General features: G+C 63.1%; 404 protein-coding genes, 2 tRNA genes, 2 other RNA genes, 2 pseudogenes and 3 riboswitches (2 of these 413 running past the window's edge). Of the genes and pseudogenes, 237 read left to right on the top strand and 173 right to left on the bottom strand.

Annotated features, from left to right (window positions below; all coding sequences use genetic code 11):
- Positions 1–92, top strand: partial view of an efflux RND transporter periplasmic adaptor subunit gene (locus PY254_RS04295; protein WP_281014243.1) — the end only. It extends 1,111 nt beyond the left edge of the window; the window shows 92 of its 1,203 coding nt (coding positions 1,112–1,203); its start codon lies off the left edge, out of view; it ends in the stop codon at positions 90–92.
- Complete coding sequence (locus PY254_RS04300) at positions 89–1,321, top strand: ABC transporter permease (RefSeq protein ID WP_281014244.1); 1,233 nt, start codon at positions 89–91, stop codon at positions 1,319–1,321. The genes PY254_RS04295 and PY254_RS04300 overlap by 4 nt, the downstream gene beginning before the upstream one ends.
- 176 nt (positions 1,322–1,497) lie before the next feature.
- On the opposite strand, the gene PY254_RS04305 is transcribed toward PY254_RS04300, so the two are convergent.
- Together PY254_RS04305 and glk are read right to left on the bottom strand one after the other, a co-directional pair.
- Positions 1,498–2,250 carry an SEL1-like repeat protein gene (locus tag PY254_RS04305; protein WP_281014245.1) on the bottom strand — a complete coding sequence of 251 codons (753 nt, stop codon included), beginning with the start codon at positions 2,248–2,250 and terminating at the stop codon, positions 1,498–1,500.
- Between the two features lie 172 nt (positions 2,251–2,422).
- The gene (gene glk / locus PY254_RS04310; RefSeq protein ID WP_281014246.1) at positions 2,423–3,439 is read right to left on the bottom strand and encodes a glucokinase; all 1,017 of its coding nucleotides are present in this window, start codon (positions 3,437–3,439) and stop codon (positions 2,423–2,425) included.
- Between the two features lie 162 nt (positions 3,440–3,601).
- On the opposite strand from glk, the gene hemB reads away from it, so the two are divergent.
- The 3 genes from hemB (at position 3,602) to pyrC (ending at position 7,026) form a co-directional block, all read left to right on the top strand.
- Positions 3,602–4,594, top strand: a complete 993-nt coding sequence (gene hemB / locus PY254_RS04315; RefSeq protein WP_281014247.1) for a porphobilinogen synthase — start codon at positions 3,602–3,604, stop codon at positions 4,592–4,594.
- A gap of 50 nt (positions 4,595–4,644) precedes the next feature.
- Positions 4,645–5,157, top strand: coding sequence for a HEPN domain-containing protein (locus PY254_RS04320; RefSeq protein ID WP_281014248.1), 513 nt, complete (start codon positions 4,645–4,647; stop codon positions 5,155–5,157).
- Between the two features lie 816 nt (positions 5,158–5,973).
- On the top strand, positions 5,974–7,026 hold the full coding sequence (pyrC, locus tag PY254_RS04325) for a dihydroorotase (protein WP_281014249.1): 1,053 nt from the start codon (positions 5,974–5,976) through the stop codon (positions 7,024–7,026).
- A gap of 51 nt (positions 7,027–7,077) precedes the next feature.
- Here the strand turns inward: pyrC and PY254_RS04330 are convergent, their stop codons facing one another.
- From PY254_RS04330 to trxA, 4 genes are all read right to left on the bottom strand, one after another.
- Positions 7,078–8,445, bottom strand: coding sequence for a glutamate--cysteine ligase (locus PY254_RS04330; protein WP_281014250.1), 1,368 nt, complete (start codon positions 8,443–8,445; stop codon positions 7,078–7,080).
- Positions 8,446–8,584: 139 nt separating this feature from the next.
- Positions 8,585–9,388, bottom strand: coding sequence for an ankyrin repeat domain-containing protein (locus PY254_RS04335; RefSeq protein ID WP_281014252.1), 804 nt, complete (start codon positions 9,386–9,388; stop codon positions 8,585–8,587).
- 148 nt (positions 9,389–9,536) lie between these two features.
- Positions 9,537–11,420: a transcription termination factor Rho gene (rho, locus tag PY254_RS04340; RefSeq protein ID WP_281014253.1), complete on the bottom strand. Its 1,884-nt coding sequence runs from the start codon at positions 11,418–11,420 to the stop codon at positions 9,537–9,539.
- Positions 11,421–11,607: 187 nt separating this feature from the next.
- A complete protein-coding gene (gene trxA / locus PY254_RS04345) occupies positions 11,608–11,934 on the bottom strand; it encodes a thioredoxin TrxA (RefSeq protein ID WP_281014255.1) in 327 nt (108 codons plus the stop codon).
- A gap of 557 nt (positions 11,935–12,491) precedes the next feature.
- On the opposite strand from trxA, the gene PY254_RS04350 reads away from it, so the two are divergent.
- The 5 genes from PY254_RS04350 (at position 12,492) to ung (ending at position 17,795) form a co-directional block, all read left to right on the top strand.
- Complete coding sequence (locus PY254_RS04350; RefSeq protein WP_281014256.1) at positions 12,492–14,243, top strand: DEAD/DEAH box helicase; 1,752 nt, start codon at positions 12,492–12,494, stop codon at positions 14,241–14,243.
- A 201-nt stretch (positions 14,244–14,444) separates the two neighbouring features.
- Entirely contained in the window at positions 14,445–15,122 is a 678-nt protein-coding gene (gene ftsE, locus PY254_RS04355; RefSeq protein ID WP_281014257.1) for a cell division ATP-binding protein FtsE, read from the top strand.
- Positions 15,119–16,096 carry a permease-like cell division protein FtsX gene (ftsX, locus tag PY254_RS04360; protein ID WP_281014258.1) on the top strand — a complete coding sequence of 326 codons (978 nt, stop codon included), beginning with the start codon at positions 15,119–15,121 and terminating at the stop codon, positions 16,094–16,096. Before ftsE ends, ftsX begins: the two co-directional genes overlap by 4 nt.
- Before the next feature lie 137 nt (positions 16,097–16,233).
- A complete protein-coding gene (locus tag PY254_RS04365; protein ID WP_281014259.1) occupies positions 16,234–17,076 on the top strand; it encodes a response regulator in 843 nt (280 codons plus the stop codon).
- Complete coding sequence (gene ung, locus PY254_RS04370; protein ID WP_281014260.1) at positions 17,073–17,795, top strand: uracil-DNA glycosylase; 723 nt, start codon at positions 17,073–17,075, stop codon at positions 17,793–17,795. Before PY254_RS04365 ends, ung begins: the two co-directional genes overlap by 4 nt.
- Positions 17,796–17,798: 3 nt before the next feature.
- On the opposite strand, the gene PY254_RS04375 is transcribed toward ung, so the two are convergent.
- The 8 genes from PY254_RS04375 to thiC all read right to left on the bottom strand — a co-directional run bounded on the left by PY254_RS04375 (position 17,799) and on the right by thiC (position 24,722).
- Positions 17,799–18,473, bottom strand: coding sequence for a Fe2+-dependent dioxygenase (locus tag PY254_RS04375; protein ID WP_281014261.1), 675 nt, complete (start codon positions 18,471–18,473; stop codon positions 17,799–17,801).
- Between the two features lie 104 nt (positions 18,474–18,577).
- Positions 18,578–19,345: a bifunctional hydroxymethylpyrimidine kinase/phosphomethylpyrimidine kinase gene (gene thiD / locus PY254_RS04380; protein WP_281014262.1), complete on the bottom strand. Its 768-nt coding sequence runs from the start codon at positions 19,343–19,345 to the stop codon at positions 18,578–18,580.
- Positions 19,342–20,328, bottom strand: a complete 987-nt coding sequence (locus PY254_RS04385; protein WP_281014263.1) for a HesA/MoeB/ThiF family protein — start codon at positions 20,326–20,328, stop codon at positions 19,342–19,344. Before PY254_RS04385 ends, thiD begins: the two co-directional genes overlap by 4 nt.
- Complete coding sequence (locus tag PY254_RS04390; protein WP_281014264.1) at positions 20,325–20,933, bottom strand: thiamine phosphate synthase; 609 nt, start codon at positions 20,931–20,933, stop codon at positions 20,325–20,327. The genes PY254_RS04385 and PY254_RS04390 overlap by 4 nt, the downstream gene beginning before the upstream one ends.
- Entirely contained in the window at positions 20,930–21,700 is a 771-nt protein-coding gene (locus PY254_RS04395) for a thiazole synthase (RefSeq protein WP_281014265.1), read from the bottom strand. The genes PY254_RS04390 and PY254_RS04395 overlap by 4 nt, the downstream gene beginning before the upstream one ends.
- Before the next feature lie 3 nt (positions 21,701–21,703).
- Complete coding sequence (thiS, locus tag PY254_RS04400; RefSeq protein ID WP_281014266.1) at positions 21,704–21,901, bottom strand: sulfur carrier protein ThiS; 198 nt, start codon at positions 21,899–21,901, stop codon at positions 21,704–21,706.
- Entirely contained in the window at positions 21,886–22,875 is a 990-nt protein-coding gene (gene thiO, locus PY254_RS04405) for a glycine oxidase ThiO (protein WP_281014267.1), read from the bottom strand. The genes thiS and thiO overlap by 16 nt, the downstream gene beginning before the upstream one ends.
- A gap of 5 nt (positions 22,876–22,880) precedes the next feature.
- Complete coding sequence (gene thiC / locus PY254_RS04410; protein WP_281015153.1) at positions 22,881–24,722, bottom strand: phosphomethylpyrimidine synthase ThiC; 1,842 nt, start codon at positions 24,720–24,722, stop codon at positions 22,881–22,883.
- A gap of 69 nt (positions 24,723–24,791) precedes the next feature.
- Positions 24,792–24,892: riboswitch (TPP riboswitch) on the bottom strand.
- 292 nt (positions 24,893–25,184) lie between these two features.
- Here thiC and rpoH point away from each other — a divergent pair.
- Positions 25,185–26,045 (top strand): RNA polymerase sigma factor RpoH, encoded by an 861-nt coding sequence (gene rpoH / locus PY254_RS04415; protein WP_281014268.1) that lies wholly within the window; start codon positions 25,185–25,187, stop codon positions 26,043–26,045.
- 85 nt (positions 26,046–26,130) lie between these two features.
- Here the strand turns inward: rpoH and PY254_RS04420 are convergent, their stop codons facing one another.
- From PY254_RS04420 to PY254_RS04430, 3 genes are all read right to left on the bottom strand, one after another.
- Complete coding sequence (locus tag PY254_RS04420) at positions 26,131–27,423, bottom strand: NAD(P)/FAD-dependent oxidoreductase (protein WP_281014269.1); 1,293 nt, start codon at positions 27,421–27,423, stop codon at positions 26,131–26,133.
- Between the two features lie 4 nt (positions 27,424–27,427).
- Positions 27,428–28,798: a S41 family peptidase gene (locus tag PY254_RS04425; RefSeq protein ID WP_281014270.1), complete on the bottom strand. Its 1,371-nt coding sequence runs from the start codon at positions 28,796–28,798 to the stop codon at positions 27,428–27,430.
- Positions 28,799–28,931: 133 nt separating this feature from the next.
- Positions 28,932–30,080 carry a murein hydrolase activator EnvC family protein gene (locus PY254_RS04430; RefSeq protein WP_281015154.1) on the bottom strand — a complete coding sequence of 383 codons (1,149 nt, stop codon included), beginning with the start codon at positions 30,078–30,080 and terminating at the stop codon, positions 28,932–28,934.
- Between the two features lie 163 nt (positions 30,081–30,243).
- On the opposite strand from PY254_RS04430, the gene PY254_RS04435 reads away from it, so the two are divergent.
- Both PY254_RS04435 and ligB read left to right on the top strand, forming a co-directional pair.
- Positions 30,244–31,017: an NRDE family protein gene (locus PY254_RS04435; protein WP_281014271.1), complete on the top strand. Its 774-nt coding sequence runs from the start codon at positions 30,244–30,246 to the stop codon at positions 31,015–31,017.
- A gap of 108 nt (positions 31,018–31,125) precedes the next feature.
- Positions 31,126–32,817 (top strand): NAD-dependent DNA ligase LigB, encoded by a 1,692-nt coding sequence (gene ligB / locus PY254_RS04440; RefSeq protein WP_281014272.1) that lies wholly within the window; start codon positions 31,126–31,128, stop codon positions 32,815–32,817.
- Between the two features lie 3 nt (positions 32,818–32,820).
- Here the strand turns inward: ligB and PY254_RS04445 are convergent, their stop codons facing one another.
- The 5 genes from PY254_RS04445 to PY254_RS04465 form a co-directional block, all read right to left on the bottom strand.
- A complete protein-coding gene (locus PY254_RS04445) occupies positions 32,821–33,222 on the bottom strand; it encodes a YchJ family protein (RefSeq protein ID WP_281014273.1) in 402 nt (133 codons plus the stop codon).
- Positions 33,223–33,264: 42 nt separating this feature from the next.
- Positions 33,265–33,861: a DUF938 domain-containing protein gene (locus PY254_RS04450; protein ID WP_281014274.1), complete on the bottom strand. Its 597-nt coding sequence runs from the start codon at positions 33,859–33,861 to the stop codon at positions 33,265–33,267.
- Positions 33,862–33,873: 12 nt separating this feature from the next.
- Positions 33,874–34,071, bottom strand: coding sequence for a hypothetical protein (locus PY254_RS04455; protein WP_281014275.1), 198 nt, complete (start codon positions 34,069–34,071; stop codon positions 33,874–33,876).
- A gap of 80 nt (positions 34,072–34,151) precedes the next feature.
- Entirely contained in the window at positions 34,152–34,730 is a 579-nt protein-coding gene (locus PY254_RS04460; protein ID WP_281014276.1) for an NnrU family protein, read from the bottom strand.
- A gap of 14 nt (positions 34,731–34,744) precedes the next feature.
- Complete coding sequence (locus PY254_RS04465; RefSeq protein ID WP_281014277.1) at positions 34,745–35,341, bottom strand: HutD/Ves family protein; 597 nt, start codon at positions 35,339–35,341, stop codon at positions 34,745–34,747.
- Between the two features lie 551 nt (positions 35,342–35,892).
- On the opposite strand from PY254_RS04465, the gene PY254_RS04470 reads away from it, so the two are divergent.
- The gene (locus tag PY254_RS04470; protein ID WP_281014278.1) at positions 35,893–38,823 is read left to right on the top strand and encodes a bifunctional diguanylate cyclase/phosphodiesterase; all 2,931 of its coding nucleotides are present in this window, start codon (positions 35,893–35,895) and stop codon (positions 38,821–38,823) included.
- 106 nt (positions 38,824–38,929) lie between these two features.
- On the opposite strand, the gene dinG is transcribed toward PY254_RS04470, so the two are convergent.
- A complete protein-coding gene (gene dinG, locus PY254_RS04475) occupies positions 38,930–41,047 on the bottom strand; it encodes an ATP-dependent DNA helicase DinG (protein ID WP_281014279.1) in 2,118 nt (705 codons plus the stop codon).
- A 183-nt stretch (positions 41,048–41,230) separates the two neighbouring features.
- Here dinG and PY254_RS04480 point away from each other — a divergent pair, with 183 nt between their 5' ends.
- Positions 41,231–44,188, top strand: coding sequence for a bifunctional diguanylate cyclase/phosphodiesterase (locus tag PY254_RS04480; RefSeq protein ID WP_281014280.1), 2,958 nt, complete (start codon positions 41,231–41,233; stop codon positions 44,186–44,188).
- 10 nt (positions 44,189–44,198) lie between these two features.
- Here the strand turns inward: PY254_RS04480 and PY254_RS04485 are convergent, their stop codons facing one another.
- The 5 genes from PY254_RS04485 to PY254_RS04505 all read right to left on the bottom strand — a co-directional run bounded on the left by PY254_RS04485 (position 44,199) and on the right by PY254_RS04505 (position 49,402).
- Positions 44,199–44,852, bottom strand: coding sequence for a DsbA family oxidoreductase (locus tag PY254_RS04485; protein ID WP_281014281.1), 654 nt, complete (start codon positions 44,850–44,852; stop codon positions 44,199–44,201).
- 281 nt (positions 44,853–45,133) lie between these two features.
- On the bottom strand, positions 45,134–45,700 hold the full coding sequence (locus tag PY254_RS04490; protein ID WP_281014282.1) for a hypothetical protein: 567 nt from the start codon (positions 45,698–45,700) through the stop codon (positions 45,134–45,136).
- Positions 45,701–45,809: 109 nt separating this feature from the next.
- A complete protein-coding gene (locus PY254_RS04495; RefSeq protein ID WP_281014283.1) occupies positions 45,810–47,456 on the bottom strand; it encodes an NAD(P)/FAD-dependent oxidoreductase in 1,647 nt (548 codons plus the stop codon).
- An 87-nt stretch (positions 47,457–47,543) separates the two neighbouring features.
- A complete protein-coding gene (locus PY254_RS04500) occupies positions 47,544–48,050 on the bottom strand; it encodes a DUF1993 domain-containing protein (protein ID WP_281014284.1) in 507 nt (168 codons plus the stop codon).
- Positions 48,047–49,402, bottom strand: coding sequence for a TCR/Tet family MFS transporter (locus PY254_RS04505; RefSeq protein WP_281014285.1), 1,356 nt, complete (start codon positions 49,400–49,402; stop codon positions 48,047–48,049). The genes PY254_RS04500 and PY254_RS04505 overlap by 4 nt, the downstream gene beginning before the upstream one ends.
- A gap of 126 nt (positions 49,403–49,528) precedes the next feature.
- Between PY254_RS04505 and PY254_RS04510 the strand changes: the two genes are divergently transcribed.
- Positions 49,529–51,247, top strand: coding sequence for a DUF8614 domain-containing protein (locus tag PY254_RS04510; protein ID WP_281014286.1), 1,719 nt, complete (start codon positions 49,529–49,531; stop codon positions 51,245–51,247).
- Positions 51,248–51,323: 76 nt separating this feature from the next.
- On the opposite strand, the gene PY254_RS04515 is transcribed toward PY254_RS04510, so the two are convergent.
- Both PY254_RS04515 and hemH read right to left on the bottom strand, forming a co-directional pair.
- Positions 51,324–52,166: an alpha/beta fold hydrolase gene (locus tag PY254_RS04515; protein WP_281014287.1), complete on the bottom strand. Its 843-nt coding sequence runs from the start codon at positions 52,164–52,166 to the stop codon at positions 51,324–51,326.
- Positions 52,150–53,286, bottom strand: coding sequence for a ferrochelatase (hemH, locus tag PY254_RS04520; protein ID WP_281014288.1), 1,137 nt, complete (start codon positions 53,284–53,286; stop codon positions 52,150–52,152). Before hemH ends, PY254_RS04515 begins: the two co-directional genes overlap by 17 nt.
- Before the next feature lie 120 nt (positions 53,287–53,406).
- Between hemH and PY254_RS04525 the strand changes: the two genes are divergently transcribed.
- The 4 genes from PY254_RS04525 to tatC all read left to right on the top strand — a co-directional run bounded on the left by PY254_RS04525 (position 53,407) and on the right by tatC (position 55,613).
- Complete coding sequence (locus PY254_RS04525) at positions 53,407–54,096, top strand: lipid-binding SYLF domain-containing protein (protein ID WP_281014289.1); 690 nt, start codon at positions 53,407–53,409, stop codon at positions 54,094–54,096.
- 65 nt (positions 54,097–54,161) lie between these two features.
- Positions 54,162–54,401 (top strand): twin-arginine translocase TatA/TatE family subunit, encoded by a 240-nt coding sequence (tatA, locus tag PY254_RS04530; protein WP_281014290.1) that lies wholly within the window; start codon positions 54,162–54,164, stop codon positions 54,399–54,401.
- Positions 54,402–54,418: 17 nt separating this feature from the next.
- Entirely contained in the window at positions 54,419–54,868 is a 450-nt protein-coding gene (tatB, locus tag PY254_RS04535; RefSeq protein ID WP_281014291.1) for a Sec-independent protein translocase protein TatB, read from the top strand.
- The gene (gene tatC, locus PY254_RS04540; RefSeq protein ID WP_281014292.1) at positions 54,855–55,613 is read left to right on the top strand and encodes a twin-arginine translocase subunit TatC; all 759 of its coding nucleotides are present in this window, start codon (positions 54,855–54,857) and stop codon (positions 55,611–55,613) included. The genes tatB and tatC overlap by 14 nt, the downstream gene beginning before the upstream one ends.
- A 13-nt stretch (positions 55,614–55,626) precedes the next feature.
- Here the strand turns inward: tatC and PY254_RS04545 are convergent, their stop codons facing one another.
- Positions 55,627–57,801 carry a primosomal protein N' gene (locus PY254_RS04545; RefSeq protein ID WP_281014293.1) on the bottom strand — a complete coding sequence of 725 codons (2,175 nt, stop codon included), beginning with the start codon at positions 57,799–57,801 and terminating at the stop codon, positions 55,627–55,629.
- A 399-nt stretch (positions 57,802–58,200) separates the two neighbouring features.
- On the bottom strand, positions 58,201–59,391 hold the full coding sequence (locus PY254_RS04550) for a DUF3667 domain-containing protein (protein WP_345781826.1): 1,191 nt from the start codon (positions 59,389–59,391) through the stop codon (positions 58,201–58,203).
- 103 nt (positions 59,392–59,494) lie between these two features.
- Between PY254_RS04550 and PY254_RS04555 the strand changes: the two genes are divergently transcribed.
- Together PY254_RS04555 and sppA are read left to right on the top strand one after the other, a co-directional pair.
- On the top strand, positions 59,495–60,880 hold the full coding sequence (locus PY254_RS04555) for an MATE family efflux transporter (RefSeq protein ID WP_281014294.1): 1,386 nt from the start codon (positions 59,495–59,497) through the stop codon (positions 60,878–60,880).
- 51 nt (positions 60,881–60,931) lie between these two features.
- The gene (gene sppA, locus PY254_RS04560; protein ID WP_281014295.1) at positions 60,932–62,797 is read left to right on the top strand and encodes a signal peptide peptidase SppA; all 1,866 of its coding nucleotides are present in this window, start codon (positions 60,932–60,934) and stop codon (positions 62,795–62,797) included.
- Positions 62,798–62,827: 30 nt separating this feature from the next.
- Here sppA and PY254_RS04565 read toward each other — a convergent pair whose 3' ends face one another.
- Positions 62,828–63,031, bottom strand: a complete 204-nt coding sequence (locus tag PY254_RS04565; RefSeq protein WP_281014296.1) for a hypothetical protein — start codon at positions 63,029–63,031, stop codon at positions 62,828–62,830.
- A 103-nt stretch (positions 63,032–63,134) separates the two neighbouring features.
- Between PY254_RS04565 and PY254_RS04570 the strand changes: the two genes are divergently transcribed.
- Positions 63,135–63,917: an SDR family oxidoreductase gene (locus PY254_RS04570; protein WP_281014297.1), complete on the top strand. Its 783-nt coding sequence runs from the start codon at positions 63,135–63,137 to the stop codon at positions 63,915–63,917.
- 45 nt (positions 63,918–63,962) lie between these two features.
- Here the strand turns inward: PY254_RS04570 and PY254_RS04575 are convergent, their stop codons facing one another.
- On the bottom strand, positions 63,963–64,907 hold the full coding sequence (locus PY254_RS04575; protein WP_281014298.1) for a DegV family protein: 945 nt from the start codon (positions 64,905–64,907) through the stop codon (positions 63,963–63,965).
- A gap of 188 nt (positions 64,908–65,095) precedes the next feature.
- On the opposite strand from PY254_RS04575, the gene PY254_RS04580 reads away from it, so the two are divergent.
- Positions 65,096–65,899 (top strand): AMP nucleosidase, encoded by an 804-nt coding sequence (locus PY254_RS04580; protein ID WP_281014299.1) that lies wholly within the window; start codon positions 65,096–65,098, stop codon positions 65,897–65,899.
- Positions 65,900–66,097: 198 nt separating this feature from the next.
- On the opposite strand, the gene PY254_RS04585 is transcribed toward PY254_RS04580, so the two are convergent.
- From PY254_RS04585 to PY254_RS04600, 4 genes and pseudogenes are all read right to left on the bottom strand, one after another.
- Complete coding sequence (locus PY254_RS04585) at positions 66,098–68,935, bottom strand: TonB-dependent receptor plug domain-containing protein (RefSeq protein WP_281014300.1); 2,838 nt, start codon at positions 68,933–68,935, stop codon at positions 66,098–66,100.
- 626 nt (positions 68,936–69,561) lie between these two features.
- Positions 69,562–70,164: pseudogene (gene grxD, locus PY254_RS04590) on the bottom strand (Grx4 family monothiol glutaredoxin); the annotation flags it as partial.
- A gap of 247 nt (positions 70,165–70,411) precedes the next feature.
- A complete protein-coding gene (locus PY254_RS04595; RefSeq protein WP_281014301.1) occupies positions 70,412–71,017 on the bottom strand; it encodes an SGNH/GDSL hydrolase family protein in 606 nt (201 codons plus the stop codon).
- Between the two features lie 8 nt (positions 71,018–71,025).
- Complete coding sequence (locus PY254_RS04600) at positions 71,026–72,270, bottom strand: aminotransferase class I/II-fold pyridoxal phosphate-dependent enzyme (protein WP_281014302.1); 1,245 nt, start codon at positions 72,268–72,270, stop codon at positions 71,026–71,028.
- A gap of 181 nt (positions 72,271–72,451) precedes the next feature.
- Here PY254_RS04600 and rsgA point away from each other — a divergent pair, with 181 nt between their 5' ends.
- The 5 genes from rsgA (at position 72,452) to aceE (ending at position 80,333) form a co-directional block, all read left to right on the top strand.
- Complete coding sequence (gene rsgA, locus PY254_RS04605) at positions 72,452–73,507, top strand: ribosome small subunit-dependent GTPase A (RefSeq protein ID WP_281014303.1); 1,056 nt, start codon at positions 72,452–72,454, stop codon at positions 73,505–73,507.
- A gap of 78 nt (positions 73,508–73,585) precedes the next feature.
- Positions 73,586–73,795, top strand: coding sequence for a hypothetical protein (locus tag PY254_RS04610; protein WP_281014304.1), 210 nt, complete (start codon positions 73,586–73,588; stop codon positions 73,793–73,795).
- A complete protein-coding gene (locus PY254_RS04615; RefSeq protein ID WP_281014305.1) occupies positions 73,792–75,081 on the top strand; it encodes a peptidase MATCAP family protein in 1,290 nt (429 codons plus the stop codon). The genes PY254_RS04610 and PY254_RS04615 overlap by 4 nt, the downstream gene beginning before the upstream one ends.
- A 104-nt stretch (positions 75,082–75,185) precedes the next feature.
- On the top strand, positions 75,186–77,477 hold the full coding sequence (locus PY254_RS04620) for an NADP-dependent malic enzyme (RefSeq protein ID WP_281014306.1): 2,292 nt from the start codon (positions 75,186–75,188) through the stop codon (positions 77,475–77,477).
- A 156-nt stretch (positions 77,478–77,633) separates the two neighbouring features.
- Positions 77,634–80,333 carry a pyruvate dehydrogenase (acetyl-transferring), homodimeric type gene (gene aceE / locus PY254_RS04625; protein ID WP_281014307.1) on the top strand — a complete coding sequence of 900 codons (2,700 nt, stop codon included), beginning with the start codon at positions 77,634–77,636 and terminating at the stop codon, positions 80,331–80,333.
- A gap of 60 nt (positions 80,334–80,393) precedes the next feature.
- Here aceE and PY254_RS04630 read toward each other — a convergent pair whose 3' ends face one another.
- The 5 genes from PY254_RS04630 to PY254_RS04650 all read right to left on the bottom strand — a co-directional run bounded on the left by PY254_RS04630 (position 80,394) and on the right by PY254_RS04650 (position 85,533).
- The gene (locus tag PY254_RS04630; RefSeq protein WP_281014308.1) at positions 80,394–81,989 is read right to left on the bottom strand and encodes an MFS transporter; all 1,596 of its coding nucleotides are present in this window, start codon (positions 81,987–81,989) and stop codon (positions 80,394–80,396) included.
- 175 nt (positions 81,990–82,164) lie between these two features.
- On the bottom strand, positions 82,165–82,494 hold the full coding sequence (locus PY254_RS04635) for a hypothetical protein (RefSeq protein ID WP_281014309.1): 330 nt from the start codon (positions 82,492–82,494) through the stop codon (positions 82,165–82,167).
- 86 nt (positions 82,495–82,580) lie between these two features.
- Positions 82,581–83,249, bottom strand: a complete 669-nt coding sequence (locus PY254_RS04640; protein WP_281014310.1) for a glutathione S-transferase family protein — start codon at positions 83,247–83,249, stop codon at positions 82,581–82,583.
- Positions 83,250–83,320: 71 nt separating this feature from the next.
- Positions 83,321–84,238, bottom strand: coding sequence for an arginine deiminase-related protein (locus tag PY254_RS04645; protein ID WP_281014311.1), 918 nt, complete (start codon positions 84,236–84,238; stop codon positions 83,321–83,323).
- A 29-nt stretch (positions 84,239–84,267) separates the two neighbouring features.
- Positions 84,268–85,533, bottom strand: coding sequence for an MFS transporter (locus PY254_RS04650; RefSeq protein ID WP_281014312.1), 1,266 nt, complete (start codon positions 85,531–85,533; stop codon positions 84,268–84,270).
- A 278-nt stretch (positions 85,534–85,811) separates the two neighbouring features.
- Here PY254_RS04650 and PY254_RS04655 point away from each other — a divergent pair, with 278 nt between their 5' ends.
- A complete protein-coding gene (locus PY254_RS04655) occupies positions 85,812–86,555 on the top strand; it encodes a hypothetical protein (RefSeq protein WP_281014313.1) in 744 nt (247 codons plus the stop codon).
- A 134-nt stretch (positions 86,556–86,689) separates the two neighbouring features.
- Positions 86,690–87,145: a DUF6491 family protein gene (locus PY254_RS04660; protein ID WP_281014314.1), complete on the top strand. Its 456-nt coding sequence runs from the start codon at positions 86,690–86,692 to the stop codon at positions 87,143–87,145.
- A gap of 20 nt (positions 87,146–87,165) precedes the next feature.
- Here PY254_RS04660 and PY254_RS04665 read toward each other — a convergent pair whose 3' ends face one another.
- Positions 87,166–87,582 (bottom strand): universal stress protein, encoded by a 417-nt coding sequence (locus tag PY254_RS04665; protein WP_281014315.1) that lies wholly within the window; start codon positions 87,580–87,582, stop codon positions 87,166–87,168.
- 269 nt (positions 87,583–87,851) lie between these two features.
- On the opposite strand from PY254_RS04665, the gene PY254_RS04670 reads away from it, so the two are divergent.
- From PY254_RS04670 to PY254_RS04705, 8 genes are all read left to right on the top strand, one after another.
- On the top strand, positions 87,852–88,310 hold the full coding sequence (locus PY254_RS04670) for a hypothetical protein (protein ID WP_281014316.1): 459 nt from the start codon (positions 87,852–87,854) through the stop codon (positions 88,308–88,310).
- A 101-nt stretch (positions 88,311–88,411) separates the two neighbouring features.
- On the top strand, positions 88,412–88,942 hold the full coding sequence (locus PY254_RS04675) for a peroxiredoxin (RefSeq protein WP_281014317.1): 531 nt from the start codon (positions 88,412–88,414) through the stop codon (positions 88,940–88,942).
- Positions 88,942–89,415 (top strand): hypothetical protein, encoded by a 474-nt coding sequence (locus PY254_RS04680; protein WP_281014318.1) that lies wholly within the window; start codon positions 88,942–88,944, stop codon positions 89,413–89,415. The genes PY254_RS04675 and PY254_RS04680 overlap by 1 nt, the downstream gene beginning before the upstream one ends.
- A 55-nt stretch (positions 89,416–89,470) precedes the next feature.
- Positions 89,471–90,322, top strand: a complete 852-nt coding sequence (locus PY254_RS04685) for an energy transducer TonB (RefSeq protein WP_281014319.1) — start codon at positions 89,471–89,473, stop codon at positions 90,320–90,322.
- Positions 90,323–90,440: 118 nt separating this feature from the next.
- Complete coding sequence (locus tag PY254_RS04690) at positions 90,441–91,193, top strand: DUF2884 family protein (RefSeq protein ID WP_281014320.1); 753 nt, start codon at positions 90,441–90,443, stop codon at positions 91,191–91,193.
- A 93-nt stretch (positions 91,194–91,286) separates the two neighbouring features.
- Positions 91,287–91,862 carry a DUF924 family protein gene (locus tag PY254_RS04695; protein WP_281014321.1) on the top strand — a complete coding sequence of 192 codons (576 nt, stop codon included), beginning with the start codon at positions 91,287–91,289 and terminating at the stop codon, positions 91,860–91,862.
- 63 nt (positions 91,863–91,925) lie between these two features.
- Positions 91,926–92,234, top strand: coding sequence for a DUF2845 domain-containing protein (locus PY254_RS04700; RefSeq protein WP_281014322.1), 309 nt, complete (start codon positions 91,926–91,928; stop codon positions 92,232–92,234).
- A 105-nt stretch (positions 92,235–92,339) separates the two neighbouring features.
- A complete protein-coding gene (locus PY254_RS04705) occupies positions 92,340–93,191 on the top strand; it encodes a mechanosensitive ion channel family protein (RefSeq protein WP_281014323.1) in 852 nt (283 codons plus the stop codon).
- A 21-nt stretch (positions 93,192–93,212) separates the two neighbouring features.
- Here the strand turns inward: PY254_RS04705 and PY254_RS04710 are convergent, their stop codons facing one another.
- Both PY254_RS04710 and PY254_RS04715 read right to left on the bottom strand, forming a co-directional pair.
- Positions 93,213–96,815, bottom strand: coding sequence for an ABC transporter permease/M1 family aminopeptidase (locus PY254_RS04710; protein ID WP_281014324.1), 3,603 nt, complete (start codon positions 96,813–96,815; stop codon positions 93,213–93,215).
- A 116-nt stretch (positions 96,816–96,931) separates the two neighbouring features.
- A complete protein-coding gene (locus PY254_RS04715; protein ID WP_281014325.1) occupies positions 96,932–97,816 on the bottom strand; it encodes an ABC transporter ATP-binding protein in 885 nt (294 codons plus the stop codon).
- A gap of 180 nt (positions 97,817–97,996) precedes the next feature.
- Between PY254_RS04715 and aceF the strand changes: the two genes are divergently transcribed.
- The 4 genes from aceF to PY254_RS04735 all read left to right on the top strand — a co-directional run bounded on the left by aceF (position 97,997) and on the right by PY254_RS04735 (position 102,832).
- The gene (gene aceF, locus PY254_RS04720; protein ID WP_281014326.1) at positions 97,997–99,397 is read left to right on the top strand and encodes a dihydrolipoyllysine-residue acetyltransferase; all 1,401 of its coding nucleotides are present in this window, start codon (positions 97,997–97,999) and stop codon (positions 99,395–99,397) included.
- 23 nt (positions 99,398–99,420) lie between these two features.
- Positions 99,421–100,491, top strand: coding sequence for a mechanosensitive ion channel family protein (locus PY254_RS04725; protein WP_281014327.1), 1,071 nt, complete (start codon positions 99,421–99,423; stop codon positions 100,489–100,491).
- Between the two features lie 28 nt (positions 100,492–100,519).
- A complete protein-coding gene (gene lpdA / locus PY254_RS04730; RefSeq protein ID WP_281014328.1) occupies positions 100,520–102,298 on the top strand; it encodes a dihydrolipoyl dehydrogenase in 1,779 nt (592 codons plus the stop codon).
- Between the two features lie 246 nt (positions 102,299–102,544).
- Positions 102,545–102,832, top strand: coding sequence for a glycine zipper 2TM domain-containing protein (locus tag PY254_RS04735; RefSeq protein WP_281015156.1), 288 nt, complete (start codon positions 102,545–102,547; stop codon positions 102,830–102,832).
- A 154-nt stretch (positions 102,833–102,986) separates the two neighbouring features.
- Here PY254_RS04735 and PY254_RS04740 read toward each other — a convergent pair whose 3' ends face one another.
- On the bottom strand, positions 102,987–103,490 hold the full coding sequence (locus PY254_RS04740; protein WP_281014329.1) for a Spy/CpxP family protein refolding chaperone: 504 nt from the start codon (positions 103,488–103,490) through the stop codon (positions 102,987–102,989).
- A 131-nt stretch (positions 103,491–103,621) separates the two neighbouring features.
- On the opposite strand from PY254_RS04740, the gene PY254_RS04745 reads away from it, so the two are divergent.
- Positions 103,622–104,323 carry a response regulator transcription factor gene (locus PY254_RS04745; RefSeq protein ID WP_281014330.1) on the top strand — a complete coding sequence of 234 codons (702 nt, stop codon included), beginning with the start codon at positions 103,622–103,624 and terminating at the stop codon, positions 104,321–104,323.
- Positions 104,320–105,672, top strand: a complete 1,353-nt coding sequence (locus PY254_RS04750; protein WP_281014331.1) for a sensor histidine kinase — start codon at positions 104,320–104,322, stop codon at positions 105,670–105,672. Before PY254_RS04745 ends, PY254_RS04750 begins: the two co-directional genes overlap by 4 nt.
- Positions 105,673–106,263: 591 nt before the next feature.
- On the opposite strand, the gene PY254_RS04755 is transcribed toward PY254_RS04750, so the two are convergent.
- The 3 genes from PY254_RS04755 to PY254_RS04765 form a co-directional block, all read right to left on the bottom strand.
- Positions 106,264–107,064 (bottom strand): hypothetical protein, encoded by an 801-nt coding sequence (locus PY254_RS04755; protein ID WP_281014332.1) that lies wholly within the window; start codon positions 107,062–107,064, stop codon positions 106,264–106,266.
- 536 nt (positions 107,065–107,600) lie between these two features.
- On the bottom strand, positions 107,601–108,071 hold the full coding sequence (locus PY254_RS04760; protein ID WP_281014333.1) for a hypothetical protein: 471 nt from the start codon (positions 108,069–108,071) through the stop codon (positions 107,601–107,603).
- On the bottom strand, positions 108,068–108,646 hold the full coding sequence (locus tag PY254_RS04765; RefSeq protein WP_281014334.1) for an RNA polymerase sigma factor: 579 nt from the start codon (positions 108,644–108,646) through the stop codon (positions 108,068–108,070). The genes PY254_RS04760 and PY254_RS04765 overlap by 4 nt, the downstream gene beginning before the upstream one ends.
- A 122-nt stretch (positions 108,647–108,768) precedes the next feature.
- Between PY254_RS04765 and PY254_RS04770 the strand changes: the two genes are divergently transcribed.
- The 4 genes from PY254_RS04770 to PY254_RS04785 all read left to right on the top strand — a co-directional run bounded on the left by PY254_RS04770 (position 108,769) and on the right by PY254_RS04785 (position 112,149).
- Entirely contained in the window at positions 108,769–109,095 is a 327-nt protein-coding gene (locus PY254_RS04770) for a DUF6249 domain-containing protein (protein ID WP_281014335.1), read from the top strand.
- Positions 109,096–109,154: 59 nt separating this feature from the next.
- On the top strand, positions 109,155–109,781 hold the full coding sequence (locus PY254_RS04775; protein WP_281014336.1) for a trimeric intracellular cation channel family protein: 627 nt from the start codon (positions 109,155–109,157) through the stop codon (positions 109,779–109,781).
- Between the two features lie 104 nt (positions 109,782–109,885).
- Entirely contained in the window at positions 109,886–110,836 is a 951-nt protein-coding gene (locus PY254_RS04780; RefSeq protein ID WP_281014337.1) for an ABC transporter ATP-binding protein, read from the top strand.
- A complete protein-coding gene (locus tag PY254_RS04785) occupies positions 110,833–112,149 on the top strand; it encodes an ABC transporter permease (protein ID WP_281014338.1) in 1,317 nt (438 codons plus the stop codon). Before PY254_RS04780 ends, PY254_RS04785 begins: the two co-directional genes overlap by 4 nt.
- 22 nt (positions 112,150–112,171) lie before the next feature.
- Here PY254_RS04785 and dinB read toward each other — a convergent pair whose 3' ends face one another.
- The 6 genes from dinB to PY254_RS04815 all read right to left on the bottom strand — a co-directional run bounded on the left by dinB (position 112,172) and on the right by PY254_RS04815 (position 116,452).
- Complete coding sequence (dinB, locus tag PY254_RS04790) at positions 112,172–113,245, bottom strand: DNA polymerase IV (RefSeq protein ID WP_281014339.1); 1,074 nt, start codon at positions 113,243–113,245, stop codon at positions 112,172–112,174.
- 80 nt (positions 113,246–113,325) lie between these two features.
- Positions 113,326–114,249, bottom strand: a complete 924-nt coding sequence (locus tag PY254_RS04795; RefSeq protein WP_281014340.1) for an ATP-grasp domain-containing protein — start codon at positions 114,247–114,249, stop codon at positions 113,326–113,328.
- Between the two features lie 166 nt (positions 114,250–114,415).
- On the bottom strand, positions 114,416–114,763 hold the full coding sequence (locus PY254_RS04800) for a hypothetical protein (RefSeq protein WP_281014341.1): 348 nt from the start codon (positions 114,761–114,763) through the stop codon (positions 114,416–114,418).
- The gene (locus PY254_RS04805) at positions 114,756–115,253 is read right to left on the bottom strand and encodes an RNA polymerase sigma factor (protein ID WP_281014342.1); all 498 of its coding nucleotides are present in this window, start codon (positions 115,251–115,253) and stop codon (positions 114,756–114,758) included. Before PY254_RS04805 ends, PY254_RS04800 begins: the two co-directional genes overlap by 8 nt.
- A 9-nt stretch (positions 115,254–115,262) precedes the next feature.
- Complete coding sequence (locus tag PY254_RS04810; protein ID WP_281014343.1) at positions 115,263–116,030, bottom strand: hypothetical protein; 768 nt, start codon at positions 116,028–116,030, stop codon at positions 115,263–115,265.
- Between the two features lie 98 nt (positions 116,031–116,128).
- On the bottom strand, positions 116,129–116,452 hold the full coding sequence (locus PY254_RS04815; protein ID WP_281014344.1) for a hypothetical protein: 324 nt from the start codon (positions 116,450–116,452) through the stop codon (positions 116,129–116,131).
- A 115-nt stretch (positions 116,453–116,567) separates the two neighbouring features.
- Between PY254_RS04815 and PY254_RS04820 the strand changes: the two genes are divergently transcribed.
- The 8 genes from PY254_RS04820 to PY254_RS04855 all read left to right on the top strand — a co-directional run bounded on the left by PY254_RS04820 (position 116,568) and on the right by PY254_RS04855 (position 127,264).
- On the top strand, positions 116,568–117,899 hold the full coding sequence (locus tag PY254_RS04820) for an APC family permease (RefSeq protein ID WP_281014345.1): 1,332 nt from the start codon (positions 116,568–116,570) through the stop codon (positions 117,897–117,899).
- Positions 117,900–117,967: 68 nt separating this feature from the next.
- The gene (locus PY254_RS04825; protein ID WP_281014346.1) at positions 117,968–120,091 is read left to right on the top strand and encodes an alpha-amylase family protein; all 2,124 of its coding nucleotides are present in this window, start codon (positions 117,968–117,970) and stop codon (positions 120,089–120,091) included.
- Positions 120,092–120,377: 286 nt separating this feature from the next.
- Complete coding sequence (lexA, locus tag PY254_RS04830) at positions 120,378–121,001, top strand: transcriptional repressor LexA (protein WP_281014347.1); 624 nt, start codon at positions 120,378–120,380, stop codon at positions 120,999–121,001.
- Positions 120,998–121,624, top strand: a complete 627-nt coding sequence (gene imuA / locus PY254_RS04835; protein WP_281014348.1) for a translesion DNA synthesis-associated protein ImuA — start codon at positions 120,998–121,000, stop codon at positions 121,622–121,624. The genes lexA and imuA overlap by 4 nt, the downstream gene beginning before the upstream one ends.
- A gap of 12 nt (positions 121,625–121,636) precedes the next feature.
- Entirely contained in the window at positions 121,637–123,037 is a 1,401-nt protein-coding gene (locus tag PY254_RS04840; RefSeq protein ID WP_281014349.1) for a Y-family DNA polymerase, read from the top strand.
- A complete protein-coding gene (locus PY254_RS04845) occupies positions 123,034–126,111 on the top strand; it encodes an error-prone DNA polymerase (RefSeq protein WP_281014350.1) in 3,078 nt (1,025 codons plus the stop codon). Before PY254_RS04840 ends, PY254_RS04845 begins: the two co-directional genes overlap by 4 nt.
- Before the next feature lie 93 nt (positions 126,112–126,204).
- Positions 126,205–126,672 (top strand): hypothetical protein, encoded by a 468-nt coding sequence (locus PY254_RS04850; RefSeq protein WP_281014351.1) that lies wholly within the window; start codon positions 126,205–126,207, stop codon positions 126,670–126,672.
- Between the two features lie 163 nt (positions 126,673–126,835).
- Positions 126,836–127,264, top strand: a complete 429-nt coding sequence (locus PY254_RS04855; RefSeq protein WP_281014352.1) for a hypothetical protein — start codon at positions 126,836–126,838, stop codon at positions 127,262–127,264.
- A gap of 46 nt (positions 127,265–127,310) precedes the next feature.
- On the opposite strand, the gene PY254_RS04860 is transcribed toward PY254_RS04855, so the two are convergent.
- The 3 genes from PY254_RS04860 to PY254_RS04870 are packed head-to-tail and all read right to left on the bottom strand — an operon-like array spanning position 127,311 to position 129,102.
- On the bottom strand, positions 127,311–127,718 hold the full coding sequence (locus tag PY254_RS04860) for a hypothetical protein (protein WP_281014353.1): 408 nt from the start codon (positions 127,716–127,718) through the stop codon (positions 127,311–127,313).
- On the bottom strand, positions 127,715–128,185 hold the full coding sequence (locus tag PY254_RS04865; RefSeq protein WP_281014354.1) for an Mpo1 family 2-hydroxy fatty acid dioxygenase: 471 nt from the start codon (positions 128,183–128,185) through the stop codon (positions 127,715–127,717). The genes PY254_RS04860 and PY254_RS04865 overlap by 4 nt, the downstream gene beginning before the upstream one ends.
- Before the next feature lie 20 nt (positions 128,186–128,205).
- Positions 128,206–129,102 carry a phosphoribosylaminoimidazolesuccinocarboxamide synthase gene (locus PY254_RS04870; RefSeq protein ID WP_281014355.1) on the bottom strand — a complete coding sequence of 299 codons (897 nt, stop codon included), beginning with the start codon at positions 129,100–129,102 and terminating at the stop codon, positions 128,206–128,208.
- Between the two features lie 128 nt (positions 129,103–129,230).
- Here PY254_RS04870 and PY254_RS04875 point away from each other — a divergent pair, with 128 nt between their 5' ends.
- From PY254_RS04875 to PY254_RS04910, 8 genes are all read left to right on the top strand, one after another.
- The gene (locus tag PY254_RS04875; protein ID WP_281014356.1) at positions 129,231–129,539 is read left to right on the top strand and encodes a c-type cytochrome; all 309 of its coding nucleotides are present in this window, start codon (positions 129,231–129,233) and stop codon (positions 129,537–129,539) included.
- Positions 129,536–130,351, top strand: a complete 816-nt coding sequence (djlA, locus tag PY254_RS04880; RefSeq protein WP_281014357.1) for a co-chaperone DjlA — start codon at positions 129,536–129,538, stop codon at positions 130,349–130,351. The genes PY254_RS04875 and djlA overlap by 4 nt, the downstream gene beginning before the upstream one ends.
- Positions 130,352–130,465: 114 nt before the next feature.
- Positions 130,466–131,137, top strand: a complete 672-nt coding sequence (gene rpe / locus PY254_RS04885; protein WP_281014358.1) for a ribulose-phosphate 3-epimerase — start codon at positions 130,466–130,468, stop codon at positions 131,135–131,137.
- 838 nt (positions 131,138–131,975) lie between these two features.
- Positions 131,976–132,665 (top strand): proteobacterial dedicated sortase system response regulator, encoded by a 690-nt coding sequence (gene pdsR, locus PY254_RS04890; protein ID WP_281014359.1) that lies wholly within the window; start codon positions 131,976–131,978, stop codon positions 132,663–132,665.
- Positions 132,665–133,252 carry a hypothetical protein gene (locus PY254_RS04895; protein WP_281014360.1) on the top strand — a complete coding sequence of 196 codons (588 nt, stop codon included), beginning with the start codon at positions 132,665–132,667 and terminating at the stop codon, positions 133,250–133,252. The genes pdsR and PY254_RS04895 overlap by 1 nt, the downstream gene beginning before the upstream one ends.
- A 12-nt stretch (positions 133,253–133,264) precedes the next feature.
- A complete protein-coding gene (locus PY254_RS04900; RefSeq protein ID WP_281014361.1) occupies positions 133,265–135,310 on the top strand; it encodes an ATP-binding protein in 2,046 nt (681 codons plus the stop codon).
- Positions 135,311–135,463: 153 nt separating this feature from the next.
- The gene (trpE, locus tag PY254_RS04905; protein ID WP_281014362.1) at positions 135,464–136,939 is read left to right on the top strand and encodes an anthranilate synthase component I; all 1,476 of its coding nucleotides are present in this window, start codon (positions 135,464–135,466) and stop codon (positions 136,937–136,939) included.
- Between the two features lie 30 nt (positions 136,940–136,969).
- Positions 136,970–137,677 carry an SIMPL domain-containing protein gene (locus PY254_RS04910; RefSeq protein WP_281014363.1) on the top strand — a complete coding sequence of 236 codons (708 nt, stop codon included), beginning with the start codon at positions 136,970–136,972 and terminating at the stop codon, positions 137,675–137,677.
- A gap of 81 nt (positions 137,678–137,758) precedes the next feature.
- On the opposite strand, the gene PY254_RS04915 is transcribed toward PY254_RS04910, so the two are convergent.
- Together PY254_RS04915 and PY254_RS04920 are read right to left on the bottom strand one after the other, a co-directional pair.
- Positions 137,759–138,043 carry a hypothetical protein gene (locus PY254_RS04915; RefSeq protein ID WP_281014364.1) on the bottom strand — a complete coding sequence of 95 codons (285 nt, stop codon included), beginning with the start codon at positions 138,041–138,043 and terminating at the stop codon, positions 137,759–137,761.
- Positions 138,044–138,063: 20 nt separating this feature from the next.
- Positions 138,064–138,669: a hypothetical protein gene (locus tag PY254_RS04920; RefSeq protein WP_281014365.1), complete on the bottom strand. Its 606-nt coding sequence runs from the start codon at positions 138,667–138,669 to the stop codon at positions 138,064–138,066.
- A 286-nt stretch (positions 138,670–138,955) separates the two neighbouring features.
- Between PY254_RS04920 and PY254_RS04925 the strand changes: the two genes are divergently transcribed.
- Genes PY254_RS04925 through PY254_RS04935 form a run of 3 tightly spaced genes read left to right on the top strand, consistent with a single transcriptional unit; the run spans position 138,956 to position 144,793 of the window.
- The gene (locus tag PY254_RS04925) at positions 138,956–140,500 is read left to right on the top strand and encodes an efflux transporter outer membrane subunit (RefSeq protein WP_281014366.1); all 1,545 of its coding nucleotides are present in this window, start codon (positions 138,956–138,958) and stop codon (positions 140,498–140,500) included.
- Positions 140,490–141,671, top strand: coding sequence for an efflux RND transporter periplasmic adaptor subunit (locus PY254_RS04930; RefSeq protein WP_281014367.1), 1,182 nt, complete (start codon positions 140,490–140,492; stop codon positions 141,669–141,671). The genes PY254_RS04925 and PY254_RS04930 overlap by 11 nt, the downstream gene beginning before the upstream one ends.
- Before the next feature lie 8 nt (positions 141,672–141,679).
- Positions 141,680–144,793 (top strand): efflux RND transporter permease subunit, encoded by a 3,114-nt coding sequence (locus tag PY254_RS04935; protein WP_281014368.1) that lies wholly within the window; start codon positions 141,680–141,682, stop codon positions 144,791–144,793.
- A 93-nt stretch (positions 144,794–144,886) separates the two neighbouring features.
- Here PY254_RS04935 and ggt read toward each other — a convergent pair whose 3' ends face one another.
- The 9 genes from ggt to PY254_RS04980 form a co-directional block, all read right to left on the bottom strand.
- Positions 144,887–146,704, bottom strand: coding sequence for a gamma-glutamyltransferase (gene ggt / locus PY254_RS04940; protein WP_281014369.1), 1,818 nt, complete (start codon positions 146,702–146,704; stop codon positions 144,887–144,889).
- Between the two features lie 157 nt (positions 146,705–146,861).
- The gene (locus PY254_RS04945) at positions 146,862–147,641 is read right to left on the bottom strand and encodes an N-acetylmuramoyl-L-alanine amidase (protein ID WP_281014370.1); all 780 of its coding nucleotides are present in this window, start codon (positions 147,639–147,641) and stop codon (positions 146,862–146,864) included.
- Positions 147,641–148,696 carry a serine hydrolase domain-containing protein gene (locus PY254_RS04950; protein WP_281014371.1) on the bottom strand — a complete coding sequence of 352 codons (1,056 nt, stop codon included), beginning with the start codon at positions 148,694–148,696 and terminating at the stop codon, positions 147,641–147,643. The genes PY254_RS04945 and PY254_RS04950 overlap by 1 nt, the downstream gene beginning before the upstream one ends.
- Positions 148,697–148,726: 30 nt before the next feature.
- Complete coding sequence (locus tag PY254_RS04955) at positions 148,727–149,407, bottom strand: M15 family metallopeptidase (RefSeq protein ID WP_281014372.1); 681 nt, start codon at positions 149,405–149,407, stop codon at positions 148,727–148,729.
- 140 nt (positions 149,408–149,547) lie between these two features.
- A complete protein-coding gene (locus PY254_RS04960) occupies positions 149,548–151,125 on the bottom strand; it encodes a serine hydrolase (protein ID WP_281014373.1) in 1,578 nt (525 codons plus the stop codon).
- The gene (locus PY254_RS04965; protein WP_281014374.1) at positions 151,109–152,323 is read right to left on the bottom strand and encodes a dipeptidase; all 1,215 of its coding nucleotides are present in this window, start codon (positions 152,321–152,323) and stop codon (positions 151,109–151,111) included. Before PY254_RS04965 ends, PY254_RS04960 begins: the two co-directional genes overlap by 17 nt.
- Complete coding sequence (gene lysA / locus PY254_RS04970; protein ID WP_281014375.1) at positions 152,320–153,621, bottom strand: diaminopimelate decarboxylase; 1,302 nt, start codon at positions 153,619–153,621, stop codon at positions 152,320–152,322. The genes PY254_RS04965 and lysA overlap by 4 nt, the downstream gene beginning before the upstream one ends.
- A 78-nt stretch (positions 153,622–153,699) precedes the next feature.
- Positions 153,700–156,699: a TonB-dependent receptor gene (locus PY254_RS04975; RefSeq protein ID WP_281014376.1), complete on the bottom strand. Its 3,000-nt coding sequence runs from the start codon at positions 156,697–156,699 to the stop codon at positions 153,700–153,702.
- Between the two features lie 54 nt (positions 156,700–156,753).
- On the bottom strand, positions 156,754–158,274 hold the full coding sequence (locus PY254_RS04980; RefSeq protein WP_281014377.1) for a transglutaminase-like domain-containing protein: 1,521 nt from the start codon (positions 158,272–158,274) through the stop codon (positions 156,754–156,756).
- A gap of 160 nt (positions 158,275–158,434) precedes the next feature.
- Between PY254_RS04980 and PY254_RS04985 the strand changes: the two genes are divergently transcribed.
- From PY254_RS04985 to PY254_RS05035, 11 genes are all read left to right on the top strand, one after another.
- A complete protein-coding gene (locus tag PY254_RS04985; protein ID WP_281014378.1) occupies positions 158,435–159,592 on the top strand; it encodes a DUF819 family protein in 1,158 nt (385 codons plus the stop codon).
- Positions 159,593–159,618: 26 nt separating this feature from the next.
- Positions 159,619–161,022, top strand: coding sequence for a C40 family peptidase (locus PY254_RS04990; protein WP_281014379.1), 1,404 nt, complete (start codon positions 159,619–159,621; stop codon positions 161,020–161,022).
- A 52-nt stretch (positions 161,023–161,074) separates the two neighbouring features.
- The gene (locus tag PY254_RS04995) at positions 161,075–162,172 is read left to right on the top strand and encodes a dipeptide epimerase (protein ID WP_281014380.1); all 1,098 of its coding nucleotides are present in this window, start codon (positions 161,075–161,077) and stop codon (positions 162,170–162,172) included.
- Positions 162,172–163,026, top strand: coding sequence for a MurR/RpiR family transcriptional regulator (locus tag PY254_RS05000; RefSeq protein WP_281014381.1), 855 nt, complete (start codon positions 162,172–162,174; stop codon positions 163,024–163,026). Before PY254_RS04995 ends, PY254_RS05000 begins: the two co-directional genes overlap by 1 nt.
- 74 nt (positions 163,027–163,100) lie before the next feature.
- Positions 163,101–163,880: a L,D-transpeptidase family protein gene (locus PY254_RS05005; protein ID WP_281014382.1), complete on the top strand. Its 780-nt coding sequence runs from the start codon at positions 163,101–163,103 to the stop codon at positions 163,878–163,880.
- Positions 163,877–165,124: a dicarboxylate/amino acid:cation symporter gene (locus PY254_RS05010; protein WP_281014383.1), complete on the top strand. Its 1,248-nt coding sequence runs from the start codon at positions 163,877–163,879 to the stop codon at positions 165,122–165,124. Before PY254_RS05005 ends, PY254_RS05010 begins: the two co-directional genes overlap by 4 nt.
- On the top strand, positions 165,121–166,239 hold the full coding sequence (locus tag PY254_RS05015) for an NAD(P)/FAD-dependent oxidoreductase (RefSeq protein WP_281014384.1): 1,119 nt from the start codon (positions 165,121–165,123) through the stop codon (positions 166,237–166,239). The genes PY254_RS05010 and PY254_RS05015 overlap by 4 nt, the downstream gene beginning before the upstream one ends.
- Positions 166,240–166,330: 91 nt before the next feature.
- Complete coding sequence (locus PY254_RS05020; protein ID WP_281014385.1) at positions 166,331–166,927, top strand: anthranilate synthase component II; 597 nt, start codon at positions 166,331–166,333, stop codon at positions 166,925–166,927.
- Positions 166,924–167,994 carry an anthranilate phosphoribosyltransferase gene (gene trpD, locus PY254_RS05025; RefSeq protein WP_281014386.1) on the top strand — a complete coding sequence of 357 codons (1,071 nt, stop codon included), beginning with the start codon at positions 166,924–166,926 and terminating at the stop codon, positions 167,992–167,994. The genes PY254_RS05020 and trpD overlap by 4 nt, the downstream gene beginning before the upstream one ends.
- A 66-nt stretch (positions 167,995–168,060) precedes the next feature.
- Positions 168,061–168,855, top strand: coding sequence for an indole-3-glycerol phosphate synthase TrpC (gene trpC / locus PY254_RS05030; RefSeq protein ID WP_281014387.1), 795 nt, complete (start codon positions 168,061–168,063; stop codon positions 168,853–168,855).
- On the top strand, positions 168,852–169,553 hold the full coding sequence (locus PY254_RS05035) for an HAD family hydrolase (RefSeq protein ID WP_281014388.1): 702 nt from the start codon (positions 168,852–168,854) through the stop codon (positions 169,551–169,553). The genes trpC and PY254_RS05035 overlap by 4 nt, the downstream gene beginning before the upstream one ends.
- A gap of 62 nt (positions 169,554–169,615) precedes the next feature.
- On the opposite strand, the gene crp is transcribed toward PY254_RS05035, so the two are convergent.
- The gene (crp, locus tag PY254_RS05040; protein ID WP_281014389.1) at positions 169,616–170,311 is read right to left on the bottom strand and encodes a cAMP-activated global transcriptional regulator CRP; all 696 of its coding nucleotides are present in this window, start codon (positions 170,309–170,311) and stop codon (positions 169,616–169,618) included.
- A 296-nt stretch (positions 170,312–170,607) separates the two neighbouring features.
- Here crp and speD point away from each other — a divergent pair, with 296 nt between their 5' ends.
- Complete coding sequence (speD, locus tag PY254_RS05045; protein ID WP_281014390.1) at positions 170,608–171,393, top strand: adenosylmethionine decarboxylase; 786 nt, start codon at positions 170,608–170,610, stop codon at positions 171,391–171,393.
- Between the two features lie 106 nt (positions 171,394–171,499).
- Here the strand turns inward: speD and coq7 are convergent, their stop codons facing one another.
- Positions 171,500–172,141, bottom strand: a complete 642-nt coding sequence (gene coq7, locus PY254_RS05050; protein ID WP_281014391.1) for a 2-polyprenyl-3-methyl-6-methoxy-1,4-benzoquinone monooxygenase — start codon at positions 172,139–172,141, stop codon at positions 171,500–171,502.
- Positions 172,142–172,583: 442 nt separating this feature from the next.
- Here coq7 and rplM point away from each other — a divergent pair, with 442 nt between their 5' ends.
- From rplM to PY254_RS05070, 4 genes are all read left to right on the top strand, one after another.
- Complete coding sequence (gene rplM / locus PY254_RS05055; protein ID WP_281014392.1) at positions 172,584–173,012, top strand: 50S ribosomal protein L13; 429 nt, start codon at positions 172,584–172,586, stop codon at positions 173,010–173,012.
- Between the two features lie 9 nt (positions 173,013–173,021).
- Positions 173,022–173,414: a 30S ribosomal protein S9 gene (gene rpsI / locus PY254_RS05060; protein ID WP_281014393.1), complete on the top strand. Its 393-nt coding sequence runs from the start codon at positions 173,022–173,024 to the stop codon at positions 173,412–173,414.
- A gap of 12 nt (positions 173,415–173,426) precedes the next feature.
- Positions 173,427–173,500: transfer RNA gene (locus tag PY254_RS05065), tRNA-Gln, on the top strand.
- 376 nt (positions 173,501–173,876) lie between these two features.
- On the top strand, positions 173,877–175,682 hold the full coding sequence (locus PY254_RS05070) for a chloride channel protein (protein WP_281014394.1): 1,806 nt from the start codon (positions 173,877–173,879) through the stop codon (positions 175,680–175,682).
- A 265-nt stretch (positions 175,683–175,947) separates the two neighbouring features.
- Here the strand turns inward: PY254_RS05070 and rpiA are convergent, their stop codons facing one another.
- The 6 genes from rpiA to PY254_RS05100 form a co-directional block, all read right to left on the bottom strand.
- Positions 175,948–176,589: a ribose-5-phosphate isomerase RpiA gene (rpiA, locus tag PY254_RS05075; protein ID WP_281014395.1), complete on the bottom strand. Its 642-nt coding sequence runs from the start codon at positions 176,587–176,589 to the stop codon at positions 175,948–175,950.
- A gap of 28 nt (positions 176,590–176,617) precedes the next feature.
- Positions 176,618–177,070: an EVE domain-containing protein gene (locus PY254_RS05080; protein ID WP_281014396.1), complete on the bottom strand. Its 453-nt coding sequence runs from the start codon at positions 177,068–177,070 to the stop codon at positions 176,618–176,620.
- Entirely contained in the window at positions 177,067–177,672 is a 606-nt protein-coding gene (locus tag PY254_RS05085) for a 5-formyltetrahydrofolate cyclo-ligase (RefSeq protein WP_281014397.1), read from the bottom strand. Before PY254_RS05085 ends, PY254_RS05080 begins: the two co-directional genes overlap by 4 nt.
- Before the next feature lie 65 nt (positions 177,673–177,737).
- Positions 177,738–177,924, bottom strand: a non-coding RNA gene (ssrS, locus tag PY254_RS05090) — 6S RNA.
- A 67-nt stretch (positions 177,925–177,991) separates the two neighbouring features.
- The gene (locus PY254_RS05095; RefSeq protein ID WP_281014398.1) at positions 177,992–178,306 is read right to left on the bottom strand and encodes a cell division protein ZapA; all 315 of its coding nucleotides are present in this window, start codon (positions 178,304–178,306) and stop codon (positions 177,992–177,994) included.
- On the bottom strand, positions 178,306–178,545 hold the full coding sequence (locus PY254_RS05100) for a TIGR02449 family protein (RefSeq protein WP_281014399.1): 240 nt from the start codon (positions 178,543–178,545) through the stop codon (positions 178,306–178,308). Before PY254_RS05100 ends, PY254_RS05095 begins: the two co-directional genes overlap by 1 nt.
- Positions 178,546–178,657: 112 nt before the next feature.
- On the opposite strand from PY254_RS05100, the gene PY254_RS05105 reads away from it, so the two are divergent.
- Positions 178,658–179,221, top strand: a complete 564-nt coding sequence (locus PY254_RS05105; RefSeq protein WP_281014400.1) for a UPF0149 family protein — start codon at positions 178,658–178,660, stop codon at positions 179,219–179,221.
- The gene (locus PY254_RS05110; RefSeq protein WP_281014401.1) at positions 179,179–180,558 is read left to right on the top strand and encodes an aminopeptidase P N-terminal domain-containing protein; all 1,380 of its coding nucleotides are present in this window, start codon (positions 179,179–179,181) and stop codon (positions 180,556–180,558) included. Before PY254_RS05105 ends, PY254_RS05110 begins: the two co-directional genes overlap by 43 nt.
- On the opposite strand, the gene cydX is transcribed toward PY254_RS05110, so the two are convergent.
- The 10 genes from cydX to rph form a co-directional block, all read right to left on the bottom strand.
- Positions 180,555–180,695 carry a cytochrome bd-I oxidase subunit CydX gene (cydX, locus tag PY254_RS05115; protein WP_281014402.1) on the bottom strand — a complete coding sequence of 47 codons (141 nt, stop codon included), beginning with the start codon at positions 180,693–180,695 and terminating at the stop codon, positions 180,555–180,557. The genes PY254_RS05110 and cydX overlap by 4 nt on opposite strands.
- A 15-nt stretch (positions 180,696–180,710) precedes the next feature.
- Positions 180,711–181,841 carry a cytochrome d ubiquinol oxidase subunit II gene (cydB, locus tag PY254_RS05120; protein ID WP_281014403.1) on the bottom strand — a complete coding sequence of 377 codons (1,131 nt, stop codon included), beginning with the start codon at positions 181,839–181,841 and terminating at the stop codon, positions 180,711–180,713.
- Positions 181,834–183,387, bottom strand: coding sequence for a cytochrome ubiquinol oxidase subunit I (locus PY254_RS05125; protein ID WP_345781827.1), 1,554 nt, complete (start codon positions 183,385–183,387; stop codon positions 181,834–181,836). Before PY254_RS05125 ends, cydB begins: the two co-directional genes overlap by 8 nt.
- On the bottom strand, positions 183,384–183,614 hold the full coding sequence (gene cydP / locus PY254_RS05130; RefSeq protein ID WP_281014404.1) for a cytochrome oxidase putative small subunit CydP: 231 nt from the start codon (positions 183,612–183,614) through the stop codon (positions 183,384–183,386). The genes PY254_RS05125 and cydP overlap by 4 nt, the downstream gene beginning before the upstream one ends.
- A 123-nt stretch (positions 183,615–183,737) precedes the next feature.
- Positions 183,738–185,054 carry a Xaa-Pro dipeptidase gene (pepQ, locus tag PY254_RS05135; RefSeq protein ID WP_281014405.1) on the bottom strand — a complete coding sequence of 439 codons (1,317 nt, stop codon included), beginning with the start codon at positions 185,052–185,054 and terminating at the stop codon, positions 183,738–183,740.
- Positions 185,055–185,190: 136 nt separating this feature from the next.
- Complete coding sequence (locus tag PY254_RS05140; protein WP_281014406.1) at positions 185,191–185,538, bottom strand: PilZ domain-containing protein; 348 nt, start codon at positions 185,536–185,538, stop codon at positions 185,191–185,193.
- Positions 185,535–188,003, bottom strand: a complete 2,469-nt coding sequence (locus tag PY254_RS05145) for a DUF1631 family protein (protein WP_281014407.1) — start codon at positions 188,001–188,003, stop codon at positions 185,535–185,537. Before PY254_RS05145 ends, PY254_RS05140 begins: the two co-directional genes overlap by 4 nt.
- 78 nt (positions 188,004–188,081) lie before the next feature.
- Entirely contained in the window at positions 188,082–189,248 is a 1,167-nt protein-coding gene (gene hemW / locus PY254_RS05150; protein ID WP_281014408.1) for a radical SAM family heme chaperone HemW, read from the bottom strand.
- Complete coding sequence (rdgB, locus tag PY254_RS05155) at positions 189,245–189,847, bottom strand: RdgB/HAM1 family non-canonical purine NTP pyrophosphatase (RefSeq protein WP_281014409.1); 603 nt, start codon at positions 189,845–189,847, stop codon at positions 189,245–189,247. Before rdgB ends, hemW begins: the two co-directional genes overlap by 4 nt.
- Positions 189,848–189,968: 121 nt before the next feature.
- Complete coding sequence (rph, locus tag PY254_RS05160; protein WP_281014410.1) at positions 189,969–190,697, bottom strand: ribonuclease PH; 729 nt, start codon at positions 190,695–190,697, stop codon at positions 189,969–189,971.
- A gap of 92 nt (positions 190,698–190,789) precedes the next feature.
- Between rph and PY254_RS05165 the strand changes: the two genes are divergently transcribed.
- The 7 genes from PY254_RS05165 (at position 190,790) to PY254_RS05195 (ending at position 195,928) form a co-directional block, all read left to right on the top strand.
- Positions 190,790–191,650 carry a YicC/YloC family endoribonuclease gene (locus PY254_RS05165; RefSeq protein WP_281014411.1) on the top strand — a complete coding sequence of 287 codons (861 nt, stop codon included), beginning with the start codon at positions 190,790–190,792 and terminating at the stop codon, positions 191,648–191,650.
- A gap of 5 nt (positions 191,651–191,655) precedes the next feature.
- Complete coding sequence (gmk, locus tag PY254_RS05170; protein WP_281015158.1) at positions 191,656–192,300, top strand: guanylate kinase; 645 nt, start codon at positions 191,656–191,658, stop codon at positions 192,298–192,300.
- 77 nt (positions 192,301–192,377) lie between these two features.
- Positions 192,378–193,214, top strand: coding sequence for an ABC transporter ATP-binding protein (locus PY254_RS05175; RefSeq protein WP_281014412.1), 837 nt, complete (start codon positions 192,378–192,380; stop codon positions 193,212–193,214).
- Complete coding sequence (mlaE, locus tag PY254_RS05180; RefSeq protein ID WP_281014413.1) at positions 193,211–193,987, top strand: lipid asymmetry maintenance ABC transporter permease subunit MlaE; 777 nt, start codon at positions 193,211–193,213, stop codon at positions 193,985–193,987. The genes PY254_RS05175 and mlaE overlap by 4 nt, the downstream gene beginning before the upstream one ends.
- Positions 193,988–194,039: 52 nt before the next feature.
- Complete coding sequence (gene mlaD / locus PY254_RS05185) at positions 194,040–194,891, top strand: outer membrane lipid asymmetry maintenance protein MlaD (protein ID WP_281014414.1); 852 nt, start codon at positions 194,040–194,042, stop codon at positions 194,889–194,891.
- 51 nt (positions 194,892–194,942) lie between these two features.
- Complete coding sequence (locus tag PY254_RS05190; RefSeq protein WP_281014415.1) at positions 194,943–195,620, top strand: MlaC/ttg2D family ABC transporter substrate-binding protein; 678 nt, start codon at positions 194,943–194,945, stop codon at positions 195,618–195,620.
- The gene (locus PY254_RS05195; protein ID WP_281015159.1) at positions 195,620–195,928 is read left to right on the top strand and encodes an STAS domain-containing protein; all 309 of its coding nucleotides are present in this window, start codon (positions 195,620–195,622) and stop codon (positions 195,926–195,928) included. The genes PY254_RS05190 and PY254_RS05195 overlap by 1 nt, the downstream gene beginning before the upstream one ends.
- A 74-nt stretch (positions 195,929–196,002) precedes the next feature.
- On the opposite strand, the gene PY254_RS05200 is transcribed toward PY254_RS05195, so the two are convergent.
- A complete protein-coding gene (locus PY254_RS05200; protein ID WP_281014416.1) occupies positions 196,003–196,830 on the bottom strand; it encodes an MlaA family lipoprotein in 828 nt (275 codons plus the stop codon).
- Between the two features lie 198 nt (positions 196,831–197,028).
- On the opposite strand from PY254_RS05200, the gene rpoZ reads away from it, so the two are divergent.
- From rpoZ to PY254_RS05235, 7 genes are all read left to right on the top strand, one after another.
- The gene (gene rpoZ, locus PY254_RS05205) at positions 197,029–197,319 is read left to right on the top strand and encodes a DNA-directed RNA polymerase subunit omega (RefSeq protein WP_281014417.1); all 291 of its coding nucleotides are present in this window, start codon (positions 197,029–197,031) and stop codon (positions 197,317–197,319) included.
- 126 nt (positions 197,320–197,445) lie between these two features.
- Positions 197,446–199,611 (top strand): RelA/SpoT family protein, encoded by a 2,166-nt coding sequence (locus PY254_RS05210; RefSeq protein WP_281014418.1) that lies wholly within the window; start codon positions 197,446–197,448, stop codon positions 199,609–199,611.
- A gap of 192 nt (positions 199,612–199,803) precedes the next feature.
- Positions 199,804–200,187: a RidA family protein gene (locus tag PY254_RS05215; protein WP_281014419.1), complete on the top strand. Its 384-nt coding sequence runs from the start codon at positions 199,804–199,806 to the stop codon at positions 200,185–200,187.
- Between the two features lie 82 nt (positions 200,188–200,269).
- Positions 200,270–202,384, top strand: a complete 2,115-nt coding sequence (gene recG, locus PY254_RS05220; protein WP_281014420.1) for an ATP-dependent DNA helicase RecG — start codon at positions 200,270–200,272, stop codon at positions 202,382–202,384.
- 67 nt (positions 202,385–202,451) lie between these two features.
- Complete coding sequence (locus PY254_RS05225; protein ID WP_281014421.1) at positions 202,452–203,387, top strand: nucleoside hydrolase; 936 nt, start codon at positions 202,452–202,454, stop codon at positions 203,385–203,387.
- An 83-nt stretch (positions 203,388–203,470) separates the two neighbouring features.
- Entirely contained in the window at positions 203,471–203,725 is a 255-nt protein-coding gene (locus PY254_RS05230) for a type B 50S ribosomal protein L31 (protein WP_281014422.1), read from the top strand.
- Positions 203,726–204,006: 281 nt separating this feature from the next.
- Positions 204,007–205,302, top strand: coding sequence for a citrate synthase (locus tag PY254_RS05235; RefSeq protein WP_281014423.1), 1,296 nt, complete (start codon positions 204,007–204,009; stop codon positions 205,300–205,302).
- Positions 205,303–205,366: 64 nt separating this feature from the next.
- On the opposite strand, the gene PY254_RS05240 is transcribed toward PY254_RS05235, so the two are convergent.
- Together PY254_RS05240 and PY254_RS05245 are read right to left on the bottom strand one after the other, a co-directional pair.
- The gene (locus PY254_RS05240) at positions 205,367–206,038 is read right to left on the bottom strand and encodes a hypothetical protein (protein WP_281014424.1); all 672 of its coding nucleotides are present in this window, start codon (positions 206,036–206,038) and stop codon (positions 205,367–205,369) included.
- Between the two features lie 57 nt (positions 206,039–206,095).
- The gene (locus tag PY254_RS05245) at positions 206,096–208,627 is read right to left on the bottom strand and encodes a penicillin-binding protein 1A (RefSeq protein WP_281014425.1); all 2,532 of its coding nucleotides are present in this window, start codon (positions 208,625–208,627) and stop codon (positions 206,096–206,098) included.
- A 269-nt stretch (positions 208,628–208,896) separates the two neighbouring features.
- Here PY254_RS05245 and PY254_RS05250 point away from each other — a divergent pair, with 269 nt between their 5' ends.
- From PY254_RS05250 to PY254_RS05300, 11 genes are all read left to right on the top strand, one after another.
- Positions 208,897–209,955, top strand: coding sequence for a pilus assembly protein PilM (locus PY254_RS05250; protein ID WP_281014426.1), 1,059 nt, complete (start codon positions 208,897–208,899; stop codon positions 209,953–209,955).
- Complete coding sequence (locus PY254_RS05255; RefSeq protein ID WP_281014427.1) at positions 209,955–210,656, top strand: PilN domain-containing protein; 702 nt, start codon at positions 209,955–209,957, stop codon at positions 210,654–210,656. Before PY254_RS05250 ends, PY254_RS05255 begins: the two co-directional genes overlap by 1 nt.
- 2 nt (positions 210,657–210,658) lie before the next feature.
- Positions 210,659–211,327, top strand: a complete 669-nt coding sequence (gene pilO, locus PY254_RS05260) for a type IV pilus inner membrane component PilO (protein WP_281014428.1) — start codon at positions 210,659–210,661, stop codon at positions 211,325–211,327.
- The gene (locus PY254_RS05265; protein ID WP_281014429.1) at positions 211,324–211,869 is read left to right on the top strand and encodes a pilus assembly protein PilP; all 546 of its coding nucleotides are present in this window, start codon (positions 211,324–211,326) and stop codon (positions 211,867–211,869) included. Before pilO ends, PY254_RS05265 begins: the two co-directional genes overlap by 4 nt.
- Positions 211,870–211,888: 19 nt before the next feature.
- Complete coding sequence (locus PY254_RS05270) at positions 211,889–214,084, top strand: type IV pilus secretin PilQ (protein WP_281014430.1); 2,196 nt, start codon at positions 211,889–211,891, stop codon at positions 214,082–214,084.
- Positions 214,085–214,265: 181 nt separating this feature from the next.
- On the top strand, positions 214,266–215,261 hold the full coding sequence (locus PY254_RS05275; protein ID WP_281014431.1) for an AAA family ATPase: 996 nt from the start codon (positions 214,266–214,268) through the stop codon (positions 215,259–215,261).
- A complete protein-coding gene (locus tag PY254_RS05280; protein ID WP_281014432.1) occupies positions 215,258–216,193 on the top strand; it encodes a DUF58 domain-containing protein in 936 nt (311 codons plus the stop codon). Before PY254_RS05275 ends, PY254_RS05280 begins: the two co-directional genes overlap by 4 nt.
- Positions 216,190–216,696 (top strand): DUF4381 family protein, encoded by a 507-nt coding sequence (locus tag PY254_RS05285; RefSeq protein ID WP_281014433.1) that lies wholly within the window; start codon positions 216,190–216,192, stop codon positions 216,694–216,696. The genes PY254_RS05280 and PY254_RS05285 overlap by 4 nt, the downstream gene beginning before the upstream one ends.
- The gene (locus PY254_RS05290; RefSeq protein ID WP_281014434.1) at positions 216,689–217,675 is read left to right on the top strand and encodes a VWA domain-containing protein; all 987 of its coding nucleotides are present in this window, start codon (positions 216,689–216,691) and stop codon (positions 217,673–217,675) included. Before PY254_RS05285 ends, PY254_RS05290 begins: the two co-directional genes overlap by 8 nt.
- Entirely contained in the window at positions 217,672–219,567 is a 1,896-nt protein-coding gene (locus PY254_RS05295; RefSeq protein WP_281014435.1) for a tetratricopeptide repeat protein, read from the top strand. Before PY254_RS05290 ends, PY254_RS05295 begins: the two co-directional genes overlap by 4 nt.
- Positions 219,564–221,270 carry a BatD family protein gene (locus PY254_RS05300; RefSeq protein ID WP_281014436.1) on the top strand — a complete coding sequence of 569 codons (1,707 nt, stop codon included), beginning with the start codon at positions 219,564–219,566 and terminating at the stop codon, positions 221,268–221,270. Before PY254_RS05295 ends, PY254_RS05300 begins: the two co-directional genes overlap by 4 nt.
- A gap of 15 nt (positions 221,271–221,285) precedes the next feature.
- Here PY254_RS05300 and PY254_RS05305 read toward each other — a convergent pair whose 3' ends face one another.
- Positions 221,286–221,813 carry an O-acetyl-ADP-ribose deacetylase gene (locus PY254_RS05305; protein ID WP_281014437.1) on the bottom strand — a complete coding sequence of 176 codons (528 nt, stop codon included), beginning with the start codon at positions 221,811–221,813 and terminating at the stop codon, positions 221,286–221,288.
- A 72-nt stretch (positions 221,814–221,885) separates the two neighbouring features.
- On the opposite strand from PY254_RS05305, the gene PY254_RS05310 reads away from it, so the two are divergent.
- The 3 genes from PY254_RS05310 (at position 221,886) to PY254_RS05320 (ending at position 226,783) form a co-directional block, all read left to right on the top strand.
- Positions 221,886–222,341, top strand: coding sequence for a MarR family winged helix-turn-helix transcriptional regulator (locus PY254_RS05310; protein ID WP_281014438.1), 456 nt, complete (start codon positions 221,886–221,888; stop codon positions 222,339–222,341).
- Between the two features lie 214 nt (positions 222,342–222,555).
- The gene (locus tag PY254_RS05315; RefSeq protein ID WP_281015160.1) at positions 222,556–223,668 is read left to right on the top strand and encodes an efflux RND transporter periplasmic adaptor subunit; all 1,113 of its coding nucleotides are present in this window, start codon (positions 222,556–222,558) and stop codon (positions 223,666–223,668) included.
- 4 nt (positions 223,669–223,672) lie between these two features.
- Positions 223,673–226,783, top strand: a complete 3,111-nt coding sequence (locus PY254_RS05320) for an efflux RND transporter permease subunit (RefSeq protein ID WP_281014439.1) — start codon at positions 223,673–223,675, stop codon at positions 226,781–226,783.
- A 207-nt stretch (positions 226,784–226,990) separates the two neighbouring features.
- Here the strand turns inward: PY254_RS05320 and PY254_RS05325 are convergent, their stop codons facing one another.
- Positions 226,991–228,592: a methyl-accepting chemotaxis protein gene (locus PY254_RS05325; RefSeq protein WP_281014440.1), complete on the bottom strand. Its 1,602-nt coding sequence runs from the start codon at positions 228,590–228,592 to the stop codon at positions 226,991–226,993.
- Between the two features lie 141 nt (positions 228,593–228,733).
- Here PY254_RS05325 and PY254_RS05330 point away from each other — a divergent pair, with 141 nt between their 5' ends.
- A complete protein-coding gene (locus PY254_RS05330) occupies positions 228,734–229,129 on the top strand; it encodes a hypothetical protein (protein ID WP_281014441.1) in 396 nt (131 codons plus the stop codon).
- Positions 229,130–229,184: 55 nt separating this feature from the next.
- Here PY254_RS05330 and PY254_RS05335 read toward each other — a convergent pair whose 3' ends face one another.
- The 3 genes from PY254_RS05335 to PY254_RS05345 all read right to left on the bottom strand — a co-directional run bounded on the left by PY254_RS05335 (position 229,185) and on the right by PY254_RS05345 (position 231,949).
- Entirely contained in the window at positions 229,185–230,615 is a 1,431-nt protein-coding gene (locus tag PY254_RS05335; protein ID WP_281014442.1) for a M20/M25/M40 family metallo-hydrolase, read from the bottom strand.
- A 156-nt stretch (positions 230,616–230,771) separates the two neighbouring features.
- Positions 230,772–231,185: a large-conductance mechanosensitive channel protein MscL gene (gene mscL / locus PY254_RS05340; RefSeq protein WP_281014443.1), complete on the bottom strand. Its 414-nt coding sequence runs from the start codon at positions 231,183–231,185 to the stop codon at positions 230,772–230,774.
- A gap of 77 nt (positions 231,186–231,262) precedes the next feature.
- On the bottom strand, positions 231,263–231,949 hold the full coding sequence (locus PY254_RS05345) for a fumarylacetoacetate hydrolase family protein (RefSeq protein ID WP_281014444.1): 687 nt from the start codon (positions 231,947–231,949) through the stop codon (positions 231,263–231,265).
- Between the two features lie 138 nt (positions 231,950–232,087).
- Here PY254_RS05345 and PY254_RS05350 point away from each other — a divergent pair, with 138 nt between their 5' ends.
- The 4 genes from PY254_RS05350 to PY254_RS05365 all read left to right on the top strand — a co-directional run bounded on the left by PY254_RS05350 (position 232,088) and on the right by PY254_RS05365 (position 236,663).
- Positions 232,088–233,344 (top strand): efflux RND transporter periplasmic adaptor subunit, encoded by a 1,257-nt coding sequence (locus PY254_RS05350; RefSeq protein ID WP_281014445.1) that lies wholly within the window; start codon positions 232,088–232,090, stop codon positions 233,342–233,344.
- Positions 233,345–233,383: 39 nt separating this feature from the next.
- Positions 233,384–234,070, top strand: coding sequence for an ABC transporter ATP-binding protein (locus PY254_RS05355; protein WP_281014446.1), 687 nt, complete (start codon positions 233,384–233,386; stop codon positions 234,068–234,070).
- 10 nt (positions 234,071–234,080) lie between these two features.
- The gene (locus PY254_RS05360; protein ID WP_281014447.1) at positions 234,081–235,241 is read left to right on the top strand and encodes an ABC transporter permease; all 1,161 of its coding nucleotides are present in this window, start codon (positions 234,081–234,083) and stop codon (positions 235,239–235,241) included.
- 129 nt (positions 235,242–235,370) lie between these two features.
- Positions 235,371–236,663, top strand: a complete 1,293-nt coding sequence (locus PY254_RS05365; protein WP_281014448.1) for an ABC transporter permease — start codon at positions 235,371–235,373, stop codon at positions 236,661–236,663.
- Positions 236,664–236,770: 107 nt separating this feature from the next.
- Here PY254_RS05365 and PY254_RS05370 read toward each other — a convergent pair whose 3' ends face one another.
- The 3 genes from PY254_RS05370 to PY254_RS05380 all read right to left on the bottom strand — a co-directional run bounded on the left by PY254_RS05370 (position 236,771) and on the right by PY254_RS05380 (position 239,583).
- Positions 236,771–238,159, bottom strand: coding sequence for a short-chain fatty acid transporter (locus PY254_RS05370; RefSeq protein ID WP_281015161.1), 1,389 nt, complete (start codon positions 238,157–238,159; stop codon positions 236,771–236,773).
- 145 nt (positions 238,160–238,304) lie between these two features.
- On the bottom strand, positions 238,305–239,240 hold the full coding sequence (gene yedA / locus PY254_RS05375; RefSeq protein ID WP_281014449.1) for a drug/metabolite exporter YedA: 936 nt from the start codon (positions 239,238–239,240) through the stop codon (positions 238,305–238,307).
- Between the two features lie 67 nt (positions 239,241–239,307).
- Positions 239,308–239,583, bottom strand: a complete 276-nt coding sequence (locus PY254_RS05380) for a hypothetical protein (protein ID WP_281014450.1) — start codon at positions 239,581–239,583, stop codon at positions 239,308–239,310.
- 77 nt (positions 239,584–239,660) lie between these two features.
- Here PY254_RS05380 and PY254_RS05385 point away from each other — a divergent pair, with 77 nt between their 5' ends.
- Positions 239,661–240,017, top strand: coding sequence for a Rieske (2Fe-2S) protein (locus tag PY254_RS05385; RefSeq protein ID WP_281014451.1), 357 nt, complete (start codon positions 239,661–239,663; stop codon positions 240,015–240,017).
- 33 nt (positions 240,018–240,050) lie between these two features.
- Here the strand turns inward: PY254_RS05385 and PY254_RS05390 are convergent, their stop codons facing one another.
- From PY254_RS05390 to PY254_RS05400, 3 genes are all read right to left on the bottom strand, one after another.
- Entirely contained in the window at positions 240,051–241,892 is a 1,842-nt protein-coding gene (locus tag PY254_RS05390) for an SLC13 family permease (protein ID WP_281014453.1), read from the bottom strand.
- Between the two features lie 154 nt (positions 241,893–242,046).
- Positions 242,047–242,757 (bottom strand): tRNA (guanosine(46)-N7)-methyltransferase TrmB, encoded by a 711-nt coding sequence (gene trmB, locus PY254_RS05395; RefSeq protein ID WP_281014454.1) that lies wholly within the window; start codon positions 242,755–242,757, stop codon positions 242,047–242,049.
- A gap of 151 nt (positions 242,758–242,908) precedes the next feature.
- Positions 242,909–245,095, bottom strand: coding sequence for a DUF6600 domain-containing protein (locus PY254_RS05400; protein ID WP_281014455.1), 2,187 nt, complete (start codon positions 245,093–245,095; stop codon positions 242,909–242,911).
- 243 nt (positions 245,096–245,338) lie between these two features.
- Between PY254_RS05400 and PY254_RS05405 the strand changes: the two genes are divergently transcribed.
- The 5 genes from PY254_RS05405 (at position 245,339) to PY254_RS05425 (ending at position 249,127) form a co-directional block, all read left to right on the top strand.
- A tRNA-Gly gene (locus tag PY254_RS05405) sits at positions 245,339–245,412 on the top strand.
- A gap of 40 nt (positions 245,413–245,452) precedes the next feature.
- Positions 245,453–245,920, top strand: a complete 468-nt coding sequence (locus PY254_RS05410) for an ATP-dependent zinc protease family protein (RefSeq protein ID WP_281014456.1) — start codon at positions 245,453–245,455, stop codon at positions 245,918–245,920.
- Positions 245,917–246,837, top strand: a complete 921-nt coding sequence (rimK, locus tag PY254_RS05415) for a 30S ribosomal protein S6--L-glutamate ligase (RefSeq protein WP_281014457.1) — start codon at positions 245,917–245,919, stop codon at positions 246,835–246,837. The genes PY254_RS05410 and rimK overlap by 4 nt, the downstream gene beginning before the upstream one ends.
- A gap of 311 nt (positions 246,838–247,148) precedes the next feature.
- Positions 247,149–247,835: a response regulator transcription factor gene (locus PY254_RS05420; RefSeq protein WP_281014458.1), complete on the top strand. Its 687-nt coding sequence runs from the start codon at positions 247,149–247,151 to the stop codon at positions 247,833–247,835.
- Positions 247,835–249,127, top strand: coding sequence for a sensor histidine kinase (locus tag PY254_RS05425; protein WP_281014459.1), 1,293 nt, complete (start codon positions 247,835–247,837; stop codon positions 249,125–249,127). The genes PY254_RS05420 and PY254_RS05425 overlap by 1 nt, the downstream gene beginning before the upstream one ends.
- A gap of 92 nt (positions 249,128–249,219) precedes the next feature.
- Here the strand turns inward: PY254_RS05425 and PY254_RS05430 are convergent, their stop codons facing one another.
- The 4 genes from PY254_RS05430 to ahcY form a co-directional block, all read right to left on the bottom strand.
- On the bottom strand, positions 249,220–250,137 hold the full coding sequence (locus tag PY254_RS05430) for a branched-chain amino acid transaminase (protein WP_281014460.1): 918 nt from the start codon (positions 250,135–250,137) through the stop codon (positions 249,220–249,222).
- A 100-nt stretch (positions 250,138–250,237) separates the two neighbouring features.
- Positions 250,238–250,801, bottom strand: coding sequence for a DUF4124 domain-containing protein (locus PY254_RS05435; protein WP_281014461.1), 564 nt, complete (start codon positions 250,799–250,801; stop codon positions 250,238–250,240).
- A gap of 25 nt (positions 250,802–250,826) precedes the next feature.
- Entirely contained in the window at positions 250,827–251,651 is an 825-nt protein-coding gene (gene metF, locus PY254_RS05440; protein WP_281014462.1) for a methylenetetrahydrofolate reductase [NAD(P)H], read from the bottom strand.
- Positions 251,652–251,864: 213 nt separating this feature from the next.
- Positions 251,865–253,304: an adenosylhomocysteinase gene (gene ahcY, locus PY254_RS05445; protein WP_281014463.1), complete on the bottom strand. Its 1,440-nt coding sequence runs from the start codon at positions 253,302–253,304 to the stop codon at positions 251,865–251,867.
- 83 nt (positions 253,305–253,387) lie between these two features.
- Positions 253,388–253,520, bottom strand: a riboswitch (S-adenosyl-L-homocysteine riboswitch).
- Between the two features lie 111 nt (positions 253,521–253,631).
- On the opposite strand from ahcY, the gene ppc reads away from it, so the two are divergent.
- The 8 genes from ppc (at position 253,632) to PY254_RS05485 (ending at position 267,570) form a co-directional block, all read left to right on the top strand.
- Positions 253,632–256,337 carry a phosphoenolpyruvate carboxylase gene (ppc, locus tag PY254_RS05450; RefSeq protein ID WP_281014464.1) on the top strand — a complete coding sequence of 902 codons (2,706 nt, stop codon included), beginning with the start codon at positions 253,632–253,634 and terminating at the stop codon, positions 256,335–256,337.
- A gap of 242 nt (positions 256,338–256,579) precedes the next feature.
- A complete protein-coding gene (locus tag PY254_RS05455; protein ID WP_281014465.1) occupies positions 256,580–257,833 on the top strand; it encodes an efflux RND transporter periplasmic adaptor subunit in 1,254 nt (417 codons plus the stop codon).
- A 141-nt stretch (positions 257,834–257,974) separates the two neighbouring features.
- Positions 257,975–258,739, top strand: coding sequence for an ABC transporter ATP-binding protein (locus PY254_RS05460; protein WP_281014466.1), 765 nt, complete (start codon positions 257,975–257,977; stop codon positions 258,737–258,739).
- Positions 258,736–261,192, top strand: a complete 2,457-nt coding sequence (locus tag PY254_RS05465) for an ABC transporter permease (protein WP_281014467.1) — start codon at positions 258,736–258,738, stop codon at positions 261,190–261,192. The genes PY254_RS05460 and PY254_RS05465 overlap by 4 nt, the downstream gene beginning before the upstream one ends.
- A gap of 2 nt (positions 261,193–261,194) precedes the next feature.
- Positions 261,195–263,609, top strand: a complete 2,415-nt coding sequence (locus tag PY254_RS05470; RefSeq protein WP_281014468.1) for an ADOP family duplicated permease — start codon at positions 261,195–261,197, stop codon at positions 263,607–263,609.
- Between the two features lie 359 nt (positions 263,610–263,968).
- A complete protein-coding gene (locus PY254_RS05475; RefSeq protein ID WP_281014469.1) occupies positions 263,969–264,709 on the top strand; it encodes a hypothetical protein in 741 nt (246 codons plus the stop codon).
- A 97-nt stretch (positions 264,710–264,806) separates the two neighbouring features.
- On the top strand, positions 264,807–266,213 hold the full coding sequence (locus PY254_RS05480; RefSeq protein WP_281014470.1) for a sigma-54-dependent transcriptional regulator: 1,407 nt from the start codon (positions 264,807–264,809) through the stop codon (positions 266,211–266,213).
- Complete coding sequence (locus PY254_RS05485) at positions 266,203–267,570, top strand: sensor histidine kinase (protein WP_281014471.1); 1,368 nt, start codon at positions 266,203–266,205, stop codon at positions 267,568–267,570. Before PY254_RS05480 ends, PY254_RS05485 begins: the two co-directional genes overlap by 11 nt.
- Before the next feature lie 56 nt (positions 267,571–267,626).
- On the opposite strand, the gene PY254_RS05490 is transcribed toward PY254_RS05485, so the two are convergent.
- The gene (locus PY254_RS05490; protein ID WP_281014472.1) at positions 267,627–267,908 is read right to left on the bottom strand and encodes a GIY-YIG nuclease family protein; all 282 of its coding nucleotides are present in this window, start codon (positions 267,906–267,908) and stop codon (positions 267,627–267,629) included.
- Positions 267,909–267,912: 4 nt separating this feature from the next.
- Positions 267,913–268,542 carry a glutathione S-transferase family protein gene (locus tag PY254_RS05495; protein WP_281014473.1) on the bottom strand — a complete coding sequence of 210 codons (630 nt, stop codon included), beginning with the start codon at positions 268,540–268,542 and terminating at the stop codon, positions 267,913–267,915.
- Positions 268,543–268,659: 117 nt separating this feature from the next.
- Here PY254_RS05495 and PY254_RS05500 point away from each other — a divergent pair, with 117 nt between their 5' ends.
- Together PY254_RS05500 and PY254_RS05505 are read left to right on the top strand one after the other, a co-directional pair.
- Positions 268,660–269,043, top strand: a complete 384-nt coding sequence (locus PY254_RS05500; RefSeq protein ID WP_281014474.1) for a hypothetical protein — start codon at positions 268,660–268,662, stop codon at positions 269,041–269,043.
- Between the two features lie 9 nt (positions 269,044–269,052).
- Entirely contained in the window at positions 269,053–269,577 is a 525-nt protein-coding gene (locus tag PY254_RS05505; protein ID WP_281014475.1) for a DUF3828 domain-containing protein, read from the top strand.
- Positions 269,578–269,592: 15 nt separating this feature from the next.
- Here PY254_RS05505 and PY254_RS05510 read toward each other — a convergent pair whose 3' ends face one another.
- The 5 genes from PY254_RS05510 to PY254_RS05530 form a co-directional block, all read right to left on the bottom strand.
- On the bottom strand, positions 269,593–271,455 hold the full coding sequence (locus PY254_RS05510; protein WP_281014476.1) for an ATP-binding cassette domain-containing protein: 1,863 nt from the start codon (positions 271,453–271,455) through the stop codon (positions 269,593–269,595).
- Between the two features lie 79 nt (positions 271,456–271,534).
- Positions 271,535–272,443: a phosphatidate cytidylyltransferase gene (locus tag PY254_RS05515; protein WP_281015162.1), complete on the bottom strand. Its 909-nt coding sequence runs from the start codon at positions 272,441–272,443 to the stop codon at positions 271,535–271,537.
- Positions 272,444–272,469: 26 nt separating this feature from the next.
- Positions 272,470–273,069, bottom strand: coding sequence for a lysophospholipid acyltransferase family protein (locus PY254_RS05520; RefSeq protein ID WP_281014477.1), 600 nt, complete (start codon positions 273,067–273,069; stop codon positions 272,470–272,472).
- Positions 273,066–273,689, bottom strand: a complete 624-nt coding sequence (locus PY254_RS05525) for a CDP-alcohol phosphatidyltransferase family protein (RefSeq protein ID WP_281014478.1) — start codon at positions 273,687–273,689, stop codon at positions 273,066–273,068. Before PY254_RS05525 ends, PY254_RS05520 begins: the two co-directional genes overlap by 4 nt.
- A 263-nt stretch (positions 273,690–273,952) precedes the next feature.
- Complete coding sequence (locus PY254_RS05530) at positions 273,953–274,294, bottom strand: hypothetical protein (protein WP_281014479.1); 342 nt, start codon at positions 274,292–274,294, stop codon at positions 273,953–273,955.
- A 190-nt stretch (positions 274,295–274,484) separates the two neighbouring features.
- Between PY254_RS05530 and PY254_RS05535 the strand changes: the two genes are divergently transcribed.
- Positions 274,485–276,485, top strand: a complete 2,001-nt coding sequence (locus tag PY254_RS05535) for a winged helix-turn-helix domain-containing protein (RefSeq protein ID WP_281014480.1) — start codon at positions 274,485–274,487, stop codon at positions 276,483–276,485.
- A gap of 88 nt (positions 276,486–276,573) precedes the next feature.
- Here the strand turns inward: PY254_RS05535 and metK are convergent, their stop codons facing one another.
- From metK to PY254_RS05585, 10 genes are all read right to left on the bottom strand, one after another.
- The gene (metK, locus tag PY254_RS05540) at positions 276,574–277,770 is read right to left on the bottom strand and encodes a methionine adenosyltransferase (RefSeq protein WP_281014481.1); all 1,197 of its coding nucleotides are present in this window, start codon (positions 277,768–277,770) and stop codon (positions 276,574–276,576) included.
- A 142-nt stretch (positions 277,771–277,912) separates the two neighbouring features.
- Positions 277,913–279,307 (bottom strand): GGDEF domain-containing protein, encoded by a 1,395-nt coding sequence (locus tag PY254_RS05545; protein ID WP_281014482.1) that lies wholly within the window; start codon positions 279,305–279,307, stop codon positions 277,913–277,915.
- A 256-nt stretch (positions 279,308–279,563) separates the two neighbouring features.
- Positions 279,564–281,012: a methyl-accepting chemotaxis protein gene (locus tag PY254_RS05550; RefSeq protein WP_281014483.1), complete on the bottom strand. Its 1,449-nt coding sequence runs from the start codon at positions 281,010–281,012 to the stop codon at positions 279,564–279,566.
- 367 nt (positions 281,013–281,379) lie between these two features.
- On the bottom strand, positions 281,380–282,366 hold the full coding sequence (gene dusB, locus PY254_RS05555) for a tRNA dihydrouridine synthase DusB (RefSeq protein WP_281014484.1): 987 nt from the start codon (positions 282,364–282,366) through the stop codon (positions 281,380–281,382).
- 58 nt (positions 282,367–282,424) lie between these two features.
- A complete protein-coding gene (locus PY254_RS05560; protein ID WP_281014485.1) occupies positions 282,425–284,968 on the bottom strand; it encodes a TonB-dependent receptor in 2,544 nt (847 codons plus the stop codon).
- Between the two features lie 287 nt (positions 284,969–285,255).
- Entirely contained in the window at positions 285,256–286,509 is a 1,254-nt protein-coding gene (locus PY254_RS05565) for a nucleoside permease (RefSeq protein ID WP_281014486.1), read from the bottom strand.
- A gap of 120 nt (positions 286,510–286,629) precedes the next feature.
- A complete protein-coding gene (locus tag PY254_RS05570) occupies positions 286,630–287,205 on the bottom strand; it encodes a uracil-DNA glycosylase family protein (protein ID WP_281015163.1) in 576 nt (191 codons plus the stop codon).
- Positions 287,206–287,282: 77 nt separating this feature from the next.
- Positions 287,283–288,653 carry an FAD-binding oxidoreductase gene (locus tag PY254_RS05575; protein WP_281014487.1) on the bottom strand — a complete coding sequence of 457 codons (1,371 nt, stop codon included), beginning with the start codon at positions 288,651–288,653 and terminating at the stop codon, positions 287,283–287,285.
- Between the two features lie 44 nt (positions 288,654–288,697).
- Positions 288,698–289,054, bottom strand: a complete 357-nt coding sequence (locus tag PY254_RS05580) for a YraN family protein (RefSeq protein ID WP_281014488.1) — start codon at positions 289,052–289,054, stop codon at positions 288,698–288,700.
- Entirely contained in the window at positions 289,054–290,970 is a 1,917-nt protein-coding gene (locus PY254_RS05585; RefSeq protein ID WP_281014489.1) for a penicillin-binding protein activator, read from the bottom strand. The genes PY254_RS05580 and PY254_RS05585 overlap by 1 nt, the downstream gene beginning before the upstream one ends.
- Before the next feature lie 81 nt (positions 290,971–291,051).
- Between PY254_RS05585 and rsmI the strand changes: the two genes are divergently transcribed.
- The 17 genes from rsmI to lpxC all read left to right on the top strand — a co-directional run bounded on the left by rsmI (position 291,052) and on the right by lpxC (position 309,532).
- Positions 291,052–291,879 carry a 16S rRNA (cytidine(1402)-2'-O)-methyltransferase gene (gene rsmI, locus PY254_RS05590; RefSeq protein WP_281014490.1) on the top strand — a complete coding sequence of 276 codons (828 nt, stop codon included), beginning with the start codon at positions 291,052–291,054 and terminating at the stop codon, positions 291,877–291,879.
- 83 nt (positions 291,880–291,962) lie between these two features.
- An RNA gene (gene rnpB / locus PY254_RS05595) (RNase P RNA component class A) lies at positions 291,963–292,341 on the top strand.
- A 327-nt stretch (positions 292,342–292,668) separates the two neighbouring features.
- Positions 292,669–293,124: a division/cell wall cluster transcriptional repressor MraZ gene (mraZ, locus tag PY254_RS05600; protein WP_281014491.1), complete on the top strand. Its 456-nt coding sequence runs from the start codon at positions 292,669–292,671 to the stop codon at positions 293,122–293,124.
- Between the two features lie 40 nt (positions 293,125–293,164).
- A complete protein-coding gene (gene rsmH / locus PY254_RS05605; RefSeq protein WP_281014492.1) occupies positions 293,165–294,091 on the top strand; it encodes a 16S rRNA (cytosine(1402)-N(4))-methyltransferase RsmH in 927 nt (308 codons plus the stop codon).
- Positions 294,092–294,096: 5 nt separating this feature from the next.
- Complete coding sequence (gene ftsL, locus PY254_RS05610) at positions 294,097–294,357, top strand: cell division protein FtsL (RefSeq protein WP_281015164.1); 261 nt, start codon at positions 294,097–294,099, stop codon at positions 294,355–294,357.
- A 17-nt stretch (positions 294,358–294,374) separates the two neighbouring features.
- Complete coding sequence (locus PY254_RS05615) at positions 294,375–296,168, top strand: peptidoglycan D,D-transpeptidase FtsI family protein (protein WP_281014493.1); 1,794 nt, start codon at positions 294,375–294,377, stop codon at positions 296,166–296,168.
- On the top strand, positions 296,165–297,673 hold the full coding sequence (locus PY254_RS05620) for a UDP-N-acetylmuramoyl-L-alanyl-D-glutamate--2,6-diaminopimelate ligase (protein WP_281014494.1): 1,509 nt from the start codon (positions 296,165–296,167) through the stop codon (positions 297,671–297,673). The genes PY254_RS05615 and PY254_RS05620 overlap by 4 nt, the downstream gene beginning before the upstream one ends.
- Positions 297,670–299,043: a UDP-N-acetylmuramoyl-tripeptide--D-alanyl-D-alanine ligase gene (gene murF / locus PY254_RS05625; RefSeq protein WP_281014495.1), complete on the top strand. Its 1,374-nt coding sequence runs from the start codon at positions 297,670–297,672 to the stop codon at positions 299,041–299,043. The genes PY254_RS05620 and murF overlap by 4 nt, the downstream gene beginning before the upstream one ends.
- Positions 299,033–300,133, top strand: a complete 1,101-nt coding sequence (gene mraY / locus PY254_RS05630) for a phospho-N-acetylmuramoyl-pentapeptide-transferase (RefSeq protein ID WP_281014496.1) — start codon at positions 299,033–299,035, stop codon at positions 300,131–300,133. Before murF ends, mraY begins: the two co-directional genes overlap by 11 nt.
- Positions 300,133–301,374 carry a putative lipid II flippase FtsW gene (gene ftsW, locus PY254_RS05635; protein WP_281014497.1) on the top strand — a complete coding sequence of 414 codons (1,242 nt, stop codon included), beginning with the start codon at positions 300,133–300,135 and terminating at the stop codon, positions 301,372–301,374. Before mraY ends, ftsW begins: the two co-directional genes overlap by 1 nt.
- Positions 301,371–302,444: an undecaprenyldiphospho-muramoylpentapeptide beta-N-acetylglucosaminyltransferase gene (gene murG / locus PY254_RS05640; RefSeq protein WP_281014498.1), complete on the top strand. Its 1,074-nt coding sequence runs from the start codon at positions 301,371–301,373 to the stop codon at positions 302,442–302,444. The genes ftsW and murG overlap by 4 nt, the downstream gene beginning before the upstream one ends.
- On the top strand, positions 302,441–303,880 hold the full coding sequence (gene murC / locus PY254_RS05645; RefSeq protein ID WP_281014499.1) for a UDP-N-acetylmuramate--L-alanine ligase: 1,440 nt from the start codon (positions 302,441–302,443) through the stop codon (positions 303,878–303,880). The genes murG and murC overlap by 4 nt, the downstream gene beginning before the upstream one ends.
- A gap of 14 nt (positions 303,881–303,894) precedes the next feature.
- The gene (locus PY254_RS05650; protein ID WP_281014500.1) at positions 303,895–304,833 is read left to right on the top strand and encodes a D-alanine--D-alanine ligase; all 939 of its coding nucleotides are present in this window, start codon (positions 303,895–303,897) and stop codon (positions 304,831–304,833) included.
- Positions 304,830–305,564, top strand: coding sequence for a cell division protein FtsQ/DivIB (locus PY254_RS05655; protein WP_281014501.1), 735 nt, complete (start codon positions 304,830–304,832; stop codon positions 305,562–305,564). The genes PY254_RS05650 and PY254_RS05655 overlap by 4 nt, the downstream gene beginning before the upstream one ends.
- 10 nt (positions 305,565–305,574) lie before the next feature.
- Positions 305,575–306,807 (top strand): cell division protein FtsA, encoded by a 1,233-nt coding sequence (ftsA, locus tag PY254_RS05660; RefSeq protein ID WP_281014502.1) that lies wholly within the window; start codon positions 305,575–305,577, stop codon positions 306,805–306,807.
- Positions 306,808–306,929: 122 nt separating this feature from the next.
- On the top strand, positions 306,930–308,123 hold the full coding sequence (ftsZ, locus tag PY254_RS05665) for a cell division protein FtsZ (RefSeq protein WP_281014503.1): 1,194 nt from the start codon (positions 306,930–306,932) through the stop codon (positions 308,121–308,123).
- 494 nt (positions 308,124–308,617) lie between these two features.
- Positions 308,618–309,532 carry a UDP-3-O-acyl-N-acetylglucosamine deacetylase gene (gene lpxC / locus PY254_RS05670; protein WP_281014504.1) on the top strand — a complete coding sequence of 305 codons (915 nt, stop codon included), beginning with the start codon at positions 308,618–308,620 and terminating at the stop codon, positions 309,530–309,532.
- Between the two features lie 175 nt (positions 309,533–309,707).
- On the opposite strand, the gene PY254_RS05675 is transcribed toward lpxC, so the two are convergent.
- Positions 309,708–310,190: a DciA family protein gene (locus tag PY254_RS05675; RefSeq protein WP_281015165.1), complete on the bottom strand. Its 483-nt coding sequence runs from the start codon at positions 310,188–310,190 to the stop codon at positions 309,708–309,710.
- 27 nt (positions 310,191–310,217) lie between these two features.
- Here PY254_RS05675 and PY254_RS05680 point away from each other — a divergent pair, with 27 nt between their 5' ends.
- Both PY254_RS05680 and secA read left to right on the top strand, forming a co-directional pair.
- On the top strand, positions 310,218–311,147 hold the full coding sequence (locus PY254_RS05680; protein WP_281014505.1) for a M23 family metallopeptidase: 930 nt from the start codon (positions 310,218–310,220) through the stop codon (positions 311,145–311,147).
- Positions 311,148–311,339: 192 nt separating this feature from the next.
- Positions 311,340–314,087 carry a preprotein translocase subunit SecA gene (gene secA, locus PY254_RS05685; protein WP_281014506.1) on the top strand — a complete coding sequence of 916 codons (2,748 nt, stop codon included), beginning with the start codon at positions 311,340–311,342 and terminating at the stop codon, positions 314,085–314,087.
- A gap of 61 nt (positions 314,088–314,148) precedes the next feature.
- Here secA and PY254_RS05690 read toward each other — a convergent pair whose 3' ends face one another.
- From PY254_RS05690 to PY254_RS05730, 9 genes are all read right to left on the bottom strand, one after another.
- Positions 314,149–315,000: a symmetrical bis(5'-nucleosyl)-tetraphosphatase gene (locus PY254_RS05690; RefSeq protein WP_281014507.1), complete on the bottom strand. Its 852-nt coding sequence runs from the start codon at positions 314,998–315,000 to the stop codon at positions 314,149–314,151.
- 15 nt (positions 315,001–315,015) lie between these two features.
- Entirely contained in the window at positions 315,016–315,399 is a 384-nt protein-coding gene (apaG, locus tag PY254_RS05695) for a Co2+/Mg2+ efflux facilitator ApaG/CorD (protein WP_281014508.1), read from the bottom strand.
- A 57-nt stretch (positions 315,400–315,456) separates the two neighbouring features.
- Complete coding sequence (gene rsmA / locus PY254_RS05700) at positions 315,457–316,245, bottom strand: 16S rRNA (adenine(1518)-N(6)/adenine(1519)-N(6))-dimethyltransferase RsmA (protein ID WP_281014509.1); 789 nt, start codon at positions 316,243–316,245, stop codon at positions 315,457–315,459.
- Positions 316,242–317,303 (bottom strand): 4-hydroxythreonine-4-phosphate dehydrogenase PdxA, encoded by a 1,062-nt coding sequence (gene pdxA, locus PY254_RS05705; RefSeq protein ID WP_281014510.1) that lies wholly within the window; start codon positions 317,301–317,303, stop codon positions 316,242–316,244. The genes rsmA and pdxA overlap by 4 nt, the downstream gene beginning before the upstream one ends.
- A 6-nt stretch (positions 317,304–317,309) precedes the next feature.
- The gene (locus tag PY254_RS05710; RefSeq protein ID WP_281014511.1) at positions 317,310–318,650 is read right to left on the bottom strand and encodes a peptidylprolyl isomerase; all 1,341 of its coding nucleotides are present in this window, start codon (positions 318,648–318,650) and stop codon (positions 317,310–317,312) included.
- Between the two features lie 33 nt (positions 318,651–318,683).
- Positions 318,684–321,089 carry an LPS-assembly protein LptD gene (gene lptD / locus PY254_RS05715; protein WP_281014512.1) on the bottom strand — a complete coding sequence of 802 codons (2,406 nt, stop codon included), beginning with the start codon at positions 321,087–321,089 and terminating at the stop codon, positions 318,684–318,686.
- A gap of 128 nt (positions 321,090–321,217) precedes the next feature.
- A complete protein-coding gene (locus PY254_RS05720) occupies positions 321,218–322,135 on the bottom strand; it encodes a histone deacetylase family protein (protein ID WP_281015166.1) in 918 nt (305 codons plus the stop codon).
- A gap of 11 nt (positions 322,136–322,146) precedes the next feature.
- Positions 322,147–322,719, bottom strand: coding sequence for a cob(I)yrinic acid a,c-diamide adenosyltransferase (locus tag PY254_RS05725; RefSeq protein ID WP_281014513.1), 573 nt, complete (start codon positions 322,717–322,719; stop codon positions 322,147–322,149).
- A 10-nt stretch (positions 322,720–322,729) separates the two neighbouring features.
- The gene (locus tag PY254_RS05730) at positions 322,730–323,326 is read right to left on the bottom strand and encodes a hypothetical protein (RefSeq protein WP_281014514.1); all 597 of its coding nucleotides are present in this window, start codon (positions 323,324–323,326) and stop codon (positions 322,730–322,732) included.
- An 87-nt stretch (positions 323,327–323,413) separates the two neighbouring features.
- On the opposite strand from PY254_RS05730, the gene ubiH reads away from it, so the two are divergent.
- From ubiH to PY254_RS05745, 3 genes are read left to right on the top strand one after another with little or no spacing between them, the layout of a single operon-like run.
- Positions 323,414–324,643: a 2-octaprenyl-6-methoxyphenyl hydroxylase gene (ubiH, locus tag PY254_RS05735; protein WP_281014515.1), complete on the top strand. Its 1,230-nt coding sequence runs from the start codon at positions 323,414–323,416 to the stop codon at positions 324,641–324,643.
- A complete protein-coding gene (locus tag PY254_RS05740) occupies positions 324,640–325,851 on the top strand; it encodes a UbiH/UbiF/VisC/COQ6 family ubiquinone biosynthesis hydroxylase (RefSeq protein WP_281014516.1) in 1,212 nt (403 codons plus the stop codon). Before ubiH ends, PY254_RS05740 begins: the two co-directional genes overlap by 4 nt.
- Before the next feature lie 59 nt (positions 325,852–325,910).
- Positions 325,911–326,705: a dienelactone hydrolase family protein gene (locus PY254_RS05745; protein WP_281014517.1), complete on the top strand. Its 795-nt coding sequence runs from the start codon at positions 325,911–325,913 to the stop codon at positions 326,703–326,705.
- A gap of 108 nt (positions 326,706–326,813) precedes the next feature.
- Here PY254_RS05745 and PY254_RS05750 read toward each other — a convergent pair whose 3' ends face one another.
- On the bottom strand, positions 326,814–328,280 hold the full coding sequence (locus tag PY254_RS05750; protein WP_281014518.1) for a GTPase: 1,467 nt from the start codon (positions 328,278–328,280) through the stop codon (positions 326,814–326,816).
- 197 nt (positions 328,281–328,477) lie between these two features.
- On the opposite strand from PY254_RS05750, the gene PY254_RS05755 reads away from it, so the two are divergent.
- Positions 328,478–332,050, top strand: a complete 3,573-nt coding sequence (locus PY254_RS05755) for a hybrid sensor histidine kinase/response regulator (protein WP_281014519.1) — start codon at positions 328,478–328,480, stop codon at positions 332,048–332,050.
- A 182-nt stretch (positions 332,051–332,232) separates the two neighbouring features.
- A complete protein-coding gene (locus PY254_RS05760) occupies positions 332,233–335,769 on the top strand; it encodes a hybrid sensor histidine kinase/response regulator (RefSeq protein ID WP_281014520.1) in 3,537 nt (1,178 codons plus the stop codon).
- A 1-nt stretch (position 335,770) separates the two neighbouring features.
- Here the strand turns inward: PY254_RS05760 and PY254_RS05765 are convergent, their stop codons facing one another.
- Together PY254_RS05765 and PY254_RS05770 are read right to left on the bottom strand one after the other, a co-directional pair.
- Positions 335,771–336,193, bottom strand: coding sequence for a DNA polymerase III subunit chi (locus PY254_RS05765; RefSeq protein WP_281014521.1), 423 nt, complete (start codon positions 336,191–336,193; stop codon positions 335,771–335,773).
- A 78-nt stretch (positions 336,194–336,271) separates the two neighbouring features.
- The gene (locus PY254_RS05770) at positions 336,272–337,756 is read right to left on the bottom strand and encodes a leucyl aminopeptidase (RefSeq protein WP_281014522.1); all 1,485 of its coding nucleotides are present in this window, start codon (positions 337,754–337,756) and stop codon (positions 336,272–336,274) included.
- A 98-nt stretch (positions 337,757–337,854) separates the two neighbouring features.
- Here PY254_RS05770 and lptF point away from each other — a divergent pair, with 98 nt between their 5' ends.
- From lptF to ltaE, 3 genes are read left to right on the top strand one after another with little or no spacing between them, the layout of a single operon-like run.
- Positions 337,855–338,970: an LPS export ABC transporter permease LptF gene (gene lptF / locus PY254_RS05775; RefSeq protein ID WP_281014523.1), complete on the top strand. Its 1,116-nt coding sequence runs from the start codon at positions 337,855–337,857 to the stop codon at positions 338,968–338,970.
- A complete protein-coding gene (gene lptG / locus PY254_RS05780) occupies positions 338,967–340,067 on the top strand; it encodes an LPS export ABC transporter permease LptG (RefSeq protein WP_281014524.1) in 1,101 nt (366 codons plus the stop codon). Before lptF ends, lptG begins: the two co-directional genes overlap by 4 nt.
- 23 nt (positions 340,068–340,090) lie before the next feature.
- A complete protein-coding gene (gene ltaE / locus PY254_RS05785) occupies positions 340,091–341,110 on the top strand; it encodes a low-specificity L-threonine aldolase (protein WP_281014525.1) in 1,020 nt (339 codons plus the stop codon).
- A 265-nt stretch (positions 341,111–341,375) separates the two neighbouring features.
- Here the strand turns inward: ltaE and phaZ are convergent, their stop codons facing one another.
- The 3 genes from phaZ to PY254_RS05800 all read right to left on the bottom strand — a co-directional run bounded on the left by phaZ (position 341,376) and on the right by PY254_RS05800 (position 344,042).
- The gene (gene phaZ / locus PY254_RS05790; RefSeq protein ID WP_281014526.1) at positions 341,376–342,629 is read right to left on the bottom strand and encodes a polyhydroxyalkanoate depolymerase; all 1,254 of its coding nucleotides are present in this window, start codon (positions 342,627–342,629) and stop codon (positions 341,376–341,378) included.
- Positions 342,630–342,719: 90 nt separating this feature from the next.
- Positions 342,720–343,487, bottom strand: a complete 768-nt coding sequence (locus PY254_RS05795) for a class I SAM-dependent methyltransferase (protein WP_281014527.1) — start codon at positions 343,485–343,487, stop codon at positions 342,720–342,722.
- 51 nt (positions 343,488–343,538) lie between these two features.
- The gene (locus PY254_RS05800) at positions 343,539–344,042 is read right to left on the bottom strand and encodes an RDD family protein (RefSeq protein ID WP_281014528.1); all 504 of its coding nucleotides are present in this window, start codon (positions 344,040–344,042) and stop codon (positions 343,539–343,541) included.
- A gap of 49 nt (positions 344,043–344,091) precedes the next feature.
- On the opposite strand from PY254_RS05800, the gene xerD reads away from it, so the two are divergent.
- The 11 genes and pseudogenes from xerD (at position 344,092) to PY254_RS05855 (ending at position 357,878) form a co-directional block, all read left to right on the top strand.
- A complete protein-coding gene (xerD, locus tag PY254_RS05805; RefSeq protein WP_281015167.1) occupies positions 344,092–345,009 on the top strand; it encodes a site-specific tyrosine recombinase XerD in 918 nt (305 codons plus the stop codon).
- Between the two features lie 121 nt (positions 345,010–345,130).
- Positions 345,131–345,916 carry a DsbC family protein gene (locus PY254_RS05810; protein WP_281014529.1) on the top strand — a complete coding sequence of 262 codons (786 nt, stop codon included), beginning with the start codon at positions 345,131–345,133 and terminating at the stop codon, positions 345,914–345,916.
- Between the two features lie 103 nt (positions 345,917–346,019).
- Complete coding sequence (purL, locus tag PY254_RS05815) at positions 346,020–349,886, top strand: phosphoribosylformylglycinamidine synthase (RefSeq protein ID WP_281014530.1); 3,867 nt, start codon at positions 346,020–346,022, stop codon at positions 349,884–349,886.
- Between the two features lie 29 nt (positions 349,887–349,915).
- Positions 349,916–350,659 carry a hypothetical protein gene (locus tag PY254_RS05820; RefSeq protein WP_281014531.1) on the top strand — a complete coding sequence of 248 codons (744 nt, stop codon included), beginning with the start codon at positions 349,916–349,918 and terminating at the stop codon, positions 350,657–350,659.
- Between the two features lie 68 nt (positions 350,660–350,727).
- Positions 350,728–351,660: a glycosyltransferase family 2 protein gene (locus PY254_RS05825; protein ID WP_281014532.1), complete on the top strand. Its 933-nt coding sequence runs from the start codon at positions 350,728–350,730 to the stop codon at positions 351,658–351,660.
- A 63-nt stretch (positions 351,661–351,723) separates the two neighbouring features.
- Positions 351,724–352,632 carry a DMT family transporter gene (locus tag PY254_RS05830; protein ID WP_281014533.1) on the top strand — a complete coding sequence of 303 codons (909 nt, stop codon included), beginning with the start codon at positions 351,724–351,726 and terminating at the stop codon, positions 352,630–352,632.
- A 714-nt stretch (positions 352,633–353,346) separates the two neighbouring features.
- On the top strand, positions 353,347–353,547 hold the full coding sequence (locus PY254_RS05835) for a hypothetical protein (protein ID WP_281014534.1): 201 nt from the start codon (positions 353,347–353,349) through the stop codon (positions 353,545–353,547).
- A gap of 91 nt (positions 353,548–353,638) precedes the next feature.
- Positions 353,639–354,600: pseudogene (locus tag PY254_RS05840) on the top strand (IS1595 family transposase).
- Positions 354,601–354,691: 91 nt separating this feature from the next.
- The gene (locus PY254_RS05845; RefSeq protein ID WP_281014535.1) at positions 354,692–355,723 is read left to right on the top strand and encodes a hypothetical protein; all 1,032 of its coding nucleotides are present in this window, start codon (positions 354,692–354,694) and stop codon (positions 355,721–355,723) included.
- A 151-nt stretch (positions 355,724–355,874) separates the two neighbouring features.
- Positions 355,875–356,855: an IS5 family transposase gene (locus PY254_RS05850; protein ID WP_281014536.1), complete on the top strand. Its 981-nt coding sequence runs from the start codon at positions 355,875–355,877 to the stop codon at positions 356,853–356,855.
- A gap of 150 nt (positions 356,856–357,005) precedes the next feature.
- Entirely contained in the window at positions 357,006–357,878 is an 873-nt protein-coding gene (locus PY254_RS05855; RefSeq protein WP_281014537.1) for a hypothetical protein, read from the top strand.
- Positions 357,879–358,183: 305 nt separating this feature from the next.
- On the opposite strand, the gene PY254_RS05860 is transcribed toward PY254_RS05855, so the two are convergent.
- Positions 358,184–358,336 (bottom strand): hypothetical protein, encoded by a 153-nt coding sequence (locus tag PY254_RS05860; protein ID WP_281014538.1) that lies wholly within the window; start codon positions 358,334–358,336, stop codon positions 358,184–358,186.
- Between the two features lie 335 nt (positions 358,337–358,671).
- Between PY254_RS05860 and iadA the strand changes: the two genes are divergently transcribed.
- From iadA to PY254_RS05895, 7 genes are all read left to right on the top strand, one after another.
- Entirely contained in the window at positions 358,672–359,844 is a 1,173-nt protein-coding gene (gene iadA / locus PY254_RS05865) for a beta-aspartyl-peptidase (protein ID WP_281014539.1), read from the top strand.
- Positions 359,845–359,935: 91 nt separating this feature from the next.
- On the top strand, positions 359,936–360,784 hold the full coding sequence (locus tag PY254_RS05870) for a cyanophycinase (RefSeq protein WP_281014540.1): 849 nt from the start codon (positions 359,936–359,938) through the stop codon (positions 360,782–360,784).
- A 139-nt stretch (positions 360,785–360,923) separates the two neighbouring features.
- On the top strand, positions 360,924–363,719 hold the full coding sequence (cphA, locus tag PY254_RS05875; RefSeq protein WP_281014541.1) for a cyanophycin synthetase: 2,796 nt from the start codon (positions 360,924–360,926) through the stop codon (positions 363,717–363,719).
- A 5-nt stretch (positions 363,720–363,724) separates the two neighbouring features.
- Positions 363,725–365,497, top strand: a complete 1,773-nt coding sequence (locus PY254_RS05880) for a Mur ligase family protein (RefSeq protein ID WP_281014542.1) — start codon at positions 363,725–363,727, stop codon at positions 365,495–365,497.
- A gap of 192 nt (positions 365,498–365,689) precedes the next feature.
- Positions 365,690–366,607 carry a DUF642 domain-containing protein gene (locus PY254_RS05885; protein WP_281014543.1) on the top strand — a complete coding sequence of 306 codons (918 nt, stop codon included), beginning with the start codon at positions 365,690–365,692 and terminating at the stop codon, positions 366,605–366,607.
- A gap of 57 nt (positions 366,608–366,664) precedes the next feature.
- Complete coding sequence (locus tag PY254_RS05890; protein WP_281014544.1) at positions 366,665–367,501, top strand: sterol desaturase family protein; 837 nt, start codon at positions 366,665–366,667, stop codon at positions 367,499–367,501.
- 436 nt (positions 367,502–367,937) lie between these two features.
- A complete protein-coding gene (locus PY254_RS05895; protein ID WP_281014545.1) occupies positions 367,938–368,801 on the top strand; it encodes a nidogen-like domain-containing protein in 864 nt (287 codons plus the stop codon).
- 485 nt (positions 368,802–369,286) lie between these two features.
- Here PY254_RS05895 and PY254_RS05900 read toward each other — a convergent pair whose 3' ends face one another.
- A complete protein-coding gene (locus PY254_RS05900; protein ID WP_281014546.1) occupies positions 369,287–369,781 on the bottom strand; it encodes a DUF2127 domain-containing protein in 495 nt (164 codons plus the stop codon).
- A gap of 226 nt (positions 369,782–370,007) precedes the next feature.
- On the opposite strand from PY254_RS05900, the gene PY254_RS05905 reads away from it, so the two are divergent.
- The 6 genes from PY254_RS05905 (at position 370,008) to PY254_RS05930 (ending at position 375,840) form a co-directional block, all read left to right on the top strand.
- Positions 370,008–370,835 (top strand): class I SAM-dependent methyltransferase, encoded by an 828-nt coding sequence (locus tag PY254_RS05905; protein ID WP_281014547.1) that lies wholly within the window; start codon positions 370,008–370,010, stop codon positions 370,833–370,835.
- Between the two features lie 392 nt (positions 370,836–371,227).
- On the top strand, positions 371,228–372,025 hold the full coding sequence (locus PY254_RS05910) for a DUF4197 domain-containing protein (protein WP_281014548.1): 798 nt from the start codon (positions 371,228–371,230) through the stop codon (positions 372,023–372,025).
- 76 nt (positions 372,026–372,101) lie between these two features.
- The gene (def, locus tag PY254_RS05915) at positions 372,102–372,638 is read left to right on the top strand and encodes a peptide deformylase (protein ID WP_281014549.1); all 537 of its coding nucleotides are present in this window, start codon (positions 372,102–372,104) and stop codon (positions 372,636–372,638) included.
- A 122-nt stretch (positions 372,639–372,760) separates the two neighbouring features.
- Entirely contained in the window at positions 372,761–373,882 is a 1,122-nt protein-coding gene (locus PY254_RS05920; protein WP_281014550.1) for an erythromycin esterase family protein, read from the top strand.
- Between the two features lie 113 nt (positions 373,883–373,995).
- The gene (locus PY254_RS05925) at positions 373,996–375,195 is read left to right on the top strand and encodes an acyltransferase family protein (protein WP_281014551.1); all 1,200 of its coding nucleotides are present in this window, start codon (positions 373,996–373,998) and stop codon (positions 375,193–375,195) included.
- 246 nt (positions 375,196–375,441) lie between these two features.
- A complete protein-coding gene (locus tag PY254_RS05930) occupies positions 375,442–375,840 on the top strand; it encodes a hypothetical protein (RefSeq protein WP_281014552.1) in 399 nt (132 codons plus the stop codon).
- An 83-nt stretch (positions 375,841–375,923) separates the two neighbouring features.
- Here PY254_RS05930 and PY254_RS05935 read toward each other — a convergent pair whose 3' ends face one another.
- Complete coding sequence (locus PY254_RS05935) at positions 375,924–376,676, bottom strand: hypothetical protein (RefSeq protein WP_281014553.1); 753 nt, start codon at positions 376,674–376,676, stop codon at positions 375,924–375,926.
- Between the two features lie 202 nt (positions 376,677–376,878).
- On the opposite strand from PY254_RS05935, the gene PY254_RS05940 reads away from it, so the two are divergent.
- The gene (locus PY254_RS05940; RefSeq protein WP_281015168.1) at positions 376,879–377,112 is read left to right on the top strand and encodes a hypothetical protein; all 234 of its coding nucleotides are present in this window, start codon (positions 376,879–376,881) and stop codon (positions 377,110–377,112) included.
- A gap of 35 nt (positions 377,113–377,147) precedes the next feature.
- On the opposite strand, the gene pyrF is transcribed toward PY254_RS05940, so the two are convergent.
- The gene (pyrF, locus tag PY254_RS05945; protein WP_281014554.1) at positions 377,148–377,966 is read right to left on the bottom strand and encodes an orotidine-5'-phosphate decarboxylase; all 819 of its coding nucleotides are present in this window, start codon (positions 377,964–377,966) and stop codon (positions 377,148–377,150) included.
- Positions 377,967–378,069: 103 nt separating this feature from the next.
- Positions 378,070–379,737: an energy-dependent translational throttle protein EttA gene (gene ettA / locus PY254_RS05950; RefSeq protein WP_281014555.1), complete on the bottom strand. Its 1,668-nt coding sequence runs from the start codon at positions 379,735–379,737 to the stop codon at positions 378,070–378,072.
- Between the two features lie 225 nt (positions 379,738–379,962).
- On the opposite strand from ettA, the gene glyA reads away from it, so the two are divergent.
- The 34 genes from glyA (at position 379,963) to PY254_RS06120 (ending at position 417,805) form a co-directional block, all read left to right on the top strand.
- A complete protein-coding gene (gene glyA, locus PY254_RS05955) occupies positions 379,963–381,216 on the top strand; it encodes a serine hydroxymethyltransferase (RefSeq protein ID WP_281014556.1) in 1,254 nt (417 codons plus the stop codon).
- An 82-nt stretch (positions 381,217–381,298) separates the two neighbouring features.
- Positions 381,299–381,811 carry a transcriptional regulator NrdR gene (nrdR, locus tag PY254_RS05960; RefSeq protein WP_281014558.1) on the top strand — a complete coding sequence of 171 codons (513 nt, stop codon included), beginning with the start codon at positions 381,299–381,301 and terminating at the stop codon, positions 381,809–381,811.
- 177 nt (positions 381,812–381,988) lie between these two features.
- Positions 381,989–383,050, top strand: coding sequence for a bifunctional diaminohydroxyphosphoribosylaminopyrimidine deaminase/5-amino-6-(5-phosphoribosylamino)uracil reductase RibD (ribD, locus tag PY254_RS05965; protein ID WP_281015169.1), 1,062 nt, complete (start codon positions 381,989–381,991; stop codon positions 383,048–383,050).
- A 123-nt stretch (positions 383,051–383,173) separates the two neighbouring features.
- Positions 383,174–383,354, top strand: a riboswitch (FMN riboswitch).
- Between the two features lie 130 nt (positions 383,355–383,484).
- Positions 383,485–384,126 carry a riboflavin synthase gene (locus PY254_RS05970; protein WP_281014559.1) on the top strand — a complete coding sequence of 214 codons (642 nt, stop codon included), beginning with the start codon at positions 383,485–383,487 and terminating at the stop codon, positions 384,124–384,126.
- Between the two features lie 59 nt (positions 384,127–384,185).
- Positions 384,186–385,277, top strand: a complete 1,092-nt coding sequence (gene ribBA / locus PY254_RS05975) for a bifunctional 3,4-dihydroxy-2-butanone-4-phosphate synthase/GTP cyclohydrolase II (protein ID WP_281014560.1) — start codon at positions 384,186–384,188, stop codon at positions 385,275–385,277.
- A 184-nt stretch (positions 385,278–385,461) separates the two neighbouring features.
- Positions 385,462–386,385: a muramoyltetrapeptide carboxypeptidase gene (gene ldcA, locus PY254_RS05980; protein WP_281014561.1), complete on the top strand. Its 924-nt coding sequence runs from the start codon at positions 385,462–385,464 to the stop codon at positions 386,383–386,385.
- A 107-nt stretch (positions 386,386–386,492) separates the two neighbouring features.
- Positions 386,493–386,957 carry a 6,7-dimethyl-8-ribityllumazine synthase gene (gene ribE, locus PY254_RS05985; protein ID WP_281014562.1) on the top strand — a complete coding sequence of 155 codons (465 nt, stop codon included), beginning with the start codon at positions 386,493–386,495 and terminating at the stop codon, positions 386,955–386,957.
- Positions 386,954–387,406 carry a transcription antitermination factor NusB gene (nusB, locus tag PY254_RS05990; RefSeq protein WP_281014563.1) on the top strand — a complete coding sequence of 151 codons (453 nt, stop codon included), beginning with the start codon at positions 386,954–386,956 and terminating at the stop codon, positions 387,404–387,406. Before ribE ends, nusB begins: the two co-directional genes overlap by 4 nt.
- 21 nt (positions 387,407–387,427) lie before the next feature.
- Positions 387,428–388,396 carry a thiamine-phosphate kinase gene (gene thiL, locus PY254_RS05995; protein ID WP_281014564.1) on the top strand — a complete coding sequence of 323 codons (969 nt, stop codon included), beginning with the start codon at positions 387,428–387,430 and terminating at the stop codon, positions 388,394–388,396.
- On the top strand, positions 388,393–388,917 hold the full coding sequence (locus PY254_RS06000; protein WP_281014565.1) for a phosphatidylglycerophosphatase A family protein: 525 nt from the start codon (positions 388,393–388,395) through the stop codon (positions 388,915–388,917). Before thiL ends, PY254_RS06000 begins: the two co-directional genes overlap by 4 nt.
- Positions 388,918–389,046: 129 nt before the next feature.
- Positions 389,047–390,021, top strand: a complete 975-nt coding sequence (locus tag PY254_RS06005; protein WP_281014566.1) for a potassium channel beta subunit family protein — start codon at positions 389,047–389,049, stop codon at positions 390,019–390,021.
- Positions 390,022–390,111: 90 nt separating this feature from the next.
- On the top strand, positions 390,112–390,315 hold the full coding sequence (locus tag PY254_RS06010) for a hemin uptake protein HemP (RefSeq protein WP_281014567.1): 204 nt from the start codon (positions 390,112–390,114) through the stop codon (positions 390,313–390,315).
- Positions 390,316–390,415: 100 nt separating this feature from the next.
- Positions 390,416–390,997, top strand: coding sequence for a hypothetical protein (locus tag PY254_RS06015; protein WP_281014568.1), 582 nt, complete (start codon positions 390,416–390,418; stop codon positions 390,995–390,997).
- Positions 390,998–391,182: 185 nt separating this feature from the next.
- On the top strand, positions 391,183–392,454 hold the full coding sequence (locus PY254_RS06020) for an efflux RND transporter periplasmic adaptor subunit (RefSeq protein WP_281014569.1): 1,272 nt from the start codon (positions 391,183–391,185) through the stop codon (positions 392,452–392,454).
- Between the two features lie 177 nt (positions 392,455–392,631).
- The gene (locus PY254_RS06025) at positions 392,632–393,351 is read left to right on the top strand and encodes an ABC transporter ATP-binding protein (RefSeq protein WP_281014570.1); all 720 of its coding nucleotides are present in this window, start codon (positions 392,632–392,634) and stop codon (positions 393,349–393,351) included.
- 122 nt (positions 393,352–393,473) lie between these two features.
- Positions 393,474–394,799 (top strand): ABC transporter permease, encoded by a 1,326-nt coding sequence (locus PY254_RS06030; RefSeq protein WP_281014571.1) that lies wholly within the window; start codon positions 393,474–393,476, stop codon positions 394,797–394,799.
- 87 nt (positions 394,800–394,886) lie between these two features.
- Positions 394,887–396,140 (top strand): ABC transporter permease, encoded by a 1,254-nt coding sequence (locus PY254_RS06035; protein WP_281014572.1) that lies wholly within the window; start codon positions 394,887–394,889, stop codon positions 396,138–396,140.
- A 78-nt stretch (positions 396,141–396,218) separates the two neighbouring features.
- Positions 396,219–396,722 (top strand): nuclear transport factor 2 family protein, encoded by a 504-nt coding sequence (locus PY254_RS06040; protein WP_281014573.1) that lies wholly within the window; start codon positions 396,219–396,221, stop codon positions 396,720–396,722.
- Between the two features lie 81 nt (positions 396,723–396,803).
- On the top strand, positions 396,804–398,096 hold the full coding sequence (locus tag PY254_RS06045) for an ABC transporter permease (RefSeq protein ID WP_281014574.1): 1,293 nt from the start codon (positions 396,804–396,806) through the stop codon (positions 398,094–398,096).
- 28 nt (positions 398,097–398,124) lie between these two features.
- On the top strand, positions 398,125–399,348 hold the full coding sequence (locus PY254_RS06050) for an ABC transporter permease (protein ID WP_281014575.1): 1,224 nt from the start codon (positions 398,125–398,127) through the stop codon (positions 399,346–399,348).
- Positions 399,348–400,646, top strand: coding sequence for an ABC transporter permease (locus PY254_RS06055; protein ID WP_281014576.1), 1,299 nt, complete (start codon positions 399,348–399,350; stop codon positions 400,644–400,646). The genes PY254_RS06050 and PY254_RS06055 overlap by 1 nt, the downstream gene beginning before the upstream one ends.
- Position 400,647: 1 nt before the next feature.
- Entirely contained in the window at positions 400,648–401,880 is a 1,233-nt protein-coding gene (locus tag PY254_RS06060) for an ABC transporter permease (RefSeq protein ID WP_281014577.1), read from the top strand.
- A 73-nt stretch (positions 401,881–401,953) separates the two neighbouring features.
- Complete coding sequence (locus PY254_RS06065) at positions 401,954–403,258, top strand: ABC transporter permease (RefSeq protein ID WP_281014578.1); 1,305 nt, start codon at positions 401,954–401,956, stop codon at positions 403,256–403,258.
- Positions 403,259–403,265: 7 nt separating this feature from the next.
- Complete coding sequence (locus PY254_RS06070; protein ID WP_281014579.1) at positions 403,266–404,498, top strand: ABC transporter permease; 1,233 nt, start codon at positions 403,266–403,268, stop codon at positions 404,496–404,498.
- A gap of 145 nt (positions 404,499–404,643) precedes the next feature.
- Complete coding sequence (locus PY254_RS06075; protein WP_281014580.1) at positions 404,644–405,963, top strand: ABC transporter permease; 1,320 nt, start codon at positions 404,644–404,646, stop codon at positions 405,961–405,963.
- Between the two features lie 78 nt (positions 405,964–406,041).
- On the top strand, positions 406,042–407,256 hold the full coding sequence (locus tag PY254_RS06080) for an ABC transporter permease (protein WP_281014581.1): 1,215 nt from the start codon (positions 406,042–406,044) through the stop codon (positions 407,254–407,256).
- Positions 407,257–407,311: 55 nt separating this feature from the next.
- Positions 407,312–408,631: an ABC transporter permease gene (locus PY254_RS06085; RefSeq protein ID WP_281014582.1), complete on the top strand. Its 1,320-nt coding sequence runs from the start codon at positions 407,312–407,314 to the stop codon at positions 408,629–408,631.
- 1 nt (position 408,632) lies between these two features.
- The gene (locus PY254_RS06090) at positions 408,633–409,883 is read left to right on the top strand and encodes an ABC transporter permease (RefSeq protein WP_281014583.1); all 1,251 of its coding nucleotides are present in this window, start codon (positions 408,633–408,635) and stop codon (positions 409,881–409,883) included.
- A 148-nt stretch (positions 409,884–410,031) separates the two neighbouring features.
- A complete protein-coding gene (locus PY254_RS06095; protein WP_281014584.1) occupies positions 410,032–411,345 on the top strand; it encodes an ABC transporter permease in 1,314 nt (437 codons plus the stop codon).
- A gap of 17 nt (positions 411,346–411,362) precedes the next feature.
- Positions 411,363–412,595 (top strand): ABC transporter permease, encoded by a 1,233-nt coding sequence (locus tag PY254_RS06100; RefSeq protein ID WP_281014585.1) that lies wholly within the window; start codon positions 411,363–411,365, stop codon positions 412,593–412,595.
- Between the two features lie 94 nt (positions 412,596–412,689).
- Positions 412,690–414,516, top strand: a complete 1,827-nt coding sequence (locus PY254_RS06105; protein ID WP_281014586.1) for a DUF885 domain-containing protein — start codon at positions 412,690–412,692, stop codon at positions 414,514–414,516.
- Between the two features lie 128 nt (positions 414,517–414,644).
- Entirely contained in the window at positions 414,645–415,988 is a 1,344-nt protein-coding gene (locus PY254_RS06110) for a sigma-54-dependent transcriptional regulator (RefSeq protein ID WP_281014587.1), read from the top strand.
- Positions 415,989–416,055: 67 nt separating this feature from the next.
- Positions 416,056–416,391, top strand: coding sequence for a hypothetical protein (locus tag PY254_RS06115; RefSeq protein WP_281014588.1), 336 nt, complete (start codon positions 416,056–416,058; stop codon positions 416,389–416,391).
- Positions 416,392–416,419: 28 nt separating this feature from the next.
- The gene (locus PY254_RS06120; protein WP_281014589.1) at positions 416,420–417,805 is read left to right on the top strand and encodes a sensor histidine kinase; all 1,386 of its coding nucleotides are present in this window, start codon (positions 416,420–416,422) and stop codon (positions 417,803–417,805) included.
- A gap of 9 nt (positions 417,806–417,814) precedes the next feature.
- On the opposite strand, the gene phoU is transcribed toward PY254_RS06120, so the two are convergent.
- The 5 genes from phoU to pstS all read right to left on the bottom strand — a co-directional run bounded on the left by phoU (position 417,815) and on the right by pstS (position 422,452).
- The gene (phoU, locus tag PY254_RS06125; RefSeq protein ID WP_281014590.1) at positions 417,815–418,552 is read right to left on the bottom strand and encodes a phosphate signaling complex protein PhoU; all 738 of its coding nucleotides are present in this window, start codon (positions 418,550–418,552) and stop codon (positions 417,815–417,817) included.
- Between the two features lie 136 nt (positions 418,553–418,688).
- The gene (pstB, locus tag PY254_RS06130) at positions 418,689–419,489 is read right to left on the bottom strand and encodes a phosphate ABC transporter ATP-binding protein PstB (RefSeq protein WP_281014591.1); all 801 of its coding nucleotides are present in this window, start codon (positions 419,487–419,489) and stop codon (positions 418,689–418,691) included.
- Complete coding sequence (gene pstA / locus PY254_RS06135; RefSeq protein WP_281014592.1) at positions 419,482–420,348, bottom strand: phosphate ABC transporter permease PstA; 867 nt, start codon at positions 420,346–420,348, stop codon at positions 419,482–419,484. The genes pstB and pstA overlap by 8 nt, the downstream gene beginning before the upstream one ends.
- Positions 420,348–421,361, bottom strand: a complete 1,014-nt coding sequence (pstC, locus tag PY254_RS06140; protein WP_281014593.1) for a phosphate ABC transporter permease subunit PstC — start codon at positions 421,359–421,361, stop codon at positions 420,348–420,350. Before pstC ends, pstA begins: the two co-directional genes overlap by 1 nt.
- 110 nt (positions 421,362–421,471) lie before the next feature.
- The gene (gene pstS, locus PY254_RS06145; protein WP_281014594.1) at positions 421,472–422,452 is read right to left on the bottom strand and encodes a phosphate ABC transporter substrate-binding protein PstS; all 981 of its coding nucleotides are present in this window, start codon (positions 422,450–422,452) and stop codon (positions 421,472–421,474) included.
- A 440-nt stretch (positions 422,453–422,892) separates the two neighbouring features.
- On the opposite strand from pstS, the gene PY254_RS06150 reads away from it, so the two are divergent.
- Positions 422,893–424,152: a porin gene (locus PY254_RS06150; protein WP_281014595.1), complete on the top strand. Its 1,260-nt coding sequence runs from the start codon at positions 422,893–422,895 to the stop codon at positions 424,150–424,152.
- Positions 424,153–424,213: 61 nt separating this feature from the next.
- Here PY254_RS06150 and PY254_RS06155 read toward each other — a convergent pair whose 3' ends face one another.
- From PY254_RS06155 to phoB, 5 genes are all read right to left on the bottom strand, one after another.
- Positions 424,214–424,423: a hypothetical protein gene (locus PY254_RS06155; protein ID WP_281014596.1), complete on the bottom strand. Its 210-nt coding sequence runs from the start codon at positions 424,421–424,423 to the stop codon at positions 424,214–424,216.
- A gap of 16 nt (positions 424,424–424,439) precedes the next feature.
- Positions 424,440–426,548 carry a polyphosphate kinase 1 gene (gene ppk1 / locus PY254_RS06160; RefSeq protein WP_281014597.1) on the bottom strand — a complete coding sequence of 703 codons (2,109 nt, stop codon included), beginning with the start codon at positions 426,546–426,548 and terminating at the stop codon, positions 424,440–424,442.
- A gap of 470 nt (positions 426,549–427,018) precedes the next feature.
- Complete coding sequence (locus PY254_RS06165) at positions 427,019–428,215, bottom strand: glycosyltransferase family 4 protein (protein WP_345781828.1); 1,197 nt, start codon at positions 428,213–428,215, stop codon at positions 427,019–427,021.
- Positions 428,216–428,467: 252 nt separating this feature from the next.
- On the bottom strand, positions 428,468–429,751 hold the full coding sequence (phoR, locus tag PY254_RS06170) for a phosphate regulon sensor histidine kinase PhoR (RefSeq protein ID WP_281014598.1): 1,284 nt from the start codon (positions 429,749–429,751) through the stop codon (positions 428,468–428,470).
- Between the two features lie 15 nt (positions 429,752–429,766).
- Positions 429,767–430,471, bottom strand: a complete 705-nt coding sequence (phoB, locus tag PY254_RS06175) for a phosphate regulon transcriptional regulator PhoB (protein WP_281014599.1) — start codon at positions 430,469–430,471, stop codon at positions 429,767–429,769.
- Positions 430,472–430,659: 188 nt separating this feature from the next.
- Here phoB and PY254_RS06180 point away from each other — a divergent pair, with 188 nt between their 5' ends.
- The 3 genes from PY254_RS06180 to PY254_RS06190 are packed head-to-tail and all read left to right on the top strand — an operon-like array spanning position 430,660 to position 433,347.
- Positions 430,660–431,610, top strand: a complete 951-nt coding sequence (locus PY254_RS06180) for an SPFH domain-containing protein (RefSeq protein ID WP_281014600.1) — start codon at positions 430,660–430,662, stop codon at positions 431,608–431,610.
- A gap of 10 nt (positions 431,611–431,620) precedes the next feature.
- A complete protein-coding gene (locus PY254_RS06185; RefSeq protein ID WP_281014601.1) occupies positions 431,621–432,067 on the top strand; it encodes an NfeD family protein in 447 nt (148 codons plus the stop codon).
- Positions 432,064–433,347, top strand: a complete 1,284-nt coding sequence (locus PY254_RS06190) for a threonine/serine exporter family protein (protein ID WP_281014602.1) — start codon at positions 432,064–432,066, stop codon at positions 433,345–433,347. The genes PY254_RS06185 and PY254_RS06190 overlap by 4 nt, the downstream gene beginning before the upstream one ends.
- A gap of 75 nt (positions 433,348–433,422) precedes the next feature.
- On the opposite strand, the gene PY254_RS06195 is transcribed toward PY254_RS06190, so the two are convergent.
- From PY254_RS06195 to PY254_RS06205, 3 genes are all read right to left on the bottom strand, one after another.
- On the bottom strand, positions 433,423–433,746 hold the full coding sequence (locus PY254_RS06195; RefSeq protein ID WP_281014603.1) for an H-NS histone family protein: 324 nt from the start codon (positions 433,744–433,746) through the stop codon (positions 433,423–433,425).
- 276 nt (positions 433,747–434,022) lie between these two features.
- On the bottom strand, positions 434,023–435,720 hold the full coding sequence (locus PY254_RS06200; RefSeq protein ID WP_281014604.1) for a proline--tRNA ligase: 1,698 nt from the start codon (positions 435,718–435,720) through the stop codon (positions 434,023–434,025).
- A 111-nt stretch (positions 435,721–435,831) separates the two neighbouring features.
- Positions 435,832–436,254, bottom strand: a complete 423-nt coding sequence (locus PY254_RS06205; protein ID WP_281014605.1) for a DUF4124 domain-containing protein — start codon at positions 436,252–436,254, stop codon at positions 435,832–435,834.
- A gap of 111 nt (positions 436,255–436,365) precedes the next feature.
- Here PY254_RS06205 and PY254_RS06210 point away from each other — a divergent pair, with 111 nt between their 5' ends.
- Genes PY254_RS06210 through rimI form a run of 3 tightly spaced genes read left to right on the top strand, consistent with a single transcriptional unit; the run spans position 436,366 to position 438,130 of the window.
- Positions 436,366–437,148: a CDP-alcohol phosphatidyltransferase family protein gene (locus tag PY254_RS06210; RefSeq protein WP_281014606.1), complete on the top strand. Its 783-nt coding sequence runs from the start codon at positions 436,366–436,368 to the stop codon at positions 437,146–437,148.
- The gene (locus PY254_RS06215; protein WP_281014607.1) at positions 437,145–437,645 is read left to right on the top strand and encodes a hypothetical protein; all 501 of its coding nucleotides are present in this window, start codon (positions 437,145–437,147) and stop codon (positions 437,643–437,645) included. Before PY254_RS06210 ends, PY254_RS06215 begins: the two co-directional genes overlap by 4 nt.
- Before the next feature lie 2 nt (positions 437,646–437,647).
- Entirely contained in the window at positions 437,648–438,130 is a 483-nt protein-coding gene (gene rimI / locus PY254_RS06220) for a ribosomal protein S18-alanine N-acetyltransferase (protein WP_281014608.1), read from the top strand.
- A 56-nt stretch (positions 438,131–438,186) separates the two neighbouring features.
- Here the strand turns inward: rimI and PY254_RS06225 are convergent, their stop codons facing one another.
- From PY254_RS06225 to PY254_RS06250, 6 genes are all read right to left on the bottom strand, one after another.
- Positions 438,187–441,018, bottom strand: a complete 2,832-nt coding sequence (locus PY254_RS06225; RefSeq protein ID WP_281014609.1) for a valine--tRNA ligase — start codon at positions 441,016–441,018, stop codon at positions 438,187–438,189.
- A 155-nt stretch (positions 441,019–441,173) separates the two neighbouring features.
- A complete protein-coding gene (locus tag PY254_RS06230) occupies positions 441,174–441,899 on the bottom strand; it encodes a hypothetical protein (protein WP_281014610.1) in 726 nt (241 codons plus the stop codon).
- A 1-nt stretch (position 441,900) separates the two neighbouring features.
- Positions 441,901–442,980, bottom strand: coding sequence for a uroporphyrinogen decarboxylase (hemE, locus tag PY254_RS06235; RefSeq protein ID WP_281014611.1), 1,080 nt, complete (start codon positions 442,978–442,980; stop codon positions 441,901–441,903).
- 5 nt (positions 442,981–442,985) lie between these two features.
- Positions 442,986–443,246, bottom strand: a complete 261-nt coding sequence (locus tag PY254_RS06240; RefSeq protein ID WP_281014612.1) for a WGR domain-containing protein — start codon at positions 443,244–443,246, stop codon at positions 442,986–442,988.
- Positions 443,247–443,504: 258 nt separating this feature from the next.
- Positions 443,505–444,584, bottom strand: coding sequence for a 3-dehydroquinate synthase (gene aroB, locus PY254_RS06245; RefSeq protein ID WP_281014613.1), 1,080 nt, complete (start codon positions 444,582–444,584; stop codon positions 443,505–443,507).
- Complete coding sequence (locus PY254_RS06250; protein WP_281014614.1) at positions 444,581–445,135, bottom strand: shikimate kinase; 555 nt, start codon at positions 445,133–445,135, stop codon at positions 444,581–444,583. The genes aroB and PY254_RS06250 overlap by 4 nt, the downstream gene beginning before the upstream one ends.
- Before the next feature lie 133 nt (positions 445,136–445,268).
- On the opposite strand from PY254_RS06250, the gene PY254_RS06255 reads away from it, so the two are divergent.
- From PY254_RS06255 to PY254_RS06265, 3 genes are all read left to right on the top strand, one after another.
- The gene (locus PY254_RS06255) at positions 445,269–446,102 is read left to right on the top strand and encodes an NAD-dependent epimerase/dehydratase family protein (RefSeq protein ID WP_281014615.1); all 834 of its coding nucleotides are present in this window, start codon (positions 445,269–445,271) and stop codon (positions 446,100–446,102) included.
- Positions 446,103–446,120: 18 nt separating this feature from the next.
- Positions 446,121–446,465: a YbjQ family protein gene (locus PY254_RS06260; protein WP_281014616.1), complete on the top strand. Its 345-nt coding sequence runs from the start codon at positions 446,121–446,123 to the stop codon at positions 446,463–446,465.
- A gap of 111 nt (positions 446,466–446,576) precedes the next feature.
- A complete protein-coding gene (locus PY254_RS06265) occupies positions 446,577–446,780 on the top strand; it encodes a dodecin family protein (RefSeq protein ID WP_281014617.1) in 204 nt (67 codons plus the stop codon).
- Between the two features lie 50 nt (positions 446,781–446,830).
- Here PY254_RS06265 and PY254_RS06270 read toward each other — a convergent pair whose 3' ends face one another.
- The gene (locus PY254_RS06270; protein WP_281014618.1) at positions 446,831–447,661 is read right to left on the bottom strand and encodes a kinase; all 831 of its coding nucleotides are present in this window, start codon (positions 447,659–447,661) and stop codon (positions 446,831–446,833) included.
- Between the two features lie 233 nt (positions 447,662–447,894).
- Here PY254_RS06270 and pdxH point away from each other — a divergent pair, with 233 nt between their 5' ends.
- The 3 genes from pdxH to PY254_RS06285 are packed head-to-tail and all read left to right on the top strand — an operon-like array spanning position 447,895 to position 449,739.
- Entirely contained in the window at positions 447,895–448,482 is a 588-nt protein-coding gene (gene pdxH, locus PY254_RS06275; RefSeq protein WP_281014619.1) for a pyridoxamine 5'-phosphate oxidase, read from the top strand.
- Positions 448,479–448,919: a secondary thiamine-phosphate synthase enzyme YjbQ gene (locus tag PY254_RS06280; RefSeq protein ID WP_281014620.1), complete on the top strand. Its 441-nt coding sequence runs from the start codon at positions 448,479–448,481 to the stop codon at positions 448,917–448,919. Before pdxH ends, PY254_RS06280 begins: the two co-directional genes overlap by 4 nt.
- A 16-nt stretch (positions 448,920–448,935) precedes the next feature.
- Entirely contained in the window at positions 448,936–449,739 is an 804-nt protein-coding gene (locus PY254_RS06285; protein WP_281014621.1) for a cobalamin-binding protein, read from the top strand.
- A 39-nt stretch (positions 449,740–449,778) separates the two neighbouring features.
- On the opposite strand, the gene PY254_RS06290 is transcribed toward PY254_RS06285, so the two are convergent.
- From PY254_RS06290 to proC, 3 genes are all read right to left on the bottom strand, one after another.
- Positions 449,779–451,875 (bottom strand): M13 family metallopeptidase, encoded by a 2,097-nt coding sequence (locus PY254_RS06290; protein WP_281014622.1) that lies wholly within the window; start codon positions 451,873–451,875, stop codon positions 449,779–449,781.
- Between the two features lie 76 nt (positions 451,876–451,951).
- Positions 451,952–452,527 (bottom strand): YggT family protein, encoded by a 576-nt coding sequence (locus PY254_RS06295; protein ID WP_281014623.1) that lies wholly within the window; start codon positions 452,525–452,527, stop codon positions 451,952–451,954.
- Positions 452,524–453,348: a pyrroline-5-carboxylate reductase gene (proC, locus tag PY254_RS06300; RefSeq protein WP_281014624.1), complete on the bottom strand. Its 825-nt coding sequence runs from the start codon at positions 453,346–453,348 to the stop codon at positions 452,524–452,526. Before proC ends, PY254_RS06295 begins: the two co-directional genes overlap by 4 nt.
- Before the next feature lie 361 nt (positions 453,349–453,709).
- Between proC and PY254_RS06305 the strand changes: the two genes are divergently transcribed.
- Both PY254_RS06305 and PY254_RS06310 read left to right on the top strand, forming a co-directional pair.
- On the top strand, positions 453,710–454,747 hold the full coding sequence (locus tag PY254_RS06305) for a type IV pilus twitching motility protein PilT (protein WP_281014625.1): 1,038 nt from the start codon (positions 453,710–453,712) through the stop codon (positions 454,745–454,747).
- A gap of 168 nt (positions 454,748–454,915) precedes the next feature.
- Complete coding sequence (locus tag PY254_RS06310) at positions 454,916–456,085, top strand: PilT/PilU family type 4a pilus ATPase (protein ID WP_281014626.1); 1,170 nt, start codon at positions 454,916–454,918, stop codon at positions 456,083–456,085.
- Between the two features lie 83 nt (positions 456,086–456,168).
- Here PY254_RS06310 and PY254_RS06315 read toward each other — a convergent pair whose 3' ends face one another.
- The 6 genes from PY254_RS06315 to PY254_RS06340 all read right to left on the bottom strand — a co-directional run.
- Positions 456,169–456,621 carry a BON domain-containing protein gene (locus PY254_RS06315; RefSeq protein ID WP_345781829.1) on the bottom strand — a complete coding sequence of 151 codons (453 nt, stop codon included), beginning with the start codon at positions 456,619–456,621 and terminating at the stop codon, positions 456,169–456,171.
- 170 nt (positions 456,622–456,791) lie between these two features.
- Positions 456,792–458,573, bottom strand: coding sequence for a hypothetical protein (locus PY254_RS06320; protein ID WP_281014627.1), 1,782 nt, complete (start codon positions 458,571–458,573; stop codon positions 456,792–456,794).
- A gap of 89 nt (positions 458,574–458,662) precedes the next feature.
- On the bottom strand, positions 458,663–459,589 hold the full coding sequence (locus PY254_RS06325) for an aspartate carbamoyltransferase catalytic subunit (protein WP_281014628.1): 927 nt from the start codon (positions 459,587–459,589) through the stop codon (positions 458,663–458,665).
- A gap of 27 nt (positions 459,590–459,616) precedes the next feature.
- Entirely contained in the window at positions 459,617–460,066 is a 450-nt protein-coding gene (ruvX, locus tag PY254_RS06330) for a Holliday junction resolvase RuvX (RefSeq protein WP_281014629.1), read from the bottom strand.
- Positions 460,063–460,632 carry a YqgE/AlgH family protein gene (locus PY254_RS06335; RefSeq protein ID WP_281014630.1) on the bottom strand — a complete coding sequence of 190 codons (570 nt, stop codon included), beginning with the start codon at positions 460,630–460,632 and terminating at the stop codon, positions 460,063–460,065. Before PY254_RS06335 ends, ruvX begins: the two co-directional genes overlap by 4 nt.
- Positions 460,633–460,681: 49 nt before the next feature.
- Positions 460,682–461,373, bottom strand: partial view of an energy transducer TonB gene (locus PY254_RS06340; protein WP_281014631.1) — the 3' portion only. The gene runs 175 nt beyond the window's last position; the window shows 692 of its 867 coding nt (coding positions 176–867); its start codon lies off the right edge, out of view; its stop codon occupies positions 460,682–460,684.

The raw sequence follows: 461,373 nt of genomic DNA on the forward strand, positions 1-461,373 counted from the left end.
TGCGCGGTGCCACCCGCACCCAGGTGCTCGACGGATTGCACAGCGGTGACCGCATCCTGCTGCCGCCGGGCAAGGCCGGGGAGACGAAATGATTTCTGCATTGTGGCGCGAGGCCATCGAGGAACTGTCACGGCGCAAGCTGCGCACCTTGCTGACCCTGCTGGGCATGATCTTCGGCGTTGGTGCGATCGTGGCGATGCAGGGTGTGGGCGAGGGCAGTCGTCGCGAGGCACTGAAACTGGTCGACAGCCTGGGCCTGCACAACCTGATCGTCGAAGCAAAAAGTCAGGACGGCGATGCCTTGAAGGAAGCTCGCGCCCGCAGTATCGGCCTGACCGTAGCCGACGCGCGCGCGGCGCTTGACGTGGTGCCTTCGGCTGAACGCTATGCGGCTGAAAAGCGCGTCAAGCGCTGGGGCGTCTACAGCGATGAAGGGCAGGCCGATGCCGAAATCAGTGGCATCAGTCCGGACTACTTCCAGCTCGCCTCCCTGCACCTGGCCGAAGGTCGCGCGCTCAGTGCCGGCGATGACGCCAGCCTCGCGGCGGTGGCTGTGCTGGGCCATCAAGTGGCGCATGAGTTGTTCCCCGATGGCAAGCCGCTGGGACGGCTATTCAAGGTCAACCAGGTCTGGCTGCGGGTGGTGGGCGTGCTGGCCGATCGCGATCTGGGTCAGGACAAATTCGAGGGCGTGGCGCTAGGCGCCGAAAGCAACCGCGTGTTCGTGCCGCTGGCCAGTGCCCGCGCGCGCTTCCGCTTCCAGCCGATGGAGGACGAGGTCGATCGTTTCCTGTTGCGGATCAAAAACCCCGATGGCCTCGCCGCCGGCGCGCGCGTGCTGACTGTGCTGCTTGACCAGCGCCACGCTGGCGTGAGCGATTACCGGCTGATCGTGCCGCAGCAGTTGTATCAGCAGAACCAGAAAACCCAGCGTATCTTCAGTGTGGTGATGGGCTCGATCGCGGGCGTGAGTTTGCTGGTGGGCGGCATCGGCATCATGAACATCATGCTGGCCAACGTGCTGGAGCGGCGCCGCGAGATCGGGCTGTTGCGGGCTATCGGCGCGCGCCGCCAGGACATCGTGCAACGCTTCCTGCGCGAGGCGCTGGTGATCTGCCTTGCCGGTGCGCTGGCCGGCTTGCTGTTCGGTGCGCTGCTGGCCTACGCGATTGCCGCGTTCGCCGGCTGGCAGGTGGCATGGGCACCGATCGGCGTGATCGCCTCGGTGTTGGCCTGCGTGGTGATCGGATTGGCCTTCAGCATCTACCCTGCACGTCAGGCGGCAGCGCTGGATCCGATCGCCGCGATTCGCGACGAGTGATCCGCGTCGCTGAAATAAGGACGATGGCGGCAACCGCCGCATGCCCAGCCGTGGGTCGACCGATCGTTGCCATTCCGGTGAATCGCGCTGTGATGGCGGAGACTGCTTGCGCGCGAACTGCATGAAGGGCTGAGTCTTCCCCGGACGGCTCAGCGTTCAGCACACCGAAGGCTGCATCAGTTTCCGGAAGACAGACCTTTGTATTTGTCGCGCAATGCCGGGCGGGGAGCGGCGACTTGCTCAAGCACACCGACGCTGACGGTGCCTTGCAGCCCGTCGAAGTCCTTCTTGGCCTGCTCGTGTATTTTTTGGGACAAGATCAGGGCTGCCTCCGGGTAGGGCGTCAATCCGCTGATGTGAACCATGTTGCCGCCTTCGTTTGCAGCATCATCCAGCGATTTGACTTCGCGCACGAAGCGGCGTGTTGCCCGCTCGCCGGCCACGCGGTCGCCATAGACTTTCTTGAGTTCCACATACAGTGTCGACGCACTCGAGACATCGCCGGGCGAACTCTGCCGGACGGCGAGGGTGTAATCGTGCACGTACTCGGCATGCTTGCGTTCGGCTGCCAGCGCCAGCCATGCGATGCCGAGCGGGCGATTGGCCGGGATGCCTTCAATATTGCCGTTGACATAGGCTAGGCCGAGCACGTGTTGCGCGTCCTTGTTGGCCCAGTAAGCCGCTTCCTTCAGCATCCCCAGCGCCCGCTCCGGGTGGTGGCGTTGCAGGTGATAGAGCGCGCGGCAGCCGTAATAGTCACCGGGCAGCAGCCGCTCCCAGCCCTCCAGGCAGTTGACGCGAGGTTCCTTCGCCGCAGCCGCTTGTGGCGTACCGGCCGCTGGATACTGTGCCGCGTAGGCCATTGGTGTGATCAGCGGCATCAGCGTGGCTGCCGCCATCAGGAAAACGCGGAACCATGGTTTTTCCACTGGGTGTCCTTTGTGGCGTCGTGGGCGGGTCGAAGTCTTGGCGCGAGGAAATTTCCCCGACATAGGTCGCGGAGGTTCAGTCAGGACGGAGCATTCAGTCAGCCTTCGTCAGTTCATGGATGATGTCGAACAGGGCGATTCGTGGGGAGGAGTGAGTCCGATGGACTGCCGATCAGGCTTTCTGCAACAAAGATCGTCCCGACTCCATCACCGCCAGCGCCGCCGCACCGAGTAATCCCGGTTCCGGGTTCATGATCGCCTGGGTCGGGACCTTTTCCATGATGTCGCGGAAGCGACCCTTCGCTTCGAAGCGTTCGCGGAAGCGGCCACGCTCCAGCCACGGCAGCAGAATCGGAATCAGCCCGCCGGTGAGGTAGACGCCATCCCACGCACCCAGCGTAAGCACCAGATCGCCAGCGACACTGCCGAAGATGCCGGCGAATGTTTCCACCGTACGCGTGCACAGCGGACAGCTACCGTCTTTGGCGCGGCCAGTAATGTCTTCGGGCTTCAGGTCGGCAGGTGTGGCGCCAACCATGTGGCAAATCGCATCGTACAAATTCACCAGGCCCTGGCCGCAGATCAGCCGCTCGTTGGAAACGCGACCGTACTTGTGGTTGAGGTAGTCGAGGATCGCGATGTCTTCCGGCGTATGCGCGGCAAAGCCGGCATGACCGCCCTCGGTTTGCAGCACGCTGCAATGCCCCTGGCGCACCAGCAAGCCACCCACGCCCAGACCCGTACCCGGACCGACGATCGCAAACGTCTGTTCGTTCTCGGCGCCGATCATCGGCCGCGGCGCGTTGCCCACATCGACCAGATCCTCACCACGCAACAAGGTCACCGCCATACTTTGAGCGGCGAAATCATTGACCAGATGCACGTATTCCAGACCCAGCGCGTCGGCCGTCTGGCGTGCCGAAATCGCCCATGGATTATTGGTGACCTTGACCGTCTCGCCATCGACGATGCGGCCGGCCGCCGCCACGATGGCGCGATGCACGGTGAGCCCGGTGTCGGCCAGATACAGTTTCGCCGTCGACACCAGCGACTCATGCTCGGCGACGCGGTAGCGGCGAATGCTGTCCGGTAGCAGCGGATGCTCGAGCGAGGGATCAGCCACACCGAAGCGGACATTGGTGCCGCCGAGATCGACAAGCAGGGTGGGGGCGCTGCGGGACTGGCTCATGGAGCTTCCTGACGACTTGAAGCGTCAAGCCTGCCGACATGATCGCGGTTAGTCCAGTGTTTTACTCACCGTACGGCGCAGAATGTGTGCCCCAAAGAGCGTTCGGTAGTCATCCGGTCCAACGGCGTAAAATGGCGGAATGCCCCGTCACGAGACCACGCCATGAGTTTTCCCGCCATTCGCATGCGGCGCATGCGTCGCGATGCTTTCTCCCGCGCGCTGATGCGTGAAACCACCTTGCTTGCCAGCGACCTGATCATGGTGGCCTTCGTGATCGAAGGCGATGGCCAGCGCGAGCCCGTGCCGTCGATGCCGGGCGTGGATCGCGTGTCCATCGACGAACTGCTCAAACTTGCCGGTGAATGCATGCAGCTGGGCATTCCCGCGCTGGCGCTGTTCCCGTCGCCGGGTTCCAGCGTGAAGTCCCTCGATGCCAGCGAAGCGTGGAACCTCGACAACCTGATGCACCGCGCCACCCGCGCGCTGAAGGCGGCGTATCCTGACCTCGGCTTGATCGGTGACGTCGCACTCGACCCGTACACCACGCACGGCCAGGATGGTTTGATCGACGACACCGGGTACGTGATGAACGAGCCTACCGTCGAAGCGCTGATCAAGATGTCGCTGGCGCAAGCCGAAGCCGGCATGGATTTCGTCGCCCCGTCGGACATGATGGACGGCCGCATCGGCGCGATCCGCGAAGCGTTGGAAGATGCCGGCCACATCCACACCCGCATCCTCGCCTACTCGGCGAAATACGCCTCCGCCTTCTACGGCCCGTTCCGCGATGCGGTCGGTTCGTCAGCGAACCTCGGCAAAGGCAACAAGCACACCTATCAAATGGACGTGGGCAACAGCAACGAAGCGCTGCACGAAATCGAACTCGATATCGCCGAAGGCGCTGACGCGGTGATGGTGAAGCCGGGCCTGCCGTATCTCGACATCGTGCGCCGCGTAAAGGACACGTTCGGCGTGCCCACCTTCGTGTATCAGGTCAGCGGCGAGTACGCGATGCTGAAGGCGGCCTCGTTGAATGGATGGCTGGATGAGAAGGCCGTCGTGCTGGAGTCGCTGACTTCGATGAAGCGGGCGGGGGCGGATGCGATTTTGACTTATTACGCGGTGGATGCGGCGCGGTGGTTGCGGGGGGAGTAGTTGACATAGAGCAGCAGTAGGCTATTTGGGCTTCGGAGATTATCTGCGTGATGAACAGTGAGGTTGTTGATCCTTCGCCATTCGGCATGCTCCGCTACGCGGAGAATTACCGAGTTGCTGCCGAACAAGTGATCGGTAATTGCAACCCACTCGAAAGCAGTTTGTTGATGCCTGCCTACAACCTGCTTGCCCAATCGATTGAGCTGAGCTTGAAGGCTTATTTGCTTTCCCGAGGTATGGAGAACAAGCGGCTGCGTGGTCCACTACTTGGGCACAATCTCAGTGGCCTGGTCGAAGAGTCCGACAGTCTCGGCTTCGGCGATTTGGTTTCGCTCGACGCCCTTGATCGAGAACTCATCTCTAGTTTGAGCAAGTATTACGAGACGCACGAATTTCGTTACATACGCACGGGGGCCAAAGAACTTCCCTATTGGTCTCTGGTTTCGCCGTTGGCAAAAAGGCTCACTGACGAGCTATGTTTCTATTGTCTGGCGCTCTTAATCGGTGAGGAGGCTGCTCGCCGACGGATTGAAACTTTCGGGAGGTTCGATCGAGGGACTTGACTCAATTTTGCGGTGAACTCAGGCTCTTTCCAAGGGCCAGAGCTTTCGCCCGCCTTCGGCGCGCGAGTTACTTTCTCTTTGCGTGGCCAAAGAGAAAGATAACCAAAGAGAAAGGCCACCCCGCTTGGCGCTTGTTGGGCATCCTGCCCAGCAAGTTCGTGAGTCGGGGCCGGGCTTTTCGACAGGGCATCCTGCCCTGGCGAAAAGGAGTCGACATCCCTGTCGACTCCCGCTACGCGGCCTGTCGTCCCCGTCTCACCGCCGCACAAGGGACCCCGGGTAGAGCAGCGGGCCATCGTGGCCCGCACTTTTTAGAACAGCTGGAGCAAGAGCGCCCTCTCCCCAACCCTCTCCCCCGGCGGAGCCGGGGAGAGGGAGCTAATGCGTCGCCTGCGTGACTGCAGCGTAGTCACCTGCTTCTTTGCTCTTTGCTCTTTGCACTCGCAACCGCGTACCGAGTGCGGGCCACGATGGCCCGCTGCTCTACCAGGGGCCCCTCTGCAGCGGCGGGCGGGTGGAGGATCAGCCCGCAGGGTGACCGGCAGGGATGCCGGTCAGTTTGGCGTCAGTCCATGGCGACGGCATGGATGCCGGAGTTGAGGCAACGCAGGAGCAGTTGCCCGATGTCCGCAAGGCGCGGAAGCGGGGTGTCGTTTTCTCTTGGGTACTTCTCTTTTGGACAAGCAAAAGAGAAGTACCTCGCCCTCCGAAGGAGGACGAAAGCTCTGCTTCCAAACGCGGCGAGCCATGCCGGAACCCCGAAGCGGGCGAGCACGATACCATTACGCGATCTGATCGCAACAAGAGTCCGCCCTCATGACGCCAAACCGCCTGGAAATCACCCGCCCCGACGACTGGCACCTCCACCTCCGCGACGGCGCCGCGCTGGCTTCCGTCATCGGTCACACCGCCGAACGCTTCGCTCGCGCCATCGTGATGCCGAACCTGAAGCCGCCGGTAACCACGGTGGTCCAGGCCGAAGACTATCGCCGACGCATCATGGCCTGCCTGCCAAAGGACTCGCGCTTCCAGCCGCTGATGACGCTCTACCTCACCGAGAGCATGTCGGTGGAGGAGATCGCGCGCGCCAAGGCCAGCGACAACGTGTTTGCGGTGAAGTACTACCCGGCCGGCGCCACCACCAATTCCGACTCTGGCGTGCGCGATCTGTCGCACGTGTATCCCGTGCTGGAGGCGATGGAGAAGCACGAACTACCCCTGCTGCTGCATGGCGAAGTCACCGATTCGGCAATTGATATTTTCGATCGCGAACGAGTGTTCATCGAGCGCCATTTGATGCCTCTGCGCGAGCGTTTTCCCGCGCTGCGCATGGTGCTGGAACACATCACCACGCGTGACGCCGTGGAGTTCGTCACTGCAGCGCCAGCCAACGTGGCCGCCACGCTTACTGCGCATCACCTGCTGCTCAATCGCAATGCAATCTTTGCGGGCGGTATCAACCCGCACCACTACTGCTTGCCGATCCTCAAACGCGAGACCCATCGCCTGGCGCTGCTACAGGCGGCGACCAGCGGCGATACGCATTTCTTCCTTGGCACGGACAGCGCGCCGCATGCGCGCGAGGCGAAGGAGTCGAGTTGCGGTTGCGCCGGTTTGTATACCTCGCACGCAGCGCTGGAACTGTATGCCGAGGCGTTCGATCAGGTGGGTCGACTGGATCAACTGGAAGCATTTGCCAGCTTCCACGGTCCGGATTTCTATCGCCTTCCACGCAACACGGATCGCATCACGTTGGACCGCAAGCCGTGGATGGTGCCGGATGAATACCCGTTGGCTGCATCGACCTGCAGGCCGATGCGCGCGGGTGAATCGGTGGCGTGGTCGATGCTGGAAGCGCGCGCTTCCTGACCGGTTGGCAGCCTGACTGAACGGTTCGCGTTCGATCAGGCTGCGTGCACCTCAGTAGGCAAATTCGCGGAACACCGGGTCGACGCTGCCGTTCCACGCACCATGGAATAGTTCCAGCTTGCGTTCGGCGGGGGTCTGGTTGGCCTGCACGATTTCGATCATCGGCTCCAGGAAGATGCTCTCGTCGGCACCGTTCTTGTTGAGGCGGGCGCGTCGTTTGAGGCCATGCGCGGCGATCTTCAGTACTTCTTCGGCCAGGTCACGCACCGTGCCGCCGCGGAACGGCAGCTTCAGTGCGTGCTTCGGTACGCCGTCGCGCAGTGCATGTCGTTCGACCGGAGTGAAGTCCTTGACCAGATCCCACGCGGCGTCCAGTGCTTCCTGGTCGTACAGCAGGCCGACCCAGAACGCAGGCAACGCGCATAGCCGGTTCCACGGGCCGCCATCGGCGCCACGCATTTCCAGATACTGCTTCAGGCGCACTTCGGGGAACGCGGTGGTGAGATGGTCGGCGAAGTCCTTCATGGTGGCGTGCGTGCCGGGCAGCGCGGCCAGTTCACCGGTCATGAACTTCTTGAAGTCCTGTCCGGCGAGGTCCATGTACTGGCCGTTTTGCAGGCTGAAGTACATCGGCACGTCGAGGATGTAGTCGACGTAGCGCTCATAGCCGAAACCGTCGGCGAAGACGAAATCGAGCATGCCGGTGCGATCCTTGTCGGTATCGGTCCAGATGTGCGAGCGGTAGGACAGATAGCCGTTTGGACGTCCTTCGGTGAACGGTGAATCGGCAAACAGCGCGGTGGCGATCGGCTGCAGCGCGAGGCTGGTGCGGAATTTCTTGATCATGTCCGCTTCGGACGAGAAGTCCAGATTCACTTGCACGGTGCAGGTACGCGTCATCATGTCCAGGCCGAGCGAGCCGACCTTGGGCATGTATTCGCGCATGATCTTGTAGCGACCCTTGGGCATCCAGGGCATTTCGTCGCGACGCCACTTCGGCTGGAAACCCATGCCGAGGAAGCCCAATCCCAGCTCGTCGGCCACGGAGCGCACGTCCTTCAAGTGCGAGTTCACCTCGCGGCAGGTCTGGTGGACCGTCTCCAGCATCGCGCCGGACAATTCAAGTTGGCCGGCCGGCTCCAGCGTGATCGAGGCGCCTTCGCGTGACAGTGCGACCGGGTTCTCGCCCTCGCGCGCCACATCCCAGCCGTAGCGGGTGGCGAGTGTTTCAAGCAAGACCTTGATGCCGCGATCACCTTCGAAGGTGGGCGGGCGGAGGTCGTCGGTACGGAAGCCGAACTTTTCGTGCTCGGTGCCGATGCGCCACGCCTCGCGTGGCTTCTCGCCGGCGGCAAGGTAATCGGTGAGCTGCTGACGCCCGGCAATCGGGGTGCTCTTCACGGCACTGGGTATGGACACGGATGAAGCCTCGCGGGGTAGATCGACACTATGGGGGCGGCGTGTTGCCACAAAAAGGGCGACATGGCATACGGGCCGAACGGCCCATTGGATCAGCGCGGGATGGATCGTGCCCTGAGCTGGATCAGGGCGCGTGGGTTCAGTGTGTCGCGGCAACGGCCGGGCAGGTCAACCGGGCTATCAGTGCGGCGGGAAGCTGGGCGTGGGTGCCGATCTGCGCCAGCGTCTGCGTCGGCATGGCGGGATGTTCGAGATGATTCCGGGCCATGTGTCGATCATCCGCGCAGGGATCGGCGCCGTGGTCGAGCAGACGCTGCACGATGAGTACGTCGCCGTTGACGGTGGCTTCGGTCAACGCATCGGCGACATTCGGTGCTTCGCGCCGAGCGACCTGGGCGTGATGACGGAGCAAGACGTCCAGGGTCGCCACATCCCCGCATTCGGTAGCCGCCATCAAGGCCGGTCCCGTGGAGTGGCTCCGATTGCCCAGCCCGCCTGCCGCCTGCATTGCCTTGGCGGTGGCCGGGCCGCCGAGACGCGAGTCGTGCTGCAGGGCATCGATGGTCTTACCGAAGAAGCCGGGCTTGTACGGCGGAATCCAGCCCAAACCATCGACCGCTGCACCGTCGTCGAGCAAGCCATCCACCACGGCGGCCTGACCCGTCCACGCCGCGGTGAGCATCGCCGTCTGTCGCCAGTGTTTCGTGTCTTCGGGGTTCATGGCGCGCAATTGCCGGCGCGCCTTGGTCAGGTTGCCGTCGATGACGTTAATCATCAACGTGGCGACGGCAGGTGGCGCGTCATACACCGCCTTCGACCACGATTCCCGGATGGTCGGCGTGGTTTGACGGCAGCTCTCGTGCAGGTGTGGTGTCGGTGTTCCCGCGACCGCCTGCGTGGCCAGCAGCATGCCCAGTACGGTGATTGCGCTGCGCAAGGACATCGGTGTTGCTCCATGAATGACTGTTCGATTGGAGCACCGGTGATTACTTGGCGACAAGTGCAGAAAAGCAAAAAGGCCGGCAAGTTGCCGGCCTCCTTGTTTCGCGGCGAGAGAGCCGGGGAATCTGGCGATTCCCCGGCCCGACGCCTCAGCGCTTCATCGAATTGAAGAACTCGTCGTTGGACTTGGTGTTCTTCATCTTGTCGAGCATGAATTCCATCGCGGTCAGCTCATCCATCGGATGCAGCAGTTTGCGCAGAATCCAGATCTTGGCCAGCATGTCCGGCTCGATCAGCAGATCCTCGCGGCGGGTACCGGAGCGGTTGATGTCGATTGCCGGGTAGACGCGCTTCTCGGAGATGCGACGACTCAGGTGCACTTCCATGTTGCCGGTGCCCTTGAACTCTTCGTAGATCACCTCGTCCATCTTGCTGCCGGTTTCGGTCAGCGCGGTGGCGATGATGGTCAGGCTGCCGCCTTCTTCCACGTTACGTGCTGCGCCGAAGAAGCGCTTTGGCCGCTGCAGCGCGTTCGCATCGACACCACCGGTGAGCACCTTGCCGGAGCTGGGGATCACGGTGTTGTAGGCACGCGCCAGGCGGGTGATCGAGTCAAGCAGGATGATCACGTCCTTCTTGTGCTCGACCAGGCGCTTGGCCCGCTCGATCACCATTTCGGCGACCTGCACGTGGCGCACGGCCGGCTCGTCGAAGGTCGAGGAGATGACTTCGCCGCGCACGGTACGGGCAATTTCGGTGACTTCTTCCGGACGCTCGTCGATCAACAGCATGATCAGATGCGCTTCGGGATGGTTGTACTGGATGGCCTGGGCGATGTTCTGCAGCATCATCGTCTTGCCGGACTTCGGCTGCGACACGATCAGCCCGCGCTGGCCCTTGCCGATCGGCGCGATCAGGTCGAGGATGCGGCCGGTGATGTCCTCGCTCGATCCGTTGCCACGCTCCAGCTTGAACGCCTTGCGTGGGAACAGCGGGGTGAGGTTTTCGAACAGCATCTTGTTCTTGGACGCTTCCGGCGGATCGCCGTTGATCGTCTCCACGCGAAGCATCGCGAAGTAGCGCTCGCCTTCCTTCGGATGCCGCACGCGGCCGGTGATGTAGTCGCCGGTGCGCAGGTTGAAGCGGCGGATCTGGCTGGGGCTGACGTAGATGTCGTCCGGGCCGGCCAGGTAGGACTCGTCCGCCGAACGCATGAAGCCGAAGCCGTCCTGCAGGATTTCCAGCACGCCTTCGGCCCAGATGCCGCCGCCGGAGCGGGCATGCGCCTTGAGCACGTTGAAGATCACGTCCTGCTTGCGGGCGCGGGCGATGCCTTCGTGCAAGCCCAGCGATTCGGCGAACTCCAGCAGCTGCGGCGCTTTCATGCGCTTCAGCTCGGTCAGGTTGATCACCCGGTCGTTGCTGCCCGGATCGGCGTTGTCGTCGTCCACTGGCAGGCCGTTCGGGTTCGGCCGCGGATGATTTTGCGGGCGACCCTGCTGCTGATTGGGGCGCTCGTTATTGCGCTCGGGCCGGTCGCCGCGTTCGCCACGCTCGTTTCGCCGGCGCCGACCACGGCCTTCACGTCCCTCGCGGTTGGCATTGCCTTGGCCGCCGTTCGGGTTCTGGCCCTGAGTGGAGCCGTTCGGTTGCGCCGGATTCTGCGCAGACGGGCTCTGGTTCTGGCTACCCTGATTCGCTGCCGCCGGCTGGCTTGGCTGGCCGCCCGGGCTCGCGTTGTCACGCGACTCCTGTGCCGCACGCGGTGCCGAAGGCTCCGAGGTCGTCACGGGCAGGCTCGCTTGAACCGGAGCAGGTGCTGGCGCTCGAGCCGGTGCTGCCGCCGGCGAAGACGCCGGTGCCGGCGCTGCGGCGGGCTTCTCGCCACCAGCGGCTTTCTCGGCATTCGCGGCGGCAATGGCCGCCGCGCTGCGTCGAGGCGCACGTGCGCGTGGCTCCGGCTTGCCTTCGCTAGCAGGCTTGGTATCGGCGCTCTTGGCGTCGTTCGGAATTTTGTTATCGGTATCGGACACGGGCAATCCTCGCGGGGCGCCGTTGAATTACAGGAGGGAGGGTGTGCGTCGCGCGGAAGGCGCCAGGGGACAGAACTGTCCCGACGGACGCAGTGAATCTAGCACCCGTCGTGGTTCGACGTAAAGCATGGCAAGCCTGCCGGACGGTGTCGGGCAGGCTGCGGGTGGCGCGCGTGTCGCCGGTGGATCAGAGCGCCTTGTCGATCATCTGGGTCAGCTGGCCCTTGCTGACGGCACCGATCTGGGTCGCTTCGACCTTGCCGTTCTTGAACACCATCAGGGTCGGGATGCCGCGAACGTTATAGGCGCGGGGGGTCTGCTGGTTCTGATCGATATTCACCTTGACCACGCGCAACTTGCCTTCGTACTGCTTGGCCAGCTCGTCCAGCATCGGCGCGATGGCCTTGCACGGGCCGCACCATTCCGCCCAGAAGTCGAGCAGCACGGGGGTTTCGGACTTGAGCACCTGCTCTTCGAAGGCGTCGTCATTCACATGGGTAATCAGGTCGCTCACCGGGGATCTCCGTGGCTGGGGGGCCAGAACTGGCAGGTCGAGAACAATGGGGTGGTCGGGTCGGAAAAACAAGGAGTGACGACGGGCGAGGCCGTCATCGGCTACACTCAGGCGCCCACGAAGCGCGGGTTGGGCCGGAACAGAGCTTGCCGTGGAGGCAGGTCTTCATTCCAGCGCAACTCCGGGCACGATTCAAGGGCGGCTTTCCAGGCCGCCTGTCGGACCGCCGTCAAATCCGGCGTCGCAGGAGTCTGGATGGCAGCAATCCAGTGCGCGAGGCAATGCAGATTTGGCCAGGTTTTTCGATCGTTTGAGGCGAATAGCCGTAGCTATTCAACGAAAAAGAGCGGGAAAGTTGACCAAATCTGCGCAGCCGCAGCCACTGGTATTTCTGCTATCCAGACCCCCCACCGCGGCGCGACCTTGCCGACCCCGAGATTGAACGCTTCAGTTGCGCCCCGCGCACCCGTCCTGCATCGCTTTCGCGCCGATCGTCGGCCGCTGGAAGAGGTGCAGAGCATCACGCCGCCGTCAGGCCAAGGTCCCGAATTCCTCCTATGTCACAAACCGTACTCACCGACACCTTCTTCGCCAACTTCGATCTTCATCCGCTGTTGCAGCAGGGCCTGGACGACAGCGGCTTCACCCGCTGCACGCCGATCCAGGAAATGACCCTGCCGCTGGCACTGGCCGGCCGCGACGTCGCCGGCCAGGCGCAGACCGGCACCGGCAAGACTTGCGCCTTTTTGGTTGCGTTGATGAACCGCCTGCTGACCACGCCGGCCGTGGCTGACCGCAAAGATAGCGACCCGCGCGCGCTGATCATCGCGCCGACCCGCGAGCTGGCGATCCAGATCGACAAGGACGCGCGCAGCATCGGCCAGCACACCGGCCTGAAGACCGCCCTGATCTATGGTGGCGTCGACTATGACAAGCAGCGCCAGCAATTGAAGGATGGCTGCGACATCATCATCGCCACGCCCGGCCGCATGCTGGATTACCACAAGCAGGGCGTGTTCAACCTCGGCAGTGTCGAGGTGATGGTGATCGACGAAGCCGACCGCATGTTCGACCTCGGCTTCATCAAGGACGTGCGCTTCATCTTCCGCAAGCTGCCGCCACGCGAACAGCGCCAGGTGCTGCTGTTCTCTGCCACGCTCAGCCATCGCGTGCTGGAGCTGGCCTACGAGCACATGCACGAGGCCGAGAAGCTGGTGGTGGAAAGCGACAACGTCACCGCCGACAAGGTGCGTCAGGTCGTCTACTTCCCGGCCAAGGAAGAAAAGATGCCGCTGCTGCTGAACCTGATCGATCAGCACAAGCCGACGCGCAGCATCATCTTCGTCAACACCAAGGCCGCCGCCGAGCGGATCACCGAGCGGGTCAAGCGCCACGGTTGCCGCGTTGGCGCGATTTCCGGTGATGTGCCGCAGTTGAAACGGCAGAAGCTGCTGCAGCGCTTCCAGGACGGTCAGCTCGACATCCTGGTGGCTACCGATGTGGCCGCCCGCGGGTTGCACATTCCGGCGGTCAGTCACGTTTTCAATTACGACTTGCCGCACGATGCCGAGGATTACGTGCATCGCATCGGGCGTACCGCGCGACTGGGTGCCGAAGGCGATGCGATCAGCTTCGCCTGCGACCTGTACGCCATGTCGCTGCCGGATATCGAAACCTATATCGGCCAGAGTATTCCCGTGGCCCAGATGGATGCGGCCCTGTTGGTGATGCCGAAGCCGCGTGCCGTGGATGCGGAATTTGCCGCCAATGCCGCTGCGGACAGTGCGGCGTTTGGTGACGTGGTGCCGCCGCGTCCGGGCGAAAAGCCGCGTCGCGGTGCCGACCCCAGCCGCAGCGGTGATCGCAGTCGCGGACCTCGCAGCAGCACGCCGCGTCCGCCACGCGAGCACAAGCCGGTGGTTGCCGAAGCCGCTGCTGTGAGCGAACAGCCGGTAGCGGTTGCCGTGCACAAGACCGACGCGGCACCGAATGCCGATGGCAGCATCGCGGCGGAAGGCCCGCGCAAACCGCGTCGTCGTCGTGGTGGGCGTAATCGCCACCGCGAGGGTGCGCCGGCCGATGGTGTCGAGACGAACGGTCAGCCGGCTGCAGCCACCGAAGGCGATCGTGCCCCGCGTGGCGAGCGTCGTCCGCCGCGCGAGCGCAAGACCACCCAGCCGACCGAGCCTGCCACCCACAATCGTCCTTCGCGTCAGGTTACGGTGACTTCGGGCAAGTCGGCTGACCATGCCCAGCCGAAGAAGCCGGGTCTGTTTCGTCGCCTGACCAAGCTGTTCACCGGCCGCTGAGCCTGCAAGGGAAGGGCTGTCCGGCCCTTTCCTCGGCTTTGCAGGTGCGGTGGATTTGCAGCCGTCGCCAATTCCGGGCCTTGCGCCCGGAGCACGCGTCTGAATCAATCGCCGCTGATCGATGCGGCAAGTCGTCATCTTGATGCCGGCATCACTTATCCTTGCGTTTGATATGAAGCAACGCAGGTTCGGGGACGCTCGGTGATCCAATTCGATCAGGTCAGCAAGCGCTACGAGGGCGGCCATGAGGCGCTCTCGCAGCTGTCGTTCACGGTGCCGACGGGCGAGATGGCCTTCATCACCGGGCATTCTGGTGCCGGCAAAAGCACCTTGCTGAAGTTGCTCGGGCTGATCGAGCGGCCTTCGCACGGCACCATCAGCGTGGATGGCAAGAGCCTGGCGAAGATCCGCCACAGCGGCGTACCCAAATGGCGGCGGCACCTGGGCATGGTGTTCCAGGATCACCGGCTGTTGCTTGATCGCAGCGTGTTCGCGAATGTGGAGTTGCCGCTGGAAATTGGCGGCATCGCCAAGCCGGAGCGCGCTCGACGGGTTCGTGCGGCGCTGGAAAAGGTCGGCCTGCTGGCCTTCGAGCGGCAGTTGCCTGCCACGCTTTCCACCGGTGAACAGCAGCGCGTCGGCATTGCCCGCGCGATTGTGGCGCGGCCCAGTCTGCTGATCGCCGACGAGCCGACCGGCAACCTCGACCCGCAACTGGCCATGGAAATCATGGGGCTGTTCGACGAATTCCAGCAGCTGGGCACTACCGTATTGATCGCCAGCCACGATCTGCCCTTGATCAAGCGCATGAAGAAGCGGGTGATCGTGCTGGACCACGGCAGGCTGGTGGCCGATCTGTCGGCACAGGAGGTGTTGTGAGCGAGTCGTCCGAATCCCTGCTGGCGGCAGAGGCGTCATCACGCAATGTCCATCAGCGCAGCAACCGCTTCGGCAACTGGCAGGAACACCATCGCTGGAGCGCCGGCTCCAGCTTGCGCCGGCTGGCGGCACGGCCGCTCGGCAGCCTGTTGACGATTGCCGTGATGGGGTTGGCGCTGGCCTTGCCGTTGGCGTTCTACCTGTTGCTCGGCAACGTGCAGCAACTGGGTCATGCACTGGGCCAGAGCCAGGCCATCAGCGTATTCCTGCAGCCCGGACAAAGTGCGCCGCAGGCACAGATGCTGGCGCAACAGTTGGGTGATCGTCCCGAGCTGGCTTCGGTGATCGTGAAGACACCGCAGCAGGGCATGGACGAACTGGCGAAAATGCAGGGCTTTTCCGGCGCCTTGCAGGCACTGGAAGAGAATCCCTTGCCTTACGTGTTGCAGTTGCAGCCACGTGACGAGGCTAGTGCCCAGTCGCTGGAACAGCTGGTGACCGATGTGCGCGGCATGCAGGGCGTCGATCTGGTGCAGGACAGTGGCACGTGGCGGCAGCGGCTGGATGCGCTGCTTGGCGTGGGCAACCGGGTGGTGCTGGTGCTGGCTGCCTTGCTGGCGGTGGCCGCCTTGCTGGTGGTTGGCAATACCGTAAGGGTCGACATTGCCAGTCGCAGCGACGAGATCGGCGTGTTGCTGGTGATCGGCGCCAGTGGCGCTTTCATCCGTCGTCCCTATCTCTATTCGGGCATCTGGTATGGGTTGTTCAGTGGTGTGCTGGCTGGTTGCCTGGCGGTACTGATCGAGTTGACGCTGGCCACGCCGGTGGCTCAGTTGAGCCAGGCCTATGATGGCAAACTGCAGATTGGCGGCTTGCCGGCAGGTTTGTTGCTGGCGGTGCCGCTGATCGCGGCCACGCTGGGTTGGCTGGGCGCGCGTCTGGTCAGCGCCTGGCAGTTGCGCAAGGCGGTCTAGCTATCATTCGCGCGGTGACGTGAATCGCAGCGCCGCAGAGCGACTTCGGTGCACTATGCTGGTTCACGCTGGTGCAGAGGATGCACGGGCAGGTTCTCTGGTCGGGATGGCCACGGCTTGGGTGGGTGAGTTAAGGCATGACTACGAAGATCAGCAATCGTCTGCTTACCGACGCGCCGCGCGTGCTGGTAGTCGACGGTTCGCGCGTGGTGCGCCAGTTGATCACCCGCGTGCTCGTGGCCGAGCTGCCGGGGGTCGAGGTGGTGGGGTGTGGTGGTGGCGCCGAGGCACAGCAGGTGCTCGAAGACGGCCTGTTCGACTTCATCACCATCGCGTTGCGGCTGCCTGATATGGACGGGTTGGAGCTGGCCCGCTTTGTGCGCGAGTCGTCATCGCAGGCCTATATACCGATCGTGGTGGTTTCCGGCGATGTCGATGATCGCCTGCATCGTCGCTCGCTGGGCGAGCATGTCACCGACTATTTCGACAAGGGGTTGGGTTTCCAGGCACTGGCCGAATTCATCCGTGGCTATGTCAGCCCGCAAACCAGTGCCGAAGGCACCATTCTTTACGTGGAAGACAGCCGCGTGGTGGCACTGGCGACCAGGCGCATGCTCGAAAAAATCGGTTTGACGGTACGCCACGTAGTCAGCGTGGAAGATGCCATCGCGATGTTGGAAGGTGATCGCGCGCTGGGCTGGATTGGCGCGGATGTGGTGCTTACCGATGTCAGTTTGAAGGGCGAACTGACCGGTGGCGACCTGCTCGAACATATTCGCAACGAGTTCGGCTATGGCAAGGGTAGCCTGCCCGTACTGGTGATGACCGGTGACGAAAACCCCGCCAACCAGGCCGCGCTGATCAAGTCCGGTGCCAATGACCTGGTCGAGAAACCGGTCGAGGAAACGCTGCTGATCACCAAGGTCCTGTTCCAGTTGCGTGTGGCCAGGCATCTGCGGCAGCGCGCGGCCGAGGCATGAGCGAGGCGACGGTTCGGTTGGAACCCTCGTGGATGGCGCGTATCGGTGATTACCTGCAGCGCCCCGACATGCAGGCGCTGGCAAGCTTCCTGCGGGATGAAATCCGGCACGGCAAACATGTTTATCCGCCCGGACCGGAAATTTTCTCCGCGTTCGCGCATACGCCGTTCGATGCGGTACGGGTGGTGATTCTCGGCCAGGACCCGTATCACGGTGCCGGCCAGGCACACGGTCTGTGTTTCTCGGTGCGCCCCGCCATGCGGGTGCCGCCATCGCTGAACAATATTTTCAAGGAAGTGGAACGCGATCTGGGTTTGCCGCGTCCTGATCACGGCTGTCTCATGCCGTGGGCTGATCGCGGCGTGCTGCTGCTCAACAGCGTGTTGACGGTGGAGGAGGGTCGCGCCGGTGCCCACCAAGGCAAGGGCTGGGAAGGTTTTACCGATGCCGCGATCGATGCGCTCAACCGTGAACGCGAAGGCTTGGTGTTCCTGCTGTGGGGTGCTCACGCGCAGCGCAAAGGTCAGTTGATCGATCGCAACCGTCACTGCGTGCTGACCTCCGTGCATCCCTCGCCACTATCGGCGCATCGCGGCTTCCTCGGTTGCGGGCACTTTTCCGAAACCAACCGCTACCTGGAAAGCTGCGGTCTTGCGTCCATCGACTGGTCGTTGCCACCGCGCTCGCTGTTGCCGGCAGCCGTGGCAAACGCTGGCTGAAGCTCAGATGTTCGCCCACATGCGCAACAGGTTCGCATGCGATTTGCTGACGATGTCGAAGGTGGCGCTCTTGCCCTCGCGACCGAAAATCTGTCGTTTGGCATTGTCCAGATCCCATAGCAGTTCGCGCTGCGCCGCATCGCGGACCTGACTCTGTACCCAGATGATGGCGGCACGCCGGGAGCCGCGGGTCACTGGCGTCACGTGGTGCAGCGAATTCGCCGGATAGGCAATGGCTGCGCCAGCGTCCAGCTTGAAGCCGTATTCCATGCCACTGGCATCGACCACCAGATCGCCGCCGTCGTAGCTCGCCGGGTCGGACAGGAACACCGTGATCGCCACATCGGTGCGCACCGCGCTGCCCATGCCGCCCATCACCGGCGCATCAACGTGCCGGCCGTATTGCATGCCGACGTCGTAGCGGTTGAACAGCGGCTGGGTCATTGCCACCGGCAGGACTGATGTCTGCAACAAGGCATTGCGCATGAAGGCGGCGTGCACGATATCCCGCAAGCGGTTTTGACTCTCGGTGTCGACCGCAACTTGCAGATTCTTTTTCACCTCGCGCGCCGACCAGCCGGCGGTGTCGGCCCCGTCGATAAAGGAAGCGTCACGGAGTTCGCTGCGGATCGCGTTCAGCTCGTCCGGGGTCAGCACATTGGGAGCACAAATGATCACGATGATTCCGCCTGGCGAAACGTTTCTGGAGCGACCTTGCTGGATCGCGAAAAGTCATTGTATCGGTCGCGGAACCGCCTGCAAGCAGAGGGTGCAGACGCCCCTCAATCACTTGCCGATACGCCTTCTGCCTGCCGCCGACTGCCGAGCAGCTCCCGCAGATGGGTTTTGGCGCGATGAACGGCGTCTGCCAGCAGGTAACCTTTGGCGACGTTTGCGGCGATACCGGCCGAAAGAATGCAGCCGGTGCCGTGCAGGTCCTTGACCGACAACCACGGTGCTGCGAAGCGGTGTGTGTCGTCGGCGGTGATCAGTAGATCGACCGCTTCGGCCAGTGCGGCGTGACCACCTTTCATGACCACCGCTGCTGGCCCAAGCGCGAGCAGGGCGTGCCCTTGCGCGATCATTTCCGCTTCGTTGCGTGCGCATGGCGTGCCCAGCAGTGCAGCGGCCTCGGCGAGATTGGGTGTGAGGCAATCACTCAGCGGCAGCAGGCGCTGACGCATGAGCCGCAGTGCGCGCGTCTCCAGCAAGCGGCGGCCCGACGTGGCGATCAGCACCGGATCGAGCACCACGAATGCCGGCCGTCGGCGAGTCAACTGTGCGGCCACGGTGGCAACGATCTGCTCGCTGGCGAGCATGCCAAGCTTGACCGCATCGATGCTCATGCCATCGAAGACGGCATCCATTTGCGCCCGTACCATCGCCGCCGACATTCGCTGGATTGAGCGGACACCATGCGTGTTCTGGGCCGTCACTGCCGTCACCACGGTGGCGGCGTCCACGCCCAGCGCGGCGCATGTTTTCAAGTCAGCCTGGATGCCGGCACCACCGCAGGAATCGGAGCCGGCGATCGACAATACCCGCTTCATGTGCGGCTGCCGGCTAGCGCGAGCAGGGCGATATTTTCGAAATGGTGTTTTTGTAGCAGGCGTGCCGCACGCCAGGCACGGACTCCGCTTGGACAGCACAGTACGACGCGATTCTTGCCCGGCGAGTAGCTGGCTGCAAACGCATCGATGTCATCTGCGGTGAAGCGCAGCGCCTGTGCCAAAGCTGGCACGGGAGCTTCCTCCAGTCCACGCAAATCCACCACCAGGTCATCGGTCGTGACATCGCCGATGTCGATGAAATGCAGCGGGTCAGCGGCCGGCTCGCTGGTGTTGTGGAAGGCGAAACCACCGAACGTGAGTCGGCGCGCGTCAAAGCTCAGCAGGCGCCCCAACGGCGACGGCGAGATACCCAGCAACAGTTGCAACACGCATTGCGCCTGCAGGCTGCCGATGATGCCGAGCAGACTGCCAAGCACGCCGGCACTGCTGCAGTTCGCCGCGCGTTCGGGCATGTCGGGAAACACGGCACGATAGCTGGGTGCGCCGCCGCAGAACCCTCCAACGTAACCAGCCAGGCCTACGGCCGATGCACTGATCAGGGGTTTGTCGCGCTGCAGACACGCGTCGCTCAAGACGTACGTGGTGGCGAGGCTGTCCGCGGCATCGACCACGACGTCGACTGCGGTGACCAAAGCCGCAGCATTGCCGACGGCAAGTCGTTGTGCCAATGCGCTGACCAGAAGGGTCGGGTTCAGCCGCAGCAGGGCGGCACGGGCAGCGTCGACCTTGAACGCGCCGATATCGGTCATCGTGTACAGCGGCTGCCGATGCAGATTGGTTTCCTCGACCACGTCATGGTCAATCAGCACCAGCTCGCCGACCCCGGCCGCAGCCAGATACTGCAGTACCGGACAGCCAAGGCCGCCGGCGCCCACCACCAGAACCTTCGCACTGGCAAGTCGAGCCTGACCGATGTCGCCGACTTCAGGCAGGACGATCTGACGTGCATAGCGAGCGGTCATGAGGGAACCCGGGTGGCAGCGACCCAGTCGCAAACGCGCGCGCAAGGATCGGCATGACGCGTGACGTCGCTGACCACGGCGACGCAATCCGCGCCGGCGTCGAAGCAACCGGGCGCGCGTTCCAAGGTGATGCCGCCGATGGCTACCAGGGGCCGATCACCCACCCGCCGTTTCCACTCGCTGATGCGCGACAAGCCCTGCGGTGCCCATGGCATGTGCTTGAGCGTGGTGTGGTAGACCGGACCCAGCGCCACGTAATCGGGGTCAAGCGCCAGTGCCGCGTTCAGTTCGTGGTGATCGTGCGTGCTGATGCCGAACTTGATCCCACCTGTGCGGATTGCCCTGATGTCGGCGTCGAGCAGATCCTGCTGGCCGAGATGGATGAACTCCGCACCTTCATCGAGTGCGATCTGCCAGTGGTCGTTGACCACCAAGGTCACCGCTTGCACGCGACACATGGCCAGTGCCGCACGTACTTCGCGGCGAACGATATCGACCGGCTGTTGCTTGATGCGCAACTGCACCCAGCCGATACCCAGTGGCATCAGTCGAGCCACCCAGTCGGCGCTGTCGACAATGGGATAGAACGCCGGAAGTGCCGTCATGGCAGCCATGCCTTGCCCGCTATCGGCGTCGACGGCACGGCAAGATCGCGCGGCTCCATCGGCTGTGCTTCGAAACCGGCGCGCCCCGCTTCGATCGCGCGCGCAAACGCGCCGGCCATCGCCACCGGGTCGCCGGCCATCGCCACGGCGGTATTCAACAACACGCCGTCGACGCCCAGTTCCATCGCCGCTGCGGCATGCGATGGTCGACCGATACCGGCGTCGACGATCAGCGGCACTTCGGGGAAGTGGGCGCGCAGCGCGCGCAGGCCGAAGACATTGTTGAGCCCGCGGCCACTGCCGATCGGCGCACCCCATGGCATCAGTACGCGGCAACCCGCTTGCAGCAGCCGATCCGCCACGACCAGATCCTCGGTGGTGTACGGAAACACCTCGAAGCCATCGGCGCTCAGTTCGGCGGCGGCTTCGACCAGGCCAAAAACATCCGGCTGCAGCGTGTCGGCGTCACCGATCACCTCCAGCTTGATCCACCGCGTCTGGAAGATGTCGCGTGCCATTCTCGCCGTCGTCACCGCTTCCTTCACCGAATGGCAGCCGGCGGTGTTCGGAAGCACACGCACGCCAAGTTGGCGGATCAGTGACCAGAACCCTTGTCCGCTGCGCTGCCCGCCGCCCTCGCGCCGCAACGACACGGTGACCACTTCCGTACCGGATGCGCGAACCGCGTCGGCCAGCATCGCCGGTGAGGGATAGCGCGCGCTGCCCAGCAGCAAGCGGGAGTCCAATTCGATGTCATAGAGATGCATGGTTCACCCGCCTTGCATCGGCGCGAGAATTTCCAGCACGTCGCCCTCGGTCAGCACGGTACTGTCGCGCTGATCGACCGGTACGAACGTCGCATTCAGGGCGGTGGCGACAATGGCTTGTCGATAATTGAGTGCGTCCAGCGCCTGTGCCAGCGTGGTCGCTTGCACGTCATGGGCGATGCCGTTCACAAGGATATGCATGAGGAAGTTTCCTTGGCGTGGGAGCAGACCATCTGTGCGGCTTGTAGTGCCATCGCTGGAGCCAACAGGAAGCCGTGGCGATAGAGTCCGTTGACGTGGATGGTGTGACCGCGGCGGAACACCCGCGGCAGGTTGTCGGGAAACGCCGGGCGCACGCCCACACCGAGTTCGAGGATCTCTCCCTCGGCGAATGCCGGATGCAAGGTGTAGGCGGCATTGAGAATGTCCATCGCCGAACGCACGGTAACCGGTGCGTAGCTGCTGCTTTCCAGCAGGGTGCCGCCGAGCATGAAGATGCCGTCGCCACGGGGCACCACATACAGTCCGAAACGCGGGTGCAGCAGCCGCACCGGGCGTGACAGCTGGATCTCCGGTGCGCGCAGCAGAATCATCTCGCCGCGTACGCCACGCAGATCCTTCAGGGTGTCGCGCGCGGCCATGCCACGGCAGTCGATCAGCTGATCCGTTTCCATGCGTTCGACGTCCGCGTTCACCCCGTAGCGGATGGTGACGCCCATGGTGCGCAGCTTTGCGGCAAGCGTCTGCATCGCGTGGCGCGGGTCCAGGTGGGCTTCGTCCGCGAAGAACAGTCCTTGCTGAAAGCGTCCTGCCAGTTCCGGTTCCAGCGCGCTGATCTGGCGTGCATCGACCGACTCGAAGCGCTCGGTACGCCGGGCAAACAAGGCCAGTTCACCGACATCGCGACTGGCGGCGACCACCAGGGTGCCGCGCCGCACAGTGTCCTCGACATGTTGTTGCCACCATCCAATCGCCTCGGTGCCGAGCGCCGCCACTTGCGGTTCGGCGGTGGCTTGTTCGCACCACGGCGCCAGCATGCCGCCGGCAAACCAAGCGCAGGCCTGAGTACCCAACTGCTCCGACCGTTCGACAACGTCGACCCAGATGCCGCGTTTGGCCAACTCCATCGCCGTCACCAACCCGGCAACGCCGGCACCGATGATGGTGACGCGCATGCGGCTCATTCTGCGGCTCGCACATACAGCGTGGCACCTTGCGCAGCGAACTCCCGCGATTTTCCGTCCATGCCATGGCGGGCTGCGGCCTCTTCCATTTCGCGCACTTCCCGACGCAGGTCCTGGGTAATCTGCATCGAGCAGAACTTCGGGCCGCACATCGAGCAGAAGTGCGCGACCTTGTGCGCCTCCTTCGGCAAGGTGGCGTCGTGGTAGTCGCGCGCCGTGTCGGGGTCGAGCGAAAGGTTGAACTGGTCTTCCCAGCGGAATTCGAAACGCGCACGCGACAGCGCGTCGTCGCGGCGTTGCGCAGCAGGATGGCCTTTGGCCAGGTCGGCGGCGTGTGCGGCGATCTTGTAGGTGATGACGCCGGTCTTGACGTCATCGCGATTGGGCAGGCCCAGATGTTCTTTCGGCGTCACGTAGCAGAGCATGGCGGTGCCGAACCAGCCGATCATCGCCGCGCCGATGCCGGAAGTGATGTGGTCGTAGCCCGGCGCGATGTCGGTGGTCAGCGGACCTAGCGTGTAGAACGGCGCTTCGGCGCAGTGCTCAAGCTGCTTGTCCATGTTGAGCTTGATCTTGTGCATCGGCACATGACCGGGCCCTTCGATCATCACCTGACAACCGTGCGCCCAGGCGATTTGCGTGAGTTCGCCCAGGGTTTCCAGTTCGCCGAATTGCGCGGCATCGTTGGCGTCGGCGATCGAGCCGGGACGCAGGCCATCGCCCAGCGAGAACGCCACGTCGTAGCGGCGCATGATGTCGCAGATCTCGGCGAAGTTTTCATACAGGAAACTTTCGCGATGATGGCTCAGGCACCAGCGCGCCATGATCGAGCCGCCGCGCGAGACGATGCCGGTGACTCGTTGCGCGGTGAGCGGCACGTGGTGCAAGCGCACACCGGCGTGGATGGTGAAATAGTCCACGCCTTGTTCGGCCTGTTCGATCAGCGTGTCGCGGAACACTTCCCACGTCAGCTTGGCCGGATCACCGCCGACCTTTTCCAGCGCCTGGTAAATCGGCACCGTGCCGATCGGTACCGGCGAGTTGCGGATGATCCACGAGCGGATGTTGTGGATGTTGCGGCCGGTGGACAGATCCATGATCGTGTCCGCGCCCCAGCGGATCGCCCACACCAGTTTCTCCACTTCCTCGGCAACACCGGAAGACACGGCCGAATTGCCGATGTTCGCGTTGACCTTCACCAGGAAGTTGCGGCCGATCACCATCGGCTCGAGTTCACCGTGGTTGATGTTGGCCGGGATGATGGCGCGGCCCAGCGCGATCTCGCTGCGTACGAATTCGGGCGTGACGAACGCGGGCAGTGCTGCGCCAAACGCTTCGCCGTCGAAGAGGCGCGCGCCGGCGTTTTCCTGCATCCGTCTGCGGCCCAGATTCTCACGGTGAGCGGCGTAAACCATTTCCTCGGTGATGATCCCGGCGCGGGCAAATTCCAGCTGGGTTACCGTTTGGCCCACAGCGCCCCTGCGCAATGTGCGGCGGGCGGGGCAGGCATCCACCACTCGCTCCGGGCCGACGCCACCATTGTCTTCCGGCCGAGGCGCGCGGCCTTCGATGGTCGGAAAGCCACGTGCCTCGATCCACCCATCGCGCACCAGCGGCAGGCCGTGGGCAAGATCGATGTGTACGTCATCGGCGGTATATGGGCCGGACGGGTCATACACGTGCAGCGCGGGCAGCAGCGGGTCTTTCAGCGCGATCTCACGCATCGGTACGCGTATCGACGGATGGTCGGGCGGGGAGATGTAGACCTTGCGCGAGCCGCAGATCGGACCGATGGTCACCGTCAGTGGGACGGCGGTGGCGGGTGCGGAATGGTGCATGGATCTCCTCCTTGGATGGAGATCCGGGGCGTGACGCTGCAACGGAGCACGGGCGCACCGCAACCGGCCGCCCATGGTGATTCCCGTTCCTACGCCGGCATGACCCGGATCAGGTTCAAGGGTCAGCTCGCGCTATCTCAGCCCCTTGCGGGGCACCCCTCGGAATGTGCCGGAGGATGGCCGGGCATCCGCAGACTGTCAAGCTGGATGGGGGGAATGCAGCATCCATGGCGTGGCTTGTGCCGTATGCACCAGCGGGCCCCTAAAATGCTGCACAAAGGTGTCGCTCGTGACGTGCTGTGAACGTAACCGCACGCAAACTGCTACCGAATGGGAGAAGACTGGACAGTTTTCTTGAATATATGTACCATTCAGTTCATTAAAAGCCCGGAACCAACCCCGGACTTAGCACTCCAATTATCCGAGTGCTAAACTTTGACGTCATTGCAGGAGGTTCCACCCATGTCTCAAGCCTTGGTGACCGCCAACTTCCCGCTGCCGAGCGTTGTCGGCAGCCTGGATGCGTATATTTCCGCGGTCCATCGGATTCCGGTGCTTAGCTCTGAAGAAGAGCAGGCGTTGTCGCGCGACTATCTCAAGGAGGCCAATCTGGCCGCCGCGAAGAAACTGGTGATGTCGCACCTGCGTTTCGTGGTGCACGTGGCACGCGGTTATTCCGGTTACGGCCTGCAGCTTGCCGACCTGATCCAGGAAGGCAATATCGGCCTGATGAAGGCGGTGAAGCGCTTCGATCCCGATCAAGGCGTGCGCCTGGTCAGCTTCGCGGTGCACTGGATTCGTGCCGAGATGCACGAGTTCATCCTGAAGAACTGGCGCATCGTGAAGGTCGCCACCACCAAGGCGCAGCGCAAGCTGTTCTTCAACCTGCGCAAGAGCAAGAAGCGTTTGGGTTGGATGAATGCCGCCGAAGTGAGCACCGTGGCGAAGGACCTCGGCGTGCCCGAGGCGACGGTGCGCGAGATGGAATCGCGTCTGTCGGGTCGTGATATCGGCTTCGAGCCGGTCAGTGACGACGAGGATGCCAAGCCGGCACCGGCGGCGTTCCTGATCGACGATGGCGCCGATCCGTACGAGAACGTGGCCGACGAAGACTACGCCGACAACCAGATGCAGACGCTGAGTGACGCGTTGCAGAACCTGGATGCGCGCTCGCGTGACATTATCCAGCGGCGCTGGCTGGACGATGAGAACAAGGCCACGTTGCAGGACCTGGCCGACCAGTACGGCGTATCTGCCGAGCGCATTCGCCAGATCGAGGCGAACGCGATGAAGAAGATGCGTGGTCTGTTCGCGGTGGCGTGATGTGAGTCGCCGAAGTACCCGTCGCTAGACGGGTGCCTGAAAAACGGCCCCGCGAGGGGCCGTTTGCGTATGCGCCCGGAAAACGTCATTCATCCACGGGTGCGTCGTCATCCGGGGTGTCGTCACCGGCGACGATGCGCGCGTGCCGCTGGTGCGTGCAATACGCCCACGCCCAATCCAGCATCACCACCAATCGGTTGCGGAAGCCGATCAGAAAATAGATGTGTGCCAGCAGCCACACAGACCAGGCGAGGAAACCGGAGAGTTTCACCCGGCCGAATTGCGCTACCGCCGCCATCCGTCCGATGGTGGCCAGCGAGCCTTCGTCGCGATAGCGGAATGGGGCTGTTTCGCTTCCGCCTTGCAGACGTGTGCGGATCAGCGTGCCGACATACCGGCCCATCTGTTTGGCGGCCGGCGCCACGCCGGGTACCGGTTTGCCAGTGGCCTGGGCGATTCCGGCGAGGTCACCGACGACAAACACTTCGGGGTGTCCGGGCAGGCTCAGATCGGGCAATACCTGCACCCGCCCGGCATGATCGAGCGCGGTGTCGAGCATGCGTCCCACTGGCGAGGCGGCCACGCCCGCAGCCCAAAGCACCGTGCGCGCTGTCAGGCGTCGATCGCCCAGCTTCACGCCCTCTGCGTCGATGTCGGTAACGGCGGCGCCCGTATGAACTTCCACGCCGAGGTGCTCGAGTTGCTGGCGAGCCTTGTCTGACAAGATCGAATCAAACGCCGGCAGCAGCCGTGGCCCAGCTTCGATCAGGCGTACCGAAGCGCATCGCGGGTCGCACCGACTAAACTCATGGGACAAGGTGTGTCGTGCCAGCTCGATCAAGGTCCCGGCCAGTTCGACGCCGGTGGAGCCGCCGCCGACCACGACAAAATTGAGCCAGGCCTGGCGGAGTTCCGGATCGTTCTCGCGCTCAGCGTGTTCAAACGCAAGCAGGACGCGACGACGGATCAGGAACGCGTCGTCCAGGGTTTTCAGCCCTGGCGCATGGCGCTCCCACTCGTCGTGGCCGAAGTAGGCGTGGGTAGCACCGGTGGCAACCACCAGAAAATCGTAGTCCAGCAAGCCATGGGCGCATTGCACCCGCTGAGCGGCGAGATTGACGCCGATGACTTCGTCCAGCAGCACGCTGACGTTGTTCTGACGCCGCAGGATCTGCCGCAACGGCGCGGCGATCGACGGGGCCGCCAGGCTTGCCGTGGCGACCTGATACAGCAGCGGCTGGAACAAGTGATGGTTGCGCCGATCCACCAGGGTGATTCTTGCCGCGGCACCAGCGAGTTGCCGGGCTGCCGCCATGCCGCCGAAACCGCCGCCGAGAATCACGACATGCGGGTTGACGCGGTCGGCCGTGGCGGACAAGGGATCAGCGCCGGTCGGCGGCAGGCTGGCGCAGCGCCATGCCCTTGAGCACGTTCAAGGCCTGTGACAAGGCATAGTCACTGGTTGCCAGCTTGGCGTCGGCGGCGCTGCCATCCGCGTTGATGTCGGTGCCGGCCTTGGCGTTCTCGTTGGCGAGATGGTTGGGCAGGTCGGCTTCCGAGCTGATCAGCACGGGCCCGCTGTCCGCCTTGTTCACGGTGAGCTCGGCCAGCGCGATGTCGGGCTTGATGCCTTCGGCCTGGATCGAGGTTCCGTTCGGCGTGTAATAGCGTGCGGTGGTGATCTTCACCGCGTGATCGGCGTCCAGTGGCAACACGGTCTGCACGACGCCCTTGCCGAACGTGCGCTGGCCCATCGTCAGCGCGCGATGATTGTCCTTCAGCGCGCCGGCAACGATCTCGGCGGCCGAGGCTGTACCGTTGTTGGTCAGCACGATCAGCGGCGCGGCGTTGAGCTGGTCACCGGGATGCGCCTTGAAGCTCATGTTCGAATCCTGCAGGCGGCCGCGCGTGGTCACGATGGTGCCGCTGTCGAGAAAATCATCGCTGACCCCGACCGCGGCGGTCAGCAAGCCACCCGGGTTGTTGCGCAGATCCAGCACCGCGCCCTTTGCTGCGCCGTTCTTCTTGATCAGTGCGGCGAGCTTGCTTTCGAGATCACTGGCAGTGTCTGCCTGGAACTGGGTGATCCGAATATAGACATAGCCGGGTTCCAGTTCACGCACCTTGATGCTGCTGACGGAAATGCTCTCGCGCACCAGCTGCAGGTCGATCAGCTTGTCACTGTTCGCATGCGCGATGGTCAGCTCGATCTTGCTGCCGGGCTTGCCGCGCAGCTGGCGGAACATGTCGTCCACGTTTTGCGCGTCGATCAGGCTGCCGTTGATCTTGACGATGCTGTCGCCCGGCTTGATACCGGCGCGTGCAGCCGGGGTGTCGTCAATTGGCGAGACAATGCGCAGGCCGCCGTCGACCTGCAGCACCTCGATCCCCAGCCCGCTGTATTCGCCGGTGGTGTCTTCGTCGAGCTGGGTGAGCCCTTCCTTGTCCAGGTATTCGCTGTGTGGATCAAGCCCGGCCAGCATGCCGGTGATCGCTGCCTTCATCAGGGTCTTGTCGTCGACCTTCTCCACATACGCCTGGCGCACCACTTCGTAGACGCGACTGAAGTTGCGAATATCGTCGAGGTCCACGGCACTCGGCACGCTGGCGCTGCTGCTGGCAGCCGGCAGGTCAACCGGCGGCGCGACACTGGCGGCGCTGGCTGGTGCAACCTGGGCGCGGCTGCTTGGCGCCATCAGTACCAGCGGTGCGGTCAGCAGCAAGACGAGCGGAAGACGGGAAGTTGGATGCATGAAAGCGGACTCCGCACAACAAATGGGCCGTGCGCGCGCACGCCGTGGAAAAGGGAACAGAGCCTGAGACAACCAAACCCCGCAGGAATTCATCGAAACTGGAAGCTAGCCTGCGTCGCCACGCCGGCTGGCGTCAATGATGCTGGCTGAGCCAACTGCGCGGATCGACCGGCTTGCTGTTCTTGCGCAGCTCGAAGTAAACGCCGGTATTGATGCCGGTAGGCGGGCTGGCGGTGCCGATCACCTGACCCGCTTCGACCTGGTCGCCGACGTCGCGCAACAGGCTCTCGTTGTTGCCGTACATGCTCATCCAGCCGTTGCCGTGGTTGACGATTACCAGCATGCCGTAGCCGCGCAGGAAGCCCGCGTAGATCACCTTGCCTCGAGCCACGGCATGGATGTCACTGCCGCCGCTGGCCTTGATCAATACGCCATTGCCGTAACTGTGCACGTCACCGCTGGCAGGCCATGGCAGGTTGCCGCGGATATTGGCGCTGGCGCCGCCGACATCGATCGGCGGTGGCGGTTTGCGCCCAGGGTGCTTGCGCACGGTATTGGCCTGTTCTGCGGCAGCACGCGCAGCGGCTTCGTCGATGGCCTTCTGCAATTTGTCGAGCAGGTTGTTCAGCGATTGCGCGTTCTGCTTCAAGGCCGCCAGTTTCTGCGCCTGATCCTTGTATCTGGCATCGGCTTCGGTGGCCAGCTTCTGCTGCATTTCACGCTGTTTGCCCAGGGTGCTGGCCTGCTGTTCCCGCTTGAGTCTGGCTGCCTGCAGTGCCTGTTGCTCGACCGTGATCGAGCTTTCCAGTTGTTGCAAGGTGGCCAGATCACCCATCAACTTCTCGACGCGTTGCATGCGGTCCTGCTGGAAGTACTTCGAATACACCAGTGCCCGTGCAATGCGCGATACGTCTTCATCGCCCAGCAACAGGCGCAGATCCGAGCCGTGGCCGAGCGCATAGGTGGCGCGCAGCAAGTCGGCGATCGCGGCACGCTGGTTGTGCAGGGTCTGGTTCAACGCGGAGCGCTGCTGCTGCAGTTGTTCGAGTTGCTGCTGTTTTGCGGCCAGTTCAGCATCGGTCTGGCGCACCGCCCGTGCTGCCGCCGCCAGTGCATTGGCTTGCCTGGCCAGTTCGGCATTCACGCTGTCGCGTCGCGTGGCCGTATCCGCCTGCTGCTTCGCCAGCGCTTCCATCTTCTGTTGCAGGTCGGCGAGCTTCTTCTTCGCTTCGGCTTGTTCGCCGAGCGTGCCGGAAACCTGATGCGCAGTGGCTGTGGGCATGCCCAGCCCGCAGGTCAGCAGTGCGACGAGCAGACTGGAAAGGAAGCGGCTGGCGACACGACGGCGATTGGGCATGGGCTGATTATCGCCGAGCCGACGGTGATTGGGCGAACGGTTCCACCCATGATGGAAACCACCGCCTTGCATGGCGTAGATTCGACCGATGTGCCTGATCGCCTTTGCCTGGAATGTCCACCCGCGCTGGCGCCTGCTGCTGGCCGGCAACCGTGACGAGTTCCACGCGCGGCCCAGCCTGCCGCTGGCACGCTGGGGCGACGTACCGATCATCGGCGGGCGTGATTGCGAGGCGGGCGGAACCTGGCTGGCCGTCGGCACGGACGGGCGTTGTGGCGTGGTGACCAATGTGCGTGATCCGGCCGATCCACAACGGGGCGCCTCGCGCGGCCTGCTGGTGACCGACTATCTCGCCGGCGAAGCGGCGGCGCCCGCGCACGCACGGCAGTTGGTGTGCACGGCGGGCGACTACCGACCCTTCAACCTGCTGACTTTCGATGCACGAGCAGCGTTCTATCTCGGCAATCGTCCGGAGCCGCGCATGCAAGTCGTGTCGGCGGGTGTGCACGGCCTGTCCAATGCCGACTTCAACACGCCGTGGCCGAAGACGCGTGCCTTGATGGAGCGACTGCAAACCTGGATCGATGCGGGTGACATGCCGGATTTCAGCGGATTATTCGATGCACTTGCCGACGAGCAGCAGGCAGCGGATGCGCAACTGCCGGACACCGGGCTGGGGCTGGATCGTGAACGATTGCTGTCGTCGGCGTTCATTCGTGGCGAGAACTATGGCACCCGCGCCAGCACGATCGTGGCGATTGCGCATGACGGCAATGGCGTGATCGCCGAGCGGCGCTTCGGGCCGTTCGGCCGCTTCGACGGCGAGACGACGTTGCACTTCGTCGGTCCACCCTCGCGCTGAACCACGAGTCGCAAGCCCGTCGCCTACGCGCGACATCGGCATCCTCGGCTGCATGTACGGCCGGCGGCTGGTTAGTCTGCGAGCAGAATCCATGGAACGGGGCAAGCGATGCGCACGGGAAAAATCTCGCCGCTGATGGTACTGGTCATGCTGGCTGTCGGTTCCGCGCGAGCTGCCGATTGCCCGGCCTGGTCGCCGGCGCAGGCGCGGCAGGAAATGCTCGCCTTGCACGATCGGCTTGACCGGTGGAACCACGCCTATCGGGTCAGTGGGCAATCACCCGTGGATGACGCGGTTTACGATCAGGCAAAGCAGCGATTGGCGCAATGGGCTACTTGTTTTCCCGCACAGGCGCCGACCCCGCTGGCGCATCTTGCCGATGCCGGCGGTGCGGCAAGTTCGCCGGTGGCACAGACAGGATTGGCCAAGTTGCCCGATGCTGCCGCACTGGCAGCCTGGATGCTTCAGCGCGACGGGCATGATCTATGGGTGCAACCAAAAGCCGACGGCGTAGCGGTAACACTACTGTATATGGACGGCCAATTGCGCCAGGCTACCAGTCGCGGTGATGGGCTGCATGGCTCGGACTGGCTGGCCAAGGCGCAGCTCATCGAAGCCATTCCGAAGCAGCTTTCACATGCGCCAGCACGTGTGGTGCTTCAAGGCGAGTTGTACTGGCGACTGCCCGGTCACGTGCAGGCTGATGAGGGCGGCGCCAATGCGCGCTCCGCCGTTGCCGGTGCACTGGCTCGCGATGTACTGGATGCGGACACGGCGGCACAAATCGGCTTGTTCGTATGGGACTGGCCCAGTGGCCCTGCCGGGATGGAGGCGCGACTGGCGGGTTTGCGGGCGATGGGCCTGACCGATAGCGTGACCTATACGCACGCCGTCACCTCACTGGATCAGGTGCAGCGCTGGCGCGAGCAGTGGTATCGCCAGGCGATGCCATTTGCCGCCGATGGCACGGTGGTGCGGCAGGGACATCGCCCGCCGGCGACGAGTTGGCGCGCAGCCCCGCCGGAGTGGGCGGTGGCGTGGAAGTACCCGGCAGCATCGGCGCTGGCTCAGGTGCTGGCGGTGGACTTCACGGTTGGGCGCAGCGGTCGCATCACGCCGGTGCTTGAACTGGAGCCAGTGCAGCTGGACGACCATCGCGTGCAGCGCGTCAGCGTGGGATCGCTCAAGCGCTGGCAGGAGCTCGACATTCGTCCCGGTGACCAGGTCGAAGTAGTCCTGGCTGGCCTGACCATTCCGCGGCTGCGGTCGGTGGTGTGGCGTACGCAACAGCGCGCACCGGTGTCGCCACCGGATCAACGACAGCATGGTCCGCTCAGTTGCTGGCAGCTCACGGCGGGTTGCGAACAGCAATTCCGCGCGCGGCTGGTCTGGCTGGGCGGACGCCAAGGCCTGCAACTGGAGGGTCTGGGCGAGGATACCTGGCAAGCGTTGATTGATGCGGGTTTGGTGCATGATTTGCTGGACTGGATGCGTCTCACACCCGCACAGCTGGCGACCGTGCCCGGTCTGGGTAGAGTGCGCGCGACGACCATTGCCCATGTGTTTTCGACCGCGCGTGAGCGCCCCTATCCGCGCTGGTTGCGCGCCCTCGGCTTGCCGGATGGCGTGGCGAACGAAATGTCCGACTGGCAGGCGATGAGTGCGCGCGTGGCCAGTGATTGGGAGGCACTCGACGGCATCGGTGCCGGCAGGGCGAACCAGCTGGTGGCGTTTTTCCATTGTGCGCAGGTACGCAGTCAGGCCGTGCGCCTGCATGCGGAAGGCGTGCAGGGCTTCTGAGCGTCAGCCTTTCAGTTCACCGTCGAAGTAGTACCAACGCCCTTCAGAGCGCACAAAACGGCTGGTTTCGTGCTGGCGCTGCGCCCGGCCACCGCCAAGGCGATAGCGGGCAACGAACTCGACGCTGGCATGCTCGGCATCGACTTGCTGCGCCTGGCGCACTTCCAGACCCAGCCAGGTTGGTGGGGGCTGTTGCGCTGCCAGCCGCAGCGAAGCGGGTCGGCGGTCCGGATGCCAGGTGGCCAGCAGGTAGTCCTCGCGCTTCAGCACATAGGCGCTGTAGCGCGAACGCATCAGTTGCTCCGCCGTGGCGGCGGCAACGCCCTCGTGCAGTGATCCGCAGCAGGCGTTGTAAGCGATGGGGTTGCCGCAAGGGCAGGGGGTCAAGATATCGATCGACTTCATGCCGCCTTTGTACCCGTTTCGACGGCTTCCTGCAGGTGAGTGTCAGCCGGGTTGGCGCCGCCACACACGGCAGCGGTTGTTCGCCGGCATGGCGATGTCGGCGAACAATCGCAGACCCGCGCTGTTTGCCAGCGTATCTACCGCTTCTGCATCGCGGATTGCCATGTGCGCACCACGCTCCCGCAACGCCTGGTCGAACTCGGCGTTGCTCGGGCTGCTGTAGCGCCCGTCGATATTGAACGGGCCGTAGATGGTTACGGTCGCATCGCTGGCAAGAATCGTCGGCAGGCGGGCAAACAATTGCTGGACTTCATTCCAGCCCATGATGTGCAGGGTGTTGGCGCTGAAAACGGCGTCGAACGGTCCGCGCGGCCAGCTGCCGCCGACGTCGAATTCCAGCGGTGCCGGCGTGTTCGGCAGGCCCGCTTCATCCAGCCAGGAACGAATGCCGGGCAGGTTCTCGCTACGGTCGGAAGCTTGCCAGGTCAGTTGCGGTAGCGCGGTGGCGAAATGCACCGCATGTTCGCCGGTACCGCTGCCGATCTCCAGCACATGGCGACGGTCAGCAAACTGCTCGCGCAGCACCTGAAGTATCGGGTCACGATTGCGCTCGCAAGCGGGTGAGTGTGGTTTGTCCACACCGCGAACCGCTCAGGCTGGCCGGCCGCGCAGTACCCGCGCCGGCAGCATCAGCAAACCACCGAGGAAGGCGAACACGGCGTTGACGGTGATGCCCACCAGTCGCAAGGGCAACAACAGCAGCCACACGATCGGATACAGCACCAGCGCCAGCAGCGCCAGCGGCCAGCAGAACACCAGCAGCAACAGCCAGAGCAGAAAAGCAGCCATGAGGTGAACCTCGCCAATGGGCAGATGGTTTTCAGTCTAGCGCAGCGTCGTCGCTGACCCCAGATGACTCTCGGCACCCGTCAGGCCATGGGTGACACGCCTATCAGCCACAGGTGCAACCAGAACGCAAAGGCCACCCAGAGCGCGATACCGACCAACCCGGCCAGTACATCACCTTGCAGTGTGCCGGCTGGATAGCGGGTGCCGGCGGTGCGGTCGCGTCGGCGCGACACGGCGAACAGCATCACGGCCCACAGCAGAAAGGCGCCGAACATCACCACATCGTGCAGCATGCCGGTGGCCAGCAGATGTCCAAGCGCCCAACTCTTTACGCCCAACAACATCGGGTGGCCGAGTTTTGCCTTGAGATGGTTGCGTGGAATATAGGCCGCCGCCAGCAGCACGAATGCCAGCAGGGCGAACAATGCGTTGAGATGACGCAGCGCGAGCGGTGGTGCATACAGCGACACCGGTTGCTGCCGGGCCAGTCCGAAGCCCCAGCAGATCAGTACGAAGCCGATCAGCGAAACCAGTGCAAACAGACCCTTCCAGGGCATCGTGCCCCAGCGCTCACGTTGTCGGTTGCGCCAGTCATGGGCAAACACGCCCAGCGAGTGACTGCCGAGGAAGATCAGCAGACCGACGATCAGCAGGGTCATGTGGCTTGCCTGGCTCAGGATGCTGCTGCCGAGTATACGGGTGCGGCTGCGGCTGAGGCGCCGCGCGGCTCCACCTGCACGGCCAGCGCGAGTGCGCCGTCGTGCAAGGTAGCGGCGCTGTCATGTGACGACGGCAGCCAGGCCTCACCGGCTTGCAGTGGGCCGTCGATCGTGTCGATCCGGCCTTGCACGCAAAACACCAGTGCGATGGGCGCAAAGATCTGGTGCACGGCCGGGCCATGCCAGGCCAGCACGTCGCCTGCGACCCGGTTGCGCCGTAGCATCAGGTTGAAATCGCGGGTCGGCCCACCGAACAGGCTCACGGCAACCGTGGCTTCGCCGGGAAACGAAAACGGAACCAGTGGCTGAGTCAGCGCGTGCGTGGCCTCGTCGTCCAGTGTCATGTTGAAGCCGTCGCCGTCGATCAGCGCAATCAGCCGATCGATGCCGGGGAAGGTCGAGAATGGCGCGGCGCTGTCTACCTCGGCGATGCTCACCCGCCATTCAAAATCCTCGCTGCCTGCCGCCGGCGGATGAATGGCCAGTTCACGGGTGCGGCCCAGTCCATTTTTCCAGGCTTTTGGCGGGCAATCCTGCAGGCGGATGATCATTTGGCGTTCCGGCGAGTGCGTGGTGGCGCGGCGATTGCCCGGAGCATAGCGCGGTCACCAGCCTCGCAGGCGTCGAGCCGGGCGTGGCGACGACGGCAGCCTGCTGAAGCGCTTCGCAAACAGCGGAGCTTCAGGGTGGTCATCATTGGACGCAGGTGGTCACCGTTGTTTGTGTACGGGCATGCCCGACGACGGCTCACCTGGGCCACCCCCGGAGCGAAGTGCTGCGGTCTTTCGCCCATGGCAGTGCGTAGGGTCGAGAATGGGCCGCGGCCCCTTCGAACGAGCGCACCGGCACGGAGATTGCAAGGTTTTCCGCAATGTGTTCGAGTTCCAGTGACGCGGCTTGAACATCGGGTGTTTCACCCTGTGCTATCTGGCTCGAGTGTGGTGGCCGGTTGTCGTGCAGTCGTGAGGATGGAGGCGGGCTTCAACATGAGCATGAGAGTGACCACAGCATTCAATGGCCGTCGCCGGCTGGCATCCGTCCGGTCGTGGGTACTCCGGTCTTTCGCATGGGCTGCAAGCGCTCCCTGCCGTGGCGCCGAATAATGGCTGAATCGAGCGTCCCGACCGTCGACGCATCTGTTCAAGCCGCGCCTGCACTGTGGCTTGGTCGACTGATCGAGGCCAATACGCCGATGGAAGTCGGTGCCTTGATCATCGATGCCGCCGAATCCGTGCCGGGCTGCGCCGAAGTATGTCTGTTGTGGAGCGCCGACGAAGTACATCCGTACGGTGCTTCGCCGACGGCCGCCGAAGCGATCTGGGCACGGCATACGCTGGACGATCAGCGCATGCTCATAGCCGATGACGGCTGCCTGGTGGCGTGGCGGCTGTTGTCGAGCGAAAGCTTCGTGTTGTTGCTGCGATTTACCCATGCGCAACATGCGTCGCCGCTGCGCGAGGTCCTCGAGTCGACACTGGCCCTGACCACGCGTCGCCTGCGTCACGCCATTGATCTGGCTGACCTCTATCGCTCGCACGCCTTGCTGGCCCGCTCGGAGAATTTGCAGCGCGCACTGTTTGCGATTTCCGATCTGGCCGGCTCCGAGCTTGAAATGCCCGAGCTGCTGCGTGGCATCCACGCGATTGTCGGTTCGCTGATGTATGGCGAAAACTTTTTCATTGTCCGCTACCACCCGGAGCGCGGCAGCATCCGTTTTCTGTATTTCGTCGACGCCGAAGACCTTGATGGCCCCGATACCACGCTGGAAGAGCCGCTGGAGGATCTGCGCAACACGCTGACCTGGCATCTGCTGACTGGGGGCAAGGCCATGATGGGGCCGCTTGATCAAGTCCGTCAGCAGGTGAGCGGGCCGCTGGTGGTGAATGGTCCGGATTGCGGTGATTGGCTGGGTGTGCCGATGTTGCGCAACGGCCAGGTGTTCGGCGGCCTGGTGGTGCAAAGCTACAGCGACGGTCGCGTCTATTCCGACGAGGATCGTGCGTTGCTGGAGTTCGTCGCCAAGCACATCCTCACCGCGCTGGAACGCAAGCAGAGCAAGGCCGAGCTGGAGTTACGCGTGCGCCAGCGCACCCAGGAACTGGCCCGGGCCAACGAGGGCCTGCAGCTGGAAATCGAGGAGCGCCAGCGCGCCGAAAAACTGCAGGCGTCGTTGTTTCAACTGGCCCAGCTGGCCACCGCCGATATTGACGAGCACGAGTTCTACCAGCGCGTGCATGCGGTGGTCGGTGCGCTGATCAATGCGGAAAACTTCTTCATCGGCCTGGTCAACAAGGCCGCTGGCATGATGACCTTCACTTACGTCGTCGACGTCACCGACGAAGTGTATGTGGATCGACCGCTCGTGCGAGGTCTCAGCGAATACGTTGTGGCCCATGGGCCGTTGATCGCCGGCCGGGAAGCCGTGCGCCAGATGGCCCGGCGCGGACTTCTCGATCTGGAACTGGTTGGAACGCTCGCGGAATGCTGGCTGGGCGTGCCGCTGATGGTTGGCGAGGAAGTGATCGGCCTGGTTGCCGTGCAGAACTATGCCGAAGAGGCAGCCTATGTCACGGCCGATCAGGAATTGCTCTCGTTTGCCGCACTGCAGATAGCCAACAGCATCTATCGTCGCAGCACCGCCGCCTCCCTGCATGAGGCCAATACCCAGCTGGAACGACGGGTGGAGGAGCGCACGCACGAGTTGAGGCAGCAGATTCGCCAGCGTGAAGAGATCCAGGAGCAACTCAAGCATCAGGTGATGCATGACGCGCTCACCGGGTTGCCCAACCGAAGCTTCCTGCGTGATCGCCTGGCCAGAACGCTGGCCTTGATCAAGCGTGAGCCGAATCGTCGTTTCGCCTTGCTCTATCTCGATATCGACCGTTTCAAGGTAATCAACGACAGTCTGGGTCACCTCGCCGGCGATCAGTTCCTGCAGGAAGTGGCCCGCCGGCTGCTTAGCTGCGTGCGTGAGCCGGATCTGGTGGCGCGCCTGTCCGGCGATGAGTTCGCGATACTGTTGGAAGAAGTTCCGCATCCGGGCAGTGCCATGACTGTGGCGCAGCGGATGCTCACCGCGCTGGCTCAGCCCCTGCTGGTGGACGGAAGAGAGCTGGAGCCCTCGGCCAGCATCGGCATTGCGATCGGTGACGCCACGTATGCCGGCGCCGACGAAGTGCTGCGTGACGCCGATACCGCGCTGTATCGCGCGAAGGAAAAAGGGCGCAAGCGCTTCGAGTTGTTCGACGAGACGTTGGCGAAGAATGCCATCGACGTATTGACCCTGGAAGGTGAGCTCCGGCATGCGCTGGTGCACGATGAATTCGAGCCTTATTTTCAGCCGATTCGCCGGCTCAGTGACAACGAAGTGGTCGGTTACGAGGCGTTGATTCGCTGGAACCATCCACAGCGCGGTCTGATTGGTCCGGATGGTTTCATCAAGATTGCCCAGGACTGCGGCATGATCGAGGCGATCGACTGGCGGATGTTCGAACTCAGTTGCCGTGCCTTGGCGCAACACGGAGCGGGTGCTTCGTACGTGACCATCAATGTCTCGGCCCTGCATCTTGGCAGTGCCGGTTTCGATACGCGCCTGCTTGAATTGGTTGAGCGCTGCGGTCTGTCACCCGGACGATTGATCGCCGAAGTGACTGAAGGTGCGTTGATCGAACACCCCGAGCGCGTGCGCGCGATGCTGGAGCGCTTGCGCAGCGTTGGCGTAGGCGCGGCGCTTGACGACTTCGGTACCGGTTACTCCTCACTCAGTTATCTGCATTCACTGCCGCTGCGCATGCTGAAGATCGACCGCGCCTTCGTGCAGGAATTGAACAAGGGCAGCAATACCAGCAGCACCCGCGTGGTGGCGGCCATTCTTGCGCTGGCCCGCGCACTGGACCTGCAAGTCGTTGCCGAAGGCATCGAAACCGAGGTCGAGCGTGATGCGCTCATTGCAATGGGCTGCGAACGTGGCCAGGGTTATTTGCTTGGCCGTCCGGCACCGGTGCGCAAGTGGCTGACACCACGTCAGGACTGATTCGCCTGCACCACTGATCCAGGCATTGAAGCGAGGTCTTGTCTGATCGGTGGCGACGTGCCTGCCTGTTTGTCAGGCGCCATCGCCGGTGTCGTGCAACTTTCGCTCACGCCGACTTTGCGATGACGCGCTCGAACGGTGGCAATGCGCGCAACATGCCGGCACCGTAGCGTTTGGTGACCACGCGCCGATCCAGCAACACGATGCGGCCGTGATCGGTTTCATTGCGAATCAAACGGCCACAGTACTGGGTGAGCAGGCGCGTAGCTTCGGGGATGCTCACCTCGATGAATGGATTGCGTCCGCGTGATTCCAGCCATTCGGCATAGGTTGCGCCGACCGGATCGGTGGGCACTGCAAATGGCAGTTGGGTGATTACCACCGTCTCGCAGAACTTGCCCGGCAGGTCGAGACCTTCGCCGAACGAAGCCAGGCCGAACAACGTGCTGCCCTTGCCGGCGTCGATGTCGGCGCAATGCTCGGCAATCAATTGCGACTTGCCCAGCGAGCCTTGTGCGCGCACCTTGCGCACCTGGGCGATCGGCAGCTTCTGCAGCACCCGGTCAAGTTTCACCCGCGAGGTGAACAACACCAGGTTGCCAGCGTCCCAGTCCAGGTTGGCGGCCAGCCATTCACTGATTTCTTCCGCATGCGCTTCGCGCGCGTCCGGCATCGTGCGCATCGCCGGCACTTCCAGCCGGGCCTGTGCGGTGAGGTCGAACGGCGAGGGCAGGCTCAAGGTCACCGCATCGTCGGGCAGGCCGACCGCATCGGCGAAGCCGCGGAAATTGCCACCGGCGCTGAGCGTGGCCGAGGTCATCACCACGCCGCTGGCGTTCTCCCACAACACGTTGCGCAACAGGCCGGCGGCGGATACCGCCGAGGCATGGCAGACCAGTTGTTGATCGGCGCCCAGGGTGATCCAGCGCGCCAGCGGCGGTGCGTTGTCCGGATCATCGCGAGACCAGGCACGCCAGCACGCCGCCTGCTTGCCGATGCGCTCCAGCGCGATGCCCAATTCGCGCGACAAGGCTTCCTGGGTCGGGCCACCGTCGGTCATTTCCACCACCGCGCGACGCACGGCTGCCAGCCAGCGTTGCACCTCGCCGGTCAGCACATCCAGCACGCTGGCGTGTATCACCCATGGCTCCGGCAACTGGCCGAGGGAGCCGCGATACATCGGTTCGTTCTCGGCCGGATCGGGTAGCCAGCCGAGGCGGATTTCCCGCTCCAGTTCCTCCAGCGTATGGCTCAGTTCCTGCAGCTTTTCGTCGCCCTGGTCGAGGCTGAGCTTGCCGAGGCGCTCTTTGTCGGTGAGCGAATAGGCCGCGTGCACCTGGCGGCCGAGCCGACTCAGTTGGCGCACAGTGGCGGTCATGAAGACTTCGCTGGCGCCGCGTTCGATCGCCTTGCCGGGCACATGATGACCTTCGTCGAAGATGTACAGCGTTTCGTCCGGTCGCGGCAGGATCACGCCACCCCAGCCCTGCACGCCATCGGCGCCGCTTTCGCCCGGCATGGTCAGGTCGGCCAGCACCAGATCCTGGTTGGCCACGATGATCTCGGCATCGTCCACCGCGCGACGCGCGGCGAAGAACGGGCAGGCCATGAACTGGCCGCACTTGCGCCCGGTGCAACCCCCGGCGCTGGTGGTGATCATCGGTCGTAGCAAGTCACTGACGGGCTCTGGCGCGCTGTCCATGTCGCCGTTCCATTCGTTGTGGTCGAATGCCGCGCGCAGTTTCGCCAGGGATTGCTTGTCGCGCGCCTGCGGCGGCTTGTTCCACAGCAACAGATCCGATTCGAAACCGGCCAGGCCCATCTGCGCGTCGTGGATGCTGTTGGCCGCCATCAGCAGGTTGCGTGGGCACAGGTAGCGGCCGCGGCCCTTGGCCAGCGCCACCTTCGCCTCGATCCCGTTGAGCTGCAGATACAGCGGAATGTCCCGCTGCACCAGTTGCTCCTGCAGCGCCACCGTGGCGGTGGCAATCAGCAGCTTTTTCTTCTGGAAACGGGCCACTTCGACACCGGCGATCAAGTAAGCCATCGACTTGCCCGTGCCGGTGGGCGCTTCGATCACCGCCACGCCGCCCGTCTCGCCGAACGCCTTGGCCACCTCGGCAATCATCCGTCCCTGCGAGGCGCGCGCGCGGAAGCCCGGCAGGCCGTCCTTCAGGCGTGCGTAGGCGGCGCGAATGGCGTCTTTGGTGGTGTCGGCAAGCATGCATCAAACCTGTGGTGCGGCGGTGGCGTGGGCATGGGCGGCGGCGAGGCAGCGCTTGTTGCCGGCAGTCGGCAGTCATGCCTTGCAACAGTCTATCGGCATGCGTGCTTCACCGCGTTGCCGACGCTGTTACAAGAGGTATGCTAACCGGGAACGTTCGAGGCGCTGGCATGGGGGACTCCTTTGACAAAAAAAGTTGATCCCGCCGCGGCGCCCCCGCCCGATGCGACGTTGCAGTTGGCCTGGCTGGCCCGACTGACCGCTGCCGAGACGGCGAATGACATGGCCGCCGCAATTGTTGCGCTGGTGCAGGCCGTGGATGGTTGCCGCACGGCCACTGTGTTGTGGGGGCTGGATGATGAGACCTCTCGCCACCAGGTACCGGCGGTCCCGCTGGATGCAGCCGACTGGTCATGGCTGACCAGCACCCATCACGAGCAGGGGCCACACTGGCATCCGGACGGGCAGCGCGTGGCGTTGCCGCTATGCCGGAAGCCGGAACGCGCGCTGCTGCTGCTCGCCGTGCAAGCGGGTGTTGATGGCGAGGCGCTGATCGATCAGCTGGCGGTACCGCTGCAGCTGGCCAGTCAGCAATTGCAGCGGGCGCTGGAATGGGCGGAGTTGCAGCATTCCCACCAACAGCTGGCGCGTTCGGAAAGCTTGCAGCGCGCACTGTTCGCGATCTCCGATCTGGCCGGCTCCGAGCGCGACATGCCATCGATGCTGCGTGGCATCCACGCGATTTTCAGCACCTTGATGTACGCCGAAAATCTGTTCATCGTGCAGCGAAATGTCGAGCAGAACACGATCCGCTTCCTGTATTTCGTCGATGTCGAATCGGGTCCGCTGTTTGAAATCGACCGTGACATGCCGATGGAAGCGCTCGACGGTACGTTGACCTGGCAAGTGATTCATCACGGTCGCGCATTGCGCGGTGATGCGGATGAGTTGCGCCAGCAGGCCTCCGGTCCAGTAGCGCTGATTGGCGCCGACAGCTACGACTGGCTGGGTGTGCCGATGCTGCGTGATGGCCAGGCGCATGGCGCGCTGGTGGTACAGAGTTATCGGCAGGACGTGGGCTATACCGAAGAAGATCAGGCGTTGCTGCAATTCGTCGGCACCCATGTGCTCACCGCGTTGGAGCGCAAGCAATCCAAGGCGGAGCTGGAACAGCGCGTGCAATTGCGCACCGTGCAACTGGCCGAAGCCAATCGCGGGCTGCAACTCGAAGTGGTCGAGCGGCAACGCGCCGAGCATCTGCAGGGCGCACTGTTTCGGATAGCCGAGCTGGCCACCGCGGATATCGACCAGGCCGAGTTCTACCGGCGCGTGCATGGGGTGGTCGGCGAGCTGCTGAACGCGGAAAATTACTTCATTGCCTTGTTGTCCGAGGATCGCCTGCGACTCACTTTCCCTTATTCAGTGGATGCAGTGCTGCCCCCGCCGGCCGAGCGTCCATTGGGCCGTGGCCTGAGCGAATACGTCTTGCGTCAAGGTGCTGCCGTGCGCTTCGGTAATGCGCAAATCGAGGAGCTTGAGCGCCTCGGCGAAGTGGCGCCCGGCCGGATGGGTTCGCCGGCGTCGAGCTGGCTGGGCGTGCCGTTGATTGTCGGTGACGAAGTGATCGGGCTGGTCACCGTGCAGAGCTATAACTCGGACGTGGTGTACGACGCGGCCGACCAGGAACTGCTCAGCTTCGTGGCCTCGCAAATCGCCAACAGCCTCACCCGCCGTCGTGCCGCCGAATCCCTGAAGCGTGCCTATGAAGAACTGGAACATCGGGTGGAGGAGCGCACTCAGGCCTTGCGCAAGGAGATCCTCGAGCGTGAACGCATCCAGGAGCAACTGCGCCATCAGGTGATGCACGATGCACTGACGGGTCTGCCTAATCGCAGCTATCTGCGTGAGCGGATCGATCGCGCGCTGGCGCTGATCCGCGACCATCCGGAGCAGCGCTGTGCACTGCTTTACCTCGACGTGGACCGTTTCAAGATCATCAACGACAGCCTTGGCCACCTCGCTGGCGACGTGGTCCTGAAGGAAGTGGCCAACCGACTGGGCAGCTGTGTGCGTCATCCCGACCTGGTGGCACGATTGTCCGGTGATGAATTCGCGATACTGCTGGAAGACGAGGGCCTGCCGTCCATGGCGGCGGTGGTGGCGCAGCGGGTGCTGGATGCGTTTGGCCTGCCCATGCTGGTCTCCGGCAAGGAGTTGCAGGTAACCGCCAGCATTGGCATTGCGCTGGGCGACGATCACTACGCCAGTGCTGACGAGGTGCTGCGCGACGCAGACGTCGCGCTGTACCGGGCCAAGGCACTGGGTCGCAAGCGCTACGCGATGTTCGACGAGAACCTGGCGAAGAACGTGATCGACGTGCTGGCGATGGAAGGCGAATTGCGCCAGGCACTGCGGAACGATCAGTTCGAGCCGTATTTTCAGCCCATCTGTGCGCTGGACGGCAGCGACCGTGTACTGGGTTACGAGGCGTTGATCCGCTGGAACCATCCCGCGCGGGGCGTGGTGTTGCCGGGCGACTTCCTGAAGATTGCCGAGGACAGCGGCATGATCGAGGCGATCGATTGGCGCATGTTCGAGCTCAGTTGTCAGCGCCTGCCGCAGCACGATCCCGGCGACACCTTCATGACGATCAACGTCGCTGCATACCACCTGCGGCACGTGGATTTCGACCGCCGGTTGGTAGAGATGCTGGAACGCACCGGTCTGCCGGCGTCGCGACTGGTGGTGGAGGTCACCGAAGGTGCGTTGCTGGACGATCCCGACCATGTGCGGGCCATGCTGGATCGCCTGCGGCTGATCGGCGTGGGCGCCGCGCTCGATGATTTCGGCACCGGCTACTCATCGCTGAGCTATCTGCATTCGCTGCCGTTGCGCATCCTGAAGATTGACCGCGCCTTCGTGCATGAGCTGGACAAGGGCGCGAACACCTCGGGCACCACGGTGGTGGCAGCCATTCTGGCATTGGCGCGCGCCTTGAATATCCAAGTGATTGCGGAAGGCATCGAGACGCGGATTCAGCGTGCCGCTCTGATCGCGATGGGTTGCGAAATGGGTCAGGGTTATCTGCTGGGCCGTCCGGCGCCTGCGACCCAGGCGCCGACGCTTGATATTGCCGGCTGAGTTGCGCGGGTCAGCTGCCGGCGATGATCTGCCGCAACGCTTGTTCGAACGCCTCCGGCGGCTGACCGCCTGAAATCAGGTGCTGTCCGTTGATAATCGTCGCCGGTACCGAATGGATGCCGCGCGCAGTGAAGAACTCTTCTTGCGCACGTACTTCATCGGCATACTCACTGCCGGCGAGAATCTGTGCGGCGCGCTCGCCATCCAGCCCCGCTTCGATGGCCAGCCGCTGCAAGGTGCCGTGTGCGCTGACGTCCTCACCATCAGTGAAGTAGGCGCGCAGCAGAATCTGTTTCAGCGGTAGTTGGCGACCTTCAAGCCCGGCCCAGTGCAGCAGGCGGTGCGCATCGAACGTGTTGGAGACGCGGCTGCGCCGATCCATGTTGAAAACGAAGCCCAGCGCTGCACCGCGTTCGCGTATCGCTGCGCGGTTGGCGTCGATCTGCTCGGCATTGCTGCCGTACTTGCGCACCAGATGCTCGGTGGAGTCCTCACCTTCCGCAGCCATCTGCGGGTTCAGCTCGAATGGCTGGAAGTGAATCCTGGCGCTGACCTCGCCGTCCAGCTTCGCCAATGCCTGCTGCAGCGAAGCCAGCCCCACCGCGCACCACGGACAGGAAACGTCGGAGACGAAGTCGATGCGAAGGGGAGTAGAAGAGTTCATGGCGCGACCTGTGATGTGAGTGATACAGATGCAGGTTTGGGTGGATCAAGCCCGCTTCAAGTCAAGCTGCGCTGGTTTTGCGGTCGTCATGGTCATGTCGCACGCGACGAGCGGGCATCGAGCTGCACCTGAGCGCGAGCTGATGGCGCAGCATTGCAACGAAAGTTGCATGGCTTCAACAGGGGGACCAGAAAGCAGTTATGCGACGGTGGCAGTCGAGATTAATTGCGTGCAAGGCGTTGCCGCGCAGGTCTCGCCAGAGGGGCGGCAATATAGCCTACTCATGCATCATGGGTAGTACCCCAGATCTGCTTGAAAGCCATCCCGCTGATGCCACATTCCGCGATTCGGTTCTCAAGCTCCGACTTTGCTGCTTCATTGACGTAAATGCTTGAGCGGACGGCTGGATCTTTGAATACCACGGCCTGCGCAGGGATCGCGGATTCGTTGAATGCAGGCGTCTTGACGAACCCTCCAGGCACTACCTCCGACCGATCAAGATCCACGCTGGCGATGATATGGGTGACGTTGTAGTAATACTCGACCTCACCCAACACGTCGACTTCAAGTAGTTGACCGAACTGCGCCAGGAAGTCCCCTAGCGCCTTGCGCGACTTGCCATTGAGCACCATGCACCCAGGCCGGAAGGGGCTTATGTCAGCACGTGGCTTTTGCTTCTTCCGTTTCTTGTCCACGGATGGTTGCAACTTGGGACACTGGTCCCAGTGCATGGGTGATCCGTCATCACTGAACTGATCCCAAAAATGCAAATTGAGTCGATCCGCTTCCGTCACCACCAGCATGGATACCTGGCCGATCAAGTCGTTAGTAATTTCCCAAAGTCTCATTTCACAGCCCAATTAGTAGAGGAAGGGTAATCCCCCATTTCCGTTCATGCTGCGGGCCAGGCCGTTGGCGTGATCGGTCGCCGTAAGAAGACAATGGGCCGCAGGCCGCTCAGTTTCCCGTCATGCTTAGTGCCACCGCCTCGGCCACCTTGATGCCGTCCACGGCGGCGGAAAGAATGCCTCCGGCATAACCGGCGCCTTCGCCAGCCGGATACAGGCCGCGCGTGTTGAGACTCTGCAGGCTGTCGTCGCGTTTGACCCGTACCGGTGCCGAGGTGCGTGTCTCGACGCCAGTGAGGATCGCGTCGTGCATCGCGTAGCCACGGACCTGCCGTTCGAACGCGGGTAGTGCCTCGCGGATTGCCGCGATGGCGTAGTCGGGCAGGGCGCTATCCAGACTGCCCAAGGTGACGCTAGGCTTGTATGACGGCTGCACATCGCCGAATTCGCGTGAGGCGCGTCCGGCAAGGAAGTCGCCCACCAACTGCGCCGGCGCGCTGTAGTTTTCGCCGCCCAGCGTATAGGCGTGGCTTTCCAGCGCGCGCTGCAGCGCAATGCCGGCCAGCGGGCTGCCGCTATCATCGAACGGTGCGAAGTCGGCTGGGTCGATGCCGACCACCACCGCCGCGTTCGCGTTGCGCTCGTTACGCGAGTATTGGCTCATGCCGTTGGTGACCACGCGACCGGGCTCGCTGGTGGCGGCCACCACGGTGCCACCCGGACACATGCAGAAGCTGTATACCGAACGGCCGCTGCCGGCGTGGCTGCCTTTGCAGTGATGCACCAGCTTGTAGTCGGCTGCGCCCAGCACGGGATGTCCTGCCTGCGGGCCGAAACGCGCACGATCGATCACCGACTGGGGATGCTCGATGCGGAAGCCTACCGAAAACGGTTTGGCTTCCAGATAGACGCCGCGTTGGTGCAGCATCTCGAAGGTGTCGCGCGCGCTGTGGCCGGGTGCCAGCACCACGTGATCGGAGCGAAGTTGCTCGCCGCCGGCCAGGGTGACACCGCGCACATGACGTTCGCCGCTGGCATCGGTGTCGATCAGCAAGTCATCGACGCGCTGGCTGAAGCGGATTTCGCCGCCCAGCGACTCGATCGTCTCGCGCATCTTTTCGACCATCGAGACCAGTCGGAACGTGCCGATATGCGGCTTGCTGACGTAGAGAATTTCCTCCGGTGCGCCCGCCTTGACGAATTCGGTCAGCACCTTGCGGCTGTGGTGCTGCGGATCGCGAATCTGGCTGTACAGCTTGCCGTCGGAAAACGTACCGGCACCGCCTTCGCCGAACTGCACGTTCGACTCGGGATGCAGTTCGCGCTTGCGCCACAGGTCCCAGGTATCTTTGGTGCGTTCGCGCACCGCCTTGCCGCGATCAAGGATGATCGGCCGAAAACCCATTTGCGCCAGGATCAGTCCCACGAACAAGCCGCACGGACCGAAGCCGATCACCAATGGGCGATGGATGAGCTGTGCGGGCGCTTTCGCCACGAAGTGGTAATCGGTATCCGGCGTGGGTTGTACGTGCGGATCATCGGCGAAGGTCTGCAGCAATTCGGCCTCGCGCGGTGTGTCCACATCCAGTGCATAGATCAGCAGGATCGCACCGCGTTTGCGTGCATCGTGGCCGCGTCGCGCCACGCTGATGCTGCGGATATCGGCAGCGTCGATGTGCAGCCGCTTGCGTACGGCGGCATGCAGAGCTGCCTCGTCGTGGTCGAGGGGCAGCTTGAGGTCGGTCAGTCGCAGCATGGTCCAGCGTTCCGGCAAGGCTTGAAGTGCATGCGGCGATTTTCGCAGATATTGCGCCGCCGCGAGGGTCGCGGCGGCGCGGGCGGATCAGGACTCGCCGATGAAATCGGATTTTCCAATGCTGGTGCCGGCCTCGCGCAGGATGTTGTACGCGGTGGTGCAGTGGAAGAACAGGTTGGGAATCAGGAAGGTCAATAGATACGTCTGGCCGTCGAAATTCAGCTCGCCACTGCGCATTTTCAGGTGGATGGCGCGGGTTTCGCTGCCGTCGATCTGATCGGCGGTGAAGCTCTTGACGTAGTCGATCGAGCGCTCGATCCGGCTGTACGCCTGAGCCAGTGTGGTTTCGTTGTCTTCGAATGCCTGTGGCTCCACGCCGGCAAGCCGGGCGCTGCCGCGGGTAGCCATGTCGCAGGCAATCTGGATCTGCTTGATCAGCGGCAGCATGTCGGGGATCAGCCGTGTCTGCAGCAGCACTTCATCACTGACGTTCTTCGCGGCGGCATGTTCCTCACCCTTCTTCAGCACATGGGCAAGATTGCTCAGTGCGCGGACGAAGACGGGGGCTGAAGCCTGGTGCATGGAAAGTGTCATGGTTGATCTTCCTGGGGTGGGTGGGGTGTGGCAGACGGGTGGAGCGCGGCGAACGGTGGCATGTCGCCGGGAGGGATTTCGGGAAGCGGTTCTGCAAGCGGAACGATGCTGTTGCAGCGGGTCATGCCCTGTGTGGCGCGCGCGGCGATCACCAGGCCAACCAGCATCAGCGTGGCCGAAAGCAGGAAGGCTACACCCGGCAGGTGGATCGCCGAGCCTGGCGCGATCGACAGTGCAAAGATCTGTGCAAATAGGTACGGACCGAAGATGCCGGCGAAACTGCCCAGGCTGCCGATCGCACCTTGCAGCCGACCCTGCTCCGAGGGGTCGACCTGCTGGGTCATCAGCGACTGGATCGGCGGCATCGCCAGCCCCCACAGCGCCAGCAGCGGAATGCCGAACAGGAAAGCCCAGCCGACATCAGCCAGGCCCATCACCAGAAACGCGCCGACGCCAAAAAACATGCCGGCCAGCAGTACGCGGCGTTCGCCGAAGCGCGGTGCCAGCTTGCCAGTCAGCACCGCCTGCACGAAGCCATCGCAGGCACCCACCAGCATCAAGGCATAGCCGACCGCCTGCGGACCCCAGCTGTAGCGGTAGTCTGTATACAGCACGAACACCGTTTGCAATACGTAGTGCGCCAGATAGACCAGAAACAGCACGATGGCCAGCTGGAACACCTGCGGCTGGCGACGCAACAGTTTCAGCGAGCCGAACGGATGTGCGCTGTGCAGTTCGATGCGCGCGGTGCGGCGCTCTTTCGGCAGCGACTCGGGAAGGATGAAAAAGCCGTAAAGGAAATTGCACAAGGCCATGACGGCGGCAACCCAGAACGGCAGGCGCAGCGCGATGCCGCCGAGGAAGCCGCCCAGTCCGGGACCGATGATGAAGCCCAGACCGAATGCGCTGCCGAGCAGGCCAAATGCCGCCGCGCGCTTCTCGGCGGGGATGATGTCGGCGACATAGGCATTCGCGGTGCTGAAGCTGGCTGCCGTCATGCCCAGCAGGATGCGCGCCACGAACAACAGCCACAGCGTCGGTGCCAGCGCCAGGAGCACGAAGTCCAGCGCCAGCCCCAGGTTGGAGATCAGGATCACCGGCCGCCGACCGTAGCGATCGGACAGCGCCCCCTGTATCGGCGCGAACACGAACTGCACGATGGCAAACACCGTGCTGAAAATGCCCACCCACCATGCGGCCTTCGCGATGCCACCGCCGGCCAGTTGCTCGATCAGGTGCGGCAGCACCGGAATGATGATGCCGAACGCCAGCATGTCCAGCAGCACGGTGACGTAGATGAAAGCCAGTGCAGCGCGGTGGCGTGGGGCGGTGGAGTCAGCTGGCGAGTCCATGGGCATGGCGAGGCGAGGGGAGTGCGACGATAGCGCGAAGCGCGGCGGCGCGGCATGTGCACCCACTCAGCTGGCATCGTCGCGTGAGCGCGATACCATGGAGCATTCTCCTGCCAGGACATCATCATGGTTCGACGTCTGCTTCCCGTCTGTCTGCTGCTGGCGCTTGCCGGCTGCTCATCCCATCAGGATGCACCGGCGCAAGCGCCAGTGTCGAAAGAGGAGCTGGCGCCGGCGCCCTCTGTCAGCGCTGCAACGGCGACGCCCGCTGCGGTCGAGAGTGCGGCAGCAGTGAAGCAGCACGTCGGTGACTACGCCACGGTAAAGCTCACTGCGGACTTGTCGAAGTTCGACGCCAAGCAGAAGCAGATGATCGCGCTGCTGATCGAAGCCGCCGACAGCACCAATGCGCTGTACTGGCAACAGGGTTGGGGCGACAAGAATGCATTGATGCAGAAGATCAGCGACCCGGCCACGCGCGAATTCGCCGAGATCAATTACGGTCCGTGGGACCGGTTGAACAATGACCAGTCGTTCGTCGACGGCATCGGCGCACGGCCGGCGGGCGCACAGTTTTATCCGGCCGACATGACCAAGGCCGAGTTCGAGCAGTCACCGCTGACCGACAAGACCGGTCTGTATACCTTGCTGCGCCGGGACGACAAGGGTCAGCTGATCACGGTGCCCTATCATCAGGCGTACAAGGCCGAGCTGGACAAGAGCGCCGGTCTGCTGCGTGAGGCGGCCAAACTGGCCGGCGATGCGGGCTTCCGCAAGTATCTGACCATGCGCGCCGACGCCTTGCAGAATGACGACTACCAGCCCAGCGATTTCGCCTGGATGGAGATGAAGACGAACCCGGTCGACATCGTGATCGGCCCGATCGAAACCTACGAAGACCAGCTGTTCGGTTACAAGGCCAGCTACGAATCCTACGTGTTGATCAAGGATCAGGCATGGAGTGCCAAGCTGGCACGCTTCGCCAAATACCTGCCCGAATTGCAGCGCGGCCTGCCGGTGGCGGACAAGTACAAGGCCGAAAAGCCGGGCTCCGATGCGGACCTGAATGCCTATTTCGCGATCTACTACGGTGGCGATGCCAACGTCGGCGCCAAGACCATTGCGATCAACCTGCCCAACGACGAGCAGGTGCAATTGAAGAAGGGCACACGTCGCCTGCAGCTGGAAAACGTGATGCAGGCGAAATTCGACAAGATCATGTTGCCGATCGGCCACGAGCTGATTGCCGACGATCAGCAGAAGCACCTCACCTTCGACGCCTTCTTCCAGAACACCATGTTCCACGAAGTCGCCCACGGCCTCGGCATCAAGGAAACGCTCGACGGCAAGGGCACCGTGCGCAAGGCACTGAAGGATCAGGCTTCCAGCTTCGAGGAAGGCAAGGCCGACATTCTCGGCCTGTACATGGTCACCAAGCTGGCCGACAGGGGCGAGCTGGACAAGTCGAAGCTGATGGACAACTACGTCACCTTCCTCGCCGGCATCCTGCGCTCGGTGCGCTTCGGCGCCAGCGATGCACACGCCAAGGCGAACATGGTGCGCTTCAACTTCTTCAAGCAGCAGGGTGCGTTCAGTCGTGATGAAACGACGGGCCGCTACCGCGTCGATTTCGACAAGATGACTGCGGCGATGAATGCGTTGTCAGCGAAGCTTCTGACCATTCAGGGTGACGGTGATTATGCTGCGGCGAAGCAGCTCACCGATCAGATGGGCAATGTCGACGCACAGCTGGCCGGTGATCTGAAGCGACTGGACCAGGCGCATATTCCGGTTGATGTTCGCTTCGAGCAGGGGTTGGATGTGCTGGGTCTGAAGAAGCCCTGACACTCTACGCAGGAGCGCACCCTGTGCGCGATTCCCTTCGTCACGCGGCGGAAGGCATCGCGCACAGGGTGCGCTCCTACGCGACGTTGGCCATCCAGTCGGCCACTGCCTGCGGATGTTCCAGATGCAGGTGGTGGCCGCCGTCCATCTGCTCGACGGCGATATCCGGCACGCAGTCGGCACGCAATTGCATCGGTTCGCTGGGCAGATACGAGGTCGCCGGTTGCGCCAGCAGCAGCGAAGTGGGGGCGGCGATGCCGCGCAACAGGGCATGGATTTGCGATTCGGCCAGCCGGCTCGAGCTTTGACGCGTCAAGGCCGGATCGCTGCGCCACGACCAGCCGCCATCAACCTCGATCAGGCCGCGCTCGACGATTGGCCGCGACAGTTCGGCAGCCAGGCCGCTGACCATGCCGCGTGCCTGCATCGCCTGTTCAACGCTTGAAAATATGCGCAAGGGTTTGTTGTGGCGTGGTGTCAGTGCTTCCCGGAAACGCGCCAGCGTATGCGTGCCATCGTCGCCCAATGGCCCGAGTCCCTCGATCAGGAACAGTCGGCTGATGCGCTGGGGCGTCGCTGCAGCGACCAGCGAAGCGACACCGGCACCCAGCGAATGGCCAAGCAGCGTATAGCGCGAAAGTTGCAGCGCATCGGCGGCGGCGAGTACATCGCGCACGTAATCGAAGAAGTGATACGTACTGCCGGCAGGCAGGTGGTCGGAGTGGCCGTGACCGGGCAGCTCCAGTGCGATCACGTGATAGTGCCGGGCCAGCAACGGCGCCAGCCGGGCAAAGCTGCCGGCATTGTCGAGCCAGCCGTGCAGCGCCAACAGCGGCGGCAGCGAGCTGTCTCCCCACCACTGAGCCTGCAGTGACAGTTGCGGCAGCGCGATGGAGACGAAGTCAGTCGTTGCTGGCACGAACGGCCTCTGCGCGTTGCTTCGCCTGCGCGCGTTGTTGCCGTGCTGCGTCCGGATCGTGGTCGGCGGCAAATTCTGGCCAGCCTTGCGTGTGCTGAAGCACCAGTTCGGTGAGGCTGCGTACTTGTCCCTCACTGTCATTGAGTGCGGGGATGTAACGCAGCGATTCACCGCCGGCGCCGACGAAGAAGTCGCGATTCTGCATCGCGATCTCTTCCAGCGTCTCCAGACAGTCCACAGCGAATCCAGGGCAGGCAACATCGAGTTTGCGCACGCCTTCCGCACCGAGCTTGCGCACCATGGCGTCGGTGTAAGGATGCAGCCAGCGCTCACGGCCGACGCGCGACTGGAAGCTCAGCACCATCTGCTGCTCGCTCAACTGCAGGCGTTCGCGCAACAGCCGCGCGGTGGCATGGCATTGGCAGAAATAGGGATCGCCTTCGTGCAGGTAACGTTCGGGAATGCCATGGAACGACAGCAGCAACTTGTCGCCGCGGCCGTTCGTTGCCCACCACGTTTCGATGCTCTGGGCGAGTGCTTCGATGTGCGCCGGGTGGCTGTGATAGTCATTGACGATGCGCAACTCGGGCGGCCAGCGCATCTTCTTGAGGGTATCGGCTACCGCATCCAGTACCGATCCGGTGGAGGTGCCCGAATACTGCGGGTACAGCGGCAGCACCAACAGCCGGCGCACGCCCTCGCGTTGCAGTTGCGCGATGGTCTGCATCACCGACGGTTCGCCATAGCGCATCGCCAGCGCGACCTTCACCGGTGCCAGTGGACGTTGCCGCAAGATCTCGGATTGCAGGCCCGCCGCCAGTGCTTCGCTGCCGAAACGCAGCGGTGAGCCGCGCTTTTCCCAGACTTTGCCGTAGGCATGCGCCGAGCGCTTTGGTCGTACGCGCAGGATCACACCGTTCAGAATCAGCCACCACAACCAGCGCGGATATTCGATCACCCGTGGATCGGCGAGGAATTCGGCGAGGTAAGGACGCACCGCCTGTGCGGTCGGAGCGGTTGGCGTGCCGAGGTTGACCAGCAGAACGGCTGCCTGAACGGATGCCGCGTCGGGGTCGTGGGAATAGCCGGCAAGGCCGGTATAGTTGTTGGTGAATGGCATGGTGATGGTCGTGCAGAGGCGATCCACGAGTCTGCCACAAGCCTGTTGTGACAGGTGCGTTCACTTGACTGGGCCTGTTCTCACCGATCCAGAAAATCCCCGAATCCGATGGAGCTACTCATGTTCAAGAACTCCCTGCAACGATTGCTGCTGACCGGGCTGGCCCTGTTGCTGCCGGCAATGGCCGTGCATGCCGAAGATCCGCCGCTGGTGCGCGCGACCAATGCGGTGCGCGTGATGAACGACATCATGCAGGCACCGGACAAGGCGATTCCGCAAGACTTGCTGCGCAACGCGCGCGCCATCGCGGTGATTCCGGACATGATCAAGGCCGGCTTCATTTTCGGCGGACGCCGTGGCGAAGGCCTGATCTCGGTGAAGAGTGCCGACGGTACCTGGTCCAACCCGAGTTTCATCACCATGACCGGCGGCAGCGTGGGTTTTCAGGCCGGCGTGTCCTCGACCGACGTGATTCTGGTGTTCCGTACCCAGCGCGGCGTTGACTCGATCGTCAATGGCAAATTCACCCTGGGTGCGGATGCCTCGGCGGCAGCTGGCCCGGTGGGCCGCACCGCCACTGCCTCGACCGATGCACAGCTGAAGGCTGAAATCTATTCGTATTCGCGCACCCGCGGCCTGTTTGCCGGCGTGGCGCTGGATGGCTCGGCGCTGCGTATCGACTATGATGCGAATGCGGCGGTGTATGGCGCAGGAATCACGCCACGCCGCATCTTTGAAGGCGGTGTGAGCAACGTGCCGACGGCCGTGGTGGACTTTCGCGACCGGCTCGAAGAGTACACTTCCCGCTGACGTTGAAGCGCCGGCACTTTCATGGCTGCCGGTGTTTCCGGTTTGATCCGTTTCTGAGGTAATTCATGAGCATCTGGCACCTGATAATCCTGCTGATCGTGGTCGTGGTCATCTTCGGCACCGGCAAGCTGCGCAACATCGGCGCTGACCTCGGCGGTGCCATGCGGGACTTCAAGAAGGGCCTGAACGGCGACGAGGAAGAGGCCAAGCGCAAGGCGGAAGCCGAGCAGCTGCGCGCCGATCCACCCGCGCCCCCTGTCGAGCCGACCACGCAGAGTCAGCGCGACTCCAGCGATCAGAAGTAAGCCGGCGGCTCGCGGCGATGATCGAGATCAGCTTCGGCAAGCTGGTGCTGCTCGCGCTCATCGCGCTGATCGTGCTTGGCCCGGAAAAGCTTCCGGGTGCTGCCCGCACGGCCGGTGCCTTGTTGCGGCGCATGCGCAGCGGGTGGGACAACGTGCGCGCCGAGGTAGAGCGCGAATTGCAGATCGAGGAAATCAAGCGCGTCGCGCGTGAAGCGGCTGCGCGCGCCGAGGCTGCACAGGCCGAACTCGATGTCGCCGTGCAGAAGGTGCGTGATGTGGGCAGCGAGGCAAAGGTGGTTGAGGCAATATCGGCGGATGCGCCGGCCCCGGCAACTACCTATCCCTTGTCCGACCCGGCTCCGGTCGAGGTGTTAGCTGAGGCCGGCCCGGCAGCCGACAACGCTACCGGCGATCTGTTTGATTCGGTGAAGAAAGCCCCTGCGGAGTTGCCGAATGGCCACGCCTGAACCCGATATCGATTTGCAGCAGGGCTTGTTCTCGCATTTGCTCGAACTGCGCTCGCGCCTGCTCAAGGCCAGTGCCACGGTGCTGTTGGTGCTGCTGGCGCTGGTGCCGTTTGCCAATCGGCTGTACACCGAACTGGCGGCACCGCTGGTAGTGCGCCTGCCGCAGGGTGCGCACCTGATCGCCACCGAGGTGGCCAGCCCGTTCGTGACCCCGCTGAAGCTGGCGTTCTATGCGTCGCTGTTCATCAGCATGCCGATGATCCTGTACCAGCTGTGGGCGTTCGTCAGCCCTGGTTTGTACAAGCACGAGAAACGCCTCGCCCGCCCCCTGCTTGGCGCGGCGCTGGTGTTGTTCTATACCGGCTGCGCGTTCGCGTATTTCCTGGTGCTGCCGGCGGCGTTTCGTTTCCTCACCGCGGTGACCCCGCAGGGCGTGGAGATGATGACCGACATCACCCACTACCTCGACTTCGTGATGTTGATGTTCTTCGCGTTCGGGCTGTGCTTTGAAGTACCGGTGGCGGTCGTGGTGCTTGCCGCTGTAGGCATCGTCGACGTGGAAAAGCTGCGTAGCGGTCGTCGTTATGCGATTGTTGGCGCGTTCGCGATCTCGGCCTTCATCACGCCGCCGGACATCACCTCGATGATCATGCTGGCGATTCCGATGTGCCTGCTTTACGAGCTGGGCGTGCTGGCGGTGCGCTGGCTGGTCAAGCCGGTGCCTCCCGAAACTGCGCAGAGTTGATTCGATCGCGGGATCAATACAGATCGATCGGGTCCACGTCCAGCGACCAGCGCACTTTGCGCGCCAGCGGAAGTTTAGCCAGCACCTGTTGCCACGATCGCAGCATGCCGTGCAGGCTGCGTCGATTGGCGGCTTCGAGCAGCAACTGCGCGCGATGACGGCCGGCGCGCAGCGGCATCGGTGCGGGCATCGGCCCGGCGATCTGCAGTGAATCGTCGTGCGGCAGGGCCGCGTGTGCGGCGGCGAGGAAGCCGTCCACATCTTCGCGCTTGATCGCCTCGGCGCGCAGCAGTACCTGATGGCTGTAGGGCGGCAACTGGATCAGCCGACGCTCGGCCAGCAGGTCGCGCGCCGCTGCGGCATAACCTTGAGCCAGCAGGCTGCGCAGCAGCGGGTGTTCGGGTTGATGCGTCTGCAGCACCACGCGGCCAGGCTTGCGCGCGCGGCCGGCGCGGCCGGCGACTTGCACCACCAGTTGCGCCAGTCGTTCGCTGGCGCGGAAGTCGATGCTGTGCAGGCCTTCGTCCACGCCGACGATGGCGACCAGGGTGAGGTTGGGCAGGTCATGGCCCTTGGCCAGCATCTGGGTGCCGACCAGAATCGCCGGTTGGTCGTCCGTCAGCGTGCTCAGCAATTGTTCGAACGAGTCGCGACGGCTGGTGGTTTCGCGATCCACCCGCAACACCGGCACGCCGGGGAAGTGCGCGAGCAGTGCTTCCTCAAGCCGTTCGGTGCCCTGACCTTGCGGTTTCAGCTCGCCTGCGCCGCAACTCGGGCAGGCTTGTGGCAGCCGCTGGCGATAGTCGCAGTGATGACAGATCAGCTGGCGGCGGCCGGCATGCAGGGTCAGCGGCCGATCGCAGCGCGGGCAGTCGGCATGCCAGCCACAGGCATGACACAGCAACACCGGTGCGTAGCCGCGGCGGTTGCGAAATACCAGCGCCTGTTCGCCGCGCGCCACCGTGTCGGCCACAGCGGCCAGCAAGGCCGGCGACATGCCGTGGTCGAGCCGCTGCGCGCGCATGTCGATGATCTGGATTTGCGGTGCGCGCACGGCGCCGGGACGCGCGCGCAAATGCAGGGTCCGGTAACGATCGGCTTCGGCATTCGCCAGTGATTCCAGCGATGGCGTGCCCGAGCCCAGCAACACCGGCACGCCCAGCGCACGGGCGCGCACTACCGCAAGATCGCGTGCGTGATAGCGGAAGCCATCCTGCTGCTTGTAGGCGCTGTCGTGTTCTTCGTCGACGATGATCAGACCCGCTTGCGGCAGCGGGGTGAAGATCGCCGAGCGCGTGCCGAGAATCACCCGGGCCGTGCCCGCCCGCGCGCGCAGCCAGGCACGCGCGCGGTCGCCCTCGGACAGATTCGAGTGCAGCACTTCGACCAGCACGCCAAGTCGTTCGCGCAGGCGCCGCACGGTTTGTGGCGCAAGGCCGATTTCAGGTACCAGCAGCAGCGCTTGCTTGTCTTGGGCAAGCACCTGCTCGATCAGCGCCAGATAGACCTCGGTCTTGCCGCTGCCGGTGACGCCGTCGAGCAGGAACGGTTGGTAGCCACCGAGGCAGGCACCCACGGTGGCTACCGCCTGTTGCTGTTCGTCGCTGAGTTGCGGCGCGGTTGACGGTGGCAGCCGCTGGTTGAGCGGTGGGCGTTCGCCGCGTTCGATCAAGCCTGCCCCTGCCAGCCGCCGAGCTGCTTCGCGCCAGCCCGGCTGGCGCTCCGTCAGCTCCTGGGCGCTCAGCGCGCGGTCGGCGAGTAGGCCCAGCAACGCTTTGCTGCCCCCGCGTCGACTGCCGGCGTCAAGGGCGCTGCGTCCCGCGTTGGTGATCGCGCAGTATTCATCACCGATGGCCGGCAGCGGCCGCGCTTCGCGCAGTGCCAGTGGCAGTGCGTTGGCGTAGGCCTCGCCCGGAGCGCCGAGCCAGTAGTCGGCGGCCCAGGCTAGCGTCTGCATCAACTCGGTATCGAGCAGTGCTTCGTCGTCCAGCAAGCGGGTGACCTGTTTCAGCCGACTGCCTTCCACCGCCGCCGCCGCATCAATCGCCACCACCACGCCAACCTGCTTGCCGCGACCAAACGGCACCAGCACCCGGCTGCCTACCTGTGCTTCACCAGTCGCCGGCGGCAGGTAGTCAAACAAGGTAGGCAGGGGCACCGGCAGGGCGATGCGCAGGACGGCGGGCATGGTCGATCTCATCAGCGGGTCAGTGTAACTGTCGCGCTCGCCAAGGCCTCATCCCGAGCTTGCTATTCGCACCAAGCTGACCCGGCGGAGTTGCGTGAACTTGCTGCCCGCTTGTCTGAGGATTGAGGGGTAAGTGGCTATCCCCCGTGAGTTTTTGCGCTTATCCACAGATGCTGTGGATAAGTCTGTGGATTCAACGGTGACGGGACCCCCTCAAGCGCATGGTGGCGCCTTTCATGACGGCTTGATGACGTTTTGGGCAAAGAAAAAAAGCCTTTTGAATCAATGTGATAAAAATGACGTATGGGCAGGGTTCACATAATTCACGAATCCCCTCGGCGTGCCTTGACAGACTCTTGACGCTGTGCAAAACCGCTGGCCGGCAGGCCCGAAACGGGGTTACTTGGCCATCCCGAGTGCGCCAGCGACCAGCAGTGCCAGAGTCAATAGCCAGAAGTAGCAAAAGCCGATGCAGCCGAATTTCAGCAAGGTCATCGGCCAGCCCTGCCGGTAGATCCGTTTCTGCATGATCAGCAGGTATGCCGGTATCCAAAGTGCAAGACCCCACTCCAGCCAATGCAGCGGATAGGTCACCCAGGCGGCGTGCGGCGCTAGCCAACTGGACAGCGCGCCGAACGACACGCCCAGCAGCAGGCTGAAGAACAGGTAGGCGTGGCTGTGCAGCGCCACAATCAGGTGCTCCATGTACAGGCGTCGGCGGAATACGTAGAACAGCTTGAGCAGCAGGGCGAACAGCGGAATCATCACGAACATGGTCTGCGGCAACATGCCGAAGAAATTGGTCAGCAGCCGGTCAAATGCTTCCTGACGGCTTGCGCCAGGAGATTCCATGGCACGCAGGTTCGCCTTGAGATGGCTCACGCTCTTGCTGACGCGATCGTTGGCAAAGCCTGGCAACCACGCGATTTCGATGTGTGAGGGCGAGTTCAGCCAGTCGTTGCTGATCTTGGTGTGCACCTCCGCATCCGCAGCTGTCGGCAGGCTGTCCGATGGCTGCAGCGCGGTCCCTGCGGCAGGTGCCGCCTCAAGTACCTGTATGCGTTGCGCGGCCTGCTGACGCGCGGCGTTTTTGGCCACGGTCAGATCAGACGCTGCAAGCCCGCCCAGCGGCCCCAGCGCATCCTGCGCACGCTCCAGGCCAGCCAGCTGCTGCTGCAAGGCCAGTTCCACCGCGGCCGGAGTGGTCGCCGCGTTGAACGAATTGTCTGTCGCGTGGAGTTGCGTGTTCGGGCCGAGATCGATGTGGCTGTCTTCGAGGCGCAGGTGGCAGACGAAGAACGCCAGCAGGCACAGCACGAATACCAGTCGGAACGGGGCGACATATCGCACCCGTCGGCCACTGAAATACTCCAGCGTCAGGAAGCCGGGCCTGAGCAGCAGCGGTGGCAGCGTATGCACGATGCGGCCGTCGATATGCAGCAACGTTTCCACGGTTTCCTCGGCCATGTGGTGCATCGGCTTGAGTACGCTGTGAAACGATTGCCCGCATTCGTGGCAGAACTCGCCCTCGAGCACGGCGCCACAGTTGGCGCAACGCATGCCTTCATGCCTGATCAGTTGCTTCATCATGGTCCCCGTCCAATGCAGCGGCAGATGTTCGCACATGCCGGCGGCCGGGCGGTCGTGACCTATGGCTCAGGTAGAATGTGCGGCCGCGGAGTCTGCTGTGTCCATGAAACCCTTACGTCCCGAGCGCGCCCATCTGTTGCACGAGATGCGTGCCACCGTGCGGCTCGCGCTGCCGCTGATCTGTGCGCAACTGGCGGCGATCGGCAGCAACGTTATCGATGCGTTGCTGGCCGGGCATGTCAGCGCGCACGTGCTGGGTGCGGTAGCGGTCGGTGCCAGCATCTGGTCGCTGGCAATCGTCAGCGGCATCGGCATGATGATGGCGGTACCGCCGTCGGTGGCACAGCTCGATGGCGCGGGACGGCGTCATGAGGTCGGTGCGGTGTTCCATCAGGCTTTGTGGCTGGCGTTGGGCATGGGTGTGCTGCTGTGGTTCGCGGTGCGCCACGCCGAGCCGCTGATCGAATTGATCGGCGTGACGGCCAGCCTGCGCCACGATGTGCAGCGCTTCCTGCTGGCGATCAGCTGGGGCGCACCGGCGTTGACTATCTACTTCGCGCTGCGCGGCTTGTCCGAAGGTTTGTCGATGACCCGGCCATCGATGTATTTCAGCCTGGGCGGACTGGCGTTGCTGGTGCCGCTGGGCTATGTGTTGATGTTCGGCAAGCTGGGCATCCCGCCGCAGGGCGCCCATGGCTGCGGCGTGGCCACGGCGATCGTGTTGTGGCTGGAGATGCTGGCGTTCGGCGTCTATGTGGTGTTCCGGCGCAACTATCACGGGTTGGGTTTGTTCGATCGGTTTGAGCGGCCGAACCTGCGCCGGATCGGCCAGTTGATACACATCGGCTTGCCGATGGCGGTGACTTTGCTGGCCGAAGCGGGCTTGTTCGTGGCGACTGCACTGATCATCGCCACCCTGGGTGAGGATGTGATCGCCAGCCATCAGGTGGCGCTCAACATTGCCTCGCTGTTCTTCATGATTCCGCTGGGCCTGGCCATGGCGATCACCGTGCGCGTGGGCAACGCGGTGGGCCGCGGCGACGAGCGCGGCGTGCGCTATGCGGGTTTCTGCGGAATCGGCCTGACCCTGGTCACTCAGATGGTATCGGCGGGCTTGATGCTGGGGCTGCCGCACTTCATCGCGTCGTTGTACACGCACGATCCGAAGGTGATTGCCTTGGCGGTACAACTGATCATGCTGGCCGGCCTGTTCCAGTTTTCCGACGGGATTCAAGTCGCCGCCAACGGCGCGCTGCGCGGTCTCAAAGACACCCGTGTGCCGATGGCGATTACCTTGTTTGCCTATTGGGTTGTCGGTATGCCGGTGGGCTGGTGGCTGACTTTTCACCACGGGATGGGTGCGCGCGGCATGTGGATCGGCTTGATCGCCGGCCTGTCGGTGGCGGCGGTGATGCTGTTCACTCGTTTCTGGCGCAGCGCGTGGAAGCAGCGCTGGCGTCACCCGCTGCCGCTTCCTGCGCCAGCCTGACGCTATCCCTGACCAGCTACGCTAGCCCCATAAACACCGGATACCTCGCGCATGACGTCATCGCTACCGCCCCCCATTCGCCGCAACGGTTTCTGGGCCTTCCTCCGTTCGCTGGGGCGTTTTCTCAACGGCTTCCGGCTGGTGATCATCAATCTGGTGTTTTTCGGCCTGCTGTTGCTGCTGCTGGTCGGGCTGAGTGCGGATGTGGACCGCACGGTGCAGTCCGACAGCGTGCTGGTGATCCAGCCGCAAGGCCAGTTGGTCGAGCAGTACAGCATCGATCCGCTGCAGCGCGCTCTGGCAGGCCTTTCGGGCGAAGCGCCGAAACAGGTGCAGCTGCGCGATCTGATTGGCGCGATCGATGCGGCAGCCGGCGATAAACGGATCAGCCGCATCCTGCTGCTGCCGGATGCCTTGCAGGGCGGCGGTTTTGCCGCGCTGCACGAAGTGGGAGCGGCGCTTGAGCGATTCCGTGCAACCGGCAAGCCGGTGATCGCGTGGGGTGTGAATCTGGATCAAGGCCAGTACTACCTCGCTGCGCATGCCGACCGGCTGTTGGTGGATCCACAAGGCGGCGTGATGCTCACCGGCCTGGCCAACTACCGGTTGTTCTACAAAGACCTGCTGGACAAACTCGGTGTGGACGTCCATTTGTTTCGTGTCGGCGAGTTCAAGAGTGCCGCGGAACCCTACATTCTTGATCACGCCTCGGCTGAGGCTAAGCAGGCTGACAGCTACTGGATGAACGGCCTGTGGGATGGCTATCTCAACGAGGTGTCGAAGCTGCGCAAGCTCGATCCAGCGACGCTGCGTGACGACATCGATAACCTGCCCACGCATATCGCCACGACCCAGGGCAACCTTGCGGAGCTGGCCGTCAATCAGCATCTGGTGGACGGTCTGGCGACCCGCGCCGAGCTCATTGCGATGATGCGCAAGGACGGCGTGCCGGCCGACCGCAAGGGTCACGGTTTCCGTCAGGTTGGCTTGGCGCGCTACGCGGCCAGCATGGCGGAGGAGAGCAAGCCGCTGACGCCGGGCGTGGTGGTAGTGGTAGCCGAAGGCGAGATTGCCGGCGGCAAGCGCGGCCCCGGTTCGATCGGTGGCGAGTCCACCGCGGCGCTGATTCGCGAGGCGCGGGAAGATCGCAAGACCAAGGCGCTGGTACTGCGGGTCAACTCACCCGGCGGCGAAGTGTATGCCGCCGAGCAGATTCGCCGCGAAGTCGAACTGACCCGCGCTGCCGGCATTCCGGTGGTGGTGTCGATGGGTGATGTGGCAGCCAGCGGTGGCTACTGGATCTCGATGAACGCAAACCGGATCTTTGCTGAGCCGAACACGATCACCGGTTCGATCGGGATCTTCGGCCTGTATTACTCGGTGCCCGGCACGCTGGCCAAGCTGGGCGTGCAGAGTGATGGCGTCAGCACCGGGCCGATGGCCGGTGCGTTCGACATCACCCGTCCGCTTGATCCGAAGGTCGGTACGGTAATTCAGGCGATCATCAACAAGGGCTATCGTGATTTCGTCGGCAATGTGGCGAAGGCGCGCGGCAAAAGTTACGAGGCGATTGATGCCATTGCCCAGGGACGCGTCTGGACCGGCGAGCAGGCGCTGCAGCGTGGCCTGATTGATCAGCTGGGCGGACTGGAGGCCGCTGTGGCTGATGCGGCCAGCCGCGCACAGCTGGCCAAAGGCTATCCGGTGCGCTACATGGAGCAACCGTCGAGTGGCTTTGAGCGCTTTCTGGCTGGTATGAGCCAGAGCGCCAGCGTGCGGGTGCTGCAATCGTTCGGTGTGCGCCTGCCGAGCTGGCTTGCCCAGCTGCCCGCGAGGGCGCCGGAACTGCAGTTGCTGCGTGACGCGCGTGCCGGCACGCCGAACATCTACGCCGACTGCCTGTGCCGGCCTTATTGAGGCGCGCGCATCGTAGTGGAACCCGTGGAGCTAGTGCTGCAAGGCCTCAATCTGCTTGTCCTGCTGGTCATCGTGCTTCTCGACCATCTTGCTGACGTCTTTCGCGCGCTGCTTGTCAGCGCGCATTCCGTCAAACGGGGTGGTGACTACGGGCGGCTTCGCCTGAGGCTCCGGCGGCTTGCTTGAGCATGCACCCAGCGAGACAAGGCAGAGCAGGAGCGGCAGCAGCTTCATGGTGGTTACCTTGCGTGTTCGTTTCGCCAAGTGTTGCGCCAGCTAGCGTCGCAGGCAAGCCAGCAGCGTTGGCAGCCCGCCGCCGACGCTTTAAGCTGCCCGCATGAACAGTCGTCTCGATGCCTGGCAACTGCAAGGCCATAACGCCCTGATTACCGGTGCCAGCAAAGGCATCGGCCATGCCACCGCGCGCGAGCTGGCCGGGCTGGGTGCGAACCTGTTGCTGGTTGCGCGGGATGCGGATCATCTGGAGCAGGTCAGGGATGAGCTGGCCGAGGATTTCCCCGCCTGCGAGGTGATGGCGTTCGCCGCTGACGTCAGCGAAGGCGAAGATCGGCTGGCGATATTCGACTGGATTGCCGACCTCGGTACCCCGCTGTCGCTGTTGATCAACAATGCCGGCGGCAATCAGCCGGGAGCCACGCTCGACTATCGCGAAGACGACTGGCGGGCGATCTTCGAGCAGAATCTGTTCAGTGCCTTCGAGATGTGCCGGCTGTCCCACGCGCAGCTCGCCCAGCAGGCGCATGCGGCGATCGTCAACGTGGGTTCGGTGTCCGGCATGACCCATGTGCGCACCGGCTCGCCTTATGGGATGAGCAAGGCCGCACTGCATCAGCTCACCCGCAATCTTGCCGCGGAATGGGCGGTCGATGGCATCCGGGTCAATGCGGTGGCGCCGTGGTACATCCGTACCCAGCGTTCCGAGCCGGCACTGGCCGACAGCGACTATCTCGACGAAGTACTCGACCGCACACCGCTGGAGCGGATCGGCGAGCCGGAGGAAGTAGCGGCGGCGATTGCCTTCCTGTGCCTGCCTGCCGCCAGCTATATCACCGGCCAGGTGCTGGCGGTGGATGGCGGCTTTCTGAACTATGGGTTCTGAATAAGCGGTGCGCACGCCGCGCTGCTCTTGCAGCGCGGGGACGCTTCAGAATTCGGCCACGTGATCCTCGGCTGCAAGGCCGATCGTCACAGCGCCCTCGCCAACATTGACCATGCCGGTGATGCTCATGGGCGCTTCCATCAGCTCCACCCCGCATTCCTCGCAGGCCTGGCGCAACTCCAGATAACCGGGCAGGTGCTCCAGCACGGCGAGGTCGCCACCGTAGCTGGCGCAGACCATCGGTACCAGCAGGCCGGCACGGACGCGTTTCGCTGCAAAACCGAACAGCGCTTGGGCACCTTGCTCGAAGCCGCGGACCTTGCCGACCGGTCCGGTTTCGCCCTGGAAGCAGCGCAGGATCGGCTTGATGTCCAGCGCTGAACCCAGCATGGCGCTGAAAACCCCCACGCTGCGGTCGTTCTTCTTCTTGGCGCGCGCCCGCAGGTAATGCAGGTCGCGCGGCAGCATATAGCCGTAGGAATGATTCGCGATATAGGCCAGTCGTTCGCGGATCACGGCGGGTGTTTCATTCGCGGCAATCAGGCGATTGGCTTCGTAGATGGCTGGCGCCGCCCCGGCGAACAGGTTGCGGGTGTCCACCACGCGCATCATGAACGGGCCGGGGACACCGGCTTGCTCGCGCACCTGCCGATAGTTCTTGAGAATGCCGAAGCTCGCCTTGTTGACGTGATCGTTGATCGGGCTGCGGGTAGCGGTGATGGTCAGGCAGAAAACACAGTCCTGTTCCAGCACCAGTTTCTCGAGGAACAGCTTGTGGATTTCGGCCACGGGAGAGGGTTCGGTTTCCGCCGAATGACTGCGGCTGCCGAGACGTCGATCGATGAAGCGCTGGATCTCCTCCGGCCGGCGATCGTCCATGAAGGTTTCGCTGTCGACCTTGATCGTGATCGGCATGACTGCGATGTCGTGCTTCTGAATGAATTCCTGCGATAGATCGCAGGCCGCGTCGATTGCCAGGCCCATCCGCATCAGCTCATCCCCCCGGTTCATTGATTGCAGGCGAAACATAGCATGCACGCTGTGTCAGTGGTTGTTGGGCCGGTTGGTGTCGCCATGCTGACTGGCTGGGGCGCCACGGCAGCCCTAAGATGGTCTGACATAACTGGCATATCGCCGGCGTGGCGTCGCCGGTAACGAGCTTCGGGCAAGACTTCAAGATGAAAAGCAAACAGGAAATCGTTTCCAACTGGCTGCCGCGCTATACCGGCACCCCGCTGGACCAATTTGGCGAATACATTTTGCTGACCAACTTCGGCAACTATGTGGAGATGTTCGCGCAGTGGCACGGCGTGGAAGTGCAGGGGCGTGATCGGCCGATGCCGAATGCCACCGCCGATGGCATCACCCTGATCAACTTCGGCATGGGCAGCCCGAACGCCGCCACCATGATGGATCTGCTCGGCGCGATCAGCCCGAAGGCTGTGTTGTTTCTGGGCAAGTGCGGTGGGGTCAAGAAGAAGAATCAACTCGGTGACCTGGTGTTGCCGATCGCGGCCATTCGTGGCGAAGGCACCAGCAACGATTACCTGCCGCCCGAGGTACCCGCGCTGCCGGCGTTCCAGTTGCAGCGTGCGGTGTCCACCATGATCCGCGACCTCGGCCACGATTACTGGACGGGCACCGTCTACACCACCAACCGGCGTGTGTGGGAACACGACGAAGTGTTCAAGGATTACCTGCGCCGCACCCGCTGCATGGCGGTAGACATGGAGACCGCGACCATTTTTGCTGCAGGCTTCGCCAACCGAATTCCCTGCGGCGCCCTGTTGCTGGTTTCCGACCAGCCGATGATTCCCGAAGGCGTGAAAACCGAAGCCAGTGATCGCAGTTTCACCTCGCAATATGTGGAAGCGCACATCCGTGTGGGCATCGAGGCGTTGAAACTGGTGCGCCGCCACGGCAGCAGCGTCAAGCACCTGCGGTTTGAGGAAGATATCGACGACGAGGGTGCGGCCGTCTAGCTGCGCGTTGTGCCACGCCGTGGTACTGCTGGCATGAGTCGTAACGCTGTTCGGTAACCACTTGACCGGCACAAAAAAACCGCCAGCCAGGGGCTGACGGTTTTTTTTATGACTCCGTGACTGCCTCGCGGCAGCACGTCTGTTGCTGATGACAGAAAGTCGGACCGGCCAGCCCGAAGGCTGCCCGGTCCAGTGTCATCAGAACTTCTGGTTGTAACGCACGTAGTAGTACACGCCCGGAATGTCGTAGTACACCGGGAAGGTACGGGTCGAGTTGTAGTTCGACACCGGCTTCTTGTTGAACACGTTGTTGGCACCGATCGAGATCGTGCCGTTCCACGGAGCGTGCCAGCGGAACTGCAGGTCGTTGTAGGTGAACGAACCGATGCGGGTCAGCGGCTCGGCACCGTTAAGCGGCGAGACGTAATCGGGCATGTTGCAATGTGCGCCCGGGTTTGCGGCACCGTGGAAGTCCGGAGCTTTGCAGTCGTACTTGGAACCCGACTGGTAACGCATGTTCCAGGTGGCACCGAAGTCGCCATAGGTCCAGTCCAGCGAGGTGTTGCTGCGGAAGCGGAATACGTCACCGAAGCCAACGTTGCCCAGGGTGACCTGGTCCGGCGTGACCTTGGTGTCGTACTTGACCAGGTAGGTCGAGTCCGAACCCACGCGGAACGTACCGAAGCTGGTTTCCGGGAAGCGGTAGTTCAGGTTGAAGTCGTAGCCTTCGACGTCCGTGGTACCCAGGTTGGCAACCGTTTCATCCGCCTTGAGGACCTGACCCTGAGTCAGTGGATTGGTGGAACGCGTGATCTTGTTGCAGAACGCCGGGTTGTTCTGCACGTAGCACTGGTTCAACACCGTTGTTGCGAGCGGCTGGCTGATCGAGTTGGTGATGCGGATGCGATACCAGTCCAGCGACATGTCCAGGCCGGCCACGTAGCTCGGGCTGTATACCAGGCCCATCGTGCGCGACAACGACTTTTCAGGCGCTGCGGCCGCGTTGGAGCCGGACAGGAACGGAATCTGCGTCTGGCCGCCGTAGCCGCTTGTAGAGATCTGCGTATAGCCGTTCGGAACGCCTGCGGCAATGCAGGTGGCCTTCACCGTCGCGTCGGTGGCAGCCTTGCCGCTGACCATGTCGCACGGGTCGTTGAAGTCGCGGTAATCCTGGCTCTGGCCACCGTACAGATCGTTGACGGACGGAGCACGGAAGCCGTGGCTGAACGAGGCGCGGACCAGCAGGTCCTGGATCGGCTTCCACATCACGCCGTACTTGTCGGTGTTGGTTGTGCCGGTACCGTAATCGGTGTGACGGACAGACGCGTCAAGGGTCAGGCTCTGTGCCAGCGGAGCGTCAACCAGGATTGGGGCGGAAACTTCGCCGTAGAATTCCTTCAGCGCGTAGCCACCAGCCGTCGGTGCCAAGGCATTGCCCGAGCTGTTGCCCGAGGCAGTGAAGGAGTCCGGGGTGTCGTAGCCATTCTCGTTGCGGTATTCATAACCCGCCGCGAACTGCATCCAGCCAGCCGGCAGCTGAATCAGGTCGCCGGTGATATTGGCGGTCCAGTCGATGCTGCGGTTGCCCGAGCTTTCCTTGTCGACGTAGGTGACGTACTTCAGCATGTCAGGTGTGATGGAGCCCTTTTCGCCCAGCATGTTGATCGGCACGCAGCCGTCGATGATCGCGCCAGCGGCGCCGCACTTGACCACGCCGTCGGTGTCCATGAAGGACGGGCCAGTGGCCGCCTTCAGGTTGATCATGTTGACCAGACCGTGGGTGGTGGCCAGGTTGGACGAATGGTTGTAATCGAACGCAGCATCCCAGTTGAAGTTGCGCTCACCGGCCGAGAACGAGCCGTCCAGGCCAGTCAGGAAATGCGTGTTCTGGTTGTCCTGCGAGAACTGACGCGGAGCCTCGACGAAACGACGATTGGCACCCACGTCCTTGCCGGTCGGGTTGTAGTAGGAATTCGCGTCCAGATTGAACGGAGCGTTGGTATTGAAGCCCGAGTCGATGCCGATGCCGATCGGTGACGGCGCCAACTGCTGCGAAGACTTGCGTACGTTGTACGCCGCTTCGGTCTTCCAGGTGATGTTCTCGGTCAGGCTGTACTTGCCCTGCACGAACATGTTCTGGCGTTCGGTCGGGGTCAGCAGATAGTTGTTCGGCTGGTAGTTATAGCCGTCGGTCGCGCCGGCATAGGGATGGTAGTCGTTGATGTTGCGAACATCGCCACCCTTGTTGATCGCAAGGCGATCACCGGTCTGCAGGTCGTAGATCGAGCCGTGGTCGCCGTAGCTGCTGTTGCCCTTGCCCGGGAAGCCCGGGTAGATGTCGTGGGTCAAGGCACGGTCGCCCATGCTGACCGCGTCACCCTTCATGTAGCCCACGCTGAAGATCAGCGAGCCCTTGTCATTGTGGGTGCCCACGGTGAAGTCGGCCGAATTCTGCTGGCCGTCACCCTGCTGGAACTGACCCGAGTACAGATTGACTTCGGCGCCATCCATGTGGTCGCGGGTGATGATGTTGACCACGCCGGCGATCGCGTCCGAACCGTAAATGGTGGAGGCGCCGTCCTTCAGGACTTCGACGCGCTCGATCACGGCAGCGGGGATGGTCGACAAGTCGACGGTGCCGCCCAGGCCCTGCAACCAGCGATGGCCGTTGACCAGCACCAGGGTGCGGGCTGCGCCGAGGTCGCGCATGCTGATGGTCGCGGTGCCGTCATTGCCATTGTTGGTGGCGCGGGTCGAGCCGATGGAGATGGTGCTGATGTGCTGCAGGACGTCGTCGACGGTGACGAAGCCGGCATTCTGGATCTGCTGACGGTCGATGGTGAACACCGGCTGCGCGGTGGACAGGTCGACGCTGCGGATACGCGAACCGGTGACGGTCACGGTGTTCAGCGTCTTCGCTGCTTCCGGCTGGGTCGGGGCGGCGTCTTGCGCGAAGACCGAACCAGCCAGGACCAGCGAGCCAACCAGCAGGGCTCCCTGGACGGCATGGGTAAGTTTGTTTTTGTTCAATTTCATGGTGTTGGAATCCCCAAAACGGCAGTTACCACAAACCTCGAGCAGCATTTCTGCGCGAGATACCTGACCCGTCGGGACTATGTATCCCGATCGAGCATCTACTTTTTCGGTGCTGACCTTATCGGCAATTCTTACAAAGTGTCAACAAAATATTAGCATTTGGCGTACTGGCCTTTAACGAGGTGTTCATCGCAAGTTTTTACGTATATCACTGATATATATAAATCTTTATATCGTTTCCAACGTAACTATTTGACTGGAATAGTTAAGTTTCTGGGTGGGCACTATATGCCGCGCGCATCCGGGGACGCCTCGGAAAGTACTTGGTGCCCGGTCGGACGGGTTTGCGCTGATTGGCGATGTGCCTTGTGCGGCGTGGGGCAGCGGTCGGAAGAAGGACGCTGGTGACGATGCTCGGCCAGCGGATCTCGCGGCGGTGCTGCAGCAGTCAGGCAAAAACTGGCAAGGCGTCTCGAAAACAGGGCGGGGCTGCGCGGCAGCTACGCCCTGTTTTTACGACTGCGTTGGCGGACCGTGTGGTCAACCGGCGTTGCAGCGATCTGGCGGAGCCAGTCGATTGCCCGATCCGGTCGTCGGTCGCAGCAGGTTCAGTGCTGGCTTTCCGGCGCGCCCGGGAATTTCAGGCTGAGGCCCTCGCCCTGCACGGTGGAGACCCAGTCGATCACGATGCCGTGAGCGCGTTGTGCGCTGGCCGGATCGAAGTGCACTTCCAGGCCGTTGGCTACTGCCACGATGTCGTGCTCGTTGGCCGGCGCCAGCTGAAAGCCGGCGCTATGGTCGGGGCCGATTTCCAGGTGCAGCGCCACGCCTTCGGCGTTGGCGGTGCCCTGACGAATCGCTTCGGCGGCGGCGTCGGTGATGGTGATTTCCGGCGGCGTACGGTCGGGTGCGGCAACACCGAACAACTGGTGCAATTCGCCGCTGCCGTACATCTGACGGATGATGTCGGCGCCGCCGACCAGCTCGCCACCCACGTACAACTGCGGAATCGTCGGCCAGTCGCCGTAGGCCTTGATGCCTTCGCGAATCTCCGGATCTTCCAGAACGTTCACCGTGTGATATTCCGGCAGCAGCTCATTCAAGGTGTTGGTGGCGGCGGCGGAGAATCCGCACATGGGCTGGCTGCGATTGCCCTTCATGAACAACACCACGCGGTGGTCCTTGAGCAGGGTTTCGATACGTTCGCGGGTGCCGGGATCGAGCGACATGAGGTGGTTCCTGAAGGTCGGGAGGTGACCGGGGATGATACCGCGCTTGCGCGGTGGGCTGACTTGACCCGGGTCAGGCGTATAGACACGGCGCCGGGCCTGACCTGCGACCAGAAGCAGCAAGACAGCCACGCAGGAGCGCTGGCTGCTATTTGGGAGCTACCCCGGTGGCCTTGAAGGCTCTGATGCGCGCGAGCGGTGGGTCGATGCCATGCAGATGTTGCGAAGGCAGCCGGTCGCCGCGGAATCAATCGGCCGCCGTTAGTGCCTGCAGCGCGACCGGCGCAATGGCTGCCAGCCACAGGCGATACTGGGCAGCGGAAGGATGCAGCCCATCCTCGGCGACCAGTTCCGGATGTGCGCGCGAGATGCGGGTGATGTCGACGAAGCGCGCACCCGCGCGTTCGCACTCGGCGAGGGCGCGCGCATTGTAGACGTCCAGTTCCTGCGCAATGGCGGTCCGCTCGCAGCCTCGTTCATCGGCAAAGCGTGTCACGCCCCAGTCGGGGATCGACACCACCAGTACCCGCTCAGCGCATCCACCCGCCAGTGTGATCGCACGTGCCAGCAGGGTGGAAAACTCTACGCGGTAATCTGCGTCCGACCTTCCGCGGTATTGGTTGTTCACGCCGATCTGCAAGCTCACCAATAGATAAGGTGGCGTCAGCGCGGTTTCGTCCATGCCTCGCGACAGTTCGTCGGTCGTCCAGCCGGTGACCGCAATGAGGTGTGGTTCGTCGAGCGCTACGCCTTCCGCGCGCAACTGTCGCGCCAGCGCGACGGGCCAGCGATCCTCCGCGACCACGCCTTCACCGATGGTGTAGGAATCACCCAGGGCAAGATAAGCCGGCATCGCCGGACTCAGGCCACGGCAACGGCGGCGGGCGACTGCTCGCGAGCCATCGCCGCCAGCACGCGCTCGATGCGCACGAACACTTCATGCAATTGCGCCGGTGGTGGCAGCAGGGTGAGCCGGAAGTGCCGGCTGCGTGGCACGTTGAAGCTGCTGCCGGGAACCACCAGTACCGATTCCTCCTCCAGCAGGCGCAGCGCGAATGCCTCGTCGTCGAAGTGCGGAATACGCTCGGCGCGTACCTGCGGAAACGCGTAGAGCGCGCCATCGGGCACCACCAGATCCAGGTAGTCGCTGGCGGCGACGCCTTCAAGCACGGCGCGTCGCGCCTGGTGCAGTCGGCCACCCGGTGCGGTCAGTGTGCCGATCGTGGGTGCGTCCTGCAGCGCGGGCAGTATCGCCCACTGTGCGGTGACGTTGGCGCACAAGCGCAAGGCGGCCAGCAGTTGCATCGCATCGCGATAGGCCGCGCTGCGTGCGGGGTCGCCGGACAGGCTCATCCAGCCGATCCGATAGCCGCAGGCGCGATGCACTTTCGACAGGCCGCCAAAGCTGAGGCAGGGCAGGTCACCAGCGACCTCGGCCAGTGGCTGAAAACTCGCGCCGTCGTAAAGGATCTCATCGTAAATTTCGTCGGAAAACAGCAGCAGGCGATGCCGCGCAGCGAGCGCCACCAGCCGCTCCAGCAGCGCACGTGGATAGGTGGCGCCGGTGGGGTTGTTCGGGTTGATCAACACCAGCGCCTTGGTGCGCGGGGTGATCAGTGACTCGATTTCATCCGGGTCGGGATGGTGGCCGTTGCGCGCCAGGCAGTGGTAATAGCGAGGTTGGCCGCCGTTGAGGATGGTGGCAGCACTCCACAGCGGATAGTCCGGGCTGGGCAGCAGCACTTCGTCGCCATCGTGCAACAGTGCGCGCAGCGACAGATCGATCAGTTCGCTGACGCCGTTGCCGATGAAGATGTGCTCGACGTCCACGCCGCGCGCCCCGCGCGCACGTTGCTGCGCAGCAATGGCTTCACGGGCGACTTCCAGGCCTTGCTCGTGGCCGTAAGCCTCGCTGTCCTGCAAATGGCTGGCGATGGATTCGCGCAAATGCACCGGCACCTCGAAACCGTAGCGGCCGGGATTGCCGATGTTGAGCTTGATGATGTCCCGTCCGGACGCCTCCAGTTCGCGTGCGCGCCGGGTCAGTGCGCCGCGGATTTCGTAGCGCACGTCGGTCAGGTGCGCACTAGGTATGATCGGTGCCAACGCTCGTATCCTCAGCAAGTTGAAGCCAGCTGGCGATCATGTCGCCGTTAGCTTGATGCTAGCAGCGTGATGCAGTGCAGCGCGAGCGTGTTTCGGGGCGAATGCCTGTTCAGCGTCAGGAGAACTTCGGGCAGGGCATAATTGGCGGGTTGATCCTCTCCGCCCGCCAACTGACATTTCCATGAGTGATGCCGAAAAGATCGAGCGCCTGCGCAGCATCGGCTGGCGCGGAACCGCCCTGCCGACCAACGGCCTGCGGCTGGCCCGGGTGGTCGCCCAGCATCGTGCCGGCTATGAACTGCACGACGGGGAGACGCTGTTCGGCGCGCAGCCGGACGGGCATTTCCTCAAGCGCGGTATCGCCGCGGAGGATCGGCCGGTGGTCGGTGACTTCGTCGAAGTTGCCGCTGGCAAGCCGCCGCACATCGTCAGCGTGCTGCCGCGCCGCACGACCTTGTCACGTGCCGCGGCGGGCGAGCGCTACGAGCGACAACTGATTGCCACCAACATCGACTACGTGCTGGTGCTGACCGGGCTGGATGGCGACTTCAACCCGGCACGCATCGAGCGCTACCTGTCGTTGACCGAAGACTCCGGTGCGCAGCCCGTGGTCCTGCTCAGCAAGCTCGATACCCGTGACGATGCTGACGAGCAGATTGCCGCCTTGCGCCAGCGGTTGCCTGCTCAAACGCCGATCCACGCGCTGAACGGCAAGGACCCGGCCAGCGTGGCGCAGCTGGCCGCCTATCTGCTGCCGGGTGACAGTGCGGTGCTGGTCGGATCATCCGGTGCGGGCAAGTCGACCTTGACCAACACCTTGCTGGGTACGGCGCGCATGGCCACCGCCGAGGTGCGCAGCCATGACAGCCGCGGCCGCCACACCACCACGCATCGCGCCTTGCTGCAGCTACCCAGTGGCGGTTGCATGATCGACACCCCCGGTATGCGTGAGCTGAAGCTCACCGGCGAGGAAAACCTCGACTTGTTCGCCGACATCGCGCTGCTGGCCGAGGCCTGTCGCTTCGCCGACTGCGGCCATGGCAGTGAACCCGGCTGCGCGGTGCAGGTCGCGCTGGACAATGGCGAGCTGGCGTCCGGGCGCTGGCGCAACTATCTCAAGCTGCACGACGAGCGTGAGGAGCAGGCGGCTACGCTGGAGGCACGGCTGCGTCGTCAGCGCGGCGGCCGTCCGATCGAACGGCCGCATGGCCATCGTGGCCAGCGCGAAAGGGATTAGGCAAAACGCGCGGGTCGGGGCGGACTGGAAAGCCCGGGAGGATCTACTATTCCGGGCATACGACGCAGGGGCGCCCGCATGCAGCAACTGTCATCCACCAGTACCCGTTTCAACCAGCGGAAGATCCAGGTCCTCTGCTCCGGCTCACCCGCGCCGTTCGTCGTGTCCGGACTGAGCGGAAGGCTGGACGCGGAAAGTTTCAGGAGTTCGTCCACCCTGTTCACCTCCGTGCCGCGGACGCGCGAACTGATCGAGCGGTTCGATGCTGCCTGGCAACCCGTCCGATGACGACTTCCTCCCCGCTCATCTCACCGGAATTGCAGCGCTACGCGGCGCTTGATCAGCGGTTGCTGGCGGCGGTGCGCGGCATCCGCATCCTGCCCACGGTGGCATGGCCGGCGTCGTTGGAAAATCGCATGATCGACGCCTACAGCAAGGGCCATTTTGTCTTGCCGGAAGTGACCTACGCCCGGCCGGACATGAACGCGGTGCGCGCCGAGTTGTCGGCGATCGGAGCGGCCGCGGGCGGCAATGATCCGCAGGACATCGATCCGCTGGGCGACTACCTGCGGCGTACCGCCGAGTCCTGGCGCGTCGCTGCCGAAATGCTGGAGTCGGTCGGCAGCGCGGGCGTGACCGCGCCGTCGATCGCCTTGTATGGACGTCCGGACGACATGATTCCGGGCAGTCAGCGCAGCAACCTCGACGCCGCACGTTATTTCATTGCACTGTCCGATGAGCTGGGTGCGGACCTGCTTGCCGATGACAGCATCGAAAACATGGCCGCCGATACGCTGCGTGCCGACCTGACCGTCACTCTCGATGCGTTCTTCGGTGCCGGCACGATCAGCGTCGAGGTCGACCCGGAACTGACCGCCAAGGCCGCCGCCGGCGCCACCCGCATTCGTCTGCGCGGCGGCGAAAGTTTCAGCGAATACGACCGTCATCAATTGCTGGCGCATGAGGCATTCGTGCATTCGCTGACGGCGTTGAATGGTCGCCGGCAGCCGCTGCTGGCTTCGCTGGCGCGCACCTCGCCGCGAGTCACGGCCACCCAGGAAGGGCTGGCGGTGTTTGCCGAGTTGATGTCCGGCGCCATCGACATCACGCGCTTGAAGCGCATCAGCCTGCGCATCGTGGCCATCGACATGGCGCTCAATGGCGCGGATTTCGTCGAGGTCTACAAGTATTTCAGTCTGTGTGGTCAGAGTACGGCTGACAGCTTCCATTCGGCCCAGCGGGTGTTTCGTGGCGTGCCGCTGGGTGGCGGCGCGGTGTTCGCCAAGGACAATGTCTATCTGTCCGGGCTGCTCACCGTGCACACTTTCTTTCGCTGGGCGCTGCGGCAGCGACGGATGGATCTGCTGCGCCACCTGTTTGCCGGCAAGTTGACCCTGCATGACGTGGTCGCACTGCAGCCGCATTTCCAGTCTGGTGCAATCCTGCCCCCGCGCTGGCTGCCGCCATGGATGCAACACGTACATGGGCTGGCCGGCAAGTTGGCGTTCTCGGTCTTCATCAACGGCATTCATTTGAATCAGGTACAGGGCGAAGACTGGCTGGCCGGCGTGTGAACCGGTGCCGCATGGCGGGTCGGCTCAGCCTGCGCCGGTGCTAAGATTGCCAGACGCTAGCTGCGCTCGCGGCCGGTGCTCCTTTCTCGACAAAAACGCATCCCATGAGCCTTCCCGAAGAACTGCGCCTCGCTGCACTCGAATATCACCGCCTGCCGCGGCCGGGCAAGATCAAGGTAACGCCGACCACCTCGCTGCTGACCCAGCGTGATCTGTCGCTGGCCTATTCGCCGGGTGTGGCTGCCGCCTGCGATGCGATCGTTGAAGACCCAACCACGGCCGCCGAATACACCGCGCGCTCGAACCTGGTGGCGGTGATCACCAATGGCACGGCGGTGCTTGGCCTGGGCAACATCGGGCCGCTGGCCAGCAAGCCGGTGATGGAAGGCAAGGGCGTGCTGTTCCAGAAGTTCGCCGGCATCGACGTGTTCGACATCGAGATCGACGAGAACGACCCGGACAAGCTGGTCGACATCATCGCCAGCCTCGAACCCACCTTCGGCGGCATCAACCTGGAAGACATCAAGGCGCCGGAGTGTTTCATCGTCGAGCGCAAGCTGCGCGAGCGGATGAAGATCCCGGTATTCCACGACGACCAGCACGGCACTTCGATCATTGTCGGCGCGGCGCTGATCAACGCGCTGGTAGTCGTCGGCAAGAAGATCGAAGACATTCGCGTGGCAACCACCGGCGCCGGTGCGGCCGGTATCTCCTGCCTCGACATGCTGGTTGCGCTGGGCGTGAAGCCGGAACACATTCTGGCCTTCGACCGTGATGGCGTGATCCATACCGAGCGCACCAACCTCGACCCCGACAAGCAGCGCTACGCGCGTGACACCAAGGCACGCACGCTGGCTGAAATCGTCGACGGTGCGGACGTGTTCCTCGGCCTTTCCGCCGGCGGCATCCTGAAGCCGGAGATGGTTGCGACGATGGCCGAGCGACCGATCATCTTCGCGCTGGCCAATCCAAACCCGGAGATCACCCCGGAAGAGGCCAAGGCCGTGCGGCCGGACTGCATCATGGCCACCGGGCGTTCGGACTATCCGAACCAGGTCAACAACGCACTGTGCTTCCCGTATCTGTTCCGCGGTGCGCTGGACGTGGGCGCCACGGTGATCAACGAACCGATGAAGATTGCCTGCGTGAAGGCGATTGCGGCGTTGGCACGGCGTGAGTCTTCCGATGTCAGTGCGCGTGCTTACGGTGGCAAGCCGCCAAGCTTCGGCGCGAATTACCTGATTCCGCAGCCGTTTGACCCGCGGCTGCTGCTGCAATTGCCACCGGCGGTGGCGCTGGCGGCGATGGATTCGGGCGTGGCCACGCGGCCGATGGCCGACTTCGCCGAATACAACGACCGGCTGACCAGTTTCGTGTTCCGCACCGGCTTGTTGATGAAGCCGGTATTCGAACGCGCCAAGGCCGCACCGGCACGATTGGTTTATGCCGAGGGCGAAGAAGAAACCGTGCTGCGTGCGGTGCAGGTCGTGGTCGACGAAGGACTGGCCAAGCCGATCCTGATCGGCCGCCCCGAAGTGATCGAAAAACGTATCAAGCGCGCCGGCCTGCGGATCAAGCCGGGCGTCGACATCGAAATCTGCAATATCAACAGCGATCCACGTTTCGATGCCTACTGGCAGCATTACCACGAGTTGATGGAGCGGCGTGGCGTGACCCCGTCGATGGCCAAGGCGGTGATCCGCTCGCGGCCTACCGCGATTGCCGCGCTGATGGTCGAGCGCGGCGAAGCGGACGCGATGATCTGCGGCCTCGTCGGCCAGTACCAGAGCAAGCTGCGCTATATCCGCGACATCATCGGTCTGGACGAAGGCGTGGTCGAGCCGTCGGCGATGGCCGCGGTATCCACCGACAAGGGCACGTTCTTCTACCTCGACACCCACGTGCAGGACGATCCCTGTCCCGAGCAGATCGCCGAGGCCACGCTGCAGGCGGCGATTCGCCTGAAGCTGTTCGGCATCCAGCCGAAGATCGCGCTGTTGTCCGGTGGCAACTTCGGCAGTCGGGATACCTGTGGGGCCATGAAGATGCGTCGTGCACTGGAATTGATCCGGGCGCGGGCCCCGCGGCTGGAGGTGGAAGGCGAGATGCAGGCGGATGTGGCGCTGGTGCCGGCGCTGCGCGAAAAGCTGTTTCCGCATTCGCGGCTGGAAGGCAAGGCGAACGTGTTCGTGTTCCCGAATCTGGATGCCGCCAACATTGCCTACAACATGACCCGCATGCTGTGCGATGGCGTGGTAATCGGCCCGATCCTGATGGGCGTGGCCAAGCCGGCGCACATCCTGATGCCGCAATCGACGGTGCGGCGGGTGGTGAACATGACTGCGGTGGCCTGTGTCGAGGCGCAGATCCGCGCGGCGAATCGCCAGCAAGGTTGATGTTTTGCAGCGTTTGCCATGCGCCAGCGCATGGCAAACGGATTGGCTAGCCACGGACCCAACGGCTAGACTTGGACGTTGATTCCCGTCGCACACCCCGGCGGCGGGTATTCCCCCTCAAGCACGAGCGCTGCAACGGCGCTGCGGAGAATCTTCATGGATCAGCTCGACGATATCCTCAATCAGGACATCGACCCCACCGAAACGCGCGAGTGGGTCGATTCGCTCGATGCGGTGATCAACCATGACGGCACCGAGCGCGCGCATTTTCTGCTGGAAAAAATGGTCGACACCACCCGCCGTTCGGGTGGCTATCTGCCGTTCAATCCCACCACCGAATACGTCAACACGATTCCACCCAGCCAGGAAGCGAAAAGCCCCGGCGATGCCGCGATGGAATGGCGCATCCGCTCGCTGATCCGCTGGAACGCGATGGCGATGGTGGTGCGTGCGAACCGCAAGCCGGGTGAACTGGGCGGCCATATCGCCAGCTTCGCCTCCAGCGCCACGCTGTACGACGTGGGCTTCAATCACTTCTGGCGCGCACCGAGCGCCGATCATCCCGGCGACCTGATCCTGCATCAGGGTCATTCCAGCCCGGGCATCTACGCGCGCTCGTTCCTCGAAGGCCGCCTGGCTGAAGACCAGCTCGACCTGTTCCGCATGGAAGTGGTCGGCCACGGTCGCTCGCTGTCGTCGTACCCGCATCCGTGGTTGATGCCGGATTACTGGCAGGTGCCGACGGTGTCGATGGGTCTGGGTCCGATCCAGGCAATCTATCAGGCGCAATTCTTCAAGTATCTGGAGAACCGTGGTCTGGTGCCCAAGAGCGACCGCAAGATCTGGTGCTTCATGGGCGATGGCGAGTGCGACGAGCCGGAATCGCTGGGCGCGATCTCGCTGGCCGGCCGCGAAGGTCTGGACAACCTGATCTTCGTGATCAACTGCAACCTGCAGCGTCTGGATGGCCCGGTGCGTGGCAACGGCAAGATCATCCAGGAACTGGAAGGCGTCTTCCGTGGCGGCGGCTGGAACGCGATCAAGCTGGCCTGGGGCAGCTATTGGGACCCGCTGCTGGCGCGCGACCACAAGGGCGTGCTGCGCAAGCTGATGATGGAAACCGTCGACGGCGAGTATCAGGCGTGCAAGGCGTTCGGCGGCGCGTACACGCGCGAGCATTTCTTCGGCAAGTATCCGGAGACGCGCGAGATGGTTGCCAACCTCAGCGACGACGACATCTGGCGCTTGAACCGTGGCGGTCATGATCCGCACAAGGTCTATGCCGCTTACCACGCCGCGTCGAACACCAAGGGCATGCCCACCGTGATCCTGGCCAAGACGGTCAAGGGTTACGGCATGGGCCTGGGTACGGGCGAGTCGCAGAACCCGACCCATCAGCAGAAGAAGCTGGACGACGAGTCGGTGCGGCACTTCCGCGACCGCTTCCAGATTCCGATTTCCGATGACAAGCTGCACGACCAGGTGCCGTACTACCACCCGGGCAAGGACTCGCCGGAAGTGCAGTACATGCTGGAGCGCCGTAACGCACTCGGCGGCTTCCTGCCGCAGCGTCGACGCAAGGCCGAGGCCAAGCTGAAGGCGCCGGAGCTGGCGGCATTCGAGCAGATCACCAAGGGCACCGGCGAGCGCGAAATCTCCACCACCATGGCGCTGGTGCGCGGCATCAACCTGCTGCTGCGCGACAAGCAGTTGGGCGAGCGCGTGGTGCCGATCGTGGCCGATGAGGCACGCACGTTCGGCATGGAAGGCATGTTCCGCCAGATCGGCATCTATGCGCCGTTCGGCCAGAAGTACAAGCCGCAGGATTCCGACCAGCTGCTGTATTACCGCGAAGACCAGAAGGGTCAGGTGTTGCAGCAAGGCATCAGCGAAGCCGGCGGCATGGCCTCGTGGATGGCGGCGGCAACCAGCTACAGCATCAGCAACCAGGCGATGCTGCCGTTCTTCATCTACTACTCGATGTTCGGCTTCCAGCGCATCGGCGACCTTTGCTGGGCCTCGGGTGACATGCGTGCGCGCGGCTTCCTGGTCGGCGGCACCGCTGGCCGCACCACGTTGAACGGCGAAGGCCTGCAGCACGAAGACGGCCATTCGCATCTGCTGGCCGGCGCCATTCCGAACGTCAAAGCCTACGACCCGACCTTCTCCTACGAAGTGGCGGTGATCCTGCAGGACGGCGTGCGCAGCATGATGCAGGAGCAGGAAGACCACTACTACTACATCACCGTGATGAACGAGAACTACAGCCATCCCGACCTGCCCAAGGGCAGCGAGGAAGGCATCATCAAGGGCATGTATCTGTTCAAGGATGGCGGCAAGCCGAAGAAGGGCGAGCCGCGCGTGCAACTGTTGGGTTCGGGCACGATCCTGCGCGAAGTGATCGCCGCGGCCGAGTTGCTGGAAAAGGATTTCGGCGTGAAGTCGGATATCTGGTCCTGCCCCAGCTTCGTCGAATTGCGTCGTGACGGCTTTGATGCCGAGCGCTGGAACCGTCTGCATCCGGAAGCGGAACAGCGCGTGCCGTATGTCACCGGACTGCTCGAGGGACGTGGCGGTCCGGCGATTGCCGCCACCGACTACGTGCGCGAGTTTGCCGACCAGATCCGCGCCTTCATGCCCGACGGCATGCGTTACACCGTGCTGGGAACCGACGGCTACGGTCGCTCGGACACGCGTGCGCACCTGCGTAGTTTCTTCGAGGTCGATCGCTACTGGATCGCGCATGCCGCACTCGCCGCGTTGGCGAAGGACGGCAAGATGAATGCGAAGGACGTCAGCCGGGCGATCAAGGAATACAAGCTCGATCAGGACAAGCCGAACCCGTTGACGGTTTGACGCCGCAAGTCATTGCAGTGTGAAACGAGAAGCCGCCGTCAAGGCGGCTTTTCGTTGCGGTCATTCGGCCAGTGCGCGCTGGATCGCTTCCAGCCCTTGTCCGCGCGTTTCAATGCCGCTGCGTGCAAGCATCCATCCGGCAAGTAGCAGTGGTACGGCGATCAGCAACGCCGACAGCATGAAGTGTTCGAATAAGCCACTTACTCCCAGCAGCGCACCCAGAATGCCACCGAACTTCGAACCGCCCGCGATCAGCCCCGCGCCGGTGCTGCGCAGGTGGACGGGATAGATTTCCGCGGCATAGGGAATCAGCGTGGCGATGACGCCGCTGACGCTCAGCAGCAACGCGACCGTGCCGGCAATCGTGAGTGCGCTGGAACGCAGTTGGGTGGCGTCGATGACAATGAAGCACAGTAACGAAAGCGCGGTCAGGCCGATGAACAACACCAGTGTGCGAATGCTGCTCCAGCGCTGGTAGAGCGCCACCACCAGCACAATGCCGGGCAACGCCAGCAGCGCCGAACGCGCGAGCAACGCCGCACATTCGCGCGCATCGATGCCGAGCTTCACCAGATTCTCCGGCAGCCACAGCAAGAAGCCGAAGTTCACCAACCCCCAGGCGACGGCAGCAACCATCAGCCCCCAACTGATCGCGGCGTGGCGGCCGCGCAACAACTGGCGCATGCTCACGCGCTGGGCTTCCTCGGTGCCATCGCTCGCACGCGTCGCGCTGGTGATGGTCGCCGACTCGCCGCAGAACTGCTGCAGAACGGTGCGCGCCTGATCGTGCAGTCCGGCCAGCGCAAGGAAGCGCGGTGACTCGGGAATGTAGCGATTGAGCAGCACGATCAGCGCGCCGGTTGGCAGGTTGAGCAGCCACAGCGCACGCCAACTGAACGTGGGTTCGACCAGTGCCGCTGCGCCCGATGCCAACAGATAGCCAGCCGACGTGCCGACGCCACCGAGCGCTACCAGCAACCAGCCGCGATGGCGGGAAGGAATGGTTTCGGCCATCAACGTGAAGGTGATCGGCAGCATGCCGCCCGCTGCGGCGCCCATCATGAAACACATCAGCAGATTCCAGCCGAACGCCGGCATCGCACCGCAGATCGAAGTGCCCATGAACATCAGTGCTGAAAGCAGGATGCTGGCGCGGCGTCCGAACAGGTCGCCCAGCCGTCCCCAGATCACCGAGCCCACCGCTGTTCCACTGAGCGCGGACAGCGCCAGCAACGCCGTCACCGAGGAGCCGAGGCCGTACTCGTCGGCCAGGCCGGGCATGACGAAGCCGATCGTGGCCGGCTTCATCACATCGACCGCCAGGGCCAGAGCCAGTACGCCGACCAGCTTCCAGTGTTCGCGATTGAGCGGCACGTTGTCGGCGATGTGAAACGCCAGTGTGCTGCGTCCGGCGTGCGATGTGCGGCGCATCTGCTGCAGTCGGGGCATCAATCCGTAGGCGGCCAGCAGTACGCCCAGTGGTACCAGCGCCATGCCGAGCAGCATCGTGCTGTCCATCGGCATGCCGGCCAGTCGGTAGTGCATCGGCGCGGCCATCGCCAGCATCGGCAGATGAGCCAGCACGCCCGCGACCACCATGGCGCAGCCCAGCCAGAAGGCGGCGGGATGATGAAAGCGCAGATCCCTTGAGTACATGAAGTGTGGTGCCCTGGGCGAACCGCCAGCTTAGCAGCGACACCCTAGCCGATCACGGCGGCCCGGCGACTTCGGACGGCCAAACAAAAAGCCCGCCAATGGCGGGCTTCTTGTTTATGGAGGCGTTGTTATCCAGCTGCATGTCCGGCAAGCTGGATCAGTCAGCTCGTTTCACTTATTCGTCGTCCCGCTTGAACGCACGACGCAGCAGCAGGAATGCGCCAATCGTACCTGCCACGATGGCTACCGTGGCCGCAGGGTGGCGGTTCACCTGGCGACGCAAGCGGCGGTACTGGTAGTTAGCCTCGTCGGCCAGATCCTCGGCAGCGTGGCTGATCTGGCGACCGTAGTCACTGCGCTTCTGGAAACGCTCGCGGATAGTGCGGCGGCCACGTTCGAGCAGATCCTGCGCGCCATTGGCGGCACCATCCGCGAAATAGCGTGCCCGCTCGCTGGCTCGTCCGGCGGTGTCGTGGAGCTGGCGTTCGATATCGTGTTTGCGCATGGTCGTCTCCTTGGCGTCTGAATGGCCAGACTGGCAGCCTCGTCGTGAGCAAGGCGTAAACGCGGTCATCCGTTGCGGGCTGGCGTTCAGCCAAGTCGATACTCACCGCCCTTCGCCAGTGCACGCTGGTAAGCCGGCCGGGCATGAATGCGTTGCAGGAAGGCCGACAGCTTGGGATGGCTGTCCGCCAACCCACCGCGGGCGGCGAACGCTTCCAGTGGAAAGCTCAACTGGATGTCTGCGGCACCGAAGAAATCATCGACGAACCACTGTTGGCTGCCCAACTCCCCTTCCAGATAGTCCATGTGCAGCCGCAACTGCGGGTCAATGAAGCTGCGCATCACCTTGTGCGCGATGCTTTTGGCAATCGGCTTGACGAAAAACGGCGCTGGTGCGGTTTCCACCCGATGGAAGACCAGTTTCATCAGCAGCGGCGGCATCGCCGAGCCCTCGGCGTAATGCAGCCAGTAGTTGCAGCGCAACCGCGCCGGCGTGCCTGGGGCGGGAATCAGTACACCGGAACCGTAGCGGTCGGCGAGGTATTCGATGATGGCGCCCGACTCGGCCAGAGTCAGTTCGCCATCGCTGATCACCGGTGACTTGCCCAGCGGATGTACGCGCCTGAGTTCGGGCGGTGCCAGCATGGTGTTCGGGTCGCGCTGGTAGCGCTTGATTTCGTACGGCACGCCTAGCTCTTCCAGCAGCCACAGGATGCGTTGCGAGCGTGAATTGTTGAGGTGATGGACGGTGATCATGATGTACGTTCCGGGCTGCGCGAGGGAGCGGCGATGTGAGTCGCCACACCCGGGCTTACGGAGATGGCGGCTCAGTAGATCTCGCCGACGCAACAGCGCAGGCTGCCGCCAGCTTTTTCGATCTCGTCGAGGTCGACCGAACCCAACGCAAAGCCATAGTCGCGCAAGGTTTCGATCTGCTCCGGCTGCAACGAAGCGGCGGCGCGGGCGCTCATCCACACGCGTTGGTCGGACAAGGTGATGGCATTGCCGGCAAACGCCTGCTTTTGCTGCGGGCTGATCCACAGTGCGCGATCGCCGTACGCGCTGGCAATGGCCTGTGCCGCCGCCGGGTCGCGGAAGCCATCGGCAGCGATGATCGCGGCGCGGCTGGCCAGCAAGGTCAGCACCACATTGGTGTGGTATTCGCCGTCGGCCAGTTCAAAGCAGAACATCAGGCGCAGCTCGAACGCTTTCAGCATCGCCTGGGCACCGGCCATGTCGCAGCGTTCGCTGAGTCCGCAATAGCCCACGCCGCGTGCACGGTCGATGATCAGCGAGCCGGTCAGTTCGGCCACCAGATTCTCGCAACCAGACAGGTCGATTTCGTCGTAGCCCAGCACGTCGCCGAAGAACTCGCGGATGTCGGTGCGGGTAGCCTCGCGCTGGCGCACCGGGTGGCGCATGCGTCCCACGATCAACCGTCCCGGCGCGGTGGCAAACACGTTGTTGGGAAAGATCGCGTCGGGCGTGGCCGGATCGCCGGGGAAGGTGACCACCGGCACGTCCGCGCGCAAGGCCTGCGCCAGCGCACTGTGCTGGGCCAGCGCCTTGAGCGGATCGACGGCGAGATCCATGTCCATGTAGCGGTTGTCACTCGCTGATTCTGCCGCCAGGCTGAACTCGGCCGGCGCCACCAGGTACGCGGCGCGCGCGGTCGCCGAGGCATCAGGCAAGGGCGTCAATGCGGCGAAGGCGGCAAGGAATTCGGTGGGTGAAGTGGTGATCACGCAATTCTCCGTCAGGCAACTGGCAAGCATCAAAGCATAGCGGCAGCGGGATCTTCCGGGATCGCCATTTCCACCTGCAGCTTCTGCCGTCGGCACAGGCTCGGGAACATACCCATCCACAAACCCACCACCACCAGCGTGCCGATGCCGCCGACCAGGGTGGCGCCCACCGCGCCCAGCCAGGCGGCGAGCATGCCCGACTCAAACTCGCCAAGCTGATTGGACGTGTTGATGAAGATGGCATTCACCGCGCTGACCCGCCCGCGCATATCGTCCGGTGTATCCAGTTGCACCAGTGAGCCGCGGATCACCATGCTGACCATGTCGAACGCACCCAGCGCGAACAGCGCGATCAGCGACAGCCACAACGTGGTCGACAGGGCGAACAGCAGGGTGGCTACGCCGAAGCCGGCCACCGAGGCGAACATGATCATGCCGACGCGGCGCTGCATGGCGTGACGCGCCAGCCAGATCGACATCAGCAGCGCGCCCACCGCGGGTGCCGCGCGCAGCAGACCCAGTCCCCACGGGCCGGTATGCAGGATGTCCTTGGCAAAAATCGGCAGCAAGGCCGTGGCGCCGCCCAGCAGCACGGCAAACAGATCCAGCGAGATCACTCCAAGCACGTCGGGCCGACGGCGGATGAAATGCACGCCCGCGAAAAGTGTTTTCAGCGTCGCCGGTTCGCGTTTCGGTGCGGCCTGCGTATAGCGCAGTCGCGCCATCACCGCGATGGACAGCAGATACAGCACGGCACAGGTCGAATACACCACGCCCGGACCGGCCACGTACAGAAAGCCGCCGACGGCCGGGCCCATGATCATCGCTGCCTGACCGGCCGAACCGTTCACGGCCATCGCCCGTGGCAACACTTCAGTAGGCACGAGTGCCGGCAGCATCGACTGCAGCGCGGGAAATTCAAAAGCCTTGGCAAGGCCGATCACGAAGACCAGCAACAGAATGCCGAACTCGTGGATACCGTGGGCCAGGCTCATGCCGGCGAGCACGGCAATGGCGATCCACTCCACGACTTGCCCCAGCAGCACGATGCGGCGGCGTTCGAACTGATCGGCAACGTGTCCGGCCGGTAGTGCCAGCAACACCGAGGGGATGAATTGCACCAGCCCGATCAGGCCAAGATCAAAGGCGCGTCCGGTGATCGCGTAGATCTGCCAGCCCACCGCGACCGACAACATCTGGAAGCCGAAGCCAGAAGCAATCCGGGCAAACCAGAACGCGACGAAGGCGTGGTGTTGCAGCAACGAATCGGGTGCCCGAGGGCGAAGGAATGGCATGAGTGATCCTGTCAGGACGGCCATTATCCGGCCATCGTCGCTGCCGGCATAGCGCCAGTATTTCAGCGGGAACCTGCGTGAATCAGCCTGGGGTTGCGGTTCGCCGGGCGGGTCAATCCGGTCAGCGGTGACGTCGCGGGACGGTTGAGTGGGCCGTCATGCCACATCGCAAGGACAGGCATCCGACTGGTTTCGCCTGCGCCATCGACAGGGGAACGGTTGCGCGTGGGGCGTGGAACGGGACAAGCTAACGGCCTGCTTCCCGAGAGTTCGCTGTCATGAAAGTATTTCGCATCTGTCAGGCCATGCTGCTTGCGGGCGGCGCCATTCTGTTGGTGGCGTGCTCCGCGCCCAGCGGAACGTCGAATGGTCCGGAAGCGGCAAAGGCCGCTGCTTCGACCGCGTCGGCTGATGCAGCGCGCAACCTCGATACGTATCGCCAGTTGTTGCGCATCCATAACGACGAGATGGCGGTGACGATGGGCAAAGACATCGTGCAGCGCTTTCCGGGCACTGATGCGGCGCGCGAAGTGCAGCAAACCCTGCCAGAGGTCGAGAAGCGTTATACGGACGCCCGCGAAAAGAGTCGACTCGAGCGCTTGTGGGTTTACCAGGTGGCGCCGATGGCGGGAGGCACGCAGTCCACCGCCAGCATCGACAACAGCAAGCCGGTGACCGGTGACCGCGTGCGGCTGGTGCTGCGCCGACATACCAGCTGGGGCCAGAGCGTGTTCCTGTATGGCAGCAAGCCAGGCTTTGTCTGCCGCGGCAATTGCACTGTTGCCACGCATTTCGATGATCGGCTGGTTGCGGTGAAGGCCTTCGCGCCGCCCACCGGCGAGCCTGCGCTGATGATTCGTGACGACAAGGCGTTCATCGCGATGCTGGCCAAGGCGAAGAAGATCAGCATGGATGTCACCCTGGTCGATGGCGAGAAGAAGCAGACGCTGGTGTACGAAGTGGCCGGGTTCGATCCGGCGAAATGGTTGGTCGTGGGCAAGAAAAAGCCGGGCAAGAAATAGCGGGGACGGTCGATTAGTGCGGAGGTGCCAGCTGGCCGCTATTTCCGGTTGTCGCCCGGCATTCTGTAAATGGTGTCATCCACGGCAGCGCTGATGCGTTTGGATAAATGGAAGTTCCGATGGAGGATTGCAGCATGCAAAAGTCGTTTCTCATGCCGGCCAGCGCGTTAATGCTGGCGATGTTGGCCGCAGGCTGTTCCAGCGTGCCGTATGCACAGCGCGCCGCGCAGCGTCAGGCGGATTACGTCGCGGCGGCCGGTGCGCCGGTGCGCAGTTTTCACTTCTTCAGCCTGTATTCGTGGGAAGCGCTGAGCGATACCCAATTGGCCGTATATACCCGGCCGAACCAGGCCTGGCTGCTTGATCTTGCCGGTTGCCAGGATCTGATGTTTACCAACAATATTGGTCTCACTTCGAACATCAGCGAGGTCATGGTGGGTTTTGACAAGGTACTGACTGGTAGTCACAACTTCCCCTGCACGATTACCGGCATCCGCCCGGTTGACGTGAAGAGCCTGAAGCTTGCCCAGGAACAGCAGCGAAAGATCGAGGCAGCCGCGCGCAACGGCGAGCAGGGCGCGGCGAAATAGTCCGTTCGTTCTGACGCGTTTCAGCGCACCACGGTGACCGGCACGTGCGCGCGCGCCAGTACGTTGCCGGAGACTGATCCCAGTAGCCACCGCGCGAGTGCCCCGCGTTCGGTGTGGCCAATCACGATGTGATCGATGCCGTGTTGTTCGACCTGGCTCAGCAGTACATCGCCGGGGCTGCCGTAGGCCAGTTCCACGTCGATCAGTTGGCTGGCGTCGGCCACGAGGGTGGTGAGTTCCTTGAGCAGTTCCTGCACGCGCCGGGTGCCGGAGTCCGCCATCATCAAGGCGGTGACATCGGCACCGCCCTCGGTGACTTGCAACACCGACACCACGCGCACCCGGCCACCGGAGCAGCGTGCCAGATCGATCGCGAACTGGATCGCGCGTTGTGACACTTCGGAACCGTCGTAACCCACCAATGAGTACTTGACCATCACGTCTCTTCACGACTGCACGGCGACCACGCCGCAGCATCGAGTCTAGGCACGGGATGTCCATGCCACAAGCCTCCAGCGCCCTTGTGCGCCCTTGGACGCACACGGCTCACTCTGGCGAAGCTGAACGCCCAGTCAGCCGTCTGCACGTCTCTGTCACGCCGCCCTGCACAGGATTCGTTCCACCACGCCAACGACGGCTGCGCTTTCAGGCAAGGCTGTTGGTGACGTGACCAGCGTTACTTCGAACACTCACGAGGAGAAGCATCATGATCAAGCGTACTTTTGGAATGGCCGCTCTGGTAATTGCCTGTGCCGGTGCGACGACCGTGCTGCCGACCAGTACAGCGCAGGCCGCCGAGGCCAGCGTGAAATGCGACATGGTTTACAACCTGACCGGCTGGTCGCTGATCTTCAAGCATGCCGAAGGCACCGGTACGGTCACCTGCGACAACGGTCAGAGCTCGAAGGTGAAAATTGCCGTTGTGGGCGGTGGCCTCACCGCCGGCAAATACCACATCGATAATGGCAAGGCCGAAATCACCAAGGTGCACGGCATTGCCGACGTCTATGGCGATTACGCGCAGGCCTCGGCCGACGCTGGCGTGGTCAAGAGTTCAACCGCGCAGGTGTTGACCAAGGGCACCACCTCGCTGGCACTGGCCGGCACCGGTGAAGGCGTGACTCTGGGCATCTCGGTGGGCAAGTTCACCATCACCAAGCTCTGATCGAAAACGTAGCTTGCTGGAAGAAGGGCGCCGCTGGCGCCCTTCTTTTTGCTTGCGGGTAAACTGCAGCTCTTGCGCACACCCGATCGGAGACCCTGTCCATGCGTCGCCTTGCTGCCCTGCTTGCACTCATCCTGTTGGTTGCCCTGGCTGGAACGGCTTTCGCCGCAACGCCGCAAGCTGGCGACGCGGCTCCCACCTTCCGGCTGCAAGATCAGAAGGGCCACTGGCGTGCGCCCGGCGACTTTCATGGCAGTTGGCTGGTGGTCTATTTCTATCCGAAGGACTTCACGCCCGGCTGCACCACCGAGGTATGCACGTTCCGCGACGACATCGCGAAGTTGCGCAAGGCGGGTGTCAGTGTCGTCGGCGTCAGCCTGGATGACGTGAAGTCACATGCCGATTTTGCCGAGAAGTATCACGTGCCGTTTCCGTTGCTGGCCGACGTGGATGGTCAGGTCGCCACGCGCTACGGCGTGTTGACCTCACGCATGGGCCGGCACTACGCGAAGCGAACGACCTTCCTGATTGATCCGCAAGGTCGCGTTGCCAAGGTGTATGTCGACGTTGATCCTGAAAAGAATTCAACCCAGGTGCTGAACGACCTGGCCACCTTGAGGACGACGCGCTGATGCCTTTGATATCAAGCACACGGACGGGCTCGATTCGACGTTTCGCGCCATGGGCGGTCATTCCCTGGCTGATGCTGTTGTTTGCCGCGATCGGCGCCGTGCAATATCTGCGACTGGGCGACTATCTCTACCTTGTCGCGGCCGCCGCGGTGATCGTGGTCTGCGCCGGCTGCATCCTGCGTCAGGCCTGGTCGCGGCCTACGATGCAGGTGCTGGCGGTAGTGTTGGCGATCTGGGCGCTGACTACCGCCGTGCTGATGCTCCAACAGTCGGGAAACTTCGAAACCGCCCGTCAGCACGCCAACGCCCAGCCACAAACAGCCGACATGGCGTTGTGGCTGATTGCCCGCGCCGAGCGCGTATGGCAAGTCGGCATCGCGCTCAAGCTGCTCGCCACTCCGCTACTCTTGTGGCTGTCCCTGCAATTGGGGCGGCCCGGCGTACGCGTGCAATTTCGTTCGCGCAAGCGGTGAGTGTCGGGGATACTTGTTTATGGACGATGGTTGAAACTCTCAGCGGAGAAAGGGAATGAAAAGCTGGTTGATTGGATTGTTCTGTTTGTTCACTTCGGTTGCAACGGTGGCCGCCGGCCCGGCGGCACGCGAGCGGGTGCAGGCAAGCATGTTGCTCACTGGCACGATCGTGGTGGCGCCTGATGGCAGCGTGCGTAGCTATGCCATTGATCATGCAGACAAGGTGGAGCCCGCGGTAACGGCGTTGATCGGTCGCACCGTTCCGGCCTGGCATTTTCAGCCGGTCTTGCTTGACGGCAAGCCGGTGGCTGCGAAGGCAAGCATGAGCCTGCGTGTGGTGGCGTTGCCGATCGGCAATGGCAATTACCAGATGAGCATCAGCGGCAGCCATTTTGGTCAGGACGAACCCGGCACGCGAATCTCCTCGGACCGACAGGAGCACCCGCGCTATCCGGAGCAGGCGGCTCGTGCGAACGTGGCCGGCACGGTTTACCTCGTGCTGCGGGTGGGGCGGACAGGGCAGGTCGAAGAGGCGGCGGCCGAGCAGGTCAATCTTGCGGTGGTTGGCAGTGACGCGATGCTGACGCGCTGGCGCAAGGCTTTTGCCGAATCCGCCCTGGAAGCGGCGCGGACGTGGACGTTCCATCCGCCGACCAAGGGTAGCCACGTGAATCAGGATCATTGGGTGGCGCGCGTACCGGTCCGTTACTTTCTGAGGCCGATGGGATCGCGTAATCGCGATGAATACGGCAAATGGGAGATGTACGTGCCGGGTCCGAAGGAACTGGTGCCGTGGGTCGACGACAAGCGCCTGTTGTCGGGTAGTGCCGACGCACTTCCGGGTGACGGTATTTATCAGCTCGACGATGACGGTCTGCGCCTGATCACACCCGTGAGTGGTGCCTGAGTAGCTTGGGCGAATTCGCTCCGGCGTGAGCTTGGTGGTCACGCCGTCAGCGCGATGTTCAGCATGGGTTGGCTCACCGCCGGTTATCGCTGGGCGCATCTCCTTCAGGAATGCGCCCATGTTTGTTCGTCGATCGTCCGTTCTGCTGGTCAGTCTGCTGGCGACCTGCGCTGTGCACGCGCAGGACCTGGCTGCGACTTGTCATGCCAGCAGCAGTTACGACGTCACCGTGAAGCCGGGCAGCTTGCTGTTCGACCGGCCGGCACCTGCGCCCTTCCATGTGGAGTTGCAGCAGGGCGCTTTGCGCACCGATGGCGTCACTGTGAAGTTGAATGCCGAGAATCAGGACCGCCTGACCCTGTTCGAACGCGAGCTGCGTGCACTGGCGCCGCGCGTGCGCACGGTAGCCCGCAACGGCGTGGATATCGCGGCGCAGGCCTTGCGTGCCGAGGTTGATGGCATGGGCCTGAGTGCGGATGCCCATGCAGAATTCCTGCGCCGACTTGATGGGCATGCGGCGGAACTGAAGCAGCGCATCTCGATCAGCCAGAGCACGCATGACTGGCAGGGTGATGCGGCCAACCAGGCAATGAGCCAGATCGCCGGTGACCTGCTGCCTTTGCTGGCGGCTGATCTCGGACAGCAGGCGATCAATGCAGCACTGTCCGGCGACTTGCAGACGGCGGCTACCCTGCGTGATCGCGCTGCCGACCTCGCCACCGATTTGCAGCCGCGATTGCAGGCCCGGCTGCAGGTCTTGCGACCGCAGATCGAAGCGCTGTGCCCCTCGATCCGGCGATTGGCACAGCTGCAGCAGGATGTGCGCGGCAGCAACGGGCAGCCCCTGAACCTGCTACAGGTCAGTCGATGACCTGCGTGGTGGTGGGGTCTGGCTTTACGTTTGCCGTGGCTGTCCCGGCACAGGCATAGTTCGGCTCACCCCGGATTTTAGTGGAGATGAGCGATGTCAGTCACTGCGCAGGACGTTCTCGCCTTCTGGTTCGATGACGAGAACACCCCGCACTGGTTTGCCGCAGACAGTGCATTCGATGCACGCATTCGCCAGCGCTTCGGTGCAAGCGTGGTGGAGGCATTCGCCGGCAAGCTGGATGGCTGGACGGCCACGTCATCGGGCTGGCTTGCCTTGTTGATCCTGCTGGATCAATTTCCGCGCAATCTGTATCGCCACGACCCGCGTTCGTGGTCCGCTGACGCGGTTGCTCAACGCGTTGCTTTGTCGGGCTTGGCTCGCGGTGATGACCGGCAACTTCCCGCCATCCAGCGCGTATTCGCCTACCTGCCGCTGGAACACGCCGAGAATCACGCGTTGCAGCAGCGTTCGGTGGAATTGTTCGAAGTCTTGAGCGCGCAGGCACCCGAGGATGTGCAGGCGCAGTTCGCTGGATTTCTCGACTATGCTCGTCGTCACCGCGCGGTGATCGAGCGCTTCGGTCGCTTTCCTCATCGCAATGCCGTGCTTGGCCGAGCCAGTACAGCAGAGGAAGTGGCCTATCTGGCCCAGCCGGGCGCGGGCTTCTGAGCGGTTGATCGCAACGTTGTCGGTGCAGCAGAAGCGGCTTTCCAATCGACCAGGGAGAAGGTCATGCAGATGAGACTTGTCATTGCGTTGTTCGCATTCAGTGCCGCCGTACAGGCGTCCAGTACCCTGCGTGTCGGCAGTCAGGTGCTGGTTGCCGGTGATAGTCGCGAGCGGGTCACTGAGCTGCTCGGCAAGCCCAGTTCCAAATCGCACGCGCACAAGTCTCGCAGCCACGGCAGTCGTCGCGGCGGCGTGCGTGTGGTGGATCGGAACGAAGGCGGTGAGCAGTGGCGCTACCGCCGCGATGGCCACGTCACCGTGGTGACTATTGTCGATGGCAAGGTCAGCGATATCGAAGACAATCGGCTCTGAGGTCAGCGAAAAGCGGTAGTGTGGTCAGGTAGTAATCGCATCGAGATCACGCGATGTTTTCAACGGTTTGCTAGGCTGGTCGGGTTTTCTACCCGAGTTGAAGCCATGCAAGATTTTCTCGACAGGATGCTGGGTACAGCGCTGTCCGCCAGTGTCATTCATGTGGCACTGAACCTTTTGTTCGCGTTGCTGATCCTGCTGGTCGGCAGTTGGGTCGCCGCCCGCATGGCAAATTTCAGTCGTCGCGCGCTGCAGCGCGCGAGCGTGGACGACACGCTCAGCGGCTTTCTGCGCAACGTGATCTACGGCGTGCTGGTCGCCATGCTGATCGTGATGGCGCTGACTCGCGCCGGCGTGCCTTCGGCGCCGCTGGTGGCTGCGCTTGGCGCCGGTGGCCTGGCCATCGGCCTGGCCTTGCAGGGCTCGCTCAGCAATCTGGCCTGGGGCGTGCTGCTGGTGATCTTCCGGCCGTTCCGTGCCGGCGACTTCGTCACCGCTGGTGGCATCGATGGCACGGTACAAAGCATCAACCTGATGCACACCTTGCTGCTGCTGCCGGACGGTCGCGAAGCGGTCGTACCCAATGGCAAGGTGGGTGGTGACGCCATCATCAACTACAACCGCCGTGGTACACGACGCTTCGAGTTGAAATTGGGCATCGGTTACAAGGATGACATTGGCGCGGCGATGGCCGAGATCCGCCGCCTGTTCGATGCCGACGCACGTATTCTCAAAGACCCGCAGCCGGGTGTATGGACGGTCGGGCTGGGCGAGAGTTCGGTTGACCTGGTGATTCGCGCGTGGACTGACACGGGCGACTTCTGGGCCACCCAGACTGACTTGCTGCGGGCGATCAAGGAACACCTTGATGCTGCAGGCATCAGCATTCCGTTCCCGCAACGCGAGCTGACCATTATTCGCGGCGACCTGCCAGGGAGTTCGCCCAGGCAGGTGTGATGCGGGGCGGCTTGAGAGCGACTACTCGACCGTCACTCCGCGACGGTTGTCGGTGGAGACCTTGTCGATCAGTTCGTTGTAGGGGTCGATGCCCGCCAGCGCCGGCTTGCCATCAACCACTACCGTAATCGTGCTGTCGCCATCAGCCAGCACGCGCTTTTCCAGATACAACGGCTTGCCGTCCCTGCCACCGCCAGGTGAGGCGGCGAATACGCCGACCTCGATCGGGATGTCCGCCTTGGCCTTGGTCTCTTTGCCCTTGCCGTCGACATAGACCTTGCCCGCGTGCACCTTCAAGGTGACGGCGTATTTGCCATCGGGCAGCTTCTTCGCCGTGGCATCGGTGAGCCGGTTGTCGAACAGGGTGATCTTCCAGAAGAAGTCATCCAGCAGCGATTTCCATTGCGGCCCGGCCACCTGGTTCAGCGCGTCCATGAATTCCTGCGAGGTGGTGTAAGGCGGTTGCTGGAAGCCCTTGTCGATCAGGAACTGCTTGAGCATGCCATTGAGCTTCGCTTCGCCCAGATAGTCCTGCAGCGCGTAGAAGATCAGCGAGCCCTTGCGATAGTGGATGTACGGCTGGTTTTCCACTTTCGCCAACGGTTCCTCGGCCACCGCTTCGGTGGCGCGACCCATGAGATAGGCATCCAGTTCGTATTTCAGGAACTTGTGCATCTGGTCGGCACCGTACTTGTGCTTCATCACCATCAGCGACGAGTACTGCGCCAGCGATTCGCTGAGCATGGTCGACCCTTGCATGTTCGCGCCGATCACCCGATGCGCCCACCACTGGTGCGCGACTTCATGTGCGGTGACGTCGTAGACATAGTCGATCTTGGATTTGTCGCGCAGGTCGGCAATGAAACCGATCGATTCGGAGAACGGAATGGTATTGGCAAACGACTGCGCGAACGCCGCATAGCCCGGAAACTCCAGGATGCGCAACTGCTTGAACTGGTACGGCGTGTAGTTCGCGTCGTAGTAGTCCAGCGAGTCTTGCGCGCTCTCGATCATCCGGTCCACATTCCAGGCATGCGCCGGGTTGTAATAGACCGAGATGGCCACGCCGTCATGCTCGGCATGCTTCACCGCGTAGCGTGCCGACAAATACGCGAAGAAGTTCAGCATCGGTTGCTGCATCTTGTAGTGGAAGTAGTGCCGGCCATTGGCCGTCCATTCCTTCTGCAAGGTGCCCGGCGCCAATGCGATCTGGTCGGCAGCGGTGGAGACGGTGGTCTCGAAGTCGATCCAGTCCGCATCGTTGCTGATGTAGGTATCGGCGCGTGCCTTCTGGTCGCCCAGCTTCGGCATCCGCGGCACTTCGGCCGACAAGCCGTACTTGCGCCGGTCGTTGCGGTCGGTGAGCTGGTAGCGCGATTGGTAACCGAACTGCGGCAGCATGCCGTTATTGAAGAACGTGCCGTTTTGCACCAGGAAGGTGTCACCGGTGTCGTTGGTGAAGCCCTTGGGTGCGTACGCCAGGGTGAAGTCGAAACTCATCGACGCGCCCGGCGCCAGCGGTGTCTTCAGCCGGTACACGGTAAAGCCCAGATCCTTGTCTTCGCTGACCGTATCGTGCGGTGCGAAGTCCAGCGACTTCACGGTGAACTCGTCCGTGTAATTTACATACAGCTCGCTGATCGGCGTGTCGTGTTTGTTGACCAGAGTGTAGTGCGCGCGAATATCGAGCTTGCGCTGGTACGGGTAGATGTCCACGTCGGCCTTGACCGCGGTGATGCGTGGCTGCGGCGCGCCCTCGTATTTTGCATACTTCTTTTCGTAGTCCGCGCGCTGCACGGTTTTTGCGGTGCTGTTGCGGTACGTGTTGAGCACGTTGGTGTTGTAGTAGATCCATGCGCCGCTGCCGAGGAAGGCGAGTGCAGCAACCCCAAGCACCGCCATGGAAGGTGCGCGCAGCCGCGCACGCGCTTCGCGCACGCGATCCCGCCACGCATCGTCAGTGCCACGCGCCCAGAACAACGCCGCCACCACCAGCATGATTACCGCCAGACAGGCCCAGTAGCCGTCGAACCACAGCGCGCCCTTGAGGAAGTGGCCGAAGCCGTTCATGTCCGAGTACGGCACGCTGGGGCCACTGCCGTAGTTGTACAGGTTGTGGTTCCAGTGCAGCAGGCTCAGGCCAACCGAACTTGCCGCGACCCACAAAATGGTCAACAGGTAGCCGAGGAACTTGTTGTTCGACATCACCTGCAGGAACAGCGTCAGCACCGCGATAAACGCGAACGGAATCACGTTCAGTGCCAGCATGCCCAGATACAGGCCGGGTTGCAGATGCGTGTAGCCATGCGCGAGCTGCCAGCCGATGCCGACTACGGCGCCGATCAGCAGCATCAGCACGATGATGGTCATCAGTGCACCAAACTTCGCGGTCAGTGGCACCCAGTTCGGTACCGGGAACGCGTCACTGACTTCGGCCGAGTGCTGGTTGCGCTCACGCCAGACCAGTTCGCCGGCATAGAAGATCACGATGATGATCAGCGGCAGGCCGAAGCTGCCGTTGATCGCGGTGAGCACCTGATGAGTCACCGGCCACACCGGTGTGCCGTAGACCTGCCCGGAAACCATCAGCGAAACCAGCATCAACACCAGCGACAGCGCCAGCAGTACCAGTAAGGCCACGCCGCGCACGACGCCGAGCGTATCGAACACGAACTGCGCGCGCAATTGCTGCAGGTGAATACGCCAGCCGCTGCCGATAGTCACCTTGGGCAAGGCCAGCGCAGCCGTGCCTGCCGGCGGACGCAGCATCGGTGGCTCGGCGCGCTTCTTGCGACGCGGCAGCTGCAGGCCTTCGCGATTCGGGCGGAACAGCACATATGCCGCCACCAACAGCAGCAGTGCTATGCCAATCCACAACAGGCGATTGAACAGCAGGACACCTTCGAGCCCGGGCAACAAATGATTGGTCTGGTCGGGCGACCAGTAGCGGGTGACCAGGCCCAGCGTGCGCCCGCCAAAGGGGTCCAGCATCGCCGCGACGGTGTGACTGTCGATCTTGCTGCTGAGATAGCCGGTGACGCCAGACAATACGAAATAGGCAATCACACCAATATAAGTCGCCAGTAGCGAACGCGTGGTCGTCGCCAGCAGGAACAACAAAGCGGCGATGAACAGCATGTTCGGAATCACCATCACGCCGAGCGCCCAGACGTAGCCATGCCAGCTTGCCGGACCCAGACGTTCTGCATCGATCCACGGCATCACGCTGCCAAGCGCCAGGCCCAGCGCGCAGATCAGCATGATCGCCAACGCCGCGATATATCCGGCGGCGAAGCGTCCACCCAGATAGGCACCCCGACTCATCGGGGTGCTGAAGAACATGTCTGAAGTGCGCTGGTCAAAGTCACGCAGGGCAGCACCGGCGACGAAAATGGTGACCAGGAAAATGCTCAACACCGTGAGTACGCTCAGCAGCCGCACGATCACCAGCGGCGCATTGCGCAGCACGTTGCCGCTGGCGCCGCCGGCAATCACCATGTCGGTGCTGGTAAAGGCAAAGGCCAGTGCGCCAAAGGCGACGGCAACAATCCAGAACAGCGGCGCCTTCAGTTGCTGGCGCAACTCGAAGCGAAGTATCTCGAAAAATGTCGACTGCAAAAACATCGGTAGTCCCTGTCTGGTTGCCGCAGGAGCCCGCTGGCGGGCGATGCAGTTGATGAAAGACTCAGTGCAAACGCATCGCGCGCAAGCGGCCTGCTACGACAATGAATCGAGCAAACTCAGGCGGCCTTGGCGGTGGCTTGTGCACGCAAGCGACCGAAGTAGACGTCTTCCAGATCCGGTACCACCGATTCGAAGCCTTCTTCCGGCAGCGCGTCGGCCAGCACGTGCAACAGGGTGCGGCCGCCGGCCAGCCGGGTCGACAGGATGTTCATGCGGGCGCGATAGCTGTCGAGCTGGTTCTTGTCGATGCTGCGGCGCCAGACGCGTCCTTCCAGCGAGCGAATCGCCTCGGCCGGTTCGCCGGTGAGCAGCACCTGGCCCTGGCCGATGATCGCCATACGCGAGCACAGGTCGGTGACGTCTTCCACGATATGGGTGGACAGAATCACCACCATCCGCTCGCCCAGTTCGGCCAGCAGGTTGAGGAAACGGTTGCGCTCTTCCGGATCAAGCCCGGCGGTGGGTTCGTCGACGATGATCAGGCGTGGCTCGCCGATCAGTGCCTGGGCGATGCCGAAGCGCTGCCGCATGCCGCCGGAGTAGGTGCCGAGCTTGCGCTTGCGCACGTCCCACAGGTTGACCTGACGCAGCAGCGCTTCGACCAGATCGCGCCGCTCGCTTTTCACGGTGACGCCCTTGAGCACGGCGAAGTGATCCAGCATCGCCTCGGCAGAAACTTTCGGATACACGCCGAATTCCTGCGGCAGATAGCCAAGCAGCCGTCGCGTGGCCTGCTTGTCGGCGAGCAGGTCCATGCCATCCAGCGTGATCGTGCCCGAGTCCGGGTCCTGCAGTGTGGCAATCGTGCGCATCAGCGAGGACTTGCCCGCGCCATTGGGCCCGAGCAGGCCGAACATGCCGTTGGGAATGTCGAGCGACACCCCGCGCAGCGCCTTGACACCGTTGCCATAGGTCTTGGACAAGTCACGTATCGTCAGCATGGGTTCCTTCCAGTGCCGCGTGAGGCGGCGTGAGCATGAGGTCAGATTAAGCCATCAAGGTTAGCGTGCGCGCCCGCTCAAGGTCATGGATACGGCCGCGCATGGTATGGCCCGATGGTCGCACAAAGCACAATCCGGCATACGCAAGCCGCGCCCCCTTCGCTATGATTGACAACTTGTATGCAGCCGCCATCCCCGAGCGGCGTGCGATCGCCAGCAGGAGTGATCATGGCCGAACTCAAAGAAGCCCGCGTTCCCGACATTGGGCACGACGACGTTCCCGTCATTGAAGTGCTGGTCAAGGCTGGCGACCGGGTCGAGAAGGATCAGAGCCTGATCACGCTGGAATCGGACAAGGCGACCATGGAAGTGCCAGCGCCGTTCGCGGGCATCGTGAAGGAAATGAAGCTGAAGGTTGGCGATGAAGTTTCCGAAGGTGCGGTGATTGCGCTGATTGAGGCCGAAGGCGCCGCCGAACCTGCGCCGCCGCAACCCGCCGCGCCCGCGCCCGCGCCCGCGCCCGCGCCGGCAGCGCCGGCTCCGGTTGCCGTCGAGCCAGCAGCCGCGCCGGTAGCTGCTCAACGGGTGCAGCCCGGTATCGCGCCCGAGGGCGACGTGCCGCCGCAAGTGCGTCCACCGGTCGACGCACGCATCGTCATGCCTGGCGACGCACCGTATGCCAGCCCGGCGATCCGCGCGTTTGCGCGTGAGCTGGGCGTGGACATCCAGCAGGTGAAAGGCAGTGGTCGTGGCGGGCGCATCCAGCGTGACGATGTCAGTGCCTACATCAAGCATGCGCTGGCTTCCGGTGCGCGCCCGTCGACGGGCGCGTCCGCTTCGGTGGGCGGCCTCAGCCTGTTGCCATGGCCGAAGGTCGATTTCGCCAAGTTCGGCGAGATCGAGGAAAAGCCGCTGTCGCGCATCCAGAAGATCTCCGGCGCGAACCTGGCGCGCAACTGGGCAATGATTCCGCACGTCACCCAGCACGAAGACGCCGACGTCACCGAACTGGAAGCGTTCCGCAAGCAGCTCGGCGCCGAGAACAAGGACCTGAAGATCAGCCCGCTGGTGTTCCAGATCAAGGCGGTGGTGGCGGCGCTGAAGGCGTTCCCGCAGTTCAACGCCTCGCTCGACGGGTCCGGCGAAAAGCTGATCCTGAAAAAATATTTCCACATCGGCATCGCGGTGGACACGCCTGATGGCTTGGTCGTGCCGGTGATCCGCGACTGCGACAAGAAAGGCCTGCTCGACCTTGCGCGCGAGCTCGGCGAAATCTCGAAGAAGGCGCGTGACAAGAAGCTGGGCCCGGCCGAAATGTCCGGCGGCTGCTTCTCGATCAGCTCGCTCGGCGGCATCGGCGGCACCGGCTTCACGCCGATCGTCAACGCGCCGGAAGTGGCCATCCTCGGCGTTTCGAAGGCGGCGGTGAAGCCGGTCTGGAACGGCAAGGAATTCGCACCGCGCACCATCTTGCCGATGTCGCTGTCATACGACCATCGCGTGATCGATGGCGCGTTGGCGGCGCGCTTTGCCTCGTTCCTTGCCACTCAGCTCGGCGATATTCGCCGGCTGCTGCTGTAACAGGCTAGCCGGTGCAGGCGACCGTGGCATCGACACTTTTCGACTGGGCGCAGGCACCGACTGCGCCCGTGGCGATTCATGAAGGCGTTGAGCAGGTCGGGGATTGGCTAGACCTTTACAAGAGCATCGGTGGGGTCAAGATCTACCTTGGCTCGATCCTGGGTGCGATCCTGTTGTTTGTGGGGTTTCTGATCGCGACGGCGATTCTCCGGCGGGCGTTGCGCCGCTATGCCGAGCGAAATAGCCAGCTCAATCAGTCCACCCTGTACACCGTGGAGCGTTTGCTGCACTACCTGCTGCTGCTGATTGGCCTGCTGTGGGCACTGGATGTGGCGGGCATCCCGATGGCGAAGATGACGGTATTCGCCGGCGCGCTGGGCGTGGGCCTGGGCTTTGGCTTGCAGGCGATCTTCAACAATTTCGTATCCGGCCTGATCCTGCTGTTCGACCGCAGCCTCAAGGTCGGCGACTTTGTCGAGCTGGCCTCCGGCGTGCATGGCCACGTGCGCGAGATCCGCATCCGCGCCACCCTGATCAGCACCAACGACGACATCGATATCCTGGTGCCGAATTCCGAATTCGTCACCGGCCGCGTGGTCAATTGGACCTTGCGTGAAGTTGCACGCCGGCAAAAGATTTCGTTCGGCGTGGCCTACGGTACCGACAAGGAGCTGGTCAAGAAAGCTGCACTGGAAGCTGCCGCCGAAGTGCCGTTCACGCTCAGCATGGAAGGTGCGCGCGCACCGCAGGTATGGCTGACGGGTTTCGGTGATTCCTCGCTCGACTTCCAGTTGGTGGTCTGGCTCAACGCCGAGGCCACGCGCCGCGTCGGCGCGGTCACTGCCGCCTACTATTGGGCGCTGCACAGTGCCTTCGAGAAGTACGCCATCGAATTGCCGTTCCCCCAGCGTGACCTGCATGTAAAGAGCTGGGTTGAACCCAGACCGCGCACGGCCAGTGGCAGCATCGAGCTGACCGGCGGCAACGGTATGCCCGGCAATGATGCGGCACAAGATGTCGAACGTGATATCGATGATGCTCGTCGTGGTCGCTCAGAACCCACCTATCCCCATGATCCGGGCGCCTCCCGCTGACGTCCCGCAACACCAAGGAAACCACACCATGGCCAACACCATCGAAATCAAGATTCCCGACATCGGCGGTCACGGCAACGTGCCGGTCATCGAAGTGCTGGTAAAGGCTGGCGACACGGTGGCCAAGGATCAGAGCCTGATCACGCTGGAGTCGGACAAGGCGACCATGGAGATTCCTTCCACTGTTGCCGGCGTGATCAAGGAGCTGAAGCTCAAAGTGGGTGATGAAGTTTCCGAAGGTGCGGTGATTGCCGTTCTGGAAACCGCTGGTGCAGCCAATGCTCCAGCCGCACCAGCGGCGAAGACGGAGACGCCGAAAGTCGCGGCTCCCGCACCCGCGGCACCATCGCCCGCGGCACCATCACCGGCTGCTGCCGGCGCCACCGGTCGCAAGGCCGATATCGAATGCAAGCTGGTCGTGCTCGGCTCCGGCCCCGGCGGCTATACCGCCGCGTTCCGCGCCGCTGATCTTGGCGTCGACACCGTGCTGGTGGAACGCTACGGCACGCTCGGCGGCGTCTGCCTCAACGTCGGTTGCATCCCGTCCAAAGCGTTGCTGCACGCCGCCGCCGTGATCGACGAGGCCGCTGCGATGGAAGCGCACGGCGTCAGCTTCGGCAAGCCGAAGATCGACATCGACAAGCTGCGTGGCTTCAAGAACAAGGTGGTCGGCCAGCTCACCGGCGGCCTCGCCGCGATGTCGAAGCAGCGCAAGGTGCGCACGGTCGAAGGCAATGGCCTGTTCGTCTCGCCGAACGAGCTGGAAGTCCAAACCAGGGGCGGCGTGAAACTGATCCGCTTCGAGCACGCGATCATCGCCGCCGGTTCCCAGTCGGTGAAGCTGGGCATGTTCCCGTGGGACGACGAGCGCATTCTCGATTCCACCCGCGCGCTGGAAATGAAGGACGTACCGAAGAAACTGCTGGTCGTCGGCGGCGGCATCATCGGCCTGGAAATGGCCACGGTGTACGCCGCGCTGGGTAGCGAAGTGACCGTGGTCGAATTCATGGACCAGATCATTCCCGGCGCCGATGCCGACCTGATCAAGCCGCTGGCCAAACGCCTCGGCAGCCGGCTCAAGGGTATCCATCTGAAGACCAAGGTGGTCAGCGCCAAGGCCACCAAGAAAGGCATCGAGGTCGGTTACGAAGGCGACAGCATTCCCGAAACCACGCTGTTCGATCGCGTGCTGGTTTCGGTGGGCCGCTCGCCGAACGGCAGCAAGATCGGCGCGGACAAGGCGGGCGTCGCAGTGACCGATCGCGGCTTCATCAACGTCGACTCGCAGATGCGCACCAACGTGCCGCACATCTTCGCCATCGGCGATCTGGTCGGTCAGCCAATGCTGGCGCACAAGGCGACGCATGAGGCGAAGGTGGCTGCAGAAGTGGTCGCCGGACACAAGAGCCACTTCGACGCGCGAGTGATTCCGTCGGTGGCGTATACCGATCCGGAAATCGCCTGGGTAGGTGTGACCGAACGCGAAGCGAAGGAAAAGGGCTTGAAGGTCGGCGTGGGCAAGTTCCCGTGGGCGGCCAGCGGTCGTGCCATCGGCATCGATCGCACCGAAGGTTTCACCAAGCTGATCTTCGACGAGGAAACCCATCGCGTAGTTGGTGGCGGTATCGTCGGCGTGCATGCCGGTGATCTCATCTCCGAAGTGGCATTGGCGATCGAGATGGGTTCGGAAGCGGCCGACATCGGCCTGACGATTCACCCGCATCCCACGCTCAGCGAGTCGGTCGGCATGGCGGCGGAGATCTACGAAGGCACCATCACCGACTTGTATATGCCGAAAAAGAAGTAGGCGGCGCAGCAAGAAGCCCAAGAGCCCGGACATGATCCGGGCTTTTTTTATCCAGCGTGATTGCGCGCCGTGTCGAAGCATGCGCGATGTTTGGGCTATCCCGCTTCATGCAACGTTATGGAGGGTTGACCGCTCCGTCACGTCCATCCGTCTATTGATGTGATTCACCAAGACGGAGAAAACCGCATGAACAAATCATTGATTTTGACGGCCTCGCTGGCCTTGGCCGTGTCAGCGATCGGCACCATGCCGACGCCTGTGCATGCGCAGGAACGTAACCACCGCGTGGTGTGCGAAAACGTGCGAGTCAAACACAATGGGTCGAAGGATGATCACCGCATCATCGGCACCGGTGTAGGTGCGGTCGTAGGTGGCTTGCTGGGTCATCAGGTGGGTGGTGGCAAGGGCAAGACCTTGGCAACGGTAGGCGGTGCGGTGGCCGGTGGCTATGTCGGCAACCGTGTCCAGAAAAACGAGCAGCGCAAGAAAACCTATTACACCACCGAGCGCCGCTGCCACAAAGTCTACGATTGATCGGCTCGTACCAGTGGATGCCCGCGTTCATGGGCACTTGATGAAGAACTATTCGATCAGGCACGTTGGAGACTCAGCCGCCGGAACGTGTAAAAAGGAAGCCCGGTTCCCCCGGGCTTCCTGCTTCTACCTCGCAGCAGTCAAGGCTTTCGATTTACTGGGCCGCGGGCTGCGGATGCTCCGCCCGGAACTGTTTCCACTGGGCGCGACGAGCCTGCGACTGCGCCTTGAACGTGGCCGCCTGTGCCTGCTGCTGCGGCGTCAGCACTGCATAGATCTGCGCCCGCAGAGTGGCCATCTGCTGCACGCGCTGCTGGGTCGCCTGACCTTCAGCCTGAGCCAGACTTGCCGCTGCCGACTGATAGCCGACTTGGTTAGGGGTCATCGACTCGAAGGCGCTGCGCTGTGTCCGCAGGGCCTCACGCGAGGACTTGTTCTGCGTACGGCTGCTGCTGATGATCTGCTTGACGCTGGCCTTCTGCGCGTCGGTGAGGTTCAGCTTGCCCAGCATCATCATCTGGCCGTGGCCGCGCTGGCCGTGTCCGCCATGGCCGAAGCCGCCGTGTCCCGGGGCGCCAGCGGGGGCCGCCAGTGCGATGGAACTGCCAATGGCCAGTGCCGAGGCCAGGGCCAGGCCGAGGAGAGTGTTCTTGCGCATGACGTATACCTCTGGGGTGGGGGTTTGTACGCCACTATTTGACGACACCGCTGCGTATATGATCTTTGCGGGTAGGTAAAGATCGGTAAAGAACGTGGTGCTGGCGCAACAGCACCGATTGAATGGGTGCCATGCAAACTCCGAACCCTTCTCGCATCCTGATTGCCGACGACGACCGCGCGTTGTGCCGCCTGCTGGCCGATTACCTGCAGCGCGAGGGCTTCGTGGTGGATCTTGCACACGATGGCGACGCCGCGCTGGCGCGCCTGCGCAATACCGCCGAACGGCCCGACCTGCTGATCCTCGACGTGATGATGCCGGGCCGCGATGGTCTGGAAACCCTGCGCGAACTACGCATGCAGCATCGGCTGCCAGTGATCATGTTGTCGGCGCGCGGCGAACCGGTGGATCGGGTGATCGGCCTGGAACTGGGCGCCGACGACTATTTGTCCAAGCCATGCCTGCCGCGCGAATTGCTGGCGCGTGTACGCGCGCAGTTGCGTCGGAACGCACCGCCGCTGGCCGGCACGGTGCAGGTCGGCAACCTGCAACTGTTTCCGGGCGAGCGCCGCGCGCAAGTCGACGAGCAGGACCTGTCGTTGACCGGCGCCGAATTCCTGTTGTTGCTGGGGCTAGCGCAGCGCGCCGGAGAACTGGTCGACAAGGCCAGCCTCACCCGGCTCGCGCTGGGCCGCGAGATCGAGCGCTTCGACCGCAGCATCGACGTGCACGTCAGCCGCCTGCGCCACAAACTGGCGGATGCGTCGCCGGAGGCGCCGCGGATCGATTCGGTGCGCGGCTCCGGCTACGTGCTGGTGGCAGCTGCATCATGAAGCCGATGCGCACTTCGTTGTACTGGCGGTTGCTGGTCTGGTTTTGCGTCGCCAATCTGCTGGTGCTGGCACTCGGTGGCCTGTTCGCCCGTCGCTTCATCGAATTCACCACCACGGTCGAGATCAACTGGGCGGCGCTGGCGCAGGATGCCGACCAGGCTTACGAAAGCGGTGGCCGCGATGCACTCGCCGTCTGGGTGGCGCAGCAGCGACAGCAAGGTGTGGAGGCAACCCTGCTCGAGCATGGCGAGATGCTCTATCCGATCCGTCTGGGCGATGCGGTGCGCTCGCAATTGCCGTCGTTGCTGGGATCGGATCGCAGCGTGGTGATGCAGCCGCGGCCGGGTTTCTATGTCGCGTTCCAGCAGGTCAATGGCGACGACGGTCACGCCCGGCAACTGCTGGCGATGAGTCGAACGCATGTGCGCCTGCGCCCGCAAACGCGCGAGAAAATTTATCTGGCGATGCAGTTGCTGCTGTCGCTGCTGTTCATCGGTGCGGTCGGCTGGTGGGTGGCGCGCAGCGTGGCGCGTCCGGTCGAAGCACTGCGCCGGGCCACGCGGCGCATGGCCGATGGCGAACTCTCCGCCCGGGTGGGTCGGCAGGGTGGCATGGCACATGACGAGCTGGCCCAACTGGCCGGCGACTTCGACGTGATGGCCGGCCGCATCGAGGCGCTGGTCGCGCATGATCGTGGCGTGCTGCAGGACCTGTCCCACGAGTTGCGTTCGCCGCTGGCGCGGCTGCAGTTGATCCTCGATCTCGCCCGCCGTGGTCACAACGCCGAGGAGTCGGCACCGTACTTCAGCCAGGCCGAGCAGGAGATCGCCCGGCTCGACCGCATGCTGGGCGACATGCTCGCCTTGTCGCGAATGGAGGGCGGCTTGCCCGGGATGGAGCGCGAACAACTGCAACTGGTCGACGTGGTGCACGAGTGCGTGGAGCAGTCGCGGCTGGAAGCGGATGCGAAGCAGGTCGAGCTGTGGCTGGTCAGTGCCGAGTCCGCCATTGTTTCCGGTAACGCCATGCTGCTGGAGCGTGCGCTGGACAACCTGCTTGCGAACGCGATCAAGTTCAGTCCGGCCGGTGGCCGGGTCGAGGTGATCCTGCGCGTCGATCAGCAATTTGCCGAGATCAGCGTGCGCGATCACGGGCCGGGGGTGCCGGCGGACGAACTTGCTCTGCTGTTTCGTCCGTTCTTTCGCGGCAGCAATGCGGCGCGCGCGGAGGGGCATGGGTTGGGGTTGGCGATCGTGCGGCGCGTGGTGCAGGTGCATGGCGGCACGATCGAGGTGCGGAACGCTGAGGGTGGGGGGTTGGAGGTTCGGGTGAGGTTGCCGCTGGCGTGATGGTCCGTGTCTTGATCGCCCACCGCCGCTCGTAGGAGCGCACTTGTGCGCGATGCTGTTGGCGTGAGATTTCCAACGTTACATCCATATCTGCATGCGCACTGCACATACATCTGCCGGCCGTTTTGATACTGCAAAGATCAAGGGCTTTCGCGCGCCTTCGGCGCCCGAGCCACCTTTCTCTGTGTGGCCAGAGAAACGTGGCCCAAAGAGAGGCCACCCCACTTGGCGCTTGTTGGGCTTCCTGCCCAACAAGTTCGTGAGTCGGGGCCGGGCTTTTCGAACGGGCATCCTGCCCGTGCGAGAAGGAGCCGACCTCCTGTCGACTCCCGCTACGCGGCCTGTCGTCCCCGACTCACCGCCGCACAGGGGCCCCAGGTAGAGCAAGCGCGCCATCCTGGCGCCCACTCGGTGCGCCACCGCTGTGCGGCGGCGAAAGCCGAAGAGCCAAGAGCAAGGAGGTCCCGCTGCGAGCGAGACTTTTTAATGCTGCGAATGTCTCAGTTCGGCCAAGTGCGAACGTTCGAAAGTAGTGATCTTGATTCGTTCACTTCTTCAAAACTGCATTTCTAGCTAGATATAGCCCATGCGCTATTGTGTCGGCCGGCCGCTTGCTGACATTTCGTCGGGCACAAGTTCAGAAAATTCCTTGGCCGTAACTTCCGTGGAGTCTAGGTTGCCCATCAACTGAGGCACCAACTCGATACGATGTCCCTTGTAGCCATCCGTCTCGCGGCTGAAAGCGAAAGTCGCGTCCAACCGTGTGTATCGGGTGGCGCTATGCCCGAACGCAACGTCATGGCCGCACCACGTTTGACCTTGAGCAGCGTAGATCGAATAGATTCCCAGCGGGACCTTAAACTCCTGAGTTTCACCTCCAGTCATGTAAATACTCATCACGTATTTCGTCGTCTCGTTCTTCACTATTCTGAAAACGAAGTTGCCACCTGGCGGTGTCGTAATGGCAAGAGGCGCCAAGGCAGGTCGATGGGTGTAGAGCTTCTTGGCACCAGAAGACACATTGACCGGTACACACAAGACAACGGGTGTTATGTGAGGCAAAGCGAGCGGCTCAACCTTTGGCAAGGGTGGTCGCAGTGCTTGGGTTGGCGCCGTTTCGACGGTCCCGCTCGGCTCGAAATTGGCCTGAGGAGGGAGTTCCTGCTGTGGTGTGTCGTCGCGTGGGTGTACCTCAAGAGCCACAACGAGAATTATCGCACTGGTCAACAGAACCCAATACTTGCGAAAAATTTGAAGCAAATCTCTTAAGGTTGTCAGCCACTTCGGCTCGATCAGAAATGATCCGCACTTTCCACACGTGGCACGAGCGGATAGACGAAAGCGGGCAACCCGATTTTTCGCTTGGCATTGCCCGCACATCACGATTGGCATCTTTCACCCCCCCCCTACCAGAGCGTCATCCTATGACTGGTCGCAGCTTACCAGTCGGCTAGCTGCCTTGGATGCAAAAGCGGATTCAGATTGCAGCATTGCAACATCTGCATTGGGTCGATAGCAGGCCTCTGTAGCGGCTTCATTTTCGAAGGAAGAGGAATCGTCTGTTCGTAGCGAATGCCATGCGCTGAGGCTTTGGCTCTGCTCTGGCTCCACTGAAGAGTGCGGGCCAGGATGGCTCGCTGCTTTACCCGGGGTCCCTTGTGCGGCGGTGAGGCGGGGACGACAGGCCCGCAGGGGAGTCGACATGGATGTCGACTCCTTTTCGCCAGCACATGGATGTGCTGTCGAAAAGCCCGGCCACGACTCACGGACTTGCTGCCCATGGATGGGCAGCAAGCGCCAAGCGGGGTGGCCTTCTCTGTTGGTTACTTATCTCTTGGCCACGCAAGAGATAAGTGACTCGCCCTCCGAAGGAGGACGAAAGCTCTTGCTCCAAAATCGAGCTTGAGCATCGCGCACAAGGTGCGCTCCTACGAATGGGTGCGTTGTTGCCACAGTCCCAGCAACCACGACGCGCCGACGCAGCCGGCCAGTGCCAGCAGCCAGTGCGTGGCGGGTGCTTGCGGGTTCGGCGCCAGCGCGGTGAAGGACGGCAGCCAGGCGTTGCCGTAGATCGCGACCACCGCGACGGCTGCAATGGCCATCGTGGCGGCGAGTACCAGCATCAGCTTGAACTCGAAGGAAGTGCTGGCCGATGCGGCGGGTGACGGAACGGTGCCCACTCGCGCAGCCAAGTGCTGTGCGAAATCTTCCGGCAGCGCATCGGGCAGCGGTTGGCGCAAGTGGCGCGCAATCATTCGATAGCGCTGGCTGCGTGCATCGTCGCCAGCGGGATCGAGCTGCAGCCGCTCGCGTCGCATGGCGGTTTCCTGCGCCAGCCATTCGCGCTCGTGCGCAGCGTCATCGAACGCAGGAATGTGGTCTTCGTCGTGCGGAATCATGCAGCAACTCCTGTGCGTGTCTCTAGTGCGTCGCGCAGGCGCAGGCGCGAGCGGAACAGATGGCTCTTGATCGTGCCGGTCGCCATACCGGTGATGCGGGCAATCTCGGGGATGGGTGTTTCTTCAAGGTAATACAAGGTGAGCAAGGTGCGCTGCAGTGGCGGCAGGGCCTCGATCGCTTCATGCAGGTGGCGGGCGGTTTCTTCGTCGACACAGGCGGCCTCGAGGTCGAAGCCGTCGCCGATGTTTTCCACCCGTGATTCACCCTCGTCATCACTCGAGTCGACCAGTGGAATGCGCTTGTGCTGCAGGTGGCGCAGCGCGATGGTGAAGGCGATCCGGCCGATCCATGACTTCAGTGCGCTTTCGTAACGGTATTGATGCAGGCATTGGTGCACGCGCAGGAAGGTGTCCTGGCACAGCTCGCGCGCATCTTCCGGGTTGCGCACCATGCGCTGGATGATATGCCAGCATAGTCCCTGATACTCACGCACCAGGCGTTCGAACGCGCCCGGCCGGTTGGCCAGTACGGCGTCGACCAGGTCGCGGTCAGGGCTGCTGCGGATGTCATCCATGGGGTCATGGATACGCGCATCGCCGGATCGGTTGCAAGAGGGCCGCTGCAACCGATCCGCTCCGGCCCGTATCTGTGGATGCAACTGGCCCATCTTCGTGGCCACCGACCTGGGAGCTTTCCATGGAATTCGAGATACTCATTCCGATCGTGCTGTTCATCTGCATTGCCTACGCCATCAAGGTGGTGGTCGATGCGCGGGTACGTGGCCGGATGATCGGCGCTGGTGGATCGGAGGAGCTGGTCAAGTCGATCCTGCTTGACGAGGAACTGCGCCGCCGCCACTCGTCGTTACGTTGGGGCATCGTGCTGATCTTCGTCGGGCTCGCCTTCGGCCTGATCCAGTGGTTTGGCTGGCAGGAAGTCACGCCCGGCATGGTTGCGGTGCTGGCCGGTGCTACCGGTCTGGGCAATCTGGTGTCGTTCGCGGTCTCGCGCAAACTCACCTGAAGCTGGTTCAATAGCGGGCATGCGCCGTCCATCGGCATGCCCGCAAGTGAGCCGACAGCGTGAATGAGCAACTGTTGTTCAACCTGGTCGACCTTGCCGGCACGTTTGCGTTCGCGATCAGCGGCGCCACCGCCGCCCGCCGCTGCAACCTCGACCTGTTCGGCATCCTGGCGATTGCCTTCATCACCGCTTGCGGCGGCGGCATCGCCCGCGATTTGTGCATTGGTGCGATTCCGCCGGCGGGTTTGTCGGACTGGCGCTATCTGTTCACTTCGGTGATTGCTGCGCTGCTGACCATCGTGGCGTATCCGTGGGTGGAACGGTTGACCTATCCGGTACGCTTGTTCGATGCGATGGGCTTGGGACTGTTCGCGGTGTATGGCGCGCACAAGACGCTGTTGTTCGGGCACAACGCGGAGATGGCGATACTCTTGGGCATCATCACCGCGATCGGCGGCGGCATGGCGCGTGATGTGCTGCTGGCGCGCGTGTCGATCGTGTTGCAGCAGGAAATTTATGCGTCGGCTGCGTTTGTCGGTGCCGCGCTGTCGGTGCTCGGTGAATACCTGAGCTGGCCCGCGGTGTGGGCGACCTGGTTGCCGATGCTTGCCTGTTTTGTCTTGCGCTTCCTGTCGCTGCGCCTGCACTGGAATCTGCCGCGATTCGGTCGGGATGCGTCGTCGTGAATGGTTCTTGGCGTCACGCATGACGTTTGGCCAGCTTTGCCCGGCCACCAGCGCATGCTAGCTTTGCGGTTCGGGCGGGGAGCCCGTACTCAAAAGGGAAGTACATGAGCGCAGCAAGTGTTCGCGTGGAGTCCGTGACCAAGCGTTTTTCCGGTCATACCGCGGTAAATCATCTCACCATGGAAATTCCCGGCGGCGGCATCTTCGGCCTGCTGGGGCCTAATGGGGCGGGCAAGTCGACCACGATCCGTCTGATCATGGGCATTCTGGAACCGGACGAAGGGCAAATCGTGCTGTTCGGCTCGGCGCACAACAGCCGGGCATTGTCGCAGCGCATCGGCTACCTGCCGGAAGAGCGCGGCCTGTACAAGAAAATGAAGGTGCTCGATCACCTGATCTTCCTGGGTGAAACCAAGGGCATCGGTCGTGCCGATGCACGCAAGCGCGCGAACGCCTGGCTGGAACGCCTTGGGGTCAGCGACTGGGCGTTGAAGAAGGTCGAGGACTTGTCCAAGGGCATGCAGCAGAAGGTGCAGTTTGCCGGCGCGCTGTTGCATGAGCCCGAGCTGGTCATTCTGGATGAACCTTTTTCCGGGCTGGACCCGGTCAACGCGCAAGTGATGAAGGACATCGTGGTGGGCATCGCCGCCGAGGGGCGCACGGTGCTGTTTTCCACCCACGTGATGGAACAGGCCGAGCGCATGTGCGACCGCATTGCCATCATCGCGCGTGGCGAGATGGTGGTGAATGGCACGGTGGCGCAGGTCAAGGAAGATTTTGGTGGACGTCATGTGGCGCTGGGTTTCACCCACGACAAGGCGCGTGCCGAGAACATCCTGGCTGATCGCTCGCTGATCTCCCGCGTCGACGACTACGGCGCCACCGCCGAATTGCAGATGGCTGATGGGGCCGATCCCGAAAAGTTGCTGGCTGCGTTGGTTGGCGAAGGCGTGGGTCTGCGTCGTTTCGAAATCGTCGAGCCTTCGCTGCACGCCATTTTCATTGCCAAGGTGGGCGCTGATGCCGCCACGGCCCATGCCGGAGTTGCCGCATGAGCAAGATTGTTGCCGTTATCCGGCGCGAGTTTGTCGAACGGGTGCGTACCAAGGCATTCGTGATTTCCACCCTGCTGCTGCCGGTGTTCATGGTGGCGATGGTGTTGTTGCCGGCGATGATGATGAAGGGTGGCGATCGCACCAACAACGTCGCCGTGGTGGATGCGTCCAGCACGGGCCTGGGTCAGCCAGTCAGTCAGGCACTCACTGCCGAGAAGATTGGCAGCGGAGCGGACGCCAAGGCCCGCTATACGGTGAAAGTGTTTCCGGCGACCAGCGACGAGTTGGCCAAGGTGCGCGACGGCCTGATCGCCAGCACCGGTTTTTCCAGCAAGGAGCGCAAGGACGGCTTCGATGGCGTGCTGGTGCTGACCGATGACACGCTGGCTACGGGCAAGGTTTCCTACTACGGCGGCAACGTCGGCTCGATGGATTCCATGGTCAAGCTGCAGAGTGGCGTGTCGAGTGCCCTGGCCGGTGTGCGTCTGGGCAAGTCCGGTGTGGATGCCGCTTTGGTCAAGCAGGCGATGAAGCCGGCGAATATGGAGACCACCAAGGTCTCCGACGGCAAGCTCACCGGCCAGAGTGGCGCCGAGTCGTTCATGATCGCGTACTTCATGGGCTTCATTCTGTACATTGCCATTTTGATCTACGGTCAGCAGACGATGACCTCGGTGATCGAGGAAAAGACCTCGCGCATCATGGAAGTGCTGACGTCGTCGCTGACGCCGTTCGAGATGCTGCTGGGCAAGGTGCTCGGCGTGGGTCTGGCGGGGCTGACGCAGATGGCAATCTGGGGCGGCACGGTGTTCCTGATCAGCAGCCAGCGCGTGCATCTGGCCGGCCTGTTCGGGATGAGTGCGGATGCCGCGGCGAGCTTCCCGATTCCGGGTATGGCGCCGGGTCTGCTGGTGGTTTTCCTGCTGTATTTCGCGCTGGGCTTCCTGCTTTATGGCGCGTTGTACGCGGCGATCGGTGCGATGTGCAACACCATCCAGGAAACACAGCAGTACGCGATCTTCGTCACCATGTTCATCATCGTGGGTTTCTTCGCGGTGTTCGCGTTGATCAAGGACCCCACCGGTCAGCTCGGCGTGACCCTGTCGTTCGTTCCGTTCTTTGCGCCGTTCACCATGCCGGTACGTTATTCACTGACCTCGGTGCCGCCGCTGGAGCTGGCCTTGTCGCTGGGCATCATGCTGGTGACCTTGCTGGCCTGCGTATGGCTGGCCGCGCGAATCTATCGCACCGGCATCCTGATGTATGGCAAGAAGCCGTCGTGGAGCGAGTTGTGGCGCTGGATCAGGGCCTGAACCAACGGCGGTACAGGCGGCGTCAGTCGAACAGATCCGCCTGTGCCTGGTAACTGTCCGCGTCGATGAAGCCGGACAAGCCCACGCCGACCAGCCGATAGCGGCTGTCGGCGGGGCGCTCGACGCGCTCGCGCAACGCACAGGCGATGTCGCCCAGTTCACCGGCCGACATCGGTCGCGCCGAGGGCGTGAGGCTGCGCGTCAGCGTGCGGAAATCCGACGTTTTCAATTTCAGCACCACGGTGCGGGCCAGCCGATCGCGCTCGTGCTGATAGCCGGCCCAGGCCTTTTCCGCCAGATCGCGAATATGCGGCTCCAGTTCGGCCAGGGTCAGGTCGTGTTCGAACGTGTCTTCGGCCGATATCTGCAAGGTGGGACGATCCGGTTGTACCGGATGCTCGTCGATACCTTGCGACAGTTCGTGCAGTCGGCGGCCCCAGCGGCCGAAGCGTAGCTCGAGTTCGGCCAGCGCCAGCGTGCGCAGGTCACCCACCGTGGCAATCTTGAGCGCGGCCAGCTTCGCCTCCATCACCTTGCCCACGCCGGGCAGACGGCCCACTTTCAACGGAGTGAGGAAGCTTTCAATTTGGTGTGGGCGTACCACGAACAGGCCATCGGGCTTGCGGAAGTCCGAAGCGATCTTGGCCAGGAATTTGTTCGGTGCCACGCCGGCCGATGCGGTGAGTTGGGTCTCCTCGCGAATCGCTGCACGAATCGCTTCGGCGGTGGCGGTGGCCGACGGCAGGCCGGTCTTGGTCACGGTGACGTCGAGATAGGCCTCGTCCAGTGACAGCGGTTCGATCAGGTCGGTATGCCGTGAGAAGATCTCGCGAATTTTCCGCGACACTGCCTTGTAGCGCACGAAGTCCGGTGGCACGAAGACCAGTTGCGGGCACAGCCGTTCCGCACTGATTGCCGGCATCGCCGAACGCACACCGAACACGCGGGCCTCGTAGCTCGCTGCGCAGACTACCGAACGCGAACCGCGCCACGCCACCGCCACCGGCTTGCCGCGCAACGACGGATCGTCGCGCTGCTCCACCGACGCGTAGAACGCGTCCATGTCGACGTGCAGAATCTTGCGTGGCGAAGACATCAGGGTTTTGCAGGCGTCACGGACAAGGCGGTTCCACCATTGTACGCAGCGACGCCAACGTCTTCAGTGCCACAACGAAATCACCTGTGGGATGCTTGGCTGCCGTCGGTTGCGTGCGAACCTAGCAGGTCCAGCCGGCGCGCAAGCTGCTGTGCGAAACGCTCGGCCGAGCGCGGCTGCTCGGCCAGAAACAGAAACGGCTCGATCAGCTCCAGCTCCATGATCAGGAACTGGCCGGCGCTGATCACCCCGTCGACGCGTGCATAGGCGAGCTCGCCGTGTCCCAGTGCCGCCACGGCGGCCAGCGCCTTGCCGGCAGCCGCCAGCGTGGCTGCAGACGGCTGCGCCGGTTCGATGCTGCCGCCATATTCGCTTTGCACGCGGTAGTCGCCGGTGGCCGGGCGCTTGATCACCGCATGGCTGAACTTTCCGCCGAAATACAGCAGCGACCATTCGCCTGCGCTGACGATCTCTGGTACGAACGGCTGCAGCAGATAGTCGATGTCGCGCGGCAAATGCGTCACGGCTTCAGTAAATGCCGGGTCACCGACGTGGCCGCGCACGGTATGCCAGGCGCCGCCGCTGATGGTCGGCTTGATCACCACGTGTTGGTCCGGCATTGATGCCAGCGCGGCAGCCAGTTCATCGGCTGTCGCCAATGCGGTCGGGATGATCGCCACGCCTTGCTCGTCGAGGTCAAGCAGGTAGCTTTTATCGCTGTTCCAGCGCAGCACACGACTGTCGTTGATCGTGGGAATGCCGAGTTGGTCGAGCTGATCGAGCCAGTCAATGAACGCGCCGGAAAGCTTGTAGTAATCCCAGATCGTGCGGATCAGCACCGCGTCGAACGCCGACCAGTCCACCGTCGGATCATTCCAGATACAGGACACCGGCGTGATGCCGTGTTGTTCCAGCATGCTGGCAAGATGCGCGTCATCGCGCTGGATCGAGGCGAGTTCGGCGGAAGTGGCAAAGGCCAGGCGACGCGTGGTGGTAGCCGACAAGACGACACCTCGATGCAGCAGAAGGGAAAGCCTTTTCCGGTGCTTTTGACCGGTGTTGGCGAGTGGTGATCCGCTGCAACAGCCCGGCGGCGTCGCCAGTGTTTCGATGCCGTCCCCTATTGTCAATTTTCGCAGCGTGATGCCGTGAGCCTTTTTTGAGGTTCCTTCAGTCGGTGGTCGCTGGCGTGGCCGATATCACCAGATACAGCTGCACAGCAGGGTCACCGCTGGGCAAGGCGATGGCGGCGCCATGGGTGACTTGCAGGTCCTCAACAGGTGTTGCGATGGACGCGTGCAGGGCCGAGATCAGTCGATGGGTTTGTTGCTGTTGTGCGATGACCCCGGGCAGCCACGTCGCCAGCACCAGCAGGCCGGTGGCGAGTGCGGCGCCGAGCGGAACCCAGTGGTTACGCTGGCGTGGGCGCGGTGGGTTGATCGCCAGGCGACGCTGCAGACGTTGCAGCCCGCCAGGCGGCGGCGACAGTTCGACAAACAAGCGGTCGGAGTCATGCATCGAAAGACGCTCCCATCAAGGTCTTCAAGCGTTCCATCGCCAGGTGTTTGCGTGAGGCTACGGTGCCTGCCGGAATGCCGAGCACGCTGGCAATCTCGGTGCCGCGCAAACCGCTGAACTCGGACAACAGCAGCACTTGTTGCCAGGCACGCGGCAGCTTGCGCAAGGCTTCATGCAACTGGCGGGTGGCGAGAAAATCCTGCGGCTTGGCGTCGCTGGCCAACGGCGATGATGCCTCGTCGAGCGTGTCATGCCGACGCAACACGCGCCAGCGCAGGCGGTTCTTGGCCAGGTTGAGCGCGGTGGTCCAGACCAGTGCGTCCAGCGTGGTTTCATCCACCTTGTCGCGTCGCTCCCACACGCGTACGTAGCTGTCGTGGATCACATCCTGACAATCCTCCGCCTGCCACAGCTGGCGGTACAGCACGTTGAATAGCGGACGTTCCATTCGCTGATAGCTGGCATACAGCGCGTCCTGGCGCAGCGTCATCGCGGCGGCTCAAGCCTGCGGCGGCAAGATGTCCGCGCGGACGATCAACAGCCGTAGTGCCGGTCGAGTCGGGCAGGGTGGCGCGCTCTTTCCCAGTAGTGCCGGGGCGCAGGCGCCGGGACCCTGTGCCAGCACCACATATTGCCCAGCGCGCAGATGCACTTCCGACTTGAACTTGGCCAGCCCGCGTTGGCCGTGATCGTCGTAGGAGAGTTCCAGATCCAGCATCTCGCCGTCGATGCCACGAACCATGAAATCCACACCACGCGAATAGCCACCATCGACTGCCGAGACTACCGACGTGCCATCGTCACCGGCGGATGTCCGGGCGGTAATCATCTGATCGAGGCTGAAGTGCAGCGGGGCGATGTTCTGGCGTACGCCGTCGAGAGCCGAGGCCAGCGGTTTCAGTGCCGCGTCATCGGCGCCAGCACCGGATTCACCATCGATGACCCACAAGTGCAGATCCACCTGGGTGGCTGCAGAGGGTGTCGAGGACACCGGCCCGAGCGACGCGATCGCCTTGCCGATCGAAGCCTGCGCATCCGGTGCCGCGTAGACCAGCAGCTTGCCGGGCGTGGGTGAGGTGACGCTGGCCTTGCCACCCAGCGCACTGCGCAACGCGCCGGTCAGCTGGCCGGTTTGTGCTGGCGGTACCGAGTAGACCTTCAGCTCCATCGAGCCAGCGGCCTGCTTCGATGAAGCATTGTCAGGCGCATGGCATGCCGCAAGGGCGAGCAACGCGGTGCCGGCGATCCATCCGAGTATCTGTTTCATGCCTGTCCTTCACGACGACCGACGAGCCGCCTTCCCGACTATATACACGCCAGCACGCATTTCCTTCAGGGTGAAAAAGCGCGGATGCCCAGCCGAAACTAGGCCTCGTGCTCCCACTGCACCGTGATGGCATCGCCATCCATCGAACCGGTCCAGTAGGTGCCAAGCCGCACCCACGCCGAGCGAATGCGTTTGAGTGACGCGTCGTAAACGGCCACGTGATAAACGACTTGGTACTTTGACGTGCCGAAGTACATGCTCCATGGCATGAACAACGGGCGCGTCGCGTGCAGGATCTTGTAGCCGTTCGCGTCAGCCCAGGACTGCAATAGTTCGCGTGCGTTGACGTAGTGTCGCCAGGTGAGCCAGCCGGCCAGCGCGAACGTGATCAGGCAGAGCAACACAAAGCCAATAGCGTTCATCGTGCACGGTTCCAAATGAGGTGGGTGAGGGGCGATGCGGATCGATCGGGTCAGTGTCGCCCCGATGAAAGATGGGACTGGCTGAAACCGCCCTGACAATGGCATGGTAGCGGTCATGCTGACCGAACCCGCCAATGCCTATGCCCGTCGCCTGAATACCTGGGACGCCGCGATGATTGTCATCGGCGGTGTGATCGGGGCAGGCATCTTCCTCACACCTGCCACGGTGGCGCGCAGTACCTCGTCGGGCGCGGAGCTGCTGCTGTTGTGGGTGTTCGGTGGCTTGCTCACCTTCGCCGGTGTGTTGTGTTACGCCGAACTGGGTTCGCGGCGACCGCAAGCCGGTGGCATTTATGTCTACCTGCGCGAGGCGTTTGGACTGCTGCCGGGCTTCCTGTTTGGCTGGACCATGGCGCTGATCAATTACCCCGGCAGCGTGGCCGCGGTGGCGACCATGTTCGCCGATTATCTGTGTACCGCGCTGGGTCTGGCGCCACTGATCTACGTGAAGCCGGTGGCCGTGGGAGCGATCGTTTTCATCGTCGGCATCAACCTGTTCGGCATTCGCGCCGGCGCGTGGATGCAGAATATTTTCACCGTGCTGAAGCTGGTCGCCGTGGCGCTGCTGGTGATCAGTGGGCTGGTGCTGGCGCGCGGCCAGTTGGGTCCGGCGCTGGCCGTGGACACCACCTACCCGGTGTCGTCGTGGGCATTCGCGGGCGCGTTGTTGCCGGTGCTGTTCACCTACGGCGGCTTCCATTACCTCAACGATCTGGCCGGTGAAGTACGCAATCCGCAACGCACCCTGCCGCGTGCGTTGGCGTTGGGCATGGTCGGCGTGGTGGTCTGCTACGTACTGGTCAACTACGCCTACCTGGCCGGGCTCGGTCATGCGGGACTTTCCGCCAGCGAAGCGCCAGCGGCCGACCTGATGCGCCGGATGTTCGGGGATACCGGTGCCACCGTGATCGCCATCGGCATTGCGTGTTCCACCTTCGGTTATTGCAGCATCGCGATTGCCGGTGGTGCGCGTGTGCTGCAGACGATGGGTGCCGATGGCGTGTTCTTCCGTGCCGCCGGACGGCTTGATCCGCGTACCCGCGCGCCGCAGATCGCGCTGGCCTTGCTGGGCGGGTGGGCGGCAGTGCTCACCTATTCCGGCAGCTTCAACCAGTTGCTCAACTACACCACGGTGGGCGAATGGGTTGGCCACGTGTTCGGTATTGGCACGTTGTTCTGGTACCGCAAGCATTTCATTGATCAGCCCGCACCGTATCGCGTGCCGTTCTATCCGCTGCTGCCACTGATCTTCGTGATCACCGTGTTCGGCGTGATCGTGGCCAGTGCGGTCCATGCGCCGGGCGACGCCGGCATGAGCTTGTTGATCATCGCGCTGGGCGTGCCGGTGTATTACGGCTGGCAGTGGTGGTCGCGAAAGCGCGCCTGATCCTCACGGGCGTGGCGTCAGTAGCGAGGCTTTCGCTTCTGCGGGTTTGCCAGGAAGGGTGGTGGTCGATGAGACGTCATGTGCTGATGGGGCTCTGTCTTGGCGTGCTGAGCGGGTGCCATGCCGCGCCGCCTGCGGTGGCCGACCTGGCCGGTTCCGCTGTCGTCGGGCAGACCACGCTGGATCAGGTGCAACGAGTCGGCGTCACCGAACACGCGCGCAACGGCATGGCGCTGCAGCGCTATGCCTTCCAGCCGGCGGCGCATCCGCAGTGGGTCCTCGCGCCGGCTGCGCCGTGGGACTGGTCATTGCGCGGTGAGTTGCGCGTGGACGTGCAGAACGCCATGCCCTGGGCAGTAACGCTGAATGTCGATATCGATGGCGCCGACGAGGGCCAGCATCTGCATGCAACCGTTGGTCTGCCGCCGGGACCGCCGCAGACGCTGGTGATTCCGCTGCATGCCACCTCACCGCGCGCGCAAGGCATGCAGGTGGGGCCACCGATGCCGTTCGATGACCACGGCCAGCGGACGTTGTTGGCGACCACCGTGCAGGGCACGTTGGACCTGCATCAGGTGCGCGCAATCCGACTCGGTATTCCGGCCCCGCAAGCGGTACAGGCGCTGTTATTCGGCGGCGTGACGACGACGCCCGGTGAAACCACGCTGCACGATGCCTATGCCGGCATTGTCGATCGTTACGGGCAGTACAGTCGTGGGCAGTGGCCGGAGAAGATCGCCTCCGATGTGGCGCTGCGTGCGGCGATAACCGCCGCTGAAGCAGGTAAAAGTCGGGTTGAGGCGGATCGTTACGGCGGACGTCTGGACGGCCAGAGTGTTCGCAAGACTGGCTGGTTCCACACGCAGAAACAAGATGGCCGCTGGCAGTTGGTGACACCGGAGGGTCACGCGTTCTTTTCGCTGGGCGTGAACGCAGTCGTTGCCGATGGCGGTCGCAGTTATATCGAAGGTCGCGAATTCATGTTCATCGATTTGCCGTCTGCGGCCGGTGCATGGGCCGCATTTCATGGTCGCAGTGACAGCCGGCAGCCGGGTCAGGGCGCCAGCGCCGGCATCGGCTACAACCACGGTCGCTGGTTTGATTTCTACGCGGCAAATCTGTATCGCATCGATGGCCAGGACTGGCTGACCGCGTGGCGCACCCGCACGCTGGATCGACTGCAGGCGTGGGGCTTCAACACCATTGGCAACTGGAGCGATGCTGCGCTTGGCGAGGCGCATCGATTGCCCTATACGCGTTCGATCAATATTGCCGGTGACTACGCCAACGTGGCCAGTGGCTTCGACTATTGGGGACGCATGCCCGATCCGTTTGATCCACGTTTCGTGCAGGCCACCGAGACGGCAGTGGCGAAAGCCAGTATGGGGGTGCGTGACGATCCCTGGCTGCTGGGCTATTTCGCCGACAACGAACTGGCCTGGGCCGGCAACGGGCCGCAAGGTCGCTGGGGACTGGCGCTGGGCACCTTGGCGGGCGATGCGAAGAGTCCGGCCAAGCAAGCGTTCATTGCCATGTTGCGCAAGCAATACGTGGCGCCGGAAACGCTGGCGGCGGCCTGGGGTATTGCGTTGAGCTCATGGGATGCACTGGACGTTACCGGCTACGTCGCACCCACGCCCAACGAGGAACATCCGGCGATTGCCAGCGATTACAGCCGTTGGCTGCGGACTTACGCCGATGCTTATTTCCGCAGCGTGAGCGACGCGATTCATCGCCACGACCCGCATCATCTGTTCCTCGGTGGCCGCTTCGCGGTGAACACGCCCGAAGCGGTAGCCGCCTGCGCGCAGTATTGCGATGTGGTCAGCTTCAATGTCTACGCCGACCTGCCGCAGCACGGCTTCGATGCGGCCGCCATGCATGCGTTGCACAAGCCGGTGCTGATCAGTGAGTTCCACTTTGGTTCCGACGATCGCGGCCCGTTCGGCAAAGGCGTGGTGTCGGTAGGCAATGAGGCGCAGCGCGGCGCTGCCTATGCGACGTTCCTCGCGGCCGCGGCGGCCAATCCGGATATTGTCGGTGCGCACTGGTTTCAGTACGCCGATCAGCCGGTGACCGGCCGCTTGCTCGATGGTGAGAACAGTCATATCGGGCTGGTGGGTATCACCGATATTCCGTTCGGCGAGTTTGTCGAGGCGGTGCGCAAGGCCAATCAGCCGGTGACGCCGTGAGGCTGAAGTGCGGCAGCAGGAGTGTCAGGCATAAAAAAACCCGCAGAGGGGATCTGCGGGCCTTTGGGTATCCGTCTTGAATATCACGGAGGAGGAGGGGAGTCCTCACCATGCAGCGGGAACAGTGTCTCACGACATGGGGATAAGTGTACTTGGAGGTTTGTTAATGCGGCGTAACTGGAGTGTGACCTGCGTCACAGTGCGACATAACAAGCAAACAGGTTCGAACACACCGATGTAGTGGCGGCACTATATTTTCACCACAAAAGGTGAAAACATAGACGGCATGAGCCTGCACCTGACCAGTCGCCAATCGAACATCCTTGAATTCATCCGTGCGCGTGTGGCGCAGGCGGGGCAAGCGCCCACGCTGGAGGAAATCGGCCTGGCCATGGGGCTGCCCAACGTCAGCGCCGTGCTCAAGCATGTGCGTTCGCTGGAGGCCAAGGGGCGGCTGGTGATCGAACCGAATCGCTCGCGCGGCATCCGTCTGGTGGATAGCACCGATGCGCTGGACGCGGACACCCTGGAGCTGCCGCTGGTCGGTCGCATTGCTGCTGGTGAGCCACTGTTCTCCGACTCCCGGATCGAGCGCACCCTGCGCGTGTCGCGCTGGTTGTTCCGCTTGCGGCCGGATTACCTGGTGCGGGTGGTCGGCGACTCGATGCGCGACGAGGGCATCCTCGACCAGGATCTGGTCGGCGTGCACGCCACGCCGGTGGCGCGGCACGGCCAGGTCGTGGCGGCACGGGTCGGCGGTGATCGTTTCACGATCAAACGACTGCACTGGCAGGGCGACGTGATCCGCCTGCTGCCGAACAGCCCGGGCTATCAGCCGATCGATCCCGATCCCACCGAAGACTTCGCCATCGAAGGTCTGTTCGCCGGCCTGCTGAGGGGTGGCTGGTGAATGCGGTGGTGCCCTTGTCGTCGCTGCTGGATGCGCGCCAGGTCTGGCGCGGTCGCGCTGCGTCCGTAGCAACGGGCGAGCAGCCGACCGGCTGGGCCGCGCTCGACGCGGTGCTGCCCAGCGGCGGCTGGCCGGAAGCCTCGTTATCGGAAATTCTGCTGCCGCTGGATGGCGTGGGTGAATTGCAGCTGGTGCTGCCGACGCTGGCGCGACTCAGTCAGGCGGCGCGACCACTGGTACTGGTGACACCGCCGTATGCGCCATGCGTGGCCGGCTGGCGCCAGCATGGGGTGGACATGCGCCGGGTCGAAATCGTCACGGCGGCCGAGTCCGATGTGTTGTGGGCGATGGAGCAATGCCTGCGTTCGGGTAGTTGCGCGGCGGTGCTGGCATGGCCGCGCCAGGCGGATGATCGTGCGCTGCGTCGGCTGCAGGTGGCGGCTGATGGTGGTCGTGCGCTGGCGTTCGCCTTTCGTGATCGACGCCATCTGGGCAATGCCTCGCCAGCGGCTTTGCGGCTGGAACTGGAAGCGGCGCCACAAGCGCGGGTGTGGGTGCGTAAATGCCGTGGTGGCGTGGTGCCGGCGCAGCCGGTGTCGTTGCCGTACGCCGCGTTGCATTGATGGTCGGCGCGCATGCTTTGGGCTTGTGTATTGCTGCCGCAACTGGCGCTGGACGGGGTCCTCCGTCGGCGGGCCACGACCGGTCCGCTGGTGCTGGTGGCCGGTGCAGCGAACGCGCGCAGCATCGTGGCAGCGAACGCCGCTGCACGCGAAGCGGGTTTGCGTGTAGGTCAGCGACTGAGCGCCGCGCAGGCCATGCTGGCGCAATTCGAGGCGCTGCCGTACGAGCCTGAGCGAGTTGAGCATTGGCATCGTTTTCTGGCTGCGGTCGCCTATCGCTACAGTTCCGAAGTCAGTCTGTTGCCGCATGCGATCGTGCTTGAGGTCAGCCGTAGCCTGAGCCTGTTCGGTTCGTGGCCACGGCTGGAAAGCCTGCTGCGCGCCGACCTCGACACGCTCGGTTTTCGCCACCGGATCAGTGCCGCGCCGACGCCGCATGCGGCCTATGTATTGGCTGGTGTCGCTGATGGTCAGGCGGTGTTGGGTACGGATCATTTGCGCCACGCGCTGCAACGCATTCCGCTGCAGAAAAGCCGCTTGCCCGCCGATGCGATCGAGGCGTTGCCCGGCATGGGCATACGTACGCTGGGCCAACTATGGAGTCTGCCGCGTGACGGCCTGCGTCGTCGCTTTGGCGTTGACTTGCTGCTGGCACTGGATCGATTGAGCGGTGATGCGCCCGCGGGTCTGGATGCGTATCGGCCACCGGACAGCTTCGATCTGCGCATCGAGTTGTCGCACGAGGTCGAGAACATCGCCGCGCTGATTTTTCCGTTGCGGCGGATGACCGGTGATCTGGCCGCTTATCTGGCCGGACGCGACGGTGGCGTGCAGCGTTTCATGCTGCGACTGGAGCATCGCGAGGGGAACACCGACGTGGCGGTCGGCCTGCTGGCACCCGAGCGTGAGGCCGGCATGCTGTTCGAGCTGGCGCGCGGCCGACTGGAGCAGGTGCAGTTGCAGCAGCCGGTGCTGGTGATGCGCTTGATCGCCCGCGACCTGCCGGCTTTCGTGCCGGCTGGTCACGATCTGTTCGACGAACGCCCGGCCAACGCGTTGCCGATCGAGCAGCTGCGCGAACGCCTGCGTGCACGACTGGGTGATCGCGCGGTATATCAGTTGGGTAGTACCAGCGACCCGCGACCCGAGCGTGCGCAAATCGTCGCCAGTCGTGATGACGGTGCGTGCGAGCCGCATCCCCGACCAACCTGGTTGCTGGAACGGCCGATACCGCTGCGTGGTTCGCCGCCACATCTGTTGGCTGGGCCGGAACGGTTGGAGACGGGCTGGTGGGATGGCGGTGAAGTCTGCCGTGATTACTACGTGGTGGAGACCGCACAAGGTCAGCGCGCGTGGGCGTTCTGCGCACCAGGTGAGCAGGATGGCTGGATGCTGCACGGCTGGTTTGCGTGAGCGATTATGCCGAGCTGCATTGCCTGTCGAACTTTTCGTTCGGCCGCGGCGCGTCCAGTGCACGCGAGCTGTTTGATCGCGCGAAGTCGTGCGGCTACAGCGCGTTGGCGATCACCGACGAATGTTCGCTGGCCGGCATCGTGCGTGCGCTGGAAGCGTCGCGCGCCACCGGCGTGAAGCTGATCGTGGGTGCCGAATTCCAGCTCGACGACGGCCCGAAGCTGGTGCTGTTGTGCGAGACGAAAGCCGGCTACACCGCCTTGTGCACACTGATTACCCGCGGTCGTCGTGCCTCGGCCAAGGGCAGCTATCGCCTGAGCTGTGCCGAGCTGGCGCATGGCGTGCCGGGCACGTTCGCCTTGTGGTTGCCGGGGCGGCTACCCGATCCTGTGCATGGCCGCTGGCTGCGTGACACCTTCGGCCCGCGGGCGTGGCTGGCGGTGGCATTGCATCACGGGCCCGACGACACGCAACGCCTGCGTGAATTGCAGCAACTCGGCAGCCGCCTCGATCTGCCGCTGGTGGCCACTGGCGATGTGCACATGCACGTGCGGCGACGACTGGCCCTGCAAAACACGCTCACGGCGATCCGTCATCGCGTGCCGCTGGCCGACGCTGGCGCGTTGATCTTCCGCAATGGCGAGCGCCACCTGCGTCGACGCGAGGCGTTGGCAAAGATCTATCCCGAAGCACTGTTGTGCGAAAGCGTGGTGCTGGCTGCGCGCTGCCAGTTCCGTCTGGACGAACTGCGCTACCGCTATCCCGCCGAATTGGTTCCCGCAGCACACAGCGGCAGCAGTTGGCTGCGTCAGTTGACCGAACAAGGCATGCGCTGGCGCTGGCCCGACGGCGCGCCGGAAAAAGTTCGTGCGCAAATCGAGCACGAGCTGAGCCTGATCGCGGAGCTGCAATACGAGTCGTACTTCCTCACCGTGAATGACATCGTGCGCTTTGCCCGCAGCCAGGGAATTCTCTGCCAGGGCCGCGGCTCGGCCGCCAACTCCGCCGTATGTTTCGCACTCGGCGTTACCGAGGTCGACCCGGCGCGAATGAACCTGCTGGTCGAACGCTTCATCAGCAAGGAGCGCAACGAACCGCCCGACATCGATGTGGATTTCGAGCACGAGCGGCGCGAGGAAGTGATCCAGTACATCTACGCGAAGTACGGTCGCGAACGCGCGGCACTGGCGGCCACGGTGATCTGCTATCGCGGCAAGAGTGCCGTACGTGACGTGGCCAAGGCGCTGGGCCTGCCGCTGGATCAGGTGGATCAGCTCAGCGGTATTGTCGGCTGGTGGGATGGCGAGACAAGTCTGGACGAGCGCCTGCGCGAACACGGTTTCGATCCGCACAGTGCGTTACTGCGGCGGGTGCTGAAACTCACTGCCGAGCTGCTCGATACGCCGCGGCATCTGTCCCAGCACGTCGGCGGCTTCGTGATCAGTGACGCGTCGCTGAGCGAACTGGTGCCGGTGGAAAATGCGTCGATGCCCGATCGCACCATCATCCAGTGGGACAAGGATGATCTGGACACGATGAAGCTGCTCAAGGTCGATTGCCTGGCACTGGGCATGCTGAGTTGCGTGCGCAAGTGCCTGGATCTGCTGCGCGCCCATCGTGGTCAGGATTACACGATGGCCACGCTGCCGGCGGAAGATCCGCAAACCTACCGGATGATCCAGCGCGCCGACACCGTGGGCGTATTCCAGATCGAAAGCCGGGCGCAGATGGCGATGCTGCCGCGGCATCGACCAGCGAATTTCTATGATCTGGTGATCCAGGTGGCGATCGTGCGACCCGGTCCGATCCAGGGCGACATGGTGCATCCATACCTGCGCCGACGCCGTGGCGAAGAAGCGGTGGATTACCCGTCGGAAGATCTCAAGGCGGTTTTCGAACGCACGTTGGGCGTGCCGCTTTTTCAGGAACAGGTGATGAAGCTGGCGATCGTGGCGGCTGGCTACAGCGCCGGCGAGGCCGATCAACTGCGTCGCGCGATGGCGGCTTGGAAACGCCACGGCGGCATGGAGCATCACCGCGAGCGGATCATGCGCGGCATGCTTGAGCGCGGCTACACCGCCGAGTTTGCGGCGCGCTTGTTCGAGCAGATCAAGGGCTTCGGCAGTTACGGTTTTCCGGAAAGCCACGCAGCCAGTTTTGCCGGTATCGTCTACGCCAGTTGCTGGCTGAAATGCCACGAGCCAGCCGCGTTTGCCTGTGCCTTGTTGAACGCGCAGCCGATGGGTTTCTACGGCCCCAGTCAGATCGTGCAGGATGCGCAACGCCACGGCATCGCGGTGCGTCCGGTCGACGTACGCCACAGTGACTGGGATTGCACGCTGGAGGACGACCCGGATGGTCGTGGGCAGCCGGCGTTGCGGCTCGGCTTGCGGCAGGTGCGGGGCATGCGTAAGGACGTGGCTGATCGACTTTCGCTGGCGCGCGATGCACGCGCTTTCGCTGACGTGGTGGATCTGTGCGAGCGCACCGGCATCGATCGTCGCCAGCAGGAGTTGCTGGCCGAGGCGGGCGCGCTGCGCGGGCTGGCGGGTCATCGGCATCGGGCGAAGTGGGCGGTGGCCGGAGTCGAGCCGCAGCTGCCGTTGTTCGGGCGAGTCAGCCCGACGGAGCAGGCCGTCGCATTGCCGGTGCCGTCGGTGGCGGAAAACCTGCAGTCGGACTATGCGCGTACCGGTCTCAGTCTGGGCCCGCATCCGCTCAAGTTGTTGCGCCCGCGCTTGCACACGGCGCGTTTCGTCGACTCGCGCAGTCTGCGCGTCCAGCCTCATCAAAGTCCGGTGCGCGCAGCCGGTCTGGTGACCCAGCGCCAGCGCCCGCAAACTGCTGGCGGCACCACCTTCATCACCATCGAAGACGAACACGGTTTCATCAACGTGGTGGTGTGGCGCGATGTTGCCGAACGGCAGCGACGCGCGTATCTGGAAGCCAGTTTGCTGGGTGTGGAAGGCCAGTGGGAAAGCGTCGACGGGGTGAGTCATCTGATTGCCCGTCGGCTGCTTGATATGAGTGCGTGGCTGGGGGCCCTGGACACGCGTTCGCGGGATTTTCATTGAGCCAGCCAAGGCTGGTGTGACGCCTGCCGGCCCGCCGCGTTCCTGACGCTCGCTAGATAATCCGCTACGCTGCCGCTGGCCGCAGTCAGCGGCATGGGGTGGCGCTGGCTGGCAGGTTTCATTCGCGCACAAGGGGGCTTCATGGGCATGTCCGCACTGGAAAGAATGGCTGCAAACATGGGCTTGCTGGGCTCATTCATTGCGCTTGTCGTCGCCGTGGTGGTTGCGGCATTCCTGCTCGCGCTGATCTATCGTTTCGTGATCGGCTATTTCCCCAACATCAAGCGAGCTCTCGGCGTGGTGTTGTTGACCCTGGTCGTGGGCGTGGTGGCGTCGATCGCGATGGGACTGGTCCTGCCGTCAGCCGCAGCCGACTGGGCCGGCCTCGGCATTGCGCTGCTGGTGGGTGCCGCGTGGGTGAATCAGCAATTGCTGGCCAACAATGGCATGCATATCGGCGCGGCCCGCGCCTTGCTGGTGCAGCTGATCTTTCTCGCGGTCTGCCTGATGGTGTGGATGGCATTCGTGGCAAGTACGGCGGCCGTTGCGGCAGTCGGCTAGCGCGAGCCCCCCGCCGCGCCGTCGCATGCACGAGGCGCATGACGATCCTTGAGGCGCTGCGCATCCTGTCGCCGTGACTGGAATCGGGTAGGCTGCTAGCACCGCGGGCGATGACATGGGGATGTCATCGGGCGGTTCCATTACCATTTGCTCTGGGGGATTTATGGGTACTTCTTCGTTGGCTGCATTGGCCGGCATGGGGCTGTTTGCCATGCTGATCATGGCCGTTGTCGGCATTCTGCTGGCAGCTCTGGTGTTGAGCGTGGCCTTTCGTTTTGCGGTCGGCTATATGCCGTCCTACTTGCGCGCTCTGGGCGCCGTGGTGTTGACCTGGATCGCCGGCGTTGTGGCGATGATCCTGATCAGCTTTGTCAGTTCCGGCGGTACTGGCGGGTTTTTGTCGCTGCTTGTGCAGTTCCTGGTCGGCGCCCTGGTGGTGAACTACTTGCTGCTATCACAGAATGGCAGCCAGATCGGCTTCGCCAAGGCCTGCGTGGTACAGGCGATCTACACGGTGATCTTTATCGTGCTGGCACTGATTCTTGCCGTCATCGTGGCGGTGCTGTTCGGCAGCATGTTGGCACACGGTTGAGGCATGGAAGGGGCGGAGTGATCCGCCCCTTCGGTCACGTGATGGCTTACGCCAGACTGGTGGCGATACCGAAACTGACCGCCATGATCGCGGCCACCGCCATGCATGCACTACCCGGACGAATGCGGCGGGCGTCGACACGCGGTACCAGGCCCCACAACAAGGCCGTGCCGATCAACATGTCCAGCACCAGCGCCCAGCGCAGCAGGCCGGAACTCAACAGCGCGGCGTAAGGCGGATGCAAGTGGCCTTCGTACGCGGCCACGCCAACGACCAGCAGCAGGCCGATCATCGTCCACAGCAAACAGGCCAGATAGATGCGGTTGAACACCACCGCGCAGCGCTCGGCCCAGCGCATGACCGACCAGCCGATCAGGGCGAACACCAGCGCCGCCATGCTGCTGTAAAGCACCCACCAGAGCAGGGTGCTGATGATGGTAAGCGCAGTAGTCATAAGGCTTGCTTGAATCCGAGTTGGCGCAGCAGCTTGGCCATCAGCCAGGCCGGACCGATCAGCAGGTAGGAAAGATCGGTGAGGAAGCTCGGCTTGCGTCCTTCGAACCGATGGCCGATGAACTGGCCGATCCACGCGACCACGAACACGCCGACCGCGAGATAGCACAGTTGCGCCGCGCCGAGCTGCAGATAAAGATAATTACTGAGCAGGCCGAGTAGGGCGAACGCGACCAGCAGGCTGGCGGCCAGGGCGCGCGAGCGATGCCAGTACCAGTAGAAAGCGATCACGATCACCAGCACCGCCCACGAGCCCTGGCGCAACAGGCTGGTCGGCACTGGAACAGCCCACAGCAACGCGATCACCGACCACGCAATCGGCGGCACGCAGATCCAGTGAAGTCTCTGGTTGATCGGGTTGCGGTGGTCGGCGCTGTAGCTGTCGAGCCAGTCCTGCATGGTGCGCATGCGTGATTCCCTGTGCAGCGTCAGTCGAGCCGGATGCCGGCCAGCCGCTGCAGCGCCTCGGCGTACTTGGCCGCGGTACGCGCAATCACTTCGTCGGGAATCACCGGGCCGGGCGCGGTCTTGTTCCAGTGCTGGGTTTCCAGCCAGTCACGCACAAACTGCTTGTCGTAGCTGGGCGGGCTGATGCCGGTGCGATATTCGTCGGCGGGCCAGAAGCGCGAGGAATCCGGCGTCAGCATCTCGTCCATCACATACAGCTTGCCGCTGGCATCGGTGCCGAACTCGAACTTGGTGTCGGCGATGATGATGCCGCGTTCGGCTGCATAGGCGGCTGCCCACCGGTAGATCGCCAGCGTCGCATCGCGCACCTGGTTTGCCAGTTCGCTGCCGACCGCATCGATGACCGCATCGAAGCTGACATTCTCGTCGTGATCACCCACGGCCGCCTTGGTCGACGGGGTGAAGATCGGTGCGGGCAGCTGTTGCGCCTGCTGCAGGCCGGCGGGCAGGGCAATGCCGCACAGCGAGCCGGTAGCCTGGTAATCCTTCCAGCCCGAGCCGATCAGGTAGCCGCGGGCGATCGCTTCCACCGGCACCGGCTTCAGTCGACGTGTCACCACCGCGCGTTTTTCGTACAACTTCAGGTCGGTACCCGGCGGCAACACATCGGCCAGCGGCACGTCGAGCAGGTGGTTCGGCAGCAGATGCGCCGTCTTGGCGAACCAGAAGTTCGACATCTGGGTCAGCATTTCGCCCTTGCCCGGAATCGGGTTTGGCATCACCACATCGAAGGCCGATAGCCGATCGGTGGCGACCATCAACAGCCGATCGTCGGACAACGCGTAGACATCGCGTACCTTGCCGCGGTGGACCAGTTCGAGTCCGGGAAGGTTGGATTGCGGCAAGGTGGTGGGCACGGCGGCGGGTTCCACTAGGGCGAAGGGAAGCGCCCATTCTAGCCGCTGCGGCACGGCTGCCGGAAACGTGGAGCCTGCATTTGCCTGTCACTGGTAGAATTGGCAACCTTTGGCTCCATGTACTGCCGATGCGAACCTTATTGATTGCGGCGCTTCTCCTGTTCGCCGCCCTGCCAGCCTTTGCCCAAAGCCCGGTGCAGCCTGTCCGGCTGGGCTTGTGCGCGGCTTGCCACGGCGCCAATGGCCATGCCGCCATGCCTGGGGTGCCGAATCTGGCCGGGCAGCGGCTGGACTATCTGCGTGCTGCGCTGAAGCAGTACCGCGATGGCCGCCGGGACATTCCGGTGATGCGGGCGGCAATCGGTCCGGTCAATGATGCGGAGCTGGACGCGCTCGCGCGCTGGTATAACGAGCAGCCCGCACAGGTGCGTCCATGAGTTTCACTTATACGCTGTGGTTCGCGTTCTTCGGCATGTTGATCGGGCGTCTGCCCGGCGCGGTGACCGGCGCGGTGATCGGTTTCATCTTCGACAACATGCGCTACAGCCAACGCAAGAACGCCACGCCGGAGGCCGGTGGCTTCGTCGGGCCGCTGTTTACCTTGCTGGGCGCGGTGGCGAAATCCGATGGTCGCGTGTCGGAGCAGGAGATCGCGATTGCCGAGCGGCTGATGACGCGCATGGGCCTGACCGCCGATCAGCGCAAGCAGGCCGTGGCCAGCTTCAACGTGGGCAAGCAGCCGGAGTTCGATGTCACCCGCACGATTGCCGAGCTGCGCAACTGGGTTGGCCTGCGTCGCGATCACGCCTTCCCGGTGCTCGATGTGGTGATCGAAACCGTGTTGGCAGAGGGCAATCCGCCGCCCGAGAAAATGTCGATCCTGCGCCAGCTCGCGTTTGCGCTGCGCATCAGCGACATGGAATTGATGGCGCTGATGGCGATGAAGGGTTATGCATGGAATGCCGGCGCCGGCGGTTCGCGTGGTGGCAGTCAGCACGGCAATGGAACGGGTAGCGGCTATGTGCCGCCACAACGCAGCCCGCAAGGACCCGATCCGTATGCCGTGCTCGGCATCGATCGCAATGCCGATGAACGTACGATCAAGCGTGCCTACCGCAAGCTGATTTCCGAGCACCACCCCGACCGCCTCGGCGACCTGCCCGAAAACATGCGCAAGCAGGCCGAGTCACGCGCCAGCGAGATCAACGCGGCGTACGACCGGATCAAGGAAGCCAAAGGCTTCAAGTAGGAGCCCGTCAGCGGGTGATGCGGTTGGCTCGAATTTGTTTTCCGATCAGAACAGGGGCATCGCCCGCCAGCGGGCTCCTACACTCACCAGTTTCCGACTCGCCCGGTAGCCGCCATGCCCAAGCAATCCCCGATCATCGCCCCATCCATCCTCGCTGCCGATTTCGCCCGGTTGGGTGAAGACACCGCTGCAGCGCTTGCTGCCGGCGCCCACTGGGTGCATTTCGACGTGATGGACAACCATTACGTGCCGAACCTGACGATCGGTCCGATGGTGCTGCAGTCGCTGCGAAAGTTCGGCATCACCGCGCCGATCGACGTGCATCTGATGGTCAAGCCAGTCGACCGCATCGTGCCCGACTTCGCCAAGGCGGGCGCCAGCATGATCAGCTTCCACCCTGAAGCGAGCGAGCACATCGATCGCACGCTGGGCCTGATCAAGGAATGCGGCTGTCAGACGGGTCTGGTATTCAATCCGGCCACGCCGCTGGACTACCTCGACTACGTGATGGACAAGCTGGACATGATCCTGATCATGTCGGTGAACCCGGGCTTTGGTGGTCAGAAGTTCATACCCGGCACGCTGCAGAAATTGCGTCGGGTGCGCGAGCGCATCGATGCCAGCGGCCGTGAAATCCGGCTGGAAGTGGATGGTGGCGTTACCGCGCAGAACATCGGTGCGATTGCCGCTGCCGGTGCCGATACCTTTGTCGCGGGCTCGGCGATTTTCCACGCGGCGGACTATCGCGCCGAAATTGAAGCCATGCATCGGGCGATGGCTGGCTGAACCCTGGGGCCGGGTCGCGGGCATAAAAATCCCGACGCAGAGAGGAGCTGCGTCGGGAAAAACGTCGTCGGGACGTGAGAGGAAACACCATGATTGGTGTGCCGGCATGGCCACCGCCGAAACTGGCGGTGGCCATGCCGGCACGTTCCACGGCAAGAGGAACCGCACCAATCACCAATTCTGACCGGGCCATTTCCGATTGGTTCCCGGCTTGGCGCGGTCGATCGCCGCGGCGGCATTCAGCTTCACGAGATGGTTTGCCTACCACGAGGGCGAGACGTTCGCCGGCGTGGAAGGCGTGCATGCTGGCGGAAAAAAGTCCCCTCGCAAGGAGGGGACAAGGAACCACCATGTCGGACGGAACGGGGTCTGGAACCATCAGGTCACGATGCGGCTGCGGCTCAAAGCGGTTGCCAGTCGGTGTCGGGCTCAGTCTGGTCCACGGCTGCTGCGCATCCTTGCGCAGCAGCCGTGCCAGCGCCTTCCACGGCAAGCGGAAGCGAACGAACGGCGAGAAATCGAGCGTTGTTCATGATCATCTCCTTCAGTGGATGCCGAGCAGCAGGCCCAGCAACAGGGCGCCCAGCGCCAGGGTGATGCGCAGCGGTTCGAAGCTGTGCAGTTCAGCGTTGATGTCGCGTGGGTCGGTGTCGATTTTCATGAGTTTCTCGTCGTGCTGTTGACGGTTCCCATCAAAGCGCCACACGCGGCGCGTGCAGCGGCGGCAAACGGCCGGTTTGCGGCCCGCTTGTGGCAAAACGCGGGCATTCGTCGTGGATGGCTTGCGCGCAAGCGTTTCGCATAGCACGCTGCGCCCACCATTCGAAAGGAACGCATCATGGGTCGCAGCATTGCCATCGTCGAAGACGAACCGCTGATCCGCGCCAACTACGTCGAGGCGCTGAACCGTTTCGGCTACGACGCGCGGGGCTACGGTTCGCGCCGGGACGCCTCCAGCGCGTTTGCGATGAAATTGCCGGAGCTGGTGATCATCGACATCGGCCTGGGCGACGAGCCGGAAGGCGGTTTCGACCTGTGCCGCGAGCTGCGCGCAAAGTCGGCCACCTTGCCGTTGATCTTCCTTACCGCCCGCGATTCGGATTTCGATGTGATCTCCGGTCTGCGCCTGGGTGCCGACGACTATCTCAGCAAGGACACCAGCCTGCACCAACTCGCCGCGCGCATCGCTGCACTGTTCCGCCGCATCGAATCGCTGAAGGCGCCCATGTCGAGTGAGACGGTGCTTGAGCACGGCCCGCTGAAGCTTGAATCGGAGCGCATGCGGATCACCTGGAACAACGAGGAAGTTCCCCTCACCGTCACCGAATTCTGGATGGTGCACACGCTCATCCGCTTCCCCGGCCACGTGAAGAATCGCGACCAGCTGATGCGCGAGGCCGAGCTCGTTGTCGACGACGCCACCATCACCTCGCACATCAAGCGCATCCGCAAAAAATTTGTAGCGGTGGCGCCGGAATTCGATGCGATCGAAACCGTGCACGGCGTTGGCTATCGGTGGAAGCCGTAATGCGGCGTGGATGGAAGCTCGGCCTGCTGTTGGCGGCGTGTCTGAGTTCGACACTGGCGCTGGCGGCCGAACCGAACGATGACGTGCTCGCCCGCGGCGCCCGCGATGGCAACGCACCCGCGTGGGTGATCGCTGCAGCCACGCCGGCCGGCTGGACACGTGACTGCTGCACCTACGCCCGTGCGATCGGCGTCAAGGCAGTGCTGTATCAGGGCGAGTGGAGCGGCAATCCGCAGCGGGTGATGGTACTCAACGTATGGCCACGCAAGCCGGGCACGCTGGCCGACGAGGTGCAGGCTGATCGCAAGCGCTACCTGCAACACGATCCGGCCGGCAAGACCTCCACGTTTGCGGTGCGGCATCCGTCCATGCCGTGCGAGGCCTCGGTTTACGAGGGTAGTGATCATGTCGACGATGTGTTGGTGTTCTGCGATCCCGGTGTCGCCAGCGGTGTGCGGCTGAGCTGGTCGATGGCGTTCGATGCAGCCGATCCGTCACGCAAGACGCTGCTCGACGATTTCATGCGGGTGGTGGTGGCGAGCCGCTGGATGAAGGACACCGCGGCGCCGGCTGCGCATGCGCCCTGAGAACGTGCTTCGATGAGCCTCCGCCGTAAATTGCTGCTGGTCGCCTTGTGCACGCTGGCCTTGCCGATTGCCGGCTGGCTGTTTGTGCGGCAGATGGAAACGCTGTTGCGCGAAGGCCAGGCGCAGGCCTTGCTGGCCTCGGCCAATGCGGTGGCGCGCAGCCTGGTGGTCACCGATGCGCTGCCGCCCGAGAGTGGGCGCAGTTGGTATGTCGAGCCGGCCACCCAGCCGCTCACCGTCGACGGCTATGGTGACGACTGGGCGCCGTTGACGCCATGGAGCCAGCCGCTCGGTACGCACGGCAAACTGCTGCTCGCCGGTGATGACCACTGGCTGTACCTGTATGCCGATGTGCGCGACACCCATCGCACTCGCGCCGATGCCGAGGATGCCAATGCACTGGCGGCGGATCATCTGATTCTGGCGCTGGGCAACGCCAACGGCCTGCGTCGCTATCTACTGGCCAGTGCTGCACCTGGCGCGATCTCGGCGCGACCACTTGACCCGCCGGTTGATGGACTGCCTGAGGTGATTCTCGCGCAGTGGCAGGAAGATGGCAGTGGTTACCGCGTCGAGTTGCGCTTGCCGCAGAGTCTTGCGCTGCGCCGACTCGGTGTCGGCATCTACGACGCGGCCGCCGGTGGCGACCGCATGGCAGCCGATACGCGGGCGCTGCTCGGCTACTCGAGCAAGATGTCGGACGAACTGACCCAACTGGTACCTGAGCGGGTGCAGGCACGCGTGCTGGCACCGCAAGGCTGGCTGTTGGCGCGCAGCGGGCGGCTCAACACCTTGCCTGGCCGTGACGGCCAACCCGGCTGGTTTGCCTCGCTGGTCTATCGCTCGCTGCTGGCCAACCGACTGGAGGATGCCAACCTGTGGGCGCAGGACGTGCCGCGACTGGATACCGGCGAAGTGCGCGCCGCGGCCGGCGGGAAGCCTGCCGCCGTATGGCGCAGCGGTGAAGAGCGCGGCAGCGTGGTGCTGGCTGCCGCGGTGCCGATCGAGCGGGCAGGCAAGGTGGATGGCGTCTTGCTGCTGGAGCAGCCCAGTCACATCGTGCCGCTGCTGGCCAATCGCGCACTGCTCGGCCTGCTGCTGACCAGCTTCGGTGTACTGCTGCTCGCTGGCGGCATCCTGTTGTGGTTCGCCACCCGCTTGAGCCTGCGGCTTGGTCGCCTGCGCAACGCGGCCGAGCGCGCCCAGTTCAACGACGGACGTCTGGACGGCTTGTTCGAAAGCGGCAAGTTTCCGATGACCGACGCGCCAGACGAGATCGGCGACCTTGCGCGCAGCTTCGAGAAGCTGTTCGACGTGGTTGGCAGCTACACCGACTACCTGCGCACGCTGGCCTCCAAACTCTCGCACGAATTGAACACGCCGCTGGCCATCGTGAAGTCCTCGCTGGACAACCTCGAGCACATTCTGCTGGCGCAAGACCGCCTGCCTGCTGAAGCGCAGCCTTATCTTGCGCGTGCCCGCGACGGCGTGGCGCGGCTGGGTACGCTGGTGCGCGCGATGAGCGAGTCGAGTCGGATGGAGCGCTCGATCACCGGGGCCGAGCCCGAAGAGGTCGATCTGCGTGACGTGGTGCGCGGTTGCGCTGACGCTTACCGGCCGCTGATCGGTAACCGCAGCCTCAGCTGCGAACTACCCACTTCCGCCATCAACCTGCACTGCGCGCCGGAGCTGATCGCGCAGGCGCTGGACAAGCTGCTCGACAACGCGCTGTCGTTCACGCCGGCCGATGGCCTGCTGCGGCTCAGCCTGACCGCCACCGCGGACGGCGCCGAGATCGAGCTGGCCAATCAGGGGCCGTCATTGCCGGCGGCGATGCAAGGTCGGCTGTTCGATTCGCTGGTCAGCCTGCGCGACAAGGCTACGCCCGGCGATGCGCCGCATCTGGGGCTGGGCTTGTACGTGGTGCGGCTGGTGGCCGAGCGTCACGGCGGCGTCGCCAGTGCGCGCAACCTCGATGACGGCAGCGGCGTGGCGTTTTCCCTGAGCCTGCGCGGGATGCCACGACCGCGACTCTCAGTCGACCGTCAACCTCGGTAGCAGCCCGCTCGTGGGCGATGCTTCTGGCTGTTGGTTCCAGTGATTTCCGGCAAGAGCATTGCCCGCGAGCGGGCTCCTGCCAGGGCCGTGAGCGGCACGGCTGTCGCAGCTGCCCTACAATCGGCAGTCCTGCCTGAGCTACGGATCAGCCACGTGATTTCCCGAGACGAATTTGATGCGCTGGTGGCCAAGGGCCATACGCGGATACCGCTGGTACGCGAGGTGTTTTCCGACCTCGACACGCCGCTGTCGGTGTACCTGAAACTGGCCGATGGGCCGTATACCTTCTTGTTTGAATCCGTCGAGGGTGGCGCCACCTGGGGACGCTATTCGATCATTGGCCTGCCGGCGAAGCGCGTCTATCGCCTGCGCGGGCACGAGCTCGAAGTGGAAGATTCCGGCGAGATCACCGAGCGTCGTCATCTCGACGACCCACTGGGCGAGATCGAGAAACTGCGCGCGCAATATGACGTGCCGCGGCTGCCGCAACTGCCCGCGTTCAGCGGTGGACTGGTCGGCTATTTCGGCTTCGAGACGATTGGCTACATCGAGCCGCGACTGGCGCAGTGGGATCGCGCCGACGAGCTGGGCACGCCCGATGTCTTGCTGATGCTGGCCGAGGAAGTCGCCGTGTTCGACAACCTCAAGGGTCGCTTGTACCTGATCGTTCACGCCGACCCCGCGCAGCCGCAGGCCTATGCCGAGGCGCAGCGTCGGCTGGATGCGCTGGTCTATCGACTGCGCCAGGGCGGCGCTTCCTATCCGCAGCTTACCCAGTCGATCGCGTTGGACGAGAGCGATTTCAAATCTTCCTTCACCAGGGAAGAATTCGAGGCGATGGTCGAAAAGGCCAAGGAATACATCCGCGCCGGCGATATTTTCCAGGTGGTCCCCTCGCAGCGCCTCAGCGTGGGTTTCAACGCGCGGCCGGTGGACGTCTACCGGGCGCTGCGCGCGCTGAATCCGTCGCCGTACATGTACTTCGTCGACCTCGGCGACACCCAGATTGTCGGTTCCTCGCCGGAAATTCTGGCGCGGATGAAAGACGGCAAGGTCGTGGTGCGTCCGCTGGCCGGCACGCGCAAGCGCGGTGCGACCGAGGAAGAAGATCAGGCGCTGGAAGCCGAGCTGCTGGCTGATCCGAAGGAGCGCGCCGAACACGTGATGCTGATCGATCTGGGTCGCAACGACATCGGCCGGATCAGTGAGAGCGGTACGGTGGAAGTCAGCGAGTCGTTTGTGATCGAACGCTACTCGCACGTGATGCACATCGTCTCGCAGGTGCAGGGTACGGCCAAGCCGAACCTCAGCTACATGGACGTGCTCAAGGCCACGTTCCCCGCCGGTACGCTGAGCGGTGCGCCGAAGATTCGTGCACTGGAAATCATCCAGGAACTCGAACCTTACAAGCGCAACATCTACGCCGGCGCGATCGGCTGGATCGGCTGGTGGGGTGATGCAGACACCGCCATTGCGATCCGCACCGCCGTGATCCAGAACGGCCGCCTGCACGTGCAAGCCGGTGCTGGCATCGTCTACGACTCCGACCCTGCCGCCGAGTGGGAGGAGACGATGAACAAGGGCCGGGCGCTGTTCCGCGCGGTGGCGCAGGCGGCGAAGGGTTTGTAAACGGACGTCCATGCTGAAGGGGAAGGGATGATGAAGCGCTTGCTGGTTGCGTTGGCGCTGTTGCTGGGTCCGAGTGCGGTGCTGGCGCAAGTCAATGCGTTGCCGGCGGCGCCCCATTTGCTGGTGAAGGGGCACGCCCAGGGTCGCTATGTGCCGGATCGTTTCACCATCCATTTGACGGTGAACGTGGTGAACAAGGCGCCGGCGATCGCGCGGACCAAGGTCGAGGCCCACGTCAAACAAATTCTGGAGGCGTTGAAGAAACACGGTGCACTGGATGACCGCACTCAAGCCAGTAGTCTGAGTGTTCGTCCGAAGACGGAGGAGCGCAACGATACGGAGGTCTTTGTCGGCACGGAGGTTTCGCGCACCGTGGATGCCACTTTCGATAACTCCGACAAGCTGCGTGACTTGCTTGGTGAGCTGGTCACCAGCGACGAACTCACGATTACGGGTGTGGACGTCAAGCGCAGCGATGAAGTGTTGCTTCGGAATGAGCTGCGCAAACGCGCCATGGCCGACTCGCAGCAATCTGCGCAACAGATCGCGAAGGCCTATGGCATGCGGCTCAAGAGTGTCTACAGCGTTTCCGAAGTGCCTCCCAGTTCGTCCTATGGCATGACCGGCGACCTGTACGCGGTGACGGTGTCTGGCACAGCACTTCCCGAAGTGGCACTTCGTGTGGGAACCATCGAGCTGGAGCAGGACATCTACGCGGTCTATCTCACCACGCCGTGATCGGTAGCCAGAGCAGGACTAGGGTTCTGCAGCGTTATTCCGGCACGTTTGATGGGGAGTGCGTTTGCCACGCAGATGACGTTAGCGCCAGAACCTCGACATCCACAGCGCCATCGCGACTACCGCCAGTGCGATCGCAAATATCTTTTCTCCGCGGCTGCTGGCCGTTGCGATCAGCGCCACCTGACTGAGCACGATTGCGGCCAGCAACAGCAGCACGAAGATCGAGCTGTTGTCGGCGCTGGTGGTGGGTGGCGGGGCGATGGACGGGTCCATCTGCTGCATCCAGTCGTAGCGATGGACGGGCAAGGCGATGAACACGAATGCGCCCCAGGCAAACAGCACCCACGCCGCGAACTTGAACACAAGCCTGCCTGTTCCCCGATTCACTTGAGGAGCCCGCTGAAGCGAGGCCAGAACTTCACGATGAAATCGCCGTAACGGGTGTTCTTGCGGATTTGCTCAAGGCTCAGGTCGATGCCCCGGTTGTAGCGGGCGCCGGCAATGCGAACCTGATCCATGCTCAAGGCGGGCGGCGCGGTCTGTGGCCCGTCGTGATCGATGAGCATGCGCAGGTGCCGGGCCACCAGCACGATGTTGAACACGTCTTTCTGCAGGCAGTCGGCCAGCTGGCTCAGTTGGGCGTGCGGCATTTTTGCCGGGTTCATGCCGAGTGTTTGCGCTGCCGTACGCAACTGCATGCTGACCGCTCCGAAGGATGTCCTGGCGGGTTGATGGGTCACGGTGAGGTGCTGATCAATCCAGTCCGGCCCGCTCCAGTCGAACGAGCGCACATCGAAGGCAATCCGATCGATCGAGTCCGGGTCACCGCCCACCTCGATCCAGCACACGCCCGCCAGGAGTTCGGCAGGCATGGCGTACTGCGCTGCGTTCGCGATGATCAATTTCCGGTTGCGCCGCACCCACCCATCCTTGAAGCGCTGGATGAAGGGTATGCCGCCGCCGAGCCGCTCGGGCACCAGCTTCCACACAAAAAGATCCACCCAGCCCCAGGTCGGGGAGCCATTGGCTACGGGGCACGCAAGGTCCGTCATGAGCCGCGATCTCTGTCGGGATGATGCCGAAGCGGATGGCCGCGGGTGCACCACGTTAGGCAAGCCGGTCCGAATTGACAAGCGGCTTCGGCGCAATTTCTTGCAGGCTTTCACTGCGACTTGGTACGTTATATCGTTGCGTTTCCGTTCTTTCCGCCAAGACATCTCGCATGAACAATCCGCGGTTCTCCTGCTTGCCGGTGCCGTCGAAATGATGGCCGCGATGATCGAGCGGAGGTATCCGTTGGTGCGGCATGTCGTGGCTGCCGTGGCGGTCTTGTCGATCGCCGGCTGTGCGGTGGGTCCGAATTTTCAGCGCCCGGCAGCACCGAAGGTTGCCAGTGTCGCCGCAGGCCCGTTGCCGAGTGCCACGGTCAGCGCGGAGGTCACCGGCGGTCAGGCGCAGCATTTCGTTTCCGGTGGCGACATTCCCGCACAGTGGTGGACTTTGTTTCATTCCACCGCATTGAACGCGCTGATCGAACAATCACTGGCGCACAACGCGGATCTCAAGGCGGCGCAGGCGGCATTGACGGTGGCGCGCGAAAGCACCAAGGCCGGTCGTGGCGGATATTTTCCTGCCATCGACGGCGGCTTTTCGGCCAATCGTCAGATGCAGTCACAGCAGGTCGCGCCCGCCCCCAATTACCCGGTAGTGCCCGACGAGTATCTGTTCAGTTTCTTCACTCCACAGCTGAGTATTTCGTACGCGCCGGATGTGTTCGGTCTGAACCGACGCACCGTGGAATCGCTGAAGGCGCAGGAACAGTCCGTGCAGTTCCAGACGATCGCCACCCGCATTACGCTGAGCACCAACGTGGTGGCGGCGGCGGTGCAGCAGGCCTCGTTGCGTGCACAGGTGGCCGCGACCCGCGACCTCATTGCGATCAACGCGAAGATGGTGAAGTTGCTGCGCTACCAACTGGACAAGGGCTATGCCGGCCGGCTCGACCTGGCCGCGCAGGAGTCGCAGCTAGCGCAGTTGCAGGCCACACTGCCGCCGCTGCTGACCCAGTTGGACCAGCAAAACAACTTGCTTGCCGTGCTGGCGGGATACATGCCGAGCCAGGCACCAAAGCAGAGCTTTGATCTGGCCAGTCTGAACTTGCCGCAGCAACTGCCGCTGAGCCTGCCATCCGTGCTGGTCGCGCAGCGTCCTGACGTGCGTCAGGCCGAAGCGAACATGCATGCAGCCAGCGCGCAGATCGGTGTTGCCATCGCGAACCGGTTGCCAAATATCACCCTCAGCGCAAATACCGGCAGCACCGCCGTAGCCATGAGCCAGGTATTCAAGACTGGTACGGGTTTCTGGAGCATTGGCGCCGATATCGCTGCGCCAATCTTCCACGGTGGCAGCCTGCTGCATCAGGAACGCGCCGCCAAGGCAGCCTATGTGCAGGCGTCCGAACAATATCGGGGCACCGTGTTGACCGCGTTCCAGAACGTGGCTGATACCTTGTCCGCCTTGCAGCACGATGCCGAAGGCCTGCAGGCGGCGGCCAGCGCGGAGCAGGCGGCAAAGCTCACCCTGGATCTGTCGCAGCGCCAGTACAAGAACGGCTACGCCAGTTACCTCTCGTTGCTGAGCGCGGAACAGGGTTATCAGCAGGCGCGCATTGCGCTGGTGCAGGCACAAGCCAGTCGCTATACCGATACCGCCGCCTTGTTCCAGTCGTTGGGCGGAGGCTGGTGGCACGAGCAAGGCACGCATGCGGCACACAACGATTCCATCCACGCCGCTGCCAACCGGGATAGCGATGAAAAGTGAAATTTCCTCCGTGACGGCGCTGATGCGGCGCACGACTCCCGCCGTGTTGTCGGCACTCGCGTTGACGAGCTTGCTGGTGCTGGTCGGGTGTTCGTCCAAAGCCGACTCACCAGCGGTTGCCGCCAGTGACAAGCCGCAGAACGTGACGCTGACCGCCGCGCAGCGGGAGCACATTCATTTGCTCACGCTCGCGCGCAGCCGTTTTCATCGCAGCATCGAGACCAGTGGCGTGGTGGATTTCGACCATGACCGGGCGGTCCAGGTGCTGGCGCCGTTCTCCGGTCCGGTGACCGAGGTGTTGGTGAATCAGGGTGACCAGGTCAAGCAGGGCCAGCCGCTGGCACGGGTCGACTCGCCCGATTTTGCCGCGGCTGCCGGTGCGTATCGCAAGGCACTGGCCGCGGCACAGGTGGCCGACAAGTTGGCGGCGACCGATCGGGATCTTTACGCTCATCAGGCGATTTCACAGCGTGAGCAGGCGCAGGCACAATCCGATGCGATCGGTGCGGATGCCGACCGTGATGCGGCACTGCAGGCGCTATTGGCTCTGCATGTCGATCAGCCGACCATCGCCGCGCTGCGCGATGGCAAGCCGGTGGCGCACGGGCAAGGCGTGATTCGCGCGCCGATTGCCGGCACCGTGGTCGAGAAATCGATTGCGCCCGGGCAACTGCTGGCGGCGGGTTCGACCGAATGCTTCACCGTCGCCGACACCTCGAAGATGTGGGTGATGGCGCAGTTGTTCGGTGACGATGCCGCGGCGGTGAAGAATGGCGATCAGGTCACCATCGATACCGAAATCGGCAGTGCGAAGATCCAGGGCAAGGTCAGCAATGTCGGTGCAGTCATCAACCCCGACACGCGTTCGATCGCAGCCCGCGTGCTGGTGGATAACGCTGATGGCGCGCTGAAGCACCAGATGTACGTGCGCGCCCACATTCAATCCAGCGAAGCGCATGAAGGGTTGCTGGTGCCGGTGTCGGCGGTGCTGCGCGATGACGACAATCTGCCGTTCGTGTATGTAGCGGCGGCTGACGGTGGCTATGCCCAGCGCACGGTGACCCTGGGCGAGCGCGTCGATGACCAGTTCCTGATTTCCGAGGGACTGCATGTCGGCGACAAGGTGGTGGTGGACGGCGCGATCTTCCTGCACTTCATCCAGACCCAATGAGCGCGTCCATGCCACCTGAAGAGACTTCGTCGCGGCCGATCTCGCTGGTCAATCGCATCGTTGCGTTCGCCTTGCAGCAGCGCATGCTGGTGCTGCTGCTGGCCGTGGGGCTGGCGGCCGCCGGCGTGTGGGCTTACAACACGCTGCCGATGGATGCCTACCCGAACCTCTCGCCGCCGATGGTGGACATTGTCACCCAGTGGCCGGGCCATTCTTCCGAGGAAGTGGAGCGGCTGATCACGGTGCCGGTGGAGCTGGGCCTGAATGCCGTGCCCGGCATGGTCACCAAGCGTTCCATTTCGCTGTACGGCCTGTCGGATGTCACGCTGACTTTTGCTGACGGCACCGATCCGTACTTTGCGCGCCAGCGTGTACGCAACCGGCTGCCGGATGTCTCGCTGCCCGATGGCGTATCGTCATCGATGTCACCGATGTCGCCTCCCTCCGGCCTGGTCTACCGCTACGTGCTGCAGAGCACCGACCGTTCGCCGATGGAGTTGAAGACGTTGAACGACTGGGTGGTCGCGCCGCAGTACCGGGCGATCCCCGGCGTGGCCGATGACTCCGGTTTCGGCGGTGGCACCATGCAATACCAGGTGCTGCTTGACCCGATGAAGATCGCGTCGCTGGGCATGTCGGTCGCACAGGTCGAGGCTGCGCTGGCCGCCAACAACAGCAATGCCGGTGGTGGCTTCTATTCGCAGGGCGGGCAGTTCTTCTACGTGCGCGGACTGGGTCGTCTGGAGACGGTGCAGGACATCGGCAACGTGGTGCTGGCCGTGCATGACGGCACGCCGGTACTGGTCAGCAATGTCGGCACGGTGAAGATCGGCATTGCACCGCGACTGGGCGAGTTCGGCTACATGAATCAGGACGACGCCGTGGAAGGCGTGGTGCTGTCGCTCACCGGCGCGAAAACCGAGAATGTGCTGCAGCAGGTCGAGGCGAAGACGACCGAGCTCAATAGCGAGATCCTGCCCAGAGACGTCAAGGTCCATGCGTTCTACGACCTCACCGACCTGATCCAGCAGACCAAGGGTGTGGTGATGCACAACCTGCTGCTGGGCATGCTGCTGGTGATCGCAGTGTTGATCTTCTTCCTCTACGACATTCGCGCCGGTCTGATTGTCGCGGTGACCGTTCCGCTGGCGCTGCTATTTGCCTTCCTGTGTCTGGATCTGAAAGGTGCTTCGGCGAACCTGCTATCGATCGGTGCGATTGATTTCGGCATCCTGGTCGATGGCGCGATCTTCATGGTCGAGAACATCTTCCGTGAACTGGCTGCGCGCAAAGGAACCGAATTCAACATCCGTGAAGTGATCCAGACCGCTGCATCGGAAGTGGATCGCCCGCTGGTTTACGCGGTGGCCGTGATCGTCGCCAGCTTCCTGCCGATCTACGTGCTGACCGGACCATCCGGCACGCTGTTCAAGCCGATGGCGGATACGATGATCTTCGCCCTGGTCGGCTCGTTGCTGGTCACCTTGACGCTGCTGCCGGTGCTGTGTGCGTTGCTCATGCGTCGCGGTGTGACCGAACGACGCAATGCGATCTACGAGAAATTCAAGGCGTGGTATGTGCGCGGGCTCGAACGTATCGAGCGGCACGCGTGGCGGGTGACCGGTGCGTCGATGCTGCTGCTGGTGCTGGCCCTGGTGATGATGCGCGGTATCGGTGCCGAGTTCATGCCACATCTGGATGAGGGTTCCTTGTGGGTGCGCGCAACCATGCCGTACACCATCTCGTTCGATGAGGCGTCGAAGATATCGCCGCAGATCCGCAAGATTCTCGGTTCGTTCCCGGTAGTCACCACGGTGACCTCGGAACTCGGACGGCCGGATGACGGCACCGATTCCACGGGTTTCTTCAACGACGAATTCTTCGTCGGCTTGAAGCCTTACTCGCAGTGGGGTGGTCAATACCACAGCAAGCAGGATCTGATCGCGGCGATCGACAAGAAGCTGGCGGTTTTTCCCGGCATCCAGTTCAACTACAGCCAACCTGCCGAAGATGCCGTCGATGAAGCGGAAACCGGCCTGAAGAGCGCGCTGGCGGTGAAAATCTACGGGCCGGACCTGCATGTGCTGCAGGACAAAGGCAAGGCGATCAAGCAGGTGATGCAAAAGGTGCGTGGCATCACCGACCTGACCCTGGTGCATGAACTGGGTCAGCCGAACCTGGCGATCAAGATCGATCGCGCGAAGATCGCCCGCTATGGCATCAACGTCGATGACATCAACAAGCTGATCGAAGCAGCCATCGGTGGCGACGTGGCCACCCAGGTGGCGCAGGGTGAAAAGCAGTTCGACCTGCTGGTGCGTCTCGACCCGAAGTACCGCGACAACCCGCAGCAGATCGGCAATATCCCGGTAGCCACGCCCGGTGGTCAGCAGATTCCGCTGAAAGAACTGGCCGATATCAGCGTGGCCAACGGCGCGTCGTTCATCTATCGCGAGAATGGTTCACGCTATATCGGGGTGCAATATTCGGTGACCGGGCGTGACCTCGCCGGTGCCGTGAATGACGCGATCAAGCAGGTCGCTCATGACGTGAAGCTGCCGCGCGGCTATCGACTGGAATGGGGCGGCGAGTACCAGGAGTACACCGCCTCGCGTGCGCAGATGAATGTGATTCTGCCGCTTACCTTGCTGCTGATCTTCGGTTTGCTGTTCGTGCTCTACGGCAACTTCAAGTTTCCGTTCATCACCGTGGTTGGCGTACTGCTGTCCGCACCGTTCGGCGCGATTCTCGCGATGTGGCTCACCGGTACGTCGTTCTCGGTGTCCTCTGCGATCGGCTTCATCGTGTTGTTTGGCGTGTCGGTGCTGACCGGTGTGGTCTACATTTCCTGCGTCAACGAGTTGCGCCTCAGTGGCATGGAGATCGGCAAGGCGATCCACGAAGCTGCGGTGCTGCGCCTGCGTCCGATCACCATGACTGCACTGGTCGCCGCGCTGGGCCTGCTGCCGGCGGCGATTGCCAGTGGCGTGGGCACCGATTCGCAGCGGCCGTTTGCGCTGGTGATCGTGGCCGGCATGCTGTCGCGGCTGCTGATCGGCATGTTCCTGATGCCGGCGCTGTATGCGCTGGTGGCGCGGAACGACGACCACTTGCAGGTGTGACCGATGGACGTCTGCCCGGCGCTGGATTGTTGATTCAGCGCCGACGACAGGCCTTCATCTGAAGCCCGCACAGGCTACCGCCGCAGCGTGTCGTCAGTAACCGGCAGCCAGCCCCGCCGGGCGTCGTGGATCGTTGGCGCCTTCCAGCAAACCCGTCTTGCGGTTGATCAGGATCGCTTCGACGGCGCCGCCGTCGAACGGCTCGAACTTGTGTCCCATCGCTTCCAGCGCTTGCTGTGACTTCGGCGTCAGCAAACCCTGACCGACATAAACCACGTCGGGGTACCACTGGTGGTGCAGGCGCGGCGCATCGACGGCCTGCTGCATGTTCATGCCGAAGTCGACCACGTTGAGGAAGCTCTCCAGCGTGGACGAAATGATGGTCGCGCTGCCAGGGCTGCCGGTGAGCATGAACGGCTTGCCGTCACGCAACACGATGGTGGGCGTCATCGAGCTCAGCGGGCGCTTGCCCGGCTCGATCTGATTGATCACGCCCTGCACCAGACCGGCGCCGTTGGCGATGCCTGGCTTGGCGGTGAAGTCATCCATTTCGTCGTTGAGAAAGAAGCCGGTGTCGCCGGCGATCTGTTTGTTGCCGAACAAGAAATTGATGGTGTACGTGACCGCCACGGCGTTGCCGTTCTTGTCGACCACCGAGTAGTGCGTGGTGTGGTTGCCTTCGGGTGCACCGAGGCTGCCGCTGATCTCGGAGGATGGTGTGGCCTTGTCCGGCGCGATGGTGGCGCGCAGTTTCGCCACATGTTCCGCTGAGAGCAGGGTGTCGATCGGGTTCTTCACGAAGGCCGGATCGCCGAGATAGGTATTGCGATCGGCGAATGCGCGGCGTTCGGCTTCGACCAGGGTGTGCACGCTGTTGACCGAACCGTAGCCCCACTTTGCCATCGGGTAGGGTTCGATGATCTGCAGGATCAGACACAGCGTGGTGCCGCCCGAACTCGGCGGGGGCGCCGAAATGATGTTGTAGCCGCGGTACTCGCACTGGATCGGCTTTTCCCACTGCGCGGTGTAATCGGCGAAGTCGCGCAACGACAGGATGCCGCCGTTGGCGTCGCTGCCTTTGACCACAGCGTGCGCGATCGGTCCTTCGTAGAATGCCTTGCTGCCGCCGTTGGCGATCAGCTCCAGCGTGCGCGCGAGGTCTTTCTGCACCAGTCGTTCGCCGACCTTGAACGGCTTGCCATGATTGAGGAAGATCGCCGCCACGTTGGCGTGCTGGGCAAAACCCTCGGTGCCTGAAGCAAGGCTGTCGACGTCGCCCTGCTGAAGCAGGTAGCCGTCGCGCGCCAGCTTGATCGCCGGTGCCATGACCTGCTTCAGCGACATCGTGCCGTAGGCCTTCAGCGCCGTGGCGAAACCCATCACGGTGCCCGGCACGCCCACGCCGAGATAGCTCTGGGTGCTGCGGCCCTCGACCACATTGCCGTCGGCATCCTGGAACATCGTTGGCGTGGCTTTTCCCGGCGCCTTTTCGCGAAAGTCGAGGAACCGGTTGCGGCCGTCCTTGAGGTGGAGGGTCATGAATCCGCCGCCGCCGATATTGCCGCAGCATGGATGCACCACGGCCTCCGCAAAACCGACCGCCACCGCCGCATCCACCGCATTGCCACCACGCTTGAGGATGTCCACGCCCACCATCGTGGCCAGGTGTTGCGCGCTGACCACCATGGCGTGTCTGGCGGTGACCGGTCGGGCATTTTGCAGTGCCTCGCGGGTGCTGACGGGCTCACGACCGGTCGCATCAGGATTCACGCTTTGGGCGCAGGCCATCGTGCTGAATACGGCCATCAGTGCGGCGGGCAGGCACCGATGTCGGCGTGAAAATCCACGAAATGCCGGCGGCACGTATCGGGTGGGCTTGGCGTCGTGGGTTGTCACGTTGCGGTCGAACATGGGCTGATCCTGCACTGATATCCGTTGGAGGATAGCCGCAACGAAGGTGGCCATGCCAACGCAGTGACGAAGGCTGGGCACAACGATCAGTGGCGGCGATGGCGTGGCACCGAGTCGTGAAATCCTGCGGCTGCTACCGTCGACGCTGATCGGCGTTTCAGTGGCTCGCCGGTTCGCCGCCGGTTGTCTCGATCTGCTGCGCGAGGTTGTACAGAATGCGCGAATCCTGCGCGTCGAGCTCGTCGCCACCGAGGCCACGAAAGTGGTTGTGGAAGGTCCGCACGGTAGCTGCGCGGTCATCCAGCGGATAGCCGATCAAGGCAAGCGCCATCCACGGATCGAAACCGGCGGGTGGGTCGACCAGCGCGCCCTGTGGCCAGCGTCCGAAGCCGGCGGCGGCCAGTTGTTGCCAGGGAAACAGCGGGCCAGGGTCATCCTTGCGTGCCGGCGCAAAATCCTGATGACCGACGATTTGCGTGCGCGGAATGTGCAGGCGCTCGGTGAGGTCGCTGAGCAGGCGCAGCAGGCTATCGATCTGCGGCTTGGCGAAGGGAGTAACGCCATCGTTGTCCAGTTCAATGCCGATCGAAGCCGAGTTGATGTCGGTGATCGTGCCCCAGCGACCCGGGCCCCCATGCCACGCACGCAACTGGTCGGACACCAGTTGGTAGATATGGCCGTCCGCGCCGACCAGGTAATGGGAACTCACCGGGCCACCACTGTTGGCGGTGCGCAGCGTTTCCAGGCTTGCCTGCACCGAATGCTGGTTGGTGTAATGCAGCACGATCAGCACCGGCCGGCGGAGGTCGTGGTTTGGCGATGGCACCCACGTCGCCAGCGGATTGCGTGGCGCGTAGGCACAGGCGCCAAGCAGCGCGATCAGAAGCAGTAAAGCAGCGCCACGCAGTGGACGCGGTGCGCGGATGGACTCGAACATTACGGCTCCTGCAAGTACGGTTGGGCGATCGCCAGTGCGCTGCGATAAGGCTCCGGGTCGTTGCGGTTGCTGAGCAGAATCACCGTCAGATGCTGCTTCGGCCAGCGCACGATGACGTTGCGGAAGCCGATGCTTTCGCCGGAATGCCACAGCGTGTCGCCGGTGATGCGCCAGCCGTAACCGTAGCCGGCTTCATACGGCTCGCCGGTGACCTTGACGTGCGCGGTGAAGGCCAGGTTGCGCGAGGCGTCGCTGAGCAAACGGTTGTCATACAACGCGGCGTCCCACTTCGCCAGATCTTCGACCGAGGAGTAGATGCCGCCATCGCCGCGAGTGGCGCTGGTGACGCTTTGGTCGGTGCGCGTCCAGTGGCCGTTTTCCTCGCTGTAACCGTAGGCGCGATGATCGATCGGCGGCCCGCCGCGTTCGTACAGCAGGGTGTGATCCATGTGCAGCGGCTGGAAGATGTGCTGCTGTAGAAACAGCGGCAGACTGACGCCCGAGGCCTGCTCCACCACCAGCCCGAGCAGGACGTAGCCGGTGTTGCTGTAACGGTAAGCGGTGCCGGGTGCGAAGTAGGTCTTCGCGGTGGCTGACAGCATGCGCAGCACATCCTGATCACTCACCTGATCGGTCGTGCCGGCGGGAATCAGGTCTTCGTAGTCGACCAGTCCGCCGGTATGCGTGAGCAACTGGCGCAGGGTGACGCCGGCGGTGACCTCCGGCAGCGACGGTAACCAGCGGCGCGCGGTATCGTCCAGATGCAGACGGCCATTCTCTGCCAGCAGCAGGATGGCTGCCGCGGTGAACTGCTTGCTGACCGAGGCCAGCCGATAGTTGGTCGCTGGCGCGGCGTCGTCATGGTCCTCCACGTTGGACAGGCCGTAACTGCGATTGACGATCGCCTTGCCATCCTTGATTACCAGCAGCGAAGCGCCGGGCACATCACCGCTGTAGCGCTGCATCAGCGCATCGATCGGATCGACCGGCTTGACGCCCGATGAGCAGCCGGCGAGGACGGTGGCGATGGCGAGGCCAGCGATGAGCTTATGCATGGCAGGTTCCTGTTTGGCGCTTGCGGTGCTTCATTGCACCGGGACATCGTAGATCGTATGTGGCGTGGGCTCCGGCGACACGGTGTAGTGCCACCACTCCAGCGGATAGTTGCGGAAGCCCTCGCGCGCCATCGCATCCCGCAGAAGGTGGCGATTGGCCAGTGGCACGGCGCTGATGCCGGCAACATCGGTATGCGCGCGCACGTCGAAGAAATCAAACTCGGTGCCCATGTCGAGTGACAGGCAGTGCGTTCCATCGTCCCTGCAGCGTTGCAGGGTGAGGTCGACGGTGGCGCCGCGGCTGTGACCGGAAACGGGTGCGATGTAGTCGCCGAGCAACTTCGATTTGTCGAGGCTTGGGTAATGCTGCGCCTTCGTACGCTGGTCTGGCAGATCGTGTGCCCAGCGCACGAAATTGGCTACCGCGCGGGCGGGTCGATAGCAGTCCCATATCTTCAGGCGCAAATGCTGCGCGCGCAGCTCGTGTTCGACTCGTGCCAGGGCTTCAGCCACCGGACGCAGCAACAGGCATTTCGGTGCGAGATAGCCGTCCGCTGGAACGCCCATGAAATTGTCGCTGCCGGCGTATTTGATGTCCTCGGCGATGTCCGGCACCAGCGCACGGATGTCTGTCAGGTTGGCTTGTTCGGCGGTCTTGGCCGGCGACAAGGTGATCGGTTGCTGCGCGTGGCTGCTACCTGCACCAAGCATGACGACCAACGCGAGCGCGACAAGCCCGTGTCCCCACATTTCCGTAGGAGCCCGCTCGCGGGCGATGCATCTCCTTTCGCCACGCGCAGAGGCATCGCCGGCGAGCGGGCTCCTACGGACGGTGGTGGCTGGGCGGATCGTCATGGATTGCAGATGCCGACGCGCTGGAAGTCGAGGTCTTCGTAATCGGAGCTGAAATCACCCTGCGGATCGAGCTTGGCCATGCGCAGTGTCGCCGGCTTTCCGTTGCTGGCTGCAAGAAAATCCAGCCACGCATCGAGGTCGGCCGAGTCATCCCAGTGGACCATGTAGCGATCACCCAGCCGCATCACCGTGCCGGTGAGTCGTGGCGATTTCGTCGCGCTGAAGCGCAGCTTGCCGTCCCGCGGGCACAGCGAGATATCGCCGAGCCACGGGTCGCGGTACCGGCCAATCCACGCGGCTATTTCGGTGACAGGGGCTGACTGCATCGCGGTAGTGTCCGGCATGGACGCGGAGGCGGGTCGCTGCCTAGCCTGTTGTTCCAGGGCGTCCGCATACCAGCCCACGTCGCGGGTATCGGTCGGCGCCGTGAAATGCTTCATCAACACTTCGCCGAGCACCGTGCGTGCGTCCTCTGCTTCGCCGTTGATCATGAACACGAAGCCGCTCTTTTGATCGGGCAGCAAGGCGAGCATCGAATACATGCCATTCAAGGTGCCGGTGTGCCACACCGTCCACTGACCGTCGGCGTCAGCCATGCGCCAGCCGTAGCCGTAGGCCATGACGTGGCTGTTGTCCCAGGTGCGCCTCTGCGCGGATACCGGAATCAGCATGTGCGGCGCCTGCAGCATCCGGCGTTGCGCTGCCGAGAGCCAGTCCAGCTGAGTCGGCGTCGGCACCAGCCAGTTCTGTGCCCAGCGCAGCATGTCGGTGAGGTCGCAGCGGATGCCGCCAGCCGGTGCCGAGGTGATCGCCGGTATCTGCGCTCCATCCTGATCGATGGCCACGTTGTGACCATCGATCAGGCGATGTGGCTCGGCCACGTTGCCCACCGTATCGCGGTTCCATGTACCAACCTGACAGCGATCCAGCCCCAGTGGCGCAAACACTTCGCGATGCATCAGCGTTTCGTACGATGCGCCACCTGCCGCAGCGGCAACTTCGCCGGCGACCACGTAGAGCAGGTTGTCGTACTGGTATTGCGAGCGGAAGCTGTAGCCGGGTTTGATGAAGCGCAGGCCGTGGATGATGTCGGCGCGAGTGAACGCATTGGGCTCGGGCCATAGCATCAGGTCGCCGCCGCCTTCGGGCAGGCCGCTGGAATGGGTGAGCAGGTCGGCCACGCGCATGTTCGCGGTGACCCACGGACCGTGCATCTGGAACTGCGGCAGGTACTTGGTCACCGGATCGTCCCAATGCAACTTGCGCTGGTCAACGAGGCGGCCGAGCAGGGCGGTGGTCATCGCCTTGCTGTTGGAGGCGATCTTGAACAGCGTCTCGGAGTTGATCGGCTGGCCCGAGCCGGCGATGGTTTCGCCGGCGGTACGCGTGTAGACGAGCTTGCCGTTCTCGATCACGCCGACGGCGATGCCCGGCAGGTGATAGCGGGCGACGGTGGCGTCGACGATCTTGTCGTAGGTGGGGTTGGTCGCGCGTGTTGAAGCTGCGTGGCTGAGTGTGCCGACCAGCGCGAGTGCGCCGGCCAGCAGCACGTGCGACTTACGGACGTTCGGCATGACGCTCCACCTCAGCCCAAACGCGTAGCAGGTTGCCGCCCCACAGTTTGCCGATGTCGGCCTCGCTGAAACCGGCCTTGCGCAATGCGGCGGTGACATTGCGGGTTTCACTGGCATCTTTCCAGCCGGTGATGCCACCGCCACCGTCGAAGTCTGATGAAAGGCCGACGTGGTCGATGCCGGCGACCTTCACCATGTGCCGGATCTGCTTCACGTAGTCGTCGAGTGTGGCCAGCGGATAGTGCTTCTGGATCTCGGCCATGCCCGCTTCCATCTCGGGGCGATAATCGTCGGCGTCGCTGTCGTATTCCTTTTCGCCGGCCTGTTTCGCGATGGCGTCCTGCAGTTTCTTCTCGGCCGCCTCGCGGGCAGGATCGTGCTTGAGGAATTCCTTGTAGGCGACGGCATCGATCACACCACCCTTGGCGGCGATGGCGCGCAGCAAGTCGTCGGGCAGGTTGCGTGGATGATCGAGTACCGCACGCGCGCCGGAGTGGGTGGCGATGAGCGGCGCGCTGGAGGCTTTCAACGCATCGCGCACGCAATTGTCCGAGGCATGCGAGATGTCCACCATCATGCCGAGCTGGTTGGCCCGCGTGACCACCGCTTGACCGAACGCGCTCATGCCTTTGTCGCCAGCGCTGTTCATGGCCGGCTCGCCGTGTTCGGTATCGGGCAGCGAGCTGGTGCACAAGTCATTGTTGCCAACGTGGACCAAGCCCACCGAACGCGCGCCGCGATCATAGGCCGCGTCGAGTCGATGCAGGTCGTGGCCGAGCGAATAGGCGTTCTCGATCTCGATGGTGGCCGAAAGCAGCCCGGCCTTGTGGTTGGCCATCAACTGTGCGGGCGTGGTGGCGAGGCGGATGCGGTCGGGATATTGCATCAGCAAATGACCGATGCCGTCGTATTTCTGCGTGGCCTGCTGCACCGCCTTGGCGTAACCGGCCGCGTCGAGCGCATGTTGCGGCACCCAGATCACCAGGAACGCTGCGTTCAATCCGCCGCGTTCCATCTTGCCCAGGTCGACCAGCAAGCGGGTGTCGCGGCCGGCGTCGAAGCGCTGCTCACCCATGTAGTTGAACGGGATGTCGACATGACTGTCGATGGTGATGGGCGGATCTTGTGCGGGCTGTGCGGACACGCTGGCACTGGCGGTCAGGGCGGCAAGCAGGGCGAAGCGGAGGATGCTGTTCATGGAGTCTCCCAGTTTCGGGCCGGCTGCTCGCCGGCGATCATTTCCTCGAAGTGCTGGCGGCGGCGCACCACGGCGTAGCGACCGTTTTGCAGCATGACCTCGGCGGCGAGCGGGCGCGAATTGTAGGTGGAAGCCATCGACGCACCGTACGCGCCCGTGGCCCTGATCAGCAACAGGTCGCCCGCTTCACACTCGGGCAGTTCGCGCCCACGGGCAAAAGTATCGCCGCTTTCACAGACCGGGCCGACGATGTCGTAAGTGGTCATGGGCCGGCCCTGATCGATCACCGGCACGATGTCATGCCAGGCGTCGTACAGACTCGGACGTTGCAGGTCGTTCATCGCTGCATCCAGCACCAGGAACTGGCGCTCGACACCGGGCTTGATGCGTACCACGCGGGTCAGCAGCATGCCGGCCTCGGCGACCAGATAGCGACCGGGCTCCAACAGCAGGCGACCTTGGTAGCCGGCCAGCGCGTGGCGGATCACGCCCACGTAGTCGGCAGCATCGATCGGGTGATCAACGCCTTCGCGATAGCACACCCCTAGCCCGCCGCCGACATCGATGCTGCGGATCGGATGGCCGGCTTGTTCAAGTTCGCGCCAGAACGCGGCGACGCGTTCGAAGGCGCACCGGAATGGATCGAGGCTGAGGATCTGCGAGCCGATATGCACGTGTAGCCCATCGAGCTGCACATGACTGAGCGATTTGCGGGCAGTGAACCAGCGGCGTGCCTCGTCGATGCTGACGCCGAACTTGTTTTCCGACTTGCCGGTGGAAATCTTCGCGTGGGTTTGTGCGTCAACGTCGGGATTGATACGCACCGCGGCGCTCGCCACGACTTCCTGTGCGCTGGCAACCCGCTGCAGGGTCAGCAGTTCATCGTGCGATTCCACATTGAAACGCAGGATGCCGACATTCAGTGCGCCCGCGATCTCGTCGGCGTTCTTGCCGACGCCGGAGAACACGATGCGTTCGGCCGGGATGCCGGCGTTGAGTGCGCGGCGCAATTCACCGACCGAGACAATGTCTGCGCCGACGCCGGCTTTTGCCATCAGTTGCAGGATGGCCAGGTTGGCGTTCGCCTTCACCGCGTAGCAGATCAAGGTATCCAGCCCTTGCAGGGCGCTATGCAGCGCGTAGATGCGCTGGCGGATCGTATTTGACGAATAGACATGCAATGGCGTGCCCATGCGTTCGACCAGCAGGGGCAAGTCAACTTCGTCGAACAGGCGAAAATCGCTGTTCGTTTTGGAGAGCGGTGCCGGTGTGGTGTTGCGATCCATGGGCGCTGACATGACCTGAATGGGCTTCGGTAGTTTCGCGAGTCAAAAAAATGCGGCCCGCCACAGGGCGGGCCGCGATGGGGAAGACAATCAGAAGTTGACGGACATCGTCAGCTGGGTGAAGCGTGGCGACTGGAAGCCAAGCGGCTGACGGAACGTGTCACTGGTGGCGTTGGAAATGGACGTCTGCAGATCCTGATCCACGGCGGTGGTGCGCTTTTGGTTAAGCAGGTTGTAGACCGCCAGTTTGACCCGGAACTCGCCGCCAGTGAACGGCTTGATGTAGCTGATGCCGGCGTTGAGGTTGAAGGTCCATGGCAGGCGGCCGTACTTGCCGCGCGGCGAGCTTTCGTAGACACGATCCTCCGAGACCGGCGAGTCGCAGTTCTGCACGCAGGTGTAGTAGCTGTGGTAATTGGTTGCGTCGTAGGGATTGCCCACACCGAAGCCGGTGATCGGGCCGCCGGAGGCAACATTCATATCCGCACCGAGCTGCCAGTGCGGGGTCAGCGCATAGATGCCGCGCAGTTTGAACTGATGGCGGCGATCGTTTGGCAGGTAGCCGTCACCACCACTGTTGACCCACGGATCGTCGAAGTTTTCGGTACGGCCGGTGTCATCGAAGTTGGTGTCGGAATTGACCGGGCCTTCCGCGTTGCCGCGGTTCCACGACATCGTGTAGGACGCATTCATCGACCACTTTTCGTCCCACGCGCGGTTCAACTGCAATTCCACGGCAGCATAGGTGCGCTTGGGTTTCACCCAGCCACGCTGGCCCAGATACTTGCCGTCGGCGTCGAACATCGCCCAACCTTCCTTCGAGGTATCCACCGTGAGATAACCATCCGGCGTGCCGTCGCAGGTGGTGTCGCCCCACACGGTGACTTTCTGGCCCGGGTTGGCCATGACCCAGCCGATATAGCCGTTTTCGCCACATTGGGAAGTGGCACTGATTTCCATGTCGTCGATGGCGTTGTGCAAACGGCGGTAGGTGCCGCTGACGCCCCACGACCACTGCTCGCTGAGCAACTGCTGGAAGCCGAGAATCGCCTCATCCTGGTAGACCGGGTTCATGTTCTTGTCGACTTCGGAGCGCAGGTCGCCGACGGTGCCGTCGCCCTGGGAATTGTCGACGGCGCCGATCTGCGGTCCGAGTTTCGGAATCGCATACTGCACACCGTTGAGGGTTTCGTAGTCGAAGCCATCAAACGCGTAATAGGTGCGCTCGTCGAGCAGGCCACCGGCCTGCTTGATATTGATCACGTTGGCCACCGGCAGGAAATACCGCCCAAGGTTGCCGAACAGCTTGGTACTGCCGTCACCCTTCATGTCCCACGCGAAGCCAAAACGCGGTGCGATCTGGCTGGACATCTTGATGTAGCTTTTCCCGGCGGCGTCTTGGTTGTCGAAGCTGTCGTTGCGCAGGCCGGCATTGAGCACCAGGTTGGGCGTGACCTTCCAGCTGTCTTCGATGTAGTACGCGGCGTTCTTGGTGGTGAAGGTGCCGGAAATCTCGTAGCGGCGCGCGCGGATGTAGGAGTCGTAGCCGGCCGGCATGACGCCGCCGTTGGAAATCGTGTCGCCGGGGTTGGCGGCATACAAGTTGTAGTAGTACGCGCCTGGCCCTGCATAGTGGCGGCTGTAGTCGGAGGTGTCGTTTTCGTGGTCGTAGCCGAAGCGCAGCAGGTGGTTGCCCAGCGTCCATTCAAAGTCGGCGCGGGCCTGCTTGCGGATGTCGTTGCGGCCGTACACGGTCGAGCTGCTGGTGCAGCCCAGCTGCACGCCGGGGTTGTGGCGTGCGAGGAAGGCGTTGTTGGCGGCGACGTAATTGCAGTCGATGTCGAGCTGTGAGCGGGTCAAGGCCTGGCGTTCGTTGCGACCGGTCATCAGCTTCATCGACAAGTCGTTGGTCAGGTAACTGGTCCAGGTCAGCGCCCAGTCCTTGCCGCCGGTATCGCTGAACACCTTGTTGCTGCGCGCTCCGATGGTATTGGTGTTGTAGTCGTAGCTGTACACATCGCCGACGTTCTTGTTTTTGTCGGAGAACGCCATCAACTGCAGCGCGTTGTTGTCGGTGATGTTCCAGTCGATCGTGGTACCCCAGAAGCCGGTATCCGAATTGTTGGAGGTGAGTGTGTCGCCGGCGTTGTTGGTGTTGCGCGGGGTACTGCCGCGCGCTTCGTACATGGCAAAGATGAACAGCTTGTCCTTGATGATCGGGCCGGAGGCCCAGACATTGGTTTTCACCAGTGAATCCTGATCGCGGCTTGCCGTGATGTAACGGTTGCCATTGGCGTCGTACTGGTCGTCCGCGTGTGAGTGCCAGTTGCCCGGTTCCAGCGTGATCTCCATGCCGCCCTTGTATTCATTGGTGCCCGAGCGCGCCACGGCATTTACCACGCCGCCGGTGGTGCGTCCGAATTCCACCGAGTAGCCGGCGGTCTTGACCTGGAACTGGTCGTAGAAAGCGAACGGTGCTTCGGAGAAACCGTTGCGGTTGTAAAAATCGGTGACGTTGAGGCCGTTGACGTAATACGCGTTCTCGGCGATTGACGAACCGCCAAAAGAGATGCCGCCGAAGCTTGCGTTACCCCTGACCACGCCCGGTGCCAGCAGGGCCACCGAGGTGACGTTCTGGTCGACCGGCAGGCGCACCAGTTCCGCGCGCGAGACATTGGTGGACGATTCGGTGGAGGTCACGTCAATCACCGGCAAGCCGTTGCCGGTGACCTGGATCGCCGACAATTCCGTGGCGTTGGGCGTGGCGCCCAGATCCAGTGTGGTGGCGTTGCCGAGGCTCACGGTGACGGAGCGCGGCTGGCCAAGCGGCCGGCCGTCTGCACTGGCGCTGATCGTGTACTCACCGACCGGCAGGAACGGGAAGCGGTAGTTGCCACGCTGGTCGGCGGTGATGCTGCGGGTCAGGCCGGTGGCCGGATTCACCGCGGTGATCACCGCGCCGGCCTGGGCGTGACCGACTACCGAGCCGTCGTTGTTGCCGGCGAAGGCTGCTGGTGCAGCCAGCGATGCGAGGCCCAGACCAAGCGCCATGCAGAGTACGTTCCTGCGCAGTTTGCGGGTATTGCTCATGTCCCCATCTCCCCCATCGACGCCGTCGATGCCGTGTTTATGAAAAGCTGTCGGTTAGTTGCTGCTGCGTCCATGCACCGCCGGCAGGACCTGCCAGTCGAAGTCGTAGTCCAGATGATCGAAATAGATGTTGCCGCCGTTCCATTCGGCTTCGCCGCGCTGCGAATCCACGTTGTCCGAACGGAAGTGTCGTTTGGACGGCTGGAAGGGCTGATCGAAATCGCTGTTGAAGGCGACCCGGTATTGGTCGAGGCCACCGAGATAGAACCATTCCAGCGCCGGGGCATCCGAGGGCAACGGATGCAGACGACCGGTGGTGACATCCATCGGCACCCAGCCATACGGCGCGAGGTAGACGAAGCCCCAGTCGTGGATGTTGTTGTAGTGGCTGCCGTCGTCGGAGAACACCATGCCCGACTGCCAACGCGTGGGAATGCCGTTGAGCCGCAGCAGGGTCATCAGCAGCAAGGTTTGTTGTCCACAATCGGCATGGCCGGCATGCAGTGCGTAGTCGCTGATGTTGCTGATCGTCGAGTACTCGCGTGCGCCAGCCCAGGGAATCTGGTCGACCGCGGCAAACAATTTCTGCGCGATCCGATACGGGTTCTTCTCGTTGCCGACCACCTTGCGCGAGAACGCGCGCATCGCGTCGGTGAAGACGATGTGCGGTGCGCGCTCGGCCACGAACGGAGCAAGCTCCGGCGTGATCCGCGAGCGTGTCACCCGCGCCGGATCAATTGCGTGGGACTGCGCGTACTGGGTCAGTTCCCAGGTCACCGAGAACACGGTTTTCTTCCCGGCTATGGCGGGCTGCTCCAGATACGCGGTGCGCTGCGCTACCGAGGCTGGGGCGATCTGATGTTTCGCCGGCACGCTGGCGACGTAGTGGATGTCTTCCTGCTGGCCGGGTATTTCCTGCGGATAGGGAATCCAGGCGCGAATCACTTCACCGGCCGGCACCGCGTCGGCGTCGACGCTCAGGGTCTGGGTCATGCGCAAGCGGCGCGGCAGCACGCTGCTGTGATGTTCGCTCAGTGCGGTCAGGTAGATCGTGCGCTGATGGTCGTTCAAGGCTTCCATCGGGCCTTCGACCAGTGGCGTCTGCACCGCACGCCGGGCCAGCGCCTCGGCACTGAGCTGGAACAAATTGCCCGGCGAGCGTTTGAAGTACAGCGTCTTGCCGTCGATCAGCTGATGCTCGAACAGGCCGGCCGCGTTCCACTTGGCGAACTCGGCGTCGGTTAGGTCGGGAATTTTCTTGCGTACCAGCGCCTTGACGTCGTCGGCGCTCAACGTGAAGTCGAGCAGGATGCGGCGCATGCGTTCGCGCTGGAACGAAAGGTCGCGCTGCGTGTCCGTCGACAAGCCGGGTTGCGCGAGTGCCGCCGTGATCGCTGCATCGGCGGCCTTGAAATGACCGGCGTCGATCTGGGTGATGATGGGCACGGTAGCTGTGTTGCTCGCGTCCTGGCCGGCGAAGGCAGGCGCACTCATCAGCAGGGCGAGCAGGCAGAAGGCGAGATACCGGCTTCGGCTTTGCTGGCGTACTTTCGCGTTGGGCAGCACCATGTCCATCGACAAACGCCTCTGCGTGGAATCCCCTGATAGGGCTGTGTAACACGCTTGCAAATGCTGGTCAATAATTTATGCTTCAAATGAAGTCATCAAGAATCAGCTATTCCTAGTTCGCTGGAACGCACCAGCCAGCGAATACCCGCGAACAACTCATCAGGGGATGCAAGTGATCCACACGGTCTGGCCCTATCTGGCGCTGATGTTGCTCGCCGCCGGCCTGTTTCCCGCGCTGGAGCGCCGCTACGGCTGGAAGCTGTTTTCGGTGCTGCCGCCGATTGTGCTGACCTATTTGTTGGTCACCGCGCTGGCGGTCACCGGCCTGTGGCAGGTCAATGCGGAGATCAAGGCGGCGCAGTCGACGCTGGTATCGCAGGCGGTGCCCGCGTTGTTGTTCCTGTTGATGATCAATTGCGACCTGCGCGCGATCTGGCGGCTCGGCCCGCGCGTGCTCGGTGTTTTCGTGTGCACCACGATCAGCCTGTTCGTGGCTTTCATCGCCACCTTCCTGATCTACCGCCAATGGTTGCGCGGCGACGACTGGCATCCACTGGCCGCGTTGGCCGGCAGTTGGGTCGGCGGCAGCGCCAACATGATTGCTGTGAAGCAGGCGATCGGCATGTCCGACGCACATCTGGCGATGTCGTTGCTGACCGATGCGATTGGTTATTCGATGTGGGTGGTGGTGTTGTTCTCGGTGGCGCGGTTGGCGCCGGCCTTCAATCGCTGGACGCGGGCGAAATCCAGCGCCGATATCCCGCTGGCCCCGACGAAGGTCAGCGCGCCGATCACCTATGAAGGCGTGCTGCTGTGGTTGGGCATGGCGTTGGCGGTGTCGGCGTTGGCCGGCTGGCTGGCCACCATGCTGCCGGTCACCGGCATGCTCGGCAGCACCACCTGGACCATTTTGCTGGCCACCGCTTGCGGGCTGTTGGTGGCGCATACGCCGCTGGCGCGGTTCCCCGGGGCCAGCACCATTTCCAGCGCCATGCTGATCAGCGTGGTGGCGGTGCTCGCTTCGCAAAGCAATTTCCACGGCATCGCGGCGGCGCCGCTGTACCTGCTGTGCGGTGTCACCATTCTGGCGATTCACGGACTGGTGCTGATCGGCTTCGCCAAACTGTTTCGCTTTGATCTGTACCTGTGCGGCATCTCCTCGCTGGCGCATATTGGCGGCGTGGCGGCCACGCCGATTCTGGCGGCCAGTTATTCGGCGGCACTGGTGCCGGTGGGTATCCTGCTGGCATTGCTCGGCTACATCCTGGGCACCGGTTTCGGACTGGTGGTGGCGTCGATCATGTCCAGCCTGGCCCTTCCGTGATGTCACTTCGACAAAGGACGAGAACCATGCGAATTCCACTGCTTGCCGCCGCCGCGCTGGCGCTGGCGTTGTTTGGAGCGACATCGCAGGCGCGCGACGCCAGCGATGCGCTGACGGTTCCGCCTTCCGGCGTGCTGGGTGTGGGGGATGCACAGCTGACGTCGGCGTTCTGGGTTGGGCTGCAGGCGCAGCCGGACAAACTCATTCTTGATCGTGCGGAAATCACGGCACAGAACGCGAAGTTGTTGCAGCTCGATCCATCGATGTACGACCTGCATGCGCTGCCCGCCATGCTGGATCGTGCACGTGTCGAAGGCTGGGTCACCGATCTCGCCGAGCGGCCGCAGCATGCGTTGTTCGATGTCGATGGCAAGCCGGTGACTACCGCCACACTGGATGCGATTCTTGCCAGCCGCGCACTCGCCAGTATTCCAGCGCAGCAGAAGACCCGCTACGGCCTGATCGTGCAGCGCGCTTCCCTGCGTGCGTTTCCGACGACCTTGCGTGTGTTCAGTGAGCGCGGCGACACCGATATCGATCGCTTTCAGGAGACGGCCGAATTCCCCGGTACGCCGGTGGTGATCGCGCACACCAGTGCCGACGGCAAGTGGCTGTTCGTGGTCAGCCCGCGCTATGCAGCGTGGACCGAAAAGGAAAACGTGGCCGAAGGCAGCGCTGCCGCGGTATTCGCCTATGCCGACAAGACGCCGTACCGGATCGTCACCGGCGACAGCGTGCGCACGGTGTTCACCCGCGAGGTACCGGCGGTTTCGCAGTTGCAACTGGACATGGCGACGCGCGTGCCGCTGGTCACCGACCTGCCGCCGGACCAGCCGGTGAACGGGCAGACCCCGTATGCGGCATACGTGATCAACCTGCCAGTGCGCAACGCCGACGGCTCGCTGGCCTTCAGTCCCACGCTACTGCAGAAGAACACCGACACCGCGGCGGATTACCTGTCGCTGACCCGCGCCAATATCATCCGTCAGGCGTTCAAGTTCCTCGGTGAGCGCTATGGCTGGGGGCATGCTTATGACGGTCGCGACTGCAGCGGCTTCGTCTCCGATGTCTACCGCAGCATGGGCGTGCAGATGCCGCGCAACACCAGCAAGCAGGCGATCAGTCCGGCGCTGGAACATCGCGCGTTCACCGCGAAGGACAGTCGTGCGGAGCGCATCAAGGCGGCGCAGGCACTGCAGGTAGGTGATCTGGTTTACATCCCCGGCCACGTGATGATGGTGATTGGCCAGCTGCACGGTCAGCCGTATGTGATCCACGACGTCGGTGGCATGAGTTATCGCACCGCGGATGGTGGCAAGAAGCACGTCAAGCTCAACGCGGTGTCGGTGACACCGTTGTTGCCGATGCTGTTCAACGACAAGCAGACCTTTGTCGACCGCATGACCAGCATCGTGCGGATTCGTCATTGAGCCAGCCCGCACCAACCAGAAACAAGGACACGGATTCCATGAAGGCTCGCCCATGAAAATCACTGCCATCGAATTCGGCATGCTGCGGGTACCACTGAAGACCCCGTTCAAGACGGCGTTGCGCACGGTCAATACGGTGGAAGACATCGTGGTGATGGTGCATACCGATACCGGCGAGGTGGGTTACGGCGAAGCGCCGGCCACGGCCGTGATCACCGGTGACACGCACGGTTCGATCATCGACGCGATCCGCCACTACATTTCCCCGCGGCTGATCGGACAGAAGATTTCCGACCTCAATCACATCACCCAGCTGATCCAGTCGTCGATGGAGAAAAACACCAGCGCCAAGGCGGCGGTGGAAATCGCGGTGTATGACTTGTGGGGCCAGCTCTACAACGCGCCGCTGTACAAGCTGCTTGGCGGCGGCGACCCGGTGATCACCACCGACATCACCATCAGCGTCGACTACATCGACAAGATGGTGGCCGACTCCGTGTCGGCCGTGGAGCGCGGCTTCGAGTCGCTGAAGATCAAGGTCGGCAAGGACATCGGCGTCGACATCGAGCGGGTCAAGGCAATCTACGCGGCGGTGGAAGGGCGTGCGTTGTTGCGGCTGGATGCGAACCAGGGCTGGACCGCCAAGCAGGCGGTGTATGCGCTGCAGACCCTGGAAGATGCCGGCATCAAGCTGGAACTGATCGAGCAGCCGGTGAAGGCGCGCGACCTCGCCGGCATGCGCTATGTCACCGAGCGCGTGCACACGCCGGTGATGGCCGACGAAAGCGTGTTCGGCCCGATGGAAGTGATCGAGTTGATCCGCCTGCGCGCCGCCGACATCATCAACATCAAGCTGATGAAGACCGGCGGCATCTCCAACGCGATCAAGATCGCCGACATCGCCGGCATGCATGGCATCGAATGCATGATCGGCTGCATGCTGGAAAGCAGCATCAGCGTGGCGGCGGCGGTGCACGTAGCGGTGGCCAAATCGACTGTGATCACCAAGATAGATCTGGACGGTCCGTCGCTGTGCCAGTTCAACCCGGTCGATGGTGGGGTAATCTTCAACGAATCGGAAATTACGGTGACGGAGGCACCGGGCCTCGGCATTCGCGAGATCCGCGGACTGGAAAGGATCGAAAGCTGATGTCACCACTGGTCAAAATTCGCTCGGAACGCGACCAGATGTCAGCGGTGGAACGGCGCATTGCCGACTTCGTACTGGAAAACGCCCAGTTGCTGCGCGACTACTCGTCCCAGCAACTGGCCAATGCGCTGGGTATCAGTCAGTCCAGCGTGGTGAAGTTCACCCAGAAGCTGGGCTTCAAGGGTTATCCCGACTTGAAGTACTCGGTGGGCGAGGCGATTGCCCGTGCCGACAATGGCGACACGCCCAACGTCAGCGTGGCAGCGGCGGGTGATACGGGCTCGTCCGCCGGTCATCTATGGCGGCGAAAATCGGAAGCCGAAGAGGCGACCCGACTGATCAATGCGCCGGAAACCCTGCAGGCAGTCGCCGATGCGATCGAGCACGCCGGCCGCGCCGGCAAGGTGTTCATCATTGGCCTGGGCGAAGACGATATCTACGCACGTGGTTTTGCCTTGAAGCTGTCGCTGCTGGGCATTCTCACCGTGCACAATTTCGACACTGCGCGGATGACCGCGAACGTTTCGGCTGCCAGCGCCGGTGACGTGCTGCTGGTATTTTCCGAGCACGGCAACCACCCGGCGCTGTGCAAGATCAGCCGCTATTTTCGCGAGCGCCGTGGCCAGGTGATCACGGTAACGCGGCATACCGCCAATCCCTTGCGCACGCTGGCCGACCTGTCGCTGGTGGTGTCGGCACACGACGAACTGCCATACATCCAGCCGTTGTTGTATCAATCGTCGCTGCAGCATCTTCTGGATGGTGTGTTTGTGCAGTTGTGCGAAGGTCACGACGACCGCCACGCGCAATTGCTGGCGAACCTCGACCGCATCCAGTCGATGCTGGAGCCGTAGTTGATGTACCTGGCACACCGGCTACCCGACGTAGGAGGCCGTGAGGCGGTCATGATTTGCAGAATGGAAAACCGATGACTATCAGCCGACAGACCCTTGCTCTTTTGACGCTCGCTGCAACACTTGCCGGCGTAGTGCACGCCGGTGCGCCGGAGACGCCGTGGCAAAACGCGCAACAAATGGTGTTGGTCACCACGACTGACTGGAACGTGGACCACGGCACGCTGCGCACGTTCTCCCGCGATGGCGACGGCTGGCGCGAAGTGCGCGCGGCCACGCCGGTGACCATCGGCAAGAATGGGGCAGGTTGGGGACTGGGTTTGAATGCGCCGCAAAGCGGTGGGCCGATCAAGCGCGAGGGCGACAACCGCAGCCCGGCCGGCGTGTTCCGCATTGGTGACAGCTTCGGCTATGCCGCCAGCGTCGACACGGCGATGCCGTATCTGGCGCTCAATGAAACCCAATACTGCGTCGACGTCAGCGGTGCGAAGCATTACAACCAGATCGTCGACGCGAACGTGGTCGGCGCGGCGGCGGTGAAGGGTTCCACCGAGCCGATGCGGCGTGACCTGCATGCCAACGGCGATCAGCGCTATCGCATGGGCTTCGTGATCGAGAACAACCCGCAGGCAGTGCCGAACGGCGGCAGTTGCATCTTTGCCCATCTATGGAAGTCACCGACGGATGCCACCGCCGGTTGCACCGCGATGACGCCGCCGGTGATGCAGTCGCTGCTGGCGTGGTTGAAGCCGCAGGATCATCCGGTGTTCGTGCTGTTGCCGCAGGCCGAGTACCAGCGGCTGCGTGTTGAATGGCAGTTGCCCGCCATCGCCGCAGCGGATGCCGCACGATGAGTGCGACCTCCAGGGTTCTGACCGGACTGGCCGCCGGCGCGGTGATCGGCCTGGTACTCGCGGGCTGGGATGAAAGCGCCGCGCTGCAGGTGGCGAATATCGTGCAGCCGATCGGCAAGCTTTGGTTGAACGCCTTGCAGATGACGGTGGTGCCACTGGTGCTGGCGCTGGTGGTGGTGGGCGTCAACACGGCCACCGATGCCGCTGCTTCCGGTCGCATCGCGCGCCGGGCGATCGTGACGTTCTTGGTGATCCTGACTGGCGGCGCACTGTTTGCGGCGCTGGCTGCGCCGCTGGTGTTCTCGCTGTTTCCGCACAACCCGGCACTGATCGCCGCGCTTGATCACGCCAGCGTGCCTGCGGCCGCGCAGGTGCCACCAAACTGGATCGATACACTGGTGGCAATCGTGCCGAACAACGCGATCATGGCGGCGGCGCAGAGCGCGATGCTGCCGCTGGTGGTGTTCGCGCTGTTCCTCGGTTTCGCGTTGACCCGGATCGAGCCGACGCGTCGCGCGATGCTGGTGGAATTCTTCCAGGCGATCGCCGATGCGATGATCGTGATTGTGCGTTGGGTGTTGTGGGTCGCACCGCTGGGCGTGTTCGCGCTGATCCTGTCGGTGTGCGCGCGCTCCGGGCTGGGCATGCTCAGTGCGCTCGGCGTCTACGTGCTGGTGGAATGCCTGCTGTATTTGTCGGTCACGCTGATGATGTTGCCGGTGGCGCTGATCTTCGGCGGCGAACGATTGCGCCGTTTCATTCCCGCGCTGGTGCCCGCGCAAGTAGTGGCCATCAGTACGCAATCCTCGCTCGCTTCGTTGCCGGCGATGCTGGAAAGTGCCGATCGCCGGCTGGGCTATCCGAAACAGGTTGCCGCGTTGGTGCTGCCGATGGCGGTCAGCCTGTTCCGGCTGACCAGTCCGGTGCAATACGTCACCTCGGCCGTGTTCATCGCATGGGCTTACGGCATCGACTTGTCGACGGCGCAACTGCTGGCCGGCGCGATGCTGGCGGTGGTGATCAGTCTCGGCTCGGTCGGCCTTCCAGGACAGGTCACCTTTGTCGCCACCAACTTGCCGGTGGCGCAGGCGATGGGCTTGCCGCTCAGCCCGCTCGGCTTGATGCTGGCGGTCGATACGATTCCCGATGCGCTGGCTACCTTGGGCAACGTCACGGCTGATCTCACTGCCACCAGCGTGGTCAACCGGCAATCTCGAAAAGACACGGCAGAACCCGACGCATGAAGGAGTTCGATGCCATCGTGATCGGTGCCGGCATGGCTGGCGCATCGGCGGCTTACTTCCTGGCGCCGCATGCGCGCGTGCTGGTGCTGGAGCGCGAGTCGCATGCCGGCATGCATTCGACCAGTCGTTCGGCAGCGTTGTTCAGTGAAACCTACGGCTCGGCGCAGGTGCGTGCGTTGACCCGCGCGACGCGTCCGTTTCTGGCGGATCCCCCGGCAGGATTCGCCGCAGAGCCGATTCTCGGACCGCGTGGGGCCACGCTCATCGGAAACGCAGCACAGAGGGATGAGTTGGGCGCGTTGTATGAAGCGATTCTGCCGTTCACGCGCAATATCGAACTGCACAATGCGGCGCAGTTGCAGTCCGCCGTGCCGGTCCTGCGGCCGGAGTTTGCGCAGATCGGTCTGCATGAGCCGGGCGCGGCCGACATCGACGTCAACGAACTGCATCTAGGTTTCCTGCGCGGGCTGAAAGCGCGCGGCGGGCAGTTGCGCGTGGATGTCACCATCACAGCCATCGAGCGCGACGCCGGGGGCTGGCGCGTGGAAGCTGGCGAGCAGTCGTTCCGTGCGCCGTTGCTGCTCAACGCGGCCGGTGCCTGGGTCGATCAGGTGGCAAAACTTGCCGGCGTGGCACCGCTGGGCATCGTGCCGAAGCGGCGCTCGGCGTTCGTGTTCGATCCACCCGAAGGCCTGGCCACCGCGCGCTGGCCGTTCATCAATGACTTCAGCGAAACGTTCTATTTCAAACCGGACGCCGGCCTGCTGCTGGGCTCGTGCGCGAATGCCGATCCGGTCGAACCGCACGATGTGCAGCCGGAGGAGTACGACATTGCACTGGGCATCCACCACATCGAAGAGGCCACCACGCTGACCATTCGTCGACCCCGGCGGACCTGGGCCGGACTGCGCTCGTTCGTCGCCGACGGTGACCTGGTCGGCGGCTTCGCCAGCGACGCGCCCGGCTTCTTCTGGGTCGCCGCGCAAGGTGGCTACGGTATCCAGACCAGCGCTGCGATGGGCGAAACCTGCGCCCATCTGGCACTGGGCTTGCCGCTGCCGACGCATCTGGTGGATGCGGGGATAGCGGCGTCGATGCTGGCACCCCGCGGCTGAGCTACATCCGGCCGATCCGGTGGGAACCCGCGACGCGCGCACTGTGGTTATCATGACGCACTGCGCCATTGCCACGGAAGCGATATCCGCCATGCTCCTGATGATCGACAACTACGACAGCTTCACCTACAACCTCGTGCAGTACCTGGGCGAATTGGGTCAAACGGTGAAAGTGGTGCGCAACGATACGCTGGATATCGCCGGCATCCGCGCGCTGGGCCCTACGCACATCATGATTTCGCCGGGGCCGGGCACGCCGGATGACTCGGGTGTGTCGTTGGATGTGTTGCGCGAACTGGCCGGCGAGATTCCGGTGTTCGGCGTTTGCCTCGGCCATCAAGCCATCGGCCAGGTGTTCGGTGGCAAGGTGATTCGTGCGAAGCAGATCATGCATGGCAAGACCTCGCCCGTGATCCATCGCGGGCAGGGCGTGTTTGCCGGCTTGCCGAATCCGTTCGAGGCCACCCGCTATCACTCGTTGGTGGTGGAGAAATCGTCGCTGCCTGATTGCCTCGAAGTCACCGCATGGACGGAACATCCGGATGGCTCGATCGACGAGATCATGGGCTTGCGCCACAAGACGCTGGCGGTTGAAGGCGTGCAGTTCCACCCCGAGTCGATCCTGACCCAGCACGGGCACAACCTGTTGCGCAATTTCCTTGGTCAGCCGTTGCAGGCTGCGGCATGAGCAACCACGCGCGCGCGATCACCATTACTCCTCAGGAAGCGCTGCAGCGTACGATCGAGCATCGCGAAATCTTCCACGACGAGATGATCGCGCTGATGCGGCAGATCATGAACGGCGAGGTGAGTGCGCTGATGACCGCCGCGATCATGACCGGCCTGCGCGTGAAGAAGGAAACCGTGGGCGAGATCACCGGCGCGGCGCGCGTGATGCGCGAACTGTCGGCCAAGGTGGATGCGCCGGCGCATGATCATTTTGTCGATATCGTCGGTACCGGCGGCGACGGCGCGTCGAGCTTCAATATTTCCACCGCCTCGATGTTCGTGGCGGCGGCCGGTGGTGCGCGGGTAGCCAAGCATGGTGGGCGCAGCGTGTCGTCCAAATCCGGCAGCGCCGACGTGCTCGAGGCGCTGGGTGCGTCGATCGAGCTGACGCCGGCGCAGGTCGCCGCGTGCATGGCGGAGACCGATATCGGCTTCATGTTTGCGCCGAATCATCACCCGGCGATGAAGGTGGTGGCGCCGGTGCGCAAGGAAATGGGCGTGCGCACGCTGTTCAATATTCTCGGTCCACTGACCAATCCCGCCGGCGCGCCGAACATCCTGATGGGGGTGTTTCATCCCGACCTGGTCGGTATCCAGGTGCGTGCGCTGCAGCAGCTGGGCGCGCGGCATGCGCTGGTGGTGTGGGGCCGCGACGGCATGGACGAAATTTCACTGGGTGCAGCGACCCTGGTCGGCGAACTGCGCGACGGCGTGGTGCGCGAGTACGAAGTGGAGCCGGAGGATTTCGGCTTGGCGATGGCCTCCAGTCGCAACCTGCGGGTCGAAAACGCCGACGAGTCGAAGGCGATGTTGCTGGGTGCGCTGCAGGGTGAGCCGGGTGTGCCGCACGATATCGTGTGTCTGAATGCCGGCGCAGCGCTTTACGCGGCCGACGTAGTCAGTTCCATCGCTGCTGGCATTGAATTGGCTCGTGCGACGATTGCCAGCGGTGCCGCGCATGCCAAAATGCAGGCATTCGTGGCGGCTACGCGTCGACTTGCCAGTGACGTCACAGCGGGCGGTTGAGTCTGACCGTCAACACGATCGCTTCCATCGCGCATCACTTGCGCCTCAACTTACCAGTGAGATGCCATGACTGACATCCTCAATCGCATTCTCGTTCGCAAGGCAGAAGAAATTGCCGAGCGCCGCGCCCATCTGCCCGAGGCCGAGCTGATTGCGCGGATTGCCGAGCTGCCGCCCACGCGGGGTTTCGGCGCGGCAATCGAGGCAAAGATTGCTGCCGGCCTGCCTGCGGTCATTGCCGAGGTGAAGAAGGCCAGCCCCAGCAAGGGCTTGATTCGCGCCGACTTCGACCCGGTGGCCATCGCGAAGAGTTACGAGGCAGCGGGTGCAGCCTGTTTGTCGGTGCTGACCGACAGTGACTTCTTCCAGGGCAGCGAAGCCTTCTTGCAGCAGGCGCGCGAGGCATGTGCGCTGCCGGTGCTGCGCAAGGATTTCATCATCGACCCGTATCAGGTGTACGAGGCGCGAGCGATTGGTGCCGACTGCATCCTGCTGATCGTCTCGGCACTGGATGATGACGCCTTGCTGCAGCTTTCGTTGCTGGCCGCTGAGCTGGACATGGACGTGCTGTGTGAGGTGCACGACGAGGAAGAGCTTGAGCGCGCGCTGGCCTTGCCGGTGCCGTTGATCGGCGTGAACAACCGCAACCTGCGCAGTTTCGAGACCTCGCTGGAAACCTCGCTGGCGCTGCAGGAGTTGATGGAGTACGACCGCGTGCTGGTGGCCGAGTCCGGCATCCATACGCCGGAAGACGTGGCTCGACTGCGCGAAGGTGGCATCCAGGCGTTCCTGGTTGGCGAGGCTTTCATGCGCGCCGAAGATCCCGGCAGCGAGCTGCGTCGTCTGTTCTCGATACCGTGACCGCAACGCCGGAGCCGGAAACCCTGCCGCCCACCGACGGTGAGGCGGCGTCGTCGCGCGTGGTGCTGTTCGACTTCGACGGCGTGTTGTTTCGCGGCGATGCGTTTTACCTGTTCATGCGTGAGTGCTATCGCCGTTCCTGGTGGCGCTGGCTGCCGGCGCTGCTGGTCACGCCGCTGCTGCTTTTGTTAGTGCCGTTTTCGCGGCGTCTACCGATGCATCTGCTGGTGCGGATTGCGCTGCTTGGCGTGGGTCGAACGCGTTATCAGCTTGCCGCAGGTGCGTTCGCTGCCAGCCTCGTGCGCCGGCCCGGGCAATTTTTCCGCGAGGGGCTGCAGGTGTTGCGGCAGCATCAGAAGCAGGGTGATCGGGTCATCGTGGTGACCGGTTGTGAGCACGCGCTGGTCAGCGGAATCGTGCAGCAGCTGGGGCTGACCGATCTGGAAGTGCTGGCTTCGCAGCTGCGTCCAGGCTGGTTCGGCATGCGCGTGCAATGGCATAACGTGGGGCGCCGCAAAGTGCAGTCGCTGGCGAAACACGGTCTTGCGGCGTGGCAGGTGGCCTATGGTGATTCGCTGTACGACGTGGCCATGCTCAAGGTTGCCGCCGAGCCAGTACTGGTCAATGGCACGCCGACTTTGTGCAAGAAGGTCGAAAGGACGTTGGGGCGATCGATCACCCGGGTGGAGTGGTTCTGACCACTCCCGCCAGAGACGGGCTGGACGCTGTCCATGCCTGTCTCGGGTAACTACAGCAAAGATCAACGCGTGCCGAGTATCACGATGGTCTTGCCAGCCACGTCGATCATGCGCTGCTCTTCCAGCTGCTTCAGCACGCGCCCGACCATTTCACGTGAACAGCCCACGATGCGGCTGACTTCCTGCCGTGAGATGCGGATCTGCGTACCGTCCGGATGCGTCATCGCGTCCGGTTCCTGGCACAGGTCGAGCAGGGTGCGCGAGATACGGTTGGTGACATCCATGAAGGCCATTCGGCTGACCTGGCGTGAGGTGCGCAGCAGACGATTGGTCAGTTGGGCACCAATCGCGAACAGGACCTTCGGGCATTCCTCGCGCAAGGTGCCTTCCATCAGCTGAAACAGACGCTCGTAGCTGATTTCGGCCATCTCGCATGGCGTGCGGGTGCGCACCAGCGATTCGCGTTGCGACTGCTCGACGAACAGCCCCATTTCGCCGATGAACTGGCCGCGGCTGATGTAGGCGAGGATGAGTTCACGCCCCTGTTCGTCCTCGGTGCATACCGCCAGCGAACCCTCCACCACGTAATACAGCGTGTTGGCCGGATCGCCGGGCCGGATGATCGCGGTCTTGCCCGGATAGCGCCGGCGGTGGCACATGCCGAGGAAGCGCTCCATCGACGCGGGATCAGGGGCAAAGCTCAGCGGCGCCTGTGAGCGTTCGAAAGCTTGCTGAAGCTGGTATTTGAGTTGGGCCATGGCTAATCCCCTGCAGGTGATTCTGCTCATGCCGGGCATCTAGGGCCACTCGACATGCACGTTCATGATTGCATCATGGCAGGCTTGACGACTATGACAAAGCCGCCCGACGCATGTCGGTTCAAATTTCCTTCCGTTTGCCGCATACTTCGCGGTCTTTCGGTGGCTGCGAGCCCGTGGTCATCGTTTACAAGGGTCGTGCAGGATAGTCTCTGCACTCAAACCTACTGCCGCGGGGACCCTTGTCGCTAACCCGCCTCTGATGTTGGCCGAGAACCGGTCATGGAGTGCCGCCCGTGGTCAAACCACTTCCCCGTCTGCGTCTGCAGGGTTTCAACAACCTGACCAAGGCGTTGAGCTTCAACATCTACGACATCTGCTACGCGGTGTCCGAAGATCAGCGTCAGCGCTACATCGAATACATCGATGAGCAGTATGACGCCGATCGCCTGACCCAGATCCTCACCGACGTGGCCGAGATCATCGGCGCAAACATCCTCAACATTGCGCGCCAGGATTACGATCCGCAGGGTGCTTCGGTGACCATGCTGATCTCCGAAGAGCCGGTGGTCGAGAAGCTGGGACGCGACACCATTTCCGGTGCCGTGGTTGCGCATATGGACAAGAGCCACATCACCGTCCATACCTATCCGGAAACGCATCCGCACAACGGCATTGCCACCTTCCGCGCCGATATCGACGTGGCGACCTGTGGCGTGATTTCGCCGCTGAAGGCATTGAATTACCTGATCGACAGCTTCGAGTCGGACATCGTGATTGCCGACTATCGCGTGCGCGGCTTTACCCGCGACATCAAGGGCAAGAAGCACTTCATCGATCACAAGATCAACTCGGTGCAGGACTACCTGGCGCGGCACATTCGCCAGAAGTACGAGATGTTCGACGTCAACGTGTACCAGGAAAACATGTTCCACACGAAGATGCATATCAAGGACTTCGATCTGGACACGTATCTGTTTGAGGCGCATGCCGATGATCTGTCGTTCAAGGAACGTCAGCGCATCGAGTCGCTGCTGCGGCGCGAGATCGAGGAACTGTTCCACGGCCGCAACCTGATGTGACGAAAAACCCGCCGAAAGGCGGGTTTTTTGTTCCGTCGTGGTAGGACTTCGCTGGCGGGCGATGCGCCTGCTGGAATGTTCGAGAGCATCGCCCGCCAGCGAACTCCTACAGTCGGTATGCCACGGTTTTCATCACCATCGAGCTGGCGTGCATCAGCTGCGGTAGTGGAAACGGGAGGTCGATGCCGCCACGTTGCTGCGCTGCTTGCGCGTGCCGGATTTCGTCGCTCTGCATCTGGGTCAGCACCGCGCGGGATCGTTCATCTGCGGCAGGCAGTTGTTCCAGGTGATCGGCCAGATGGGCTTCGACCTGGCGTTCGGTTTCGACCACGAAGCCCAGGCTGAGCGCGTCCCCGGCCAGCGCCGCGGCGGCGCCGATGACGTAGCTGCCGGCGTACCACAGTGGATTGAGCAGGCTGGGGCGACTGTCCAGTTGCTGCAGGCGCTCAGCGCACCAGGCCAGGTGATCGGTCTCCTCGGCGGCGGCGTGCAGCAGGTGTTGGCGATTGTCGGTGTCGCGCGCCAGTGCCGCCTGGCCGAGGTAAAGCGCCTGGGCGCAGACCTCGCCGGTGTGGTTGATCCGCATCAACCCGGCGGCGTGGCGCCGTTCGCTGTCGTCAAAGTCGGCTTCGGTGATACCGGTCGCGGGCGATGGGCGCTGCGCTGTTGGCGTGCCGCCGACGGCTTCCAGCGCGCGTTCGCAGCCGATCAGCAAACGGTCGAAACGGCCAAGGGTGCGTGCGCTCATGCGTGGATCTCCAGAGGTGTCGGTCAAAGTGTATGCGCTGTAGGCCTGCAAGGCATTCCCGTCCTCAGCTAGCGGGGCATCGGCTTCCCGTGCACCGAAATTGCCGATGCTTGTGGCGGGGCCTTGGTTTTGCGGGTGTACTTCGCCGTTCGCGGCGTGATGCTTCGGTTTGCGGAGCGACTTCAGTGAATTTCCAGCCGCGAGGCCACCGCGGTGCCTCGGTCGAATTGCCAGTAACAAGCCGGGCGGCACTTCTACAAGCCTGCTGTTGCGCGCGTTATTGGGGGGCTTTTCAAGCAGCCCGCTGGTCATGCTATCATTGCCAGCTCACAAGCCCGCCGGTCGGTGGGCTTGCGCTGTGGATGAAAGCTCCGCTATCATCTCGCGCCTTTGATCCACCGATTATGCGTACCGCCTCACGGCGGCAGACAGGTATTCCGAAATGAAAACGTTCAGCGCCAACGCAGACAACATCAAGCGCGACTGGTTCGTGGTTGATGCCACGAACAAGACGCTCGGTCGCCTGTCGACCGAAATCGCCCGTCGTCTGCGCGGCAAGCACAAGCCGGAATACACCCCGCATTGTGACACCGGCGATTATATCGTGGTGATCAATGCTCAGAAGGTGGCCGTCACCGGTGCCAAGCTGAACGACAAGAAGTATCACCGCTTCACCGGTTACATCGGCAACCTGAAGACCACCAGTCTGAAGGACCTGCTGGCCACCTACCCGGAGCGCGTGATCGAGATCGCCGTCAAGGGCATGCTGCCGAAGAATCCGCTGGGCCGCGAAATGTATCGCAAGCTCAAGGTCTATGGTGGCGCCGAGCATCCGCATACCGCACAGCAGCCGCAGGCGCTGGAAATCTAAGGAAATATGATGAGCATCCAGCAGAATTACGGCACCGGCCGCCGCAAGACCTCCGCCGCTCGCGTGTTCCTGCGCAAGGGCAAGGGCGAAATCATTGTCAACGGCAAGACGCTCGAAGCCTTCTTTGGCCGCGAGACCTCCTGCATGATCGTGCGCCAGCCGCTTGAGCTGACCGAAAACACCGACAAGTTCGACATCAAGGTGACGGTTGCCGGTGGCGGCATCACCGGTCAGGCCGGTGCGATCCGTCTGGGCATCGCCCGCGCGCTGGTCGAGTACGACGAAAGCCTGAAGTCGCCGCTGCGCAAGGCCGGTTTCGTGACTCGCGACGCCCGTGAAGTCGAGCGCAAGAAGGTCGGTCTGCACAAGGCACGTCGCGCGACCCAGTTCTCCAAGCGTTAATCCAAGCTCTACAGCCCCGTCGCCAAGCGGTAAGGCACCTGACTCTGACTCAGGCATCGGAGGTTCGAATCCTTCCGGGGCTGCCAATACAACTCGATCTCGATACGCGCTGCCACCGGCGATCCTTGATCCAAATGCCCGCCTTTTGGCGGGCATTTTCGTTGTGGCTGGTCTGGTCCAACGGTGTGCCGAGTGAGGTGGGTGTACTGCTGGCATCGGTCGGCTGGCTGCTCTGTCCAGTCGGGTGATGCCTCGATAGCGAAAGATATTGCGAAATAAATCATCCACTTGGCTCTTCGGTTTTGCACTGCAGCAGGGTAAAATTCCCGCTTTATCTTGCGTGAAACCTGAATGACGCCGACGAACAATGATCCTGCGCGCCACGCCGATGTGCGCACCGTGGGCAGTACTGACGCGCTGCCAATTGCTCCGGCGCTGGGACCCTCTCTACAAGCAGCGCGAATGCCGCTCAAATCCACCCTGGTCACCCGGCGAATTTTGCTGATCAGCGCGCTGGCCGTGATTCTGGGCGTCGTGGCGGCGTATGTCGCACAGCTGTTGATGCTCACAATCAACCTGATTACCGATCTGTGCTTCTATGGCCGCGTGTCCGACGTCATCGGTCCAAACGCACGGACGGGCTCGTTCGTGCTGTCACCGGCAGACAATCACCTGGGTGCGTGGGTGATCCTGATTCCGGTCATAGGTGGCCTGCTGGCAGGCATCATGGCGCGCTGGGGCTCGCGCGCGATCCAGGGCCACGGTATTCCCGAGGCGATGGAGCAGATTCTTACCAACGAATCCAATATCCCGGCCCGAATCACCTGGCTGAAGCCATTGTCCTCCGCGTTCGCGATTGGTACGGGTGGTCCGTTCGGTGCTGAGGGTCCGATCATTTCCACCGGTGGCGCGATGGGTTCGCTGATCGGCCAGTTGCTGCATGTCACCGCGAACGAGCGCAAGGTACTGCTGGCCGCAGGCGCAGCCGCCGGCATGGCCGCGGTGTTTGGTGCACCGGTGGCGTCGCTGGTGCTGGCGGTAGAGTTGCTGTTGTTTGAGCTGCGCCCGCGCTCATTGATCCCGGTGGCGCTGGCGGCGGTGACGGCGGTTGGCGTGCGTTACGCCACGTATGGTTCGGCCCCGGTGTTTCCGATGCCGGAGGTATTGCAGCCAGGTGGCGAGGCGCTGATCAGTTTCGTATTGATCGGTGGTCTGGTCGGTTACGCCTCGATCTGGGTGACCAGGGCCGTCTATGGCGTAGAAGACCTGTTCGAAAAGCTGCCGATCCACTGGATGTGGTGGCCGGCGCTCGGTGCACTCGCGGCCGGTGTGGTCGGCTGGATTGAGCCCAGGACGCTTGGCGTCGGTTACGACAATATCGACGCGCTGGTACAGGGCCACTTCGGTCTGAGCTTGTTGCTGACCTTCGGCGCGCTGAAGTTTGTTTCCTGGGTGATTGCACTGGGTAGTGGTACGTCCGGCGGCACGCTGGCGCCGCTGTTCATGATCGGCGGATCACTGGGTGCGGCGATCGGCATCGGTATCAATTGCGTCTTGCCAGGTATCCACGTGGATCCGCGAATTGCCGCACTGGTCGGCATGGCGGCCATTTTTGCCGGTTCCTCGCGCGCACTTCTGACGGCGGTGGTGTTTGCCTTCGAAACAACCCGTCAGCCCGCCTCCCTGCTGCCCCTGCTGGGCGGTTGCACGGCGGCTTATCTGATCTCTGCCTTGCTCATGCGCAACACCATCATGACCGAGAAGATCGCGCGGCGCGGGGTCAAGGTGCCGTCTGAATATGCGGCTGATTTTCTGGAACAGGTGAGTGTGGGTACGGTGTGTTCGCGTGATGTGGCGACCTTGCAGACAACCCAGACGCTGGCAGAAGTTCGGCGCTGGCTGGCCGATGAATCGGTCGACACGCAGCATCGAGGATATCCAGTGATCGACGAACACGGTCACGTGAAAGGCATGCTGCCCCGACGCACCCTGCTGGATCCGCAATGGCATTACACGCTGTCGCTGGCTGAGTTGGTGACGCAACCGCCGATCGCGGTCAATGAAGGCCACACGCTGCGTGAGGCGGCCGATCACATGGTGGCTGAACGTGTTGGCCGCTTGCTGGTGGTCAGCAAGGATGATCCGCGCAAGCTGGTGGGCATCATCACGCGGGGCGATATCCTCACGTCTCACGCCCAGCGTCTGCGTGAGGCGCGTTTCAAGGACCGGCACATCAAGCTGGGCAAGTCGGGAAAGTCAGCCGCGTAAGTGCAGTCATGCGCCGGTGCGGAACGGCATGCGTTTGCTTTGGGTGTCATGGATGTGAGCTCGTTATCCTCGCGCCAGCGAGGATCGGGCGCCGTTGGCGATCGGCGAAGAGTCGAGGTCACTGGATTGCTGTTTTCGAAGGCATGACGAAACATCTGGCTATGCGCTGCCTGCCCACTCAAGTCAGAGCCATCGCGGCCTGACGCAGAAACACGAAACGGTCCTCGCGGGCCGTTTTGCGGTGCAGTGCAAGCAGTGCGGCGGCTTACATCTCGCGATCGCCGATCAACACCACATCGGCGGGTCGCTGCGCAAACAAGCCCACGGTGACAATACCCGGAAGCTGGTTCAATTCACCTTCCAGCGACGCCGGGTCGACAATCTGCCAGCCGTGCACATCGATGATCCAGTTGCCGTTGTCGGTGACCACACCATCACGCCACACCGGATTGCCGCCGCGCTTGACGATCTCTCGGCCGATCAGGCTGCGTGCCATCGGGATCACTTCGATCGGCACCGGGAACTTGCCGAGCAGTTCGACTTTCTTGCTTGAGTCGATGATGCAGACGAACTTCTCGCTCGCGGCGGCGACAATCTTCTCGCGGGTCAATGCCGCACCACCGCCCTTGATCAGGCGCTTGTACGGATCGCATTCGTCGGCACCATCGACGTACAAGGTCAACGGGCCGGCGGCGTTGAGGTCGAGCACCGGAATGCCGAGGCGCTTCAGCTGGGCGGTGGATTGTTCCGAGCTGGATACCGCACCCTGGATGCGATCCTTCAGGTCGGCCAGCGCGTCGATGAAGAAGGCCACCGTGGAACCGGTGCCGACACCGACGATGGCACCGTCCTCCACGTAACGGATCGCGGCTTCGCCGGCCTGACGCTTTTCGTTTGCGTTGCTCATGCGGGATTCCCGTGCAAAGTTGATGCGCTCATTCCAGCGCCAGAATGTATTTCCAGTGAGTGGCATCGACCGGCATCACCGACAGTCGATTGCCCTTGCGCAGCAGCGGCATCTCGGCCAGCGTGTCGTGGCCCTTGAGTTCATCCAGACTGATTGTGCGCTTGAGCTTCTTGACGAACTTCACATCGACCAGCATCCAGCGCGGGTTGTCGCGCGAACTGCCCGCATCGAAGTATTTGCTCTTCGGGTCGAACTGGCTGGGGTCCGGGTAGGCGTCGGTGGCCACTTCCGCAATCCCGACAATGCCGGGCACCGTGCAGTTGGAATGGTAGAAAAACACCTTGTCGCCCGGGCGCATGCCGTCGCGCATGAAGTTGCGCGCCTGATAGTTGCGAACCCCATCCCAGGCTTCCTGCTTCTTGCGTTTGAGCTCGTCGATCGAGAATGCATCAGGCTCGGATTTCATCAACCAGTGATTCATGCAGTGGCTTCCGGGTGACAGTCGATCAGTTCGCGCTCGGTGGCGATGAAGTCGAGCGGAACGTCCCAGTCCTGTTCCTCGACTTCGGGCAGCTCCTGGAACGCATAGGCAATGCCGACCAACAATGGCTCGGTCGGACGCACTTGTTCGTTGAGAAAGGCGAAGCTGCGGTCGTAATAGCCGCCGCCGTGACCGAGTCGATTGCCGCGGCGATCGAAACCCAGCAGAGGCACCAGCACCAGATCGACCTGGCACGGTTCCAGCAATTCGGCAGGATTCGCCGGCTCGGGAATGCCGTAGCGATTCGGTTGTACCGCATCGCCCACATTCCACGCGGCGAAACGCAATGTCTTTCCCGTACCAATTACCGGCAGCAGGAATTGCTGGCCGCGCGTGGCCAGCGGCGGGATCACCATGTTCAACGGCAGTTCGCCGTGGCTGGCCCAGTAGCCTGCCACGCGAGCGTCGGTGAAATATTCGGGCAGTTGCTCGAGGCTGCGGCGCAAGCCCTGCGCGGCGGCGATACGCTCGGCAGGAGCCAGGGCGCGGCGGCGTTCGGCCAGTTGCTGACGAAGATCGCGGCGTTGGGCGTTGACGTCCACGTTGCGCGCGGCTCCGGCATGGTCGCCTCGTTCGTGTTTCCGCGAACGAGGGAAGAAAAGAAGTGGCGTAAACCGCGATGCCGCTGCCCACCAAACGACCTTGATCCAAGATGGATCAGGTGGGAGGGCTACAGGGTCTAAAGGCTTTCCGCACGCGGCGGACATGCACAACAACCGATGTGAAACCGACCCGGGGCCGTATGTAGGAACAAGGCAAATGTAAGAGTGTGCTGGCGCACATCGCAGAAGACGCCGGGGGTTATTTTAGGCGCTTGGTCTGGAATGTGCCACTGGCACTGCATCATTTCTGATGCTGCGTTCAGCGCTTCAGCGTTTCGTGCTCGAAAGCGTCATTCAGCTTGCGCTGCAGGCTGGCAAGGCCGTCGCTGAGTCGCTGTTCCTGGCTGTCATGCTGCTTGCGCAGGCCAAGGAATTCATGCGCAACGCTGATCGCGGTGAGCACGGCCAACCGTTCGAAGCTGGGCGCCTTGGCGTTGGCGCGCAGTTCGCGCATCTTGCGGTCCAGATAGCCGGCAGCTTCCAGCAGGCCCTCGCGTTCTTCCGGTGCGCAGGCAATCAGGAATTCGCGGTCGATCAGTCGCAGCGCGACCGGTTCGCTGACAGGTGTGTTCATCAGCTATTGCTCTCAAGCGACTTCAGGCGCTGGATCATCGCCTCGACACGGCCGCGGGCCTGTTCGTTGCGCGCCATCAACCCTGCGCGCTCGCCGGACAGTTGCTCCTGGCTGTGGCGCAGGCTGCGGTTTTCCTCGGTCAGCCGGCGCACGGTCTCAAGCAGCCGATCAAGCTGCTGGGCCAGGCTGGCCAGTTGCTGCTGCACCAGATCGGGCTGGGCGGGGTCGGGCGTGCTCATGAGCGAAACTATAGCAGGAGGTTGACGGAAATCTGCGAGCGGGTCGGCAGACACGAATGTCACACGTCCGGTGCATTAAACTTGGCCGCCATTCTTGCGAAGGAGCACCGCCATGACGGCTACCGGGCCAATCGGCCACGACGACATCGATGCCTTGATCATGCGCCTGCGACTCGGCACCGAAGCCAGTGAGTTGCACGGTTCGTTGTGCGGGTATCTGGCTGGCGGTGCCACGCCGCAAGGTGGCAACGTGCTTGCAGCGCTGCAGCTCGACGGCGAGGCCACTGCCCCGTCCGCAGACGATCTTTCGCTGCTGCAACGGCTGACCCGCCAGTGTGAAAGCGAGCTGTCCGACGCGGAGCTTGGATTCGAGCCGTTGCTGCCGGCTGACGACCGCCCGCTGACCGAGCGCGCCGAAGCCGTGGTGGACTGGTGTCGTGGCTTCCTCGGCGGTTTTGGCCTGGCTGGCACGGCGGCTCACGCGTCGTTGTCGGAGGAGGCGCAGGAGATTCTGCGCGATCTGGGCACGATCGCCGCCTCGTCCTTCGATTTCGACAACGAAGACGAAGACGAAGATGCGCTGATCGAAGTTCAGGAATTCATTCGGGTCGGCGTCTTGCTGCTTTACACCGAATGCAATCGGCACGATCCGGCGGCCAGCGGCAGCGTGCATTGATTCCCTCCGAGTCTGCCGCGGCGGCCCTCAGTATCGGCCCGGACGAATTCGCTCGACGACGCCGCCAGCTGATGAAGATGGCGGGCGAGGATGCGGTGATGCTGGTGGCTGCCGCACCCGAGCGCATGCGCAATGCCGATGCCGCGTGGCCGTATCGGCAAGACTCGGATTTCCACTATCTGGCCGGCTTCCCGGAAAGCGATGCCGTACTGGCACTGTTGCCAGGCCGCAAGCATGGCGAAGTGGTGTTGTTCTGCCGCGAGCGCGATGTGGAACGCGAGCGCTGGCACGGCCACGCCATCGGTACCGAACAGGCGGTGACTGATTACGGCATGGACGATGCGTTCCCGATCGAGGACATCGACGACATCCTGCCCGGCATGATCGAGGGCAGGGCGCGGGTCTATTGCCACTTCGGACGCGAGCCGCAGTTTGATGCACAACTGCTGAGCTGGATGCGTCGGCTGCGTCAGTTGCGCGGTGGCGGCGTGGTGCCGAAGGAATTCGTGGCGCTGGGCTATCTGCTGCATGACTTGCGTTTGTACAAGTCGAAGGCCGAGCTGCGGCTGATGCGTGCTTCGGCCGAGATTGCGGTGGAAGCGCATCGGGCGGCGTTGCAGGCAGCCACGCCGGGGCGTCACGAGTACGAAGTTGAAGCCGAATTGTTGCGCGTGGTGCGCAGTCGCGGCGCGGTGCCGGCGTTCGTGCCGATCGTTGCGGGTGGCGCAAATGCCTGCGTAATGCACTACCAAAGTAACCGCGCGCGTTTGCGCGATGGTGACCTGCTGCTGATCGATGCCGGTGCGGAATGGGACTGCTACGCGTCCGACATCAGTCGCACGTTTCCGGTCAACGGGCGTTACAGCCGCGAGCAGCGCGCCTTGTACGAAGTGGTGTTGGCCGCACAACTGGCCGCCATCGACGAAGTGCGCCCCGGTCGTGCGTTCAATGCGGCGCATAACGCGGCGGTGCGCGTGTTGAGCGAGGGCCTGTGCGAACTTGGCCTGCTGAAGGGCAGTGCGGATGCGGCGATTGCCGGGGGCAGTTACCAGCGCTTCTTTCCGGCCAAGACCGGTCACTGGCTGGGCTTGGATGTGCACGATGTGGGTGACTATCGCATCGACGGTGAATCGCGTCTGCTTGAGGCCGGCATGGTGCTGACCGTCGAACCCGGTCTGTATGTGTCACCCGACGATCGCACGGTGGCCGAACGCTGGCGTGGTATCGGCATCCGCATCGAAGACGATGTGGCAGTCACCCGTGACGGCAATGAAGTGCTCACCGCGGCGATGCCACGGCAAGCCGAGGAAATCGAGGCCTTACTGGCCGCGCGCTAAGTCAGTTCGTCCGGCAGTTCGGCGTCGGTAAGCTGGCGGTGTGCCTCGTCAGTGGCGTGCAACTCGTACCACATGGCATTGAGGATGGCGAAGGCACAAGCCAGGCCGAGTCCGAGAATCCACGCGAAATACCACATCGTTCCGTACTCCTTTCAATAGCCGCCATGCGCTTTGCGTACCTGCTCCAGCGTCACGCGTCCACGCATCACTCGATAGACCCAGCTGGTATAGAGAATCACGATCGGCAGCAGGATCGCCGTGGCCAGCAACATCAGCCACAAAGTGCCGCGGCTGGACGACGCGTCCCACACGGTGAGGCTGGAATGGGGGTCCAGGCTGGACGGCAGCAGGAACGGAAACAGTGCGAAGCCGGCCGAGGCAATCGTGCTGCCGACCATCAGACTGCTGGCAATGAAGCCGGCGATGCCGCGTCGGCCGACCCATGCCTGCACGCCCACCGCCGAGGCCAGCGCCAGCAGCGGTGCGGCCCAGAACCACGGGTATTGCATGTAGCCGGCAAACCAGCTGCCGCCCACCGCCACCTGCTTGAACAAGGGATTTGCCGGGCCATCCGTCACCACCGGTCCAGCGATCGCGTAACCGGGAACGCCCCATGCCAGCCAGATGCCAGCCAAAACATACAGTGCGGCGAACAGCAAGGTGGTCCAGCGGGCAATCGTCACCGCCCGCGCGGCAATGGAATGGTCGGCTTTCATCGCTGCAAAGCAGGCGCCGTGCGCCAGCAACATGGCCAGCGAGACCAGCCCGCACAGCAGTGCGAAGGGATGCAGCAAATCAAGGAAGCCGCCTTGCCAGCTCATGCGCAAATCACCGTCGAAGCGGAATGGCAGACCGAGAAACAAATTGCCGAACGCCACCCCGGCGACCAGCATGACGATCAGCCCCGAGCTGCTCAGCACCCAATCCCACAGCGACGCCCAGCGCGGGTCGTGGATTTTGCCCCGAAAGTTGAAGCCGACCGGGCGCAGGATCAGCGCCAGCAGCACCAGCGCGATGGCCATGTACATGCCGGAGAACGATACCGCGTACAGCATCGGCCACGCCGCAAATGCCGCGCCGCCGGCAAGGATGAACCACACCTGGTTACCCTCCCACGTCGGTTCGATGCCTTCCAGCAAAACCTTTCGTTCTTCGTTGTTCCGACCGAGCACTTTCAGCAGGCCGGCCACGCCGAAGTCGAAGCCGTCCATGATTGCGAAGCCGATCAGCAGCGTGCCGAGCAAGGCCCACCAGATTACCCGCAGCGTGGCGTAATCAAACATGCGGTTCTCCCTGCGGCCAGATGCCCAGACCATCGGGTCCCTTGCGGGTGAACTTCAGCATCAGGAAAACGTCGATGACCGCCAGCGCGGTATAGAACAGCACGAAGCCACCGAGCGAAGTCATGACCTGCCCAGCACTGACCGACGACACGCCCAGAGCGGTTGGCAGCACCCCCTCGATCGCCCACGGCTGGCGGCCGTATTCGGCCACGATCCAGCCCAGCTCGATCGCCAGCCATGGCAACGGCAAGCTCCACAAGGCCAGCTTCAGATACCAACGTTGACTGTCGAGCTGGCGCTTGCTGGCCTTCCAGAATGAGAACGCAAACAGTGCGATGAAATAGAAGCCGCAGCCAACCATGAGGCGAAATGCCCAGAACAACACCGGCACGTTCGGAATCGTCGAGTCGGCTGCTTGCTGGATATCCGCCGGGGTGGCCTGGCGCGGATCGTCAACGTACTTCTTCAGCAGCAGCGCGTAGCCGAGATCCTTGTCGTGCGCCGCCAGCGTGGCTTTGGCCTGTGCGTTGTTCTTGTCCTGGCGCAACATCAGCATCGCGTCGTAGGCCTGGATGCCATTGCCGATGCGGCCCTTGGCGGCGTCGACCAGTTCGGCAATGCCGGGCATCGTCTCGTCGATCGAATGCGTGCCGATCAGTCCCATCACCCAGGGAATTTTCACGGCGTAGTGCGTGGTGCGCTGCTGCACATCGGGAATGCCGATCAGGGTGAACGGAGCCGGCGCCGGCTCGGTGTGCCACATCGCCTCGATGGCGGCCATCTTCATCTTCTGATTAAGCGATACCGTGTAGCCCGATGCATCGCCGAGCACCACCACCGAGAGCGCCGCAGCGAGCCCGAAGCTGGCCGCTACGGTCATCGAACGCTTGGCAAAATCCACATTGCGCCCGCGCAACAAATACCAGGCGCTGATCGACAGCACAAACATCGCGCCGAGCACATAGCCAGCGCTCACGGTATGCACGAACTTGTCCTGCGCCACCGGGTTGAAGAACACCTCGGAGAACGAGGTGACTTCCATGCGCATGGTTTCCGGATTGAACTCGGAACCCACCGGATGCTGCATCCACGCGTTGGCAATCAGTATCCACAACGCGGACAGGCTGGTGCCCAGCGCCAGAAACCAGGTCACCAGCAGGTGCTTGATCCGCGAGATGCGATCCCAGCCCATGAAGAACACGCCGACCAGGGTGGCTTCGAGGAAGAACGCCATCAGCCCCTCGATCGCCAGCGGCGCACCGAAGATGTCGCCGACATAGTGTGAGTAGTACGCCCAGTTCATGCCGAACTGGAATTCCATCGTCACGCCGGTGGCCACGCCCATCGCGAAGTTGATGCCGAACAACACGCCCCAGAACTGCACCATGCGCTTCCACACTTCGCGCCCGGTCATCACGTAGACGCTTTCCATGATGGCCAGCATCCAGACCAGCCCCAGCGTCAACGGAACGAACAGGAAGTGATACAGCGCGGTCAGCGCAAACTGCAGGCGCGACAGCGTGACGACATCGGCATCGACGATCATGGGTGCAATTCCTGTAGCGCAGATTTCGTGGGGGCCAGCCGTTCGGCAATCGCAGCCGCGCTCGCATCCGGCTTTGGCTGCGGTGCGAAAACCACCCACCAGATCAGGGTAAGTGCGGCGATTTTCAGTGCGATGACACCGAACAACTCCAGCGTCAGTCGCCGCAGCGGGCGTGGTGGCGCGCCGTTGCGTGCCGGCTGGATACGTGGAAGTGCGAAGCGGGACATCGGGCCTGACCTTGCGTTGCCTGCTTTTCAGCATACGCCGCAGGCATGTCGGCAAGGTGTGGACGAATGTCGCAGCGTGCGGTTCTTGCGGTCGCGTTTGCCGGCAAAAGCTGCCGGCATGGCTCAGCCGGCAGCGAACGCGTCTCGCGTAAGGTTTTCCGGTGCCCCGCTCGTGCAGACCACGTCATCCTCGATCCGAATACCGCCGTACTGGCGGAATCGTTCGACTCTGGCCCAGTCGATATCGCTGGCGAACGGCTTGTCGCGCAGTTCGGCCAGCAGCATCTCGATGAAATACAAGCCGGGCTCGATCGTGACCGCCATGCCGGGCTCCAGCATGCGCGTCATGCGCAGGTACGGGTGGCCGTCTGGACGGCTTATCGTTCCGCCACGTTCGTTCTGCTGGAAGCCAGCTACATCATGCACCTGCAGGCCGATCGGGTGGCCCAGTCCATGCGGAAAGAACGCCCCGGTCACGCCTGATTCGACCGCGCTCTCTGCGCTCATGTGCAGGAAGCCGTGCTCCCGCAACACGCCGGCCAGTACGTGGTGGGCGTGGACATGCAGTTCGGCGTAATTTTGGCCCGGACGCACTTGCGCCACGAAACCCTGCTGCGCCGCGTCGACACTATCGATCAGGGCCTGGAATTCGGCGGCCTGCGGGGCCGCATAAGTACGCGTGATGTCGCTGGCATAGCCAGCTGCACTGGCGCCGGCATCAATCAGGAACGAATGGTTGTGCGCCGGCGGCACGCGGTCGAAATGCGTGTAGTGCAGCACCGCGCCGTGTTCGTTGAGTGCGACGATGCTGGCGTACGGCAATTCCGCGTCGATCTGCCGTGCTGCCGCGAGATAGGCCAGATGAATGGCGAACTCGCTTTCACCGGCACGGAACGCCGCTTCGGCGGCGCGGTGCGCGCGCGTGCCGATGCGGCTGGCTTCGCGCATCAGTGCCAGTTCGTACGGTGTCTTGTATGAGCGATGCCAATGCAGATAGTCCAACACGAGCTGCGGGTTGTTCGCGGTCACGCCATCGATGCCTGGAGAGGCGGCGGCGAGTACGGCGCAATGGCCGGCCGGCAGCTGTGCAACAGCTTCGGCGAAGCTGCGCACGATGACGATGTCGAAGTGTTCGACCCAGTAGCCGCGCGGTGCTTCAGGCACCACGTGCCAATAATCATGTGGCTGCACGAAAACCAGCTTGGGCTTGTTGCCGGGCGTGTGGATCACCCAACTGCCGGGTGCGTCAATCAGCGGCACCCAGTGCTTGAAGTGCGGGCTGACCACGAACGGATAGTCCTGGTCGTCGAGAAATTTGCGCAGCGGTGTGCCGGCAGCCACCAACAGGTGATCGAAGCCGCCCAGCGCCAGTGCGCGGTCGGCGCGTTCGCGCACGGTGGCAAGGTGTTGTGGATATAACGAAGCGAGTGGGTTGGGCATGAAGACTCCGGCGGCAGCGGGTGCGGCCTCGGCGGATCTTCTGCACGCGACGGCAAGCCCGGGCGTCCCATCATGGGGCGCATGTTGAATGAGTGGACGTCATGATGACGCCGCAGCGTCAGCCGTTCCAGTCGGCTCAGGGCTGGGCCAGCCAGCCCTCAAGGCGAGCCGTATCGGCTTCGGTGATGGCCACGATGCGGAATCCGGCCCAAATCTGCCCCGAACTGGCGGCCGCTTCGTTCCATTGTTCTTGAATGCCAGCTTCGATCGGTTGCGATTGCGCCGCCGTTCGGCTCGAGCCGGGCAGCGTCATGCTGACTTGGTACAGCGCTTCGCTACGCGGTGCCTTGGCGCAGATCAACAACATGCCGGAGCTAGAAAGGTTGCCGACATGACCGAACGGCAGTCCGCTGATCACGTCGGTGACGAGCGCGTTGACCGAGGCTCGCTTGCGCTCGGCGCGCCGCTGGTTGGCGTTGCTCATGGACGGCTTGCCTCAGGTGAGGATGGTCGACGCGACTGCAAGCTGCCGGTGAGGCTGCGCCAGGCACGGTCCAACATGGTTTCAGGCTGTTCGGCCGGTACTTCGCAGACACGTCCGCAGGCGACTTCGTGGGCGAGTTGGCTCATGGTCATTTCCTCGCCACGCTGCCCGCGCCGGCTGACCAGCAGGCAACGCCCGGACATCGGCGAATACCACGCCAGCTTGCGCCGTGAAATTTGCCCGGTGGTCGCGTCGATGAACTCGAACCAGCTACCGAACGGCAGCCCCTTCAGGTGTTGTTCGATGCGCCGCTCGCGCGGATCGACTTTCGCCGGCGTGGGCGCTGCGGTCGCTGGCTGTGCCGTTGGCATGGCCGCGGCTGCCGGAATTCCCGGGACTGCCGCAGGGGATGCCGAGGCCGCTTGCGCAGCGCGCTCGATGGCGGGCGCTTTGCGTGGGGCAGCAGGTGGCCTGACGCCGGCGGGAGCGGCGGCAATCACCGCCGTGGTCGCAGGCAAGGCAGCGGCAGATGCACTCGACGCCGGCTCGTGGCTGGACTGCTCGCCCAGTCGCTGATGTTGCTTCAGGCGCAGCGCAAGATCGGTGGCGCTCGGTAGTTCCACCGACGGGTCTGGGGTGCCCGCGCCAAGCAGTCGCTGGGCGACTTGTTCGGCTTCTTCGGCGTGCATGCCGATTTGCTGCAGACCCGCTTCCACGTGCACCTGCAACTGCAGACGATCGGTGACCGGCAGGCGATCGAGCAGTTGGTCGGTGATCTTCAGCTGGGCCCGAAACGCGTCGCTTTCCTCACCATGTCGCAGCAGGGTCAACGCCAGGACATCCGACCAGGCCCGATCGAGCAGCGCGCGCAGCAGCCCGCGCGGCGGTGATTGTGCGAAACGTTCGGCCATCAACTCGCTGGCACGGCGGCGTGCCTGATCCAGTCGTTCACGACCCTGTGCCGCTTCAATGTGGCGACGCTCGGAGGCTTGCGCCTTGCGCGTCAGCAGCGCCAGATGATGTTCGATATCTGCCAGCAGGGTCGTGTACAGACCGGCACTGGGTGCTTCCTGGTTGGCCCGGTTGACCAGTTGTTCCAGCTTGGTTGCCAGTGGACGATTGCTTTCGTCGTCGCTGCCATCGAGCCAGTCGTTGGCTGCGGTGGTGACGGTATCGAGCAGGCGTCGTGCCGGGTGTTCGCGCTTTTCGAAAAAGCCGCGGTCGGCCACGGCCATCCGCAGTACCGGCAGTTGCAGATCGGTCAACAGGTGGCTGGCGTTGCCACCCGTCTGCAGTTGCTGGCCCAGTTGCTCGAACAGGCGAGCAACCAGTTCGACGGTGTCGCCCTGTTCACCACTCAGTTGGGTGCGTGGGGCGCCAGCGGGCTTGCCGAAATTGAGTTGTGCCACCAGTTCTTCGCGCAGGCGCGCGGCGCTGCGCAGTTCGCGGCTGGCGCGGTCGGTGACTTGCGCCAGATGCTGCTGCAAGGCGCCCAACGCCGATTGCAGCTCTTCCGGATTGGCCGAGCGCGCGCCCGAGCCACCCAGTCCACCGTCATACCCCGCACGCTGTTGCGCCAGCATGTCGCGCAGCGATTCGAGCACTTCCATGGGTGCGCCGGACGCATGGCTGGCGCCTGACGTTGTTGCGGTAGTTGGCGTGGAGCCTGGCGATGACGCGGCTGCCGGTGCCTCGTCGGCGACTTCGGGGTTGTCGGACGTGGTGCGTGCGCGTTTGTTGAGGTGACGTGGAATCGGAATGCTGCGCAGGTGCGGCAGAATGCCGTCTCCCTTGAGACGAGTGTTGAGGGCCTCGTACAGCGGTCCCAGCCCCTGGATCACCCATTGATCGAAATGCTGAAGCAGCATCAACTGATGCTGCAGGGGTAGTTCAAGTGTTTCGCTGGCCGCCTGACAGGCTTTTGCCAGGGCATAAGACCCCACGGGCAACATCTTGCCATCCAGTGGCGGTGCTGCGATCAGGACCGCCAGTCGGTAGCCCAATTCGTACAGCGCGCTACTGTGGCGAACTTCACCGCGGGCGCCCAGTTGTTCGAGCGTCATCGACACTTCCTGCTCGCCGGGATCGACCAGCTCCAGTGACTGCCACGGATTGCCGTCGCTGGCCAGACTGTCGGCCGCTGCGTTGCCTTCACCGATCTGCTCAAAAGCTTTGCCGAGCTGTTCCACAAACCGTTGGGAAAACGCCGCGCGTCCCTGCAGCACCCGTTGCCGACTGGCAAAACAATCCTGTTGTACAGCCGCGTTCTTGGCGCGTTCGGCCAAGGCAAAAAGTTGCTGCTCCAGATCGCCCATGCAGCGGCGCAGAGGTTCCTGCAACCCTTCCTCGCACAGCGAATAGCTGGTCTCCAACAAACGCTGCGCGCGCACAGGCCACCGGGCGCCGGCTAGGCGACCGTCCTGTTGTGTTGCAAACGGGTGACGTCGATCCTGTCCGACATCCATGCACGTGCCTGTCAATTCCCCGGGAGTGGCCAGTCTATGCTGGTTGCAGCAACGATGCCATCCGGTTCGGTAGGCGACTCAGTCGAGGAAACTGGCAATGACGTCGTTCAGGAAACGCTGGCCGAGTGGCGTTGTGTGTAACCGGGTTGGATCGTCATGCAACCAGCCGCGCTGGTGGGCCGTGGCGATCGCGCCAGCGATTTGCTCCGCTGGCAAACCCGTGTACTGGGCAAAAGCCGCCGCCGGCACGCCGTCGATCAGACGCAAGGCGTTGAGCATGTATTCGAACGGCAATTCGCCCGTGCTGACCACGCTGTCGCCGCCGATCCGGCCGGGGCCGCCGGCGGCATCCATGTAGGCACGTGGGCCGCGGGTTTTCCAGCGGCGCCGGATCTGGCCGCTGGCCGCGTCGCTCACTTTGCCATGGGCGCCGGCGCCGATGCCCAGGTAATCGCCAAACTGCCAGTAGTTGAGGTTGTGCGCGCAACGTCGCCTGGGCTGGGCATACGCGGAGATCTCGTATTGAGCGTAACCGGCCATGGCCAGCTGGGCCTCGCAGGCTTCCTGCATGGCCCAGGCGTGGTCATCGTCGGGCAGCGGTGGCGGGTTGGCGGCGAATACGGTGTTCGGCTCCAGCGTCAGTTGGTAATGCGAAATATGCGTCGGCGCCAGCGCGATTGCCCGCTCGACGTCGGCCAGTGCACCGTCCAGCTCCTGCTTTGGCAACGCATACATCAGGTCGAGATTGATGTTGCGGTAGCCGGCATCCTGCGCGGATTTCACCGCAGACTCCGCTTCGCTGGCCGAGTGAATGCGGCCGAGCCGGCGCAGCTTGTCGTCATCGAAACTTTGCACGCCGAACGAGATGCGATTGACCCCGGCCGCCAGATAACCGTCGAAGCGACCGTGCTCGACCGTGCCGGGATTGGTTTCCAGGGTGATCTCGGCGCCATCGACCAGCGGCAGGCGTTCGCGCACGCCGTCGAGCAGGCGCGCGATCAGCTCCGGCGCAAACAGGCTGGGCGTGCCGCCGCCAAAGAAGATGCTGACTACCGGGCGCCCGGCAAGCGCTTCGGCGAAGTCGGCGCGATCGGCGTCCAGGTCGGTTAGTAAATCGTCGATGTATCGCGCATAGGGCGGCGGCTCGCTGCGCAGGCCGTGCGAATTGAAGTCGCAATACGGGCACTTCTTCACACACCACGGCATGTGGATATACAGCGACAGTGGTGGCGCGAGCAGGCTCATGCGTGCAACTCGACCAGTTGCGCTTGCAGCTTTGCCAGCGCCTGGCCGCGATGGCTGAGCTGGTTTTTCAGCACAGCGTCGAGCTCGGCGGCGCTGACCTGCTGGCCATCGGGCAGGAACAGCGGGTCGTAGCCAAAGCCCTGCACGCCACGCGGTGCTTCAGCCACGCGCCCGTGCCAGCGACCTTCCACGATCAGTGGCGTGGGGTCTTCGGCATGGCGCAGCAGCACCAGCGCGCAGATAAAGAATGCACGGCGCTGCGCGACAGGCACACCATCGAGCTCACGCAACAATTTGGCATTGTTCGCGGCATTGTCGCCGTGTGTGCCGGCGTAACGCGCGGAATAAAGACCGGGCGCACCACCCAGGTGTTCCACGCACAAGCCGGAGTCGTCCGCCAGCGCCGGCAGACCGCTCGCCTTGCTTGCATGACGCGCTTTCAGCAGCGCGTTTTCGACAAAACTGAGTCCGGTCTCCTCGGCATCCTCGATCCCCAGACTACCTTGCGTGACTACCTCGAAACCGCTGTCGGCAAGCAGTACGTTGAACTCAGCCAGCTTGCCGCGATTGCCGCTGGCCAACACGATGCGTTGGGTCATGGAAACACCACCATGCCGTTGCGATCCCGGCGCAGGGCAGGCAATGCTCGCCGCTTTTTCGCGAGCCAAGGCGCACAAACCGAGCTGGCGGGCAGTGCCCGCCCTTCGCGACGGCGCATGTCTATTGCCCCAGCGCAGCGCGCTGCGCGGTGACCAGTTCGCCGATGCCTTTTTCGGCCAGCGCCAGCATGGCGTCCATCTCTTCGCGCCGGAACGCGTGCCCCTCAGCCGTACCCTGGATTTCGATGAAGCCACCGCCGTCGTTCATCACCACGTTCATGTCGGTGTCGCAGTCCGAGTCCTCGGCGTAGTCGAGGTCGAGTACCGGCATGCCTTTGTAGATTCCTACCGAGACCGCGGCGATTGCGCCAATCACCGGGTTGCGCTTCAGGTTTTCGCGCTTCATCAGCAGGTTGACTGCATCAACCAGCGCCACGTAGGCGCCGGTGATTGCTGCGGTGCGGGTGCCGCCGTCGGCCTGCAATACGTCGCAGTCCAGCGTGATCACGCGTTCGCCGAGCGCCTGGCGGTTGATGCAGGCGCGCAGGCTGCGGCCGATCAGACGCTGGATTTCCATGGTGCGGCCGCCTTGGCCGCCGCGCGCGGCTTCGCGCTGCATGCGGGTGTTGGTAGCCCGCGGCAGCATGCCGTATTCGGCGGTGATCCAGCCTTCACCCTTGCCGCGCAGCCACGCCGGGGCGCGGTCCTCGATGCTGGCGGTGCACAGCACACGGGTGTCGCCGAAACTCACCAGGACCGAGCCTTCGGCGTGGCGGGTGTAGTGGCGTTCGATGCTGACGACGCGCAGCTGGTCGCTGGCGCGGCCGCTGGGGCGGGTGACGGAATTCATGGGGCAGGTCCTGGCGTCAGCTTGGCCGGATTGGGCAAGCAGGGAGCGGAGAGTTTACCATTGCGCTCTTTTCCCACGTTCGGAACGCGCCGATGATCCGCAGCATGACGGCTTATGCCAGCGCCGAAACTACCGGCCCCGCCGGTACCCTCGGTTGCGAGCTGCGCACGGTCAACCATCGCTACCTCGAATTGAGCCCGCGGCTGCCGGACGATCTGCGCGCGTTCGAATCGCAATTGCGCGAGCGGGTGGCGGCGAAGCTGTCGCGCGGCAAGCTGGACCTCACCGTGCGCCGTACCGGTGAGGGGCGCAGCGAATCGCTGCAGGTCAATAGCCTGCTGCTGGCGCGTCTGTCTGAACTGAATCGCGACATGACTGTGCAGTTTCCCGGTTTGCAGGTGCAATTGACCGAACTGCTGCGCTTCCCTGGCGTGATGCAGCAGGCCGAAAGCGACCCTGAGGCGCAGCAGGCGGCGCTGTTCGACGTGCTCGACCGCGCACTCGATGCACTCACCGCCACCCGCGAGCGCGAAGGTGCCAAGCTCGGTGAAATCCTCAGCGACAAGCTCGATGCGATCGAGCGGGTGGTGGCCGACGTGCGCGGCTGGATGCCGGAGATTCGCGTCGCGTTGCGCACCCGACTGGAAAATCGGCTGGCCGATCTGAAGCAGCCGGTGGAGCCGGGTCGGCTGGAACAGGAGCTGGTGTTGCAGATCACCCGCACCGATGTCGATGAGGAACTCGATCGGCTCAGTACGCATATTGGCGAGACGCGCCGCGTGCTGGGGCTGCAGGAACCGGTCGGCCGCCGATTGGACTTCCTGATGCAGGAATTCAACCGCGAGGCGAATACGCTGGGCTCCAAATCAGTCGACGCGCGCAGCACCAATGCCGCGGTCGAGTTGAAGGTGCTGATCGAACAGATGCGCGAGCAGGTGCAGAACATCGAATGAGTACGATGGACGCTCCGGGCAATTCGGTCGAGGGGACACTGTTCGTGGTGGCCGCGCCCTCGGGTGCCGGCAAATCCACCTTGGTGAACGCGTTGCTGGAGCGTGAACCGGCGATTTCATTGTCGGTCTCGCACACCACGCGGCCGCCGCGTCCGGGCGAGACCTATGGGCGGCACTATTACTTCGTCGAGCGCGAGGAGTTCGAGCGCGAGATCGCCGAAGGTATCTTCCTTGAGCACGCCGAAGTGCACGGCAATCTTTACGGGACCTCGCGCACCACGGTGCAGGAGTTGCTGGCGCAGGGACGTGACGTGCTGTTGGAGATCGACTGGCAGGGCGCCGAACAGATTCGTCGCAGCAAGCCCGATTGCGTCAGCGTGTTCATCCTGCCGCCGTCACGGGCGGAACTCGAGCGTCGTTTGCGTGGGCGCGGTTCGGACTCGGCCGAGGTGATCGAGCGCCGACTGCGAAATTCGCGTGGCGAAATCGCCCACGCCCATGATTTCGACTACATCCTGGTCAACGACGTGTTCGACGACGCGCTGGCCGACCTGCAGGCGATCGTGCGCGCGGTGCGACTGCGCAGCGTCCTGCAGTGGCAGCGGCACGAATCGCTGATTGCCGAGTTGCTGGCACCTGCTGCTGGCTGAACCGAAAGCCCGGCGGCGTGGTCTTCAGCGGGCGCTTCGGCTACCTTGTCCCTCTTAGTCTCCTGTATCCATCGCCCATGACCGATCCCGCCCGCGCCACGCCTGACGACAGCACCCTGGTGCGGATTCGTGGTCTGACCACGGTGCTCAATGGCAAGACCATCTTCGATGCGCTGGACATGGATATTCCGCGCGGCAAGATCACCTCGATCATGGGCCCCAGCGGTACCGGCAAGACCACCTTGCTCAAGCACATCACCGGGCAGATGCACGGAGACGCCGGCAGCATTCATGTTGACGGCCATAACGTGGCCGAGCTGTCGCGCGAGGGTCTGTACAAGTTGCGCGAAGGGATTGGCTACCTGTTTCAGAACTCCGCGCTGCTGACCGACTTCGACGTTTTCGAAAACGTGGCGTTTCCGCTGCGGCAGCACACGAAGTTGCCGGAAGTACTGATTCGCAACCTGGTGTTGATGAAGCTGCAGGCGGTTGGTTTGCGTGGTGCGGCACGGTTGATGCCGAACGAGTTGTCCGGCGGCATGATGCGACGGGTGGCGCTGGCACGGGCGATCGTGTTCGACCCGCAACTGATCCTGTACGACGAGCCGTTCGTCGGGCTTGACCCGGTGGCGCTGAACCAGGTGTTGAAATTGATTCTTACCCTGAACCAGACACTGGGCATCACCAGCGTGGTGGTCTCGCATGAACTGGCGGCCGTGCAGCAGATCGCCGATCAGGTGATGTTGCTGTCCAACGGCAAGGTGGTTGCGCAAGGTGATCCGAAGACGATTGCCGACGACGGCTCGCCGTGGACGCGGCAGTTCTTCGGTGGCGAGGCAGACGGTCCGATTCCGTTCCGCTATCCGGCGGGTGACTACGCCACCGAGTTGGGTTTTGTCGGAGATCGGAAATGAGCGCACGCGCACCGCAACGCCTTAACGCGGTCAGTCAGGCGCTGGGCCAGATCGGTCTGTGCGGGCTGTTCCTGCTGACCCTGTTGGCCGCGATTCCGCGCAGCTTCCGTTACGTGCGCGAGACGAGCCGCCAGCTGTGGTTTGTTGGCGCGATGAGCCTGACCATCATCATGGTCTGCGGCCTGTTCGTTGGCATGGTGCTGATGTTGCAGCTGTATCACGTGCTGTCGATCTTCGGCGGCACTTCGGCCAGCGGCATGGTGGTGGCGTTGTCGGTATATCGCGAGCTGGGTCCGGTGGTTACCGCGCTGTTGTTCGCCGGCCGCGCCGGCACCGCGATCACCGCCGAGATCGGCTTGATGCGCGCCACCGACCAGATTTCCGCGATGGAGATGATGGCGGTCGATCCGATCGCCTACGTGGCCACGCCGCGCTTCCTGGCCGGGCTGATCGCGATGCCGCTGCTGTGCTGCGTGTTCTGCGCGATGGCAGTTTTTGGTGGCCATCTGGTCGGCGTGACCTGGTTGGGCATCGACAACGGCACGTTCTGGTCGAACATGACGGCGGTGGTCGACGTGCGCACCGACATTGTCAACGGCGTGCTGTTGAAGAGCCTGGCGTTCGGCGCGGTGGTGTCGTTGATCGCGGTATTCCAGGGCTTCACCACGCCGCCGACCAGCGAAGGCGTGGCCTATGCCACCACGCGTACCGTGGTCGCCTCGTCCATTGCGATCCTCGCGCTGGACTTCGTGCTTACTGCCTTCCTGATGTGACTGTTGCCATGACTTCCCTTTCGACTACCCAGAACCCCATGAGGATCGTGCCGTGAGCCAACCCAGAAGTTCCTATGCCGTCGGCACCGGCCTGTTCATCGTGCTCGGTTTTGCGGCGCTGGCCTACTTGGCCACGCAGACCAGTTCGGTGGCGAACGTCCATCAGGGCGATAGCTATACGGTGCAGGCGCAATTTACCAATATCGGTCAGTTGAAAGAGCGCGCGCCGGTGAAGATTGCCGGTGTGCGCGTCGGTCAGGTGCAGGCGATCACGCTGAAGCCCGACCGTGACGTGGCCGATGTGACGCTGTCGATCGACAAGAGCTACAACGAGATCCCGCAGGACTCGGTGGCGACCATCTTTACCAGCGGTCTGCTCGGTGACCAGTACGTGGGCATCGAATACGGCAGCGCGAAGCAGGTCGTGGCAGCCGGTGGCTCGCTGGCGCGGACCAAGTCCACGCAGCCGCTGGAGGAGATGCTCGGCAAATTCTTCGGTGCCGGTGGCGTGGTCGACAATGTGGGCGGCAGCTATTCGGTGAAGGCAAGTTTCACCAACGTGGGCACGCTGTCGGTCGGTGCGCCGGTGAAAATGGCCGGCGTGGTCATTGGCAGCGTGGCTTCGGTGCATGCCGATCCGGTCAAGCTGAATGCTGACGTGGTGCTGTCGATCGACAAGCGCTACAACGCGATCCCCGACGATTCTGCCGCCGCGGTGTTCACCAGCGGTTTGATCGGCACCCAGTATGTTGCGATCCAGCCGGGTGGTTCGCCCGATTCGCTCAAGGACGGTGATGAGATGATCCTCACCCAGTCTGCGATGCAGTTGGAGGACCTTATCGGCAAGTTCCTGGTCAATGGTTCGTCCAGTGACAAGAAAGATGCCGGCAACGGCAGCAAATAAATCGTCATTCCCGTCGGCCCGACCAGCCGGTACCGCTTGAGGAGTTACACCATGTTGCGCAGACTGGCTCTTGTCACCGCGATCACTTTTGGCACCCTCGTAGCCGCGCCGGCATTTGGCCAGGCGACGGCTCCTGTCACCGCTGATGCAGCCCAGCCGTCGCCGGCCGCGGTGGTGCAGACGATTGCCGACCAGTTGGGTGCGGCCATCGAGGGTCATCATGACGAGTTGAAGAACAATCAGGAAAAGTTGATCGGCATCGTCGATCAGGTCTTCCTGCCGCATTTCGACCTTGATTACGCCTCGATTCTCGTGCTCGGTCAGCACGCCCGCGAAGCTACGCCGCAGCAGCGCGAGCGTTTCGCCAAGGCGTTCTACAACTCGATCACCCATCGCTATGCCGAGGGTCTGCTGAACTACACCCGTGGCCGGGTCAAGGTGTTGCCGTTCAAGGGTGACCTGAATGACAAGCGCAGCGTGGTGCGCACCCAGGTGATACTCGATGATGGCAAGCTGGTGTCGATCGACTATGCGTTCCGCAAAGGCCGCAACGGCGACTGGAAAGCCTACGATGTGATCATCGAAGGCATTTCCTATGTCACCAACTATCGCAACCAGGTAGATGCGGAAATCCGCAAGGTCGGCATCGATCAGTTGATCACCAACCTGGAAACCAAGGGCGAGACAGCGCTGGAAGCCATGGCCAAGGACAACAAGGACAAGCCGTGATGGAGGCCGCCACACAGCAGCGATTCCAGCTGGATGTCGCTGCGCCGGATACGCTGGTGGCGACGGGTGAGCTGAGCTTCGATACGGCAGCGACTGCCCTGCTGGCGATCCAGTCGGCGCTGGGCAATGGTGGCATCAAGCGGTTGGATCTGGCGAAGCTCAGCCGCAGTGACAGTGCCGGGCTGGCTTGCGTACTTGCGGTTGCGGCCGAGGCCCGTCGGTCCGGGCGCGCCCTGGAAGTCACCCACATGCCGACCGGCATGCTGGCGCTGGCACAGGTTTGCGAAGTCGATCGCTTGATCTGCTGATCATCGGGCAATGCAATAGAAAAGGGGCCGCTTGGCCCCTTTTTTTGACAGTCAGCGAGCGGCAGCGCCCAGGGCTACTGGTTGTTGGTCTCGCCTGGATGCTTCTTTTCCCACTGGTGCTGCTGATCGAGCAGCTCTTCCGGATCGAAGTTCTGCTCATCCAGGCCCTGCATCTGCTGAATGATGTCGAGCGGAGGATTGCCGTCGTAGATCTTGTACAGGCGCTGCTGCCGATACGCGTCGCGAATGAACACGTACGGATCGTAGGCGGATTGCAGGAACCCTTCGGCGTCGATCGCGCGCGAGCGGATCGTCACCAGATACATCATCTGCGGCATGTATTGCAGGCCGTTGTAGTGATGGTTGCCAGCGAACAGGGTCAGTGGATCAAAAAAGTAGCCGTCTACCGGGCGCTGCCAGATGTCACGTGCGCTACTTGGGCCCAGGAACGGCAGCATCAGGTAGTCACCTTCCGGCGCACCCCAGCGTGCCAGGGTCACGCCGAAATCGTTGTCCTCGATCGGCAAACCGAGTTGGCTGGCCGGGTCGAAGAAGCCGCCGATACCCAGCGTAAGGTTGATCAAAAACCGGCCGGTGCTCTGCAGCGCCTGCTTCGGTCGCGCCTGCAGCAGGTCGTTGGCGACGGTAACCGGCATCCGGATATTGGTGAAAAAGTCGCTGAACGAGCGGCGTACCGGCGGATTGGTCACCTTGCGGTAGCCCAATGCGACGGGGCGGATCACCGCCTGATCGAGCGCGTCATTGAATTTGTACGCGCCGCGATTGTATTTCTCCAGCGGATCGTCGGTGCGTGGCTTGGCAATCGTGCAGCCAGCCAACAGGGCGATCGCCAACACGGGCAACCAGCGGCCAAGCAGGGAAGAGCGCAGTGGAGAGGGCATCGGTGCAGGGATTTCGCGTCGGGGGACAGAAAGTGTACTGTCTGGTCTTGTATCTTGCACGGCTTTCGGCATGCTTTCGCGCGTCGCGTACCGATCCGTGGCCAGCCCACCATGATACGCGTGCTGCGCATTGCCAGCAAAGCACCGGCTCAACTACACTGTCGGACCATATAAGTCTCTATTCCCTAAGGAATTCGCATGGCCCGTATTACCGTGGAAGACTGCCTCGAGGTGGTCGACAACCGTTTTGAGCTGGTGTTGATGGCGACCAAGCGTGCTCGCCAGCTTGAAAAAGGTGCCGAGCCGGCCGTCAATCCCGAGCATGACAAGCCGACCGTTCTGGCCCTGCGTGAAATCGCAGCACGCCGCATCGATCAGGCCACGATCGACCAGATCGACAAGGCCGAGCGCGAACGCGCCGAGCGTGAAGCGCTGGAGTGGGCGGCAGCTGAAGTTGACGACGACCTTTCCAAGGGTGGCGACGACTGATGGATGGCGGCGGCTGTAGCGCAAACCTCATTCACACCGGCAAGCCTGGTGCGATGAGTTGCGCACACGTGGCCGCCATGGTTTGTCGCTGCGGTGGGGTGGGCGCCTGAACGGGCCCCTGTACCGATGATTGCGGCCACTCATCCAGCCACGCTCGACTTTTCAGCGCTGCCGCCATATGCACTGGCGCTGAAAGAGCAGGTTGCCTATCTGCCGGAAGCACAGGTTCAGCGTATCTTGCGCGCGTTCCAGGTGGGTGCGCAGGCGCACGCCGGACAGGAGCGCAAGAGTGGTGAGCCGTACATCACCCACCCGGTAGCGGTGGCAGGCATTCTGGCCGAAATGGGGCTGGATGCCGAGACGATCATCGCGGCAATCCTGCACGACACTCTGGAAGATACCGAGCTCAGTCGCGACGACATCGCCGGCGAGTTCGGCGAGGTCGTGGCTGAGCTGGTTGATGGCGTTACCAAGCTCGACAAGATGCGCTTCGGCACTCGCCAGGAGGCCGACGCAGAGAGCTTCCGCAAGATGCTGCTGGCGATGGCGCGTGACATCCGCGTCATTCTGATCAAGCTGTCCGATCGCCTGCACAACATGCGTACGCTCGGTGCCAAGGAGGGGTCTTCGCGCCGGCGCATTGCCCGCGAAACGCTGGAAATTTACGCCCCGATCGCGCAACGCCTGGGCATGAACAAGTTCAAGGCCGAGCTGCAGGACCTGGGTTTCCACGCACTGTATCCAGATCGCTATCGGGTGATCAGCGAACGTATTCGCGCGGCCATTGGCAATCGGCGTGAGGCGATGGGCAAGATTGAGGCGGCGCTTACCGCGCGGCTGCAGGCTGATCATCTGCCGGCACTGGTGGTGGGGCGAATCAAGTCGGCGTGGAGCATCTATTCGAAGATGCGTGGCGAGCACAAGAGTTTCGCCCAGCTGATGGACGTCTATGGCTTTCGCGTGGTGGTCGACAGCGCGATGAGCTGCTACATGGCGCTCGGCATGGTGCACGCGCTGTACAAGCCGGTCGACAAGCGCTTCAAGGATTTCATCGCGATTCCCAAGGCGAACGGTTACCAGTCGTTGCATACGGTGCTGCTGGGGCCGTTCGGTGCGCCCATCGAGGTGCAGATACGTACGGCGGAAATGGATTCGGTGGCCGAGAGCGGCGTCGCCGCACACTGGGCCTACAAGACCGAGAGCGGTCCGGCGAACAGTGCGCAGGCGCGGGCGCGCGAATGGTTGTCGTCGCTGGTCGACAGTTCGGCCAATACGGTGTCGTCGTCGGAGTTTATCGAGAACGTCAAGATCGACCTGTTCCCCGACGAGGTCTATCTGTTCACTCCGCGCGGCGACATCCTGTCGCTGCCGCGTAACGCCACGGTGCTCGATTTCGCCTACGCCGTGCATACCGATGTGGGTGACCATGCGGTGGCGGCGCGAGTGGACAAGCGGCTTCTGTCACTGCGCTCCCGACTGGAGTCGGGCCAGGTCATCGAGATCATCACGGCACCGTCGGCGGTGCCGAATCCGGCATGGCTGGAAGTGGTGGTGACCGGCAAGGCGCGTACCGCGATCCGCCAATATCTGAAGCACTTGCAGCACGAGGATGCGGTCGACTTTGGTCATCGCATGCTCGATCGCGCGCTGGATGCGCTGGGTAGCAGTCTGGATGGCATCCCGGCGGATGTGCTGGACAGGTTTCTGGAGACGTCCAAGTTCAAGCGGCTGGAAGAGCTGCTGTCAGACATTGCCCTGGGTAACCGGATGCCTGACCTGGTCGCCACTCAGTTGCTGGCGTCGCGCGGCAAGAAAACGGGCAAGCCGGCATTGCCGCTGCACACGCACGAGAAGATCCGCATCACCGGCGGTGAGCGCGGCGTGCTCAGTTTTGCCAACTGCTGCCATCCGCTGCCGGGCGACGACATTATTGGCTACCTGTCTTCGGGCAAGGGCATCGTGGTGCATCGTGAGGAATGCCCGAACGTATTTGAGTTGGCCAAGTCGCCGGAGCGTCGTGTGGGGATCGAGTGGGATCGGGACGTGCAGGGTGACTATCGGGCCGAGCTGCGCATCGAGGTGATCAACCGTCCCGGCGTGCTGGCCACGGTGGCTGCGGCGATTGCCGCGGCGGACTCGAATATCGAGAACGTGGAATACGTCGAGCGTGATTCGTCCGCAGCGACCTTGTTGTTCGCCATGGAGGTGAAGAGCCGCAAGCATCTGGCTGATGTCATTCGCCGCGTGCGCCGTACCGGCGTGGTCAGTGGGGCGTATCGCCACCCGTTGTAGGGGCGGCGAACGGGCAGGTCGTCGCGTCGTAGGGTCCGCGCTGCGGTCGTGGCGTCAAGGAGCAAGGGCCAGCGACAGTTCTGCGGCAAATTTGCGCTCTTTTGGCTTTACAAGGCCGCGCCCGGGCTTATCCTCTTCCCCGTTCCCCGTTCCCCGTTCCCCGTTCCCCGTTCCCCGTTCCCAGGAAAAACCATGTCCCGCAGCATCATCTCCACCGAGCAGGCGCCGGCCGCCATTGGTCCGTATTCGCAGGCGGTACGCGCCGGAAACACGGTGTATTTCTCCGGACAGATTCCGCTGGACCCGACCACCGGCGCCCTGGTTGATGGCGACATTGCTGCACAGACGCGGCGTGTCTTCGATAACCTCACCGCGGTGGCCGAGGCGGCCGGCGGTTCGTTGGCACAAATGGTGCGCGTGGGTATCTACGTCACCGATCTGGCCAATTTTTCCGCGGTGAATGCCGTGATGGCCGAGTATTTTCAGCAGCCGTATCCGGCGCGCTCCACCATCGAGGTGTCTGCGTTGCCGAAGGCAGCCCAGGTGGAAGTTGACGCGGTGATGGTGCTGGACTGAGTCCGCTGCAGGGCTTGCGCTGACACCACACATCATCGGACGCCTTACGGTGAACGAGGATGCTCGGGTAGGCTTGCAGTTCATGGCCACCCGTACCGCCCGCCCCGCTGCCGTTGTCAGCACCGATCCCGGTCTCACGCCCGTCGGCAAGCTGCCGGGAGTGGGGCCGGCATTGATCGCCACGCTGAGCCGACTCGGCCTGGAGCGCGTGCAGGATTTGTGGTTCCACTTGCCGTTGCGCTACGAAGACAAGACCCGGGTTACAGCCATCGCCGATCTTCGGCCTGGTGAACGGGCCCAGGTCGAAGGCGTGGTCGAGGCGGTCGAGCGAGGTTTCCGTTATCGGCCGCAACTGAAGGTTTCGATCGGTGATGACAGTCAGCACACGTTGCTGCTGCGCTTCTTTCATTTCAATCGCGCGCAGGCCGAGCAACTAAAGCCTGGTGCGCGACTGCTTTGTTATGGCGAAGTTCGTCATGGTGCGCAGGGGCTGGAGATGGTTCACCCGACCTACCAGCGGCTGGTCGGCGAGGCGATTGCCGAGGTCGATGAGTTGCTCAGTCCGGTCTACCCGACCACCGAGGGGCTTGGGCCGAAGCGTCTGGCTGGTGTGATCGGCAAGGCGTTGGCGCTGCTGCCACCGGCGACTGCATTGGAGCTGATTCCGCCGGAACTGTGCGCGCAGCACGGTCTGACCTCGCTGCGCGACGCGTTGCTTTATGTGCATCGCCCGCCACCGGATGCGCGTCTGGATCAACTCATGCTGGGTCGGCATCCAGCGCAGCAGCGACTGGCCTTCGAGGAGTTGCTGACCCAGCACCTGAGCCTGCGCCGGATGCGCGAGGCAGTGCGTCGTCGACGTGCGCCGAAGCTGGGTGGCGACGGTGAATTGCGTCGGCAGTTGCTGGCGGGTTTGTCGTTCCGGCTGACGGCGGCGCAGCAGCGTGTCACCACCGAAGTGGCAGGTGATCTGGTGCGGGCCAGTCCGATGTTGCGGCTGGTGCAGGGTGATGTCGGCAGCGGCAAGACCGTGGTTGCGGCGCTCGCCGCACTGGCCGCGGTCGAGGCCGGCTACCAGGTGGCGCTGATGGCGCCCACCGAATTGCTGGCCGAGCAGCATCTGCATAATTTTCGCCATTGGCTGCAGCCACTCGGCATCGAGGTGGAATGGCTGGCCGGCAAGGTCACCGGCAAGGCACGTCAACAGGCGCTCGCGCGAGTGGCCGCTGGTGCCTCGGTGGTGATCGGCACGCATGCGTTGATGCAGGAGGGCGTGGGATTTTCACGGCTCGGCTTGGTGATCGTCGATGAGCAGCACCGCTTCGGCGTGCAGCAACGGTTGTCCTTGCGTGACAAGGGCAAGGATGGGCAGCTCGTCCCGCATCAGCTGGTGCTCACGGCGACACCGATCCCGCGAACGCTGGCGATGAGCGCGTATGCCGATCTGGATGTTTCGTCGATCGATGAATTACCGCCCGGTCGCACGCCAGTGCAGACCATCGCAATCTCGAATGCCCGTCGCATCGAGGTGATCGAGCGTATCCATGCAGCGTGTCGCGAGGGACGTCAGGTCTATTGGGTGTGCACCTTGATCGAGGAATCCGAGCAGTTGCGCGCGCAGGCGGCCGAGGTAGCCTATGCCGAATTGTCAGCGGGGCTGGCCGGCTTTCGCGTGGGCCTGATCCACGGTCGCATGAAGCCGAAGGAAAAGCAGGCGGTGATGGATGCGTTCAAGGCCGGAGAGCTGGCCGTGCTGGTGGCCACCACCGTGATCGAGGTGGGCGTGGATGTACCGAATGCCAGCCTGATGGTGATCGAGAACAGCGAGCGGCTCGGCCTGGCCCAACTGCACCAGTTGCGCGGCCGAGTGGGTCGTGGTGCGGTGGCCTCCAACTGCGTGCTGTTGTATCAACCGCCCTTGGGCCAGTTGGCACGCGAACGCCTGCAGGTGATGCGCGAGACCAGCGACGGTTTTCGCATCGCCGAGAAAGATCTGGAGCTGCGTGGTCCGGGCGAAGTGCTGGGCACGCGCCAGACCGGTCAGCTCAGTTTCCGCATTGCCGACCTCACTCGCGATGCACACCTGTTGCCGGCGGTGCAGCAGGTCGGTGAACGGATGCTGGCGGAACACCCGCAGCAGACCGGCCAGTTGATCGAGCGCTGGATCGGTGGGGCGGCACGCTACGCACATGCGTGAGGCGCCGCCGATTCCCCTTGGTCCTGCCCGTCCAATACACTGACCAGCTAAACCGAGAAGAATGAAGATGACCAGACCGCAACTCCTGATCGATACCGATCCCGGTGTCGACGATGCACTCGCCATTCTGATGGCTTACGCCCACGCCGACCTTGCCGGCCTCAGCATCGCCGCCGGCAATGTGGGCCTTGGCCACACCGTGCGCAATGCGCGCACGTTGGTCGATCTGGTCGGCATGCCGACGCCGGTATTCGCCGGCTGCGCCACGCCGCTGGTGCGTGCGCCGGAAGAGGATGCTGCGTTCGTGCATGGTCAGGATGGTTTTGGTGATGTCGGCTTTGCGGAACCGGTAGCGGCCTTGTCGGCTGAGTCCGCGGCGCTGGCGCTGCTGCGGCTGACCCGTGAACGCCCCGGCGAACTCACTCTGGTGGCATTGGGGCCGTTGACCAACCTGGCGCTGGCCTTGCGCCTGGACCCGAGTCTGCCGCAGCGGGTGGCGCGGCTGGTGGTGATGGGCGGCGCGGTCACCGGTCACGGCAATACCGGCAAGGTGCCGGCGGAATTCAATATCGGTTTCGATCCCGAAGCGGCCCATGTGGTGTTCGAGGCGTTTCCGGTGTTTGACCTGGTCGACTGGGAGGCCACGTTGCGGCATGCGTTTGACGACGCCGAGTTCGACAGCTGGCTGACCGCAGGCGACCATCGTGCGCACTTCTTCGGCAAGATCGTGGCTACGGCACGTCGCTACAACGCCGAGCACGAGCGTCATGGACTGGTTGCAGCCGATGCGTTGGCCATGGCGGTCGCGCTGGACCCCTCGATCGTCACTCGCAGCGAGAAGCGCGCGGTGGCGGTGGAGCTGGATGGTCGGCTGACTCGCGGTGCAACCGTGGTCGACTGGGCGGCACGACTGGGTCGGCCGGCTCAGGCGAATATTGTGTTGGAGGTTGATCAGGCGCGCTTTTCGGCGATGGTGAAGCGGGCCCTTGGTGCGCCGGATTAAGCCGACAGGATGAGGTCGACTTGCATGGCTACGCGCATCCCCGTTACAATGCCGCTCTTTTCACCACCGCTTTAGAGCCAGCCATGAAGCCTGATATCCATCCCAATTACACCCCGGTGGTGTTCCAGGACCTGTCGTCCGACTTTTCGTTTCTGACGAAGTCGACCATGTCCAGCAAGGAAACCATCAAGTGGGAAGACGGCAACGAGTACCCGCTGATCAAGGTGGATATCTCCAGCCATTCGCACCCGTTCTACACCGGCAAGCAGAAGACGCTTGACGTGGGCGGTCGCGTTGACAAGTTCCGTCGCCGCTACGCGGGCTCCGTCAAGGAGTAATCGACGACTGCGGTGGCGCCTGGCGCCTGGCCGCAGATCGGATCGAGCGATTCAAGACACGGGGCAGGCTCAGGCTTGCCCCGTGTCTTTTCGTGCCTGGCATCCTTCCATTCGCCATCGAATGTGCGGGTAGCCTTGTGCGATAATACTCGGCGTGCTGACGCCAAGGCGTCCGCTGCTTCGCCTGTTTTCCCCGGCATGCGAAGCCAGAAATTACCGCATCGGACGGCGTCGCCCCTGGCGATCGCGGCCGGTGGTGACCCACATGCAAGGAGGTTTCCGTGTCCGATCCCAAGATCGTCAAATTGGTGGATGAGTCGAGCAATCGCAGCAGCGAACTGCCCCTGGTCAGCGGTACGCTGGGGCCGTCGTGTATCGACATTGCCACCCTGTACAAGGATACCGGCCACTTCACCTACGACCCTGGCTACGGCAGCACCGCCAGCACCAAGAGCGCGATCACCTACATCGATGGCGACAAGGGCGTGTTGTTGTATCGCGGCTATCCGATCGAGCAGCTGGCCGAGAAGTCGAGCTTCCTGGAAGTGGCCTATCTGCTGCTGAATGGCGAGCTGCCGAAGGCGGACGAGTTCGCCGCATTCGAGCACGATGTCTCGCATCACACGATGCTGCACGAGTCGCTGAAGAACTTCTTCCAGGGCTTCCACCACGACGCCCATCCGATGGCGATGCTGGCCGCTGCCGTGGCCTCGCTGTCGGCGTTCTACCATGACGACCTCAACGTCGACGATCCGGCCGACCGCAAGATGGCGGCGATCCGCCTGCTCGCCAAGATGCCGACGATCGCCGCTGCCTGCTACCGCTACTCGGTTGGTTGGCCGCTGCGTTATCCGCGCAACAACCTCGAGTACGTCGACCGCTTCCTGCACATGATGTTCGAAGTGCCGAGCGAGCCGCTGACGATGAACCCGGTGGCGGCCAAGGCGCTGGACCTGCTGTTCATCCTGCACGCCGACCATGAGCAGAACGCGTCGACCTCGACCGTGCGCCTGGTCGGTTCCACCGGTGCCAATCCGTATGCGTCGATTGCCGCTGGCATCACCGCCCTGTGGGGCCCGGCGCATGGTGGCGCGAACGAAGCGGTGCTGAAGCAGCTTGAGGAAATCGGCAGCCCGGACAACGTCGAGTCGGCGATCTTGCGGGCGAAAGACAAGAACGACAGCTTCCGCCTGATGGGCTTCGGTCATCGTGTCTACAAGAACTTCGACCCGCGCGCCAAGATCATTCGCGAAATGTGCCACAAGGTGCTGGCCGAGCTGGGCGTGAAGGACCCGTTGCTGGATGTGGCAATGAAGCTGGAAGAAGCGGCACTGAAGGACGAGTATTTCATCGAGCGCAAGTTGTATCCGAACGTCGATTTCTATTCGGGCATCATCTACAAGGCGCTGGGTATCCCGACCGAGATGTTCACCGTGATGTTCGCCATCGCACGCACCGCAGGCTGGATCGCGCATTGGATCGAACAGCATGAAACGCCGGGGTCACGCATTGGCCGTCCGCGTCAGGTGTATACCGGTCCCGATGTGCGTGACTACGAGCCGACTGCGAAACGCTGATCGTCTTGATTCATTGACAGAAGAAAGCCCCGATTGAAGTCGGGGCTTTTTTTGGTCTGGTGATTCAGCGCAGCGCGGTACTGAGTTGTTGCTCGAAGCTGTTGCCGGAGTCCTGTTCCAGCAACAGGTTCAACTGGGCGCGGGAGGCACGTCGCATGGGTCGCTCGTCGGTTCGGTCCAATGGCGCCTGGCGCAATGCATCGCGTGGCAGCACGGTCAGGTCGAACGGCAGCTCGTCAGCAGCAAACAGCAAGACCGGATATTCCGGTTGGTCGTCGCGGCTGTAGCGTAGTCGCCGCGTCTGCGTATCGAACGGTATGCCATTGTCGCGCAGATACAGCATGACGGCTTCGGGATCGTCGCTGTAAACATGCAGGCATACGGCCGAGTGGGTGTCCGCCGTGCCTTCCAGTACGGCACCGACCAGACGTGGCTCGAAGGCGGCCAGGAAGTGCATCGACTCAAGCGCGGCTTCACGTCGCTGGCGCAGTAACTGTGGCTGACTGTCGCCCAGGAAAAGGCGTTGGTGTTCGCGCAACGCCTGCTCGATCTCCAGGTTGCGTGGCAGCGACTGGCTGTCAAGCACACCCAGCCGTTCAGCGGCCTTCAGCTTGGCATGGTGGAAGTCGCGAATGCCATGTTCGCTCATCAACCGCGCCGCTTCCTGAGCGATGCGCACGCGATTCTGCTGCAGCCGATCATGTGCATGAATTCGCGGGTGTTCGCCTCGGGACATGGTGTTCCTCTTCGGTCGTTGATCGACAGCCCCCGATATGGGGCCGTCGACGAGGGTTCAGAAGATGTCGTAGGCGTGCTGCTGGTCCTGTTCTTTCTGCTGGGCAGCCTGACTGCGCAGTCGGTCAACGTCTTCTACCTTGAACATTTCGCTCATGGCGTCGGGATCGTCGGCCGTGGTGGGGAGCCCGCTGTTGCGATTGATCAGTACCGTACTGATGCCCGGCGGCATCGGCAACGTGCTGGGCGGCAGGTCTTTCAGAGAACTGCCCATGTACGACATCCAGATCGGCAGCGCTGCCTTGGCGCCAAACTCGCCACGACCGAGCGAGCTGTAGTCATCGAAACCCACCCATACGGCGGTCGAAAGGTCGCCGTTGAAGCCGACGAACCAGGCGTCGCGATGGTCATTGGTCGAGCCGGTCTTGCCGGCCAGGTCGCTACGGCCCAGCGCCCGGGCCGCGGCGCCGGTGCCGCGCAGGATCACGTCCTTCATCAACGAGACCATCAGGTAGTCGTTGCGTACTTCGAGTACATGCGGCGCCAGCACGGGCGCATGTGCGCCGGCATCGTGCGCGTCAGCAGGAAGCACGGCCTCACCGACGCCATCGACGCTGCTCGAACTGGCAGGTTCGGTCGATGAGCTGCTGCTGGCCAGGTTGTTGGCCGGCGTGGACTTCATGTCAGCCGGGGGCAGGCCTGGTGGGTTGGTGTCCAGCAAGCGTTCCTGACAATCCCGGCACGCGCGAGCGGGGTTAGCCACGTACACGGGCGTGCCGTTGCGATCATCAATTTCGTGGATGAAGTACGGCGTGACCAGATAGCCGCCATTGGCGAATACCGCATAGCCACGGGCCATGCTCATCGGCGATACCGATGCCGTGCCCAGCGCCATCGACAGATTGGCGGGTATCGCATCCTGCGAAAAGCCGAAACGAGTGGCGTACTCCCGCACGAAGCGCACACCGATCGCATCGAGCAGGCGTACTGACACGAGGTTCTTCGATTGCACCAGGGCCTCGCGCAGGCGCATTGGGCCAGCGAACTTTCCGTCATCGTTGGACGGCGTCCAGATACCGTTCGGACGTGACGGATCGGGCAGGGCCAGTGGCGCGTCGTTGATGATCGACGCCGGCGTGAAGCCGCGATCGAAGGCGGCGGAATACAGGTACGGCTTGAAACTTGACCCGGGCTGGCGGGCTGCCATCACGGCGCGATTGAATTTGCTGCGCACAAAGCTGAAGCCGCCGACCAGCGCCTGAATCGAGCCATCCTCCGGGTTCACGGAAGTCAGTGCCGCCTGCGCTGCGGGAATCTGGGCCAGCTGCCATTCGCCCTTGTCGTCACGAGCAAGGCGGATGATGTCGCCACGCTTGAGTACCGCATCGACCTTGCTAGGCGTTGCCCCGACGCGATCATCATTGATATGCGGGCGTGCCCAGGCAACGGCGGAAAGATCGAGAATGGCGCTTTCCCTGTTCGCTAGATAAACCGTGGCCTGGCTGGAGTCGCTGGCCGTGACAATGCCCGGTTGCATGCCAGAGATGCCGCTGTAGCTGGATAGAAGGTTGTCCAACTCGGCCTCACCTGCCGTGGCCGGCAAGTCCTGATGTGCCTCGGGGCCACGCCAGCCATGTCGGCGGTCATAGGCAATCAGGCCTTCGCGCACCGATTCAACTGCGGTTTGCTGGCGGGTGCTGAGCACGGTGGTCTTCACCACATAACCTTCGGTCAGCGCATCGTTGCCGAAGCGATCGAGCACCTGTCGACGCACCATTTCGGCCAGATAAGGTGCATCCACCTCGATCGGCTGTTCGTGTGGGTAGGCGTGGTTGGGCTCGGCTATCGCCTGCTCATAAACGGCTTTGGTGATGTAGTGATGGCGCAGCATTTCGCCCAGCACCCAGTTGCGCCGGGCGATCGCGCGCTTCTGTCCGTTGATCGGGTTGACCACCGACGGCAACTGGAAGGTCGAGGCGATCAGCGCACATTCGGCGACGGTCAGCTGATCCAGGGTCTTGCCGTAGTAGTACTCAGCTGCGGCTGCCACGCCATACGCGCGATGGCCAAGGAACATCTTGTTGAGGTAAAGCTCAAGAATCTGATCCTTGCTCAGTTCATGCTCGATCCGCAGGGCGATGAATATCTCGGTGAGCTTGCGCGAGTAGAGCTTCTCGGGGCTGAGGAAGAAGTTGCGTGCAACCTGCTGGGTAATGGTGGAACCGCCTGGCCCCTTGTCACCTGCGGTGATGACCACATGCCAGCCAGCGCGCGCGATGCCGTGCCAATCCACCCCGGGGTGGTGGTAGAAATCGGCATCTTCGGCCGAAAGCACGGCGTGCTTGAGGCGATCAGGGACCTTCTCGATCTGTACGGGAATACGCCGGGTTTCGCCAAAGCTGGCGATCAGTTTGCCGTCGGCGCTGAGTACCCGCAGCGGAACCTGCATGGGGTAGTTCTTCAGTTCGGCTACCGAGGGCAGCCTGGGTGAGAGCAGCCAGTAGGCGACGCCAACCGCGATGACTGTAAGAAGCAAACCGGAAAAGGCCAGGAGCAAGGCCCAGCGCAACAAGCGTTTGAAAATTTGCATGGTGTGGAGATAGCGAGACCTGAGTCAAAACATGGCAGAGTATAGATGTAGCAGTATTCGCTGGATGCCGCGCGCGCCGCCGAGCGCACCCAACTGAACCAAGCAAGTGTCGGGCCAAAGTGACGACTTGTCTTGAATGTGGTATGAATCACGTTAATCACATGAGAAAGTTTCCGTAGACCGTTGCCATTGCATTAATTTTTCGATTTAATGCCACTGCGTACCCGCCAGTCTCTGGCTACGGGCGTCAGCGGCAAGGGGGAAACACCGTGGGGCTCTTTACACCGAAGAAGCCGGCGCTGATTGGTGTCGATATCAGTTCGACAGCGGTCAAGTTGCTGCAGCTAAGTCAGGCAGGCGGTCGTTATCGCGTGGAGCACTACGCGGTAGAGCCGCTGCCGCCGAATGCCGTGGTTGAGAAAAACATCGTCGAGGTCGAGGCGGTGGGTGATGCGATTCGTCGTGCGCTGGCACGCTCGGGCTCCAAGCTCAAGCACGCTTCCGCGGCGGTGGCAGGCTCAGCCGTGATCACCCGCATCATCCCGATGGCCAGCGGGCTGTCCGAGGATGACCTGGAAGGGCAGATCCAGGTTGAGGCGAATCAATACATTCCGTATCCGATCGACGAAGTCAGCCTCGATTACGAGGTGCTTGGTCCGGTACGCGACAATCCGGACATGAGCAACGTGCTGCTGGCGGCCTCGCGCACCGAGAACGTCGACATGCGGGTTGCTGCGCTGGATCTGGGCGGGCTGACTGCTTCGGTGATCGACGTGGAGGCGTTCGCGATGGAGAACGCGTTCGCGATGATTGCCGATCAGCTCAACGTCAGTCGCGAAGCCCTGGTGGCGGTGGTCGACATCGGCGCTACCATGACGACGCTGTCCGTGTTGCGCAACCAGCGCACGATCTACTCACGCGAACAGGTATTTGGTGGCAAGCAGCTGACCGACGAAATCATGCGTCGCTTCGGGCTTTCCTATGAGGAAGCCGGGCGCGCCAAGCGCAAGGGTGGCCTGCCCGAGTCTTACGAGACCGAGGCGCTGGAGCCGTTCAAGGAATCCCTGGTTCAGCAGATCGGCCGCCTGCTGCAGTTTTTCTTCGCCGGCAGTGAGCACAGCAAGGTCGACCAGGTGGTTCTGGCGGGCGGCTGTGCGTCGATCGAGGGATTGGGTCCGATGCTGGAAGAGCAGCTCGGCGTGTCCTGCGTTATAGCCAATCCGCTGGCACGCATGTCGTTGTCGCCCCGGGTTCAGGCTCAGTCGCTGGCGCAGGACGCCCCCGCATTGATGATTGCGGTAGGCCTCGCCTTGAGGAGCTTCGACTGATGGCACACGTCAACCTACTTCCGTGGCGTACCGAACGCCGCAAGCAACGCGAGCGTGAGTTCTACATGCAGCTGCTGGCTGCTTTCGTGGTCGGTCTGGGCGCTTTGCTGGTATGGATGTTCTGGATGGACCAGCGGATCGACAACCAGAACGATCGCAACGCCTACCTGCAGACCGAGATCAATCAGCTCGATGCACGCATCGTGAAAATCCATGACCTGGAAAAAGTGCGCGAGCACTTGCTGGCTCGCAAGCAGATCATCGAGCAGCTCCAGGCCGACCGTTCGCAAATGGTGCACCTGTTTGACGAACTGGTGAAGACGGTGCCGACCAGCGCACGTCTTACGGCTCTCAAGCAGAGCGGGCAGTCGATGTCGCTGGATGGCGTGGCGCAGTCCAATGACAGCGTCGCCAAATACATGCGCAACCTCGAAGCATCCCCGTGGATGGGGCATACCGACCTGCGCAAGACCGAGAACCTGCATAACGCTACCCGGATGCCGTATCTGTTCGGCCTGAACGTGCAGTTGAGCAAGCCGAAGACGGACGAAACTGAGGCAGGCAAGGCTGCTCCGATGCTGCCTGCCGGTAACGTCGCGGCGCCGGCGAAAGCGTCGACAGTCGCGCCGGCTGCCCAGCCCGCGGCGAATGCTTCCGGGGCAAGCCCAGCCACTGCGCCAGCTGCCAAGGGAGGTGCCTGATCATGAGTTTCATGAGTGATATCCAGAACCTCGATCGCAATAACGTGGGTGGCTGGCCGCAGTCGATCAGGTTGTTCTTTACTGCGCTGCTGTTTGGCCTGGTAGTGCTGGCCGGTTGGTACTTTGTCATCAGTGATCAACAAGACAGCCTCGGTTCGCTGGTCGGCAAGGAAACGCAACTCAAGCAAGAGTTCCGCGACAAGCAGGCCAAGGCGGTCAATCTCGAGGCGCTGCAACAGCAGCTCGACGAGATGCAGGACATGCTGCGCCAGTTGCTGCGCCAGTTGCCCAGCAAAACGGAAATGCCTGAGCTGCTCACCGATATTTCGCAGACCGCACAGTCAGCGGGGTTGGAGACCGATCTGTTCCAGCCTGGTGCAGAGACGCCGAAGGACTTCTACGCAGAACGTCCCATCGCACTGCGATTCAGCGGTACCTACCATCAGTTCGGCACGTTTATCAGCGGGGTGGCTTCGCTCCCGCGCGTGGTGATCCTGACCTTGCACGACGTTTCGCTGACACCCAAGAGTTCAGGAAAAGATGGCGCTGCCGACGGCCAGCTGGTCCTGCAGGGCACCGTCAAGACCTATCGTTATCTCGATGACGATGAGAGCGCCGCCGCAGCCAAAAGCAAACCCGCGGGCAACAAAAGAGCGGGGGGCCGGAAATGAACAAGCAAATTTTCATCAAGCCGGTACAGGTGGCGCGTTTCGCATTGATATTGGCAGCCTTGCTGGTACTCGGTGGTTGCACGCGAGGCATGTCCGACCTGCGCAGCTGGGTAGCGCAGGAGAAGGCCAAGAAGGGCGCGTCGATTCCGCCTTTGCCCGTGATCAAGACGTTCGAGACATTCAAATACGACGACCAGGGTCTGCGTGATCCGTTCAGTCCGAGCACAGCCGAGCTGGACAGCAACGTCGCGGCCAACAATGGCCCGCGACCTGACGCCAATCGGGCCAAGCAACCCCTTGAGTTGTTCTCTCTGGACAGTCTCAAGATGGTCGGCACGGTCGGCTCCGGTGCCAGCATGGAAGTGCTGGTCAAGGACCCGGGCGGGGTGATCCACCGCGTTCATGTGAATGAGTACATGGGCCAGAACTACGGGCATATCACGGCGATCAGCGAAGACCATATTGATCTGGTTGAGCTGGTATCCAACGGTAATGGTGGCTGGATGGAACGTCCTGCCAGCATCGCGCTCGACGCGAAATAGGTAGACAGGGGCTGATGCAATGACCAACCAAATCCAAACCGTGCGGGGCCGTGTCATGCGCCATGCAAGCCGTTACATGTTGATGGGCCTGCTGATTGCTGGCGCCACCTGGACCAGCGCTGCGATGGCAGCCACGACCACGCTGAAGAACATCAGCTACAACGCGCTGCCCGGTGGCAGCGTGGAGTTGCATATGGACTTCGGCAATGGTCCGGTACCGGATCCGAAGATATTCACGACCGGCAACCCGCCGCGCATCGCCGTGGACTTTGCCGACACCGACAACACAGCGCCGCGTCATCTTGATATCGGCAAGGGCTCGACATCGGGTGTCTCCGCCATATCGGCTGGAGGTCGCACTCGCGTCGTCGTCGAACTGATGCGTGACTCCAGCTATCGGTCGCGAATTGACGGCCACAGCCTGGTGTTGACCGTGAACAACGGCAGCGCTGATCAGGCAGTGACGACGGCAGCCACAATCGATCCGACCAAGGCATTGCCGTCCTCATCCAACGGTCCAGCCATTTCCAACATCGACTTCCGTCGCGGTCCCAATGGCGAAGGTCGTGTGCTGATCAACTTCAGTGGTAGTGGCGCCAACGCCCAGATGACCCACAGCGGCGACAAGGTGCTGGTCACCATCGACCATGCCAACCTGCCGGCCAATCTGGCTCAGCGTCTGGACACGCTTGATTTCGCCACGCCGGTGCAATCCATCGTCACCCACGCAGGCAACGGCGGTGGTGCGCGTGTGGAAATCGCCGTCAAGGGCAACGTGGAAACGTCTGCTTACCAGACCGCTGATCAGTATGTGGTTGAGGTCGCGCCCAAGAAGGCGGACGCCAATCAGACGGCACTGTCCAGGCCTGGCCAGGAGCCGAGCTACAACGGCAAGCGCGTTACCTTCAATTTCCAGGACATTCCGGTGCGCTCGGCATTGCAGCTGATCGCAGACATTTCCGGATTGAACCTGGTTGCGTCCGACAGCGTCGGTGGCAGCGTCACCTTGCGTCTGGTCAATGTGCCATGGGATCAGGCGCTGGATGTGATCCTGCGGGCCAAGAGTCTGGACAAGCGTCGTAATGGCAATGTCGTATGGGTCGCTCCGCAGGCCGAGTTGGCCAAGTACGAGCAGGATCTGGCTGACGCCAAGCTCAAGGCACAGGACACCGCTGAACTGGTGACCGACTACGTGCCCATCAGCTACGGCAAGGCACAAGACATCGCGACGTTGCTGACGACGGGCAGCAAACAAGGCCAGGGCGGCGGCGGTAGCAGCGGTGGTGGAAACACCCAGCGCGGTTTCCTCTCCCCGCGCGGCAGCGTTTCGTTCGATATCCGCACCAATACGTTGCTGCTCAACGACACCCCGGAAAAGATCCGCCAGCTGCGTGAGCTGATCGCGGTGCTGGACAAGCCGGTACAGCAAGTGTTGATTGAATCGCGCATCGTGGTTGCCACCGACGACTTCACCCGTGAACTGGGTGCGAAGTTCGGCATCAGTGGCAAGCAGACCAATCCGAGTGGGCAGGTGCTGCAGCTGGGCGACAGCATAGGCGGAAACATTGGTAACAACGGAGTGCCGGGTAAGATCGGTTCGGGTGGCTTGAATGTGAACCTGCCGACCAGCCTGAAGGGCGGCAGCTTCGGCCTCGCCATTCTGGGTGCGAACTATGCGCTGGATCTGGAACTCTCCGCCGCACAGACCGAGGGGCGTGGCGAAGTGATTTCAAGCCCGCGTGTGATTACCGCCAACCAGCAGGAAGCGGTCATCCGCCAGGGTCAGGAAATCGGCTACGTGACGTTCCAGAACAGTGCTGGCGGTGGTGCCGGCAGCGGTACCGCCACGGTACAGTTCAAGGACGCCGTGCTGGAACTGAAGGTCACCCCGACGATTACCGCCGACAACCGCGTCTACCTGATGATCAACGTCAAGAAGGATGCGCTGGCGGGTTACGTCGACGCACCGGGAAGCGGCAAGATCCCGACCATCGACACGCGTGAGGTGAACACCTCGGCGCTGGTCGATAACGGTCAGACTGTCGTGCTCGGCGGCATCTATGAGGTCAACAAGTCCAACACCATCACCAAGGTGCCCGGTCTTGGCGACATCCCGGGTATCGGTGCCTTGTTCCGCAGCAATTCGCGGGTCAATACGAAGGCGGAACTGCTGATCTTCGTGACTCCGCGTATCCTCAGCGACAGCTTGCAGTAAGTTTCGCGAGCTTCGGAAAAAGAGGCGGCTTCGGCCGCCTCTTTTTTTATGCGTGACTGCTGGCATGCGGGCGCTCAGGGAATTTTCGGCAAGGTTCACGGTCTGTAGCACGCAAGGCGAGCCAGCCAGAGGCGCTTGGCGCAGGCCGGATCGCTGTCGTTTCAATTACGGAAACCGCATCATGGATACACCCGAAACTTCTACTCCGAGTCGATTGCAACAGTCGTTTGGGAAGCTACGCAGCGATCTGCAGCGGTGCATCATTGGCCAGCCGCATCTGGTGGAGTGCCTGTTGGTCGCTTTACTTGCCGATGGCCATTTGCTGGTCGAAGGTGCGCCCGGCCTGGCCAAGACCACCGCGGTCAAGGCGCTCGCAGCGCGCATCGAAGCAGACTTTCACCGCGTTCAGTTCACCCCTGACCTGCTCCCCGCTGACCTGACCGGCACGGATGTGTTTCGTCCGCAGTCAGGGAATTTCGAGTTCGAGCGTGGTCCGCTGTTCCACAACATCGTGCTTGCCGACGAGATCAATCGCGCTCCGGCCAAAGTGCAATCGGCCTTGCTCGAAGCGATGGCCGAACAGCAGATCACGGTGGGTCGCCGTACCTGGAAGCTGCCTGAATTGTTCATGGTGATGGCGACGCAGAACCCCATCGAGCAGGAAGGCACGTTCACCCTGCCCGAGGCTCAGCTGGATCGCTTTTTGATGCACGTGACGATCGGCTACCCGGATGCCGCAGCTGAGCTGGCGATTCTGAAACTGGCGCGTGAGCAGGCGAGTCGGCGCGCACATCCGGCGGCTGCCGTGCCGGCCTTGTTGAGTCAGGCCGATGTGTTTGCTGCGCGCGATTCGGCGATGGCGGTGCACATGGCTCCGGCGCTGGAGGAGTATCTGACTCAGTTGGTTCTGGCGAGCCGCGACGCGGGTCGCTACGGGACGGAGTTGAAGCGCTGGATTGCGTGGGGCGGAAGTCCGCGTGCCACTATTGCGCTGGATCGTTGTTCGCGCGCACACGCATGGCTTTCGGGCCGTGACTATGTTTTGCCCGAAGACGTCCATTCAATCGCGCACGAAGTGTTACGGCATCGTGTACTGCTGAGTTATGAGGCCGAGGCGGAAGGGGTGCGGCCCGATCAGGTAATTACCCGCCTGCTGGATCTCGTGCCGCTGCCGTGAACGCCGTATTTCAAAGACCCGACGATGGCGACGGTCGCAGCCAGGTTTCGCTAGCCGAATTGATCGGTTTGCGTGCCCGGGTGGGTCGGGCGCGCCTGGCGCCGATGCTCAGTCGGGCGGCACGGCATGGTCAGCAGTCCAGCCGTCTTTACGGCCGCGGCATGGACTATGCGGAATCTCGAATCTACCAGCCTGGCGACGATGTGCGTCGGCTGGACTGGCGGCTCACCGCGCGCAGCGGCAAGCTGCACACCAAGCTGTTCCAGGAGGACCGCGAAGGTTGCCTGCTGATCCTGCTGGATACGCATGCCAGCATGCGCTTTGGCACCCGCGTGCGTTTCAAGTCCGTGCAGGCGGCGCGCGCCGCCGCGGCAGCAGCCTGGTACGCGGTGCGTGCCGGTGAGCGCGTGGGGGTGATGGCGTTCGGACAGGCCGATCAATGGGTTCGGCCACAGGCGGGACCCCGTGGCGCACTGGCGGCGTGTGGCGCGCTTTTCGATTCGGACCGGCGTGCGACCGACGAACGGACAGAACCCCTTTCCGCAGCACTGGAGCGAGCAGGTCGCGTCTTGCACGGCGCGAGCCGGGTGCTGTTGATCAGCGACGGCTTCAGTGGTGACGATGCGTCACGCAAACGCTTGCTGGACCTTGGGCGCCATGCTCAGGTCAGCGTTTTGGTGGTGGCTGACGCATTGGAACTGGCCCTCGCTGCACCCGGCCGCTACCCGCTAGAGCACGCCGGTGAACGCCGCGACGTGGTGTTGCAGTCCGAGCGCCAACGGGTGGATTTTCAGCGTGCGCTGGGCGCCGGGCCGGCGCACTTGAGCGAGCTGGCGCAGTCGTTGGGTCTTCACTGGGCAAGCATCGACACCACGGCCGATGCCTTTGATGCCGTCAGCCGTCTGTTGGGCGTGCGGAGAGCAGCACGATGATGCAGCCATCCGGTCCGCAACTGCGTGACATCCATCTTCCGCCGATGCCGGCGTGGTGGCCGCCTGCGCCTGGCTGGTGGATGCTGGCGGCCCTTGTGCTGGCGCTTGCGGGCTTCGCGTTCTGCTCAATCCGGCGATACCGCCGGGCGCGCTGGCAACGCCATAAAGTGCTGGACGAACTGCAGCGGATTGGCGAGCAGCATGCCCGTGATGGTGACAAAGCCAGGCTGCTTGCCGAGTTGCATCAGCTATTGCGCCGGGTGGCGCGCCGTCATGACGCTCAGGCAATTCGGCAGCGGGGTGGTGTCTGGAAGCAGACGCTTTCGCGAGTGCCGGTTGATGCATCGGTGCTGCAGCAGTTGCTCGCACTGGACGATTGGCTTTATCGCCCACCTGCGCAATTCGACGAGGTTGCAGCGATAGCTGCGGTGCGCCGCTGGCTGCAGGTTGCACTGAAGCCTTCGCGTTGGAAGGCCGTGCCGGTGGAGCAGGCCGATGCCTGAGTTCGCCTGGCCCTGGATGATCGTGTTGTTGCCGCTGCCATGGTTGCTGCGCCACTGGCTGCGACCGGCGGCACCTGGCCAGGCCTTGCACCTGCCGCAGCCGGGTGTGCGTCTGGCCAGTGTGGCCGGCAGGCGTGCGCAAGGTGCGTCGCCGTGGCTGCTGGCGCTGGCGTGGTTGTGCCTGCTGGCAGCCGCGGCGCGACCACAGTGGATCGGTCCGCCGCAGCCGCAGCAGCGCAGCGGTCGCGCGTTGATGCTGGCGGTGGATCTGTCCGGCAGCATGCATACCGGTGATATGCAGCTGGCCGGTCAGCAGGTCAGCCGGTTTGCTGCTGTGGAGGCGATTGCCGGCGACTTCATCAGCCGCCGCCATGGCGATGAAATGGGGCTCATTCTGTTTGGCAGTCAGGCGTTTCTGGTCACGCCGTTGACCTACGATCTTTCCGCCGTTCGCGCACAGCTGGAAGGTGCGGCCGTTGGGCTGGCCGGCACCGAAACGGCGATTGGCGACGCTATTGGCGTGGCGGTCAAGCGCTTGTCCGCGCTGCCGGAACAGGCGCGTGTGCTGGTGCTGCTTACCGACGGCGTCAATAACGCCGGCAGCATTGCGCCGCGTGACGCGGCGCGTGCGGCAAAGGCGGCTGGCGTGCGCATCTACACCATCGGCGTCGGTGCCACCCAGATGCGCATCCCCGGCTTTTTCGGCAGCCAGCTGGTAAACCCCTCGGCGGACCTGGATGCGAAGATGCTGACCGATATCGCCGAGCAGACCGGCGGACGCTTCTTTCGCGCCACCGACAGCCGCGAGCTGGCTGACGCCTATCGCGCCATCGACGCACTGGAGCCGATGCCGCAACATGGCCCGGCGTTGCGCCCGCGGCACGAACTGTTTCGCTGGCCCCTGCTGGCATCGATCCTGCTGATGCTGTTGGTCGTCTTGCCGCGTCGCTGGTCGCGTTCGACGGAGCGCGCGACATGACCGAGATGCTGCAGCAATTCCATTTCATCAGGCCGTGGTGGCTGCTTGGCCTGCTGGCGTTGCTCTTGATTGGCTGGTTCGGCACCCGCCGAGACAGCGGCGAGATCGCGCTGTCGCACCTGGTTGATGCCGAGTTGTTGCCGCATCTGCTGCGTGGTCGATCCCGCCACACGTATCTGCCGGTGTGGTTGTTCGCGCTGGGCTGGACGTTGTCGGTACTGGCGCTTGCGGGGCCCACCTGGAGTCGCGTCGAACAGCCGCTGTATGCCAGTCGTCCCGCCCAGGTGGTGGCGATCTCTTTGTCGCAACACATGCTGGCGAAGGATGTCGCACCCAGTCGGCTGGATCGTGCCCGTTACAAGGCACGCGACTTGTCGCACGCAAACCAGGATGGACTCAATGCGCTGATCGGTTACGCCGGTGAAGCGTTCGTGGTGGCGCCGCTCACCGCAGATGCTCACAGCCTCGATGATTTGCTCGACGCGATGGCGCCAGACACCATGCCGGTCGATGGCGACAATGCGGCCGCGGCAATCGAGCGCGGCGTGGCCCTGATTCACGACGGCAACGCCGGCACGGGTTCGCTGGTGCTGATTACCGACCAGGCTGACGCGGCGGCGCAGTCCGCGGCGCGCAAGGCGCTGGCTGCCGGCGTGCATGTATCGGTGCTCGGCGTTGGCACTGCCGCGGGCGGCCCCGTGCCGTCGGCGGAGGGCGGATTTCTGCGTGACGCGAGTGGCAACGTGATGCTTGTGCGTCGTGATGATGCCTCTCTGCGTGCACTGGCCGCTGCCGGTGGTGGACGCTACGTGCCGATGAGTGCGGATCAGGCGGACGTCGACACTTTGCGTGGCCAGTTGCGCCGCGCCAGCACGAGCCGGGCTGATGGGCAGGTTGGCAATGAATGGCAGGATCGTGGCCCGTGGCTGCTGCTGCCCGTGCTGTTGCTTGCCGCGCTGGCGTTCCGACGCGGTTGGCTGTTGCTGCTGCCGCTGTTGGTATTGCCGATGCTTCCCGGCACGGCTTCTGCGACGGACTGGAAGGATTTGTGGCAACGCCCTGATCAACAGGCCGCGCAGGCGCTGCATGATGGCGATGCCAAACGTGCTCAGCAACTCGCGCGCGACCCGGCCTGGCGCGGTGCAGCGGCCTATCGCGCGGGTGACTACGCGGCAGCGGAACAAGCCCTGCAACAGGTACCCGGCAGCGACGGCGCGTACAACCTCGGCAATGCGCTGGCCAAACAGGGCCAGTACAAGCAAGCGATTGCCGCTTACGACGACGCGTTGAAACGCGACCCGACCAATGCCGACGCGAAGGCGAACCGGCAGGCGGTTGAGGACTGGTTGCGCCAACAACAACAGCAGTCGCCGCAGGATCAGAAGGAACACGAAGGCCAGAACGGCCAGAAAAACCAGTCGTCACCGGGTGAGCAGGGCAAGACAGGTCAACAGGGTTCGAAGGGTCAGCAGCAGGACGAAAAGAAACAGGATCAGTCTTCCGCTGGCCAATCCGGCAAGGACGGCAAGCCGCAGGACGATGCCGGCAAGCAAGAGTCCGCGCAGGATCAGTCCGGCAAGGACGGTGCAAGCCAGGGTAAACCACAGAGTGCGCAGGAACAGGCCGAACAGAAGGCGCAGGCCGAGCGGGCGCAACAGGCATTGAAGCAACAGATGGATGCTGCTCTGGCCAAACAGGCGGACGACAAGGGCAAGGACACCCATCAGCTCGGCGCACTGGCCAAGGACGATCCGCAGGCAAAGCTGCCCGCTGATCTGCGGCATGCCTTGCAGCGTGTGCCGGATGATCCCGGCGCGCTGCTGCGGCGCAAGTTCCAGCTTGAGTATCAGCAGCGCCATGGCGGCGCCACAGACGAGGATGGAGAACCGTGACCGTTCGACAGTTCATCAGCGGATGCCTGCTGGCGCTGGTCTTGATTCCGGCGCTGGCGGTGGCGGGCGAGGTCTCTGCCACGCTGGATCGCAACAACGTGCAGCTTGGTGAGACGGTAACCCTGAACGTGCGCGTCAGCGGTCAGAGCATGGGTGTTGCTGCTCCGGACCTCGGTGCGCTGAACCAGGATTTCCAGATCCTCGGAACATCGCAGAACCGCAGCCTCAGCGTCGTCAATGGCAGCGCAAAGTCGGAGCTGACCTTCGGTATTGCGCTGCGTCCACGCCACCTCGGCACATTGCAGATTCCCGCCTTGAGTGTTGCCGGCGCGCAGACTGCGCCGTTGCAGCTCAATGTGACGGCGCCCGACCCGAGCGCGGCAGCTACGTCGTCGCAAGACGTCTTCATGGAATCGCAACTCAATCCTGCCCAAGGTTACGTCGGTCAGCAGTTCACCTACCTGACACGGTTGTACTACGCCAACCGCATCGGCGGTGACGCACCGCAGCCGCCGCAGGTTGCCGGTGTCGAGATCACCCCGCTCGGCAAGGGACTGAACTACGACGCCGAGCGTGGTGGTCGCAGTTATCACGTACTCGAGCAGCGCTATGCAGTGACCCCGCAGCACGCCGGAAAAATTGAAATTCCTCCCGTCGATTTTGAAGGCCAGCAGACCGACCCGCGCGATCCCGACAGCTTCTTTGGTGCCACCGTTCCGGTCAGTGCCAGTGCCCCGGCGCAGGCCATCGAAGTAAAGCCGGCACCATCGAACTTCGCTGGCAGTGCATGGCTGCCGGCCCGCGCGCTGAGCTTGACACTGGACGGCTGGCCTAGTGCGCAGGGCGCAGCGCCAAGAGTGGGTCAGCCACTGAATCTGAGCATGACCCTGCAGGCTACGGGGCTGTCGTACGACGCACTGCCGGCACTGAGTCTGCCGGCGCTGGATGGCGCTACCGTTTACCCGGACAAGCCGGTCACTGGCAATCGCCAAGATGGCGACTGGATCACCGGGCGCCGTCAGCAGTCTTTTGCGATCGTGCCCGAGCGTGCCGGCGCACTGACCATTCCGGCGATCAGTCTGAAATGGTGGAATGTGGTCAGCGACCAGATGGAAGTGGCGCAGATTCCCGCGCATACGATCACTGTGTTGCCGGCCGCGGGCGCTGCTGCCACTCCTCCTGCGGCGGCCACGTCGGCAGAGAGCGCGATGCCGGATCGCGCCGTGGCCTCCGGGTCACCGGCTGTGCGGGTATCGGTTCCGTGGCGTTGGATCGCTCTGGTCAGCTTCGGGTTGTGGCTATTCAGCCTGCTGGGCTGGTGGTGGCATCGCCGTCGATCACCTGCCGTGATGACGCCAGCACTATCGCCGCGCAACTCCTCGCGCAGCGAGCAAATGGCCTTTCTTGCCGCCGCACGTGGCAGCGATTCGGCGGCGCAAACGCGTAGCTTGCTGGCGTGGGCACGTGCAGAGCGGCCGGGAATTCAGCATCTGGGTGAGCTGTCTGCGGCGCTGGACGATCCGCGCCAGCGCGCGGCTATCGCCCGTTTGCAGCAACGGCATTACGCCGGTGTGGGGACATCTACCCCGGCAGGCGATGGGGAGCTGGCGGAGGTATTCAAGCGCGGCTTTGGCTGGCGCGCGCCGGATGCGGCGGATGCGGAATCCACGCTGGCTCCGCTGTATCCCTTCAAACTGCGTTGAGCACGCCCGGGGAATTCATTCGGCTGCGGCTTCGTTCAGCGCATGCTGGAACACGAGCGCCATCTGTTCGCTGAAGCAACACAGCGTGACGTCGATGTCGTCGCCGACCAATGCATCGCGCAAGGTGTGTGCGGCCACGCTGGCGGCAAGTGCTGCCGGGTAGCCATAGACACCGCAACTGATCGCCGGAAAGGCGATCGTGCGTCCGTGATTTTCGCGCAGCAATCGCAAAGCGCTTTGGTAACAGCTTGCCAGCAAACGCGCCTCGCCATGCCGGCCGTCACGCCATACTGGCCCCGCCGTATGAATCACGTACCGCGCCCGCAACGCAAAACCTGGCGTGATACGCGCCTCTCCGGTGGGACAGCGTACGCCGGGCGCTGCTTCCGGCAGGGCGCGACAAGCCGCCAGCAAGCCTGGCCCGGCGGCACGGTGGATGGCGCCATCCACGCCGCCGCCACCGAGCAGGCCCGGGTTGGCCGCGTTGACGATGGCATCGACGTCGAGCGTGGTGATGTCCGCCTGGATAATTTCGATTGGCATGGCTTCGCGCAAGTGGACGGCTTGCCCTATGCTTCAGGCAGGCATTCTGGCGTGCAGGAGTCGCAACGGATCATGGCGAAAACGGAAGACATTTCCTTTGGTTACCTGCTCAGCGACGTGACCTTGCTGTTCCGCAAGCACTTTGACCGTCGCGCGGTAAAATTCGGGCTGACCCGCGCGCAATGGCGCGCCACCAAGATGTTGTACCACCGCGAGGGTCTGCGGCAAAACGAGCTGGCCGAGTTTCTGGAAATGGAGCCGATTGCGGTCGGTCGGGTGATCGACCGCCTGCAAGCTGCCGGCTTCGTCGAGCGTCGATCCGACCCCAGGGATCGACGCGCGTGGCGCTTGTATGTCACCGATCAGGCCAAGGTCATTGTGGGCGACATGGAGGTTATTGCGCGTGGCTTGCGCAGGGATGCCACCCAAGGCATCGACTACGAAGAGCTGAGCCAGGCGCTGGCGGTGATCAACAAGATCAAAGACAACCTGCAGGCGCTGGAACAGGGCGACACTGCCGATGCCTGAGGAGTGACCCGGTTTGCCAGTGCCATCAGTCGCGGTCATCAGCCGGGCAAGTCGCGTCATAGTGGTTCCCGAAGTAGTGCACTCGGCGTCAACCTGATCCGGCTACGTGCGTTGAAGTCAAGTTATTGCATGGTTGGCTGGTCGATGCTCCGTTCGCGTGCAGGAGTTCATCGTGCCCTCCGCGTCAGCCAAGAAGATCGAGCAGTCAGCAAACATGTCCTGGAAGAAAATTGTCCTCGTGCTGGCTGCGTTGCTGGCCGTCGCTCTTGCTGTTCATTTCGGACGTGGTGCGAGTCACGATACCGGCAAGGCGCGCTCGCCCGAAGCAGTGCCGGTAGAGGTTGCAACAGCCACTCAGGGTGACGTCGAGCTGTCGCTGAAACTGGTGGGGCGCGTCGAGGCCTGGTCCACCGTGACCTTGCGCGCGCGCGTGTCCGGCCAGTTGCAATCCCTGTCGTTCACACCCGGCGCGCGGGTACACAAGGGCAGTGTGCTGGCGCAGCTCGACCCGAGCCTGCTGAAGGCGCAACTGGATCAGGCACGCGGCAACGTCGCGCGTGACCAGGCCTTGCTGCAGAAGGCCGAAGCCGACCAGCGACGTTACGCCGACATGCTGACCAAGGGTTTCGTCTCGAAGGCTGATTACGATCTTTACAAGGCCAACCTTGCCGTGGCCAGAGCCAGCCTGCAGACCGATCGTGCCGCACAGGAGCTGGCGCAAACCCAGCTCGGTTACACGCGAATCGTGGCCCCGTTCGACGGCATGGCCGGTGCCCCACTGGTCTGGCCCGGTGCGCAGATCAGCGCCGATACCACCGACCTCGTGGTCTTGAACCAGGTCGAGCCGGTACGCGTCGCCTTCAATATCCCGCAGGACAGCCTGCCCGCCGTGCGTATCGCGCGACAGCAGGGGCCGCTCACCGTACAGGCAACGATTTCCGGTGATCAAGGCAAGCCGTTGGCCGGCTTGCTGGATTTCATCGACAACGCGGTGGATGCCAATACCGGCACGATCGTGCTGAAGGCGCGTTTCGACAACGCCGAGCATCGACTGACCCCTGGCCAGTTCGTGCAGGTAAGCCTGCCCACCACACGGCTGGTCAACGCTGTCAGCGTGCCGGTTCATGCACTGCAGAGCTCCAGCAATGGCAACTTCGTGTTTGTGGTTGGTTCCGGCAACAAGGTGCAGCAACGCTATGTCACGACCGGACCGACCAGCGCAGGGCGCACGGTGATCGACAAGGGGCTGGCTGGCGGCGAGCAAGTCGTGGTTGAGGGCCAGATGCTGCTGGCGGATGGCAGTACTGTTTCCGTCAAGCAGGGCTGATGTCATGACTATCCCGGAGCTGTGCATTCGCCGACCGGTGATGACGACCTTGTTGATGACGGCGCTGCTGGTATTCGGCGTGGTCGCCTACCCACAGCTTCCCGTGAACGAGCTGCCGAACGTCGACTTCCCTACCATCAGCATCAGTGCCAGCCTGCCGGGCGCTTCGCCGGAAACGATGGCCTCGGCAGTAGCCACGCCACTGGAAGGCAAGTTGTCGACCATCGCCGGAATCAGCTCGATGAGTTCGACCAGCGCGCTGGGCTCCACTTCGATCACGCTGACCTTCGAGCTGGATCGCAACATCGATGCGGCCGCGCAGGACGTGCAGTCGGCGATTTCCTCGGCCTTGCGTCAGTTGCCGAAGGAGATGAGCACGCCGCCCACGTTCCGCAAGGTCAATCCGGCGGATGCGGCGATTCTGTATTTGGCGATGAGCTCGAACACCTTGCCGTTGACCCAGGTGGACGAATACGCCGAAACGGAGCTGGCGCAGCAGTTGTCGATGGTTGATGGCGTGGCTCAGGTCAGCGTTTATGGCTCACAGAAATACGCCGTACGCATCAGCGTGGACCCGAGCCGGCTGGCGGCTGCCGGCATCGGCATCGATCAGGTGCAGAAGGCGATTGCCGACGCCAACGTCAACCAATCCACCGGATCGTTGTACGGTAAACGTCAGCAACTGCCGATCCGCAGCGATGGCCAGTTGCAGCGTGCCGCCGCCTACAACGATGTGGTGGTGGCCTGGCGCAACGGCGCCCCGGTGCATGTGGGCGACATCGGCAAGGCGCGCGACAGCGTGCAGGACGACCAGCGTGCCAGTTCGTACAACGGCACCAAGTCGATCGTGCTGGCGATCCAGCGCCAGCCCGGTGCGAACACCGTGGCGACCGTGGATCGAATCAAGGCGGTGCTGCCGAGTTTCCGCACCAGCCTGCCTCCCTCGGTGAAGCTGGAAACGCTGTACGACCGTTCGCAGTCGATCCGTGCCTCAGTCGACGATGTGCAGTTCACCTTGCTGTTGGCCGGTGCGCTGGTGGTGTTCGTGATCTATCTGTTCCTCGGCAGTCTTTCCGCCACGCTGATTCCGGCGGTGGCGTTGCCGATCTCGGTGCTGGGTACGTTTGGTGTGATGCATGCACTGGGCTACAGCCTCGACAATCTTTCGCTGCTGGCGCTGACTCTCGCGGTTGGTTTTGTGGTGGACGATGCGATCGTGATGCTGGAAAACATCGTGCGTCACATGGAAGCCGGCGTGCCGCCATACGAAGCTTCGCTGCTGGGCTCGCGCGAAGTCGGCTTCACCATTTTTTCGATGACGTTGTCGTTGATCGCCGTGTTCATCCCGGTGATGTTCATGGGTGGCATTGTGGGCCGCCTGTTTCACGAGTTCGCGGTGGTGATCAGCGTGGCGATCCTGATTTCCGGCATCGTGGCGATCACCTTGACGCCGATGCTGTGCAGTCGCTTCGTCAAGGCTCACGGTGCCGAGAAGAAGAACTGGCTGATCGCCGGTTTCGACCGCGGTTTCAGCGCGGTGCAGCGTGGCTACGCCAGCAGCTTGCGTTGGTGCATGGATCGCCCGCGTCTGGTGCTGGCCGGATTTGGCCTGAGCCTGCTGGCCACCGCGTTGCTGTTCTACGTGACTCCGAAGGATTTCATTCCGGCCGGTGACAACGGCCAGTTGCGCGTCAATACCGAAGGCCCGCAGGACGTGTCCTTCGATGGCATGCTCGGGCGTCAGCAGCAACTGGTCGACATCGTGGCGAAAGACCCGAACATCGCCGGGTACATGTCCACGGTCGGCGCCGGTGGCGCGCGCAGCACGGTCAACAATGGCTCGATCCTGATGCTGTTGAAGCCGGCAAGCGAGCGCAAGCTCGACCCGGAAGGCATTATCCGCGAGTTGAGGCCGAAGCTGGCCACCGTGCCGGGCATCCGCAGCTATATCCAGAACCAGCCGGCGATCCAGATTGGCGGGCGCCAGTCCAAGGCGCAGTATCAATACACGCTGCAGTCGGTGAATCTCGATCAGCTGTATGAGTGGAGCGGCAAGGTCACCCGGGCGTTTGCCGCGCTGCCTGGCTTCGAGGATGTCACCAACGACCTTGACCTCAACAGCCCGTCAATCGTGGTCAAGGTCGACCGCGCGAAACTGGCGCCGCTGGGGTTGACCATGGCGCAGGTGCAGACCGCGCTGGGTATTGGCTTCGGCGAGAACCAGATTTCCACCATCTACGGTTCCGCCACGCAGTACTGGGTGATTTTTCAGGTTGAGCGCAAGCTGCAGGATGATCCGTCCGTACTGTCACAGTTGTATGTCACCTCGAACAACGGCGGGCTCGTGCCGCTCAGTGCCGTGGCCAGTTTTGAACGTGAAGCGCAGGCGCTGACGGTCAATCATCAAGGCCAGTTGCCGGCGGTGACGGTGTCGTTCAACCTCGCCTCCGGCGTGTCGCTGAGCGACGCGGTCGCCAGCATCAGTGGCGCGATGAATTCGATGGGCCTGCCGGCAACCATCAGCGGCAGCGTGCAGGGCACCGCACAGGCGTTCCAGCAATCGCTGCAGGGTATGGGCATGCTGTTGCTGCTGGCCGTGTTCGTGATCTATCTGGTGCTGGGCATTCTGTACGAAAGTTTCATCCATCCGCTGACGATCCTGTCCGGCTTGCCTGCGGCAGCGGTTGGCGCGCTGCTGACCCTGGTGATCTTCCATGCCTCGCTGGATCTGTTTGCCTTCGTCGGCATCGTGATGCTGATCGGCATCGTCAAAAAGAACGCGATCATGCTGATCGACTTCGCGCTGGAGCGTCAGCGCGTGGAAGGCATGCCGCCAGCGCAGGCTATCTTTGAAGCCTGTCGCGTGCGCTTCCGCCCGATCATGATGACCAGCATGGCGGCGATGGCGGGCACCTTGCCGATCGCGCTGGGCATCGGCGCCGGTGCTGAAGTGCGTCGCTCGCTGGGTTTGGCGGTAGTCGGCGGGCTGATCTTCTCGCAGATCCTCACGCTGTATCTGACCCCGGTGATCTACCTCGGTATGGATCAACTGCAGCAGCGCTTCGCGCGCAAGCCTCGTGTCGATGCGGCTGGGTTGTCCGGCGGCGAACACTGACCTGTTTTCACGGCAGCGCTTCGCCGACGTATCTGACGTGACTGGAGTGCGCTGCCTGCAGTACGGCGCCGCACTGCTCGCTCAATCGCCCCCTGGCAGCGCCCACGAGTGGGCGTGAGACCCCTGCTGCTAACGGCTTGGCGGGCGATGCGCTGCCTGTGCGGCAAGCGTGCCGGGGCGCGGTTGGGTGCGGCGGCCTGGAACCACTCAGGCCTTGGTCCCGGTGGCCTGCAGTTGGGCGATGGCATGTTCCACCTGGCGAATGCTGTGACTCTGTGCATCGGCTTCGGCGGCAATTTCGCGGATGCGCTCGGTGGCTTGTGTGGTTGAGCCAATGATGGCGAGCATCGCCTCGCCGGTTTGATGCGCGCGTTTGCTGCCGTCTGCCAGGGTGTTGATGGTGGCGTGTACCAGTTCGCGGATATCGCGTGAGGATTGTGCACTGCGCTGGGCCAGTGCGCGCACTTCCTGCGCGACCACCGCGAAACCGCGGCCTTGCTCGCCTGCACGCGCGGCCTCTACGGCGGCATTCAAGGCCAGGATATTGGTCTGGAAGCCAATGGAGTCGATCAGGGTGATGATCTCGACCATGTCTTGCGCGCGCTTGTTGACTTCATCGATGGTGCTGACCAAGTCTTTTACCAGGCTGCCGCCACGGTCTGCGCTGCTGGCGGCTTCGCCGGCCACGTGGTTGGCGTCTTTCGCTTTTCCGGCGATGGCCGGCACGGTCTGCGCCAGCGAGCCCAGCGATTGCTGCAGCTGATGGGAGGCCTGCGTTTGGCGGGTCACGTCAGTGGCGTACTTGACCACCTTGAACGGCCGCCCGGACATGTCGAAGATCGGGTTGTAGGACGCCTGAATCCACGCTTCCTTGCCGTCCTTGCGAATCCGCCGGAACAGGCCGGCGTGATATTCGCCGTCGTGCAGATGCGCCCAGAACTGGCGGTACGCTTCGCTGTCGCGTTCCTGCGGTGACACCAGCATGCGGTGATGGCGGCCGACCAACTCGTTGCGTGTATAGCCAACCGTCGCAAGAAAGTTTTCGTTGGCGTCAAGAATGTTGCCGTCAAGATCAAAAGTGATGACTGCCTGCGCCCGATCGATGGCGGCCAGTCGGCCTTCCATGTCGGCCATTTTCAGGCGCTGTTCGGTCACGTCAGCGGCATGCTGGATCACTTTGCACGGGCGACCGCGTGCGTCGAGCAGCGGGCTGTAGCTGCCTTGTATCCATACTTCGCGCTTGTCTTTGCCGAGGCGTTTGTAGATGCCGCTTTGCGCAACACCTTCGCCAAGCTGCTTCCAGAACGCCTTGTACTTTTCGCTCTTGCGCGCCGCATCTGCGACAAACATGCCGTGGTGCTTGCCGACGACTTCGTCGTGGCTATAACCCATGAGCTTGAGAAAGTTTTCGTTGGCATCGACGATGGTGCCGTCGAGCTCGAATTCGATGATCGCCTGCACCTTGTTCAGTGCCTGCATTTCACTGGTGAAATCATGGATCGTCGGGGCATCTTTCTGCGGATTGAGCCGGGCCTTGATCTGCTTGACTACGCCCAGTTCGGCAAATCGTTGCACCCACTTGAGCTGGCCAATCCGCTGTACCCATTTGCGGTTGCCCAGCCACACAAAGCCCCGGAGGCACCTGGCCCACGCCGGACCCACGAACTTCCTGAGTCGGTCAAGTCCATCGGAAAAGGTCATGTGCTCATCCCAGTTGGTTTCCTGCTTGAAGGGTGGCGCTGGGCTGCCCTTCGCGAAAGAGGCCTGCTGCCCCTGATCGACACGGTGCAGCCGGATGGATCGACTCATTGCCGCTTTCCGACACGCCATGCCGCTCTATCGGCATCGTCGTGCACGGCTTTAGCGCCGGCGGGAGAGATGTGGCCGGATGGTCAGCCGATGCCTTGCCTCCGGACGAGTTATCCTCGAACTTTCGCCAGGGAGTTCGCCATGTTCAGCAGCTTGCGCGGTTTCCACCCGGGATTTCTGCTGCCTATCCTGCTGCTCAGCGCCTGTGCCAGCGGGCCGGTCAGCGCTGGCGTGATCGATGACGCCGCTTTACGCGCCTACGCCGCAAGTGACTTCAACAAGGCAGCGCTGATGCATACGACGGTCGCGTTGGGGCGTCATCATGGCCAGCCGGTGGTGGCCGAGTTTCCGTGCTCGGATGTCTGCCCGCAATACACGGTTCGGATCATTCATTACCAGCTTGCCGACGGCGTCAGTTGCGCCAGCGTTGGTGGGGTGGAGAAGGAGATCCTGGTGCCGGTGGCAATCACCGTGCGCCTGAAGACGTTTTGCGTACCCAAGGCGATTGCCGGCGAGATGACAGCACCAAAGCGCTGACAGGTGCTCGCTGGTCGGAAACAGCGCCGACCGGTGAAGATCGGCGCCGCGTGACTTACTCGCCTTCGTCGTTCGCAAACGCACCCGGTGCGGAGCCGAAGTCGCCGTTGGCTTGTGCGGCCATGTACGAGAATGCGGCGTAAACCGCCACGTTCTGCGCCAGTTCGGCCGGGTCGATCTTGTCCAGCGTGTCGTTGGCGGTGTGGTGCCAGTCGAAGTACTTGGTACCGTCCTGGGTCAACGACAGCGCCGCCATGCCCTTGCCGTGCATCTGCGACAAGTCCGAGCCACCGCCACCCTGGCGAGCAGCGTCATAGGCTACGCCGACCGGCTCCAGCACCTTGGCAATCTGGCCAATCGCGTCGCGCGCCTCGGGCTTCACGCTGGCACTCATGCGCCAGATCTTGCCGGCGCCGAAATCGGATTCAGTACCGAGCTGGAATTTCATCACGTCCGCCGCGTGTTTTTCGGCATACGCGCGACCACCCCACAAACCCATTTCTTCATTGGCAAATGCGATCACGCGGATCGTGCGATCCGGCCGTTGTGGCAGGTCGTGGATCAGTTTGCCGGCAGCCATGGCAATCGCCACGCCGGCGCCGTCATCGATCGCACCGGTGCCCGGGTCCCATGAATCCAGGTGACCGCCGATCGCCACCACCTGATCGGGGTGCTTGCGGCCAGTGATCTCGCCGATCACGTTGGCGCCGGTGTATTCGCCGACCACGCCGCAATCCAGATCAAGCTTCAGCGTTACCGGTTTGCCATAGGCCAGCACGCGTTCGAGTTGATCGGCATCGGGATTGGACAGTGCGGCGGCGGGAATCGCCTTGGCCGGGTCCTGGAAGCCGGTGACGCCGGTATGCGCGATGCGCTGGTGGGCGTCGGTGCCGGCGGAACGCAGCAGGTAAGCCGCCGCGCCCTTGGCTTGCGCGATCACCGCGCCAGCGGTTCGCACCGCCGAGCCCATGCCGTAACCGTGACCGTCCTTTGCACGCTCCATGCGGTAGCCGACGTAGACGATCTTGCCCTTGATGCTGGCCGGGTCAGCAGCCTTCAGCGCGGCCAGCGTATCGAACTTCACTACCTCGGCCGTCAATCCACCCTTCGGTGTAGCGGCCGAATACCCCAACGCGGTCAGCACCAGCGACTGCGGAAACGGCGCGACGATGGCACCGTGTTCGCTACGGCGTACCCATAGGGGAAAGGTCACCGCCTCGGTGTAGACCTTGTCGTAACCCAGTGCCTTGAACTTCGCCACGGCCCAGTCGCGGGCGCGCTGGTCGGCGTCACTGCCGGCCATGCGTGGGCCGACCTCGGTGGTCAGCGATGCGGTGATCGCATAAGCGGTGTCGTCATGCAGCGCCTTGTCGCGCAGCTGTTCCGCGGTTTTGACGGCGGCAGCGGGAATCGTGGTGTTGGCAGCGCAGGCGATGCCGCTGGCGAGCAGGCCGGCGGCCAGCAGGGTGAGTCGAAGACGACGCATCGGGGAACTCCACGAGGGAAAGCCCGATTATGCCGACGTGGCTGCTGGGTGCTTAGGCCAGAAGTCATGGGTGGTGGGGCAGCGGGAACAGGGAACAGAAGCCGAGATGTGCGGCTCTGCCGTTCCCGTTCCCGTTCCCGTTCCCCGTTCTCGCTCTTACGCCTGCCGATCTTTCAGCAGGTCGCGGATCTCGGTCAGCAGCACCACGTCGGCTGGCGGCGCGGCTGGTGCAGCTTCCTGCTTGTTGCTGAGCTTGTTGATCGCCTTGACCACCATGAAGATCGCGAACGCGATGATGATGAACTGGATCAAGGTGTTGATGAAGGCGCCGTACTGGATCGCCACTTCGGCAATCTTGTGCGCGGGGTCGCTGTCGTCTGCTGCCTTCAATACCAGCTTCAGTTTGCTGAAGTCGACACCGCCGGTGAGCATGCCGATCGGCGGCATGACGATCTGATCGACCAGGGAGCTGACGATCTTGCCGAAGGCGCCGCCGATGACGACACCGACCGCCAGGTCGATGACGTTGCCACGCATTGCGAATGCCTTGAATTCACCCATCATGCTCATGTTGTCTGTGCTCCCCATATGTGTCGAATGACAGCTGAAATGTAATGCAAAAAGCAGCGGCAGGGTGACACTGACGATCAGATGATGTTGGCATCCAGCTCAGCCACGCCGACCAACTCGGCGTGAAAGTGATCGCCGCGCTGCAACGCAGCAACGCCGGCAGGTGTGCCGGTGAAGATCAGGTCGCCGGCTTTCAGTTCGAACAGGGTGGACAGCGCGGCGATGATTTGTGGCACGCCGTGCACCATCTCGCCCAGCCGGGTCTGCTGACGCAGCTCTCCATTCACGCTCAGTCGCAGCACACTGTCGTCATCGAGCGTGACTTCTCCAGCGACGCGTAGCGCGGAAACGGGTGCAGAGTGGTCGAACCCCTTGGCCACATCCCATGGATGGCCTTTGGCCTTGGCTTGCGCCTGCAGGTCGCGGCGGGTCAGGTCCAGGCCCACGCCGTAGCCGAAGATGAGCGCGTTGGCCGCCTCCGGTGCGATGTTGCTGCCGCCAGCGGCCAGCGCCACCACCATCTCAACCTCGTGATGCAAGTCCGTGGTTATTGACGGATAAGCCACATCCGCACCATCGGCAACCACGGCGTCGGCAGGTTTGCAGAAAAACATCGGGGCAGCGGCATCCACGCTGGCACCCATTTCACGTGCATGGTCGGCGTAATTGCGACCGATGCAGAACACGCGGCGAATCGGAAAGCGCTGCGCGGAACCGGTCACGGGCAGGCTGGGTTGGGCGGGCGGGTCGATGATGTAGTTCATTGGCCTAGCCTAACAAACCCGAGCCTGCGTTAGGCTACGTTGCCAGCGCAGGTGACAGCTGTCACGACCGATGGCTGATGCTGCACCCTGAACCTGCGGCGGCAGATCAGCCAGTCTTGTATTCAACAAGCAACCGGCATGGCCGGGCAGGGAGCTCGTGTGGATAACGCGGAATTGTTGAAGGAACTGCGCATCGACCGCCATCAGCGTGAAGATGCTCCAGGCTCATCGGGGCGCGGGCCGTGGATTGCGGGCATCGTCGTGGTGCTGTTGCTGTTGATCGGGGCCGCCGGCTGGTGGCTGCTGGGTCATCGCGCCATACCTGTGCAAACCGCCACCGCGGTGGCGCCGAGTGCTGGCGGCGAAGCCGGTGCGGTGTTGCAGGCCACCGGCTATGTCACTGCGCGGCGGCTGGCCACGGTGTCGGCACAGATCACCGGCACGCTGACGGCGGTGCTGATCGAGGAAGGTGATCACGTCGAAAAGGGTCAGATCCTCGCACGTCTGGACGACAGTGGTTTCAAGGCCCAGCTCGAAGCCGTGAAGGCGCAGGCGGACTCGGCGCACGCACAGGTGGCACAAGTGCAGGTGCAGCTGACCCAGAGCATGCACGATGCGGCGCGACTGGAATCGCTGGTCGGTCGTGGTCTGGTTTCGAAACAGAGTGCCGAACAGGCACGCAGCCAGGTCGCTGCACTGCGTGCGCAACTCAATGCCCAGCAGCAGCAGGCGCGGGCGGCGGATGCACAGGCTGCCGTGGCACAGGTGAATTTCGACTACTGCGTGGTGCGTGCGCCGTTCAGTGGTGTGGTTACCACCAAGGATGCGCAAGTTGGCGAGATCATCTCGCCGCTGTCGGCCGGTGGCGGTTTCACCCGCACCGGCGTGGGCACCATCGTCGACATGGATTCGCTGGAAGTCGATGTCGACGTCAACGAGGCGTACATCGGCCGGGTCAAGCCAGGCATGCCGGCCGAGGCCGTACTGGATGCCTACCCGGACTGGAAGATCGCCGCTCATGTGGTCGCCATCGTGCCCACCGCCGATCGCGGCAAGGCCACCGTGAAGGTGCGCGTGGCGCTGGAAAACAAGGACGCCCGCGTGGTGCCGGACATGGGCGCGCGGGTGTCGTTCCTGGAAGAGAAGCCGAAGCCCAGCGTCAGCGTGCCGCAAGGTGTGCTGGTGCCAGCTACGGCCATCGTGCAGCGTGATGGCCGCAGCGTGGTCTTCGTGCTCGATGGCAAACAGGTGCGCCAGCGTACCGTGATGCCGGCTACGCAAGCCTACGGTGAGCTGCGCTTGTTGCCGTCGGCCATCAAAGCCGGTGACAGCGTGGTGGTGTCGCCACCCGAAACATTGAAGGACGGCTCGGACGTCCAGATCGGAAAGCCCTGATCGCTTTTCGTACCCATCCAAGTTCATCGGAGAACGCGCATGACCACGTTGATCGACATCAAGGATCTTGCCAAGAGTTATGTTCGCGGCAAGCAGAAGGTCGAAGTGTTGCACCACGTCAACCTCGCCATCGCCGAGGGTGAATTTCTTGCGCTGATGGGGCCGTCCGGTTCGGGCAAGACCACCCTGCTGAATCTGATCGGTGGGCTCGACACACCCAGCGCCGGCAGCATCAGCGTCGGCGGTCAGCGTATCGATCAGTTGGGTAGCGGCGCACTGGCAAAGTGGCGCGCGTCGAATGTCGGTTTCATTTTCCAGTTCTACAACCTGATGCCGATGCTGTCGGCGCAACGCAACGTCGAGTTGCCGCTGCTGCTGACCAAACTGTCAGCCGCGCAGCGCAAGAAGAATGCCGCGATCGCGTTGCAGCTGGTGGGTTTGTCCGATCGTGCCAGTCACAAGCCAAGTGAACTGTCCGGCGGCCAGCAGCAGCGCGTGGCGATTGCCCGCGCGATCGTCTCCGATCCCGCCTTGCTGGTTTGCGATGAACCTACCGGTGACCTTGACCGCCAGTCGGCAGAAGATGTGCTGGGATTGCTGCAACAGTTGAACCGTGACCATGGCAAGACCATCGTGATGGTTACCCACGATCCGAAGGCCGCCGAGTACGCCAGCCATACCTTGCATCTGGACAAGGGCACGCTGGTCGAACAGACCCTGGCATGAGGAGGCGATCATGAAATATCTCCACCTGATCTGGGCCGCGCTGTTCCGGCGCAAGACCCGCACGATCCTCACCCTGGTTTCGATCATTGCGGCATTCCTGCTGTTCGGCATGCTCGATGCCGTGCGCACTTCGTTCGACCAGGCTGGCAAGAGTGCCAATGGCGCCGAACGGTTGCAGACGGGATCAAAACTGTCGTTCATCCAAACCTTGCCGTCGTCGCTGGAACTGCCGATCAGCAAGGTGGATGGCGTCAAGGCGGTGGCCTACGCCAACTGGTTTGGTGGTGCGTATCAGGACCCGCACAATCAGATTTTCAGCTTTGCCGTCAGCCCCAACTATCTCGATCTGTTTCCCGAGATCGAGCTGGCACCGGGTCAGCGCAAGGCCTTCGACGACACCCGCACCGGCGTACTGGTCGGCGAGGACCTGGCAGCGAAATACCACTGGAAGGTAGGTGATCGCTTGCCGTTGCAGTCGACCATTTTCCCCACCCGTGATGGCACCAAGAACTGGACCTTCGATATCGTCGGCATCCTGCATCCGAAAGACAAGAACGCCGGCGGCATGTTCAAGCAGTTGATCCTGCTGCACTGGAAGTATTTCGATGAAAGCACACCCTACAACCGTGGCTCGGTGGGCTGGTATGTGAGTCGCGTGTCCGATGTGAACCAGTCCGACCGCGTCGCCAAGGCGATCGACGCGATCTCGGCGAACTCTGATCACGAGACCCGCACGCAGACCGAACAGGCGACGGCGGCGAACTACATCAAGCAGTTGGCCGACATCGGCCTGATCGTCAGTTCGATCATGGGCGCGGTGTTCTTCACCCTGATGCTGCTGTCGGGCAACACCATGATGATGGCGGTGCGTGAACGTACTTCGGAACTGGCCGTGCTCAAGACCATCGGTTTTTCCAGTGGCAGCGTGCTCGGCATGGTGCTGGCCGAGTCGGTGCTGCTGCTGCTGATCGGCGGCGTCATAGGTCTGGGCATCGCCACTTTGCTGATTCCTGTCGTGGCCGCCAACAGCGGGCTTGGCTTGCCACCCGTGGGTGCGGGCAACTGGTTGCTTGGCATCACGCTGATGACGGTGATCGGGCTGGTGGTGGGGGTGATTCCTGCCATGCGCGCGATGCGCCTGAATATCGTCGATGCATTGGCCGGACGCTGAGGAGATCACGACATGAACCACTCAATTCGCTTTCTTATCGTCATCTTGATCTGTGGAGTAATGGGCACAGTGTTGGGCCTTGCCTCACGAAAGTCTCCCAAGTTGCGCAAGCTCCTGATAGACATGGGCATGATCCTCACGATTTTGCTTTCAGTCTATTTCTGGTCTGTTCTTGCTTGGTGGGGAGCACTTATCGTCGCAGTTGCCATCGCCGTCTGGATGATCATGACCCGACAAGGCCGCCAATCGGCATCGGTGACGGCGGTTGGGGTCAGCACCTTGCGTCAGCGGATGGGCTCGTCATCGGTGATCGTGATTGGCATTGCCGGTGTGGTCGGCGTGCTGGTGGCGCTGCTGGCGATGGGCGAGGGTTACAGCGAGACGCTACGCAAGACCGGCAGCGCCGATACCGCCATCGTGATGCGCGGCGCCTCCGCGTCCGAAGTGATGTCGGTGCTGGAGCGCGACAATGTGGTGGTGATTCCGCAGGCTGCCGGTATTGCCCGTGATTCCGAGGGCAAGCCGATTGCCTCGCCCGAACTGGTAGTTGCCGCCAACCTGCCGCTCAAAGGCGGCACCGAGGATGATGTCGGCAGTGTGCAGTTGCGCGGCATTGGCGAGGAGGCATGGAAGGTGCGTCCGAACGTCAAGATCATTGCAGGGCGCAAGTTCAAACCCGGTCTGCATGAGCTGATGATCGGCCAGGGTGCTGAGCGCGAGTTCGCTGGTGTGCAAGTCGGGAAGCAGGTCAAGTTGGGCAATGACGTGTGGACCGTGGTGGGTGAATTCGCCTCGGGTGACGCGCTGGATTCGGAGTTGTGGGCCGATGCGAATGTGGTGTCCGACGTGTTTCGTCGCGGTGGCAGCCGCAATTCGGTTACGGTGAAACTTACCAGTCCGCAGGCGTTTGATGCGTTCAAGGCGACGCTTGAAGCCGACCCGCGGCTAAAGGTGGACGTCAGCACCACGCTCGACTACTTCAGCAAGCAGTCCGAAGGCACCTCCAAGATGATCCAGGGCATTGGCATCGCGGTCGGCGTGATCATGGCCATTGGCGCGATCTTCGGTGCACTCAATTGCATGTTTGCCGCGGTGGCGGCGCGCGCTCGCGAAATTGCCACACTGCGTGCGATCGGTTTTCGCGGCGGTCCGGTGGTGGTGGCGATCATGCTGGAGACGATGCTGCTGGCCTTGCTCGGTGGCGTACTTGGCGGCCTGCTGGCCTGGTTGATTTTCAACGGCTATACCGCATCGACGATGGCAGCCGGATCGGTCGGCAAGCTCAGTTTCGAATTCAGCGTGACGCCCGCGTTGTTGTGGACCGGCCTGAAGTGGGCGTTGGCCATCGGCTTCATCGGCGGCCTGTTTCCGGCGATGCGGGCCGCGCGCCTGCCGGTGACTACGGCGCTGCGCGAGCTCTGACCACAGCCCGCGCAGGAGCCCGCTGGCGGGCGATGCTCTTTTTGATGTTCCCAGCAAGGACTCAAATCAAAAACATCGCCCGCCAGCGGGCTCCTACGCGCTTCCAGTCATGGCATCACCGGCGGCACGTAGGTCAGCGTCAGCCCCAACAACCACAACATGCCCAGCACTAGCGGCACATGCGCCAGCAACTGCATGAAGGTGTAGCCGACCACGTCGCGTGCCTTCACTCCAAGCACGCCGAGCAGTGGCAGCATCCAGAAGGGATTGATCAGATTCGGCAACGCCTCGGCGGCGTTGTACACCTGCACCGCCCAGCCGAGATGCACGTGCAGGTCGTTCGCCGCCTGCATCACGTAGGGCGCTTCGACCAGCCACTTGCCACCGCCGGAAGGCACGAAGAAACCGAGGATGGCGGAGTAGGCGCCCATCACGGCGGGGAAGCTCTCCGTGTCAGCGACCTGCACGAACAAATGTGACAGGCGATGTGCCAGCGTTGCACCGCCGCGGCCTGGTACCTGAGTCAGTAGCGCGGCGATGCCGCCGTACAACGGGAACTGGATCAGCACGCCGGCCGTACCTGGCACCGCGCGATGGACGGCGTCGAGAAAGCTGCGTGGCCGCCAGTGCAGCAGGATGCCCAGCGTCAGGAACAAAAAGTTGTAGGTGTTGAGATTGGCGATCGCGCTGACAATGGGTTTACTGGCGAATTCGTGAGCGAGCCAGCCCAACCCCAGCAGACCGATCGCCAGCGACAGCAGCGGGCTGTATTCCAGCCACTCGCCCGGTCGCGTGCGCGGCGGCAACGCAGGTGTCGCGCTTTCCATTGCCTCGAAATCCTGCGCGGTGCGCGCATTCGCATCCGATGGCGCGGTGAGCCAGCACACCAGTAGCGACACCCCGATCAGCACGCTGGTCAGCACCAGCGACTGCCACAGGAAAATCGTCTGGCTGAAGGGCAACACGCCGGTGATCGCCAGCAGCCCTGGTGGCATGCTGGCCGGGTTTGCCTGCAGTTGTGCCGCGGATGACGACAGGCCCATTGCCCAGATCGCACCCAGCCCGAGATAAGCCGCCGCGCCGGCGGCGCGATAGTCCATGCGCAGGTCGCTGCGCCGTGCCAGCGCGCGCACCAGCAAGCCGCCGAAGACCAGTGAGAAACCCCAGCTCAACAATGAGGCGAGCATGCTCACCAGCGCGATGTAGACTATCGCGCCCCGGCCCGTGCGCGGTGCCCGCGCCAGCACATCGATGAACCGCGCCACCACCGGCGCGGTGGCCAGCACGTAACCGCCGATCACCACGAAGGCCATCTGCATGGTGAACGGAATCAGGCTCCAGAAGCCGTTGCCGAAAGCATCGACGGCAGCGACAGGGGTCGCACCGGACGCGAACGTCGCCAGCGCCACCAACACCACGCCAAGCGCTGCGAACACCCACGCATCCGGAAACCAGCGCTCTGCCCACGCCGCACTGCGCAGCGCGGCACGCGCCATCCAGCCCTCTCGTTCTGCACTCATGCCTTCCCCCTTGCGCTATCGCTGCATCGTTACGCGACAGCGCGAGCTGGGCAAGTCGAGAAGAAACCAGCTCGTATTGAACGCTGCTGACTGTCAGAAAACAGGTCGCTTTTGATCCCGCTCAGGCAGACGCAGTGCTGGCAACCTGTCGCTTCTGCTTCGCCATCGTGATCACCACCAGACCGCCCAGGATGATCGCCATGCCGAGTAAATCGTACGGTCCCAGATGCTCTCCGGCGACGAGGATGCCCAGTAGCACGGCGACCGGCGGATTCACGTACGCATAGCTGGTGGCCAGCGCCGGTCGCGCATGCTTCAGCACATACAGGTAGGCGCTGAAGGCGATGATCGAGCCGAACACCCCGAGGTAAATGACGGCCAGCGTGGCACGCGTGGCGGGGTGTGATGGCAGATGTTCACCACTGATGAATCCAAACGCGAGCAGCGCGATGCTGGCGGTCAGCATTTGCGCGGCGGTATTCATCGGCCCTTTCGGCATGTCGCGTCCACGGCTCCAGGCCGACCCGAAGGCCCAGCACGCTGCCGCCGTCAGCAAGGCCAGCGCACCGAGCCGCGAACCGGACAGGCTGCTGCCGAGGTTGAGCACGATGACGCCGACGAAGCCGATCACCAGTCCTACGCTCTCGCGGCGGCTCGGCCATTGCCCGTACATGCCGGTGAACAACGCCGCGAACAACGGCATGCTGGCGACGGCTACCGCAGCGATGCCCGAGCTGACCCGCTCTTCGGCGAAACACACCAGACCATTGCCCATGCCCAGCAGCAGCAAACCGGTGAAGGTGGCGTTGCCCCACTGTCGTGGCGTGGGTGCGGCCAATCCGCGCCAGCGCAGAAAGCCGTACAGCGCGACACCGGCACCGAGAAAGCGGATGCCGGCCAGCAGGAATGGCGGATAGCTTTCGAGCGCAAAGCGGATGCCGAGATAGGTGGAACCCCAGATCACGTAAAGCGCGAACAGCGATAGCGGGATCAGCACGCGGTGATCGCTCAGGCTACGCGAAGTGGCAGTCGCGTCAGCAGCAAGGTTCTCGGACATGGGGGCGGATCGTGTGGGGACGGCGCATTATCCATCGCCATCCCCGTTGGCGCCCCTGCCGGATGGCTCAGTGAGCGACTGGACGGCCCTGCTGGATCACCACGAACTCGCCTTCCAGCACGGCCGGCTGCGCGTGGCCGCCAGATGACGCCGGCGTGGCTGGAGCATGCCCCCGCTTCCACTGGCGCACGGCCAGCAGCACGATGCCACCGACCAGCAGCACGCCGGCCAACGCGAGTCCGAATACCAGCAGCACGCCAAGCACGGCCACACCCAGCAGCAGCGACAGAGCGCGGGCGAGCGGATGGCGAGGGCGACGCATGGAAGGCAGGGCAAAGTACATGTGTTAAAAATCCGTGTGTTAAAATCAACGACTTACGCCAACACCATGGGGCCTGCCGGCCCGCGAGACAAGTGCCGATGGACCCATCTACTCCCGCAGAATCGTCGCAGTTCGCCGCCCTGTGCCGGCTCGACGACATTCCCGATGGCGGCGCGACGGCGGTCGATGCCCAGCTGGTGGATGGCGAGGAAAGCCTGATCCTGCTGCGTCGTGGCGAGCAGGTGCAAGGCTATATCAACGTCTGCCCGCACGCTGGCCGCCGCCTCGACTATGCCCCCGGGAAATTCCTGCTGAAAAATGGCACCCTGATCTGCGCCGTGCACGGTGCGACGTTCAATCAGGGCGACGGCTTGTGTATTGGCGGGCCGTGTCGCGGTGAGCATTTGCGCCCGGTGGCGGTGCAGGTAGACGAGGGTGAGGTAAGGCTTGCCTGAGCCGCCGCCGCGTTCAGTCTGCCAGGCGTGGCTTCAGTCAAACATCAAGTTGATCACGACCAGCGTGACAATCAGCACCAGCAAGGTCAGCGGTATGCCAACCCGCAGGAAATCCTTGCTCTTGTAGCCACCTGGGCCGGTGATCATCATCAGCGCGGGATGGCCGGAGCTGAGCAGGAAAGTGTTGGACGAGGATACCGCCACGATCAGTGCATAGGCCGACGGGTTGCCACCAGTGGCAACGGCGACGCTGATGGCGATGGGCACCATCATCACAGTGGCGCCAACGTTGGACATGACTTGCGAGAACAACAGCGTGAGCAGTGCCAGGCAAAGTTGCAGCACCCACGGTGCCGAACTGCCCAGGTGCACCAGCACCTGCTGCGCGATCCATGCGGCGGTGCCGGTGGCGTCCATCGACCAGCCCAGCGGAATCAGGCAGGCGATCACGAAGATGGTTTTCCAGTTGACCGCCTTGTACGCCTCGTCCATGTTCAGCACGCCGGTCAACAGCATGGCGATCGCGCCAGTCATCATCGACACCGACAGGTCGAGATTGGTGAACAACGCCAGGCCCTGCGCCATCAGGAAGAAGCCCACCGCCTGCCAGATCTTGCCGGGGCGTTGCAGCTCTTTCGGGATGTCGGTGACGACGACCAGGTCCTTGTCTTCGGCCGCCAGCGACAGGTCGCGCCAGTTGCTATGCAGCACCACGGTGTCGCCGGCGCGCAAGCTGACTCCGCGCACGTCGTCGCGCAGCACTTTGTCGCCACGGGTCACGGCCAGCACGGAAATGCCGAAGCGCTTGCGCAGGCGCAGCTCGCCCACCGTATGCTTGATGAAGCGCGACACCGGCGGGATCACCACTTCGGAAATGCCGGCGCGGGTCGGATTGAATAGTTCGCCGAGCTGGCGCATGCGGGTCGACAAGCGGCACAGCTGATTATTGGCAAACTGGTTGAGCTGCTCGCGTGGGCCGAGCACGCCGAGTACGGAACCGACCCAAATCACGTGATCGGCCGGCGGTGCCATGCGCGAATCATTGCCGCTCTTGATCGCCAGGATCAGCGGCGCGTCGTATAGCTGCTCGGCTTCACCGATGCTCATGCCGACCAGCGGGCTTTCCGCGGTGACGGTGAGCTCGGCAGTCTCGCCAACGATGCCGTAGGTTTCCGCGAAGTAGCTTTCGGTGCGCCCGGGCGTCACCTTCAGTCGCTCATCCTCATGTCCGGGCAGCAGCTTGCTGCCGAAGAAATAGAAATACGCCACGCCGACCAGGGCCAGCGCCAGGCCCACCGGGGTGACGCTGAACAAGCCGAATTTCGCAATGGTGTGCGCGCCCGGTGGAAGGTTCAGGTTGGCGCTGGCGATCAGGTCGTTCAGCACGATCAATGGCGAGTTCGCGATAAGCGTGGTGTTGGTGCCGGTGAGGATGCAGAACGCCATCGGCAGCAGCAGTCGCGAAATCGGCACGCCGGTGCGCGCGGACAGCCGGCTGCTGACGGGAATCATCAGCGCGGCCAACGCCTGACTGGGAATTACCGCGCTGAACATGCTGGCGACAACGTTGATCACCATGCCCAGCCTCGATTCCGCGCCGCGCGCCATGCGCATCACGAAGGTGGCGGTGTAGGTAAGCACGCCGGCGCGGTCCAGCCCTTCGCCCATGATCATGATGGCGATGATCGCGATCACGGCGTTGCCGGCGAAGCCGTTGAACACGCGGTCGGACGGGATCAGCCCGGTCAGCCCGATCACCACCACCACCAGCAGCGCCACCATGTCGGCGCGAATCCACTCCAGCACCAGCATCAACATGGTGAAGCCCAGCAGCCCCAGGACCAGGATCATTTCTGGGGTGAGCGAGAGTGCCATCAGCTGACGTCCTTGCGACGCAGCAGTTTGCGGTGGATACGGCGGGGCAGTGGAAGCTTCACGCTGCTGTCGATTCGTCCCTGGGCGGATGCCCGTGAGTATAAGCGGGCTGGCGCGGTTGCTGGTGAATCGTGGCCTACGCGCGTTGCGCCGATCACGCCTTGCGGTAGAGCAAGTCCCACACACCGTGACCCAGTTTCAGGCCACGCCGCTCGAAGTGGGTTTCGATACGCCACTCGGGCTTTTCGGCGTACTGCGCCGGGCCGAGCTGGTTGCGCCACGCCGGTGCGGCTTCCATCACTTCAAGCATGTGCTCGGCGTAGGGCTGCCAGTCAGTGGCGAGGTGCAGCAAGCCATTCGTCGCCATGCGTGAGGCCAGCAAGGCGACAAACTCGGGCTGGATGAGCCGGCGTTTGTTGTGGCGCTTCTTGTGCCACGGATCGGGGAACCAGATCCGCACCTCGGCCAGGGTGCCGGGAGCGATCTCGTTCTCCAGCACTTCGACTGCATCGTGCTTGTAAAGGCGCACGTTGCCGGCATCGCGAGCGGCCAGCGCGTTCATCAATCGACCGACACCGGGGCCGTGCACTTCCACCCCAAGGAAATTGCGCGACTGGTCATGCTCGCTGGCCCATGCCAACGCCTCACCGTTGCCGAAGCCGATCTCCATCACCAAGGGCGCACTGCGCGCAAAGTGTGTGGCGAAGTCTTGCGAGATGCCGCGATAGTCAATGCCAAAGCGCGACCACAAGGTGTCGAAGGCACGCTGCTGCGCCGGTGTCATGCGCCCTTCGCGCAGCACGAAGCTGCGGATGCGGCGCATGTAATAGGGAGCGGAAATGTGGACGTCGTCTGGCGTGGGCATCCGCCTATTGTAAAGCCTTGCGCCGCAATCGCCGTGCCCGGCAGGTACAGCGATTGCGGGATGGCCAGTTCGAGGCCATCCCGCGCTATCACAGAATCCCGCGGGAACTGCCTGGGTCACCCAGGCGGTGTAGCATGCGCGCCATCGGGAATCAGTCCTGATGCTCGAAGCGCTTTTTCCGTTCCACGTCCTTGCCGTTTTCGGGGCGCGGTGTGCTTTGTTGCGGCCGCGGTGTTTCGGCTCGCGGCGGCGGCATCATGCGTTGGGGCGGTTGGTAGTTTTGCGGCGCGGGCGTGCTTTGACGTGGCGGTGCAGCTATTTCGCGCGAGTATTCATGCGTTGCCGCCGGTGGTGTGGCACGCCACGATGGCTGCTCGACGCTGCGTGGCTCGGGGCGCTCGACGCGTGACTGCGGCTGCGGCCGCTCGAAGCGCTGCGGTTCTGCGACGGTGCGGGCCGCTGGCATGGCTGGCGACGGCTGCCATGCGCGTTGGTAACGCTCACGGTTGTAGGGAGCTGGCGGTGAATCGTTCGCCGACGACTCACGTGGGCTGGCAGTGATGACGTTGGCGTCCGAGCGCGGCATTGGCGCTCGGCGTTCGATGTCGTTACCGCTGCGGGGGCGGGCGAAGCGCGAAGAGCGCAGTTCGCCGTCGTCGTGGGTCATCTCCTCACGGCCGCTCCGTCCTGCCGGGGTGATCGTTGGAACAACCGGCAGCCGTGCATCTGATGGATGGCGCATGTTGCCATCATTGCGGTTGCTGGGGGATGACTGCGCTGACGCTTCATCTGGTTCCAGCACGCGCACGCTTCCGCGCGAATAGTCGCCCGGCCGGTTGCTGCGTGCCGGCATGGCATTGGCGTGATTGTCTGGCGGCGCGCGGCGCGCGACCACCTCGCGATTGAAGCCACCGGCAGGCAGGTTGCGTACGTGGCGGCTGGATGCTGACTGGTCGCCACGGTCACTGGGTCGCAGCTGGTCAATCGTGCGGCTGCGCACCGGCGCGTCGGCCAATTTGCGCGGGTCGACGTGAACCAGATTCTGCTGCACGTTGTGGCCGTCGCCGAAGCTGCGGCTGGATACGGCGGTGAAGCCGCGCGGTGCCTGGCGGTTGGCGTAATGATTGTCGCGGTCGAAGTCGCCACGACGGTAGCGGTTGTAGTGATCGTCGAAATCGTGGCGCGGGTCGTGTCCGCGGCTCGAACGGCCGTTGTAGATGTTGATGTTCACGCTGGTGTAATAGCGACGACCCACGTGATACCAAGGATTGTAGATTTCCCCCGGGCCCAGCGGGAACCAGCCCACCGGCGTGCCGCCGATGCCGACCGACCAGCCGCCACCGCCGACGAAGGCGACCAGCGCAGGGGCGTAGATCGCGCGTGCACCGCGCGGCCCGGGAATCCAGCCCCAGCCACGTTGGGTATAGGCCCAGCGGCCATAGTGGTAGGGCGCATAGCCCCAGGGTGCATCGTCGACCCAGGTCCAGCCCCACGGCGCGATGTAGGCCCAGTGGCCGTTGCGATACGGTGCCCAGTTGGAACCGACATTCCGCGGGTACCACACCGCGCCGTATTCGCTGCCGTCCTGCCAGCCACCGTATTGGTCCAGATCCTGATAACCGACCACGTCGTCGGAAACGTATTGACGACTGTTCGACTCGGCATACCGATTGTCACGCTCGCTGGCCCAGCGATCGAAGGCGTCGCCCCGGTTGATCCCGCTGATCGTCACCATGCTCAGGCTGGAGTCGGAAAAACGGTAACTGCGACCGGGGTTGATCGAACGCTGCGCATTGTTTTCGCCAAACACCGTGGCAGCGCCATCGAGTGCGGACACGCGAGTGCTGCCATCGCGTGGGTCGACGTCGACGCGGAAGGTGCCCGGCTGATCGATCACCAGTGCCACGGCTGGGGTATCGATCTCGTAGCTTTCGCCGTCGCCGAGCTGGCGCACGCTGATGCTGAGGCTGCCCTGGGTCAGCTCGAGCTGGGCGATCTGCTCATTGAGGTCGAGCAGGCCCAGGTCTGTCTTTCCGTCGATGTGCAACGTGCCTCCACCGAACTCCAGTTCGGCGCGCGCACCGGCCGCGCTGGAGAGCTTGTCGCCATTGGTCAGCGGACGGTTGATCCTGGCGTCGCTCCAGTCTTTCGCGCCGGCGGGCAGAAAGCCGAGATCGCCACCGATGTAAGACAGCCGCGCCACGCGAGTCGGCGGATCGGCGCTGTCATCGGCATCGGACTGTGCCTGCACCAGACCGGCGAACAGGCAAAGCAGCAACATGGCGAACACACGCCAGTGCTGGCGCCACGAAACAGAAAACTCGGCAAACCTGGGCATGCGACTCTCCTTGGGGAGTGCGTATGAGGCTGGATCAGGGCGAACGTTCGTCATGCTGCTGTCAACGCGCATTGTCCAGCAGCCGATGACGTCGCACCGAGTATGTGCGCGCGACCGTTCAGCACGCGTTGTGTCGTTTCCACGGGCAGGCGCGGCGGCACCGCAGCCGGTCGGACGAGGTGATTTCGCCGCTGCGCAGCTTTCCAAGCACGCGAATCCCGGGTTACCATCCGCCGGTCAAACGCGGGTGTAGCTCAATGGTAGAGCTGTAGCTTCCCAAGCTACTGACGAGGGTTCGATTCCCTTCACCCGCTCCATTCCCGTAGCCTCATCGATCCCCGAGTTTCCAACGACCACATGGCGGATCTGATCATCTTGGGATGGCGGGAGCGAGTGGCGTTGCCGCAGTTGGGCATCGGCATGCTCAAGGCAAAGCTCGACACCGGCGCGCGCAGCAGTTCGCTGCATGTGGACACGCTAGACGCGTTTCAGCGCACCGGCGATACCTGGCTGCGTTTCACCCTGCATGTGGGACGACGGCAGCCGGTGCAGATCAGCTGCGAGGCGCTCGCGCTGGACCGGCGCACGGTGACCGATACCGGTGGACGGCGCACTGAACGCTGGTTCATCCGCACAGCGGTGGAACTGGCGGGACAGCGCTTCGACATCGACGTCAACCTCACCGACCGCCGTCACATGCTGTTTCCGATGCTGCTGGGCCGCAGTGCGCTGATCGGGCGCGTGGCGGTGGACCCGGCCATCTCCTATACGCAACCGCGACCATCGCCGATGATGGCCACATCCTGGATGCCGGACTGCCCATGAAAATTGCGATCCTGTCGCGCAACACCCGACTGTATTCGACCAAGCGCCTGGTTGAGGCCGCGCGGGTGCGCGGACACGTGGTGCGGGTATTCGATCCGCTGCGCTGCTATGTGCGCATCGCGCCGGGCGCGTCGTCGATCCGTTTCAAGGGCAAGGAAATACGTGACATCGATGCAGTGATTCCGCGTATCGGCACCAGCAGCACGTTCTACGGAACGGCTGTTTTGCGCCAGCTGGAAATGATGGGCGTGTACACCCCGAACCCGTCCGATGCCGTGCTGCGCGCGCGCGACAAACTGCGTTGTCTGCAGATTCTTGCCGCGCAGGGCATCGACATGCCGGTGACCGTGTTCGGCGACAACCCGGACGACACCAATGACGTGCTGGCCCTGCTTGGCGATCCGCCGCATGTGATCAAGTTGAATGAAGGCAGCCAGGGCACCGGCGTGGTGCTGGCCGAGAAGCGCGCCGCTTCACAAAGCGTGATCGAGGCGTTTCGGGGCCTCTATGCGAACTTCCTGGTGCAGGAATTTGTGGCCGAGGCCAAGGGCAGCGACCTGCGTTGTTTCGTGGTGGGCGACAAGGTGGTGGCTGCCATGCAGCGCGATTCCAGCCCCGGTGAATTCCGCGCCAACCTGCACCGTGGCGGCAGCGCCAAGGCAGCCACCCTGAGCGCGGAAGAGGAACGGATTGCGGTGGCCGCTGCCGGTGCGCTGGGTCTGGGCGTTGCCGGTGTCGACCTGTTGCGCTCCAATCGCGGCCCGCTGCTGCTGGAAGTGAATGCCTCGCCGGGTCTGGAAGGTATCGAAGCATCCACCGGTGTCGACGTGGCCGGCGCGATCATGGAGTTGCTGGAAGCCCATCACAGCACGACCCGCACCGAAAATCGGCCCCGGCGCAAGCCGGCGAAACCTTGAAGTTGCCCCGGCGACACGGCCACCGGCCTGCGTTGACGCCGGGTTAACTTGCACATAACCTGCCGCCCCCTATAAAGCCCGAACTGTTTTTTGCGGCAGCATGGCCAGCGTGGTCTGGTGGCGGCAGAGGATGGTATCGGGGCAACACCTTGGGCCCGGATGGACGACGCCATGTCGCCTGTCCGGGCCTTTTTATGGCTTGCGGAAAGCGGCTGGCCCGATTTCCTGGTCCACCGCTGTGCCGCGTTCATGCAAGCTTGTTAAGCTGGCGCCTCCAGTCGGCCCGTGCGCCGGCTGTGCAGGAGTGACACATGCGCGTTCTGGTGATTGAAGACAATAGCGATATCGCGACCAACATCGGCGATTATCTGGAAGACCGGGGTAACGTGGTCGATTTCGCGGGCGACGGGGTGACCGGCCTGCATCTTGCGGTGGTACACGATTTCGACGTGATCGTGCTGGATCTCACGCTGCCGGGCATGGATGGCCTGGAGGTGGCGCGCAAGCTGCGTCACGAGGCGCACAAGCAAACCCCGATCCTGATGCTGACGGCGCGCGATGCGCTGGAGCAGAAGTTGACCGGCTTCGAGTCTGGCGCGGACGATTACATGACCAAGCCGTTCGCCCTGCAAGAGCTGGCGGCGCGTCTGGAAGTGCTGGCGCGCCGTGGCAAGGGTCCGCAGAGCCGCGTGTTGAAAGTGGCCGATCTCACCTTCAACCTCGATACGCTGACGGTTAACCGCGAAGGCAAGTCGATCCAGCTGAACCCGATTGGTCTGAAGCTGCTGCAGGCGTTGATGGAATCCAGCCCGTCGGTGGTCACCCGGCAGGATCTGGAGCAGAAGGTGTGGGGTGAGGAGCTGCCCGACAGCGACAGCTTGCGCGTGCATATCCACGGTCTGCGCGCGGCAATCGACAAACCGTTCGAGAAGCCGCTGATCCACACCCGTCATGGCATTGGCTATCGCATGGTCGAGCCCGATGCAATCCAAGCCTGATGCAGTCAAGGCGTAAACTTCGCTTTCGATTGGTGGTTTCCTTCGCGCTGTTCGGCTTCGGTCTCAGTGCGTTGTTTGCCGTGGCTGCGTTGAACATCCGTTCGCGAGTGGAAGATCAGCTGGTCAACGCCAGCCTGCTCGACGACGCGAAGTACGCCAACCACTTCGCCCAGGAGCATCCGGACGCGGCCGGCCCGGGCTCGCAATTGATCACCGGTATGACCAAGAGCGACCGCACCCTGTACAAGGCGCCGTTGGCTTGGCAGAACCTGGCCAACGCCAATGGCGTGCACGACATCATCGAGCAGGACGAGGAAGGCAATCGGCGCCACTACAAGTTGGCGGTCTATCGCGAGAATCACATCATCAGCTTCGTTCGCTACGACGTCACGCGCGAGGAGCTGGGCAAACAGCAACTGCTGATCAGTGTGATCGGTGCGGTGTTCTTGTTCGGCCTGTTGTCGCTGGTACTGGGCATGTGGCTGTCGCGCAAGGTGCTCAAGCCGGTCAGCGAGCTGGCCCATCGGCTGCGTGATTTTCGCAAGGCCGGCAAGGCCGAGCCGCTGGCGCCGCACTTCGCCGATGACGAAGTCGGCGAACTGGCGCATGCGCTGGACGAGTACTCCGAACGCCTCACCGCGATGGTTGAACGCGATCGCGAATTCAATTCCGATGTCAGCCATGAACTACGCACACCGTTGGCGGTGATCGCCAGTACCACCGAACTGTTGCAGGGTTCGCCGGATCTCACCGACAAGCTGAGCGAGCGGTTGAAGCGGATCGAACGTGCCTCGCGCCAGGCCACCGAACTGATCGAGGCGCTGCTGCTGCTGTCACGTGCCGAGCGACGCGGCCCGACCCGCGGCGAGACCACCGACGTGGGCAAGGTTGCCGCGGACGTGATCGAAAGCCAGCGCCCGCAGGTACGCGGCAAACCGCTGACCATTGAGCTTGCCACCGTCGAACCGGTCAACGTGAATGCGCCGGCCTCGGTGCTGTCGGTGGCGTTGACCAACCTGATCGGCAACGCGATCAAGTACACGCTCGAAGGCAGTGTGCAGGTGGTGGTGGCCAACGGCAGGATTGAAGTCATCGACACCGGCCCGGGGATCAAGGCCGAAGACGCGGAACGCCTGTTCCAGCGCGGCGTGCGTGGCGAGGGCGCCGGCGGCAGTGGTGCCGGGCTGGGCTTGGCCATTGTGCGCCGGTTGTGCGAACTCTACGCCTGGGACGTCTCGATGCGTCCGCGCAGCGATACCAATGGCGCGATCGCCAGCATCAAGTTCAGCTGATGCACGAATGGATATAGTTGCGCAGCCTGTACGCGATGCGCTTCGTCATGTGACGAAAAGCATCGCGCACAGGCTGCGCTCCTGCAGCTTGCTTACACCTGCTCCAGCCAGCCCCACTTGTCATGCGTGCGGCCGTCGAACAGGCCGAAGAAGCGTTCCTGCAGCAGGCGGGTGACGCGACCGGCGGTGCCGTTGCCGATCTGCTTGCCGTCGACCGAGCGGATCGGGGTGACTTCAGCGGCAGTGCCGCACATCAGGATCTCGTCGGCGAGGTAGAGATACTCGCGCGGCAGATCGCGTTCGACCACTTCGATACCTTCCTCGCGAGCCAGCGTTTTCAGGGTGTCGCGAGTGATGCCGGCGAGAATCGAGGCGCTGGCCGGCGTGGTGTGCAACACGCCGTCGAACACCAGGAACAGGTTTTCGCCCGCGCCTTCGCTGAGCAGCCCGCTGGAAGCCAGTGCAATGCCTTCGCCGAAACCGAGGCGGCGTGCTTCACGCGCAATCAGCTGGCCGGAGAGATAGTTGCCGCCGGCCTTGGCGCCGGCCGGAATGGTGTTCGGCGCAAATCGCTGCCAGCTCGACACGCACGCGGTGATGCCGTTCTCCAGCGCCTCTGGTCCCAGATACGGACCCATTGGCCAGGCCGCCACGGCCACGTCGATCGGGGTTTCCGCAGACAGGCCGAAACCGCCCAGGCCACGATACGCCACCGGGCGCAGATAGGCGGCGCCCAGACCGTTCTTCTTGATCACGGCGCGGCAGGCAGCGGCCAGGTCGTCGACGGAATACGGCAGCACCATGTCGTAGATGCGTGCGGACTGGTACAGGCGATTCAGGTGATCGGTGAGGCGGAAAATCGCGGCGCCATCGGGTGTGGCGTAGCTGCGAATGCCTTCGAACACGGACGAGCCGTAATGCAGCGCGTGGGACATCACGTGGGTGGTCGCCTCGGCCCACGGCTTGATCTCGCCGTTCTGCCAGATCCAATCGGGGTATTGCTGGGCCATGTCGCTTCTCCTGTGGGGACCGCCCATGATAACCGCTGCAGGGCGGCCGCACGTCAAGGCGTGCGTTTCAGGCGGCCAATCTTGCACCGCGTTTCGGGCATCAGTTGGTGCTGCGCAACCACAGGCAGCCGGCCTGGTGGACGATGTCGAAGCGGAGCTCACGCGGACCACCGTTGCCGTCGTTGTCGACCACGTGCAGCACCAGTTGGTCGTCGGTCGGCGGCGCCGTGCTGAGCGGCATGGATGCTGGATCATCAGGGTCAGCCGCCTGGGTCGGGCTGCTGACATCCAGCAGTGGCTGCTTCATCACCTGCGCCAGCGAGCGGATGTCGGCAATGGCGGCGCCGCGACCATAACCTTCCCACAGCATCATGCCCGCCAGGCGGTTGGCGTCGCGGCTGGCAAATGCCTCGATGACGGCCTGGCGCAGGACCTCGAAGCTGTGAGCACACAGCATGGGGGGTGTGACAGAGTTCGCCACCGCTGGCGTCGACGAAGCGCCCGGCGCCACCGGTGTGGCCTGCAATGCCATACAGGGCTGATCGGTGAAGACCGCCTGACCATTGGCGCCAATGCAGCGATGGATCGGTGTCTGTGCCGCGGCAGGCGCAACACAGGCAAGTGCGATCAGACACAGCAGCAACAGGGCGACCAGGCGGTACATCTCGCCAGCATAGCCGGCCTGCGACTCAGAAAAGTTGCTGCAGTACCGCCTGCGTCGCGCGGGCCCGGTTCAACGTATAGAAATGCAGGCCGGGTGCACCGCCGTCGAGTAGCCGCCGGCATAGCTGTGCGACCACTTCGGCACCCAGTGCGCGCACCGCGTCGGCGTCATCGCCATGGGCTTGCATGCGCTTGCCGATCCAGCGCGGGATTTCGGCGCCGCACATTTCGGAGAAGCGCCGCAGCTGGCTGAAGTTGGTGATCGGCATGATGCCCGGCACGATCGGCACGTCGACCCCCAGCTTGCGTACGTCGTCGACGAAGCGGAAGTAGGCATCGGGGTTGAAAAAGTACTGGGTAATCGCGCCGTGCGCACCGGCGTCGACCTTGGCCTTGAAATGCTGCAGGTCGCGCAGCGCATCGTCGGCCTGCGGATGGGTTTCCGGATAAGCCGCCACTTCGATGTGGAAATGGTCACCGTACTGTTCGCGAATGAAGCTCACCAATTCGGCGGCGTAACGGAAGTCGCCAGCCGTGGCCATGCCCGAGGGCATGTCGCCGCGTAGCGCCACCAGCCGTCGGTAGCCGGCAGCACGATAGCCTTCCAGCAGATCGCGGATCTCGGCCTTGGTGCCGCCCATGCACGACAGATGCGGCGCCACCGGCAGGCCGTGTTTTGCATGCAGCCGCGCCACGGTGTCGCCGGTGTAGCTCAAGGTGGAGCCGCCGGCACCGAAGGTGACGGACGCGTAGTCCGGCTGATAGGCCTTCAATACCTGCACGGCGCGGTCCAGTTGTGCACGCTGTTCATCGGTCTTGGGCGGAAAGAACTCGAAGCTGATCGGAGGCATGAAACGGAGTCCACTGGAGGGTGCGGGCGAGTATATATCTTTATGTCGCGATGAAGCGATAGATGTGAGGCAGTGTGGCAACCGACGGTCCCACAAAAAGTTTCGAGGCGCGCTTTCGCGGGCTGAAAAAAAACAGGGCGCATCGCTGCGCCCTGTCGGTGTTGCTGAAAAGCTGGATCGACGCAGGATGACGTCCCGCGTTCCCCGCGCGACTCAGTAGCGGTAATGATCCGGCTTGTACGGGCCTTCTTTCGACACACCCAGATAGTCAGCCTGTGCATCGGTCAACGTGGTCAACTTCACGCCGATCTTTTCCAGATGCAGACGCGCCACTTCTTCGTCCAGCTTCTTCGGCAGGATGTAGACCTTGTTCTCGTAGCTGTCCTTGTTCGCCCACAGGTCGATCTGCGCCAGCGTCTGGTTGGCGAACGAATTGGACATCACGAAGCTCGGGTGGCCGGTGGCACAGCCCAGGTTGACCAGCCGGCCTTCGGCCAGCAGGAAGATCGCGCGGCCGTCCTTGAACGTGTACTTGTCCACCTGCGGCTTGATGTTGAGCTTGGTCACGCCGTCCATCGCGTTCAGCGCATCGACCTGGATCTCGTTGTCGAAGTGGCCGATGTTGCAGACGATGGCCTGATCCTTCATCGACTTCAGGTGCTCAAGTGTCAGCACATCCTTGTTGCCGGTGGTGGTGACGTAGATGTCACCACGGCCCAGGGTGCTCTCGACGGTGTTGACCTCGAAGCCTTCCATCGACGCCTGCAGTGCGTTGATCGGATCGATCTCGGTGACCACCACGCGCGAACCGTAGGCACGCAGCGAGGCAGCACAGCCCTTGCCCACGTCGCCGTAGCCGCAGACCACCGCGACCTTGCCGGCCAGCATCACGTCCATTGCGCGCTTCAGGCCATCGGCCAGCGACTCGCGGCAGCCGTACAGATTGTCGAACTTGCTCTTGGTGACCGAATCGTTGACGTTGATCGCGGGGATCAGCAGCGACTTTGCTTCGGCCAACTGGTACAGGCGGTGCACGCCGGTGGTGGTCTCTTCGGAGACGCCCTTCCAGTCCTTGACCACGGTGTGCCAGTAACCCGGACGCTCCTTGTGCACGCGCTTCAACAGGTTCTTGATCACCTGTTCCTCGTGCGAGGAAGCTTTTTCATCGACCCACTTGCTGCCGTTCTCCAGCTCGTAGCCCTTGTGGATCAGCAGCGTGACGTCGCCGCCATCATCGACCACCAGCTGCGGGCCGAGATAACCGCCCTTGCCGTCGGGGAAGGACAGCGCGTCGAGCGTGCAATCCCAATACTCTTCCAGCGTCTCGCCCTTCCACGCGAACACCGGGGTGCCAGTCGCTGCAATGGCAGCGGCGGCGTGGTCCTGGGTCGAGAAGATATTGCACGAGGCCCAGCGCACGTCGGCACCGATGTCCTTCAGCGTTTCGATCAGCACCGCGGTCTGGATCGTCATGTGCAGCGAGCCGGTGACGCGCACGTTCTTCAGCGGCTGCGCGGTGGCGTGCTTGCGACGGATCGACATCAGGCCCGGCATCTCGTGCTCGGCGATGTCCAGTTCCTTGCGGCCATAGTCGGCCAGCGAGATGTCGCGGATCTTGTAGTCCTGGGTGTTTTCTTTCAGTGCAGCATTCATCGGAATCTCCGGTTAGTGCGAGGCTCTCGTGAAGAGTCCGGCCATGGATGGCTGGTTTTTCTTCGCGAAGGGATTCGCGTCAAAACAACCGGGCGCCGTTGTGGAACGTGCCGCACCGAGCCTGGCTGTCCATCGTGAATAGTCCGCAGGTCTACGTGCGGGCATGGCGAAATGGATTCGCCGTCACGGTGAACAGTCGCAGCGCCCCTCGGCGGGCAGTACAAAGCATGCATTGTAGCGGGAGAAATGTGCTTATGCCGCATGGTTGGGTGCCTGTCGCGCCGGGATTGGTTAGGCTGGGGACTTGACCTGCCGTGGAGTAGCTGGATGGAACAAAGTCGCGAATCCGAATTTTTGCCTCCGGACGGCCCGCTGCGCGAAGACGTCAGCCGGCTTGGCACGATGGTCGGCCAGATGCTGGCCGAGCAGGGCGGCGAGGCCTTTTTCGAGCGCGTCGAACAGGTGAGAACGGCGGCCATTCATCGTCGCCGCGAAGGTGCGTCCGTGGATGAACTGGGCGACTCGCTGGCCGGTCTCGACGCCGCCCATGCCGAGGCGCTGGCGCGTGCTTTCGCCACGTATTTCCAGGCAGTCAACACCGCTGAGCGTGTCCACCGCATCCGCCGACGGCGCGATTACCAACGTGAGGGCAGCGCACCGCAGCCCGAGTCGTTGCTCGCCGTACTGGGGCAGTTGAAGGCTGAAGGCGTCAGTGCCGACGAATTGGTGGGCTGGTTGGATCGGCTATGGATCGAACCGGTGTTCACCGCGCATCCCACCGAAGCGGTACGTCGCTCGCTGCTGGAAAAAGAACAGGCGATCGTGCGCTCGCTGGTCGACGGCTTCGACCCCCAGCGGACACCCGAGGAGCGGCGCGAGGATGACCAGCGCATCTATGTGGCGCTGTCCTCCGGCTGGCAAACCGCCGAGGCCTCACCGGTGCGCCCCAGCGTGCAGGACGAGCGCGAGCATGTGGATTTCTACCTCACCAATCCGCTGTACCGGATCGTGCCGGCGCTGTACGAATCGCTGGCCCAGGCGTTGCAGGAAACCTGGGGCCTGGCGATCAAGCTGCCGCAGCTGCTGCGCTTCGCCAGCTGGGTTGGTGGCGACATGGACGGCAACCCCAACGTAGGCGCCGATACCATTGCCGACTGCCTGGATTCACAGCGCACGATGGTGATCGAGCGCTATCGCGAAGACGTGGCTGTGTTGGCGCGAGCCCTCAGTCAGACCGAAGGTCGCGTCACGGTCAGCAACGCACTGCTCGCACGGGTGGCGGACTACCGAGAGCGCTTTCCCGCTGCTGCCGCACAAATCCGCCCCCGGCACGCCGACATGCCGTATCGCTGTCTGTTGCAGCTGATCGGTGCACGGCTGACCTTGAGCCAGGACAATCAACCCGGTGGCTACGCGTCCAGCCAACAGTTGCTCGACGATCTGCAACTGATCGCGGACAGTTTGCTGCAGCATCACGGAGTTCACGCTGGCGCCTATTTGACCGAGCGGTTGCTGTGCCGCGTGCGCAGCTTCGGCTTCCATCTGGCCCGACTTGATGTGCGGCAGGATTCGCGCGTGCATGACGATGCGCTGGCCGCACTGCTCGGTGATCCCGACTGGGTGGGTCGTGATCCCGTCGAGCGCGCCGATCGTCTGCGTCCCTACGCCAGCGGCGAAGCCACCTTCGCCGATTGCAGCGACGAGAGTGCCGTGTCATTGCAGGCTGTGTTCACCACCTTGCGTGACAGCCGTGGTAGCTACGGTGTGGATGCCACCGGGTTGTACATCATCAGCATGGCGCGCACCGCTGCCGACGTGCTGGCCGTGCTGGCACTGGCGCGACGTGGCGGGCTGCTCGACCAGGGCCGCGATGTACCACTCAACATCGCGCCGTTGTTCGAAACCGTCGACGACCTCAAGAACGCGCCGGCCACGCTGCGTGCACTGCTCGACGATCCGGTTTACCGTCGCCACCTCGCCGCGCGCGATGACCAGCAGTGGGTGATGCTGGGTTATTCCGACAGTGGCAAGGACGGTGGCACGCTGGCCTCGCGCTGGGGCTTGCAGCGCGCCCAGGTGGAATTGCTGGACGTGGCGAACGAATCCGGCATTCATCTGGCCTTCTTCCATGGTCGCGGTGGCTCGGCCAGCCGCGGCGGCGCGCGCATCACTCCGGCCCTGATGTCCTCGCCGCGCGGCGCCGTGGCCGGTGTGCTGCGGGTGACCGAGCAGGGCGAAGTGATCCATCGCAAGTACGGCATCCGCGCGCTGGCGCTGCGCAACCTGGAGCAGACCGTGGGCGCGGTGTTGCGCGCGTCCTTGCGTCCGCGCGAAAGCGAACCGCGCGAAGAGCGTTGGCGCGAACAGATGGATGTGCTGTCCACCGCCAGCCGCAAGACCTACCGGGCCTTCGTCGAACGCGAAGGCTTCGTTGACTACTTCCGCACCGCCACGCCGGTCGACGTGATCGAGAAGATGACCTTGGGCTCACGTCCGGCCAGCCGGCGCAGCATGCGTGGCGTACAGGACTTGCGCGCAATTCCGTGGGTGTTCGCCTGGACCCAGTGCCGATCCATTCTGCCTGGCTGGTATGGCCTGGGCAGCGCGCTGGAGCAGGGCGCGAAGCAATTCGGCGAGGCGGTGCTGGTGGAGATGGCGCGTGACTGGTTGTTCTTCGCCAACCTGCTCGACGACGTGGAGATGGTACTGGCCAAATGCGACCTTGATATCGCCGAGGCATTCTCGAAATTGTCCGGTCCGCTGCACGATGAGTTCTTCGGACTGATCCGCGACGAATTCGCCCGCACCCGCCACTGGTTGTTGCGTGTGAAAGGCAGCGACGCGTTATTGCAGGACGCTCCACGGCTGGCTGCCTCGATCCGTCTGCGCAATCCCTATGTCGATCCGATGAGCCTGTTGCAAGTGGACTTGTTGCAGCGTTGGCGCGCCGGTGGTGGTGAAGACGATGCCGTCCTGCAGGCGCTGGTCGCCTGCGTCAACGGCGTATCGCAGGGGTTGCAGAACACCGGTTGATTCAATCGGAACATTCGCTCACCGCTCACGGTTACTGCCCTCGTAGGAGCCCGCTCGCGGGCGATGCCTTTGCTTCTGCCACGCGGAGCATCGCTCGCGAGCGGGCTCCTACCGCTTCGGTGATCCGTACGACTCCGGACGCCACTGTCCGCCTGCGAACGGGTTTGGCAGCGGGCTCTCAGGCTGTTTCCTTGTAGAACAAGTCTTTGCCCGCATGGCACGGGCCTTGCTCTGACGCTCTCATGGATATCGCCAACCCGCTCGCCGCCCAGCGCAAACGCCGTCGCAAGCAACTCGCCATCGCTGTCGGCGTAGTGCTGCTCGCCGGACTCGTCATCGGCGCGGTCAACCTTGGTCCGGCCCTGCCCACGGTGGAACGGTCCAGCGCCTGGATCGATACGGTGAAGCAGGGTGACATGCTGCGCGAAGTACGTGCGCCGGGTACTCTGGTACCGCGCGACATCCACTGGCTGGCGGCACAGACGAGTGCCCAGGTGACCAAGATCGAAGTCTGGCCCGGCACCCATGTCGAAGCCGATACCGTGTTGATGCGGCTGGCCAGTCCGCAGGTCGACGGTGATCTGCGCAACGCACAGGCGCAGGTTGCTGCCGCCGAGGCGCAGGTCGCCGCCAAGCAGGCCGCGCTGCAGTCGCAACTGCTGGATGAACGTTCCTCGCTGGCACAGGCGCAGGCTGACTACGCCTCGGCGAAAGTGAAAAGCGATGCCGATGCTAAGGCGATGGCGCAGAACCTGATCCCGCGCGTGCAGTACGAGCAGGAACTGATCGCGCTGAAACAGTTGCAGCACCGTGCCGACGTGGAACAGGAGCGGGTGAAGACCTTCGGTACCGGTATCGCCGCCCAGATGGCAGCCGTGCGTGCCGAACTGCAGTTGCAACAGAGCAACCTGCTCTTGCGGCAGCGCCAGTCCGATGCACTGGAAGTGCGCGCCGGTATTGCCGGCACGCTGCAGCAGGTTGCGGTGCAGGAAGGTCAGCAAGTAGCTGCCGGCGCCGACCTCGCACGCGTCGCGCGCGGTGACGTGCTGATCGCGCGGCTGCGCGTGCCGGAAGTGCAGGCCAAGGATGTAGCGCTGGGCATGCGCGCCCAGGTGAACACCTATAACGGCATGATCGACGGTACGGTTACCCGCATCGATCCGGCGGTGGTCGATGGCAGCGTGCAGGTGGATGTAACGCCGGGCGGTGCGCTGCCCGCCGGCGCGCGCCCGGATCTGTCGGTGGATGGTCGCATCCGCATCGCCGAACTCAAGCAGGTGCTGTCGGTGGGTCGTCCGGCGCAGGTCGAGGCGAACAGCGAGGTCAGCCTGTTCCGGCTCGATGCCGCAGGTACCGCTGCCACCCGCGTCAAGCTGCGCGTGGGCGCCACCTCGGTCGATCGCATACAAATAATGAAAGGCTTGCAGCCGGGCGACCGAATCATCCTTTCCGATACCAGCCAATGGGACAAATATGACCGCATACGCCTGCGCTGAACCCGTAGGGCAGGCACTGCCCGCCGGCTCTTCCTGCTGTTGCGGCACCACCCGGCAAGAGTGGCGGGCACTACCCATCCTGCAGGAACGGCGTCAATCCAACCATCGACATTGCAGACCTTTCCGAACCAGGACCAACCCATGAACGACAGCAGCAAAGTCATCACCCTCGGTGGCATCCGCAAGGTCTTCCAGGCCGACGAAGTGGAAACGCATGCGCTGAGCGACGTACATCTGGACGTCCGTTTGGGCGAATACGTTTCCATCTCCGGGCCTTCCGGCTGTGGCAAGAGCACGCTGTTGTCGATCCTCGGCCTGCTCGATACCGCGAGTTCCGGCAGCTATGTGTTGAACGGTCATAACGTTGCCGGCATGAACGCCGCCGAGCGCGCGCGCATTCGCAACGCGGAGATCGGTTTCATCTTCCAGGCCTTCAACCTGATCGGCGACCTCAGCGTGCAGGAAAACGTCGAGCTGCCACTGACCTACCGCAGTGGCATCAGTGCCGCCGAACGACGCGAGCGGGTGCAGGAGGCACTGGAGCGGGTCGGCATGGCGCATCGCATGCGGCACTATCCGGCGCAGCTTTCCGGTGGTCAGCAGCAGCGCGTGGCAGTGGCGCGTGCGCTGGTGGGCAAGCCGGCGATCCTGCTCGCCGATGAACCGACCGGCAACCTCGACTCGCGCAATGGCGAGGCGGTAATGGCCCTGCTGGACGAATTGCACAAGGGTGGTGCGACCATCTGCATGGTCACCCATGACAGTCGTTACGCGGAACTGGCGCAACGCAAGATCCGCATGTTCGATGGCCGCGTGGTGGATGAGGAAACCTTCGATCGGCTACGCCGCGAAGACGAACTGCGCATCGACGCGTTGATCGGCCAGCGCGTGGAAGTCGTCGCGTGAAGGTGTGGTTGAGCGAAGTTTTGCGCGCCTGGCGCGCCAGCCTGCTACGGCCGGGATTCCTGTTGTTGGCGGTCGGCGTGCTGGCGTTGGGCGTGGGCTCGACCAGTGCCGTGTTTACCTTGATCAACGGCATCTTGTTGCAGCCGCTGCCGTATGCCGAGCCGCATCAGCTGGTTGTTCCTGGTCAACTGCAGCAGGGTCAGGTGCAGGCGGTGTCGCCTCAGCAATACCAGCAGCTGACGGATCTGCCCGGGATCGGTTCGCTGGGTCTGTTCAAGGATGGGCAAAGCGCGACGAATATTGCGGGCACGGGTGAGCCGGTGCAGGTGCCGGCGCTGGAAATCGACCGTGGTCTGTTGCCCACGCTGCGCGTGCAACTTGCGCTGGGACGCAACTTCACCGCGCACGAAGATCAGCCGCATGGGCCGCCTGCGGTGATCCTGTATCACGACTTCTGGCTGCACCACTTTGGCGGCAATGCCGCGGTGGTCGGGCAGACCATGCAGGTGGAAGGTCTGGCGCATGTGATCGTCGGTGTGCTGCCGGCAGGCTTCGATCTGGGGCAGGCATCGATCGCATTGCCCACCGCGTTCTCTGCGCGTTCGCGTGATGACGGCACCAATTACACCGCGGTGGCGCGGCTGTCGCCAGGCGTTTCGCGCGAGGCCTTGAGTGCGCAGGTGGACACGCGTCTGCGTGCCTTCTACGCCGCGCAAGGCAGTCACGCCTATGGCGGTGACTACTGGCACAACGCGCACTTTGGCGCGCAGGACTTCGGAACGGTTCAACATGCGGACCAGCATGCAACCTCACTCATGTGGCTCTCTTGTGCCGCGCTGTTGCTGGTGATCGCGCTGGTCAACCTGACCAATCTGATGATGCTGCGCGCGATCGGGCGCAGCCATGATGCTGCCGTGCGCGGTGCGCTGGGTGCGCCGCATTGGCGGGTAGCGTTACCGTCGATGGCCGAGGGTGTGCTGATCGGACTCGGCGGTTTGCTGCTGGGGCAGGGGCTGGCCGCGCTGGGTCTGCTGGCGTTGCGTACATGGATGCCACTCGACGGGATGGCGGTGGAATGGATGCGTCCCGGCGGCCTGAGTCTGGGACGTGAGGCGTGGACGCTGGCTGCCGGCATCGGCTTGTTCGGTGCCTTGATCGCCACGCTGCTGGGGCTGTGGCGCGGCCGCGCGGCGTTGTCGATTGACAGCCTGCGTGAAGGTGGGCGCAGCGGATTGAGTCGGCGCAGCGGAATACTTGGCAAGATTCTGGTGATCGCGCAGGTGGCGCTGGCTTCGTTGCTGCTCTGCGCAACCGGCGTGTTCCTGCACAGCCGGCTCGCCGCCGACCGCGTTGATCTCGGCTTCGATGCGCGCAACGTGCTCACCTTCGAGCTGGCGCCGGTCAAGGCGATCTATCCCGATGCTGCCGCGGTACGGCAGTTGACCCAGCGACTGGGTGATCGCCTGAAACAGATTCCGGGTGTGCTGCAGGCCGAGGCGGGGACCAACCTGCCGGCCGGTGACTTCAGCGGCCAATGGAATACCGGCGGCCTGCATGTGCTCGGTGGCGAGAATTTCAATGCACAGTTTCGCGGTATCGATCCCGCTTTTTTCGAGGTCTTTGGCATCCATCTGCGGCAGGGTCGGTTGTTCGACCATACCGATGTACATGGCGGCGAAGCGGTCGCCATCGTCAATCAGAAATTTGCCGCCATGTATTACGGCGGCCATGCCCTGGGCCAGATGATCCAGCAAGGTTCTGGCGCCGACATGCTGTCGGCACGCATCGTCGGCGTGGTCGCCAATACCTATCAGTTCGGTCCGGAAGATCCGGATTCGGTGTTGCCGATCCTCTACCTGCCGCTGACCCAAGTGTCGGACGACGACCTGCGTGCATTCCGCTCGTATGAGCCGATGCGTTTTGCGCTCAAGGTGCATGGTCAGCCCGACAACTACCGTGCAGCGGTCCAGCGGGCGGTGAGCGAAGTGGCGCCCGAACAGCCGATCAGCCACGTGCAAAGCATGGCCTATGTCGTGCGCAACACCACCACCGATACGGAGTTCGACCTGATGCTGGTCGGCTTGTTCAGTGCTCTGGCCCTGCTGCTCGCTGGCATGGGCATGTACGCGGTGATGGCCGTGGCGGTGGCCTTGCGTGAGCGCGAGCTAGGCGTGCGCGCCGCCCTGGGTGCATCGCCACGTGGCTTGTGGCTGCTGGTGTTGCGCGTGGGTCTGCTGCAGATCGTGTTTGGACTGCTGGCCGGACTCGTACTGGGTGCGGCCGGAGCGCGCGTGCTGCGTGCGGTCGTCGTGCAACTGGGTCGCAGCGTATTCGATCCATGGTCCATCGCTGCATCCTGCGCCGTGCTTTTGTTTGCCGGTCTGCTGGCCTGCTTGATCCCGGCGCTGCGCGCCGGTCGCACCCATCCCATGCGCGCGTTGCGCGGAGAATGACCATGATCGTGCGTGAATTCCGTAGTGCGTGGCGACGCCTGCTGGCCCGGCCGGGTTACACCGGCTTGTCGATCGGCATGTTGGGTCTGGGGCTGGGCGTGCTGTTGTTCCTTTTCAGCCTGATCGACACCCTGGTGTTGCAACCGCTGCCGTTTCCACAGGCTGACCGCCTGCTGGCCATCGGCGAGGTGCATGACAACGGCAGTGGCATCGGCGATGTCGACAGCAGCCAGTACCTCGATCTGCATGCCCGTTTGCAGGGACTGAATGAGGATGGCGCCTACGCGGCGGTCGGCATTGGCATGGACCACGGTCATGGCACCGGCTTTTACATCGGCACGGTATGGACGTCGTCGATGATGGATCTGCTGGGCGTCAAGCCGCTGCTGGGTCGCGGCTTTGGCGCGGCGGACGATGTGCCCGATGCCGCCCCGGTGATGCTGATCGGCGAAAGCTTGTGGCGGCACGAGTTTGATGCCGACCCTGCGGTGATCGGGCGTGCCGTGCGGGTCAATGGTGAATGGGCAACGGTCGTCGGCGTGCTGCCGGCAGCGATCGGGTTTCCGGGTGTCAGCCAGATATGGATGCCGCTGCAACCGCGCACGGGGCAGCACGACGAGGTGTACATGGTCGGGCGGCTCAAGCCCGATGTCAGTCTGGCCCAGGCACGTTCGCAACTGGGCGCACTGGATGCCCAGCTGCGGCAGCAATCGAAGTCGTGGCAGATGCAGCAGCCACTGACGGCCAAGCCGCTGTCGGTCAGCTTTGCGCCCGAAGACATGCTGCGCTGGGTCTGGCTGATGTTCGCGGCCGCGTCGCTGGTGTTGTTGCTGGCGTGCGTCAACGTGGCCAACCTGCAACTGGTGCAGACCTTGAGCCGGCGTCGCGAGCTGGCCTTGCGCAGTGCACTGGGCAGCAGCCGTGCACGGTTGATGCTTGGGGTATTGACCGAAAGCCTGCTGCTGGGCGTGCTGTCCCTGGCAGTGGCGTTGCCGATCGTCTACTTCGGCAACCGCTGGATCATTTCCGCGTACATGGCCGCTGACCGGCAACCGCCCGGGTTCCAGCATTTCGGCATCAGCGGCGGGGTGCTGGTCTTCGCCATTCTCGTGGCATTTCTCACCACCGCGCTGGCCGGATTGATACCGGCCTGGCGCGCCTCCCACGCGGACATGCAGGATGCCTTGCGCGAAGGCAGCAGGGGTTCGGGCGGTGCGTTCGCGCGTATCGCCAAGGGGCTGGTGGTCATGGAAATCGTGCTGACCGTGGTGTTGCTGGTCGGTGCCGGCACCTTCGTGCGCTCGCTGGGTCAGCTGTTGGCGGTGCCGCCGGCCGGGGCTGCCGACGCCAGCCATGTGCTGACCGCCGAAGTGGCACTACCACCGAAGGCGTATGCCAGGGACGTCGAGCGCATTCGCTTCTTCAGCAGCTTGGCCGAGCGCTTGCGGGCAGACCCGGCGGTACTGGACGCCACGGTGGCCAATGCCGTTCCCGGCGCGCGGCTTGGCAGTCACGAGATGATCGGCGTAAAGGGTCGCTCACGTCCGTCTGGTGGCTGGACGGAGGCGCAGATGGGTATCGTCGATGGACACTTCCTCGATACCTATGGCGTGCACCTGCTGGCCGGCCGGTTCTTCGATACACGGGATCGTGCTGACAGCCAGCAGGTCACCGTCATTGATCGCAAAACCGCCATTGCACTGTGGCCCGGTCAGGATGCGGTGGGTCAGTCGCTGGTGCTCTATCCGGAGCAGCCATGGTCGGTCACGGTCACTGTGGTCGGTGTGATCGAGCCATTGCAGCTCGATACCGAGATGGAGCGCTCGGTGCCGGGATTTCTGGTGCCGCTGCAGCAGTCGCAAGGCATGTCGCCGTTGGCGGCGGTTGGACTGGCGGTGCGCACGCGCGCGGATGCCTATGCTTACGGGCCACGCCTCACGGCGCTGGTGCGCAGCGTGGATGCGCAGGCGGCCGTGCACTATGTCCGCAGCCAGTCGCACCTGATGGCTTCCGGGCGCATCGGTCTGCTGGTGCTGACCCAGGTGTTCAGCGCGCTGGGGCTGGTGGCGCTGATGCTTGCGGCCGCCGGACTGTATGGCGTGCTGGCCTTCTCGGTGGCGCAGCGCACGCGGGAGTTCGGCATTCGCCGGGCGATTGGTGCCGGCAGCGCGGCTATCGTGCGCGAGGTCGGACGGCAACTCCTGTGGCAGCTGGGACTGGGTTTGGGCGTCGGCCTGCTGCTGGCGTGGCCGTGGTCCGGGCTGTTGGCCGATCCTGGCTTGCACACGCAGGCGCATGACATGCGCGTGTTTGTTCCGGTGCTGCTGATGGTGGTGCTGGTCGCGGTGGTCGCATCGCTGGTGCCGGTGGCGCGTGCGCTGCGGGTCGCCCCAGCCGTCGCCTTGCGCTGCGAGTAGGCGAGCGCTGGCGGGCCAAGCTGTTGCGAAGCTCGCATGCCGATTTCCGCGAGAAGAGCATCGCCCGCCGGCCGGCTCCTACAATGTGGCGGCTGCATCCATGACGGGACACTCCTGAGCTGTGAAGTGTTTCCCACGGTGCTGCTGGTTGATGATCAGGCGGCCGTGCGCGAGACATTGCGCCTGCTGCCGAGGTCCGGGGGAATCCCGGCACGGGCGTGGATGGCCCCGTTGATGCGCTGGAGACTGCGTGGAAACAGGCGTTTGTTCTTCCATCGCGCGCTGCGCGCCCAGCCGCGCGTCGCGATGCCCTGCAAATGAGTTTGCGTTGCCCTTTTTCTGACACAAGGAGTTCTGTCATGCCCAAGTTTCCCAAGACCTATCTGGGCGTCTACGCCACGGTGCTTACCGGTGCGTTTGCGGTGTTGATACTGAGCGGAGCGCGCTCGCCGATGAACGCAAAATTCGACACCATCGACGTGCAGCGCATCAATGTGCGGGAACCCGATGGCACCTTGCGCATGGTGATCTCAGATCATGCAGCGTTTCCCGGGTTGATCCTGCACGGCAAGGAATATGCCCATGAGCGCACACAGGCCGGCATGCTGTTTTTCAACGACGAGGGTAGCGAGCAGGGTGGGCTGATCTTCGCTGGCAGCAAGTCGGTGGACGGCAAGGTCAGCAGCGGTCTCAGTCTCACGTTTGATCGCTACGATCAGGATCAGCAATTGCAGCTGATCGGTCTGGACCGGAACGGTCGCACGCTGGCCGGCATGCAGGTGAACGATGTGCCGGATCGACCGATCATGCAAGACATGGACGAGCAGGCCAAACTGGACGCCATGCCTGCGAAGGAGCGCGACGCATTGATGGCCGCGCGCGATAGCAGGCAATACTACGGTGCACCACGCTACTACGCCGGCAAATCGCTGAGCAACAACTCGGTGGTGATGCTCAACGATGCGAACGGCAAGCCCCGACTGCAGCTGCTGGTCACGCCCGAAGGTAAAGCCGAGATCCGGTTTCTCGATGCCAAAGGCGAGTCGCAGCGCGTGTTGACGGCGGACGATCTGGCGGACGGCAAAGCCGCAAAGCGGTAAGTCGATGCGTTACATTTCCCAGGCTTCCGGCGAGCTCGTGGTGCAGCTCAAGTCGGAAGTCTGGTGAGCGGCAGTCAATCATTCTGGAGTTCAAGGCGTGGTCAGTCAGTCCCATCCCACCGTGTTGCTGGTCGATGATCAGGCCGATGTGCGCGAGGCGCTGCGGCTGCTGCTGAAGTCCGAAGGCATCGCCAGTATCGGCGTGGATGGCCCCGCAGCGGCACAGGAGGTTGTTGGAAAGTGCGATTTCAGCTGTGCATTGATCGACCTTAATTACACCCGCGATACCACGTCGGGCGATGAAGGTCTGGCGCTGCTGGATCAATTGCGCCAGCACGCGCCGGAATTGCCGGTGGTGGTGATGACGGCGTGGGGCAACGTGCCGCTGGTGGTGGATGCGCTGCGCCGCGGTGCCGGCGACTTCATCGAGAAGCCGTGGGACAACGCACGCGTGCTCAGCATCGTGCGCAATCAGATGGCGCTGGGCGAGAGCGCGCGACGGCAGCGACGGCTGGAAGCAGAGAATGCCTTGCTGCGTGGTGGTGGCGAGATGCTCATCGCCGAGTCCGCGGCGATGCGTCGGGTGATGGATCTGGTTGCTCGCGTCGCCCCCAGTGACGCGAACGTGCTGGTGCTGGGCGAAAACGGCACCGGCAAGGGTGTGATCGCACAGGCGCTGCACGCGCAGTCGCGACGCGCCGGCAAAGCACTGGTCAAGGTCAACATGGGCGGTATCGCCGAGAACGTGTTCGAGTCGGAAATGTTCGGTCATGTGCGCGGCGCGTATACCGATGCCAAGAGCGAGCGCATCGGCCGTTACGAGCTGGCCGATGGCGGCACCTTGTTTCTCGACGAAGTGGGCAACGTGCCGATTTCGCAGCAGCCGAAATTGTTGCGTGTACTGGAAGATGGCGAGTTTGAGCGGCTCGGTTCGTCGCGCACGCAGAGCGCCGATGTGCGACTGGTTTCGGCGACCAATGCCGATCTCGCCGTCGAAGTCGAAGCGGGGCGCTTCCGCAAGGATCTGCTGTATCGACTCAACACGCTGGAGATCCGACTGCCGCCGCTGCGCGAGCGTGCGGCCGACATCCTGCCGTTGGCACGCCGTTTTCTGGAGCGCAGTGGCGCACGCTACGGCCGTCATGGTTTGCGTCTGGCGTCGTCGGCCGAACGCGCGTTGCTGGCCTGGCGTTGGCCGGGAAATGTTCGTGAACTCGGTCACTTGATGGAGCGCGCAGCACTGCTGGCCGAGCAGGATCTGATCAGCGATTCGGCGCTGGCCTTCGGCCCCGGTCCGACGGGCGCCACCGCGATCGCAGCCTCAACGGAACTCGATGACATGACCATCGACCAGGCCGAGGCGCATCTGGTGCGACGTGCGCTGGAGCGCCATGACGGCAATCTGCAGCATGCCGCCGATGCGCTGGGGATTACCCGCCAGACGCTGTATCGGCGGATGGAAAAACACGACTTGCGCGATCCGTCGAGTGCCGATGACATCTGAGCCCGCCAGTACCCCACCCCGACGACGGTCACGCATGCCGGCGTTCGAGCGGCGAGTGCTATTCGGTGGCTGGCTGGTGGCACTGCCGGCGCTGGTGGCCTTGCTGATCGTGTTGTTCGCCGGCAAGCCACCGGTCGAGCTGTGCTGGGCCATCCTCATTATCGTACTGTCGCTCTCCGCGCTGCTCACACGGTGGCAGCACCGGCGCGTGGTGTATCCGCTGTACACGCTGAGCGGTCTGCTCGAAGCGCTGCGCGAAGGCGACTACAGCCTGCGCGGTGTGCGCGGCGGCGTGCTGGGCGACGTGATCTACGACATCAACGCGCTGGCTGACCGGCTGCAACATGAGCGCCTGCAATCAGAGGATTCCGCGCGCCTGCTCGGCAAGACCCTGTCGGCACTGGACAGCGCGGTGTTCGTGTTCGACAGCGACGCTCGCCTGCGCCTGCTCAATCCGGCCGCGCAGCGCCTGCTGACCGGGGAACGCCATGCGCTGATCGGTCAGCGAGCGGACGAACTGGGGCTGGATGTGCTGCTGGCTGCGCCGTCAGGGCAAGTCATTCGACAGGTGTTTCCAGGCCGCAGCGGACGCTTCGAGATTCGCCACGCGCCGCTGCGCAACGAAGGCCGCAACGGCCAGTTGCTGGTCATCAACGATGTCGGCCGCGCGCTACGTGAAGAAGAACGCCAGGCTTGGCAGCGTCTGCTGCGCGTGCTTGGCCACGAGGTCAACAATTCGCTGGCATCGATCCACTCCCTGGCGGGCACGCTGGCGACGCTGGTGGTGCGTGAACCGTTGCCGGAGGACTGGCAAGAGGATGCACGTGGCGGTTTGCAGGTGATCAGCCATCGTGCCGAAGCGTTGGCGCGCTTTCTCACCGGTTACAGCAAGCTTGCCGCGCTGCCGCCGCCGCAGAAACGACTGATTGATCTGGCCGAACGCATTGGTGCGGTGGCGCGGCTGGAACAGCGCCTTGCGGTGCAGGTCGAGCACGGGCCGGCGTTGCCGGTACAGGCTGATCCGGACCAGATCGAACAGGCCCTGATCAACTTGCTGCGTAATGCGGTGGAGGCCAGCTTGCCGGTGGGTGGCCAGGTGCTCGTGCGCTGGCGCGTCGAAGGTGAGCGCGCCGTGGTGGAAATTCTCGACGACGGCCACGGTCTGCCCGGCAGCGACAACCTGTTCGTACCGTTCTTCACCACCAAGCCCGGTGGTTCGGGCATCGGTCTGGCACTGGTGCGGCAGATCGCCGAGGCGCACGAAGGCGGGGTCAGTCTGAGTCCGCGCGAGGATGGCCTCGGCGTGGTGGCTCAATTTTGGTTACCGCGCGAGTCCGCTGCCGCGTTGGCGTCGTAGGAGCCCGCTGGCGGGCGTTGCTGTTGTCTTGAAGAGCATCGCCCGCCAGCGGGCTCCTACGCGGTAGTAGCCAAGTGCAGGGCGGCGACGCGTTCGGCACGTGGCAATTTCTTCCAGGCGATTTCCAGCCGCAGTGCATCGCCGTGGCTTTCGACCCAGACCCAGCCGAGCAATTGCTTCGGTGGGTTGGAGCGGGTGAAGCGCGCGCCTTTGCCGGCGAGATGCTTTGCATAGCGCTGCTCGGGATTACGGGCGATGCCGGTGTAAACGCGGCCGTCGGTGCATTCAAGCAGGTAGACGGCCCAGCCCTTGTCGCTGGGCGCGTCCGGGTCGCTCATGCGCTCAGGCCCACTCAACCAGTTCTTCCGCTACACAGACTTGTCGCCACGACGGACGTGCCTTCAGTCGCGTCGCCAGTGCTGCCAGCGGCGGCCACTCGGTGGCCGGACGCGGCATGTTGCGCGACCAACGCATCAGCATCAGTGCATACAGGTCAACCACGCTGAATTGCTCGCCCAACAGGTACGGGCCGTGCTTGGCGAGATGGGCGTCGATATGCGACCAGCACTTTTCGATACCGATGCGCGCGGCTTCCTGCACGGACTCAGCAGCGTCCGGCAGGTGGTCGCCGGGGTAGAACCACTGGCGAAACAGCGGCTGCAAAGAATTCGCGAGATAGAACATCCACTGCAGGTAGTCGCCGCGCTGTGCGCTGCCAGCGGCGGGCGCCAGCGCGGCTTCGGGATGCCGCTCGGCCAGCAGCATCGTGAGTGCCGCCGCTTCCCCATGCGGCGCGCCATCGACCATCAGGGTCGGCACAACGCCGTTCGGGTTGATCGCCAGATAGGCTGCGCTGCGCTGCTGGCCGGCGGCAATGTCGATGCGCTCCAGCGTGTGCGGGGCATCAATTTCCAGCAGGGCGAGATGGACCACCAGATTGGCCGAGCCGGGTGCGAAATAGAGCGTATACATGGCAGATATCCACAGAAAGTGATCGACGAATCATACGCCGCGCTGATCTGTGAATCGTCCCGGCGCTATAGTCGGGTTTGGCGCCTTCGAACATCCATCATCTACAGGGACCCGCAGATGGCAGACTACGATGTTGACGCGGCGGTAACGTACCTGGATGCCCATGCCCATGGGCAATCCACCGGTTTCTGCGCACAGGCGGTGCGGCGGGCACTGCTGGCTGGCGGTATTGACGTGACACCTCACCCGGGCATCGCCAAGGCGTATGGCCCCTATCTGCTGGCGCACGGCTTCGTCCCGACGGCGACCGACGGCAGCGCCGGATATGCGGCGGTGAAAGGCGATGTAGTGGTCATTCAGAGCTATACCGGTGGCAGCCAGGCCGGACACATTGCGATGTTCGATGGCCTGCAGTGGGTTTCGGATTTCAAGCAGCGGGATATCTGGGCTGGCCCCGGCTATCGCACACACAAACCGAGCTATGCGATCTATCGGCATTGAGGAGCTTTCATGCGATTTCTGAAGTTGCTGTCGACTGCTCTATTGCTCGCATGGATTGCGGTTGCCGGCAGTGCCTGTGCCAGGCCAGACAACGCCGGCGGTTCGCCGGGTGTCGATGCCTTCCTGCACACGGTTTACTCCCGCTATTCCGCCAGCGGGATACCGCTGGATATCGATGATGTCCGCGCCGCTACGATCTATGAGGCTTCGTTATTGGCGCTGATGCGCCAGGATCGGCAGTCGCTCAAGGGTGAGGCCGGGGTGCTCGATGCCGACCCGCTGTGTGCATGCCAGGATCACGCCGTCAGCGCGGTGAACTGGGTGCTGCAGCCAGCGGCAGGCGGTGGCTGGTCGGCGCGCGTGTCGTTGCAGAACCTTGGCCAGGCTCAACATCTGGAGTTGTCGCTGGTGCACAGCGGGCCGGGCTGGCGCATTGCCGATATCCAGACGGAAAACATTCCCAGCCTGCGTGCTTCGTTGCAGGACGAAATTCAGGCTGCGGCGGCAGAGGCGCCGCAGCCTGGCAATCGCTGAAGCAAGCCCCGTGCTTCAGGCGTCCAGTTCGCTCCAGCGCGCGTAAGCGGTGTCCAGCTCGGCCTGCAATCGGCTCACGGCTTCGTTGGCCTGGGTGATGCTGGCGCTGTCCTGCTTGAAGAAGGCCGGGTCGTTCATCGCCTCGCCACGGGCCGCGATTTCGGTCTCCAGTTGTTCGATGCGCTTGGGCAACTGTTCGAGCTCTTGTTGTTCCTTGAAGCTGTGCTTGCGCTTCGTCACCGCGGGCGCGGCTGGCGCGGGAGCGGCGGCGGCCGGCTTTGTCGTGCTGCCGGTGGCGCGGGCGATGGGCTTCTGCCGCAGCCAGTCGGTGTAGCCACCCACGTATTCGCCGATCTGGCCTTCGCCTTCGAGCACCAGCGTGCTGGAGACCACGTTGTCGAGGAAGGCGCGGTCATGCGACACCAGCAGCAAGGTGCCCTGGTAATCGGTCAGTAGTTCTTCCAGCAATTCCAGCGTTTCCACGTCGAGGTCGTTGGTCGGTTCATCCATCACCAGCAGGTTGGAGGGCTGGGCGAACAGCTTGGCCAGCAGCAGGCGGTTGCGCTCGCCGCCGGACAAGCGGGTGATCGGCGCACGCGAACGCTCGGGCGAGAACAGGAAATCCTGCAGGTAACCGACGATGTGTTTGCGCTGGCCGTTGAGCTCGATGAACTCGCGACCTTCGGCGACGTTGTCCAGCGCGTTGAGCGAGTCGTTGAGTTGCAGGCGGTGCTGGTCGAAATAGGCGATCTGGATGCTGGTGCCCAGCTCGGCCGTGCCCTGCAACGGGCTCAACTCGCCCAGCATGATCTTCAGCAAGGTGCTCTTGCCGGCGCCATTCGGCCCGATGATGCCGATGCGGTCGCCGCGCAGAATGGTGGTGCTGAGGTCGTCGATCAGCACGCGGCCGTCATACGCCTGATGCACGTTCTTGAGGTCGATAACCTTCTTGCCGGACGACTGCGCAGTGGCGGCGGTCATCTTCACGTTGCCATTGAGGTTGCGTCGTTCCGAACGTTCATTGCGCAACGCCTTCAGCGCGCGCACGCGGCCTTCGTTGCGGGTACGTCGCGCCTTGATGCCCTGGCGTATCCACACTTCTTCCTGCGCCAGCTTCTTGTCGAACAGCGCATTGGCCTGTGACTCGGCGTGCAGGCGTTCTTCGCGGCGGCGCAGGTAGTTGTCGTAATCGCCCGGCCAGTCAGTGAGTGCGCCGCGATCGATCTCGACGATGCGAGTGGCCAGCGCGCGCAGGAAGCTGCGGTCATGGGTGACGAAAATGATGCTGCCGGCAAACTGCTTGAGGAAGGTCTCCAGCCAGCCGATCGCTTCGATATCGAGATGGTTGGTCGGTTCGTCCAGCAGCAGCACGTCGGGCTTTCGCACCAGCGCCTGGGCCAGCAGCACGCGGCGCTTCATACCGCCTGACAGTGCGGCGAAATCGGTCTCGCCGGGCAACTCCAGCTGGCTGATTACGTCGCTGACGCGACGATCCAGGTCCCAGCCGTGTTGCGCCTCGATCTCGTGTTGCACGTCGCCGAGCGCGTCGAAGTCGCCCGCATCGAGCAGGTGGTGATAGCGCGCCAGCAGCCGGCCGAGATCGCCCAGACCTTCGGCGACCACGTCGAACACGCTGCCGTCGGTGCCATGTGGCACCTCCTGCGCCATGCGCGCCACCACGATGCCGTTCTGCAAGCGCACCTCGCCATCGTCGGCATGCAGCTCGCCGGCGATCAGCTTCATCAGGGTCGATTTGCCTTCGCCGTTGCGACCGACGATGCAGACACGCTCGTTCGCCTCGATCGACAAATTGACATGTTCGAGCAGGAGTGGGCCGCCGATGCTGAAGTCGACGTTTTGCAATTGGATAAGAGACATCCGCCCATTGTAGCTGGTGCTGCCAGGTTCGCGCCGCTAAACGGTGGGAAATGGCGGTCCAGAACGCGTCCGGCGAGTGCTACATGAACTGGTAATGCACGATATGGAAGAAGATCGGCGCGGCGAAAGTGACTGAGTCGAGACGGTCGAGGATGCCGCCGTGGCCTTCGATCATGTCGCCCCAGTCCTTGGCGCCAATGCTGCGCTTGACCGCCGACAGGGCCAGCCCGCCAAGGAAACCGGCCAGCACGATCACCAGCGAGATGCCGGCCGAGCCCCAGAACGTGAACGGGGTGATCCACCACAGGCTGGCACCGATCAGGGTGGCACTGAGGCCGCCGCCGACCAGGCCTTCCACGGTCTTGGACGGGCTCACTTTCGGCGCCAGCTTGTGCTTGCCGAACAGTTTGCCGAACACGTATTGCAGGACGTCGCTGATCTGCACCACCAGCAACAGGTACAGCATCAACAGCAGGCTTTGCCCTTCGTAGCCCGGGATATGCAGCAGCAACACCGCCGGGGCGTAGCTGACGCAGTAGACGGTGAGCATCAGGCCCCACTGGATCTTGGTGCTGCGTTCGAGAAAATTCTCGGTATCGCCATGCAGGGCGGTGATGGAGGGCAGCAACAGGAAGCCGTAGACCGGGATGCAGATGGCGAACAAGCCGTACCAGTCGACCGCGATCAGCCAGTACTGCAGCGGAATGGCCACGTAGAAGCACAACACCAGCGGCAGGTGATCACCACGCCGGGTCGGCGTGAGCGTGACGAATTCGCGCAGCGCGAAGAACGAGGCCAGCGCGAAAAATACCAGGGTGGTGGCCCGACCCAGCAGGAAACAGGCGCACAGCAACGCGGCCATCCACCACCAGGCGCGGATGCGCGCATTGAGGTTGTCGATCACTTCACGGCGGTCGGCCGGCGCGCGCCGGGCCAGCCACCAGCCAATCGCGCTGGCCACCAGCAACAGCGCCAGCACACCGCCCATCACCCACCAGAATTTGTGTTGTGCGGTCACGCCAGCTCCACTACCGCCGCATGGGCGCGTTTGAGGAAATCGTCCTTGTCTTCAGCCGGATTCAGCCTGAGCGCTGCGCCGAAGCGCACGACGCAGGTCAAGGGAACCGGCAACAGGCTGCCCTTGGGCATGCTCCGGTGCAGCGTGTCCAGGTAGACCGGCACCAGCTCGGCCTGCGGGTAGCGGGTGGCGAGGTGGAACAGGCCCGACTTGAACGGCAGCGGCAGTGCTTCCTGGCTGCGCGTGCCCTCGGGGAAGATGATCAGCGAGTCGCCGGCGTCCAGCGCGTCCATCAGCGGTTGCAGCGGATCGCCTTCGCGCTGGCTGCGGTCGCGCTCGATGTAGACCGCATGGAAGCCGTGGTCGGCGATGAAACCACGGATGCCGCCGTGCCCCCAGTAATCGCGCGCGGCCACCGGGCGGGTGGTGGCGCGCAACCTAGGCGGCAGCGCCGACCACAGCGCCAGCGCATCGAGGTGACTGGAGTGATTGGCGAAATAGATCCGCTGCACGGGCGACGGTTCGCAGCCGATCCAGCGCGCATGGGCACCCACCAGCAAGCGCACCAGGCCCACCAGCACGTGCGAGGTGATCATGCGTCGGCACCGTGGTGGAGGCGAGCGGCAATGGCTTGCAGGCGGGTGATGCAGGTGAGCGCCGAACCCGCGGCGATGATGGCTGCCGTAGCGATCAGCAAGCGGTGGCTCCACGATGGCAGCGCGGCGGCAATCACCAGCGCGATACCCAGCAGCCACATGCGATGCGGCTTGGCCATCGGGCCGCGGAAATCCTGCGCCTGTCCCAGCGAGCCGCCGAGCACGCGGATGTACGCCGTCAGCGCGGCCAGCAGGGCGCACAGCCAACCCAGCCACGGCAGCATCACGGCGTAGCCCAGCGCGACCAGGAATAGCGAGTCGCCGAGCCGGTCCGGCACTTCGTTGAAAAGCGGGCCGGTGACGGTTCCCTTGCCACCCTCGACCGCGACCATGCCGTCGAACATGTTGCACAGCAGTCGCAGCAGAATGCACAGCGCACAGAGCAACAAGCCAGGCGCATCCGGCCATTGCAGCAACGCCGCGCAGCCGGCCAGGGCAAACAACACACTGGCGCACGAGATCTGGTTTGGCGTGATGGCGCTGCGCGCCAGCAGTGCAGCCGTGCCGCGCGCCCAGCCGCTGCTGCGCACCGCGATCGGTCGGCGGTTGTCGTCCGGCATCGAGTTGCTCCCCCCACATGAATGCCATGGATCGTACTGGTCCACGGTGGTCTTGTCAGGTGAGCGGACCTGCAAACATAGGGGGCGGTGTCTCAGCTTCCGCAGACGATGCTCGCTACGACATTAGCTGTCCGGCGAGATCTCAAAACGTTACAAGCCACGCGCTCGCACGTCGATCGCGCCGCTCATTCACCGCGTCGCCGATGGCCCGCCGTGGTCACTTCATTCGCACGTGGGTCGCTACGAATCAGCGGGGATCGGCTTCACCGGGTTGCACTTGCGGTGGGCCGGTTCGCTGCGCGGACCATCCGCGGGCCAGCGTAGGATCGGTCCAGAAGGTGGATTGCCGGGCTGTCGCTGCTGACCAGGACTTCCGTTGCGCCCTTGCCGCAGGCGCGGTGGACGTAGCTCATCAGCAAGTCACGCGCGCGGTAGACCTGACCGAAATTATGCAGATCGAGCGCCTTGGCAACGGCCTGCTGGCTGGGCAGATGGGGAGCTGCGCAGCTGATCGTCAAGGCTTCCTGCGCGTGGCTGGTCGGCGCGGTGAGTTGGATGGCTGCGGCAAACGTGGCGATCAAGATGGCTTTCGCGGGGCTGTTCATGGCGGACTCCTGAGTTGGATGGAGCTGACCTGATGCGGTCGGCAGATCCAGCGTGCCGCAGTGGTCTGATCCAGTCTTGAGGGGTTTGCATGGGTTCCGTTGGGAAAAGCTTGGGGAATTCTTTTGGCGTGTATAGTCTTGATTGCATGGGGATTGATGCGCGACCGGTCGGCCTGTTCGAAGGTTCGCTATGACAACTGAAGGGTTCACCCGCAGCGGGATCTGCTTCGACGACGTCGCGATCGACACGATCGGGCATCGGCTGCTTGTGGGTGGCATCGAGCGCCCGCTGGAGCCGAAGGCCTTTGCCGTGCTGGTGTTGCTGGCCAGCGAACCTGGGCGGGTGTTCGATCGGAATGAAATTCTGGACGCGGTCTGGGGCCACAGCCACGTCACGCCCGGCGTACTCAACCGGATTGTTGCGCTGTTGCGCCACGCCCTCGGCGAGAGCAGCCACGAGGGCCGCTACCTGCACACCGTGCATGGCATTGGCTATCGCTTCGACGCCGACGTGCATTTTTCCGGCGTACCCGGCGGCGGTGCTGTTGCCAGCGTGCCCATCGATGACGGTGCCCTTGCGTCCGCAGCTGATGACGCGTTGCTGCCTGCACCGCCCCTTGTTGCCGCGGCAGCGGGGTTGGTACCGGTAGTCGAGGTGCGTCCGCGACGTGCGTGGCAGCTTGCCGCGATGATCCTGTCGGCGCTGTTGCTGGTTGCTCTGGCCTGGATCTACTACGGACGCGTGCACGTGCCGGTCCCGTTACCTGGGGTGGCCCGCTCCACGCCGGTCGCAACGCGCTCCATCATCGTGTTGCCACTGAAGGTGATTGGCGCATCGGCGGCGGATGCCGCTTTTGCCGACGGCCTGGGTGAAGACTTGATTACCTTGTTGTCGCGGGTGGATGGCGTGCATGTCATCGCGCGCACCTCCGCGGCACTGGCGCAGGACAGCGGCGAGAATCTGCCAGCCATCGCCAGGCGCCTGCACGTGGGGTACGCGATCGAGGGGAGCGTTCAACATGAAGGCGATCAGTTGCGCGCCTCGTTGCGGTTGGTCGACATTGCCAGCGCGCAAACTCTGTGGGCCGCGCAGTACGACCGTGCGGCAACGGATGTGTTCGCACTGGAGCGCGACGTCGCCACCTCGGTGGCGAACGTACTGGCGCTCAAGCTCAGCGCACGCCTGCAGGCGGATCTGGCGCGCAGTGAGGATTCCGGCCTGTATCGGCGTTATCTGGAAGCTCGCCATCAGCTGCATGGTGATGTGCCGCTTGGCGTCGGCGCGCCAAGGATGCAGGCGGCGTTCCGCCAGCTCGTCGCCGATGCACCGGGTTATGCGCGCGGCCATGCCGGCCTGGCGCTGGCCTTGAATCAAATGGCCTTCAGCGATCCGGCCGACGCTGCGTCCAAGCATGTCGAGGCGGTCGCCGAAGCGAAGCTGGCCTTGCAGATGGACCCGTCGCTGGCTGATGCCTATACGGTGCTCGGCGACGACGCTTGCCGTCGAGGGGACTGGGAGCAGGGCATGAAACTGCTTCGACGTGGCCTGGAGCTTGCCCCGGCCGATTCGATCCTGCGCATGTGGTACACGCGGGACCTGTTGACCTTGGGCTATCTCGATCAAGCGCTCGACGAAATACGGATCGCTTATGCCGCCGATCCGCTTTCGGCGCGCGTCAATTATCAGTTCGCGCGTGTGCTCGACACCCTCGGCCAGCATGACGAGGCACAGCGTCACCTGGATGTCTCCCACGTATCCCATCAGGCCGCGTTCTGGTTCAACGCGGTCTGGCGTGGCGATCTGGCGCATCTGCAGTCATTCGTTCCGGATGATCCCCGCTTCGCCGATTCCTACCTGGCTGCAGGCGCAGCATTGCGTGATCCTGCCCAGTGGCCCAAGGCGCGGCGACTGATCGATGCTTCGGAAAAGGTGGCGGGAAGTTCGCCGAACTGGCTGCGGGTGCTCGATCCACAGGCCGACGTTGCCGCGAACATCGCCATGCTGGAGACGGTCTGGCGCAGCGGCTACTCGGGTATGGACTCGATGCTGTGGAACCCGGAACTGGCCGACTATCGCCGTGACGCCGCGTTCCAGGATTATGTGCGGCGTAGCCACATGCTCGACTACTGGCGCGCGCACGGCTGGCCGGATCGCTGCCGCGCAGACGGTGCCGGCGTGGTTTGCAGCTGACGTGCCGGGTGACGTGGCGTGAAATGAAACGGGCCGCACAAGGCGGCCCGTTTGGTGAGTGCGTGCGCTACGCGCCGCAACTGCGCTGTTACAGCTTGGCGTCTTTGCGCAGCGCCTCGGCGCGGTCGGTCTTTTCCCACGAGAACGAGGTGAACGCGTTGCCGTTGGCGTCGACCAGTTCGCGCGGGGTACGGCCGAAGTGGCCGTAGCTGGCGGTCTGCTGGTACATCGGATGGATCAGGTCAAGCATCTGCAGAATGCCGTACGGACGCAGGTCGAAGTGCTTGCGGATCAGCTTCTCGATCTTCTCGTCGCTGATCTTGCCGGTGCCGAAGGTGGTGACCGAAATCGAGGTGGGATGCGCCACGCCAATCGCGTAGCTCACCTGCACTTCGCAGCGGTCGGCGATGCCGGCGGCGACGATGTTCTTGGCCACGTAACGCGCGGCGTAAGCCGCCGAACGATCGACCTTGGACGGGTCCTTGCCGGAGAACGCGCCGCCACCGTGACGCGCCCAGCCGCCGTAGGTGTCCACGATGATCTTGCGGCCGGTCAGGCCGCAGTCGCCCACCGGTCCGCCAATGACGAACTTGCCGGTCGGGTTGATGTGGAACTTGGTGCCCTTGTGCAGCAGCTTGGCCGGCAACACGGGCTTCAGGATCAGCTCGCGCACGCCTTCGATCAGGTCTTTCTGCTTCACGCTTGGATCGTGCTGGGTCGACAGCACCACCGCGTCGATCGCCACAGCGACACCGTTCTCGTAGCGCAGGGTGACCTGGCTCTTCGCATCAGGGCGCAGCCACGGCAGCGGCGAGTTCTTCCGCTTGCGCACCTTGGCCTGCTGCTCGACCAGACGGTGCGAGTAGTAGATCGCCGCCGGCATGAAGTCCTTCGTTTCATTCGTCGCGTAGCCGAACATCAGGCCCTGATCACCGGCGCCCTGTTCTTCGGGCTTCTTGCGATCCACGCCCTGGTTGATGTCGGGTGACTGCTTGCCGATCAGGTTGATCACGCCGCAGGTGGCACCGTCGAAGCCGACGTCGCTGGAGTCATAACCGATATCGACGATGACCTTGCGGGTGATCGCTTCCAGGTCGATCCACGCATCGGTGGTGACTTCGCCGGCGACAATCGCCACGCCGGTCTTGACCATGGTTTCACAGGCCACACGGGCGCGCGGGTCCTGCGCGATGATCGCGTCCAGAACGGCGTCGGAGATCTGGTCGGCGACCTTGTCCGGATGGCCTTCGGAGACCGATTCGGAGGTGAACAGGTAGTTGGACATCGCGGTATATATCCCTTTGTGCGGATAGAAAGATAGATGAGGTCGGTGATGATACAACGACCGGCTTCCATTTGCAGCCGCGCCGTGGTGGCGCAGCGGGAATTCGTTCAGCCGTATGGATGGCCGCAGGCGGTCAGCGCCGTCACAACACCACGCAGCGGTTGCGCCCGGCGTGTTTTGCGCGGTACAGAGCGCGGTCGGCGCGTTCGAACACGTCTGCCGGTGTATCGCCGCCGCGCAAGGCGGTGATGCCGCACGACAGGGTGATCTGCACCGGTTGTTGCTGACCACGAAAGCCGACACCTTCAATACAGGTGCGCAACTCTTCGGCGATCGCATGGCCGGCGTCCACCGTGGTGCCAGGCAGTACCACCACGAACTCCTCACCGCCGTAGCGGGCCAGCAGATCGTCCGGACGCAGGCGGGTGGCGAGTTGATCCGCCACGATACGCAGTGCGCGGTCGCCGGCGGCATGGCCGAAGCGGTCGTTGATCTTCTTGAAGTGGTCGATGTCCAGCACCAGCAGGCAGGCATCGCAGGCCTCATCCATGACCTGCTCGCACAATTCCACCATGCGCTGTTCGAAGACCATCCGGTTGGCGATACCGGTCAGCGTGTCGGTCGAGGCAAGTTGCTGCTTCTGCTTGAGGCGCGTTTCCATCGTCTGAGCCGAACGTTCCAGCTCGCCGATGCGTTGGTTCATCTGCTCGGAGCGGGTTTGCCACTCGCGTTCGCGCGCGTCTTCGCGCTCGCGGAACGTCTTCATGTGGCTAGCGATCGCACCGAGTCGCGATTGCACCTCCAGATGGAGGGAGCTCATGTCGGGTGACTGCTGCAGGTGATTGCCCAGCGCATCGATCTCGCTAGCCAGGTGACGGTCCAGTTCCTGCCTGGCACCGGTGCCATCGCGACGGTCGGTGCTTTCGTGATTGAGGTATTGGGCCAGTTCGTCCAGTTGTTTGGTGACGTGGGTCAGCAGCTGTTCGGCGGCGGCATGCTGGTCGCCCAGTTCGCGCAGGTGGCGATTGACCATGCCTGTAAGGCTTTCGACATGCACGGCCAGCGCGGCATCGTCAGCGGCGCTGGCGATGGCCGCGCGGAGATTGTCCAGACGACTGGCGTCGAGGTCTTCCAGACTCAGCCGATCAATCAGCCCCAGCAACAGATTGGCGGTGGATGAGCTCGCGGGTATGGCAAGGGCTGGCACGACGTCGGATACAGGTGGTGCAGCAACAGGCTTGCTTGCAACCGGCGGTGGCGCCGCGCTGCGCGTTTCAGGTAAGCCATCGAGCGAGCGTACGGCGTCGGTAAGGTCGGTCAGCAGTGATTCCAGCTCCTGCTCGTCGAGTGGTTCTCGCAAGCGCTGACGCAGTGTGCCCAGGGTGGCGTCCAACGTTCCGGTGCGGCCATCGGCGGCATAGGTAAGTCGGGTGGAAAGGCGACGCAGGAGGATGTCGACGCGCAGCCATTGCTCGCGGGCATGCTCCAGCTGCTCGATCACCTGTTGTGGAGCGGGTGTTGACTGCGGGGTATTCATCGACGTCCGATTCGCTTCGCCGTTGGCCATGTTACGTGCGGCTCGTGGGAAACGCACGTGGTGGTCGATTCACCCTTCGCCGCTGTTTGCTTTAACCGTATGCGTGCAACCAGCCTGCAGCCATGCGGAGCGGTTGATGGAACATCAGTAGCCTGCGCGGGTGAGCTTCGCTCGCAGCTCTTGCGGGTCTCACAGGCCATGGGTTCGTTGATTTGTTGGTGCAGCGACAGGGTGATTCATCGGGCAGGACGCCGGATCAGGATTGGTTGTCCAGCTTGAAAATGGTGACCTGATTTTGCATGGCTTCCGCACGGTCCTGCAGTAGGCGGCTCGCGGCGGCAGCTTCTTCGACCAAGGCTGCGTTTTGCTGGGTCGATCGATCGATCGAGGTGATGTCTCGGCCAATCTGATCAATACCGATCGACTGCTCCTCGCTGGCGGCGGCAATCTCGGCGACAACGGCAGCCACTCGCCCCACGCCGCTCACGATATTCGTGAGTACGACGCCGGACTGGTTCACTCGCTCGCTGCCGGCGCGGACCCGTTCGACGCTGTTGCCTATCAAGGTTTTGATCTGGCGCGCCGAGTTGGCACTGCGCTGAGCCAGTACGCGAACCTCGGAGGCAACCACTGCAAAACCACGACCATGCTCGCCGGCACGCGCCGCTTCCACGGCGGCATTGAGTGCCAGCAAGTTGGTCTGGAAGGCAATCTCGTCGATCACACCCAGAATATCGGCAATCTCGCGACTGGATTCGTCGATGGCCTGCATGGCGAGAACTGCCTCGGCGACCACCGAGCCGCCGGTAGTGGCTTGTTCGCGTACTTGCCGCACCAACTGTTCGGCCTGATGCGCGTTTTCTGCATTTTGCTTCACGGTGGCGGTCATTTGCTCCATCGAGGCAGCAGTCCGCTCCAGACTCGTTGCCTGATCCATCGTGCGCTGGCTCAGGTCATCGTTGCCCTGGGCAATCTGTCGCGCGGCATCAAGGATTGACGAGCCTCCCTGGTTGACCTCGCTGACGAGGGTGCCAATCTGCTGGAATACTCCCAGCAGGCGTTGCGCACGTGGCTCATTCACCTTGGAGAAATCGCTCAAGTCCAGATTGACATGCTGACCGTCCGCACCGATGTGCGCGGCCATATCACCAATCACTTCAGCTACGGAGAAATCGCGCGCGGCGCGGTACGCGAGTATGACCAACACCACGGTCTCGGCCACCACGTACAGCGCGTGTTCGACGACCAGCCACCAGCTGGGTTCGGGGAAGCACCACGGCACCCATCCCCAGATCTGAAACCAGGCCAGCCCCTGCAGAAAATTGAACAGTACGTGGTGTACCGCGATGGTTGCTGCTGCCACCATCGGTGAGATGACACTGCGGTAGACCACGGTGGCGCCAAGCATGGCAAAAATCGAGAAATGCGCGACGGGATTGCCCTGGTCCACCTGAATCAGCAGCGCTGTCATCACCATTGCCAGAATCGGCAGCAGCGTGCGGCTCAGCAGACCAGCGCGTGAACGGACTGCCACCAGCAGGGCCAGCGCCATCAAGGCTGCACCCACGACAATCGTGGGCAGCAGGCCGACCTTGATCAAGGCGTAAATGCAGGCACCAAGCCAGGTGGTTGCCATGGCCAGGAGCATCAGGCCGTCGTTTCCTTCGACAAGGCCATTGACGCCTGGAAGTTTCTTGCGGGTCATGCGGAGTGGCCTTCAGGCTAATTTGGGCAGGGCGGAGCCATACCTGCTGATACAGCCACAGGCGCGACGCAGAGAAACGGATCGGCTAAGCGTCCATAGCTATCGGCCGCGTGTCACAGAGCTTTACTGGCTGGAAAGAGTCAGCGTTCAGCCAACAACGGCCGGGCGGCAACCGATGGTTTCCTGACTGGGTCCGGGCTGCATCCGTGCCCACACACACGCGAGAGTCGCCGGCATGGCCAGATCGACGAGAAGCCCGAAACAGCCGACGTCGTGATTCCCGCCGTCGACGCGACTGCTCGCTGGCATAACTGGCCTTGGCTTGGCGTCGCGGATTCGTACGCTGGCGCGGTAGCGCGGAATTGGCTCAGGCAGCGCGCGCTTCAGGCGACGCCAGCGCGATGAAATAGTCACGGGTCAGGCGCAGCTGATCAGCAGCAGTCTCTGCACGATTGACCACGGCGCGGAAGGCGGAGTTCTCCGGCCGATCCTTTGCGTACCAGCCCAGATGTTTGCGTGCGATGCGCACACCCGCCTGTTCGCCGTAGAAAGCGTACAACTGTTCAAGGTGGCCAAGCAGGATGGTGGCTACTTCGGCGGGCTGTGGTTCGGCCAGCAATTCGCCGGTAGCCAGAAAGTGTGCGATCTCGCGGAAGATCCACGGCCGGCCCTGTGCACCGCGCCCGACCATCACGGCATCAGCGCCGGTGATGTCCAGTACATGCTTCGCCTGCTGCGGGCTGCAGACATCGCCGTTGGCCAGCACGGGTATGCGCACGGCGGCCTTTACGGCAGTGATCGTCTCGTATTCCGCATCACCTTCGTACTTGTCGGCGCGGGTGCGACCGTGCACAGCCAATGCAGCGATGCCGCTGTCCTCGGCGATCCGGGCGATGTTCACGGCATTGCGGTTGTCGCGATTCCAGCCGGTGCGGATCTTCAGCGTCACCGGCACCTCGACGGCGTCGACCACGGCCTTGGTGATGCGTGCCACCAAGGCTTCGTCCTGCAGCAAGGCCGAACCCGACCATACGTTGCAGACTTTCTTGGCCGGGCAACCCATGTTGATATCGATGATCTGCGCGCCATTGGCCACGTTGAAGCGCGCCGCTTCGGCCAGCATCGCCGGGTCGTAGCCGGCGATCTGCACGCTGACCGGCTCGGGTTCGCCCTCGTGATCCATGCGCTGCAACGACTTGCGTGTGTGCCACAGCCGTGGATCGGCATTGGTCATTTCCGACACGGCCAGACCCGCGCCCAGCCGTTTGCACAGCAGCCGGAACGGCTTGTCGGTGACGCCGGCCATCGGGGCCAGCACCACGCGTGGGTCAATCAGGTAAGGGCCGATACGCATTCGGCCATTGTAGTGAAACCGGCAAGCCGCCGCGCTGGCGGCTTGCCGGTTCACGCGTTTACAGCGCGCCGCGCAAGGTCAGGCCGTAGGTTCGAGGAGCACCCAGGAAGGCATTGATCGAGCCGGTCTGCAGTGGCGCGTCGTAGCCCACCTGCTTGTACGTGCGGTTGGTGAGGTTGTTGCCCCAAAGCTCCACCTGCCAGTGCTTGCTGACCGCGCCGACCACGAAGCGGGCGTTGAGCAGGGTATAGGCCGCTTGCATCTTGTACGGGTTCAGGTCGGAGCCAGTGTTGTACTCGGTCATGTGCTTGGCGCCGACGTTGAAGCGACCGGTCAGCGAATCACTGAAGTTCCACTGGTAAGTGACGCCACCGGTGAGCGACCACTTCGGTGCGAAGCCGGCAGTGCCGCCCGGTACCAGCGCGAGAGCAGCATCGGGCAACAAGTCGTCGCCGTATTTCGCGTCCGTATAGGTGGCGCCAGCCTGCAATGACAGTCCCGGAACCGTGGTCTGCCAGAGCAGGTCAGCGTCCATGCCCTTGGTGATCAACTCGGGCACCGAGCGCACCACGTAGCTGGTGCCGAGGAAGCTGTTGAGCTGGAAGTCGGTGTACTTCGCGTGGAACAGCGCGGCGTTCAACAACAGGTTGCCGCCCGCCCAACTGGTCTTGGTGCCCAGCTCGAAACTGTCCACGAATTCGCCGGGGAACGAGGTGTCGGTGACCGGCAGGATGCCTTGCGGTCCATTGCTCAGGCCGTTGCCCGACTGCACGCGATCCAGGTTGAAGCCGCCGGCCTTGTAGCCACGTGCGGCCGAGGCGTAGGTCATCACGTCGTCGGTCCAGCGGTAGGCCGCCTTCACCGTGCCCGACCATTCGTTGGCGGTGAAATCCTGCGAGGTGGTACGGCCGTTGAACATCGGGTTGGCCCACGGCAGGCACATGTAGCCGATGACGGTGGGTACCAGCGCGGACAGATACGGGCCGGGCACGCCGCGTGAAGCCAGCGCGCCGCCGACCTGGGCCGGGTTGCCCAGCGCAGACGCGCAAGCGAGGCCGCCGTTCGGATTGCTGTAGAACGAGTCAACCGACTTGCTCTCATGGGTGTAACGCAAGCCCATGGTCAGTGCCAGCTTGTCGGTGGCGTGAAAGGTGACGTTGCCGAAAGCCGCGGTACTTTTTGCGTCCTGCTTCCAGTGGTCACGCGATGCCGCGCCGAGATATGCCGTGCCGTACGGCTTGCCCGCAGCCTGCGAGAGGAAGGTTGCGGCGCCGGTGGTGTTGACCAGGCCAGCTGGGAACGAGGCCGCGATGTTGTTCAGCAGCGCCGTGGACAAATAGGGTTCATACGCTGCGCCCAGGCTGACGGCATCGTGTCGCTGCAGCTTTTCGTTGTCGTAATAGATGCCCGCCATCCAGTCGACCCGATCGGTGCGGCCGGCCAGGCGCAATTCCTGGCTGAAGGTCTTGAAGTGCACCGAGTTGTCGTTGGCACCGTAAGGCCGATACCAGATATCCGCGCCGCTGTAGTCGATGTCGGCGCCGCCGATGGCATCCCACTCGCGCAGCGCGCTGATCGAGGTGAAGGTGGCGTTGCCCAGCGATGAAGTATTCCAGTTGAGTTCGGCCGAGATGCCCTTGTCGGTGATTTTCTGGGTGGTGTCACGGTTGTTGTAGGTCAGTCGCTGGTTGATGTCGACCGCCGGGATCACCCCTTTGCCACCGGCCAGTGCGTTGACGATGGCCGCGGTAGGGCCGCGCACCACGGTGACGCCGACGCAGCAATTCTCGTTGCGCTGGGTGTAATCGCCGATGATGTTGATGTCGAGGCTCTTGCTTGGCGTGATCAGCAATTGCGCGCGCACCGAATGGAAGTTCTGGTCGCCGTCGGTGGTCAATGTGCGCGGGCCGACGCCGGTATTGACGTGATTGAAGCCGTCGCGCTTGCGATCGACGGCGTAGATCCGGAATGCGGCGTAGTCATTCAACTTGTTGTTGTACGAACCGGCCACGCCCGCCGCGCCATAGTTGCCTACGGTGAACTCGAGGTTGCCTTCTTCCTTGAAGGTAGGGCGCTTGGTGATCACGTTGATCAGGCCGGCCGAGGTGTTCTTGCCGAACACGGTGCCTTGCGGGCCCTTGAGCACTTCGACCTGCTCCAGTTCGCCGAGGTCGCCGAAGGCCACGCCGTTGCGCGCGCGCGGCACGCCGTCGACAACGATGCCGACCGAAGATTCCAGGCCGGGGTTGTCGCCCACCGTGCCGACGCCGCGAATGCGTGCGGTGGTCTGCGTTTCCGAGGTGGTGCTGGCAACGAACAGGGTCGGGACCAGCGTCTGCAGGTCCTTGATGTCGTGCACGCCGGTGTCCTGCAGCAGTTGTTCTGGCAACGTCGCCATGGTGATCGGCACGTCCTGCAGCAATTCCGCGCGCTTTTGTGCCTGCACCATGATCTGGCTGAGCGTGACCGCTTTCTCGGTTTTTTGTGAGTCCGTCGCAGGCGCGCTTCCGTCTTGGGCTAGCGCAACCGAGCATGGCGCGATGGCCAGCGCGGCAAGGATCGAAAGAGCAAGGTACTGGCGACGCTGATGGGTTTGCTGCATGAAGTTCTCCCCGTTGATGGACCGTTGGTGCACGTGTGGGCCGCTCTTCGGCGGCGTCCCGGCGTCAAGTCGCAATTTCTTGCGATACGGCCATCCTATACAGCGGGTTTGGTTAAAGCAACATCCTGAATTTTAGGGTTTTTTTGTGCCCTGCGGCATGATCGTGAGCGCCGCCCCACGCATCGCGCAAACCGCGCGGCGTGGACGGCGGAAAGCCAAACGAACAGGGCCTCCGCGGAGGAAGGCCCTGTTCGGCTTGCTGCAGCTACGTTGCTGCCGGGGGAAGCTCAGATGTGTACTGGCGTGGTGACCGCATCAGGTACGTGTTTGTGCTTGAAGAGGATGGCAAACAGTACGGCTACCACCAGCGAGTAGGCGGCGAAGGCCAGCCAGATCTGATGCCACTGCAGCACGCCACCGGCGCCGGTGAAGTAGCGGTCGATGATGATGCCGCTCAGCGAGCTGCCCAGCACCGCACCGATGCCGTTGGTCATCAGCATGAACAGGCCTTGTGCACTGGCACGAATCTGCGGGTCGGCCTGACCCTCGACGAAGAGCGAGCCGGAGATGTTGAAGAAATCGAACGCCATGCCGTAGACGATGTTCGACATCAGGATCATCCACAGCAGGTCAGTCGGGTTGCCATAAGCGAACAGACCGAAGCGCAGCACCCAGGCTATCATGCTGATCAGCATCACCGTCTTGATGCCGAAGCGGTACAGAAAGAACGGGATGGCCAGGATGAACAGCGTTTCCGACACCTGTGACAGTGACAGCACGATGTTTGAGTACTTCACCACGAACGACTGTGCGTAAACGGCGTTGCTGCCGAAGTCGCTGAGGAAGGTGTTGCCGTAGGCGTTGGTCAACTGGAGTGATGCGCCCAGTGCCATGGCGAACAGGAAAAACACGGCCATCTTGTACTGCTTCATCAAGGCAAATGCGCGCAGGCCCAGCGCATCGACCAGCGAAGTGTGTTTGGTGTAGGCAGGCGGACAGCGTGGCAGGGTGAACGCATACAACCCAAGCAAGACGGCGGCGATACCTGCGACGTAGAACTGCGTTGGCGAGGTGTCCAGGTGACGCAGGCTGATTGTCCACATCGCGACGATGAAACCGACCGTTCCCCACACGCGAATCGGCGGATAGACCTTGATGATGTCCTGGCCGTCGGCCTTCAGTGCGTTGTATGCCACGGTGATCGATAGTGCGATCGTGGGCATGTAGAAACACATGTTGACCAACATCACCCAGAACAGCAGTTGGGGGCTGCCCACCGTCGGCACGATGAAGAGCATGCATGCCCCGAGCAGATGCAGCACGCCATACAGGCGTTCGGCGTTGATCCACTTGTCCGCCAGAATGCCCATCAGCGCCGGCATGAACAGCGAGGCGATGCCCATCGTCGCAAAGATCGCGCCGAACTCGGTGCTCGACCAGTGTTGCGTCTGGTAGCAATAGTTACCCACGGTGGTCAGCCACGAACCCCACACGAAGAATTGCAGGAAGTTCATGATGATGAGGCGGAGCTTGAGACTCATTGGCGATTATCCGGCATGCGTAGTTTCCCCTGCAGGGCCGTGATCTAGTCGCGGTCCCAAACCTTGCCGAAGGTTAGAGGATGCTGCTGCAAACCGGCAAGGTAGGCTGCACAGCGCGACTCAAGGTTGCTCTTGCAGTGCCATCGCCACGCGCTCACGCAGTACCGGCAGCAGCTCGTCTTCAAACCACTGGTTGTGCATGACCCAGGGACGGTTGCGTGGACTTGGGTGCGGTAGCGGCAGGACGCCGCGCGCAAGGTGGCTGCGCCAATCGCGCACGGTGTCGGTAAGACTGGCGCTGCGTGTCGTGCCGAGCAGGCCGACCTGAGCGTACTGGCCGATCGCCAGTGTCAGTTGCACTCGACCAAGCAGCGGAAACAGCAACGGATGCCAGGTCGGCGCGCATTCCGGCCGCGGTGGCAGGTCGCCGCTCTTGCCGCTGCCGGGAAAGCAAAAGCCCATCGGCACGATTGCGACCCGGCTGGCGTCGTAAAACGTCGCCTTGTCGATGCCCAGCCAGTCACGCAGACGCTCGCCACTGACGTCGTTGAACGGAATGCCGCTCTCATGCACCTTGCGTCCCGGCGCCTGGCTGACGATCAGCAGGCGCGACGTCGCCGAAGCCTGCAGCACGGGTCGCGGGCCGAGGGCCAAATGCGCCTCGCAGATCCGGCAGGCCTGGATCTGCTTGAGCAACGCGCTCACTGCGCCCGCTTGCTTCGCGGTGTTGCTCGTTGTCTGTTCGGCCACTTCCACTTGTCGATCCTTTGAACTCACGGCAACAATTTTCCCGGATTGAGTATCCCGTCCGGATCGAATGCCGTCTTGATGTTGCGCATCAACTGCAACGTCGACGCTTCCAGCGCGAGCGGCATGAACTCGCGCTTGAGCAAGCCGATGCCATGTTCGCCCGACAGCGTGCCGTCGAGTGAAAGCACCAGTGCGAACAAATCGGCGAGGCAGGCGTGTGCGCGTTCGCGCTCGTCCTCGTCGCGCGGCAGCAGGTTGACGTGCAGGTTGCCATTGCCGGCATGACCGAAGCTCACCATCAATACATCATGTTGCGCGGAAAGCTGCTTGATGCCGTTCACCAACGCCGCCAGATGGCCGACTGGCACCACCACATCTTCGTTGATCTTGTTCGGTGAAATCGTGCGCTGGGCCGGCGACAGTGCCTTGCGTGCCGACCAGAGTGCGCGCGTTTCCTCGGCGCTCTGAGCAACCCGCAGCTTTTGCATTCCGGCGCCGCGTGCCGCGGCGCAAACGGCCTCCACAGCGCTATCCAGCGTATCTGCTTCGCCGTCTACTTCGATCATCAGCAACGCGCCGGCCAACGGCACGCTGTCGCCGCCGTATGCGTGGGCCAGCTTCAAGGCCACATCGTCGATGAATTCAAGCGCGCAGGGGGTCACCGGCTGGGCCATGATCCGCACCACCGCACGCGCTGCCGCATCCACGTTGGCATAGGTAGCGCGCAGCGTGCGCATGGCTGAAGGCTTGGGAGTGAGTTTCAGGGTGGCTTCGGTGATCAGCGCCAGCGTACCTTCCGAGCCGATGAGTAGTCGGGTGAGGTCGTAACCGGTCGAACTCTTGCTGGTGTAAGTGCCGCAGCGAAAACCTTCGCCGTTGCCGGCGACGGCGCGCAAGCCCAGGGTGTTCTCGCGTGGGCTGCCGTACTTCACGGTGCGCGGACCAGCCGAATTGCAGGCGAGATTGCCGCCGATACTGCATTGTGCAGACGAGCTGGGGTCGGGCGGCCAAAACAACCCGTGCGAGAAGAGAGCTTGCTGCAGCTCGCCGTTCAATACTCCGGGCTCCACCACGGCAAGGCGGCTGTCCGGATCAATCCGGATGATCCGGTTCATTCGCTCGAAGCTCACCACCACACCACCTTCGATCGGTACGGTGGCGCCGATCGTATTGGTGCCGCGGCCGCGTGCAATCACCTGAATCTGGTGCGCGCGGCAAGCCTGCACCAGTGCTTCCACCTGGGCATGGTCAGTGGGAAACACCACGGCGTCGGGCAGGGCGTGCCGTCGTGAGTTGTCATGCGAGTAAGCGATGCGCTCCGTCTCGCCCACGGCGAAGCTGTCGGCGGAAAAGATTTCACCCAGACGCATACGCAATTCGGCAGGCAGATGCATGCTGCAAACGTAAACCATGCCGGATGAATCAGTATTGAGCCAGATCAGGCCGCGTCGAAGGCGCTGCGTAGCCAGGCCTGCCGGATGGCGTCGGGCGGACCGTCGTAACTGACCACGTCGAAGCGGCAGGCGCTGCGCGCGTGTTGGGGGTGCGCAGCCAGCCAGTGCTGCGCGGCGAGAATCAGTTTGCCCTGTTTGACCGCCGTGACCGAGCTGGCGGCGTCGCCGTGACTGGCGCTCTTGCGATAACGCACTTCAACGAACACCACGGTGTCGCCCTCGCGCATGATCAGATCCAGCTCGCCGTGGCGCGTGGTGTAGTTGCGCGCCAGCAGTTGCAGGCCGGCGCGCTCCAGTTCCGTGCAGGCCCGCTGTTCGAAACTGTTGCCGGCGGCACGCATCAGTGAGTCGTTGGCTGCGCCGTCTCGCCCGACGACGGCGCGCTCGTGGCGGGTGGTGCCGTGGATGGCACGTCGTCCATCTGCAGGCTGCCGCCGAGCGGGCGAGCCAGGCCGTCCTGGAAACGCGCCCAGATCAGCACGCGCCTTACGCGGCCGAACTGGTCCGCCGCCAGCTGGCCACTGGCGCCGGGCACATAACTGCCCGGATGCGCGCGCAGCCAGTCGATGTACGGCACCAGGTTCCAGGCATCCATACCGAACGCGAACAGCCGCGCTGCACCGCCGCGCGCGGCGGGCAAGCGTGCGGCAATGTCGTTGCGGTTAGGCAGTCCGGGCTGGGCGTCGAACAGCCACGGTGCGTCGCAAAACTCAACGCCATCAAGGTCGCGATTGGCGGCGACGTCATCATTGCCTTCATAAACATGCGAGGTGGCAAACACCGGCAAGTTGATCTGTGCGATATGCAACTGTGGCAGCAGCAGGCGCGCCTGCTGCGGGCGCATGCTGATGAAGATACCGCTATCGCTGATCGGCGTGATCGCGACGGGCGCGGAACTCGAACTGGCACTGGCGGCTGGCTCTGTCGATGCTGACGCGACCGGGCCAGTTGGCAACTTCAGTCCGGCAATGATGTCGGCGTAGCTGGTTACGCCGGGCGGCAAGGTAACCGTGCCGAGCAGCTCGCCGCCGCGTGCAGCGAGCTCAGCCTTGAAAGCACCCAACGCACGCTGCGCAAAATCGTCGTTGGAGACGAACGCGTATGCCTTGCGCACGCCGCGCTCGATCATGTGATCGGCGGCCTGAGCGCCTTCGGTTTCCGGCAGCAGGCCGAATTCGCTGGCCTCGCCGGTGGGTAGCTGTTTGTCGTCGGGATGGTTCAAGGCCAGCAGCGGCACGGGCAGCTGGGTCTGGCTGAACACAGCGGCCACTTCGGTACGGGTCAGCGGCCCGATCACCAGCCGCGCACCTTCGCTGACCGCCTGCTGATAAGCCTTGATGGCGCCGTCAGCGGTGCCTTTGCTGTCGTAAACGCGCACCGAAGGGCGTGGCGCATGGTTGCGTCCAGCATCCAGGTAGGCGGCGAAGAAGCCTTCGCGGATCGCTGTACTGGCAGCCGAAAAATTGCCATCCATCGGCAGCAGCAAGGCGATCTGGCTGGGCACCCGATAACCTTCGCGCACATTGGCATCGGCGCCGGGCAACAAGGTGCCGACAGGTTGCTGCAGTTCCTGGGCAGCTTGCGCCACGGTCACGCCCAGTTGGCTAAGCGCCTCGTTTACCCATGCCAGCATGCGATCGCCGCGCTGCATGCCGGCGGCGCGCTGCTTGAGCGAATCGATGCCGACCTGGCTGAGCAGGTCAAGAATCTGCTGCCGATTCTGGCCGTGGTCAAATCCGCTGAGCTGGCCGTCCAGTTGAACGCGCGTGAGCGCGGCGCCCCACGGGTCGCCGCTGGCGGCCATGGCGCGCGCTCGAAATTCCAGCAGGCGCGCTTGCAGCGCGGCCGGAATGTTCACGTTCGGCTGTGTGGTCAATCGCAACGCGGTAGCGGCATCGTGCTGATCGAGTGCCAACTCGGCGCGCAGCAAGTCCAATCGTGCCGGTTCGTCGCCGCTCAGGTTCTGGCGCTTGATGCTGGCGAGCGTCGCGCTGGCGCGTTCAAGCTGCCCTTCCTCGCGCCATGCCTCGACGGCGTGCAGGCGATAGCTGTCGGCATGGCCGCGAGATTGCGCGGCAAGGTTCAGCCAGGCTTGGGCTGCCTGCTCGAACTGGCCCTGCGCGGCCAGCGCCGAGGCGTCCTGTGCCGCAGAAAGTTCGCTGGCTGAGCGCGGTGCGTTCGCCGGCACGCAGGCGGCCAGCAGCAATGAAAACAGCACGGCGGTCGCGGCGGTGCGCGAGAGGCGCATGAAGCGCATGGGAAATCCCTGGTTCGTCATGGTCGTCAATGCGCGATCATAGCGGATTGGTTTGTTGCCTCGTGCTGCCGGAGTTTGCGAATGTCATCAGTTCAGTCAGGATGTTTGTGGGTGGTTGCCACGCCAATCGGTCATCGTGATGATTTTTCCGCGCGTGCCATTGCCACCTTGCGCGAGGTGGCCGTGATTGCGGCGGAGGACACCCGCCACAGCCGCCCGTTGCTGATACACCACAATATCGATACGCCACTGATCGCCCTGCACGACCACAACGAGCGCGATGCGGTGGACGCGATCGTGCGCCGGATGCAGGCGGGTGATTCGGTGGCGCTGATTTCGGATGCGGGCACGCCGTTGATCAGCGATCCGGGCTTTCGATTGGTGCGGGCGGCTCGCGCGGCTGGTATTCGTTGCATTCCGGTGCCGGGCGCCTGTGCTGCCATTGCCGCGTTGTCCGTGGCCGGCCTGCCCAGTGATCGCTTCGTGTTCGAGGGGTTTCTGCCGGCAAAAGCGGCGGCGCGCCGCAGTCGTCTGCAGGAGTTGGCCGGCGATGCGCGCTCGCTCATCTTCTATGAGTCTTCGCATCGCGTCGCCGAGAGCCTGGCCGACATGCGCGATGTGTTCGGTGCCGAGCGCGAGGCGGTACTGGCACGCGAACTGACCAAAATGTTCGAGACGGTGCTGGGTGAACCGCTGGCCGCACTGGCAGCGCGCGTGGTGGCCGATCCGGACCAGCAACGTGGCGAGCACGTGATTTTGGTCGCGGGACGGGGCGAGGAAGTGGATGCCAGGCTGGCCGAAGGTCAGCGCATCTTTGCCATCCTGCGTGATGAACTGCCGCCAGCCAAGGCCGCCAAGCTGGCTGCGGCGATCAGCGGGGCGCCCCGCAAGCTTCTCTACGAAGGGTAGCAGCGCAGCCTGTGCGCGATGGCTTTTGTGCGAGACGAGCAAAAAGCATCGCGCACAGGGTGCGCTCCTACTACACTGGGATTGGAGTCGGCCGGACAGTCGCGTCGCACGCAAGTGCATCGAGGAAAGTCCGGGCTCCACAGGGCAGAGTGCCAGGTAACTCCTGGGCAGCGTGAGCTGACGGCCAGTGCAACAGAGAGCAGACCGCCGATGGCCCCTGCTACTTTCGGGTAGCGCGGGCACAGGTAAGGGTGAAAGGGTGCGGTAAGAGCGCACCGCGTACGGGGCTAACGTCGTACGGCACGGTAAACCCCACTCGGAGCAAGACCAAATAGGGGAACGATAACGCGGCCCGCGTTGTTCCCGGGTAGGTTGCTGGAGCCAGGCGGTGACGCCTGGCCGAGAGGAATGACTGTCGCGTCGCAAGACGTACAGAACCCGGCTTACAGGCCGACTCCACCTCTTTGCGCGTGAATGATCACCCCGACCTGTCGGTCGGGGTGATCATTCACGTGATTCATATGAACGGAAGTTCATCCCATGACCACGAAATGGCGCGATTTCGCGCGGTTCTCGCGCCGTTATGCCTGATTTTGGCCAGAAGTTGATGGTCTGGAATCTTAAAAAATTCTCTGCTTTCAAACACCTTGCAGGTGTTCCTGAGAATATGCTGCATGTACGGTCAGGAATTTGCCTTTACTCCTTGATTCACAAGCGAAATTGCCTTGACAGTCTCATGGGGCGAGATTATCGTGGGCCTCAGTGTGAAATTGTGGGTTTTAGTGGAGTGTGCTGATCGTGTTCCAGGGCGAAACCGCCATCACCATCGACGACAAGGGTCGCCTGACCATCCCGACTGCGTATCGGGAACAGGTGGCGGGCGAGTGCGCCAATCGCCTGGTGATTACCTACAACCCGTTCGAGACGGGCTGTCTGTGGCTGTTTCCGCATGCCGAGTGGGAAAAAGTGCGCGATCAGGTGAACGCGCTGTCCAAGGTCAAGGCCGCCCATCGCGACATGCAAATGAAGCTGGTTGGCGCTGCAGCGGTGGTCGAGCCTGATGGTGCGGCGCGAGTTCTGCTTCCGGCCAGTCAGCGTGCGACGACAGGTATCGAGAAAAAGGCGGTGCTGCTGGGCATGGGCAACAAGTTCGAGTTGTGGAGCGAGCAGGCTCATCTGGCCAAGATCCGCCAGAGCATCGGCGAAGACGACATCACCAACGAAATGGCCGAACTGCGCCTGTAAGCGGCGCAGCGACACACGTGGAACGGGACGGGAGTGCGGCATGGCCGAGCAAGTTTTGCGGCACATCCCGGTGATGCTGGGTGAAGCAGTGGAGGGACTCGCCGTGCAAACAGGCGGGCGCTATCTGGATGGAACTTTTGGTCGCGGCGGTCACGCTCGCGCGGTGCTGTCGCGCCTGGGTGCCGAAGGTCGACTGCTGTTGATGGATCGTGACCCCGCCGCCATTGCCACCGCGCAGGCCGAGTTTGCCGCGGATTCGCGCGTGTCGATCCGTCACGCCAATTTTTCCAGCCTGGCCGAGTGGGACGAAACTTCCGCCGGCCTCGATGGCGTGCTGCTCGACCTGGGCGTGTCGTCGCCGCAGTTGGACGAGGCTGCGCGAGGTTTCAGCTTCATGGCCGATGCGCCGCTGGACATGCGCATGGACACCACGCAGGGCGACAGCGCCGCCGAATTCCTGGCCCAGGCCAGCGAGCGCGAGATCGCCGACGTGTTGTGGAACTACGGCGAAGAGCGCCACAGCCGCCGCATTGCGCGCGCCATCGTGACCGATCGCGATGCCACTCCGTTCACGCGTACCGGGCAGCTGGCTGCGCTGATCGAGCGTCTGGTCGGCCGGCGTGAGCCGGGAAAACACCCGGCCACGCGCAGCTTCCAGGCATTGCGGATTCGCGTCAACGGTGAGTTGGATGCCCTGCAGCAGGGCCTGAACGCAGCGCTGGAACGATTGAAGCCGGGTGGCCGCCTGTCGGTGATCAGCTTCCATTCGCTGGAAGATCGCGCGGTGAAGTTGTTCATTCGCGATCATTCCGGTCGCGTGCAGAACAGCCGTCGCGGACCGCCGGTGCAGGGTGCGCCTGCGCAGCTTGCCGCGGTCGGCAAGGCGCAGTTTCCGGGTGATGTCGAGCTGGCGGCGAACCCGCGCTCACGCTCGGCCGTGCTGCGCGTGGCGGAGAAGCTGGGATGAAGGTGATCGGCGCCCTCTTCATGCTGATGCTGCTGGCGGCGGTGCTCGTCAGTGCAATCGGCGTGGTATGGACGCGTCACGAGAGCCGTGTGCTGTTCGTCAATCTGACCGCACTGCAAAACCAGCGCGACGAGTTGAATATCGAATACGGAAAGCTCGAACTGGAGCAGGCCACCTATGCCGAGCCGCGCCGCATCGACGATGAAGCCCGACAGAAGTTGGGCATGGTCGATCCGCGCCCGCAAGACGTTCGGTTGCTGAGATGAAAGTGCGCAAGTCATTCATGCCCGCCCCGCCAGTACGTCGTCGCAGCGTCGGCCCCAGTGCGCGTCGGCGCATGGTGGTGGTGGTCAGTCTGCTTGGTCTGGTGTCTGCGGCGCTGGTCGCGCGCGCGTTCGATCTGCAGGTGGTGCGCAAGCAGTTCTATCAGCGTCAGGGCGATGCACGCTTCCTGCGCGAAGTGCCGATTCCGGTCTCGCGCGGCACCATTTTCGATCGCAACAACGAGCCCTTGGCGGTGTCGACGCCAATGATGTCGATCTGGGCCAACCCGTCCGAAGTGCTCGACAACGACGAGCGCATTCCTGCACTGGCGCAGGCGTTGGGCGTGGATGCGGACGGCCTGAAGGCGCAACTGGCGCAGCGTTCGGATCGCGAGTTTGTCTATCTGCGCCGGCAGATGGCGCCGGCGGCAGCGCAGGCGGTGCTTGATCTGGGTATTCCGGGGATCAACGGGCAGCGCGAGTTCAAGCGCTACTACCCGTCCGGTGAGGTGACCGCGCACGTACTCGGTTTCACCAACATCGACGACCGTGGTCAGGAAGGTCTGGAACTGGCCTATGACGAGTGGCTGGCCGGCAAGCCGGGTGCCAAGCGGGTGATTCGCGACCGCATGGGGCATGTCGTCGAAGACCTCGAACAGGTGCGCGCGCCGAAGCCGGGCCAGAACCTCACGCTGAGCATCGATCGTCGCATCCAGTTTCTTGCCTACAACGAGCTGAAGAACACGTTGGAGAAATCACAGGCCGATTCCGGCTCGATGGTGGTGCTCGACGTGCGCACCGGCGAAGTGCTGGCGATGGTCAATCTGCCGACCTACAACCCGAACGCGCTCAGCGGCAGCAAGCCCGGCCAGCGGCGCAATCGCGCGATGACGGATGTGCTGGAGCCGGGTTCGACGATCAAGCCGATCCTGATGGCGGCTGCTCTGTCCAGTGGCAAGTTCACTCCAACCAGTCCGCTGATCGATACCACCGGTGGGCACTGGTTCTTCCAGGGTCATGACATCCACGACACCCATAACTACGGGGTTTTGACACCGACGGGTGTGATCACCAAATCCAGCAACGTCGGCGCCGCACACATCGCGATGCAGCTCGATACGTCGCTGATGTATGACACCTATCGTGCCTTCGGTTTCGGCAACAGCACCGAAAGCGGCTTCCCTGGTGAGGCTTCCGGCTATCTGCGCATCGGTCGTGACTGGCGCCCGCTCGAAAAGGCAATTCTCGGTTACGGTTACGGCCTCAATGTCACCGTGCTGCAGTTAGCCAACGCCTACGCCACCATCGCCGATGCTGGCGTCATGCACAGCCCCACCTTCATCAAGGGCAGTGACAGCCCGGCCAAGCAGATCGTCTCGCCCGAGGTGGCGCACGAGTTGTTGCAGATGATGGAGACGGTGACCGGACCGGGGAGTACCGGCACCATGGCGCGTATCGCCAACTACAGCGTGGCCGGCAAGACCGGTACCGCGCACAAGGCCAATGCCGGAGGCTATGCCAAGAGCAATTACACCTCGGCTTTCGCCGGCATCGTGCCCGCTTCCAACCCCCGGCTTGCAGCGGTGGTAGTGATCGACAATCCGCAGAAGGGCAGCTACTACGGCGGCACCGTATCCGGTCCGGTCTTTGCCAAGGTGATGGAGGGCGCGCTGCGACTGCTTGACGTGCCGCCGGACAATATCGGTCGCTGGTATGTCGGCGGTCCGCTGCAGAGTCCGGACGGACTGGTCGGCAGCAAGCCGCCGGTCGACGCGCCAATTGACGACGCGCCGGTAGATGGAGATGAACAATGAACGTCGGCCATCTCGACCAGCTGCTGCTGGGCATCGCCGACGCGCAACTTGCCGCGGCGCCGGAAACGGCGCGCATGAAGGTGGATGGGCTGGCGCTCGATTCGCGCCGCGTGCAACGCGGTGATGCATTTTTTGCCTTGCGTGGCAGCCAGGCCCATGGCACTGCTTTTGCTGCGGCTGCCGTGCAGCGTGGCGCGCGGGTCGTGCTCGCCGAAGCGCCGATGACCGAGCAGGCGGCGGCGCTGGATGTGCCGGTGTTGTGGATTGATGGGCTGCACACGCAAGTTGGCGAGATCGCCGCGCGTTTCTATCAGCGGCCCAGCGAATCGTTGCGCATGGTTGGTGTCACCGGCACCAATGGCAAGACCTCGTGCGTGCAATTGCTGGCGCAGGCGCTGACCTTGCTGGGCCATCGCGCGGCGTCGATCGGCACGCTGGGTGCCGGCCTGCACGGTCAGCTGCATGAAGGCGAGCGCACCACACCCGATGCGATCAGCGTGCAGGAGCAACTGGCAGCGTTTCGCGACAATCGCGCCAGCCATGTGGCGATGGAAGTTTCCTCGCACGCGCTGGTGCAGGGGCGGGTGGCTGCTGTCGATTTTGAAGTGGCTGCGTTTACCAACCTCACCCGCGACCATCTCGACTACCACGGCAGTATGGAGTCCTATGGCGCTGCCAAGGCGCGGCTGTTCACCTGGCCCGGGCTGCGCAGTGCGGTGGTCAATACCGATGACACCTTCGGTCGCAGTCTGCCAACGCAGCTGCCGCAGGGCGTGCAATTGTTGCGCTTCAGCGCCGCCGGCGACAGCGAGGCGGAGATCGCCGCCAGCGCCATCGTCACTTCCGCCGAGGGCCTGGCTTTCCACTTGCGTACGCCGTGGGGCAGCCGGGTTATTCGCAGCCAGTTGATCGGCCGTTTCAACGTGGCCAATTTGCTGACCGTGGTGGGCTGTCTTGGTGCGCTGGGCGAGTCGTTCACGCAGATCATTGAAGTGCTTGCCCGGTTGCAGCCGGTGAACGGACGCATGAGCCGCCTCGGTGGCGTTCGTGGCCAGCCGCTGGTCGTGGTCGACTACGCCCACACACCGGATGCGATTGAGCAGGCATTGAGCGCTGTACGTGCACATTGCGCGGGAAAGTTGATCTGTGTGTTTGGCTGCGGCGGTGAGCGTGATGCGGGCAAGCGTCCATTGATGGGCGAGATCGCGGCGCGACTCGCCGACGTGGCGATCGTCACCGACGACAACCCGCGTGGCGAAGACGGCGATGCGATCGTGGCGCAGATCGTTGCCGGCATGACGGCAGCGCCGGCGATGGCGGTCGAACGTGATCGCGCAGTGGCGATCGCCAATGCGCTGGCGCTGGCGGGGCCGGGCGATGCGGTGCTGATTGCCGGCAAGGGCCATGAAACCTATCAGGACGGTGCGACCGGCAAGCATCCTTTCGATGACCTGCAGGTGGCGCGCGCAGCTTTGGAACAGTTGCCGCGGGAGCACTGCGCATGATGGCCCTGGGTACCGTTGCGATGTGGACCGGCGGCCGCCTGCTGGCGGGTGATGTCGAAGTCACTGGCGTGGCCATTGATACACGCAAGCTGAAGCAGGGCGACCTGTTTGTGGCGATCAAGGGCGAGCATGTCGATGGTCACGACTATCTCGCTGAAGCGGCGGCGCGTGGCGCGGTGGCCGCGATGGTCACCCGCAAGGTCGACAGTGAACTGCCCCAGGTGCTGGTCAACAACGCCGAGCTGGCGCTGGGTGATCTGGCCAGTGCGGTGCGTGCACAGCGTGACGTGCGCGTGGTGGGGATTACCGGTTCCAACGGCAAGACCACGGTAAAGACGCTGGTTGCCTCGATTCTTTCGCGGCACGGTCGCACCCATGTCAGCAGCGGCAACTACAACAACGAATTGGGCCTGCCGTTGAGCCTGCTGGCGATGCCGGTCGACACCGAATATGCGGTGTTCGAGATGGGTGCCGGCAAGCCCGGCGACATCGCGTATCTGGCTGCCATTGCACGGCCCGATATCGGCCTTATCACGCTCATTGCGCCGGCGCATCTTGAGCGTATGGGCAGTATCGAAGGCGTGGCCGAAACCAAAGGTGCGCTGTATCAGGCGTTGCCGGTCGATGGTGTGGCGATCGTCAATGCTGACGACGCCTTCGCCAACTTCTTCGTCGGCCTGGCCGGAACGCGTGAAGTGATGCGCTTCGGTCTGGATCATCAGGCAGATGTCGGAGCGGACATCATCGAGCTGCGTGTGGATGGCTCGCACTTCGTGTTGAGTACGCCGCAGGGCGATGCCGAAGTCGTGTTGCCGCTACCGGGTCGGCACAACATCGCCAACGCGCTGGCTGCCGCGGCCGTGGGGCTGGCATTGCAGGTGCCGCTATCGACCATCGTCGCGGGACTGGAACAGTCGCATGGCGTTGCCGGTCGCCTGCGTCGCGAAGTGGCTGCGGGTGGCTGGACGCTTATCGACGACAGTTACAACGCCAATCCCAGTTCGATGGCGGCGGCGATCGACACCTTGCTGCTCGCCGGCGGCGAGCGCTGGCTGGTGCTGGGCGACATGGCTGAGCTGGGAGCAGACGCGCATGCGCTGCATGCCGGTATTGGCGCGCTGGCGCGCGAGCGTGGGGTTGAACGCTTGTATGCCGTGGGTTCGCTGGGCAGGGCAACGGTCGAAGCGTTCGGTGAAGGTGCCATCCACTTTGAGAACCAGCCTGCGCTGATTGCAGCGCTGCAGGCGCAGTTGCATCGCGGCGTCACCTGCCTGGTGAAGGGCTCGCGTTCGGCCGGTATGGAGCAGGTTGTTGCTGCGCTGCTGGGTAATGCAGACAAGAACAACGGGGGTGCCTCGCATGCTGCTTGAGTTGGCGGACTGGATGGCACGGCATTTCACCGCCTGGCATCTGTTCCAGTACATCACCTTCCGCACGATCATGGCGGCGCTGACTGCGTTGTCGATGTCGCTGCTGTGTGGGCCGTGGCTGATCAACCGACTGGCGGCGCTGAAGGCAGGTCAGGTAGTGCGCAGCGACGGTCCGCAGACGCATCTGGTCAAGGCCGGCACACCGACCATGGGCGGCGTGATGATCCTGCTGTCGGTCACCGTGTCGACCCTGCTCTGGGCCGACCTGCACAACCGCTACGTATGGGTGGTGCTGGCCGTTCTGTTGAGCTTCGGTGCGATCGGCTTCTACGACGACTATCGCAAGCTGGTGTTGAAGGACAGTCGTGGGCTGGCCAGCCGCTGGAAGTATTTCTGGCAGTCGGTGTGCGGCCTTGGTGCCGCGCTGTTTCTGTACTACACCGCGCCACATGCCACTGCGGGATTGCCGGTGGCGGAGACCGCGCTGTACGTGCCGCTGTTCAAGCACGTGGTGTTGCCGCTGGGCCTGTTCTTCATCGTCATCACCTATTTCATGATCGTCGGCTTCTCCAACGCGGTGAACCTTACCGACGGTCTGGACGGTCTGGCGATCATGCCCACCGTCCTGGTTTCCGGTGCGCTCGGCGTGTTTGCCTATCTCGCTGGCAACAAGGTTTTCTCCGAATACCTCGGCATTCCGTCGATTCCGGGCGCGGGTGAACTGGCAATCTTTACCGGCGCGCTGGCCGGTGCAGGTCTGGGCTTCCTGTGGTTCAACACCTATCCGGCGCAGGTGTTCATGGGTGATGTGGGCGCACTGGCGATGGGCGCCGCGCTGGGCTGCGTCGCGGTGATCGTGCGTCAGGAAATGGTACTGCTGGTGATGGGTGGCGTGTTCGTGATGGAGACCGCGTCGGTGATGATCCAGGTGGCCAGCTTCAAGCTCACCGGCAAGCGTGTCTTCCGCATGGCGCCGATCCATCACCACTTCGAATTGAAGGGCTGGCCCGAACCTCGCGTGATTGTGCGTTTCTGGATCATCAGCGTCGTGCTGGTGCTGATCGGTCTTGCCACGTTGAAGGTGCGCTGATGCCGATCTTCGACGCCGCCACTCAGGCCAAACGTCGCACCGGACCGCGCGGCAGCTTCGATCTGTGGTTGCTGGTCGCGCTGATCGGGCTGGCCAGCGTGGGCGTGGTGATGGTGACGTCGAGCTCGATCTCGGTAGCCGACAGCCAGCACATCGGTGCGTTCTACTTCCTGAAAAAGCACTTGCTGTTTCTCGGTATCGGCCTGATCGCCGCCGGCGTTGCCATGCGCACCGAGTTGAAGCTGCTGGAAAAGTTTGCCTTCCCGTTGCTGGCGCTGGCCTTCCTGCTGCTGCTGGCGGTGTTCGTGCCGCACTTCGGGATGCGCATCAATGGTGCGCGACGCTGGCTCAACTTGCTGGTCACCACGTTCCAGCCGGTCGAAGCGGTGAAGCTGATTCTGGTGGTCTACGTGGCCAGTTATCTGGTGCGTCACCGCGAAAGTGTGGAGACCCGTTTCCTTGGCCTGTTCAAGCCGGTGATGGTGGCGGGTCTGATCGTGCTGTTGCTGCTGGCGCAGCCGGACTTTGGTTCCGCCACGCTGGTGATCGCGGTGACCATCGCGATGGTCTGGCTCGGCGGTGCGCGACCGATCTTCCTGTTCCTGATGGGCTTGCCGTTGATGCCGTTGCTGTACATCGCAGCGACCGGCGAGAGCTACCGCATGAAGCGGCTCACCTCGTTCATGGACCCGTGGAAGGACCCGTTCAACGACGGCTTCCAGCTGACCCAGTCATTGATGGCGATTGGTCGCGGCGAATGGACGGGCGTCGGTCTGGGCTCCAGCGTGCTGAAGCTGTCCTATCTGCCCGAAGCGCACACCGATTTCATTTTTGCAGTGATCGGCGAGGAGCTGGGACTGGCCGGCGTGATCCTGGTGATCAGCCTGTTCGGGCTGGCGGTAGGGCGTGGTTTGTACATCGGATTGAAGGGCGTTGAAGTCGGTCAGCGCTTCGCCGGCTACGTCGCCTTTGGCATCTCGTTGATGCTGGCGATGCAGGCTTTCGTCTCGGTCGGCGTGAACCTTGGCGCGTTGCCGACCAAGGGCTTGACCTTGCCGCTGATCAGCTACGGCGGCTCGTCGATGGCGCTGACCTGCGCGATGGCCGGTGTGTTGCTGCGTGCCACTTATGAAATCAATCGTGCACTGGACGCGCGGCAAATGGCTACGCGGATGCCAGCCGCTGTCGCAGCTGCGGATGTGAATGACGCAAACAAGTCGCGCGAGGCGGTACCCGCATGACCGCGCAGCGTCCCGTATTGATCATGGCCGGCGGTACCGGTGGTCACATTTTCCCGGGCCTCGCGGTGGCCGACTGCCTGCGCGCGAAGGGGGTGCCGGTGGTTTGGCTGGGCGCGCTCGGCGGCATGGAGACCACGGTAGTGCCGGCCCATCAGATCGAACTGCACACGGTTGCGGTGGGTGGCCTGCGCGGCAAGGGTTGGAAGACCCGACTGCTGGCGCCGCTGATGTTGTTGCGTTCGCTCATCGCATCGCTGGCCGTGTTGCGCCAGGTGAATCCGCGCAGCGTGTTGTCGATGGGTGGCTATGTCGCCGGCCCCGGTGGCGTGGCTGCATGGTTGTTGCGTCGACCGCTGCTGGTGCATGAGCAGAACCGCGTAGCTGGATTCACCAATCGCAAACTCGCCGGCCTGGCACAGCGCGTGCTGGCGGGTTTTGCCGATGCCCTGCCGCACGCCGAATGGGTTGGCAATCCGGTGCGTGATGCGATCGCAGCGCTGCCGCCGCCGGCGCAGCGCATGACGGGCCGTGATGGCAAGCCGCGCTTGCTGGTACTGGGCGGCAGCCTGGGCGCGCGTGCGCTGAACCTCGCGCTGCCGCAGGCGCTGGCGCTGCTGCCGGCGGAACAACGTCCTGACGTGCTGCACCAGTGCGGCACTCGCGGATTGGACGAGGCGCGTGCCGCCTATGAGAAAGCCGGCGTGCAAGCCGAGGTGGTTTCATTCATTGACGACATGGCGGCAACTTACGGGTGGGCTGACCTTGCCGTGTGCCGCGCGGGTGCGTTGACCCTCGCCGAGCTGGCTGCGGTGGGACTGGGCTCCGTGCTGGTGCCGTTTCCGCATGCAGTAGACGACCACCAGACGCGCAATGCCGAAGTCATGGTGGCCGTGGGCGCGGCTGAACTGATGCAGGAGAGTGAGCTGGACATACAGATTTTGTCGCAGCGGCTGGAGTCGCTGCTGGGTGATCGCGAGCGCTTGCTGGCCATGGCCGAGGCCGCGCGCACGCTGGCCAAGCCGGATGCCGCGAATGTGATTGCGCAGGCTTGCCTGGAGGTCGCCGCATGACGCCGCGTCGATTGCACTCGCATGAAGATCCGATGAGCACCTTCCGTCGGGTTCACTTCATCGGAATCGGCGGCGTCGGCATGAGTGGCATCGCCGAGGTACTGCACAATCTGGGCCATGCCGTGTCCGGTTCCGACCGGGCAAATTCGCCGACCGCACAGCGGCTGCAGAAGCTGGGCATCACCGTGCACGTCGGCCATGCGGTGGAGAACATCGGCGACGCCGACGTGGTGGTGACGTCCAGCGCAATCAGGCAGGACAACCCCGAGCTGGTCGCTGCCCGCGAGGCGCGCATTCCGGTGATTCCGCGTGCGGAGATGCTGGGCGAACTGATGCGCTTCCGCCGCGGCGTGGCGATTGCCGGCACCCACGGCAAGACCACCACGACCAGTCTCACCGCCAGCGTGCTGGCCGAAGCGGGTTACGACCCGACCTTCGTGATCGGCGGTCAGCTCAACGCCGCCGGTGCGAATGCGCGGCTGGGCACCGGCCAGTATCTGGTTGCCGAGGCCGACGAATCCGATGGCTCGTTCCTGCTGCTGTCGCCGGTGATCGCGGCGGTCACCAATATCGACGCCGATCATCTGGAGAACTACCACGGCGATTTTGCCGAGGTGAAAAAAGCCTTCGCCGACTTCCTGCACCGGTTGCCGTTCTATGGCCTGGCCGTGCTGTGCGTTGATGATGCGGAAGTGGCGGTGTTGGCCAAGTCGACCACACGCCGGGTGATGACTTACGGCATCGACACGGTGGACGCCGATGTGCGCGCGCTCAACGTGAGCCAGCACGGCTTCGAGATGCATTTCGATCTGCAGCTGCCTGGGCGCGACGAACTACTGCCGGTGAAGCTCAATCTGCCGGGTCGGCACAATGTGCTGAATGCGTTGGCGGCGGCAGCCATCGGCTGGCAGCTCGGCGTTGAGGCTGCTGCGCTGGCGCGTGCACTGGAGAACTTCGAGGGCGTGGGTCGTCGTTTCCATCGGCGCGGTGAACTCGCGCTGGACCACGGCAGTGTGTTGCTGATCGACGACTACGGCCATCACCCGCGCGAACTTGCTGCCGTGTTTGCTGCCGCCCGCGGCGGCTGGCCGGAGCGTCGTCTGGTGGTGGGTTTCCAGCCACACCGCTACAGCCGCACTCGCGATCTGCTGGATGACTTTGCCAACGTATTGGCTGAAGCCGACGTGCTGGTGTTGACCGACGTGTATCCCGCGGGCGAAGCGCCGATCGCCGGTGCCGACGGACGCGCGCTGGCGCGTGCCGTGCGTGCGCGCGGCAAGGTCGATCCAGTGCTGGTCGAACATCCGCGTGATCTGAAAGACAGCCTGCCGGCGCTGCTGCGCGACGGCGATTTGTTGATGCTGCTCGGTGCCGGTGACATCGGCGCCGCAGCGGTGGAACTGGCCCAGCTGGGTAACCTGAGGACACACAAGTGAGCGCGAACCCCAGCATGGCCAGAATCACCGATGCCGCCCAGTTCGGCCGCGTCGCCGTGGTGATGGGTGGCAGTTCGGCTGAACGTGAAGTGTCGCTGGACTCCGGTCGCAATGTGCTCGAAGCGTTGCGGGCGCGCGGCATCGACGCGCAGGCCATCGATGGCATTCCGGCGTTGCTCGATGCGCTGCGCGCCGGCCACTTCGCGCGCGTGTTCAACATTCTGCACGGCCAGCATGGCGGTGGTGAGGATGGCGTGCTGCAGGGCGCGCTGGAATCGCTGCACGTGCCCTACACCGGTTCAGGCGTGCTCGGCTCGGCGCTGTCGATGGACAAGACCCGCTCCAAGCGCGTGTGGCAGTCGCTCGGTCTGCCCACGCCGAAGTTCGTGGCGTTGCCGCGTGGCGCCGACGTGCATGCGGCAGCGCGTCAGGTGGGCTTTCCGTTGATCGTGAAGCCGGCCTGTGAAGGTTCCAGCGTGGGTGTCACCCGCGTGTTCGATGCTTCGCAGCTGGAACAGGCCGTGGAGTTGGCAGCGAAATATCCGGGTGACCTGCTGATGGAAACCCTGATTGAAGGCGATGAGCTCACCGTCGCCATCCTTGGTCGGCAGGTGCTGCCGTCGATCCACATTGTGCCGAAGGGCGCGTTCTACGACTACAACGCCAAGTACATCGCCGAAGACACCTTGTATCTGTGCCCCGGCCAGGAGGGCGAGGCGGAAGCGGAGTTGCGTGTGCTGGCGTTGCAGGCGTTCGACGCGCTCGGTTGTGCCGGTTGGGGCCGGGTCGACGTGATGCGTGATCGCGCCGGCCGCAACTGGCTGCTGGAAGTGAACACCGCCCCGGGCATGACCTCGCACTCGTTGGTGCCGAAGGCCGCCGCGGTAGAAGGCATCGACTATCAGGAACTGTGCTGGCGCGTGCTGGAAACCAGTTTTCGGGAGGGCTTGTGAAGGGAGCCGTCCGCCTCGCTGCCTGGTGTCTGGCCATGGTCCTTGTGGCGCTGCCGATCGTTGGCCTGTTGCGCGGCTGGTTCGCCGCGGATCGCTGGCCGGTGACGCAATTGACTGTGCAGGCTGAATTCAAGCATGTCAGCGAAAGCGACATCCGCGCCGCCGTGGGTCCGCGCTTGGGCAAGGGCTTCTTTGCGCTGGATCTGGAGGGTGTGCAGAAAGCCGTGGCAGCGCTGCCGTGGGTGGAGTCGGTCGAGGCGCGCAAGCGCTGGCCGGACACTTTGCAGTTGCGTATCTATGAGCGCCAGCCGTTCGCGCGCTGGAACGACAAGCAGTTGATCAGTCGGCAAGGGCTGGTATTCGATGCGCCCGGCATGGACAACCTCGGCGAGCTGCCGGGATTGCATGGCCCGGACGCGCGGCTGGCCGAAGTAGTCAGTTTCTACGCCGATACGCAGAAGGCCTTCGCCGGCACGCACCTGCAGATCAGCGGCGTGGCGCTGACCGAACGCGGTAGCTGGAGCATCACTACCCGCAGTGGTGCGCAAATCGTGATCGGTGATCGCGAAGAAGCTGGCCGCCGTCTGCGCCGTTTCCTCGAGGTGTATCCGCAGCTGATCGCCGGGCACGCCGATGGTTTCGCCTACGCCGATCTTCGCTACACCAATGGATTCGCCGTGCGCTGGCCGCAAGCGGCCGCCGTCAACGCTGGAGGTTCGCCTCGCACATGAGCATTTCCCTATGAAGCCGCGCAACGACAAGCAGCTGGTCGTCGGTCTCGATATTGGCACCTCGAAAGTGGTGGCGATTGTCGGCGAGTACGAGCCGGGCGAGCCGATCACCGTGATCGGTATCGGCACCCATGTATCGCGCGGCATGAAGCGCGGCTCGGTGGTCGACATTGAATCCACCGTGCATTCGATCCAGCGCGCGGTGGAAGAAGCCGAGCTGATGGCTGGTTGTGACATCCGCTCGGTCTACGCATCGATTTCCGGCAGTCATCTGGAAACCCGCAACTCGCACGGCAACGCGGCCATCCGCGACCGCGAGGTCACCGCCGCCGATCTGGAACAAGTGCTGGAAGCGGCCAGCGCGGTGGCGATTCCAGCTGATCGCAAGGTGCTCTACAAGGAGTCGCAGGAATACCGTATCGACGGCCAGGATGGCATTCGCCATCCGGTCGGCATGAGCGGCGTGCGGCTGGAAGCGAACGTGCATCTGGTCACCGGCGCGGCGGCGGCCGTGCAGAACATCACCAAGTGCATCCAGCGCTGCGGCTTGACCGTGGACGAACTGGTGCCGTCCGCGCTGGCCAGTGCCAAGGCGGTGCTGACTGACGACGAGCGCGAACTGGGCGTGTGCCTGGTCGACATCGGCGCCGGCACCACCGACATCGCGATCTACACCCAGGGTTCGATCCGCTATACCGCCTCGCTGCCGGTCGGTGGCGATCAGGTCACCAGCGACATTGCCTACGGCGTGCACACGCCCACCGCGCATGCCGAGGAAATCAAGATCAAGTACGCCTGCGCGCAGACCGGTCTGGCGCATGCGGAGGAAACCATCCAGGTGCCCAGCGTCGGCGATCGCCCGCCACGTCGGCTCGCCCGGCAGTCGCTGGCGCAGAGCGTACAGGCGCGCTACGAGGAGATTTTCGAGATGGTGCAGGACCAGTTGCGCCGCTCCGGCTACGAGAGCCTGGTGGCGGCCGGCGTGGTGCTGACCGGTGGCGCTTCAAAGATGGAAGGCGCGCTGGAACTGGCCGAGGAAATTTTCCACAAGATGGTGCGCATCGGCGTGCCGCAACAAATTGATGGGCTCGGCGACGTCGTCTCCAGTCCGCTGCATGCCACCGGCGTGGGCCTGCTGCTGCACGGCGCACGCGCTGGCGGCATGCGGGTAGGCGGACAGGTGGGCGGCAGCGTCGGTGGGCTGGTCGGCAAAGTGCGCGGCTGGCTGACCCGGAATTTTTGAGCAAAAGGTTTCGGATGACGCAGGAAGCGTCATCCCGGGTGGAGGGATTCCACCCATCACCATGGACCGACAGGAGTCGTCACCCATGGTTAAAACGACAACAACTCTACGGAGGACGGGAAATGTTTGAACTGATCGAAAAACTCGCACCTAATGCAGTCATCAAGGTGATCGGCGTGGGCGGCGGCGGCGGCAATGCCGTGGCACACATGTTGAACTCTCACATCGAAGGCGTGGAATTCGTCGTCGCCAACACCGACGCCCAGGCAATGACCAGCTGCGGCTCGCGAACCCACCTGCAACTCGGTGGCAACGTGACCAAGGGTCTCGGCGCCGGCGCGAACCCCGAGGTCGGCCGTCAGGCCGCACTGGAGGACCGTGAACGGATCGAGGCGATGCTGGAAGGTGCCGACATGGTGTTCATCACCGCCGGCATGGGTGGCGGCACCGGTACCGGTGCGGCACCGGTGGTGGCACAGCTGGCCAAGGAGAAGGGCATCCTCACCGTGGCGGTGGTGACCAAGCCGTTCCCGTTCGAAGGCCGTCGTCGCATGCAGGTTGCGCTGAAGGGCATCGAAGACTTGTCCCAGCATGTCGACTCGCTGATCACCGTACCGAACGAGAAACTGCTCAGCGTACTTGGCCGCGAAGTCACCTTGCTCAACGCGTTCAAGGCCGCCAATGACGTGCTGCAGGGCGCCGTGCAGGGCATTGCCGACCTGATCACCGCCCCAGGCCTGATCAACGTCGACTTCGCCGACGTGCGTACCGTGATGTCCGAAATGGGCCTGGCGATGATGGGCTCGGGCACCGCCCGTGGCGATGATCGTGCCCAGGCCGCGGCCGAGGCGGCGATCAAGAACCCGCTGCTGGAAGACGTCAACCTCAACGGCGCTTGCGGCATTCTGGTCAATGTCACGGCGGGTCCGAACCTGACCATGCGGGAATTCGACGAGATCGGTCGGATCATCCACGACTTCGCCAGCGAAGACGCCACCGTGGTGATCGGTACCTCGCTCGACCCCGAGATGAAGGACGACGTGCGCGTCACCGTGGTCGCCACCGGCCTCAACCGCGCCATCGCCTCGCGCCAGCAGCCGCCAATCCGCATCGTGGAAACCACCCAGCAGGTGCAGATGCGCCCGCGTCCGGTGGTGCTGCGTACCGGCACCGGCAACGAAGTGGTCGACTACGCCCAGCCGGACGTGGTGCACGCCAACCAGGGTCGGACCGAGTCGGCGCCACCGGCGAAGCACGCCGAACCGGGCTTTGACTACCTGGATATCCCGGCGTTCCTGCGTCGACAGGCGGACTGAAACGGAGAAGCTCCCGCAGGCTGACTTTCCAACGACGGACTTCTGACAGATTGTGCAAGTCAGTGGAAGGCGCGAAAGTAGTGAACGAACGTGCGCTGGGCCGGTCATTGTCGGGTTGGTTGCGTATCGCCCGACAGGTGGGCGGCGCGATCGCCAGGCAAGGTCCGCAGGCTAGTAGCAAGGTTTTGCTGCCGTGCGGGTCGTTCACCGTCATGTCGCCAGGTAGTGCTGCGCACCAGGATGGCGCGTGGCCAGCCATCAAAGTTTTGTCGTGATGGCAGGCTCGATGTCCCGTACCGGATTCCCGTCCCAGGTATGGGGCATCGCGTCGCTGCATCGTTGCAAAAGGGAAAGGGGGTGTTTGCTCCTGGCCTCAGGGCAGAAAGCCCATCAGGCTTAATCAGACTGTACGGTACGGTTTGCTTTTATCACAGGTTAAAACTGTGTTAGCATCCGCTCCTGATTGGCTGCTGCCTACACAGGTACCAACAAAAATGATCAAGCAGCGTACGCTCAAAAATATCATCCGGGCGACCGGTGTCGGCCTGCACACCGGCGACAAGGTGTACATGACCTTGCGGCCTGCGGCGCCAAATACCGGCATCGTTTTCCGACGAACCGACCTCGATCCGCCGGTGGACATCCGTGCGCGTGAAGACAATGTCGGTGATACCCGGCTGTCGACCACCCTGGTCAACGGTGATGCCCGCGTGTCCACGGTTGAGCACCTGCTCTCGGCGATGGCTGGCTTGGGCATCGACAACGCTTACGTCGACCTGTCCGCGCCGGAAGTGCCGATCATGGATGGCAGTGCCGGTCCGTTCGTGTTCCTGCTGCAGTCTGCCGGTATCGAAGAGCAGAACGCGGCCAAGCGTTTCATTCGGATCAAGAAGCCGGTGAAGGTGCAGGAAGGCGACAAATGGGCCAGCTTCGAGCCGTTCGAGGGGTTCAAGGTAGGCTTCTCGATCGACTTCAACCACCCGATCATCAGCCCGCGCACCTCGCGCGCCGAGATCGATTTCTCCACCACGTCCTTCGTCAAGGAAGTGAGCCGGGCGCGTACGTTCGGCTTCATGCGCGACATCGAAATGTTGCGTGAGCGCAACCTGGCATTGGGTGGCTCGATGGACAACGCCGTGGTGCTGGATGACTACCGCGTACTCAACGAAGACGGCCTGCGCTACGAGGACGAATTCGTCAAACACAAGATTCTGGACGCCATCGGTGACCTTTACCTGCTTGGTCACAGCCTGATTGGTGCCTATCATGCGCACAAGTCCGGTCATGAGCTGAACAACAAGCTGTTGCGTACACTGATGGCCGATGCCTCGTCGTGGGAAGAAGTCAGCTACCACGACGATCCGGCGACTTCGCCGATCTCGTATGCGCATCCTGCGCAGGCCATCTGAGGTTCCAAACCTCTGTTCGGGACAAATCAAAAACGGCCGTGTCGCGAGACACGGCCGTTTTCGTGATGGGAAGCCTGTTCTGAAGGCGGCCGACTTCACGTTCCGGAAGGTCGGGGTTCATCTCTTAACAAACGACATGCTATAAAACCCGTCACCGAATCGGCGGGTGTCGACTTCAGCTCGTTTCGGAGACAGGGGAATCAGCGGTTTCGGCGAGGGACGCCAGCTCAAGGAACAGTGCCCGCAATTCGGGGTCTGTGAATGACGCGGCGGCCGCCACCAGGTGGGCGGCAGCGGCAAGCGAGAGCGGTTTCGATCGATCCGGCGGTGTGGCGGCCGGTGTTGGGGGAACTACTTTCACGGTGACTGAACTGGCGTGTGTGCCGATGGCATGTGCGGCGGCAAGGATCTGTGTCTGCATCAAGCGCAGACGCGATGCCCAGCCCGGTGAAGACGCCAGAAAGACGAGGCGGTCGTTGCGCAGGTTGGCGAATCTCACCTGCTCGCGCAATGGCGATGGCAACGTCTGGCGCAAGGCGCGATCCAGCGCTTCCAGTGACGCAGCCTTGCGGGCCAGCGTCGCGAAGGAGCCGCAATCGGCAAGGGACTTCGGTCCGTTGTTGCTGCGGCGGGAAGTGGCCGGGGTCACGCGTTGCATGGTGCCGGAAATCGATCTTGGAAAGACATGCAAATCATACTCGTATCACGTGCCAGGAAATTGCCGAAAACCCTTGATCTGGCGGATCGTCGCCTGCGCTGGAAGCTGGTTTCGCTCTTGTCGCTGGCCGTGCTTGGCTGCATGGGCGCAGGCGTTGCGCTGGCCTTGCTGGTCGCCAGTCCGCGGGATCGTTCGCTGGCTGACATTCGCTCGTTGCAGCAGGAAATCGGTCAGCAAAAGTCCGCGTTGAGTGGCGTGCGCGATGAGGCGCGGCGTGGCATGGATGCGCTGGCAGTCAAGCTGGGTCAGTTGCAGGCGCAGTCAACCCGGCTGAACGCCCTGGGCGAACGGCTGGCTCAGGTCGGCAAGCTGGATGCTGGCGAGTTCAACTTCGATCAGCAGCCTGCGCTAGGTGGCGTCGAGGACGCCAGTGGATCTGCCTACGCGCTGCCGCCAGCGCTGGACGACAGCATCGAACAGCTGGCGCGGCAGTTTGACAGCCAGCAGGCGCAGTTGTCCGCACTGCAGAGCTTGTTGCTGGACGCACGCATCGAATCCAACCTGAAACCCACCGGGATGCCGGTACCCGGCTATATCTCGTCGTATTTCGGCGTGCGCGCCGATCCGTTCGACGGCCGTTCCGCCCGGCATACCGGGTTGGATATCTCGACACCCTACGGAACATCCGTGCATACGGTGGCTGAGGGCATGGTGACGTTTGCCGGTGTTCGTCATGGCTATGGCAACGTGGTCGAAATCGACCATGGAAACGGCTACATGACCCGTTACGCGCACAACAGTGCACTGGTGGTACGGCCGGGTCAGCACGTGCAGGTGGGTGACGTGATCGCCAAGGCCGGTTCCACCGGCCGGTCGACCGGCTCGCACGTGCATTTCGAGGTCTGGTATGACGGCCGCGTGATCAATCCGCTGGCCTTCGTGCGCAATCACCGCTGAAACCATCAAGCAACGGCCATCCCTTGAATCGCGCGCCAGTCGGCGCCATTCAGGATGGCGGGCGAGGCGCGGTGCCAGCGCAAACGCCCCTGCCAGCCCGGCCTGACGGACGGTGCCAAGTGGGCATGTAGTAACATGTCCGATTGGCCTGCACCTGATGTGGGCGTTCCAATTCTCCAATCCGGAAATTCGATGTTCAACCGTGCCCTTACGAGCCTGTTTGGTAGCCGCAACGAGCGCGTATTGCGCCAAATGTCCAAGACCGTCAGTCGCATCAACGCGCTGGAGCCCGAATTCGAAAAGTTGGGTGACGACGCGTTGCGGGGCAAGACCGACGAGTTCAAGCAGCGCGTCGCGGCAGGTGAATCGCTGGACAAGCTTCTGCCTGAGGCTTTCGCTGTTGTTCGCGAGGCGGCCAAGCGTACTCTCGGCATGCGTCATTACGACGTGCAGATGATCGGCGGCATCGTGCTGCATCAGGGCAAGATCGCCGAAATGCGCACCGGTGAGGGCAAGACCCTGGTCGGTACGCTGCCGGTCTACCTCAATGCGCTGGCCGACAAGGGCGTGCACGTGGTTACCGTGAACGACTATCTGGCACGCCGCGACTCGGCGCAGATGGGCAAGCTCTACAACTTCCTCGGCCTGCAGGTCGATGTGGTGTACCCGGGCATGGACCACGCCGACAAGCATGCGGCGTATGCGGCTGACATCACCTACGGCACCAACAACGAATTCGGTTTCGATTATCTGCGCGACAACATGGCGCTCAGCAAGGAACAGCGCTACCAGCGCGGCCTGCATTACGCCATCGTCGACGAGGTCGACTCGATCCTGATCGACGAGGCGCGCACGCCGTTGATCATTTCCGGTCCCGCCGAGGACTCGCCGGACATGTATCTGGCAGTCAACAAGATCGTGCCGCGGATGATTCGGCAGGCTGAGGAAGACAGCGAAGGCGACTACTGGGTCGACGAGAAACAGAAACAGGTGCATCTGTCCGAGGCGGGCATGCAGCACGCTGACGAATTGCTGCGCGCCGCCGGCGTGATCGACGAGGACAGCGGCCTGTACGACTCCAAGAATCTCGGTGTCGTCCATCACCTCAATGCGGCATTGCGTGCCAATGGCATCTACCAGCGTGACGTGGACTACATCGTCCGCGACGGCGAGGTCATCATCGTCGACGAATTCACCGGTCGCACGCTGGCCGGTCGGCGCTGGTCCGATGGACTGCACCAGGCGGTCGAGGCGAAGGAAGGCGTGCCGATCCAGCGCGAGAACCAGACGCTGGCCACGGTGACGTTTCAAAACCTGTTCCGCATGTACAAGAAGCTGGCCGGCATGACCGGCACAGCTGACACGGAAGCGTTCGAATTCCAGAGCATCTACGGTCTGGAGGTGGTGGTGATTCCCACCCACAAGCCGATGATCCGCAAGGACAACCCGGACATGATCTTCCTGTCGCAGACGCCGAAGTACAACTCGGTGATCGAGGACATCAAGGACTGCCACAAACGCGGCCAGCCAGTGCTGGTCGGTACTACGTCGATCGAGGTATCCGAGCTGCTCTCCGGTCTGCTCAACAAGGCCGGTGTGACACATGAAGTGCTGAACGCCAAGCAGCATGAGCGCGAAGCGCACATCGTCGCCCAGGCTGGTGCGCCCGGACAGGTCACCATTGCCACCAACATGGCTGGTCGCGGTACCGACATCGTACTGGGCGGCAGCCTCGAAGCCGCGCTTGCTGCGCTGCCGGAAGGCGCCAGCGAAGTCGATCGCGCGCGTGCCAAGGCCGAGTGGAAGAAGTTGCACGAGCAGGTGCTCGCGGCCGGCGGCTTGCACATCATCGGTACCGAGCGCCACGAGTCGCGCCGTATCGACAACCAGTTGCGTGGCCGTTCCGGCCGTCAGGGCGATCCGGGTTCCTCGCGTTTCTACCTGTCGCTGGAAGACAACCTGCTGCGTATTTTCGGTGGCGAGGGGCTGGTGCGCTGGATGAAGCGCTTCGGCATGAAGGACGACGACGCGTTGGAAGATCGCATGATCAGCCGGCAGATCGAAAAGGCCCAGCGCAAGGTCGAGCAGCACAACTTCGACATCCGCAAACATCTGCTGGAATTCGACGACGTCGCCAACGACCAGCGCAAGGTGATCTATCGCCAGCGTGATGAACTGCTCGACGGTGAAGAGGTGCACGCAACCGTGGCGGACATCCGCGAGGACGTGGTGCAGTCCATGGTGCGCGCCTATGTGCCTGACGACAGCATCGACGAACAGTGGGACCTGGCCGGGCTGGATCGCGAGCTTGAAAGCGAAATCGGTCTGTCGCTCGACCTGAAGACGTGGATCGAGCAGCAGCATGAAATCGACGCGAAGATGATCCTCGAGCACGTGCAGGGCGCAGTCAACGAACTGTTTGCCGCGAAGGAGGCGCAGATCGGGGCTGAGACCATGCGTCAGCTTGAGAAGCACGTCATGCTGACGGTGGTCGACAATGCCTGGAAGGATCACCTGGCCAGCATGGATTACCTGCGCCAGGGCATCAATCTGGTCGGTTATGCGCAGCAGGACCCGAAACAGGCGTTCAAGCGCGAATCGTTCAAGTTGTTCTCGGGCATGCTCGATCGCATCAAGTCCGAAGTGACCCAGATGCTGGCACGCATCCGCATTCGCAGCGAAGAAGAAGTGGTGGCCATGGAAGCGGAGCAGCAACGCCTCGCTGATCGTTTGCAGCAACAGATGCTGGCGTCGGGTGGCGGTGCGCCGCCGGCTGGTGCTTTTGGCGGTGGCGAGCCGGTCGATGCGTCGGCCGTGGGTGCCGGCATGCGTCTGGCGCAATCGCAGGCGCAACATGACGGCCCCAAGGTCGGTCGCAACGAGCTATGCCCTTGCGGTTCCGGCAAGAAGTACAAGCACTGCCACGGCCAGCTCGCCTGAGTCGTGTGTGCAGCGCATGAAAAACCCCGCCTCGGCGGGGTTTTTTTTGGCGTGGAGTAGCTCAGTCCTCGCCGCCCGGTGGGCGTTTGCGGTGCGGCTCGGCGTCGACGGTGATGTAACGCGGTTCACCCTCGTCCAGTTGCAGCGCGGTGAGTTGTCCGCCCCAGACGCAGCCGGTATCGATGGCGTACACACCCAGTCCGGCAAAGCGACCCAGCGCCGACCAGTGGCCGCTGACAATGCGGGTGTCGCGCCGGCGCATGCCGGGCACCGAGAACCACGGATACAGCCCCGGCTTCTGCGTACCTGGAACGCCCTTGGCATCGAAGTCGATGCGGCCATTGACATCGCAGTAGCGCATGCGCGTCGTGGTGTTGATCGTGGCGCGCAGGCGGTCCAGGCCCTGCAGCCGCGCCGACCACACGGCCGGACGATTGCCGAACAGGTTGCGCAACAGGCGCGGGTGTCGCGGGCTGGATAGCTCACGCTCGACATCCTGCGCAGCGCGCAGCGCCTGACGCAACGTCCACATCGGCGCCAGCCCGGCATGCACCATGGTCCAGTTGAGTTGCTCGTCGTGGTGCACCAGCTTTTGCGAACGCAGCCATTCGAACAGCACGGGGGCATCTTCGGCGAACAATACTTCGCGCAATTCCGGATTCACCCGTGCCTGCGCATCGGGCTTGCGCTGGGCAATGGCCAGCAGGCTGAGGTCGTGGTTGCCAAGGGTGATGGTGGTGGATTCGCGCAGGCTGTGGATCAGTCGCAGGGTGTCCAGCGACTGGCCACCGCGATTGACCAGGTCACCACAGAACCACAGTTGGTCCTGCGCTGGATCGAAGCGCAGTTTTTCCAGCAAACGTTGCAATTCCGGATAGCAGCCCTGCACGTCACCGATTGCGTACGTAGCCATGTCAGTGCCAGGCCTTCAATGCAGCGTACGCGGGATGGATAGCGTGAAAGTCGGAATAGGGGCGTCGAATTCCGTACCGTCGTCCGCCAGCATCAGGTAGCTGCCGCCCATGGTGCCGACTGACGTTTCCAGAACGGCGCCGGAGGTGTATTCGAAATCCTCGCCCGGACGCATCCAGGGCTGTTCGCCCACGACGCCTTCACCGCTGACTTCCTCAACCTTGCCGTTGGAATCGGTGATCATCCAGCGTCGGGCGAGCAGGCGCGCAGGCATGGCGCCCGCATTGCGCAGCGTGATGGTGTAGGCGAAAACGTAGCGATTGTCACCCGGTTTCGACTGGTCCGGAACGAAGCGGGTCTGGACCTGCACATCGATCGTGTAGGAAGGCTTTTCAGTCATGTTGCGATTGTACGGCCTGCCGCCATGATTGGGTGGCGTTGCATCGCACGCGTTGAATCAACGTTCGCTGTAGACCTTGGCCAGTCGTACGAAATCCGCTGGCGACAGTGTCTCGGCGCGCGCACGCGGGTCCACGTCGGCGCGACGGATAGCGTCGGCGTCGAGCAACTGACCCAATGCGTTGGAGAGGGTCTTGCGGCGCTGTCCGAACGCGGCCTTGACCACGCTGTAGACGTCCTCGGGTTTCGCGTCGTGCAATTCTTCCGGCGCCAGTGGCAGCAGCCGAACCACTGCCGAGTCGACCTTGGGTGGCGGGCGGAAGGCTTCGGGCGGCACTTCGAAAAGAGGTTCCACCCGACACGCCAGTTGCAGCATCACGGACAGCCGTCCATACGTCTTGCTGCCGGGCGCGGCAGCCATGCGGTCGACCACTTCCTTTTGCAGCATGAAGTGCATGTCCTGGATGGCCGCGGCATGTTCGACGCAGTGAAACAGGATCGGGCTGGAGATGTAGTAGGGCAGATTGCCGGCGATGCGCAGCCGCGGCACGCCATGGCTGTGCGCCATGGCACTGAAATCGACGTTAAGCACGTCGGCGTGAACGATGTGCAGTTCACCCACGCTGGCCGCACGCGCCTGCAAGCCGGGGATCAGGTCGGTGTCCAGTTCGATCGCCGTAAGTTTGCCGGCGGCGGCGAGCAGCGGCAGGGTCAAGGCACCTTCGCCCGGCCCGATCTCGACCATGAAATCTTCCGTTCGCGGCCTTATCGAGCTGACGATGCTATCGATGTAGCGGCGGTCATGCAGGAAGTGCTGGCCAAAGCTTTTCTTGGGGCGGGCGTTCATTTGATCGATGTTTCCGGAATCAGTGGCCCCTCGCCTCGCTCGTCTCCCCGAGGGGGAGAAGAGCGACGTGTTGCGCTGCGCGCCACGAGCTCCAATGCCATCTTCGTGGCGGCAATCAGGCTGGATGGATCGGCCTTGCCGGTGCCGGCAAGATCCAGCGCGGTACCGTGATCGACCGAGGTGCGAATGAAGGGAAGGCCAAGTGTGAGGTTTACCGTGCGGTCGAACGCTTCGCTCTTGAGTACCGGCAGTGCCTGATCGTGATACATCGCAACGACGGCATCGTAATGCTGGCGTTGGGCCGGCACAAAGGCGGTGTCGGCCGGCAGCGGCCCGAGCAGCTGCATGCCTTGGCCGCGCAGCGCTTCCAGCACGGGAATCAAGGTGTCGATCTCTTCGTGGCCAAGATGGCCGCCTTCGCCGGCGTGCGGGTTCAGGCCAAGCACGGCGATGCGTGGTTCACTCACCCCGAATTTGCTGCGCAGTTCGGCGTGCACGATGCGTAACGTTCGAGTCAGGCTGGCGGGTGTGATCGCGGCGGATACGGCGGCCAGCGGCAGATGAGTAGTCACCAGTGCCACGCGCAGCTCGGGACTGGCCAGCATCATCACCACGTCGGCGTGCGCGCGTTCGGCAAAGAACTCGGTATGCCCACTGAAAGGAATGCCTGCATCGTTGATGGATGCTTTCTGCAGCGGCGCGGTGACCAGGGCGTCGTAACGTCCGCTCATGCAGCCATCGGCCGCTTCGGCCAGTGTGGCGAGTACGTGGCCGGCATTGCGTGCATCAGGTTGGCCGGGAATTTCCGCAACGCCCAGCGGCGTGTGGCGCACGCGCAGCGTGCCCGGCGTTCGCTCGTGGATGTCCGAACCATCATCGTCAATCAGCGTGATGGCTGACGAGCAGCGCAAGGCCGCGCGTTGCAGTAACGCGCGGTCAGTGATGGCGATGAAGTTGGCTGGCAGCGAAGTCGCTGCCAGCCGGATCAGCAGTTCGGGGCCGATGCCCGCCGGCTCTCCGGCAGTAATGGCAAGCCGGGGCAGCCGCGTAGCGTCCAAAGTCGCTTACGGCGACTTGGCGGCAGCCTGGTCGTCTGCGCTGCGCAGCTCGGGTACCAGGATGTTGATGTAGGCGTTGGAACGCAGGTCACGCAGATAATCGTCATAAACCTGTTCGGACTTGCGCGTGCCAATGGCTTGGCGCGCCTGGTCACGAGCGATCTGCACGGTCTGGTCAGACTGGCGTTCACCCAGCCGCTGCAGAATGTGCCAGCCGGCCTCGCTCTGGAAGGGCTTGGATATCTCGTTGTCCTTCAGCTGGGCGAGCTGGGTTGCGATGGTCTTGCCCCAGGCGTCCTGCCGGAACCAGCCCATGTCGCCGCCGACGTTGGCCGAGGTGTCGTCCTTTGAGTACTCCTTGGCCAGCGTGGCGAAGTCTTCGTGCTTGTCGACGATGCGGTGATACAGGTCACGTGCTTTCTGTTCAGCCTGCTCCGGGGTCACCAACTCGCTCGGGCGAATCAGGATCTGCCGGGCATGCAGTTCGGTGACCATCGTGCGGTTGTTCTCGCGCTGACCCATCAGCTTGAGAATGTGGAAGCCGGTCGGCCCACGCAGGGCTGGACTGACTTCGCCGGCCTTCATGGTGGCAATCGTGTCGGCAAATGCCGGCGGAATCTCATCCATCCGGCGCCAGCCGAGGTCGCCGCCATCCAGTGCGTCTGAAGCGTCCGAATAGCGGATCGCGGCAGCGTTGAAGTCCATGCCGCCCTTGATCGCGGCCAGCGCCGCTTCGGCCTTGGCTTGGGCGGTCTGGATAGCCGCGGCATCACCGCCGGCGGGGATGCTGATCTGGATGTGTGCCAGATGCACTTCGCCGGCTTTGTAGGTCGGGCTGCTGAGCAGGTTGTCGATTTCGCTGTCGGTCACCGACACGGAGTCCTGCACCACGCTTTGGTGCAGACGCTGCACGGTGATCTGGTCGCCGAGCTGCTCGCGGAACGCGGCAAAACTGCTGCCGCTGCGCTCGACCTCTGCACGCAACTGTTCAGGGGTGAGATTGTTCTGCTGTGCCACGCCCTGAACCGCCTGATCAATGTCGGCGCTGGAGACACGGATACCCTGATCTTGCGCCTTCTGGACTTGCAGGCGCATCAGTACCAGCCGGTTGAGTACCTGCTGCTGCAGCACGTTCATGGGCGGCAGCTGCTCGGTGTGGCCGGCGTACTGCTGCTGTACCGAGGCCACCGCTTCGTTCAACTGGCTCTGCAGGATCACATTGTCGTTGACCACCGCCACGATCCGGTCCAGCGGCTGGCTGGCCGGAGCGGCCGAGGTCAGCAACTGGGCGTGAGCGGGCAGCATGATCGCGAATGCGAGTAGCAGGGATGCGAGGGTTTGCTTCATCAGTAAAAAGCCTGGTCGCCGCAGCGAGTATGTTTATTGATAGCCGAGAATATCACGGCGCAGCAGGGGCTCGATCTGGCCACCGGTGGAGCCCAGACCCTTGAACACCATTTCGAACATGACCGCGTTGTCCCGACGGTTGAGTCCCGTGGCCGGTGTGGGCCCGTAGTAGGCCTGATTGACGTAGCTGCGACCGACCAGTCGCAGGGCGACACAGCAACTGTCATATTCCACGCCGGCCAGTGCATCGACGCTCTGGCGGTCCTTTACCGAATAAGTCCACGAACCCACCAGTCGCCAGCGCTCGGATACCGGATAGACCACGGATGCGTTGTATTGTTCCAGCAGTCCGATTCGGTAGCGGTAGGACAAGTTGAAGACGCCGTCCGTGCCGATCCGCCGCTGCAGCTCCAGCATGCCCATGTCGGTGCGGCGGGTGTTGGGACTCCACTGGTATGCGCTGGCGAGGCGCCAACGGTCGTTCAGGCGCACATCCAGCTGGGCCACATAGTCGGAGCGGGTCCAGTCAGTGGGTGGTACCACGCTGTTCTGACCGTAGGGCAGCTGCACCCGTTGCGGACTGAAATACTGGATCTGGCCGATGCTGGCCGACAAGCGCTCCACACCGCTCTCGTCGAGCAGGCGGGTGGTCACCGCCGCGGTGAGGTTGTTCGCATCCATCTGGCGGTCGGCACCGGAGAAGCGGTTCGGCGAGAACAGCTGCCAGTAGTCGAACGTCATTGCATTGGTGTTGAACAACGGCAGGTTGTTCTGATTGCGATATGGCACGTAGAGGTAATAGAGCCGAGGTTCCAGTGTTTGTGTGTAGCTGTTGCCAAACAACGAGGCCTTGCGGTCGAAAACCAGCCCGCTGTCCAGGCTGACGATGGGTAAGGAGCGGCTGGGCGAGGCATCGGTAAATGGCGTGGAAGTGCCGCCACCGAGCAGGCCGTAGTAACCGTAATCCTGACGACCGCTGCCAAGCTGGTATGACGTGTAACGCCAAGCCAGTTTGGGCCGCACGAACCAGGCGGCGCTGCCGAAATCGGCGGCAAGCCAGGGATAGATATCCTCGCGCTGACCTTCAACATAACCGGTCTTGCGAAACGCCGCCGCTTCGCTGTCCACCCCGGCCTCAAGCCAGTTCGACAGCGGTATATCCATGCTGAAATTCGCGTAAGGCAGTTGCCGGTATGGCAGGCCGCTGTCGGTGCTGAACGGATTCATGTTCTGGTAAATCGTGCCGCCCACCGAGGCGTTCCACCACTTTCCGGAACCCACCAACGCGACATTGGAACCGAGCGTGTAGATCGCGCTGTGCGTCAGGTTGTCGCCGAAGTCATACAGGTAGCTGCTGTCCGAGGCATGGTTGTATGAACTGACGAAACGCCAGCCCTGCCATAACTGGGTGGTGTCGGAGAACTGCACCAGGTAACGCGAGTCGCCCTTGGTGTCGGCCAGTCCATCGCTCACGCCATGGTCTTTCAGCACGTATTGCGCTTCCAGCTGACCGGCGCTGCGCGACGTCAGGTAACGAAACTCGCCGCCCAGCATGGGGCCGCGCTGGCTGTAATAGCGCGGGTCAAGCGTGGCGTCGTAGTTCGGTGCCAGGTTGAGATAGTAGGGCGTGCTGATCTCGTAGCCGGAACGGCCACTGTGACCCATGGTGGGATAGAGAAAGCCGCTCTTGCGCCGATCATCGATGGGAAAGCTGAAATACGGCAGATACAGGATGGGCACGTGGCCGATCCGCATGCTGGCGTCGCGCGCCACGCCGACACCGTTGACCTTGTCGATGGTGATCGACTTCGCGCGAACTTCCCACACGTGATGACCGACATCGCAGGTGGAATACGTGGCCTGCGTGTAGCGGGTGTGCTCTGCATCCAGCATCTGGCCCAGGTCCGCGGTACCGTTGCCGCGCGAATCGAGCATCTGGTAGCGCAAGTCATTGGCCGTGCCGTGGCTGTCGTTGGTATTGCCGCGCATGTGCGAGGCGGCCAGCAACTGGCTGGCGTCCTGATAGCGCACATTGCCGCGTGCGTCGTAGTCGGTGCTGTCGTTGTTGTAGTCGACGCGGTCGGCGCGCAGCAACTGATCGGCGCGTTCCAGCCGCACGTCGCCACTCAGTCGATAGACCGACCGGTTGGAGCTGTCGACATGCTGCGCCTGTATCTGGGTGGGGCTGCTGTCGCGCTGGCTGCTGTCGCGCATCAGCACCGGATCGTAGAACTCGAGCAGGGCGTTCGGGCGGCACATCGCGTAATTGACCGGACGCGGTGCGCAATGGAACGAGCCCAATGGGCAAGCCAGATCGGCCGCTGCGGAAGACGCACCCGCGGCGGGGCTTGGGCTGCTGTGAGCATCGGCCTGGCCACCGACCAGGGCGAGTGCAGCGGCGACCGCCAACAGGCGGCGTGGAGGTAACTTGCGCGTCACGGGGAATCTGCCGGCTTCGAAGGCTCGTTAAGCTAACAGAAAGCCCCCTCCGACGGCAGCAGATCGTTTGTGCTGGCAGGGCGGGATTCAGCCGAAGCAGGTGGGTGACCGCGCTGCGTGCCGCCGGTTCATTCCATCAAGGCGGTGACGTGCGCGCTGCTGCTGGTGGCCAGCGCAGCAAGGTCATAGCCACCTTCGAGGGTCGAAACCAGTCGCCCGTCAGCGTGGGCTTCAGCCAGCGCCACCAGCCGTTCGGTGATCCACGCGTAGTCTTCCTGGCCCAGTCGGAGGTCGGCCAGCGGATCGTTGCGATGGGCGTCGAAGCCGGCAGAAACCAGCACCAGTTGCGGCTTGAAGGCATGCAGCCGCGGCAGCAGTGTTCCATCCCACAACTCGCGAAACTCGTGCGAGCCAGCGCCGGGTGACAGCGTGGCGTTACAGATATTGCCGACACCACGCTCATCCTCGAAGCCACTGTCCGGGTATAGCGGGGACTGATGACTGGAGGCAAACAGCACGCGCGGTTCGCGCTCAAAGATGTCCTGGGTGCCATTGCCGTGATGAACGTCGAAATCGGCGATCGCCACGCGTTTCAGGCCATGCACGGCAAGCGCATGGGCAGCGGCCACAGCAACGTTGTTGAACAGGCAGAAGCCCATGGCACGTTCGCGTGTGGCGTGGTGGCCCGGCGGTCGTACCGCGCAGAACGCGCGCCGCGTGGCGCCGGCAAGCACCGCATCGACGGCGGCCACTACCGCGCCGGCAGCGCGCAACGCCGCTTCGGTTGATCCGCAACTCATCACGGTATCCGAGTCCAGCGCCAGCAGTTCGCCCGCGGGTGCGCCAGTCATCACCTCGGCGACATGGGCGGCGCTGTGCACGCGCAGCAACTGTTCGGCGGTCGCCTGCGGCGCCTCGATTCGGTCCAGCGTGGCGAAGCGGTCGTGATCCAGTGCCTGCAGCACCGCGCGCAGACGCGCGGGCCGCTCCACGTGCCCCGGGCCGGGGTCGTGATGCAGGCAGGCGGAGTGGGTATACAGCCGCAGCACGCGGCGGCTCAGGCTGACGGTTTCGGCTTGCGGCGACGTTCGTGCTGCCACAGCACTTCGCCGTGACCGCTGGCGCGAGCCAGCACGCGGGAGATCACGAACAGCAGGTCGGACAGGCGATTGAGATAGCGCTGCGGCTGGCCGCGAATATCTTCCAGTCGGGCCAGTGCGATCACTTCGCGCTCGGCACGGCGGCACACCGTGCGCGCCAGATGGCCGCAAGCGGCGGCCATGCCGCCACCGGGCAGGATGAATTCCTTCAGCGGCGGCAGCGGCTCGTTGAGTTCGTCCAGAATCGATTCCAGCCGGCTGATGTCGCTGTCTTCGACCATCGCCATGCCGGGGATGCACAACTCGCCACCCAGATCGAACAGGTCATGCTGCACCTGGGTCAGCGCCTCGCGTACCGCGTCGGTGACGCCGTCCGCAGCCAGCAGCATGCCGATCGTGCTGTTGAGCTCATCGACCGTGCCGTAGGCCGTTACCCGTTGCGAATCCTTGCCCACGCGCGAGCCGTCGCCGAGGCCGGTGCTGCCATCGTCGCCGGTGCGGGTGTAGATCTTCGAAAGTCGATTGCCCATGCCAGCAAGCTCAGTGACTCAGACCAGTACGATTTGACTGACGCAAGCTGCGCGCCAGCAGCACCACGCCGACGTGCAGCACGGCGCCGATGCCGACGTACAACGCGGTGGTCGACAGGAAGGGCAGGTACCAGTCACCGAGGTTGGCAAACCAGCTGCCCGTGGTGCGCGGCAGCGGAACGCTGCTGCTGAGCCAGTAGAAGCTGCCGTTGGAAACCAGGTAGCAGATCGTCTCGCTGACCAGCAGCGCTACGGCAGCCACGCCCAGCGTCGACAGGCTCAGTCCGCTCTGATGACGGGCCAGCCAACTGCCGCCCATCCACAGTGCGCCCATGTACGCCGGCAGGAACCAGTAGGCCGGCGACACGCAGTAGTGGCTCCAGAAATTCAGCCCGGCGCTGGTGATCACGAAGAAGTCGACCAGCACCGCGGTGGCGATCAGCAGCGGGAATGCCCAGCGTGCGGAGCCGCGCAACCAGAAGCCGGCGAGGAAGAACACGCCCCAGGATGCGTCGGGCAAAGCGCCGAAGTGATGCAGGCGGGTCGCTGCCATCACCAGGGCCAGCAGCAGGAAAATGCCGATGCGCTGGTTCTGCGTCTTGGCCATGGGGTACTCCGTGTGGGCAACTGGACAGGCCGCTAGTCTAGCCCAATGCCCTGCGCCGCAGACAGCTCCAGCAGGTATCATCGACGAATGGACGTCTCCGAAATTCCTGCCAGCAGCAAGTCCACGGTGCTGATTGTCGGTGGTGGTCTGGTTGGCGCCAGCCTGGCGATTGCGCTGGATGTGGCGGGTATTCCCGCCACCCTGGTCGAGTCCGCTGCGCCACGCACCGATGCCCAGCCCAGTTACGACGAGCGCAATCTGGCCTTGGCTGGCGCCACGGTCAACGGTCTGGAAGCCATCGGCGTATGGCGGCATGCAGCTGCCGGCGCCACGCCAATTCGCCACGTTCATGTCAGTCGCGCCGGTGAATTCGGCAGCGCGCGGATCACCGCGGGCAGTCAGGGCGTCGATGCGCTGGGCTGGACCCTGCCGGCGCGCGAGCTGGGTGCGGCGTTGCTGCGACGGCTGGACGAATGCACCCAGCTGACCCGGCTGGCACCGGCCACGCTGTCGGCGTTGCAGCCGCTGGCGCAGGGATGGCGTGCGCAGATCACCACCGCGGAAGGGGTGCGCCAGCTTGATACGCCCTTGCTGGTGGGCGCCGACGGCACGCATTCGTTCGTGCGCGCCCAGCTCGGCATCGCGGCCGATCATCATGATTATCGACAGAGCCTGTTTGTCTGCACGGTCACGCCCGAGCGCGAGCACGCCAATCGCGCGTACGAGCGCTTTTCCGACGAGGGCCCGATTGCGCTGCTGCCGCTGGCTGAGCGCCGTTGTGGTTTGGTGCTTACCGTGTCGGCCGATGAGGCGGCGGCGGTTGCGGCGCTGGATGACGCCGGGTTTCTCGAACTGGCGCAGCGCCGCTTCGGCTGGCGGCTGGGTCGTTTGTCACGGCCGGGCAAGCGTCATCCGTATGCGATTCATCGCGTCGCTGCTGCGCAACTTACGGCGCCGCGTGCGGTGCTGGTCGGCAATGCTGCGCAAACCGTGCATCCGATCGGGGCACAGGGTTTCAATCTGGGCCTGCGCGATGCGCTGACCTTGGCCGAACTGGTGGCCAGCGCCACTGACCCCGGCGATGCTGCGCTGCTTGCAGCGTATGCCGCGCGTCGAGCGCCAGATCGCGAAGGCACGATGGCGATGAGTCACGGCTTGGTCCGGCTCGCCTGCCTGCCACAACCGCTGCTGGCGCCGCTGCGCTCGCTGGCGCTGCTGGCCTGCGACCGCTTGCCGCCACTGCAACGTGCATTGGCCCGGCGTGGCATGGGTTTTCGTGGCGAGCCGCCTGCGGCGGTGCTGGAGCGCTTGCCATGAGCGCGCCTGCTCAGGAACAAGCTTCCCGCCGCCGTCCGCCTGCGCTGGACGTGGCGGTGGTTGGCGGCGGCATGGCTGGCGCCGCCACCGCGCTGGCGCTGGCGCATGCCGGCTTCGGTACGGCGCTGTTGGAGGCGCATGCACCCAAGCCATGGGACGCGCAGGCGGAAGTGGATTTGCGTGTGGTCGGGCTGGCACCGTCCTCGGTGGCACTGCTGGATGATTTGGGTGTCTGGACGTCCATTCGTGCAGCGCGCGTGGGTCCGTATGCACATATGCATGTGTGGGACGCGGAAAGCGGTGCGGCGATCGACTTCAATGCGGCCAGCGAAGGACGCGACCGGCTCGGCTACATCGTCGAGAACAGCTTGATTCAATCGGCGCTTTGGCGGGCGCTTGAGCCGGCAGGGGTGCGCGTGCTGTGTCCCGCCGAGGTGAGCGCATTCGAGGCGCGTGAGGATCGTATCCAGCTGCAGCTGTCTACCGGCGAGACGCTGGCAGCGGCCTTGCTGGTGGCCGCCGATGGGGCTTCATCGCCGCTGCGCCAGCAGGCAGGCATAGGTACTCGTGGTCGTGACTACGCACAGCGCGCGGTGGTGGCGCACGTGAGCACTGAGCGCGCGCATCAGGACACCGCGTGGCAGCGCTTCCTGCCCGGCGGTCCGCTGGCGTTGCTGCCATTGGCCGACGGGCGCAGCTCGATTGTCTGGTCGCTGCCCGAGGTCGAGGCGCAGCGGGTGCTGGCGCTCGATGAGCCGGCCTTCCTCGATGAGCTGGGCGTGGCCAGCGACTTTCGCTTGGGGCGGGTCGTTGCCAGCACGCCGCGTGCGGCGTTCCCGTTGAAGCTGCAGTTGGCCGAGCGTTACCAGGCCGACCGCATGGTGCTGTTGGGTGATGCCGCTCATACGGTGCATCCGCTGGCCGGGCAGGGCGTGAACCTCGGTCTGCGTGATGTGGTTGAACTACGCAATGTACTGAGTGAAGCGCGTGCGGCCGGCCGCGACATCGGTGCAGCCCATGTTCTGCGGCGTTATGCGCGCCGTCGGCGCAGCGCCGACACGCTGGATGCGATGAGCTTTGACGCCTTGGCGCGGATCTACGCCTTGCAGTCGCCAGCGCTGGTTGGCTTGCGTGGCGTGGGCGTGCGTTTGCTCGATCGCCTCGCGCCGCTGAAGCGCCGGTTGTCGGAACACGCTGCCGGTCTCTGAAATTCCGGCCTGCCCTTGCCCGGGGTGGTCGTCGTCACAACGCCACTGGAGAATGGATCATGCGCATTGCCCGATTCTGCTGTCTGCTGCTGCTTGCCGGTTCGAGTTTCGCCGTGCAGGCAAAAATGGTGCATCGTCCGGTCGAATGGACTCAGGACGGCACCCGTTTCCACAGCGTGCTGGTCTACGACGATGCCTCCACGGCGAAACGCCCGGGTCTGGTGATGGTGCCGAATTGGTACGGCATCAACGACGCGGCGGTGCAGAAGGCCGAGATGATCGCCGGCAAGGATTACGTGATCCTGCTCACCGACATGTATGGCGCCAACGTGCGCCCGCAGCAGGGCAATGCTGCACAGGCGCAGGCGGCGGTGAAGCCGCTGTATGGCAACCGCGCGCTGATGCGCAAGCGGATCAATCTGGCGCTGGACCAGTTGAAGGCGCAGGCAACCAGCGCACCGATTGACCTGAAGAAACTTGCAGCGATCGGTTTCTGCTTCGGCGGCTCGGCGGTGCTCGACCTGGCGCGCAGTGGCGCCGATGTCGCTGCCGTGGTGTCGTTCCACGGCGGACTGGATACCGACAACCCGGCGCTGGCGAAAAACATCAAGGCACGCGTGCTGGCGATGAACGGCGCCGACGACAAGGGCACCATGCCGGATGCAGACAAGTTCATGGACGAGATGCGCCTGAGCCCGGCAGACTGGCAGTTTGTGGTGATCGGCCACGCCGTGCACTGCTTCACCGAAGTCGGCGAGAACTCGCCCGGCTGCCGCTACGATGAACGCGCTGCAACGCGCAGCTACCGGCTGATGCACGACTGGCTGGGCGCGGCGTTCGGCGGCACGCCGTAGGGCGGGCACCGCCCGCGGGCTTTTCGATACGGTCACGCAAATGGAGATCGGCAGGCATTGCCCGCCCTGCGGCCGATTATCTAGGACCTTTCCGCCACGCGATGACTTTCAGTCCGTCGTGCCACGCTCGCGTACGGCTTCCACGGTGAGCGTGGCCAGTTGGCGCAGGCGCGAGCCGCCGGCATCGGCAAGCAATTCCTTCAAGCGCGCCCCGGCATCATCCTGGTCGAGGCTGTGGCGCTCGGCCAGCGACGCGGCGAGCGCGCGGCCCATCGAGTCGAAGATCAGCGCGTAGGCGAACGCATGCAGCACGCCGCCGCCCAGCGTCCCCAATCCGGGGAACGCCTTCAAGGCATTGCCGGCGACGGCCAGCACGATCGAGCTGCCGGTGCGCAGGGTGAGTTTCGCTTGTTGCACGAAGTCTTCGATCTGCACCTCGCTGACTTTCACGCCGTACAGTTCGGCCAGTGCGCGAGTGAGGCCGGTGGCGAGCACACCCTGGATGACCAGATCGCTGCCTGGTGCCACGGCGGCCATGGCGCCGACGATCGCGCGGCGTGCGTATTTGCGCACGATGCGTTCGGCTTGTTCGGCGCGGGTCTGCGCTTCGAGCGTGCCGGTGCGCTGATGCAGCCCGGCCAGCACGGCGTTTTCTCGCTGACTTTCCAGCCCTTCGGCACCGGCGGCGGTGAGCCGCCCCAGTGCTTGCAGCAACGCTGCGATAGCGGGTTTTCGCTGACGTTCCACCGACTCGGTGCTGCCGTCGGCGAGCTGGCGCTGGTAGCGCTCGCTGCCGCCGGCACTGACCGCCAACACCGTGCTGGCGATGCCACGCGCGTGTCCACGCAAACGATCCAGCAACTGCGTTTGTTCCGCATCGCTCCACTGGTCGACCTTGTTCAGCACCAGCAGCAGCGGTTTTCCGAAGTCGGCCAGCCAGCGCAGTTCATCGACCTGTTGGCGGCTGAGGTCACCGGCGCACAGATAGATCACTGCATGCGCGCGAAGTGCCTCTTCGCGCGCCAATGTTTCGTGTGCCTCACCGCCGGCTTCGCGGCTGCCGGGCACGTCGGCCAAAACCAGCGTGCGGCCATCGGCGAGCGTGCCGTCGTAGTGGCCGACGGCGCGGGTGGTGCCGCCACGGGCATCGCTGGCCACGGCTGCGTGCGGCGCCAGCGCGCGGATCAGGCTGGATTTGCCGGTGGAAATTTCGCCGAACAGGGCGACGTAGATGCGCGCACTGGCACGTCGCCGATCCAGCTCACCAAGCTCGCTATCCAGCGAACCGGTATTTGCTCCGTGGTCGCGCAACTGGCCGATGCGTTGTTCCAGGCTGCCGCGATCGGGCACCGGCAGCGGGCGGCGCTTGCGTCGCGGGCGCAGCAACCACCAAAGCACGCTCACACCGACCATGGCGAAGAGCAGCAGCACGCCGCCGAGCGTCCACTGCAGCCACGGCGGCAAGTCCAGGAAGCGCTGCGCCAGCGCCAGCGCGCGTTCAGCCGCGGCGAACAGCAGCCACAGCAGTGCGGCCAGAGCCATCGCAGTGAACAATAATCGCAGGCGTCGAGACATCTGCGCATTCTAGCCAGCTTGACCCGGCACGCCGTTCGTTGGCGTGTCGGCGGCAGCTGGGCGGGTTGCAGCTGCGGCCTTCGATTCGCGCTGGCCGGCTGGTTTTGGCACTATCGGCCGATCGGGCGATCAGACCCCGGCATCGTTGGTAGCAGATCATGGGCGCGCCAAGGGGAGTCATGAGAACGGGATCGAGCTTGCGTGCCTGGCTTGCCACGGTGGCATGGGCACTGCTGCTCATCGTTGCACCGACGGCGGCGTCGGCACGGCCGGCCATTTCCTCCGACGCGTCGGCCACCTCGTTGCCCACGCCCCAGTTCCGCCGCTACGGCGTTGCCAGTGGCCTGCCCAGTGGGCCGGTTTACTCGGTGGCGCAGGACAACAACGGCTTGATGTGGTTTGCCTCGGCGCGCGGCATCGTGCGTTACGACGGCGTGGACTTCAAGGTCTTCCGGCACGTTTCCGGCGATGCCAACTCGATGCCGGCCGATCCCATCTACGCGTTGTTTGTGTCGCGTGACAATCGGATCTGGGCCGGTGGCATTGCCAGTGGGTTGACCGTCTATGACCAGCGCACTGGACGTTTTCAGCGCTGGGAGCATGACGACGCGCGCGCAGAGAGCCTGGGCGGCAATGAGGTCTGGAGCATTGCGCAGACTGTCGATGGCGCAATGTGGGTCGCCACTCAGGCCGGACTGGATCGGATGCATCCGGACGGCAAGGGCTTTGAGCATGTGCCGCTGGACAACTCCGGCAACGCGCCCGCGTCGTTCGGCCCGGTGCGCGCGTTGCTGGCCGATGCCGACGGAAGTCTGTGGATCGGCACGGGCCATGGCGTGTACCGACGTTTGCCCAACGGTGTCATTCTGCCCGTAACGATTGATCCGGCGTTCGTCGGCAATGCAAACAAGGTCTGGAGCATTGATGGTGTTAGCGGTGATGTGCGGATTGCCGTTGATGGCGGTCTGCTGCAGGTGGGCCTGGATGGCGTGGCCCATCCGCTGGCAGGCCCGCAACTGGCAGACTTGCGCGTGCTCAGCAGTGCGCGCGACCGGCAGGGCCGGCTGTGGATTGGTGCATCCACCGGCTTGTTGCTGGGCAGTGGCAGTGGATCGTTCAAGCTGATTGCCGGGCAACCGTTGTTGCCCGGTGGTTTGCCAGACAGCAAGACCTGGCATGTGATGCTGGACCGCGAAGGCGGCCTGTGGACCACCTTCGAAGGTTCCAGCGTGGCCTACCTGCCGGCGCGCTGGGATGGTTTTGCACGGTATACCCACATTCCCGACGATCCTGAAAGCCTGTCTGCCTCCAAGGTTTCGGCTCTGACGATCGCCGGCGACGGCCAGTTGTGGGTGGCCGGTGACAGCGATTTTATCGACAAGCTTGATCTGAGTACCGGTACGGTGCGGCATCTGGTCAAGGGGGTGAAGAATCAGGCGGCGGCGCTGGCAGAAGATACGCGAGGGCGCTTGTGGCTCGCCGTGTCCGGTGGTTTGAAAATGTTTGAACACGGCAAGTTGATCGACGTCGACATAGCCAGGGCCGGCATGAGTCGACCGGTATTTCTCGAAGCCGGGCCGGCTGGACGCGTCTACGTGGCGTCGTGGGGCGAGGGTGTATTCCAGATCGATCCTGCCGATCTGGCCATTGCCAAAATTCCGTTTGAGACGTCGGTTGACGATGCACTGCTGCCTTCGCAGTTGACCGTTCACAAGGGGCAGCTCTGGTATTCCAGTGCGGCCGGCCTGCTGCACATGGACAAGGACGGCGCTGCGCTGGCATTCGTGCCCGGTGTGGCGCGGCACGAAGTACGCGCCTTTGCGTTTGACGCCTTCGGGTTCTGGGTCGCCACCGAAGGCAGTCTGGAACACTACGCTTACGCCGATGGCAAGGCCGTGCTCGATGCCCGCCGGGATATCAGCAAGCAGGATTTTGCCGCCAGCCTGCAGGCCTTGCTGGTCGACAGCCAGAACCATTTATGGATTTTCGCCAACCCGGGGTTGTTCGAGTTTGATCCATCGACGCATCAGTTCACCTCGTTCGGTCCGGGGCAGGGGCTGCTGGATGCCCAGTTCGTCAGCGCGGCGACCTCGCTGGCTGCCGATGGCACTGTCTTCGCGCCGAGCGAAAGTGGCGTGATTGCGTTTCGTCCCGATCGATTGGGCGCTTCGGATACGCAGAAATCGCCGCCACCCGTGAGCTTGACCGGCTTGCGCGTGCGGCGTGGCAAAGACATCGTTGGGTTGCCGCTGGATGGTCGCAAGGTAGTCCTGGGCTGGCGTGACCGCGACTTGCGCGTGGATGCGCGGGTGGCGTCTTACACCCATCCGGCCGCCAATCGCTACGGTTATTTGTTGCGTGGTTACGACAGTGGCTGGGTGACCGGCGACAGTCGTGGCGAACGCGATTTCGCAGGTTTGCCGGCGGGTGATTACGTGCTGGAAGTTTGCGGGGCGGCGGAGGATGGTCCGTGGGGCCATTTGGCCACGCCGGTAAGCATTCACGTTGAGGCACCACCGTGGATGCGCTGGTGGGCGTGGCTGGGTTACGCATTGCTGGTGCTTGCGGCAGCCAGTCTTACCCTGCGTAACTGGCGCCGCCGACTGGCGCAGCGCCATCACATGCAATTGGTTGAACAGCAGCGGCAGATGGCCGAGGCGGCGAGCGCGGCAAAAACCCAGTTCCTGGCCACCCTCAGCCACGAGATCCGCACGCCGATGACCGGCGTGATGGGCATGGCCGAACTGCTGTTGGGTACACCGCTGAATCCATTGCAGCACGACTACACCCAGGCCATGCGGCGCTCCGGCACGATGCTGCTGAAGCTGCTCAACGATGCGCTGGACCTGGCCCGGATCGAGGCGGGCAAACTGGAGCTGGAGCCATCGGCGTTTGATCCCCGGCAGTTGCTGGAGGATGTGGCCCAGCTTGAGCAGGGACTGGCGCACTCGCGCGGACTGCGCTTCGCACTGGAGGTCGCTGACGATCTGCCGCCACAATTGGCCGGCGATGCCCTGCGGATCAAACAGGTGCTGCTGAACCTGGCCAACAACGCACTGAAATTCACCGAGCAAGGCAGCGTGACCTTGCGAGCCTGCCGCATCGATGGCGGCCTGCAGTTCAGCATCATCGACACCGGTCCGGGCATTCCCGAGGCAAGCCAGGCGCGCTTGTTCCAGCGCTTCGAACAGGCCGAGGGTCCACAGCGTCAGGCTGGCAGCGGACTGGGCCTGGCGATCTGTCGTGAGCTGGTGGACATGATGGGTGGCAGCATCGAGCTGGAATCGCGGCTGGGTCACGGCAGCACCTTTCATGTGCGCCTGCCGCTGGTCGAACCCGCGGTGCCGGCACTGCTGCCATCCGAGGTGGTGCCTGCCGATCGTTGCTACCGCTTGCTGCTGGTGGAAGACGACACCATCGTGGCCGCGGTGATCCGTGGTCTGCTGGAGCGCGATCATCACCATGTGGTGCATGTGGTGAACGGGCTGGCGGCATTGGCCGAGCTGACCCAGTCAGCCTTCGATGCGCTGTTGCTGGATCTGGACCTGCCCGGTGTCGATGGCTTCCAGATTGCGCGTCTGATCCGCCAGCGCGAACATGCGGAGCAGCATTTGCCGATCATCGCCGTCACTGCGCGCTCAGGCAGCGACGACGAGGCGCTGGCGCGCGCTGCCGGCATGGACGGCTTCCTGCACAAACCACTGACCGGCGAGCAATTGGCGACGGCGCTGGGGCGGGTGATTGCGTCAGAGACACCGGCATCCGGCTGATCGCTGCTGTGCATGCTCGCGCGTATTGGTTGCTTTTGGCATGATGGTCAGCACGTGACAGGCTGGCCATGATTGCTTGGTTGGTGAGTCGGAGTTCGCAGGCACGGCGGCGCGGGCTGGAAGGGAAGTCCGAAGGGGGCAGGCAAATGTTATCGGCGGTCGTGCTGATCATGGCTCTGGGCGTGAGCGCATCCGCGCACAGCCTGGCACCAGTGCCGGTCGCTGCACCGACCAACACCGCTCCCGCCACCGATCTGTTGCCCACGCCGCAGTTCCGGCGCTACACCACCGCTGATGGCTTGCCGAGCAGCGCCGTCTACGCCGTGGTGCAGGATCGCGATGGCTCGATATGGTTTGGCACCAAGGGCGGCATTGCCCGCTATGACGGGGTCGACTTCAAGGTATTCCGACATGCGGTCGGCGATCCCTATTCACTCTACGACAACGGTATCGCCAGCCTGCTGTTCGATCGTGACGGCAAGCTGTGGGCGGCCGGTCTGGAGGCGGGGCTGAATCGCTACGATGCTGCCAGTGGCCGGTTCACGCACTGGGGCAATGATCCGCATGATCCAGCCAGCCTGAACAGTGACAACGTCTGGTCGATCGCCGCCAGTGCGGATGGCAGCCTGTGGGTGGGTACCGCGCTGGGACTGGACCGCATGCTGCCAGGCACGGCTCGCTTCGAGCACGTGCTCAACCCGCTGCTGGGTGGCGTCCCGGTTGCGTTCGGTGCGGTCAGTGCGCTGTATGTCGACAAGCAGCAGCAGTTGTGGATCGGCAGTGCGCACGGCCTGTTTCGGCGCGATGTTTCCGGTCAGTTGCATCGGGTGGTGCAAGCCGGCAACCCGACGCCGATCGATGCATGGCACGTGGAAGGCGACGCGGAAGGGATGCGTGCCGAAACCTCGGCCGGCCTGCTGCTGATTGACCGCAACGACGTGGCGCATTTGTTGACCGCCCGTGGCGCACCGGTCGGTAACACCTTCGCCAGCGTGCATGACGGCGAGGGTCGGCTCTGGATCGGCACCCAGCACGGTTTGTTGATGCAGGCGCAGCCATCCGCACCGCTGCTGGCAGTGACCGATCAGCCGGTGCTGCACGGCGACCTGCCCGGTACCTGGGTGTGGTCGTTGCTGGTCGATCATGAAGGTGGTTTGTGGGTGACCTTGCTGGATGGCGGCGTGGCCTACCTCGCACCGAGCTGGAATGACACCAGCCGTTTCACGCATGTGCCCGATGACCCGACCAGTCTGCGTGATTCCATCGTGACCGCGATGGCGCGTGGTCATGATGGCCGGGTCTGGGTGGGTGAGCGTTCCGGCCGGGTCGACAAGTTGGACCCCCACACTGGCAAGGTCGAGCATGTCCTGTCCGGCCTCGGCGGTGACGTCTTGGGCATGACCCAGGACCGGCAGGAGCGACTATGGATTGCGGTGCGCGGAGCACTCTACCGCGACACGCTGGGTCAGCCACCGCAGCGTATCGACCCAGCCAGCCACTGGTTGAAAAATCCGCTGGAAGTCGAGCCGGGACCCGATGGCCACATGTATGCGCGCACCTTCGGCGAAGGTCTGTTCCGCATCGATCAGGAAACACTGGCGGTGAGTCGGGTGGCGATGGATCAACCCAATCAGCGCGTATTGTTGGGTAGCCAGCTGACCGAGCAGGACGGCTATTTCTGGTATGCCAGTGATGGCGGCATGTTGCGCATGGACCCGCACAGCGATCGCTTCACGCTGGTTGCCGGAGTCAGCAGCGATCGCGCGGTGAACGCGTTCGCTTTCAGTGACGACGGCATCTGGATGGCACGCCCGGAAGGCCTGGAGCATTACCGCTACCAAGGCAGCGGATTGACGCTGGACAAGACTGTTGACGTGTCGCGCGGCTGGCCATCCATCAACGTGGTTGACCTGCGGGTCGATGCCTTGCAGCGGGTCTGGATTCTCGGTCACGACGGCTTGTGGCGTTTTGATCCGCGCAGCGGACGGTTCCGTTCGTTTGGCCTGCAGAATGGCCTGACCAACGGCGAGTTCTCGCGCGGCTACGCCATCATGCCCGATGGCAACCTGTACGCACCGACGCTCGGTGGCGTGGTCGGTTTCAATCCGGATCGCATTCGTGATGACACCAGCGTTGCGCCGCTGACCGTCACCCAGGTCAGTGTGCGCCGCGATGGCAAGTTGCTGCCGCTGCCGCAGGATCAATCGGTTTTCCAGATGGGCTGGCGGGATCGCGGCCTGATTGTCGCCACGCGCCTGTTTTCCTATGTCGATCCGCTGGCGAACCACTACCGCTTCCGCCTGCGAGGCTTCGACAATGCATGGGTCGACAACGGCAATCATGGCGAACGTGAGTTCACCGGTCTGGCCCCCGGCAATTACCTGCTCGAAGTGCAGGCGGCCGGTGCCAATGGTCAGTGGGTACGCATGCGCACGCCGTTGCAGATCCAGGTGCAGGCGCCGCCGTGGGAACGCTGGTGGTCATGGGTCGCTTACGTCTTGATCGTGTTGCTGGCAGCGTGGGCCAGTCTGCGGGCCTGGCGCAGCCGATTGGCGCGCCAGCACCACGTGGACATGGTGGAGCAGCAGCGACAGATGGCCGAATCCGCGAGTGCGGCCAAGAGCCAGTTCCTGGCGACCCTGAGTCACGAAATCCGCACGCCGATGACCGGCGTGATGGGCATGGCCGAGTTGTTGCTGAGTACGCCGCTGAATCCGTTGCAGCATGACTACACCCAGGCCATGCAGCGTTCCGGCAGCATGCTGCTGAAGTTGCTGAATGATGCACTGGACCTGGCCCGCATCGAGGCCGGAAGGCTCGAACTGGACGTGTCGCCGTTCGATCCCCGGCAGTTGCTGCGTGAAGTCGCGCAACTGGAGCAGGGTCTGGCGCATGCCAAAGGCATCCGCTTCGTGCTGCAGACGGCCAGCGATTTGCCACCGCAGTGGGTTGGTGATGCGTTGCGCATCAAGCAGGTGCTGCTGAACCTGGCCAACAATGCGCTGAAGTTTACCGAGCATGGCGAGGTCACCTTGCACGCGGCCCGCACCGATAGCGGCTTGCTGTGCAGTATCAGCGACACAGGTCCGGGCATTTCGGAGTCGAGCCAGGCACGGCTTTTCGAGCGCTTCGAACAGGTTGCCGGTCCACAACGGCGTGCCGGCAGCGGTCTGGGTCTGGCGATTTGCCGCGAGCTGGTCGAGATGATGGGCGGCAGCATCGAACTGGAATCACGCCAGGGCCACGGCAGTACCTTCCGCGTGCGCATCCCGCTGCAGGAAGCTGCGCCTGTCGCGTCGACCGGGCCGGTCAGTGCCGATCGTTGCTATCGCTTGTTGCTGGTGGAAGACGATCCGATTGTGGCCACGGTGATCTGCGGCTTGCTGCAGCGCGAAGGCCATCAGGTGCAGCACGTGGGCAACGGGTTGGCCGGTCTGGCGGAGTTGGCGAACGGCGATTTCGATGCGGTGTTGCTGGATCTGGATTTGCCCGGCGTCGATGGTTTCCAGATTGCCCGCTTGATCCGCCAGCGTGAACACGAGGGTCAGCATTTGCCACTGCTGGCCGTCACCGCACGCTCCGGTCTTGGTGATGAGGCGAAGGCGCGCGAAGCCGGCATGGACGGCTTCTTGCGCAAGCCGGTCAGTGGTGAACAGCTGATCGCCGCGTTGGCGCAGGTAGTACCCGCCGCGTCGGCCACGGAATCACTGCCGGCCTGAATTACATGTCGTGCTTGCACACCTCGAAGCCCAGTCGCTGGTATTCGCGCCAGCGCGTGCGCGAACCGTCACGCGCGGCGGGCTCGGCGGCCACTACTTCCAGAACGCGCTGGTAATTTCCGGCGGGGCAGCTGTCGCGCAGGTTGATCACCAGCGGTCGGTCTGCGGTGTCCACGCCGGGTGGCACGATCAATACCGCGGTGTGCTCGTCGTCGTCATCGCCGGCGAGCTGGTGCGGAATCATGGTGTCCTCGTCGAACTCCCACAGCAGATCGTCGAGCGCCTCGGCTTCGACGAAATCGCGGGTGAGGATCAGCGTCGGTTGCTGCGCGGCAAAGGCTTTCTTTGCCAGCTCGCAGGCGAGCAGCAAAGGCTGCTCGCGAAAACGCGGCTTGTCGATCAGGTAGAAATCGGCACGAGGCATGGGCAAGTCAGAGCGCGGCAGGGGAATCAGAAATCAGTGTAACGGCAGGACGCCGGCGATGTTCTCATTCCGCCACCTTCACTGCTGGCTGATCAACCACTGCGCCAGCAGCGCCACCGGGCGGCCGGTGCCCAGGCCCTTGCGACCTTCTTCCCAGGCGGTGCCGGCAATGTCCAGATGCGCCCAGCGCTGGCCGTCGGTAAAGCGGGACAGGAAGCAGCCGGCCGTGATCGCACCGGCACTCTTGCCGCCGATGTTGGCGACGTCGGCGAAACCGGATTCGAGCTGCGCCTGGTAGTCGTCCCACAGCGGCAGGCGCCAGGCACGGTCGAGCGTTTCCTCACCCGCGGCCAGCAATTCGGCGGCCAGGTCATCGTGCTTGCTCATCAGGCCGCTGGCATGCTTGCCTAGCGCGATCACGCAGGCGCCGGTCAGCGTGGCCGCATCGACCATCGCCTTCGGCTGATACGTCTGTGCCGTCCAGGTCAGCGCGTCGCACAGAATCAAACGACCCTCGGCGTCGGTGTTCAACACTTCGATGGTCAGGCCGGACAGGCTGGTCAGCACGTCGCTGGGGCGATAGCTGTCGCCGTCGGGCATGTTCTCGACGCTGGGCACCACGCAGACAAGGTTGAGCTTCAGGCCCATTTTCACCGCTGCCACGAACGCGCCGAGCACCCCGGCCGCGCCGCCCATGTCGAATTTCATTTCCTCCATGCCGGGGCCGGGCTTCAAGCTGATGCCGCCGGAGTCGAAGGTGACGCCCTTGCCGACAAACGCATACGGCTTGTCGCCTTCGTTGCCGCCGTTGTATTCCAGTGCGATCAGGCGCGGCTTGTTGGCCGAACCACGGCCCACCGCCAGCAGCGATCCGAAGCCCAGCTGCTCCATCTGCACTTCATCGAACACCTTGCAGCTGACCTTGTCCTGCTCATCGGCAAAGGCTTGCGCTTGCGCCGCGATGTAGGCCGGCGTGCAGATGTTCGGCGGCAGGTTGGCCAGCTCGCGTGCAAAGCGCACGCCGGCGGCAATGGCCACGGCCTGGGCCAGCCCGTCGCCGGCCTCTTCGCCTGCGGCAAAGGTCATGGCGGTGAGTTCCGCTTCTCGGCTTTTCTCACGCGGTTTGAAGGTGGCGGTGTAGCGATACGCGGCGTAGTCGTTGGCCAGCGCGCCGATCCGCACGCGCCAGCCGCTGTCGCGTCCGGGCACGTCTACTTCCGCAAGGCAGGAGACGGCGCTGGTCACCGGCAGCCGGCCGAGTGCGCGCGCCGCTTCAAGGCTGACCTTCTGGTAACGAGCTGCATCGAACGACTTCTGTGCGCCCAGTCCCACCACCAGCACACGTTGCGCGGTGACGCCGGCCGGTGCGAACAACAGCGTGGTCGAGCCGGCCTTGCCGGTGATGTCACCGCTTTCCACCTGGCGTTTGATCAGGCCGCCGGTGGCGCTGTCCAGCTGGGCAGCTGCGCTGGTCAGCACGCCCTTTTCATACACGCCGACCAGCACGCAAGGACTTTCGACGGTAACGGGGGAAATGCTGGCGAGGCTGAACTGGAGTGTCATCAGATGGTTCCTGCGTGGGCCCGGCAGTGGCCGGACAGGCTAGAATTGCGGTTTGCCGGCGACGGTGTCGGGCCGACTCAATCGGACAAGTTTATCGCATGCTGAGCATTCTCGACCGCTACTTTCTGCGCGAACTGGCGCAAACCGTGATGGCCACTGCCATTGTGCTGATGGTCATCATGACGGGTGGCGCGTTTGCGCGGGTGTTGCAGCAGGTGGCGAATGGCAGTTTTCCGGCCAGCGTGATGTTCCAGGTGCTGGGCCTGCGCACGATCGACAGCCTGACCAGCGTGATACCACTGGTCAGTTTCATCGGCATATTGCTGGGGCTTGGCCGGATGTATCGCGACAGCGAGATGCACGTGCTGTCGTCCTCGGGCATGGGCGCGCGCGGCTTGCTGCGCCCGGTACTGTTGCTTGGCATGGTGCTGGTGGTGATCACCGGAACGGTGTCGCTGTGGCTGGGACCGTGGGCCGTAAGGACCAGCGATGCACTGGTGGCCGCGGCGAATCGCTCGGTGATTGCCGCCGGCCTTGACGCCGGGCGCTTCACCGAATTGCCGGGCAAGGGCGGCATCATTTTTGTCGACAGCTTGAGCCGCGACGGCAGCAAGCTCGGGCGCACCTTCGTGGCCACCCAGAGCGTGGGCAAGAATGGCCAGCCGCACGTCAAAGTGGTCAGCGCCAGCCATGGCGAGCTGTACCAGGAAAGCAACGGTGACGGCCGCTTCATCGCGTTCCAGCATGGCTGGCAGTACGACATTCCGTTGGGCACCAACGACTGGCGCCAGATGCAGTACCAGCGCAACGACACCTCGCTGTCCAGCGTGCAGGCGAACGAGGATGACGATCCGGCCCATTCGAAGAGCAGCTGGGCCTTGTTCCAGTCCGACAATCCAGATGACCGCGCCGAGTTCGCCTGGCGCGCCAATGCGCCGCCGCTGACCCTGGTATTGCTGCTGCTGGCGCTGCCGTTGTCACGCCAGAGTCCGCGTGAGCCGAAGTACGGGCGGCTGCTGCTGGCGGTAGTCACGTTCTACCTCTACTACACGCTGCTGGCGCTCGGGCGCGCGCAGATCGGCAAGGGCCACTGGCACAACGAGGCGCCGTTGTGGGCCTTGCATGCGGTCGTGCTGGCGCTGGCGTTGTGGATGCTGTGGAAGCAGTATTCGCCGCGCAAACTGCCAGCATCCCGTGCCGGAATGGCGGCATGAGCGTGTTGACGATCAAGCGGGTCGATCGGCTGGTGGCGATGAGCGTGCTCGGCTCGATGCTGATGGTGTGGCTGGTGCTTACCGGCTTCGATGCAGTGCGCATCCTGCTGGTGCAGCTGGGCCACGTGGGCAAGAACGGCTACACCACCAGCAATGCGATCGCCTATGTGCTGGTGACGTTTCCACGACGTGCCTACGAAATGTTTGGCAACTCGGCGCTGATCGGTGGCTTGCTGGGGCTGGGTGGGCTGGCGGGCACCGGCGAGCTCACTGCGCTGCGTGCTGCGGGCATGTCGCGCTTGCGTATTGCGGGCAGCGCGGTCGGTGTCATCGCGGTGCTGATCGTCGGTGTGGTGATCATGGGCGAAACGGTGGCGCCATGGGGCGACCAGCAGGCGCAGGTGATGCAGTCGCGCATGAAGTCCGGCAGCCTCGGCATGACCACCAATAGCGGGCTATGGGCGCGCGACGGCAACGACGTAATCAATGCCCGCGGTGCTTCCTTGCAGCAGCGTGCGGGGCTCAGCACGGTGCAGTTGAGCGATGTGCGCATCTTCAATTTCAGCGACGATGGCCAGTTGCATCGTTTTACCTGGGCCAAGACAGCTGAACACGACGGCCGGCAGTGGCTGTTGCATGACGTGCGCATCAGCACACTCGATGCGACCGGTACGCATGCCACCACCCAGGCCGTGTTGCCGTGGAAGTCGAGCCTTGATCCGCAGGTGCTGGCGCAGTCGGTGATCCAGCCGCAATACCTGTCGATGCGCGACCTGCGTCGCAACATGGATTATCTGGAAAGCAACGGACAAAGCCCCGGCAGTTATGCGGTGGCGTTCTGGGGCCGTGCGCTGTATCCATTCAACGTGTTGGTGCTGGTGTTGTGCGCGATGCCGTTCGCATTTGGATCGCTGCGCTCCGGCGGCCTCGGCAAGCGCATGTTCATCGGCATCCTGCTGGCGCTGGGCTGGTATTTTCTGCAGCAGGCGATGGTGAATTTCGGCACCGTTTACGGCATGCCGCCGTTGCTGGCGAACTTGTTGCCGGCGCTGATCCTGATGTTCGCCGCGTGGCTGTATTTCCGTCGACGGGTGTAATGACTTCGCATGGGGAGTGGGCAATGGATGTAGTTGATCTGCGCAGTGACACGGTGACCCGACCGACCGCCGCGATGCGTGCGGCGATGCTCGACGCCGCGGTGGGTGACGATGTTTACGGCGAAGACCCCACGGTCAACGCGCTGCAGCAGCGGCTGGCCGACGAACTCGGTTTCGAGGCGGGCCTGTTCGTACCCAGCGGCACCCAATCCAACCTGCTGGCCTTGCTGGCGCATTGCGAGCGTGGCGACGAGTACCTGGTCGGCATGGACGCACACACGTACAAGTTCGAAGGCGGTGGCGCCGCGGTGCTGGGTTCGATCCAGCCGCAGCCGATCGTGCAGGCGGACGATGGCTCGTTGCCGCTGGAGCGCATCGAGGCGGCGATCAAGCCGATCGACCCGCACTTCGCGCGTACCCGTCTGCTGGCGCTGGAAAATACCTGGCACGGGCGCACGTTGCCGCTGGACTACCTGCAGTCCGCCCATGATCTGGCGCGCGCGCGTGGCCTTGGTTTGCACCTTGATGGCGCCCGACTGTTCAATGCGGCGGTGGCCTGCAATGTGTCGGCACGCGAGATCGCGCGACACTTCGATACGGTGTCGATCTGCCTGTCGAAAGGCTTGGGCGCACCGGTGGGTTCGGTGCTGGTCGGCTCGCACGCGTTGATCGACAAGGCGCGGCGCTGGCGCAAGGTCACCGGTGGTGGCTGGCGCCAGGCTGGCATGCTGGCAGCAGCGTGCATGCATGCGCTGGATCATCACGTGGCGCGGCTGGCCGACGATCACCGTCGCGCGGCCTATCTCGCCGGACGCCTGCGCGAGATCGCCGGCATCAACCTGCTCGGTCAATACACCAACATGGTCTTCATCGACGTGCCGGCGGATCGCCTGCGCGATCTGGACGTCCATCTGCGCGAGGCCGGCATTCGCATCAGCATCGGTTACCTGCCCACCTTGCGGCTGGTCACGCATCTGGATGTCGATGATGCCGGCATCGAGCGCACGGCGGCGGCGTTCCGCGAGTTTTTCGCGCGGCGTTGATTGTGTGCGCTCTCGCAGAATCGCTGTGGCGATACTTGCTCTGAATGCTGCGGGTAGAGCAAGAGCATCGCGCACAGGGTGCGTGCCGGCATGGCGAAGCAGTGCTCGTGTTGCTGCTGGGCTGGCGCACGCACGTAGGGCGGGCACTGCCCGCCGCTCCTCCGCGCATGTCGCCACGAACCGGGATCAAAAGCTGGCGGGCAGTGCCCGCCCTACGAGGTTTTCGTCAGCTCTTCGCTCTTCGCTTTGAATCGACTTGCGACGCTTACTTCGCCGTCTGGTCGAACTTCCTGATGAAGTCGCGTACCTGCGGATAGACCGTCTCGCGCCAGCGGCGGCCGCTGAAAATGCCATAGTGACCGGCGCCTTCAATCACCTTGTGTGCGCGACGCTTGGTCGGGATGTTGCTGCACAAATCGTGTGCGGCCTGGGTCTGGCCCAGTCCGGAGATGTCGTCCAGTTCGCCTTCGATGGTGAGCAGGGCGCTGCGCTTGATCGCCGAGGGATCGACCCGTTCACCGGCCACGTCCCACAGGCCGCGCGGCAACAGGAACTGCTGGAACACCTTCTCGATCGTGTCGAGATAGAACTTCGCCGGCATGTCCAGCACGGCGTTGTACTCGTCGTAGAACTTGCGATGCGACTGTGCATCGTCCTGGTCGCCGCGCAACAAGTCCTGATAGAAGTCCCAATGCGAACTCATGTGGCGGCTGGGATTCATCGCGATGAAGCCGGCGTGTTGCAGGAAGCCGGGATACACCTCGCGACCGCGACCGGGATAATTCGGCGGCACCGTCTGGATCACATTGCCCTTGAACCACGACAGCGGTCGCTGCGTCGCCAGGTTGTCGACACTGGTCGGGCTGCGGCGCGGGTCGATCGGGCCGCCCATCATGGTCAGGCTGCGCGGGGTGTCTTCGCCGCGCGCGGCCATCAGTGACACGGCGGCCAGCACCGGAACGGTCGGCTGGCACACCGAAATCACATGCAGGGTGGAAGCGCCGATGTGGCGGATGAAATCTTCGACATAGGCAACATAGTCGTCCAGCCCGAACGTGCCTTCGGCGGCCGGCACCATGCGCGCGTCGACCCAGTCGGTGATGTACACCTTGTGGTCGCGCAGCAAGGTGCGCACGGTATCGCGCAGCAAGGTGGAGTGATGGCCGGATAGCGGCGCCACCACCAGCACCACCGGATCGTTCTTCATCTTCTCGATGGTCGAGGGATCGTCGCTGAAGCGCTTGAAGCGCTTGAGCTGGCAGAACGGCTTGGCCAGCGCCACCCGTTCGATCACCGCGATTTCGTGGTCGTGTGCGGTAGCGGTATGGATGCCGAATTCCGGCTTCTCGTAATCCTTGCCCAGCCGATGCATCAACTCATAGCCGGCCGCCAGCCGTTGTGCGCCCGGTACGTTGGCGAACGGGCTGCTGGTGTCGTTGAGCATGTCCGCGCTGGCTTGCGCGAAGTAGCTCAGCGGGCCGAGGAACGCGCGTTGCCATTCATGGATCTGATAGAGCATGGAAGGGGTTTGCCGAAGACGAAAGCAGCCATCTTAGCGCCGTTTCGTCAGCGCGTGTTGCAATGCCGCAATGACGGCATTCCTGCTCAATCAGTGACTTGACGCGGTGGTTGGCCGGTACGTGCAGCGCAACAGCACCTCGTCGACCCCCTCGGTATCGCCCAGCCCGGCGCGCCATTGCAGTGGCTTCTGGAAGCGCAGGCCCAATGGCATGAAGACGCGGTTGTACCACCACATGGCGCGCTCGCGCTGGTGTGTGAGGTACCACTGGCCCAGTGCGAGCAGGCGCGAAGAGGCCGGTTGCATGCCGTAGATGGCACTGTGTTCGAGCACGAAGCCGTGCGCGGCCAGGCGGGCGGTGATCTGTGCCGGTTCGTAGCGCCGGTAATGGCCCACGAATTCATCGAAAGCCGTCCATGCCTGCGGATGCAGCGGCACGGACAGCAGCAAGCTGGCGCCCGGAGCGCAGACCCGGGCCAGTTCGGCGAGCGCGCCATCGTCGTCGGCAACGTGTTCAAGAATGTCCAGCGCGCAGACCAGGTCGAAGCTGGCATCCGTGCAGGGCAGCTGGCCGATCATTCCGTGTATCGCGTTACCGCCACTGGCGTGCAGGCGACGCAAGGCGGCGTGGCTGAGGTCGACAAAGCAGGTTCCACTGAGTGGCAATCGCGGGCGCAATCCAGGTGCCACTTCCAGCCGACGTGGCGCAGCCTGCGCCAGTTCGCGTGACAATGGCCAGGTGTTGAAACGCTCTGGCCCGATCAACTTCGCCGCGGACCACAACGACTCGTAGAAGCCGCGATTGACGCGGATCAGTTCGGCATCACTGCGATGGGCGTCGGCACGAACGTGGGTCATCGGCGAATTCAAGCTTTCCGGTGTTGAGCGAGGAATCAAGCCGAGGGAAATTCAATCCAGCCGGCGCACTTCGGTGCCTGTGGCAAAATCGTGCACCGCACGGCGGCGTGGGTCGAATAACGCCACGGCAAACCAGGCGGTCCAGACGGCCAGCAAGGTCCATAGCGTGAGACGCAGGCCCAGCGTCGGTGTCAGCAACAACAGCACCATCGGCGCACCGGCCACCAGCAGCCGGATCAGCGATTGCTGCAAAGTCACCGCGCTGCCGTCGTCGCCCGTCAACCGAATGCGCCACGGGCGCATGCCTATCGTCTGCCCGCCGCGCCGCCATGAACTGATGAAATACGCCGCCACCACCACGCCTTGCAGCAGTTGGTACCAGAGCGGCACCGCGGTCTTTGCGCCGGTCGTGATCAAGTTGCCCGCGGTCGCCAACTGGCACAGCAGGCCCACCACCATCACGATCGCCACCACGATCAGTACGTCGTAAACCAGCGCCAGCAAGCGGCGCCATAGCTGGCAGGGTGCGTGGAGAACGGTGGAGTCTGCGGGCATCGGGTACGGTCGCTTGCGTCAGGCGCGCGCAATGGCCAGCATCGTGCGCATGGAAAAGGAAAACAGCCGCGACAGTATCGCCGAAGCCGACCGCCGCAGCATCGCTGCGTTCATCGAGCGGGTCTGGTCCGAGGACGGTTTGGCCGAACGCACGCTGGAAGCGTACCGGCGCGATCTGGAATCACTGGCCGCGTGGCTGGCTGGCTGCGGCCGCCATCTGGCAACCGCGCGCCGCGAAGATATCTCCGGTTATCACGGAGGCCAGAAGGTGGCAGTGCGTTCGCTGGCACGGCGGCAGTCGGCGTTCCGTCGCTACTACGCGTTCCTTGCGCGCGATCAACCCGGTTTCGCCGATCCGACCTTGCTGATCGAACGACCCAAACTGCCGCGCAGCCTGCCCAAGGCGCTGGCCGAGCGTGACATCGAGGGCCTGCTGCAGGCGCCCGATACGACGACCACGCTGGGCCTGCGCGACCGCGCCATGCTGGAGCTGATGTACGCCTCAGGTCTGCGTGTATCCGAACTGGTCGAACTCCCGCTGTCCGCGCTGAACCCGCGGCAAGGCGTGCTGCGGGTAACCGGCAAAGGCGGCAAGGATCGACTGGTGCCAGTCGGCGAAGAAGCCCTGGCGCGTATCGCCACCTATCTGACTGACGCGCGCCCAACATTGGCCAAAGGCCGCCAGCCCGTCGCGCTATTCCTCAGCCAACGCGGTGAAGGCATGACCCGGCAGATGTTCTGGACCCTGGTGAAACGCTATGGTGCCCGTCTGGGCATCAACCCCAAACGCATCTCACCGCATGTACTGCGGCATTCCTTCGCCACCCACCTGCTCAATCATGGCGCCGACCTGCGTGCGCTGCAGATGCTGCTCGGCCACAGCTCACTCAGCACTACGCAGATCTACACGCTGGTAGCGAAGGAGGGGCTGAAGCGGCTGCATGCGCAGCATCATCCGAGGGGGTGATGTTCGATCAGTGACGCTTGCCGTAGTTCGGGGCGATCATCAACGAGCGGATTCAGCTCACTGTGCGAGAATGCGAGTCCCCGTCGACCCCCGCGACGGATCGACGTGCTTGAGGTTACTGATGTTCAAGAATCTGATGCTGGTGGCGTGTCTGGGCGGTCTTTCGCTGAGCGCCTGTGCTGTACAGAACGACGCGGCACCTGCTGCCCCTGCTACGGCCGCTGCAGCGGTCACCCCGGCAGCACGCGACATGGTCAAACAGGCGCTCGCCAAGCTGGCGCCGAACATCCGCGTGGATGTGATCGAGCCGGCGCCGATGCCCGGCTTTTATCAGGTGATCGCCTCGGGCCAGATGCTGTACATCAGCACCGACGGCAAATACATGATGCATGGCGACCTGGTCGACCTGGGCCGCAAGCAGAATGCCAGCGAAGACGCCTGGGCGCGCTTCCGCAAGGCCGAGTTGGCGAAGGTGCCGGCGTCGGAGCGGATCGTCTACGCGCCGGCCAACCCGAAGTACACAATCTCCGTGTTCACCGACGTCAACTGCGGTTTCTGCCGTGCGCTGCACGAGCACATCGCGGCGTTCAACAAGGAAGGCATCGCGGTGGAATATCTGGCCTGGCCGCGCGAAGGCGTGGTGACGACGGCCGGTCGTGCCACCCCGACTTACACCGAGATGGCATCCATTTGGTGCGCCAAGGACCGCAACGCGGCGTTCACCGCGGCCACCGCGGGTCAGGCGCCTGCGCCGCTGACCTGCGCCAATGCGGTCAAGGACCAGTTCGATCTGGGCGTGAAGCTGGGTGTCAGCGGAACGCCGGCGATTTACGGCCCGAATGGCCGCGCGCTGGGTGGCTATCTGACGCCGGAGCAGTTGTTGCAGGCGCTGAAGCAGGGCGGCTGAGGTCCGCTGGCCTCCCGCGGAGGGCAGGGCGTGGCGGGGAATCGATGCCGTATTGCAGCATGGGCTAGAATAGGCGTTTCCCTCGCATAGCTCCGTCCCTCGCATGATCGCACTCGACGGGCTGAACGCCCTCTCGCCGTTCCGTCTCGAACGACTCAATGCCCGCCTGGAAACGCTGCATCACGGCGTCCGTGTGCAGGCCTCGTGGTTCGTCTATTTCATCGACGCCGAAGCGGCGCCCGAAGGCGAGCTGCGTCAGCGCCTGCTGACTGTGCTGGAGGCAAAAGATGCCGCACCGGAACCGGCCACCCTGTGGGTGGTGCCGCGACTGGGCACGATCTCGCCGTGGTCGAGCAAGGCCACCGACATTCTGCATGGCGCCGGTTTCGATGTGCGCCGGGTGGAACGCGGGCTGGCCTGGCTGGTCGCCGGACTGCCGGCGGAAGACGCGCCGGATCACGCCGCCATCATGGCGGTGCTGTACGACGCGATGACGCAGTCGGTGCTGACCTGCATTGACGACGCGCAAGGCCTGTTCCTGGCTGGCTCGCCGGGCGATCTGGTGCATGTGGTGCTGGGTGCCAATCCGCAGGCAGCGCTGGCCGAGGCGAACCAGCGACTGGGCCTGGCGCTGGCCGACGACGAGATCGACTATCTGGTCGCGCGCTACGCCGAGTTGGGACGCGATCCCACCGACGCCGAACTCTTCATGTTCGCCCAGGCCAACTCCGAGCACTGTCGGCACAAGGTGTTCAACGCCAGTTGGACGGTAGACGGCGAAGAACAGGACAAGACCCTGTTCGGCATGATCAAGCACACCCATCAGCAGTCGCCCGCGCATACCTTGTCCGCCTATTCGGATAATGCGGCGGTGATCGAGGGCAGCGAGGGCCGGCGCTTTTTTGCCGACCCGGCCGATCGGGTGTGGCGCGGACATCAGGAACGCGTTGATTTCGCGATCAAGGTCGAAACGCACAACCATCCCACCGCCATCGCGCCGTGGCCCGGTGCCGCGACCGGCGCGGGTGGCGAAATTCGCGACGAGGGGGCGACCGGTCGCGGCGGCAAGCCGAAGGCCGGCCTTACCGGTTTCTCGGTTTCCGATCTGCGCATTCCCGGCCATCCGCAGCCGTGGGAAGTGCAGCGTCCGCTACCGCCACGCATGGCCAGCGCGTTCGAGATCATGCGCGACGGTCCGCTGGGCGCGGCTGCGTTCAACAACGAGTTTGGCCGTCCCTGTCTGGGCGGCTATTTCCGCAGTTACGAAACCGAACTGCCGGGTCAGCCCGGCTTCCGTCGTGGCTATGACAAGCCGATCATGCTGGCCGGTGGCCTGGCGAATCTGCGTCCGGGTCATGTGTTGAAAAATCCGGTACAGCCGGGTAACAAGGTGATCGTGCTGGGCGGCCCGGCCATGCTGATCGGTCTGGGCGGCGGCGCGGCTTCCTCGGTGGCCGGTGGTGCGTCGAGCGCGGAGCTGGACTTCGCCTCGGTGCAGCGCGACAACGCCGAGATGGAGCGCCGCTGCCAGGAAGTCATCGACGCCTGCTGTGCGCGTGGTGAGCACAACCCGATCGTCAGCGTGCATGACGTCGGCGCCGGCGGCCTGTCCAACGCCATCCCCGAGCTGCTCAACGACGCCAGTGTCGGCGGCGTGATCGACCTGTCGAAGATTCCCTGCGACGACCCCTCGCTGTCACCGATGCAGGTGTGGAGCAACGAGTCGCAGGAACGCTACGTGCTCGCGATCGCGCCGGAAAACCTCGCCGAATTCGAGGCGATGTGCCAGCGCGAGCGCTGCCCGTATGCGGTGGTCGGCGATGCCACGGCCGAGCGCCAGTTGGTAGTCACCGATCCACGCCGCGAGTTGACCGTGATCGACTTGCCGATGGATGTGTTGTTCGGCAAGCCGCCGCGCATGCATCGTGATGCGAAGCGGATCAAGCCGCGCATCGACCTGGTGCCGGACCTGTCCGGCGTGGGCATGGACGAGGCCTTGCTGCGCGTGTTGCGGCTGCCCACCGTGGGCAGCAAGAGTTTCCTGATCACCATCGGCGATCGCACCGTCGGCGGCTTGAATCACCGCGATCCGATGGTCGGCCCGTGGCAGGTGCCGGTGGCCGATTGCGCGGTGACCATCAGCGACTTTGACGGCTACGCCGGTGAGGCGATGGCGATGGCCGAGCGCGCGCCGGTGGCGTTGCTGAGCAGTGCCGACGCGGCACGCATGGCGGTGGGTGAAGCGATCACCAATCTCGCTGCTGCTGCCATCACCGACCTCGGCGAAATACGCCTGTCGGCGAACTGGATGGCGGCAGTAAATCATCCGGGCGAAGACGCCGCGCTGTTCGACGCCGTCAAGGCGGTGGGCATGGAATTGTGCCCGGCGCTGGATATCTCGATTCCGGTCGGCAAGGACTCGCTGTCGATGCAGACGGTGTGGCATGACGGCGAAATGGAGCAGCGCACGGTGTCGCCGGTGTCACTGGTGATCACTGGCTTCGCGCGCGTCACTGACGTGCGCCGCACGCTGACGCCGCAACTCCGACTCGACCATGGCCATTCCGATCTGTGGCTGATCGATCTGGCTGGCGGTCGCGATCGTCTGGGCGGTTCCTGCCTGACCCAGGTGTTCAACCGTTCCGGTGGCGTGCCGCCGGATCTGGACGACCCGAAGCGGCTGAAAGCGCTGTTCGATTTGATTCAGGAGGCGAATGCAGCCGGCCTGTTGCTGGCTTATCACGACCGTTCCGACGGTGGCGTCATCACCACCTTGGTCGAAATGGCGTTTGCCGGCCACTGCGGTCTGGAAATTCATCTGGATGGCTGGGCCGAAGCCACTCTGCGTGCCTTGTTCAACGAAGAACTCGGCGCTGTGGTGCAGGTGGCCGAGGCCAACCGCGAGGCGTTCGAAGCCTTGCTGGTGAAGTACGCGCTGGCGGGCGTCAGTCACCGCATCGGACGGCCGAAGGAGAAGCTTGGCATCAAGTTGTTCCTTGGTGACGACACGTTGTTCAAGTGGAACTGGAGCACGCTGTTCAAGGCATGGAATGAAACCAGCCACGCGATGCAGCGTCAGCGTGACAACCCGCAAAGCGCCGACGCCGAGCACGCCTGGCGGATGGACGATGCGGACCCCGGCATCAGCCCGAAGCTCAGCTTCGATCCGCTGCAGAATGTCGCTGCACCGTTCATCGCCCGTGGTGAGCGCCCACGCATCGCGATCCTGCGCGAGCAGGGCGTCAATGGTCAGGTGGAAATGGCGGCGGCGTTCACGCGCGCCGGTTTCGACGCAGTCGACGTGCACATGTCTGATCTGGCCAGTGGTCGCATGAAGCTGGCCGACTTCCGCGGCTTCGCGGCCTGTGGCGGTTTCTCGTACGGCGACGTGCTGGGTGCTGGTCGTGGCTGGGCCACGTCGATTCTCTACAACGCGATGTTGCGCGAGCAGTTCAGCGCGTTCTTCGCCGACCCGACGAAGTTTGCGCTGGGCGTGTGCAATGGTTGCCAGATGCTGTCGCAGTTGAAGGAGATCATTCCCGGCGCGCAGCACTGGCCGAAGTTCCTGCGCAATGCGTCGGAGCAGTACGAGTCGCGACTGGTCACGCTGGAAATTCTCGACACGCCCAGCCTGTTTTTCAAGGGCATGGCCGGCTCGCGGATTCCGGTGGCGGTGGCGCACGGCGAAGGCCGGGTCAGTTTTCCGCAGGCATGCAGCCCGGCGAAGTCGAATGGCGCGGTGCGCTTTGTCGACAATCGCGGCAAGCCGACCGAAAGCTTCCCGCTCAACATCAACGGCTCGCCCGGTGGTCTGGCCGGTTTCACCGCCGCCGATGGTCGCGTGACCATCATGATGCCGCATCCCGAACGGGTGTTCCGTACCGCCCAGTTGAGCTGGCACCCGGATAGCTGGGGCGAAGACTCACCGTGGATGCGGATGTTCCGCAACGCCCGCGTGTGGTGCGGCTGAGGCCTGCACCCTTGACCCGGCGCTGAGTGATGACTCGGCGCCGCTGGCCAGCGTGGCGTGACCTGTGGGCCGGGCCGGTATGGATGGCCCTGCTGGCCGCGTTGCCGTGGTGGCTGGGGCTGCCTTCACTGCTGGCCCTCGCGGCCTTGCTGATGTTGCTGCAACACCGACTGACGGATGGGCATGCACGGTTGATCCGTCGTGCACTGCGCTGGGGTCTGCCTGGCATGCTGTTCGCTTTGCAGCGCAGTCTGGGTGGCGATGTGATCGCCTGCGGCGCGGCCCTGCTGGGTGCACTGTCGGGGTACACGTTGCTGGCCGGGCTCGAAGCATGGCTTGATCGCGAACTGAGACGTGCACCTGCCGCACCATCTTTGCCGGAATGGCCCGAGCTGGCGATGGCGCCGAGCGGTCCGCCGGCGCGGATTATCGAACTGCACGCGGTGCACTGGCAGTCGGTCAGCGAGGCGTTGTCCGATCCGCTGGGCGGCACGTTGTTCTACAACGATGGCGTTTGTCAGTTCGCCACCGGCGAGCACATCGACGGCGTAGGTGCCGCCATCACCTTCAGCCCATTTGGTCGCTGGTTCGTCGCGCGTCTGCGCGACCCGCACGACTTGCTGCTGTGGGATCGCCAGCGTGAGCGGCGACATCGGCTGCATGGCTGGCACCTGGTGGGTTGGGACGCAGAGCAGCCGTGGTTGAGCCGTGGTGACGAGACGGTGCCGCAAGCGCTGTCGGCGGCACTGGGTGAGGACGTCGACGCCGGCTGATGCTCACGCGCAACACCGCGACGCAACCGGAGGTTTTACGTTGCTCCATCTCCGCGCATACTTGTCGAATGGATCCTGCTTCCTCCCATCGTTCGCCGTTCGCGTTGCCACTCACCGTCATCGTGGTCTCCGCGGACAGCGGCCCCGATCTGCGCGATTGCGTGCAAAGCATTCTGGCCAGTTTGCTGCCGCTGGAATTGTTGCTGATCGACAACCGATCCCACGATGGCATACCCGAAGCGATCGAGCGCGCCCATGCGCACGACCACCGCCTCACGGTGATCTACAACCATCACAACCTCGGTTTCGGCGCCGCGGTGAACCTGGCTTCGAAACAGGCGCAAGGTGACGCGTTGTTGATCCTCAACCCCGACTGCGTCGTGCAGAAAGGCGATCTGGAACGACTGGCCGGGCTGCTCGTCGGCAAAACGAAAGTGGGCCTGATCGGCGCCGTGGTATGCGATGCGGAAGGGCGTGCCGACCCCGCTTCGTGGCGGCGTGATCCGCTGTTGCAGCGTTCGCTCAACAGCATGCTCAACCGCGTCGGCGAAAAGGTCAACGTGGAAGGCGACATTCCGGCTGCGTTGATCGAGGCCGAGGCAGTATCCGGTGCGGTGATGTTGGTGCCGCGCGTTTTGTTCCAGCGCATCGGCGGCTTCGACGAAGCGTACTTCCTGCATTGCGAGGATCTGGACCTGTGCCGCCGGGTGCGTGACATCGGTTACCAGGTGCTGCTGGCTGGTGACATTCGGGTGCATCACGGCAAGGGTAGTTCCAGTCGCCACCGACCGATCTTCGTCAGCCGGCACAAGCATCGCGGCATGTGGCAGTGGTTCCGCAAGCACGATCCGGCGTCCGAGAAGAAGCTGGTTTCGGCGGCAGTATGGCTGGGCATCTGGGCGCACTTTGTGTTGCAGGTTCCCGGTCAGTTGTGGCGGTTGCTGTTGTTGAAGTTGCGTCGAAGCATGCAGGCCACCGCGCCGGCGGCCGACGAGGATTGAGACCCGCCACGTGTGCGCGTATTTACGCTAACGTGCCCACCTCTCCCGTTCCGATTCTTTCCAATGTCTGTCAGCACTCGCGGCGTCAGCACCCTAGCCACGCTTGGTCTCATCGCGATGACCGCGGTATGGGGCTCGACCTTCGTGCTGATCAAGGATGTGGTCGGTCGGATGCCGGTGGCTGATTTTCTCGCCGTGCGTTTCCTGATCGCCGCCACGGTAATGCTGGTGCTGTTCGCGCGGCCGGTATGGCGCCTGGATCGACGACAGCTGCAGCGCGGCTTGTTGCTTGGGTTGATCTACGGCTGCGGCCAGTTGTTGCAGACCTGGGGCCTGTCGCTGATCGCGCCCAGCGTGAGCGGTTTTGCCACCGGCATGTATGTGGTGTTCACGCCGATCCTCGCGCTGTTGCTGCTGGGTCAGCGCATGGCCGGCATCGTGTGGCTGGCGGTGGCCTTGTCCACCCTCGGGCTGGGCCTGCTTTCGTTGAACGGTGTATCGGTGGATCTTGGCGTGTGGCTGACGCTGGCCTCCGCTGCGCTGTACGCACTGCACATCGTGTTGCTTGGGCAGTGGTCGCGAAAGGGTGAGGCGTTCGGTTTGTCCGCCGTGCAAATGGTGGCGATTGCGGTGGTCTGTGTGCTCGCCACGCTGCCGCATGGGCCGGTGTTGCCGCCTGACTCCCATGCCTGGTTTGCGATTCTCTATATGGCGTTGATCGCCGGGGCTGGCGCCATGCTGATGCAGACTTGGGCGCAGTCGCATTTGCCGGCGGCGCGGGCGGCGATCGTGATGACGACCGAGCCGGTGTTTGCTGCCGGCTTTGCGGTGTTGCTGGGCAGCGATGTGCTGAGCTGGCGCATGTTGGTTGGCGGTGGGTTGATTCTGGTGGCGATGTATCTGGTGGAGTTGATGCCAGTGAAGGGGGAGGTGGTTGCGGTGCCGGCGGAGGCGGTGCATCACGAGGTGTGAGGGGGCGGATCTGATCGATCCGTGCATCGGTGGGATAGGGTTCCTTCCTGTCGATTTTTAGATCAAAAGCGTTTCGTCCACCTGCGGTGGCCGAGCCACCTTTCTCTGTTTGGCCAGAGAAACGTGGCCCAAAGAGAGGCCACCCCCACTTGGCGCTTGTCGGGCATCCATGCCCAACAAGTTCGTGAGCCGGGGCCGGGCTTTTCGACAGCACATCCATGTGCTGGCGAAAAGGAGTCGACCTCCTGTCGACTCCCGCTACGCGGCCTGTCGTCCCCGTCTCACCGCCGCACAGGGGCCCCGGGTAGAGCACGCGCCATCCTGGCTCGCACTCGGTACGCAACCGCGTTGCGGTTGCGAGAGCAAAGGCCGGCGCGCCGGGGCGTGCGCTATCTATCGAGACCCAGCCCGTCATCACCGCAGCGATGGGGCTTTAAAGCCGCCTTTGGGAGGTGGTGGTGTGGGCAGTTACAGCACAGCACGGCCAAATTGCCTCCGTCCCATTTAGCTCCTCAGCGTTTTGCTAGACGGAAAAAGACCAACCCAGACTGCACGGCGCAGCCGCCCTTCGTGCCAATGCCTTGCTCAACGCTGGCCATTGAGGTCATATAGACCCACGACGCTTCGGTCAACCAATGATCGAACCCATACGGACAGTTCAATGGCTCGAAAGCAAACCATTTCCTATGCTTCTCGCTTGACCGCAAGCGAAGCATGTCGGAGTTCTACCTGGCCACGACCAGCGATGTCATGAGGTTCTATTGCTTTGACGAGCCAAAGACTGACAGCGTGGGCAAGTGGACTCTCGTTGGCCGCCTTGACCGCGCCCAGTTGATTGCCGCTGGTGACGAAGCTACCGCCAGAGGATGGGCCAAACGGCTGGGGTTGAAGGGCTACACATACGTCAACGTCTAACCTGATTAGCGACGACGCTCAGTTGGCGGTCGCGTGATTTGAGACGTGCCCGGCGCAGCCTCGATGTCATGTTAGGAGACGGAGAGTCGTCATGGCTATGAACCAAGTGCAGTTCCAGGCGGGGTTGTCGATGGCGCAGTTCATCCAGCGGTACGGCACCGAAGCCAGGTGCTACCGGGCGCTGTACAGGGCGCGCTGGCCGAAGGGGTTCCGCTGCCCGAAGTGCGATAGCCGGCCGCGCTCGAAGTTTCGCCGCGCGGGCCGGGTGTACTACCAATGCCGCACGTGCAGGCATCAGACGACGCTGACCAGCGGGACGGCGTTTGAGGGCAGCAAGCTCCCGCTGACGACGTGGTTCTTGGCGATGCATCTGTTGACCGGCAGCAAGACCAATATGTCCGCGCTGGAACTGAAGAGGCACCTTGGCGTGTGCTACGACACCGCCTGAAGCTCAAGCACAAGATCATGCAGACCATGACTGAACGTGAAGAACCGCGCCAACTCACGGATTTCGTGCAGATCGATGATGCCTACCTGGGCGGCGAACGCAACGGCGGCAAGCCAGGACGCGGATCGGAAAACAAACAGCCGTTCGTGGTGGCCGTATCCACTGACGAAACGCTGGAACACCCGACCTTCGCCGTCATCGAGCCGGTGCGTAGCTTCGACAATGTCGCACTCACCGACTGGGGCAAGCGGCGCCTTGCACCCGATGCGGAAGTCTTCAGCGATGGATTGGGCTGCTTCCGGCGCGTCGTCGAATTGGATCATGCACATACCGTGCTGGAAACCGAAGGTGGACGTACCGCGACCGAGGTCAAGGGCGCGCGCTGGGTGAACGTGGTGCTCGGCAACGTCAAACGCGCCATCAGCGGCTGTTACCACGCCATGCGGCAGGCCAAGTACGCGCGGCGCTACCTGGCCGAGGCGGCCTACCGGTTCAACCGTCGGTTTCGCCTCGCCGAGTTGCTGCCGCGACTGGCGCGGGCCATGGTGCTGTGCAAACCTTGGCCTGAGCCAAAATTGCGTGCCATCGACAATTTTCATGGCTGAGCGTCGTCGCTAATCAGGACGTCTAAACACGTAGCCTTAAGTTGTCGCGCAATGGCGGATGCAATCATTTTTTGAAACAGGGAAAACAAGGATGAAAATAAAAATCGCCTTCATCGTTGGCATGTGCTTGACAACATCCGTGCACGCAAATGACAAACCTAAACGTTTTCAAAAGGAGCCCGCCAAACAAATTGGTAGCGTGGTCGAAAAGTGCGCGGATAATCCATTCCCCGTAAAATGTCAGGCATATCAGCTTTTGCACGAGGCGCAAATTCAAATTCAAGGCAGCAAGGCAATGGTGTCACTTGATGTATTTGGTGTTGAATATGAGCACAAATCACTAAATACCGTTCACAAGTCTGTTGCGACACAAAATGTAGAACTTAAAAAAAGTGTTTGGCCGTTGATTGATCATGTCCAAACCTTAGCTCTGCAAACGAACATCCTAGATGATATCAAAATCTATCGTGATCTAACGATAGCCTGCATCGGAAGAATGGATCTGTCGAAAACAGATGTCGTTGATGACTACAACAGCCGCATGGATAGCTGCAACATTCCAGCTCAAGTGCAGCTCGACAAAGTGTATGTGGGTCTTGGCTACGCCGCCGAACATCCTTTGATTGGCTATCGCAAATCTCATTGGGGGGATTCTATGGCAGAGATTGAAGCCATTGAAGGTAAACCCGACGCAACAACAGACGGTAAGCTCATATATCAAGTGACACTTGATGGTCATAGCGCCTTTGCAATTTTCACTTTCATTCAAAACAAACTCGTCTCAGGTGCTTACAAGTTCAACGATGAGCACAGCAACAAGAACGCTTTCATTGATGACTATGACTCAATTTCTGCCGTTCTGACCACAAAATATGGCAAGCCAAATTCACACGATGCTAATTGGAGCAATACTCTTTTCAAGAGTGATCCTAGTCGTTGGGGCATGGCCGTTTCATTTGGGCACGTCAATTTTATGGAGATTTGGTTCCTGAGCGATACATCAATCACCCACATTCTTGGGGGCGACAATTTCAAGGTTGACCACATCATTCAATACAGAAGCATTCAATACAAACTACTCATCGACCAAGAAGAGAGGAAGCATGCTAGCGATGAGCTATGAAATTGCACGCTGAACACAATGTCGGACAGATAAGGAACAGGAGATGAGTGAGAAAACAATTGGACAGCAGCTCAAAAGAGCATTAAGGATGCTCTGATTTATTCCCCGTCTGCGGCATCATAGCCAGCAGTCCCCAGGAAGCCCATCGCCGATGAAGCAGCGTTCGTTCGCCTCGTTGAGTTTTGAAGTCAAGAAGAAGCCGACACGTCGTGAGCGGTTTCTGGGTGAGATGGACAAAGTCGTGCCGTGGGCCGACCTGCTGGCGCTGATCGAACCGAGCTATCCGACCTCCGGTCGTCGCGGTCGCCCGCCGATGGCGGCATCGACGATGCTGCGGATCCACTTCATGCAGCAGTGGTACGCACTGAGCGATCCAGCGATGGAAGATGCGTTGTACGAGATCGAGTCCATGCGCCGGTTTGCCGGGCTGGAGCTAAACGAGGACGCGATTCCGGACGAGTCGACGATTCTGAAGTTCCGTCGCTTCCTGGAGCAGCACGGCCTGGCGGTGAAGATCTTCGAAGCGGTCAATGCGCACCTGAGCGGCCAGGGCCTGTTGCTACGCCAGGGCACGATCGTGGATGCCACGATCATTCAGGCGCCGTCCTCGACCAAGAATGCGGACAAACAGCGTGACCCGGACATGCGCCAGACGAAGAAGGGCCAGCAGTGGTACTTCGGCATGAAAGCGCACATCGGGGTGGACGTGGAATCGGGGCTGGTGCATACGGTAACCACGACACCTGCCAACGTGGGCGACGTGACGGAAGTGGACAAGTTGCTGCACGGCCAAGAGAAGACGGTGCATGCCGATGCCGGCTACCAAGGCGCCGAGAAACGGGCACCCAAGCGCGGCCGCGCGTGGCATATCGCGGCCAAACGCGGCAGCGTGAAGGCGATGCCCGAGGGCGATTTGAAGGATGCGGTCAAGCACACCGAGCACATGAAGGCCGCGGTTCGAGCCAAGGTGGAGCATCCGTTCCGGGTGGTGAAGCGGCAGTTCGGCTATCAGAAGGTGCGCTTCAAGGGCTTGCTCAAGAACACCGCTCAGATACTCACGCTGTTCGCGCTATCCAATCTGTGGATGGTGCGACGAACGTTGCTAGCGTCCGCAGGGGAGGTGCGCCTGTGAGGCGGGAAATCGAGGCGATTGGAGGTAACCCAGCACGGCGATGGCGGCGATATGCCTCACAATCTGCCTTTTGGTCGTAGTCAATCCATATTTTTAGCACGGCCGTCTGGACGGCCATTTTGAACTTAATTGATCAGAGCATCCTTAAGGGTGCTGCTATGGGTGATTGGTGGCTTCATTGCCCTTTCTCTTGGCCTTGGTTACTGGGCTGCCGACCAAGTCACAGCGCCGGCACCAGCAGCCGCCCCTGTGGTTGCTAAGAGTGCCAGCACGCTTCTTCACGACTTTGATGGCGCAATAGCCTCGGAACACCTGGAAGTTGCGCAGATGGCTGGCAATCGGCTCATCTCCGAGTATCCGACAAGTTCAGAAGCCGCGCAGATAAAGCCTAAACTCAGTGATATCAAGGCGAAGTTGCATGCCCAGTTCTTTGCCCAGCAAGAACAAGACAGGGCCACCAAGGCAAAAGCTGAAGCCGAAAGAGCTGCACAGATCAGGAAGCAGAAGGAGGCTAGCGCAACAGCAAAGGCTGCAAAACAAGGCGAGATCAAGAAGGCGCTCGCGGGATTCACTAAGAAGCATGATGAGGTCCAGGGCGTAACGTTCTACTTCGCTCCGGGTGTTCGCATGAACTCGACGAACACCTACTTTGGCCTCTACCTAGCTGTTCCCGACGATAGTGATGTGGCGGGGCTGCGCTGGAAATTCCAGTATGGTGGTGATGACTGGCTTTTCATCCAAAGCCTCATCTTGAACGTGGATGGAAAGAGCTTGCCCGCCTTGACCTTTCCATATGGAGCCATCGACCGCGACAATGGAAGTGGGGACGTTTGGGAGTGGCATGACGAATTCGTGCAAAGCAGTTCCGTTCCACTCTTCTTACAGCTGGCGCTAGCTAAAAAGGTGATCGTCCGCTTCGAAGGGAGGCAATACTACAAAGACCACATCCTGACGACGACTGAAAAGACGGGCATGCTAAAAATCATCAACGCTTACACAGCGATGAATGAGGGTGGCAAATAGGAAATTAATGGGGCGGAGGTAATTGAGTCTGCGCCGACCGACCGCAACTGCTCGAGATCGGATTCCTCCAGAGCCTGCATCTTCGAAGCTTGATGATACGTCTATTCGTACCGTCCACCGTCCACCGTCCACCGTGCTCTGCGGCTTTGGAACTGTTCCAGCTCTTCTGAAGAGTGCGGGCCAGGATGGCCCGCTGCTTTACCCGGGGATTCTGTGCGGCGGTGAGGTGGGGCGACAGGCCGCATACCGCAGAGCTACAAGCTGAGAGCACGGGTGCCCGAGTTGGGGAACGCAGGAGCAGTTGTCTATGCCTGTTGCCTGTTGCCTGTTGCCTGTTGCCTGTTCTCCTCGCCGTTGATGTTGATGTTGATGTTGATGTTGATGTTGATGTGGATCTTGAATTTCGCCCCTTGTGAGGCGGTGAGTCGCGGACGACAGGCCCGCAGGGGGATCGGCACGATGCCGATCCCTTTTCGCCAGCACAGGGATGTGCTGTCGAAAAGCCCGGCCGCGGCTCACGGACTTGTCGGGCGTAGCCCGGCAAGCGCCGAGGAGGGTCGCCTTCTCTTGGTTACTTCTCTTGGCGACTCAAGAGAAGTGACTCGCCCGCCGCAGGCGGACGAAACGCTTTTCTACTGACTGGGTCCCTCAGGTCAAGCACGTTCAGCGGATCGTGAGGAGGCGATATCCCAAGTGGCGCCCTGATTTCGGCTGTCCAGCGGATCAGTGTGTCTCGCTGCACAGATGCGCCGCCCCGCTTGACGCCACCCCCCACCATCGTCACCCTCTGCCAATGAATCTCCTGCTGCTCCGCAACGCATTGGTCTACGCCCCCGAACCCCTCGGCCACCGCCACCTGCTGCTCGGTGGCGGCAAGATTCTGTGGATGGGCGCCGAACTGGCGGATCTTCCCGCCGCGCTGTCGGTGGAAACGATCGACCTGGAAGGGCGTCGGCTGTTGCCGGGGCTGATTGATGCGCATGTGCATGTCACCGGTGGTGGCGGCGAGGCGGGTTTTCGCACGCGGGTGCCGCCGCAGGGTGTGTCGCGGTTTACCCGCGCCGGTATCACGACGGTGGTCGGCTTGTTGGGTACGGATGATGTGGCGCGCGGGCCGCAGGATTTGCTGGCGACGGTTTATGCGTTGCGCGAGGAAGGTTTGAGTGCGTTCGCGTTCAGCGGCGGCTATCACGTGCCGCCGCGCACGTTAACTGGCAGTGTGCGTGGCGACCTGGTTTTCATCGAGGCGTTGATCGGGTTGGGCGAGGTGGCTATCAGCGACCATCGATCCAGCCAGCCCACGCTGGACGAATTGCTGCGGCTGGCGGCCGACGCGCACGTGGCTGGTCTGATGACGGGCAAGGCCGGCATTCTGCATCTGCATCTGGGTGACGGGCCGCGCGGGCTGGAGTTGGTGCATCAGGCGCTGGTGCAGAGTGAGCTGCCGCCGCGGGTGTTCCATCCGACTCACGTGAATCGGCGCAAGGCGCTGTTCGACGAGGCGCTGGCGCTGGCCGCGCAGGGCTGCACGGTCGACCTCACCGCGTTTCCGGTGGAAGAGGGCGAGGATGCCTGGAGTGCGTCGGACGGGTTGTTGCGCTACCTGGATAGCGGTGCGCCGGCGGGGCATGTCACGGTCAGCTCCGATGCCGGTGGCTGCCTGCCGGTGTTTGATGGGGAAGGGCATGTCTGCAGCATGGGCGTGGGTGAATCGGGCGCGTTGATCGAAACCCTCAACGAGACGGTTCGTCGTGGTGTGCCGCTGGAACGGGCGCTACCCGCCTTCAGCAGCAACCCGGCGCGCTTGCTGCGCCTGGCAGGCAAGGGGCGGGTGGCGGTTGGCGCCGACGCCGACCTGCTGGTGCTGGATGCCAATGGCGCGGTGCACGATGTGTTTGCCGCTGGCGTGGCGCACGTACGCGCTGGTCAGGTGCTGCGTCACGGCATGTTCGAGGCGGCTGGCTGAGTGGTCTGCGGGCTGGCATTGGCAACGGTTGCGATACACTGGCTGAACGTGCAGGTCGCGCGTTTCCGTTCTGAAACAAGGCAAGTCACCGATGTGTCCAAGCAGGGTTCAAGAGGGTGGGCAGCGCGGCTGGATCGTTCCGATCGGCGGCGCCGAACATAAGGAGCACGATGCGCGGATTCTGGAGCGTTTTGTCGCGCTATGCGGCGGTAGCGAGGCGGATATCGTCGTCATTCCGACCGCCAGCCAGCTGCCCGATACCGGCACGCGTTACGAACAGATTTTCTCCGGCATGGGCGCCGGGCGCGTCACCGCACTGGATTTCGACACGCGTCGGGATACCACCGAAGCGAATCGGCTGGAGCGCATCGAACAGGCCAGCGGTATCTTCTTCACCGGTGGCAACCAACTGCGTATCGCCACGCTTATTGGTGGCACGCCGATCGCCAAGCTGATCCGCACGCGCAACGCCCACGGTGTCCATGTAGGTGGTACCAGTGCCGGCGCCAGCATTCTCAGCGAACACATGATTGCGTTTGGCAAGGAAGGCTCGTCTCCCACCGCGGGCAGTGTGCGACTGGCACCCGGGTTAGGGCTGACCAATCGTTTCGTGATCGACCAGCACTTCCGTCAACGCGACCGGCTCGGCCGCCTGCTGGCCGCGCTGGCCTATAACCCGTTTGCGATCGGTATTGGCCTGGACGAGGACACCGCCGCGTTCATCCGCCCCGACAACACGCTGGAGGTCGAGGGCAGCGGCGCGGTAACCGTGGTGGATGCCGGCGGTCTGCAGTTCTCATCGATGGATCGCGCTGGCGAGAATGAGCCGATCTGTCTGCTCGGTCTGAAGGTGCATATTCTCACGGCGGGCGCGACCTTCAACCTGCACACGCGACGCGCTTCATCCGGCACGCTGACGGTCAGCAAGAACGCCCACTGATGCCATGGCGCCGGGCAAGCGCTGACACGTTTTCCAGGAGTTTTACGGCGGCTACGGGGCGAATCAGCCCGGTTGTCGCTGGAATGACTTACACACCTTTCGCTTGTTGATGAGCCTGCGGGCTTGGGGAGATCAGGTCATGCGCATACTTGAGCGTTCGGTTTTTGTCGGTCCGTCGCTGTACGCGCATTTTCCGGTCATCCGGCTGGAACTCGATCTGGGTGAACTCGAACAATGGCCGACGGGCAAACTGGGGCCGGCGTTTGTCGATGGTTTGGTCGCCGCATTGCCCGGCCTGGCCGAGCACGGCTGTTCGTACCGAGAACCCGGTGGCTTCATTCGGCGCATGCGCGAAGGCGAAGGCACCTGGCTGGGCCATGTGCTGGAACACGTGGCGATCGAGCTGCAGAACGTGGCCGGTGAAGATGTGACTTTCGGCAAGACCCGCAGTGCGGGCAAGCCGGGTGTCTATTCGGTGGTCTACGAATACGTGCAGAAAGACGAAGGCATCGCCGCCGGTGAACTGGCCTTGCGCCTGCTGGCATCGTTGCTGCCCATCGAGCTGCAGCCACGCGGCAGCGTGCCGGGTGATTGGGAATGGACGAGCGCACGCGATGAGTTCATCCGTTACGCCCAACGCGGTGCGCTGGGTCCGTCGACCGCTTCACTGGTGCGCGCGGCCGAACAACGCGACATTCCGTGGCTGCGCCTGAATCAGCAGTCGCTGGTGCAGCTCGGTCACGGCAAATACCAGCAGCGCATCCAGGCCACCATCACCGGCAAGACGCCGCACATCGCGGTGGAACTGGCCAGTGACAAGGAAGAGACCAACAAGATTCTCGCCTCGCTCGGCTTGCCGGTGCCGAAGCAGGAACTGGTGCAAAGCGAAGAAGCTGCATTGCGTGCGGCACGCCGGCTCGGCGTGCCGGTGGTGACCAAGCCTTACAACGGCAATCATGGCCGTGGCATCTCGATCCACCTGAGTACCGATGAGGAAATCATCGAGGGCTTCAAGGCCGCGCGTGAACACTCGCGCTCGGTGATCGTGGAGAACTTCCTCAGTGGTGACGATCACCGCCTGCTGGTGGTCAATAACGAATTGGTGGCCGCGACCAGGCGCACGCCGGGCCATGTGGTCGGCGATGGCGAACACACCATTACGCAACTGGTGGATGGGGTGAACGCCGATCCGCGTCGCGGCGTCGGCCACGAAAAAGTATTGACCCGGCTGGTGCTCGACGCACAAGCCGGAATGATGATGGAGCGCGTCGGCTACAACGCGACCTCGGTGCCGAAGGCCGACGAAATCGTCTATCTGCGCTCCACCGCCAACCTGTCTACCGGCGGTACCGCCACCGATGTCACCGACATCATCCATCCCGACAACCGCGACATGGCGGTGCGCGCGATCCGCGCGATCGGGCTGGACGTGGGCGGTGTGGATTTCCTCACCACCAATATCGCCGAGAGCTACAAGAAGATCGGCGGTGGCATCTGCGAGGTCAACGCGGCGCCCGGCTTCCGCATGCACGTCAGCCCCAGCGAAGGCACCCCGCGTGATGCCGCCGGCCCGGTGATCGACATGCTGTTTCCGCCAGGCTCGCCGTCGCGCGTGCCGATTGCCGCCGTCACCGGCACCAACGGCAAGACCACCACCGCACGCATGCTGGCGCACATCGCCAAGATGGCCGGCTATACGCCTGGCCTGACCACTACCGACGGCGTCTACATCGACGGTCAGCGCACGGTGGAAGGCGACATGACCGGGCCGGTATCGGCGCGGATGGTGCTGGCTGATCCGCATATCGACATCGCCGTGCTGGAAACCGCGCGTGGTGGCCTGCTGCGTGCCGGCATGGGTGTGCGCTCGGTGAACGTAGGCGCGGTGCTCAACGTGCAGTCCGATCATCTCGGTCTGAAGGGCATCGACACGCTGGAGCAACTGGCCGAGGTCAAGCGCATCGTGGTGGAAGTGGCCACCGACTGCGCGGTGCTCAATGCCGATGATCCAAACGTGCTGAAGATGTCCGGCTACACCGACGCCAAAGTCATCTGCTACGTCACCATGAATCCCTCGCATGCGCTGGTGCGCGAGCACGTACGTGCCGGTGGTCGCGCCTGTGCGCTGGAGGCTGGCGTCAACGGCTCGATGATCACGCTGTACGACAAGGGCAGCCACATTCCGCTGCTGTGGACGCATCTGATTCCCGCCACCATGGAAGGTCGCGCGCTGCACAACGTGCAGAATGCGATGGTGGCAGCGTCGATGGCGTTTTCGCTGGGCATCAAGCTGGATGCGATCCGTCAGGGGCTGCGCACCTTCGACACCACGTTCTTCCAGACGCCGGGGCGCATGAACGTGTACAGCGAACATCCGTTCAAGGTGTTGTTCGACTACGGTCACAACGCCCACGCGGTTTCGGTGATGGCCGACCTGGCTGGGCGGCTCGATGTCACTGGTCGACGCATTGTGGTGCTGGCAGGTCCCGGTGATCGTCGCGACGAAGATCTGGTAGCCATCGCCAATGCGGTGGCTGGTCGTTTCGATCACTACATCTGCCGCCGTGACGACGCCTTGCGCGGGCGCGACGGTGACGAGGTGCCCGGCATTCTCGCCAGGGCGTTGCGTGCCGCCGGCGTGCCGGACGAGGCCATCTCGATCATCCCTGACGAACAGCTGGCGATTGATGCCGCACTGCAGAGGGGTCGCAGCGGCGACCTGCTGCTGGTATTCGCCGATGCACTCGTGCGCTCGTGGAAACAGATCATCAAATTCCGCCCGGCGGGCACGCCGGAGCAAGCCGACCACCGCGTCCTGGTGGCCGCGCCAGCGGCGATCGGTGAGCCGGCCTTCGATGAAGCCAGCTTTGCCGACCTGGGTGATCTGGTGCGTGACGAGCGCGGCGTGCGCTTCTCGCGCGAAAGTAACGATTGAGCGCAATGCCCGACTTCACTCCGTTCGAAGACTCGCGCCGGTTGACCGGTGCGAACCTGTATTTCAGTGAGGTCGGTGCCGTACTGGAAACCCAGGGCGAACTGCCGGATGAAGCGGCGCTGCAGGCCTGGGGCGCGGCTATAAATAAAGCCTGCCATGCCCTGGGCTGGCCAGCATCGGCGCCGGTGGTGCGGCAGCATGCCAGCGGTGCTTCGCTGGCTCTGATCGCCCCGCCGGATCAGTTGTTCAGCGCCACCGAAGTCAACGAATGGGCGTGGTGTTGTGCTTACGAAATGCAGCACGGGCCACTTGCCGCGCGCTGGTATGCGCCCGGCTTTGCGGCCGTGTGGGATGAGCCTGCCGCGATGGCCACCTTGCGCGCCTTTGCTGCCGCAGAACGTCAACCCGGCTTGTTGCCGCTGGTACAAGCTGCCGAGCTGCGCGGACTGCCGGTACTGATCGACGACGAGTGGCTTTCCATCGGTGCTGGCGACGGAGCAGCCTGCTGGCCAATCGCGCAATTGCCGCCGCCCGACATGCTGGACTGGGCTTCGCTGCATGCGGTGCCCACCGCGCTGGTCACCGGCTCCAACGGCAAGACCACCACCGTGCGACTGCTGTCGGCGATGGCGCAAGCGTATGGCTGGCGCACCGGACACAGCTGCACCGATGGTGTGTTTGTGGACGGCGAGGCGATTGAGGCGGGCGACTATTCCGGACCCGCCGGCGCGCGCGCCGTCATGCGCACGTCCGGGGTACAGGCCGCGATACTGGAAACCGCGCGCGGCGGCCTGCTGCGACGCGGGCTGGCCGTGCAGCACGCGCAGGTGGCGGTGGTCACCAATGTCAGCGACGATCATTTCGGTGAGTACGGGATTCATGATCTGTCCGCGCTGGCCGCGGTAAAGCTCACCGTAGCCAGTGTGATTGATGCGTCCGGTCTGCTGGTGCTCAACGCGGATGACAAGACGTTGCTGGCGCAACCAGCTCGTTTCAGCTGTCCGATCGGCTGGTTCGCGCAAGACGATGCACATCCACAACTGCAGGCCACGCGCGAGCGCGGAGGCGCTACCTGTGGCGTGCGCGAAGGGCATCTGTGGTTGTCATGGCTCGGACAGCAACACGATCTGGGTGATGTCGACCGCATGCCGCTCAGCTTCGCTGGACGCGCGCGCTACAACATCGCCAACCTCGCCGCCGCTGCACTCGCCGCCGCGGCGCTCGGCATTGCCGCGGATACCATTGCTGCCACTTTGCAGCGTTTTGGTCACGAGCGAGCAGACAATCCGGGGCGCCTGCAACACTGGCAATTCGGCGCACTGCGAGTCTTCGTTGACTACGCGCACAATCCGGAAGGCCTGCATGGTCTGCTTGAAGTGGGCACCGGGCAACTCGCGGCCGGTCGGCTGGGTTTGCTGCTGGGCCAGGCGGGTAATCGGGAGGAGCCGGCGATCCGCGAACTGGCCGCGGTCGCTGCTGGTTTTCACCCCGCTCGCGTGATGCTGAAAGATATAGAAGGCTATATGCGTGGCCGTGTTGCCGGTGAGGTAGCTGCCATTCTGCGTGACCAGTTGCAACGTGGCGGCGTGTCTGGCGAAGCCATCGTGGAACGTCTCGACGAAGTGGCAGCGGTGCGTGAGCTTCTGGCCTGGGCGCAAGCCGACGACGTATTGGTGTTGCCCGTCCATGGTGTGGTCGCGCGACAGCAGATCAGTGCGCTGCTCGATGCCTTGCAGGGGCGCCAGTGGCGCGCAGGGGTGGCGCTGCCAACGCTGTGATTCGCTGTCTCGGCTGTACAGAAAGCGGGTGCGTCTGGTCATGCAACGCGATGAAGTTGATGACCGGTCAGCGGCGCGGGTGGACATGGCGATACGCAGCTCGCTTCGCCGTTGCATGCCGGGAGTGCCAGGTCTGGTCAGGCGGTGTTGGAGCTTGCTTCAGAGTGTCGAGTATTTTTACATGCGGATAATTTGCCGATCGAAGAATCATGGCAACTCATTGACCTAGAAAAGATCGATCATTGGCATGCATGCTGCTTGATGGTCCCTTGTTCGTTTTTCGTATTCGATCCAAACAGGGACTCAATAATGCGCTTGTCAACCTTTTGCATGGCGACACTGCTTGCTGTCGGCACCCTCGGCGTCGCTCAGGCGACACCGGTCAATCTGATTCAGAACGGCGATTTCTCTCAAACATCGCATCCGATCACTGCGCCGACCCAGTTTGGTACGGCTCATAACGGCTCTTTCCATGCCACACAGTTCATCACCGACTGGGTCGGCAATAACGGCTACGAAATCTGGTATCCGAGTTCGGCCGCTGCCGCCGGCGTCGATGCGATCGGCGAATACACGAGCACCGGTAAGGAAAAGCTGTACGGGCCAATTGCTGCGGCTCCCAACGGCACCAGCACGTTTGTCGGCCTCGACGGCGATCAGACCAACGGCATCCAGTCCAGCATAGGTCAGCAGCTCGACAACCTCATTGTCGGCGGCATCTATACAGTGACCTTTGACTGGGCCGCGGCGCAGATGCAAAGCCGCTCGGGTGCGACGACTGAATACCTGGCTGTCTCCTTTGGCAACGTTTCGAAGAACACCAACACCCTGTCGAATGTCACCCAGGGTTTCACCGGTTGGAATTCAGGGTCATTGCAGTTCGTAGCGAACAGCGACTCGGTATTCCTGAACTTCCTTTCGGTGGGTACGCCGGTCGGCTTGCCGCCGATGGCCTTGTTGACCAATGTGTCCGTGACCCACGATGTACCCGAGCCGCCGGCGTTGGCCTTGTTCGGCGGCGGTCTGCTCGGCCTGGGTCTGTTGACCATGGTTGCGCGTCGCCGCGAAATGCGCCGTCGTCATATCGGTGGCAACAGCAACTTCGTCTGAGTGTTCAATCATGGTCCGGGCGCGCAGGCGCCCGGACCATTTTCATACGTATCTTCCATGAACGCTCTGCTAGTCGAAATTCTGCGTCTCTCAGTCTGGTTGCTGTTGCTGTGCGCGGTTTTCGTGCCGCTCGAGCGGTTGGCGGGAATCAAGCGACAAGCCTTTTTCCGGCCGCAGTTTCTGGCTGATCTTGGCTACTACGCGATCAATTCGATTTTTGTCGGCCTGATTCTTGGTACGCCGCTGGTATTGCTTGGCGGCGCCGTCCATCAGTACCTTCCTTCCGCCATGCACAACTCTATTGCCGCGTGGCCGAGCGGGCTGCGTCTTGCGGCGTCGCTGCTGGTAGGTGAAATCGGCTTTTATTGGGGTCACCGCCTCACCCACCAGATTCCCCTGCTGTGGCGTTTTCATGCGATCCACCACAGCGCCAAGGAAATCGATTTCCTCACCAACACCCGCGCACACCCGGTCGACATGGTGTTTGCCCGCACGCTCGGAGTTATCCCGGTGCTGGCGCTTGGGCTGACCGGTGACAGCACCACGGTCACGGCATTGTTCCTGGTGCTCGGTACGCTGTGGGGGTTCTTCATCCATGCCAATGTCCGCTGGCGTTTCGGCTTGCTGGAACGTGTCATCGCCACACCCTTCTTTCACCGATGGCATCACACCAACGATGAGCGGCGCGATAACAACTATGCCGCGATGCTGCCCTTCGTTGATTACCTGTTTGGTACCTACCAATCCCCGGACCACTGGCCGGCCGGATACGGCATCGACGCACCGATGCCCGCGTCGCTGGCGGGTCAGCTACTGGAGCCGTTCATGCCAGTAGCGGCGCCCATGACTTCACTGGACGACCACGGTAGCCAGCGTGGCGGTCCAGCAGGCTGATCAAGCCAGGTGGCGGCAGTTCAGCCGCGGATTCTGTGGCGGAATTCGCGGTGCCAGCGGCTGGGTCTTTTGCGACCGGAGTACACCCGCGAAGAGCGCATCAGGCTCTCCGTTTGACGTCACGTTGAATCCGACCCGCCATGGCTCCATTGGGAAAGCGCTCGCGACTTTTCGAACTGCATGTGTCAAGGCGGAATATTTGCGACAACCAGCCACCCACTGCTCGATTTTGAGAGCTTCCGCCCGATGTCCGGAAGCAGCACGTCGTCGGCGCCAAAGCCTATTGCGATCGGGGCTGCGTGGTGTCGGTATCTCTTACAAAACCGTTGTTTTCCCGACGTGGCCTCGTAGATAACCATAAACAAATCAATAGAATAAGTAGTTGGCACGATCTTCGCATAGGCGTAGCTAATACCACAGCAAGGAGCGCGACAAAATGTCCACCAAGTTTGTTTCCAAAAACCGCTGGCTGATGCTGGCAGCAATCGCATTTGCAGTCGTCGTCATGCCCGCTGCCCAAGCCGGTACCGTGGCGACCGGCTTTGACACCAATACGCTCGCCGCCAACGACGACGGCTATACGTCTGCGGTCAACTTGGGGTTCTCAGTAAATTTCTTCGGTAACAGCTATTCCAGCTTGTTCGTGAATAACAACGGCAACGTGACGTTCCAGTCTGGCCTGTACAACTACACGCCTTATGGCTTGGGCAGCGGATACACCGGTGTTCAGCCGATCATCGCTCCGTTCTTTGCCGACGTGGACACGCGTGCCAGTGGCAGCGGTCTGACCAGCTACGGCAACGGTACGTATGCCGGGAACCAGGCCTTCGGCGTCACGTGGCCGGGCGTCGGATATTTCAACTCAAATGCGGACAAACTGAACACGTTCCAGTTGATCATCGTCAACCGGTCGGATATCACCGCCGGCGACTTCGACTTCTACTTCAACTATGACCAGATTCAGTGGGAAACCGGCAGCGCCAGCGGCGGTTCGAATGGGCTTGGTGGTACTTCCGCTGCGGCTGGCTACAACGCTGGTCAGGGCAATCTCGCGGGTACCTACGGACAGTTCTCTGGTTCGTTGACCAACGGAGCCTTGCTCGATGGTGGTCCGAACTCGCTGGTCGCTGGCACCAATGACGGCGTCGTTGGGCAGTACCTGTTCCAGGTACGCAACGGCACCGTCACGCCGCCGACTTCCGTACCGGAACCGTCTTCTCTGGCCATGTTGGCGCTCGGTCTTTTTGGCCTGTTCGGCCTTGGTATCTTGCGTCGCAAGCAGAACGGTTTCCAGGCTTAAGTTCAAGGTTGTGTTGATACACGCCTGTGTCGACGTCAGCTTGTTTGACGTCGACACAGGCGTTTTTGCTTTGATGATTTCGCGGACCTTCTCTTCGCGCCGAATGTGCGGGTAACTTGCGAAACTTTGGGACGAAGGCAAAGCTTGTCTGTAGGCAAGAGTTGCCAACTGCACACCAGAGACTGAACTGCTCCGCTTGATTTCGGCTCACTCCCCGCAAAGATATTTGATGGCTGACGCTGACGCAGATTTATTCGCCCGTACTCGGCGGTGACGCCCGTAAGCGCCTTGGTGCCTGGCTTCCTGCAGTCCACTGAGAAGCGTCGCGTGACTGGGTGCTTCTCGCTAGGAATGTTGTTCACTTCCATGGAAGGGATTTCTGCGGGCCCGCGATTAAGCCACTTGCGGTCGGTAATGTGTCCGCAAAACGTATGCCCTTGCTTTGCTAAGGATGGCCAGTGCCACGCAAGCGCCTTGTCACGCTTCTACTGGCGTGGCTGCCGTGCAATGCGCACCAGATAAATGATGATCGCCACGTTGCCGACCAGCGTGGCCAGCTTGAGCCAGCCGAAGTGGTACAGCGTTTCGTAAAGCTCCAGCGGAATCAGCGAGCCGGTGGCGATCACGGTGAACCATTCGGCCCAGTGCTTGCCTAGCCAGAGCCCCACGCCTTCGATGGCGAACAGCACCGCGTAAGCGACGGCCACGGCGCCGACCGCGACGAATTTGCTCGGGCCGAATTCTTGCAACATCTCTACCAGCTTCCAGCGCAAGCCGTCGCTGTCGGCCAGCGAAAGGTGCTCCAGCCAGTGCACCAATTGATCGAAATTCTGCTCGTGATAGAAATGGAAGGCAGCCGCCGCCACCAGAACCAGACAAACGGTCTTGATGATTTCGTAAACGGCGATGATGCGCAGGCCGGCGTGATGCTGCTGGGACGCCTGCGCCACGGACGCAGCGGTCGATTTGGGATTGGGCATCTGACAGTGACTGGGAAGGCAGCTTCCATTGTCGCTGATCTGCTGCCGAATGAACTGTGTGGGATGGCATGGTCAAGCCCGCACATGGGCCAACGTGGGCCCAAGATGTTAGGTTGGCGTCATCCGCGGGCCAGCCAGCGGGTGCGGGCATTCCCGTGCGTGTGGATGCAGGCGCGGCGACCCAGTTGGTTCGCACTTTGACCCCCTCCTGTTGCAGAGAACCGCCATGCCACACCGCGACTCACATTCGCCCACTGCCGATGTCGTCCGGGACACATTGGAGTCGGGTTCCGGCAAGGAAGCTCATGGTCCCTCGGACGTAGGTTTGCGCGACGCCAAACGCGGCGGTTGGTATGACGAAAAAACCGGCGAGCTGTTTCGTGGGATGCCGATTGGGTCTCAGGATGTAGTCGTGGACGTGGGTTGCGGTGCCGGCGTCAACAGCGTGTTTTGCGCGCGTCAGGGCGCACACGTTCATGCCATCGACCGGGAGCCGCAGCTGATCCGCGAGCTGCGCGCGCGGTTGAGCATCGAAGGTGGCGGCACGCATGTTGCGCTGGTTAGCGACGCCAATCCGTTACCACTGGAGGACGGCATCGCCACGCGGGTGATTTGCACCGAGGTTTTGCAGCACGTCGATGAGCCGCAACAGATGCTGGCCGAGCTGGTTCGGATTGGCGGTTCCGGCGCCATCTACCTGCTCAGCGTGCCAGGTGCCTTGCAGGAAGGCTTGCAGGAAAAAGTGCTGCCGCCGGCATATCGTAAGTTGCCGGGTGGCGCCTTGCGGGTGATCGGTCGCGACGAGTTTGCCCAGTGGGTCACCGCCGCCGGGTTGGTGGTGGTGGAACACACCAGCAACGGATTTTTCTGGTCAATGTGGTGGGCCTTGTTCTGGGGCTGCAACGTGGAACTGTATGACCCCGCCCATCCCGTGCTCGATCACTGGACCGCTGCCTGGCAGGCGTTGCTGGATATGCCGCAAGGGCAACAGCTGAAACGGCAACTGGATGACTTCATGCCAATCAGCGAGATCATCGTGGCACGCAAGCCCTGAGAATGCTGCTTCTGGGCCGTGCTTGCGTATCCAGATCGAGCTCGTTCCCGCAGCGAATTCAGCGACGAAGTGCAACACTTGGACAGCTCATCGCTTGGGCACGGCACTTGCGCACCGCTTGGGCCTCGAACCGACTTTCGAGGGCATGGAAACACAGGCGCCACGTGATTCCCTTGCCGGCATCGGCTGCACCGTTTATCAGGCTTACTACATCAGCCGTCCGTTGCCGTTGGCAGAGTCTGCGGTATGGCTGCGCGCGGCGCCGCCGGCCTTGGCCGATGAGGTGTGCCGATTCCGGGTCAGGACGCACCTGCGTCGTCAGCACTGATGGTCGCGCCATCGACATCCTTGCAGGGCTACACTGATGGTCCTGCCGCCCTTGGGAGTTCGTCATGCGCAACGCAATTCGCTACTGGCTGCTCGGAATCGCTCTCGCTGCGGTAGTCGTGCCGATCACTGCCCTGGGTTCGAGTCAGTTCAAGGACCTGCTCAACAAGGTCAAGCAGTCCACGCATGGCACCAATGCGTCGCAACTTGGCAGCAACCTGCCCAACAGTGATATCGCTGCCGGTCTCAAGGAGGCGTTGGCCAAGGGCACCACGAACGCGATCAGCAGTCTGGGGCGCGATGGTGGTTTCTGGAACAACAGCAAGGTACGCATTCCTTTACCGGGCAAGCTGGAGCAGGCCGGCAAACTGGCACGACAACTGGGGCAGGGCGCCAAGGTGGATGCGTTCGAGCTGAGCATGAATCGTGCGGCCGAGAAGGCGGTGCCGCAGGTGGCGCAGATCTTTGGTGACGCGATCCGCAAGATGACCGTCGACGATGCGCGAGGCATTCTCACCGGCGGCGATCACGCGGCCACCGACTTCTTTCGTCGCGTCGCTGGCGATGCGCTGACCGCGCGTATCCACCCGATCGTGGCGCATGCCACGGCGGGTGTCGGCGTTACCCAGAAGTACAAGTCGTTCACCAGCGGTGGTACGGGTGGCGAGCTGGCCAGCGTGCTGGGCTCGCTCGGCGGCAGCAAGTCGAACAAGGGCGGCAACGCGCTGGATCTGGATGACTACGTGACGGCGAAAACGCTGGATGGCCTGTTCACCAGCATCGGCGAGCAGGAGCAGTCCATTCGCCACAATCCGGGCGCGCGCACTACCGATCTGTTGAAGAAGGTGTTCGGTGCTCACTGAACGGTAGCTGCGGGCGGACTTGTGCCGCTGCGGCTGCGACCACAGAACGGAGAAATACAGGCATGAGGCTTTCCACATGATTCGTGAAATCCTGAAAATGGGTGACCCGCGTTTGCTGCGTGTCGCGCCCATCGTTCCCGCCGCGATGGTCGGCGGCGCAGAGCTCGATGCATTGATCACCGACATGTTCGATACCATGCGTGTCGCCAACGGTGTGGGCCTGGCGGCGCCGCAGATTGGCGTCGACCTGCAACTGGTGATCTTCGGCTTCGACACCAACGAGCGCTATCCCGAGGCGCCCGCGGTGCCGCGCACGGTGCTGCTGAATCCCGTAATCACGCCGCTGTCGAAAGACATGGAAGATGACTGGGAGGGTTGTTTGTCGGTTCCTGGTCTGCGTGGTGTAGTGAGCCGCTACAGCCTGATTCGTTACCAGGGCATAGACCCGCAGGGCGTGGCGATTGATCGCGTTGCCGAAGGTTTCCACGCTCGGGTGGTGCAGCATGAATGCGACCATCTGATTGGCCGTCTGTATCCCTCGCGCATTACCGACTTCAGCCACTTCGGCTTCACCGACGTGCTGTTCCCCGGGCAAGAGATCGCCGACGACTAAATTCGATATGATGCGGCAATCGTCGATGACGGAACGGGCGGCAGGACATGGCGATTGTGCGGGTGTTTTTGCTGTTCCTTTGTTGTGCAATGGCAAGCGTGGCGTGGGCAGGTTCCCGGGCGGTGTCCCACGCTGCCGGTGATGCCTCGAGCGAACTTGATCGCGCGATTCACGCGCTCTGTTCGAAACAGGTCGTACTGCTCGGTGAAGACGGCAGCCACGCCGGTGCAACCACGATCGCGGTGAAGGCGCAGCTGGTCAGGCGACTGGTGCAAGAGTGCGGCTTTGGTGGGGTGGTTTTCGAGAGTCAGTTCTACGACATGTTGGCGTTCGACCACGCCGTTGTCGCAGGTTTGGCGCAACACAAACAACTTGCCGATGGTATCGGTGCACTGTGGTCTCACTATGCAGCGTTCGCGCCGCTGGAGGATTGGCTGTTTGCCGAAGCGGCAGCAGGTCGGCTGCGGGTAGGCGGCATGGACCCACAGGCCGGTGGCAGCGACGGACGTTATTCGGCTGATCAATTGCCGGTGGTGTTGTCATCCGTGCTTGCAGGTGACCGGCGCATGGAGTGCGACCTCATCATTGGTCGGCATGATCGCTGGGAGTACGACGAAGTACATCCTTTTGATGGCGCAGCGTTGCCATCCCTGCGCGCATGCATTCGCGACATTCGCGAGAAATTGGCGGCTTCCCATGGGGGCCCTTCTTCTGCGTTGAGCGCCATGGCGAACTCATATGCGAACTATCTGGATTTCGCGGCGGATGATCCGCAGGGTTTGCGTGACCGCGGGATGTATCAGAACCTCATGTGGCTTCGTAAACAGTGGCCGGCCGGGACGCGCATCGTGGTCTGGTGCGCGAGCGTACACGCGGCGAAGACGCTGGCGGGCTCGAACACGCCCGTGCGGCCACTCGGAAGTTACGTGAGCGAGGCGCTGGGTAACCACGCGGCAGCCATTGGCTTCAGCGCACTTGGCGGTAGCTACGGACACGTCGGTGGTCGCGGACTGCCACGCATGCTCGCTCCCGCTTCGCCGGGAAGTCTTGAGTCCCGCACCTTCGCCACGACCGGGCCGCGCAGCCTGCGTTTCGTCGATCACAAGCAGTTGCAGGCGCTTGGCCGTGTGTCCGCCCGCGCGCTTGAATACGGTCATTCCGAAACTTTGGACTGGTCGACCCTGCTGGACGGAGTCATCGTGTTGCGCGAAGAGACGCCAGCAACCGTGATGCCCCAGCGCTGAAGTGTTGGTGCAGCGTTGCGGGCCGGGCTTTGCGTGATGGCGTGCTCCTGCAGTTGCCGGCGAGGCCGGCACTCGTCGATGATTCGACACATCGTCCTGATGCGCCTTCATCCATGCAGACCGTGGAAGCCACTTCGCCTGTTCCCGTTGCCGCAGCCCAGACGCGCAATCCGGGCATCGATCTGTTGCGCGGGCTGGCCATCCTGCTGGTGGTGCTGCACCACCTCGGGCTGCGTATTCCGCTCAAGAAAACCGCACTCGCCGACGTGTTGCCCGCGTGGCTGCTCAGTGGCTTGAACTACAACGGCTACGAGGCCGTGTTCGTGTTCTTCGTGATCTCCGGTTTCCTGATTGCGGCGAACGCGTTGCAACGCTGGGGCAGTCTCGAACGCCTCGATGTGCGGGTTTTCTACGCGCGGCGTTTCGCCCGCATCATGCCGTGCCTGTTGGCGCTGGTAGCGGTGCTCAGTGTGCTGCACCTGTTCGGCGTGCAGGATTACACGATCAACCGCGCGGGCCAGTCATTGCCGCGTGCGATGGTGGCGGCACTCGGCTTGCATCTGAACTGGTACGAAGGGCAGACCGGCTATCTGCCGGGCAACTGGGATGTGTTGTGGTCGCTGTCGATCGAGGAAGTGTTTTACTTATGTTTCCCGCTGGTCTGTCTGCTGACGCGTCGACGCGTGGTGCTGCTGCCTCTGCTGGTCACGCTGGCGTTGTCGATGCCGTGGACGCATGCGGCCTTGCACGGCAACGAGATCTGGCAGGAGAAGGCTTACCTGCCGGGCATGTCGGCCATTGCCGTGGGTGTGCTCGGCGCGCTGTTGGCGTCGCACTGGTCATCGCCATCCCCACGCGCCAGATTGCTGCTCGGATGGCTTGGCGCGATCGGGCTCGCCGCGGTGATGCTCGATGGCAGCGTGCTTTGGCAACTGTTGCACGACGGCTATCTGCTGCTGTTGGCTGGCTCGGCCTTGTGCCTGCTGCTGGCCAGCCAGCAGCGACAGATACGTGGCGCATGGCAGCCCTGGCGTGGATGGAACGGGTTGCGCGCCTGGGGACGCTTGAGCTACGAAATCTATCTCACCCATATGTTCGTGGTGTTTGCGCTGGTGCGCTTGTACCGATGGGTCGGTGGTGATCCACGCCTCGGTTTCCTGTGGTATCTGCCGGCACTGCCCCTGTGCTGGTTGCTCGGTGCGGGCGTGGAGCGTTGGCTGTCGCTGCCGTGCGAACGCTGGCTGCGAGCGTGGCTGTCGCCCAAGATTCGGCTTGCCGATTCCGCGTTGGCGGCAGCACCCATGTCGCCCTGAGGGCAGGGTTGACGCGCGCGACACAGCCTCCGATGTGGGTGTCGGCGGACTGGCGCTGGCGGGTGTAGCCAGCGGCGATCACTCAAGTCAGCCGGCGCGTGGACGATATCTTGACTAAGTCACGTGGAAACTAACGGGCGTGATCGGCTTGGCACTGCACACCCCGTGCTGATGCGCAGTGACTGCATGGATGACCCCCTGGTTGCCAAAGCAGTGCCCAACAACACGGTGAACGCGGGTTTCCGAATGAACAGTGAGGTTTGGAACATTGCCAATATGACCCATGCTCGCAAGCCACCATTGCGTCACCAGGTCAACTGGGACGATCCCGATCTGAAGTCGCTGCTCGACAAGACAGACGGTTGGGGCCTGGATAACCGGGGTGTGTTTGACCCGGTGGAATGCGAGTTGCATGTGGGCTGGGGCGCCGGTGCAGCCAGGTCGGCCACGTTGGTGTACGAAGCCAACGGCGTACTGGTGATCGAGGCCGATTTCATCATTCCCGTATCAGAACATGTGCGTATCGACTACATGCAGGCCGGTGCTTTGCGGTCCAGCTGGGGGACGGTGGCGGAAGCGCGCGCCGGGAAACGCGTGGAAGATCACGCCAATGGCATCCATGTGTATTGGGTGCACTTGCGCTGATTTTGTCCACCAGCGGAACGCACTGACATGTTCTCCCATGATTGAATGCATCGGCCGTCCTTGGCCGACCTTTCAGTTGGTGCTCAGTGTTTGTCAGCTGTCTGCGCGGCCTGCTCTTTCTCCGCGGCGGCTTTGGCCGAGTCGGCGTCGTCGAACTGCCAGGCGGGCTTGCTCTTGCTGTCGACGTCCAGTTTCGCGCGGGTGAGGCCGTCGGTGCCGTTGATCTGGACGTGAACGCTGTTGGCGTCGGTACCTAGTTCAATGCCAGCATCCCGTGCCTTGGGATCACCATAGTTGATGTACATGCCGGCGAAATTCTCCTTGTCATCGACCATCAGGCCGATAGCCTCGTACGGAGGGGTGGCACGATCGAGCGCGATCCCGACGCGCCCCTGGCCCATGAAAGCCATGCCGCCACGCTCGCTACCCTTCGTGTCGTACAGCGTCATGCCGTAATTGTCGCCATCGCCCCTGCGCTTGTAAGTCTTGCCGTCGATGTGCAGTGCGGGAAGTTGCCCGAGCGCGAGGCGATCAGCACCGGTCTTGCCGAGAAAAATGATGCCGTCCGAAGCATCGTCCTTGCGCGTGCGCTCCTTGCTCGCCGGAGCCGGCGCACCGATCAGGATGCGATCGTGTCCCTGGGCGTCGGTGATCACCAGGCCCTGCGCGCGCAGGATCGAGTCGGACTTGGCGGGGGCGTCCGGTTTGCGCAACAACGACATCGCGGCCAGCGCAATCACCGCCAGCAGCGCGATGATTACCAGTACGCGCAAACGGCTTACTTCACGTTGCAGGCGGTTCCAGTCTTCCATGCGAACGTCGGTCTGATCAGACATGCGTTTTCCTTGTGGGTGAGGGAGTCTGCACGGTCGTTGGACTATATGGCGCGGCCGACCATCGGGCAGACCTCGAGATTACCGCGATCACAAACGCCTTGTCGCATGCGGAAACATTGATCGAACTTGCGATGGCGTAGAGTGGGTGCGGGGCGGAATTCCGCTTGGGAGAAGTTTGGTGAAAAAAGAAGATGAGACACACATGCAGATCGTCTCCGCTGATATCAGTTCGGAATCGCTCAGCGGCATGGTGATTTTTCGGCCGCACTGCGTGTCACGTACGGGCCGTAATGTCGCCGAAGCGGGCAAGAGCGGCAACTGGTATGCGCTGCGTCCAGCCGAGGTGCGCAGCTTTGCACGCGCGCTGCTGGATGCCGCCGATGCACTCGATTTGAAAACCAAGATGCAGCACGCGGCTAAGTCCGCGGTGGTGTGATCGATGCACCGGCGACGTGCCGGCGCATGCTTCATTCAGCCGTGCCGATGACGGTTGACGGTGTCGCGCAATGCGCTGGCGGCAGCACGTGCGGCCAGTGCAAAATCTTCGCCGTTGCCGGCGTAGAGGATCGCTCTCGATGAACTGATCAGCAAGCCACTGTGGGCCTTGGTGCGGCCGTGTTTCAGCACGGCTGCCACGTCGCCACCCTGGGCGCCGATGCCTGGAACGAGCAGCGGCATATCGCCGACCACGGAACGTACTTTGCCCAGTTCTTCCGGCCACGTTGCGCCGGTGACCAATGCACAATTGCCGTGGGCATTCCAGTCGCGGGCGATGGTTTCGGCCACCCGCAGATATAGCGGCGCCCCACCGCAATCCAGTGCCTGGAAATCGGCGCCCCCCGGGTTGGAGGTGCGGCAGAGCAGGATCACGCCCTTGTCGGCATGATCGAGAAACGGCTGGATCGAGTCGCGCCCGAGATAAGGGTTCAACGTCACCCCGTCGGCGCGATAGCGCTCGAACGCTTCACTGGCGTAGTGCTGTGCCGTGCTGCCGATGTCACCGCGCTTGGCGTCAAGAATCACCGGCACGCCGGGATGCTTTTCGTGGATATGTGCGATCAGCCGTTCGAGAGTTTCTTCCGCGCGCAAAGCGGCGAAGTGCGCAATCTGCGGCTTGAAGGCGCAAACCAGATCAGCGGTGGCGTCAACGATGGCGGCGCAGAACGCGAACACCGCATCCGGCGCGTCGCGCAGATGCACAGGAAATTTTGCCGGCTCCGGATCAAGCCCGACGCAGACCAGTGAGTCGTGGTCTTTCCAGGCTTGTTGCAGCGACTGCATGAAGTGCATCGACGTTTCCCGATCAGAAGTGAGTGCAGACAAGCGAGGAGTGAGAGAAGGCTCAATCGCGTGCCCTCTCGTTGTTCACTCCGCCACCCTCGTTTCTGCCAAATCAGGCCAGCTTCTTGTACTTCACCCGGTGCGGACGCGCGCCTTCGTCGCCGAGGCGACGCTTCTTGTCGGCTTCGTACTCGTTGTAGTTGCCGGGGAAGAACTCGACGTGCGAATCGCCTTCGAACGCGATGATGTGGGTGGCAATGCGGTCAAGGAACCAGCGGTCATGGGAGATCACGATGGCCGAGCCGGGGAATTCGAGCAGCGCATCTTCCAGCGCACGCAGGGTTTCCACGTCCAGATCGTTGGACGGCTCATCGAGCAACAGCACGTTGCCGCCCTGCAGCAGGGTCTTGGCCATGTGCAGGCGACCGCGTTCACCACCGGACAGGCTGCCGACGATCTTCTGCTGGTCGGTGCCCTTGAAGTTGAAGCGGCCGATATAGGCGCGCGACTGAATCTCGAAGCTGCCGATGGTGAGGATGTCCGAACCGCCGGAAACCTCCTGCCACACGTTGTTCTTCGGGTCGAGCGCGTCACGGGACTGGTCGACATAGGCCAGCTTGGTGGTGAGGCCCATTTTCACTTCACCGGAGTCCGGCGTTTCCTTGCCCATGATCATCTTCATCATGGTGGATTTGCCGGCGCCGTTCGGGCCGATCACGCCGATGATTGCGCCCGGCGGCACCTTGAACGACAGATCCTCGATCAGCACGCGGTCGCCGAACGACTTGGTGACGTTCTTGAACTCGATCACTTCCTGGCCCAGACGCTCGCCCGGCGGAATGAAGATCTCGTTGGTTTCATTGCGACGCTGATAGTCGACCGAGTTCAGCTCCTCGAAGCGTGCCAGACGGGCCTTGCCCTTGGACTGGCGACCCTTGGCGGCCGAGCGCACCCACTCCAGTTCCTTCGCGATGGCCTTCTGGCGCGACTTCTCGGAGCTGGCTTCCTGTTTCAGGCGGGCGTCCTTCTGTTCTAGCCATTCGGTGTAGTTGCCCTTCCACGGAATGCCGCGGCCGCGGTCCAGTTCGAGAATCCACTCGGCCGCGTTGTCGAGGAAGTAGCGATCATGGGTGACCGCCACCACGGTGCCGGCGTAGTCATGCAGGAACTTCTCCAGCCAGTCCACCGACTCGGCGTCGAGATGGTTGGTCGGTTCGTCGAGCAGCAGCATGTCCGGCTTGGACAGCAGCAGGCGGCACAGCGCCACGCGGCGCTTCTCGCCACCGGACAGCGGCCCGATGATCGCGTCCCACGCCGGCAGGCGCAGCGCATCGGCGGCCACTTCCAGCTGGCGCTCCAGCGCATGGGCATCGTTCGCGGCCAGCAGGTTTTCCAGCTTTTCCTGTTCCTTCGCCAGCTTGTCGAAATCCGCACCGTCTTCGGCGTAAGCGGCGTAGACCTCTTCCAGCCGCTTCTGTGCATCGAGGATGACCGCGACGCCTTCCTCGACCACTTCACGCACGGTCTTGGCCGGGTCCAGGTCAGGTTCCTGCGCCAGGTAGCCGATCTTGGTGCCGGGCTGCGCGCGCGCTTCGCCCTGGAAGTCGGTATCCACGCCGGCCATGATCCGCAGCACGGTGGACTTGCCCGCGCCGTTGACACCGAGCAGGCCGATCTTGGCGCCAGGGAAGAAGCTGAGCGAGATGTCCTTGATGATCTGCCGCTTGGGCGGGACCATCTTGCTGACACCGTTCATGGTGAAGATGTATTGCGAGCTCATGCAACCTCCGAAAGCGTGCGCCGCGGCGCCGGCAAGCCGGCTGCGGAAAGGGAATTCGTCAAACCGCGCATTATAAGACAGCAGGGGTCAGGCAGGAGGGGTCAGAGTGCCTTTTCGCGTTGCGAAAACGCACTCTGACCCCGATCCAGGCTTGCGGCTGGCTGCAAACGCGCGTCAGCGCTACACTTTCCGGCTAAACCCACTCCCCATCTGCCGAGGCCAGTAATGTTTCCGAAGAACTGCACGATCGCCGGTTATGACGATGAACTGGCCAAGGCCATCGCGGATGAGGGTCAGCGCCAGGAAGATCACGTCGAACTGATCGCCTCGGAAAACTACGCCAGCCCGCGGGTGATGGAAGCGCAGGGCTCCAAGCTCACCAACAAGTACGCCGAGGGTTATCCCGGCAAGCGTTACTACGGTGGCTGCGAATACGTGGACGTCGCCGAGAAGCTGGCGATCGAGCGGCTGAAGCAGTTGTTTGATTGCGACTACGCCAACGTGCAGCCGCATTCCGGTTCGCAGGCCAACCAAGCCGTGTACCTCGCCCTGCTGCAGCCGGGCGACACCATCCTGGGCATGAGCCTCGCCCATGGCGGCCATCTCACCCACGGCGCCAAGGTCAATGTCTCCGGCAAGCTGTTCCACGCCGTGCAGTACGGCGTCGACGAGAACGGCCTGATCGACTATGACGAAGTGCAGCGCCTGGCGACCGAGCACCAGCCGAAAATGCTGGTCGGCGGCTTCAGTGCCTACTCGCAGGTGGTCGACTGGGCGCGCATGCGCAAGATCGCCGATTCGGTCGGTGCGATCTTCTTCGTCGACATGGCGCACGTCGCCGGTCTGGTCGCCGCCGGCGTCTACCCGAGTCCGCTGCCGCATGCCCACGTCGTCACCTCGACCACGCACAAGACGCTGCGCGGTCCGCGCGGCGGCATCATCGTGGCCAAGGGTGCGGGCGAAGAGATCGAGAAAAAGCTGCAGTCGATCGTGTTCCCCGGCATCCAGGGCGGCCCGCTGATGCACGTGATTGCGGCCAAGGCAGTGGCGTTCAAGGAAGCACTGGAGCCGGAATTCAAGACCTACCAGGCGCAAGTGGTGAAGAACGCCAAGGCGATGGCCAAGGTGTTCATCGAGCGCGGCTACAAGATCGTTTCCGGCGGTACCGAGAACCACCTGATGCTGGTCGACATGATCGGCAAGGAAGTCACTGGCAAGGCCGCCGAGGAAGCGCTCGGCAAGGCGCACATCACGGTCAACAAGAACGCCGTTCCGAATGACCCGCGCAAGCCCTTCGTCACCTCCGGCCTGCGTGTGGGCACGCCGGCGGTGACCACCCGTGGTTACGGCGAGGCCGACGTGGTCGAGCTGGCCAACTGGATGTGCGACGTGCTGGACGCGCCGGAAGACGACGCCGTGATTGCCCGCGTGCGTGAGGCGGTGACCGCGCAGTGCCGCAAGTATCCGGTTTACGGCTGAGATGGGAACGAGTGAAGAGGAGTGAGAAATGAGTAACGGTAAAGTCCCTCGGTACTCACTCCTTCCCACTCGTTTCTGACCCATGCATTGCCCCTTCTGCCAGCACGAAGACACCCGCGTGATCGACTCCCGGCTGACCGAGGACGGCAGCAGCGTGCGGCGTCGGCGCGAGTGTCCGCAGTGCGGCGAGCGCTTCAACACCTATGAGACCGCCGAGCTGAAGCTGCCGGCGATCGTGAAGAGCGGCGAGCGGCGCGAGACCTTCGACGAACGTAAATTGCGGGTGAGTTTCGAACGTGCGCTGCAGAAGCGCCCGGTGTCCAGCAACGACGTCGATGCCGCCGTGCGGACGATCATTAACGATCTGCGTCGCAGTGGTGATCGTGAGGTGCCGTCGCGGCAGCTCGGCGAGTTGGTCATGCGCGAGTTGAAGAATCTCGACCAAGTTGCCTACGTGCGTTTTGCTTCGGTGTATCGCAAATTCGAGGACGTGCAAGCGTTTCGCGAGGAAATCGAGAGGCTGGAGCGCGACCTGCCCGGGCTCGCCGATTTGCAATTGCCCTTGCTCGGCGGCGGCAAGCGAGAAGGCAAATAACACAGCATCCGCAGGACGCTTCAGTTTTCCCTTAAGAGCGTACCCTCTCCACAAGTGACTTCCTTCGGTCGTGCACGAAAAGCGTGTGATATCACGACATTCTTCGCGTACAGAGTGCGCTCCTACCAAAGGTGTGACATCGTGACCGACTCTTTTTCGGCTGTTGATCACGCCCACATGGCGCGGGCACTGCAGTTGGCGGAACGCGGCCTGTTCACGACGCAGCCGAATCCGCGCGTCGGCTGCGTGATCGCGCATGGCGATGAAGTAGTCGGCACGGGTTTTCACCAGCGCGCCGGCGAACCGCATGCCGAAGTGTTTGCGTTGCGGGAAGCCGGCGTGCGTGCGCGCGGCGCCACGGCTCATGTGACGCTGGAACCGTGTGCCCACCACGGACGCACGCCGCCATGCGCCGATGCGCTGATCACTGCCGGTGTGCAGCGCGTGGTGATCGCCAGCGAGGACCCGTTCCCTCAGGTCAACGGTCGCGGCATCGACAAGCTGCGCGCGGCCGGCATCACCGTCGAGACGGGGTTGCTGCGCGAGGCGGCACGCGAATTGAATATCGGCTTCTTCAGTCGGATCGAACGCGGCCGTCCGTTCGTGCGGGTGAAGTTGGCGATGAGTCTGGATGGGCGCACTGCGCTGGCCAATGGCGAATCAAAATGGATCACCGGCGAAGCGGCGCGTGCTGACGTGCAACGCTGGCGCGCGCGCAGTTCGGCAATCCTCAGCAGCAGCGGCACCGTGCTGGCCGATAATCCTCGGCTCACCGTTCGGCTGCCCGAGGACGAAGCGTTCAATCAATCACTGCGCGTAATTCTCGATCGCCAGTTGCGCACGCCCTCGCACAGTCATGTGCTGGATGGTTCAATGCCGACCCTGCTGCTGCACGGCGCCGCACCAGGCTGTGCGGATGACCGTTTTGCGCGGGTGGAGCGGATGGTCGTGGCGACACGGAACGAGATGCTCGATTTGCACGCCGTGCTCGGTCTGCTGGCCGGCCGTGGCTGCAACGAAGTGCATGTCGAGGCTGGCCCGACCTTGTGCGGCGCACTGTTTGCGGCCGGCTTGGCCGATGAGTTGCTGTTGTATGTGGCGCCGCTATTGCTGGGCGATAGCGCCAGACCGTTGCTGCAATTGCCCACGCTGGCCGACATGGCGCAACGCTGGCAGCTCAGTGTGAAGGATCAGCGTCAGTTGGGGGCGGACTGGCGGCTGCGCCTGCGTCCTGCCTGATTTGTACAGGCTGGCCACGTTGTGAAGGGTGCGCGCTGGCGAACAGTGCATTCCGCCCGATCGTGCGGTGCGCCGCCATCGCAGTGTTAGAATCTCTCGTCGGCTTCGGTCGGCAACCATGCACAGCGTCTTCAGGGCGGGGCGAAATTCCCCACCGGCGGTAGGTTGAAAGGCTCGCGCCCGACAACAAGCCCGCGAGCGCTTCCGGTGATGCCGGAAGGTCAGCAGATCCGGTCAGATTCCGGAGCCGACGGTTGGAAGCGGGCAACCGTTTCCTCACAGTCCGGATAAAGAGAAGACGGCACGGCGCAAGGCCTGGCGGCCGTGCGTCTGGCCTCATGCCTTGAGGCGTACTCGCTCACACCATGCGGGATACGTTTCATGAAAGTCCATGCACCCAAGCGGTTCATCACCCTCCTGCCGGAGTCGTGCTGATGTTTACCGGCATCATCCAGACCGTGGGCCGCATTGCGCGCCTCGAACCGCGTGGCGGTGATGTGCGCCTGCATGTCGATACGGTCGAACTTGACCTGTCCGACGTGCAGCTTGGCGATTCGATTGCCGTCTCCGGCGTCTGCCTCACCGCAATCACGCTGGAGGCGCGCGGATTCAGTGCGGACGTATCGAACGAAACCCTGTCGCTGACGTCGCTTGGAAAGCTGAAGGCGGGCGATCCGGTGAATCTCGAGAAAGCGTTGCGATTGGCGGATCGACTGGGTGGCCATCTGGTGTCTGGCCATGTCGATGGCCTGGGCAAAGTGGCATCGATCACTGCCGATGGCCGTTCGCAGCGTTGGACCTTCGAAGTACCGGCGGCGATCTCGCGCTACATCGCCGCGAAAGGCTCGGTCTGCATCGATGGCACCAGCCTCACGGTGAACGAGGTCAACGGACACCACTTCGGTGTCAACCTGATCCCGCATACGGTCGAGCACACCGCGTTCCATGCGCGTCGCGTCGGCGATGCGGTCAACATCGAGGTGGATGTGATCGCACGTTATGTCGAGCGGCTGCTGTCCAGCGGTGAAGCGCCGCGCTTGGACGAAAAATTTCTGAAGCAACACGGCTTCGCCTGATACTCGTCTCCTTCTCCCCGCGGGGGAGAAGGGAAAACCTTCCATCCGGATTCTTGCCCATGCCCTTCAACACCATCCCCGAAATCCTCGAAGACATCCGTGCTGGTCGCATGGTGGTGATCCTCGATGACGAAGACCGCGAGAACGAAGGTGACCTGATCATGGCCGCGCAGATGGTGCGGCCGGAGGACATCAACTTCATGGTGCGCGAGGCACGCGGCCTGGTCTGCGTCACGCTGACCGAGCAACGCACGCGCCAGCTTGGCCTGAAGCCGATGGTCAGCGACAACACCTCGTCGTACCACACCAACTTCACCGTCTCGATCGAGGCTGCCGAAGGCGTTACCACCGGCATTTCGGCGCACGACCGTGCACGCACCATCCAGGTGGCGGTGAAGGGCGATGCGAAGCCGCAGGATCTGGCACAGCCCGGCCACATCTTCCCGCTCACGGCGCAACCGGGCGGCGTGTTGACGCGCGCGGGTCACACCGAGGCTGGCTGCGATCTGGCTGCACTGGCCGGGCTGGAGCCTTCCGCGGTATTGATCGAAATTCTGCAGGAAGACGGCTCGATGGCGCGTCGCCCGGAGCTGGAAGTCTTTGCGGCCAAACACGGACTGAAGATTGGCTCGATTGCCGACCTGATTCGCTACCGTCTGGAAACCGAGAAGACCGTGCAGCGCGTGCATGATGAAGTGGTGGATACGGAGTTCGGCAGCTTTCGCCTGATCGCCTATCGCGACGTGATTCGCCGCGGCCTGCACTACGCGATGGTACGTGGCACCGTTGATGACGGCACGCCGGTGCTGTCCCGCGTGCATGTGCGGAACACCTTGTCCGACGTGCTGCACCTCAAGCGCGACGATCTGGGGCTGACCGTCACCTCGGCGTTGCGCCGCATTGCCGATGAGGATCGCGGTGTGTTGCTGGTGCTGTCCGGCGAAGACACTCCCGAAGCGTTGCTGGCTCGCCTGCAGGGCCAGCCCAGCATTCAGCCAGCGGAAGATGCGCAGCAGCAGGAGTGGCGTCAGCTGGGACTGGGCGCGCAGATCATGGCCGACCTCGGCGTGCGCCAGCTGCGCGTGCTGGGCACGCCGCGCAAGCTGGTCGGTCTGGCGGGTTTCGATCTCGAAGTGGTCGAGTACGTTTGAGGCGAAAAGTGAGTGTGGAGGAGTGAGAAACGAGAGGGGCTGCGCGCGGTCCCGCGTGTAATCTATCTACAAATCGAGTTGGTTCCGGCTGGTCGTGAGGTCAGCGGACGGGCCGGGAAAATCCATTCCGTCTGCATTCTTGCCACGTACACTCTTTTCTCACTCGTCTGAACTCATTTCTCCCATGACCCGTATCCGCCTGATTGCCCCTTCCGGTTATCCGCACGATCGTGCGGCGATGACGCGTGGCGTTGAACGCCTGCAGGCGGCTGGCTGCAGCGTGAGCGGACTGGACGTGCTCGATCGCACCGAGCAACGCTACGCCGGCAGCGATGCCGAACGTGCGGCCGACCTCAATGCGCTGGCGACACGTGAGGTCCTGCCGGATATCGCGCTGGCCATCCGCGGTGGCTACGGTGCGACGCGCTTGCTGGAGGCGCTGAACTACGACGCGCTGCGCGAGCGTCTGACTGGCAGCAACACCTTGCTGGTCGGCTACAGCGATTTCACCGCGGTGCAGCTGGCGCTGCATGCGCGCAGCGGCCTGTACACGTTCAGTGGGCCCATGCTGGGCCACGACTTCGGTGCGGCGACACTCAGTGACTTCACCTGGCAGCATTTCTGGGGCACCGTGCGCGCGCCGTCGAATGAAGTCACATGGAACACGACGGCGGACACCGAGCTGGATGTCGAAGGCCCGCTGTGGGGTGGCAATCTGGCGGTGCTGTGCAGCCTGATCGGTACGCCGTATTTCCCGAACATCGACGGCGGCATCCTGTTCGTCGAGGACGTTGGCGAGCGGCCGTTCCGGATCGAACGCCTGCTGTACCAGTTGCATTTGTCCGGCGTACTCGGGCGTCAGCGTGCGCTGCTGCTGGGTGACTTCAGTCAGTGCCGCGCGGCGGATTACGATAACGGCTATGGCCTGGCCGAAAGCTTCAACCAGATTCGCCGGGCCAGCGGCCTGCCATTGGTCGATGGCTTGCCGAACGGGCACGAGCCGGACAAGTTCACCCTGCCGTTTGGTGCGCCGGCCCGCTTGCGGGTGTCCGCCGGCAAGGCTCGGCTGGCTTTCAGCGGCTATCCGCACTTGCCGCCGAGCTGCTGAGCGACCTGCTGGCCGGGCACGGCTGCAAACGCGGCAAGCAGGAGTGCCGGCAAACCCGTAAAATGGCCGGTCTGCATGGGCCATGCGTCCAATCAAGGAATTCTGCAATGAAGATCATCGAAGGCGATTTCGCCACGCCCAAGGGCCGTTTCGCCATCGTCGCCGGCCGATTCAACGGCTTCGTCGTGGAGCAGCTGGTGGCCGGAGCGCGCGACGTGCTGGTGCGGCACGGCGTGAAGGATGACGCGATCGACCTGATCCGTGTGCCGGGCGCCTGGGAAATCGCGCTGGCCGCGCACAAGCTGGCCAACTCCGGCAAGTACGCGGCGGTGATCGCGTTGGGCGCGGTGATCCGTGGTTCCACCCCGCACTTCGATTTTGTTGCTGGCGAATGCGCCAAGGGCCTGGCCCAGGCAGCCTACAGCTCTGGCGTGCCGGTCGCGTTCGGCGTGCTGACCACCGACAGCATCGAACAGGCAATCGAACGCTCGGGTACCAAGGCCGGCAACAAGGGTGCCGATGCCGCGATCGCCGCGCTGGAAATGGTCAACCTCTACGGGAACCTCGGATGAGCCAGCGCGCGCAGGGCATCGATATGCAGGCACGTTCGCGTGCCCGTCGCCGCGCGCTGCAGGCGCTGTACGCGTGGCAAATCAGCGGCAGCCACATGAATGCGGTGATCGACCAGTTCCGCCACGAGCAGGACATGGAAATTGCCGACCTCGAATACTTCGAGGATCTGCTGCATGGCGTGGAGAAAAACGTCGATGCACTCGACGAGGCGCTGCGTCCGCACATCGACCGCGAAGTGGCCCAGGTTGATCCGATCGAACGCGCCGCCCTGCGGCTGGCTGCCTACGAATTGAAATTCCGCCCCGACGTGCCGTACCGCGTGGTGATCAACGAAGCGATTGAGGTTACCAAGCGCTTCGGTGCCGACCATGGCCACAGCTACGTCAACGGCGTGCTGGACAAGTTGGCCAGCGAGCTGCGCGTGACCGAGAAGAAGCACGATCGCTGAGCGGCGTACGGAGTTCGGCCGATGGAATTCCGACTGATCGAACGTCTTCGCGAACTCACCGCGCAGCAGCGCGATGACGTGGCGCTGAGCATCGGTGATGATGCCGCGCTGCTGGTGCCGCCGGTTGGTCAGCATCTGGCGATAGCGCTCGACACCCTGGTTGAAGGCGTGCACTTTCCGCATGGCACTGCTGCCGCCGACATCGGCTGGAAGGCGCTGGCGGTGAATCTGTCCGACCTTGCCGCGATGGGCGCCAGCCCGGCCTGGGCGCTGCTCGGGCTGACCTTGCCGAACGCCGACGCCGACTTTGTCGAAGGCTTTGCCGAAGGCTTCAGCAAACTGGCCAGACCGCATCGACTGGCCCTGGTCGGCGGCGACACCACGCGCGGCCCGTTGGCGATCAGCGTCACCGTGCATGGCTTCGTGCCGCCGGGCCAGGCGCTTGTTCGCAGCGGTGCCCGGATCGGTGATGCGGTGCTGGTGACCGGTACGCTGGGCGATGCGGCGGCGGGTCTGCAGGCCTTGCAGCAGCCACTGGCTGATGACGACAGTCGCGCCAACCTGCGTGCCTTCCTGATCGAACGATTGAACCGACCCATGCCGCGGTTGTCCGCTGGCGTGGCGTTGCGTGGAAAGGCCAGCGCCTGCGTCGATGTTTCCGACGGTCTGCTCGCCGACCTCGGACATATCTGCGCGGACAGCGGCGTTGCCGCGGAAATCGATGCTGCGCTGCTGCCGCGCTCTTCGGCGCTGATGGCGTTGTACGACGAAGCCAGTGCATTGCAATTCGCGCTGAGTGGCGGTGACGATTACGAACTTTGCTTTACCGTACCCGCGCAGCGCGTGGCCGATGTTCAGGCCGACCTGTCGCGGTTGGGTTGTGGGGTCACCCGGATCGGCCGCATCGTCGAAGGCGACGGCGTACGGGTGCGCGCTGTGGATGGCGAATGGATGACTACGAATCACGCCGGTTGGGAGCATTTCGCGTGAGTGCCAAGAAGACTCTGACAAGTGAGCAACGCCGCGCGCTGCTGGCCACGCCTGCAGGCTGGCTGGCGGCCGGCTTCGGCTCGGGTCTGGCACCGGTGGCGCAGGGAACCTTCGGTTCGCTGGCGGCTTTCCTGCCGTGGTTGTTATTGCGTGAACTGCCGCTGTGGGCTTACTTGGGCGTGCTGGTTGCGGGTTTCGCGCTCGGCGTATGGGCCTGCAATGTCGCCGGCCGTGCGCTGCGCGTCGACGATCACCGCAGCCTGGTCTGGGACGAATTCATTGGCCAATGGATCGCGCTGATCCCGTTGCTGGTCCCTGCAGTGTTGCCGGGTGGCCAGATGCATTGGTGGATGCTGGTGCCCGGCTTCGTGCTGTTCCGCCTTTTCGATGTCTGGAAGCCATGGCCGATCCGCTGGCTGGATCGCCGCGTGAAAGGCGGCTTCGGCGTGATGATCGACGACGTGATCGCCGGTGTGTTTGCCGCGCTCGTGCTCGGGCTCGGACTGCAACTGCTGCGCTGAGCCTCCGCGGGATCCCGAGGTGCTGATGCATTACTCACATGCGAAGCGCAACAATGCACGCTGATCGATTTGTCGTGGCCGGCATGCAGCGTTGCCAGCCCGTGTTTTCCGAACTTGAGGAATCTGCCCATGCAATACCGCCGTCTCGGTACTTCCGGCCTGCAACTGTCCGCGCTGTCGTTCGGCGCCTGGGTCACCTTTGGCAAGCAGGTGGGTCGCGGCGCGGCACGCGACATGCTGGCGCTGGCGCACGAACGCGGGGTGAATTTCTTCGATAACGCGGAGGTCTACAACAAGGGTGTGGCCGAGCAGGTGATGGGCGACGTGTTGGCTGATCTGCGCTTTCCCCGCGACAGCTATTGCGTCTCCAGCAAGGTGTTCTTCGGCGCGGTCGACAACCCGCTGCCGACCCAGCGCGGGCTGTCGCGCAAGCACGTGATGGAAGCCTGCCATCAGGCACTGCAGCGTTTGCGGATGGACTATCTCGACCTGTACTTCTGCCATCGCCCCGATCCGGATACGCCTATCGTCGAGACGGTGGCGGCGATGGATACGCTGATTCGGCAGGGCAAGGTGCTGTATTGGGGCACCAGCGAATGGCCGGCTGAAGCCATTCACGAGGCGCATCGGGTGGCGCGCGAAAATCATTTCTACGCGCCGGTGATGGAGCAGCCGCAGTACAACTTGTTGCATCGCGAGCGGCTGGAAGTGGAATACGCGCCGTTGTACGAAGCGTATGGCATGGGCACCACGATCTGGTCGCCGCTGGCCTCGGGTCTGCTCAGCGGCAAGTACAACGACGGCATTCCGGCGGACTCGCGGCTGGCGCAAGCGGACTACAGCTGGTTGCGCGAGGACGTGCTCGGCAAGGGCGATGAGCGACTGGGCAAGGTGCGCGCATTGCAGCCGGTGGCTGATGAGCTGGGCTGCAGTCTGGCGCAGTTGTCGATCGCCTGGTGCCTGCTCAATCCGCATGTTTCCACGGTGATGCTCGGTGCCAGCCGGCTTGAGCAACTGGAACAAAACCTGGCGGCGCTGGAGGTGTTGCCTCAGCTGGACGCAACGGTGGCGCAGCGCATCAGGTCGATCGTCGAAGCTGGCTGAACCGCGGGTTGTGTGGGCGGACGGTGGTGGTTGACAGGCAAATGAGAATCATTATCATCGAAGCCATCACCCTCGGCCCGTGGAGCAGCCATGCCCGTCTTGTCACTCAACTCGCCCACATCGTTGTCTCCGCGCCCGCATGCGGTCTCGTTGCAGCTTGCCGTTTCGGTGCCCACACGGCGGGTTTCCAGCCACACGCTGCTGGAAGGTGAGCGTGAACTGGTGATCCAGCACCAGGGCAGCGAGTACCACTTGCGGCTTACCCGCAATGACAAATTGATTCTCACCAAATAGTCGGTCGTCACGCACGTTCCGCTGCGCGACTCACCCTTGTTGCCTCAGCCAGTGTGCTCCTCCGCGAGCGCCAGCCGGGCCTTCCCGCCTGAGGTATTCGATGTTCATTTCCCTAGTCCACCGACTGCAGGATCTGCAGCGCAGCAAGCCGGGCTCGACCATCAGCTGTCGCCGTCTGCAAACCGCGCCGATGGGCTTGATCGAGCGCTTGCCGGAACTCGGCAAGGTGCTTTATGTGCCGATGTGTCCCCGTGGTGCAACGACGAGCGCGCTGCCGCGCGGCCTGCTGGTCGACATGATGCAACTGGCGCCCTTGCTGCAGACGCGCACGCTTGTCGCGGCCAGCACGATTACGGTGGAAGGACCGCGCGAGTGGATCGATTGCCTGGATCGCGAAGGCCGCCGTTGTGCGCGACTGCATTTGTTGCCGGATACCGACTACCTCGCGTGGGATCGCCTGCTTGAGCAAGGCCGTCCGATGCACGGCGACGGACTTTCGCGCGGGCTGCGACAGCCGCTCCCGGCCTGCGCCAGGCTGCTGCGTTTTCATACCCGTCGGCTCGCTGGGCTCACCGTGCTCGGCGCCGAAGTATGCGGGCCGGTTTCCTCGCTGGGCCGCCAGCTTGCCGGCCAGATCGCGCGTAGCGAAGCGGTGCCGCTACAGATGGCGAGCGGTGACTGATCGCGGCGGACGGCTACCTGTCCGGCTGTTCGTCCGGCTGTCCGTGCACTGTCCGCGGACACAGCATGCTGCATGCCGCGCTGCGTAACTGATTGATATGACGCGACTGATTGCGTTCCTGACGGTGGCACACGGATTGCAAAGATCCTTGTGCAACCGCGCTTTACGCGGACAGGAACGGCACGATGATTCGCGACACCTCTGCGCAGGACAAACTGGTTCAGGTCCAACCCAACCGCAAACGCCGGATGATCCTGATCGGTGCCGGCGTGCTGATGTTGGCCTTGCTGGCGTGGCTTGCGCCGGGTATTGGCCGGTTGTTCTCGGCGTCTGCCTCGGTGAGCAGTTCGCGGCTGGCATTTGCCACGGTTGAGCGTGGCCCGTTCGTTCGTGACATTGCCGCCGAAGGCAAGGTCGTTGCCGCGGTCAGTCCGACTTTGTACGCCACTTCTGGCGGCGCGGTCACACTGAAGGTGCACGCGGGCGACACGGTAAAGATCGGCCAGGTGATGGCCACCATTGTGAGCCCGGAGCTGACCAACAAACTGGCGCAGGAGCAGAGCAACGCCGACGCGATGCAAGTGGAATACCTGCGTGCGCAGATCGAGGCGCGCAAACAACGTTCGGCGCTGCAGGAAGCCTACGACAACGCCGGCATCGATCAGACCACGGCCGAGCGCAACCTTGACCGCTACCAGAAGGCGTTCGACAAGGGCGCGGTGTCCAGCATGGACGTGGACAAGGCGAAGGATTCGCTGGACAAGGCGAAGATCGCCACCACGCACGCCAAGGCCAATCTCGGTCTGGACAACGACAGCCTCAACTTCGACATCCAGTCCAAGAAGCTGGCGCACGAACGTCAGTTGCTGATGGTGAAAGACCTGCAGCGGCAGGTTGACGATCTCAATGTGAAGTCGCCGGTGGACGGGCAGGTCGGCCAGCTGTTCATCGCCGAGCGTGCCACCGTGGCGAAGGACGCCCAGTTGTTGAGCGTGATCGACTTGTCTGCGCTGCAGGTGGAAATGCAGGTGCCGGAAAGTTTTGCGCGCGATCTGGGCATTGGCATGTCCGGTGAGATCAGTGGCAACGGCCATACCTGGAAGGGTCTGGTCAGCGCGATCTCGCCCGAAGTCGTCAACGGCCAGGTTGCCGCGCGCTTGCGCTTCGACGGCGAAACACCGAAGCAGTTGCGCCAGAACCAGCGCCTGTCGGTACGCGTGCTGCTGGACAAGCGCGACAACGTGCTGACCGTGCAGCGCGGCTCCTTCGTCGACGAATCCGGCGGCAGCTATGCGTACCTGGTGCGCGACGGCATCGCCAAGAAAACCCCGATCCGTGTCGGCGCTTCCAGCATCGACAAGGTGGAGATTCTTGAAGGCCTGAAGGAAGGCGACAAGATCGTGATCTCCGGCACTGACAGCTTCAAGGGTGCGGCGACCGTCGCGATCAGCAACTGATGAAAGCAGGGAACAGGGAACGAGGAACGTGCAGATACCGGAGTCCGAGAACTTGTGGCTCGAGCCCGGTGAAGGGCGCAATGCCCGAGTGACCGAAAGCTTGATGTTCCCCATTCCCCATTCCCCGTTCCCCATTCCCGCTCCAAGCGCCACCACTACCACCACCGAGGAACAACCATGCTGAAGATGACCCACCTGTCGAAGGTCTACCGCACTGAAGTGGTGGAAACCTATGCGCTGCGTGATTTCAACATCGACGTGAAAGAGGGTGAGTTCGTTGCCGTCACCGGTCCGTCCGGCTCGGGCAAGACCACCTTTTTGACCATTGCCGGCCTGCTGGAAACCTTCACCGGTGGCGAGTATCACCTCGACGGCATCGAGGTGAGCAACCTCAACGACAACGCGCGCTCAAAGATCCGCAACGAGAAGATCGGCTTCATCTTTCAGGCGTTCAACCTGATTCCCGATCTCAATGTGTTCGACAACATCGAAGTGCCGCTGCGCTATCGCGGCATGAAGAGTGCCGAGCGCAAAAAACGCATCATGGATTCGCTGGAGCGCGTGGGTTTGGCCTCGCGCGCCAAGCACTATCCGGCCGAACTGTCCGGTGGTCAGCAACAGCGGGTGGCAATCGCCCGTGCACTGGCTGGCAGCCCGCGCCTGCTGCTAGCCGATGAACCGACCGGCAACCTGGACACCCAGATGGCGCGCGGCGTGCTGGAGTTGCTCGAAGAAATTCATCGTGACGGCGCCACCATCGTGATGGTCACCCATGACCCCGAACTGGCCGCGCGTGCGCAGCGCAACGTGCACATCATCGACGGCCAGGTGGTTGAGCTTTCCGAAGACCCGCGCTTCCACACGCACGCCGACATGGCCGCGCAATCTCATACCTGATCGTCGGTAGGAGCCCGCTCGCGGGCGCTGCTTTTGCTGATTCGTTCGACCGTGGTCAAGCCAGGAGCATCGCCCCCAAGCGCACTCCTACGGGTACGTCGTGATTGCTGAAGGATAGACAGATGTTTTCCTACTACCTCGAGTTGGCCGTCCGCAGCCTCCGCCGCAGTCCCGGTCTCACCGCGTTGATGGTACTGGCGATCGGCTTCGGCGTGGCCGCGTCGATGACCACCTGGTCGGTGTTCCGCGCGGTATCGGGTGATCCGATTCCGTGGAAATCCTCGCAGCTGTTCGTGCCGCAGATCGATATGTGGGGCCCCAAGGGTCATGCGCCCAACAGCACCGACACCGAGCCACCGGATGCGCTGGACTACATCGACGCGATGGCGATGATGCGTGCCCATCGTGGCAAGCTGCAGTCGGCGATGTACCAGATATCGCCCTCCGTGGTGCCTTTCGATGCCAGCAAGCATCCGATCAATGTCAGCGGACACGCGGTCTTCAGCGAGTTCTTCCCGATGCTCGACACGCCGTTCCTGTATGGCGGCGGCTGGAGCGCTACCGACGACAGTCAGCGCGCCGCTGTGGCGGTGATCAGCAGCAAACTCAACGAGAAGCTGTTCGCCGGCGCCAACAGCGTGGGTCGCACGTTGAGTATCGACGGCAAGGACTATCGCGTGGTGGGTGTGCTGAATCACTGGAATCCGCAGCCACGCTTCTACGACGTGGTCAACAGCGGCGGCTTTTCCACCGGTGCAGAAGACGTCTTCGTGCCCTTCGAACGTGCCATTGCGATGGGCATGCCGAACGATGGCAACACCAATTGCTCCGAGACACCGGCGCAATCCGGCTTCGTCGGCATGCAGCAATCCAGTTGCATCTGGATTGCCTACATGGTGCAACTCGATGACGCGGCGGCGGTTACGGCGTACCGCAGCTGGCTGGACGGCTACGCGAAAGAGCAGCAGCAGGCCGGCCGTTTCAGCTGGCCGCCGAACAACCGGCTGCGTGACGTGCCGGCGTTCCTTGATCACGAGCAGGTTGTGCCCAGTGACACCAAGGTCTCGTTGCTGGTGGCGTTGGGACTGCTGATTGTCTGCCTGGTCAACACGGCAGGATTGTTGCTGGCGAAGTTCCTTCGTCGCAGCACCGAGATCGGCGTGCGTCGCGCGCTGGGTGCGCCACGCCGGGCGATCTACGCGCAGTTTCTCACCGAGGCCGGGATGATCGGTCTGGCCGGCGGCGTGCTCGGACTGCTGCTGACTGGCGTCGGCGTCGCCAGCGTCAGCTGGGTATTGCCGCGGGACATCGCCTCGTTGGCAAAGCTGGATTTCTCGCTGCTCGGCCTGACCCTGCTGATTGCCGTGTTGGCGACCATGCTGGCCGGTCTGTATCCCACCTTCCGAGCCTCACGCGTGCAACCCGCGTGGCAGCTGAAGTCGAATTAGTGCGCTGTCCCTGCGCAAGAAAGCGGCCATTCATGGCCGCACTCCTCGGAAACGCCGGTTTCAATGGGCCATAAAAGGAACAACTTCATGACACTGCATCCCATGATCTCGGCGCTGCGGCGGCACAAGGCCGGTGTGGTGTTGATCGCCCTGCAGATCGCGCTGACCCTGGCGATCGTCTGCAACGCGGTATTCATCATCGGTCAGCGTATCGAACGGGTGAACCGCCCGACCGGCCTGGACGAAAGCAACTTGTTCCTGATCAGCCAGCAATGGGTAGGCGCGCCCAGCGGTGATGATGCAGACAGCGTCCAGAAACTGGACAACATGCAGCTGGCTGATCTCGCCGCGCTGCGCAGCCTGCCGGATGTCGCCTCGGTGGCGCCTGTCAATTCACTGCCGCTGTTGAACTCCTCGTGGAATGGCTCGGTGGCGGTAAAACCGGGTCACGAGTTGCGTGATGGAAACGCGCGTACCACCTACTACTTCAGTGACGAGCAGATGCTGTCGACGTTGGGGCTCAAGCTGGTCGCCGGACGCAACTTCACCGCAGCTGACGTGCAGCATCGCGGATTTCGCGATCAGACCGAACCGTCCATCGTGATCCTGACCAAGGCGCTGGCCGACAAGCTGTTCCCCAAGGGTGATGCGCTGGGCAAGGTGATTTACCTCGATGGCAGCCCGGCGCCGACCACCATCATCGGCCTGGTCGAGCGCCTGCAGGTTCCTGCCACGGGCAGCTGGACCAATGCGTTTGTCTGGAATTCGGTACTGGTGCCGACGCGGCTCAATGCCAACTTCGCGCGCTACGCGGTGCGTGCCCGGCCCGGTCGGCTGCAGGCGGCCATCAAGTCGGTGACGCCTGCGTTGTACAAGGTCAACCCGCTGCGTGTGCTGGATGACGACAGCGTCCGCTCCTTCGCCGACATCCGCACCGAGGCCTACCGCGCCGACGTGGGCATGGCGATCCTGATGGGCGTGGTCTGCCTGATCCTGCTGGCAGTCACCGCGGCCGGCATCGTCGGACTCACCAGCTTCTGGGTCGGTCAGCGTCACCGGCAGATCGGCGTGCGCCGTGCACTGGGTGCTCGGAAAATCGACATCCTGCATTACTTCCAGCTGGAGAACCTGGTGATCGCCGGCATTGGCGCGGTGGTTGGCCTGCTGTTGGCGGTGGGTTTGAACATGCTGTTGATGCAGCACTTCGAAATGGACCGGCTGCCGGTGCCCTACGTGCTGGCCGGTGTTGCGCTGGTGTTGGCGCTGGGGCAGGGCGCGGTGTTCGTGCCAGCGCGACGTGCTTCCAACGTGCCGCCGGTGGTCGCCACCCGAGCTGTCTAGAACCTCACGACAAACCTCGCCAGCGCAGGCGTGCTGCTGGCGGATGTCCCTTCGATGCTGACCGATGCTGGAGTTGTCGTGAACAAATTCGCTGCGTTGCTGATTGCCATTCCCGTGCTCGCGCTGTCCGGCTCGCCCGCTGCCTCTGCGGCGGACAAGCAGCAGCCGCCACCGAGCTCAGGCAGTGCGTTGTTCAACACGATATCGGCACTGGATACGGCGGTGTTCGATGCGTTCAACCACTGCAGCGTGCCGGCGCAATTGCAGAAGCACGCCAGCTATTTCGCGCCCGATGTCGAGTTCTATCACGACACCGGCGGGGTCACCTGGACACGCAAGGAAATGATCGACAAGACCCGCCAGAACGTCTGCGGCCATTTTCGGCGCGAACTGGTGCCCGGCAGCCTGAAGGTTTATCCGATCAAGGATTTCGGCGCTATCGAGCAAGGCGTGCACCGCTTCTGCCAGTTCGATACCGGCAAGTGCGATGGCATCGCCGACTTCACCATCGTGTGGCGCCATCAGGGTGATGCATGGCAGATCACGCGGGTGCTCAGCTATGGGCACCATGCGGTCGAATAACAGCGGTTCGACCCGTCGCGCACCAAGCATCGTTCCCATCGCAACGCAGTGAAAGAAAGCATCCGTCCCCGGAAAACACGAATGTTCGCCTACTACCTCGACCTCGCCCTGCGCAGCCTGAAACGCAACAAGGCACTCACCACGCTGATGGTGCTGGCGATCGCGCTGGGCATTGGCACCAGCATGACCACGCTAACCGTGCTTCATGTGCTGTCGGGCGATCCCATTCCTCAGAAAAGCGCGCAGCTGTTTCGTGTGCGCATGGATGTCTTTCCCGATGATCGTTTCGAAACCGGCGAAGAGGCGCCGGAAAATCTGAGTCGTCACGATACGGACGCCTTGCTGCGTGATGGTCGCGCCGATCGCCAGGCGGTGATGTCGGCCGGCTCGATGGTGGTGACGCCCGCGCAAGGCGAATTGCTGGCCGTGGAGGCGCGTTACACCACCGCGGATTTCTTCCCGATGTTCGACGTGCCGCTGCGTTACGGCAGCGCCTGGAGTAGGGCGGACGACGCCGCACATGCGCATGTCGCGGTGATTTCAGATTCGCTGAATCAGCAACTGTTCGGGGGCAAGAACAGCGTCGGACAGACCTTGCGGGTTGGCAACCAGGGCCTGCGCATCGTCGGCGTGCTCGGTGACTGGGACATGAATCCGCGCTTCTACGATTTGAGCAACAGTCAGTTCGGCGACAGCGAGCAGGTTTTTGTTCCCATGGATACGGCGCTGGACCTGAAGTTGGCCACCAGTGGCAGCATGAATTGCTGGGGCAACGTACAGGATAACCATGCGGCGGATGCGCCGTGTCTGTGGCTGCAATACTGGGTCGAGCTGGACTCGCCGACGAAGGCGGCCGTCTATCGGCAGTATCTGCAGAATTACATTGCGATCCAGCACCAATCGGGGCGTTTCAAGCATTCTGGAAATGTCGCGCTGCAGGATGTCATGCAGTGGCTGGATCACAACGGCGTGGTGCCTTCGGACGTACGTCTGCAGATGTGGCTGGCATTGAGTTTTCTCGGCATCTGCCTGCTCAACACGGTCGGCCTGCTATTGGCCAAGTTCCTGCGTCGCAGTGGCGAGCTTGGCGTGCGCCGTGCGCTGGGTGCTTCACGCTCGGCGATCTTTCTGCAGTGCCTCGTCGAGGCGGCCGTAGTGGGGCTTGCCGGCGGGGTACTCGGCCTGGCCCTGGCCAGTCTCGGTTTGGTGCTCGTGCGCGCCCAGCCTACCGACTATGCGGCGTATATCCACATGGACCTGCGCATGTTGCTGTCCACGTTCGCCTTGTCCTTGCTGGTCAGCGTGCTGGCCGGCGTGTTGCCGGCGTGGCGAGCCACGCAAGTAGCGCCTGCCATCGCGCTGAAGTTGAACTAGTCGATCCGGTGAACGAAGGACAACACCCATGAACTTCATCCACATTCTTCGTGCCCTGCGCAAGCATCGGATTGCCGTCGCCCTGCTGGTGCTTGAGATCGCGTTCTCTTGTGCGGTGATTTGCAACGCGCTGTTCCTCATCGGTACGCGGCTGGAACGCATGCACCGGCCTACCGGTGTCGACGAAAGTCATCTGGTTCAGTTGCGCGTACACAGTGTTGCGCTCGGTTCGCCCGAATCGATCCTGGCGCAGACCCGCACCGACCTGGCGGCCTTGCGTGCGATCAGTGGTGTCACTGACGCGTCGATCGTCAATCAAACACTGTTTGGCAACAGTTTCAGTTCCAGCGGCGTAAGCCTCAGCGACGACGCCAAGGCGCCCCGCATCGGGGTGACGCAATACATGGGCGATGCAAGCTTGTTCGATACGCTGGGACTGAAGTTGGCGGCAGGGCGCCAATTCAATGCAGATGAGTTCGTCACCTCGGCACAACTGGATGGCGGTGTCTCTGGCGTGCCGGTGATGATCACTCGCGCCTTGGCTGCTCATCTGTTTCCAGGGCAGTCGGCGGCAGGAAAGAACATCTATGCGTTTGGCGCCAACCCGGTGGTCGGTGTGATTGATCGGCTGGTGCAGCCGCGAGACGACGGATCGGTGGGGCAGTACGACTATGCCATGGTGTTTCCCATCGATCTGGCCTATCCGCGCGGCACTTATTTGTTGCGGGTGAAAGACTCCACTCAACGGCAAGCGGTGATCGAGCGAGCTATCCAGACGCTCAAGACGAGCGGGCCGCTACGCCTGGTTTCGTCCAGGAGCGCAACGACGCTTGAAGCGGCGCGCAACAAGTACTACCGCAATGATCGCGCGATGGCCTGGTTGCTGGTCGGGGTTTGCGTTCTGCTGCTCGTCGTCACCGCCATGGGTATCGTCGGCCTTACCAGCTTCTGGGTAGCGCAACGTCGACGTCAGATCGGCATTCGCCGCGCGATCGGTGCGACAAGGGGCGACATTCTTGGTTATTTCCAGACCGAAAACTTCCTGATTTCCAGTTTTGGCATCGCGCTCGGCATGGTTCTGGCCTACGGCTTCAATCTTTTGCTGATGCTGCATTACGAACTGGGGCGATTGCCCGGTTACTACTTCCCCATCGGTGCGTTGGTGTTGTGGGCACTGGGACAACTGGCAGTACTGGGGCCGGCACTGCGCGCCGCCGCGGTGTCACCGGTGGTGGCGACGAGGAACGTGTGATGTTTGCCTACTACCTCGAGCTGGCCCTGCGCAGTCTGAAACGCAACAAGGCACTCACCGCACTGATGGTGCTGGCGATTGCGCTGGGCATTGGCGCGAGCATGACCACGCTGACCGTGTTGCACGTGCTGTCGGGTGATCCGCTGCCGGGGCGCAGCAGCCTGTTGTATGCGCCGCAGCTCGATCCACGCGATATGGGTGACTACCAGCCGCAGGCCGAGCCGCCGGATCAGGTCACCTGGATTGACGGCACGAACCTGCTGCAGGCGCAGCGTGCGGATCGCCAGGCGCTGATGACAGGTGGCTCGGTGGCCATCCAGCCGACGCAGTCCGCATTCGATCCGTTTTATGAGACGGCCCGTTACACCACGGCCGATTTCTTTCCCATGTTCGGTGTGCCGTTCCAATACGGCCATGCCTGGGGCGCCGCGGAGGATGCGACGAGCGCGGCCGTGGTGGTGATCAGCAGCAAGCTCAATGAAAAATTGTTCGGCGGTCGCGACAGTAGCGGGCGCTTGCTGCGTCTTGAGGGGCACGCGCTGCGCATCATTGGCGTATTGGGCGATTGGCGCCCGAATCCACATTTCTATGATCTCAACGTGAAGAACTACGGTGAGGACGAAGGCGTCTATCTGCCGTTGTCGACCTCACAGGATTTGCATCTGAAGCATCTGGGCGGCGCTGACTGCTGGGGTAATGGCGGCGACGACGCCACGCATACGGCGCCTTGCGTGTGGCTGCAGTTCTGGGTGCAACTGGACACGCCAGCCAAGGCGGCTGCGTACCATCAGTTTCTGGTCCATTACTCGCAAGAGCAAAAGACGTTGGGCCGCTTTTTGCGTGCACCCAACGTACGCCTGCGCAATCTAATGCAGTGGCTGGACTACGAGCAGGTGGTGCCCGGTGACGTGCGACTGCAGAGCTGGCTGGCGCTGGGTTTCCTGTTGGTGTGTCTGGTCAATACGGTGGGCCTGATGCTGGCCAAGTTCCTGCGCCGCTCCGCCGAACTGGGCGTGCGTCGTGCGCTCGGCGCATCACGCCGTGCGCTGTTCAGCCAGTTGCTGGTGGAGTCCGGTGTGATCGGCCTTGTCGGTGGCCTGGGCGGTTTGATGCTGGCCTATTTGGGGCTGTGGCTGGTACGTCGACAGCCGGCGGACTACGCGCCGTTGGTGCATCTCGATGGCGCGATGCTGCTGCTGACGATCGTGCTGGCGGTGGGTGCCAGCCTGCTGGCCGGGGTGCTGCCGGCGTGGCGTGCCTGTCACATTGCGCCGGCCCTGCAACTGAAGAGCAACTGAAATGGACATCCGACCGATTCTTTCCACTTTGCACCGGCACAAGATCACCGCATGGCTGTTGATCCTGGAGATCGCGTTGACCTGCGGCATCGTGTGCAACGCGGTGTTCCTGATCAATCAACGCCTGCAGCGCATGGATATTCCCAGCGGTATCGCCGAGCACAATTTGCTGCAGATCAAATTTGCCTACGTCGGCGATCAAACAGATGCCTATGCGCAGGCGCAAACCGATCTGGCCACGCTGCAGCAGATTGCCGGGGTGCAGGCGGTGGCCCTGGTAAACCAGCTGCCGCTCAGTGGTCACGCGATGTCGAACAGCGGCATCAAGTTGCGTCCCCACCAGCGGCAGGCGTCGCTCGAGGTAGCGAGCTACTACGGCCAGAACCTGCTGACGACGCTGGGTGTGCGGCTCATTTCGGGGCGTGATTTCCAGCCTGATGAACTGATCGACCTGAAATCCGTCTTGCCCGCGTTGCACGGTGGCGAGCTGAAAGATCTGCCCCACACCGTGATCGTCGCTCAGGCCGTTGCTGTGCGTCTGTGGCCCGATCAGAGTGCGCTGGGCAAGACGATCTATTTTGGTAACGACATACCGATGCAGGTGGTCGGTGTGAGCGCGCCACTGGCACGGCCGAACATGCTGCAGATGGGCGCCCAGAACAGCATTGTGTTTCCGATACGCCTGACCGCGGCAGAGGGCGGAAGCTACGTGATCCGCACCAACCCGCGCGATCGTGAGCAGGTGCTGAAATCCGCTCTGGCTGCGCTCAAGCGCCTCGATCCCAATCGCGTCGTGCTGGAGCAGCGCACCTATGACGAACTGCGCCAGGACCACTTCCAGGATGACCGCGCCATGGCCGGCATCCTGGTCGGTGTCATCGCTGCGTTGTTGCTGGTCACCGCGCTTGGCATCGCCGGCCTGGCCAGCTTCTGGGTCGGTCAGCGCCGCCGCACCATCGGTGTCCGCCGCGCGTTAGGTGCCACTCGGGCCAATATCCTGCATTACTTCCAGACCGAAAACTTCGTGTTGGCCACGATTGGTATCACGCTCGGCATGCTGCTGGCCTACGGCATCAACTTGTTCCTGATGTTGCATTACGAATTGCCACGACTGCCGGCGATCTACTTTCCGATGGGCGCGATCACGTTGTGGGTGATCGGTCAGTTGGCGGTGTTGGGCCCTGCATTGCGTGCGGGGGCCGTGCCGCCCGTCGTGGCGACCAGGAGCGTCTGATGAATATCTGCATGAATCACCCGGGCGCAGGGCTTGCACTCCAGCTTGATTCTGGCTTTGAAGGAGCGAAATGATGTTTGCCTACTATCTCGACCTTGCCCTGCGCAGCCTGAAACGTAACCGGGTACTCACCACACTGATGGTGCTGGCGTTGGCACTCGGTATCGGTGCGACGATCACCACCTTGACCGTGCTGCGACTGCTCTCGGGTGATCCGCTTCCGCAGAAGAGCGCGCAGCTGTTCTACCCGCAGATCGATCCGAATTCTAAGGACGGCTATCTCGAAGGGCAGACCAAACCGGATCTGACCATGGCCTATCCGGACGCGATGGCCCTGATGCACGCGAAGCGCGGCACCCGGCAAGCGGCGATGGCGATGACCCAGGCCAAGATCATGCCGGACAAGGCGCACGCCCGTCCGTTCTTCAGCGATGCGGTGATGACCACCGCGGATTTCTTCGCGATGTTCGATGCGCCGTTTCAGTACGGCAGCGGCTGGAGCGAGGCCGATGACGAGAGTGGCGCCGAGTTGGTGGTGATTGCCGGTTTTCTCAACGACAAGCTGTTTGGCGGCACCAACAGTGTCGGCAAGACCATCCGCGTCGGCGATCACGATCTGCGTATCGTCGGCGTACTCAAGCCTTGGTCGCCGCAGCCTCGTTTCTATACCCAGGGTATGGGTAGCCGCAGTTACGGGGATGGCGATGCAGTGTTTCTGCCGCTGCGCACCGCGCGGGCGATGGAGATGGGACCGCAAGACACGGAGTGCTATGCCGCCGTCGAGGATTTCCGGCACTTGGAGACGGCGCCGTGTGAGTGGCTGGGTGTATGGGTTGAGCTGAACAATGAGGGCGCCGTGGCCGGCTACAAACAGTTCCTCGACGGCTACGTCAAACAGCAGATCGCCATAGGTCGCTTCGTACGACCGGATACCTCGTTGCTCGATCTGATGAGCCTGATGCGCGAGCAGCAAGTGGTGCCGGATGACGTGCGGCTGCAGGCAGATCTGGCTTTTGGTTTTCTGTTGATCTGTGTAGTCAATACGGTGGGCCTGCTGCTCGCCAAGTGCCTGCGTCGCTCGCAGGAGATTGGTGTACGTCGCGCGCTGGGTGCCACGCGCAAGGAGATTTTCAGCCAGTTCATGGTCGAAGCCGGTATGGTCGGTCTGGCGGGAGGAGTGCTTGGCCTGGCGTTTGCCGAGTTGGGGTTGCTCGGCATTCGACATCAGCCGGCGCAGTACGCCAGCCTCGCGCATCTCGATCTCTCGATGTTTGCGTTCACCTTTGTCGTTGCCCTCGTGGCAAGTCTGATCGCCGGCCTGTTGCCCGCCTGGCGTGCCAGCGTGCTGGCGCCGGCTCCCCAACTGAAAGCGGCCTGAGGTGAGCATGGAAATCCGTCCGATTCTCGCCAGCCTGCGCAAGCATCGTATTCCCGCGATCCTGATCGTGCTGGAAATCGCGCTGGCTTGTGCCGTGCTGTGCAACGCCGTGTTCATGATCAGCAAACGCGTCAGCGATATTCATCTGCCCAATGCGATCGACGAACAGGGTTTGGTAGCCGTCACCCTGCGAGGCACCGACGACAAGCTCGTCGGCAGCGACCTTCCGCGTAATCTGGCCGCGCTGCTTGGCATTGCTGGCGTGAAACAGGTAGCCGTCACCAGCAGCCTGCCACTATCCCAAAACAACTGGGGATGGAGTTTCGGCAGCAGCCCCGACTCGGTCATCTCCGACAAGAAGAACATCAACGTCTCGCTGTATTTCGTTGGCGCTGGCGCCGACCAGGCGCTCGGCTTGCATCTGCTGCAGGGGCGCTTCTTCAACGCGGACGAGTTCGCCGACAGCAAATTCGATACCGCACCACTGCCCGAGACACACGTGGTGGTGGTGACGCAACGAACAGCTGAGCGCTTCTGGCCGGGCCAGTCGGCGCTGGGCAAGACGCTTTATTCCATGCCGCACTACTACAGCGTCGTCGGGGTGGTCGAGGATGTGCTTCGTCCCAACATCAACACGCAGAACACCGACAAGTCGTACGAAGACGTGTTCTTCCCGATGAGTGCAGCGGGCAGCAAGGGCGCGCTGGGCTTTTACCTCCTGCGCGGTGCTCCGCAGGATCGCGACCGTATCATGCGCGACGCCGAGCAGAAGCTGGCCGAACTCAATCCAGCGGCCATCGCCAAGGGCACGACCTACCTGGGCATTCGCGCAAAGTATTTCGCCGACATGAGCTCGATGGCCTGGATGCTGGTACTGGTCTGCGCGGTAATGCTCGCGGTAACCGCCTTCGGCATTGTCGGCCTGACCAGTTTCTGGGTCGGTCAGCGACGCCGGCAGATCGGCATACGTCGCGCGGTGGGGGCCACGCGTGGGCACATCCTGCAGTACTTCCAGACCGAGAACTTCCTGCTCACTTCAGCTGGCGTGCTGCTGGGCATGGGCTTGGCCTTTGGCATCAACCTCTACCTGATGCAGCACTACGAGATGGACCGCATGCCCTGGTACTACCTGCCGTGCGGTGCGCTCGCGCTGTGGCTGCTGGGCCAGGCCTCGGTATTCGGCCCGGCACAAAAGGCCGCATCGGTACCGCCGGTGGTGGCGACGCGGGGCATCGGATGAAAGTCTGCATGAATCATTCACGCTTGTGGTGGACCTCGCCTGTCGCGCGGGTTCGGCTCTGTCCCACACCTCGTTGGCAGTGGGTGTCGTTCTTCCGTGTCGCTCCGACCGTCCAACCTGTCTCTGTCTTCGAGGGTGAACCATGATGTTTGCTTATTACCTCGACCTCGCCCTGCGCAGCCTCAAGCGCAACCGGACACTCACGGCGCTAATGGTGTTGGCAATCGCTGTTGGCATCGGTGCCAGCATGACCACGCTGACCGTGATGCACTTGCTGTCGGGCGATCCGCTGCCGGGCCGAAGCGCGCATATCTACTACCCACAGGTGGATGCATCGCCAGCGGGTTACGCGAAAGGCGGGCCGCTCGATGTGCTCGACTATCACTCGGCGGTGGATCTTTGGACGGCGCATCGCGCGGATCGCCAGGCGTTGCTCGCCAACAGCGACGTGAAGGTGCAGGCACCCGGTTCGACGTTGCCGCCGCTGATGTTGCCGATGCTGGCGACGACTTCTGACTTCTTTGCGATGTTCGACGTGCCGTTCCAGTACGGCAGCGCCTGGACGGCGGAAGATGCTGCCAGCCGGGCGCGCGTGGCGGTGATTTCATCCAGCCTCAACGACCGCTTGTTCGGTGGCGCCAACAGCGTGGGCAAGACCGTGCGCCTGAAAGACAGTGACGTGCGCATTGTCGGCGTGTTGCAGAAGTGGCGGCCGTCGCCGCGCTTCTACGATGTGCGCGGTGGTCGTTTTGCCCAGGGCCAGACCTCGTCGTTCTACGACAAGCCGCAAGACGTGTTCGTGCCGTTCTTCAGCGCGCTGGAGATCAACGACGGTAACTTCTGGCAGTTCACTTGTTGGGGCGCCGTGTCCACGCCCGGGCATTTGCAGGACGCGCCGTGTGCGTGGGTGGCGCTGTGGGTGCAACTGGACAGTGCAGCCAAGGCCACGGACTACCGCAGCTTCATGACGCATTACGCCCAGGAGCAGAAGCAGTTGGGTCGTTTCGCCAACACCCAGACGCGCATGCCGAGCCTGATGCAGTGGCTGGATTTGAACCATGTGGTGCCCAGTGACGTGAGACTGCAGACCTGGCTGGCGTTTGCGTTCCTGGCGATCTGCCTGTTCAACACGGTGGGGCTGCTGCTGGCCAAGTTCCTGCGTCGCAGTAACGAGATCGGCGTGCGGCGTGCGCTGGGCGCCAGTCGTGGGGCGGTGTTCGCTCAATGCCTGGTGGAGGCCGGCATGGTGGGCCTGGTCGGTGGTATCGGCGGCTGGTTGCTGACCTTGCTGGGTCTGTGGCTGGTGCGTCAGCAGCCGGTCGAGTACGCCGACTTTGCGCATCTGGACCTTGGCATGTTCGGCCTGACGTTTGTGCTGGCGATTGCAGCCAGCCTGCTGGCCGGCGTGTTGCCGGCATTGCGAGCCAGTCGCGTGGCACCGGGGCTGCAACTCAAGACGCTTTAGCGCGCGATCACCGCGCAAGCAACCGGCGCTCCATGGCCGGAATCATCACTGGAACGGTTTCCTACAGGTAGTGACCTCATGCAGATCCAACCCATACTCGCTGCCCTGCGCAAGCATCGTCTATCGACGATTCTGATCGCGCTGGAAATTGCCTTGGCGTGTGCGGTGCTGTGCAACGCCTGTTTCATGATTACCCAGCGCATCAGCGCGATGCATGTTGACAGTGGCGTGGATGAAGCCGCGCTGGCGACGGTGCAACTGACCGGCTATGAACCGGCCCAGGCCGGCGACGTGGATGCACGGGTGCTGGCTGCCATGCGCGCGGTTCCCGGTGTGCAGTCGGCGTCGCTGCTGAACTCGATACCGTTCGGCAGTCGCCGTGGTACGGCAGGTCTCACCACCGATGCGGCTGGCCAGCATTTCGGCGGCGTGGTCGAGTTCTATGTGGGTGGTCCGGGCAGTCTGCATGCGCTTGGGGCCCAAGTGGTCGCGGGCCGTGCATCGCAGCCGGATGACTTTCAGCCGTTCACCGGATTCATGCCCGATGGTGGCTCCGTGCAAATCACCCAGTCGCTGGCCGAACACCTGTGGCCCGGTGTCGATCCGCTGGGCAAGGAATTCTGGGTGCTGAAGTCGCACTTCCGCGTCGTCGGTGTGCTGAAAAATCTGGTGCGGCCTGATCCGCTGGGCTGGGCGCCGCAAGAGCGCCAGTGGTCGGTGTTCGTGCCGGCGCAACCTGGTCCGTACCTCACCGGAAGCTATTTGTTGCGGGCGAATCCCGCCGACCTGCCGCGGGTGATGCGTGATGTTCTCGCGGCCGTTGCCAAAGCCGTGCCGAACGTGGTGATTGATCGGGAAAACAGCCATGCGCTGACCGAACTGCGCCACGACGTATTCAAGCCCGATCGCGCGATGACCGGCATGCTGATCGGCGTGATCGTGGCCTTGTTGCTGGTCACTGCGCTGGGCATCGTCGGTCTCGCCAGTTTCTGGGTGCAGCAGCGGCAGCGACAGATCGGTATTCGCCGCGCCATCGGCGCCACCCGCGGCGACATTCTGCGCTACTTCCAGACCGAGAATTTTCTGATCGTCAGTGGCGGCATCGCGCTGGGCATGCTGCTGGCGTATGGACTCAATCTGGTCCTGATGCAGCACTACGAATTGCCGCGCTTGCCGGCGTATTACCTGCCCATCGGCGCGCTGGTGCTGTGGGCGCTGGGGCAGTTGGCAGTGCTCGGACCGGCGCTGCGCGCCGCGGCGGTGCCGCCGGTGGTGGCGACAAGATCGGTGTAGTGCAAATGCGGTTGTCGGAGTTTGCAGCGTTGTGGATTTGACGAGGGAGAAGGGAATGTGGGGTTACAACATGGAACTGGCGTGGCGCGGTTTGCGGCATTTTCCGCGGATCACGTTGTTGAATGTGTTGGCGTTGGCCTTGGGTCTTGGCGCCACGGTAACGGCGCAAACCGTGACGCGGCTGTTGTCGGGTGATCCACTGCCCAATCGCAGTGGTTCGTTGTACGCCGTGCAAATGGATGCGCGCAGCAAGGCAGACATCAAGGAGTCCAGCTCGTCCCGGCTCCCCGACCTGTTGCCATGGCTGGACGTGCAACAGTTGCAGCACGTGCGGCCGGCAACCCCGCAGACGGCGGTGATCAATACCGACTTTCTGACCGTCAGCGGTACCGTGGGTGGAGCGGTGAAGGAAGTGAAGAATGTTTCCGGTCTGCAGGTGCAGAGTGCGTTCTTCGACATGTTTGCTGTGCCCTTGCTGCAGGGGCGCGCCTGGAGCACCCGTGATGATGAAGCGGCGTTACCGGTTGCGGTGATCTCCAGTGAGTTGAGTCACCGCCTGTTCGGCGACGCCTCGGCGCTGGGGCAGTCCGTGCAGATCGGCGGCAAGTTGTTCCGCGTGGTGGCCGTCAGCGGCGTGTGGAAGCCGTACCCGCATTTTTATGGACTGGGCATGTGCGTTTACGCATGCCCGGCCGAAGAGGTTTTCATTCCAGTCGCGGCGGCGCGGGAGCAGGGCGTGCGACTGGCCAGCTTCTCGACCTGTGGCACCCAGTCGATCACCAAGCCCGATGCCGCGATATGTCCGTATCTTGGTTTTTGGGTTCAATTGTCCACGGCGGAACAGCGCGCCGATTATCGGCAGATGCTCACGCGTTATGCCGATACGCAACATGCCGCGGGTCGGTTCGCGAACGGCGGCGCATCGGCGGTGGGTCTGCAGGATGTTCATGTCTTTCTTGATGCACATCATCTAGTGCCGGTGAGCGCGCGCTTCGGCGTCTGGTTGTCGTTGTCATTCCTGCTGGTGTGTCTGGCCAATGTCGCCGGCCTGTTGCTGACCCGTTTCCTGCGCAGTTCGGTGGAGTTGGGTATTCGGCGTGCGCTGGGCGCATCGCGTCGCGCGATCTTTTCGCAGTGTCTGCTGGAAGCGGGCTTGATTGGCGTCAGCGGAGGCGTGCTGGCGTTGCCGCTGGTCGGGCTGGGTTTGTATCTGGTGCGCCTGCAGCCGGTCGCTTACGCCAGTGTCATCCGACTGGACTGGTCGGTGGCGTTGACGCTGTTGCTGCTTTCGCTGGTGGCCAGCCTGGCCATTGGCACGGTACCGGCGTGGCGTGCCTCGGTGGTGGAACCGGGCCTGCAAGTGAAGGAGAACTGAGATGAGCTTGCGTCATATCGCCTCGGCCTTGCGCTTCAGTCGGCTCACCGCTTTCTTCCTGATTCTGCAGACGGCGCTGGCCTGCGCGATTGTCTGCAATGCCTTGTTCTTCATCGCGCAGCAGGCGGCACCGATGCTGGCTGCCACGGGCGTGGTTGCCGACCAGGTGTTGTATGTCGACCAGATTGCCTTCCCGAGCACGCTCGATCAGGCGACCGGCAGTGTCAGTGGTGGCGCCAACCTGGCTGACCTTCGCGCGTTGCAGGCGCATGTTCGTGCCATGCCTGGCGTGCAGTCCGTCGCGCTGGATCTGGGTATGCCTTATACCAGTGGCTTCAACGCCGAGGGCAACTGGCTGGATGAAAAAGGCAACACATCCGCAGCAGCCACGCTGTACATGGGTGACCATCTTGTGGATGCGCTGGGTCTGCAGCTGATCGAAGGGCGCGACTTCCTGCCTGAGGAAATTCAGCCCACGCATGGCATGGAAATGGATGCCTCGGTGGCCATCATTACGGCCGATGTCGCACAGCAACTTTTCCCCGCCGGTCATGCGCTAGGCCAGCGCATCGTGATGGGCAAGGACGCGGATGCCTTGCGGCCGGTAGTCATCGGTGTGGTGAAGTATCTTGCGGCACGTCAGCCCACGGACACCGAGCACGCCAATGCCACCGTGATCATGCCGATCATTCCCGGCGACGGATTTTTCATGGCCAACGCGGTGGTGCGCGCCAAGCCGGGTCAGACGGATGCCGTGGCGCGAGCGTTGCCGGCGCAGCTACGTGAGGATCTGCATTTGTCGCCAACCGCTGAACCACGCGTGCGCCGTTTCGAAACGTTGCGCGATGACTATTTCAGCGCCAACCGGAACATGATCCTGTTGCTGCTGGGCGTGACCCTTGCGGTGGTCGCCATCACCGTCATCGGCATCATGGGTCTGACCGGCTTCTGGGTGCAGCGGCGTCGTCGCCAGATTGGTATTCGGCGCGCATTGGGTGCCACCCGTGGCGACATCCTGCGCCAGTTCCTGCTGGAAAATTTTCTGGTCGTCAGCGTCGGCATTGTGTTCGGCATGCTCGCCGCTTATGCCGGAAATTTGTGGTTGATGACGCATCTGGAAATGGCCCGGTTGCCGCTGTTCTGGTTGCCCGTAGGCGCGCTGGTGCTGTGGGCGCTCGGACAACTGGCCGTGCTGTCGCCGGCGCTGCGGGCGGCAGCGGTGCCGCCGGTGGTAGCGACGAGGAGCGTGTGATGGGCACATCCGTTGATCATTCGCGCGCAGGGCGGGCACTGCCCGCCATGTTGGCGTGGGGTGATCGGGTACGCCGTCGGCGGACAGTGCTCGTACTACGTGTCACCGGTGCATTGCGACCCACTTTCGCTTCCGCAGGAGACTCATGATGCTCGGCTACTATTTTCATCTGGCACTACGCAGCCTCAAGCGCAACAAGCTGCTCACGGCGCTGATGGTGCTGGCGATCGGGCTGGGCATCGGTGCGAGCATGACGATGATTACCGTGCTGCATGTGATGACCAGCGATCCGCTGCCGGCTCGCAGCGCACAGCTGTTCACGCCACATCTCGATCCGTTGCCACTGGACTACAAGCAGCACGGTGATAGTCCTGATGCCAGCGACAACCTGACCTGGCGTGACGCCATGGCCTTGCTGAAGGCGCATCGTGGCGTGCGGCAGGCGGCAATGGCGGGTGGCTCGCTGCTGGTGCATCCGGCACAGACAGGGTTGCAACCTTTCTACGTGGATGGTCGCTTTGCCACCGCGGATATCTTCGCGATGTTCGGTGTGCCGTTCGAACGCGGGCAGGGCTGGTCCGCGGCAGACGATGCGGCACGTGCGCGCGTGGTGGTGTTGAGCGAAACCCTCAACAGGAAATTGTTCGGCAATGCCGACAGCATCGGTCAGAGGGTACGGCTGGGCGACGGCGATTATCGAGTGGTCGGCGTGACCACCGATTGGCGCCCGCAACCGATGTTCTATGGCGACATGTCGGCGCAGCAGTTCGCTGATCCCGATCAGTACTTCCTGCCGCTCTCCGTGGCGGTCGACCTGAAGCTGGATATCAATGGCAATCGTTCAAGCTGGGTCAAGGCGGTGGACCACGGCATGCTGACCAGCGACGGCATGTCGTGGCTGCAGTTCTGGGTACAACTGGATGGCAGCCAACAGGTGGCTGACTATCGCCGTTTCCTGCTCGACTATTCGGCCGAACAAAAAGCGCTGGGCCGGTTCCAGCGCCCGCCGACCAACGCGAAGCTCTACAGCTTGATGGGTTGGCTTAGCCACGAGAATCTGGTGCCCAACGACGTGCGCCTGCAAATGTGGCTGGCGCTGGGCTTCTTGTTTGTCTGCATGACCAACATCGTCGCCTTGCTACTGGCCAAGTTCCTGCGTCGTAGCGGTGAAATCAGCGTGCGCCGCGCGCTGGGTGCGCGGCGGCGCGATGTGTTTTTACAACTGGGCGTGGAGTCCGCGTTGATCGGGGTGGCCGGCGGCTTGCTGGGTTTGCTGATTGCGCAGTTGGGCTTGTGGAGCATCCGGCGTCGCCCCGACGACTATGCCCATCTGGCACAAATGGACGTTTCAATGCTGCTGGGCACGATCGCGCTGGCGATGGGTGTCAGCGTGGCCGCCGGCTTGTTGCCGGCGTGGCGCGCCTGCCGCGTGGCACCCGCCCTGCAACTGAAAACCCTGTGACGATGAGGATTGCCGCGATGAACCTGCGTCCCATACTTTCCAGCTTGCGCCAACATAAGCTCACCGCCTTCCTGCTGACCATGCAGGTGGCCTTTACCTGCGCCATCGTCTGCAACGTGGTGTTCATGATTGCCGGTCGCATGCAGCGCATCAGCGTGCCTACCGGCATGGCCGAAAACGAGTTGTCGGTGATCGCCAGCACGGGCATCGAAAAGGGAGCAAATCCTCAGGCTCTGCATGCCGCCGATCTGGCAACGCTGCGCGGAGTTCCTGGTGTGCAATCGGTGGTGGCAGTCAGCTATTCGCTGCCACTGAACCAGAACGAGGGGTCCCGCGGCCTCTGTCCGAGCAAGGAAGCGATGGATCGTGCGATGCAGCGGAACTCGATCGAAGGCAGCGGTTGCATGGAACCTGCCGTATACGACGGTACACCCGGCCTGATCAAGACGTTGGGCCTGCACTTGGTGGCGGGTCGTGATTTCCAGCCGGAGGAATACGTGAGCGAGGGCAAACCCGCCGTCGCCATCGTTACCCGCGCGCTGGCGCAGCATCTGTACCCGGGCAAGCAGGCGCTGGGGCAAAGCATGTACGACGGCGACAATTACATCCGCATCGTGGGCATCGTCGACACGCTGCTGCGGCCGAACCTGCGTGCGCCGGGCGTCGACGGCGACAGCATGATCTGGCCACAGCGTCCGGCTCATTTGAGTGTGCGCTACGTGATGCGCAGTGCCCCGCAGGATCGCGCCCGCGTGCTGCAGGCCGCTTCGGCTGCCTTGCTGAAGCTCAACCCGAATCGGTTGATCAATCCGAAGCGCATGCAGACTTACCACGAGATCCGCGCCGAATACTTCCAGCGTGACACCACCATGATTGGCCTGTTGATCGCCTCGGCACTGGGCCTGCTGTTCGTCACCGCGCTGGGGATCACCGGGCTGGCCAATTTCTGGGTGCAACAACGCACCCGCAGCATCGGCATTCGCCGTGCGATTGGTGCCACTCGCGGCGACATCCTGCGTTACTTCCAGACCGAGAATTTCCTGATCGTCAGCGGCGGCATCGTGCTGGGCATGTTGCTGGCCTTTCTGCTGAACGCGGTGCTGATGCAGCACTACGAGTTGCCGCGGCTGCCATGGTTCTATTTGCCAATTGGCGCGCTGGTGCTGTGGGCACTGGGCCAGCTGGCGGTGCTGGGTCCGGCATTGCATGCTGCGGCGGTACCACCCGTGGTGGCGACACGCTCCATCTGAGCGCCATGCACTCTGGCACGTGAGGAGGCGACTCATGCCAGTCACAATCGCTGCGTTCGTGCCCGCTTTGTTCACCACTCAAGGATGCCGTTTGATGAAAATTTTACCGATGCTGATTTGCGCGACCCTGCTGGGTTCGGTGACCCAGATCGCCCCGTTGCAGGCGATGCCGGCGGCGCAGGCGATTGCCAAGGGTGATGTGGGTAGCCGGGTGCAGGCGCTCAACGCCTTGCTGGCCGAGCAGTGGCAGTACAACCTGAAGAACAGCCCTGAATTCGCCACCATGCTGGGCGACCTGCGTTACAACGACCGCTGGAGCGATGCGTCATTGGCTCGCGTGCCGATTGAGCGCGAGGCGACGGAGGACTTCCTCAAGCGTTTCGAAGCGATCGATACCACCGGCTTCGCGGACAGCGACAAGCTCAATCAGCAACTGATGGTGCGTCAGCTGAAAGACCAGCTTCGCGGCGATGAACTCAAACTCTACGAGATGCCGCTGGATCAGATGAGCGGCGTCCATCTCGGACTGGCCGGCTTTGTCAGCTCGATCCCCTTCAACAACACCAAGGAATACGACGACTACCTGACCCGCCTGAAGGCGGTGCCAAAGTTGTTCGATCAAGTGACCGAGGTGGCGCGCCAGGGCCTGCGCGACAAGATGATGCCGCCGAAGTATCTGCTCGAAAAAGTCGCGGTGCAGATCGACAGCATCGAGAAGCCAGCCGGCATGGATAGCGTGTTCGCCGAACCGTTGAAGCATTTCCCGAAGTCCGTCTCGGCCGCTGATCAGAAACGCCTGCACGACGCGATTCTTGCAGCCATCGATAACGATGTGCGCCCGGCATACGTGAAGCTTGGCAAGTTCGTGACCAACGACTATGCGCCGCACGGGCGCAGCGAGCCGGGTGTGTGGAACCTGCCCAACGGCGAGGCGATTTATCGCTATGACGTCGAACAGATGACTACAACGAAGGAGACGCCGCAGCAGATCCACGACATTGGCCTGGCCGAGGTCAAGCGCATCGAAGGGGAGATGACGAAGATCGCGCAGGCGCGGGGTTTCAAGGATCTGGCCAGTTTCCGCGCGTCACTGAAGACCAACCCGAAAACCCATGCCAGCTCGCGTGAGGACATCCTCAATCGCTATCGCGGCTATATCGCTGGGATGCAGCCGGAATTGCCGAAGCTGTTTGGCTTGCTGCCGAAAACCAAGGTCGTGGTGATGCCGGTGGAGAAGTTCCGCGAGAAGGAAGCGGCGGCCGCCGAATACCATCCGGGTACGCCCGATGGCTCGCGACCGGGACAAATCTTCGTCAACACCGGCGACTTCGCCAACCGCAGCGTGTTGAGCATCGAATCCACGGCATATCACGAAGGCATTCCGGGTCATCACCTGCAGCTGTCGATTGCGCAGACCTTGCCGAAGCTGCCGCCGTTCCGTCAGCAAGCCGGCTACACCGCGTACATCGAAGGCTGGGCGCTGTATGCCGAGCAACTGGGCAAGGAGGTTGGTTTCTACAAGGATCAGCTGTCCGACTACGGTCGCCTGTCCGACGAGCTTTTGCGTGCGGACCGACTGGTGCTGGATACCGGCGTGCACTACAAGCACTGGACGCGGCAGCAGATGGTCGATTATTTCCACGCCCATTCCAGTCAGGACGAACCGGACGTGCAGGCTGAAACGGATCGCTACGTCACCTGGCCGGGCCAGGCACTGGCGTACAAGACCGGTGAGTTGAAGATACTCGAATTGCGCGCGCGCGCGGAAAAGGCACTGGGTGCGCAGTTCGACATTCGCGCCTTCCACGACGAGATTCTCAGCGGAGGTGCCTTGCCGCTGGACGTGCTGGAAACTCGCGTAGACAACTGGATTGCTGCAGTGAAGGCGGGCACGGCGCCGGCACATCCGGTCGCGATCTGAAAGCGGTTGCCGCCCTGGTCCGTCGGGGCGGCAACGTTGAGCAGGCGTCATGCCTGCTTGAATAGTTCGATAGTCATGGCAACCTTTATCGCTGGAGCGGCATCCATGTCCGCATGTGCAGAAAAAAGATGACCCGTACGGTTCTGATCATCGACGACAACCCCGCCGTAGGCGAGGCGCTTTCGTTGGCGTTGTCGCTGCATGAGATCCACGCGCTGGTGGCGATGACCCCCGAAGAAGGGCTCGCGACGCTGCAGCGCGAAGCGGTCGACGTGGTGATTCAGGACATGAATTTCACTGCCGACACCACCTCGGGCGAGGAAGGTGTGGCGCTGTTCCGCGCGATCCGCGAGCAGCATTCCGATTTGCCGGTGATTCTGCTGACCGCGTGGACGCATCTGGAAACCGCGGTGGGGCTGGTCAAGGCCGGTGCTGCGGACTACCTGGCCAAGCCGTGGGACGACAACAAGCTGCTGGCTACGGTGGAGAACCTTCTGGAGTTGTCCGAGTCCACCCGCGAGGTCACCCGCAGCCGGCGCGAACGCCGCTTGCGGCGTGAGACCCTGCAGAAAAAATACGACCTGGACAGTCTGGTGTTCGCCTCCGAGGCGATGGCCCGCACGCTGGATCTGGCTTGCCAGATCGCCCGTTCCGAGGTGTCGGTGCTGATCACCGGTCCCAATGGCACCGGCAAGGAGCGCATCGCGGCGATCATGCATGCGAATTCGGCGGTGAAGCGCGGTCCGTTCGTGGCGGTGAATTGCGGTGCGTTGCCGGGGGAATTGATCGAGGCCGAGTTGTTCGGCGCCGAAGCGGGCGCATATACCGGCGCCAACAAGGCGCGCGAAGGTCGCTTCGAGCTGGCCGATGGCGGCACCTTGTTCCTCGACGAGATCGGCAACCTGCCGTTGCCCGGCCAGATGAAGCTGCTGCGCGTGCTGGAGACCGGCCAGTTTGAACGGCTCGGTTCCGGCAAGACACGCCATGCCAAGGTGCGTGTGCTGTCGGCAACCAACGCTGATCTCAAGGCGATGATTCAGGCGGGCACGTTCCGCGAGGATTTGTACTACCGGCTCAACGTGATTGAAGTGAACCTGCCGGCATTGGCCGAACGCAACGACGACATCCTGCCCTTGGCTGATTTCTTTCTGGCGGGGCGCGCGGAACTCGGCGACGCGGCGCGCGAGGCCCTGCTCGGGTATCCATGGCCGGGCAACGTGCGCGAGCTGAAGAACGCGATCGAACGTGCGGCCTTGCTCGCTGGTGGAAACGCGATCACGCCGGAGTTGCTCAACCTGCCGCAGCATGTGACGACCGCGGTACGCAATCTCGATGAACCCAGTCGCGAGGTAGTCGAGGCGGCCCTGCACAAGGTGGGTGGTGTGGTTAGTCGCGCGGCGCAACAGTTGGGCCTGTCACGTCAGGCGTTGTATCGACGGATGGAACGTTATGGTCTGGCGCCCGCGCCGTGAGTGGCTCGGTGGCTGGTGCTGACCAGGTGGCGTAAAAGGAATACGGGTTCTTCCAGGGAGCAAGCTCATGCGTTATCGAATGGTGGTTTTTCTTTCGGCCTGTGTCATGACGTGGGCAGCTGCCGCGCAAGACACGTCCTCGGCCACGGACAAGGGTGGCCGTTGGGCGGAACCCGCGCCGGCGTCCAGTGCGATCACTTACCGTAGTGACGCGCTGCCTGCAGCGAAGTCGTCCAGCAGTCCGTTCAAGGTCAAGGCCAGGCGCGTCGATCTTCCGGGCGATCAACCGCCACCCGGCGCGACGGACAAGGCTGCAGTCACCGGCGCCGAGCGGCCGTGGCAAAACGGTCAGGCGCCGGTCCAATGCGCCGAATCGCCGCATGCCGTCGGCTGCCCGCTTTGACTCTGCGCCTGCCCCATGAGGTCGGCTGATGTGGCGTCGGCTGAATTCGCTGCGCGGACGCCTGACCATCCTGCTGGCGGTGGCTGCGTTGGCGGGCGCGGCGATCTACGCGGGTGTCACCCAGTGGCCGCTGCCGCAGTTGCTGCTGTGGATGCGCAAGGATCTGGCCCTGACCATCCGCGCACCGATGCAAGTGGGCATTTACGGCGGCCTGCTGGCCAGTGCGATCGTGTTGTTGCCGCTGGCATTCTGGCTGGCCGGTCTGGTGATGGCACCGGTCAGTCGTCTGCTGCGTGCGCTTGAAGGTGCGGTAGCCAGTTATCGCGACGGTGATTTCAGCTTCTCCATCGCGGTCAATCGCCGCGATGAACTGGGTGAGTTGATCCGCATGCACAATGCGCTGGGGCAAACCCTGCGCGAGCAACGCCAGCATCTGGTGCAGCGTGAGCTGCTGCTGGACACGGTGGTACAGAACACCCCGGTGGCGCTGGTGCTGACGGATGGGTCCGGTCGGGTTGCCTATTCCAACATCGCCTCGCGTCATTTGTTCAACGAGGGTCGCAGCCTCAACGGGCTGGATTTTTCCACCTTGCTCGCCGAGGTACCCGAAGCCCTGGGCAAGGCGGTGGAAGGTGGCAAGGATGCCTTGCTCAGCGTGGAGATGGAGGGCAGCGAAGAGACCTTCCATCTTTCGCAGCGCGCCTTCCGTTTGCAGGGCCGGCCGCATCAGTTGCATTTGTTCCGGCGCATGACGAAGGAGTTGTCGCGACAGGAAGTGGCGACGTGGAAGCGGGTGATTCGGGTGATCAGTCATGAGCTCAACAACTCGCTGGCACCGATCACCTCGCTGTCGCACTCCGGTGCCGAGCTGGCCCGACGCGGTCAGCTCGACCGCTTGCCCGGCGTCTTCGCCACCATCGGCGAGCGCGCGTTGCACCTGCATCGGTTCATTGCCGGCTACGCCAGCTTTGCCAAGTTGCCCACGCCGCAGCTGGCCGAAATTACCTGGAAGCCGTTCCTTGATGGCCTGGCCCTGCATTGTCAGTACGTCCTTGCAACGCCACTGCCGGAACGGCCCGGACATTTCGACGCCGCGCAGATCGAACAGGTGCTGATCAACCTGATCAAGAACGCGCACGAGTCGGGTGGCCCGCAAGACGAAGTCACCCTATCCCTGCTGGAAGTTGGCAACGAACTGCGCATCGAAGTCGCCGATCGTGGCCCCGGCATGAGCGAGACCGTGCTGGCGCAGGCCTTGCTGCCGTTCTATTCGACCAAGCGTTCCGGCACGGGGCTGGGCCTGGCACTCGCCCGCGAAATTGCCGAGGCACATGGCGGTCGCGTGATGCTGGCCAATCGTGAAGGTGGCGGTTTGCGGGTCAGCTTGCGCTTGCCGACGACCCTGCACCCGTAACGCGATCAGTCACGGTTTGTCTTGCTTGATCGACAGTCCGGAGAAATCCGCGCTGGCCGTCTCGTCGAGCTTCTTGCGTGGTGCCTGCAAGGGTTCACCGGTGACCTGGAACCACACGTTTTCGGCGATGTTGGTCGCGTGGTCGCCGATGCGCTCGATGTTCTTCGCCATGAAAAGCAGATGCGTGCACGGCGTGATGTTGCGTGGGTCTTCCATCATGTAGGTCAGCAATTGACGGAAGTAACCGGTATAGGCTTCGTCCAGCACGGTGTCGTTCTTCCACACCGCGTGCGCGCGCTCGGCGTCGCGATCCCGGTACGCGGCCAGCACGTCACGCACGCCGGTGGCGGCCAGTTTTGCCAGATGCCCGAGGCCTGTCGCCGGCCGCACCGGCGCCACCATCGACAGCGGGATCGAGCGTTTGGCGACATTGGCCGCGTAGTCGCCGATGCGTTCGATGTCGGCGGCGATACGCAGCGCGGCGAACACGTTGCGCAAGTCACCGGCCATCGGTGCGCGCAGGGCCAGCAGGCGCACCACATCGTGGCTGACGTCCTGTTCCATCTGGTCGATGGTGTCGTCGTTGTCGACCACGCGCTGGGCAGCGCGTTCGTCGCGACGCTCGACCACGTCGATCGCCGCCTCCAGTTGTTTTACCGACAACTCGCCCATGCGCACGATCTCGCCGGTAAGTCGGGTCAGTTCGCCGTCGTAACTCTTGATGATGTGGTCGGTGCCGGTGGTCATGGTGGGCCTCGGGGAGTAGGGAGCGAAGAGCGGGAACAGGGAACGGAGAGCAGGGAACAGGGAACAACGGCCGGAAAGGCAAGAGCTGGTTTTTGCGACCACTCTTGCCGTTCCCTGTCCCCGTTCCCCGCTTCAATCACCCAAAGCGTCCGGTGATGTAATCCTCGGTCTGCTTCTTGCCCGGCTTGGTGAAGATCTTTTCGGTCTGGTCGAACTCGATCAGTTCGCCCAGATACATGAAGGCGGTCTGGTCGGAACAGCGTGCGGCCTGTTGCATGTTGTGGGTGACGATGACGATGGTGAACTGGCTTTTCAATTCCTCCACCAGTTGCTCGATGCGGCCGGTGGCGATCGGGTCCAGCGCCGATGTGGGTTCGTCCAGCAGCAGCACTTCGGGCTTCAGCGCGATCGCACGGGCGATGCACAGGCGTTGCTGCTGGCCGCCGGAAAGGCCGAGCGCGTTGTGCTTGAGCTTGCCTTTCACCTCGTCCCACAGCGCGGCGTTGCGCAAGGCCTGCTCGACCCGGTTCTCCATGTCCTTGCGCGACAGCTTCTCGTGGTGACGGATGCCATAGGCCACGTTCTCGAAGATCGTCATCGGGAACGGCACCGGCTTCTGGAAGACCATGCCGACCTTGCTGCGCAGACGGTTCATCGAATAGCGGGGATCGAGAATGTTGTCACCATCCAGCCGAATCTCGCCCGTCGCTTCCAGCTTCGGATAGATCGCGTAGATGCGGTTAAAGATGCGCAGCAAGGTGGATTTGCCACAGCCGGACGGGCCGATGATCGCGGTAACCTTCTTCTCCGGAATGTCCATGTTGATGCCTTTCAGCGCATGGAACCCGTTGTAGTAGAAGTGCAGGTCACGCACGGTCAGCTTGGGTGTGGCCGTTGCCGACGGCGCCGCGTTCATGGCGAGGGCGGAACTAGTCATGGGACACCTTGTTGCGGGAAAGGATCAGGCGGGAAACGAGGCTCAGCAGCAACACGAACAGGGTGATCACGAACGCGCCGGCCCAGGCCATTGCGTGCATCGCGTCACCCGGATCGTTGGCGTACTGGTAGATGATTTGCGGCAGGCTGGACATCTTGTCCAGCGGGTTCAGCGCCATGTAGTTGTTGCCGAACGCGGTGAACAACAGCGGCGCGGTTTCGCCGCTGATTCGCGCCAGCGCCAACAACACGCCGGTGATGATGCCCGAGCGTGCAGCGCGGATCAGGATCTGCAAAGTCAGTTTCCACTGCGGCACGCCCAGCGACAATGCCGCCTCGCGCAGCGTGGAGGGCACCAGCCGCAGCATCTCGTCGGTGGTGCGCACGATCACCGGCAGCGCGATCAGCGCCAGCGCCACGCCGCCGGCAAAGCCGGAGAACGTGGTGGAGCCGTGGGTGAGTGCGGTGCTAGGCAGCACGATGATGGTGTAGACGAACAGGCCCATCACGATCGACGGTGCCGACAGCAGGATGTCGTTGAGGAAGCGGATCGTCTCGCCCAGTTTTGTGCGGTTGGCGTATTCGGCCAGCCAGGTACCGGCCAGTACGCCGATGGGCGTGGCTATGCCGATGCCGATGAAGTTGATGATCAGGCTGCCGACCATCGAGTTGAGCAAGCCGCCATCCTCGCCGTACGCGGTGATTTTCGTGAACAGTTGCAGGTTGAGCGCGCTGATACCCTGGCGCAGGGTCTCGCACAGAATCCAGACCAGAAAGGCCAGCCCGATCAGGGTAGCCAGCAGGCTGAGTCCCATCGCCAGTGCGTTGGTGATGCGGCGGCGCAGGTACAGGGCGTTCATCAGCGGCCCTCCTTGCTGGCCAGCCGGCGCAACATCAGTCGCGCGATCAGCAGCACGATGAAGGTGACCACGAACAGCAGGAAGGCGAGCGCCATCAGCGAGGATTTCTGCAGTCCAGCGGCTTCGCTGAACTGGTTGGCGATGGTCGAGGCGATCGAGGTGCCGGGGTCGAGCAGGGAGGCCGACAGGTGCATCGCGTTGCCCAGCACGAAGGTCACCGCCATCGTTTCGCCGAGCGCACGGCCGAGGCCGAGGAAGATGCCGCCGATCACTGCCGAGCGGGTATACGGCAGCACGATGTCCCACGACACTTCCCAGGTGCTGGAGCCCAGCGCATAGGCCGATTCTTTCAGTCGCGTCGGCACGGTCTGGAACACCTCGCGCATCACCGAGGAGATGAACGGGATGATCATGATGGCCAGCACGATGCCCGCGACCAGGATGCTGGCGCCGAACGGATAGTCGCTGCCGAACAGCTTGCCCACGAACGGCACGTGTTCGGCCAGCCACGAAAGCTTGCCGTCATCGGGCTTGTTGCCGAGGTTGTTGGATAGCCACGGCTTGATGTGTTCGGCGAAAAACGGGGCAAAGATGAAAAGTCCCCACATGCCGTAGATGATCGAAGGGATGCCAGCGAGCAATTCGATCGCCGAGGCGATCGGCGTGCGCAACCAGCTCGGTGCGACCTCGGACAGATAGACGGCGATACCGAAGCTGATCGGTACCGCTAAAGCCAAGGCAATGAAGGAGGTGGCGAGCGTGCCGTAGACCGGTACCAGCGCACCGTAGACGTCGTTGCCGGGGTCCCATTCCGAGCTGACCAGGAAGTGCCAGCCGAACGTGCTGAAGGCTTCGCGCCCGCCCCACAGCGTGGCGCCAGCCGCTCCGACGAGGGCGGCCAGCACGATCAGCGCACAGCCCTTCAGCAGCCAGCGGAACAGCCGCTCGTGACGGGCGTCACGGCGGCTGCGTTGCTCCAGCAGGTCAGGTGATGCGTTGGCGGTGTTGGCCACAAGTGTTCTCTATCGCTAGGGAGGGTAGGAGCCCGCTAGGGGGCGATGCGGTTGTCTGAATGCGTAAAGGCATCACCCGCGAGCAGGCTCCTACGAAGGCTGATCGAATCTCAGTGCTTGAACTCGGCAGCCCAGTAGGCCTCGATCTGACTGACCAACGACGCTGGCAGCGGCACGTAGTCGAGCTCACTCGCCGCTGGCCGGCCACTCTCCAGCGCGTATTTGAAAAAGTCGAAGGCGGCCTTGCTGTTGCCGGCGTTCTTCGGCGTCTTGTACATGATCATCCAGGTGGTGGCGGTGATCGGCCACGCCTGTTCGCCGGGTGCATTGGTCATGATCAGGTTGAAGTCTTTCGCGCTGGCCCAGTCGGCGGTGGCGGCGGCAGCGGCGAACGCGTCCGCACTCGGCTTGATGAAATGGCCGCTGGCGTTCTGCAGGTCAACCCAGGCCAGCTTGTTCTTTACCGCATAGGCGTATTCCACGTAGCCAATCGAACCCTTGATCTGACGGACGTACTGCGAAACACCTTCGTTGCCCTTGCCGCCCACGCCGCTCGGCCACTCCACCGCGGTGCCGAACTTGACCTTGCTGGCCCACTCCGGGTTGACCTTGGACAAATAGTTGGTGAAGTTGAACGAGGTGCCCGAACCGTCCGAGCGATGCACCACGGTGATCTTGCCGGCGGGCAGGCTGATACCGGTATTCAGCGCGGCAATCTTCGGGTCATTCCAGTTCGTTATTTTGCCCAGGAAAATGTCGGCCAGGGTGGTGCCGTCCAGCTTGATCTGGTCGGCCTGCACACCGGTGATGTTGATCACTGGCACGATGCCGCCGACCACGATCGGGAATTGGCCGAGTCCGTATTTCTGCAGGTCTTGCGCCGTCATCGGTGCGTCGGAGGCGCCGAAGTCGATGGTGCCTTCCTTGATCTGCGCGATGCCGGCGCCAGAACCGACCGACTGATAGTTGAGGCGGTTGCCGGTCTTGTCCGCATAGGCGGCCGACCATTTGGACATGACCGGGTAGACGAAGCTCGAGCCGGCGCCGGTGATGTCGGTGGCGTGGGCGGCGGCGCCGAACGTTGATGCCATGGCCAATGCACCAATGGCGGCTAATTGAAGCGGGGTTTTGCTGAAGGTCAACACGGTAGCTCCTTGGCGGAAGTCGGATGCGACCCCCACATTTCATGCCTTTCGTGTTGCCATTGAATGAAATGAATGTTGCAGCTTGATGACAGTCGGCCAGACGCGAGCAGACCGCGTGCCTCGGCGAACATGGCGCAGAACGGAATGCCTTGCCATAAAATGCCGCGTCCGTTTCGGCCAACCCGCGCGCGACGCTCGGCGGGTCGATCGCTCGACGTCCGTGCACAAGAAGACCCACGCCCCGGGCCGTTGGCGTTGTCTTTAATCTGTCATCAAAGCGGCATCCCAGCGTAAAAATCCGCCGGCAGACTTGTTAACCAATCGCTAGCCAGCCTTCACGTCGAGGCGGCGATCGAGATGCTTTCCACCCATTTGCGGAGAATGACATGCGTTCCAGATTGATTGCGGTGGCGATTGCTGCTGGCCTCGGCATCACCAGTTTCACGACGGCTGCGGCACCGCTGCAGAATCAGACCACCGGCACGGTCAGCAGCGCGGAAGTCGAACTGCTGAAGCCGCAGCTTGCGGTGTTGCAGGCCAAGGTTGACGAGCTCGAACAGCGCACCGATGCACAGTCCGAGATCAACGTCAGCACGGGTCAGGCGGTGGAGAAGGCGACCAACGTGACGGCGGCCAGCGACAAGCAATTCGCCGCACTGGAAAAGGCGGTCAACAACACCTCGCTATCCGGCAAGATGTACTTCGACTTCACGAACGTTGACCAGAAGAACAGTGATACCGGCAAGACCAATGCATCGGGCAACGGGCTTGATGTGAAGCGCTTCTATCTCGGCATCGACCACAAGTTCAACGACGTCTGGTCGGCCAACCTGACCACCGATTTCAACTACGTCAGCAACGATGGCGAGACCAACCTGTTCGTCAAGAAAGCCTATGTGCAGGCCAAGTTCGATCAGGCAGCGGTGTTCCGGATCGGTTCGGCCGACATGCCATGGATTCCGTTCGTCGAGAAATACTATGGTTTCCGCTACGTCGAGCCGACCACCACGGACCGCCTGAAATATGCCAACTCCGCCGACTGGGGCATGCATCTCGGCGGTGATATCGGCGCGGGCAAGTCGTTGAACTACGCCGTGTCGATCGTCAACGGCAACGGTTACAAGAATCCGGGTCGCAGCAAGGGCGTGGACGTGGAGGGTCGCGTCGGCTTCGTGCCAGTCGACAACATGGTCGTGGCGATTGGCGGCTACAGCGGCCATCGAGGCCAGCAGACCGAGAACACCAGCGCACCGAATACGGCACAGCGGGGTGATTTGATGGTGGCATGGGCCAACGATGCCTTCCGCCTCGGCGCGGAGTATTTCACCGCGAAGAACTGGAACAACGTGCTCACCACGGCGACCGACAAGGCCGATGGCTACTCGGTCTGGGGCAGTGTGGCGATCGCTGACGGGGTGAACCTGTTTGCCCGCTACGACAATGCCAAGCTCAGCAAGACGCTGGATGGCGCCAACAAGGATGTCTATTACAACGCGGGCGTGGAGTTCCAGCTGACCAAGGGTTTCAAGCTGGCCGGTGTGTGGAAGCATGAGCAGGCCGACAAGTCGGTGGGCACGCCGGTGCCGCCACATGTGCAGAACGTGAAGACCAACGAAATCGGCGTGTTTGGCGAAGTCGCTTTCTGAAGGACCCGCACAGCCGCGATCTGTCGCGGTTGTGGGTTGTTCGTCTAGCGTCAGGCAACGGTTATCGCGAGGGAGTTGGACCCAGGGAAGGAAAGCGGCGGGCCTGGATGCCCGCCGTTTGTTTTTCTGCCGTCAGATCGAACGCGGTCGTGCAGTTGGCATGAATCTTCAAGTCGCCGATGTACCTGTGCGGTGTCGGCTGTTGCAGGACCATGCCGGCGTCACCTTCCTGCTGCATCGATCGGGTGTTGATCAAAAGTTCTGTCGACACGTCATTCGCCGCCAGCTCATGCCTCGTATTGATCCAACAGCCATTGCTGCGCCGAATGCACGGGTGCATCGCCTGGCGTGGCGCGGTGGTAATGGCCATCGGCATCCAGTAGCCACGCCTGCAGATTGTCGTCCAGATAGTTTTGCAGGGTCTCGCGGAAGATGCGCGTGGCGAGACGCGCGTCGCGCACGGGGAAACAGGCCTCGACACGTCGCAGTAGATTGCGCTCCATCCAGTCGGCCGATGAGCAGTAGAGTTTCGCTTCGCCGCCGTTGGCGAACCAGTACACGCGGCTGTGTTCCAGAAAGCGGCCCAGCACCGAGCGAACGCGGATACGCTCCGAAATGCCTGGCAGCCCGGGCCGCAGCATGCACGCGCCGCGCACGATCAGATCAATCTTGACGCCGGCGCAGGACGCGCGGTAGAGCGCCTCGATCATGGACGGTTCGTTAAGTGCGTTCATGCGTGCGACGATCCGCGCCGGCTTCCCCGCTTGCGCATGCTCTATTTCACGCGCCACGAGGGCCAGCAATCCCTGATGAAGGCTGAAGGGTGATTGCAGCAGTTGCTGCAGTTCAACCACCGGTCCGAGGCTGCACAATTGCTGGAAAATCTTGCTCACGTCCTCGCAGATGCTGGCGTCCTGGGTGATCAGCCCGATGTCGGTGTAAAGGCGGCTGGTGGCCTGGTGGTAGTTCCCCGTGGAGAGATGTGCGTAATGCCGTAGTACGCCGCGTTCACGGCGTACGATCAGCAGCATCTTCGCGTGTGTCTTGTAACCGACCACGCCATAGACGACTTGCACGCCAGCTTCCTGCAGACGGTCGGCCAGGCGGATATTGGCTTCTTCGTCGAAGCGTGCGCGCAGTTCGATGACTACGGTTACTTCCTTGCCGGATCGCGCTGCATCGACCAGGTATCCGATCAGCGGCGAGTCTTCGCCGACGCGATACAGCGTTTGCCGGATTGCGAGCACATCCGGGTCCGTGCTCGACTTGCGCAGCAGTTCAAGCACCGGCATGAACGATTCGAACGGGTGATGCAGTAGCACGTCGCCCTGGCTGAGGGTTTCGAAAAGGCGGGCATGGGCGGCGAAGGTTGGCGCAACGGCAGGCACAAGCGGTGGGTATTTCAGGTCGGGACGATCGACCATGTCGTAGATCGCCGCCGCCCGATGCAGATTGACCGGGCCTCCGCAAAGATACGCGTCGGTATCCTTCAGGCCGAAGTTGACCAGCAGCATCTGGCGGATCGCAGGTGTGCAGTCCGCGCCGAGTTCGAGCCGAACGGCTTCGGCATAGCCGCGTTCGCGCAACTCCAGACTCAATACCCGGGCCAGGTTCTCGGTATCGTCGTCTTCGAGTTCCAGTTCGGAATCGCGCGTGACGCGAAACTGGTAGGCGCCGTGGATCTCCATGTCGGGAAACATCGCATCGGCGAACTCCTCGAGCAAGGTGGACAGGAACACGAATTGGCAAGGCACATCGGCAACGCCCTGCGGCATGCGGATCACACGTGGCAGTGAGCGTGGTGCACGTACCACGGCGACGTTTCCCTCGCGCCCGAAGGCATCGCTGCCATTCAGTACCACGGCAACGTTCAGGCTCTTGTTGAGAATTCTGGGAAAGGGATGGGCCGAATTCAGCCCCAGCGGTGACAGCACAGGAAGAATTTCGCGCACGAAATGCTCGCGTGCCCAACACCTTTGTGCAGGCGACCACTGCTTGCTGTCACTGAAGACGATACCTTCAGCAGCCAGCGCCGGGCGCAGCGAATCGTTCCATGTTTCGTATTGCATATGCACCAGCCGAATGACGCTCTTGCGTACCTGGGCAAGCACCTCGCTCAATGGCAGGCCGTCCGCGCCGGGTCGCGCGTCGCCATAGGCAATCAAGTGCCTGAGGCTGGCTACGCGCACTTCGAAGAATTCATCCAGGTTGCGCACGGAGATGCACAGGAACTGCAGTCGTTCCAGCAGCGGTACCGAAGTGGAGTTTGCCTGCGCCAGTACCCGGAAGTTGAATTCCAGCGTCGAGAGTTCGTGGTTCAGGTAGAGCTCTGGCGCACGGAAGTCCGGGTCGCTGGGTTCGGCTGCGCCGGCTTGCGGTGCAAGGGCAGAATTCATCATGCGCTCGGGTGGGTGGCAGAAGCTGCTGGGGGTGGACACACGGAGGCGGTCAGATGCAGGCCGGCATAGTCGTGGCGGAGGGCTGGTGCGTGACGACCCGATGACCGTCGCCGCTGCCATGCACCATGGCGACTTCAGCTGATGACGAGCGCGGCAGTCAGTACTGGGTCGAGCCACAGTGAACTCAACCCGAGCAGGGTGCCGAGCGCTGCGCCAGCGAGTACGTTGGTCGGCTAGTGCAAACCAAGGGTCACGCGTGACATCGCCACGATGCCGGTGCACAGCATCTGCAGTGCGATATGTACGCCACGTCTGCCGCCAACGGTTGCCAGCACAGCGATCAGGCCGTGCCAGAGCCAACCATCACCAATCGGCTGATCACGCCGAAGGTCCGGTGCACGGCACGGTGTTGCGCCCAACCGCTGGCCGCTCGACACAGCAGGAGATCGAGTGTCCATAGAATCTGCTCAGGCGGCGGCGCGGAGATGGTCATCGGGAGATCCACGCATCAGTGAGTTGAGCAGGCTCTCGAATTCGCAGATCACCGCATCCGGTGGGAACCGCTGCGCGCTGCGACGTGCGCTGATGCCCAGCTGCCGGCGCATGTCGGAATCCATGCCGAGTTGATAGGTCGACGTGATGAAGCCGCGTGTATCGGTTGCCGGCACGACCAGTCCAGAGATGCCGTGAGCAACGTGCTCCTGTGCCGCCGCCTGCTCGAAGGCGACCAGCGCCAGGCCGGACGCCATGGCCTCAAGCACGACGTTGCCGAAGGTTTCCGACAGGCTCGGAAACACGAACAGGTCTGCGCTGGCATAGTGGGCAGCCAGTTCCGTATCGTGCCTGGTGCCGACGAACAGCGCATCCGGGTACGCGGCAGCCAGCGCAGCACGCTGGGGGCCGTCGCCGACCATGACGATGCGTGCGCCGGGTATGCGCGCCTGCACGGTGCGGAAGGCCTGTACGGCGAGGCCGAGATTCTTTTCTGCGGCGATCCGGCCGACGCACAGCAGCACCGGAGCGTTATCGTGCACGCCCCAACTTTTGCGCAAGGCGAGGTCGCGCCGATCCGGAGAGAACAGCCTGCTGTCGACGCCGCGGCGTAGTTTCTGCACGTGGTCGATGCCCGCATCGGTCAATTCCGCTTGCAACGCGCGGGTCGGCACCAAGGTCATTTGTGCGCGGCGATGAAAGCCAAGCAGGTGTTTGCGAACCAGTGGCGCCAGTAGCCCGACGCCGTAGTGCGCGGCGTAGTCGTGGAAGCGCGTGTGGAATCCGGTGACGACCGGAATGTCCAGTGCATTGGCCGTGCGCATTGCCGAGGCACCGAGCGGACCCTCCGTCGCGATGTACACCGCATCCGGCCGCTGCGTGATCCAGCGTCGGCGCAAAGCTTGGCCGGCGGGCAGGCCAAACTGCATGCTGGGGTAACGCGGCATGGCCACGCCGCGTGCTGATACCAGACCGACTTTACCGTCACGGCCGGCGGCGCCCGGCCGGACCACTTCGACGTCGACGTTGCGTGCGGCTAGTCCCTCGGCGAGTGCGCGCACGGTAAGGGCGACGCCATTCACCTGGGGTGGCCAGGTTTCGGTGATGAAGGTGATCCGCATGTCTGCTCTCCTGCCGGGGCTGACACTGATCTTCGCGCCCTTGTGTTGCACCAATGCGACCGGGAAGTGACTTCGTTGAGACGCCGATGCCGCTGGCGCAAGGCCGGTCACCTGGCTCAGCTTCCACCGAGAGCCATGCCCGTCATCGGCTTGTCATCATGCATCGCGATACTGCGCTTGCCTTCCTTGACTCCCCTCCATGGCAAGGCAACTGGAGACGCCGATCTCTATCCCCAATCGGCTGCGGCGTGGATATTTTCCACGTCGTTTTTTTTTCGTGGAGAGTGGCCTTCGTGCGAGACTTCAGTCGGCCGAAGCCGCGGCTCCGTTAATGTCATCGCGGCCCGGCGGTAGCACGCACGCGGCATCCATCACACAGGAGAAGGTCGAGCCTTGTCCCGGTTCGCTTTCGATAAGCAGGCGCCCGTGGTGCAGGTTGATCACGTGCTTGACGATCGAAAGCCCAAGCCCGGTGCCACCGGATTCACGTGAGCGACTGGAGGAGACGCGATAGAAGCGTTCGGTGAGACGAATCAGATGCTCGGCGGAGATGCCCAGGCCGCTGTCACGCACCGAGAAGGTGGCGCCGCCGTCTGCTGTCTGCCGCCAACCGATCACGATTTCGCCGCCGCTGGGCGTGTAGCGCACGGCATTGCTCACCAGGTTGGAGAACGCGCTGTGCAAGTGGTGGGTCGAACCACGCAGGCATGCCTGGCTGGCGGCGTCCACACGAATTGCATGGCGGCCCCGGCTGAGCGCCTCGGCTTCGCGCCGCAGCGTCTCCAGCATGGGAACCATTGCCACTTCTTCTTCCGGCAGCGCTTCGCCGGTTTCCAGTCGCGACAAGGTCAACAAGTCTTCGACGATTTGCCGCATCCGTTGCGATTGCATGCGCATTTCGCCGAGTACGGGCGCCAGTTCCGGTACGTCGGTGGGGTCCAGCAGTTCCAGATAACCGTGAATGACCGTCAGCGGCGTGCGCAACTCGTGCGAAACGTTGGCAACGAAGTCGCGCCGTACCTGTTCGAGGCGACTGAGCGCGCTGATGTCGCGGGCCAGCAACAGGCGCAGACGGGAGCCAAACGGCATGATCGTTACACTCAGGCGCAGCGAGGGATCTTCCGGTGCGGGTATCTCGGCGATCGGTTCGTTGTTGTCCTGCAGCAGCCGGATGCCAAGTTCGCTACCGGCCATTTGCCGGGCCAGCGGAATGCCGCTGCGCCGCTCGCGCAGGCCGAGCAAGCGCCGCGCCGCCGGGTTGAACCAGTACACCTGTCCTTGCTGATCAAACAGCACGACCGCGTCAGGCAAGGCGCTTGCGGCATCGCGAACATCGCCTAGCTGAGAGCTCAGGCGCCGCTGCCTGTCCTTCCGGGTAGGTGAGAACCGTGGTGACTGTTCCAACGGGTGAGCCTGCGTCTCCGCTGCAGCTGGCAGCCACAGCAGGACGACGAGTTGGCCGCCGAGCGCGATACCGAGCGACCACCAGTTCACGCCCCAGATTGCGGCTGTCAGCGCAGTGAGCGTCAGCGAAACGGTCAGGACGGCAGCCGGTCCTGTGGCAAACAAGGCTTTGGTGGGGCGCATGCGCAGGCTTCGCCGCTACGGCCGCGCAGGCGCGGGCTGGGCAGAAAAGCGGTAGCCGGTGCCGCGCACGGTCTGGATCACGGTGTCGAGGCCGCACGCTTCCAGGCTCTTGCGCAGGCGGCGAATATGCACGTCGACGGTGCGCTCCTCCACGTATACGCTGCCGCCCCATACGTGGTCCAGCAACTGTGCACGCGAGTACACGCGCTCGGCGTGGGTCATGAAAAAATGCAGCAGGCGATACTCGGTCGGCCCGATAGTGAGTTGCTCGTTGTCGGCGTACACCCGGTGCGCCAGACCGTCGATGCGCAGGCCCGCCAGTTCGATCATGCCCGAGCTGTCTTCGGCCTGACTGCGGCGAAGTACAGCCTTGATCCGCGCCACCAGTTCGCGCGCCGAAAAGGGTTTGACGACGTAGTCATCGACCCCGGCATCGAGCCCCGCCACGCGATCGGCCTCTTCGCCCCGCGCGGTCAGCATGATGATGGGCAGCTCGCGAGTCAGTTCGTTCTTGCGCAGCCGACGTGCCAGGTCCATGCCGCTGATGCCTGGCAGCATCCAGTCCAGCAGGATCAGGTCGGGCATCGCTTCGGCGATCGCCAACTGCGCTTCGGCGGCATCACCGGCACTGATCGGCAGCATGTCCGCTCGACGCAGAGCAAACGCCACCATGTCGCGGATCGGGGCCTCGTCTTCAATGATCAGGATGCGCTTTTGCATGAGTCGTCCACGGGATGCTTGCACTATGGCAGCACGGCAATGTTACGAGAGGATGACAGTGATCGAGGAAGCGCGGCAAACCATGTGATTCGGGGCGACTGGGCGTGGCGCAGGTTGCATGGAACTCTGCTGCTCGGGGGGAGTGCACTCGCCTATACTGGCGTCTTCATGGATTAGGGGTAAGGCTCATGGGAATTGGACAATTGCTTGCGCTGGTCATTGTGGCGGTCGTCATCATCGGCGTGGCCAAGCTGGTGCGCATCGTGCCGCAAGGCTTCGAGTGGACGGTGGAGACGTTCGGCAAGTACACCCGCACCCTTAGCCCCGGGCTGCATTTCCTGATCCCGATCTATCAGGCGGTCGGGCGCAAGATCAACATGATGGAGCAGGTGCTCGACGTGCCCTCGCAGGACGTGATCACCAAGGACAACGCGGTCGTGCGGGTGGACGGCGTGGTGTTCTACCAGGTGCTGGACGCATCCAAGGCGGCCTATGAGGTGTCCAATCTGGAACAGGCTTCGCTGGCGCTGGTGATGACCAATATCCGTACCGTGCTGGGCTCGATGGATCTTGATGAATCATTGAGCCAGCGCGATGCCATCAATGCGAAGTTGCTCAAGGTGGTTGACGAGGCGACCCATCCGTGGGGCGTCAAGGTCAACCGTATCGAGATCAAGGACATTGCGCCGCCGCGTGATTTGATCGACGCGATGGCGCGGCAGATGAAGGCCGAGCGCGAGAAGCGCGCCAACATCCTCGATGCCGAGGGCTTCCGCCAGGCGGCGATTCTCAAGGCCGAGGGCGAGAAGCAGTCGGTGATTCTTGCTGCCGAGGGCGAGAAGGAAGCCGCGTTCCGCACCGCCGAGGCGCGCGAGCGTTCGGCCGAGGCAGAGGCCAAGGCGACCACGATGGTCTCCGAGTCGATTGCCAACGGCAACGTCAATGCACTGAACTATTTCGTGGCCAACAACTATGTTGAAGCGCTGAAGGAAATGGCCAAGTCGCCGAACCAGAAGATGCTGCTGTTGCCGATCGAGGCTACCGGTATTCTTGGTTCGCTGGCCGGCATTGCCGAGCTGGCCAAGGAATCGCTGGCCCAGCAGCAGAAGTCCACTTCCATCCAGCCACCGCTGCGTTGAGGACGAAGCCATGTGGGAATTATCGACGCATTATCTGTGGTGGATTCTGGCACTGCTGCTGATCGCCAGCGAGCTGATGTTGCCTGGGTATTTTCTGTTGTGGATTGGTCTGGCCGCGGCAGTGATGGGTGCGGTGCTGTGGATTGATCCGACGCTGGGCCTGCTGGCGCAGGCGCTCCTGTTCGGCGCGCTTGCGTTCGCTTCCTGCTTCGCCTACGCCCGCTGGCTGCGGCCACGGCTGGAGCGTCGGGCGCCCGGCGATGAGCGGTTGAATCGGCGCGCGGAGCAGTTGATTGGTCAGCGTTACCAGTTGATCGAGCCGATCATCAACGGTCGCGGCAAGGCACGCGTGGGTGACGGCCAGTGGCTGGTCAGCGGGCCTGAGTTGCCACTGGGCGCCACCGTGGAAGTGGTGGCTGTCGACGGCAGCACCTTGCAGGTGCGTGCCGCGGCATGAGCCCCGGCGACGTCATCAGCCAGCAGCAGTTCGCCACCACGGCGATCACGACGCGCATGGCCTTTGCGCTGGAATTGGCGCGTCGCCTGCACCAATACGGCACCAACGCGCCACGCCTGGAGATCGCAGTGGCCGGCGTGGCGCAGCGGCTGGGGCTGTTGGCCGATGTGTGGTCCAGCCCCACGGCCATCATCATTTCGTTCTCCGATCTGGCCCAGGGCGGCGAGGACGGTGTGGCGCAGACCACCCAGGTGATGCGGCTGGCGCCCGGTGAGGTGCATCTGGAGCGACTGTGCCAAGTGGACGACATTGCTGATCGGGCGATTGCTGGCGAGCTGGATTTGCGCGAGGGCTTTCGTCTGCTGCGCGAACTGGGGCGTCCTGACACGCGCCGCGAAAAGATTGGACTGGTGCTCAGCTATGGCCTCTCGGCCGGCGCCATCGAAGCACTATTTCTGCACAGCTCGTGGGTTGACCTTATCGTGGCGGCCGTGATCGGCGTGATCATCGGTTGCGTCAGTCTGTTGGCGGGCAGTCGGCCGCGGCTGGCGGCGGCTGGCGATGCGATATGCGCGCTGGTGGCGACCAGCGTGGCGATCGTGGTGAGTGCGTTTGTGGTGCCTCTGGCGATCAAGTCGGTGGTGCTGGCCAGTCTGATCATCCTGATTCCCGGCATGTCGCTGACCACCGCGGTGCGTGAAATTTCCGCCCAACATCTGGTTTCCGGCATGGCGCGCATGGGCGGCGCCATGTCGACCTTGCTCAAGCTCACTTTCGGCACCATCGCGGCGACTCAGCTATGCAAGGCGCTCGGCATCGTCGCGCGCGACTTTGCCTTGGCGCCGTTGCCGCAGTGGACGGACTATCCGGCACTGCTGGTAGCTGCCGTCGCGTTCGCGATCTTGTTCCGTGCAGCGAAACGCGACTGGCCGGTGGTGATTCTGGCGGTAGTGGTGGGCTATATGGCCACGCGCTGGGGTGGACAGATATCGAGTTCATTGCCGGGCGCGCCGGTCGGCGTATTCCTGGGCGGCTTGCTGCTGGGCGCGCTGGCAAACGTGTTTGCCCGTTACGCCCATCGGCCCGGTGCCGTGATTCGCGAGCCTGGCATTCTGCTGTTGGTGCCGGGCAGCGTCGGATTTCGCAGCGTGTCGTTTCTGATGGAGCGCGATACCGATTTGAGTCTGGATACAGGCTTGCTGCTGATTACCCTGCTGGTGTCGCTGGTGGCCGGTTTGATGTTCGGCGACCTGCTGATTTCTCCGCGTCGCTCGCTGTGATGGAAGCACCGCCGAAATGAAGAACGCCGGCACAAGGCCGGCGTTCTTCATTGGAATGGGCAACAGGGCTGACGATCAGATCGCCAGATCCTTTTCCTTCTTGCCGGCCTTCAGTGCGTCGTTGAACCAATGCGGACGCTTGCCACGGCCCGACCAGGTCTGCGCCGGGTTGGCCGGGTTACGGTACTTCGGCGCAACGGTGCCGGTGGTGCGCTTGGCCTTGCCACGCGCGGTGCCGAAAATGTCTTCGAAGGAATACCCTTCGGCCTTCAGCATCGCGTGAACTTTCTCGCGCAGCTTGCCGACCTTTTCCTTGCGCAATTCGTTCTGGCGAACCTGCGCCTTGCTGATGAGGTCATTCAACTGATTGTGATTGAGACTCTTGATATCGACGGCCATGCGTGACTCCCGGGTGAATGTCGTTAATAAACGATCTGGTTATGTCTCGGCAGCATTATCGGGAATGCGTCCGGAGGCTTTGTAAATTCCTGATTGTTATTCTCGCTTATTCATTGAATCATTGTAAAGCGCGGGGGTTTTCGTGACATCGGGTAGCTGATTAAATGCTGAGTTGAACCTGGTTGTTTTGAATAAGGCGCAGACCGCCTTCGCACAGCACGAAAAAAGAAACGGCCGCACTGGGCGGCCGTTTCCATTAATCCAACAGCGCCGGAATCAGGCCAGTAGCGCGAGCAATTCATCTTCGTTGAACGAGCGGCTTTCGCTGTCTTCGCGACCACGATATTCCAGCGTGCCGGCAGCCAGCCCGCGCTCGCTGACGACGACCCGATGCGGAATGCCGATCAACTCCATGTCGGCAAACATGCTGCCCGCACGCACGCCGCGATCGTCCAGTAGCGCTTCGATGCCATGCTCGCCCAGGGTCTGGTACAGCGCTTCCGCTGCTGCGCTGACGGTCGGCGAATGCTTGGGGTTGATCACGCAGACGACGACACGCCAAGGTGCCATGGCCTCAGGCCAGACAATGCCGGCGTCGTCATGACGTTGCTCGATGGCGGCGGCGACGATGCGGCTGACACCGATGCCATAGCAGCCCATGGTCATCACCTGCAGCTTGCCGGTTTCATCGACCACGGTGGCATCCAGCGCTTCGGCGTATTTGGTGCCCAGCTGGAATACATGGCCCACTTCGATGCCACGGGCGATGTGCAGCACGCCCTTGCCGTCGGGCGACAGATCGCCCTCAACGACGTTACGCAGGTCGGCGATGCGGGTGACGCGCGCGTCACGGTCCCAGTTGGCGCCGGTGTAATGCGTGCGATCGGCATTGCCGCCGCAGACGAAATCGGCCAGCACGGCGGCATCGCGATCGACGATCACCGGAATGGAATCGGGCAGACCGACCGGGCCGATGAAGCCAGGGCGGGTGCCGGTAGCGGCAAGGATTTCCTCTTCGCTGGCCAGTACCGACTCGTCCGGCAGCTCGGCCAGCTTGCCAGCCTTCACTTCGTTGATCTCGTGGTCGCCGCGCACGCAGAGTGCGACCAGACCCTCACGGCCACGCACCAGCAAGGTTTTCACGCAGTGCTGCGGGGTGACCTTGAGGAAGGCGGAGACGTCATCGATGGTCTTTTGCGTGGGCGTGTCGACCCGTTGCAGGGTGGCTGCAGGGGCAGCGCGCGTAGCGGCAGGCGCCAGCGCTTCGGCCTTTTCGAGATTGGCGGCGTAGTCGGAGCCGTCGGAGAACGCGATGGCGTCTTCGCCCGATTCGGCCAGTACCTGGAATTCATGGCTGGCATTGCCGCCAATCGCGCCGGTATCGGCCTGAACGGCACGGAAGGTCAGGCCCAGGCGGGTGAAAATACGAGAATACGCCTGATACATCGTGGCGTAAGTTTCAGCCAGCGATTCCTGCGTGAGATGGAACGAATACGCGTCCTTCATCAGGAATTCGCGTGCGCGCATCACGCCGAAACGCGGGCGGATTTCATCGCGGAATTTGGTCTGGATCTGGTAGAAGTTCACCGGCAGCTGTTTGTAACTTTTCAACTCGTTGCGGGCGAAATCAGTAACCACTTCCTCGTGGGTCGGGCCGTAACAGAACTCCTGACCCTTGCGGTCCTTGATTTTCAGCAGCTGGCCACCAAATTTTTGCCAGCGACCGGTTTCGTCCCACAGTTCCTTCGGCTGCACCGAGGGCATCAGCATTTCGATGGCGCCGGCGCGGTTCATTTCCTCGCGCACGATGTTCTCGACCTTGCGCAGCACACGCAGTCCCAGCGGGCTCCAGCTGTACAGGCCGGAAGCGAGCTTGCGGATCATGCCGGCACGCAGCATCAGCTGGTGGCTGGAAATTTCGGCGTCGGCAGGGACTTCCTTGACGGTGGCCAGATGGAATTGGCTGAGGCGCATGCGGGTGATTCCGGCGTTGTGGAAACGCCTAGTGTAGCGGCCGGCCGGGCCGCACGCCCGTGGCTTTGAGTCTGTCCGGTCGGCGCTTGGCGCGACCGGACAGACGGGCGTTTATGGCGTCTGCCCGCAGAACTGATCGTATTGCGCCTGTGCCGACGTGACCTGCTGGTTTCGCTGGGCTTGGTCTAGCGCGACAGGCTTGCCGTTTTGCTGCATCACCACCGGGCCGCCGCTGCGCAGGGCGGCGATGTTGGATTGCAGCGTACTGCACAGCTTGGTGCGATTCTCCGGCGTGTCCGCCACCGGTTCAGCCGCCGGGGCTGGAGCCTGACTGGCTAGCGCTGGCTCTTTGGCAGGCGGCGGAGCAAGTGGTTCGACCGTGCCCGTAGTGGTCACCTTTTCGAACTTCGTGCCCTGTGCCGGAGGCGCTTCCGAGTAATGCACGGTACCGCCGGCGTCGGTCCATTTGTAGACCTGGGCGGTGGCCAGTGGCGCCAGCAACAGCAGGGCTACGGCAATCAGCGAACGACGCATGGTGTTCTCCATTTCACGGGAATAAGCGGGTGCACCTTGTTAACACTCCATCGGCCCGGACTCAAGCACCCGATGGTCTACACTGCGCGCATCCTGTCACGGTACTGATACATGAGCGAGCTTTCGCCCGTCCGCCCACCCCGTCACCGGGGTATTTACCTGTTGCCGAACCTGTTCACCACGGGGGCGATGTTCGCGGGTTTCTACGCCATTATTGCCAGTATTGGTGGACGCTACTCCGAAGCGGCCGTGGCCGTGTTCATTGCCGCGGTGCTGGACGGCATGGATGGTCGGGTGGCCCGGATGACCGGCACGCAGACCGAATTCGGCGTGCAGTACGACTCGTTGTCCGACCTGATCAGCTTCGGGCTGGCGCCATCGCTGGTGATGTACACATGGTCGTTGTCCACGCTGCGCGAGTTCGGCCCGCTGTGGGGCAAGCTGGGCTGGGCCGCGGCATTCATCTACGCCGCTTGCGCTGCGCTGCGGCTGGCACGTTTCAATACCCAGGCTGGCGTGGCCGACAAGCGCTATTTCCAGGGGCTGGCCAGCCCGGCGGCGGCGGCGGTCTGCATGTCGTTTGTGTGGAGCGTGGAGAAGTTCGGCTTGCCGGGCAGCGATTTTTGTTTCATTACCGCGGCGATGGCAATTGTGGTCGGTTTACTGATGGTCAGCCGCTTTCGTTACTTCAGTTTCAAGTCGTTGCCGATGGGCAATCACCAACTGGTGCCGTTTGGCTGGATGGTGGTGGCGGTGCTGTTGCTGGCCTTGCTGATCCTCGACACGGCGCGCGTGTTGTTCGCCGGCTTCACGCTCTACATGTTGTCCGGGCCGGTATTCACGATCTGGAGCGTGGCCACGCATCGGCGCCGCACGCGGCGCAACCCGGCATGAGCCCGTTGGCGCAGTCGTCGTTCGACGCGGGCCATCGCGATCGGGTGCTGCGCGCGCTGGGGGTGACACCATGGATTCGGCGCGGGTTGCCAGTTGCGGCAGTCCAGTGCAACGAGTCGGGCGCGGGGGTTGACGCCACGACCGATGCGGCGGGCCCGGTGGCTTGCGTAGTGGTTCTTCCCGACGGCTGCACCACCCGCGAACTGGATCTGGTCAGTCGCGCGCTGATGGGTTGTGGCGCCGTTCTGGCGCGCGCCGCGCGAGTGGTAGTGCGTGAGGGGCAACTGGCGGTGGCGCCCGAAGCGCAGGCGTACCTGGTTTTCGGCGAGGCGCAGGCGCATGCACTTGGGCGTGCCTTGCCGGCGGCCGTGATGCATCGCGCGCAGATCGTGCTGGTCGATGAGCCAGCGCAGGTGTTGATCCACGCCGAGGCCAAGCGGCGGTTGTGGAATGCACTGCGCAGCGTGCGTCGCACGCTGGCTCTGGCGGGTGATTGAGTATGTCGGCGCTGACCAGACCGGTGATCCAGGTGCGCGCCATGCGCGCCGAGGATCTGGATACGGTCAGTGCCATGGAAAACGCGTCTTACGACTTTCCCTGGTCACTCGGCATCTTTCGTGATTGTCTGAAAACCGGCCATCCCTGCTGGCTGCTGTGCATGGACGAGGTGATTGCCGGTTACGGCATCCTGTCGATGGGCGCCGGCGAGGCGCATGTGCTGAACATCTGCATCGGTACGCAATGGCGTGGTCGCGGACTGGGTCGGCACCTGCTGGGTCGGCTGGTCGACATCGCGCGCTGGAACGGTGCCGAGCGCGTCTTTCTGGAAGTACGGCCGTCCAACCCGTTGGCGAAGGCGCTGTACGAGTCGGTGGGTTTCTGCGAGATCGGCCGTCGTCCGCGCTATTACCCGGCGCATGAAGGCCGCGAGGAAGCGATCGTGATGGTGCTCGAGAGTGCCGCAGGCAATCTCGAACAATAGGCGGCACGTTCGGCTTTTCGCGTGGCAAGCCGGCGGGCAGTGCCCGCCCTACCGGTTCATTGCTGCAGCTTCTGCGCCTGTTCGCGCAAAGCGCCCAGCGTGGTGTTCCAGTCGGCAATGCGCTGACGTTCCTGGGTAACCACTTCGGCCGGTGCATTGGCCACGAAGTTCGCGTTGCTCAGCTTGCCCTCGCACTTCTTGATCTCGATCTCGATCCGCGTGATTTCCTTGGTCAGACGCGCCTTTTCGGCATCCAGATCGATCAGGCCAGCCAGCGGGATCATCACTCGCAAGCTGCCGACCACCGCCGCCGCCGATGCCGGCTCATCGGTACCCGCTTCGATCCACTGGGGCGCTTCAGTGCGGGCAAGGAAGCTGATCTGCGCGGCGAATTTGCTGACTCGCGCGTGATCGTTGGTGTCGCCATCGGCGAACAGCAACGGGATGACTTTCGCGGGCGAGATGTTCATTTCCGAGCGGATCTTGCGGATGCCGGAGAGCACGTTCTTGAACCACTCGATCTCGGCGGTCGCTGCATTGTCCTCGATCATCTCCGCGGCGTTCGGCCACGGTCGGTGGATCAGGCTGGCTTCGGTGAGTGCAAGCTTCGGCCCCACCGACGCCCAGATTTCTTCGGTGATGAAGGGGATCACCGGGTGCAGTGCGCGCAGCACCGATTCCAGCACCACCAGCAAGGTGTGCCGGGTGGACGCGGCTGCCACCGCGTCATCACCATTCAAGGCCGGTTTTGACAATTCCAGGAACCAGTCGCAGTACTCGTTCCAGACGAACTCGTACAAGGCCTGTGCCAGATGATCGAAGCGATAGCTGACGAAGTGCTGTTCCACTTCGGCAAGGGTTTGCTTGAGGCGGGTGAGAATCCAGCGCTCCGCTTCGGTGACCGGTGCGCCCACGGGAGCAGCGATCTCGCCTTCCGGCAAATTCATCAGCACGAAGCGCGCCGCATTCCACAACTTGTTGCAGAACGCCTTGTAGCCTTCGGCGCGTTTGATGTCGAAGTTGATGGTGCGGCTGTAGCTGGCGAGCGCGGCGAAGGTGAAGCGCAGCGCATCGGTGCCGATCGCCGGAATGCCGTCGGGGTAATCCTTGCGAATGCGCTTTTCGACCTTGGCGCGCACCTGCGGAATCAGCAATGACTTGGTGGACTTCTCGACCAGCGGTTCCAGCGCGATGCCGTCGATCAGGTCCAGCGGGTCCAGCGTGTTGCCCTTGGACTTGGACATCTTCTGGCCTTCCGCATCACGCACGATCGCGTTGATGTAGACCTCGCGGAACGGAATCTGGCCGGTGAAATATTTGGTGGCCATCACCATCCGGGCGACCCAGAAGAAGATGATGTCGAAACCGGTGACCAGCACGGCGCTGGGCAGGAAGAGTTTGTCGTTCTCCCAGTTCGCCACGACGTCACCATGCTCGTTCTTTACCGGGCCGTTGGCCGGCCAGCCGAGCGTGGAGAACGGCCACAGCGCGGAGGAGAACCAGGTGTCGAGCACATCCTCGTCCTGGCGCAGCGCACCGACTGGCTCGCTGCTGGCGCTGGCGCGCGCGTCGGCCTCGTCTTCGCCAACGAAGATGTTGCCCGCTTCGTCGTACCACGCCGGAATGCGATGGCCCCACCACAGCTGGCGGCTGATGCACCAGTCCTGGATGTTGTCCAGCCACTGCGTATACGTGTTCGCCCAGTTTTCCGGGACAAACTTGATCTCGCCCGAACGCACGGCCTCCAGCGCCGGCTCGGTAATGGCCTTGCGGCCACCCGGGCGGCCATCGGCCTGCACCTCGTTGGTGAGGTCGACGAACCACTGATCGGTCAGCATCGGTTCGATCACCGCGTCCGAACGCTGGCTTACCGGCACCTGCAGCTTGTGCGCCTTCGTCTCGACCAGCAGATCGGAAGCATCGAGTTCGGCGACGATCAGCTTGCGTGCTTCGTAGCGATCCATGCCACGGTACTTTTCCGGCGCGTTGTCGTTGACCTTCGCATCCAGGGTAAAGATGGTGATCGGTGCCAGCTTGTGGCGCTGGCCGATCGCATAGTCGTTGAAGTCGTGCGCCGGCGTGATCTTCACGCAGCCGGTGCCGAAATCCTTGTCGACATAGTCGTCGGCGATCACTGGAATCTGCCGACCGACCAGCGGCAAGGTCAACATTTTGCCGATCAGATGCGCGTAGCGCTCGTCTTCCGGATGCACCGCCACGGCGACGTCGCCGAGCATCGTTTCCGGACGGGTAGTGGCGACCACCAGGCTGTCGTCACTGCCAGTCACGGTGTAACGGATCAACCACATGTGGCCGTCGCGCTCGACGTTGTTCACTTCGAGGTCGGACACGGCGGTGCCCAGCGCCGGGTCCCAGTTCACCAGCCGGTTACCGCGGTAGATCAGGCCGGCGCGATACCAGTCGATGAACACCTTGCGCACCGCGTCGGAAAGACCTTCGTCCATGGTGAAGCGTTCGCGCGACCAGTCGGCGGCGGCGCCGATGCGGCGCATCTGGTTGGTGATGGTGGAGCCGGATTCTTCCTTCCACTTCCACACACGCTCGATGAAGGCGTCGCGCCCAAGGTCGTGGCGGGTCTTCGCTTCGACCGCGAGTTGGTTTTCCACAATCTTTTGCGTGGCGATGCCGGCGTGGTCGGTGCCAACCTGCCACAGCGTGTTCATGCCGCGCATGCGCTGGTAGCGCACCAGCATGTCCATCACCGTCTGCTGGAACGCATGGCCCATGTGCAGCGTACCGGTGACATTCGGCGGCGGCAGCAGGATGCAGTAGGGATCACCGTGGCCCGATGGCTTGAATGCACCGCTGGCTTCCCAACGGGCATACCAGGTGGACTCGATCTGGGCGGGTTCGAAACTCTTTTCCATCGGGATAGGCTCGGTGGCGTGTGCGCGGCGCACGCTTTGTCATGGGGAAAGCGGTGATTGTACGGGGCGGCGGCTGGGCTGCCAAAAGCGCCCATGGACGGACCGTACTTTCCGCGGGCGAGACGCGTGTCGGGACCGCGCCGTTCAAGACCTGCCTATTTGGCCGCAACCTGGTGTTTTCGCTCGACCAGATAGAGTCTGCGCGTGTCGGCGTCAGCGTGAACGCCGCAGCGACTGACTTCAGCCACCAGACGCGTGCCTGCGTAGCGTTCCGGGGCGGACAGCTCAATCACGCATTCGGCATATCGGGCGCGTTCCACCTCGAGAATGCGGTCGTAATTGGCGAGGGTGCTGTAGCGGGTTTCGATATCGGGGTTGAGCGTGGCGGCGAGTGCCTGCACCGACGCAACCGACATGCTGGGCGCAGCCTTCTCGTAGAGTGTGCGAACGGCTTGATCTTCGCGCGCGTGCATGGATTTCATCAGCGCGATGGTCTCGACCCGGCAGGCCACTCCCAGCGCAATCACCGCGCCGTACCAGGCAAGCACGCGCAAGCGCGTCGCCAGCCCAACCCACAGCGCCAGTCGCGGCCAGATCAGTCCGGCGAGCAGGCCCAATACGCCGAGGATGAGAAGCCCATTGGACAGCCGGGTGCCGGTGATTGCGGCCACCGGCACCCGGGATCGGTAGAACAGTCCGTCCACCCAGGCGTATCCACCTGCCAGCGTTGCCAGCACTGGCAATGCCAAGACCAGAACAGCCAGAACGATGGCGATACCGAACACAGCGGCAGTCGGGAACGCCTTGTCATCGAGCGATACGTGGGCCGCCGTCGTAGTGGCGACGGCGGCCTCATGGCTGGCTTCGCGCTCAGCTGTCATTTCAAACCAGTGAACGGGAACGCAGCGTGCGGCCGTAGCTGTGCACTTCGTCCACCAGCACCTTGACGTGCTCGGGATTCACTTCCGGCGTGATGCCGTGGCCGAGATTGAACACGTGGCCGGGGTGGTTGCCGTAGCTGTCCATGACGAGGCGGGCTTCACGGCGGATCACCTCCGGGCTGGCGCGCAGGATCGCCGGATCGAGATTGCCTTGCAGTGCGACCTTGCCGGCGACCGCGCGGCGGGCGTCAGCGAGATCAACCGTCCAGTCGACGCCCAGGGCAGCGCAGCCGCTGTCGGCCATCTCGGCCAAATGCGCGCCCGCTCCCTTGGAGAACAGGATGACCGGCAGCTCCCGCGCGAGCGGGTCAGCCTTCAACGCCGCGACGATCTGGGTCAGATAGCGCAACGAGAATTCGCGGAACGGCGCGGGCCCGAGCAGGCCGCCCCAGGTATCGAAGATCATCAGCGCCTGTGCGCCGGCGGCGGCCTGGGCGATGAGATAGGCGGCGACGGACTTTGCCAGTGTTTCGAGCAGCTGGTGGGCAAGCTTCGGTTCGTTCCAGCACATCGCCTTCAGCGTGGCGAAGTCGCGCGAGCCATGGCCTTCGACCATGTAGCAGGCCAGCGTCCACGGGCTGCCGGAAAAACCGATCAGCGGCACGCGACCGTGCAGTTCCTGGCGGATCAGCCGCACCGCATCCATCACGTAACGCAGTTCGCCGTCCATGTCGGGCACGGCGAGTTTGCCGATCTCGGCCGCCGTGCGCACCGGGCGCGCGAACTGCGGGCCTTCGCCATGGGCGAACGACAAGCCCAGGCCCATCGCATCGGGAATCGTGAGGATGTCGGAGAACAGGATCGCCGCGTCGAGATCGAAGCGTTCCAGCGGCTGCAAAGTCACTTCGCAAGCGAATTGCGGGTTCTGCGCCAACCCCATGAAATTGCCCGCGCGTTCGCGGGTGGCGCGGTATTCCGGCAGGTAGCGGCCGGCCTGGCGCATCACCCAGATCGGCGTGGTGTCGGTGGGTTCGCGGCGCAGCGCACGCAGGAAGCGGTCGTTCTTCAACACATCGGTCATTTCAATCAGCGTCCGTACGGGCCTTCCAGCCCTTGGGCAAACATCAGGCGGAAGCCGCGCTTTAGTTGGGCGTCGCGGGCCTTCTCGAAAGCGGCAACGGCTTCGTCGCGTTCCAGGAATTGTTCGCGCTTCATCGTGGCGCGGCCACCCTGGATGCCAGCTTCGCCGTATAGCGTCCAGCCGCCGAGCAGATCCTGCTCCAGCGTGATCTGGACATAGCGAGGTGCGTCGGTATTGCCGGGCACGGTTTGCAGATAAAGGCGCATGACTTCCAGGAATGCAGCACGAACGGGCGCGTAGCCGGACGGCACAGTTTATAGGATTTGCGCCGCGACGCCCGTTGCGCGGTTGGGGCGTGTCGTCACACGCGTGGTGCTTCGTCGTGCGAGCGGCCGCAGGGCGGACACTGTCCGCCGGCTTTTCGATTTACCGGGATGTTTCGCTTGCGGCAGTTTGCAGGAGCGCACCCTGTGCGCGATGCTTTCCCGCCACGTAACGCCGAGCATCGCGCACACGGTGCGCTGCTACGAGAGGATAGCCAGCACGTCGGCTTCGTCCACGCCGCCGACGATCTCGGCGCGGCCGATGCCGCGCCAAAGGATCAGCCGCAGACTGCCGGCGGTGTTCTTTTTGTCCAGCCGCATCAGCTCCAGCAATTGCCGCGCATCCATGCCGGGTGGAATCGTTACGGGCAGGCCGAGCCTTTCCAGCAGGCGTTGCAATCGTGCGGTGGCGGCAGGCGCGCTCATACCCAGCCGTTCGGACAGTCGCGCCGCCAGCAGCATGCCGACGGCGACGCCTTCGCCGTGCAGCAACGTGATGTAGTTGCCCGCCGTTTCCAGCGCGTGGCCGAAGGTGTGGCCCAAGTTGAGCAGGGCGCGCTCGCCTTGTTCGGTTTCGTCACGGGCGACCACGCCGGCCTTGTACGTCACCTTGCGCGCGATCGCCTCCATCACGATGGCCGGATCGCGTGCGGCGAGTGCGTCGGCGTGTTGTTCCAGCCAGGCGAAGAACGGCTCGTCACCGATCGCTGCACCCTTGATCACTTCGGCCAGGCCGGCACGGTATTCACGATCGGGCAAGGTGGCGAGGGTATCGATGTCGGCGAACACCGCGCGCGGCTGATGGAACGCGCCGGCAAGGTTCTTGCCGACCGGCAGGTTGACGCCGGTCTTGCCGCCGACGGAAGAGTCCACCATCGCCAGCAAGGTGGTTGGCATCTGGACGAAGTCGATGCCGCGCATCCAGCACGCGGCACTGAAGCCGGCCAGGTCGCCGACCACGCCGCCACCCAATGCGATCACGCAGGCATCGCGGGTGGCGCCGAGTTGGCCCAGAGCTTCCAGTGCGCGGCCCACGTTGGCAAAACTCTTGTGCGCCTCCCCGTCGTCAAGCAGAAACGACGACCAGTGCAGTCCTTCCAGTCCCGCTTCAATGCGCGGCAGGTATAGCGGCGCCACCGTGGTGTTGCTGAGTACCAGTGCATGCCGCCCGCGCAACATGGCGCGCCAGCGCGCGTGGTCGCCGAGCAGGCCGCTGCCGATCCAGACCGGGTAGCTGCGTTGGCCGAGTGCGACGGTGATGTGCTGGATTGCCGAATTCATGCCGTGTGCCTGGGTGATGCGGAGGAGTTTTGCCAATGCCGGTCGATCAGCGCGATGCAGCGCTCGCTGGCGGCGGCGACGCTGCCGTGTTCGCCGGGTATGGCCAGTTCGGCCAACTCGCGGTAGATCGGTGCGCGTATCGAGGCCATCGCTTGCAGCCGTTCGCGGCGGTTGGGCACGGCCAGCAGCGGACGTCGATGGTCGCGTTCGAGTCGTTCAAGTTGTTGTTCGATGGTGGTCTGCAGCCAGATCACGTAACCGCGTTCGACGAGGTAGGTGCGATTCATCGGCGCCAGCACCGCGCCAGCGCCGGTGGCCAGCAAAACGCCTGCGCGCTGGCTGATTTCATCCAGCAACAGGCTTTCGCGTTCGCGGAATCCAGCCTCGCCTTCGATCTCGAAGACGGTGTTTACATCGACGCCGCAATGTTGTTCGATCTCGTGGTCGAGGTCGACGAACGACAAACCGTAGTGCGCGGCAAGTCGTCGCCCGATCGAGGTCTTGCCGGCGCCGGTCGGGCCGATGATGAAAAGATTGGACGACGGATTCATGCTTGAATGCTAACAGGGCCGATCAAGCTGTTTCGGTCCATCCGTTATCACCCTTGGTAACCATCGGTCGTATGGATGAGGTCGATGCAGTCAGGCCATTGAGGCAACACCGACAGAATGACGGGAGGTGGTAGTGAGCGAACGTATCCTGCTGGCCGGGTGTGGCGACCTGGGCATGCGCGTGGCGCAGCGCCTGCTGGCGCGTGGCGATGAAGTCTGGGCGCTGCGACGGCAGCCACCCGCACGTGATGGTTCGGGTATCCACTGGTTGCGTGGCGACCTGACCGAGCCCTCCAGTTTCGGCAAATTGCCCACGGGCATGACCCGGCTGGTCTATTTGCCTGCACCGGATGTTCGCGACAAGGCCACCTATCGCGCGCTTTTTGTGGGAGGCCTGCGTCACCTGCTGGAGGCGCTTGATGGCCGCACATTGCGGCGTGTGCTGTTCGTTTCATCCAGTGCCGTCTATGGCGAGCACGATGGCGACTGGGTTGATGAAAGCAGCCCGACGGCGCCGCGTGGCTTCAACGGCTCGGTGTTGCGCGAGGCCGAGCAATGGTTGTCGGAACAGCCGCTGGAATCCATCGTATTGCGGCTGGCCGGCTTGTATGGGCCCGGTCGCCTGCAACTGGTCGAGCGCCTGCGCGCAGGACAGGTGCGCGTGCCGCGTGAGGCGCCGCATTGGTCCAATCGGGTGCACATCGATGACGCCGCCGCGGCGATCGCGCATTTGTTGCATGTGGCCAAGCCGCAACCGCTGTACCTGGGTGTCGACGACACACCGATGCCGCTGGACGAGTTGTACGATTTCCTTGCGGCGCTGATCGATGTGCCCGCTCCTGCCGAAGGTGCGCCGCCGGTTGGTGTTGGCAGCAAGCGTTTGAGCAACGCGCGCCTGCGCGCCAGTGGCTGGACGCCGCACTGGCCGGATGCGCGCGAGGGTTACGCGGCTCTGCTCGACAACTGATTCCCACGGAGCACCATCATGGCAAAGACCATTCCACACCAGCAGGTCAGCACCACCAACGAAATCCCCGGCTGTCGCATCGTGCGCTCGTTCGGCATCGTGCGTGGCATCACCGTACGTTCGCGCAGCGTGGTCGGCAATCTGGGCGCTGCCTTGCAGACCATCGTTGGCGGCAATATTTCGATCTACACGGAACTGTGCGAAAAAGCGCGCGGCGAAGCGTTCGAGTTGATGCTGCAGCATGCCGCGGCGATGGGCGCCAATGGCGTGGTCGCAATGCGGTATGACGCCAACGAAGTGGCGCAAGGCGTGACCGAAGTGCTGGCCTACGGAACGGCGGTGCAGCTCGAAGCGTTAACGTGAGGTGATTTTGCAGTGCGGCTTGGCGGGATCGGCCGGAGCAGTCCATGCTGGCGCTTCGGGGTGGGGGAAGCGCCACGTGCCGCTCGCACGATTCGTCGGGAGAGTAATGCCATGTCCGTAGCCAAGGTCATCGAAATCAACGCTTCGTCCGCCAAGGGGATCGAAGACGCCGTGCAGCACGGTTTGAAGAAAACGGCCGAGTCGGTGAAGAACATCAAGGGCGCCTGGGTCAACGAGATCAAGGTGGTGACAGGTGACGACGGCACGATCACCGAGTGGCGCGTCAACATGAAGGTCAACTTTGTCGTTGATTGACGCCGGATGCTGCGGATCGGGACTTTGTGAAGGTCCCGATTTGCGCCGCCTCAGCCGTGAGTCAGGCCGGTGACGTGACGGTCGTCGTCATATTCCACGCAGGTGTCCGATAGCGCCGGCAAGGTGGCGAGTGCGTGTCGGCTCAGTCGCTCGAAATGGGCCAGGAACCGCGCCAGCGCATCGGCATCCATGGCCAGCGGGGCGTGCCGGGTCAGCAATTCCTGCTCCTGTTCGCCGCGCCAACGCTGCACGATTTCCCAGCTGGGAGCCTGCAGCACGATCAAGGCATCGAACTTGCGCCACAACGGCTGATAGCCACGCAACTGCTTGTTGACCCAGTGCCGCCAGCTGCCATCGGCATCTTCGCTTTGCTCCAGCGCGTTGACCGGTTTGCCCAGCGCAGCCTGCAGTTGCGGGCGGATGCCCAGCGCCCAACCCTCGACGATGACCAGCGCCGGTGCGCGCGTGGTGCGTGGCCAGCGTGAGGGTGCAAAACGGGTGTCACGGCCCTTGTCGAAGCGCGGATGCAACACCGGCAGCCGCTCCGACGCGTGTGGCAACGCGGCCAGTACCGACAGCAACAACTCGATTTCGTGGGTGCCCGGTACACCGCGCGTGCGCAGCAGGGGATGCACATCGCGCGCCAGTGCCTCGCGCTCGCTGCGGGCGTAATAGAAGTCATCCAGCGACAGCACTTCGGTGGCCCAACCGCGGCCTTCGGCCTGGGCTTTCATCACCCGTGCCAGGGTGCTCTTGCCGCTACCCTGCAGGCCGGACAAGCCGATGATATAGGGGCGGCGCGAACGGGCAATGCGCCCTGCGTAGTGGTCGAGCAGGTGGCCGGCGAGGCCTTCGTTGTGCAGGTCGGCGTGAGACGTCATCCGCAATACACCCTGGTTCCCGGAGGTACTTCCGCCACCGGCAGGCGGTGATCGTGCAGTATCGCCTGAAGGACCGCGAGCCGGGCTTGTTCACGCGAAATGGCGGGGGATGGCGGCACCATCCGGGCCAAAAAGGTATTTGGTGAGTGAGGCATTGCACTATCATCGCTGAAGTTCATCCGCGCCATGATGGCGCGAGTCGGCCACGATGCAAAAGGAAAGTTTCAAACATCATGCTCAAGCCCGAGATTCTGGACACCTTTCTGCGCCTGCTGGACGAAGCCAAGGCCAGTGGCGATCGCGAGCCGACCGCGATGAACCTTTCCACCGTCGACGCCTCCGGCCGGGTCGCCTCGCGCATCGTGCTGCTCAAGGGCGCCGACGAGCGGGGCTTCCGCTTCTACACCAATTACCAGAGTGACAAGGGCAGCCAGCTGGAAGCGCATCCCCAGGTGGCGCTGTGCTTTCACTGGAAGCAGTTGCGCAATGGCGTGCAGGTGCGGGTGGAAGGCGTGACTCGAAAGCTGTTGGACGAAGAGGCCGATGCCTACTTCGCCAGTCGCCCGCGCGGCAGCCAGATTGGCGCCTGGGCCTCGCTGCAGTCGCAGACCTTGCCCGATCGAGACACCTTCGAGCAGCGCGTGGCGCGCTACGAGCAACAGTTCGACGGAGTCGACGTCACCCGCCCGCCGCACTGGGGTGGCTTCGTGGTCGAACCAGACACGCTGGAGTTCTGGTATGGCGCCGAGTTTCGCCTGCATGAGCGGGTGCGCTGGGATCGCCATGGCCAGACATGGACCAGTCGGCTGCTGTATCCGTGAGTCGACCGCTGCCCGCGCAGCAGGTGGCGCAGGGCGGCTTCGTCGTGCACACCCGCGGACGGGGGTTTACCGACATCAGCCTGCAGGTAGCCGATGCGCTGGCCAGCGGACATGTCCATGTCGGCATCGTGAATGTTTTCACCGCGCACACCAGTTGCTCGCTGCTGCTTGGCGAGAACGCCGACCCGGCGGTGGGCCGTGATCTGGAACGCTGGTTTGCCCGCGCGGTGCCCGATGGCGACCCGCTGTTCGAACACGATGAAGAAGGCCCCGACGACATGCCGGCGCATATCCGTTCGATCCTCACCGGCGTCAGCCTGGTCGTGCCAGTAAATGGCGGCAAACTGCAGCTGGGTACCTGGCAAGGCATTTATCTGTGGGAACACCGGCTGGAGCCGCACCAGCGCAAGGTCAGCGTGACCGTGCTGGGCCATTGAGCATAGGAACCACCGCGTGACCGATCATTACCCGCAACGCATCGTCTGTCTCACCGAGGAACCGACCGAGGTGCTCTACGCGCTGGGTGAGCAGCACCGCATTGTCGGCATCTCGGGATTCACCGTGCGCCCACCACAGGCGCGCAAGGAAAAGCCCAAGGTCTCGGCCTTCACCAGTGCGAAGATCGGCGAGATCCTGAAGCTTGAGCCGGATCTGGCGATCGGCTTTTCCGATATCCAGGCCGACATCGCGCGCGAGTTGATCAAGTGCGGTGTCGAGGTGTGGATCAGCAACCATCGCAGCGTCGAAGGCATCCTCGCCTATATCCGCCGGCTCGGCGCGATGGTCGGCGCGCACGCGAAAGCCGAGGTCTATGCGCAGCGTGCCGAACAGCACATCGCCGACATCAGCGCTGCCGTGGCCAGGCTGCCGCGGCGACCGAAAGTGTATTTCGAGGAATGGGACGAACCGATCATCACCGGCATTCGCTGGGTCGCCGAGATCATCGGTCTTGCCGGGGGCGACGACTGCTTTCCCGAACTGGCCCGCGAGCCATTGGCGAAACAGCGCATTCTGCCCAATGGCGACGAGGTGGTGCGCCGCGCGCCGGATATCATTCTCGGCTCATGGTGCGGCAAGCGCTTTCGCCCGGAAAAGGTGGCGGCGCGACCGGGCTGGGAAACCATCCCGGCAGTCCGCAACGGCGACCTGTACGAAATCAAGTCGCCGATCATCCTGCAGCCCGGTCCGGCGGCGTTGTCCGATGGGCTGGATGCGATCCATCGCATCATCGTCGACTGGTCTTCGCGGCAACGATGATCCGTATCACGACGATGCGAACCAAGGACACGCCATCACTCACCAAATGTGCGCACGATCCTTTTCGGCGCGCCACATAGGCTGGCCAGGCTTGACGTCGAAAGCGTTGTAGAAATCGGGGATGTTCGACAGCGGGCCATTGACCCGCCACTTGGCCGGCGCATGCACATTGCTGAGCAGGCGGCGACGCAGCAGCGCGTCCTGTTCCTGGGACATCCATGACAGCGCGTAGCCGAGGAAGAATCGCTGCAGTGGCGTATAGCCGGCGATCTTTTCACCCTTCTTGTATTGCGCGGTCTTCTTGAAGGCGTCCAGTCCGATCAGCACGCCGCCAAAGTCGGCCATGTTCTCGCCGAGGCTGGCGCGACCGTTGATGTGCAGGCCGGGCAGCGGCTCGTAGGCATCGAATTGCTTGACCAGCACGTCGGCGCGCTCACCGAATTTCTTCGCATCCTCCTTCGTCCACCAATCGGCGAGGTTGCCCTTGGCATCGAATTGACGGCCCTGATCGTCGAAGCCATGAGTGATTTCATGGCCGATGACCGAAGCGGCGGCATAGCCGTAGACCACGGCATCGTCGATCTGATCGTCCTTGAAGCCGGGTATGGTGAGTTGCGCGGCCGGCAGCACAATCTCGTTGTTGGACGGTCTGTAGTAAGCGTTGTAGGTCTGCGGCGTCATGTTCCATTCGCTGCGATCGACAGGCTTGCCGAACTTCGATGCGTTGTGGTTGAAGGCCCAGCGACGTGCGTTCATCTCGTTCTGTGCATAGGAGTCGCGGCTGATGGTCAGCGCCGAATAGTCCTTCCACTTGTCCGGATAGCCAACTTTTTTGGTCACGGCCGCCAGCTTCTCGCGCGCCTTGGCCTTGGTGGTCGCGCTCATCCAGTCCAGCTTGTCGATGCGTTCGCCATAGGCGGTACGGATCGCCTCAACCAGGTCGTTGTAGCGTTGCTTGGTCTTCTCGGGGAAGTATTGTTTGACGAAGATGCGGCCAAGGATCATGCCGATCGCTCGGTTCTCTGCGTCGAGCGTGCGCTTCCAGCGCGGACGCTGTTCCTTCTGGCCAGTCAGCACACGGCCGTAAAAATCGAAATGCTCATCGTCGATGGCCTTGCCCAAGGTGGAGGCGTAATCGTCGACCAGGCGCACACGCAGGTAATCGCGCAACACCGGCACCGGCGTCTGCTTCAGCAGCTTCTGCAGGCCGGCGAAGAACTCCGGTTGACCGACGATGACGTACGGCGCATCAAGCTTCCACGCCTGCAGGCGCGAACCCCAAGCGATGTCCGGCGTGTACTTGCGGGTCAGTTCGGCCGGCGACATCTTGTTGTAGTTCTTCTGCGGGTCGCGCAGGTCGGCGAGCGGGCGGGATATCTTGGCCAGTGCGGTCTCGAAGGCCATCACGCCGGTGGCACTCGCCTGGGCGGTGGTGGCGTCCTGTCCGAGCAGGCTGAACATCTTCTGCAGATGCCCGAGGTAGGCAGAGCGTGCCTTGGCGACGCCTGCTTCGTTGTTCAAGTAGTAGTCCCTGCCTGGCAGGCCCAGGCCGCCCTGTTCGAGATAGACAGCCATCACGTCGCTCTGCTTCTCGTCCTGCTGCACACCGAAGCCGAACAGCGCATCGACACCCAGTGGCTGCAACGCGAAGGCTTCATCGAGTGCGCTTTTCACGTTGGTCACTGCGTCGATACGGGCGAGCTCGGGCTTCAGCGGTGCGAGACCCTGGTGCTCTGCCAGTGCACTGTCCATTGCGGTGCGCCAGAAGTCGCCGATCTTCTGCTGGTCGCTGCCGCTTTCGGCATGGGCGACAGCTGCGGCGCCCTCACTGATCGTGCGCAGCTTGTCGTAGAGATCGTTCTGCACCAGCTTGCCGATGCCCCAGTTGGATTCCGAGGGTGGAATCGGGTGGGCTTTCAGCCAGGCGCCATTGGCGTAACTGAAGAAGTCGTCGCCAGGATTCACCGAGGCATCGATGTTGGCGGCCACGACGTCGGTTTTTGCGGCGGGCACGACAGCCGTTGCAGCGGGCGCAGCCACGACCTTCGGTGGCGGCGGGTTGCTGCATCCTGCGATCACGGTGACGATGGCGGCCACCAAAAGACTCAGTGGCAAGCGGGACAGGTTCGCTTTCATGCACAGCGCTCCACAAGGGATGAGCGTGCATGCTAGCCGAACATCAGTTCGCCTTCGTCAGCGACTTTTAGCCAGCTCAGCCGGTCAGCGCCAGCCTCGCACCCAGATCGAGCAATGGCGCGGCGATCAGCAGACGCGCCAGGAACAGCGCGATCATCACCGCCATCGGCGCAAAGTCGATCTGACCGGCGACCAGTTTGCCGCGCAGCGGCCGCAGCAGTGGCGCCACCAGGGTGCCGACCAGTTTCAGCAGCGGCTGCCGCTGATCGACCGAGAACATGCTCAGCAACGACCAGCCGAAGATCAGCACGATATAGAACAGCAGCGCGAAATCGAGCAGTTCGGCGAATGCCAGTACCAGCAGGTTGAGCGGATTGGCCATCACGCCATTCAGTGCGAGCAGCAGCATGTCCTTGAGCAGCATCACCAGCCACGCCAGTAGCAGCGCCGCCAGATTGATCCGCCGCCAGTTCGGCACGACTCGCCGGATCGGCGCCAACACGGGATTGGTGTAGCGATAGATGAACTGGCTAAGCGGGTTGTGGAAGTCGGCCCGGCAGGCTTCGGCGGCAGCGCGCAGCAGCAGCACGGTGACCGCCGCCTGGAAGGCCAGCTCGATCAGCATCGAAACAGCGTTGAGCAGATAATTCACGAGAGCTTGTCCAGTTCAGCGGCCAAGGCCGTGCCGCGCCGGGTAGCCGCCTGGACGGCGTGCGCGACGATGCGCGGCAGGCCATCGGCGGCAAAGCTTTCCAGCGCCGCCTGCGTGGTGCCATTGGGCGAGGTGACACGCTGGCGCAGCACGGCGGGATCATCACCACCTTCGACCAGCATGCGGCCGGCGCCCAGGCAGGTCTGCGCGGCCAGTGCGCGCGCGGTTTCGCGCGGCAGCCCTTGCGCCACGGCGGCGGCCTCCATGGCTTCGACCAGTGCAAAGAAGTAGGCGGGGCCGGAGCCGGAAAGGGCGGTGACGGTGTCCATCAACGCTTCATCGTCGATCCAGCGGGTGATCCCGGCGGCGTCGAGAATGTGCTGTGCCTGGGCCTTTTGCGCGGGGCTGACCCGGTGGTTGGCGCACAGACCCGTCGCGCCGGCACCGATCAAGGCGGGGGTGTTGGGCATGCAGCGCACAATCGGCAAGCCGTTGCCAAACCAGCGCTCGAGCTGGTCCAGCCGTACGCCGGCGGCGATCGAGATCAACAGTGGCCGATTGCGCTGCAAGGTGTCGCGCAGCTCGGTGTGAATCGCCGGCATGATCTGCGGCTTCACCGCCAGCACGATGACTTCGGCTTCCGCCACGGCCAGTCGATTTTCCGCATAGCAGGCAATGCCGAACTCGCGGCCGAGCGTCTGGCGGGCTTCGGCCAGCGGCTCCGATACGCTGATCGTGGCCGGGGCCACGCCGGTTTTCAGCAGGCCGCCGATCAGGCTGCGCGCCATGTTGCCGCCGCCGATAAAGGCAAGTCGTGTCATGCAGGGCCTCTTGAATCGTCCAGTTGAGTCATTCAGGGCGCCTACCTTACCGGAGCTGGCTGGATTAAGGCCGATTTGCGTGCTCGCGCTGGCCGGTTCGGTGTCACGGCGCGAGGGTTGCCTCGGCCTTTTCGACACGAGACGCAAACCGGGTCGACACTTTCGATTCTGCCGACGGGAAAGACTGGCCGCACAGCCGCTTGCGCGAGTAGTATCGACGGAGCTGCAGGAGATTGGGGCTTGGTCCGGGTGAGTCATGTGGCGCCACGCAACATGCGTTGCGGCGCACCATGCCTGCGGGTCCCGACTGTGCCGCACCAATTCATGCCATCCAGACGATCGGTTTAGGGGAAACGACTTCATGGACATTGCCGAACTGCTTGCCTTCTCGGTAAAGAACAAAGCCTCGGACTTGCATCTGTCCGCAGGTCTGCCGCCGATGATCCGTGTTGATGGCGATGTTCGCCGCATCAACATTCCCGCGCTTGAACACAAGCAGGTGCACTCGCTGATCTACGACATCATGTCGGACAAGCAGCGTCGCGATTACGAAGAGTTTTACGAAACCGACTTCTCGTTCGAGATTCCCGGCCTGGCCCGCTTCCGCGTCAATGCGTTCAACCAGAACCGCGGCGCCGGCGCGGTGTTTCGTACCATTCCCTCCGAAGTGCTGACCCTGGAAGACCTGGGTTGCCCGCGCATCTTCAAGGAATTGATCGAACAGCCGCAGGGCCTGATCCTGGTAACCGGTCCGACCGGTTCGGGCAAGTCGACCACGCTGGCGGCGATGGTCGATCACGTCAACAAGAACGAATACGGTCACTTCCTCACCATCGAGGACCCGATCGAATTCGTGCACACCTCGCAGAAGTGCCTGGTCAATCAGCGCGAAATTCACCGTGACACGCTGGGCTTCAACGAGGCCCTGCGTTCGGCGCTGCGCGAGGACCCGGACTACATTCTGGTGGGCGAGTTGCGCGATCTGGAAACCATCCGGCTGGCGCTGACGGCCGCGGAAACCGGCCACTTGGTGTTCGCTACCGTGCATACCAGCTCGGCGGCGAAGACCATCGATCGCATCATCGACGTGTTCCCGGCCGGCGAGAAGCCGATGGTGCGTTCGATGCTTTCGGAGTCGCTGCGTGCGGTGGTTTCACAGTCGTTGCTGAAAAAGGTTGGCGGAGGCCGCATTGCGGCGCACGAAATCATGGTGGGCATTCCCGCCATCCGCAACCTGATCCGTGAAGACAAGGTGGCGCAGATGTATTCGTCGATCCAGACCGGTCAGCAGTTCGGCATGCAGACGCTGGACCAGTGCCTGCAGGACCTGGTCAAGCGGGGCCTGGTGACGCGCCAGCAGGCTTACGGTTATGCGAAGAACAAGGACAACTTCAAGTAACGCCGGAATTCGCCATTCGAGACGGGACATTGGTCAGCGCCAGTGCCCACGTCCCGCTAACGGATTTGCCGGTCGTTGCAGGCTTTCACCCGTCGGGTTCGCCGTGCACTGTGGAGTGGATGATGCTGAATTCCGATTCTCGAATCTTGAATCCCTGAGGTAGCCGCCATGAGCGACTTTGATTTCACCTCCTTTCTGAAACTGATGGTGCACAAGAAAGCATCCGACCTGTTCATCACGGCGGGTGTGGCGCCATCGATGAAGGTGCAGGGGCGGATCGTGCCGATCACCCAGAGCCCGCTCAGCGTGCAGCAGTCGCGCGACATGGTGCTCAACGTGATGACGCCCGGTCAGCGCGAGGAGTTCGAGAAAACCCATGAATGCCAGTTCGCGATTTCCGCGCAGGGTGTGGGTCGCTTCCGTGTCTCGTGCTTCTACCAGCGTAATTGCGTCGGCATGGTGTTACGCCGGATCGAGTCGAAGATCCCGTCCATCGAGGAATTGACGCTGCCGCCGGTGATCAAGCAACTGGCGATGACCAAGCGCGGCATCATCATCTTCGTGGGCGGTACCGGCACCGGCAAATCCACCTCGCTGGCCTCGATGATCGGTTATCGCAACCTGAATTCGACCGGTCACATCATCACCATCGAAGACCCGATCGAGTACGTGCACAAGCACGAAGGCTGCATCATTACCCAGCGCGAACTGGGTATCGATACCGATAGCTGGGACAACGCGCTGAAGAACACGCTGCGTCAGGCACCCGACGTGATCATGATTGGCGAAGTGCGCACGCGTGAAACCATGGAACACGCGATCAACTTCTCCGAAACGGGCCACTTGTGCCTGTGCACGCTGCATGCGAACAACGCCAACCAGGCGATGGACCGCATCCTGCATTTCTTCGCGGAAGACCGTCGCCAGCAGTTGTTGATGGACCTGTCACTGAACCTCAAGGGCATCGTGGCGCAGATGCTGATTCCCACGCCAGACGGCAAGGCGCGCCGCGTGGCGGTGGAAGTGCTGCTAGGTACGCCGCTGGTGCAGGATTACATCCGCCAGGGTGAGATCCACAAGCTGAAGGAAGTGATGAAGGAGTCGACCCTGTTGGGCATGAAGACCTTCGACCAGAGTCTGGTCGAGCTCTATCACGCTGGCGAAATCAGCTACGAGGATGCGCTGCGTCACGCCGACAGCTCCAACGAAGTGCGCTTGCGCATCAAGCTGGCGCAGGGTGGTGATGCGCATACCTTGTCGCAAGGTCTGGATGGTGTCGAGCTGGAAGAAACCGCCAATTCGAATACCATGGGCGGCGCGAACTTCCTCAACCGCTGAGTGGGTTCTGGCTACGCAAGAAAAAGGCGCCCTCGGGGCGCCTTTTTCGTTAACGACAACGTCTGGCTGTCGGGAAGCCTTGCTCAGTACTTGGCGGGGCCGACCGTCAAGCCGCTGGCGTCGACACGCTTGACGCCCTTCACGCCCTTGGCAACGTCTTCGGCGCTGGCTTTCTCCGCAGCACTGGACACTGTGCCGCTCAAGGTGACCACGCCGTCATTGGTGCTTACCGAAATGTCGGTAGCCGAAACACCCTTGGTGGTGCCGAATTCGGCCTTCACCTTGGTGGTGATCCACGCATCGGCAGCCTTGTCTGGAACGGTCTGGTTGTCGGTAGCCTTTTGCATCGAGCCGGCAGCGTCATGAGCCATGGCCGTGCCCAGCGGAACCGCTGCAAAACCGAACATCAAGGCGGTGGCATAAAGGGTTGTGCGGATATTGGAATGGCGCATGGCGATCTCCGAGTAGTTGTTGAGTTGATCAGCCTGCGGTACGCGCAGGCGGGAAGCGGCTGGATCGAGCTTCCATGGACTCATGGCAACAGTCGCCCGGTGAAAATGGTGTGGTTTGCCGCAACCCGGTTCAGCGCAGGATCACCGACGCGAAGAGGCCGTCATGGCGATGTGGAATCCGCGTACTCGACTGCTCGTGGCAAAAAAACGGGGCGCCAAGCGCCCCGTTTTTCGTTGCGTGCGCGGTGTCGTGGTTACTTCAGCAGCGTCTGACTGGTGAAGACCATGCCGCTCTTGTCGACATGCATTTCTGCATCGATGCTGTCGACGCGCTCTGCCTGTGCCTTCATCGCAGCGAACTGCGCCTTTGAACGCGCCAGCTCGCTGGCCGTATTGGACGCTTCGCTGGCGTCATCGATCGACGGGTCGTCACTCTTGCTGAGCGTTGCCGTCGCGGCACTCAGCGTGTCGAGTTTCTGTTCCATCAGTTGCAGCCAGTTGACGTACATCGCGCCGCTGATGTGCATGCGGCTCATCTGGCCGGCATCGCCGCCGGGTTCTTTCAACATGTCGGTCATGCGGCTGTCTTCGCCGGCACCGACGCCGAGAGCGATCGCCTTGGTCGTGGCGGCCACCCATGCGGGCTGTCCCAGCATGCTGGCCATGTCTTTCGGCAGCGGCTGTGGTTTGCCGTCAGTGCCCGGCTTCAGCTGGGCCAGCGCGGGAACCATCATCTGTCCCATCGCCAGCAGCCCTTCCGGGTTGTTGGTGCCCAGCAGGATACGACCGGTGAGCGACGGGATCGCGGAATCCTTGGCGGAGGTCAGCGAATCCAGCGCAACGCGCAGCCCCAGCATGTCGCCGAACGGCGGAATGGCCGCCTTCTGCATGGCTGGGCCCAGTTTCGCGAAGCTGTCGTTGAGATCGGTCAACGATGCGCAGGTGAACGGCTTGGCTGCCACGGCATCGGCCTGTGCCATCCAGAAGGTGCGCAGGCTGGCAATGGGCAGTGCGATGCTCAGGTCGAACGGGGCGCTACCGGCTTTGCCCAGTCCAGGCACTTCAACTTTCAGGCCGGAAAACGCCCGGCTGATGTCGTCAGCCAGGGCGACATCGAAGCGCGCGTTCTGATGCTTGGCATCAAGCTTGGTATAGCCAAAGCTCACTTGCGGGACACGAGCGGCGATGCGCGCCGCATCCGCGCTGCAGCTAGGCGAGGTTTGCAGCTGCGTCGCCACCGGTTCACCGGTCTTCGCCGAAACCGCCTCGGCGCGCGCTTTCTGGATCGCCGTCACCAGCGGGTCCGTGCCGCTGATCGCCAACGGCAGTGCACGCGTGAGATCCAATTCGCCGACCACCCACTTCTGGTAGCCCTTGGCCTTGGTCAGCGTGTTCAGACGACCATCATCCTGCAGGCTTTTCTGCGGACGATCCATGCCGAATGCCTGGCGCAGCAATGCCGGCGAGGCATCGGCCGGCAACAGGGCTGCAACAGCCTGCTTGCCTACGGTGGCCAGGACCACCTGCGTGCCGGATGCGGGGAAGGCGAACTTGCGATACGCCTGCTTGTCGACGGTGGCGGCGTCGAGCTTCTTGCCGTAAGCCGTTTCCAGTCGACCGACGAACGCATCGAATGCAGCGGTATCGCTGAGTTCGAAGCGCAGCACCGGGGCCAGCCCGAGGCCATAGAACGCAGAGTAGCCCTTGAGATTCAGTCCGACATTCTGGGCGAAGCTCTCGACCGTCTTGTCCTTGAATTCAGCCCGCAGTGCGCGCAGCAGGCGTGCACCTTCGGGGTCCTTGGTGGCCAACTTGTCGGCGGCGGCGTCGAGTTGCGCCAGCTGGGCCGGCAACTGCGCGTCGGTCTGCGCGAGCAGGGCGCCACGGGTGCTGTCGTCCATGATGTCGAGGTTGGCGATGACATACGGCGTGTCCGCCGGTACGAAAGCCAATGGTGCGTCCTTGTCCTTGTGCCCGCAGGCCGCCAGCATGATGCCGGCAAAACCCAGCGCGATGTATCGCGTCGTCGATCGCATGAAGATCCCCAGTCCGGTTTGGTGAATGATGCACCGAACATTATGCCCGGTTGGCCGGGATGTTGCCGGAACGAAATGGCCCCGGCGGTTCAGCGTGCCAGTACTTCGTTCAGTACCGCCATGCGCACGAATACGCCGTTGCCGACCTGCTCGAGAATGCGCGACTGGGCACCGTCGGCCACGTCAGAGGCGATCTCGATACCGCGATTGATCGGGCCTGGGTGCATCACCAGACAACCTGGGGCAGCGCGTGCCAGGCGGCGCCTGTCCAGGCCGTAGTGGGCGAAATAGGCCGCTTCGTCGGGCAGCTCGATGCTGGCCATGCGCTCCTTCTGCAGGCGCAGCATGATGACGGCATCGGCGCCTTCAATGGCCTGATCGAAATCGGTGTAGCGGGTTCCCTTGGCAACGTCGTCCATCGTCGGCATCAACTCCGCCGGCCCGCACAGGCGAATTTCCTTCGCACCGAGGGTGCTGAAGGCATTGATGTCCGAGCGTGCCACGCGCGAATGCTTGATGTCGCCGCAGATCACGATGGTCAGGTTTTCGAAATCCGGCCGGTGCTGGCGGATCGTCAGTGCGTCCAGCAGGCCTTGGGTGGGGTGCGCGTTGTTGCCGTCGCCGGCGTTGATGACCGACACCCCGCTCATGGCATGACGCACGAGTTCGTCGGGTGTGCCGGACTGCTTGTGGCGCACGATGATCGCGTCCAGATGCATCGCCTCCAGCGTGTGCAAGGTGTCGAAGAGTTCCTCGCCCTTGCTGGTGGATGACAAGCCGATATCAAAGTTGACCACGTCGGCACCGAGACGCCGCGCGGCCAGTTCGAACGAGGTGCGGGTGCGCGTGGAGGGTTCGAAGAACAGGTTGAGCACCGTCCGCCCGGCCAGCAGATCGAGCTTGCGGGTGCCGTGCGCGCAGGCATCACGCAGCGCTTCGGCACGATCCAGCAAACGCACGATGGTTTCGTGCGGAAGGTTTTCCAACGAGGTCAGGTGGCGCAGGCGAGGACTCATGGCGATTGGTCTGAAAGTGGGTGGGAATCAATTGTCATTGGCAGGTGCGCTGGTAACGGTGGTCGTGCCGAGCCACCGTTCAAGCACGATGGCTGCCGCTTCGGCATCGATGTGGGCGGCATCTCGACGCCGCTTCAGCCCGAGTGAGCGTGCGGTGGCGAAACGTTGTGCCGCTTCCTGCGAGCTGTGTCGTTCATCGACCAGCACCACCGGCAGTGCGTAGCGTTCCTGCAATTGCGCGGCAAAACGGCGCGCACGATGGCTGGCCGGTTGTTCGCCGCCGTCCAGCGTCAACGGCAACCCGACTACCAGGGTATCGGGCTGCCACTCCCGGCGCAGCGCATCCAGTCGGTTCCAGTCGGGGGTATCGTCATGCACGGACAAGGTGGCCAGCGCACGCGCACTGGCGGTGAAGCTGCTGCCGATCGCCACACCGGTGATCTTGCTGCCGACATCGAAGCCGAACGCGCAGCTCATGCGTGACCTGCGTAGCCGGACAGCTGGCGCGGATCGATCCCGACCAGGCCGGCCGCGGCGCTCCAGCGCTCTTCCAGTGGCGTATCGAACACCACCCGGTCACTGGCCTCGGTTGTCAGCCAGGCATTGTCCATCAGTTCCTGTTCAAGCTGGCCGGCTTCCCAACCGGCATAGCCGAGCACCATGATCGCCTGCCGTGGGCCTTCACCGGCAGCCATCGCGACCAGGATGTCGCGCGAGGTGGTGACCGACCAATGGTCGTTGATGCGATAGCTGGACTCCCACGGGCCGGGTTCCCGGTGCAGGACGAAACCGCGCTCCTGCTGTACCGGTCCGCCAATCAGGACCGGCGAATCAGCCAGTTCGCTGTCGGTGCACTCCAGTTTCATCTGCGCCAGCACATCACCGAAACTGTATTCAGACAGCCGGTTCACCAGCAGGCCGACCGCGCCGTCTTCGTCGTGCTGGCACAGCAGGGTGACGCCGCGCGCGAACGGCGGATCGGCCAGGTTCGGCATGGCGATCAGGAAGTGCCCGGTCAGGGTGGATGGCAGTACGGCAGTCATGCGCCCATTGTAAGCGCAGTGCATGCGGTCCGCCGAATGGGGCGCCCCGTCAGTGGGTCTCCAGCTTGTTGTTGGGCTGGAAGCGCCAGGTGCGGGTGATATTGAGCTCGTCGATGCGTTCCCCAGCCGTGGGTGCGGGAGGGAAGGGCGCTGCCAGCCGCACGATGCGTTCGGCGGCGTCGTCCAATATTTTCTGGCCGGAGCTCTGGATGACCTCGATCTTCTTGATGCTGCCGTCGAGGTTGAGCACCACGGTAAGCAGCACGTCGCCATGCAGTCCGCGGCGGCGGGCCTCTTCCGGATAGTTGAGGTTGCCGACCCGCTCCACGCGATCAGACCAGCCGCGCATGTAAGCAGCATAGGCGTACTCGCGGGTGCTGGCGGTGAGGTATTTCACCTTGGGGCGTTTAGCGTAATCCACCTTCTTCTTGCGCAGCTCGGCGGCCAGTTGTGCGATCGCCTGGCGACGCTTCAACTCTGCCGCGGTGGGTGTGGGCTGCGGATCAATCTGTTGCTGTGCGGTATCACTGGTGACCTGGAAATCACTGGCTCCGCTGGTGGTGACCATGCGGGTGGGCGTGGCTTCACGTGGTTGTGGGGTGCTGGAATCGACCGGCTGTGCGGCGATGCCGGGATCGGGTTTGGGAATGGCACCGGAAAACAATTCCGATGGCCGTGCGGCGCGATCGCTCTGGCCGCCGCCGGTGTTGTTTGCCTGGGCCAGGAAATCCGCCTTGTCCG

The organism is Rhodanobacter sp. AS-Z3 (assembly GCF_029224025.1).
Classification (GTDB): Bacteria; Pseudomonadota; Gammaproteobacteria; order Xanthomonadales; family Rhodanobacteraceae; genus Rhodanobacter.

What these genes read in the sequence shown, in the direction of transcription:
- PY254_RS04465 (WP_281014277.1), bottom strand. Translation starts at nt 35,341, where the DNA reads ATGATCATCCGCCTGCAGGATTGCCCGCCAAAAGCCTGGAAAAATGGA.
- PY254_RS05925 (WP_281014551.1), top strand. Translation starts at nt 373,996, where the DNA reads ATGCAGACCGTGGAAGCCACTTCGCCTGTTCCCGTTGCCGCAGCCCAG.
- PY254_RS05750 (WP_281014518.1), bottom strand. Translation starts at nt 328,280, where the DNA reads ATGTCTCGACGCCTGCGATTATTGTTCACTGCGATGGCTCTGGCCGCA.
- PY254_RS04595 (WP_281014301.1), bottom strand. Translation starts at nt 71,017, where the DNA reads ATGCCGGCTTATCTTGCCCTGGGTGATTCCTACACCATCGGTGAAGGC.
- PY254_RS05425 (WP_281014459.1), top strand. Translation starts at nt 247,835, where the DNA reads ATGCAGTCAAGGCGTAAACTTCGCTTTCGATTGGTGGTTTCCTTCGCG.
- PY254_RS04770 (WP_281014335.1), top strand. Translation starts at nt 108,769, where the DNA reads ATGGAATTCGAGATACTCATTCCGATCGTGCTGTTCATCTGCATTGCC.
- cydP (WP_281014404.1), bottom strand. Translation starts at nt 183,614, where the DNA reads ATGTCCCGCTTCGCACTTCCACGTATCCAGCCGGCACGCAACGGCGCG.
- PY254_RS05125 (WP_345781827.1), bottom strand. Translation starts at nt 183,387, where the DNA reads ATGATCGTCGATGCCGATGTCGTCACGCTGTCGCGCCTGCAGTTTGCG.
- murC (WP_281014499.1), top strand. Translation starts at nt 302,441, where the DNA reads ATGACGCCGCGTCGATTGCACTCGCATGAAGATCCGATGAGCACCTTC.
- PY254_RS05410 (WP_281014456.1), top strand. Translation starts at nt 245,453, where the DNA reads ATGGCGGATCTGATCATCTTGGGATGGCGGGAGCGAGTGGCGTTGCCG.
- ahcY (WP_281014463.1), bottom strand. Translation starts at nt 253,304, where the DNA reads ATGAATGCTGCACTGAAAGAAAACACCCAGGACTACAAGATCCGCGAC.
- PY254_RS05545 (WP_281014482.1), bottom strand. Translation starts at nt 279,307, where the DNA reads ATGAATACCCCGCAGTCAACACCCGCTCCACAACAGGTGATCGAGCAG.
- cydX (WP_281014402.1), bottom strand. Translation starts at nt 180,695, where the DNA reads ATGTGGTATTTCGCGTGGATTCTCGGACTCGGCCTGGCTTGTGCCTTC.
- PY254_RS06045 (WP_281014574.1), top strand. Translation starts at nt 396,804, where the DNA reads ATGTTCGCCTACTACCTCGACCTCGCCCTGCGCAGCCTGAAACGCAAC.
- PY254_RS05330 (WP_281014441.1), top strand. Translation starts at nt 228,734, where the DNA reads ATGTTCAGCAGCTTGCGCGGTTTCCACCCGGGATTTCTGCTGCCTATC.
- coq7 (WP_281014391.1), bottom strand. Translation starts at nt 172,141, where the DNA reads ATGAGCGCACGCACCCTTGGCCGTTTCGACCGTTTGCTGATCGGCTGC.
- PY254_RS06290 (WP_281014622.1), bottom strand. Translation starts at nt 451,875, where the DNA reads ATGAAAGCGAACCTGTCCCGCTTGCCACTGAGTCTTTTGGTGGCCGCC.
- PY254_RS06205 (WP_281014605.1), bottom strand. Translation starts at nt 436,254, where the DNA reads ATGCGTCGTTCGCTGATTGCCGTAGCCCTGCTGTTGCTGGCGCCACTG.
- PY254_RS04980 (WP_281014377.1), bottom strand. Translation starts at nt 158,274, where the DNA reads ATGGACATGGTGCTGCCCAACGCGAAAGTACGCCAGCAAAGCCGAAGC.
- crp (WP_281014389.1), bottom strand. Translation starts at nt 170,311, where the DNA reads ATGGCCCAACTCAAATACCAGCTTCAGCAAGCTTTCGAACGCTCACAG.
- PY254_RS06085 (WP_281014582.1), top strand. Translation starts at nt 407,312, where the DNA reads ATGTGGGGTTACAACATGGAACTGGCGTGGCGCGGTTTGCGGCATTTT.
- phoU (WP_281014590.1), bottom strand. Translation starts at nt 418,552, where the DNA reads ATGACCACCGGCACCGACCACATCATCAAGAGTTACGACGGCGAACTG.
- PY254_RS04805 (WP_281014342.1), bottom strand. Translation starts at nt 115,253, where the DNA reads ATGACGCTGCGCCAGGACGCGCTGTATGCCAGCTATCAGCGAATGGAA.
- PY254_RS04760 (WP_281014333.1), bottom strand. Translation starts at nt 108,071, where the DNA reads ATGATTCCGCACGACGAAGACCACATTCCTGCGTTCGATGACGCTGCG.
- PY254_RS05010 (WP_281014383.1), top strand. Translation starts at nt 163,877, where the DNA reads ATGAGTGCGACCTCCAGGGTTCTGACCGGACTGGCCGCCGGCGCGGTG.
- PY254_RS04850 (WP_281014351.1), top strand. Translation starts at nt 126,205, where the DNA reads ATGGGGTGGCGCTGGCTGGCAGGTTTCATTCGCGCACAAGGGGGCTTC.
- PY254_RS05800 (WP_281014528.1), bottom strand. Translation starts at nt 344,042, where the DNA reads ATGCCCGCAGACTCCACCGTTCTCCACGCACCCTGCCAGCTATGGCGC.
- PY254_RS06030 (WP_281014571.1), top strand. Translation starts at nt 393,474, where the DNA reads ATGTTTTCCTACTACCTCGAGTTGGCCGTCCGCAGCCTCCGCCGCAGT.
- PY254_RS04700 (WP_281014322.1), top strand. Translation starts at nt 91,926, where the DNA reads ATGCAGATGAGACTTGTCATTGCGTTGTTCGCATTCAGTGCCGCCGTA.
- glk (WP_281014246.1), bottom strand. Translation starts at nt 3,439, where the DNA reads ATGAGCCAGTCCCGCAGCGCCCCCACCCTGCTTGTCGATCTCGGCGGC.
- PY254_RS04960 (WP_281014373.1), bottom strand. Translation starts at nt 151,125, where the DNA reads ATGCCGAACGTCCGTAAGTCGCACGTGCTGCTGGCCGGCGCACTCGCG.
- PY254_RS05320 (WP_281014439.1), top strand. Translation starts at nt 223,673, where the DNA reads ATGACTATCCCGGAGCTGTGCATTCGCCGACCGGTGATGACGACCTTG.
- PY254_RS04435 (WP_281014271.1), top strand. Translation starts at nt 30,244, where the DNA reads ATGTGCCTGATCGCCTTTGCCTGGAATGTCCACCCGCGCTGGCGCCTG.
- PY254_RS05675 (WP_281015165.1), bottom strand. Translation starts at nt 310,190, where the DNA reads ATGCAACGCGTGACCCCGGCCACTTCCCGCCGCAGCAACAACGGACCG.
- PY254_RS05345 (WP_281014444.1), bottom strand. Translation starts at nt 231,949, where the DNA reads ATGAACTACATCATCGACCCGCCCGCCCAACCCAGCCTGCCCGTGACC.
- PY254_RS06060 (WP_281014577.1), top strand. Translation starts at nt 400,648, where the DNA reads ATGGACATCCGACCGATTCTTTCCACTTTGCACCGGCACAAGATCACC.
- recG (WP_281014420.1), top strand. Translation starts at nt 200,270, where the DNA reads ATGGCCACCCGTACCGCCCGCCCCGCTGCCGTTGTCAGCACCGATCCC.
- PY254_RS04875 (WP_281014356.1), top strand. Translation starts at nt 129,231, where the DNA reads ATGCGAACCTTATTGATTGCGGCGCTTCTCCTGTTCGCCGCCCTGCCA.
- PY254_RS05355 (WP_281014446.1), top strand. Translation starts at nt 233,384, where the DNA reads ATGACCACGTTGATCGACATCAAGGATCTTGCCAAGAGTTATGTTCGC.
- PY254_RS06180 (WP_281014600.1), top strand. Translation starts at nt 430,660, where the DNA reads ATGGGAATTGGACAATTGCTTGCGCTGGTCATTGTGGCGGTCGTCATC.
- PY254_RS05620 (WP_281014494.1), top strand. Translation starts at nt 296,165, where the DNA reads ATGAACGTCGGCCATCTCGACCAGCTGCTGCTGGGCATCGCCGACGCG.
- PY254_RS04840 (WP_281014349.1), top strand. Translation starts at nt 121,637, where the DNA reads ATGCTTTGGGCTTGTGTATTGCTGCCGCAACTGGCGCTGGACGGGGTC.
- PY254_RS05380 (WP_281014450.1), bottom strand. Translation starts at nt 239,583, where the DNA reads ATGTACTTTGCCCTGCCTTCCATGCGTCGCCCTCGCCATCCGCTCGCC.
- PY254_RS05290 (WP_281014434.1), top strand. Translation starts at nt 216,689, where the DNA reads ATGCCTGAGTTCGCCTGGCCCTGGATGATCGTGTTGTTGCCGCTGCCA.
- tatB (WP_281014291.1), top strand. Translation starts at nt 54,419, where the DNA reads ATGATCGAGATCAGCTTCGGCAAGCTGGTGCTGCTCGCGCTCATCGCG.
- rsmH (WP_281014492.1), top strand. Translation starts at nt 293,165, where the DNA reads ATGGCCGAGCAAGTTTTGCGGCACATCCCGGTGATGCTGGGTGAAGCA.
- PY254_RS04900 (WP_281014361.1), top strand. Translation starts at nt 133,265, where the DNA reads ATGAGCCTCCGCCGTAAATTGCTGCTGGTCGCCTTGTGCACGCTGGCC.
- PY254_RS04390 (WP_281014264.1), bottom strand. Translation starts at nt 20,933, where the DNA reads ATGACGGCACTTCCGGCGTTCTATCCCATTGTCGACAGCGCCGACTGG.
- ggt (WP_281014369.1), bottom strand. Translation starts at nt 146,704, where the DNA reads ATGTTCGACCGCAACGTGACAACCCACGACGCCAAGCCCACCCGATAC.
- PY254_RS05455 (WP_281014465.1), top strand. Translation starts at nt 256,580, where the DNA reads ATGGATATCGCCAACCCGCTCGCCGCCCAGCGCAAACGCCGTCGCAAG.
- ftsA (WP_281014502.1), top strand. Translation starts at nt 305,575, where the DNA reads ATGAAGCCGCGCAACGACAAGCAGCTGGTCGTCGGTCTCGATATTGGC.
- PY254_RS06090 (WP_281014583.1), top strand. Translation starts at nt 408,633, where the DNA reads ATGAGCTTGCGTCATATCGCCTCGGCCTTGCGCTTCAGTCGGCTCACC.
- PY254_RS05215 (WP_281014419.1), top strand. Translation starts at nt 199,804, where the DNA reads ATGTCCCGCAGCATCATCTCCACCGAGCAGGCGCCGGCCGCCATTGGT.
- PY254_RS05080 (WP_281014396.1), bottom strand. Translation starts at nt 177,070, where the DNA reads ATGAATCACTGGTTGATGAAATCCGAGCCTGATGCATTCTCGATCGAC.
- PY254_RS05575 (WP_281014487.1), bottom strand. Translation starts at nt 288,653, where the DNA reads ATGCATCTGCCTGCCGAATTGCGTATGCGTCTGGGTGAAATCTTTTCC.
- yedA (WP_281014449.1), bottom strand. Translation starts at nt 239,240, where the DNA reads ATGTCCGAGAACCTTGCTGCTGACGCGACTGCCACTTCGCGTAGCCTG.
- murG (WP_281014498.1), top strand. Translation starts at nt 301,371, where the DNA reads ATGACCGCGCAGCGTCCCGTATTGATCATGGCCGGCGGTACCGGTGGT.
- PY254_RS05105 (WP_281014400.1), top strand. Translation starts at nt 178,658, where the DNA reads ATGACGGCTACCGGGCCAATCGGCCACGACGACATCGATGCCTTGATC.
- PY254_RS06230 (WP_281014610.1), bottom strand. Translation starts at nt 441,899, where the DNA reads ATGACAGCTGAGCGCGAAGCCAGCCATGAGGCCGCCGTCGCCACTACG.
- PY254_RS04650 (WP_281014312.1), bottom strand. Translation starts at nt 85,533, where the DNA reads ATGCCATTCCTTCGCCCTCGGGCACCCGATTCGTTGCTGCAACACCAC.
- PY254_RS05000 (WP_281014381.1), top strand. Translation starts at nt 162,172, where the DNA reads ATGTCACCACTGGTCAAAATTCGCTCGGAACGCGACCAGATGTCAGCG.
- PY254_RS05565 (WP_281014486.1), bottom strand. Translation starts at nt 286,509, where the DNA reads ATGAGTCTCAAGCTCCGCCTCATCATCATGAACTTCCTGCAATTCTTC.
- PY254_RS06035 (WP_281014572.1), top strand. Translation starts at nt 394,887, where the DNA reads ATGACACTGCATCCCATGATCTCGGCGCTGCGGCGGCACAAGGCCGGT.
- rsgA (WP_281014303.1), top strand. Translation starts at nt 72,452, where the DNA reads ATGAGTGATGCCGAAAAGATCGAGCGCCTGCGCAGCATCGGCTGGCGC.
- PY254_RS06005 (WP_281014566.1), top strand. Translation starts at nt 389,047, where the DNA reads ATGCAATACCGCCGTCTCGGTACTTCCGGCCTGCAACTGTCCGCGCTG.
- PY254_RS06075 (WP_281014580.1), top strand. Translation starts at nt 404,644, where the DNA reads ATGTTTGCTTATTACCTCGACCTCGCCCTGCGCAGCCTCAAGCGCAAC.
- PY254_RS06110 (WP_281014587.1), top strand. Translation starts at nt 414,645, where the DNA reads ATGACCCGTACGGTTCTGATCATCGACGACAACCCCGCCGTAGGCGAG.
- ruvX (WP_281014629.1), bottom strand. Translation starts at nt 460,066, where the DNA reads ATGAGCTGCGCGTTCGGCTTCGATGTCGGCAGCAAGATCACCGGTGTG.
- PY254_RS05270 (WP_281014430.1), top strand. Translation starts at nt 211,889, where the DNA reads ATGACCAACCAAATCCAAACCGTGCGGGGCCGTGTCATGCGCCATGCA.
- PY254_RS05370 (WP_281015161.1), bottom strand. Translation starts at nt 238,159, where the DNA reads ATGGCGCGTGCCGCGCTGCGCAGTGCGGCGTGGGCAGAGCGCTGGTTT.
- PY254_RS05140 (WP_281014406.1), bottom strand. Translation starts at nt 185,538, where the DNA reads ATGAGCAACGCCAACCAGCGGCGCGCCGAGCGCAAGCGAGCCTCGGTC.
- PY254_RS05835 (WP_281014534.1), top strand. Translation starts at nt 353,347, where the DNA reads ATGTCGGAGTTCTACCTGGCCACGACCAGCGATGTCATGAGGTTCTAT.
- PY254_RS06260 (WP_281014616.1), top strand. Translation starts at nt 446,121, where the DNA reads ATGGCAAAGACCATTCCACACCAGCAGGTCAGCACCACCAACGAAATC.
- PY254_RS04680 (WP_281014318.1), top strand. Translation starts at nt 88,942, where the DNA reads ATGCCTTTGATATCAAGCACACGGACGGGCTCGATTCGACGTTTCGCG.
- PY254_RS05910 (WP_281014548.1), top strand. Translation starts at nt 371,228, where the DNA reads ATGCGCAACGCAATTCGCTACTGGCTGCTCGGAATCGCTCTCGCTGCG.
- PY254_RS05830 (WP_281014533.1), top strand. Translation starts at nt 351,724, where the DNA reads ATGTCTGTCAGCACTCGCGGCGTCAGCACCCTAGCCACGCTTGGTCTC.
- PY254_RS05490 (WP_281014472.1), bottom strand. Translation starts at nt 267,908, where the DNA reads ATGAGCGACCCGGACGCGCCCAGCGACAAGGGCTGGGCCGTCTACCTG.
- rpoZ (WP_281014417.1), top strand. Translation starts at nt 197,029, where the DNA reads ATGGCCCGTATTACCGTGGAAGACTGCCTCGAGGTGGTCGACAACCGT.
- PY254_RS04525 (WP_281014289.1), top strand. Translation starts at nt 53,407, where the DNA reads ATGTTCAAGAACTCCCTGCAACGATTGCTGCTGACCGGGCTGGCCCTG.
- PY254_RS04690 (WP_281014320.1), top strand. Translation starts at nt 90,441, where the DNA reads ATGTTTGTTCGTCGATCGTCCGTTCTGCTGGTCAGTCTGCTGGCGACC.
- PY254_RS06265 (WP_281014617.1), top strand. Translation starts at nt 446,577, where the DNA reads ATGTCCGTAGCCAAGGTCATCGAAATCAACGCTTCGTCCGCCAAGGGG.
- PY254_RS04635 (WP_281014309.1), bottom strand. Translation starts at nt 82,494, where the DNA reads ATGCGCAAACACGATATCGAACGCCAGCTCCACGACACCGCCGGACGA.
- hemH (WP_281014288.1), bottom strand. Translation starts at nt 53,286, where the DNA reads ATGCCATTCACCAACAACTATACCGGCCTTGCCGGCTATTCCCACGAC.
- PY254_RS04945 (WP_281014370.1), bottom strand. Translation starts at nt 147,641, where the DNA reads ATGTTCGAGTCCATCCGCGCACCGCGTCCACTGCGTGGCGCTGCTTTA.
- PY254_RS05650 (WP_281014500.1), top strand. Translation starts at nt 303,895, where the DNA reads ATGGCCAGAATCACCGATGCCGCCCAGTTCGGCCGCGTCGCCGTGGTG.
- PY254_RS05390 (WP_281014453.1), bottom strand. Translation starts at nt 241,892, where the DNA reads ATGGCACTCTCGCTCACCCCAGAAATGATCCTGGTCCTGGGGCTGCTG.
- PY254_RS05900 (WP_281014546.1), bottom strand. Translation starts at nt 369,781, where the DNA reads ATGCCCAATCCCAAATCGACCGCTGCGTCCGTGGCGCAGGCGTCCCAG.
- ligB (WP_281014272.1), top strand. Translation starts at nt 31,126, where the DNA reads ATGCGCACGGGAAAAATCTCGCCGCTGATGGTACTGGTCATGCTGGCT.
- PY254_RS05690 (WP_281014507.1), bottom strand. Translation starts at nt 315,000, where the DNA reads ATGGCTACGTACGCAATCGGTGACGTGCAGGGCTGCTATCCGGAATTG.
- PY254_RS04935 (WP_281014368.1), top strand. Translation starts at nt 141,680, where the DNA reads ATGCCACCTGAAGAGACTTCGTCGCGGCCGATCTCGCTGGTCAATCGC.
- PY254_RS04895 (WP_281014360.1), top strand. Translation starts at nt 132,665, where the DNA reads ATGCGGCGTGGATGGAAGCTCGGCCTGCTGTTGGCGGCGTGTCTGAGT.
- PY254_RS04640 (WP_281014310.1), bottom strand. Translation starts at nt 83,249, where the DNA reads ATGATCACCGTCCATCACCTCAACAATTCACGCTCGCAACGCATCCTG.
- PY254_RS05940 (WP_281015168.1), top strand. Translation starts at nt 376,879, where the DNA reads ATGCAGATCGTCTCCGCTGATATCAGTTCGGAATCGCTCAGCGGCATG.
- PY254_RS05385 (WP_281014451.1), top strand. Translation starts at nt 239,661, where the DNA reads ATGGACCCATCTACTCCCGCAGAATCGTCGCAGTTCGCCGCCCTGTGC.
- PY254_RS04820 (WP_281014345.1), top strand. Translation starts at nt 116,568, where the DNA reads ATGCTGACCGAACCCGCCAATGCCTATGCCCGTCGCCTGAATACCTGG.
- PY254_RS06335 (WP_281014630.1), bottom strand. Translation starts at nt 460,632, where the DNA reads ATGACTGCCGTACTGCCATCCACCCTGACCGGGCACTTCCTGATCGCC.
- rimK (WP_281014457.1), top strand. Translation starts at nt 245,917, where the DNA reads ATGAAAATTGCGATCCTGTCGCGCAACACCCGACTGTATTCGACCAAG.
- PY254_RS04975 (WP_281014376.1), bottom strand. Translation starts at nt 156,699, where the DNA reads ATGAGCAATACCCGCAAACTGCGCAGGAACGTACTCTGCATGGCGCTT.
- PY254_RS04825 (WP_281014346.1), top strand. Translation starts at nt 117,968, where the DNA reads ATGAGACGTCATGTGCTGATGGGGCTCTGTCTTGGCGTGCTGAGCGGG.
- PY254_RS05245 (WP_281014425.1), bottom strand. Translation starts at nt 208,627, where the DNA reads ATGCAAATTTTCAAACGCTTGTTGCGCTGGGCCTTGCTCCTGGCCTTT.
- PY254_RS04545 (WP_281014293.1), bottom strand. Translation starts at nt 57,801, where the DNA reads ATGCCCGCCGTCCTGCGCATCGCCCTGCCGGTGCCCCTGCCTACCTTG.
- PY254_RS05820 (WP_281014531.1), top strand. Translation starts at nt 349,916, where the DNA reads ATGACTCGGCGCCGCTGGCCAGCGTGGCGTGACCTGTGGGCCGGGCCG.
- PY254_RS05020 (WP_281014385.1), top strand. Translation starts at nt 166,331, where the DNA reads ATGCTCCTGATGATCGACAACTACGACAGCTTCACCTACAACCTCGTG.
- PY254_RS04470 (WP_281014278.1), top strand. Translation starts at nt 35,893, where the DNA reads ATGGCTGAATCGAGCGTCCCGACCGTCGACGCATCTGTTCAAGCCGCG.
- ldcA (WP_281014561.1), top strand. Translation starts at nt 385,462, where the DNA reads ATGACCCGTATCCGCCTGATTGCCCCTTCCGGTTATCCGCACGATCGT.
- PY254_RS06010 (WP_281014567.1), top strand. Translation starts at nt 390,112, where the DNA reads ATGCCCGTCTTGTCACTCAACTCGCCCACATCGTTGTCTCCGCGCCCG.
- PY254_RS06190 (WP_281014602.1), top strand. Translation starts at nt 432,064, where the DNA reads ATGAGCCCCGGCGACGTCATCAGCCAGCAGCAGTTCGCCACCACGGCG.
- ftsZ (WP_281014503.1), top strand. Translation starts at nt 306,930, where the DNA reads ATGTTTGAACTGATCGAAAAACTCGCACCTAATGCAGTCATCAAGGTG.
- PY254_RS06080 (WP_281014581.1), top strand. Translation starts at nt 406,042, where the DNA reads ATGCAGATCCAACCCATACTCGCTGCCCTGCGCAAGCATCGTCTATCG.
- phoB (WP_281014599.1), bottom strand. Translation starts at nt 430,471, where the DNA reads ATGCAAAAGCGCATCCTGATCATTGAAGACGAGGCCCCGATCCGCGAC.
- apaG (WP_281014508.1), bottom strand. Translation starts at nt 315,399, where the DNA reads ATGACTGAAAAGCCTTCCTACACGATCGATGTGCAGGTCCAGACCCGC.
- metK (WP_281014481.1), bottom strand. Translation starts at nt 277,770, where the DNA reads ATGTCCAACTACCTGTTCACCTCCGAATCGGTCTCCGAAGGCCATCCG.
- PY254_RS04510 (WP_281014286.1), top strand. Translation starts at nt 49,529, where the DNA reads ATGGTTCGACGTCTGCTTCCCGTCTGTCTGCTGCTGGCGCTTGCCGGC.
- PY254_RS05810 (WP_281014529.1), top strand. Translation starts at nt 345,131, where the DNA reads ATGTTCAAGAATCTGATGCTGGTGGCGTGTCTGGGCGGTCTTTCGCTG.
- glyA (WP_281014556.1), top strand. Translation starts at nt 379,963, where the DNA reads ATGTTTCCGAAGAACTGCACGATCGCCGGTTATGACGATGAACTGGCC.
- PY254_RS04695 (WP_281014321.1), top strand. Translation starts at nt 91,287, where the DNA reads ATGTCAGTCACTGCGCAGGACGTTCTCGCCTTCTGGTTCGATGACGAG.
- PY254_RS04995 (WP_281014380.1), top strand. Translation starts at nt 161,075, where the DNA reads ATGAAAATCACTGCCATCGAATTCGGCATGCTGCGGGTACCACTGAAG.
- PY254_RS05730 (WP_281014514.1), bottom strand. Translation starts at nt 323,326, where the DNA reads ATGGCCAAGACGCAGAACCAGCGCATCGGCATTTTCCTGCTGCTGGCC.
- PY254_RS05550 (WP_281014483.1), bottom strand. Translation starts at nt 281,012, where the DNA reads ATGACCCGCAAGAAACTTCCAGGCGTCAATGGCCTTGTCGAAGGAAAC.
- PY254_RS05825 (WP_281014532.1), top strand. Translation starts at nt 350,728, where the DNA reads ATGGATCCTGCTTCCTCCCATCGTTCGCCGTTCGCGTTGCCACTCACC.
- PY254_RS05265 (WP_281014429.1), top strand. Translation starts at nt 211,324, where the DNA reads ATGAACAAGCAAATTTTCATCAAGCCGGTACAGGTGGCGCGTTTCGCA.
- rpiA (WP_281014395.1), bottom strand. Translation starts at nt 176,589, where the DNA reads ATGAGCAACGCAAACGAAAAGCGTCAGGCCGGCGAAGCCGCGATCCGT.
- PY254_RS04455 (WP_281014275.1), bottom strand. Translation starts at nt 34,071, where the DNA reads ATGGCTGCTTTTCTGCTCTGGCTGTTGCTGCTGGTGTTCTGCTGGCCG.
- PY254_RS04445 (WP_281014273.1), bottom strand. Translation starts at nt 33,222, where the DNA reads ATGAAGTCGATCGATATCTTGACCCCCTGCCCTTGCGGCAACCCCATC.
- PY254_RS04745 (WP_281014330.1), top strand. Translation starts at nt 103,622, where the DNA reads ATGCAAACTCCGAACCCTTCTCGCATCCTGATTGCCGACGACGACCGC.
- PY254_RS04815 (WP_281014344.1), bottom strand. Translation starts at nt 116,452, where the DNA reads ATGAACGCTATTGGCTTTGTGTTGCTCTGCCTGATCACGTTCGCGCTG.
- PY254_RS05015 (WP_281014384.1), top strand. Translation starts at nt 165,121, where the DNA reads ATGAAGGAGTTCGATGCCATCGTGATCGGTGCCGGCATGGCTGGCGCA.
- PY254_RS05335 (WP_281014442.1), bottom strand. Translation starts at nt 230,615, where the DNA reads ATGCGTCGTCTTCGACTCACCCTGCTGGCCGCCGGCCTGCTCGCCAGC.
- PY254_RS04460 (WP_281014276.1), bottom strand. Translation starts at nt 34,730, where the DNA reads ATGACCCTGCTGATCGTCGGTCTGCTGATCTTCCTCGGCAGTCACTCG.
- PY254_RS04925 (WP_281014366.1), top strand. Translation starts at nt 138,956, where the DNA reads ATGATCGAGCGGAGGTATCCGTTGGTGCGGCATGTCGTGGCTGCCGTG.
- PY254_RS04780 (WP_281014337.1), top strand. Translation starts at nt 109,886, where the DNA reads ATGAGCGCAGCAAGTGTTCGCGTGGAGTCCGTGACCAAGCGTTTTTCC.
- lptF (WP_281014523.1), top strand. Translation starts at nt 337,855, where the DNA reads ATGCTGAGCATTCTCGACCGCTACTTTCTGCGCGAACTGGCGCAAACC.
- murF (WP_281014495.1), top strand. Translation starts at nt 297,670, where the DNA reads ATGATGGCCCTGGGTACCGTTGCGATGTGGACCGGCGGCCGCCTGCTG.
- pyrF (WP_281014554.1), bottom strand. Translation starts at nt 377,966, where the DNA reads ATGCACTTCATGCAGTCGCTGCAACAAGCCTGGAAAGACCACGACTCA.
- PY254_RS06055 (WP_281014576.1), top strand. Translation starts at nt 399,348, where the DNA reads ATGTTTGCCTACTACCTCGAGCTGGCCCTGCGCAGTCTGAAACGCAAC.
- rsmI (WP_281014490.1), top strand. Translation starts at nt 291,052, where the DNA reads ATGTCATCAGTTCAGTCAGGATGTTTGTGGGTGGTTGCCACGCCAATC.
- PY254_RS05905 (WP_281014547.1), top strand. Translation starts at nt 370,008, where the DNA reads ATGCCACACCGCGACTCACATTCGCCCACTGCCGATGTCGTCCGGGAC.
- PY254_RS05095 (WP_281014398.1), bottom strand. Translation starts at nt 178,306, where the DNA reads ATGAACACACCTGTCAGCGAACCGGTCGCGCTGCGACTGATCGACCGC.
- ribE (WP_281014562.1), top strand. Translation starts at nt 386,493, where the DNA reads ATGAAGATCATCGAAGGCGATTTCGCCACGCCCAAGGGCCGTTTCGCC.
- PY254_RS04715 (WP_281014325.1), bottom strand. Translation starts at nt 97,816, where the DNA reads ATGCTGACGATACGTGACTTGTCCAAGACCTATGGCAACGGTGTCAAG.
- PY254_RS05310 (WP_281014438.1), top strand. Translation starts at nt 221,886, where the DNA reads ATGGCGAAAACGGAAGACATTTCCTTTGGTTACCTGCTCAGCGACGTG.
- djlA (WP_281014357.1), top strand. Translation starts at nt 129,536, where the DNA reads ATGAGTTTCACTTATACGCTGTGGTTCGCGTTCTTCGGCATGTTGATC.
- iadA (WP_281014539.1), top strand. Translation starts at nt 358,672, where the DNA reads ATGAATCTCCTGCTGCTCCGCAACGCATTGGTCTACGCCCCCGAACCC.
- PY254_RS05495 (WP_281014473.1), bottom strand. Translation starts at nt 268,542, where the DNA reads ATGTATACGCTCTATTTCGCACCCGGCTCGGCCAATCTGGTGGTCCAT.
- PY254_RS04335 (WP_281014252.1), bottom strand. Translation starts at nt 9,388, where the DNA reads ATGTCCTTGCGCAGCGCAATCACCGTACTGGGCATGCTGCTGGCCACG.
- aceF (WP_281014326.1), top strand. Translation starts at nt 97,997, where the DNA reads ATGCAGCCGCCATCCCCGAGCGGCGTGCGATCGCCAGCAGGAGTGATC.
- PY254_RS05870 (WP_281014540.1), top strand. Translation starts at nt 359,936, where the DNA reads ATGTGTCCAAGCAGGGTTCAAGAGGGTGGGCAGCGCGGCTGGATCGTT.
- pyrC (WP_281014249.1), top strand. Translation starts at nt 5,974, where the DNA reads ATGACGCCAAACCGCCTGGAAATCACCCGCCCCGACGACTGGCACCTC.
- thiL (WP_281014564.1), top strand. Translation starts at nt 387,428, where the DNA reads ATGGAATTCCGACTGATCGAACGTCTTCGCGAACTCACCGCGCAGCAG.
- ltaE (WP_281014525.1), top strand. Translation starts at nt 340,091, where the DNA reads ATGGATGTAGTTGATCTGCGCAGTGACACGGTGACCCGACCGACCGCC.
- rsmA (WP_281014509.1), bottom strand. Translation starts at nt 316,245, where the DNA reads ATGAACGCCCGCCCCAAGAAAAGCTTTGGCCAGCACTTCCTGCATGAC.
- PY254_RS06325 (WP_281014628.1), bottom strand. Translation starts at nt 459,589, where the DNA reads ATGAGTCCTCGCCTGCGCCACCTGACCTCGTTGGAAAACCTTCCGCAC.
- PY254_RS04425 (WP_281014270.1), bottom strand. Translation starts at nt 28,798, where the DNA reads ATGCATCCAACTTCCCGTCTTCCGCTCGTCTTGCTGCTGACCGCACCG.
- PY254_RS05585 (WP_281014489.1), bottom strand. Translation starts at nt 290,970, where the DNA reads ATGCGCTTCATGCGCCTCTCGCGCACCGCCGCGACCGCCGTGCTGTTT.
- mscL (WP_281014443.1), bottom strand. Translation starts at nt 231,185, where the DNA reads ATGAGCATGATGGGTGAATTCAAGGCATTCGCAATGCGTGGCAACGTC.
- PY254_RS05190 (WP_281014415.1), top strand. Translation starts at nt 194,943, where the DNA reads ATGTTGCGCAGACTGGCTCTTGTCACCGCGATCACTTTTGGCACCCTC.
- proC (WP_281014624.1), bottom strand. Translation starts at nt 453,348, where the DNA reads ATGACACGACTTGCCTTTATCGGCGGCGGCAACATGGCGCGCAGCCTG.
- PY254_RS04565 (WP_281014296.1), bottom strand. Translation starts at nt 63,031, where the DNA reads ATGAAGCTGCTGCCGCTCCTGCTCTGCCTTGTCTCGCTGGGTGCATGC.
- ppk1 (WP_281014597.1), bottom strand. Translation starts at nt 426,548, where the DNA reads ATGAATTCTGCCCTTGCACCGCAAGCCGGCGCAGCCGAACCCAGCGAC.
- PY254_RS05795 (WP_281014527.1), bottom strand. Translation starts at nt 343,487, where the DNA reads ATGACCCACGTTCGTGCCGACGCCCATCGCAGTGATGCCGAACTGATC.
- PY254_RS05850 (WP_281014536.1), top strand. Translation starts at nt 355,875, where the DNA reads ATGAAGCAGCGTTCGTTCGCCTCGTTGAGTTTTGAAGTCAAGAAGAAG.
- thiS (WP_281014266.1), bottom strand. Translation starts at nt 21,901, where the DNA reads ATGCATATCCTTGTGAACGGCATCGCCCATGACGTGCAAGCGACCACG.
- PY254_RS05525 (WP_281014478.1), bottom strand. Translation starts at nt 273,689, where the DNA reads ATGCCGGACGACAACCGCCGACCGATCGCGGTGCGCAGCAGCGGCTGG.
- PY254_RS05930 (WP_281014552.1), top strand. Translation starts at nt 375,442, where the DNA reads ATGAACAGTGAGGTTTGGAACATTGCCAATATGACCCATGCTCGCAAG.
- metF (WP_281014462.1), bottom strand. Translation starts at nt 251,651, where the DNA reads ATGCCTCCGATCAGCTTCGAGTTCTTTCCGCCCAAGACCGATGAACAG.
- PY254_RS06105 (WP_281014586.1), top strand. Translation starts at nt 412,690, where the DNA reads ATGAAAATTTTACCGATGCTGATTTGCGCGACCCTGCTGGGTTCGGTG.
- PY254_RS05200 (WP_281014416.1), bottom strand. Translation starts at nt 196,830, where the DNA reads ATGCCCTCTCCACTGCGCTCTTCCCTGCTTGGCCGCTGGTTGCCCGTG.
- pstS (WP_281014594.1), bottom strand. Translation starts at nt 422,452, where the DNA reads ATGGCATCAACGTTCGGCGCCGCCGCCCACGCCACCGACATCACCGGC.
- PY254_RS04620 (WP_281014306.1), top strand. Translation starts at nt 75,186, where the DNA reads ATGAGCCTTCCCGAAGAACTGCGCCTCGCTGCACTCGAATATCACCGC.
- PY254_RS05745 (WP_281014517.1), top strand. Translation starts at nt 325,911, where the DNA reads ATGCGCATTGCCCGATTCTGCTGTCTGCTGCTGCTTGCCGGTTCGAGT.
- PY254_RS05305 (WP_281014437.1), bottom strand. Translation starts at nt 221,813, where the DNA reads ATGCCAATCGAAATTATCCAGGCGGACATCACCACGCTCGACGTCGAT.
- PY254_RS04585 (WP_281014300.1), bottom strand. Translation starts at nt 68,935, where the DNA reads ATGAAATTGAACAAAAACAAACTTACCCATGCCGTCCAGGGAGCCCTG.
- rplM (WP_281014392.1), top strand. Translation starts at nt 172,584, where the DNA reads ATGAAAACGTTCAGCGCCAACGCAGACAACATCAAGCGCGACTGGTTC.
- PY254_RS05420 (WP_281014458.1), top strand. Translation starts at nt 247,149, where the DNA reads ATGCGCGTTCTGGTGATTGAAGACAATAGCGATATCGCGACCAACATC.
- PY254_RS04665 (WP_281014315.1), bottom strand. Translation starts at nt 87,582, where the DNA reads ATGGTCAAGTACTCATTGGTGGGTTACGACGGTTCCGAAGTGTCACAA.
- PY254_RS05765 (WP_281014521.1), bottom strand. Translation starts at nt 336,193, where the DNA reads ATGCCTCGTGCCGATTTCTACCTGATCGACAAGCCGCGTTTTCGCGAG.
- PY254_RS05165 (WP_281014411.1), top strand. Translation starts at nt 190,790, where the DNA reads ATGATCCGCAGCATGACGGCTTATGCCAGCGCCGAAACTACCGGCCCC.
- PY254_RS04955 (WP_281014372.1), bottom strand. Translation starts at nt 149,407, where the DNA reads ATGCTTGGTGCAGGTAGCAGCCACGCGCAGCAACCGATCACCTTGTCG.
- PY254_RS06100 (WP_281014585.1), top strand. Translation starts at nt 411,363, where the DNA reads ATGAACCTGCGTCCCATACTTTCCAGCTTGCGCCAACATAAGCTCACC.
- mraY (WP_281014496.1), top strand. Translation starts at nt 299,033, where the DNA reads ATGCTGCTTGAGTTGGCGGACTGGATGGCACGGCATTTCACCGCCTGG.
- PY254_RS04785 (WP_281014338.1), top strand. Translation starts at nt 110,833, where the DNA reads ATGAGCAAGATTGTTGCCGTTATCCGGCGCGAGTTTGTCGAACGGGTG.
- PY254_RS05935 (WP_281014553.1), bottom strand. Translation starts at nt 376,676, where the DNA reads ATGTCTGATCAGACCGACGTTCGCATGGAAGACTGGAACCGCCTGCAA.
- nrdR (WP_281014558.1), top strand. Translation starts at nt 381,299, where the DNA reads ATGCATTGCCCCTTCTGCCAGCACGAAGACACCCGCGTGATCGACTCC.
- PY254_RS06315 (WP_345781829.1), bottom strand. Translation starts at nt 456,621, where the DNA reads ATGAGTCCATGGAAGCTCGATCCAGCCGCTTCCCGCCTGCGCGTACCG.
- PY254_RS04675 (WP_281014317.1), top strand. Translation starts at nt 88,412, where the DNA reads ATGCGTCGCCTTGCTGCCCTGCTTGCACTCATCCTGTTGGTTGCCCTG.
- PY254_RS05315 (WP_281015160.1), top strand. Translation starts at nt 222,556, where the DNA reads ATGTCCTGGAAGAAAATTGTCCTCGTGCTGGCTGCGTTGCTGGCCGTC.
- PY254_RS05175 (WP_281014412.1), top strand. Translation starts at nt 192,378, where the DNA reads ATGACCGATCCCGCCCGCGCCACGCCTGACGACAGCACCCTGGTGCGG.
- PY254_RS06150 (WP_281014595.1), top strand. Translation starts at nt 422,893, where the DNA reads ATGCGTTCCAGATTGATTGCGGTGGCGATTGCTGCTGGCCTCGGCATC.
- hemW (WP_281014408.1), bottom strand. Translation starts at nt 189,248, where the DNA reads ATGAGCCTGCTCGCGCCACCACTGTCGCTGTATATCCACATGCCGTGG.
- PY254_RS04300 (WP_281014244.1), top strand. Translation starts at nt 89, where the DNA reads ATGATTTCTGCATTGTGGCGCGAGGCCATCGAGGAACTGTCACGGCGC.
- PY254_RS05240 (WP_281014424.1), bottom strand. Translation starts at nt 206,038, where the DNA reads ATGTCCCGAGGCGAACACCCGCGAATTCATGCACATGATCGGCTGCAG.
- PY254_RS04705 (WP_281014323.1), top strand. Translation starts at nt 92,340, where the DNA reads ATGCAAGATTTTCTCGACAGGATGCTGGGTACAGCGCTGTCCGCCAGT.
- lptG (WP_281014524.1), top strand. Translation starts at nt 338,967, where the DNA reads ATGAGCGTGTTGACGATCAAGCGGGTCGATCGGCTGGTGGCGATGAGC.
- PY254_RS05430 (WP_281014460.1), bottom strand. Translation starts at nt 250,137, where the DNA reads ATGGCCCAGCAATACCCCGATTGGATCTGGCAGAACGGCGAGATCAAG.
- rdgB (WP_281014409.1), bottom strand. Translation starts at nt 189,847, where the DNA reads ATGACCCAACGCATCGTGTTGGCCAGCGGCAATCGCGGCAAGCTGGCT.
- PY254_RS05325 (WP_281014440.1), bottom strand. Translation starts at nt 228,592, where the DNA reads ATGAGTCGATCCATCCGGCTGCACCGTGTCGATCAGGGGCAGCAGGCC.
- PY254_RS04395 (WP_281014265.1), bottom strand. Translation starts at nt 21,700, where the DNA reads ATGCATCTCTATGACATCGAATTGGACTCCCGCTTGCTGCTGGGCAGC.
- rpe (WP_281014358.1), top strand. Translation starts at nt 130,466, where the DNA reads ATGCCCAAGCAATCCCCGATCATCGCCCCATCCATCCTCGCTGCCGAT.
- PY254_RS04550 (WP_345781826.1), bottom strand. Translation starts at nt 59,391, where the DNA reads ATGATGAAGCAACTGATCAGGCATGAAGGCATGCGTTGCGCCAACTGT.
- PY254_RS05895 (WP_281014545.1), top strand. Translation starts at nt 367,938, where the DNA reads ATGTCCACCAAGTTTGTTTCCAAAAACCGCTGGCTGATGCTGGCAGCA.
- PY254_RS04660 (WP_281014314.1), top strand. Translation starts at nt 86,690, where the DNA reads ATGCAAAAGTCGTTTCTCATGCCGGCCAGCGCGTTAATGCTGGCGATG.
- lpdA (WP_281014328.1), top strand. Translation starts at nt 100,520, where the DNA reads ATGGCCAACACCATCGAAATCAAGATTCCCGACATCGGCGGTCACGGC.
- PY254_RS05470 (WP_281014468.1), top strand. Translation starts at nt 261,195, where the DNA reads ATGATCGTGCGTGAATTCCGTAGTGCGTGGCGACGCCTGCTGGCCCGG.
- trpC (WP_281014387.1), top strand. Translation starts at nt 168,061, where the DNA reads ATGACTGACATCCTCAATCGCATTCTCGTTCGCAAGGCAGAAGAAATT.
- PY254_RS05070 (WP_281014394.1), top strand. Translation starts at nt 173,877, where the DNA reads ATGCCGCTCAAATCCACCCTGGTCACCCGGCGAATTTTGCTGATCAGC.
- PY254_RS04985 (WP_281014378.1), top strand. Translation starts at nt 158,435, where the DNA reads ATGCAAGTGATCCACACGGTCTGGCCCTATCTGGCGCTGATGTTGCTC.
- PY254_RS05285 (WP_281014433.1), top strand. Translation starts at nt 216,190, where the DNA reads ATGATGCAGCCATCCGGTCCGCAACTGCGTGACATCCATCTTCCGCCG.
- PY254_RS04655 (WP_281014313.1), top strand. Translation starts at nt 85,812, where the DNA reads ATGAAAGTATTTCGCATCTGTCAGGCCATGCTGCTTGCGGGCGGCGCC.
- PY254_RS05505 (WP_281014475.1), top strand. Translation starts at nt 269,053, where the DNA reads ATGCGATTTCTGAAGTTGCTGTCGACTGCTCTATTGCTCGCATGGATT.
- PY254_RS05680 (WP_281014505.1), top strand. Translation starts at nt 310,218, where the DNA reads ATGCAAATCATACTCGTATCACGTGCCAGGAAATTGCCGAAAACCCTT.
- PY254_RS04910 (WP_281014363.1), top strand. Translation starts at nt 136,970, where the DNA reads ATGAAGCGCTTGCTGGTTGCGTTGGCGCTGTTGCTGGGTCCGAGTGCG.
- PY254_RS05255 (WP_281014427.1), top strand. Translation starts at nt 209,955, where the DNA reads ATGGCACACGTCAACCTACTTCCGTGGCGTACCGAACGCCGCAAGCAA.
- PY254_RS04495 (WP_281014283.1), bottom strand. Translation starts at nt 47,456, where the DNA reads ATGCTGCGACTGACCGACCTCAAGCTGCCCCTCGACCACGACGAGGCA.
- PY254_RS05100 (WP_281014399.1), bottom strand. Translation starts at nt 178,545, where the DNA reads ATGAGCACGCCCGACCCCGCCCAGCCCGATCTGGTGCAGCAGCAACTG.
- PY254_RS05500 (WP_281014474.1), top strand. Translation starts at nt 268,660, where the DNA reads ATGGCAGACTACGATGTTGACGCGGCGGTAACGTACCTGGATGCCCAT.
- PY254_RS04365 (WP_281014259.1), top strand. Translation starts at nt 16,234, where the DNA reads ATGACTACGAAGATCAGCAATCGTCTGCTTACCGACGCGCCGCGCGTG.
- PY254_RS05510 (WP_281014476.1), bottom strand. Translation starts at nt 271,455, where the DNA reads ATGTCTCTTATCCAATTGCAAAACGTCGACTTCAGCATCGGCGGCCCA.
- trmB (WP_281014454.1), bottom strand. Translation starts at nt 242,757, where the DNA reads ATGCCCACGCCAGACGACGTCCACATTTCCGCTCCCTATTACATGCGC.
- PY254_RS05400 (WP_281014455.1), bottom strand. Translation starts at nt 245,095, where the DNA reads ATGCCCAGGTTTGCCGAGTTTTCTGTTTCGTGGCGCCAGCACTGGCGT.
- PY254_RS04575 (WP_281014298.1), bottom strand. Translation starts at nt 64,907, where the DNA reads ATGCGGATGGGCCTGGCAATCGACGCGGCCTGCGATCTATCGCAGGAA.
- pepQ (WP_281014405.1), bottom strand. Translation starts at nt 185,054, where the DNA reads ATGCCCAACCCACTCGCTTCGTTATATCCACAACACCTTGCCACCGTG.
- rph (WP_281014410.1), bottom strand. Translation starts at nt 190,697, where the DNA reads ATGAATTCCGTCACCCGCCCCAGCGGCCGCGCCAGCGACCAGCTGCGC.
- PY254_RS04990 (WP_281014379.1), top strand. Translation starts at nt 159,619, where the DNA reads ATGCGAATTCCACTGCTTGCCGCCGCCGCGCTGGCGCTGGCGTTGTTT.
- PY254_RS05275 (WP_281014431.1), top strand. Translation starts at nt 214,266, where the DNA reads ATGGATACACCCGAAACTTCTACTCCGAGTCGATTGCAACAGTCGTTT.
- PY254_RS05110 (WP_281014401.1), top strand. Translation starts at nt 179,179, where the DNA reads ATGCAATCGGCACGATCCGGCGGCCAGCGGCAGCGTGCATTGATTCCC.
- def (WP_281014549.1), top strand. Translation starts at nt 372,102, where the DNA reads ATGATTCGTGAAATCCTGAAAATGGGTGACCCGCGTTTGCTGCGTGTC.
- PY254_RS04485 (WP_281014281.1), bottom strand. Translation starts at nt 44,852, where the DNA reads ATGAACTCTTCTACTCCCCTTCGCATCGACTTCGTCTCCGACGTTTCC.
- PY254_RS05970 (WP_281014559.1), top strand. Translation starts at nt 383,485, where the DNA reads ATGTTTACCGGCATCATCCAGACCGTGGGCCGCATTGCGCGCCTCGAA.
- PY254_RS05880 (WP_281014542.1), top strand. Translation starts at nt 363,725, where the DNA reads ATGCCCGACTTCACTCCGTTCGAAGACTCGCGCCGGTTGACCGGTGCG.
- PY254_RS05435 (WP_281014461.1), bottom strand. Translation starts at nt 250,801, where the DNA reads ATGTACCGCCTGGTCGCCCTGTTGCTGCTGTGTCTGATCGCACTTGCC.
- purL (WP_281014530.1), top strand. Translation starts at nt 346,020, where the DNA reads ATGATCGCACTCGACGGGCTGAACGCCCTCTCGCCGTTCCGTCTCGAA.
- PY254_RS04385 (WP_281014263.1), bottom strand. Translation starts at nt 20,328, where the DNA reads ATGACCGCTCGCTATGCACGTCAGATCGTCCTGCCTGAAGTCGGCGAC.
- pdxH (WP_281014619.1), top strand. Translation starts at nt 447,895, where the DNA reads ATGCTCAAGCCCGAGATTCTGGACACCTTTCTGCGCCTGCTGGACGAA.
- xerD (WP_281015167.1), top strand. Translation starts at nt 344,092, where the DNA reads ATGGAAAAGGAAAACAGCCGCGACAGTATCGCCGAAGCCGACCGCCGC.
- pdsR (WP_281014359.1), top strand. Translation starts at nt 131,976, where the DNA reads ATGGGTCGCAGCATTGCCATCGTCGAAGACGAACCGCTGATCCGCGCC.
- phaZ (WP_281014526.1), bottom strand. Translation starts at nt 342,629, where the DNA reads ATGCTCTATCAGATCCATGAATGGCAACGCGCGTTCCTCGGCCCGCTG.
- PY254_RS06320 (WP_281014627.1), bottom strand. Translation starts at nt 458,573, where the DNA reads ATGCGATCGACGACGCGATACATCGCGCTGGGTTTTGCCGGCATCATG.
- PY254_RS06095 (WP_281014584.1), top strand. Translation starts at nt 410,032, where the DNA reads ATGCTCGGCTACTATTTTCATCTGGCACTACGCAGCCTCAAGCGCAAC.
- PY254_RS04615 (WP_281014305.1), top strand. Translation starts at nt 73,792, where the DNA reads ATGACGACTTCCTCCCCGCTCATCTCACCGGAATTGCAGCGCTACGCG.
- cphA (WP_281014541.1), top strand. Translation starts at nt 360,924, where the DNA reads ATGCGCATACTTGAGCGTTCGGTTTTTGTCGGTCCGTCGCTGTACGCG.
- pilO (WP_281014428.1), top strand. Translation starts at nt 210,659, where the DNA reads ATGAGTTTCATGAGTGATATCCAGAACCTCGATCGCAATAACGTGGGT.
- PY254_RS04630 (WP_281014308.1), bottom strand. Translation starts at nt 81,989, where the DNA reads ATGTACTCAAGGGATCTGCGCTTTCATCATCCCGCCGCCTTCTGGCTG.
- PY254_RS04950 (WP_281014371.1), bottom strand. Translation starts at nt 148,696, where the DNA reads ATGCATAAGCTCATCGCTGGCCTCGCCATCGCCACCGTCCTCGCCGGC.
- PY254_RS06305 (WP_281014625.1), top strand. Translation starts at nt 453,710, where the DNA reads ATGGACATTGCCGAACTGCTTGCCTTCTCGGTAAAGAACAAAGCCTCG.
- PY254_RS04800 (WP_281014341.1), bottom strand. Translation starts at nt 114,763, where the DNA reads ATGCATGACTCCGACCGCTTGTTTGTCGAACTGTCGCCGCCGCCTGGC.
- ribD (WP_281015169.1), top strand. Translation starts at nt 381,989, where the DNA reads ATGGCGCGGGCACTGCAGTTGGCGGAACGCGGCCTGTTCACGACGCAG.
- PY254_RS04610 (WP_281014304.1), top strand. Translation starts at nt 73,586, where the DNA reads ATGCAGCAACTGTCATCCACCAGTACCCGTTTCAACCAGCGGAAGATC.
- PY254_RS05360 (WP_281014447.1), top strand. Translation starts at nt 234,081, where the DNA reads ATGAAATATCTCCACCTGATCTGGGCCGCGCTGTTCCGGCGCAAGACC.
- PY254_RS05295 (WP_281014435.1), top strand. Translation starts at nt 217,672, where the DNA reads ATGACCGAGATGCTGCAGCAATTCCATTTCATCAGGCCGTGGTGGCTG.
- PY254_RS04860 (WP_281014353.1), bottom strand. Translation starts at nt 127,718, where the DNA reads ATGACTACTGCGCTTACCATCATCAGCACCCTGCTCTGGTGGGTGCTT.
- PY254_RS05485 (WP_281014471.1), top strand. Translation starts at nt 266,203, where the DNA reads ATGACATCTGAGCCCGCCAGTACCCCACCCCGACGACGGTCACGCATG.
- PY254_RS05350 (WP_281014445.1), top strand. Translation starts at nt 232,088, where the DNA reads ATGGCCGGGCAGGGAGCTCGTGTGGATAACGCGGAATTGTTGAAGGAA.
- ftsW (WP_281014497.1), top strand. Translation starts at nt 300,133, where the DNA reads ATGCCGATCTTCGACGCCGCCACTCAGGCCAAACGTCGCACCGGACCG.
- PY254_RS04500 (WP_281014284.1), bottom strand. Translation starts at nt 48,050, where the DNA reads ATGACACTTTCCATGCACCAGGCTTCAGCCCCCGTCTTCGTCCGCGCA.
- PY254_RS04580 (WP_281014299.1), top strand. Translation starts at nt 65,096, where the DNA reads ATGAAAAGCAAACAGGAAATCGTTTCCAACTGGCTGCCGCGCTATACC.
- rpsI (WP_281014393.1), top strand. Translation starts at nt 173,022, where the DNA reads ATGAGCATCCAGCAGAATTACGGCACCGGCCGCCGCAAGACCTCCGCC.
- PY254_RS05770 (WP_281014522.1), bottom strand. Translation starts at nt 337,756, where the DNA reads ATGACACTCCAGTTCAGCCTCGCCAGCATTTCCCCCGTTACCGTCGAA.
- PY254_RS06270 (WP_281014618.1), bottom strand. Translation starts at nt 447,661, where the DNA reads ATGACGTCTCACGCCGACCTGCACAACGAAGGCCTCGCCGGCCACCTG.
- cydB (WP_281014403.1), bottom strand. Translation starts at nt 181,841, where the DNA reads ATGTTTGATTACGCCACGCTGCGGGTAATCTGGTGGGCCTTGCTCGGC.
- PY254_RS06020 (WP_281014569.1), top strand. Translation starts at nt 391,183, where the DNA reads ATGATTCGCGACACCTCTGCGCAGGACAAACTGGTTCAGGTCCAACCC.
- PY254_RS05210 (WP_281014418.1), top strand. Translation starts at nt 197,446, where the DNA reads ATGATTGCGGCCACTCATCCAGCCACGCTCGACTTTTCAGCGCTGCCG.
- aceE (WP_281014307.1), top strand. Translation starts at nt 77,634, where the DNA reads ATGGATCAGCTCGACGATATCCTCAATCAGGACATCGACCCCACCGAA.
- PY254_RS04350 (WP_281014256.1), top strand. Translation starts at nt 12,492, where the DNA reads ATGTCACAAACCGTACTCACCGACACCTTCTTCGCCAACTTCGATCTT.
- PY254_RS05475 (WP_281014469.1), top strand. Translation starts at nt 263,969, where the DNA reads ATGCCCAAGTTTCCCAAGACCTATCTGGGCGTCTACGCCACGGTGCTT.
- PY254_RS05580 (WP_281014488.1), bottom strand. Translation starts at nt 289,054, where the DNA reads ATGCGTGCCGCCGGCAACAGTTTCGAACAGCGGGCCTGCACGGAACTG.
- PY254_RS06215 (WP_281014607.1), top strand. Translation starts at nt 437,145, where the DNA reads ATGAGCCCGTTGGCGCAGTCGTCGTTCGACGCGGGCCATCGCGATCGG.
- thiO (WP_281014267.1), bottom strand. Translation starts at nt 22,875, where the DNA reads ATGCGCGTCACCATCATCGGTGCCGGCGTTGCCGGGTTGGTGACGGCG.
- PY254_RS06120 (WP_281014589.1), top strand. Translation starts at nt 416,420, where the DNA reads ATGTGGCGTCGGCTGAATTCGCTGCGCGGACGCCTGACCATCCTGCTG.
- PY254_RS05740 (WP_281014516.1), top strand. Translation starts at nt 324,640, where the DNA reads ATGAGCGCGCCTGCTCAGGAACAAGCTTCCCGCCGCCGTCCGCCTGCG.
- PY254_RS05560 (WP_281014485.1), bottom strand. Translation starts at nt 284,968, where the DNA reads ATGCAGCAAACCCATCAGCGTCGCCAGTACCTTGCTCTTTCGATCCTT.
- PY254_RS04430 (WP_281015154.1), bottom strand. Translation starts at nt 30,080, where the DNA reads ATGCCCACAGCCACTGCGCATCAGGTTTCCGGCACGCTCGGCGAACAA.
- PY254_RS06065 (WP_281014578.1), top strand. Translation starts at nt 401,954, where the DNA reads ATGTTTGCCTACTATCTCGACCTTGCCCTGCGCAGCCTGAAACGTAAC.
- PY254_RS06050 (WP_281014575.1), top strand. Translation starts at nt 398,125, where the DNA reads ATGAACTTCATCCACATTCTTCGTGCCCTGCGCAAGCATCGGATTGCC.
- sppA (WP_281014295.1), top strand. Translation starts at nt 60,932, where the DNA reads ATGACGTCATCGCTACCGCCCCCCATTCGCCGCAACGGTTTCTGGGCC.
- mlaE (WP_281014413.1), top strand. Translation starts at nt 193,211, where the DNA reads ATGAGCGCACGCGCACCGCAACGCCTTAACGCGGTCAGTCAGGCGCTG.
- PY254_RS04965 (WP_281014374.1), bottom strand. Translation starts at nt 152,323, where the DNA reads ATGAACAGCATCCTCCGCTTCGCCCTGCTTGCCGCCCTGACCGCCAGT.
- PY254_RS05530 (WP_281014479.1), bottom strand. Translation starts at nt 274,294, where the DNA reads ATGAACAGCCCCGCGAAAGCCATCTTGATCGCCACGTTTGCCGCAGCC.
- thiC (WP_281015153.1), bottom strand. Translation starts at nt 24,722, where the DNA reads ATGCACCATTCCGCACCCGCCACCGCCGTCCCACTGACGGTGACCATC.
- thiD (WP_281014262.1), bottom strand. Translation starts at nt 19,345, where the DNA reads ATGAAGCGGGTATTGTCGATCGCCGGCTCCGATTCCTGCGGTGGTGCC.
- lysA (WP_281014375.1), bottom strand. Translation starts at nt 153,621, where the DNA reads ATGTCAGCGCCCATGGATCGCAACACCACACCGGCACCGCTCTCCAAA.
- PY254_RS04810 (WP_281014343.1), bottom strand. Translation starts at nt 116,030, where the DNA reads ATGAAACAGATACTCGGATGGATCGCCGGCACCGCGTTGCTCGCCCTT.
- PY254_RS06310 (WP_281014626.1), top strand. Translation starts at nt 454,916, where the DNA reads ATGAGCGACTTTGATTTCACCTCCTTTCTGAAACTGATGGTGCACAAG.
- PY254_RS04735 (WP_281015156.1), top strand. Translation starts at nt 102,545, where the DNA reads ATGCCGACGCCTGTGCATGCGCAGGAACGTAACCACCGCGTGGTGTGC.
- PY254_RS05145 (WP_281014407.1), bottom strand. Translation starts at nt 188,003, where the DNA reads ATGGATGTCGGACAGGATCGACGTCACCCGTTTGCAACACAACAGGAC.
- nusB (WP_281014563.1), top strand. Translation starts at nt 386,954, where the DNA reads ATGAGCCAGCGCGCGCAGGGCATCGATATGCAGGCACGTTCGCGTGCC.
- PY254_RS04555 (WP_281014294.1), top strand. Translation starts at nt 59,495, where the DNA reads ATGAAACCCTTACGTCCCGAGCGCGCCCATCTGTTGCACGAGATGCGT.
- ribBA (WP_281014560.1), top strand. Translation starts at nt 384,186, where the DNA reads ATGCCCTTCAACACCATCCCCGAAATCCTCGAAGACATCCGTGCTGGT.
- PY254_RS05725 (WP_281014513.1), bottom strand. Translation starts at nt 322,719, where the DNA reads ATGGGCAATCGACTTTCGAAGATCTACACCCGCACCGGCGACGATGGC.
- PY254_RS04750 (WP_281014331.1), top strand. Translation starts at nt 104,320, where the DNA reads ATGAAGCCGATGCGCACTTCGTTGTACTGGCGGTTGCTGGTCTGGTTT.
- pstA (WP_281014592.1), bottom strand. Translation starts at nt 420,348, where the DNA reads ATGAACGCCCTGTACCTGCGCCGCCGCATCACCAACGCACTGGCGATG.
- PY254_RS05195 (WP_281015159.1), top strand. Translation starts at nt 195,620, where the DNA reads ATGGAGGCCGCCACACAGCAGCGATTCCAGCTGGATGTCGCTGCGCCG.
- ppc (WP_281014464.1), top strand. Translation starts at nt 253,632, where the DNA reads ATGGAACAAAGTCGCGAATCCGAATTTTTGCCTCCGGACGGCCCGCTG.
- PY254_RS06240 (WP_281014612.1), bottom strand. Translation starts at nt 443,246, where the DNA reads ATGCGCCTTTATCTGCAAACCGTGCCCGGCAATACCGACGCACCTCGC.
- PY254_RS05890 (WP_281014544.1), top strand. Translation starts at nt 366,665, where the DNA reads ATGAACGCTCTGCTAGTCGAAATTCTGCGTCTCTCAGTCTGGTTGCTG.
- lexA (WP_281014347.1), top strand. Translation starts at nt 120,378, where the DNA reads ATGAGCCTGCACCTGACCAGTCGCCAATCGAACATCCTTGAATTCATC.
- rpoH (WP_281014268.1), top strand. Translation starts at nt 25,185, where the DNA reads ATGTCTCAAGCCTTGGTGACCGCCAACTTCCCGCTGCCGAGCGTTGTC.
- PY254_RS04670 (WP_281014316.1), top strand. Translation starts at nt 87,852, where the DNA reads ATGATCAAGCGTACTTTTGGAATGGCCGCTCTGGTAATTGCCTGTGCC.
- dinG (WP_281014279.1), bottom strand. Translation starts at nt 41,047, where the DNA reads ATGCTTGCCGACACCACCAAAGACGCCATTCGCGCCGCCTACGCACGC.
- phoR (WP_281014598.1), bottom strand. Translation starts at nt 429,751, where the DNA reads ATGCGCCCCACCAAAGCCTTGTTTGCCACAGGACCGGCTGCCGTCCTG.
- PY254_RS05535 (WP_281014480.1), top strand. Translation starts at nt 274,485, where the DNA reads ATGACAACTGAAGGGTTCACCCGCAGCGGGATCTGCTTCGACGACGTC.
- PY254_RS05225 (WP_281014421.1), top strand. Translation starts at nt 202,452, where the DNA reads ATGACCAGACCGCAACTCCTGATCGATACCGATCCCGGTGTCGACGAT.
- PY254_RS04710 (WP_281014324.1), bottom strand. Translation starts at nt 96,815, where the DNA reads ATGTTTTTGCAGTCGACATTTTTCGAGATACTTCGCTTCGAGTTGCGC.
- PY254_RS04685 (WP_281014319.1), top strand. Translation starts at nt 89,471, where the DNA reads ATGAAAAGCTGGTTGATTGGATTGTTCTGTTTGTTCACTTCGGTTGCA.
- PY254_RS06225 (WP_281014609.1), bottom strand. Translation starts at nt 441,018, where the DNA reads ATGGAAAAGAGTTTCGAACCCGCCCAGATCGAGTCCACCTGGTATGCC.
- dinB (WP_281014339.1), bottom strand. Translation starts at nt 113,245, where the DNA reads ATGTCTTCGCCACGCAAGATTCTGCACGTCGACATGGACGCGTTCTAC.
- aroB (WP_281014613.1), bottom strand. Translation starts at nt 444,584, where the DNA reads ATGAATTCGGCAATCCAGCACATCACCGTCGCACTCGGCCAACGCAGC.
- trpD (WP_281014386.1), top strand. Translation starts at nt 166,924, where the DNA reads ATGAGCAACCACGCGCGCGCGATCACCATTACTCCTCAGGAAGCGCTG.
- rimI (WP_281014608.1), top strand. Translation starts at nt 437,648, where the DNA reads ATGTCGGCGCTGACCAGACCGGTGATCCAGGTGCGCGCCATGCGCGCC.
- ettA (WP_281014555.1), bottom strand. Translation starts at nt 379,737, where the DNA reads ATGAGCTCGCAATACATCTTCACCATGAACGGTGTCAGCAAGATGGTC.
- PY254_RS05365 (WP_281014448.1), top strand. Translation starts at nt 235,371, where the DNA reads ATGATCCTCACGATTTTGCTTTCAGTCTATTTCTGGTCTGTTCTTGCT.
- hemE (WP_281014611.1), bottom strand. Translation starts at nt 442,980, where the DNA reads ATGACCGATGTGTTGAAGAACGACCGCTTCCTGCGTGCGCTGCGCCGC.
- PY254_RS05515 (WP_281015162.1), bottom strand. Translation starts at nt 272,443, where the DNA reads ATGGGCGGTGTGCTGGCGCTGTTGCTGGTGGCCAGCGCGATTGGCTGG.
- PY254_RS06115 (WP_281014588.1), top strand. Translation starts at nt 416,056, where the DNA reads ATGCGTTATCGAATGGTGGTTTTTCTTTCGGCCTGTGTCATGACGTGG.
- PY254_RS05460 (WP_281014466.1), top strand. Translation starts at nt 257,975, where the DNA reads ATGAACGACAGCAGCAAAGTCATCACCCTCGGTGGCATCCGCAAGGTC.
- PY254_RS04320 (WP_281014248.1), top strand. Translation starts at nt 4,645, where the DNA reads ATGAACAGTGAGGTTGTTGATCCTTCGCCATTCGGCATGCTCCGCTAC.
- PY254_RS05005 (WP_281014382.1), top strand. Translation starts at nt 163,101, where the DNA reads ATGACTATCAGCCGACAGACCCTTGCTCTTTTGACGCTCGCTGCAACA.
- PY254_RS04765 (WP_281014334.1), bottom strand. Translation starts at nt 108,646, where the DNA reads ATGGATGACATCCGCAGCAGCCCTGACCGCGACCTGGTCGACGCCGTA.
- tatC (WP_281014292.1), top strand. Translation starts at nt 54,855, where the DNA reads ATGGCCACGCCTGAACCCGATATCGATTTGCAGCAGGGCTTGTTCTCG.
- PY254_RS06185 (WP_281014601.1), top strand. Translation starts at nt 431,621, where the DNA reads ATGTGGGAATTATCGACGCATTATCTGTGGTGGATTCTGGCACTGCTG.
- PY254_RS06210 (WP_281014606.1), top strand. Translation starts at nt 436,366, where the DNA reads ATGAGCGAGCTTTCGCCCGTCCGCCCACCCCGTCACCGGGGTATTTAC.
- PY254_RS04740 (WP_281014329.1), bottom strand. Translation starts at nt 103,490, where the DNA reads ATGCGCAAGAACACTCTCCTCGGCCTGGCCCTGGCCTCGGCACTGGCC.
- PY254_RS05710 (WP_281014511.1), bottom strand. Translation starts at nt 318,650, where the DNA reads ATGAAGCAAACCCTCGCATCCCTGCTACTCGCATTCGCGATCATGCTG.
- PY254_RS04505 (WP_281014285.1), bottom strand. Translation starts at nt 49,402, where the DNA reads ATGGACTCGCCAGCTGACTCCACCGCCCCACGCCACCGCGCTGCACTG.
- dusB (WP_281014484.1), bottom strand. Translation starts at nt 282,366, where the DNA reads ATGCGTATCGGCCCTTACCTGATTGACCCACGCGTGGTGCTGGCCCCG.
- PY254_RS04570 (WP_281014297.1), top strand. Translation starts at nt 63,135, where the DNA reads ATGAACAGTCGTCTCGATGCCTGGCAACTGCAAGGCCATAACGCCCTG.
- ung (WP_281014260.1), top strand. Translation starts at nt 17,073, where the DNA reads ATGAGCGAGGCGACGGTTCGGTTGGAACCCTCGTGGATGGCGCGTATC.
- PY254_RS06250 (WP_281014614.1), bottom strand. Translation starts at nt 445,135, where the DNA reads ATGAATCCGTCGTCCAATCTTTTCATCATCGGCCCGACCGGCGCCGGC.
- PY254_RS06070 (WP_281014579.1), top strand. Translation starts at nt 403,266, where the DNA reads ATGGAAATCCGTCCGATTCTCGCCAGCCTGCGCAAGCATCGTATTCCC.
- PY254_RS05520 (WP_281014477.1), bottom strand. Translation starts at nt 273,069, where the DNA reads ATGATCACCTCGCACGTGCTGGTGGGCCTGGTGCGCTTGCTGGTGGGT.
- PY254_RS06195 (WP_281014603.1), bottom strand. Translation starts at nt 433,746, where the DNA reads ATGGCCGTCGATATCAAGAGTCTCAATCACAATCAGTTGAATGACCTC.
- pstB (WP_281014591.1), bottom strand. Translation starts at nt 419,489, where the DNA reads ATGACTAGTTCCGCCCTCGCCATGAACGCGGCGCCGTCGGCAACGGCC.
- lpxC (WP_281014504.1), top strand. Translation starts at nt 308,618, where the DNA reads ATGATCAAGCAGCGTACGCTCAAAAATATCATCCGGGCGACCGGTGTC.
- PY254_RS04855 (WP_281014352.1), top strand. Translation starts at nt 126,836, where the DNA reads ATGGGTACTTCTTCGTTGGCTGCATTGGCCGGCATGGGGCTGTTTGCC.
- hemB (WP_281014247.1), top strand. Translation starts at nt 3,602, where the DNA reads ATGAGTTTTCCCGCCATTCGCATGCGGCGCATGCGTCGCGATGCTTTC.
- PY254_RS04865 (WP_281014354.1), bottom strand. Translation starts at nt 128,185, where the DNA reads ATGCGCACCATGCAGGACTGGCTCGACAGCTACAGCGCCGACCACCGC.
- gmk (WP_281015158.1), top strand. Translation starts at nt 191,656, where the DNA reads ATGGACGCTCCGGGCAATTCGGTCGAGGGGACACTGTTCGTGGTGGCC.
- PY254_RS04930 (WP_281014367.1), top strand. Translation starts at nt 140,490, where the DNA reads ATGAAAAGTGAAATTTCCTCCGTGACGGCGCTGATGCGGCGCACGACT.
- PY254_RS04490 (WP_281014282.1), bottom strand. Translation starts at nt 45,700, where the DNA reads ATGAGACTTTGGGAAATTACTAACGACTTGATCGGCCAGGTATCCATG.
- PY254_RS04755 (WP_281014332.1), bottom strand. Translation starts at nt 107,064, where the DNA reads ATGCCAATCGTGATGTGCGGGCAATGCCAAGCGAAAAATCGGGTTGCC.
- PY254_RS05230 (WP_281014422.1), top strand. Translation starts at nt 203,471, where the DNA reads ATGAAGCCTGATATCCATCCCAATTACACCCCGGTGGTGTTCCAGGAC.
- PY254_RS06025 (WP_281014570.1), top strand. Translation starts at nt 392,632, where the DNA reads ATGCTGAAGATGACCCACCTGTCGAAGGTCTACCGCACTGAAGTGGTG.
- ubiH (WP_281014515.1), top strand. Translation starts at nt 323,414, where the DNA reads ATGGACGTCTCCGAAATTCCTGCCAGCAGCAAGTCCACGGTGCTGATT.
- PY254_RS06200 (WP_281014604.1), bottom strand. Translation starts at nt 435,720, where the DNA reads ATGCGCCTCAGCCAATTCCATCTGGCCACCGTCAAGGAAGTCCCTGCC.
- tatA (WP_281014290.1), top strand. Translation starts at nt 54,162, where the DNA reads ATGAGCATCTGGCACCTGATAATCCTGCTGATCGTGGTCGTGGTCATC.
- PY254_RS06015 (WP_281014568.1), top strand. Translation starts at nt 390,416, where the DNA reads ATGTTCATTTCCCTAGTCCACCGACTGCAGGATCTGCAGCGCAGCAAG.
- PY254_RS05845 (WP_281014535.1), top strand. Translation starts at nt 354,692, where the DNA reads ATGAAAATAAAAATCGCCTTCATCGTTGGCATGTGCTTGACAACATCC.
- secA (WP_281014506.1), top strand. Translation starts at nt 311,340, where the DNA reads ATGTTCAACCGTGCCCTTACGAGCCTGTTTGGTAGCCGCAACGAGCGC.
- PY254_RS05615 (WP_281014493.1), top strand. Translation starts at nt 294,375, where the DNA reads ATGCCCGCCCCGCCAGTACGTCGTCGCAGCGTCGGCCCCAGTGCGCGT.